Here is a 461373-nt window from a genome sequence, read left to right as displayed (position 1 = left end):
CGACGGGCATGTCGCGCTGGGCGACACTATCCACCATCAGCTTCGCAATTCCCGGATAGTTGAAAATGGTTTCGACGATGATGACGCCGCCGAGCAGGTAGGAGAGGCTCAGCGCGACGGCATTGGCGATCGGGCCGATGGCGTTCGGCAGCGCATGGAACAGCACCATGCGGGTGGGGGATGCGCCTTTGAGCCGCACCATTTCGATGTACGGCGCATTGAGCTGATCGATCACCGCGGCCCGCGTCATGCGCAGCATTTGTGCAACGATCACACAGCAGAGGCTCAGCACCGGCATGGCCAGGGAACGCAGCACCTTGTCCCATGGTTCGTTGTTGCCGATATAGGCAAGAGCGGGCAGCCAGCGCAGCTGTACTGCAAATAGCAGGACCGCCAGGGTGGCAACTAGGAATTCCGGCACGGACACCACTGCCACAGCACCGAGGCTGACGCTGCGGTCGAACCAGGTACCACGGTAGACCGCCGCCAGGATGCCAAGACCCAGTGCCACCGGAACGGAGATCAATGCGGTCAGGCCTGCCAGCAGCAGCGAATTCGGTAGACGGCTGCCGATGGCTTCCGAAACAGGCATGCGCGTGACGAGGGACTCGCCTGCATTTCCCGTAAGCATGCCGCCCAGCCATTGGGCGTAGCGGACCGGCGCTGGCACGTTAAGGCCCATCTGTGTGCGCAGCGCGGCCAACGCTTCAGGCGTGGCGTCCTGGCCGAGTTGCTCCTGTGCGGCATCGCCGGGCAATACCGCGGTGATCGCGAAAACGATGGCCGAGACGGCCAATAATGAGATCAGCGCCAGTCCGACGCGCCGCGCCAGCAGGCGCAGGATGAACAGGTTCACGGTGTCTCCTTTCTTGGTTGATAAACAGGGCCGCTTGGAACCGCCCGTCGGACTGTGCATCCGGATCAGAGCGGTACGGTGCACCGATTTCCAAGCCCCGTGTGGACACTTCGTGCCAGGAGTCTCGATTCGGTGGAGACGGCGCTAATATATGTTCCGGTTGCTTAAAAAGTTTCCGAAGGTGTCTTTTCCGACATGGCCGCCGTGGGGGGCTGGCCTCTACGCTGCAGGCTTCATGGTGGGACTCGAAAGCGGCCGCGCGTGCTACGTTGCATCTCCCTGACATTGAAGCATGTAGGGCCAAAGGCTTTGTGGGGTATTCCGAGTCATGGCAGTCAAAGCTGCGGTTTCATGCGCGCGGTTTGGCATTGCATGCCACGTGCACTTGGGATGGGCATGTGCACTGCAGCATTCTTCGGGATTACCCTATTGTTGGCGCATTATTGGTGCGCGCTCACGCAGCAACTTTTTCCTATCCGGATCTGCCGGTTCATCGCATGATCTACGCTACTAATTCGTCCGGCGACGACCATACCGCAATGAACTCCGCCCAGCATCCAGTGCATGCCACCGAACACCTTCCCGTGATCAGACCGATGGTCCTGTCAGACTTGCCTGTCGCTCTTTCTCTTTCCGAAGCAGAGCGGTGGCCGCATCGTGCCAGTGACTGGAAGACTCTGCTCGCGATGGGCGAGGGGCGAGTGGCGGCGGTCGAGGGCGCCGTGGTTGGTGTAGGCATGCGCTGGCTCTGGGGGGAGCGCGGTGCTACCGTCGGCCTCGTCATTGTTAACCCGGCATTCCGTGAGCGGGGCATCGGGCGCAGCTTGTTGGAAGCACTGTGTGCGGGTCTGGACAGGCGCGCCGTGCTGCTTCACGCCGCCGGGATCATTCACGGCTTCTATGGAAGTATGGGGTTCGAACGGATTGGCGAAATTCACCAGTACGAGGGCAAGGCTTTGCAGGCGCCCTTGATGCCCCTGCCTGAAGACACCCGTCTGCGCCCAGGGGGACGCAATGACATGCAGTTGCTGGTCGAAATGGATGAGCGCGCAGGAGGCGTTGTCCGCGAAAAACTAATCCAGGCCTGGCTGCGCCATTCCATCGGCACCGTGGTACTGGATCATCCCGACGGTCCACAAGGTTTTGCGATTCTGCGGCGCTTCGGCCGCGGCGCGACAATCGGCCCTGTCATCGCCCCTTGCCCGATGGCGGCCAAGGCAATGATTGCGCACCTGGCGGGCCTGGTCACTGGGCGCACGCTGCGCTTGGACGTACACGCCCATGGGGAACTCGAGGAATGGCTTCCTGGTCTTGGCCTGTCCCGCGTCGCAGATGCAGCCGTTCTCTTCCGGGGCACTCCTTATTCCCCTGTCAGGCCATTCCTTTCATTTGCGCTCGCCGATAAGGCGATCGGGTAGTGTGGCGAACGAAGAAGTAGTGCGGTGCGCACATTCTCGCGGCGCGCCAAGCAACGGCTGCGCGACGTACAGGGAATTTGCCAGGCGACCCGCGAGTGTGAGCATAGGGGATTTTGACCCGCAACTCTCCCCGGGCGCGCCCCGGTTGCCCTGACCGGCGCATATGACGACAATGTGATTCAGTCACCCTGCCTTGAAAGACCATGTCCGCCCCCATCAAACTTGACCGGCTTGACCTCCGCATTCTCGCCCAGTTGCAAAAGAACGGGCGCATGACCAACGTGGATCTCGCCGACGCAGTTGGCCTGTCTGCGAGTCCCTGCCTGATACGGGTCAAGCGCCTGGAACAGGCCGGCTATATCGGCGGATACAGCGCGCAAATCCGCATGGACAAACTCGGCGACATCCTTACGGTGTTCACCGAGGTCACCCTGGAGGACCACCATCGCGAAGATTTCGCGCGCTTTGAAAAGGCCGTGTACGCGATCGACGAGATCGTCGAATGCCATCTTGTCAGCGGAGGCTATGACTACTTGCTCAAGTTCATCACCCGTGGTGTCAATCATTACCAGGAGCTGATGGAAAGTTTGCTGGAGCGCAATATCGGAATTGAAAAGTACTTCAGCTTTATCGTCATCAAGTCGCCATTCATCAAGACTCACTATCCGATTGAACGGTTGTTTCCGTTGGCAACTTGATGCACCGGGATACAGGGAGAGTGATCGACACCGGCAGATGCGGACTTCATCGCCGTTTGGAACTGCCGTGGTGTCATGCCGCATTGGCTTTTCAGGCAGCGTGTCAGATGGCTCTGATCATAGAACCCGCACTCATGCGCCGCCAATGCCGGAGTGTGGCCCTGCCCAAGCAAACACTGCGCGCGATGAATGCGCTTCAGGTAAATGTAGCGATGCGGGGTCACCCCTACCGTCAGCCGAAATACGGTGACGAAGCGCCCGACACTTAACCGGGATAGCTGCGCGAGAAATGGCAGCCGCAACGGCTCGCCGAGGTGACGATGGATGTACTTGAGCGCAGCGTCGAGACGAGGATGTGCGTGTTCGTCCAATGAGGGGGCGTGGGCGTGCATCGGGTAAGCGGCAACGGTCAGGATGATGCCATCCAGCATAAAAGCACCATTGCCGTGCAAGACGCTGATTTTGACGCCGCCGCCAAGAGCAAATTGCGAACTGTGCTGCTCGGAACGCAGAAACTGCGGTACCGGCGTGTCTGACCAGCGTGCACAGAAGGCGCCGTACCGGAGCGCTAAAGGAATTGAAAGCCAGACACTATGCACAAAATCATGCCGCAACATTTGCGTTCTTTGCTATTCGTGCCTGCTGATAGCGATAGAAAACTCGCCGCCTCACTCAAGGCAGGTGCCGATGGCCTGGTGTTTGATTTGGAAGATGCGGTCCCGGAGCATGGGAAAGACGAGGCCCGCCGGAAGCTGGCGGGCTTTCTTGCCGAGCACCGTCTTTCGACAGACGCACAAGTGCTGGTGCGGGTCAATGGGCTGGCATCCGGGCATATTCTTCACGATCTGGCCGCAGTGTTGCCGTATCAACCCGATGCGATCGTTCTTCCAAAGTGCAGGGGGGCGAAGATGTCCATCGCCTGTGCGATTTTCTTGCCGCGCTCGAGCATGTGTTGCTCAATGGCGCATGGGAGACGGGCATTGTGGCCATGGCCACGGAATCATCCGAAGGTGTGTTTGGCCTGTCTTCGTACCGGAATGCGCCGATGCGTCTGCGCGCCTTGATGTGGGGCGTCGAGGATCTGGCGGCCGATCTGGGCATTCGCTCGTCCCATCAGGGACGGGAGCTTACCTCGCCATTCTCGGTGGCACGAACGATGTGTCTGTTAGCCGCTGCGCAGGCCGGTATAGATGCCATCGATGCGGTCAGTACAAACCTGTCCCACAACTTCGAGATCGGTCACGAGGTGGCCCTTGCCCGGCGCGATGGCTTTGCCGCCAAGGCGGCAGCCCATCCGTCCCATATTGCCGCGATCAATGAAGCTTTCATGCCTCATGCGGAAGAAATACAGTGGGCGAGACACGTCATCGAAGCATTTTCAAAAGTCGGAGCCTCCGGCGTTGCCAGGCTTGGCAATGCGATGATTGACCGCCCGCATCTGCGCCTGGCCCATCGCATTCTTTGTCGAGCGGAGGGGGCGGACTGATTGCCGCGACTCGGCCTTGCCGGCATTCTCACCGATCAATATCGCGTGGTCGACATCAAGCCGATGAACGAGGAAGCGCATCGACCGGCATCGCCCAGAACAGGGTGAGGCTTGACTAACTCGAAGCGGGCGGCCAGAAGATGCGCATCCTGCACGCCATTCACCCGCTCGGCACGGCATGCTGGCGGCGTGTCATAAAACAGCAGCTTCGTGATGATCAGCCGTGCGTTTCGCGACAAGCGCATGGCGACTCTATGTTGAAATGACAGTGACCGAAAAGTTCACTCATTCGCTACCTCAGCGAGACATAGACGCGCCACTGCCATGAAACTCAATACGTACTGGATCGCTTTCCCAGTCGCGTGCACGCCCCCCGACCTGGATGATGCCATGCATCGGAAGGGCTTGTGCAAAGGACGGCTCTGATGAAACACGCCATCATTGAGCGCCTGACCAGCGCGGGTCATCTGGATCGTATCTTCATCGACGGCGCGTGGGTTCGCCCTGCAGGGCAAGCGGGGGCGGCCGTCACCGACCCGTCGACCGAAGATGTGGTTGCAGAGATCGCCTTGGGCAGCAGGCAAGACGTCGCCGCCGCCGTTGCCGCCGCCAGAGCCGCCTTTGCCGGGTGGTCCGTCAGCTCCATACAGAGCCGGACGGCTCTTCTCAACCGTGTGCACCAGCTCATACTCGAGCGGGCCGAGGTGTTCGCCGAGGCAATCTCGCTGGAGATGGGCGCTGCCATCAGCGTGGCGCGCAGTGCGCAGGTGCCGGCCGGGGCAGCGCACATCCGGGTGGCCTGCGACGTCATGAGCGGTCATCCCTTTATCTCGCATCGGGACGGCATCACGATCGCGCGTGAGGCCATCGGCGTGTGTGGCCTCATCACGCCATGGAACTGGCCGCTATATCAGATCACCGCGAAGGTAGGCCCTGCACTGGCAGCAGGATGCACCGTCGTGCTGAAGCCTAGCGAGCTGTCACCCTTCAGCGCCTTGCTGTTCGCGCAGGTGATGCAGGACGCGGGCGCTCCGCCGGGCGTGTTCAACCTCGTGAACGGGGAAGGACCGGAGGTCGGTGCCGCGCTGGCGGAGCACCCGGACGTGGACATGATTTCGATCACGGGTTCTACCCGTGCAGGTGTTCTCGTCGCGCAGGCGGCGGCCGTGACGGTCAAGCGTGTAGCGCAGGAACTGGGTGGCAAGTCCCCCAACGTCATCCTCCCGGATGCGGACCTCGCGCGAGCCGTGCCGGCGGGTGTGGCGGCGGCCTTCCGCAACGTCGGACAATCCTGCAGCGCACCCACGCGCATGATCGTGCCGCGCGATCGCCTGGCCGAAGTTGAGCAGATCGCTTGCGAGGCGGTTGCCCGCCTTGTGGTCGGCGACCCGCGCTCGGTACAAACCACGCACGGACCGGTGGCGAACGGCGCGCAGTTCAACCGTGTGCAAGAAATGATTGGCGCCGGCCTTGCCGAGGGCGCGCGGCTGGTCTGCGGCGGCCTCGGTCGGCCGCCGGGCCTGGAGCGCGGGTTCTACGTACGGCCGACAATCTTCTCGGACGTGCATCCAAAAATGCGCATCGCTCAGGAAGAGATCTTCGGGCCGGTGCTTTCGATCATTGCCTACGACAGCGTCGACGAAGCCGTGGAGATCGCCAACGACACCATTTATGGTCTGGGCGCCCATGTGCAGGGCCGAGATCTGGACGCGGCGCGAGCCGTGGCTGCGCGGATCCGCGCCGGCCAGGTGCATATCAACTATCCGGCATGGAATGCCCACGCTCCCTTCGGCGGCTATAAGCGCTCGGGGAATGGTCGCGAATACGGATTGGAAGGCCTGGAAGAGTATCTCGAAACGAAGGCCATCCTTGAACACGGCGACGAATAGCCAGCATGCAGGCCGCCATGATCTTGCCGGACGGCGGAGCGCAGAGCGTGTTGCCGGGTTCAACCTGAAACAAAACGTGCAAGACAAATAATGCGAGGAGATCCATCCATGTCCCAGCCCTTGCGTCTCATCGAGAGTACCTCATCCCTGCCGGCCCATGCCGACGCCGTAGTGATCGGCGGTGGCATCATCGGCGTTTTTGCTGCGTACTACCTGGCCCGGCGCGGCCTTTCGGTTACCGTAGTAGAAAAGGGCCGCATCGGCGCCGAACAATCGAGCCGCAACTGGGGCTGGTGCCGCCAACAGAACCGTGACGCGCGTGAATTGCCTATGGCCTCCAGAAGCCTCGAGCTATGGGAGCGGTTCGCCGAAGAAACCGGCGAGGACACGGGCTTCCACAGGTGTGGTTTGCTTTACCTCAGCAACGACGAAGACGAGATTGCACGCTGGGCCAGATGGCGAGATTTCGCCAGAACTGCCGGCGTGACAACCCACATGTTGAGCGGGCGCGAGGCCAGCGAACGGGGTCGGGATACTGGCCGCGTATGGAAGGGTGGCGTGTTCTCGCCCAGTGACGGTACGGCCGATCCAGCCAAGGCAGCTCCGTCGGTGGCTGCGGCGCTCATGAAGCTCGGTGGCACCGTGCTGCAGAATTGCGCCGCCCGGGGCATTGAGCTTGAGGGCGGCCGCGTCAGCGGCGTCGTCACCGAAGCCGGAACCATCAAGACCCGCGTCGCGGTGTTCGCCGGAGGTGCGTGGGCCTCTTCGTTCTGTCGCCAACTGGGCATTCGTTTTCCCCAAGCTACCGTTCGCCAGTCCATCGTGCGCGTGTCTGGGGTGGCCGGGCATCTCCCTGACGCCCTGCACACCGCGCGCGTGTCCATCACCCGCCGCAGCGATGGCAGCTACAACCTTGCCATCAGCGGGCGTGGACGCGTGGACCCGACGGCGCAACTGATGCGCTTCGCGCCGCAGTTCCTGCCCATGTTTGCCAAGCGCTGGCGTAACGTGTTTCCAGGCGGGTTGGAAGGGATTCGCGCAGGCCATGAAACACTCGCGCGGTGGCGGCTGGATGCACCAACCCCCATGGAGCGGATGCGAATACTCGACCCAAAGGCGGATGCGGCGGCGGTCAAGCAAACCTATCGTCGTGCTGTCGAACTGATGCCTGCACTGGGCCAGACCGGCATCGCCAGTGCCTGGGCCGGCTTTGTGGACAGCACCCCTGACGGTGTGCCGGGGATTGGCGAAGTGCCGGAGATCCCCGGTTTCATCCTGGCAGCGGGCTTCTCCGGGCATGGGTTCGGCATCGGCCCCGGAGCGGGCCACTTGATCGCAGACCTGGTGACCGGTGACGAGCCGATCTTCGATCCTGCCCCGTACAACCCGGCGCGCTTCAAGCAGTCGGCCTGGGGCAAAGTGGCCGACTTCTGAAGGTGCACTCCAGGACAGTGAACCGGCGCGGCTGATGTTCACTCAGCTGTTCCTCAATGCAGGCGCGCAGGCATGCGGATGACCATGCCTGCGCGCCTGCATTGGGACGTGCGCCTCAGTCGAGCCGATAGCCCGCCCCCAGCAGCCGCTCCAGACGCTGGGACAGTGCCATCGCGGCGGTTCGCGCAAAACCCTGCACCGCCAGCACGTGACGTCGGTAGATAACGCGGTGCACCAGCTTTGCCAGTGCGCCCCGTACCTGCCAGCCGTCGCTGCTGCCGGGCGCGAGCAGATGGCACAACGCCATGTCGTCGGCCAACGAGATGACCGAGCCCCGATCGCGAAACGTGAACCTGGCTACGGACTTGCCGGCGAGCACACGTGGCAAGGCCCGGGCCAGGTAAATGGCTTGCTGATGCGCGACCTGCGCTCGCGTGGGAAGCTCTGCCTGTTCCCCAGCCGGGCGGAAGCTCGCGCAATCACCCAAGGCATAAATATGTTTGTCCTCCAGGGTCTGGAGCGTATCTCCCACCCGAACGCGTCCGTTGCGGGTGACCTGCAGGCCGATGTTCGACAGCACAGGCGATACGGTGACGCCGGCGGTCCATACCGTCACGTCCGCGGCAATAGGGGCCGCGCCTGCAATATGCAGGGAGTCCGGGCGGACCTCGGTGACGCGCGTGTTCAGCAGGATCTGGATACCCTGAGCCTGCAACTCGGCTGTGGTCCTGTCGGCGAGGCGACGATCCATGCCCGGCAGGATGTTGCCGGAAGCCTCGACGAGCAGGACTTCGGTGCCGCGGTCCGGATCGAGCGAATGGAGGCCGTACTGGCTCAGCACGCGCGACATCTGCCGCACTTGGGCGGCCAGCTGCACCCCGGTCGCGCCCGCACCGATGATGGCGACGCTGGCCCGCGCCGGACGGTCGGCCGCTTTAGCCTGCGACGATACGCGGCGCAGCGCATCCACGATCTGGGTCCGCGCATACTCTGCGCCCGGTACGCTGTCCAATGCCAGGGCGTGCTCACTCGCCCCCGGGACACCAAAGTACTGCGTGGTACCGCCGATGGCCAGCACCAATGTGTCATAGGCCAGCGTCGTCGTGTGCGTGACGCCATCGCTTCCGGACGTTGTGATCGCTAGCGTGCGGTTGTCGCGATCCAGCGAGGTGAACTCGCCTTGTACGAAGCGGAAACCGTAGCGGCGCGCCTGGAGCGCGAAGGATGTGTGGTGGATGTACGGCTCAAGCTTTCCCGCGGCGACTTCGTGCAGCAGGGGCTTCCACAGGTGTGTCCGGTAGCGGTCCACCAGGACAATGTTCGCCAGCCCGCGATTGCCCAATTGCTTTCCCAGCCGGGCCGCCAGTTGAAGGCCGGCGGTTCCGCCGCCGGCAATGACGATCGTCTTCATTCCATCCCTCTCTGTGCGTTGGTGGTGCCACGCCGGCTCATGCCGGGGCGGCCAATGTCCTTAGGCGCGTGTAGCGCGACGTCTGGGCCAGTGCGCCTTGCGTGAATCGCATCTCGATGTCGTCGAAAGATGGCCACGACGCGGTGGGCCCGTCGGAAAGGATGGTTGCGCCATCGTCCTGGCGCCATACCTGCGCCATGTCGTCGTGCAGCCACATCGATGGCATGCCAAGCGCGGCGGTAGCACGGGCTTCACCGGCATTCGCACCGATGAACAGCGCGCGATCGGGAGGAACGTCAACGGCATGGAGCACGAGCCGCAGCAGGTCTGCATGGCCGCGGCCGTGGCCAAGCAAATCCGCCGTGGCAGTCACGGTAAAGCGATCGGTACAGGCGGGCTGGTCATAACGGTCAAGCAGGGCGCTCAGCATGCGTGACGACATCATGGTTACGATGGCAAGCCTGGCCCCGGCTTGCTCGGCTTCGCGCATCAGCTGTTCGGTTTGCCGGCGCACGGATAGTTTTGCTCCCGTGCTTGCCTGAACGAACGCCTCCTGATACGCCGCGCAGAAGTCTTCGCTGGTTTCGCCGGCAGGCGCCGCTTCCGACCGGGCCTGGGTGGCCGCTGCCAAGCCGGCCGCATGTTGCGCCTTAGTCTGGAACAGTACATGGTCGGCGGAAACAATCAGCAATTCGATCGACATGGTGAACTCCGTTGGTTTCGCAGAAGGCGAAGGGCTGGCTCGATAAGGGCTGTCGTTTGCACTGTACGCGGGAAAAATCATATTGAATAATTAAGAAACATATCCGACCGATAGGTTTTCTTCTATGAATAAGACCACCACCTTCCGGCAGCTCAATGCGATCGACGCGGTCGCGCGCCTCGGCGGCGTATCCCGGGCAGCCGAAGAATTGCACCTGACCCAGCCCACGGTTTCGCTGCAATTGCGGCTGCTCGAAGAAGCCACGGGCACGCCGCTGGTACAGCGCTCGGGCCGCGGCTTGCTGATGACGCCCGCCGGAGAGGTGATGGCAGGCTACGCCAGCCAGATACTCAAGCTATGGCGCGACGCGGTGGAGGAAGTGGCTGCCTTGCGCGGCGGCATCGCGGGGACCCTTCGCGTCGGCGCGATCACCACCGCTGAGTATTTGCTTCCCCAGATGCTGGTGGCGTTCACCCAATGCAATCCGGATGTGAAGATCGTGCTACGGGTCGGCAACCGGGAAGAGATCGTCCGCATGCTGGGAATGCACGAGATTGATCTTGCAATCATCGGCCGCCCGCCTTCCGAGCTCAGGACGAATGCGGTCGCCTTTGCCAAGCATCCGATGGCCTTCATTGCCGCACCCGACCACCCATTGATGTCACGGCGGCACAACACGCTGCGGGATCTGCTGACGGAAAACCTGCTGGTCCGCGAGCGCGGCTCAGGCACGCGCGATACCGTCGAGCGACTGTTCCGCGAGGCGGGGCTGCGCTTGCCGCATGGATCCGAGCTGTCCAGTAATGCGGCAATCAAGCGCATGGTCTCGGCGGGACTCGGCATCGCGTTTCTGTCGTTGCATGCCTGCACGCTGGAGTTTGAAGCGGGCTTGATCGATGTGCTGCCGCTGGCAGGCAATCCGCTGGAGCGCGACTGGTATGTGGCGCACCTGCCGGCTGTCCGATTGCCTCCGGTCGCGTCCGCATTCCGCGCGTTTCTGGTTGAGAACGGGCCTGAGGAGATCCATCGGCAACTCGAATCGTTCGATGGCATTCTCAAGCGGCTGCACCAGTCCGAACGTCGGCGTGCGAAGCTTAGGGGGAGCGCTCAGAAATAGGCCGGCACGATCCCGGCCCGCCTCAGCCACCGGGCACCAATCCGCTCAGATGAAGGGTGAGAAGCTGTGGCAACGCACCATCAGCGAGTCAATTTGCGAGATCGCTTTCACGATCGGATCGCGCCATGGCATCAAAACCCGCACCGTGCCGTCAGAAACTCTGGGTGCAACGGGTTGATCTGCCAGCAGGTAAGGGCAAGACGGTCGCGGCGACGAGCGTCATCGCCCGTGAATTTGATGCACCTGCCGGCGTCAAGCCAATCGAGTGGCGCGGCCTGACAAGTCGCAGCGAAGCCAGCCTCGATGATGCGATTGAGCTTATTGACTGGTGCCGCACGAGCCGTCGACGATGGGGACAATTGCGTATAGCCGCATGAGCTAGACGGCGTTCCGCAGAGTCTGCTGAGGGGGCTCGAATAATTGTGTTTTTGTATTGAGTGGCTCGAACTTTCAACGTCATATGGTGGTTTCACCGTGCTGTAATGAAGTCGTGGTGCTGCGACGGATCACCGCTCTTATCAACGAACTTTCAGGACTGCCAAGATGAGCTTCATGCGCCCTAAATACCTCACCTTCGACTGCTACGGCACGCTGACCAACTTCCAGATGGGTCCGCTGACCCGCGAGCTGTTCGCCGATCGCGTTGCCCCTGAGCAGATGGACCAGTTCGTCAAGGATTTCACTGCTTATCGCCTGGATCAGGTGACGGGTGACTGGCGTCCTTATGACGAGATCCTCAATACCGCCATCTCCCGCGTGTGCAAGCGCTGGGGCGTGGAATACCGCGGCGAAGGACAGCTTTACTACAACGCCGTGCCGACCTGGGGCCCGCATCCCGACGTGACGGCCGGCCTGGCGAAGATCGCCGACAAGATCCCGCTGGTGATCTTCTCTAACGCGATGGACGCACAGATCATGTCCAACGTCGACAAGCTGGGCGTGCCTTTCCACAAGGTATTCACTGCCCAACAGGCCCAGGCCTACAAGCCGCGCCTGCAGGCCTTCGAATACATGCTCGACAACCTCGGTTGCGGTCCGGAAGACGTGCTCCACGTTTCTTCGAGCTTCCGCTATGACCTGATGCCGGCTGAAGACATGAAGATCAAGAACAAGGCCTTCGTCGCCCGTGGTCATGAACAGCCGGGTAACGCTTGCTACAACTACCGCCAGATCGCCGATATCGGCGGGCTGGCCGGTCTGGTCGGCCTCTGACCAGCAATCGTCGCACCGCCTCGGCAAGGGGCGGTGCGCCGTTGTGCCGTATCCCCGGCATGCGGCAACTCTGCCTTATCGAATTTTCCCGAACATAGGGCCACAAGGTGATCGCATGAGCGAGAACGAAACAAAGAATGGTCGGCCGCTGCGCAGCGCGCGCTGGTTTCGCAAGGATGATCTGCCTGGCTTCGTGCATCGTTCGACTTTGTCGACCGCCGGCTGGAGCCGCGAAGACCTGATGGAGCGCCCCGTCGTGGGCATTCTCAACACCTGGTCCGATATCAACCCGTGCAATCTCAATCTACGCACGCTTGCCGAAGAGGTAAGAGTCGGGATTCTCGAGGCAGGTGGTATCCCGTTCGAGGTGCCGTTGATGTCGATCAGCGAGAACATCATCAAGCCGACCTCCTTCCCGTTTCGCAACCTCCTGGCGATGGAAGCCGAGGAGACCATTCGCGGCTATCCCTTCGATGCGGTGGTGCTGCTCGGCGGATGTGACAAGACGCAGCCGGCACTCCTGATGGGGGCTGCCAGCGCTGGCGTTCCGTTCATATTCCTTGCCAGCGGGCCGGCCACGCCCCGCTCGGCGACTGGCGGAAATCTGGCGAACGCTACCGGTGTCTGGCGTCTGGTCGACCAACTGCGTGCAGGAGAACTCTCGGAAGGCGATTTTGCCGCGTTCGAGCGAAGTGTGATGGGGACGGCCGGCCACTGTGCAGAAATGGGTACCGCTTCTTCGATGGCGGTCATCTGCGAGGCCCTGGGTGTGTCGCTGCCCGGTAGCAGCCTGGTGCCGGCGGTCGACCGGCGTCGTCATCAGCTCGCCCGCGAGGTGGGGCGTCGTAGCGTGCGCATGGCCGCCGATGGCAGCCCCCGCCCGAGCGAGGTTCTCGATGCGAGAGCCTTTGCCAATGCCATTACCCTGCTGTGCGCGGTAGGTGGGTCGACCAACGTCATCATCCACCTGCTAGCGCTGGCCGGCCGCGTCGGCGTACCGCTGACTCTGGAGCGCTTCGACGAGATCGCCAGGCGCGTGCCTCTGATCGCCAACGTCCAGCCCGCCGGTGAACACCTGACTGAGCGACTGATGGCCGCGGGCGGCGTACCGGCCCTGCTCAAGACCCTTGGGCCCTTGCTGCATCTCGATGCGCGCACCGTCGACGGCCGCACGGTCGGCGAGATTCTCGAGACGGCGGAAGTCTTCGATAGCGATGTGATCCGCCCGCTGGACAAACCGGTCAAGCCTGGCGAGACGATGGTCGTGGTCAAAGGCAACCTGGCGCCGGACGGTGCGGTGATGAAGACCTGTGCGGCGAATCCCAAGCTGTTCCGCCATCGCGGCCCGGCGGTGGTGTTCGAAGACGTACAGACGATCGCCGACCAGATCGATAACCCTGAACTCGGCATCGACGAGAACAGCGTGCTCATTCTGCGCAATGCCGGGCCCGTGGGCGCGGCGATGCCGGAGTGGGGCATGCTGCCCCTGCCGCGCCATCTGATGGAGCGCGGCGTGCGCGACATGCTCCGGATCTCGGATGCACGAATGAGCGGTACCGCCTATGGTGCCGCTGTGCTGCATGTTTCTCCCGAGGCTGCGATCGGTGGTCCGCTGGCTCTAGTGCGTGACGGCGACATCATCGAGCTCGACGTCGCCGCGCGGCGACTGCAACTCTGCGTCGAACCGGATGAACTCGAACGTCGGCGCCAAGCATGGCAGGCGCCGCCGTCCCAGCACGTGCGTGGCTACCGCAATCTATATAGCCAACACATCGAGCAGGCTCATCTGGGCTGCGACTTCGATTTTCTCCGTGGCGCCAACAAGGACACCCTTCCCGAGGGGCTGTTCGATGGCTGGGTAGGAGGCTGGTAGGACCTTGGCATGAGTATTCTTTATCGATCAGATGCCCCTCGCGCTGCAGCTTGGGCGCGCTACTTCGCCGAGTACGCACCCGACCTCGACTTTCGTGTCTGGCCCGATGCCGGCGACCTCGCCGAGGTCGAATACCTGATCGCCTGGCAGGCACCGGCGGAGTTCATCGCCAAGCTGCCTCGGCTGAAGGTGTTCTTCTCCTCCGGAGCCGGTGTCGATCATGTCGATTTTTCCGCGCTGTCCGAGCACGTTCCCATTGTCAGGATGGTCGAGCCAGGGATCATCAACGGCATGGTGGAATATGTCAGCCTGGCCGTTCTGGCGCTGCATCGCGACTTCTTCGACTACGTGGCGGCGAAGGCGGCGCGCGTCTGGGATCCGTTGGAGGTACCGCCTGCCTCGGCCCTCACGATCGGCGTGATGGGCATGGGCGCGTTGGGGTGTGCCGTGCTGGAGCGGCTGGCGAGCTACGGCTTCAACCTGCGCGGATGGAACCGCTCCCTGCGTGAGATCGAGTGCGTGGAGAGTTTCGCCGGCCCGGATCAGTTGCAACCCTTTCTCGCAGGGTGCGACGTGCTGATCTGCCTGTTGCCGCTCACCCCGGCCACCAGGGGCATCCTGAACCGCGAACTGTTTTCGCTGCTGCCTGCCGGTGCGGCGCTGATCAATGTCGGGCGCGGTCCGCATCTGGTCGATACGGATCTGCTCGAGGCGTTGGATTCGGGACGGCTATCGCGCGCGATTCTCGACGTGACCGAGCCTGAGCCTCTGCCTGCGGAGCATCCATTCTGGGCCCATCCGCGGGTATTTCTGACGCCCCATGTGGCGAGCATGACCCAGCCCGAATCGGCTGCGCCAATCCTGCTGGAGAACGTTCGTCGACATCAGCGGGGTGAGCCGCTCGCGGACGTTATCGACCGCTGTCGTGGCTATTGAGGTTAGCGGCCCTTGCATGGGTCCAACATAGCGGACAAGGCTGCCCCTGGTGGTGGGAAAGCCCCCATTGCAGCCGCTGCGGCGATAGCCGTTGGCGAGCAGGGGCGACGTGACGAATGTCGGCACCGGCTATGTCTGCTGGACTGGGCTGGTGCGAGAGGGCGCTCGGTCAGTGCTGGCGCAATGCACCCGGGCGAGGAGGCTTCTGCTTCTGTCGGTGGGCTCGGCAACTCCCGTATCAGTGACTTGGTGGCGCCTAGGCTGCAGCTGTGCCAGGATTGATGAGCCTTTCCCAAACTGGAAAAGGTTCGCCCCTCAAAGGCTGGAAGAAGAGATAGGTTCGTCCTCCAGGGTCTGGAGCGTATCTCCCATCCGAACGCGCCCGTTGCGCGTGACCTGCAGGCCTATGTTCGATAGCACAGGCGATACGGTGACGCCGGTGACAGCACCAGTCCGAACGTCGGCGTGCGAAGCTTAGGAGGAGCGCTCAGCAATAGGCCGGCACGATCCCGGCCAGCCTCAGCCCTACGTGGCAACAATCCCTCCTGTTTTGATGCGAGCAATGCATCAATTCATCGAAACATTGCAATTCCCCTCTGCGAGTTGTCTCTGCAAACTGGCGTCAATTCGCCTTTCCCGTTCGCGGGGGCAGGGGAAGGTGACGACAAATAGACCGAAATGGGGAGATAGGATGGGCATCGAGCAAGAACGGAAAAGTCGGTCAAACGGGAAGTTGGCGGCCGGGGCGGTCCTTGGGATTGCAATCACCACTACTGTGCAAGCACAGACTTCGTCCGGAGTAAGCCTGTACGGCATCATCGATACCACTCTTCGCTACTCAAGCAATAACGCGGGCGACAATAAGTTGGCTGCATTAACCGACGGCTATTTCAACGGTTCGCGTTGGGGCATGCGGGGCAACGAGGCGCTCGGAGGCGGATTGTCCGCCATCTTCAATTTGGAGAGTGGCTTTGATCCCTCGACTGGCGTATCGCAGCAAGGCACCGCAACGGCAAACTATGGACAGCAGAGCACCGGCGGTCAGGGGCGTTTGTTTGGAAGGCAGGCATGGGTCGGATTGAACCACGAGCGCTTCGGTAGGCTGACGTTCGGCCGGCAATTCACCACGGGCTACGATGCGACCTCCCGCTTTCAGCCTAACGGTCACCCCAATCTGGACGCAGTCACCATCTTTAACGGCTATACGGGACCGCGCCAAGACAATATGGCGAAATACTTCGGACAATGGGGAGCGCTATCTGCGGGAGCGTATTACACCTTTGGCGAGGTGTCGGGTCATATGAAGCCGAGCTCTAGTTACGGCGCAACTCTTGGCTATAAGCAGGGACCGGTGGACGTCGGTGGTTTCTGGCAGCAGGCCAATGCCCTAACCACGCCTGAGTCGAGAAAAGTCTGGGGCGTGGGTGGCAACTATCAATGGGGGATAGTCAAGCTAACTTTCGGCTATCTCAACAATCGATTCGATGTGAGCCCGACGCGAAACGATGTATTCAGTGGCGGCTTCGCTGTGGCGGCTACCTCTGCTCTCACGCTATCCGTTGCGTCGCACTACGACCGCCAGCGCAATGCCTCCGGCAGCCGCATCATGGTGACCGGCGTCGCGGACTACAACCTTTCAAAGCGGACCGACATTTACGCCGAAATTGATTTCAATCGCATCAACGGTGCCTATGCGCTGCCCACCTTCATGGGAGTGAAAGGCAGCAAAGTCGGCGGTGGCATCGGCTTGCGACATCGCTTCTAGAGCGCTCCATTGTTCTGCCAGGCGGCTAACTGGTGCGCCGGCGATTCAATGTGCCCAACTATTCTTCGATTGATCTAACTCCGCTGGTCCCGCGCGTGAACGGGCATTCGGGCTAGCACAAATGCAAGGAGCCAGCAGTGGACGAACAGGCAATTGACCCCAGGACGTGGATCGGACGCAGCGAGCAGTGGGAGGACACAGTCACTGCCGCGCCGATCGCAGCGCTGCGTGCGACGCTGGATTACCCCGCAGCAGCGCAGACAGCAGGCACTCCATTGCCGCCACTGTGGCATTGGCTGTATTTCCTACCCATGCATCGTCAAAGCGAAATTGGGCACGATGGCCATGCCAAGCGCGGCGGATTTCTACCCCCTGTGCCATTGCCCCGCCGCATGTGGGCAGGCGGCCAATTCGAGTTTCGCCATCCACTTCGGGTGGGCGACAAGATCCAGCGCACCTCCATCATCGACGATGTTACAAGCAAGGAGGGGCGGACCGGGAAGTTAGTATTTGTAAAAGTGCGTCACGAGATCCGCGTGATCGGTACTGCGGAACCGGCGTTAGTGGAGTTTCACGACATCGTTTACCGAGAGGCACAGCAGTCTGGCGAGGCGCCTGTCATGCCCCAGGCGGCGCCCGCGGAAGCGGCTTGGCAGCGCCAAATTGTTCCGGACGACGTGTTGCTGTTCCGCTATTCGGCCCTGACTTTCAATGGGCATCGCATCCACTATGACCGCCGCTACGTGACAGAGGTCGAAGGCTACCCCGGCTTGATTGTCCACGGCCCGCTGATCGCTACGTTGCTACTGGATCTGCTGCAGCGTGAATTGCCCCAGGCCGAGGTCGCCAGCTTTCGATTCCGTGCGGTGCGCCCGACCTTCGACCTGCATCCCTTCCGGGTCAGCGGTCAACCGCAGTCTGACGGCAAAACAGTTCGCTTGTGGGCATCGGACCACGAGGGCTGGCTGACCATGGACGCCACGGCAGTCCTTCGCTGATTTCGCTTTACGGAAGATCCTGATGCAACCCCTCAAAGACATCACGGTTGTCACATTTGAACACGCGATTGCGGCGCCTTTTGCCACGCGCCAGCTTGCCGATCTGGGTGCACGAGTTATTAAGATCGAGCGGCCTGGGGTCGGCGATTTCGCCCGTGGTTATGATGAGCGGGTCCGTGGCCTGGCCTCGCATTTCGTCTGGACAAACCGCTCGAAGGAAAGCCTGACGCTCGATGTCAAGCACCCGGCCGCGGCTGGCGTATTACAGCGTTTGATTGAGGAAAAGGCGGACGTGGTGGTTCAGAACCTCGCACCAGGCGCCGCAGCACGGCTTGGTCTCGGCTACGAAACGCTTTCCGCCGTCAAGCCCCAAATCATTGTGTGTGATATTTCGGGCTATGGCGACAACCCGGAGAATCCCGGACCATACCGCGACAAGAAGGCCTATGACCTTCTCGTTCAGAGCGAAGCCGGATTTCTGTCCGTGACGGGGACGCCTGAGGTGCCTTGCAAGGCTGGGCCTTCCATTGCCGATATTGCCGCCGGCATGTATGCCTACACAAACATTCTGGCCGCTCTGTTACAACGCAATCAGACGGGCCGAGGGCAACGTATTGACATCTCCATGCTAGAGGCGCTGGCGGAATGGAATAGTTACCCTCTCTACTACGCGTTTGACGGGGCACAGCCGCCGCAGCGCACGGGCGCAAGCCACGCCACAATCTACCCCTATGGACCGTTTCCGGCTGGCGATGGGGCGACAGTAATGTTGGGGTTGCAGAACGAGCGGGAATGGGCAAGCTTCTGCAACACGGTGCTCCAGCGGCCCGAACTGATCGAAGATCCCCGCTTTAGCTCAAACTCCAGACGCGTGGCCGAGCGCACTGCACTGAGGCAGATCATCGTAGATGCCTTTTTGCCTCTAAGCGGTGCTCAAGTGGTGCAGCGACTGGAGTTAGCCCAGATCGCTAATGCCAGCGTCAATGACATGCAGGGGGTGTGGGAGCATGCTCAACTCAAGGCGCGCGGCCGCTGGACTGAAGTCGACTCGCCCAAGGGCATGCTGCCCGCTCTCTTGCCCCCGGGGACCTGGAACGAAGGGCCGCGTATGGATCCGATACCGGCACTTGGTCAGCACACCGACACAATTCTCGCGGAGCTTGGATATGCCTCCGACGAAATCGCCATGATGCGCGCTGATAGCGTTGTGTAACGCGCTGGCCTAGCGCACCATACATGTGACCAACGGAGACGTAACCTATGGCTTCCACCATCATTGATTCCCGCATTTTTGGCGACATGTTTAGCGACGCGCGCATGCGCGAAGTGTGGTCCGATGAAAACCGCACGGCTAAATACCTGGACATCGAGCGCGCGTTGGCAAAAGTGCAAGGTGAGCTTGGCATCATCCCGCAGGAAGCGGCCGACGAGATCGTCAAGAATTGCGAACTTTCCCAAATTGACTGGGTTAAGCTCAAGGCAAAGACCGAACAGATCGGATATCCGATTATCGCGGTGGTCAACCAGATCAACGCGAACTGCCGAGATGGGCTTGGCGAATTCTGCCATTGGGGCGCCACCACCCAGGACATTACCGACACAGCGGCGGTGTTGCAGATGCGCGAGGGCCTGGCACTGATCGAGTCGGACCTCGAGGACATCGCTGACGCGCTTGCAACGCTGGCGAAGCAGTACCGCGACACGCCGGTGATCGGTCGGTCCAACCTGCAGCAAGCCACCCCTATTACGTTCGGCTACAAGATGGCCAGCATCCTTGCCGGCATCGAGCGCCACCGCGAGCGGCTGCAGCAGTTGAAGCCGCGAGTGCTGATGGGTGAGTTCGGCGGCGCATCCGGTACGCTTTCCTCGTTGCAGACGGGAGCCATGGAAACCCAGGCTGCGTTGATGAAGGAACTTGGGCTGGCGCAGCCACTGATCTCCTGGCACACGGTGCGCGATACGATTGCCGAAGTGGGCGCGTTTCTCGGACTCGTCGGCGGCTCGCTCGGCAAGATCGCCATGGACGTGAAGCTCATGATGCAGACTGAAGTTGCCGAGGTGTTCGAACCCTTTGCGCCGGGGCGCGGCTCTTCATCAACCATGCCGCAGAAGCGCAACCCGATTTCGTGCCTGTACATCCACGCCAACATCTCGGTTGCACGGCAGCACGCGGCGGCCCTGATGGATGCGATGGTGGCTGACCACGAGCGTTCAACAGGCCCGTGGGAGATCGAATGGGTATCCCTACCGGAGATCTTTTGCCTGATTTCCGGTGCCCTGAAGCAGGCGAAGTTCGTGTTGCAGGGCTTGGAGGTGGACGCGGCTCGCATGCGCGCGAATATCGACATGACAAACGGGCTGGTTATGTCTGAGGCGGTGATGATGGGCCTGGGACCATATATTGGGCGCGAATACGCGCACGATCTGGTCTATGACCTTTGCCGCGAGGCCATTGCCAACAACCGACCGTTGATCGACATCCTCGCGGCACATCCGGAAGTAAGCAGCCACGTGTCACGCGCACAACTCGAGGCCATGTGCGATCCACGCAACAATGTTGGCCAAGCCGGCGTAATGGTCGACAGGGTACTGGCTAGCCGGCGCTAAGACGCACTGCCAAGACGAGCATGCCGGCCTGCCGGCATGCCGCGGGCCAAAATACTATTTGCCACGCCGTTTGCCGGCGGGCGCGCCACGTCTTGGTCGTGTTTCGCAAAGGAAGTCGTAGAGCTGCTGCGCGGCAGGTGTTAAGGATCGGCTCTTGCGGCGTATTAACCCAATTTTGCGCGTCACGACCGGGTCGGTTAGTGGAACACTAACTAGAAGCGGATGGTCTGGACCTGGCATGGCGATCGATGGCACCGCTGCGATGCCAAGGCCGGCTTCGACCAGGCCCAAGGTCGTGGTGACGTGCTGTGTCTCATAGATACTCTGCGGCAATCCTGACACGTTGGATAGCGCCTGATCGAGGAGCAGCCGGTTGCCGGAAGCTTTGCTGACCGAAATGTAGTCGTAGCCGGCGAGGTCTGCCCAGGTCACTTGCCGTCGCTGCGCCAGTGGATGATCGCGACGACAGGCCGCAACGAAGCGTTCTTCCAGCAAGGGCCTGAATTCAATGTCCGGCTCTTGGCCTCCCACGAAATCGATGCCGAAATCTGCTTCACTGCGCGACACCGCTGACAGCACCTCGTTCGCGCTGGCATCCAGAATCTTTACCCGAATCTTCGGATACTGCGCATGGTAGCGCGAGATGACTTGCGGCAAGAAGTAATAGACCGTCGACGGTACGCAAGCAATAGTCACTTCCCCCATCCGCGTCGTCGTCACTCCGCGTATGCCGAGCAGTGCCTGATCCAGTTCGTCAAGTATCTCCTTTACCTTACGGTCGAAATCCCGGCCGACGGTCGTCAGGCTCACCCGGCGGGTGGTGCGGTCGAGCAAGCGCACCCCCAATGCCTCTTCAAGCTTGTCTATGCGGCGGCTAAAGGCCGGCTGCGAGACGTTCAGGGAGTTAGCCGCCTTGCGGAAGCTATTCAGCTCGGCAACGGCACGAAATGCCTGCAAATCATTGAGGTTGAAGTTGATGGTCATTGCACTTTCCCGAGCTTCATCACTGATACCTATTGTGCATCAATTGATCCTAAAAATTCAATTCTCTAAATGACGGGGAACTACGAACATACCGAGGCGGCTCCACTAGGCCGACCATTAAAACCACATCATATGGAGCAGACAGATGCAATCATCCAAGCGACTTTTGCTGTGCAGCATTGCGATCGCGGCAGCACTTGGGAGCGCCAGCTCCTTCGGGGCGTTCCCTGAAAAGAGAATTTCGCTGGTAGTGCCCACCGCAGCGGGAGGCGCTAATGACGCCATGGCGCGGGTAGTTGGCCAAGCAATGTCGACGATCCTCAAGCAGACAATCGTGGTCGACAACAAAGCGGGGGCGAACGGGGCGATTGCCAGTGAGTTTGTCATGCGTGCCCCACCGGACGGGTACACCTTGCTACTCGGCTACGTGGCGACACATGCCATGAATCCTGCTTTGCAGAAGCTTCGGTACGATCCCGTTAAGGATTTTGTACCGGTCGGCATGGTTGGTTCTTCGGCAATAGTGATGGTCGTCAATCCGAACCTGAAGGCCAACGATGCCAAGGGAGTCGTGACGCTACTCAAAGCAACGCCAGGAAAGATCAGTTACGCCTCGGCGGGCAATGGAACCGCTCCGCATTTTGCCGCGGAAATGTTCAAACTCTCGACCGGCACCGAGATGCTTCATGTGCCGTATAAGGGATCAGCTCCGGCGATTAATGACACAGTTGCCGGGCAGACACAAGTGATGTTTCCGAGTCTTTTCACCGCATTGCCCCAGTTGAAGAACGGCAAGCTGAAGGCGGTCGGGATTGCAGGCAGCAAGCGCTCTTCGCTGATGCCAGAGTTGCCCACGCTGAAGGAACAAGGGATCAATGACGTCGATGTCTCCCAGTGGTACGCCATCTTCGCACCCGCGAACACGCCAGCACCCGTTGTAGAAGCACTGAACAAGGCATTAAACCAGGCGTTGAAGGACAAGACTGTTGTCCAGCGTTTGGAGGGACAAGGCGCAGAGGTTACGGCCATGTCCACGGCCCAGATGCGAACATTTATTCAGGAGGAACAGGTCAAGTGGAAGAAAGTAGTGCAGGCGGCAAAACTGAAGGCGGACTGAGATGAGCAAGACGATTCCTTGCGTGCTGATGCGAGCCGGCACCTCGCGTGGACCGTTCTTTCTGCGAGAGTGGCTGCCGGAAAGCGTAGAGGCTCGTGACCAGGCGTTGATCGGTGCCATCGGTGCCTCCGACCCGCTTCAACTGGACGGGGTGGGCGGCGGTAGCACGCTGAACAGCAAGGTGGCGATTGTTTCGCGATCCACGCAACCCGGCTGTGACCTTGACTACCTGTTCGTACAGGTAGGAGTGGGCAACTCCTCGGTGGACACCCGGCCGAACTGCGGCAATATGCTTTCCGGAGTCGCCCCCTTTGCGATCGAGCAAGGACTGGTTGCCGCCCAACTCGGCTCAACCCGCGTACGCGTTCACAACGTCAATACGGGGTCACGAATCGATGTGACGGTCCGCACGCCTGACGGTCGGGTCACCTATGACGGCGACACTCGAATCGATGGCGTTGCGGGGACGGGTTCACCCATCCTGCTCGATTTCGTCGATGCGTGGGGCGCAGTGACCGGAAAGGTCTTTCCGACGGGCAACCGCGTTGATCTGATTGACGGCGTCGAAGTGACTTGTATCGATGCGGCGATGCCATTGATGCTCGTCCGGGCACGCGACCTCGGTGTCAGTGGACGCGAGGCGCCGGCCACGCTCGACAATGACCCGACACTGCTTGCGCGTCTGGAAGCGCTGCGCTTGCAGGCTGGGGAATTGATGGGCCTGGGCGATGTCTCGGACAGCGTTATTCCAAAGCCAGTCCTGGTCAGCCCTGGCGATTCACCGGACAGTATTACGTCGCGCTACTTTACGCCTCGCAAATGTCATGCGTCGCATGCCGTCACCGGCGCCATCGGCGTTGCCAGCGCATTTGCGTTACCTGGGACGGTTGCTAGCCAATTGACCCGATTGCCCGGCCGCCACGCACTTGTCGTCTTGCACCCAGCGGGACGGATCGAAGTGGAGGTGGAATTGGAGGGGGAGGGCGCTGCGGCTACTGTAACAAGAGCGGCCCTCGTTCGAACGGCACGCAAGATCATAGAAGGCCAGCTCCATCTGCCCGATTATGTCTTCTCGCGGCCGGAAGGCAGCCGAGTAAAGCAGGCATCGTCTCGGCATTCACTGCGGATCATCGTACCTACCCGTGCCGGGGGTGGCAACGATCTTGTGGCGCACCTTATTGGCCCCAGGCTTGGACGACTGCTGGGACATGATGTCATCATCGATAACCGTCCCGGTGCCAACGGCGGCATTGCCTGCGAGTTCGTGGCGCGGGCAGAACCCGATGGTCAGACGCTCTTGCTCGGCTATATTGGAACTCATTCGATGAATCCGGCCCTGCAACCCGTCGGGTACGATCCGGTTTCCTCTTTTTCTCCGGTCGGGCTTATAGGATCGTCCCCAATATTGTTGGTGGCGAATCCAATGCAAACGCCGCTTGATCTGGGTACGCTGGTCGCCCACATGAAGCGCGAGCCTGGAAGGTTTCGCTACGCGTCCGCAGGGGACGGTACACCGCCACACTTTGCCGCAGAGCTTTTCCAACTGGCCACTGGTACTTCGATGCGCAGTACTACCTTCGAAGGCGCTGCGCCAGCCATCGCGTCGACCATTGACGGACGGACACAGGTTATGTTCGCCAGCCTGCTGACAGCATATCGGCCAGTGGGTGCCGGTCAGTTGCGAGCCCTGGCAGTCGCCGGACCAAAACGCCTGCCAGTGCTGCCAGAAGTACCGACGCTTGCGGAGTTGGGCGTTAGGGGCATGGAATTGACTCAGTGGTATGGTCTGTTTGCCCCCGCGGGAACCGCTGCCGCGATGGTGGAACAGCTCAATGGCGCCTTGGCCGAAGTCCTACGGGATCCAGAGGTCAAAGCGGGCTTCGAGAGTTACGGCGCAGCCCCCGAGCCGGGCGGTCCTGAACTGCTCGCAAGACGGGTGGAGACTGAACTAGAGCGCTGGCAGCGCATTGTTAAGGTGTCAGGTCTTGCGCCGTCGTCGATCGACGGTGACCCAGTGCAACAGTTTCTGGAGCCTTGCTAAAACCAAACTGCCGCGCAAGGGTGGTGGTTGGCAGCCGATGTGGTGCTTGAAACCGGGCACGCTCGTAAATTGCTTGCCAACTGCGGCCATACCGGACACTCATTTCAGCATCAAGTGCAGCGCACCGTGCGACAGCGGTTCCTTCAACGGGCTGATCGATGCCCGCCGCCAGGACCCGGTCAGTGGCTCGTCGCCGCTGCGGTCCTACCGCTGCCGCGTGGAGCGCGAGGCTGCCTTCGATATCCAGCGCAGGCCGTGGGAGGGCTTTCGCCCGTTCCGCGTGATCGCACTGCACAAGGAAGCGGTCGTGCCGGTTGTCAGTCAGGCTTCGCCTCGCGATCTTTGCCCTCACCCTGCGCATTGTAGCCGCCTCCCAGCACCGTCGACAGCGTGACTGCCGCCTGGAGATGCCGGTTGCGGATCTCGACGGCCTGGCTTTGCTCCATCAGTACTGGCAGCATGGCCTCTCGCGCGGTGGCCTTGTCGAGCAGGCCCTGCCGATATTGGGCGGCGGCGCTGTCGGAGGCAAAGACCGCTGCCTTCAGCTTGCCTGCCTGCAATGTCTGCTGGTGGTCCAGGCTGTCCAGTTCAAGGCCGGCCTGTGCGACTTCACGCACGGCATTCAATACCGACTCGTTGTACTGGGCGATCAGCAGATTGCTCTGGGAGCGCGTCGCAGCGAGGTTGGCATTTAGCCGTCCGCTGTCGAAGATCGGCAGACTCAGTCCTGGGATCAGGTTGACCTGGCGGCTCGCTTTGCGCAGCAGATCGGACATGTGCAGCGAGTCCAGCCCGATGAACGCGCGAATATCGAAGCTCGGATAGAACGCTGCCCTCGCCGCGTCGATCTGATCCATCGACGACTGCACGTACCAGCGCATCGCCTGCAGGTCCGGCCGGCGGGCGAGCAGTTCATAGCCAAGCGAGGCCGGCACGCCAGCGGCGCCGTCCTGCAGCGGCCGTTGCGTGATCGCGGGCAAGCCGTCCGGCCCGGCGCCCGTCAACTGTCGCAGTATTTCATGCAGCGTGCGAATGCGCGTCTGCGCGGAGTCGATCTGCTGGTCGAGTTGGAGACGCTGGGCCTCGGCGCCTGCCACCTGTGTGCGAGCCACCAGGCCGCGCGTGGTGCGGGCCTGGCTGGCCTCCAGCTGTTCCTGCCGGATGCCCCGTGCCTTCACCAGCAGGTCGTGCAGGGCATAGGTGGTCTGGATCTCGTAGTAGACGTGAACCACCTGCGACGACAGCACCAGAGCCGCCTGCGCAGCCTCGGCCTGGCGGGCCCGCGCGACGCCCATCGCGGCATTGACGCGAGACCGGTCTTTGCCCCAGAGGTCGACCGAGTATGTGGCACCCAGGCCGATGGTGCCTTCGGTGTACCACGGACCCGTGGTGCCCAGCGCAGGGTTGGTGTGGGCGAAAGGCCCGAGGAAGCCGTTCTCCGACACGCTCTGGCGGTTGACCGATGCGGACAGTCCGACCAGCAGCCCGGTCGATGCATCGACCAGTTTCGCCTGCGCGCGGCTGGCGTCGACACGCGCCGTGGCCACTGCCATCGTGGGCGAATCCCGCAATGCGCGATCCACCAGCGCATCGAGCTGGTCGTCGTTGCAGGCCTTCCACCATTGCGCGGACGGCCAGTCGGCCTGCGGGAGCTCGGCGTCCTGCGCCATGCGGATCTGTTCGGCGGGGATCTGTGCCGCCGGGGCCGTGTCCTCGCGAATCAGCGCGCAGCCGGCGGTGGCCAGTAGCAGCGAGATGGCTGCCGCGGTCGCGGCAAGCCGTGTGGCGAAATGATGTTGCCTTGAGCGATGCGTTGTGCGGGTGTTCATGGTCCCCTCGTCAGTCAATGGACCGGCGCCGGCGGGCAGCGGTCGAGTTGTGCGATGCGCTCGTCGAGCACGCGCGCGGCCTGCAGGATTTCACCCAGTGATCCAGTCGATGCCGCACCGGCGCCGATGATGTCGGCAGGCAGGGCAGGGATTACGTCGGCTGCATGCCACGCCGGTTCGTCGGGATGTTCGAATTGGCCAGCGATACGTTCCAGCCGCACTGCAACGTGCTCGAGCCAGGCCCGGAACGCATCGGCAGTCGCCTGCGGCAGGACCGGCCCCGCGCTTTCCACCTGGGCATAGAGCCAGTTGACCGCGAAAAGGATCTCCTGCGTTTGCGCCAGGGCCGTAGTGACTTCGGGCGTAACAGCGTCGTGCGCGTACTGCCAGCCCGGTTCCAGCGCCACGCGTGCCTGCATTTCCTTGTTCTGCGTCAGCAGCGACCAGCCGCGCAGGCGGGCCTTGTCGATGGCATCGCGCCGGGTCCGGCGGTCTGCGGCTTGCCCGGCGCGTGCCACGTCGGCGACGCTGCGCAGCAGCCGCGCCAGCAGGCGCATGAGCGCATCGCCTTCGCGCTCAGGCCAGAGCACGGTCGAGATGGCGATCGACACCCCGACACCGATCAGGATGCCGATCATGCGGTCGCGGATCTCGGTCAGGTCCGTGGTCGGCCCGAAACGGCCAAGCTGCGACAGTGCAAAGGCAAAGACGAACTGGACACCGATGTAGTTGGTGCGCGGCGAGCCGGCGGCGATCCAGGCGCCAATGGCGATCACCGGCAGCGTCACTGCCAGCAGCCCCGTGATGGTATCGAGGTGCGGCATGATGAAGACGGCCGCCGCCAGGGCCACGACGCTGCCCAGCGCGCAGCCAACAACGCGCGTCAGTCCTTTGTGCGAGGTCGCGCCGAGGCTTGGCAGCGCAAGGATGAAGCAGGTCAGCATCGAGGTATGGATGCCGGGCCATTGGACCGCGGTATAGAACACATAGCAAAGCACGGCCCCCAGCACGGTCTTCAGCGCGAAGCGGCCATATGCCCCGTTGGTGAAGGCATCGCGGGCAATCCATCCCTCTTTGCTCTGTGGCGCGGCCGCCGGCAGCAATTCGGCTTCGCCGATTGCCTGCAGTGCATGTCCCATTTCGCGCAGCACGGTGTCGAGCGGGCCAGCAACCGGCCGGGTGCCGGCAAGGTCCGGGTCGCAAGTGAATGGCGTGTCATCGGCAAGCGACGTGCGCAACGCCCGGCAGTGCGACTGCAACGCGACGATCTGTTCGGCTTGCTCCGGCGAGAGTGCGGTCAACGGCAGCCTCGACAGGTGCGAGGCTGCGGTATGCAGGCGGTCGATGGCCGCGACGCGCGCAAGGTGATACGCACGGTCGCGCTGCCATGCCTGGTCGCCCTGGACCGCAAAGGCCAGGTGACGATGCAGCAGCAGCACGGCTCGCGCAACGGATTCCGTGCCGAGCGGCCGAGCGGCCGTATGGGTGCGGTGGGCCTCGAGTTGCGCGAGTACGTGATCGATCTGGCGGCGCATCTCCTCGGTCAGCAGGCGGGCAGGGCGGCTCGGCAGGAACAGGAAGTTGACCGTGATTGTCAGCAGGATCGGATACGTGATCGCGATCCATACCCACAGCAGCGCGCGGACCAGCGCCTCGGGACTCATGGACTGGTCGACGAAGCTCTGGAAATAAAAGACGAAGAGCGCGAGCAGGTAACCCATTGCGCCCAGCTTGCTGATGCGCATGAAATACATGCCGCAGAACGCGAGCGCGCAGGCGGCGAGAATTCGCAGCAGCGGATAGTTGATGGTGAATTTCAACAGCAGCAGGCCGGCGACCACCGCGATGGTCGTGCCGATCAGCATGACGATGCCGGACAGCCGGGTCAGCACGGTATTTTCCTGCGCGGTGAAGAACACCATGACCAGCGAGAGCGGCAGGAAAGGCACCTGCAAGGCCATCGATATCACGACGACGAGCGTGGTGCTCAGCAGGAAGCGCCATAACGCCTCCACGCGCCCGGGAAACGGCGCCAACTCGGCGCGAAGCCATGCGGGCACTACTGCCAGTACGGAGGCAAGGACCTCGCGCTGGTGATCGGCTGCTTGTATGTTCATGGCATTGCTCGTGATGGGATAGCAGAGATCAAGCGTCCGGCGTCAGGATCGCCACGGCCGAGGCGCCGATACGAAAGACGACCGGGTCGGGCTTTTCAACCAGGATGCGGACCGGGAAGCGCTGGGCCACGCGCACCCAGTTGATCGATCGGGGCACGTGCGGCAGGCCGCCGGCGTCGGCGCCACCATCGTCGGGGAACACTCCGTAGCCAACCGATTCCACCACGCCGCGAAAGTGCTTGTCCGCCTGGCCCAGGACGTAGACCTGCGTCTTCTCGCCGGGCCTGATATTTGCCAGGTCGGATTCGCGGAAATTCGCCACCACATACCAGCGCGTGGTGTTGGCCAGCGTGAATATGGGATGGCCCGCACCGGCGAATTGACCGGCCGAGGTCTTGAGGTTGACCACAATGCCGTCGAACGGTGCGCGCACGGTCGCGTATTCCAGATTGAGTTCGGCCAGCGCGATTTCCGCCCGCACCACGTCGCGCTTGGCGACCAGCGCGTCGACACCGCTGATGCCGGCGGTGGCGCGCTGCGCATCCAGCACGGCGGCATTCAATTGCGCCTGCGCGGAGCGGCGGGCAGTGCGTGCCTGGTCGACCTGTTCAGCGGCCACGTATTCGCTGCCCAGCAGCGGCTCCATGCGTGCCAGCGTGTCTTTGGCCTGCTCGGCGGCCGCACGTGCGCGCTCGACGCTGGCGCTGGCCGAGGCCGCACCGAGCTTCTGCGCGTTGACGGAGCGCTGGGTCAGCTCGATCTCGCGGTCGAGCGCGGTCAGCGTGGCCCGCGCCTTCTCCAGTTGCGCCTCGAACGGGCGCGGGTCGAGCCGGAACAGCACGTCGCCGCGTTTCACGGCCTGGTTGTCCTTGACGGCCAGTTCGACGATACGGCCGCTGACCTCCGGCGCCACGTTGATGGTGTCCGCATAGGCGTAGGCATCGTCGGTGCGCGGCGCGGTATCAAGCCGCCAGACGACCACGATCGTCAGCGCGATAGCCGCCAGGGTCAGCAATATCGCCAGGGCACGGCCATGGCGGACTCGGTTTGAAGTGTCTTCAGGCATGGCCTTGCTCCGTACGCTTGAATCAGTTCTGGAAGAAAATCAGCCACCCGGTCAGCGCAAGGACCACCGTCAGCGCGCCGTAGGCCAGGGGCAGGAAGGGGGTGCCGGAAGGCAGCACGCGCCCCGTCGCACGCAAGATCGCGTGGAGCACTGCCGTGCCGGCGATAGCGCCCACGATGCAGAACAGCCAGTCAGGGAAGTACGCGCCCAGCACGCCGATCGACGGCGCGGTGGCGCAACCGCCCAGCATCGCGCATACCAAAGACACCCCGACGAGGGCGAGCGTCGCGCTGCATTGCCGGGCGTGTGGAGCGTTGCGTGAATCCTTGGGGATCAGGTGGGTTTTCATCGGCGTTCACATCGTTGGATGCCATGTGCGATGGCTGACTATTGCCTAGGCAATATATTGATCAAAAAAATTATTCCTGGGCCAGCATGCGTTCGAGCATCGACTCGAGCAGGGCCAGCTCGCTTGCGCTGTAGCCGCCGAAATAGCGGTCGATGACGGTCGTCGACGCCGCCAGCAGCTCGGGAAATGTCGCTCTTCCTGGCTCGGTCAGCTCCAGCTTGTTGGCTCGGCGGCTGTCTGGGTGCGGCACGCGGCACACCAGTCGCTTTTGCTCGAGCCGGTCGATCATGCGGGTCATGGCTCCCGGCGTATAGGACAATTCCTTGCAGAGCTGCGCCGCGGTATCCGCGCGGTCGTACCACAGCGCGGCCAGAATCACATATTGGGCGGCGGTGACCCCGAACGGCTCCAGTTCCTTGTCCAATGCCACTACGAGCCGGCTCTCGCTTCGGTGGAGCAAGCGTCCGACGTGCGCGCGCTGCTCGTAGGAGGTGATGTCCTTCTTCATGGTGGGGGCGGTCATGATTGGCATTGGTCTGGATAGTACATTGCCTAGGCAATATGTGAGCGTGCAGTTCTGGCAATGGTGCATTTCGATATCCGTCATGGTTGCGCGCCGTCACTCTGTCCGGCGTGTCCCCCAGGGTTGCCTGACCCGTTGCGTTGCGCCGCATCGGCGTAGTGCCGATAATTGGGGCCGCAACAATGGTGATGAAGAACAATGCCCCGACTCCGTTACAAGGAAGTAGTGGACCGGTTCGCCGACGATATACGCGAAGGCAGGCTAAGTCCCGGGACCAGGCTGCCGACGCATCGCGACCTGGCGGCTGGAGAGGGTCTGGCTCTGGTGACGGCCACGCGGGTCTACGCGGAGCTTCACGCGATGGGACTGGTGAGCGGGGAAGCGGGCCGCGGCACCTTCGTCAAGGAGGTGCTTCCCGCCGGACAAGGCGTCGACCTGCCTGCCTGGAGCGCAGACACGGTGGATCTCAGCTTCAACAATCCGTCGATGCCCGGCCAGACCGATCTGCTGCGCGCCGCCTTGCGCAGGCTGGCCGGGGCAGGCGATCTGGAGGCGCTGCTTCGATACCATCCTCATGGCGGACGGGAACACGAACGGGCGATCATGGCCCGCCACCTTGGCAGCCGGGGCGTGCCAGCGACAGCAGCGACCACGGTATTGGTGAGCGGCGCGCAGCACGGGCTGACCGCCGCGGCCATGGCGCTGCTGGATCCCGGCGACGTGGTAGCCGTCGATGCACTGACTTATCCGGGATTCAAGCTCGCGGCTGACGCATGCCGGCTCGAACTCGTGCCGATTCCCGCCACGGCACGCGGGCCGGACCTCGATGCGCTCGCAGGCATATGCCGCCGCCGGCGGGTACGGGCCATTTATACGATGCCGACGCTTCATAACCCGCTCGGATGGGTGATGAGTATGCGACGCCGCGCTGAACTGGTCGCGATCGCACGCCAGCACGGGCTGACCCTGATCGAAGACGGCGCCTATGCATTTCTGGCAGAGGGCGCTCCGCCGCCTCTGGCTGCATTGGCGCCGGAAGCGACGGTTTATGTGTCTGGCCTGTCAAAAAGTGTTGCTACCGGACTTCGCGTCGGAATGGTATGCGCGCCGCGAGAATGGATTCCGAAGCTGGAACGCACCATCCGGGCCACGACGTGGACAACGCCCGCTGTCATGACAGGGATTGCCTGCGGCTGGCTCGAGGATGGCACCGTGGCAAGACTTGAGGCCGAGAAACGGAGGGACGCCAATCTGCGACAGCGCGTAGTTGGCGATGTGCTCGGACATCTGAAGCCCGTCCGTCACGCCTACTCTTACTTCGTCTGGCTGCCAATGCCCAAAAACGTTCGCGCGGATGCCGTCGCCAAGGCATTGCTGCGGGAGCGCATCTCCGTGTCGACCGCGCATCCTTTCGCGGCATCGAACCCTGTGCCTCATGCCATCCGCCTGGCACTTGCCTCGGTGCCGCTCGAAGCGCTGAGGCAATCTCTGGAGATCGTCGACAAGGTCCTGGCGGACCAGGGAGACTGAACACAGTTACGCATTGTCAATGAAGGTAACCCGACGCACCGTCCCACAGCAGCTTCAGCGCCGTCAGCACGAGCAAGCCATAGCAGGCACGGTACATCTGCCGCTGGTCCAGCTTGTCGTGCAGGCGCCACCCCAGCCAGACGCCTGAAGGAATGGCGAGAAGGGAGATCGCCATCAATGTCCATACCGCGCCGGCTGGACTGGCGAGCATCAGCCATGGTGCCGCCTTCATGATGTTGCCGACCGTGAAGAACATGCTGGTGGTCCCGGCATAGACCTGCTTGCTCAGGCCAAGCGGCAGCAGGTATATCGCCAGCGGTGGCCCGCCCGAGTGCGCGACCATGGTGGTGATGCCCGATGTCACGCCGGCGGCCACGGCCTTGGGCGATGAGCGCGGCCGCACCACGACTTCTCCGCCGCGCAAGAACCACAGGCCCACGAACAGCAACGTGACTGCCGCCATCATGATGGCGATAGCCCGGTGGTCCAGCACCCTGAACAGCATGTACCCGACCCCGATGCCGACCACCAGGCCGGGCACCAGCAAGAGCAGGTCGGGCCTGGACCATGTGGACGGCTTCCAGTAGCGCAGGCTGAACAGATCCATCGCGACGAACAGTGGCGCGAGCAGGCCGCCGGCAGTCACGGGATCCATTACGAGTGACAGCAGGGGAATGCCAACGATGGCAAAGCCGCCCCCGAAGGCCCCTTTCATGAAGCAGATCAGGAAGACGCCGGCAAAAGTGACGAGGATGGTAGTGGTGTTCAGTTCCATTTGGCCACCCCTTCGGTCGAGCGGCGGGCAGAGTGGCCGTGCCGGGGCGTATCGCCCGTGATTCCTGCGGCTTGTGTGAAATATGTATGCATTGCAGACCCAGTCATGTTTCCGAACGCTCTCGGCTGCCCTCGGGCAGCGACCTGCTGCGCTTGAGTGCATCGGTGGAGAGACAGGGCTATCGTAGTCCACCGGATCAATACAATATGAATATTGTCATGCATACAGCTTCCCCGGAAGCTGCCTGCGACACGCTAGTCATCAAGGCGAGCGGTGCTTTCCAGGGCGGGCTGGCTCAAGACTTTGCCGGGGACGATGAGATCTTGATGGTCGTCCAGCGCAGCACATTCTTGGTTGATTGCTTCGCACGCGAAATAAATATATACTTCGCATGCGAAGCACACGGATGCCTGCGGCGTCCATCCTCATCCCACCTGGAAATCGACCATGACCGCGGAAATTCATACCGACCTGAGCGACGGCATTCTGACCATTACGCTTGCCCGGCCTGACAAGAAGAATGCCCTGACCAACGAGATGTACGGCGTGCTGGCCGACACGATCGAGGCGGCGCAACTGGACCCCAGCATCCGCGTTGTGCTGTTGCAGGGCGATGGAGACAGTTTCACGGCCGGCAACGATGTTGGGGAATTTGCTGCAATCGCGGCCGGGAAGGGGCCAGCGAAACGACACGTGCATCGCTTTCTGCACGCGCTGGCGAATGCGACGAAACCCGTAGTTGCCGCGGTCAACGGCAAGGCGGTCGGCGTCGGCACCACCATGTTGCTCCATTGTGACTACATCGTGCTCGCGGAGGATGCGCAACTCATCACGCCTTTCGTCAACCTCGCCCTCGTTCCCGAGGCGGCGTCGAGTTATCTGCTGCCCTTGCGCATCGGACATGCCCGGGCCTTCGAGATGTTCGCGCTGGGCGAGCCGCTCGATGCGAAGAACGCCGTTGCATGGGGCATTGCCAACAAAGTGTGCGCCAATGATCAGCTGCGGGCAGAAGCGCAGCGGATGGCCAGCCGGATTGCCGAAAAGCCGGCTGGCTCGCTGAACGCAATGAAGAAGCTGATGCGCGACGCGCAAAGGCTGGTCGCGCAGATGGCGAGCGAAAGCGCTCAGTTCGAGGAGCGGCTCGGCAGCGCTGAAGCAAGGGAAGCCTTCTCGGCCTTTGCCGAGAAGCGCAAGCCGGACTTCACCCGACTCGACCGGAAGTAAGCGGGAGAACGGCCCTGCGGTCCAGGGCTATGCTTCGCCGTTGTCAGTGGCCGGGAACTTTGTCTGCAGGCTCGTCAGCCACCGTGCGACGATGTCTATCTCGGCCTCGGTGAAGCCTTTGGTCAGTTTGGCGTTCAATGCCTTCATGCTGACTTTCGAATGCTGGCGCGCGGCGCGTCCGGCTTCGGTCAACCAAAGCCGCGACACGCGGCGATCAGACTCATCCGGCCGGCGCTCGATCAGCCCTGCCCTTTCGGTCCGGTCGGCAAGACCACTCATTCCCGGTGCCCCAAGATCCAGGGCCGCAGCGGCCTCGCTCATCAGCGCGCCGTCGTTGCCTCCCAGGAAGAACAGTAGCCCTGACTGGGCTGCGGTCACGCCGCCGCCGGCCACGCGCGCTTGCGACCATCGCTGCAGGCGCCGCTGGCCAACATTCAACAGATAGACAAGGCGATGTTCCATACCGTGATCCACTAGGACTTCGAGATTAGTTCGTACGCGAATATACCACGCTCTCGCAAGCCAACTGACTGTCTTGCTCACTGTGCTCCGCGCGCTCATCTGGGAAGCAGCACTCGCAAGGCCGAGCCTCTCCCGCAACCTCGGGACTGCAAAATCGATGAAGGCCCGGAGCTTGAGCGGAATCTGGCCCTGGTCCGCGTACATCAGGTGGACCGGCACGGGTTGCGGTTCGAAGGCCTCAAGCAGCCTCACGAGCGTGCCGGATTTCAGCGCCGCATAAGCCGCCACCCCGGGGAAGGCAACGGTATAGCCGGCGAACGTCGAGGTAAAGATCACCGAGCCGCCGCCATGTTTGAGCATCTGCGAGATCTTCGCGGAGCGCGCCACGCGCATCCTGAACGAGGTTGAGGCAGCAGTCACCGACGTAGCAGAGCGGCGCGGCAGCCTGGCCGGGACGCTGCGCATTTCCGCGCCAGTCACATTCGGCCGTATGCACCTGGGGCCGGCACTCTATCCCTTCGTGGCTCAGCACCCGGAATTGGAAAATGGGCATCCCGGCCACCCTGGAAGAGCTGAAGCAGCACCGCGGCATCTACTATGCCAATCGCGGCGCCGCCGACTGGCGCCTGCAAGGCTCCAGCGGCATCGAGATCGTCCGTGCCCACATCGCGCTGCGCGTCAACAACGGCGACATGATGCGTGACGCCGCCGAAGCCGGCGTAGGTATCGCGCTGCTGCCTACCTTTATCGTTGGCGAGGCCATCCGGCGCGGCGCGCTGGCAGTGATCGAGATCGGCTTGCAGGCGGAGCAGGAAGCCATCTACATTGCCCATCCTGAAGGGCGGCGCGTGTCGGCGCGGTTGCGCGCGTTTGCGGAATGCGTGCGGGCGGCGATCGGGAGTCCGCCGTATTGGGACGAGTGGGCAGCCAGCTCGGAGCAAGGCTAAGGTCGAGCGACTGCATACCCCCATTACTGCACTTCGCGGTCGGCGCTGGCACGACTGCGTGAGTATGCGCCAGGCATAGCCTGGACTACAGCATGGCCGAATGCAGATGGTGCGGATCATCAAGCGTATCCGCGACGATCTGCAGCGACTCCTCGATTTCGTCCCGGTCGCCGGGTCCGCCAAGGCAAAGCCGGATCGCATCGGGCGGGTTGCCATCCGTAGAGAAGGCCGCGCTCGACACGGCGCCAATACCGCGTGAACGCAGGTGCAAAGCCAGTTCAGACGGGCGCCAGGCATTGCCGGCGCCCAGATGCAGCCAGAAGTGGAAACCGTCCGGATCGGCGGCGTACGTGCGGCCGGCCAGCACGCGCGTGGCAATGGCCTGGCGTGCGGCATTTTCCTGCCGGACTGCGGCAAGCATCTCATCGGCTGTGCCGTCCTTGATCCAGGTCGTGGCCAGCAAATTGGTAAACGGGCTGGCCATCACGGTGGTGGCGCGCAACGTGCCTGCCAGGCGCTGGCTTTGCCTGGCTGAGGGCGCATGGACGAACGCTGTGCGCAAGCCGGCGCCGAAGCATTTCGACAGGCCGGTCATGTAGTAGGTCAGTTCCGGGGCAAGCGCTGCAAAGGTGTCCGGGGTGCGCCGGGGCAGCATGCCATAGGCATCGTCCTCGATGATCGGCACGTTATAGCGTAGCGCGATATCGGCGAGGATCTCGCGGCGTCCCTGGGGCATCGTGCGCGTGCTCGGGTTCTGGATGGTGGGGTTGCAATAGAGCGCTGCGGGCTTGTGCGCCTTGCAGAAGTTCTCGAAGGCGCTGCCGATCATTCCATCCTCGTCGCCTGGCAGTGCCTGCAGCTGGACCCCGAGTTGCGCAGCAATGGCCTTGATCCCAGGATAGGCCAGTGCCTCAACGCATAGCGTCTGTCCGCCGCGCGCCAGTTGTGACAGCAGGGCAACCAGCGCGCTGTGGATGCCCGGGCAGATGAGCAGCGTTTCACTGGCTGCCGTCGGTACGAGCCGCCGCAGCCAGCCCGTCACGGCCGCACGGTCGGCCGGCGTGCCGCCGAAATCCTGGTAGCGCAGCAGCGTGTACGGATCCGTCCCGGCGAGCAGTGCCGCCGACGATTCACGCAGCCGCGTTGCCAGCGTGGGTGGCTCCGGCGGCATGTTCATCGTCATTTCGGCGCTGGTGCCGGCGCGCAGCGGCACAGCCGGCGCACGGCCGCGCACATAGGTGCCGCTGCCGGCCTTGGCATCGATCAGCCCGCGCTTGCGCGCCTCGCCATAGGCACGCGCGACGGTGGTGTAGTTCAGGTCCAGCGCCTCGGCCAGGTCGCGCAAGCCGGGTAGCCGGTCGCGAGCCTGCAGGCGCCCGTCGGCAAGCGCCTCCTCGATCAGGTCGGGAATGGTCAGGTAGGCGGGCTTGGGGCTGTCTGCAATGCGCTTTGCCCAATGACTGGTCAGGCCGGACAAGATTCTCTCCAAACGGGGCTGCGCCATCGCGGCGCCGCGCAAATGAATGCATGGTGCGTGCCAGTTTGATTGCATCTGAATGGCTGCATGATGGTGCACAGGCCAGCTGGCCGCACCATCTGAATGCGCTGTGCAGCGGCGCGCGACGCGATTCTGGTGCAACTGTCAGGCGCTCTTCGCGTTGCGATAAAGGCATGTGGGTCATGCGATCAATGATGCGATCGATCGCGTGGCGGCTGGATGATCGGCCATTGATCGGAGGGGTGAATCCGCTTGATGGCATATCGGTTGCAAAACCCGGACGTCGGCGGCAGCGCCGGCCCGGTGTGGCAAATGGCGCCGCACCGGCTTATCCGAACCGCAAACCACCACTGGAGCACAGCATGCCCGCAGTCAACAAACCTGCCCATCAGGATGGCGATTTCCTGGTCGATTTCGAAGAGAAGGTATTCGAGGACGTCAAGGCAGAACCCGGAGAGAAGGCGCTGGTGACCTTCCATACCGTGGCCTTCGAGGGATCGATCGGTTTCGTCAACTTGCTGCAGGCCACGCGGCTGCAGCGCAAGGGGTTTGACACCAGCATCCTGCTGTACGGCCCGGGCGTGACCCTTGGCCTGCAGCGCGGCTTTCCGCGCCTGGGCGATGAAGCCTTTGCCGGCCACCTGAATTTCAACAAGCAACTGCGCAAGTTCATGGACGAGGGCGGCAAGGTCTATGCCTGCCGTTTCGCGCTGCAGGCCCTCTATGGCCATGGCGAAGCGTCGCTCATCGAGGGCATCCGCCCGATCAATCCGCTTGACGTGCTGGACCTGAAGCTGCTCCACCGCAAGGAGAACGCACTGATCATCGACACCTGGACCGTCTGATCCAGCGCAGGGGTATCGCCATGTCACAGAAACGCATTGTCCGCGCCGCGGCGGTCCAGATCTCGCCGGACCTGGAAAGCGGGGAGGGAACCCTGGCCAAGGTGCTCGAAGCCATCGACAAGGCCGCGCGCGAGGGCGTGCAGCTGATCGTCTTCCCGGAGACGTTCGTGCCGTACTACCCGTACTTCTCGTTCGTGCGCCCGCCGGTGCAATCCGGAAGCGATCATCTGCGCCTGTACGAGCAGGCCGTGACGATACCCGGCCCCGTGACGCTGGCCGTCGCCGAACAGGCGCGGCAGCATGGCATGGTGGTCGTGCTCGGCGTCAACGAGCGCGACCACGGCAGCCTGTACAACACGCAGCTGATCTTCGACACGGAGGGGCGGCTTGCCGTCAAGCGGCGCAAGCTGACGCCGACCTTCCATGAACGCATGATCTGGGGGCAGGGCGATGCGGCAGGCCTCAAGGTGGCGCAGACCGCCATCGGCCGGGTCGGCGCGCTTGCGTGCTGGGAGCACTACAACCCGCTCGCGCGCTACGCGCTGATGACCCAGCATGAAGAGATCCATTGCAGCCAGTTTCCCGGCTCGCTGGTCGGACCCATCTTTGCCGACCAGATCGAGGCAACGATCCGCCATCACGCGCTGGAAGCCGGCTGCTTCGTGGTCAATGCGACAGGGTGGCTGACAGACGAGCAGGTCGCCTCCGTGACGACCGATCCCGCGCTGCAGAAGGCGCTGCGCGGTGGCTGCAACACGGCGATCATCTCGCCGGAGGGGCAGCACCTCGCGCCGCCGCTGCGCGAAGGCGAAGGGATGGTGATCGCTGACCTCGACATGGGCCTCATCACCAAGCGCAAGCGCATGATGGACTCGGTGGGCCACTATGCGCGCCCCGAACTGCTCAGCCTCGCCATCAACGACCGGCCGGCGGCCACGGTGTCGGTCATGGGCGAATTTCCTCTTCCCACTTATCGGAGCCCCGATCATGCAAGCCAGCGAGACGATGTCGGCCTCGAGCCGGCAGTTGATGACTGAGCTGCAGTCCGTAGGACTGCGGCTGGAAGATCCGAGCGCGGGCGCCGCCAGCCGACGCGGCGGCGCGGGGCCATCCGACCACAAGGCGGTGACCATCGATGGCGTGACCATCATGGTGCCCGTGCATACCAGCACCGCGTGGAACTCGCCCTTCGTCGCCTCGGCGCCGGATGGCAGCGGGCGAAGCGCACTGAAGCGGGGCGCCATTCCGATCGCCGACATCAGCTTCCCGAAAGCGCCCCGCTTCTACGGCCTGCAGACGCTGGACGGCATTCCGTACGCGCAGATCGCGACGCTGCATGGCGCCGATGTGCTGGCCACGACCGTGCTGCAGACCTGCATCCGCTACGAGAGCCGGCGTAAGACCTGCAAGTTCTGCGCGATCGGGCAGTCGCTGGCAGCCGGCCGCACCATCGCCAGGAAGACCCCGGAGCAGCTTGCCGAGGTCGCCCGCGCCGCGGTGCTGCTCGATCATGTCAAGCACATGGTGCTCACGACCGGCACGCCGCCGACACCCGATCGCGGCGCCGGCATCCTCTGCGACAGTGCGTTTGCGATCCGGGCGGCGGTCGACCTGCCGATCCAGGGGCAGTGCGAACCGCCGGATGACGACCGCTGGTTTGCGCGCATGCGCGCCGCGGGGATCGACAGCCTCGGCATGCACCTCGAGGTGGTCACGCCTGCCGTGCGCGAACGGATCATGCCCGGCAAGGCATCCGTGCCGCTATCGCGCTATATGGACGCGTTCGCGGCGGCCGTAGGCGTGTTCGGGCGCGGACAGGTGAGTACCTATATCCTCGCCGGACTTGGCGACACGGCCGAGTCCATTCTCGCCATCTCGCGCCGGCTGGTGGACATGGGCGTGTATCCCTTCGTGGTGCCGTTCGTGCCGATCTCCGGAACCCCGCTGGAAGACCACCCCGCACCGACGCCGGCGTTCATGCGCGAAATCCTGGCGCCGCTGGGCGCAATGGTAGCGGCGGCCGGCATGCGCTCGGCCGACATCAAGGCCGGCTGCGGCAAGTGCGGCGCGTGCTCGTCGCTGTCCGCGTACGAAGGGGTGCCGTCATGAGCCGCGATCTTTGCGTCGAGGTCCCGGCGATCCCGGTGTACCGGATCCGCTGGGCGGATACGCGCCGCGAAAAGGATGCGGCCTATGCATTGCGCCGCGCCGTGTTCTGTGAAGAGCAGCAGCTCTTTGCCGGTGACGACCGTGATGCCATCGACGACGTGGCGCAGTTGCTGGTGGCGCTCAGGGCCGATCCGGACCTGCCGGGCGAGCCAGGCGAGGTTGTCGGCACCGTGCGTATCCACGAAAGCGAGCCTGGCGCCTGGTATGGCTCGCGCCTGGCGGTGGCGGCACCGTATCGTCGCCAAGGGCGCATCGGCGCGACCCTGATCCGCCTGGCCGTGAGCAGCGCCCATGCGCTAGGCTGCCGGCGCTTCCTGGCCCATGTACAGAGCCAGAATGTGCCGCTGTTTCGCCGCCTGCACTGGACCACGCTGCAGGAGGAAGTGCTGTTGGGCCGGTGCCATCACCTGATGGAGGCAGACCTGAATTACTACCCGCCTTGCCACACGCCTCTGTCCGGACTGGTCATCGAGGAGAGGAGGGCACCATGAACGCGGCGGAACTGGCGAAGGTCTTGCGGGCTGGTCGCGGCTTCGGCCACAAGACCGATATCGCGGGCATGCTGTCGGTGTTCAGGCATGCGCTGCCGGCCGGGCAGGGCGCGGACGACCGAGGCATCGCACTGGGGGATGACTGTGCCGCGATTCCGGACGGTGACGGACACCTGCTGTTCGCGGTCGAGGGCATGGTCGGCGAGTTCCTGCGCACCATGCCCTGGTTCGCTGGCTATAGCGCAGTGATGGTGAACGTCAGCGATGTCTATGCAATGGGCGGCCGGCCGCTGGCGGTGGTCGATGCGATCTGGAGCGATGGCATCGACGGCGCGGCCGAAGTCATCCGGGGCATGGCTGCCGCATCGGCCGCCTATGGCGTGCCGGTCGTCGGCGGGCATAGCAATGCCAGGAGTGATGGCGCGCAACTGGCCGTGGCCATTCTGGGCCGGGCGCGCCGGCTGCTGTCGAGCTTCGCGGCGCGTCCCGGCCAGCACCTGCTGATGGCCGTGGACCTGCGAGGTGCCTTCGAGGAACCTTATCCCTACTGGAACGCGTCCACTGGCGCGCCGGCCGAACGGCTGCGCGCCGATCTGGAGATCCTTCCCGCGCTGGCCGAGGCCGGATTGTGCGCGGCCGCCAAGGACATCAGCATGGCGGGCATCGCGGGCACGGCATTGATGTTGATGGAGTGCTCGCGCGTCGGCGGACGGATCGACCTCGACGCCGTGCCAATGCCACCGGATGTGCCGTTGCTCCGTTGGCTGAGCGCTTTCCCAAGCTATGGGTTCCTGCTCGCCGTGGACGAAGGCCATGTTGCGGAAGTCACGGCGCGTTTCGAGGCGCGCGACATCACGTGCGCGTCCATCGGCCAATTCGACGGCACCACGCGCGTGTCGATCGCCCACGGGGGCGAGTCGGCCTTGCTGTGGGACTTTGCCAGGGCCGCCTTCATCCTGCCTGAACAGACAGCGGGTTTCGAAGAGCCGGAACCCGTCACGCCGGGAGCGTAAGCCATGCCTGTTACCCATTTCCGGATCCGCTGGCCGGACCAGAGCGAAGCGGTTTGCTATTCGCCGTCATCGGTGGTGATGGCGCATCTCGACGCGGGCCGCACCTATCCGCTCGCGGAGTTTGTCCACCTGACCCGCGCGGCCCTGGTCGAGGCGTCCGAGCGCGTGCGCACGAAGTATGGCTACGCGTGCTCATCCGCCATGGACCAGTTGCAGGCCATTGAAGCGGTCGCCGCAAGATTCCACGACCAGCCGGATGCCACCGTGCAGGTGATCGGCTTCGGTCATTAGCCAGCATTGACGGCTGCCACCGCGGCCGGACCCTAATCGCATCAAGGAAACCACGCCATGACACGCAACAGCATCGATACCCCCATTAAAACCCCCATTAACGCGGAACCCCGTCATCTTCCGGTGATCGTGGTAGGCGGCGGCCAGGCCGGCCTGTCCGTCAGCTACTACCTGAAGCAGGCCGGGATCGAACACCTGGTGCTGGAAAAGCACACGCTCACCCATACCTGGCGCACACAGCGGTGGGACGCCTTCTGCCTGGTCACGCCGAACTGGCAATGCGCGCTGCCGGGGCATCCGTACCGCGGGGACGATCCGCACGGCTTCATGAGGAAGGATGAGATCATCGCGTACCTGGACGGGTTCATCCAGTCCGTCGCGGCACCGGTGCTCGAACATACCGCGGTGCTGAGCGTCAAGCCGAGGCCGCAGGGCGGGTACCTCGTCACGACCAGCCGCGGCGTCTTCAGCGCCGACCAGGTGGTCGTTGCTTCCGGCGGCTACCACACGCCGATCGTGCCGCGCATGGCCGAGCGCCTGCCCGCTTCGATCCGCCAGATCCAGTCGGCCGATTACCGCAACCCGCAAGACCTGCCGGAAGGCGCTGTGCTGGTAGTGGGGTCCGGGCAGTCGGGCGCCCAGATTGCCGAAGACCTGCATCTGGCCGGCCGCGAGGTCGTTCTGGCGGTCGGGGAAGCGCCCCGCTGCGCGCGCTTCTATCGCGGCCGCGATGTGGTCGACTGGCTCGCCGACATGAAGTACTACGACCTGCCCGTCACCGAGCATCCGCTGCGCGAAGGCGTGCGCGACAACACCAATCACTATGTGACCGGCCGCGACGGCGGCCGCGATATCGACCTGCGCAAGTTTGCCACCGAGGGCATGCAGTTGTACGGGGTGCTGGAGGACTACCGCGACGGGCAGCTGCATTTTGCGCCGGACCTGCGCCAGAGCCTTGACGATGCCGATGCGACCTACAATCGCATCAACGCAAGCATCGACAAGTTTATTGCCGAGCGCGGCATCGACGCGCCCCCCGCGAGTATCTATGCGCCGGTATGGACGCCAGAGGCGGAACGCACCATACTCGATCCCCGTGCGGCGGGGATCAGCACCATCATCTGGAGCATCGGGTTCCGACCCGACTTCAGCTGGCTGGAGGTCCCGGTCTTCAACGGCCGTGGCTATCCGGGCCACGAGCGTGGCGTGACTGCGCATGCCGGCCTGTATTTCGTTGGCCTGCCGTGGCTGCACACGTGGGGGTCGGGGCGCTTCTCGGGCGTCGCACGCGATGCCGAGTACCTGGCCCGGCTGATCGCCGCATACGGGCCCGGCGCCGCACTGGCAGCGTGAAATGGAGACCGTCCGCTCGGATCATATCGCCGGTATGCCGCAACTGGCCTACACCGGCCTGTCGGAAAACTGGTTGCTGAAGACCTGCGGCGACCTGCACTGGCGCCAGTTGGCCGCGGGCTGCGGCCTGGCAGTACCGGACTTTCGTGACGGCGAGGGCAATCCTGTCTATGCGGCCTTCACCGCCGTACGCGTACGCGATGCAGCGCTGGAGAGGATCGGCGAGCACGGCACCTTCACACTGGACTCGGCCGGGTTGCCGGCAGGCGGCGTGAAGCGCCTCAGCCAGCATGCCGTGGCGTCGCTGGACGGCACGCGCTGCGCGACCGTCACCATGCTGTCGACCTTTATCCGGCGCACGCGCGAGCGGGACAATCGCTCGGTCGTACGCGCGATGCCGTCCGTGGCAACTGGCTGGAACAACGCGGCAACCACGAGCGAGGCGGCGGCGCTATCACAGCTCGCACGGCGCTTTCGCAGTGGGGATTGGGGTACGCATCTCGGGTTGCGCCAGCAGCAGGATGGCGTCAACCATGTCGTCGACTTCCTGCCATGTCCCTACAACGACTTCAACGGCGCCGACCTGATGTACTTCGCCAGCTTCCAGGCGATGGTGGACCGCGCGGAGTGGCAATGGCGCAGCCATGCGGAACCGCCAACCTTGGCCGCGCGGGACCTGTTCTTCCATGGTAACGTCAATGTCGGCGAGGCACTGGAGCTGACCTTCGCGGCCCTGCGCGAAGACGAGTCGGGACTGGCGCACTGGTGCGAGGTCCGGCGCGCTGCGGATGGCGAGAAGATCGCGGATATCGTGACCCGCAAGCGCTGGAGGCAGCGATGAGCCAGGAGTGGAATGAGCCGCGCTTCGGCGTGGACCTGAAACCCGTCTACGGCCAGGAGGACGTTGTCGGCCTGAGCCACCTCGGCGGCATGCCTGGCGAGGCGCCATTCGTACGCGGGCCTTACCCGACCATGTACCGGCAACGCCCGTGGACCATCCGGCAGTACGCCGGGTATGGTGACGCCGCGACGTCGAACCTGGCGTATCGCGAGGCCCTGAGGCAAGGGGCGCAGGGCCTGTCGGTTGCGTTCGACCTGCCAACCCATCGCGGCTACGATTCGGACGATCCGGAGGTGGCGGCCGACGTCGGCATGGCTGGGGTGGCGATCGACTCGGTCGACGACATGCGGCGCCTGTTTGACGGCATACCGCTGGATCGGGTTTCCGTGTCGATGACCATGAGCGGTGCGATACTGCCCGTTCTGGCGGCATTCCTGGTCGTGGCCGAGGAAGCGGGAATTCCCTTCGAATGGCTGCGTGGCACCATCCAGAACGACATCCTGAAGGAGTTCATGGTCCGCAATACCTGGATCCATGCCCCGGAGCCGTCGCTGCGCATTGCGGCAGATGTGGTCGAATGGCTCGCCAGGCATGCGCCGAAATTCCACGGCATGTCGATTTCCGGCTACCACTTCCAGGAAGCCGGGGCGGATCCGGCGCTGGAACTTGCCCTGACCTTGGCCAACGCGCGGACCTATGTCGATGCGCTGCGCGCCCGGGGTCTCGATGTCGATGCCTTCTGCGGTGGGCTGAGCTTCTTCTTCGGCGTCGGCAAGCAGTTCTACAAGGAGATTGCCAAGCTGCGCGCCGCCCGGCTCTTGTGGCACGACATCGTCCGTGCACGAGGCGGCACCACTGCCCAGGCCGCGGCGATGCGCATGCACTGCCAGACATCGGGCTGGACGTTGGCGGCGCAGGCACCGCACAACAATATTGCCCGCACCACGATCGAGGGCCTGGCCGCAATCTTTGGCGGCACGCAGTCGCTGCACACAAACGGCTTTGACGAGGCTCTGGCGCTGCCCAGCGTCGAAGCCTCGCGTATCGCGCGTGACACGCAGTTGATCCTGCAGCACGAATTCAGTCTTTGCGACGTGGCGGATCCGTGGGCCGGGTCCTACCTAATCGAGTCATTGACGGGGCGCATGGCCGATACCGTCCGCTCGATCCTCGCAGAGATCGATGCGCATGGGGGCGTGCTCAAGGCGCTGGAATCAGGCTGGGTGCAGCACCGCATTCACCGCAATGCCCTACGGACACAGGCGCGGATCGATGCGGGAGAGGAGGTCGTGGTGGGGGTCAATCGTTTCCAGGCCGACGAAGAAGCACTACCAGCGTGCCTGGAGATCGACGGAGGCCGCGTTCGCGCCGAGCAGGCAACTCGACTGGCGGCATTGCGGGCAAGGCGGGACGAGCACACAGTCAAACAGGCGCTGGGCGCACTGGCGGAAGCTGCGCGACGGGGCGGCAGGAACTTGCTGGACTGCGCCATTGACGCCATGCGCTGCCGGGCGACGGTCGGCGAATGCACGCGCGCCTTGCTTGATGTCTGGCCGCGCTACGCAGCGCAACCGGGCTACGACAAGGCGCACTACGGCGCTACCCGTGAAGGGAGTCCGAACTGGGCGGCGGCTTGCGACCGGGTCAGGCAGCTGAGCGCGATACTTGGACGCGCGCCGCGAATCCTGGTGGCAAAGCTCGGGCAGGATGGGCACGATCGCGGCGCGAAGGCTGTCGCCGCCGCCCTGAGCGATGCCGGGTTCCTGGTCCGGCTTACGCCATTGTTCCAGTCGGCCGAGGCCATTGCGGCGCAAGCGTGCGATGGCGACTTCGATGCCATCGGCATCTCGACGCTCGGCGGTGCACATCTTGCCCAGGTTTCCATGTTGTTCAAGGCCCTTCGCCAGCGCGGGGATACTGTGCCGGTGTTTGTTGGCGGGATTATTCCGGCGCCGCACAGGCACACCTTGCAGCTGGCAGGCGTCCGTGGCATCTATGGTCCAGGGACGCCACTGGAGCGAATCGTCACAGAGATCGTGATGGTGCTGACCGCGCAACACGATAGACAGCGTGCGGTCGCAGCGGAGCACCGGTGACCACAGCGGCTTACTGAGCAGGCCGGAAGCTGTGCCGGTAGGCAACGAGCGGTGAACTCGCCCGTTCTCGAGGGGCTAGCTGGCTGCTGAAGTCGAGGGTCGCCCGGTCAGCAATCTCCACGATGCATGTTGCAGTTTGCGCGGCAGGTGGCAGGTCAAGCCTCAACCATTCCCAAGAACTGCTGCAGTTCGTGCGTCTGTGGCCGGCCGAACACTTCATTGGGCGCGCCGGTTTCGTGGACCTTGCCCTGATGCATGAAGACTACGCGGTCGCACACCTCGCGCGCGAAGCGCATTTCGTGCGTCACCATCAGCAGGGTCATGCCATCGGCCGCGAGACTGCGCACAACCTGCAGTACCTCGTTAACAAGTTCTGGATCCAGCGCGGAGGTGATTTCGTCGCATAGCAGCGCGGTTGGCTGCATGGCAAGCGCGCGAGCGATGGCGACACGTTGCTGCTGACCGCCAGACAGTTGGTCCGGGTACGCATCGAACTTGGCAGAAAGCCCGACCCGTGCCAGGTTCAGTTCGGCCAGTTCACGGGCCTCGGCCTGCGACGCGCCCTTGACGATCATGGGCGACAGCATCACGTTGCGCCCGGCGCTGAGGTGCGGAAACAGATTGAACTGCTGGAAAATCATGCCTACCTTGAGCCGCAGCGCGCGTAATTGCAGTTCGCTGTCGGCCAGGTGAGCACCGGCCACCGTGATGGCGCCCGAATCGATGCTTTCCAACCCGTTGATGCAACGTAGCAGCGTGCTCTTGCCCGAGCCACTCCTGCCGATAATGGCGATGACTTCGCCAGGTTCGACGGAGAGCGAAACGCCCTTCAGCACCTCGTTGCTGCCAAACGACTTGCGAACCTGATCAATGGCGATAAGCGGCATGGAATTTCCTCTCCAGCATCTTGCTGTATTGCGAAAGCGGCCAGCACAGCGCGAAGTACATCAGCGCCACGGCGGCATATACGGTAAAGGGTTGGAATGTGGCGTTCACAATCATCGTGCCCGCCTTGGACAGCTCGGTGAAGCCGATGATCGACGCTAGCGCCGTGCCCTTGATGACCTGGACACCAAAGCCAACGGTCGGTGCCACGGCAATCCGCAAGGCCTGTGGCAGGATCACGTAACGCATCTGCTGCACGTAGTCCATGGCCAGGCTGCCTGAGGCTTCCCACTGGCCGCGCGGTATGGCTTCCACGCAGCCGCGCCAGATTTCGGCCAGGAAGGCCGACGTCCACAGCGTTAACGCAAGCCCGGCGGCCAGCCACGCTGGCACCTCGATGCCAAACAGTGCAAGTCCGAAGAAAGCGAGGAATAGCTGCATCAGGAGCGGCGTATCCTGGAAAAGCTCGATATACGCCTGCGCCAGGCGTCTTGCTACCGGGCGCTTGCCGGTACGCATCAACAGCACGAGGAGGCCAACGAGGCCACCGCCCACAAACGCAACCAATGACAGCAGCACCGTCCAGCGTGCTGCCAACAGCAGGTTGCGGACGATATCCCACAACGTGAACTCGATCATCCCGCCCTCCGCGCAAAAAGCTGCCGGCCAACGCCGCGCAGCAATTGCCGCAGCACGAGGGCAAGAAGAAGATAGATCGCTGCGCTCACGAGATAGACCTCAAAAGCGCGGAAGTTTCGCCCTTGGATGAAATTGGCCGCATACGTCAGGTCTTGCGCTGCGATCTGCGAACAGACAGCCGATCCGAGCATCACGATCACAATCTGGCTCGACAGCGCTGGCCAGATCTTCTGCAATGCCGGGCGCAGCACGACGTGCCGGAACACCTGGAATGGTGACATGGCCAGGCTCGCGCCGGCTTCGAACTGCCCGCGCGGGGTGGCAGCCAGGCCGGCGCGCACGATCTCGGTACCGTAGGCGCCCAAGTTGATAACCATGGCCAGCGATGCCGCCACCATTTCGGGCAGATGCACGCCAAGGCTGGGCAGCCCGAAGAAGATGAAGAACAGCTGGATCAGGAACGGCGTGTTCCGGATCAGCTCCACATAGGTGCTGACCACGGGGCGAAGCCAGGCGGGTCCCTGGGTCTTGGCCCAGGCACCCGCCAACGCCACGGCCACGCCAAGCACACCGCCTGTCAGCGTGAGCTGCGCCGTGACCGCGATGCCCTTGAGCAGCACGTCGGTGTAATCCAGCACCGACACGAAATCGAACGCGTAAGCCATGCTTCTACCTCGGCGGTGCGTATCAGAGCTGCGCCGGCAGCGGACGCAGCAGCCACTTGATCGACAGCGTGTTCAGTGAGCCGTCCTTCTTGGCTTCGGCCAGGATGGCGTTGACCTTGTCCTGCAGCGCCTTCTCACCCTTGTTCATTCCGATGAAGCACGGCGAATTCTTGATCAGGAACTTGGTTTCGGGCGCCTTGGGCGGATGCTTGGCGATCAGCGTCGAGGCCACCACGTTGCCGGTGGCAATCAGTTGCACCTGCCCCGACAGAAAGGCCGAGATCGTGGCGTTGTTGTCTTCATAGCGCTTGATGTTCGCGCTGGCCGGAGCGATCTTGCTCAGTTCCAGGTCTTCCACGGCACCGCGCGTGACGCCAACAGTCTTGCCCGCCAGATCGGCCGCGCTTTTTACGGCAAGATCCGCCGGCCCGAACACGCCATTGAAGAACGGCGCATAGGCATCGGAGAAGTCGAGCACCTTTTCGCGCTCGGGATTCTTGCCCATGCTCGAGATCACCAGGTCTACCTTGCGCGTCTGCAGATACGGCACTCGGTTGGTGCTGGTCACTGGTACCAACTGCAGCTTTACACCCATCTTTTTGGCCATCAGCGCTGCCACGTCGATATCGAGGCCCTGAGGAGCCATATCGGCCCCTACCGAGCCAAACGGCGGGAAATCCTGTGGCACGGCCACGCGCAGTACGCCGGCCTTGGTGACATCGGCGAGTGTGTCGGCCTGCGCCGGCAGCACGGCCGCATATAAGCCGGCCAGCAGTGCACACATCAGGCCGCGGCGGGACAACTTGGATTTGGACAGGGCATGGAACATCGCGTGTTTCCTCAGGTTCGGGATGGGAATGGTTGATCCGCGAAAATCTCCGCGGCGGGTGATGCGGAATGCGGAACGCGTGCCGGACTTACCGGTGCCAGCGCCTGGCGAAGGTGTGAGAGCGGGTCGGCGGGGCCAACGGCATCAAGACTCGTATGCACTGCGCTAAGGTGTTCGGCCATCAGGCGCGCGGCTAACACGCCATCGCCTTCCCCAAGCGCGTTGACGATACCTTCGTGCTGGCGGCACGAGCGACCAGCATCGGCTGCGGACTGATTTCGACTGGCGACCAGTGTCGTGCGCGCGGTCAGGTCGCGCAGCGTATCCACTAACAGGCCATACCCCAATGATGCGCACAGGCAAACGTGAAAATCGCCCAGCAGGAAACTGCGCATGCTGGCGTCGTCGCCTTGGAGCGCGGCCTTTTCGCGTGCGATATGAACTTTGAGCGAATGAATGGCCTGCGCATGCGCCGGCCGATCCGGGCTGACTTCACGTAGCAACCCGGTTTCGATAATGCGGCGGGCGTCGAACGCTGAGCGGATGTCGTCAGTGCCGGGTTCCACCAGAAACCAGCCGCGTCGCGCGCTGACGGTTACCATGCCCCGCGCCGCCAGCCGCGACAATGCTTCACGCACCAGCGTGCGGCTCACGCCGAACAATGTGGCAAGTTCCTGCTCGCCCAGGCGGGAGCCGGGGAGCAGCTTCTGGCCAAGCATTGCCTCGGTGATGCGATTGGCGATGTCAGCAGGGGAGTTTTCGGTCGTTGCGTTCACGGCAACCACATGAGCAAGTGGTATGCCATACTTGTATGCAAGATTTGTCGCCAAAAAGGGGCGGGAACGCTATCGACAGTGGCAACTGCGCTGAGCGACTCCCCGAAACGGGGCATGTCGCGCTGCGATGGTGCGCGATGCGGGGCTTAATGAGGCTGCTCGCGTCTTGATTGTTGAGGTACATGGTTCGTGCGAGCCATGCACAGCTGTGTAAGACCGATCACATTGCCCAAAGGCTTTGATTTCTCGACGATGACAAGACGCTGATGACAGCGATGCCCGACTGATTGCTGCATCATGCCCACGCCGTGCAAATTTGCAGGCGAGAACTAGCAGCCGAACTGCTGTAGGCCGGGGGGCAATTTTACTTTGGCGATTCTTGGGAAAGTGGGTCACTTTTAAGCCGGCGTTGGCCATTTGGATGACCCTTTATGACTCCCGGGCTCGCTGGTTACTGGAGAGAAAGCCCGCACCCGGAGGTCGAAATTCGGGAGTTCTGTTGATTCTTATCAACTTGGTGGCATACACGCGGCATATGGTCCATATTAGATTGTCTTCCTTAGATATGAGGAGCCTTCCCATGGTCCACCTTCGCCACGTTCCCATACTCTTGGCATCCGCCACCCTCGTGTGGGCGCCTGTCGCCTTCTCGGCTTCACCGTCGACGGAGGCTCAGCATGAGCAGCACCACCCTGCGGACCCGCCTAAGAAAGCGGCACCAGCAGTTGCACCGCCTGTAGCGCCCCAAGCCAAGGGAAATACTGACCTCGACGCTCAGATTGCACATTTGCGCGCAATCCGTGAGCGGCTGTCGCGGGCCAAATCACCAGAAGAGGTCCAGGCACTGATGGCCGAACGCAACAAGGTTATGCAAGACGCCGCGGCCATTATGCACAAGGACATGATGGGAATGGGAATGGCCGGCGCAGGCGGGATGCCTGCGCCCAAGGGTAAGGGCAGCGCAGCGCCTGCCCAAATGCAGATGTGTCAGGACATGATGGGCCAGCACATGGCCTTCATGCAGGAAATGATGCAGATGATGATGGACAACAAAGGCATGATGGGCGGCGGCATGGGGTCTGGGATGGGCCCTGGCATGATGAGCAAGTAACTTGCTGCCACTCCACCGCCTTGCCAATCAACTTGCAGTGGGCCTCATGCTCCACCCGAAGCTGCGCGCGACATTCGGTGTACATTCCCCTCTGATGGCTGGCGCCAGTAGCTCGCTGAAGCTCGTTGAGATGCGCGGATTGGCTTGCTTTGTAGCCGCCATGGCGATGCTTACGGCCTGTTCGAAAGAACGCCACATGTTGTCTGCTGTGCCTTCTTCCCGAGCGGTCCTGACGTCGTTGGCAATGCCTGCTACGAGTGATAGCCATGGCTGGAATCGCTCGGACCAGGCGTAAACGTCGCAATGCCTCTATCGCCTCTAGGCTTTGCAAGATGGCACGATGTTCGTGGCGCGCCACGCTCGCGGATACAGAGCGCCATGCCGACTTCGGAATCACGCTTGAAGCCTCCGATGCCAGGTCCGTGATCAGCTCGCGGGTCAATGACAATAACCCATGGCAGAAAGTCAGCCGGCAATGGGCGCGGCCACGCTGTCCGATACGGGCGGCGATGGGGCGCGTATGCCGGGTAGCTTCGTGCGCTTGAGTAACAGAGCGTTAATTGCCACCAAGGCGGAGCTACCCGACATGGATAGCGCTGCAATCTCAGGACTTAAGGTGAAGGGGTAGAGCAGACCGGCTGCCAAGGGGAACGCCACCAGGTTGTAGGCTACCGCCCACCAGAGATTCTGGTGCATCTTTCGCAGGGTGGCACGCGACAACTCAATTGCCCCCACCACGTCAAACGGGTCACTCTTCATCAGCACAATGTCAGCGCTTTCCATCGCCACATCCGTGCCGGCGCCAATGGCAAAGCCTACGTCCGCCTGCGTCAGCGCAGGCGCGTCGTTGATGCCGTCGCCTACCATGCCAACCTTATTGCCTTGTGCCTGCAGTTCTTTGACCTTTTCGGCTTTTTGCCCAGGCAACACGTCTGCGAGGACCAGCTCGATTCCCAGGCCTACAGCGATACGTTCCGCCGTGGCCTTGTTGTCCCCGGTCAGCATCGCCACCTGCACGCCTCGCTCTCGCAGCTTCTTGACTGCCGCTGCCGAAGTCGGTCGGGGGGCGTCGGCGATGGCAATCAGGCCAATCAGTTTGCCACCGTGTGCAACATGAATGACCGTTCGCCCCGCGCCTTGCATCATGTCGGCCTTCTCCGTCAGGCCGGTCATATCCACGCGTTGTGATGCCATCAGCTTGCGATTACCAAGCAGCGCCGGCCTCCCGTCGACATCCGCTTGGGCTCCCATACCGTCGATATTTGTAAAGCCGGTGGCGCTTGGCCTCGTCAATGCCCCAGCGCGTTTGAGGATGGCTTGGGCCAGTGGGTGTTCTGAAGCCTGCTCGACGGCGGCGGCAAGACCAAGCATCGCGTCTTCGCTCACGCCCTGCGGAGCGAAAATCTCCACGACTTCAGGTTCCCCCATGGTCAGGGTGCCCGTCTTGTCGAACACGACGACATTCAACTTGGTGGCTTCCTCCAAAGCCGAAGCGTTCTTGAACAAAATCCCGTTCATCGCGCCGAGGCCTGTACCAACCATCACCGCCATCGGAGTCGCGAGTCCAAGCGCATCGGGACAGGCAATCACGAAGACGGTAATGGTGAGCGTCAAGGCGAACAGCAGGGGCTGGCCCAACCACCAATACCAACTGACGAATGTGAGGATGCCAATCCCCAGGGCGGCAAGCACCAACCACTGGGATGCGCGGTCCGCGAGCAATTGCGCTGGCGCTTTCGAGTTCTGAGCCTCTTGCACCAGCTTGACGATTTGCGCCAGTGCGCTGTCACTTCCAACCTTGGTCGCCCGATAGTGAAAGCTGCCACTCTTGTTGATTGTCGCGCCGATGATACTGTCTCCCGGCCCCTTCCTCACGGGAAGCGACTCGCCAGTCAGCATCGATTCGTCTACTTGGGAACTGCCATCGGTGACCTCGCCATCAGCGGGAATCTTGTTGCCAGGACGGATGATGACGATGTCACCCAGCTTGACGTCGGCAGTTGGTATTTCCACCTCGCGGCCATCACGCAGTACCATCGCCTTGGGCGGAGCCAGGTTCATCAGCGAGCGAATCGCGTCTGACGCGCCAGCGCGAGCGCGCATCTCCAGCCAGTGTCCCAGCAGGATGAATACCAGCAACACGGCCGACGCCTCGTAAAACTGCTCTCCAGGAAAGAAGAAGGTTGCTCCGACGCTGAACAGATAGCCCGTACCGACAGAGAGGACAACCAGCGTGGCCATGTTGAGCGTGCCGTCCTGGAGGGAGCGCCACGCGGATACGAAGAAGGGCCAACTGGGATATAGGATGGCCGCGCTCGCTAACAAGAACAGCCACTGGTTCATGCCCAGACCGAACGGCGGAGCCGGCATGGGAATTTGCATTCCCATCGGCGCGTAGAGAAAGATGGGAATCGTGAACACCAGGCAAATCCAGAAGCGGTTTCGCATGTCGCGAACCATCGCCGCCATGTCCATGCCGGCGCCGTGTCCCATGTCATGGGCCATCTGGCCATGTGTCGCGTGGGCCTGCGCTTTCGCTGCGTGGGAATGGTCCTCGTGTCTGCCGAGCGCTGCCAGCCGGGCTGCTGTACTCGCTTGCCCGCTATCAACTCCGGTCGAAACTGCTGGTGGGTCTTCCGGGATGCAAATGTGCCGTGGCACCAGTTCGCCATGGCAATGATGGCCGCACTCATCCAGCCTTGCCTTGATTTCACTTAGGCTAGTTACAGCGTCGTCGTACTCGACAGTCGTGCTGCCCGAGACACAGTTGACCGCTGCCTTGACGACACCGGGCAATCTGGTGAGGCGCTTCTCCACCCCGTGAGCGCTAAGAACGGAAAGCAGGCCTCCAACTTCAATGATGCTGGTCTTCATCTCACCCATCCTCGCAGTTCGCAGGTCTTGCCGAGCTACCTTTACTTCGCAATCGCCCCGCTCAGCAGATGTTCCTCAGCATAAGGAAACACAACTTCCGGATTAGGGCGAATCAGCTCATCGTCCTTGTCCGCATAGTGCAGGCGCGTCAGCAAATCCTTGATGACGCTGAGGCGCGCGACCCGCTTGTCGTCGGCGCGTACCACATTCCATGGCACGATGTCGCTGGTCCGAGCAAAAATCTCGTTGCGAGCCTTGCTGTACTTCTTCCAAAGTGACACCGCCTGCTCGTCAATGGGGCTGACTTTCCACTGCTTTAGCGGGTCTCGGCGGCGCTCTTCGATGCGCTTTTTCTGTTCGCCCTTGCTGATGTCCAGGTAGTACTTGATAAGACGAATCCCTGAGCGCACAAGCATCCCTTCGAACTCTGGGACGCTTGCCATGAACTCCTCAACCTCGGCGTCGGTGCAGAAGCCCATCACGCGTTCCACGCCCGCTCGGTTGTACCAACTCCGATTGAAAAGCGTGAACTCGCCGGCGGCCGGGAGTTCGGCCGTATAGCGCCGGAAGTACCATGAGCCTCGGTCACGGTCAGAAGGCTTTCCAAGCGCGACGACGCGGGTTTCACGCGGGCTGAGATGTTCGACAATGCGCTTGATGGTGCCGTCCTTCCCAGCGGCGTCCCTGCCTTCAAATATCACCAGAATCCGGTCGCTGCAGGAAATGAAGTGCTTCTGTAGCTTGACCAGTTCGATTTGAAGCAGGTGGAGATTCTCCTCATAGTCCTCATGGGAGATGGCGCTTACCTCGGACGTAACGCTCTTCCTACTTGCCTTCATTTTCATGGTTCACCTTCCGCGAATCGTGCCCATCGGGCTTGGCTGGGTGGGGCTTCCCAGGCGTGAGCGGGGTAACTTTCTCGGAGAGGAGCAGCTCCAGGGCAGGTCGGTCGACAACCTCCTGTTCGAGCAGCAGCTTTGCCAGCGCGTCCAGCTTGTGCCGGTGTGCCAGCAGTGTCTGCTTCACCCGCTGGCTTGCGTCACCCAGAATCTTCCGGACTTCCGCGTCAATGATTTGCGCGGTATTCTCGCTGTATTCCTTGCGTTCCCGAGGCATCAGTCCTGCCCCATTAAGGAGTGGGTTCGGCAAGTCCTCGTACGTGGCAAGACCGAGCTGCTCGCTCATGCCGAACTGCGTAATCATCCGGCGAGCCATGTCTGTTGCGCGTTGCAGGTCATTCTGTGCGCCTGTCGAAACGTCGCCGAAGACAAGTTGCTCGGCCATGCGCCCGCCGAGCAGCACATCGAGCCGCTCAAGCAGTTCACTCTGCTTTAGCAGATAGCGGTCCTCTGTGGGTGTCTGCTGGGTATAGCCGAGCGCGGCCACGCCACGTGGAATGATGGAAACCTTCGATACCCGGTCGGCACGGGGCCGCAACTCCGCCACGATGGCGTGACCTGCCTCGTGGTAGGCGATGGTTTCCTTTTCCTGCGCATTCATCACGCGATTCTTTTTTTCCAGGCCGCCAATGATGCGGTCTAACGCCTCGTCGAAGTCGGCCATGTCGACCGCGTCCTTGCCCTTGCGTGCCGCCAGCAGGGCGGCCTCATTGACGAGATTGGCAAGGTCAGCTCCCGCGAATCCCGGGGTTCTGGCAGCTAGCTTGGTCAGCTCCACCCCCGGTGCCAGTGTGACATTTTTGCTATGCACCTTCAGGATTTGCTCCCGGCCCTTCAGGTCCGGGCGGTCCAGAGCGATGTGACGGTCAAATCGGCCCGGGCGAAGTAGCGCAGGGTCGAGAATCTCCGGGCGGTTGGTCGCGGCCATGATGATGACGCCTTTGTTGGTATCAAAGCCGTCCATCTGGACCAGCAACTGATTCAGTGTCTGTTCGCGTTCGTCGTTTCCGGACATCGCGTTGAGCGCACGGGTCTTGCCGAGCGCATCGAGTTCGTCAATAAAGATGATGCAAGGCGCCTTAGTCTCGGCCTGGTTGAAGAGGTCGCGAACGCGCGCAGCCCCAACACCTACAAACATCTCAACGAACTCCGAGCCACTCATGCTGAAGAATGGAACGCCAGCCTCGCCAGCGACAGCCTTCGCCAGCAGCGTCTTGCCAGTTCCCGGCGCACCGAGAAGCAACACGCCTTTGGGAATCTTGCCGCCCAGGCGCCGGTAGCGCTGCGGGTCCTTCAGGAAGTTGACGATTTCGGCGAGCTCTTCCTTAGCCTCGTCGATGCCGGCGACGTCAGCAAACGTCACGCCGGTTTCTTTTTGCATGTAGACCTTGGCCTTGCTCTTGCCAATCTCCATCATGCCGCTGGCGGCTCCGCCTACCCGCTTGATGAGGAAGCTCCAGACGGCAAAGAAGAGCAATGCAGGGACCACCCAGGACAGCAGCATGCCAATCCATTTGTTATCGGCCTGCCCGACAAAGCGAACTTTTGCAGTTTCGAGCTCTTGCACCAGAACGGGGTCGTTGACGCGGACTGTCGAGAAGGCGTGGTCTCCTTTCCCCTGCTGCAGCATCTCGTCGACCTGTTGCTTGGGAAGCAGACTCTCAACGCCATCGGTGTTAAGCGTTCCCGTGATGATGCCTTCCCCGAGGGTGACGTTCTTGAGCTTGCCGGCCTTCAATAGGACCTTGAAGTCACTGTACGGCAGCGTTTGGACGTGAGAAGGAGTGAAGAAGCTCTGAAGGACGAGTATCGCCGTGACCGCCGCGAGTATGTACCAAAGGGAAAATTGTTGACGCGGTTCCATGAGGGCCTTTCAACATGTCGGGTAAGAGCAAGAAGAATCGGCGGTCGCTTCTGTTTGCAGCCGGCCGCCGGTTGGGACGTGGTGCTAGACCTTGCAGTCATAGAGCCTGCGTCCCAGGGTCATTTCTCTCCGCGTAGGCTGTTGTGCAACCATGCAAAGAATGCACCGGCAGCAAAGAACCACACTGCAAACACAAAGGCCGGGTAGATGACGGACCACCAGGACAACTGTTCGCCAGTCTGCAGGCGTCGGAAATCGAGTCCGTGAAAGAGCACGTTCATGAAGTTCATGAAAGACTCAGGGAGTGCCAGCCAGACCAACGTGCATAAGGCATAGAACAGCACGACTGTCGCAGATAGCGTCACACCAGTTTTGAAGGGTTTCATGGCAGCCTCCACGTGTGGGGAAGAAAACGACTGCATTCAACGAGGGCGAGTCCGGGGGGCATCGCCTCCCGGGATATGCGGGATGAACGCTGGCGTTTTTCGGCGGTATTCCTCATATTCCTGCCCGAATTCCGCCAGTGCGTCCTGCTCCTCTGCCTTAGCAAGGCGAACGTACATCCAGGCCAGGATGGGGAACATCACCAACGTGAGAAAGACCGCCGAGTCAATAACACCAGCGACCAAAGGCCGTAGCCGCTTTGCGCGTTGTGCTCCATCATCGCTCTCCCTTTTTGCCTGTGTCACTGGAGTCCTCGTGCCCTCCGTGACCGTGGCCATGGCCGTGATGCATGAAGAGATGCATCAACGGACATGCCGCCAGGAGCAGGAACGGCAGGAACTGAATGACGTGGGCCCGGTGCTCCGTCCAGAGGAAGTAGCCAATCACCAACAGAAAGCCAATCGTGACAAGCTTGGAGCGGGAAATCTTTCGCTCTGGATCCTCCGGGTGCTCGTGACTCCTGTGGTCGTGATTCATACCGTCCTCCAACGAAGAAAAGCCCCGGATTGTCTCTTAGCAGTAGCCGTGGACATCAATGACTGCCTCGGGCCTTACGCTCACGCTCCACGGCCTGCTGAATATCGCGCTCGCACTGACGGGAAAGCCGCCAGCTAACCCACACCACGACGATTGGGCAGGAAAGCAAAAGGATTGCGAGCAGAACGGTGAGTATTGAAATGCCAAACCGATACAAAACAGCAAAGGCTAGCAGCGTCGCAATGACGGCGCATACCCATGCGACGGCGTGCTTCATGCTGCCTCCGTACTGGCCTGGCCGAGCCTCACACGCTTAAGCAGCGCGGAGTTGGCCACGACGCTCAATGAGGACAGCGCCATGGCTGCCGCCGCAATAATGGGGTTCAACAGTCCGAAGGCTGCGACCGGGATGCCAATAGTGTTGTAGATGAACGCCCAGAAGAGGTTCTGCTTAATTTTGCGCATCGTGGCGCGCGACAGTTGGATGGACGCCACGACGTCACGAACGTCGTCGCGAATGAGGATGATGCTTCCCGTCTCCTTGGCGACGTCCGAGCCAGAGCCGATTGCAATGCCGATGTCGGCTGCCGCAAGGGCGGGGGCGTCGTTCACACCGTCACCTACCATCGCCACGACTTCGCCCTGTTTCTGCAGTGTCTGAATGGTCTCGACCTTGTCTTCCGGCATGACTTCGGCAATCACGTGGTCGATGCCAACCTGCCGGCCAATGGCCTCCGCCGTCCGACGGTTGTCTCCACTTAGCAGCACGACCTTGGTGTTGCGAGCCTTCAGGGCTGCGACAGCCTCGGCTGCCTCAGGCTTCACCGTGTCGGCCACTGCGACTACACCAAGCAGCGTATTACCGGCACCGACCAGCATGGCGGTCTTCCCGTCTGCCTCGAGCCTTTGAAGCACCGACTCAGCGTTACCAGTTGGAATTCCCTGGCTCCCAAACAGACGCCGATTCCCGAGCCAGGCCTGTTGGCCTTCGACTTGTCCCCGAATGCCCATGCCAGACAGGGCAGTAATGGCGGTGGCCTTGGGAATGGCAAGGCCGCGATGTTCTGCCGCACGCACGATGGCTTCGCCCAGAGGATGCTCAGACCCACTTTCGACGGCTGCCGCAAGGGTCAACAGGGTTGATTCCTCGTGATTCGAGAACGAGATGACATCGGTGACGGTCGGCTCTCCGCGCGTAATCGTACCGGTCTTGTCAAAGACCACCGCCGTCAGCTTCTCGGCGCGCTCCAGCACTTCACCACCGCGTATCAGGATGCCGTTGTCGGCCCCCTTGCCCACGCCAACCATCAGTGCGGCAGGCGTCGCCACACCGAGTGCGCATGGGCAAGAGATAATCAGGACGGCCACAAACGCAAGCAGCCCGTGCGGGAAATGGCCCGCCACGGTCCACCCCACCAGGGCCAGCAGGGCAATGGACACAACCGCCGGCACGAAGTAGCCGGTGACCTGGTCGGCCAGCCGTTGAATCTGCGCGGTGCTGGCCTGGGCGTCCTCGACCATCTTGATAATCTGTGCGAGCGCGGTATCGGCTCCGATTTTCGTGGCTTGGAGAGTGAAGGCGCCGCTGCGGTTGAGCGTGCCGCCAATGACTGCGGCGCCAGGCTTTTTCTCCACAGGCATCGACTCGCCGGTCAGCATGGACTCATCGACGCTGGACTCGCCCTCAACGACCTTGCCGTCCGTCGGAATCTTTTCACCCGGGCGTACGATGACCGCTTCGCCCACCATGATACTCTCCGCCGGAATTTCCACTTCTTTCCCATCACGCAGTACATGCGCGACGGCGGGACGTAAGTCGAGCAGGCGTCGAACGGCGGCGGAGGACTTCTTCTTGATGATTTCCTCCATGTACTTGCCCAGCAGCACGAAGGCGATAATCACCGCCGAGACTTCAAAATAGACATCCCGCTCTGCGACCTTCACCGGCAGCCAGGAGGGGAAGAACAGCACCACTACGCTATAGAAATACGCCACGGACGTCCCCAGGGCAATGAGGAAGTCCATGTTGATATTGCGTGTTCTGATGGCGTTCCACGCACCCTTGTAGAAGCTCCAGCCGCCAATGAACTGCACGGGCGTGACGAGCAGGAACAGCCACATCCCCCATGTGAGCCAGGGCAAGCCCGGAATGGGCGCCCAGGTGAGCAAGGTCGCGCCTGCCGCCAACGCCAGGAAGGCACCTGCCCGCAGCACCGCCAGCGCGAGGACACCCGTAAGGGCAATCGTCACGCGCGTCTTCATGGCTTTCAGTTCGCTCTCTGGCGACTCGAAAGTCCGCAGACAGCTTTCGCTGCAGAAATAGTACTTGCGATTGCCGCGTTCGGTGGACAGGGCTGTGGCCTTGTCGACCATCATCCCGCAGATGGGGTCCTTTGCGAGTTGCTTGGCACCGCCGGTGCCGGGTGGGATGGTGGCCGTGGCGGGCGGCGAAATGCTAGCGCCCGCCGGGGTATCCTCGGCTGACGGCGGAGGAATGTATTGGGCCGGGTTGGCGAGGAACGCCTGGTGGCAGCGGCGGGAGCAGAACCAATAGCGCTTGTGGTCGGCCTCCACACTAGCGGCCGCTTCCCCGGGAGAAACTTCCATGCCACAAACAGGGTCGCGCACGTATTGCTGGCGAGCAGCTTCCAGGCGACTTGTCGGTTGGGGCGCGCGCCCACCCGTAACGGTGGATTCTTCTCCAACTGTAGGGGTTGTAGGGGTAGCGGACCTGGTCGACATGCCATCCTCCTGGGGGCGATTGGCGGCTGCAAGGCAGGATTTGCCTTAATAGTCTCGTCCTTCGGGGAACTTGCTTATTGATGTCAATCAAGGAATGCGAATTGCCCGCGCCTTCGCGAACGATGGCGATGCTCGAAAATGGTGCCTTAGTGTATGGATACCGGCAGGCGAGAAGGCCTTAGATCACAGGAATCGTCCCTGTCGCCAACTCCTAGCAATCGAATCGGTCGCAGTAGCTGTCCGCCACCGAATTTCGGCGCACTCATGCCGCCAACGAGGAGTGCCTTGTCGAGTTGAAGTGTTGGATAGCGCCGTACGCCTCAAGGTACGCGCGGCACAGGGCCTGGGCCGCAGCCTCGACGGCGCTGTCGCAAAGGCTGTCTGGGTGTCCGATGCCTTTGTGCTCGCACATCTCGGTCTGTTCAATCCACCACGAAGGTGTAGTTGAGACGGAAATCGCAATGTTCTCGGCCGCCGGCATAACCTACCCCAATAGGCACCAGATAGAGTCATTTTATGTAGCCGGACCAAGTGCGCGGACGCGCGGTCGGCCCACTGCTAGTCGCTGTTGAGGCAAATCAAGCAATCGGTCTGCCGCACAACCTAGGATGAGTGATGAAAACCCCATTTTCGATAGGGCAGGCTGTATCCTGCACGCTCACGGTTCGAATTGTTGGCTCGGCAGGCGACGGCAGCGAAAGAACGGGGGTGTCTCGTGCGCAAGATAGGGTTGGTACTGGCGGCAATGCTCCTGATTGGTCTGGCAGGCTGCGGCTACAACACAATTCAGTCGCAGGATGAACAGGTCAAGGCAAGCTGGTCGGAGGTTGTGAACCAGTACCAACGCCGGGCCGACTTAGTGCCGAATCTGGTGAACACCGTGAAAGGCTACGCCAGCCATGAGCGCGAGGTCCTGACAGCGGTGACAGAGGCCCGAGCACGCGTTGGCACCATCCAGGTCACGCCCGAGACCCTGAACGACTCGAAGGCATTCGCCCAATTCCAGGCCGCGCAGCAGCAGTTGTCGGGGACCTTGTCCAGGCTTTTGGCAGTTTCCGAGAACTATCCGCAATTGAAGGCCGACGCTGGCTTCAGGGATTTGCGGTCCCAACTCGAGGGTACCGAGAATCGGATTGCCGTCGCGCGAAACCGGTATATCCAGTCCGTTCAAGCGTACAACGTGACCGTGCGTTCGTTGCCTTCAAATCTGACGGCAATGGTTTTGGGCTACAAGGAGAAGCCCAACTTCACGGTGGCAAACGAAACGGCGATAGCCAAGCCACCACAAGTTGGCTTTGGTGCGGGTCCTGCCAGTGCCCCTGGAGGTGTCAAGTGAAATGGCTTTTGGCTGCCAAAGGCCTGTTCCTGGTCTTTCTGGCTTGTGTGTCTCTGGGCGCGGCGGCGGAAGTTGCCATTCCCGGCCTGACGGCGCGGGTGACCGACCTGACCGGCGCGCTGACAAGCGAACAACGGGCGGCCCTCGAACAAAGGCTGCAAGCCTTCGAGAGCGAGACGGGAAGTCAGATAGGGGTGCTGATGGTCCCCACCACGCAACCCGAGGACATTGCACAATACTCCATTCGCGTGGTCGAGCAATGGAAGCTCGGGCGGAAGGGAACGGATGACGGAGCACTGCTCATCATCGCCAAGGATGACCGGACAGTCCGCATCGAGGTTGGCTATGGCCTGGAAGGCGTACTCACCGACGCCATGAGCAAGCGCATCATCAGCGATGACATCGTTCCCCGCTTCAAGCAGGGGGACTTCTATGGCGGCGTCACGGCTGGCGTCGAGCGCATCATTAGTGTTATCAACGGCGAGCCGTTGCCACCACCGAGGCGAACAAGAGGCGAGCGCGGCGATGGCTCGGTGCGGCAGTTTCTGCCAGTCATCCTGGTGCTGACGCTCGTGGTGGGCGGAGTGCTGCGCTCCCTCCTGGGCCGAGGTCCAGGCGCCGTTGCCACCGGAGGCGTGGTCGGCATTATCGGATGGGTACTGTCCGGAGCAATCGCTGTCGGCGTACTTGCTGGCGCAATCGCGCTCTTCTTTACGATGTTTGGTGGCTCCCACATGGGCTTGCGGGGTATCGGCGGTCGTGGCGGCTTTGGAGGCGGCTCTGGACGAGGTGGATTTGGTGGCGGCGGTGGTGGCTTTGGCGGCGGCGGCGCCTCGGGGAAATGGTAATGGCGAATCTCCAGCCCATGGCGCGACATCTGCTGATGACGCACTGGCGAGTCAGGCGAACCTTCCCGCGCGAAACCCTACTCGCAATCGAGCAGGCCATTGCGACCGGTGAGTCTACGCATATTGGTCAGCTTCGATTCGCTGTAGAGGGAGCGCTGAGCCTTGCAGCGCTAAGCAAGGGTCTCACGGCACGTGAGCGTGCCATCGAGGTCTTTTCGCAACTGCATGTTTGGGATACGGAACACAACAATGGCGTCTTGATTTACCTGTTGCTGGCAGACCGCAGCGTTGAGATTGTTGCTGACCGTGGAATCCATGGGCGGGTGCGGCAAGGAGAGTGGGACACCATTTGCCGAGAGATGGAGGACGCCTTTCGCCGGAATGAATTCCGGCTGGGAGTGCTTCGAGGCATAACGGCCGTTGGAACCCTTCTGGCAACACACTTTCCTGCTGGTGTTGGCGGCACGGACGAATTACTCAATACGCCAGTAATTCTGTAGGTCGCGATAGTCCGCTCGAAGTTCTCAGAGGAGAACAGACTTGACGCCACTCGGAATACCCCACGAGGCCAAGGGCTTGGCGGCAGCACTGACGGTCGGTCTTCTGATTGGCTTGGAGCGTGGATGGCATGAGCGCGACCTGCCAGAAGGAGGGCGTGTCGCGGGCCTGCGCACATTTGCCTTGACGGGGCTCTTGGGCGGAGTCCTTGGCAACCTGTTTCCGGAATTTGGCGCGTGGCCGTTGCTCGGGGGACTATTGGGCATTTCGATGCTGCTCGCGGTGTCGTATACACATATCGCCAAATCGTCCGGCAACCTTAGCGCAACGAGTGCTGTGGCGATGTTGTTGACGTTAGTGCTAGGCGCCTACGCAGCACGCGGTTCCATCGCTCTGTCTCTTGGGGCAGCCGTGATTGCGGCGGTGCTCTTGGATATGAAGCCGACATTGCATGGCTGGCTTCGTTTGATTGAGCATCGCGAATTAACGGCGGCGCTGCAACTTCTGGTGCTCTCCGTCGTCATTCTGCCTAATCTCCCGAGCATCGGGCTGGGGCCCTACAAGGCATTGAACCCGTTCCAACTATGGTGGGCGGTGATACTGATTGCCAGCCTGTCCATGGTCGGACATGTGGCGATGCGCCTCACTGGCTCACAGCGGGGCATTCTATTGACCGGCTTGCTGGGCGGCCTTGCGTCTTCGACAGCGGCAACATTAACGCTGGCACGCTTTGCGAGACAGCAACCTTCACTGGAGCGTGCATGCGCGGCCGGGGCCGTCGGGGCATGCGGTGTGATGTTCTTTCGGATGGTTGTCCTGCTCGGCGTTATCCAGCCCACGCTTCTCGTCACGTTTGGCGCCGCCCTTGTTGTAACAGGCATCGTCCTGCTCGGGATTAGCTTGTTGCTCTGGCGGCGCCTACCTGGAACCACCTCGGACGACGTCGAAATTGCTCCCATGGCGCCATTCGACCTGGGTTCAGCGCTCGGATTCGGGGTCTTCCTAGCGGTCATGGCAATCCTGGTTCCTGCTGCCAAGGATTGGTGGGGCGCAGCTGGCATCTATGCCGTCTCGGTGGTGTCAGGCCTGGCAGACGTTGATGCCATCGTGATTTCTCTGGCGAGAATCCACGTCGCTGGCGGACTGGGAACCGGTACGGTTGTTGTTGCCATGAGCGCGGCCGTCTTGGCGAACTTGGTCACCAAGGCGTTGATTGCCTGGGTTACAGGCGGCACCATCGTAGGCAAAACAGTAGGTAAAGCATACGCGGTAGCCATGGCAGTTGGCGCCGCGACACTGGCACTGACTATGCTGCCTCAAATCGGAGAAATCTGAGCCGTCCCCCAAGAAATCCGCAAACCATCTCGGGAAGGTACGAACTGTGGCTCACACGCAGACGTGTCGCTAGCGCACAGGGTTGCTTCGGCTGGCGGCTGCTAAGCTTCCCCGAGTAACCTAGCTAGAGTTTAAGGCTTCCCTGGACAATGTAGGCGGCTCCTTACACCAGACCGCCACAAAGGTTCGTGTCCAGGCCGAGAACACCGCTTTGCACGCGAACAGCTGTTTTTTCATGCTGAACACTGCCTGCTCCAGCGCGGCGATACGCCGCTCGGTGAACTCGAGCTCATAGGCCAGTCGGGCGCGCTCACCCGTCGCGGTAGGTTCCAGCGCTGCCGCCTGCGCCGCGCTTCAAGCTGGCCCACCTGGCTGGCCACCTGTTCCGCCCTGGCCGTCGCCTTAAGCAAGCGCGACGCGCGCTTCGGCCAGCGTGGCATCGCGGGCAGCGAGCCGCACACCTCGGTCAGTTCGGCGCGCAGCAGCGGCGCCGGGGCCGACGGCCTTGTCTGTGTCGGCGGGGGGCATGCGCCTCCCGCTTGAGGCGCGCCACCACGTCGAGTTGCACCGCGACCGCAGCCTGCCACAGGGCGCGCATCGACTCGGCGACTTCGCCGGGACGTCGGGATGCTGACTTTCTCATGGCCCGCGCTCAGCTTTTTTTGCACCGAAACCACGCGACGGAAGCACGCAGCGGTAAGCGGTGCCGCCGGCGGCACACGCGCTTGGGTTGATATGAATCAAGTGTTCAATTTGGTGCTGCCCTTGAATACAAGCAGGCATCGTCGCTGTGGAGATCCTTTCCATAAGACAAGAGATCATCAAGGAGGTGATCAATGGCTCCCGCTTTCAGATTTACCGTGGTCGCTCTAGCGTTCTGTGCTGCCCTACCTGTCGCCCTGGCACAGGGCCCCGGTCCGGCAGGCGGCACGGCGCCCGGTATGGGCCCAGGCCCGGGTACGGGTATGGGTCCCGCTGCGGGTGCGAGCGGGCCTTCTGTCATGCACATGGGACCGGGGGGGCGGCAGCATGGGCACTATGCTGGCATGGACATGCTGACTCCGGACGAACGCGCCGACTTTTGCAGGCGGATGCACGCCAGCCAGACGCCTGCGGAACGCCAACAGATCGGCACTCAGATGCGTGAGCTGATGCACGCCCGCGCGCAAGAACGCGGTGTGTCGCTGTCCGGCCACCACAGCGCGGTCATGGATTGCCAGCCACACGCAACGGCACCGGTCCGGGCCGCCCCCACGGCCAGTGGCACTGCGGCGAGCACGGACGGCGTACCACCGGTCCGCCGTGCGGGCGATATCGACTACCAGACCGGCGGCGTCGGCGTGGACGAGGTGGCGGCGATGAGGCGCACCGCCTCGGAATTCAATCTGAGGCTGACCTTTACTGGACATGCGGGCGAGGCTTTGGCCGGCGTGAACACGAGCATACTCAGCGCTAAGGGGCAGGAAGTTTTCGCCGCCGTATCGGACGGGCCTCTTCTGTATGTGAAGATGCCCCCCGGCACATACCGGGTTGTTGTGACCGCCAACGGCGTCGAAAGGAAGGCTTCGGTGACGGTTCCCAAGCGTGGTGGGGTTACCCGTTCGTTCAACTGGCCATCGTAAGCACTGCCACGCCTGCGCGCGGAATCCCAGCGTGACCACTGGTTGTGAGACAACCTCAAAGCCCACTGTTGTCTTCGATGCTGAGGGCGGGCGGGCTACAGCTACGTACCCATGACTCGGCACACTCCCACGGCGGGGAAGGCGCAACTAAGCAGTGTGCTGGGTCGAAATTTATGGTGAACTGATATGAGGATCATCTGGAACTTGGGACCCAAACGAGCGCATCTCGCCCCCGAATCCAGCGACGATGATTCGCAAAATCGGCGGAATTTTTCGCTGGTTCTGGGCGGCCCTCTTTATCAGCTTTTGCTGCGAGCCCATTTGTCCGACGATGCGTTGCTCCTCGTGCGTCAACGCATTGTGACCATTTCACTTTTTGCTTGGCTTCCGCTCCTTTTGCTTTCCGCCTTGGAAGGCAGCTTGTTGAGCAAGGACCTGACGGTTCCGTTCCTGACGGATATAGAGGTTCACCTCCGCTTTCTTGTGGCTGTGCCTTTGCTGATTGCCGCAGAACTCGTAGTGCATCAACGCCTCCGTGGTATCGCCCAGGCGTACCTGGATCGGAATCTGGTTCCCGAGGCCGCGATGGATCAGTTTAATGCCGCTATTAACGCGGCACTCCGGCTGCGCAATTCGGTCGTTGGCGAGGCGCTGTTGGTAGCGATCGTATATGGCGTCGGCGTCCTCGTCATCTGGCGTCACTACACTGCTCTCCAGGCGACAACATGGTATGCGACCGATGCCGACGGCCACTCCAAACTCTCACTGGCTGGCATCTGGTACGGATACGTAAGCTTGCCGATTTTCCAGTTCCTGCTAATTCGCTGGTATTTTCGCCTGTTCATCTGGATGCGGTTTCTGTGGCAGACATCGAGAATCAAGCTGAGTCTCATTCCGACACACCCGGATTGCGTTGGTGGCTTGGGTTTTCTTGCCAATACAGCTCATGCCTTCTCCCTTCTTTTGGCTGCGCACGGCGTAATGCTGGCCGCAAATCTCGCTAATCGCATTCTCTTTCTCGACGCCGCCTTGCCGGATTTCAAGATGGAAATTGGCGTGATGGTAATGTTTCTGCTGGCTGTCGTTTTCGGACCGCTGCTGGTATTTTCTCCTCAACTCGCCCAGGCCAAGCGGAGAGGCCTGAACGAATATGGAACGCTGGCGGAACGATATGTGCGCGAGTTCGATGCAAAATGGTTGCGCGGTGGCGTATCGGCCGACGAGCCCCTGGTTGGGAGCGGCGACATTCAGTCGCTTGCTGATCTCGGCAATAGTTTCGAAGTGGTGCGCGGCATGCGCCTTGCGCCCATCACGAGAGATGCCATCCTGCAACTTGCGGCGGCTGTACTGATTCCGGTTGCGCCGTTGGCATTAACCATCATGCCCCTTGAGGATTTGCTGAAGCACTTATTCGGACTCCTGTTCTAGAGCTCCGGCCTCGCTTAGAGGATTCGATGATCGTCTTCAGCCTTCACTCGAGTGGGGGATGGGCCTCTACGTGAATGACGATTTTTGTCCGGGAGACTTCATCACGGTTAATGGGAAGCCCGTGCGTTCGTGCATCACTTCCATCTCGGAAGTCGAGGGAAAGAAGATTCGAACGATCGAAGGCCTCGGGCAGAGCAATATTACGTGGTGACATAAAACAATCAGATCTGCAGGCCACCCTTTTGCCTCGGAGGCAATTTCATCCGCGAAGTCTTCCTGAATTTCGTCCTGAGTAATAAGCGGGTCGAATATCTGACGCCGGAACGGTTGAGCCACTGGAGCACCGGAAAAGTGCGCTATCAACTCACGAGCCGAGTTATCTTGAGAGCTATCGTCATTCAAATTCCGTGCTCTGGGAAGGTGAATGTCATGCTGCGAGCCGCACGCCGGACGGTGATGAATTGCTTCTTAACGGTGTCTTGGTAGGCCATGGCCAGGAGATATTTGCCTGGTGGCATCTTCATGTAGAGAAGTGGACCTTCCGTTTCAAGTCGCAAAAGCCGCTCGTTTCTCTCGTTTAGGACCACGACCTTAACGTCTGAAAGCGAGGCGCCAGTCGACTCCTGTTGAAAGCGGATTCTCACGTTAAAGATTGGCGCCAGTTCCCGCATGCGGTCGACTTCTTCCGTCCCGATTCCCCCCGAAATATAGACAATTCCGGTTGACTCTCGCATGTCGGGAAGTTCCGGAAGAGTCAGGTTGTCCGCACTGGCCAAGTTCAGAACGGTTACAGGCAACGCCAGTAGCATCACCCTTCGAATCCAGCTCGCCGGCATGTTCTTCCTCCGATAAGTCCTTTTGCTGTCCATCCTCCAACCTTGGTCGTTGCGAGTCCAACCTTATGAAGCAAATGCCGAGGGATAGCCATTATGGCAGCGCGTTCTTGGCAAGAAGGACATGGAAGGCGGAAAAAGCCTTGCCGTTGACTCGCGTCCATTGAACGATAGACGACATGTGCGATGACGGGTTGACACACCTCAAGCGCAACTGTTCATCGCAGAACGCGGTCACAAGAATAGGACGATGGGTTCGAGCGGCGGTAGCCTAGTCCAGCAATTGTGCGCCAGGAAATGCGTTCTATCGAGGTTGCCCGTCTACAGAAAGCTGACACTTCACCGGAAGCGACTTCGACACGCGCACTGGTCCAGGTCATATTCGAATCTTTAAACTCTTCGCATCATTGATGCAAATCAATCCGAAAGAACTCGTCATACATAGTCTTGCAATTATCCGGCCTCTGACAAGAACCCACTGCTAACGACGCATGCCATGACTAATGTCGTACTTCCCTGCGATGGATCTGATTACAGCGTCGCGGCAGCGAGAGCGCTCTTGGCCTCAGGACTTTTCCAGCGGCCGCTGAATGTGCACTTGGTGCACGTGCTTCCTGAGATCACAGGGCGACCAAGGGCCTACCTTACAAGGGAACAAATGGAACAATGGGCAAGCGCAGCAGCTCAGGATGCCTTTACCTCGATCTTGCCGTTGCTTCAGGCAGATCACTGCGCAGTGACCGAACACCATTGCATTGGCGAGCCGGCGAACGAGATTGTTGCCGTGGCTCGGAACTGCCGTGCCGATGTGATCGTGATGGGGACGCACGGACATGGCGCCTTCTTGTCGGCCGTTATGGGATCCATCGCAGTAAGAGTGGTGGCTGCGGCACACGTACCCGTCGTGCTCGTCCCTCGCCGTTCAAGCCTTTAAGCGCGGACCCTCCCAGAGAAGCGCGTATGGCATGGCCGGGATATCACTCATATGAATGCCGCCGCAAACCACAGTTCCGCCCTTATCGAGGCTGCGCCGCGCTCGCGGCACCAGCGCGGTCCCCGGCAAGCAGAAGGCAGCGATACATGGCTGTCTCCTTGGGGGAAGGGTTCCGATAGATTCCGGTACAACGCCTTGCACTAAGCGTAGACGCAGACAGTCGCACCAGATTGCGCTACCACAAGGGCAATGCGCAAGGTTCAGCGGTCCGTTTTCCAATTGAAGCCACGAAAGCGCTTTCGGCATCATTGATTTGAGTCAAGTCGATGCCCGTGGGCCTGCCTAAACTGCCCTTGAATCGCTGTTCAGAAGGAACCGATCATGGCCTGCGATAGCATCGTGGTACACGTGGACAATAGCCGGCAAGCAACGCAGCGGCTGGAACTGGCCGTGCGCCTCGCCGCGATCAATGCGTGTCCGTTGATCGGCCTGTACGTGGGCTTTGTCCCCGAACCGGCGTGGTTCTACCGGATGGAGAACGCGCAGCGTTATTTCGAAGAGGAGATGGCCAGGCGCGCGAAGATCCGCGAGGAGGTGCGAGGCCATTTCCTGGCCAGGACGCAGGGATTTCCCGTGCAGGCCGAATGGCGCTTGACGGAGCGCGATTCTGTGGCGTCGGCGTTACGCGAGGCGCGCGAGGCGGGGCTAGTCGTTGCCGGGCAGTATGACATCGATAACGCCGACGGCGTAGTCGGCAGGCAGTTGTTGGAGGCGCTGCTGCTGGAGAGCGGGCGACCTACACTCGTGGTGCCGTCAGCCGGCACATTCCACACGCTGGGCACCCGCGTGGTAGTCGCCTGGAACGGCAGCCGGGAAGCGACTCGCGCGCTACACGATGCGGTACCGTTGATCGCCGGCGCGCAGGCGCGTATCGTCTGCGCGCATACAGCAGCCAAGGAGACCAGGCTCGACGCGACGCCGGTCGCACATGCGGCCCGCGTCCTGGAGCGCCACGGCGTGGCTGTCGAGATTGAACATGGGCCCGGCGGCGCGGACATGACGATTGGCGAACTGCTCCTGACTCGTGCTTCCGACTTTGGTGCTGACCTGATCGTGATGGGCGCCTATGGGCATGGCCGGATGCGGGAACTGGTCCTCGGCGGCGTTACCCGGACGCTGCTCGAATCCATGACGGTGCCGGTCCTGTTCTCGCACTGAGCGAGCGTAGCGCCATCCCCGCAGCTTGCAAAGGACGTGACTTATGCACCTCCAGTTTCTCGGCGCGACCGACACCGTCACCGGGTCCAAGTATGTCCTCGACACCGGTCATCATCGCGTCATGGTTGATTGTGGCCTGTTCCAGGGGTACAAGACGCTACGGTTGCGTAACTGGGATCCGCTTCCCGTCGATCCTGCTACGCTTGATGCCGTCGTACTCACACACGCCCACATTGACCACAGTGGCTACCTGCCGCTGCTTGTTCGCAACGGCTTCCAGGGTAAGGTCTACTGCACCATGGGCACGGCGCAATTGTGCTGCATCCTGCTGCCAGACAGTGCGCATCTGGCAGAAGAGGATGCCGGCTACGCCAATCGCAAAGGCTATTCGCGCCACCACCCTGCAATGCCGCTATACACAGGCGCAGACGCCGCGCGCGCCTTGCGGCGGCTACAGCCAATTCCTTACGGCAAGCGATTTCCGGTGGTGCCCGGCGTAGAGGCAGAATTCAGCCGGGCGGGACATATCATCGGCTCGGCCATCGTCACGCTGCACGCGCAGGGCAAGCGCATCGTCTTTTCCGGCGACCTCGGGCGGCAGCACGATATTGTTATGCGCCCACCGGATGTCATCCGGCAGGCGGATATCCTCCTGGTGGAATCTACCTACGGCGATCGGATTCACCCGACTGCCGATCCGATCGATGTGCTGGGCGAGATCGTGAGCAGGACCATCGGGCGGGGTGGCAGCCTGATCATTCCCGCCTTCGCCGTTGGGCGCACCCAGAGTCTGCTCTATTGCCTGCACCGCTTGCAGGAGCAGAAGAGAATTCCGGATGTGCCGGTGTACCTCAACAGCCCCATGGCGATTGATGCGACCAGCATCTTTGCTCTGCATCCGGAAGAGCTTCACATCGATCGTGCCGAATGTGCCGCAGCCTGCAGTCTGGCGACGCCAGTGCAGAGCATGGAGCAATCGATCTGGCTGAACCAGGACCGCAGTCCCAAGATCATCCTTGCCGGCAGCGGCATGGCCACGGGCGGGCGCGTGGTCCACCACCTTGCGACCTACGGACCGGATGCGCGCAACACTATCCTCTTGTCTGGCTTCCAGGCCACCGGCACTCGCGGCGCGGCGCTGGCGGCAGGTCGGCGTGATATCCGCGTACACGGCAAGGATGTCGTCGTGCGGGCGGCAGTGGAGCAGGTGGAAAACCTGTCGGCACACGCCGACGCAGCGGAGCTGATGACCTGGCTCCGCGGTTTTGGACAAGCGCCCAGACAGACGTTCGTCGTGCATGGCGAGCCACAGGCCAGCGATGCGCTGCGGCAGCGAATTGAGCGAGAGTTGCACTGGGAAGTCACTATGCCCGAGTACCGTCAGGCGTATCAACTCAAGTGACCTCAACAGACGCGGTGCCTTCACTACCTGAGGCTACACCATGAATTTCAGAACGATCCTTGTCGACCTGACCGATGGCCCGGCGTGTGCGGCGCGCGTCGAGTGCGCGGCGCAGGTTGCCGCGGCATTCGCCGGCAGCGTGGTGGGCCTTACGGCAACCGGCACGCACCTGGAGCCGTTTCGCGGTGCGGGGGAAGAGGCTGGACGATATGACGCCCTTGCGCGGGGCAAGCTCCAGCACCTGGCTGCGAGGCACCATGAAGCGTTGCGGGAGTGGGTCGGGCGCGTCTCGCCGACGATTCCAACGCGGCATGTTGTCGTCGAGGCTGAAGCCGGCTGGGCGCTGGCTACGCATGGCCGCTTCGCCGATCTTATCTTGCCTGGTCCGCCTTCGGTACATACCGACGTTCCCGCTGGAATGCCAGGCGTTGCCGAGTATGTGATGCTCGAATCCGGGCGGCCCATCCTGCTACTGCCGGGTCTTGCCGGCCCTACCCTGGAAGGTCATGTTGCGATAGCGTGGAATGGGTCTCGGGCGGCGGCCCGGGTGGTCGCGGATGCAATGCCGTGGCTCACCCGTGCCGGCGCGGTGTCTGTCCTTGTAGTTGCGTCGGCGAGCGAAAGTCCCGAGCCGCAGGATCAGGAATCCCATGAGAGCGACGCGAGCCACGAGAGCGGCCAGCGCCTCGTGGCGTGGCTGGCAAGCCACGGCGTCGAGGCCGACCTGCACGTAGCGCATGGTGAGCCGGATGAGCTACTGCCGCGACTTGTCGGCGACGTGCAGGCCGGCCTGCTCGTTGCAGGCGGCTATGGCCACTCGCGGCTGCGCGAGCTCGTACTTGGAGGATCGACCCGCAGCCTCCTGCGCCAGACTGCCTTCCCGGTCTTCATGTCGCACTGAAGCCGAAACTCGAATCCGGCGGGCATTCGCATGTCGCACGAACTGCCAAATGTGGTCCAGCCCACAGCGTCGTGATGTACCGGCCGCTACCCTCTGGCCATGATGCTGTGATTCGCTCCGACAGCATGCGAGGGACATCCACTTTGCATCTTGCTATGTGGCGTTGACTGCATGTGTGTCACGATGGCTTTTGCCTTGCCGACGCAAAATCTATAGTCGATTTGGCACACACATTAACAGCCGGCAATGCCGCGACGGTGCGTCGATACATCGCTGCCGCGTCTGGCGCGGCCGCGTTTGCGCTGGCATTGCAGGCGGGAGACGACGTATGACACGCGTGATGATTGCGGACGACCACGCGGTGGTCCGCGACGGATTGCGGCATATTCTGGAACGTGCCGGCGCGTTCGAGGTTGTGGGCGAGGCCGCCGACGGCTCCCAGGTGCCGAGAATGGTAAGGGACTGTAGGCCGCAGGTGCTGTTGCTGGACCTGTCGATGCCGGGACGCAGCGGTCTTGAGCTCATCAGGCTGTTGCGCGCTGAAGAGCCGGCGCTGCGTATCCTGGTCTTGACCATGCACGCCGAGGAGCAATACATCGTGCGTGCCTTCCAGGCAGGCGCGGCAGGCTACCTGACCAAGGAGAGCGCCGCGACCGAATTGGTCGTGGCCATCGAGCAGGTCGCCCGCGGCGGCACTTACGTCAGCCAGGGCATGGCAGCCAAGCTGGCGAGTGGCATCAAGGACCAGACCGACGACCTGCCTCATCTTCGGCTATCGGACCGCGAACTGGAAGTGTATCGGCGGCTCGTGATGGGCGAGCCCATCACGGCCATTGCCTCGGCGCTGTGCGTCAGCGCGAAGACGGTCAGCACATACAAGATGCGCCTGATGGAGAAAATGCAGATGCCCAACGAGGCCATGCTGCTGCGCTACGCGATGCGGAACCATTTGTTCGATGAAGACGCGGATCTGTAGCAGGATGCCGGCCAAGGGCATCGCGATCAGGCACCGACCGCCAGGCGGCCCAGCGTTGAACCTATCGCATCCAGTTCCAAGGTTCGGTCGAAGCAATAGTCGCCACCTGCCTCCAGGCAAGCACGCCGAAGCGGTTGCGCCAGGGCGTCGACCAGCACCAGGAGAATGCAGTCAGGCAATGCAGAGCGGATCGCCCTGACGTCGTGCAGCGAGCGTGTGCTGGCGGTACGCAAGCCGATGACCACGATGTCGGGCTGGTAGTGCGAGAGGCAAGCCAGCTCGCTGCTGGCATTCGCGCCCGCCGCAATCACGCGGATACCTGCAATGCGCGCGAACATGCTCAACTGCCGACAGCGGAGCGAATTCGACGGCTCGACGAGATACAGCGTCGGGATGTGGGTTCGACTGGAATTTGGCATGAGGCCAGTGTCCGCCCTATCCTGGCCGCGGCAAATAGGTAACGGCTGAAGATGGAGTCAGGGCCGGGGAAGGTCGTGTCAGCGTTTCCCGACAAGGACCGCGGCACACTAGCGTGGAACCGCAGCAGAGAGGAAAGTCATGCAAGAAGCAGGCTTCGTGCCTTGCTGATTGATACACATCAACCGTATCAAGGTGAAACTCCCTACGCTGGAGGGAACGACCATGAGGGGTGGCTTAAGGTCGGCGCTTTCGCGCCAGATCGCTGGCAAGCGTCCGGCTGGAGCACTTCTCGCGGATGATCGGCCTGGCAGTCGGTGGCGCTGTCGCATTGTTGATGCTCGTTGGACTGCTGCGCGACATGGGGTGGCGTGAGCTGTTCTCCCCGGACTGAGCAACACCCTACGCATTGCGCCGGTATCTGGCGCGGCCTGGCTTGGACTACTGGGACTTGCTTCGACGCTGCTGGTGGTGATGGAGTTGGACAAATGGCGGGCCCGGAAGCGTCGGACGCCCATACGAGTGCCAGCCGCCACGGAATCGTTGCCGCCTCAGCCATGCGCACACGAAACCCTCGGGGCAGGCGCTATGGAGCGGGTGGGAACCGTAGAGCGAACAGCGCTTCCTGGACGCCAGAACATTTGAACCGGAAACTGAGATGCCGTGGACCTATGATCGCTTTCCGGCTGCGATGAAGCGCTTAGCCCCGCCAGTGCGCGGCAAGGCGGTCGAGATTGCCAATGCCCTGCTGGCAAGTGGCCATGACGAGGGTATGGCCATCCGCGTCGCGATTTCCGCGGCACGGCGATGGGCTCGCCGACACCCGGATTGCTCCGGGGACATGTATCCCTCGGTGCCCAAGCATGGTAGCCGCCTATGAGGGACTGCCGAAGTCGCCGCGCGTGCCCATGCGGATACCCATGCTGGCCCGGTCGTAGCATGACGCCGCGCTCGCCGGCACGCGTCAGGACCTGGTCCTGGGCACGCCGCATGATTGCTCTTGGTGGCTCCTGCGCAGACGTGGCGCTGCGCAGCCTTGCGCAGATGTCGGCACGCTCGGCACCGGTAAGCAGATCGCGCTGGCTCCATGGCTACCAGCGTAGGCGAACCGGCCGTGAGGCAGTTGCGATGCCTCAATGCTTTGCCACTCAGCCACCCTCCGTCAGGGGAAGATACAGGCTGATGCCTTCGAGGCCTGGCGCAGCTTTGACGGTGAAACCGCAGGTGCGCGCCAGCCCAAGCATGGCAGCGTTGTGGGGCAACGTAGTGCCCACCAGCGCGCCGATGCCTCTTGCACGCGCATAGCGCACCATCTTTTCAAGCAACAGTTTTCCCAGCCCTTGTCCGTGGCAATCCGAGCGCACGGCGATGCCGAATTCCGCCTGGACATTGTCTGGGTCCGCAACCGCGCGCACCTCCCCGAGCATCTCGCACCGACCCGAAGCATCGGTGATCGTCGCGATAAAGACCATTTCGCGCGCGTAGTCGATCTGCGTGAGCCGAGCGAGTCGATCGTGGTCGGGCTCGCGGAACGCACAGAAGTAACGTGCGTGGATATCCTCCGGCGTGAGCTCACGGAAATAGGCCTGGTAAGCTGCCTCGTCTGCCGGCCGCACAGGCCGTATCAGGTAATTGTGTCCATTACACATAATGCGCTCCTCCAGCGCCTCCGGATAGGGCTGGATGGACAGCCGCGGTCCTCCTCGGGACGGCACGGCCACGGCGATGCGTGCGTCAAGCGCGATCACGCCATGGGGGCTTGCCAGCAGGGGATTGACGTCGAGTTCAGTAATCTCGGGGATGTCGCACACCATGCGGGACATTTGCACCAGTACATGGAGGAGGCGCTCCTGGTCGATGCCCGGATGTCCCCGCCAGCCGTGCAGCAGGCGGCCGACGCGGGTACGCGATACCAGGTCCTGCGCGAGCAATGCATCGAGCGGCGGCAGCGCGATGGCGGTGTCCCCGATATGCTCGGTGTTGACGCCGCCGTGGCCAAACAGCAGGACCGGTCCGAACACGGCATCCGTCGTAGCACCGGCGATCAGTTCGAAGCTGTCACTGAAGCTGACCATAGGCTGGACGGCGAATCCATCCAGCCGCGCATCCGGGGAATCCTGCCGGATGCGCGCGAGCATGGCGTTGCCGGCGCTTCGCACGGCGGCAGCGTCAGCCAGCCCCAGCGCCACGCCACCGGCGGAGGACTTGTGTGTGATGTCGCCGGAAAGGATCTTCAGCGCAACGGGATAGCCCATCCGTGCAGCCTGCCGCACCGCGTCGTCGACGTTCTGTGCCGTGCAGGTCGGGACAACGGGGATGCCGTAGGCCGCCAACGCATCCTTTGCTTCGGGTTCTGTCAACATCCGTCTGCCGCTGCGCAGCGCGTCCGCGACAATCGCCTGCGCCGCTGCCTTGTCGATTGGGGTCGATGTGTCCTCGGCCGGCGGCGTGCGCATCAACAGTTGCTGATTGTCGCGGTACTGGCAGGCCTGCAGGAATGCGCGTACCGCTTGTTCCGGCGTCTCGAAGGTCGGCAGGCCGGCATGCTGGCACAAGTGGCGCGCGTGTCGTACCGACTCCCCGCCGAGCCACGCGGTCAGGAGGGGCTTGCCGCCAGGCGGCGCACTGACAAGCGCGGCGGCAATCTTCGTGGCGGGAACGATGGCCGTTGGGGCGTGGATGATCAGCACGGCATCGACCTCCGGGGCGTCGCACAGGATGGCGTACGCTTTCTCGTAACGATCGACGGGTGCGTCGCCGATGATGTCGACCGGATTGGCGCGCGGCCATGTGACCGGAAGCACGTCGTCCAGCCTGGTCAAGGTCCGGTCCGACAGGCTGGCAAGGGTTCCTCCTCCGTCCGCGATGGCGTCAGTCGCCATCACACCGGCGCCGCCACCGTTGGTCAGGATGGCCAGCCGCGGGCCACGCAGGCCGTGCAGCCGGGCCAGCATCTCGACCGCGTCGAACAGCGACTCGGTATTATCGATCCGCAACATGCCGGCTCGCCGGATGGCGGCATCATAGACCCCGTCGGCGCCGGCCAGCGCGCCGGTATGAGAAGCGGCAGCGCGTGCTGACTGCGCCGAGCGCCCGCCCTTGATAATCAGTACCGGCTTGCTGCGCGCCGCAGCGCGCGCCGCCGACATGAACTTCGCGCCATGCCGGATCGCCTCGACATAGAGCAGGATGGCGCGCGTCGCACCGTCGCTGGCCAGGTAGTCGAGCACATCGGCTACGTCCACATCAGCACTGTCACCGAGAGAGATGAAGTGAGAAAAGCCGATCTGGCGCGATCGTGCCCAGTCCAGTACCGCCGTCGCCAGTGCGCCGGACTGCGTAGCGAATGCCAGGTTGCCAGGGATGGCAGTGCCGGGGGCGAAGTTCGCATTGAGGCCGATGCCCGAAGCAATCAATCCTACGCAGTTTGGTCCCAGGATCCTAAGCAGATGGGGCCGCGCCGCTTCTAGAACGGCCTGACGCATGGTGCCGGCGGCGCTGTCCGAGGGGCCCTCGAAGCCGGCACTCAGCACGATGGCCGCGCGCGTGCCCGCGATACCAAGTTCGGCGATGAGCCTGGGTATCGTGGCAGCGGGCGTACAGAGCACCGCAAGGTCGGGCGGCGCGGGCAGGGCCTCGACAGACGCGTAGCAGTGCCTGCCGGCAAGCGTGGTGTACTTGGGATTGACCAGGTACACAGGGCCGGCAAAGCTGCCGGCGGTCAGGTTGGCCAGTACAGTGGCTCCAACGCTGAGTGGCCGCATTGTCGCGCCGATCAAAGCCACCGAGCGGGGACGAAACAGCGCATCGAGGTTACGGATTGTCATGGCGGGTGATCATCCAGGGGCGCATGTCGAACTTGGTTTTAGCCCGGTGCTGGCGCTGAAGTGGCGGCTTCCGTCTCCATATCGCCGCCTTGCCGTTTACAAATTGACCCGGATGTTGTTCTGCACTGCACTGACCCCTGGCGCGGCCCACGCTGCCTCCAGCGCGGCCTCGCGTTCCGCCCAGGTTCGCAGGCTGCCGCTAAGCGTCACCACGCCATCCTTGACACTGACCGCGACATGGGTTGCGTCATCCGTCGCCTGGCGCTCAATGGCTCTCGCGATCCTGTCCTTCACGTCCTGAGGCAAGATCGACGGCTGGACCACGATAGCGTTCGTCACACCCACCACGCCATAGAGGCCGGCCACCACGCGTTCTGCCGCCAGGCGTTGGTAGTGCCAGTCAACCGTGCCGGTCAAGATGACAGAGCCGTCCTCGACCATCACGTTGATGCGATCCGCCGGCAGCACCGAGGTCCAGGCCAGGATGTTGCTGGCGGCTCTGGCAATGTCAGCGTCGGTGCGCCGGACTTCGTTGGGCAAGCGCACATCGATCTCGACGGCAATCCCCTTGACGCCCCGGACGCGCCTGACGGCTTCCTCGGCGGCATACTTGGCGGCATGGCTGCCGAGATGCCCGGTCAGCGTGACCACGCCGTCGCTGACCTGAACGCCGACCTCGGCGGCCTCTACGGCCGGATCCCAGGACAGCTCTTCCATGACTTGCTCCTTGAGCTGGATATCGCCTTTCATATTGCTTCATCCTTGTTTTTCGCCGTGCGCCTGCCGCCTGGAGGTCGGTCAGGGCCTGGTTTCGATGTGGTCAATCACTGCCGAGATGCCGGGGCGGACCACACCGCCCCGTCAGCCGCGCGGCGCTCCGCTGGCGACTGAATCTGATGGTCCGTTTTCATCATGGTCCGCAAGACACGGGCGCCGCAAGCGGCGCCTTTTGGTCAAGTCATGGCGTATGCCGCACTAGGCGTGCAACGCTGATTGGATGCTGTCTGAACATTCCCGTTGTTGCTCGTTGCGAATGAGCGAAGCGATCATGCCCCAGTCGGCGGCCAACGCGCCGAGCAGATCATCGAGCGAGATCACGCCGCTCACTGCTTCGCCGTCGAGCACGGCCAGGCGCCTGACGCCGTGCGACAGCATCAGCTCGATTGCCTCTGCAACGGCGGCGTCCCGGGAGATGGCGACCAGGCCGCGTGTCATCACGTCAATCACCTCGGTGCGGCACGGATCCGCACCACTGGCCGTTGCATCGATGACCATGTCCCGGTCGGTGACCATGCCAATCGCTCGCGTACCGGACGGGGAGTTCTCCGTGACGATCAGCGCACCCACATGCCGGTCCCGCATCTGCACCGCAGCTTCCTGCAGCGTGCAAGACAGTGGCACGTGAACGGCCTTGGCCGAGCAAATATCCTGAACCCGCATGGCTCTCTCCTGATTTCGCGTCGGTTCAGCGGATCGTCACGCGCTGCTGCGGCGACGCGTCCTTCTTGGGCAGCACGACACGCAGCACGCCGTCCTGGAAGCTGGCATCGATCTTATCTGTATCGATGTTGCCGTCCAGTGTGAAGGCTCGCTGCATGGAACCGCTGTAGCGCTCCTGCCGGATCACCCGATCTCCTTCCTTGACCTCGGAGGCCTTCTCCAGCTTGGCGGTGATCATGACCGTGCCGCGATCCACACTGACGCTGATATCTTCCTTCTTCACCCCCGGCAAGTCGGCGGTGATGGCATAGCTCACATCAGATTCAGTTACGTCGACCTTGAAGGGCAGTTCCGAGTCGGGGCCAAGCCGAAGGTTGCGAAACACGCCTTGCAGCATGTCGCCAAGCGGTTCGATCGAGAACGGGTCATAGCGCCGGATGTTGCTCATCGTAGTCTCCTGAAGAAGCGGCCGCGGTGCGGGCCGGGTGCTTTCACTTTGGCAAGCGGGGGGCGCTTCGATTTGTTTTGCATCAAGTCGGACCCGGTTTGCCGCCGTACTCGTGCGCAAATGCCAACGCGATTGCCTTCGCCCTGTAAAGCTCCGGAAATGCGGTCAGGCCCCTGTCAGGGAAGCCTGACAGCATGGCCCCCAATTCTGACAAGCAACTCAGGGAAGCCTTCTAGGAGGGGAAACGGTGGCCGCCCATACTTCCTGTCAGAAGAGGGGAGCGCACGCAGACGCAGCCATCGCCATATGGGAGCAGGGGTCGGGACGAAGGTGGTCATCGGGCTGGAGACAACTATGTATGAAATGCTTGGCAAGGCCGATCCGGCTAGCGATGCGGCCGAAACGTTTGCCTCGTTCGAGCCGGCGCGGCCCGTGGCGGCGTCCCGGCCTGCCGCAACAAACGCCGGGGCGCGCTGCGCCAACTGCATGATGCGGCATATCTGCATGGCCGCAAGCCTAGAAGCGGATGACGTAGAGCGGCTTGACCGTGTGATGCAGGGTTGGCGTACGATCCGGCAGGGCGAAAGGCTGTTCCGCGCCGGCGATCCGTTCCGCAGCCTGTACGCAGTGCGGGCCGGCTCCTTCAAGACCATGGTGACGCCGGAGCGTGGCAAGGAACAAATCTCAGGCTTTTACATGGCCGGCGACGCTATCGGCATGGATGGCATTTGCGAGGAGACTCACACTTCCGATGCCATTGCCCTGGAGGACAGCGTGGTCTGTGTAATCCCCTATCACCTGCTTGAAGCCCTTTGCCGGGAGATCAAGCCTTTGCAGCGGCAGCTTCACAGAATGCTTAGTGCCGAAATTGTCAGGGAAGCGAGCCAGATGATGCTGTTGGGCAACATGTCCGCCGAGCAGCGCGTTGCTAACTTCTTGCTGAGCATTTCTGCCCGGCATCGTGAGCGCGGCTATTCGGCGACGTCGTTTGTCCTGCGCATGACCCGCGAGGACATTGGCAGCTACCTCGGGGTTACGCTTGAAACGGTCAGCCGGACGCTTTCCAAGTTCCAGCAGGAAGGCCTTTTAGCCGTGCGCGGCAAGTCCGTCGAGCTGCTGAACCTCGATGCGCTGGACGCGCGCTAGCCTCAGCATCGAGCCAGCTGTGAGATGAATGCGCCTGCTGCGCGCTCCGCTGTGCCGGTCCCGCAAGCTAATGCAGCGGGCGGTGACCCGCAGCGCGAGGTCGGGACACTGCTGTTCAGGCCCCTCGACATCGATACCTGGCAGGAACATGTCATCTACATGCATCCGGATTGCGCGGTCTGCAGGGCGGAGGGATTCTCTGCCCACACGCGTGTGCATGTACAGATCGGCGATAATGCGCTGATCGCTACTCTGACGCTGTTGGGTGCGCCATTGCTCGCCGCGGGCGAGGCAAGCCTGTCGCTCAGCGCGTCACGGATACTGAAGGCCCGCGCCGGCGATGTCGTCCGTGTCACCCATGCGCCGGCTCTGGAGTCAGTGCGATCACTGCGCGCGAAGATCTATGGTTCGCACCTGGATGGCGCGCAGCTTGACGGCATCATCGACGATATCAGTGCCGGCAGGTATGCCGATGTGCATATCGCGGCTTTCCTCGCCGCATGCGCCAACGAGCGGATGACCTTGCGCGAGACCGTCGACCTGACGCGCGCCATGGTGAAATTCGGACAGCGGCTGCACTGGGACCGCGATGTGGTTGCGGACAAGCACTGTGTCGGCGGACTGCCCGGAAACCGCACCACGCCCATTGTCGTCGCCATCGCGGCGGCGGCGGGCTTGCTGATGCCGAAGACGTCTTCGCGAGCGATCACCTCGCCAGCTGGCACTGCCGATGTCATGGAGGCACTCACATGCGTGACCCTCGATGCGACGGAAATGCGGCGCGTGGTCGAGCAGGTCGGGGCGGCGATAGTCTGGGGCGGGGCGCTCAGCCTCAGTCCTGCAGACGACGTGTTGATTCGCGTCGAGCGAGCGCTCGACATCGACAGCGACGCGCAGCTGGTCGCCTCGATCCTGTCAAAGAAGGTTGCAGCGGGGTCGACTCATGTGCTGATCGATGTGCCGGTCGGAAAGACCGCGAAGATCCGCGAGGACGGCAAGCTAGCGCGCCTGCACACCGCCATGACGAAGGTCGCCGAGGCGTTTGGACTGAACCTCAGGATCGTGCCAACCGACGGGTCGCAGCCCGTTGGACGCGGCGTGGGGCCCGCCCTGGAGGCGCTCGACGTGCTGGCGGTCCTGCAGTGCCAGCCCGAGGCCCCCGCCGCGCTGCGCGAGCGCTCATTGTTGCTGGCAGGCGAACTCCTTGAGTTTTGTGGTGGGGTGCCGGCCGGGCAGGGCCTGCTACGGGCAGGCCATTTGCTGGAGAACGGTAGTGCGTGGGGGCGTTTCCAGGCAATTTGTGAAGCGCAAGGCGGACTTCGACGGCCAGGGCAAGCAGTATTCCGCCGCGACCTGGTCGCGAGCCGTAGTGGCGTGGTGACGGCGATCGACAACCGGCATGTATCACGCGTGGCCAAGCTTGCTGGCGCACCACGTCGTCAGGTAGCCGGCCTGGAACTGCATGTCCGGGTCGGCGAAGCAGTAGACGCCGGCGCGCCGCTCTGCACGCTGCATGCTCAGGCGTTGGGAGAACTAGACTACGCTTTCAGCTATGCGCTGGCGCACGTGCCGTTTCTCATCGAGTAGCTTCGCCGCCAACGCTTAGTCAACAGGGATCCATCTTGCCAGCAGATGCCGCGCGGCGAACGCTGCGGCGGCATAACCAAGCAGGATCACGCCAAGCAGCGGCCAGTAGGCCCAGGGAAGTGGCTGCATGCCAAGGGCGGTTGCCAACGGCGAGTAGGGTAGCCAGGCGCCGACAATGCAGACGGCGATCGTGGTGACCAGCAGTGTCTGGCTCGGGAGGCTCTTGATGAAAGGCAGCTGGCGCGTACGGATGATGTGGACAATCAGCGTTTGCGAGAGCAAGGACAGGAAAGCGAGCAGGATCAACATGACATTGACTGGGCTCAGCAGCCGGCGTACCAGGCTGACGAGCCAGTGCGGAGCGGTGGGAGCGGCAATACGATTGGGGCCGCATTCGGCCAGCCGCGCAGTGGCGTCGGGCTCGGTAAGCCCGGCGAGGTCCGACCCGAGGGACTCGAGGACATCGATGACCTGGTGCGTCGCGGCCCGGGCAATCGCGGCGGACGCGGCGTCGGACTTCGGTGGGACACCTTGACTATCTGGTCGGGGGATGGCGTGGTCGGGGCCGGAGGCCTCGCTGCAGCCGTGCCGGTTCACTTTCATCTCAATATTGCGCCCGACCGCGCTGCAGGCTAATCCGCCTGAGGCGCCCGCACCAGCAGCACAGGCACCTTTGCGTCGCGTACCAGGCCCTCCGCTACGCTGCCCATGACAAGGCGGCGCACACCGCGCCGGCCATGGGTGCCGACCACCACTAATTCCGCATGGGTGCGCTGCGCTTCGGCGTGGATGGCAGAGGCGATGTCGCCGGCAACAAGGATGTCGTTGACTAAGTGTGTGCTGCACACGAGGCCGTTGCCGCGGGCTCGTGCCTCGGCCTCGGAGAGCAATGCAGTTCCAGCATTGACCAGGGCAGGGCGGAGATCGGCCATCGTGGAGAAGCCAACGTCGTACATCAGATAGCCGTTGTCGACGACGTGGACGATTTCAAGTCTGGCCTTGCACAGCGACGCGAGACGGATCGCCTCTTCAAGGGCCCGGTTGCCACAGTTGCTACCATCAATCGCAACGAGGATGGTCTGGTACATGGGAATCTCTCCTGGCAGAGTTATCCGGCGGCTTCAGAGATAGGTTCCGCGGATGGTGTCAGCTTAGGTACGCCTGACCACAGGAAGTTGATGTGCATCAGACTATTGCTGAGCCGGATTAGACGCCGACGCGTGGCTTCGTTGACAGGCATCAACTCGGTTCGCCCGCCGAGCGCTAACTTGGGTGCCATGCTCGGGTTCATATCAGAGCATGTCATTGCGGGAACGGTTCGGCCGATGCTGCTGGTGCGCGATCGGCCCAATAGTGATGCACCCCGACCGTCGGAACCCGTCCTGACCGGCATGCGACGATGGAAATCCAATGGGAGGCAGGCAAATGCAGACTTCAAAAGGTGTGGGCATCGCGATTTCATCACTGTTGGTTGCGTTGATAGCAGCGGGTTGCGCGATGCCGACGGAACTAGCGGAAGACCGCGTGCAGATCATGGAGCAGCGGGGTATCCCCTACGCTTGCGCCAGGGACGACGAAGCCGGCAGGCAGGCCATGAGGGATGTTGCCGCCCGCTTCAATGTCCGCCTTAGCATGATCGATGCGGCGAGCGCCAAGCCGCTAAGCGGGGCTACCGTGGTCGTGGCCAGCGCCGAGGGCAAGCCGGTGCTGCGCGTTGTCGCCGGTGGTCCGCTGTTATACATGCGCCTCAAGCAAGGCGCGTACCGGCTCACGGTGGGGTACCAAGGCCGCGACCAGGTGCGCGACATCGTCGTGGCGGACCAATCGCAGGACATAACGTTCCGTTTCCAGGTGAATACGCTGGAAGAGGACTGGCTACTCTGCTCCAGCCAGGTTTGTCTGTGTCGTTGAAGAGAATTATCCCTGCGCAGATAACCGTCGCACTCACAGCGCAGGCCCGCCGTCACGCGCCTGACGCAGACCGTCCCGTGCAATCAGCGCTGCCAAGTAGCTGCGGCGTCAAGCCTGGTTCGGAGACAGCCAAATGGGACGTTCCAAAGCGTGGGGAGGCACGGCGTCGGCTGTGGCCAATGCCTGCGCGAAGGCATCGATCTCGGCCGCAGCCGCGCCACTGAGCACGTCGCGCTCAAGCAGCACCAGCCCTGGCGCGGTCAACCGAAAGGACGTGCTCATTGGCAGAGAACACGCAGCAGGGGCCTTGATGTGCATCAATTGCGAGAGTGTGGGCTGTCCTACGCTGAAGTCAACCCCCGGCTGGACACGAGGGCCAATGCCTGAAACTCCCGGAGTCGCCGCCATGTATCACCGCATCCTTGTCGCCATGGATGGAGGCCCAGCGTCGGAGCTGGCGCTGGAGCAGGCCATGGTCATTGCCCGCGCCGCCGACGCCGAAGTAGAAGTCGTCTACGTCGTCGACGACCGCAGTCCGTTCATGGATGTGACGGGCCTGGATCCGGTGAGACTGGTGGAGGATCTCACGACCGCGGGCGAAAGCGTACTTGCCGCTGCGCGCAGCCGGCTGGCGGCGGGCCACATCCGCTATGCCACCCGGCTGCTCGGCAAGCCGATGCTTCAAGGCGACATTGCCGTCACAATCGCCACCGAAGCCAACAGCTGGGGCGCCGACCTGATCGTCATGGGCACACATGGTCGCCGGGGCGTGCGCCGCCTGGTCATGGGCAGCGTTGCGCGCGGGGTCGTCGCCGAGGCACTCGCGCCTGTCCTGCTTATCCGTGCCCAAGACGCCTAGCCTGACTGCAATCTCGGAGGGGATTTACCCGACTCAGCCATGCATACGATCGACTTCACCGGCGATGTGCCGGAATATTGCCCGAGCGGGCCCAGCTTGCAGTGCCCCGTGAAGGTAGACGGAGTACCGGCAACCTATGAGATTACCGCCGAGGCGCTTGAAGACCATTTTGGCGCGCGGTCGTACCGCAGCGAAGACCTGGTACCAGCATTCCTCCGCAACCGCCAAGACATAGAACGGGTGGCTGGGGCTCTGTTCGAGATGACTGGGGCAAAGCATATCGTGCTGCACAGCGGTCATTTCCGCTTTGCGGTCTGATCAAGGCGTTGCCATGACATTGCGCATTTCAAGCCCTTGTACGGCCTTCCGCCTTGGACGGTGCATCCTTGCAGCCACCGCGCTGGTTGCGTTTTGCGCGGCCTGTACGTCGATCCCGGATCTTTGGCGGCCACCGAAACCGCGCGCAGCGGCGCCTGCGCCAAGCCGTCCCGCACCGGCACGCGAGCTTTTCTGCCACGGCACCACCCTAGTCATGGTGCAGGTCGATGCCAAAGCCGCCGGCGAGCTCGCAGTCTACGATGCCGGCCGCATAGGCAAAGAGCCATTCCCGGGCCTGTTGCGGGCTGGCGGGTGGGCTGGGCCAGTCTGGCGTGAAACGAATGCCGAGACCACCGTCGGGCGCGGTGAGATCCACGCGACCGCAAGGCTTGCCAGGTTCGATGCGGTCTGGCACGCATAGAACAATGTGAAATCCTTTGTACGATCGCCTTGTTTCAGTCACATGGATCCTCCAGGAGAAGCGGACGCCAGCAGGGGCTGGGTCCTGTAGACCCTTAGGAGACAATCATAATCGTGGGATCGGAGCAAGACGCCAGCGTGCTGGTTGCCCTCCGCTGATTGCGAGCGGCGTCTGGCGCCTTCTGTCACGGCCTTGTCAGATGGAGACAATTATGGACTACGCTACGATCCTGGTTCACCTGGACGCCAGCCAACGCGTGTATCAGCGTCTGCACCTTGCTACGCAACTGGCAGTGCAGTTCCAGTCGAGGCTGGTGGGCTTGCTCGCGGTTGGCAAGCCTGATCCCACCTCCGTTCGCTATCTCGTCGATGGCGACCGCTATCTCGCTTCGTACAATGAATGGCAGCACCAGGTAGGCGAAAGGGCACGTCATGCTCTAATGGATGCCACCGACGAGGCGGTCATCACAACGCAATGGCTCGCACCCGACTGGGCCACGGCGGCGACCGTCCAGGCAGAGGCGCATCTGGCCGACCTCGTTATCCTCGGACAGCATGACCCGAGCGACGAAGAAGCGTACGCCGAACCAGCCTTTGTCGAATCCATCGTCCTGGAATGCGGGCGCCCGGTTCTGGTCGTACCTTACGCGGGGTGGTTCTCCAGCACCGGCAAGACTATCCTGGTGGCGTGGAACGGCAGCCGAGAGGCCGCCCGCGCTCTCCACGACGCGTTGCCACTTCTCAAGCGTGCCGAAACCGTCGACGTGGTGTCATGGACGCCGTCGAGCGCGCTAAAGGGACCGTGGCTGTCACCGCCGCAGTATGCGGTGGAGTGGCTGGCCCGTCATGGCGTGAACGCGCAACTGCGCAGCTATCCGGACGAGGATGGGAATGACATCGGGCAACGACTGCTTTCGCACGCCGCCGACCGGAATGCCGACCTAATTGTCATGGGCGCGTACGGCCATAGCCGGGTCCGTGAACTGGCGCTGGGTGGCGTCACCAAAACGCTGCTTCAGTCGATGACAGTGCCGGTTCTAATGTCGCATTGACAACATGCCTATAGAAGAAGCGAACGCTACGGAAAGCCTGTCGCAATCGACGGCGAAAGCGGCAGTCTCGTTACGCACGATGTCTCAAGCGTTCTGGAGTGATTTCCTGTGCCGCCGTCCGCTATTTCCGGCGGCCGACGGCATGTTTCCTTTCGACCCGCTTCTTCGCTCGCGGTATATCGAAGTGCAAGGCCGTACGTACACTGCCTGGCGAGCACGTGCCGTAGCGGCCGGCTTCAGTGCCTCGGACTTCTTCGATGCCTGCATTCGTGTGCGAGCGGCGATGTATTAATCTGGATCGTCTTGCCGCGATGGGCTACGCTTCGCCAATCCTGGATGGTCCCAGCTTCACGCACGCAACGAGCGTCCGAGCGTGCCGCGAGCGGCGTCGCGGTTCCTGAATGCGCTATCAAGATCAGGCGCGCCCGCCTTGGATTCTTCCGCGACCGGCCCCTCCAGTGTTTCCCTCACCGCTGCGATATGGTCTCCCGCGGCCCTAACGGCTTCCTCCAACTGCCGCTCACTGCAACGCAGTTCGCGGCACCAGTATTGCACTTCAAGCGGATCCATCATGTTGACGCGCCCGGGATCCAGAGGTCCGAGTTCGCTCGTTTCATCGATCATACTTAGCTCCTATGCTTCTTTTTTCGGCGGACGAGGATGTCAGGGCGGCAAAGTGCATCAGGCATATCCGTTCGCAAAGCGAAGCAAAGCCTCCCGCGCCACCATGAGCGGCAACGCGAAGAGGCAGGAGAACCCGAAGCCAAAGTGCCATGAACAGGCCTGTCTTTGCCGACGTCGTTCGGTTAAGCGGGCAAGGGCTTCTAACGTAAGTCGTACTCGCGCATCATTTCAGCTGTCACCGCTTTCACAGTCGTAAGGCAACTCGCCGGCACTGCGGGAAAGGCATCGATGATCCAGTTACAGCCGCCATTGGTCGCCGCGTCGACATGCCGTGGCAACGGGATGCTGCAATCGCGGAAAGCCTCACCAAGGTCAGTGTTTTCCTGCACGCGTCGTGAAATTTCATCGCGGATCTGCTCCGCGCTGCCGAGGTGTTTGATCATGGCAGAGTCTCCTTGATTTCGGATGCCCTTGATTTGATGTGGGAACGCCGTGCTCACGCGACTGCACTGGCGTGGGAGGCCGGACGGCTGATCGTCTGGGACAGAATCGGTTCCTCGTCTTCGTTCGCGACATATGCTCTGCCAATTGGCGCCGGTTAAGCCAGCCACGCAATACGGCGGCTAGCGCCGCTGAAGCACAATAGAGGTAAATATGCGCCATGGCGCCCGCCGTGGCAGCAGCGAAAGACTCGCATAGGGTTTCAGTTCTTCCATGGATGGCTCACATTCATTCCGATGTAGGGGGCAGTGCCCAGTGCCCGACGCCTCTATGGATCAATCTAGATGTTGCGGCCGGGCCGGGGTTGCGCTACATCAATTCGGGCACAGTGTCGCAGTTGCTGGGCCTCGTACTGCTGAGACGACTTTTGAATCCCTCTGGCAGGTTGATGCGGATCAACGCCATTACCAGTCTGGGCACTACCTTGATCTGTATGACAGAACAGAACTCGAGTAGCCAATGTACCGCCGCATACTACACTTCGTCCGGTGCTACTGGTGCCAGAGGCAGAGGGGCTTGACTTGCGGTAGCTTGCTCCCACAAGGCGGCAATCTACGCAATGGTGCGATGGCTGAATGGGTGGCGGTAATGATAAATGGCGCTGGCAAGCTGCGCGTCGTGACAATTTCTCTGTTGGCCGCAGCGCTCACGGGGTGTGCCTTCTATGATAATCGATGGGACGCCGGCATGCCCACGATGGCGCGGCACGAGGTCGTATACGCGTCCGGGGGGAACGACGAGGCCGATGTGAAGGCCATGCTGGCCATTGCCGACCGGTTCAATGTACGGCTGACCATTGTGGACGCCGCGCGCGGCGAGCCGCTACACGGTACTGCCGTCTTTCTGGTGGGCAGGAGCGGAGGTTCGGCATTGCATGTTATGGAAGCGGGACCGATGTTCTATCTGCAGCTTCCAGCGGGAGATTATCGGCTTGCCATCGGCTATCAAGATTGGCTTCAGCTGACGGATATCGTGGTGGACGGACAGCCGCTCGATCTAACGTTTCGCTTGCCAGCAGACACGCCGGCAGAAAACTGGCTGTTCTGCCGCTTGGCAAACGGAAACCACGCAGCTGCGGCGGTCCTTTGAGCTTGTGCACGGCGCAACGATGGCCAGTCGCCCCCGGGGAACACACCCACGTCATCCGCGCGCATCTTCGCGTAGTGTGTGGAACAGCTCGTCTTCCTGCGCGCAGTGCAGACGCAATACCGCCTCGAGCCCGTAGAGCAACCGCTGGCACTCCCTGGTCCGGCTGTCGTCAGGTCCCTCCGGCGGCAGATCGTCCGCCATCCGTTGGAGGACATGAATCAGTCGGAAGAGTTCGCGATGCATGCCGCTCATCGCTGCCAGAGGGTCATCCCCTCCTATGAGTCTCGCCAGTTGCGGGTAAAGTTCGGCGTCATCGCGCTGTTCGTGGGGCAGGAGCGTCGTGCAGAGGGCAGTGCACAGACGGCGCAATTCGGTGGCGGCCGACGGTCCGGGCAGATCGGGCAACCTGTCCGCAAGTCCGCGAATATCCTCCATCAGAGGACCGAGCGCCATATGCTCTCGGTCCAGGCTTGCGGCCTTGGCAGCGGGCAACCCTTGTTGCTCTACCGGCTCGCCGGCGCGGAGCGCTCGCAGCGCGTTGGCGATGACCAACACATCGATGATCTCCTGCAACACTGCGCCCGCCAGCGGCGGAAGATAGCCGAGCGCAGCCGCCGCCATCGCGACAAAAGACAGGGCCATGCCGGCCAAGGCGCTTTGAGCGGCAAGTGTGCGCGAGTGCCGGGCAATGCGTATCGCATCTGCCAGCCGGTCCAGGCGGTCGACGAGCAGTACGACGTCCGCGGCTTCCGAAGACGCCGCAGTGCCCCGCGCCCCCATGGCGACGCCGACATCCGCTGCCGCCAGCGCCGGCGCATCATTGACGCCGTCTCCCACCATCACGACGATGCCATCATGGCGCGCCGCTTCGATCTTCGCCAGTTTCTCGGCGGGGCTGACGCCTGCATGGACTTCCGTGACACCGAGAATCGCGCCAACCGTCTCCGCGACGTCGCGCCTGTCTCCCGTCAGCATGGCCAGGCGGCGAATGCCGGCCTTGCGCAGCAAGCGCAGCGCGCGGGGTGTCTCCATCCGTATCTGGTCTTCGAACTGCAGTGCTCCGACCAGTACGCCGTCGACCGTCGCGAGCGAGACTGATGCGCCTTCATAGGCCGCGCGCTGCAGCGCGGCCTTGCACCAAGGCGGCCAGCTTTCTGATCCGCCGGCGAATGCAGGCACGCCTACTGCAACGGCATGCCGGCCGACGCGCCCCGAAACGCCAGCACCGGCGGTCTCAGCCACCTCCGACGGCAGATCCAGAGGCAGTCCCCGATCGCGTGCCGCAGTCGCAATCGCTTCCGCGGCGGCATGGCCAGAAGCCTGCGCCAGCGAGCCGGCAAGGCGCAGCAAGTCCGCTGCCACCCAGCCGGGTGCGCAATCGACGCCAGCCAGCCGCGTCTTGCCCCGCGTAAGCGTCCCGGTCTTGTCGAAGAACAGCATGCTGGCCTGTGCCAGTCGCTCCAGCGCACCACCACCCTTTACCAGCACGCCGTGCCGGGCACAACGCGACATGCCGGCAACAATTGCCACTGGCACCGCCAATATCAGCGGACACGGTGTAGCGACCACCAGCACTGCCAGCGCCCGGCGGAGATCTCCGCTGGCGTACCAGGCGATCCCGGCAACCAGCAGGGTGACTGGCACGAACCACAGAGCGTAACGGTCAGCCAGCCGAGCCGCGGGCGGGCGTTCAGCGCGGGCGGTTTGCACCAGCCTGGCAATCCCGGCGAAGGTGCTGTCCGATGCGGTCGTGGCCGCCACCATCTCAAATGGAGCGCCGGCATTCAGCACACTGCTGCGCGCGGTCTCACCAGGTTCACGTCTTACCGGCAGCGATTCTCCGGTCAGTGCAGATTCGTCCAGCAGCGCCTGTCCCACCAGCGCGCCATCGACCGGCACCAATTCTCCCTGTCGGACCAGGAGGCGATCGCCCGGTCGGACGGCCTCCAGCGAGACGGTACGCCATTCACCATCCTCGAACCGGTTGGCAAACTGCGGGGCACGACTGAGCAGAGCGCTCATCTCACGCTGGGAACGCGCCTGCGCATAAGCCTCCAGTGCCTTGCCGCTTTCAATCATCAAGGCGAGCACGGCGGCGGCGAGAAACTCGCCAAGCATAAGCGCCAGCCCGATCGCCAGGAGCGCGAGGATATCGACACCAGCTTGCTTGCGCCGCAGTGATCGCACCATGGCAACCAGCAAGGCTGCCGTGGTGGCCAATGCGCCCACTGCCCAGGACATGCCCGCGGCGCCATCATGGCCGAAGGCGAGCAGCAGCATGCCGCCACTCAGTGTGCCAACTGCGACTGGCAGCAGACCGAGGTCAATGTCGCGATATCCAGTACGCATACGGCATTGAGGGCCCTGGTGGAGCGCCCGAGCGCCTGCTGCGGGCTTGTGGCGTTGCCATTCGCCTGATGACCCATCACTCTGGGTCGCCAATCATGGCGCAGCAATGGCGAGCGGCGGAGAGTGATCATTATGCGCCCGGTCGGTCATCTCCTGGGAAGTGCCAACCGACGCGGAATCTAGTGTGTGGATTGGTGCAGTCCGGTTGGTGCGCCGCTGTTGATGTATGTCAAGTACCAGTCCTCCTGCGGATATACGTTAAGAAGGAGTGCAGTCGGCAATGCATAGGCGGCGGTTATCGAAATCGACTCAGGGCAACCGGAGCTGGACAAAGCTCGACATGCCCATGCTGAAGCGGAGGGTGAAATGGCAAATGTTGTCCTTGCAACAGACGGCTCAGTCTACAGTGATGCCGCTGCGGAATGGCTCGCGAAGGGGAGACTATTCAGGGAAGACCTCCACGTGCACGTGGTGCACTGTATGCCAGACGTTTCCGGTGAGGTAAAGTCCTACATCGGCAAGGGCGACCTTGAGGCCTGGCATACCGAGGAAAGCGCGCGCGTTATGAAATCCGTGATCGACATCCTGCAAAATGCGGGCGTGCCGACGGTATGGCAGGGCCTGGTTGGCTTTGCTCCCGAGCGTATTGTCGCGTACGCGAGGTCTATCAATGCCTTGGCCATCGTCATGGGGACGCACGGGCGCGGCGCATTCCTTGATGCGATCGTGGGCTCGGTTGCGAGCCGCGTCATCGCACACACGCCATGCCCTGTGGTACTGGTCAAGCCTGAAGCCCGCCCAGCATAGGCAACATGGACGCCGGCATGCGCGCGGCTGCTGACCGATCTGGCACGAAAGGTCGCAGACTGCTGTTTCGCTTAAAGAGCGCAACTCATGGCTGCCACCGCGCTGGTGGTGAGCTGCGGCGTTGCTGTATTGATTGGCATGCAGGGCGCCTGGCATTCGCTGATGCGGGCGCAGGAACGCTACTACACCGCACACCGGTTTGCCGATGTGTTCGCGAGCGTCAAGCGGGCGCCACTGCTGGTCGCCGACCAGATCCGGGCGCTACCAGGTGAGGCGTCGAGACGTGCCCTGCTCTCCATGACTGGGATTGCTCTGGCCGTGGGCCTCATGATCGTTGGCAGGTTCGGTTTGGACGGGGTGGGCGAGATACTCGCATTGCAGTTCGGGAGAGTCCAGCACGACGACGTGGCGCTCGTCTTTGCCGACACGCAGCCGGACAGCGCAGTCTTCGATATGGCGGCGTTTCCCGGCGTCCTGCGCGCCGAGGGCTTCCGGGTGGCGCCGGTCTGGCTACGTCATGGCCACAGGACCAAGCGCGCGGAAGTCACCGGCCTCGACGCCGGGTCAGAACTGCGTGAGGTGGTGGGCTATACATCGGGACGCCGGGAGATCCGTACCGACGGCCTGGTCATTTCCGCGAGACTGGCATCGTTGCTGCAGCTGCAGGTTGGTGACCACGTTGAAGTGGCATTTCTGGAAGGACGCCGTGCTTCCCAATGAGCTTCCACTGATTCGGTATCCGTCCAACGACCTAGCGGAAGGGCAGCGTGTGGTCGCTCGGGACGCTCGTTAGAAACGGCGCTTGCAAAACGCTTTACGACGTTGCGCGGGGGCACCATGAACCAGCTTGCTATAGCCAATGACTGACATCTTGACGATTTCACCAAATCCGCAGGTGGATGTCGCGACTGCTGTCGACCGCATGAACGACACCTGCAAGCTAAGGTGTAGTGATGCGAGAAGAGATCCTGGTGGCGGAGGCATCAATGTTGCCCGGGTAATTCACCGTCTCGGCGGCGACTGCCTTGCGGTGTTTCTTGCCGGGGGAGCTACCGGCCAGTTGTTGCAGCAGTTGCTGGAGGCTGAGCACGTGCCAGCGGTCTGCCTCGGGATTGCCGGTGATACTCGCGAAAACTTCTCCGTCAGCGAGTCCTCGACCGGTCGCCAGTTCCGCTTCATTTTGCCAGGACCATTTGTTGCAAAGAACGAATGGGAGAGGTGCATCGCGTACATCCAGGCCCTCCCGACGCCGCCGCGTTACCTCGTCATGAGCGGCAGCCTGCCCTCCGGCGTTCCTGCGGACTTCTACGCGATACTCGCACGCGAAGCTCGCGCGCGCGGCATTCGGATCATCGTCGATACCTCTGGGCCCGCACTCGTTTCCGTACTGGAGGAGGGCGTCACTCTCGTGAAACCGAGCCTGGCGGAACTCAGGGAATTGACCGGCTTGCCGTTGCTGCACGAGTGCGAATGGCGCGATGCCGCCTGCGGGATTGTCGAGCGCGGCCAGGCCGAAATGGTTGTTCTCACTCTCGGCCCGCTCGGCGCGCTGTTGGTCACTCGGGATGTTACGTTACGTGCACAAGCGCTTCCTGCGCTTGTAAGCAGCGCGATCGGGGCAGGGGACAGTTTCGTCGGGGCAATGGTTTGGGCCCTCAACCGTAACACTTCAGTCTCCGAGGCTTTCCATTATGGATTGGCGGCGGCTTCAGCAACGTTGGTCAGCAAAGGAACCGGGCTTTGCCGGCAGCCAGATGTTCATCGCCTATACCAACAACATTTCCAGGCTTAGACGTTCCTTGCTAACAACCGCCGCCAAGAAATATGTCGCGCAGGACACATTCTGTGGTTGCGATTGGTAATAGGCAAGCTATATTGGTGTGCAGAATAGCCCTAAAAGGCACCGTATCGATCGGATTCTGCCCCGCATGACTAGCCCTTTCGCCCCCGAGGGCAAGCCTCTGTCGCTAAAAGGATTGCCTCCTAATGCTATCGACATCGCGATCGGCAGTGGCACAGCCGTGCTATTTGCGGCGCTGTCGTATCTGCTACAAGCCAGAGTCCAGCAGTATTGGGAGGTCTCGTCTGCGCTGTTCGCATCGCTGGGCGCCGGAATCGGATTTGCCGTTGGCCTGTTCCTGATTCACCGGCGGCGATCCCGCTATCTGTCGGGTGGGGAAAGCCGCAACGTGGTGGAAAATGAAGCACGCTTGTCGGCGATCATCCGTTCATCCGTGGAGGCGATTATCACCGTGGACAGCGAACAGCGCGTGGTGCTCTTCAACCCCATGGCGGAAACCCTGTTCGCGTGGCCAGCCGAACTGGCTGTCGGCCGGCCGCTTGGGGACTTCATCCCCGAGCGCTTTCGGGCTGCTCATGAAGAGCATGTGCGCCGATTTGGTATCACGGGAGTGTCGGAGCGGCAAATGGGGCGTCAACGCGCGCTCTTTGCTTTGCGCCGGGATGGCAGCGAGTTCCCGATCGAGGCGTCCATTTCGCAGACGGTTGAGGGCGGGACCAGGCTGTTCACCGTCATGCTGCGAGACATTACCGAACGTGCGCGTGCCGACGAGGCGCTTCGCACGAATTTGCAACGCGTGAAGGAAAGCGAAGCGCGCTTGGCGGGCATCATTCGGTCGTCCATGGAAGCGATCATTAGCGTCGATAGCGACCAGAGGGTCATCCAGTTCAATCCCATGGCAGAGAAACTGTTTGCATGGCCTGCCGGCCAGGCGATCGGTCGTTCGTTGGCCGACTTTATTCCAGAACGCTTCAGGCCCGCTCACGAAGAGCATGTTCGCCGCTTCGGTGTTACCGGTGTTTCGGACCGCGAAATGGGACGCCAGCGTGCGCTATACGCCTTACGGCGTGACGGCAGCGAGTTTCCCATAGAAGCATCAATCTCACAGGTTGCCGATCGAGGTACCAAGCTGTACACAGTGATGCTGCGCGATATCACCGAACGCGTACGAGCCGAGGAGGCAATGCGGCATTCGCGCGAGGAATTGCAGCACCTGTCGGATAGTATCCTCGTCACTCGCGAGGAGGAAAAGCGTCGGATCGCACGCGAATTACACGACGATCTTGGTCAGCGCCTGAGTGCCATGAAAATGGATCTCGCCATGCTTGGCGCCGACCTGAAAGAGGGAAGGAGTATTGAATGCCTGCTGGAGGAGGTTGCGGCCATGAACGTCGTCATCGACGAAACCGTGGCCTCGGTGCGGCGAATAGCAAGCGACTTGCGGCCCGCTTTGCTTGATGAGCTGGGGATGCTGCCGGCTATTGAGTGGCTTGCCAATGACTGCGCCAAACGCTATGGGCTATCCGTGACTGTCGACGGCGCGGATGCCGACGTGTCCGAGCAAGTGGCAATTGCAATGTTCCGTATCGCCCAGGAGGCGTTGAGCAATGTCGTCCGGCATGCCAACGCGACGGCCGTGCATATTCACGTTACGCGTGCTCAAGGGCAATTGGAGTTGCAGGTGCAAGACAATGGTATTGGTTGGGACAAAAAGCCGGCCAACGATGAGCCCCGGAAATCTCTCGGACTGCTCGGTATCCGGGAGCGTGCACGCTTACTCGGCGGCACAGTCTCCGTCGATAGTGCGCCCGGAGAGGGCTTTTGTCTGGAAGTGAAGATTCCCTATGAAAGGAAGGCATTTGAATGAGCCTGCTCCTTGTAGAGAAACGGCCGTTCACATATCAGCAAGCATTTTGCGCTATTGAACGCGAAGGGAACCACATCGGCCATGCGCATGTAGGTGCTCGTGCGTGTTTTTGAAATGGCGAGAACCACGGTCGCCGTGGACGGGTTCAAGCACCTTATGCGGAACCGTAATTGCCACCAGTGTGAGCCAGTGCTATGCGAATCGGCGTACCAAAGGAAATCAAGGATCAGGAGTACCGGGTTGGTCTCACCCCGGCCAGCGTACGCGAACTGGTCAGCCGCGGTCACAAGGTGGTAGTGCAGGCCGGCGCCGGCACCGCAATCGGCCTTACCGATCATTCCTACGTGCTGGCCGGTGCCAAGCTGGCCGGAGATGCAGCGGAGGTATACGGCTCCGCGGAGATGATCGTGAAAGTGAAGGAGCCGCAACCGGGCGAGCGGGCGCTGCTTAGGCCCGGGCAGATCCTGTATGCGTACTTGCATCTGGCGGCGGATCGCGAGCAGACCATGGACTTGCTGAACTCCGGCGCCATCTGCATTGCGTACGAGACCGTGGCGGCGCCGGACGGCAGCCTTCCCTTGCTGGCGCCCATGAGCGAGGTGGCCGGCCGCATGTCCGTGCAGGTGGCTGCCGCCTATCTCGAGAAGCCGCAGGGTGGCATGGGCCTGCTACTAGGCGGCGTGCCGGGGGTTGCGCCGGCCCATGTGGTGGTGATTGGCGCTGGCGTGGTGGGCACCAATGCGATTCATATTGCCGTGGGCATGGGCGCGCGTGTCACAGTACTGGACCGGAACATCGATCGCCTGCGGCATCTGGGGCTTGTCTACGGCAATCGACTAGTCACGCTCTTTTCCAGCGCGGACTCCATCGAGCGCGCGCTCCTCACGGCTGATGCGGTCATTGGTGCGGTCTTGGTGCCCGGCTCCGAAGCACCCAAGCTAGTGACGCGCGCTATGGTTGCCCGCATGAAGGGCAATTCGGTGGTGGTGGACGTGGCGATCGATCAAGGGGGTTGCTTTGAGACATCCCGACCCACCAGCCATACGGCACCAATCTATGTCGTCGATGATGTGCTGCACTATTGCGTGACCAACATGCCGGCGGCCGTTGCCAGGACGTCCACCTTTGCCTTGAACAATGCCACCATCGGCTATGCAATGTCGATTGCCGACAAGGGCTGGTCGCGCGCGCTCGGAGAAGATCCTTGCCTGCGCGCCGGCTTGAATGTCTGTCGCGGCAACGTCACCTATGCGGCAGTCGCGCGTGCGCACGGCTGTGCGTTTGTGCCTGCGGAAGAGGTGCTGGTGTAAGGCACGGTTAGACCGAGTTCTCAGGCCGGCGCCAGGACCCGCGAGAATCGGCTACCGTCTCGCGCTTACCTGGCGCCGCAACAACCCTGCCATGAGCTGGACCCATTTTGCCTTCACAGTTAGGCCGCTTAAGCGACTGTGATTCGAGCCAGGCAGGTGCTGCTCAATGCGGCAATTCAATTTGATCGAGCGCAAACACACCGGAATCTGGTGACTCCCATGGGCCCTCGACTTCTATAGTGTCAGACACGTGCCGGCGACCGGCCCGGCGGCTAGGCGAGGCTGCTGCGGCGTACCAGGCATGACCGATCAAACACTGCCGGAGACAGAGATGCTGAGCCCGCACGAGATAGCAGCCCTGATTGTTCTCGGTGACGCGGAAGGAAACCGTGAGCTGGACCCCGCCGACATTGGTACCCTTGTCGAGCGCCAGCTGGTTCGTCTCGAAGCTGCGACACCGGAGCGCAGGCAGATCCGCGTGACTGGGAAAGGCCGCCAACTCCTCGATGCGATCAGCAGAGGCCGTTGACGGACCGGATTCTTGACCCCGAAGCCCTATTCGATCGGCTTGCGCCGCGCCCGCAGCAACTTCGATGGTCGGACGTTAGCTTGAGCCCGGCTATATCTCGCGCTCAGCACGTCGGTATGGGACGCCGCCACGCCGCCGCCGTCTGTCGCTTGCACGGGGCGAGCAGCTTGCCTGCTACCAGCGTACGCTGACGGCCGTGCGCGCCGATTGCGATGACGCAACCCTAAGCAAGAACGCGGGCGCGCCCTCATCTTCTCGACCAGTCGTCTTCCCAGTCCGTGTCCCTTGCCGTTCTAATGAACGGTGATGCCGAACTCAGCCCGGCCACACGTCTAACCGCCGCTTCAGCTGCATACTAGGCCGTGTGGCTATCCGGGTGCCCGGTGATTGCCCTCCGTACTTGATCGCCATTCAGGCGTCACGGCCTGGCTTCCAGCTGATCGATCACCGCCGAGATGCCCGGCGCAGACCACGCGGCTCCGACGGCAGCGCGACGCTCCGCCAGCGAATCCACGCGGCCGGTCAACGTGGCAGTGCCGTCTTTGACCTTGACGCTGATATGGTGTGCCTCGCGAAGGGCATGGCGGCGTAGTGCCTCCTCGATGCGATTCTCGACATCTGGCGGCGCAGTCCTTTCGTTCATCCGGATGTTGTTGATGATCCCGACCACCCCACGGAGCTGGCCCACTGTGCGTTCAGCCAAATTCTTCTGGTAGCCCCAGTTGACGTTCCCGGACAGCGTGACCCAGCCGCGCTCCACGCGCACCTTGATAGCGTCCGACGGCACGTGGACGTGCCACTCCAATGCGTCGCGTGCCGCGTGGGCAATGGCTTCGTCGGGGAAAGCGCTGGGCGGACTCACGTCAAGCTTGACGACGACGCCGCGCACGCCCGAGACGCGTTCCGTAGCCCGCTCGGCTGCAAGCTTCTCAGCGAAACTGGACAGGTGTCCATTTAGCGTGACGATCCCATCATGGACCTCAACACCGATGGACGCCGCGTCAATTGCGGGATCCCAGTCGAGTTCCTCCTCGACGTCCTTCTGAACCTGGTAATCCGATTTCATTTCTTGCACCTTGATGAGATATGGCGCCGTTACAATAGTACTGCCACAGATTGATTGGGGCGGCCATCGAAGTGTGCGTGGAACGGAGTCGGCACGCCGGGGCGCTGGATCCCGTCGGCAATGGCAGATCGCCACGAGCCCACCCGTCATCCCTTCGGCGACGTCGGTGCGGCACCGGTCCGCACCCGTACCGGTAGTAGCGCTGCGTTGGACATGGTAATGCGCACGGCCTTCGTCGGACAGATATCCTGAACTCGCATCACAATCTCGTTGCCACGCCGGCTTCAGCGGATGGTGACGCGCTGTTGCGGTGAAGCGTCCTTCTTTGGAAGTACGAGCCGAAGCACACCGTTCTGGAAGCTGGCGTCGATCTTGTCCGAATCGATGTTGCCGCCCAGCGTGAAGGCGCGTTGCATGGATCCGCTGTAGCGCTCCTGCCGGATCACGCGATCACCTTCCCGTTCTTCAGACGCCCTCTCGAGCTTGGCCGAGATCATCACAGTGCCGCGGTCTACGGTGACGTTGATGTCTTCCTTCTTCACCCCCGGCAGATCAGCGGCGATGGTGTAGCTGGCGTCGGACTCGGCGACGTCGACCTTGAAGGGCAAGGATGTGTCCGGCGCAATTCGCCAGTTGCGCAACATGCTCTGCAGCACATCGCCAAGCGGTTCGATCGAGAAGGGGTCATAGCGTCTTAGGTTGCTCATCATGATCTCCTGGAATGACGGCGCGGTGCACGCCGGGTGCTTTCTACTTTGGCAAGCGATGGCGGTTTCGATTTGCTCTGCATCAAAGAGCCATGCATTGCCTCCCCAACCCGACCGCGCGATCCGGAAAGCCGAGCGCGCCACTTGTGTAGCGGGACGGGCAGGCAACGCTTCCCGGTACTCAGCGCCCAAGGATTCCGCCGTACCGGGGGCCGATGGTCATCTGCTTACACGACGCCCGCCACGAAGATGGCCAGCAACTCAAGCGGGCGCGGTAGTCGCCCAAGATGGCGGATCAAGCTGCCGCGTCTGGCTCCTGAAGCCTCGCGCGGATCTTGTCGCGAGCCGCGTCGCGCAGCCGCAATACTGCTTGCCAGTCATCGCCTGATGCGAAGACCGCTTCGCTCGCAATGAACGCCAACGATGCATGACTCGGCCACCAGCGCCCGTCCCGCAGCAATGAGCGAGTGCCGAGCAGGGCGATGGGAATAACCGGTGCCCGCGCGCGGGCGGCGCACCGGAACGCCCCCAGTCTAAAAGGCATCAGTCCGGGCTCTCGCCGGAACGTGCCCTCCGGAAAGAAGACGAGGGATTCGCCCCCGATGATTCGCTTCTCCAGCGCACTGGTATCTTCGACCCCACGTGCGGGGTCGAAGCGCTCAACGAAGGCGCAGCCAAGCCTGCCCAGCAGCAGCGCCAGCGGCTGGCTCCGCTGCAGCTCCTGCTTCGCCACAAAGGTGAAGTGGGGAGGCAGCACTGCCGTGAGCAAAATCACATCGGTGTAGCTGGCGTGGTTGGCCACGATGACGACCGGTGCCGACCGGCCGAGCTCGGGCAGGCCTTCGATCTTCGGAGACAACCCCGTCAGCGCGAGGCCGAGCCGGGCGCTGGCTCGCGCGCTCCGCCGGCGCAGTGGGCGCCCCGGCAAAAGCACCACCATCAGACAAGCCGGCAGGGCAAACACAACGCAAACCGTCCATACCCAGGCAGCCCAGAGCCACGCTGAAGCTTGATGCAGGAAGCGCGCGAACTGGATGCTTGCGCCAGAGATGGCAATCCGTAGCAATTGACGCCAGGGCGCGCGCGGCGTGCCATGGATCTCGCCCCGTTCATACAACTCCCGGCAGGCGGCACGGCGCAGCTTTCCGCTGGACGTCTTCAGTACCGTGCGCGGCGGCGCCAGCAGCACTTCGTCGACAGGCATGCCCATCAAATCGACCGCCAGATGGCTGATTTCCGTGCGTATCTGGCTGCGGGCATCGTCGTTCTCTTCAAGGGTCTCGGCCAGAACGACCAGGCGCTCGGTACCGGAGCGCGCATCGGTGGCGGGGAAGACCGCGACACCGCCCTTGCGCACACCGCTTACCCGGCTGATCGCCTCCTCGAGTTCCTGCGGAAACAGGTGCTGGCCGGCGCGAATGATGATGTCCTTGAGGCGCCCTGCCAGATAAAGCTCGCCGGCTGCGATATAGCCCATGTCGCCGGTCTTCAGCCATGGGCCATCGAACAGGGCCGCCGTGGCGTCGGGGTTGCGGAAGTAGCCCGTGGTCGCGGACGGGCCCTGGAACTGGACATGCCCCAGGGAGCGTTCGGGTAACTCGTGGCCGGCTAGATCGGCGATGCGGATCTGATGTCCCGGCAACGGCAGGCCGCTGGAGACCAGCTTGAGCGCCTTGCGCTCCGACCGGTCCGGCGCACGGGCGATACCCTGGCGCGCGAGCGTCTCCCGATCGACCTGGTCGACGCACGGCCCACGTCCTGCCGGCGGGAACGCGAGTCCGACCGAGCACTCGGCGAGGCCGTATACAGGGGTCATGGCGGCGCGATCGAAGCCATACCTGGCAAAGCGTGCGGTAAAGCTGTCAATGGTTTCGGAGCTGACCGGCTCAGCACCGTTGTATGCCAGGCGCCACGAACTTAGGTCCAGGCCGGCAAGATCCTTTTCATCAATCTTGCTCGCGCAGAGCTCGTAGGCGAAGTTCGGCGCCGCGGACAACGTGCCGCGATGCTGGTGAATGGCCCACAGCCAAGAGGCAGGGCGCGTCAGGAAATCAGTGGGCGACAGCAGCACCAGGCGGAATCCGACCTGCAGGCTCCCCATGCAGGCGCCGATCAGGCCCATGTCGTGGTACAGCGGCAGCCACGACACAAAGACATCGGCCGCAGTAACATGCGCGGCACGCTCCATCGCCCGCAAGTTGGCCAGTAGATTGGCATGCGTCAGCACGACCCCTTTTGGGTTGCCCGTGCTGCCGGAAGTGTATTGCAGAAAGGCAATGTCATCCGCTCGCCGGCGCCATGCGTCGCTCGGTGCGTCACCAGCGGCGCTGAGATCGGCAGGCGCCAGGATCTGGCGCAGCGCCGCGCACTGTGGGCGCAGCAGGCGTAGCAGGGGCTTGGCCGGTGGCGCAGTCACGAGGATGGCAGCCTCGGCATTGGCAAGGATCCCGGCGCTGCGCCGCATGTGGTCCTCGATCTGGGAAAGGCGCGCGGGCGGATAAAGCGGGACGGGGATGCAACCCGCATAAAGCGCGCCGAAGAATACGTCGAAGAAGTCGCGTCCGGTCGGCAGCATAAGGGCCACCCGGTCACCTGCAGCCAGGCCCTGCCGCGCCAGGCCAGTGGCTACGGCAAGCGCGCCCGCCCGCATTGACCCGTAGCTAAGGTCGCCGCTCCCCTGGAGGGTGGCGTATAGCTCATCGCCATGCGACGCCGCATGCCAGTCAATCAGATCCATTAGCGTGGCGGCACTGTCTGGCGGCCGGTTGGCTGCTGCCGTCCTGGCCGCACCTTGCACCACGGGAACCGCGGGCATCGTGGCGGGAATGGCCGCTGCTGCCCCATGCGCTGCCAGACTGAGCAGGTCACGAGGTGTATCGGCGGCCATGAGTGCTTCTTCATTGATCCTGCTGCCATATTCGTGCTCGATACGTGTCAGCAGCTCCGCCCGCGCCAAGCTGTCCAGGCCGAAATCGCGCTCGAGCGAATGATCTATCCCCAACGTGCTGACGTCCTGCGCACCGGGCCGCAGCTCAGCCGCCAGCGCGCGTACGATGCCAAGCAGGCGTTGCGCATCGGCAAGCCCCGGTTGGGGGGCACAAGGGATAGTAGGATCGCGCCTGTCATTCATTGCGTCTTCCGCCGGCAACTGCCACCTTGAGGTTGCGGGCGTTTGCCCGGCAGGCTTCCGCAAAACCCGGTGCGTCGAGCAATAGCCTGAACAGGGTATTCATCCCCACGAGCATGTCGGCAAGCGAAGCAGAGCGATGGACGTCGACCTCCGCAGGCGCGCCTGGGGGATAACGTTCCACCCAGATGGGTCTCGGTCCGGGAGACGGCCTGTTCACATAGTAGTCTGGCATGATTGCCCCCGATGCTTTTGGCTTGCCTGCCGGCACACGTACCACCACTGTTCCGCGAAGGGCTTCCCTCCCGTGCCATGTGTGCCGGGCGTGCAGGACACGGCGTTCTCTCGGCTTCGGCCCGAAGCAGGCTCAACGTGCTGCTGCGGCTTCCAGGTAGGAAACGACATCGTCAAGCGTGACGAGCCGGCTGTAGTCGGACTCCGGGATTTCCACTTTCAATGTCTCGTGCAGGGCGAGCAGGAAGCGGAGCCAGTCCATGGAATCAAGATCGACCTCCCTGCGCAGCGGACGATCCGGGCGCAGGGCCTGCGGCTCGATTTCAGGGGCGATCTCGCGCAACGTGGATACGACGATGGCGCGGATACTGGCGTTGTTCATCGGTCAAACTCCTCAGGATGTCGTAGCAGTTCTCGTAGTTCGGTGAGAAAGAGTGCTCCGCGATGACCGTCCGAGACACGATGGTCGGCCGAGAGGGTGGCTGTCAGGGCTGGCATCACTGTCACCGCACCGTCTTCCACCCATGGCTGCTCAATGATGCGACCAAAACCCACCAGCGCCACCTGTGGAGGATAGATGACCCCGAACACCTGTTCCGCGCCCTGATCCCCGAGATTGGTAATGGTAATGGTAGGCTCGGACAATTCGGCACGCCTGAGGGAACCAGCGCGACAGCGCCTGACCAGGTCGGCCAGTTCCTGCATCAGTTGTGCAACTGGCTTGCTGTCGGCATGCAGCAGCGCCGGCGCCACCAGGCCGCCCTGGCGGAGGGATATCGCGATCCCGACGTGCACCGCCGTTGCGGCGCTGAAGGCACCGTTGCGGAAGAATCCATTCAACTCGGGGAAGCGCTTGAGCGCAACTGCGACGGCTTTGATCAGCAAGACCGCTGGGAGGACGCGCTCGCTCATGGATCGGCCAGCATTTTCACGGGTGAGCCAGGCGAGCGCAGTCCGCAACGGAATCGTCTCTGCGACGTAGTAATGAGGAATCTCGCGCTTGGCTCGCGCCATCGCGGCGCCAATTGTCTTGCGGATCTCGGCCGATCGGTCGCCTGGCGTGGCGGAGGGCTTGTGCGCCGCTTGCTCGACATCGGCCAGCGTTACCGCGGCTCCCGGCCCGGTGCCGGTGAGGGCTGCGACGTCGATCCCCTGTTCCAGTGCGAGCTTGCGCGCTGCCGGGGACACCATGCGTCGACCCGGAGTGCCGCTCGCCTGCTCTGCCCCAGATGCGCGCTGCAGGGCGCCTGGTGTTTCGCCAGGTTCAAGGAGGGTCGCCATCAACGTGCCGACGGGAATCTTGTCTCCCCGCGAAACCAGAAGCTCGGCGACGACACCGTCGTGCCACGTTTCCACCTCGATCGCAGCCTTGCTGGTGTCGACCACGGCGATGATCTGCCCCTTCTTCACGGTGTCGCCGGGCTGCACGGCCCATTCGAGCAGCGTACCCTCGTCCATGTCTGCGCCCAGCGAGGGGAGGCGGAATTCGATCATGTTGTCCTCGCCGGAACGATGCGCCGGTTGCGGGCGCTGGAAGTGAGGGCTGCCGGCTTGCTCATGCGATCAGCTGGCTGGCGGCGGTTGCAATCTTGTCCGCCTGGGGCAGGGCGGCCTCTTCCATATGCCTGGCATAAGGAATCGGTACCTCCGCAGAACAGACCCGCGCGACAGGTGCGTCGAGTTCATAGAAAACCTGCTCGACGATGCGCGCCATCAGCTCCGCGGCGAGGCTGACGCTGCGCCAGCCCTCGTCGACGATCACCGCACGACGGCATTTTGCGACGGAGGCCATGATGGTCGCATCGTCCAGCGGACGCAGGACGCGCAAATCGACCACCTCGGCATCGATTCCCTGGGCCGAAAGCGAATCGGCGGCTTGCATCGCCTTGGGCAGGCCACCACCATACGCGATCAGGGTCACGTCCTTGCCGGCCCGCCTGACCCGTGCCGAGTGGATATCCACGACGGACGCTTCCGGAATCTCGCTTTCCACGTTGTACAGGCCTGCATGCTCGAAGATCAGCACCGGGTCGGGATCGGCCAATGCCGGCGCCAGCATGCGGCGTGCGTCCTCGACAGTGGCGGGCGCCAGGATCCTGAGGCCGGGTATGCTGGCATACCAGCCCTCGAAGCTGTGAGAGTGCTGGGCCGCGACCTGGCGGCCAGCCCCGGTGGCCATCCGGATCACCAGCGGTACGGAGAACTGCCCACCAGACATATGGCGGTACAGGGCTGCGGTATTAACGATCTGGTCGAGTGCGAGCAGGCTGAAATTGACGGTCATCACCTCGACGATGGGGCGCATGTCGCCCAGGGCCGCGCCGATGCCGGCGCCGGTGAAGCCGAGTTCCGAAAGAGGTGTATCGCGGATGCGTTCCGGGCCGAACTCGGCCAGCAGCCCCTTGGAGACCGCATAACTGCCGCCGTAGCGGCCGACGTCCTCGCCCATCAGGAAGACGCGGGGGTCCTTGGCAAGCGCCTCGCGCAGGGCTTCGCGCACGGCCTCCCGGTAGCTGAGGCGCAAGCTCATGGGGTACCTCCTGCCGGTGAGTAAACATCCTTCAGCAGATCCTCGACAGGCTCCAGGGTGCCCGCCTCGGCAAAGGCCTCGGCCCTCGCAACCTCCGCACCAGCGTCGGTGTCCAGCAAGAGAAACTCGTCTTCCGTCAGCTTGCCTTCCGCCTTCAGCCGCGCGGTGAACGTATGAATGGGACCGCGTGTCTTCCACGCCTCGACCTCGGCCGCCTGGCGGTACAGATCCGGGTCGTACATGGAGTGAGCGCGGAAGCGATAGGTGCGCAGTTCAAGGAACACCGGCCCCGTGCCGCCCCGGACGCTGGCCACGGCATTCCGGGCAGCTTCGCAGACGGCGACCACGTCCATTCCGTCGGCCGCGAAAGCCCGCATGTTGTAGGACGCTGCCTTGGCGCAGAGGTCTGTCTGGGACTCATGACGCTCAAGAGCCGTCCCCATCGCATAGAGATTGTTTTCGCAGCAGAACAAAAGCGGGAGCTTCCACAATGCGGCCAGGTTCATCGATTCATGGAACGCGCCTTCGGCGACCGCTCCGTCGCCGAAGAAGCAGGCGGTGACACGCTGGCTGCCCTGCATTTGTCCGGCGAGCGCAAGGCCGACCGCCAGCGGGAGACCTGCGCCCACGATGGCATTGCCCCCGAAGAGCCGGGCAGCGCGGCTAAACAGGTGCATCGAGCCGCCGCGGCCTCGCGCACAGCCCTCCTGCTTGCCGTACATTTCGGCCATCAGCACGCGCATGTCCATGCCGCGAACCAGCGCATGCCCGTGCTCCCGATAGGTGGCGACCACATTGTCGTCGGGGGCGAGCGCATGGAGAACACCAACGCATACGGCTTCCTCGCCAATGTACAGATGCAGGAAGCCGCGTATCTTGCCCTCGCCGTAGCGCTGCGCGCATGTCTCCTCAAGACGGCGAATACGTACCATGTCGCGCAGCAGCGTAAGCGCGAAGGCCTTGTCATAGGGCACCGGTCCGGAAGGTGGCGGCGGGGCGGGATGCTCGATGTCCATCATGATCCGGTCTCAAGCGTGGAGGTGTCCCCCTCCGGCAGGCCAAGTTCCCGTGCCTTCAGCAATCGGCGCATGATCTTGCCACTGCGTGTTCGTGGCAATTCCGCAAGGAAGGCGATGTCCTTGGGGGCCACCGACGCGCCGAGGCGGCTCCTGCCATGACCAAGAAGCTCCAGGCGCAGCGCTTCAGAAGGTTCAAAGCCTTTGTTGAGCGATACGAATGCCTTCACCACTTCTCCCGCAACCGGATCCGGCTTGCCGATGACGCCGGCTTCGGCGACGGCCGGATGCTCCATCAGCGCACTTTCGACCTCGAAGGGGCCGATCAGGTGTCCGGACGACTTGATGACGTCGTCAGTGCGGCCGACGAACCAGTAGTAGCCGTCGGTATCGCGGCGAGCCAGGTCGCCGGTCAGATACCATTCGTGTGCGAAGCACTTGCGGTAGCGCGCTTCCTCGTTGAGATAAGCCCGGAACATTGACGGCCAACCGCTTCTGAGTGCAAGCTCGCCCTCGGTTCCGGGGCTATCGATCAGTTCGGCGCGCCCGTCTTCGTTACGCCGCACGATGGCAGCATCCACGCCGGGAAGCGGCCGGCCCATCGAGCCAGGCTTGATATCAAAGGCTGGCGTATTGGCGATCATGATGCCCCCCGTCTCCGTTTGCCACCAGTTGTCGTGAATCGGCAGGCCCAGCACGTTCTTGCCCCACCAGACGGCCTCTGGGTTCAGGGGCTCGCCGACACTGGCGATAAACCGCAGTCGCCGGAAAGCACGCACTCTGGCTGCTTCGGTTCCCGCCTTCATCAGCATGCGGATCGCGGTCGGCGCCGTATACCAGACCGTGACGCCTTCGTCGTGAAGGATTCCATACCAGCGCTGCGCGTCGAATTCTTCGAGGTCCACAATAGACGTTATGCCATGCAGCAATGGGGCGATGGCACCGTAGGATGTGCCGGTCACCCAACCCGGATCGGCGGTGCACCAATAGATGTCGTCCGCATGAAGATCGAGCGCATACCTGCCGGTTGCCCAGTGGGTGAGCGCGGCGCCATGGACGTGCACGGCCCCCTTTGGCGTGCCGGTCGTGCCGCTGGTGAAATGCAACAGCGCCATGTCTTCGGACGTGGTAGGCGTGATCTGGCACGCGTCGGTCGCGCTGCGCATCATTGCAGCCAGGTCAAGCGTCCCCGGTATCGCGGTGGAGCCGCCGTCTTCCGCGACCAGCAGGATGTGTTTGAGGCTCGGCATGCGGTCGCGCCATGCGGCGACCTTGCGCATGAAGAGTTGGTCGGTGGTGACCAGCACCGAGCCCTTGCCGAGGTTCAGTCGCGTGGCGATCGGCTCGGGCCCGAATGCCGAGAACAGCGGCGACACCACGCAGCCGTTCTTCAGGCCGCCGAGCAGGGCCGTATAAAGCTCCGGAATGCGTCCAGCGAGAATGAAGATCCGGTCTCCCTTGCCCACGCCGAGTTCGCGCAGTACGTTGCAGAAGCGATTGGTGAGACTGGCCAGCTGTGCGTAGGTGACGGCGCGCGCTGCCGGTCCGCCCCGTGAAAGAAAGCGGAATGCGACCTTGTCACCCGCACCACTTTCCACATGGCGATCCACCGCCTGCCACGCGATATTCAACCCGCCATCGGGTTGGGCGCCGAGGGTCCTGCGGATGGCGTCCCAGGAAAATCCATGACGCTCCGCCTCATAGTCGGAAAAATTTGGCGCAACACGCAGATCCGCTGCGGTCTTGTGGATGATTGTGGATAGATCCATTCTGGCGCTTGGTCTCCTTGGGACCACTATAGGGGCGGGGGCAGGCGACGAGAAGCGGGGCGGCCAGCGCTGCCCGGCCGTCCGTTACCTGAGCGGGCAAGGGCAAGTCCTGCCCGCTTTAGCGAAGACATCGGACTCATGGCCTGGCAGCAGGGAATGTTCTTCGGTTCTCCCGCCATATCACTTCCATCCTTCACCTTTCTGACGCTCATACATACGAGATCCTTGTCCTCGCATGCTCGGCGGCAGCAACGTGACGCTTGACCGCGATAAAGCTATCGGGACTCACCGACATCGAATCGATGCCGCTTTCGACAAGGAATCCAGCGAACTCCGGGTGGTCGCTAGGCGCCTGGCCGCACAAGCCGACTTCGGCCCCGGCCTTGTGCGCCTCGGCGATGACGCTGCGGATCATCCATTTGACGGCGTCGTCCTGCTCGTCGAACAACGCCGCGAGTTCTGATGAGTCGCGATCCACGCCGAGCGTGAGCTGAGTCAGGTCGTTGCTGCCGATCGAAAAGCCATCGAAGCGCTTGGCGAACTCGCCCGCCAGGATCACGTTCGACGGGATCTCGCACATGACATATACGTTCAGGCCGGCTTCGCCGCGCACGAGGCCGTTCTCCGCCATGACCTCCAGTACGCGGTCCGCCTCTTTCGCCGAGCGGCAGAACGGAATCATGACGATCACATTAGTGAACCCCATCTCCCTGCGCAGGCGGCAAATCGCCTGGCATTCCAGCGCGAAGCCCTCTCGATAGCGAGGCGAGTAGTATCGTGACGCGCCACGGAATCCAAGCATCGGGTTCTCCTCCCGCGGCTCGAATTCCGCGCCGCCGATCAGATGCGCGTACTCGTTTGTCTTGAAGTCGCTCATGCGGACCACTACAGGACGGGGATACTGCAGAGCGGCAATTCGCCCCAGTCCGCGCGCGAGCCGGTCCACGAAGTACTCCGTCTTGCTTTCGTATCCGGCTGTCAAGCCGGCAATCGTCTGCCTGGCCGCATCGTCCTTTAGCGTGTCGTAGCGGACCAGCGCCATTGGATGGATCTTGATGTGATTACCGATCACGAACTCCATTCGCGCCAGCCCGACGCCATCGGCCGGGATCCGCCACCAGCGGAGCGCTGCTGCGGGGTTGGCCAGGTTCAGCATGACCCTGGTATGCGTTGCCGGGATACTGCCAAAGTCGATTTCGTCGACTTCATAGTCGGCAGTGCCTTCGTAGACGAAACCCTCGCGGCCTTCCGCGCAGGAGACGGTGACCTCTTGCTCGTCGTGTAGCAGATGGGTCGCACTGCCCGTACCGACGATTGCCGGAAGCCCCAGTTCGCGGCTGACGATGGCCGCGTGCGAGGTCCGCCCGCCAAGGTCGGTGACGATGGCAGCCGCACGCCGCATGACGGGCACCCAGTCGGGGTCCGTAGATTGGGTCACGAGGATGGCGCCGTCGACGAAGCGTCCCATTTCCCTTGGGCTATCGATGACGCAGACCGCGCCTGCCGCGACGGCTTCCCCGATGCTCACGCCCGATGCCAGCTTGCGGCCGGCCTTCTTGATGCGATAGCGCTTCACAGCGCTAGCCTCGCGTCGCGACTGGACGGTTTCCGGCCTGGCCTGGACGATGAACAACTCTCCGGTCTCGCCGTCCTTCGCCCATTCGATGTCCATGGGTTGGCCATAGTGGTCTTCGATTGCGCGAGCCCAGCGCGACAAGGTGAGAATCTCCTCGTCTCCCAACACGAACGACGTGCGCTCTGCCTTCGAGGTCGGGACACATTTGGTCGGAGCGCGGCTATCGCTCGTGTAGACCATCTTGCGGCTCTTGTCGCCGAGCTTCTTCCCGATGATCGGCGTGAGCGACGGGTCGGACAGAAGTGGCTTGAACACCTCGTATTCGTCTGGTTCGACGGTGCCCTGCACGACACTCTCGCCCAGACCCCAGGCGGCGTTGATCAGGACGACCTTGTCGAAGCCGGTTTCGGTGTCTATCGAAAACATCACTCCGGCGCTGCTCAGGTCGGATCGCACCATGCGTTGGACGCCGACCGATAAAGCAACCTTCAGATGGTCGAAGCCCTTCGCCTGCCTGTAGCTGATCGCGCGGTCGGTGAAAAGTGAGGCGTAGCAGCGCCGGCAAGCGTCAAGGAGCGCGCGATCACCCCGGATATTGAGGAAGGTTTCCTGTTGTCCGGCGAAACTCGCATCCGGCAAGTCCTCGGCGGTCGCACTCGAGCGGACTGCGACGTCCATGTTGACCCGTCCGGTCCTTTGGTTCAGCTCTTCATAAGCCACACGGATCGCCTCTGCCGTCTCTCTGGGCCATTCGCCTCGGAGAATGAGCTGACGAATGGCGGCCCCGGCCTCGGCGAGGGAAACCTTGCCTTCAGCAAGTTCGCCGAGCGTCCTGGACACCGGCTCGCGCAGGCTATTCGCATGGATAAAGCGCCAGTATGCATCCGCCGTGACTGCGAACCCGGGTGGAACCTTGACCCCTCCGGGCGCGAGGTTCGCCACCATCTCGCCCAGCGACGCGTTCTTGCCACCGACGCGAGGAACATCGGCCCGCCTTAGTTCTTCGAACCAGACAACCTGCGCATGTTCGTTGGACATGTGCTACTCCTTCTCGGCGGATTTATGCCGACGCCTAAGCAAGGCCAAGGTTCCGCTTGGTACGGATAACGTCCGGGAAGCTTCCAAGGGTGCTGAACAGCGCTCGCGAGCGACTGACGCATTCACACTAGTGGTCAAACGACGCCGTGAGTTGATCCAACGCAAGCCCCCACAAGGCAGCTTAACGGCAGGCGGACGCGATGCCGCTGCTGCTGTCGCATTGAATCGCGGCGAAGCGCCGTCTACCACTTGCCCACCGCGCCTGGCCGCATGAAGACGGGTGGGCCTGCGCATGTCGTTGCCCCGGTCCGAATTCCCAGCCCACCGGCGGGAGGGACTTTAGGGATTTGTTGACTGGCATCAACCTTCATATCGTTGCGACCGCTACTTTGGAAAGAACCATAGCCGCAGCCGAGGTCGCCGTGTACCGCCGAATTCTTCTAGCCATCGATGGTAGCCGCTCATCCTTAAATGCCCTGGAGCAGGCAGTGTCCATGGCGCTGGTCACTCATGCCGAAGTCAGCGCCATGTTTGTCGTTGACGACAGCGACCTGCTTCTCGAGGTCAGTTCGGGCGACCGGCCGTGGCTGATGGCCGACATTATTGCCTACGGCAAGCAGGTGTTGGCTCGCGCCGGCGAGCGGCTGAGTGCCGCCGGCGTGCGCTGGAGCAGCAGGTTGGCCGAGACGCCAGGCACCCCTGCGAAGATTGCCGAGGCGATCGTCAAGGAAGCGGATCACTGGAGCGCGGACCTGATCGTAATGGGCACTCACGGCCATCGTGGCGTGCGGCGCATGGTGCTGGGCTCGGTCTCGGAGCACGTCGTCAGCAAGTCGGTTCGCCCCATACTGCTTGTCCGCGCCGAGGAGGCGTAGGCAGGCACAGACTTTGGAGGGCAGTACGCCAGAGACTATGCATAAGATCGACTTTGCCGGCGAGATGCCGGATTATTGTCCGACCGGCCCAAGCCTGCAGTGCGCCGCGAAAGTAGACGGCTCGCCGGCAACCTATGAGATCACAGCCGAGGCGCTTGAAGATCATTTCGGCGCGCGGTCGTACCGCAGTGAAGATTTGCTACCGGCATTCATGAGCAACCGCCAGGACATTGAACGCGTCGCGGGAGCGCTGTTCGAGATGACAGGTGCGCGGCACATCGTGTTGCACAGCGGCCATTTTCGCTTTGCCGTGTGAGGCGAGCTCGGGCGCTAAATGGCCGGCCTTTCTACCAGGTAACTTTTCCGCGCGTGCATTCGCGTAAGTGCGGCGATGTATCGGCCGTACAGCCCTTGATGACCGTGTCCGCTTGGAGGGCGTTGACACCTCCCCGACGCGTCAGATACAGCCCGTCAAAGACAGGTACGGCAGGTTGCTGGCCAACGGTATATGGCCCTCAAATGGGCGAGAAGATGGAAGCTCTCGCTCGGCGACGGCGTTTGTTCACATGCGTGAATTCGAGTAGAGGGCCTGGTGAATGGCATTACTGGCAAGGGGGAATGGCAGTAGCAACGCCGTTGCCGGTCTCCATTCCCACCTTGCGCTCAGCGCGCAGGGCAGCCTGCCGCCCTCGCCCGGTGTTGACCCTGCACAGCAGGCCCAGCCCGACGACGAAGTAGCTGCCGGTGACCAGCAGCGCCTGTCGGTGATCGCCGCCCGTCAGCCAGGTTGCCATGCCATAGGTCAGCGGCCCGGCGATCGAGGCCAGCTTGACCGCCAGGCCCCACAGCCCGAAGAACTCGGCCGCGCGCGAGGGCGGGGCCAGCAGCCCCACCATGGCCCGTCCGGCGGACTGGGCGGCGCCCAGGCACAGGCCGGCCACATTGGCGGCAAGCCAGAACAGCGGCGCGTCGCGCGCGGCGCGCGCCAGCAGGATGGTCAGGATCCAGCCCAGCAGCGTCAGGGCAATGGCGCGCACGTGCCCGATCCGGTCCTGCACATGGCCGAACAGCAAGGAGCCAGCCGCTGCCGTCAGGTTGACCACCAGCACCAGGGTCAGCGTCTGCTGCGTGCTGAAACCCATGGCCTGGTTGGCGTAGATGGCGGTCAGCGTGATCACCGCCTGGATACCGGCCTGGTAGAACAGGGTGCACAGCAGGAAGCGGCGCAGGTCCCGGAACTGCCGCAGCTGGCTCAGGCGTTGCCATACTCGGGCCCAGGCTACGCCGATGGCCTGCTCGCCAGCCGGTGCGGCCACAGCGATCTGCGGCGCGCCGCGGTCGCCCAGCAGCAGGAAGGTCGGCAGGCTCGCCAGGGCAAAGATGGCCGCCGTGATCAGCATGGTGACGGGCACGAACTGGCTGGCGACGTGGCCCCGGGCGGTCGCCCAGTTGACATAGAGCAGACATAGGCCCAACGTGACCAGGCCACCGATATAGCCAAGACTCCACCCCCAGCCCGATACCCGACCCAAGGCGCGCGGAGTAGAAAGCGACGGTAGGAAAGCGGCGATCAGGTTTTCGCCGCTGCTGAAGAAGAAGTTGGACAGCACTACGCACAGGATGGCCAGACCAAGGGTGCCGGGCTGTGCAAAATAGAGCAGGGCGGTGAACACCACGCAACCCGCCGTCGTCACGGCAAGCAGTGTCTTCTTGGCTGCGCGCAGGTCGGCATAGGCGCCGACTAGCGGCGCGCTGAGCACCACTAGTGCATAGGAAAGAGAAAGTGCCGCGGTCCAGGCCAGCGTGGCCCAGGGGGCATTGCCGGCCACCACGGCGACGAAGTAGGCATTGAACAGCGCGGTGATGACCACCGTGGTGTAGCCGGAATTGGCAAAGTCATACATGGCCCATGCCCATACTTCGCGCGGTCGTACGTCGGGGCCCAGGGCAGAGGGCGCATGAAGCGCGCGAGCCCGGCCATGCGATTGGGGCACGGTCATGTTCCATCCTTCTTCTCTTGCATGCTCCTCTCGTAAGGGGTTCGCGAAGCCTTTACTTCAGAGGGCTTATCTGTTCCAGTCCTTCGAGCATCTAGGGTTCCAGTACGTAGGCACCAGGGGCGTCCGCTAAATCCCGGGCCGGCGCTTGTCGCGTGCAGCGCTCTGTCGAGTGGGCCACTAGCCAGTCATGCCACGCCGGCCACCAGGAACCCTCGCGGTACTCAGCCATGTCGAGGAATTGCTCCGGGCTCAGGTAAGGCGCGGCTGCCAATCTCGTGTACACATGGTAGCGCCGGCGCGGGTGGCCTGGTTCCGACACGATGCCCGCGTTGTGGCCGCCCGAAGTCAGCAAGAAGGTCAGTTCGGCCTGGGTCAGCAAGTGCAGCTTGTAGACGGAGCGCCAGGGCGAGACGTGGTCGTGCTCGGTGCCGGCCACGAAGAGCGGCAGGTCGAGGTCAGATAGGGCGATCGGCCGCCCGCCGACGCACAGCTTGCCAGTGGCCAGTTCGTTGCCCAGGAACAGCTTGTGCAAGCATTCGGAATGCAGCCGATAAGGCAGGCGTGTGGTGTCGCGGTTCGCGTTGCGGAACACCACCTTGCCGGGTGTCAGCGCCACGTCGCGCCCGGGCAAATACTCCAGCGCGGGCCGCCCGGCGGGCAGGCCGGGCAACTCCGACAGCAACTCACTGGCGTCCTGCAGCCAGTGATGGGCCCCTTGCAGGAAGTTGGCGCCGAAAGTGCTCGAGGCGGCGCTGGCGACAGTGGGGTTCATCCACCAGACATTGCCCGGTGCGAACAGGTCAAGCCATTGCCGGGCACAGAAGGCGACGATGTGCTGGTGATGGCGCGACAGGCCGTCGATATCCTGCGTCAGCGACTCCCAGAAGGCCTCGTTGCGCATGAACGCATCGCGCCAGCAACGATAAGGCCAGTCCTGCCAGCCAGCATCGGCAAAGCGTTGATCGCTGACATCGACGGATGGGGGCTCGGCCGTGGTCGGCAACAGCCGTGGTGAATCCTCGATACTGTGTTGCAGCCACACCTGCCAGGCCTGCACCACCTTTGCGGGGGCGATGCCGAGCTGCAGTGCCCAGTCGAGCCCGGCCAGGCTCGCCGAGATCACCGATAGGCCGCCGGTGGCGCGGGCCAGGCTGGCGCGGATCTGCTTGTCCAGCCAGACTTGCGCCGGCATGGCGGGCTGCGGCGCGCATTCCGGCATGGCCGCCAGGCTGGGCGGCTGCGTCCGGTCATCGATTCTCATTGCAGGTGCTGCCCGCCGTTCGTACCGCAGTGAAGATTTGCTACCGGCATTCATGAGCAACCGCCAGGACATTGAACGCGTCGCGGGAGCGCTGTTCGAGATGACAGGTGCGCGGCACATCGTGTTGCACAGCGGCCATTTTCGCTTTGCCGTGTGAGGCGAGCTCGGGCGCTAAATGGCCGGCCTTTCTACCAGGTAACTTTTCCGCGCGTGCAGCATCTGGCGCGATTCATCCCAACGCAGCCATACGCGCAGGGCGGACTGCTCGGCGCAGCGCGCGAGTTCGAAGGCGGGATCGGTCTGGTCTGGCATGGTGCGACTCCTATAGTCAAGCGGCTGGGCTGCCCCAGGGGCGCGCAGGTCTGGTTAAGTCTAGGAGGGTGGTCCTGGCGGGAATTGACGTATCGCAAGGAGCGCGCAGTGCGTGGGACGGCGTGGGGATCGCCATGCCGTGGCGTGCGTTTGGCAGAGCACGGGGGGCGCGTGGACGGTGGCCTGCGCATTGTGGCCGGACCACCAGCGCGACAAAGCCGATCAGGAACCCGAAACTGAAGATGTCCTTCTACCTCCCACGCGCAAACAGGCGTTCCTTTGATCCATCCCAAATGGCAGCGCCCGCTCGCCGCCTACGGTAATCCCAGAGGGGCCGTGCCGACCCCCGTCCTTCTGGAGCACGACGTGACACATCCCATCGTTTTATCCGAAGCCGGCGTGGAATACCTGAAGCTGCCGGCCCCGCAGACCGAAGGCGGCATGCCGCTGCTGACCGCGCTGCAGCAGCGCCGCTCGACCCGGCACTTCGCCTCGCGGCGCCTGGATGACGCGCTGCTGTCGTCCCTGCTGTGGGCCGCTTTCGGCGTCAACCGCCCGGGCACCGGCCTGCGCACCGCACCTTCGACCCGCAACTGGCAGGAAATCGACTTGTACGTGGCGCTGCGCGACGGCCTGTACGTGCTCGAACCGCCGGACTGGCGCCTTCGGCTGGTCATCGGCGAAGACCTGCGCGCGGCTACCGGCCTGCAGGACTATGTTGCCGAGGCACCATTGAACCTCGTCTACGTCAGCCGGCTCTCCAGGCTCGACGAGACCGACAAGCCTCTGCGCCAGTTCTATACTGCGCTGGATACGGGGTATATCAGCCAGAACGTCTATCTCTTCTGCGCTGCGTCGGGCCTGGCCACGGTGGCGCGTGGCTTGCTGGACCGCCGCGCGCTGGCCACCGCCATGCGGCTGGAGCCCGACCAGCGCGTGATCCTGGCCCAGAGCGTGGGCTATCCGGCGTAAGCGGCCGTCCAGGCAGGCACAGGAGGAGGACCATGCCATTCATTGACAGGGCCGATGCCGCCAAACAGCTGGCCCGTGCGCTCGCTGGCCACGCTGGAGAACGGCCACTGGTGCTGGCCGTACCCCGGGGCGCGGTGCCGATGGGCGCCATCATTGCCGATACGCTAGGTGGAGACTTTGACGTCGTGCTGGTGCGCAAGCTTGGCGCGCCAGGCAACCCCGAGTACGCCATCGGCGCCGTGGGCGAGAGTGGCTGGACTTATCTCACACCCTATGCCGCCGCGGTCGGCGCCGACAGCGAATACATCGACCGCGAGCGCGCAGCCCAGCTTGAAGTGCTGCGGCAGCGCCGTGCTGCCTACACACCGGGGCGGGAGCCGATCCGCGCCACCGGACGCCAGGTTATCGTCGTGGACGACGGCTTGGCCACCGGTGCCTCGATGATAGCCGCGCTGCATGCCATCCGCGAGGAGAAGCCTGCGCGGCTCATTTGCGCAGTGCCGGTGGCGCCACCGCGGACGCTGGAGCTGTTGCGGCCCTATGCAGACGAGGTGGTGTGCCTGGAGACGCCAGCCGGCTTTCGGGCAGTGGGCCAGTTCTACCGCGACTTCTCGCAGGTCGAGGACGCGGAGGTAGTGGCATGTCTGAAAGGGCGGTAAAGACGCGTATACGCGAGGAGGCATCCATGAAGGGCGACAGGCAGCTGCAGCAAGACGTGACCGAGGCGCTGATCTGGGATCCGGCGGTCCATGGCAACGAGATCGGGGTCCAGGTCCAGGACGGCGTCGTCACGCTGACGGGGCACCTTGGGACCTTTGCCGAGAAGTACTCGGCGGAAGCAGCCGTCAGGCGCATCGCCGGCGTGCGGGCGCTGGCCGTGGAACTGGACGTTCACCTGCCCGACGATGCGCGCCGCACCGATGCCGACATTGCCCGCGCCGCGGCCAACGTGCTGTCCTGGGACGCGATGGTGCCGGCCGATCGTATCCGGATCCTGGTCGAACACGGCGTCGTGACCCTGAGCGGCGATGTCGACTGGTACTACCAGCGCACCGCCGCCGAGCACGCCGTGGCCGGACTGTTCGGCGTGGTCGGGGTCACCAATGCGCTTGCCCTCCGGCCTCGTGCCGACGCGCAGGACGTGGCGGCACGGATCCAGGCGGCCATCGCACGCCAGGCCGTCGGCGACGTCGACCAGGTGACCGTGGCGGTGAGGGATGGCGCGGTGACGCTGACCGGCACTCTGCCTACGCTGGCCGAGCGCGACGCGGCATTCGAAGCGGCCTGGTCTGCACCGGGCGTCAGCGCGGTCGTCAACCAGATCGAAGTCAGGCCCGGCTAGCTCAGGTATTCGTCCTTGCCGCACTACCGGGGCGTCGCTGCCGGACTGGCCTGCGCGGTCAGCGCATCGGCAGCGCGCGCCAGGTCTTGCAGGGCAGTGCTGACGGTGACCGGGTAGGGCGCCGACTGCTCCAGCGCGCGCAGGGCGACAGGCAGCGCGGCCAGTTGCTGTGCGGCATAGGCCCGGCTGGTGAGCAGCGGCACCTCTGGCGCCACACGCCGGCCACCCGTCATGCACGACTGCATCAGCGGCAGACCGTCACAGGCATCCCCCTCGATCGTCAGCGTATCGCCAAGCATGGTGCCGTCGGCGCCGTAACGACGGTAGGACTGCTTACGGCCAGGCCAGGTTGCCTTGCCTTCCGAGCGCTTGCGGCGCGGCAGGCCCGCGTACTCGGTCAGCTTGTACGCGCAATCCAGATACGGGGCGTCGGCCGAGGTGTTCATGCGCGTGCCGACCCCGAAACCGTCGATGGGAGCGCCCGCTGCCACCAGATCGCGAATGCGATACTCGTCCAGGTTGCCGCTGGCAAAGATGCTGATCGACTGAAGCCCCGCGCCGTCGAGGATGGCGCGCACCCGGCGCGCATGCTCGCCGAGGTCGCCGCTGTCGATGCGTACCGCCTTGACGGCGATCCCGCTGGCGCGCAGCGTCGCGGCCAGTGCCGCCACCTTGTGCGCGGCGGCCTCGGTGTCGTAGGTGTCGATCAGCAGCGTGGCGTTGTCGGGCTGCGAGCGCGCGAACGACGCGAAGGCCTCGCCCTCGTCCAGGTGCGCTTGCACATAGGAATGCGCCATGGTGCCGTACGACGGGATGGCGAAGCGCACACCGGCCAGCAGCGTCGCGGTGCCGGTGAACCCCGCCAGATAGCTGGCCCGGGCCGACAGCAGGCCGGCTTCGGCACCATGCGCGCGGCGCAGGCCGAAATCCACCAGCATGCGCCCCGATCCCGCCAGCACCACGCGCGCCGCCTTGCTGGCCACGATGGTCTCGTAGTGCAGCAGGTTCATGACCCGGCTTTCGACCAGCTGGGCCTGCTGGATCGGCGCGGTAATGCGCAGGATGGGCTCGTCCGGGAAGAACACCGTGCCCTCCGGCATGGCCTGGACATCCCCGCTGAAGCGGAAGTGTGCGAGCGATTGCAGGAACGCCGGGCTGAAATGCCCGGTCGACGCCAGCTGGTCGAGATCGTCCGCGCTGAAGCGCAGCCGTTCCAGGTAGGCGAGCACCTGTTCCAGTCCCGCGGCCAGCAGGAAGCTCCTGCCCGGCGGCAGCTTGCGGACGAAGAACTCGAAGCTGGCGATATCGTGCATGCCGCTGTCGAAATACGCCTGCATCATGGTGAACTCGTACAGGTCGGTCAGCAGCGGGCTTTCGCAATCGGGGGTAGTCATGGCGGCTCGCGCAGGCGGCATTGCTCAATAATCTTCGCCGAACATGGATGACCCCGGGCGCGTGCCGGCATCGCCCTGGCCGGCAGGGCTGCGCTGGATCGCGATCATGCAGTCCGTCGTCAGCAGCAGGGAGGCGATCGAGACGGCATTCTGCAGGGCCGTGCGCACCACCTTGACGGGGTCGATCACGCCCAGTTCGAGCATGTCGCCATAGCGCTCGGTGCCGGCGTCGTAGCCGAGCGTTCCCGAGCCGGCGCACACCTGGTGCACCACGGCGTCGGCATCCGCACCGGCGTTGGCGGCGATCTGCCGCATCGGCGCGGCCAGTGCCGCGTGGACGATGTGGCCGCCGGCGGCCTGCTCGGGATTCGGCGCCTGCCAGGCTTCAAGGGCGGCGCGGGCGCGCAGTAGCGCCACGCCACCGCCTGCGACGATGCCCTCGTCCACCGCGGCTCGGGTGGCGTGCAACGCATCCTGGAAGCGGTTCTTGCGCTCGTGCAGCGCGCTCTCCGTGGCCGCGCCCACCTTGATCACGGCTACGCCGCCGGCAAGCCGGGCCAGGCGCCGCTGCAGGGCCTCACGCTCATAGTCCGAGCGCACCTCGTCCAGGCGCAGGCGCAGGGCGGCAACGCGCTCGGCCACGCGCGGCCGTTCGTCACCGGAGGCGATCAGGATGGTGGTGTCCTTGTTGACCTCCACGCGGCGGGCCTCGCCAAGCTGTTCCAGGGTGACGTGCTCGAGCGAGATGCCGGCCTGCGGCGAGACCACGGTAGCGCCGGTCAGCGCGGCCAGGTCGCCCAGCTGCTCGGTACGCGAGTCGCCGAAACCCGGAGACTTGACCGCGCAACTCTTCAGCGCGCCGCGCAGGTTGTTGACCACGAGCGTGGCCAGCGCCTCACCCTCCACGTCGTTGGCGATGAGCAGCAAGGGCCGGCCGGCGCGGCTCACGGCTTCCAGGACCGGCAGCAGTTGCGCAATCGCGGCAATGTTCGCGTCGCACAGCAGCACCAATGGCGACTCCAGCACGACGGCACGGCTCTCGTTGGTCGCGAACAAGGGCGAGAGGTAGCCGCGATCGATCAGCGCGCCGTCGGCGATGTCGAGTGCGTCGTCCAGCTTCGAGCCATCCTCCACGCTGATCGCACCGTCCTTGCCGACCCGCTCGACAGCCTGGGCCACCAGCGTGCCGACAGTCTGGTCGCCGCTGGCCGAGATCGTGGCGATCTGGCGCATCTCGTCGGTACTGCCACACGGCCGGGCACTCTCCAGCAAGGCGCTGGCGACCAGCTTGCCGGCGGCCTCGATGCCGCGCTTGAGCTGCATGGGATCGTGACCGGCTTCGACGTATTTCACGCCTTCGGCCACGATCGCGTGGGCCAGCGTGGTGGCGGTCGTGGTGCCGTCGCCAGCGATCTCGCTGGTGCGCACTGCGGCCTCGCAGAGCAGGCGGGCGCCCATGTCGGCGAAAGGATTGGCCAGCGTCACCGACTTCGCCACGACCACGCCGGAATTGGCGACCAGCGGCACCATGTCGGGCCGCTCCACGATCACGTTGCGGCCACCTGGACCCAGCGTCACCTTCACAGCGTGGGCCAGTTGTTCCACGCCGCTCAGCATCATGCGGCGCGCGTCCTGGTGGAAGATGAGTGTTCTGGCAGACATGACGATCTCCGCATTGACATGAGTGGTCTGGCTCGCTTTACGGTAGTTGGCGTGCCAGTCCGGACGTTGATGCAACGCAAGCGCCAGGCTCGCGGCCGCTGCCTGAAATAGGCGCGTGCTTCAGTCTGGCTGGTCGCTGTCCAGCACGGGCACGGGATGCCCTGGCTGCAACGGTTCCAGCGCGGTGGTCTCATCCAGGTGGAAGAGGGCGTCAAACTGGCCGGCGATTGAAGCGTCGAAGTAGTGGCTGGCACGCTCCGTGCGCGGCAGATAGAGCACGCCGATGGCGCGTTCCAGCATGACCTCGAAGAGCGCGTGGCTGGCCTGTGGCCCAAGCGGGAGGAAGAAGCGATCCAAGCCGGTGCTGTGGAAAAGTGCTTCCCAGCTGTCGTGCAGTGCCGGCACGACGGTTTTGTGTTCGGGGTCGCCGTCCCATCGAGAGGCGGCGCAGACGTGGCCGGCGTAGGTGGTAAAGCCGACCAGCAGCGCCTGCGTGACGGCCTGCTGGCGTACCAGTTGGCCGAGGTTCCACTCGCCGCGCAGCTGCGATTCCGTGGCCCGCGCATCGCCGAGGTGGGAGTTGTGGGCCCAGACCACAATGCGCCCGTTGCCGCCGCGGCGCAGCCGGTAGGCGGCCAGCGAAAACAGCGTTTGCGCCATGTGCGCGTCGCGCAGGTTCCAGGTGCTGACACGGCGGCCGAACATCTCGCGGTAGTAGGCTTCCGCATTCACCACCACCGTCGCGTTGCGCTCCGCGAAGTAGTGCGAATCCATGGCCGCCAGGCCATTGCGGGAGATATAGGCGGCCTCGTCGGTGCGCAACTGCAGCAGCTGGCGGATGGCGCCGTCGCGCGCGGGCTCACGCAGCCCGGCGGCGGCCTGGTAGCCGTAGGCAGCTGGATCACGCACATGGTCGAGCGCGGCATAGTGCTGCCGGGCAGCCTCGGCCTGCAGCGGGTCGGCGCGCTCCAGATAGCGGATCACGGCCGCGGCTGAGCGATATAGGCTGTAGAGGTCGAGCCCATAGACACCGACCCGCCGCTCCGGCGGCAGGCTGGCATTGTGGCCGCGCAGCCATTCGATGAACGCCAGGAACTCCCGGTTGCGCCACATCCAGGACGGGAAACGCTCGAAATCGCTTAGGGCTTCCTTGGCGCTGTCATTTCCCTCGCCCTGCACGTAGCGGTTGACACGCCAGGCGTCGGGCCAGTCGCCTTCGATGGCGACGGCATCGAAGCCCTGGCCACGGACCAGCGCCTGCGTGATCTGCGCCCGCATCCGGTAGAACTCGGCCGTGCCGTGCGTGGCTTCGCCAAGCAATACGAAATCCTTCCCGCGGGCCATGTCAAGCAGCGGATCGTAGTCGGAGGCATTGCCCTGCAGGCGTTGTGCGGCCTCCCGGACAGCAAGGAACGGGGTAAGCGGAGATGCCATGGGGACTCCTCGGGTGGCTACTGCATGACGGGTTCATCGTGTGGCGCCGTCGCACCTTCAGCCCGCATCAGGGCATCGAGCGCATGCCGCTCGACCACTTCTTTTTCAAGCAGCAGCTGCGCCAGCCGGTCGAGGCGCGCACGCTGCCCGAGCAAGGTCTGGCGTGCCCGCTCGGCGGACTGGTCCAGCGTGAGCCGGATCTCTTCGTCGATGGCCTGCGCGGTGCGCTCGCTGTACTCGCGTTCCGGCCGCGACAGCGCGGCCGCGTAGGGCAGCAACGGGCTGCCGGCGCGCTCGTAACACGGCAGGCCGAGCGATTCGCTCATGCCGAACTGCGTGATCATCTGCCGTGCCATGTCGGTGGCCCGTTCCAGGTCGTTCTGCGCGCCGGTGGAAACGTCGTCGAAGACCATCTGTTCCGCCGCGCGCCCGCCAAGCAGCACATCCAGCCGGTCGAGCAATTCGCTGCGGCGTAGCAGGTAGCGGTCTTCGGTCGGGGTCTGCTGCGTGTAGCCGAGCGCCGCAACGCCGCGCGGAATGATGGAGATGCGCGAGACCCGGTCCGCATGCCGGCGGCATTCGGCCACCAGTGCATGCCCGGCCTCGTGGTAGGCAATGGTCTGTTTTTCCAGCGGGATCATGACCCGGTTGCGTTTTTCCAGCCCGCCGACAATGCGGTCGAGCGCCAGGTTGAAGTCTGCGTTGTCGACCGCCGGCTTGTCGTTGCGGGCGGCCAGCAGTGCCGCCTCGTTGACCAGGTTGGCGAGGTCGGCGCCGGCAAAGCCAGGCGTGCGCGCGGCCAGTTCCCGGAGATTGATTTCCGGAGCCAGCTTGACATGACGCACATGCACACCAAGGATCTGCTCGCGCCCTTTCAGGTCAGGGCGGTCCAGCACGATATGGCGATCAAAGCGCCCGGGCCGCAGCAGCGCGGCGTCGAGGATTTCCGGCCGGTTGGTGGCGGCCATGATGATCACGCCCTTGTTGGTGTCGAAGCCGTCCATCTGCACCAGCAACTGGTTGAGCGTCTGTTCGCGCTCATCCTGGCCGCCGGCCACATTGAGGGTGCGGGTCTTGCCCAACGCGTCCAGCTCGTCGATGAAGATGATGCACGGCGCCTTCTGCTCGGCCTGCGCGAACAGGTCGCGCACGCGTGCCGCGCCGACGCCGACGAACATTTCCACGAACTCGGCGCCGCTCATGCTGAAGAACGACACCCCGGCCTCGCCGGCAACCGCCCGTGCCAGCAGGGTCTTGCCGGTGCCCGGGGCGCCCAGCAGCAGTACCCCCTTGGGAATCTTGCCGCCCAGGCGCCGGTACCGCCCGGGGTTCTTGAGAAAGTCCACCACTTCCATCAACTCGACCTTGGCTTCGTCGATGCCGGCCACGTCGGCGAAGCTCACTCCGGTCTCCTGCTGAAGATAGACCCGGGCCTTGCTCTTGCCGATCTCCATCAGCCCCCCAGCGGCATTCCCGATGCGCCGGAACAGCAGGCTCCAGATCGCGAAGAAGGCAAGGGCAGGCACGATCCAGGACAGCAGCGTGCCCAACCATCGAGCATCGGGCTGCCCGGCATAGCGCACATGGGCCGCGTCCAGGTCGGCCAGCAGCCCGGGATCGCTGATGCGGGCCGTGGTGAAGGTCCGGTCGGGGCTGCCGCCGCGCTGTACCGCGGCCGCCTGGTCGGCTGGCAGGATGGTCTCGACCCCGGCTGTCGCCAGCGTGCCGCTGATCGCCGTCTCGCCAACAGTAGCGCTGCGCACCTTGCCGGCCTTGAGCAAGGCCTTAAAGTCACTATAGGCCAGGGAGGTGACGGTTTCCGTGGCGACGTAGAACTGGAGCGCCAGCGTCGTCAGGACAGCCGCGAGCAGGTACCAGAGCGAGAAATTCCGTTTGCTGCGTTCCATGGCCGAAGTCAGGTGGCGGTGGGCTGTCGGCAGCCGGGGATTCGCTGCGCCGAGGTGGCGCAGGTGGCGGATTGGCTGGCCGGCCGGCGAATACTGCGGTGTGCGACGGCGGCGATGCGTCGCGAGTGGAAAAGATACGCGGCCGACTTGCGCAAGTAATGCTTCACATCAGCTTCCTGGATACCGGTGTCCGATGCCATCGTTCGGATCGTTGTGAGGGTTGTGCGTCATTCCAAGATAGCGGCGGGTCGGGGTTGGCCTTTGATCCGTATCAACGGCCACCGTCACCAACGATGGCGGTCTTTCGGAAGCTCGCTGCAGGCGGCGGGCGGCATCCTTGATGTGCCGCAACCCACTGCTCGCACGGTCGTCCAGACTCCGGAGGAAAGAAAGCAGCCCGTGCAGGAGGGACAGCGGCTGTCGGATGGCAAAGGCTAGCGGAGTGCTGGTGAGCATCACTCGGATGCGCATCGCGTGCGCGACTTCCAGAATTTGTCCCTACGGCTGGCCCAGGCGCGGCGGGGCTGGCCGCAGGCCGACGACGTGCTCAATGCCCGTCCGCTGCCGGAACTATGCAGCTTGCTGCGGCGGACCACCATGTAGCCAGCAATCTCGCAGATGTCTGACCATTGTTTGATCCAGCCCAAGTTGATAGCCGCACAGGCGAATAGCTTTAACAGTGGGGGCGCGTCGGGCTTTACCGGAGTGGTGAGGGACACGGCAGACGCGCCGCAGCGCGCCGGCGACCGGCGTGCGTTGTCCATAACCAGCGAGGCATCAAGATGAAAGTCCGAGCGCAGTCAATCAAGGTCAGGCCGGTCCGCTGGCATCCGTTGCCCGTCGAGCACGTCCCCGACCGCTACAAGCAGCCGACGGCGGCCCCGACGCTGGCGAGCTGCCCGGTCTGCCATGCCGTATTCATGCGCGGGCACTGGCAATGGCGCGCCGTACCACCGGGCGCCGCAACCTTGGTTTGCTCTGCATGCCAGCGCGTCGCCGATAAGACCCCCGCCGGGAGAGTGACGCTGGGCGGCACCTTCGAGGCTGCGCATCGGGCCGAGATTCTGGCGCTGATACGACACCGCGAAGCCCAACTGCGCGCAGAGCATCCGATGGAGCGCGTGATGGCAATCGATTCGGGAGAACAGGGCACGGTGGTTACCACGACCGGGCTGCACCTGGCGCGGGACATCGGCAACGCCATCCACCATGCCTACCGCGGAACACTCACGATCGATTACGGCAACGCCGAGACCGAGCTGAACGTGCACTGGCACAGGGCGTGACGGCGGCGAGGCCACAGGCAAGATCGGGAAGCGGGAAGGGGAGTTCATGGGGCACATTACCAACGAACAGGTGCGGATCCATATCGGCGATATCGCGTTGCCGGGCGACCTTGCCGTGCCCGAAGTTGCATCCGGTCTGGTCCTGTTTGCACATGGAAGCGGCAATTCGCGCCACAGTGCGCGCAATCGCGAAGTCGCATCGATGCTGAACGGGATGGGCCTGGGCACGCTACTGTTTGACCTGCTGACGGCCGACGAGGACGTCGGGATGTCGAAGCGGTTCGACATCGCCCTGCTTGGCGAGCGGCTCAAGGCTGCCACGGTGTCCGTGGCGCACCTGACGCGCGAGCGCCACCTGCGCCTCGGGTATTTCGGCGCCAGCACGGGAGCTGCCGCGGCCATCCGTGCCGCCGTGGACTCGCCGCCGCATATGCGGATCGACGCGGTGGTATCGCGCGGCGGCCGCGTCGACCTGGCCGGCCATGAGGCACTATGCCAGTTGCGTGCGCCGACGCTGATGATCGTGGGGGAAGCGGATCCTGAGGTACTCAAACTCAACGCGCGCGCCACCGCCTGGATGCCCTGCGAGAAGCGGCTGGAGGTGATTCCCGGCGCCACTCATCTGTTCGAGGGGCCAGGCGCGCTGGAACAGGTCGGCAAGCTAGCGGGCAAATGGTTCTGCCAGCATTTTGCAGCGGCAACGCAGCCCGCGCCGCACGGCCACGCCGGCTAAGCATGGTGCCGTGTGATGCACGGCGATGACTCAGAGAAAAGGAGAATGACATGAACGATACTCGCGCCGCGCTCTTGCTGCACAAGGAGGTACTGGCCCGTGATGCCAATACGCTGCTGGCCGATGTACAGGCATTGTTGAGGGATGTTGCCGACGAAGCCAGCGAGGAGACCGCCGCGGCACGCGCGCAGCTGGGCGCACGCCTGCACGCGCTCCAGGGGCGTCTGGCCGAGCAACGCGAGGCGGCACGGACGCGTGTCTCGCGATGGGCCGACACCACGGATCGCTATGTTCACGCGCATCCTTGGGAGAGCATCGGCTCCGTCGCCGCGGTCGCAGCCGTGGCCGGTGCACTGGTCGCGCTGGCCGTCACGCGCCAATAGCGGCGGGCGCGCAAGGATGCCTGCATGGACACCATCGTATTCGCCATGCCGGGCAAACAGGCTGCGGCGATCGCAGCCTGCCTGCCCGGCCAGCGGGGCGAGGCCGAGATCCGGCATCTTCGTGAAGGCGAGTCCTAACGCGCGACACCGTTACACCCCATCCAATCGCATTCCCGCTGCAGAATGCCTGGCAGCCGGCATCCGGAAGTACTCCAAGCGCCAGCGGGGGAAGGAAGTCCCTCATGACCAATCTTACAGCACAGCAATCCGCTTCACTGGTGGCGCAGCTTGATGCGGAAGAAGCGAGCATCCGAGCGGCTGTCGGCTCCGCCGACACGCCAATGACGCCAATGGCACAGCGAGAGGCGCGGGACGAGGGGGACCTTGCCGACGACGAAATCAACCAGCGGCAGGACGATGCGATGCTGGACCATTACCGCATGCAGTTGGCCGACATCTCCGCCGCGCGGACGCGGATGCAGCACGGCCAATATGGCACCTGCATCGATTGCCAGCAGCCGATCCCGTTCTCGCGCCTGCAAGCATATCCGACCGCGAAGCGCTGTACGGCATGTCAGCGCCGGCACGAGCAGCTTTATGCAGACCGTTGACAGATGCCGGCGGCAGGCCGCCGGGTGCAACTGAGCGCCCCGCGGCCCGCGCGTTTCAGCGCCAGGCCATAGCGGATTGAGTCGCGGCGGTAAAGGGGCGAGGCCGGCGCACAACGCGACGTTGGCGTCGATCACCGCCTCAGCCCGGTTGCGGCGAGGCTTACAAGGCTGCCCGGCGAGGCGACGCAGGCAAGCTCGCCTTCGGTCAACGGCTCCTGGACACGCATCTGCCACGCCAGCACGCGGTCGTCGGCATCCGACGGGTCCCCGCCTGCCCGGGCACGGGCGGCGATGCGGGCGCGCAGCGTCTCAGGGGTGGCTTCGCAGGTGACGATGGCGAAGGGGACACCAAGGCGGAGGGCCTGGGCCGCAAAGCGCTCGCGCTCGGCGCGGACCAGAAAGGTGGCGTCGGCAATCATCGGGAAACCGGCACGGCAGCCGAGCCGGCAGACGGCGAGCAGGCGTCGGTAGGTCCGCGCCGTTTCGCTGGAGGCATACCAACCACTCGCCGGCGCAACGCCGCGGTGCAAGCCCTTGCGTATGGCGTCGGAGCGCACGCGTACCATCGCTGCGGCCTCGCTCATCTGCCCTGCCACCGTGGACTTGCCGCTGCCGGACAGGCCATGCATCAGCACCATCGACCCGCGACGGCGGTTGAGGCACTGCCATGCCAGCGCCAGCAGCCTGCCTGCCTCGGACTGAGCCGGTGCCATGGACGCGCCTGCCGCGTGCTGCTGGCTGGCGTGCTCCAGCAGCACGCGGGCGCGCACCAGGGCCCGCATGGCGAGATAGAAGGGCAACACGGCCAGCGCACCGTAGTCTTCCGATTGTTCCAGGTAGCCGTTGAGCAGCCGGTAAGCCAGCGCCGGTCGGCCGTGGTGCAGCAGGTCCATGACAGGGAAGGCCAGATCGCTGATGGTGTCGGTCCAGCGCAGCGCGGCGTCGAACTCCAGGCAGTCGAATGGCGTCGGCACGCCGTTCATCAGGACGATGTTGCCCAGATGCAGGTCGCCATGGCACTCGCGCACATGGCCGTGGCACAGGCGTGCCCGGAACGCGCCGGCTAGCCGGATGGCCTCGCTGCGCGCCCGCTGGGCCACGCGGCTGGCCAGGTGCGTAGCCTGCACGATTCGTCCGATGCCGCGCAGGCACTCCGCGAGTGTCGCGTCGATGCGGGCCGGCGTGCCAAAGCCATCGGAATAGGCTGCCGGGGGCTGCGCCCGGTGAAAGGCAGCAATGCTGCGCGCCAGCGCATCGATATGGGTCGGCTCCAGCCGGTTTGCAGCGATTCTTGCGCTCAGCAGCTCCTGTTGGTCGAAGCGCCGCATCCGGAGCGCATGCTCGATCGGAATGCCGCTGCCGCCGATGCGCACCGAGCCGGGCGCGGGGGCCGGCACGATTGGCACCACATCCAGGTACAGGTCGGGTGCGAACCGGCGATTCAGGCGCAACTCGGTTTCACAGTCGTCGCGGCGTGCCTGCGCGGTGGAGAAGTCGACAAAGTCGAACCGCACCGGCTTGCGTATCTTGTAGGCAAAGTCCCCGGCCAGAAAGACACGCGAGATATGCGTCTCGATGACCTGCACTGCCGGCGCCAGATGGGGATAGGCGTCCGGCTTCTGCAAGGCGGCCGTCAATGCCGCGTCGTCCCATTGACTCTCCATGTCCCTTGCCGCCTGCTCCCTTGCGCTGTTGTGCCTTGCTTCTCATTGCAGCCGCGGCAATGCAAACTGTGACTACCCGTTCGCCCCGCTGCGCCCTAGGCTGTCACGCGTGCGGCCAGATCCTGACCCAGGATACCTGCCGCGCTACAAAGTACGCCCACGATAGCCTGCAGCGCGCGCCACGGGTGATTCAGCAGCGCCTCCACCTGCTCGCTGCGGCTCTCGCCAGACAGGCACCACCTGCAGAAGTGCTCGCAGTTGTTGGTGAGAATGCGGTAATCGTCCTCCCCGAGCCGCGCAGTCGCGCGCCGTACGATCTCCGCCTCGATGTACCTGGCTTGCGTGGCCGGCTCGACGCGAAAGCCGTGGCCGTCGGCAAAGCCGGCGAGGGACGTCTTTTCCACCGGGCCGCAACGCAGGAAGCTTTTGAATCCGACATAGTGCACCACCTCGCCGTTGCCGACATAGATGCCGTGATGGACATAGCCACGGCGGTCCGTCTTCAGATGTGCGCCAAGTGGGATGTCCGCCGCGATTGCCGTAATGCGCGGTGCATGTCCGATGGGGAGATCGTCGCTCATCGCCTTTCTCCTTGTCGCCCTTGTTGCGCTGGTCGCTCCTGCCGCGTTGGGCCCGGATTCTCGCTCCTGCCGGCAAGCAACACTGACGCGCTGACCTGTCTTGCTGCCGATTTCCGGCAACCGTCTGCCTTCGTGTATGCCTGCAGTATCGTTGCCGCCCGGCGATGCCGAAATCAGCCGGATCCGAAAAACGTGTCGGCTTGGTGCCATGCGCCTTGTGCGTGTATCAGGAGGGCGCTTGTACGTCGTGCGCACCGCGCTGTCAGCGGAATCTGACATGCGCGCGGCGGAATAGCCCAAGATCCCCAGCCGTTGTGCAGAGGAGGAGCAGCCACCCTGCGCTGGGCTTTTGCCGACCGGTGCTGACTTCGGCGGTGATTTTGCCTTCAGGACACGATGGAGCTCGATTTCAACGGGCAAGCCGCTATCGGTTCAGGACCACTGAGCTATGAAGCTCAGCGTGGCATGTACTTGCACCCGACCTACGCGTCACGCCGCAGCGCGAGCCGCTTTGCGTGCTGGGCGCATGTAATGTGGACCCGCGAGAAGTGGGACAAATTCGGCAAGCGCGGCGAGCCCAAGGCAAGCCTGCAACCTGGCGGCTGAACAAGTCAGTGACGGCGGCCAGGTAGCCCCCCCTTACGGCTAGACCCATTAGCCGCCTGGCGACATCATTCCACCCATTCCCCTCCCCGGACCCCTCCCCGGACCCATGCCCGGACCCATGCCCGGACCCATGCCCGGACCCATGCCCTGGTCGTTGGCCATCGTCTGCATCATTTCCTGCATGAGCGCCATGTGACTACCTGCCATATCCCGGCACATCTGCATTTGATTTGATGGGGCGTTTCCCTTGGCGACTCCTTTGCCGGCAGCCATACGACCAGGGCCGCCCATTTTCATCATGTCCTGTTGCATGATGGCCATTGCATCCTGCATGACCTGATGGCGTTCAACCAAGAGGGCCTGGCGCTCTTCGGGCGTTTTGGCCCGCGAAAGCCGCTCCCTGATGGCACGCAGGTGGGCAACCTGGGCATCCAGCCTTGCGTCACTGGACACTCCTGGGGCTACGACCGGAGGCTTATCTTGCCGATTTTCGGGATGCTCATGCTCCGTGCCGGTAGCCGGCGACGCCGGGAAAGCTGTTGTCGCCCAAGCGAGCGCAATGGCCGCAGTGATCAGGCTAGAGAGGCGATGAATATTGGACATGATGAAAATCCTCCTATGAAAACATGACAATTCCTTCTCTAAGCTATGCGGCAGTCATGGATTTGATTTGATTGGGATCAACGAAGCGTTTGGTGCACGGGATGTTCAGTCCCTTCGATGTGCCGGTCTGCGCGCCGGAGCAATCGGCGCAGACCTATTTCTGATGCCATCTGCAGCGGTGCTCGGATGTGCCAGCAGCCATGCTGCTGCCAATGAATTCACCACGCGTGCTGTGCTTAGACGCGCTGCATGCTCGATTTCGTCCGCTCGACGAGTTCGAAGACGGCCATGCCAGCCGCCATGGCCGCCACAAAGCCGACGGCCTTCGGATAGCCCGCGCCTAGGGCCACTAGCGCGGGGCCAGGACAGAAGCCGGCCAGACCCCAGCCGACACCGAAGGCGGCGCTTCCCAGTACCAGCCGAAGCGTCAGGGTCGTGCTGGCCGGCAGTTGCACAGGCAGCCCAAGGAAGGAGCGATTGCGGTGCTTGGCGATGAGGACGGCGAGCGAGCCAATGGCGATGGCACCGATCATCACAAAAGCGAGGGAGGGGTCCCACGTTCCTGCAAGGTCAAGAAAATCCAGCACCTTGGCCGGGTTGGCCATGCCGGAGATCATCAGGCCAATGCCGAATAGCAGGCCTGCCAGGAGTGCAGTAATGGCGGTCATATCAGCCTCCAATCAAGTGCCGTTGCACGAAGACGGTCAGAAATCCCGCAATCATGAAGGTCAGGGTGGCGACCAGCGAGCGGATGGAACCGCGCGAGATGCCGCACACGCCATGACCGCTGGTGCAGCCGCTGGCGTAGCGAGTGCCAAGGCCTACCATGAAGCCGGCGACCAGGATTTCGCCCCAGCTTGCCTGGATATCCGCAACGGCCGGCTTGCCGAGCAGGCTCGCAATGACAGGAGCTCCAGCCAGGCCGGCAAGGAAGGCCAGGCGCCAGGCCATGTCCTTTCGAGGCAGGCTGAGCAGGCCGCCAAAGATGCCGCTGATGCCGGCAATGCGACCGTTGAACAGCAGCAGCACGGCGGCTGCCACACCGATGATGAGCCCGCCGACCAGTGACGGGCCGGGCGTGAAATTAGCGAGGTCAATCAGCATGTCGCCTCCTGATTGGGGTTGGCACAGAACTGTTCATAAAGGACCGCCATGACGGCAAGCGCCTGGGTGCTCGCCACCGAATAGAAGATGTTCTTGCCGTCACGGCGCGTCGCCACCAGGTTGTTCTCGCGCAACACGCCGAGCTGTTGAGACAGCGTCGGCTGCCTGATGCCGAGCTGCTCCTCCAGTTCACCGACAGATAGCTCGCCTTGGGACAGGCGGCACATCAGCATCAGGCGGTCTGGATTGGCTAGTACCTTGAGCAGGGAACAGGCGTTCGCCGCAGCAGCTTGCATGGTGGCGAGGTCGATGACGGGGTGAAGCTGATCCATAGGTTGTCCACACTTTGCCTATGTATAGTATATTGAAGAATATAATGTATGTGAATAGAGTGTACTGCATTTAAGGAGGCGAGCATGCACCCGACTATCCAGCCGTTCTTCGACCCGGCGACCTGGACTGTGACGTACGTGGTCTTTCAGGAGGGGCACCCCGAGTGCGCCATCATCGACTCGGTGCTGGACTACGACCCGAAGGCGGGGCGGACGTCGACGGCAAGTGCCGATAAGGTCGTTGCGTTTGTGCGCGCGAATGAGCTGCGAGTCGAGTGGATTCTCGAGACGCACGCGCATGCCGACCATTTGTCTGCCGCGCCATATTTGAAGAAACACCTAGGTGGCCAGATAGCAATAGGCCAAAACATCCGCAACGTACAGGGGGTCTTCAAGAAGCTCTTCAACCTGGAGCCTGAGTTCCAGCTCGACGGATCGCAGTTCGACCACCTGTTTCACGACGGTGCGACGTTTGCCATCGGCGGCCTCACCGGCAGGGCGATTCACGTGCCAGGGCATACACCCGCCGACATGGCTTACCAGATTGGGGACGCGGTCTTTGTCGGCGATACGCTGTTCATGCCGGACGTCGGCACGGCTCGCTGCGATTTCCCGGGCGGCGACGCGCACGACTTGTATCGCTCCATCCGCAAGCTGCTGGACCTGCCGGGCAACACACGGCTGTTCATGTGCCACGACTATCCGCCCGAGGGGCGGGGGCCCGCATGGGAGACGACGGTGCGCGCTCAGCGTGAAGGCAACATCCAGGTGCATGACGGCGTGAACGAGGAGCAGTTCGTGGCCATGCGCCAGGCGCGCGACGCGACGCTGGCGATGCCTACGCTGCTTCTGCCGTCGGTGCAAGTCAATATCCGAGCCGGGAAGTTGCCGCCGCCCGATGCCAATGGCGTTCGCTATCTGAAAATCCCGCTTAACGTCCTCTGAGCCAGCTTAGTGACCGACCTGACCGATTCGTGGCGGATGAGAGTTGCGCCCTCCAATGGTGCTTTGAATTTTCCGGACCAAGAAAACTCGACGGCACCCCCTACTTCGCAGCTGGCCGCCGGCCCGGACGTGAAACGAGCTCGGAAAGAGCTGTCAGGTCTCTCCTCGAAGGCTGTTGTGTAACCATGCAAAGAAGGCGCCGGCAGCAAAGAACCACACTGCAAACACAAAGGCTGGATAGATGATGGACCACCAGGAAACCGGTTCGCCGGTCCGAAGGCGCCGGAAATCGAGGCCGTGAAAGAGCGCATTCATGAAATTCATGAAGGGCTCAGGAAGAACCATCCAAACGAGCGTGCATAGAACGTAGAACAGCACGACCGTGGCGGATAGCGTCACACCAGTCGTGAAGGGCTTCATGACAGCCTCCGGGTGCAAGGAAAATTACGGTTGAATTCAATGAGGACGACGCGCCTGAGGAACATCTCGGCCTGACATGTGTGGAATGAACGCTGGTGTTTTTTGACGATATTCCTCATAAGCCTGCCCGAACTCGGCCAATGCGTCCTGCTCCTCCGACTTAGCCAGTCGAACATACATCCAGACCAGGATGGGGAACATCACCAGGGTGACTATCGTCGGCCATTGCAGGAGAAAGCCGAACATAATCAGGACGAAAGCGACATACTGGGGATGCCTCATGCGCGCATAGAGGCCTGTGGTCGCCAGGCGGTGCTGCTGCTGGGCCAGGTACAGAATGCGCCAAGCGGAAGACAGCATGATGAATCCGCCAAAAATCAAGATGTCGCTAGCGATGTGAAATGGCCCCAGGTGCGGGTTGCCGCTCCAGCCGAAAATCATCTCGGGAAGATGACCGGCATCATGAGAGAGAAAGTCGATTCCCGGGAACCTCGCCGCAAGCCACGGCAGCAGGAGATAGATGGTCAGCGGAATTCCATACATCTCCGTAAAGAGCGCCACAACGAATGCTGAGAACGCGCCAAACGAGCGCCAGTCGCGCTGGGTCTTCGGCCTGGTAAAACTGAAGGCGAAGATGATGAAGACAGCGGAGTTGATAATGACCAGAGACCAGAGGCCGTAGCTGGATTGTGTTTCGGGTTGCATCATTGCTCTCCTTCGGGTTTCGTGTCCTTTGTGGAGCCATCCGGTCCGTGTCCGTGTCCGTGTCCGTGTCCGTGTCCGTGTCCATGACCACCGTGCATGAAGAGGCGTCGCCGCGGGGATAGGAGCGACGCCCGGTGGGCGGCCAGGACTGCTAGAGGGATCAGCCGAGCTAGGCCTATCAACGGCGTGAAGAATATATTTCGCCGGGTTGGCAAGGAAAGCCTGCCCACAGCGTGGGGAGCAGAACCAATATCGCTTCTGGTCGACTTCCGTGCTGGCAGCGGCCTTGTGAGGCGAAATCTCCATGCCACAGACTGGTTCGCGCACGATCTGCTGGCGGGCGGCTGGACCCGCGGTGGCAGTTGGAGCTGCCTCGGCGCCGGTGACGCCGTAATGCCCCAGCATTCCATCCTCTCCTCGGGGCGACTAGGAGAACCTAACGCGCATAAATTACATTTTCATTCTGGGCGACCAGTCGACTTGCTTCTTGATTTGGATCAAGCATTCATGGGTGGTGGGGCGAGCGGGGGTAGCAGTTCTGCTAATGGATGTCGAACGCCACATATGCAGGCACTGAAGGCTGCGGAAGCCGCTCGGCCCGCTGATGCCGGCGCCGAGGTTGCTCGGCTTCCCAATATTCCGGGCCTAGAAAACCGCTACCGAGCCATTGACCAGCTCATTGACCAAGGCAGGAAGCTCCGCCAGCTGTTGCGACACCAGTTCACGAACTTGTTGCGCCTGAGCGCTCGACAGGCCGCGCTCGGCCACGATATCAATGGCAACCAGTTGTGGCTGGTTGATGGGGCGTCCAATACCGGAGAGGAGCCGGACGGTGACTTCATCCGCGCCATCCACGCTTGTCTGAATACGAGTGGCTAGTCGATGGGCGAGCACGTTGTATAGTTTGCCGACATGTGACGCCGGGTTCTTGCCAGCTGCGGCCTCCAGCGACATTGGCCGATAGGGAGTAATCAGGCCATTGACCCGGTTACCGCGGCCAACCTGGCCGTCATCACCATGCTCAGCGCTTAAGCCAGTGACCGTCAGGTAAATCCCGCTTTCGTCGCAGGCATCCCTGCGATCGAGGGTATTGATTGCAATCTCACATTCAGCGCCGATGTGCTCGGCCAGATACGACCCAATTCGCCCCTTGAGGATGAAGTAGTCGTCGACGCCCTGGACGTATCGGTCGACAAATGCCAGGGCAAGCGTGAGACGGTGATGCTCACCCAGCCGACTCCCCATCACCTTGTAATCGAGGCCAGCCGCCTCAAACATTCCCCTGTCGGAACGTGAGCGCAGAAGGTCGGCAACCAGGAGCACCGCTCTCTCAAGTGATGAGTGTGGCGCATAGCCGACGCCAAAGGATGTGTCATTGGACAGCGGAAGAGACGCTGCATTGGCCACACGCCGAAGGTTCGGGGCTGAGGGGCGGAGGATGGGCTCGATGCCGATGTCATTGCCAATACCGCCCAAGGACATTGCCAGGTACTCGCGAATGGCCTGCTCGACAATTAGCTCGGCCTTGGCCGACGGGAGTTCGGTAACAGGGCCGGAAACTATCAACCGCGTTAGGCGCAGCACTTTGCCACCGCCGAACTTTGGCGCGCTTATGCCACCAATGAGTAGGGCCTTGTCCAGATTGAAGTGCTGGACTGCTCCATAGGCTTCGAGGTAGGCGCGGCACAAGGCGCGGGCCGCAGCTTCGACAGCCCCATCGCATAGGCTATCGGGATGGCCGATGCCCTTGTGCTCGCACATTTCCGTCGGCTCGCCTCGCCACGACGGCCGACTCGAGATGGAAATCGAAATGTTCTCCATAGTAGGCATCTCGAACCCCTTTCAGTCACCCTGCAACCATTCTATGTAGTGGCGCCAGGTAAAGGTGGGTGCGAATTGGATTGCAGGTAAAGTTGGGGTCGAGCCTAACCGCCAAGCAGATCCATTCGTGTTTGCAGCAGGGAGTGCGCACCGCTGAATCGACCATCGCATCTGTTGCCCTCTGGGCAAGCGGCTGATGAGGTGTTTCATCACCGATTCCGCTAGCGGCGCAGAGATGCGGCTTTCTTCACGCCTTGCCCCCGGCTAGCTAGTTTCTCAATCGGGGTTTGGCTCCCTTTCCTTGCCGATTTCGCGAAGGCACAGCGTTATGGTCCGCCGCAACCTGCCACGGGTAAATGGCCGACATCGCCGCCGCGCGGGCGCGGATACAGCACGGCCAGTACGGCGTTCTTTGACCTACAGCAAATCGACTTCATGTCCGATGACTACGCTATGGAAGTGTAGGACGCAGATTGAACTTCTCAGACCTATGAAACCGAAGCGAGCGACAATTGAATGCTGCAATATCCTGCTCGCTACCTTGCGGGGTGAAGAAGCACTGAGCCGATCGCAGGTAGTAGCCATGAATGCGTTGACGGGTGATGAGTTCACCAGGGCCAAGAATCATCTGCTTAAGGAGGGCCTGATTTGCCGCAGCTCCACCATGAAAATCGTTCGCCGGAATCATACTCGCTACAAGTTGACAGAGAAAGCGCTCGAATTATCCGTGAAGTTGCCGCTTCCATTACATCAAGCGCGTGCTCAGATAAATTTTGAGAATTTACTTCGTGCATGGAAAATTAGCTTGCCTTCTGGACCCGTTGCGCTTCCGAGTGTGAAACGGTTTCGGTTCACCAACGATGAATTGGACCAAAAGCCGCGATCGCCATGAAGTCTTTCCCTTCTCGCGCGATAAGCGGTCTTTGAGGGGGTAACTATGTCATCGATGAATATTTGTGTGATGCCAGCCCATCTTGGCTGGTGCGTCCGCGCTGAGGATAGGCCCGACGTGTACGAGTTCTGCGTTTCGCTGAATGAAGCTATAGAAGCGGGGATAGGTATCGCTGAGCTCGAGCGAGCCGAACTGGTTGTCTATGGACTTGACGGCAGACTGCGGCTGAGGCGTTCCTTCAATGAACGCGCCAGCTAGGTGCTGAACTAGCCGCTGCCTACCCGGCTTAGCCTTCTCGGAGCGCCTGGTGAACCTGAACCTGTTAATCAATTCCTTTTATAGCAAAAACATGATAGCCCCAGGGAGGCAGGTCCAGAAAGAGACCACGGGCGCGCAGGTCAGCGCCCTGTCGGTCATAGACAGCCGAGCTGAGCCGGTCCTCAAGTCGTATGGTCCGGTCCCCCAGTTCCGGGAAGGGCGTTTGCATGAAGCACTGGCTTTGCTGCGGCGAGTAGTTTACGACGACGAACATCCACTCGTGAGAAGTCCCGACCCAGCGGAATGCAATGAAATTGTCGGCGGACTTGTTTTCGGCCCAGGTGGGAATGCATTCCAGTAAGGACCAATTGCCCTCCCGAAGCACCGGTTGGCGCAGCACGGCAAGAAGGCGGGCATAGAACTGCGCGAGCGCTCCGTCGACCGGCTCCTCCGGGGCGCGGACCAGATGCGGCGAAATGCGTGTGCGCCGGCCCGCGAACTGTCCTTGATGGAAAAAGCGCAGGCCCGGCGAGAGGAATGTCAGCACGGCGGCCGCCGGATAGACTTCGGGTGCAAAGATTGATGCGGCGCGCGGCTCGTCGTGATTCTCCAGAAAGCGCGCCAGCTTGTCCTGGTAGGCCATGTCCGCACCGAAGTGCTCGCGCACCGGGCGGGCACGCTGTTCGCGCAGGCGGTCGTACAAGCGCTTGTCATAGGTATAGTCGAAGCCCTGCTGCTGAAGCGTCCATTCCATATCCCAGTACACCTCGGCCATGAACAGGAAGCCGGGATGCTGGCGCCGCACCGCCCCAATCGCCTTCGGCCAGAACAAGTCGGCTCGGATGCCCCAGGTGCGCTCGAACACCTCGGGCAAGACGAGCATGGCCATGTCGCAGCGCACGCCGTCGCACTGGCCGGCGATGCGTGTCAGTTCGGCGATCATCGCTTGCTGCAGTTGCGGGTTGCCGTAGTCAAGCTGCAGCGTGTCGGGCCAGCCATCGAAGTAGGGGTCTCTGCCGTAGGCGAGGAGCAGCGGTCCGTTCTTCGTGTTCATGCGGCAATAGTTGCGGGGTGAACGCGCCAGGTCCTCTTCGCTGCCATGGACGAAATAGTCCGGCTGCTCGTCGATCCACGCGTGATCGGGGGCCATGTGGTTCGGCACGAAATCGAGCATCAGGCGCAGCCCGCGCTGTCGCGCGCGCACGCGCAGGCGGGCCAGCGCTTCGTCACCGCCGAGACCGTGGTGCACGGTGTAGCTCTTGATCGCAAAGCCGGAACCGGCGATATCCTCCTCGCACAGGTCGGGCAGCGTTTGCTCGAACTCGTGCCGCCACGCCACGTTGCCGCGCGAGACGCGCTGCGCGGCAAGCCCGGTCTGCCAAACACTCAGCAACCAGAGCCAGTCGCAGCCCATGTCCGCCAGGCGGTCCAGTTCGGTGTCGGTGATGTCGTCCAGCGTGGCGGCACGGCCAAGCGACTGCGACATTTCGGTAAGCCGAACCCGAGTGTTGAGTTGGTAAAGCGCTGGATAGCGAGGCGTCAGCACAGCAGTCCTCCCTTAGGTTCCCATCTGGGGATCGATAGTGCTACCGGGCGTTGGGGGCTCCGATTCCTTGTGGGCGGCCCCCAGCGCTCGCAAGAGCGCTACCTGCGCGCCCGGCGTGAGCAGCATGCCTTTCGACAATACGCAATTTGCCTGGATGATGCGCGCGACGCAGCCGGTCCAGCCGGTCTGGTGGCTGGCGCCGATCCCGGCGCCGGTGTCGCCGTGGAAATATTCATAGAACAGCACCAGGTCGCGCCAGTGCGGGTCGTCGCGGAACTTGCGCGCTGCGCCATAGATGGGCCTGCCTTGGTCGCCATCGCGCAGGAAGAGCCGGCTCAGGCGTTCGCCCAGTTCCTTCGCCACGTCGAGCAGCGTCATCATCCGGCCAGACCCGGTCGGGCACTCAATCTTGAAGTCCTCGCCGAAGTAGGCATACAGGCGTATCAGCGACGTGTAGAGCAGGTAGTTGATCGGCATCCACACCGGCCCGCGCCAGTTGGAGTTGCCTCCGAACATGCCGGTGTTCGAATCGCCGGGCACATAGGCCACGCGATACTCCTGGCCTGCATGGCGGAAGACATAAGGATGCTCGAAATGGAAACGTGACAGCGCGCGAATGCCATGGGGGCTGAAGAATTCATTTTCGTCCAGCATGCGCGCCAGAATCCGGCGCAGCTTCTGCTCGCCGACGATTGCCAGCATGCGACGGTTGGCGACGCCGGGCCGTTGGGGCAGGTGCATGTTGGCGACTAGCTCGGGGTGACGCCCCAGGAACAGCCTGGCACGCTCTCGGAATTTCGGAAGCCTGGCGAGAATGTCTTCTTCGAACACGGCCACCGCGGCCAGCGGCAGCAGCCCGACGATAGAGCGCACCTTAAGGCGCGTTGCGCTGCCGTCGGGGAAACGCAGCACGTCGTAGAAGTAGCCATCCTCTTCGTCCCACATTTCGTCCTTCTGCTCGCCAACGCTATCCAGCGCGCCGGCAATGAATACCGTGTGCTGGAAGAACTTCTCAACATACTCCTCGTAGAGCGGTTCATGCAACGCAAGCTCGACCGCAATGCTCAGCATCTGCTGGCTAAAAAACACCATCCACGCCGTACCGTCCGCCTGATCCAGGTACCCGCCTGTGGGCAGTGGCGACGAGCGGTCAAACACGCCGATATTGTCGAGCCCAAGAAAGCCGCCCTCGAAGACATTGGCCCCCGTGCGGTCCTTGCGGTTGACCCACCAGGTGAAGTTGACCAGCAGTTTGGCAAAGGCGTACTTGAGGAAGTTGACGTCGCCCCGGCCACCGCGTCGCTCCTTGTCGAGGGTATAGAGCTGCATCGTCGCCCAGGCATGCACGGGCGGATTGACATCGCCGAAGTTCCATTCGTAAGCGGGAAGCTGGCCATTCGGATGCAGATAGTCGTTTCGGAGCATCAGGTCGAGCTGTTGCTTGGCGAAGTCGGGATCGACCATGCTCAGCGGAACTATGTGGAATGCCAGGTCCCACGCGGCGTACCAGGGATACTCCCATTTGTCCGGCATTGAGATGATGTCGTCGTTGAACATATGTGCCCACTCGCTATTTCGTACCTGTCTGCGCTCCACTCTTGGCAACCGTGAACCGGCGCCGTGCTCGTCGAGCCAGGCGCCAACGTCATAGTAGAAGTACTGCTTGGTCCAGAGCATGCCGGCGAGCGCCTGGCGCATGACGCTTACCCGGTCCGTGTCGCCGTGAATGGTGGGCGGCGTGATCGACGCGTAGAAGGCATCGGCTTCCTCCAGCCGGGCGGCGAACACCGTGTCGAAATCGCTGAAGGGCGCGGATGCCGCGCCTGGCGCCCGGGTCGTCAGCCGCAAGCGCACGATATGCGAAGCACCACCGCTAATGTTCAGCTGATAGTGAGGGGTTGCCTTGGTTCCCTGCTGCGCGGGATTCACCGCCGCGGCATCGCCGTGCACGATGAAGTTATGGATACCGTCCTTCACGTAGGGCGACGTGTTGGCCGTGCCGAACAGCCGGGTGTTGTTGCTCTCATTCTCGGTGAAGAGCAGCGGCACGTCAGCGTCGCAGTAGAGGTAATACTCGCCCAGCGATTCCTGAAACAACGTATCGCTGTGACGGGCGCGGACCGCCGCTGGCCCAGAGGAACTGACGCGCTCGATGATCGGCTTCGATCCGCCCCCGGGGTGTGACCATGTGTTGCGGAACCACAGTGTCGGCAACACGTGCAGCGGCGCCGCGTCCGGACCGCGGTTGAAAACGCTGATTCGCACCAGCACGTCCTCGGGCGCCGCCTTCGCGTATTCGACAAAGACGTCAAAGTACCGGTTTTCGTCGAACACGCCGGTGTCCAGCAACTCGTACTCGGCGTCTTGCTTGCCGCGGCGGCGGTTGGCCTCGACGAGATCGGTATATGGATAGGCGTTCTGCGGATACTTGTACAGATACTTCATGTACGAGTGCGTCGGCGTGGAATCGAGATAGAAATAGGCTTCTTTCACATCCTCGCCATGATTGCCCTCGCTGTTGGCCAAGCCGAAGGCGCGCTCCTTCAGGATTGGATCGCGCCCATTCCACAGGGCTAGCGCGAAGCACAACACCTGGTGGTCGTCGCTGATGCCACCGAGGCCGTCCTCGCCCCACCGGTACGCGCGCGATCGGGCCTGGTCATGGGTAAAGTAGTTCCAGGCGTCGCCGTTCTCGCTGTAGTCCTCGCGCACCGTTCCCCATTGCCGCTCGCTAAGGTAGGGCCCCCATTTTTTCCACGCCGCGCGGCCCGCCTGCGCAGCGTCAAGCCGGCCCTGCTCTGCATCGTTGCTCATGGCGCTCTCCTTCCAGCCGGCGAAGCCAGGCACGATGCTCTGCCCCCCAGCCCTCGTACCCCGGGTTTCATTGCCTGCCGCCGTTCGTCCTGCTGTGTCCGGACCGTCGCAAGCTTCTATCGCCATGCATCTGCTACGGGACTCTTGCCTGGCTACGTGATGATTCAATGGCGAATACCACCAGCATCCCGCCCAGGATTGAGACATTCTTCAGGATATGATTAAGCTGATTCAGGAAGTCTGCGGGGTCGGCGCGCCAGAAGCCGTGGAAGATGATCGTGGTGGGTATCAGGAAGAGTGCAAGAAGAAGCGCTCCCCACCGAGCGTTCCAGCCTGAAATCAAGGTCAGTCCACCACCAATTTCAATCACGATGGTTAGCACGAGCAGCAAATCGGGGTTCGGTAGTGCGGCACTGGCAATCCACGCAGAATAGGCCGCAAAGCTGTCGATCTTGAGGAGTCCGGAAAACAGGAAGAGAGAGCCAAGAAGGGCGCGACCGACAGAGTACGTTCTTGAAACGATCGTGGACGCAATCGACATCGTGGTCATGGCCATGACATTTCTCCAAAATAAATCAGCACGCAACAGGGGTTGCATATCAGCCGGGCGTCCGCAATGCTGCTGCCAGCAATGAGCTGGACCATCATGAGCCCCGGCGTGCTTTCCCTTGCCGGAGCACTTCTTGCACTTCTTAAACCTGGCCAAGCAACTTCCACCAAAGCGGGCCGACGACCAGCCATACAACCATATAGATCAGGCTCATCAGGAAGCCAGCCCTCCACCATTGCCCCTGGGTGACGTAGCCAGCGCCGAACATGACCGGACCGGAGCCGATGCCGTATTGGGTCAGGCAACCATTGACGTTGCTCAGGACACCGAGGGAGACGGCTGCGTGGAAGGAACTTCCCACCTTGCCTTGCGATTGGGGGTCATCGGCATGGCTGCCGAGGACTTCCGCCATCGCTCGGGTAATCGGCAGCATTACTCCGCCGGCGCGGGCAGTGATGCTCGGCATAGCGTGCGAGATAAGGAGTTCGGTCAGAGCCAGTCCATATCCCAGTCCGATCGTTCGCTTACCCAACAGCCGCATGAACAGGAGTGCGATGCGGCGCCCCAGGCCGGTCTTGATCACGCCTCGGGAGATGAAGAAGGCGAGCATCACCAGCCAGACGAGGTCCGTGCCCGTGGATTTGGTGACGTCGGCGAAGGACACGACGCCAACCAGCACGCCCGCCGTGGCGCCGATAATGGCTACCGCCGACATCGGTAGAGGTGCAGTCATGATGCCGGCGATGGTGGCGACAAACACCGCGAACATGTGCCATGCCTTGGTCTCGAGGCCTGCCGGCGCCGGCAAGAACCAGAGGACGATGCCGATGGCCACCGGAACGAGAAATTTCCAGAGATGTCTGAGATGCCCTGTCGGTGTAGCCGGATTCGCCGCAGGTGAGCTTGCTTGCGGCGAACCCTTTGGGCGTGAGATAGCCATGATGAGCCTCCTGTGCCGCGGCGTTGTACTGGTTGTCCGGAGCGTGCGCCATGTCCCTACTGGTCGAGGAGTACGCTGTCCGTTGCTTCCTTGACAATGCGCGCGCTCCGCCGCAGGCCCTCGCGCTCGGTGGGGTTGAGTTCCGGATAGGCCAGTAACCGCGCGCCGCTGCCATTGACCACCATCGGCAGCGACAGACATACCTCTGGCACGCCTTCAACTTCTGCGTGCACGACACCGACCGTGAGGATGAGACAGGTGTCATGCACAACAGCCTGGCAAATTCGTCCGATCGCGCTGGCGATCCCATAGTGGGTAGCACCCTTGCCTTCCTTGATGAGCTTGGCGGCCTCGTGCACGGAGCGCTGGATCAGGTCACGGCTCGCGGGCCCCAGCTCTTCGAGCCTCTCTCCGAGCGAGCTTGAATCTATTGAAGCCCGCATGGACCCTGCCCTCTTGTTCCACATCAAACAATATTCCGAGCTATTCCGTGACGAATCGCAAGGGCCTCTTTTCGCGCTCGTGGCGCGAGGTGCGTGCCGATGCCAACGTCGCACGGCCCATGTGCACCGCACAATGTCGCTCAATTGAACTTCCGGTCGGTTGGCGGCGTCGACAAGGCGACTCGAAACGGTGCGGAGTGCCTGCCTGACGATATGCCAGACTCGCTTTGCCGCATGGATGGCGCAGGCCAACCAGGTATGCGCCGATCAGGGCTAACTATATTTATGGTTAGGGGCCGGCGCTGCCCGGTCGAGGAGGAGGGCAGCGCATACGTCGAACGCTCGACCAGTCGCGCATCCTGCGGACCGGAAACAATACCTTCCGGTTTGACGCCGATCAATTCCTCGGCAGTCACGGCGCAAAGAATAGAGAACAAGCAAAGTAGGGGGGAGCCGGTATGGACGAAATGGTCGATGCTGTGCCCGCGCCATGCGGCGGCGGCGAAAGCACCCTGCACTTGTTACTGGTGGCGTCGGAGATTGTTCCTCTCGCCAAGACAGGCGGCCTGGCAGACGTCTGCGGCGCGCTCCCGGCGGCAGTAGCCCGGCTTGGGATCGACGTGCGCCTGATAATGCCCGCTTATCCTGAAGCCTTGGCTTGTCTCGACGCACCGCGGCAGGCAGCCGATCTTGGGGAATTGCTGCCTGGGGCCACAGTCCGCCTGATCGCAGGTTCGATGCCGGATTCCGGCTTGCCGGTATGGCTGATCGACTGCCCGGCGCTCTATGACCGGACGGGGACGCCTTATCAGGACTCGAGCGGCTGCGAGTGGGGCGACAACGCGCAGCGCTTTGGCGTGCTCTGTCACGCAGCCGCGCGGGCGGCACTGGGACAGGCCGTACACGGAAGCTAATCACGCCGGCACCTTGCTGGCTCCACTTTTTGGGTATCGGCGCTGGTGGGCGAAGGCTGTCGCACCCGCAGTCAGTTTCTGTTGCGAACGTCACTCCAAGGCCTTGCCATTGCGCAACAATGGTTCGCCTGCGACGGTTGCGACGGCACAACGGCGCGCTGTTCGCGACACCGACATGCCGAGTACTGTCAGCCAGCCCTGACATTGCCTGTCGTTGTGTACCTACGCGAGCAAGGGTGCGCCGGACAAATGGCGCGCCACCGCGCTGACACTACAATCAGCGCCTTCTGATAGGCGGCAGTCGGGTGCTCCTTCGATACTGGACGTACCAACATCCAGCTATCAAGGATAGGTATTTGCCATGGACCACTATTGCACGTTATGCGGGCGCCTCGGGCATGCTGCGGCGGGCTGCCCATGGGGTTCGTACATCCAATCCTGCAAGAATCTCTCAATGTTCGTCAGACCAGCCTGCAGTAGCGAGCCTCGGCAAGCTAACGCGCTGCTGCAAGATGATCTAACCGCGCGGCCGAAGCCCCGCGGATCACCTCGCCACCAGGCGGATTGACGTCCTTCAGTATTCGCCGGTGACTGCTGCTTGCATGACTACTCCAGCGCCTCGGCGCACTGGCAGTCCCGAGGCCCTGTGACACTTTCGCTTCGCTTCACCCAGGGCGTGTTCCAGATCTTGGTTGAAGATGACCGAGCGACCGATATAGCGCGACAAATAGGGGAAGCCCGACGTAGACGCGTATGCAGGGTGCTCCGCGAAGGCGGCGGGAAGGCCAGCGTATTCGCCAAGGAATTGAAACTGGCCATGGGGCGGTGCGCTACGTCGAGAGCCATTGAAGCAGCAGCGTCCTGCTATATGGTTTGGCGGTGATAGGATGTTCACTAAGCAGTCGTTTGATTGCACGAAGGCGGGCGCTTTTCGAGCTGCCAGCGTCAATGGTATTTTTAGTAATTCAAGGTCGCCCAGTCGTGTTTGGCTTGGCGCGACGATCATAACTACCAGGCCATGCGACTCTCCACATCTACTCACGAATCTTCCGGGCCGGCCATTCAGCGCGACTCATTGGGGTGCTTGTCGGAGGCATTGCGATACGATCAAGCGCTTGCCGCCGGCGATCTTCATTTCTACCGCAAAAGTTCCGTGATTGAACGGGTGAGTCAGGTAGTGACCCCAGCGTCAGCACGAGGGTTCCTGGTTGGTGTCTCACTGATGGAAGGCCATCGTCGACGCATTTTTCATCCGAATCAGGCGAACATGCATGCATTCGAGGCAGGTTCCATCTATCTGCGGAACTTCCAGGATGACTACAAGGCGGATATGTACGGGACGTTCGATTTCATTCTCATCGAACTGCCGCGCCCCTTCATGGAGCGTACGGCGCTTGAACTCGGCTGTCCTGCAGGCATTGAACTTCGACATGCCGCGGCGCGGGAGGACGACGTGCTGGCCCATCTCGCCCAGGCGCTCTTACCTGCGCTCGCGCGGCCGCACGGTGCCAGCAGGTTGTTTATCGATCAACTCGGGCACGCGATTGGCACCTACCTGGTCGAGCACTATGGAGGTGTCAACCCTGGCCGCCTTCGCTCCACTGGCCGACTTTCGCCGCGCATACTCGCGCGGGCGCAAGAGTTCCTCGCAGCGCGACTGGACGACGGAAATGTGTCCATTGCGGAGGTCGCTGATGCGTGTCAATTGTCCCGAAGTCATTTCTCCCGGGCATTTCGGCAAAGTACTGGAAAAACACCACACGAATGGTTGCTGGAGCGTCGCCTCGAGCGGGCTGCGGCACTGCTGCGCGCCACGGACCTGTCGATAGCCGGGATTGCTGCATCGTGCGGATTTGCGGACCAGAGCCATCTAACACGTAGCTTCTCCAGGAAACTTGGTCTGTCGCCGGGTGACTGGCGGAGTGGTCGGCAGGACTAGGTCCGTCCAGTTGCCAGCGCTTGCCAGCCGCTATCTCGCCTGGGCTGAGCACAATAAGACAATAGAGAGCACACGCGTTCAAGCCAAAGGGCTGGTGTAGCACTACATTGCTGTCGGCTGCGTCGTATCTCCCCGCATGGAGCCTGCGGGCGATTCGCGCTTCTGATGTTGATGCCAAGTGGAGGCCCTACCGTGATTGCTGTACAACCGACGCGCGCTGAATCAGCGCCGCAGGACGAGGCGGTGGTCCTTATTGTTGATGATGACTCGCAGGTGCGGAACGCGCTCGGTAGTCTATTCCGTTCAGTCGGGATTGAAGTCGTGCTGCTCGGCTCCGCCGCCGAGCTCTTTGCATTCGGATTCCCGGATGCTCCTTGCTGCCTGGTTCTCGATGTGCGGCTGAAGGGGCAAAGTGGCCTGGATGTGCAAGCCCGGATGGCAGAGCTTGGTATTCATGTTCCTATCATCTTCATGACCGGCCACGGGGATATTCCGATGACGGTTGCCGCGATGAAGGCGGGAGCAGAGCACTTTCTTTCCAAGCCGCTCCGTGAACAGGAACTCCTCGATGCCGTCACGGCGGCAATTCAAAAGGAAAGCTTGCGACTCGAGCGCGTGCGTCGATTGGCTGCAGTGCGCGACCGCTACCGTTCCCTGACGCCACGTGAGTGTGAGGTGATGGCGCATGCCGCATCAGGCTTGACAAACAAGGAAATTGCCGTCGCCATGTGCATCAGCGTGGTGACGGTCAAAGTTCATCGATGCCAGGCAATGCGAAAGATGAGGGCTCGGAGTTTCGCCGATCTGGTGCTACTTGCGCAAACTCTCGGGCTCGTGTTCCTTCCCTCTGAGACTGACGGGCAGCCCGCCGTCCGGCTGCGGTCTCAAGACCTTAGAAGCGCGACCATGGCGTAGGGGAGACCTTATGCAGAGGGCGAAGGTGATGTAAGGCGGTCTCATCGACCCCCCACGACATACTCATGGAGAAGGAGAACCCGTTTTGCGGGGACGTAATGCCTTCTCAAGGCATTGGATCATGTCCGTGTCTTGAAATGGCTTGTAAAGAACACACGTCGCACCCATTGCGGTGGCACGCTGAGCGAATCCCTCATGCGCAAACGCAGTCATGAAGATGACGGGCATATCGAGATTGCGTGCCCGCAGTTCCTCTATCAGAGCGAAGCCGTCCATGCCGGGCATTTTCGCGTCGGTGATCACGCAGGACAGGCAACGCAGCGAAGCGCACCGCAGTAGCTCTTGGCCGCCACCGAACAATTGCACGCCAAAATCTAGGGAACGCAGCAGCCGCCCCATGGCATTTCGGACGGCGACATCGTCGTCAACTATTGCAATCGTGGGGCGAGCTATCACACCGCTTCCTCGTATAGGCGTTGAGCGCCGGCAATGCTCTGCTGAAGGAGCCAAGGTCTGACAAAGACGTCCTGGACCGTGAGTTCTGAATACCCATGGCCACTACGGCGAGCATGCCGGCGCCGACCGCCGCCGGCGTACCCGGATCGGATATGGGAGAGGCGTGGAGTCCGGCAATGATGAAAAGAACCAGCGCTGCGGCTTCGGCGAATAGCAACAGCGAGGGTGCCGATTGTTTGTCCCGCACGATGCGCGATTCGGTCAGTCTGGCGGCCGCTACCGCCAGGGGCAAAGGTCGGCAGCGCAAGGAGTTTGACGAGCAGGCCCGTCGAATTACCGGCGATGTCGACGCCGATCAGCACGAAGTTTCCTGTCACGTGTGCCGTAAACAGGCCGAATAGCGAAATGAACCCGACCACGTCTACATAGCCTGTGACGAAGGCCAGGATGCAGCCAAACGGCGGTCCCGAAAGATCAGCGCGGCGGCCCGTGTCGGGAAGCTGTGCGGGTGTCAATGCGGTCTCCACGAAGATTGGTCGCTGACGGTCAGAAGCTGTGCCGCATCGCAATGGCGAACGTCTGCGGGTCGGCGCCAGCCTTGATGCCGATGTTGTTGATGGCGAAGTCATAGCTCGCGTTACTGCGGTTGTTGATGCGGCTGTAGTAAGCGTATAGCGCGGTTCGTTTGGAAAGGGGATAGTCATAGCCGACGGTTACCTGAAATGCGCCGGTCTCCGAACCACTGCGGACGGATCCAATCGTTTCCGTAGCCGTGCCGGTGCCATTGCCGACAAAGGCGAAGCCGGCGCGTATGCTACCGGTGCCAAGCTGCTGTATCAGCGAGACATAGTAGCCATTGCGCGTAAGGTCTCCCGTGGCGGTACGATAGTGCAGGCGTTCATACAGGGCACTGATGCGCGTCGACGGGAACTGGTAGGAAATTCCAGCTTTCATTGCGTCGTCGTCGCGTCCGCTGGTCTGATAGTGCTGGTGGATTTCATAGGCAAGCGTCAGGTTCAGGTTGCCCCGGTCATAGGCGGTGGCAAAGGAATACAGCGCGGGATTGCGCGGCACCGTTGTCTTTTCTTCCGGCAGTCCCCAGGCGATGGCGCCGCGCAAGCCGTGCCACGACGGCGACTGGTAGTGCAACGAGTTTTTCTGCCGCCGATCAAACGAACTGGTGTTCTGGACATTGTTGCTGGTAGACGCAGCGCCATTGCCTATCAGCGCCATGTAACCTGCAGTGGTGGGGTAATACGGGTCGTAGCTCTTGGTTGCACTTGTGTATGGTGTGTCCCAGTTGCCCACGAAGAGGGTGCCATACGGGCTCTGAAGGCCGAGCCGGGTATCTCGCGCGGCGATTTGCCCCGTGCCGTTATCAATCGCCAGGGCGCTTTCGATTTGCCAGATCGCCTTGATGCCATTCGCCAACTGTTCCTCGCCCCGCATGCCGAACACGGAGCGGTTATTCGTGAGGCGCGCCGTATTGCGCAACATGGTGCCGTCGGTTGCGGTGGTCACGGTCGCATACTCGATTGCCGTGTTCAGGCGGCCATAGATCGCGACGTTGTTGTCCGCCACGGCAGGTGCCGCGGCCGCGGACAAAGACGCAGCCAGGGCGAAGTGAATGCGCCGGGGCGAGATTGCGTTAGTACGGCCAGTAAGTGCATCGGGTTGGTTTCGGAAACTACTCATGCTGTTACCGGTTCCCCTCCTTGCTACGCGCGGGGAGGGATGCCGACGTTTCAACGTTCGTGTCCGCATTGGGCGGCGGTGTACCCGTAATCTTCGGGACGCATTCGCCGCGGAACCATGCAATGGTGACTGGCTCGCCCGCCAGCATGCGCTTGACCGGCGGCACCACCTGCTCGCCAATCAGCATGCCCAGCAGCCCGATCAAAGCAATCGCGGGCGGCGCAGGTGAGCGGACCTGCATCAATGCATAGATGATGCCGACCAGGATGCCGGCGCCAAGGGAGACGAGATAGAGTTTCATATGAGACAAGGTTGGAGAGGAGAAAATCGTTGCGACGTTACGCCGGCGGCAAGCCCAGGCCGAGCAGGTGTCGCACGTGGGGCGGCTCAGCGCCTGGCGCCGCGCCAGCAGCATCAGCGTGCCGCTGACCATGGCCAGGCCAATCTGGATCACGATCAGGAAGCGGCGCCGGTCGAGGATGTCGGAGGGCGCACCGGCCGGAATCGCAAGCAGGAAGACGGGCAACTTGGCAGCCGCCTGGATCGTGGCGACCGCTGCCGGTGAAGTGGAAAGATCGGTTGCCAGCCATGCGCTGGTCACATCGCGCATGAAGCTGCCGATGTTACCGAGGATCGTGGCCACCCACAGTACCGCAAACGTGGGTTGGGCCAGCGGGGCAAACGTGCCGCCCGACGCAGGCTTGGCCGCCGAGATGGCAGATTGCGTCATGGTTGTCTCCGCGTGCGAAGGTCATCCCACGCCACGAGCAGGAACCTGCCTACCAGGCCCGGATGTTCGAAGAACGCGTTAGCCATCATGAACTGCGCCTCGGGGGGGCGCTCCAAAACCGGTTGGCCAGGAACGTGGCCATCAGCGTGAAAGCCGCCAGCGCCAGTGCGCCTAGCCAGTGCCAGAAGCCGGTCAGGATCATTGCCGACGCACCAAGCTCTAGCGCAATCGTCGCCGCAGCCAGCGGCACGGCGGGCGACAGGCCGAAGTGCTGCATCTCTGTCACTGCGCTGGAGAAGTCCAACAGCTTGACCAGCCCGCCTTGCAGGTACGCCGCGCAAAGCAGCAGCAGGCCAATCCATCGCACCCAGCGCGGCAGCAGGTAGGACGGATTGCCGGCTGCCGCCAGCGGAGAAGACGAGGGATGCATGGCGGGTCCCCGGTTTCAATACGGTGCGGGGTGGCAAGATGCGATTGCGACCGGGAACGTCAGAACGCCCAGCACGAGCAGCCCAGCGCCCCCCAGAAGCTGCTTTCGTCCGACGTCGGCACGCTCGATGTCCAGGCCTTGGCGTGAGCATGACCATGCACGCCGCACGAGCTGGCGCAGCCGCAGGCGGTGTTCATCGCGAGCTGCTTTGCCTTGGCCGTCGGGCGGGGCTGGTACTGGCTGCCATGACGGGCCGGAGACCAGTCCGGCATCGCCGGCGGAATCTCCGGCGAGTGCTTGCCGAATTCGTTGTCGCCATAGACCACCTTGCCGCCCAGCACCGTCATCACGGACGTGATGTCCTGGATGTCGTCGCCTGGCACGGCGAAGTAGTCGGCCGACAACACGGCCAGGTCAGCCAGCTGGCCCACCTTGATCTGGCCCTTCTTGCCCACTTCGGATGAGAACCACGTGTTGGCCTCGGTCCACAGGCGCAGCGCCGTTTCGCGGTCGAGCAGGTTGGCCTGTGGATACATCGACATGCCGCCGACAGTCTTGCCCGTGGTCAGCCAGTACAGCGAGACCCACGGGTTGTACGAGGCCACGCGGGTGGCGTCGGTACCGGCGCCGACCTTCACGCCTTTTTCCAGCATCTTCTTGACCGGCGGCGTGGCTTCGGCAGCGCGAGCGCCGTAGCGCTCGACAAAGTACTCGCCCTGATAGGCCATGCGGTGCTGCACCGCGATGCCGCCACCGAGCGCGGCGATGCGGTCGATATTGCGGTCGGAAATCGTCTCGGCGTGGTCGAAGAACCAGTTCAGGCCGTTGAACGGGATGTCTTTGGCTACCTTCTCATAGACATCCAGCGCGCGCGAGATGGTTTGGTCATAGGTGGCATGCAGCCGCCACGGCCAGCGCTTCTCTGCCAGCAGTCGGATAACCGGCTCCAGATCGGCTTCCATCGACGGCGCCATGTCGGGGCGCTCGACACGGAAGTCCTCGAAGTCGGCTGCCGTGTAGACCAGCATTTCGCCGGCGCCATTGTGGCGGTAGAGGTCGTCGCCCTGGCCGGGCTTGACGGTCGATGTCCAGGTCTTGAAGTCGCTAAGCTCTTCCTTGGGCCTCTGCGTGAACAGGTTGTAGGCGAGGCGCACGGTCAGGTGGCCTTCCTTGTGCAGTTCCTCAATGACGTTGTAGTCCTCGGGGTAGTTCTGGTAGCCGCCGCCGGCGTCGATCACGCCGGTCACGCCCAGGCGGTTCACCTCGCGCATGAAGTGGCGCGTCGAGTTCTTCTGGTACTCGGGCGGCAGCTTCGGGCCCTTGGCCAGCGTGGCGTAGAGAATGGTCGCATTGGGCTTGGCCAGCAGCAGCCCGGTGGGATTGCCGCGGGCGTCGCGCACGATCTCGCCACCCGGCGGATTCGGCGTGTCCTTGGTGTACCCGACCGCGCGCAGTGCGGCGCCGTTCAGGATGGCGCGGTCATAGAGGTGCAGGATGAACACCGGGGTATCGGGCGCCACGGCATTCAGTTCCTCGATGGTGGGCAAGCGTTTTTCCACGAACTGGTGTTCTGTGAAACCGCCCACCACGCGCACCCATTGCGGCGCGGGCGTGCGCGCCACCTGCTCCTTCAGCATGCGCATCGCATCGGCCAGCGAACGCACGCCGTCCCAGCGCAGCTCCATGTTGTAGTTCAGGCCGCCGCGGATAACGTGCATGTGGCTGTCAATCAGCCCGGGAATGGCCCGCCGGCCGTTCAGGTCGATCACCCTGGTTTGCGTTCCCGCCAGCTTCATGATGTCCTGGCGCGTACCCACCCCGACGAAGCGGCCGTCCTGGATGGCCACGGCGTCGGCCTGCGGATTGGCACGGTCGAGCGTGGCGAACTTGCCGTTGACGAGAATGAGGTCGGGAGTCGGGTTCGGTGACATGGCGAATAGTTCCGACGAGGCTGCCGCACCGAGGGCGGCAGCCGAGGCGATGAAGTGCCGACGGGTAATGGACATCTCGGCTTATGCGTTCAGGAAGGCCAGCAGGTCGGCATTGACCTGGTCGGCGTTGGTCACGCACATGCCGTGCGATGCACCCGGATATACCTTGAGCGTGGCGTTCTTGACGATCTTGGCCGACAGTCGGGCCGAATTGTCGATGGGCACGATCTGGTCGTCGTCACCATGCAGGATCAGCGTCGGCACGGTGATCTTCTTCAGGTCTCCGGTGTAATCCACTTCCGAGAATTCCTTGATGCAGGCGTACTGGCCCAGGAGGCCGCCGGTCATGCCTTGTGCCCAGAACGCATCGATGGTGCCTTGCGAAACCTTGGCGCCGGGCCGGTTGAAGCCGAAGAACGGCGTGGTCAGGTCCCTGTAGAACTGCGAGCGGTTTTCCGCCACGCCCTTGCGGATGCCGTCGAACACTTCCATCGGCAGGCCGTTCGGATTGGCCGCGGTCTTGAGCATGATAGGCGGCACCGCGCCAATCAGCACCGCCTTGGCGACGCGCTTCGTCCCATGACGGCCGATGTAGTGCGCCACTTCACCGCCGCCGGTGGAGTGGCCGACCAGCGTTGCGCCCTTGATGTCGAGGGCGTCCAGCAGCGCGGCCAGGTCGTCGGCGTAGGTGTCCATGTTGTTGCCCTGCGCGGGCTGGTCCGAACGGCCATGGCCGCGCCGGTCATGGGCGATCACCCGGAATCCCTTCTGGACCAGAAAGAGCATCTGGGCGTCCCAGGCGTCGGCATTGAGCGGCCAGCCGTGCGAGAACACCACCGGGCTGCCCGTGCCCCAGTCCTTGTAGAAGATGCGGGTGCCGTCTTTGGTCGTGACGTAGTGGCCCTGCTTCGTGGCGCTGCCGCTGGCCGGCGCGGCTTCCGCGGCCATTGGCGTCAGTGCGGCAAGCGACGCTACCGATGCGGCCGCGGCGCCAACAGTGCTGCCTACCAGCAGTTGCCGCCGCGATGCATCGATGTTGTGGCTTCGTTCCTCGGAGTGTTCTATTTGCATGATTAGGGTTAGCCCAAAGTTGGCTGGAATCCTGGATGAATGAGATCGCTGGTTGCATCGGCCAATGCACGCAAACGTGTGTAGGCCGATGACTATCGTGTTCTTGACCGGCTGGTTAGCGTGCGGGCACCGGGGCGATGGATTCGTGTCCCGTGGCCGTGCGCTGGGCGGCCTTATGGACCATCGTGTAGGCGTAGTCGACGCCCATGCCGTAGGCACCGGAATGCTCCTTGACCAGCTTCATCACGGCGTCATAAGTATCACGGTGGGCCCAGTCACGCTGCCATTCCAGCAGCACTTGCTGCCAGGTCACCGGCACAGCGCCGGCCTGCACCATACGCTGCATCGCGTAGTCGTGCGCATCCTTGCTGGTGCCGCCCGAAGCATCAGCCACCATGTAGATCTCATAGTTGCCTTCCAGCATGGCGCACAGCGCGAAGGTGGTGTTGCAGACCTCGGTCCACAGGCCGGCCACGATCACCTTGTTGCGGCCGTTGGCCTTGAGCGCGTCGCGCACCTTCTGGTCGTCCCACGAGTTCATCGAGGTACGCTCCAGCGTCTTCTGGTCCGGGAACACGTCGAGCAGTTCCGGATAGGTGAAACCGGAGAACGACTCGCTCTCGACGGTGGTGATCGTCGTCGGGATACTGAAGATCTTGGCCGCCTTGGCCAGGCCGACGACATTGTTCTTCATCGCCTGGCGGTCCATCGACTGGACGCCGAACGCCATTTGCGGTTGGTGGTCGATGATGATCAGCTGGCTGTTCTGCGGGGTGAGGACTTCAAGCTTGGGATTGGACATTGTGTTGCTCCTGTTGGGGGCGAGAGTAGGGTTGCCACGGCACCAGCCGCCGCGACAGAGCCGCGTCGGGGCGGCCAGGCATAAGGGCCGCGACTGGCGTTTGTATCCGGATCGCAACCCGAGGCAAGAATAGTCGGCGCTGTCGGCCGTGGCCATTGGCAGATCGTATTAGTCGTCCGCTGCCTAGGTTTCATCGCGGCGCTGCCACGCCGTGCTATTGCAAGCAGGGCTGGCTTCACCGGCCCTTGCGGCGTGGGGAGACAGGGGCTGCGTGCGACTTCTGATCTGCGGTCGCCTGCAAACTGACCGACTGGAGCTGGCTCCGAGAGCCACGCCGAACTAACACCATGGTATAAGTGTTCAGGATCCCGGCAATGTGATGAAATGTTTTGCGGGATCATGCCAGTTTGGCGTGAGTGGGGACCTACGCGGCCACTTGCCTTCTGCTCGATGTCCGGCTGCCGCGGGCAGAGTGGACTGGACCTGCGGGCCGCCACCACGCCGAGCACGTACCTGAGCTAGTCCAATGTGGAAGTTTCGACATGACCACCCTCTTGGCCGCAAGAGCAGCCTGCCTTGGCGAATGGGTGGGGCGGGAAGAGAGCGACACGCCTGCGGCACGGCCTACCGCACTCTGATGCTGCTTCTACTGGTGGGACTCAGTGCCTGCGGGTCGCTTCCTCACAATGCTCCGCGCAATCTGCCTCAGGCCGCGGCTGGCAGCGCAACCGCGGCCATGCGCGAACCCACCGACGTCGCCGGCCAGACAACCGTCGCCATGTCGTTCTCCGGCGGTGGCACGCGAGCCGCAGCCTTCGCCTTCGGCGCGCTGCAGGGGCTCGACGCCATGAGAGGTCCTGGGGGCGCGTCCTTGCTCGACAATGTCGCATTCATTAGCAGCGTGTCCGGAGGCTCCATCACCGCTGCGTACTACGGCCTGCACGGCAAGGCCAGCCTGGCGACCTTTCGATCAGTGCTCTTGAAGGACGGAGAGGCGGGACTTCGCTTCAGTCTCCTGAATCCGGTCAACCTTGCGCGCCTCTTCGCGGGGGGCCTCAACGATCGGGAAGATCTCCGGACATGGCTCGACGAAGACGTGTTCAAGGGCGCGACGTACGCAGACATGTTCCGCCGCGGCAAGCCAATCGTCTGGATCAACGCCACCAATGTCTACTACCGGGTCGCGTTCCCGTTCAGCCAGTTGGCATTCGATGCGCTATGCAGTGATCTCGCGAGCTTTCCCGTTTCCGAGGCCGTCGCCGCGTCCATGGCGGTCCCGCTCTTCTTCGCACCGATCGTCCTTCATAAATATCCCGAGGCTTGTAGTGCACCGCTGCCGAACCTTGACCACGCCCAGAGGCCTGGGCAATCGCTGCTGCTGGGCGCGTTGGCAACCGCCGTTCGCGGTCACCGGGACACGTCGAAGGGAAAGTACATCAAGCTGGTCGACGGCGGGGTGACCGACAACTACGGCTTGGCCACCATTTTACAAACGCGCCTGCTGCTGGGCACGGCTTACGGTCCCATGAGCGAGAACGACGCGGTCAATGTGCGGCGGCTGCTTTTCATCGTTGTTGACGCCGGCCAGGGCCCGCGCGGCGATTGGAACCGAAGCCAGGGTGGCCCATCCGGAATCGAAGTCGCAAGCGCGGCCATCGACGCGGCAATGGCGACCAACGTCCGAATGAGCTATGACGCCTTCGTTCCCATGATGCAGCAGTGGCGCGACGACCTCGTGGCGTATCGGTGTGGCATGCCACATTCTCGGCAGCAGGAGATCGCTGCATACCGCCCAGGGTGGCGGTGCAACGAAGTCGAATTCTTCGTCACGCGGATCTCGTTTGAAGCCCTTGACAAGGAGCGTGCCACAAGTCTGAACGATATACCGACCAGACTTCGTCTGCCCGAGGTGGACGTCGATCGCCTGATCGAGGCGGGGAGGGATGCCATTCTTGGCAACCCGGTGATCCGCGAGTTCGAGCGCGAATCCACTGCGGTGCGATAGTCACGCAGTCCCGCGGCCCGCGGCGCTCTAGCGGAGACACGATCCGCACGGCCGATCTCGACTCCAAGGCGCCTGGGGTTGAGCGGGCCTAGCGAATTGAGTCATCAGGGTCCCGGCGAACTTGGCTTGCGTGCCGGCCCGATGGCACCGGATGGCCAGGGGCCGAAACCCCGCTAGCGTGGTAGCCCGCTGCGGTGAGGGCTTGATGAAGCCCTTCTGCGCGTCGAGCGCCGCATCACACGCCTTGATGCAAGAGGCGAAGTCTGAAAGGTTCAAAGCGAGTGGCCGGATTGGCATTTCTTTAGGAAGACTAAACTCCGCAACTCTCTTCGGGCGCAGTTTTGGCGGCCTTTAAAACGAACCCGAATACCGCGCCCCTCGGCCGGTTCGGCCAGGCGTGCAGGCGCCCGCCATGCGCCTCGAGGATCGAGCGACAGATCGACAGGCCCATGCCCAAACCTTCGGCTTTGGTCGTGTAGAAGGGCTGGAAAACCTGCTCCGTATCGCCAGGCAGGCCGACACCGACGTCGTGGACCGTGACCACTACCTCACGCGCCGGACTGACCGCGGTGCGTACAATGAGCTCGCGTGAATGCTCGAGGATCTCGCACATTGCCTCAACGGCATTGATCACGAGGTTCAGCAACACTTGCTGGAGCTGGATCTTATCGGCATACACCAGCGGCAGCGAAGGCAGGAGTTCGGTTTTCAGGATGACTTGGGTGCGCTCCAGTTCGCCGGCAAAGAGCGGCAGCGTCTCGGCGATCATCTCGTTGAGATTGATCCGCTGCGCTTGAGGCCCGGTCTTGCGCAGCATCGAACGCATGCCCGCAATAACGCTGCCAGCACGTTCCCCTTGTTCGACAATGGCACCCAACGCTGCGACCGCCTGCCCGACGTCCGGTTGCTTGCGATCGAGCCACCGTAGCGCGGCGCGCGCCTCGATGGTCAATGCCGCAATGGGCTGGCTCACCTCATGGGCGATTGACGCTGTCAACGCAGTAAGTGTCATGACACGGCTTGCGTGAGCCAACTCCGCCTGCGCCTGGCGCAGGGATTCATCTGCGCGTCGGCGATGCTCGGAAAGCCGGCTGTTCTCAATGGCACTGGCCGCCTGGAACGCCAGCAGCTTGATCACTTCGATCCGTGCCGGAACGAACACGCCTGGCGCAAGTGCGTTTTCAAGATAAAGCACTCCGGCCAGCCGGCCTTGATTTAGCAGCGGCAGGCACAGCATAGAACGTGCCCGGCGTTGGCTAACAAAAGGGTCAGCGGAAAAGGCTCCGTTGGCGCAGCCATCGTTTATGACGACGTGTTCGCGGGAATCCAGCACGTGCTCGATCATCGCCATCGGCATATCGGCCGCGTCGAGCGGGCGCACCGACAATGTCACCATGACCGTTTCATCACGAACGGCAGCCTCGGCTTGCACGCGATGTTCAGCGCCTTCGGGCAAGATGAGCAGCCCGCGCGTCGCGCCGGCCTGCTCGATCGCTGTCCGGATCAGCGTCGCCAGCAGCCGCTCCAACCCGGTCTCGCCTGAAATCGCCTCCGAGATCGCGATGACCGTGGCCAGGTCCAGATGCTGGAGCGGCGCGCCAATCGTGCCCATCGACGACGTTGAGGCAAGGGCGGCTCCCGCTTCGGCTGCCAGAGCGGGATACTGCATGTCGAGCTGCCAGACCTTGGCGTCTGCACCCCAACGCATGTAGCCGTGACGCGCCTGACGCAAGTACACCATCGCCACGTTATCAAGTTGACGATCCAGATAAAAGCGCGCCGCCAGCTCGTTTGCCAGGGCCTGCATGTGGATGAGGTCGCTCTCGCGTGCCAGGGCGATAGCCGACTCGTACCCGCGCATCGCGTCGATGTCGCGTCGTTCGAGCCGCGCGATCTCCGCCTGGACCAGCGTGGCCCGGTGCGCAAACGTCGCCGGACAGCGTCGTGCCCATTGTGCCAACTGCCAATGGTGCCCGGCCAGGGCGGGAAGGTGCGCTGCCAGTTCGCCTTCGACGGCCGGATTGCAGCACGCCGCGCGTGCCAGCGCGGCGTAAAAATGGTATTCGGCCTGCTCGAAATAGGCTGGCGAGGTCCACAGAAGCGGATGCGCCTGAGCTGCCGCATCCAACGCCTCTGCGGCGGCACCAGCCAGGTAGCGTGCCTGAAGCTTGCGTATCCAGTACCAGCATGACACCAGAAGCAGGCCCACGTCGCCGCGCAACCGGGCTTCGAACGAGGTTTCGCTGAAATCCTTGGCGTCGAAGCGGCCGAAGACCGGCGTCAATCCGCGCAGCGTACGTACGAGCTGGCGCTGGGGCGCAAGGCGGTCTGCTACCAGCGTGAATCGCGGCCCCCATGCGAACACGCTGCCCGAGTCGGCCTCGCGCTGAACACTGCCGAGCGGATCGCCGATTGCCAGCGCATGCGTCATCAGGTTGCTACGGATGTACGCGGCATAGGTGAGGTCGCCGATTTGCTGTGTCAACTCCAATGCCTGATGTAGCAGGCCGCGCGCGACCCGCAGCGGCTTGGACCAATGCAGAAGATTCCCACCGACGACTTGATAAACGCGTGCACGTATCCGATCAATGCCCCGCCGTTCCGCAACGTCTATCGACAGACGCTCGAATGCGCCGCCGGCCGGCTCATCGGTTGACGCGGCCATACGCAGCATTGCCACCCATGCATAGGCCAGAGCAGATTCGTCGCTGTTGCCATGCGACACGCTCAGGTTGACCATGCGCAGCAGCACAAGCCTGCGCAAATGCTCGTCGGTGTACCAGGCCGGCTGCACGAGGGCAATCAGCACGCGCATCGTGGCGAGCGCGCCAGCATCCGTCATCGGGGGCAGCGAGGCCAGTTCGGCGATCTCGCGGCCGCCGAGTTGACGGGCAAACAGCGCCTCCTCGTGCGCCAACGCCGTTGCATTGGGATGCGATGCCCATTCGACCCCTGCACGCTGCAGGTAAGCAAGGCCTACCGTGACCGCTTCAGCACGGCGCCCGCCGGTCATCAGCAAGCCAAGCTGGAGCTGCGTCAGCACTGCCAGCGCGGTGATCGACGAGGTGCGCGCGGCCAGTGCCTCCAATCGATGCTCGGCGCGTGCCGAGTCCCCGGTGAGAAACTCGCATTCGGCCATGTGCAGTGTCAATGCGAAGGCAAGGGGCTCTTGCCGGGAAAAGCCGTGATCGCCCAGCAGTGCAAGCCCGATCGACAGATAGCGCAGCGCCGCGGTGTTGGCGCATGCGGACTTGGCACGCAGGGCAGCGGCCAGGTTTAGTTCCGCGAGCCTGTCGCGCTCTCCCTGTGCCTCGATGTTGCCGGTCGCGCGGTTCAACTGTCCGACGATGGTAAAGATGCTCGCGTCAACCTCGTCGGATGGCGTGCGCTCCAGCAGCAGTCGGCCAACACGTAAATGGAACGCCTGCCGCGTCGGCTCGGCGATGCGCGAATAGGCCGCTTCGAGGATGCGATCGTGGGAGAAGCGCAGCACGTTCTCCCTGCACGAAACCAGCCCCGCCCGCACGGCCTCCCGGACCGCGGGCTCTAGTTCATCGGTGTCGCCGGTCCAACCGCGCGCCAAGGTGTCGACTGTGGTGTCGTTGCCAAGGCAGGCGAGCAGGGCCAGTGCGGATTGGGTGCTGGCCGCCAGCCGGTCGATCCGTCCAACCATCAGCGATACCACGTTGTCGGTCAGCGCCTTGGCTGCGATCTGGCCGAGATCCCAGGTCCAGCGTGCCGAGCCGTGGTCGAAGTGCAGCAGCCCCTCGTCGGATAGTTCACTGATGAACTGCGTGGCGAAAAACGCGTTGCCGGCCGTCTTCTCCATCACCAGTCGCGCGAGCGCGGCAGCCGTTTCGGTATCGCAATGGAGCGCGTCGGCGACGAGCTGCCGCAGGTTAGATTCGTCGAGGCAGCCCAGCTCGATCTGGGTCACTGCGGCACCATCCGCGCGTAGCGCATCGACGCATTGCATCACGCCCTGGCCGTCCCCGACCTCGTGACTGCGATAGGCGCAGACCACTAGCAGGTCTGCTGTGCCCGGCTCAGTGAGCATCTGGTGCAGCAGCGTGACGCTTTCGTCGTCGAGCCACTGGATGTCGTCGAGGCACAGCGTCAGCGGTCGCGCGGTGCTCGCAAGGGCGGCCACGAGGTTGCGCAGCGCGAGCTGCACTTGGGGCCCCGTTTCGCGCGAGGGCGTGTCGCGCATCCACGGTACCGGACCAAGCAGCGTCTGCAGTTCTGGCAGCAATGGCGCAAGCGCACCGGCGTTCGGCCCCAGCGCCTCCGCGATGACAGTGCGCCAGGGTGCCATGTCGGCCGCGTGATCTGCCAGTCCGATCCGCAACAGGCCGCTGACTGCTCGGGCGAGCGCTGCATAGGGCAGCCGTATGCCCGCATCGACAGGCGCGTCGATCGCTACGTCACCCGGCGCATCGGAATTGCCGGCGGCATGGATCCCGCCGCGCCCGGCAACCGCGCGACCAAACATCCGCATCAGCGACGTCTTGCCTACGCCAGAATGGCCGGAGACCGTCACCATCTCGCTGCGTCCCGTGCATGCCACGCGCTCGTAAGCTGCCAGCAGCGTCGCCATGGCTTGCTCGCGGCCATAGAGGCGGTCGGGTATTTCCCAGGCGCCCGAGAGGTCGCGTTGCCCCAGCGCGAACGCTGCAATCTGCCCATGCGCCAACAATGCCCGGCGGCAGTGCTGCAGGTCCCGCACCAGCCCTGCGGCTGTCTGATAACGCTCCTCTGGAGCTTTCGACAGGAGCTTCATGACAAGCGCCGACAGCATCGCAGGCACGGCCGGGTTGCGCTCTGCCGGCGGGCACGGCTTGCGCGCCAGGTGTGCATGGACCCAGTCCAGCGGGTCGCTGGCGACGAAGGGCAGCACACCAGTAAGCAGCTGGTAGAAGATCACGCCTAGTGCGTACAGGTCGCTTCGCGCGTCGATGGCGCGATTCATCCGGCCTGTCTGTTCTGGCGACATATAGGCCAGCGTGCCGGAGATCTCACTAATTTCCGCACGCGGTTGGGCGCTACGCTGCACTCGCGACGCGATGCCGAAGCCCAGCAACCACACCTGGCGCCGGTCCGGAGCCACAAGGACATGGGCAGGCTTCAAATCCTTGTGGACCAGGCCGCGCTGATGGAGATGACTGACCGCCTTGGTCACGGCCACGGCAATGTCGAGAAACGTCGCCGGGTCAATCGGCCCACCCACCAGGTGGGCGAGTGGCTCGCCTCCCGGATCGTCCAGCAGAAGCACTGCCGCATCGCGCTCGCACAACAGACTTGACGGGCGGGCGGCCCAAGTTGCATCGAGGTCGTCACGAAGCGCATATTCGTGAGCAAGCCGGTCAAGCGCGGCCGGCGTGCAATGCTTGTCGGCAGGCCAGACACCGAGCACGGGCACCTTGCGACCATCGTCCTGCATCAGCCAGCCGCGGCCAAACAGCCGGTCGCCTGCCTCCCATGTGGAATCAAAGCCTGAGCGTACGCCCGCCTGCGGGAAAAACATGGAAAGCACCGTTATCGGGAACAAATGTGCAAAAAAACGGCTTGCTTGCAGGCGCAGCCGGGAGGCTACATCTTATCAAATCGCCCCCGTCAACACATAGTCGATGGTTGTTGATGACTGATTGGGCAGCCTTCGGCGGGCCGTGCGGTAAGTACTTAAATACGTCTACTGGTCCAACGCCCTGAAAACCTGGCAGGCTTTTGCTGTCACGAAGCCGACTGGCAAAGGCAGGGTGTAGCAAGTCGACTTCTCCGCGTATGATCCGACCGCTAGAATCATCTCGCAAAATTGCTTAGCTCTTTTGATTGTGCAAACACTCGCGGAAATTATGCGACTCGAAGCCCTCGCGATCGTAGAACGCACCTCCACATGGACGATGGAGCGAGCCAGGACGAAGCGTGCGCCCATTGTGCGAAGCGCGACTGTGCTTGGCGCATGGCTGTTGCTGGGAGGAACGATGACTTCCGTTCAGCCAGCGTGGGCAGCTTACCCGGATCAACCAGTCACCATCGTCGTACCTTATCCTCCGGGGGGGCCGGCGGATCTTTTGGCGCGCCCACTCAGCGACGGCCTGCAAAAGGCCCTGGGAGCGCCTGTGGTGCTTCAATACAAGCCCGGTGCAGGCGGACAGATCGCCTTGCGGCACATACAGCGCGCTAAGAACGATGGCTATACGCTGGTGCTCGCCCTCGCTGCCTACGCGATCGGGCCACTCGTGAGTAAGTCGGCGGGCTATGACCCCGTCAGCGACTTCCAACCAGTCTCTCTCATAGCAAAGCAACCGTTGGTTCTCTATGTGGGAGCCACTTCCAGAATCACGTCTGTATCCGACCTTGTCGTCCGGGCGAGGTCCCATCCGGTTACCGTGGCATCGTCTGGATACGGAAATACGAGCCATCTCGCCATAGAGTTGCTCTCGCAATCTGCCTCGATTCGCGTGACACATGTTCCGTACCACGGCGGCGTCCAGGCGGTCATGGCAGCGATCAGCGGTGATGTGGACGCAGTCTTCGCTGGCGCCGATAGCCTCAGACACATCAAGTCCGGGAAGTTACGGGCACTGGCGGTTGCGAACGACGCGCGTCTATCGATAGCGCCCGAGACACCCACCTTTGCCGAGGCCGGCTTGCCAAACATGTTGGTCACCGGCTGGTATGGCGTTCTGGCCCCCAAGGGGACCGCGAAGGAGAGAATCGAGAAACTTGATCTAGCGGTGAAGCAGGTCCTTTCCGAGTTGTCGAAGAGCGAGGTACTCTCGGGTTACGGTTTCAAAGTCGTGCACGCGGGCCCCTCAGATTTCCAGGTGTTTATTCAACAGGAGCTTGCGCGTTGGAGCAGGCTGGTCGCTGACCGCAATCTCGTTGCGGACGAGGTAGAGGGTGGAAATGCCGGCGTCGCGGGCAATGTTCGACGGTAAAAGAAGTTCCCGCCAGCGGCGGACCAAGGAATACCGTTTCCTTCGGTTCACGCTGAACCGACACCTAGCCACGCGGCCCTGTCGACTATGACAAAGCCCGTTGTTCTGGACGGGATGCGCCTATCGGCCGATCACCGTTCGATGACCAGCATGAGTGACCGCTGAAGTTTTGAGTGCGGCCGTTGCCATCGCCGCGACCCGAATGACGGCAGTGGGTTGCGGATTCGAACTAACCCCATGGTATAAGTAGCCGACGACCCCATAGCGTGATGTAACAAAATGTTTTGCGAAGCCCATGGCTCAGGCTGAAGGCTCGCGCACCCGCACCGATGGGTGCACTGGAGATAGACCGTGACAATCAACAGCTTCATAGCAGCGGACAGCGCGAGTGATGAAGCGATGGTGTTAATCGTTGATGACGACGCAGCGCTTCGCGGCGCGTTGGAGAATCTCTTCCGATCCGTCGGCATGCGTGTCGCACTGTTCGCATCCGCTGCCGAACTTCTCGCGTTTGCGTTTCCGGATGCGCCTACCTGCCTGTTGCTTGATGTCAGGCTGCGCGGGCAGAGCGGCCTGGACCTGCAGACCCGGTTGTCGCAAATAGGCATCCCGGTCCCGATCATTTTTATGACCGGATACGGCGACATCCCCATGACCGTGGCTGCCATGAAGGCTGGCGCGGAGGATTTCCTGGCGAAGCCATTCCGCGAACAGGACCTGCTCGATGCCGTGACGGCAGCCTTGGAAAAGGATGAACAGCGCCGCCGTGGCATGCGCAAGCTTGATGAATTGCGAGCCAACTATCAGGGCCTCACACCACGTGAGGCCGAGGTCATGTGTCTGGTTGTTGCCGGTCGGCTGAACAAGCAAATCGCTGGCGAGCTTGGTATCAGCGAGATCACCGTGAAGATTCATCGCGGCCAGGCCATGCGCAAGATGAAGGCGCACACGTTTGCCGAGCTTGTGTTGATGGCGCAGCGACTGGGAATATGCGAGCCGCCGCTTTAAGTTCCTGCTGCCTTTCCCCGGTGTCGGGGAGAGGCATTCAGTCCTGAGGCGGCAGGGTGAACTGAAACACGGCCCCGCAAGGCTGATTGGGACTGGACCACAACCGTGGCAGAAAATAAACTTGTCACCGAGGTATCCGGCTGGAACTCATGTCGAATAAAGGTGGCGGAAAATGAATTGACATTTTTATCGACACTCTAAAAATAATTAATCAGTCAATTCGCATTAGTCCGAACTACAGACACGCGATCTCGCAGTATGGCCTGCCGTCGCGTGGACCGAGCTGAGCAGTCGAGGTACCGCAGGCGCTTTCTCCCAACTGCTCGACCGCTATCCGAAGCTCGGTGCAGACCCCAATCGGTTGGGTCTACGAAATGTTTACAACTTGTCGCATGCTGCGGTCGGCAAGCCTGTGCGCATTCTGCTGACGCCGGCGCCACGCGGGAGAGCGCGGCTCGACTGCGAAGTCCTTTGGATTCGCATGGCCATCATCTATGATGTGAATCATGTAATCATCGTATTGCCATCTTGAGGCTCCCATGGAGCAAAAGACCGCTCGGCTTACGCTGCTCATCGATCCCAACAAGAAGGCTGCCTTCGAGCGCCTTTGCGCACAGCAGGATCTGACCGCCTCGCAGGTGATACGGCGTTTTATCCGCGACTACCTCGCCCAGCATGGCGTCGATTACGTCCTCAGCGGCGTGGACACGGATAAAGCGGAAGCCATGGGCAAAGAGAAGTCACCGGTTGGCGCGCCGTCGCGGCGCGTTGCGAAACCTCCTGCCAAGCGCCGTGCGGCCCGCCGCGGAGCCTGATCCATGAGCAGCGTGCCCCCACTCACGCAATGGCTCCATCTCGACTGGATGCTTGTTGTGGTTGGGGCCTGGCTGCTTGTCGCTGTGGCAGGGGTCCTGGCGCTGCATCGGTTTGACCTGGTATCCCACCTGCTATTCCCCATCGGGGGGCTGCTAGGGTTGGCGCTGTTCGGCTTGGCGCTCCACGCTGTGTTCGGCACGCCCGAGGTCGCCGTGCTGCCCATTGGCCTGCCCGCACTGCCGTTCCACGTCCGGCTCGACAGCCTGTCCGCCTACTTCCTGATGGTCATGGGGGGAGCGGCGGCCGGCATCTCGACGTTTGCGGCTGGCTACTTCCGCAAGGGGGAAGGCACGCCGCCGGGCCTGCTCTGCCTTGAGTACCACCTGTTCCTCGCCAGCATGGCCGTGGTGATCCTGGCAGACGACGCCTACTCATTCATGGTGATGTGGGAAACCATGGCGCTGTCATCGTTCTTCCTGGTGACGGCCAACCACCGGATCGCCGAAGTGCGCGCCGCCGGCCATCTCTACATCACGATGGCGCGCATCGGAGCGATCGCTATCCTGCTGTGCTTTGGCGTGCTACAGGCCAACACCGGCGACTATACGTTTGCCAACATGCGCGCCCAGGCGCTGACGCCGTTCTGGGCCTCCGTCGGTTTCCTGCTCGCCCTGTTTGGATTCGGCGCCAAGGCGGGCATCCTGCCGCTGCACGTCTGGCTGCCGGAGGCGCATCCGGCAGCGCCGTCGCCGGTGTCGGCGATGATGAGCGGTGTCATGCTCAACACTGCGATCTACGGCCTGTTGCGGGTGTCCTTCGACTTGTTGCAGATGCGTCTATGGTGGTGGGGCGTAGTGCTGCTGGCCGTTGGATTGGCCACCGCGCTGTTCGGCGTGGTTTTCGCCGCGGTACAGACCGACATGAAGCGGCTGCTGGCCTATTCGTCGATCGAGAACATGGGCCTGCTCTTTGTTGCCATGGGCCTGACACTGCTGTTTTCGGCCTACGGCATGAAGCCAATGGCCGCGCTGGCCCTGACTGCCGCGCTCTACCATGTCGCCAGCCATGCCTTCTTCAAAAGCCTGCTCTTTTTGGGAACCGGGAGCGTGCTGCATGCTACCGCCGAGAGAAGCCTTGGCAAGCTGGGCGGATTGATTCGCTATATGCCATGGGTGGGCTGGCTGACGCTGCTGGGCGTGCTGGCCAGCGCGGGGCTGCCCCCGCTCGGTGGCTTCGTCTCGGAGTGGCTGCTGCTGCAAAGCTTCCTGTTCACGCCTGGCCTCCCAGAGCCGATACTGACCATGCTGATCCCAGTGGTCGCCGCGCTGATCGCGCTGGTGGCGGCCCTTGCCGGCTACACCATGGTCAAGTTCTTCGGCGTGATCTTCCTCGGTCAGCCGCGTGAGCCCAAGTTGGCCCACGCGCACGACGCCGGGCGCGGGGAGCGCGCGGGCATGCTGTGGCTGGCGCTGGGTTGCATAGCGCTGGGCCTGCTCCCGACCCAATTCGTCCAGCTGATCGATCCGGTGACGCAGCAGTTAGTGGCGAGCGGACTCGGCGCCCGGGCCGCGGCCGGCGGCGGCTGGCTGCTGGCGCCTAACGGCCTGGCTCAGGCCAGCTATGGGCCGGTCATTTTCCTGTTAGGTATTCTGGCCAGTTTTGCGCTTGCCTATCTGCTGGTGCGCCGCTTCTACCACGGTCGGCTTCGCCGCAGTCCGCCCTGGGCCTGCGGCTTTCCATGGAGCACCGCGCGCATGCAGGACACTGCCGAGGGGTTTGGTCAGCCGATCCGCCAGATCTTCGAGCCGTTTTTCCTGATGCGTCGTGACCTGCCGACGCCATTCGACGAACAGCCGCGCTACCGGGTCACGGTTGCGGACCATTTCTGGCGCTGGCTGTATGTCCCCGTGATCGATCTGGCATCGTATCTGGCCCGCCTGATCGGCCGGATGCAGCAGGGACGGATTTCGGCTTACCTGCTGTACAGCTTCCTGACCCTGGCCGCCACGCTGCTGGCCGTGATGCGATGAGGGTTGCATGAACCTGACCGGGACCCTGTCACAGCTACTCGAGATCGTGATCTCGATCACGCTGGCGCCCTTGCTGACCGGCTGGGTCAATCAGTGGCGGGCCTGGCTGCAGAACAAATCGGCGCCCAGCGTCTGGCAGCCATATCGAATGCTGCACAAGCTGTTCAACAAGGAATCGGTGGTCGCGGACAATGCGTCGCCTCTGTTTCGCGCCACGCCTTATGTGGTGTTCGGATGCATGGCGCTGGCCTGCTCGATCGTCCCGACCGTGTCCACCGACTTGCCACTCGCGCCGGCCGCCGACGCGATCGCCCTGGTCGGGCTGTTCGCGCTGGCGCGGGTCTTCATCTCGCTGGCGGCGATGGACGTCGGCACTGCCTTCGGAACCTTGGGTGCGCGGCGAGAGATGCTGATCGGCTTCCTGGCGGAACCGGCGCTGCTGATGGTGCTGTTCTCCGCCTCGCTGGTCTCCAAGTCGACCTCGCTCACCACCATTGTCGAGACGATTGCTCACCGCGACCTGGCCATCTACCCCGGACTGGCGTTTGCCGGCGTTGCGTTCACCATGGTATCGCTGGCGGAGAACGCCCGTGTACCGGTCGACAACCCTGCCACCCACCTCGAGCTGACAATGATCCACGAGGCGCTGATCCTGGAATACTCGGGCCGGCATCTGGCGCTCCTCGAGTGGGCGGCAAGCCTGAAGCTGTTTGCCTATTCCTGCATCGGCCTGGCGTTGTTCTTTCCGTGGGGAATCGCTGAAGCGCAAGCCCCCTTGGCCATGCTGCTGGCGCTGCCCGTGCTGCTGTTCAAGCTCATCGTGGGTGGAATCCTGCTCGCGGCGCTGGAGACGGTGAGCGCCAAGATGCGCATCTTCCGCGTGCCGGAGTTCCTGGCCACTGCCTTTCTGCTGGCGGTGATCGGCATGCTGGTCCACTTGCTGTTGGCTCACTGACAAACAAGCTAATGACTGCGCTCCTCACCCAGTTCGTCAACCTGCTCGGCGCGGTGCTGCTGATCCTCGCCTTCGCCATGATCTCGCAGCGACGGATCCTGTCGCTGATCCACTTGTTTACGCTGCAGGGTGCGACCCTGGCATTAGCCACCGCCGTCGTTGGCTACGTGACGGGCCAGCCGCACCTTTACCTGTCGGCCGGCCTGACCCTGGTACTCAAGGTGTTGCTCATCCCCTATCTGCTGCACCGCGTTATCGATCGTCTCCAGATCCGCTGGGACGTCGAGACGCTGATCAACATTCCCACCACCATGCTGATCGGCATCCTGGTGGTGATCTTCGCCTTCAATCTCACCATGCCAATCGCGCGGCTGTCGCTGAAGCTAGCCAGCGGCACGCTGGGCATTGCGCTGGCATGCGTGCTGTTGTCCTTCCTGATGATGATCACGCGCTCCAAGGCGGTGCCGCAGGTCATTGGCTTCCTGGCGATGGAGAACGGCCTCTTCTTTGCAGCCACCGCCGCGACATACGGCATGCCGATGGTGGTCGAGCTGGGCATCGCGCTGGATGTACTGATCGGCGTGCTGATCCTGGGCGTGTTCATGTTCCAGATCCGCGAGCAGTTCGACAGCCTGGACATCCGTCACCTTGAAAAGCTGAAGGAGGATTGAGTTGATTGCGCTGGCCCTGTTGCTTGCAATGCCGCTCGCCGGCGGGCTGGTGCTCGCGCTGACGGGACATCGCGAACGCGCACGCGACATCAATGTCGCCTTCAGCCTGGGCACATTCCTCGCCGCCTGCATGCTTACAGTGCGGATCGTCGCCGATGGCCCCATGCTGGCATGGGGCCGGGAGTTCTACATCGATCCCCTGAACGTCTTTCTCGTTGCGCTGACTGCGTTCGTGGGCCTGACGACCTCGATCTTCTCGCGGCCGTACATGCGGGTGGAGCACGACCACGGCAAGATGACGCCGCCGCGGTTGCGCCTGTACCACAGCATGTACCAGCTCTTCACCTTTACCATGCTGCTGGCGCTGACGACCAACAATATGGGCATCGTATGGGTTGCGATGGAGGCCGCCACGCTGACCACGGTGCTGCTGGTCAGCGTCTACCGCACCGCCGCCAGCCTCGAAGCGGCATGGAAGTACTTCATCCTGTGCGGGGTGGGGATTGCCCAGGCGCTGTTTGGCACGGTGCTGCTCTACATGGCCGCCGAGAAAGTCATCGGCGCGGAGGGGGGCGCGTTGCTGTGGACCAATCTGGACGCGGTCAAGCGCCAGCTCGATCCCAACATCATCACGCTGGCATTCGCCTTCCTGTTTATCGGCTATGGCACCAAGGTCGGCCTGGTCCCGCTGCATAACTGGCTGCCCGATGCCCACGCCGAGGGCCCGACCCCGGTGTCCGCCGTGCTCTCCGGCCTGCTGCTCAATGTGGCGCTCTATGCCGTGCTGCGCTGCAAGGTGCTGACCGATGCGGCACTGGGCAACCATCTCACCGGCCGCCTGATGATGGGGTTCGGCCTGGTATCGGTGGTCGCGGCGGTCTTCTTCCTGATCCGGCAGCGCGACATCAAACGCATGTTTGCATATTCGTCCATCGAGCACATGGGCATGATGACCTTCGCCTTCGGCATGGGCGGGCCGATCGCCAGCTACGCCGGCCTGCTGCACATGACGGTGCATTCGCTGGTCAAGTCCGCAATCTTCTTCGCTGTGGGCCACGCCGCGCAGAAAGCGGGCACGCAAATCATGGACGACATCCGCGGGCTGATCCGTGTCAGCCCCACCGTCGGCTGGGGCCTGATGGTAGGCGCACTCGCCATCCTGGGCATGCCGCCGTTTGGGGTCTTCGCCAGCGAGTTCCTGATCGTCACGACCGCCATGCGCGAGCAGCCGTGGGCCACGCCCTTCCTGCTGATTGCTCTCGGATTGGCATTCGCCGCGGTGTTCAGCCGGGTACAACCGATGGTGTTCGGTGACACCACGCTCAAGCCGCTGGCGCATCCGCCAGCGCTGATCCCAGTGTTCGTGCACCTCGCCCTGGGGCTGATGCTGGGCCTCTATATTCCGCCCTATCTCGACACCTGGTACCGGCAGGCAGCCGCAATGCTGGGGAGCTAGACCGATGACACTGTCAGATCTCAGCCTTGAGCTGGCGCGGCTGCCTGCGCCGCTGCCGGTCTGGCACGGCCAGGTCGGGCAAGACGACTGGTCTGCCACGGCCCGCGCGGTGGCGGATGCGGGTGGGCGCCTTGTTGGACTGTGGGGCGCCGACCGCAGCGCCATCGGCGGTACGTTGGCCGCATGCGTGGCGTATGCCATGCCGCGAGGACTGATATGGCTCGAATTGCGGCTTGATGGTGTCGCGCCCACCGTGCCGGATCTGAGCAGTGCATTCCCGTGCGCAGGCCGAATGCAGCGTGCCATGACCGACCTGGCGGGTATCGCCGTGCACGGCAGCCACGACGCCCGGCCCTGGCTGGACCACGGCCTGTGGTCGCCAGGGCCGCGACCGCTGCAAAACGGCGCGCAGCTGAGTGCGGCCACGGCCGGCAAACTGCCGGCCGACTATCCTTTCGTGCGTGTAGAGGGCGACGGGGTGCACGAGATCGCGGTCGGCCCGGTGCATGCCGGCATCATCGAACCCGGCCACTTCCGCTTTTCCGTGGTCGGAGAAAAGGTCCTGCGGCTGGAAGAACACCTGGGCTACACGCACAAGGGCATCGAGCGGCGGTTCACCGAACTGCCGCCGCTGGAGGGCTACCGTCTGGCCGGCCGGGTCTCGGGCGACTCCACCGTGGCCTACGCCTGGGGCTATTGCATGGCGCTCGAGTCTGCCTGGGACTGTGCGCCCCCGCCGCGCGCAAACTGGCTGCGTGCCCTGATGCTCGAGCGTGAGCGCGTGGCCAATCACCTGGGTGACCTGGGGGCGCTGGGCAACGACGCGGGGCTGGCCTTCGGATTGGCGCAATTCTCGCGCTTGCGCGAAGACTGGCAGCGGCTGTCCGGAGAGGCTTTCGGCCACCGGCTGATGATGGACGCCGTGGTACCGGGCGGCGTAGCGCAGGACTTGACGACAGCCATGCTTGAGCGCTTGCGGCAGCAGTGCAACCGCATTGAGCGGGAAGTGCGCGTGCTGCGCGCAGTGTACGACGAACATGCGGGCCTGCAGGACCGCTTTCTTGGGGCGGGCCGCGTCACGCCACAGCTTGCCGCCCAGCTTGGGCTGACGGGGCTGGCCGGACGTGCCAGCGGCCGAGCGGCGGACCTGCGCTGCGACCATGCCTGGCCGCCCTACGATAGCCTTGCCGTAAAAATGGCCGGACACCGCGGCGGCGATGTCGCCGCCCGTGTCGCGGTGCGATTCGATGAGGTGCTGGAGTCGCTGCGACTGATCCGTGCCATCTGTGCAGGCTTGCCGGATGGGGCCACGCGACTTGCGCTACAAGCGCCCGCCGGCGCCGCCATTGGGGCGGGATGGGTGGAGGGCTGGCGCGGCGAAGTCCTCGTCGCGCTCGAACTTGCCGATGACGGCCGCATCCTCCGCTGTCATTGCCACGACCCGTCGTGGCAGAACTGGCCGGTGCTTGAGCACGCCATCATCGGCAACATCGTGCCGGACTTTCCGCTGATCAACAAATCCTTCAACCTCAGCTATGCGGGGCACGACCTCTGATGTGGCAAATCCTCAAGCAAATCGCCCACACCGGCATCGTCACTGAGCCTGCGCCGCCCGGCGCGGGGGAGACTGCCTCTATCCAGCGCATCCACCGGGAACTGCTCGACATTCTCGGCCAGGCGCTGACGATCCGGCAGGTCGACGCAGGCTCGTGCAATGGCTGCGAGCTGGAGATCCACGCGCTCGGTAATCCTTACTACAACATCGAAGGCCTGGGCATCAAGTTCGTCGCCAGCCCGCGCCACGCCGACATGCTGCTGGTGACCGGGCCCGTCTCGCGTCATATGGAGGAGGCGCTGCTGCGCACCTACGCGGCAACCCCGGAGCCGAAACTGGTGGTGGCGGTAGGCGACTGCGGTTGTACCGGCGGGATCTTCGGCGAGAGCTATGCGAGCTGCGGCCGTGTCGCCAACGTGATCCCGGTCGACGTAGCCGTGCCGGGCTGTCCGCCGCCGCCAATAGAGATCCTGCGCGGAATACTAAGCGCCGTTCGGCAGGCCGGTGCCACACGGCGCTAGCGATCCGGCCCTGGCATCAGCGGTGCGCACTTGAGCGTGGGCACCGGCCGGCTCCCGTCCTGCTACGCATCACCCACTTCCTTCGCCACTGACCTCGGCGCGCCGAGCGTCGGCCGGGTGGCGTAGTCCACCTCGTACCGCTGCAAATAGTCGCGAATCATCTGGCGAACGACTTGGGATGGCGTCTGGTCCTGGGCGGCGCAGAGTGCCTCAAAGGCCTTTTTTTTCTCCGGATCGATCAATACGGTCAGGCGGGCGGTCTTGGATTCCATGCGTCTAACAATGTCATCATATTATAATGGCATTATCATTATATACATCTCCAGGATGCGCCGGCATGCCATCGGCCCGGTGTGCAGGCTGGCAGGGGCGCGGTCCCGCGCAAACGAGTCTTGAGGGCACCTTTTTCTGATGAGGGCGCAGTGGTAGAAGTGACGATAGAAGTAACTGCCGGCAACGGATTTCAAGGCCGGAATTCTGCACGGTTGGCTTTCACGGCCAATCAGTTTGAGTGCAAGATCCTGCTCACCAGCGGCCCCTGGATCGCAAACGCCAAGAACGTTATGGAGGTCATGCGCCTGTCCGCTCAAGTGGGGACACACCTGGGCATCCAGGCGGACGGCGTGGACGAGGCCGCCGCTGTCGTCACTATCGCGGCATTGTTGAGGGGCGAGGCGCTCCCCAAGTCTCGCTAATGGAAACCGACAGATGCACGCCGACCGCTCCTCGTTCGAGGCTTATCTGAAATTCCTGGCCGAGGCGGCCAACGACGGTACGCCCCAGGTGTTGGAAACCCAGCACGCCCTGTCACTGCATTTCGACGCGCTGGCCACCCAAAGCTTCATGTCGCGCAAGGATCCCGACAGGCTCGTGCTGGGTTATACCCGGACCATGATGGGATTCCTGCTGTTGCACCCAACGCCCGCCAGAATCTCGATGATCGGCCTGGGGGGCGGTTCACTGGCCAAATATTGCTACCGGCACCTACCCAATACCAGGATTGTGGCCATTGAGATCAATCCGGCGGTCATTGCCCTGCGCGACCAGTTCCACATCCCGCCGGATGACGAGCGACTCGAGGTAGTTTGCGCGGATGGCGCCGAATATGTCTCGAACCGGAATGCGCGACCGGACGTCATCCTGGTGGATGGCTTCCTGGCCGACGGCATGCCGGTGCAGCTTGGCACCGCGGACTTCTATGCCGACTGTCATGCACGCTTGACCGATACCGGGGTGCTGGTTGCGAATTTTCTCGAAAGCGATCCCGATATTCCGCTCTACCTGGAGGAAGTCAGCGCCTCGTTTGGTCAGTCGATATCGCTTTCCCTTTCCGAAGACAGTTGTAACTACACGCTGTTTGCCTGGAAAGGTGCGCACAAGCTGCCCTCCCTGAACGCGCTGACGGCGCGTGCGCGCATCCTGGAAACGGCGCATTCGCTGAACCTGACCGCGGCCGCTCGCCGCCTGAAGCACGGCGAGCGGCTTGCGTCGGATCGCGCCTTCTGGCCTAAGCTCGGAAGGTCGCAGACTCGGTATTGACACCGCCCCCCCGCGCACACCACCTTACCGACGCGACCATGCCAATCCTGTACCTGCGTAAGCTCACCGGGAAGGAGCGCAATCCCGGGATCAATCGGCAACTCGCCTGCTACCTGGCCTTCGTTGCCGGAGCGACCAACGCGGGAGGCTTCCTGGCCGTGCAGCAGTACACCTCTCACATGTCGGGGATCGTGTCCGCCATGGCCGACAACCTGGCGCTTGGCAGTTTCTGGCTGATGCTGGACGGCCTGGGGGCCATGCTGTCGTTTTTGGCGGGTGCCGCCTGCTCGGCGGTGCTGATAAACTGGGCTCGGCGCGAGCGGCTGCATAGCGAATACGCATTGCCGCTCATGTTGGAAGCTGCGCTGTTGGTGTGTTTTGGCCTGCTTGGCAGCAATCTCGAGCACCACGAATGGTTGTTTGTACCAGCAACGGTCATGGTGCTCTGTTTCATCATGGGCTTGCAAAATGCCATGATCACCAAGCTGTCGAACGCCGAGATCCGCACCACGCACGTGACCGGCATGGTCACCGACATCGGTATCGAACTGGGCAAGCTGTTCTATTGCAACCTGTCCAGAGCCGATTCGAGCAAGCCACTGGTGCTCGCCAATCGGCACAAGCTACAGGTACTTATCACCCTGGTCGCCTTATTCTTTGCCGGCGGCGTCATTGGCGCCTTGGGGTTCAAGCACGTCGGGTTCAGCGCCACGCTTGTCCTGGCAACCTTGCTGCTCGCCCTCGCGGCGGTTCCGGTGCTCGACGATGTGCGCCTGCACTTGTGGCGCCGGGACCTTCTGCCTCATTTGGCCGCACGTTCCCGGCGTTGGGCTCGGGCAGTCAAGGAAGATGTGCACGCGGTGTGGCTGGCCGCGCACGATCCCCGCACGCCGTGGTATGCGAAAGCGCTAGCCTTGCTGGTCGCAGCCTATGCCTTGTCGCCCATTGACCTGATTCCGGATTTCATTCCAGTGCTCGGCTATCTGGACGACGTGGTGCTGGTACCGCTCGGCTTGTTGCTGGCAATACGATGGATTCCTGCGGAAGTAATGCGCCAGCATCGCGTAGCCGCCGCAGAGGCCGCAAATCGCCCCGTCAGCCACGTTGCTGCGCTGGTGATCGTGATCCTCTGGGCCATTGCCGCGGTGTCGGCAATGATCTGGCTCGTGCAACATCTGCCCGGGCGGGGAAGCACCTGAAACGACGGCCCGATCAGGCGCAAAGTTGCGCAAACCTGAGCTGATGACACGGCTCAATGGCTTCGTAGAGAGTAAGACATGAGCGACGAACAGTATCACCGTGCCGTGGATCTGATCCACTTGCTCTACGCAGCGCTGGTCGGCCTGATGTCCCCCGGCGGAGGCGAGGAAGCTCGTGAGCTGGCCGAGAGCGCTATGCAAGAGGCGTCGGAATTCCTCGGATTACAGCCGGGGGAACGGTAGTTGAACTCGATTGCGGCGCACAGTTGGGTCGCACGTAGCGCGCAGCCTTCCGCTACCTCGGCTCGCTCCCGACCGACTGTCTGATACCTGCACCAATGAATAGTCAAAAGATCAGATTTCTTCGCTCGCGAATTCCCACCTTCGAGTGCACCCCTGGATGTCATGACTGTTGTGGGCCGGTGACCACCTCAACCGAAGAGATGTCGAGGCTTCCCGTTAAGAGCGATGCCGAGCACGAAACTGCGCTGGCAAACCTAAATTGCCCCCATCTGGATACCAAGGGGTGTAGCGTGTATTCGGAGCGCCCGTTGATTTGCCGCTTGTTTGGCACGACCCCAAGGCTTGCCTGCCCGAACGGAAATCGGCCGGAAAGAATGATCGATCCGGATATTGAAGAAGAAATTCAGCGCTTCTTTGTAGAGACACGCCACGTGCTGGTATGAGGCAAGAGGCACCGGCGGTAACAACAGGACGCAGGCAATTCTCTATCGTAAGGCCGCCTTGCGCAGCAGAGCCAACCCTGGCGGCCAGCAATGCCGGCGGTATCTGCGCCTAAAGGCTCGAGACCAATCAGGCGCTGGACGAGATCGGGCGGGAGTCTGGTCCGTCGCGTGGAGTGCATTCGCCGATTGACCCCGTGGCATTGCGCACATCAAGCAAACCGGAGCACGCGACGCGGCTCGATACCTATCGCGAGCGCGTCATGCGAGCTCCTTCAGACAACGGCTTTGAGGACGTCCGCTGCCAGGTCCGCCTCCGCCAGCGAGTCGACCGCCACGTAGGCGACAAATTGCGTACCGATTACCGCCGCTGAAAAACCACGGAGGTTGATCCTCGCTTCGGCAAGGTCCTCGGTCAAGGCAGCGGCAAGGCCCGGTATATTCTGGCCCATGACACGCACGCAATGCTGCTTTTGCGTGAGATTGAATCCGGCGATGGCCGCCGCCACCATTTCGCGCTCTCCCTGCAACGGTGTGACAAACACGACGCTTTCGCCAGGCCTGTCCGGACTGCGCCGGGCAATGATGAATTGCAGATCGGCCCCCACATCGCGCAAGGTCGTCAGGACCCCGGCTAGGCCACCCGGCTTGTCCGGTATGCTCGCCGCCCAAACTTCCACTTGTTCCACGAGCAGTTCCATCGTCGTTTCTCCTTGCTCCACCCGTTCGGCGCGAGAGGCCGCTCCCCGTATCGGCTCATCCAGCCGTGGCGCACCGTCCATTGGATGGGTGCTCAGCGAGAAGCCGTCGTCTTGCGGGCGAACGGCGAACGTGCCTGGCGTTAGCGGTAAACGTGAAGTGTAGTAAAGATAAAGATGCTCCGTCGAAGCGCCTGAGCAGAAGGTTCGATAAATCAATAAGTTAGAGCGTTTCCTTGGTGGGCAGGCGTACCAACAACACCCTTCGCGGTGGGCTTGCCGGCACGCAGGTCGCGCACCGGCCCCGGTATTTGTTGGAATTGACCGGACCGCCAAGGCGGGCGGGGATAGACGTCAAACCGAATCAACGCGGCGCGGACTGGCTTCCGATTCCGTGCGTGCCGCTGATGTCAGACACGCCGGTCTCAATCGACGTGATGGACCCATCCGAACGGGTCGGCGATCCTGCCGCGCTGGATGCCGGTCAGCAACGAACGGAGGCGTTGCGTGACTTCGCCTTCCCCACCATTGCCGATCGTGAATTCTCCACCAGCGTGGCGCACCTGCCCGATGGCGGTGACGACCGCGGCCGTGCCGCAGGCGAAGGTTTCCTTAACCCGGCCACTGGCTGCATCCGTGCGCCACGACTCGAAGTCATATGGTGCTTCGTTGACCGGAATACCCTCGTGCCCGGCCAGTTCGATGATCGAAGCGCGGGTAACGCCCGGCAGGATTGTCCCTGTCAACGGGGGCGTGCGCAGGGAGCCGTCATCCATCACGAAAAACACATTCATGCCCCCGAGCTCCTCGATCCAGCGGTGCTCCGCAGCATCAAGGAACACCACCTGGTCGCAGCCTTTGGCCGAGGCATCGGTCTGCGCGATCAGGCTGGCCGCGTAATTGCCGCCGCACTTGGCCGCGCCGGTGCCGCCAGGGGCCGCGCGGGTGTATTGATCCGAAACCCATACGGTCACCGCCGACTTGCCGGCCTTGAAATACGGGCCGACCGGGCACGCGATCACGCAGAATATATACTCGGCCGCCGCGCGCACACCGAGAAAACTCTCCGAGGCGAACATGAACGGGCGCAGGTAGAGGCTCCCCTCGCTTCCCGGAATCCAGGCGCGGTCAATATCGACGAGCGCTTCCACGGCTTGCAGGAATGTGGCCTCGGGCAGGTCGGCCATCGACATGCGGGCAGCGGAGGCGCGAAAACGCCTTGCGTTCTCCTCCGGTCGGAACAGGGAGATCTTGCCGTCCTCGCCACGGTATGCCTTCATGCCCTCGAAGATTTCCTGCGCGTAGTGCAGTACTGCGCAGGCGGGATCGATTTGGAAAGGACGGCGTGCTTCGACCTTGGCGTCATGCCAGCCGCGACCGTCGGTCCAACGGATCGTGACCATGTGATCTGTGAAAACGCGTCCGAAGGTCGGGTTTTCCAACCTGGCTGCGATCTCATCGGCGGGGGTGGGTTGGGGGTGAGGCTCTACAACGAATTGCAATTGATTTTCCGTGCTCATTTTTCAGTGTTCCAAGGATGTTGGGCCATATGGCCCTGGCCGACGCGGTATTGTCACCGGGGCGGGTGTCTTACAAGGGTGGAGAGCTACTCGCCAAAACGCGGTGCGCCGTCGCGCGCCCCATCACGGGCAGGCCGGACGCGCCCGATTCTAATCTGCTGCGGGCCGGGTCAGGCCGCAGCCCTCTGCGCGTTACTGCGATATTGGGCCAGCAACGCCATCCGCCGCTGCCGCGTCCTACGCAGCACGGGCAGGCGAACCAGCGTTTGGGCGCCGCTCAGGTAGACACAGCCTTTCTCGAGGGGATACTTGTCGCCCAGGCTGGCGTTCGCCAGGGCCTCGGGCCGGTTGCGCGGGTAGTTTGGCATTCACCATGTCTGTCTCCGGATGCTTCTTTTGTCCGGAGGAGTCTAGGAAGCGCTCGCGCCATCGTAAATTCAAGAATTCCAACATCTGGTATCTTCAAAACGCATAGCGGAGGGATGGACGCGCTGACAACCGTGTCCTGGACTGCCATCTTCACTGCCTGAGTGTGGTCGAGTCGCTTGCCGCCGACGGCGTGACGCTGATGATGGTGACGCACGAAATGAACTTTGCGCGCAAGGTCAATGACCACATCGTGTTCATGCACCCGGGCAAGGTGCACGAGGCGGGCACGCCCGACCAGGTATTCGGCCAGCTGCGGACCCCCGCGTTGCGGCAGTTCTTGTCAGCCGTACACGGTTGACCGGAGCAGTGGCGCGCTCGCGGCTGTCGACGGTGGGTGGCCGGGCATCCGTCAATGCCCTGGCATGGCGCAGTTGAGCGATGCCTGCCGTGGTCTGCACGACTGTGAGAGGCGGCTGGCCGGGCAGTCGGCAGGCACCCTATTCGGCGAGCTCGAACACCACCTCCTGCGCTCCTTCCCAAAGTACCTTGGTGCCCAGGGCGCGGAGGTTCTCGTTGCCTCCGACGATGGTCAGGAAATGGTTCCCCGCGAGTTGCCCCATTTTGCTCGCGAAGCAGCAACTGCCATAGGCCAGGATGATCTCGGTCTCGCTGTAGCCGCCAGGATAGAACAGTATGTCGCCCGAAGACGGATGGCTCGTGTGGTTCTCGAAGCTGACGCCGAGCCTGAATTCGCCGAGCGGAATCCAGCAGCCTTCTCCGCTCCAGCGCACATGGATCAGTTTTTGCCGATAGGGCAGCAGCTTCAGGAACGCGGCCACGGTTTGCGGCGCGTCCGGATTGGTCTCGGCGATGAACGTGTAGCCGGCGGCGGTGATGCAAAGTCGGGTCATGTCGGTCCTGTAGGCGAGTGGGAAGGCGTACCGAAGAGCGTATCTCAGGCGAGCGCGGCCATCAGCATTTCGGCCACGGCGATCAGTCTGCGGTCGCTTCCCTTCGGTCCAAGCAGGGAAATGCCGAGCGGCGCACCCTGGCGGCCAGACAGAGGCAGAGTCAATTGCGGGAACCCGGTCAGCGGCGTCAGGCACAGCGATTGCGCAGCGGCCGTGCGATAGTCTTCCAGGGCCTCCGCCGGCGCGGTCCGCAGCGGGGCAATGTCCGGCATGGTCGGCAGCACCAGGATGCTGTCCTGCCCGAGCATGCGGCCCAGGTGTGCGGTGAAGGCGTGGCGTATCGTACTGGCGTGTTCGAACTGGTCGCGCGTGACGCCCTTGCTGAACTGGAATCGGCCGGCCACGTCGGGGCCGAGCTGCAGTGCAAAGTCCTCGATCAGGGTGCCGTCGGCTTGCCAGGCTTCCCACCCCTGCACGTACCGGAAGGCCCAGTACAGCTCGGACAGCGGGCGGTCGGCCACGTTGACAGGCATGGCCGTGCCAAGCAGGGATTCGATGCGGGCAACGGCTGGCGCGAGCGCCGCGCGTGCCTCGGGCGTTGGCAGTTCGAAGAGATCCGCGGCAAGCAGCAGTTTCGGGGGCACGGCCAGCGGCTGGCTGTCGTTGCCGAGCAGTACGTCGGCGACGCGTGCGAATGTGCCGATGTCGCGTGCAAAAAAGCCGCAGGTATCGAGCGACTCGCTCAACGGCATGCACAGCTCCAGCGTGACACGGCCGTGCGAGGGGCGGATGCCCAACAGGCCGCAATGGCTGGCCGGCGCCCGGATCGAGCCTCCGGTATCGGTGCCGAGCGCGAAATCGCACAGGCCGTGCGATACCGCGGATGCCGATCCCGACGAGGAGCCGCCTGTAATCCGGTCTGGCGCGGCGCCGTTGTAAGGGCCGCCATAGTGATAGTTCTGGCCATTCATCGAGAACGCGAGTTCATCGGTATGGACCTTGCCCAGGAACGTGGCACCGGCCTCGAGCAGACTGCATACCGCCGGCGCTGTGGCCGTCTTGATGCCGGAGCGCGCCAGCACATGCGGGTTGCCGCCGCCGGTCGGGTATCCGGCTACATCGAACAGGTCCTTGACCGCGAATGTCAGCCCGCTCAGCGGGCCCTGCGCCGCGTTGGGAACAGGCGCCTCGGGGTAGGGCAGGAAGGCGCGGGACGGATGGGTGGCCAGGCTCATGGCTGTCGGGTTCCTTTTACCGGTGAATGCTGAAGCCTGAGGGACTCAGGCGGCCTCGGCCGCGGCGCGCGCGGAAACGAGGGTACAACTTACTTGATGGCCGTTGCCGAGCGACACCGCGCGCGGCACGTCGGCCAGGCATTCGGGGCGGGCGTGCGGGCAACGCGGCGCGAACGCGCAGCCCGGCGGCAATGCCGCGAGATCCGGCGGCGCGCCGTCGATGGATGGCAGCCGCTCGCCGCGATGCATGCCGTGCTGGCGGCTTTGCAGCAGCGCGATCGTGTATGGGTGGCGCGCTTCGCGCATCAGCGTGCGGATCGGACCTTCCTCGACGATGCGTCCGCCGTACATCACCGCGACGCGGTCGGCGATTTCCACCGCGGCGCCTATGTCGTGCGTGACAAAGACGATGGACAGGCCCAGTTCGCGCTGCAGTTCGCGCAACAGGATCAGTACCTGGATCTGCACCGTGGCGTCGAGCGCCGTAGTGGGCTCGTCGGCCAGCAGGATCTTCGGCTGCGCGGACAGCGCCAGCGCGATCATCGCACGTTGCCTCATGCCACCGGACATTTCATGAGGATAGGCGGCCAGTCTGCGCTCCGGGCTCGGGATCCGTACGGCTTCCAGCGCCTTGAGCGCGAGTTCCCGTGCTTCGGCGCTCGATACCTTGCGATGTGTGCGGATGCACTCGATGAGCTGCTGGCCCACGGTGTAGACGGGATCCAGCGCCAGCAGCGGTTCCTGGAACACCATCGCCACGGTGCCGCCGCGCAGGCGCGCCAGTGCCCGCTTGTCCAGGTTCAGCACGTCCTGCCCTGCGACCCGGATATCGCCGCTCATCTTCGTGCGACGCGGCGGGTGAAGGCGCATCAGCGCGCGCAGGGTGACGCTCTTGCCGGAACCGGACTCGCCGATCAATGCGACGGCTTCTCCCGTGGCAACATCGAGCGACACGCCGTTGACGGCCTGGATGGTCTTGCCGCCGCCCGCGAACGTCACGCGCAGGTCCCGGAGTGAAATGGCGGGGGTATTAGAGGGCATGGTCATCTCCGGCCAGGTTCAGTGTGCAGCGGCGTGCAGGCCGGGCGTCATGCGGCGCAACGGCTGCGAATGGCCGCCATCGGGCATTGCCATCAGGCAGGACACGGGGTGTTCCGCCAGCGCGTGGGACAACGCCGGTGCGCGGCGGGCGCAGACGGGCTCCGCGCTGGCGCAGCGAGGATGAAAGCTGCAGCCCGATGGCGGGTTGATCGGGTTCGGCGGGTCGCCGGCCAGCGGCGCGGCCAGGGTGCGATGGTCGGGGTCCATCGACGGCATCGAGGCCAGCAGCGCGCGCGTGTAAGGGTGGGCGGGGTTCCGGTAAATGGATTCGGTATCGCCGACTTCCACGACCTTGCCCAGGTACATCACCATGACCCGGTCGCACAGGTAGCGGATCACGTTCAGGTCATGGCTGATGAAGACGTAGGTCAGGTCGAACTCGGCCTTGAGATCGAGCAGCAGGTTGAGCACCTGGGCCTCGACGGACTTGTCCAGTGCGGACACCGCTTCGTCCAGGATCACCAGCCGCGGGCGCAGCGCCAGTGCCCGCGCGATATTGACGCGCTGGCGCTGGCCGCCGGAAAGCTCGTGCGGGTAGCGTCCGGCAAAGCGCGACGGCTCCAGTCCGACACGGTTCAGCAGGTAGCGGGCCCGCTCGGTGGCTTCGCGAGCCGGCACGCCATGTACGCGCGGCGTGAAGGCGACCGATTCCTCGATGGTCAGGCGCGGGTTCAGCGACGAGTAGCTGTCCTGGAAGACCATCTGCACCTGGCTGCGGAAGGCTTTCATCGGCAGCTGCGGCGAGCCGACGCCCTGCGCGTCGAAGATCAGTTCGCCGCTGTCGTGGGGTGTCAGTTGCATCAGCAAGCGAGCCGTGGTGGATTTGCCGCAGCCGGATTCACCGACCACGCCGAGCGTTTCGCCCTTGCGCACGTCGAAACTGATGCCATCGACGGCGCGCACCACGCCCGCCCGGCGCAGCGGGATCGCCGACTTGAGCGGGAAGTGCTTGACCAGATCGCGCGCGATCACGAGCGGCTGGGCCGGACCGCCAATGTCGGCGGCGGGGGGGACGAGCGTATCGGTCATGTTCAGTCCTTGATTTCCATGGCCGAACGGATGCCATCCGCCAGCAGGTTGAAGGAGATCGAGGTCAGGAAGATCATTGCGCCGGGCAGCGCGGCCACCCAGGGCTGGGTGTAGATCGCCGTGCGTAGCGTGTTGAGCATCAGTCCCCATTCGGGTTCCGGCGGCTTGACGCCGAGGCCGAGGAAGGACAGGCCGGAGGCCAGGATCATCGATACGGAAATCAGGCTCGTGGCATAGACGAAGATCGGGCCGAGCACGTTGTTGAGCACCTGGGCCCGTACGATGGTCAGTGCGGACGCACCCGAGGCACGGGCCGCATCGACGAACTCCCGGCTGCGTAACTGCGTGGTCACGCTTTCCGCTACGCGCACGATCTGCGGCACGAACACGATGGTCAGCGACAGCAGCGCATTGCCCACGCCGGCGCCGAGCGTGCCCGACAGCGCGATGGCCAGCAGCACCGACGGAAACGCGTACAGCACATCCGTCACGCGCATGATTACCGTGTTGGTCCAGCCGCCGGCGTACCCGGCGACGATGCCGATGGCGCTGCCGATCACGAATGCCAGCAGCACCGGCGTGATGCCCATGAACAGCGAGAGCCGGCCGCCGAGCATCAGGCGCGACAGCATGTCGCGGCCGAGCTCGTCCGTGCCGAGCAGGTAGTGCTCCGTACCGACCGGCTTCAGGCGTTTCAGGATCGACGAGGCATAGGGGTCGCCCGGCATCAGTGCCGGGGCAAATACCGCCATCAGCACGAGGGCGATCAGGATCAGAGCCGCTGCCATTGCGACCTTGTTGCGCAGCAGCCGCCGTACGACCGTGGCCCAGTAGCCGGGAGAGTGTTCGATCGCCAGCGGCGCGACGGATTTGTTGAGCGTCATTTCCATCCGGGACTCCTCAGTTGCGCTGGATGCGCGGGTCGAATACCGTCTGCAGCGCATCGACGAACAGGTTCAGCAGCACGAAGAAAACGGCCAGTACCAGGATCGTGCCCTGCAGGAGCGGGAAATCGCGCTGGAAGATGGCCGAGTTGAGCAGGAATCCGGTGCCCGGCCAAGAGAACACGGTCTCGATCAGGATCGAGCCGCCGAGCAGATACCCAAGCTGCAGGCCCATCACCGACAACGCGGTGGGCGCGACGTTCTTGACCACGTGGCGGAACACGGCGAAGTCCGACAATCCCCGCGCGCGCAGGCCGACGATGAATTCGTTGGACAGGATTTCCGCCACGAGCGCGCGGATCGTACGGCTGACAATTCCCATCGGGATCACGGACATCGTCACGGCAGGCAGAAGCATGTACTGGACGTGCGCCCAGTCCCACGTCCAGGCTCCGGAGCCGTCCGGCCCCGCGCCGGTGGCGGGCAGCCACCCGAGCAGCACGGAGAAGGCAATCACCAGGACCATGCCGAGCCAGTAGTGGGGAATGCTGACGCCGAGCACCGACAGGAACGAGGCAATGCGGTCGGCTACTGAATCGCGCAGGTAGCCCGCGACAAAGCCGAACAGGCTGCCGAGAGCGAAGCCGATCAGCGTGGCCACTGCCGCGAGCCGGATCGAGTTGACCACGGCGTTCGACACTTCAGCCATCACGGGCCGGCTGGTGGCGATGGAAGTGCCCAGATCGCCGTGCAGTGCGCGGCTCAGCCAGTGCACGAATTGCTCGAGGAACGGCTTGTCGAAGCCATATAGCGCGGTGAGCTGGTGCCGCAGTTCTTCGGAGGCGTCGGGAGGCAGCACGGACACAAGCGGATCGCCGGGAGCGATGTGGACCAGCGAGAAGCAGAGCAGCGCGACCCCGAGCAGGATCGGAAACGCATAGAGAACGCGGTGGAACAGATAAGTCATGGTCTGTGCCCGTCGTGTGGGTGTCATGCGCTCCCTGCCCGTGCGGGCAGGGAGGCGGGGGCTGGACGAGACGTGGCGAGTCCGTCCCCTTGGGCGCTCTCCTGCTGAGCGAAAGAGAGCGGGTGCCGGGTTACAGGTTCAATCCATCGACATCGTGGCGATATCGATGAACCAGCTTTGCGGCTGGACAACGCCCTTGACCTTCTTCGAGATAGCACGGGGACCGACGTCGTGCGCAATCAGCACGAACGGTGCTTCCTCGACGATGCGGGCGTGCAGTTTCGCCAGCGCCGCGTCCCGTGCCTTGGCGTCGAACGACGTGCGTGCCGTCTCGATCAGCTTGTCGAATTCGGCGTTGCCGAAATAGCCCCAGTTGTTCGAAACCGGAGGCTGCGTCTTTGTGCTGACAAAGCGGACCATGGCAAAGAACGGATCCATGGCGGCAAAGCTCACGTTGATGGCATTGGCACCGTGCGCGCTTGCGTCCTTGGCGCCGACGCGCCAGTTCGTGAACAGCGCGTTCCATTCGACCACATCGAAATCGACATCAAAGAAGCATTCCTTGAGGTTCTGCTGGACATACTCGTTCATTGGCAGCGGCTGCATCTGGCCGGAGCCGGAGGCCGATACCTGTACCTTGACCTTGAGCGGCCTGGCCGAGGAGTAGCCCGCTTCGCTCATTAGCTTGCGCGCCGCATTGGCGTCGTACCGGATGTCGAACTTCGGGTTGCCCCACCAGGGATTGCCGGACTCTACAATGCCCTTGGCCTCCGCCATATAGCCGCCAAGGAGCGCCTTGAGCTCAGAGCGGTTCACGCAGAGGTTGGCGGCTTCACGCACACGCTTGTCGAGCCAGGGTGAGTTCGGTGCGAACGACAGCTGCCACGGCCACACATGGGGCTGGGCGTTGGCGTAGACGTTGAATCCGCGGCTCTTGATCTGGGCGATGGCGTCGGGGGCCGGTGCCTCGATCCAGTCGACCTGGCCAGACAGCAGTGCCGCGGTGCGTGCATTGGCTTCGGGCATCGGCACCATCACCACCTTGTCGATGCGGGGCACGCGCCGGCTGTCCCAGTAAGCTGCATTCTTTGCCAGTTCAAGGCGCTCGCGCGGCACGAACCGCGTCATCTTGAACGGGCCCGTGCCCGACGCGTCGGCGGCGAACGCGACCCATGCCTGCTTGCTGCGCTCGCCCGCATCGGTTACCGATGCGGGGACCGCGGCGTACTTTTTCTCCCACTGCGCGGGCGACGCCATGAACAGGTTCGACAGGTTATACGGCAGGAAGGAGTCCGGCTCGGACGTGACCAGTTCAACGGTCAGGTCGTCGATCTTCTTCGCACTGCGCAGCGTAGGCATGCGCGAAGCCGTCACGCCCACCTGGCTCGGATCGAACTGTCGCGCCGTCTTGTCGAGGACCTTGTTGACGTTCCACACCACGGCATCGGCATTGAACGGAGAGCCATCGTGGAACTTCACCCCGGGGCGCAGCTTGAAGGTCCACCTGGTCTTGTCCTTGTCCTCGACCTTCCACTCGGTGGCAAGATCGGGAATCAGCAGGCTGGGCCCGTTGCTCTTGGACAGGTCCCATTGCGTGAGTGCGTCATACATGGGAATGCCGGTGAAGCGGTTGCCCTCGAAGCCCTGATCGGGCTGGCCCAGCGTGCGGGGGATATCGGCGGCGGTCATGCCGATGCGCAACACCTTCTCGGCCATCGCGGCACCGGGCAAGGCGAGCAGCGAGAGCGCGACGGCCGCGGACACGGACCGCACAGCAGCGGAGAAACCTTTCGCTTGGATGGACGTAGGGTGGTTCACGGGCAATGCTCCTGGGTTGGGAATAACTGCGAACGATCTAGCAATTGATATGCCAGCAGGACATGCGCATGCATTGGTCTGCTTCTTGCTGCATAGGGCACGATGTTCAACCACCGCAGGCATGACACACATGGATTCGCAGCACCTTCCCCGCATCAATGGCGCCCGCCTCTGGCAGTCCCTCATGGATCTCGGCGCGATCGGCGCCACGGCCAATGGCGGCGTATGCCGCATCGCGTTGACCGACGCGGACCGCAAGGGCCGCGATCTCGTCGTGCAGTGGTTCCGCGAGGCCGGGCTCGATGTACGTGTCGACGAGATCGGCAACGTGTTCGCACGCCGCCATGGAACCGACCCCGAAGCGCCGGCCGTGGCGACGGGCAGCCATATCGACACGCAGCCATCCGGCGGCAAGTTCGATGGCAACTTCGGCGTGCTGGCCGGACTCGAGGTAATGCGCACGCTCAACGATCTCGGCATCGACACGCGCGCGCCGCTCGAAGTCGCGTTCTGGACCAATGAGGAAGGCACGCGTTTCACCCCTGTCATGATGGGATCAGGTGTGTTTGCCGGGGTGTTCGCGGCGGATCATGCCCGCGCCCGGACGGACCGCGACGGCGTGCGTGTCGATGCGGCGCTCGAGTCTATCGGCTATCGCGGTGAACATCCCGCGGGCGAGGTGCCGGGCGGCATGTATGCCGCCTATTTCGAAGCCCACATCGAGCAAGGGCCGGTGCTGGAAGCGGCGGGCCTGCCGATCGGCGTGGTCTCGGGCGCGCTCGGCCAGCAGTGGTACGACGTGACCGTGACCGGCCAGGACGCCCACGCGGGTCCGACACCGCTTGCCCTGCGCCATGATGCGCTGCTCGCATCCGCGCGCATGATCGAGATGGTGAACCGCATCGCGCGCGAGGAAGCGCCGCACGGGCGCGGCACGGTAGGCTATGTGGAGGTCAGGCCCAATTCGCGCAACGTGATCCCGGGGCGGGTCGATTTCACGGTGGACTTCCGCAACCTGTCGCAGGAAGGGCTCGACCGGATGGACGCGGCCATGCGCGAGGCCTTCGCGGGAATTGCCGAGGCGGCCGCGGTATCGGTCGACATCCGCCAGGTCGTCAAGTTCGAGCCGTGCCTGTTCGCGGCATCGTGCGTGGACAGTGTCAGACGGGCTGCGGCATCACTGGGCCTTCCCCATATGGACGTGGTAAGCGGGGCAGGGCATGACGCCGTCTATCTTGCGCAGCTTGCGCCAACGGGGATGATCTTCGTGCCGTGCAAGGACGGCATCAGCCACAACGAACTGGAAGACGCGCTGCCAGAGCATATCGAAGCCGGCGCCAACGTGTTGCTTCAGGCGATGCTGGCGCACGCACGCTGAAGGCCGATGCATCGCCCGCGGGCGCCGCGCTTTCTTGCACACGAGGGGGCGAGCCCGCGGGGCTTTCAATGTCCGATGGACCTGGAAATGGCCCACGCGCATTCCACGACCAGCGGCCCGAGCTTCTTCTGGGCCTCCGCCATGGTCCAACGGCTGGCAGGCGGCGACACATGGACCGCACCAACCGCAACGCCACGGTTGTTCACGATCGGCGCGCCGACGCCCATGTCGCCCAGGAACAGTTCCTCTTCGTTGCAGGCGTAGCCCACGCTCCTGCAAGCCACTACCCGTTCGAAAATCGCTTCGGCATCGGTCAGCGTGGCCGGCGTGCGCCTCACGCGCGCAGAGGCCCCGAGCATCGCCCGCACCTGTTCATCGGGCAGCGTGCTTAGGTAGGCGCGGCCGGAACTCGTACAGTACATCGGAATGCGCATGCCCACGGGCGTCAGCACGGGCACATACTTGGCCGTCATCAACTGCGCCACATAGACCATGTCGAGTCCCACGGGCTCGGTGAGATTTGCCGTTTCACCACTGGCATTCGCCAGTTGCGACAGATAGGGGCTGGCAACGGGAATCAGGGCATCCGCCGCCAGGTAGCTGTAGCCGATCTCCATTACCTTCGGCGTCAGACGGAAGCGGCGTGTTTGCGGATGCTTGTCGACATAGCCGAGCCGCTCCAGGGTATGGACCGTGCGTTGCGCCGAGCTCTTGGTCATGCCAGTCAGATCGGCCAGCTCGGCCAGCGTCAGGGTGCGGTGAACGCCATTGAATGCGCGCAGGACTTCCAGGCCTTTCTCGAGCGACTGGTTGAAAAGCGGGTCCGGCCGCTGAGATTCCGTGGACATGGGTCAGCTTGAAGGAGCACCATCGGCGTGATCCACTGCACCACGATGGCAAAGTATTGCACCAAGATATTGATGAATCGATTATCGATTCGATGCGGATGACCAATGATACATGGGCCGGATGGCTTTGGCCTGCCCGACCCCGGGCGGGAACGGCCCCATGTCACCGGGTATCCGGCTGGAACCCTTGTCGTTCAAAGGTGCCCGGAAAATGAATGGGAACCTGGCGGGCGTCGACATGCTGCATATTCCGTACAAGGGCAGTGGCCCGGCCATGGACCGACCTGCTCGGCGGGCAAGTGGACTACATGTTCGACAGCATCACCTCGGCCAAGCCGCAGATCGACGCGGGGTGGCTTGAAGAGTAGGGCGGGATCGGGATGAGTGTCAGGCGCAGAAGGCTACATCTCAATCGGTGCGGAAATGCCATTCGCTCTCGAGCGGCTGCGCCTTACGCCTTATGAGCGCATCCGATTCGATGTCGCTCTGCGTCACCTCGTGCCGCGCATCCTCAGCACTGCGCAGATTGGCGCTGGTGGTGTCGATCGAGGCATAGCCAAAGTTGTCGCGCACAAAACGCAAGTCGACCTGCTGGCTCGTTATGCGCGAGCCAGCAGCGTAGCGCAGTCGGTGGGACAAGGCGCTGGCCCAGGACAGCGGCCCGGGGCGCTCACAGGCGCCCGCGGTTCGAATCATTGAATTTGCGTCGGATTTGCTGCCTCGCTGTTGGTAGACAAGCGGCGAATTTCGTCCGCGATGATGCCGACCAGTAACTCGCCCGCCTTGCTCAACGGGCGGCGTGGATGGGTGACAGCGATGATGTGCCGTACGATCCGGGGGGCCAGGATTGGATGCGCGCGCAGCGCGCCCTGCTCGACGGCGCGGCGCACGACGATGTGGGGCAGGATCGTTGCAAACCGCGTCGCTTTGACAAAGTTGACGAGCGTCCCAAGGACATCGATCTCAAATGTCGGGGTGAGCACGATCTCCTCGTGCTGTGCCGCCGTATCCAGCACGCTTCGTAAGCCGTGGTGCTTGCTTGGCAGCACCAGCTCCAGGTTGGGAAGCCGCGACAGCTCGATGGTCGGGGGCAGTTCCGGGCCGTGCAATGCGCTGGTTACTAGCACCATCTCCTCGTCATGCAGCGGTTTCGCCTCCAGCGAGATGCGCTCGCGCGGCTTGTTGACGATCGCCGCATCCAGTCGGCCGCCGGCCACCCAGTCGATCAGTGTCGTGCTGTAGCCATCCGCAACGGTCACCTCGACCTGCGGATAGCGGGCATTGAAGCGTGACAGGGATTCCACCAGCACCCCCTCGGTGACCGACGCGATCAGCCCGATCGCCACGCTGCCAGTGACCACTTCGTCGCGTTGCACCAGCTGCTCGCGCGCCGCAGTGAAGTCCCGCATGACCGGCAGGAACAGGCGGTACATCAGCCGCCCCGCCGCGGTCGGCGACATGCCATAGGCAGTGCGCTCGAACAATTGCTGGCGCAGTTCATCCTCCAGCTTGGCGATCTGCATGCTGAGTGCCGGCTGGACGATGTTCAGGCGCTTGGCGGCACGCGTGACGGAGCCGTCCTCGAACAAGGCGATGAAGTATTGAACCTGGCGCAAGTCCATGTGCTTGATGGATCCCTATGGATCATAAGATCGGATGATGATGTCTCAAACCTTATAACACCGGATGCCAGGCCCCGGATCATTTGGGTCCCCGCGGCAGCGGCCATGTGCACCTTGCATTGCGTCGCCATGAAAAGGTCGTTCCAACGCCATGCACCCGTACAAGTAATGACATCATCAAAACTGATTTTTCGCATCAGAAAACAATATTAGAGCTTATGGAATAGAGCCGCTACGCTTGTCACAACTTCACACCGATACACCTCGCCCGTGCAGAACGCGGCAGGCGACAAGCAGGATCCACAGGAGCAACTCCATGTATGAATTCGAGGCCGACATCGCACGCGGCGCCGACTCCGGCGCGGCCGGCCAGCAGCATGGGCCGCTGACGATGCGCAGCTGGCTGCGGCATCTGGCCGATACCGGGCGGCTGGCTTGCGTCGACGTCCCGGTGTCGCTCGAGCACCAGCTGGCCGCCATCGCGAAGCGGCTGGATGGCCGCCAGGCCGCGTTCTTCTCCCGGCCGGGTGCACACCAGATCCCTGTGGTCAGCGGCTTCATGTCGCGGCGTGCGTGGCTGGCCGAAGCCATGGGCGTGCCGGAGGCCGCGCTGCTTTCGCGCTTCAGCGATGCCGTGGACAATCCCTTGCCGGTGGCCGAACTTGGCCCGGGCGAGGCCGCCTGCCAGCAGGTGGTCCACCGCCGCGAGGACGGCAACCTTGATCTGCACCGGCTGCTGCCGATCCCGACGCACAGCGAACACGACAACGGCCCCTATATCACCGCCGGACTGGTGATTGCGCGTAACCCGCGTACCGGCATCCAGAACGTGTCGATCAACCGGATCCAGGTGCATGGGCCAGACCGCATGGCGATCCTGATGCTGCCGCGCCACCTGCACGCCTTCTATCAGGCGGCAGAAGAAGCGGGCGACGCCCTGCCCGTGGCTGTGGTGATCGGCGTGGACCCGCTGACCATGCTGGCATCACAGGCGATCACGCCAATCGATCGCGACGAACTCGAGATCGCCGGCGCCCTGCACGGCAGCGGTTTGCGCGCCACCAAGTGCCTGACCAATGGCGTCGTGGTGCCCGCGGATGCGGAGATCGTGATCGAGGGGCGCATCCTTCCCGGCGTGCGCGAACCCGAGGGCCCGTTCGGCGAGTTTCCGAAGTACTACAGCGCGCGCGAGCCGCGCGAGGTCATCGCGGTCGATGCCGTGACGCATCGGCGCAATCCGATCTTCCACACCATCGTGCCTGCCGAAATGGAGCACCTGTTGCTCGGCGCTATCCCGCGCGAGGCGACGCTGCTGTCGCACCTGCGGCGCAGCCATCCGGGCGTGCAGGACGTGCATCTGTCGGTAGGCGGCGTGTGCCGGTACCACCTCTACGTCAAGTTCAGCAAGAAGCGCGAAGGCGAGGCGAAGAACGTGATCCTGTGCGCGTTCGGGGCCCACTACGACCTGAAGCAGGTCACCGTGGTCGATACCGACGTGGATGTGCACGATCCGGCCGAGGTCGAGTGGGCCGTCGCCACGCGCTTCCAGGCCGACCGGGACCTGGTGGTTGTACCCGGGGCCCAGGGCTCGGTGCTCGATCCGTCCACCACGGTGGCGGCCAGCCAGGCCGGCATGGAAGCACCCCCGCACCTGCAGGGCATCAGCGCCAAGATGGGCATCGACGCCACGCGGCCGGTCACCTACGACTCGCATGTGTTTACCCGTGTGCGCATTCCCGGTGAGGACGCGGTGCACCTCGAGTCCCTGCTGGCTAATTCCGGCGCGCCGTCATGGCAGGCCTACCTTGGCCAGGAGGCCTAGCATCATGACTGCAAGGCAGCGGATCATCGTTGGCATCTCCGGCGCGAGCGGCGCGGTCATCGGCGTGCGGCTGTTGCAGGCGCTGGCACGAATCGATGCAGTCGAATCCCATCTGGTGGTGTCTTCGTCGGGTGCGCTGACCGCCGCGCAGGAACTCGGCATCCGGCGCAGCGAGATCGAGTCGCTGGCCGATGTGGCGCACAGCGTGCGCGACATCGGCGCCGCGGTGGCGAGCGGGTCGTTCGTGACGGAGGGCATGGTGATCGCGCCGTGTTCGATGAAAACGCTGGCCAGCATTGCCAACGGGTTTGCCGACAACCTGCTGACGCGCGCCGCGGACGTGGTGCTGAAGGAGCGGCGGCGCCTGGTGCTGGTCGCGCGCGAGACGCCGCTGAACCTGGCGCACCTGCGCAATATGACCGCGGTCACGGAGATGGGGGCCATAGTCATGCCGCCGGTGCCGGCCTTCTACGCGCACCCGCAGAGCGTGGATGACATCGTCAACCACACGGTTGGCCGCATCCTCGACCTGTTCTCGATCGAGCACGACCAGCTGCCACAGCGGTGGAGCGGCCTGGCAGACGACTTTGCCCGCAGCGCACGGGCAGACGAGGCCGAACCGGTTGACGCCGATCGCGGCCGGCTGGCAACGACATAGCCGACGCGGCGGCCCGCGGATCGCGGTGAATACCAATACAAGCATGGAGACAGGGATGATTCGCAAAACGCTTCGCGTGGCCTTCGGCCTCGCCTTCGCATCGCTGCTTGCCGGTACGGCGGTGGCGGCCGAAACCTATCCGGCCAAGCCGATCCGCCTGGTGGTCCCTTATCCGCCCGGCGGGTTCAACGACACCCTCGGCCGCGTGGTTGCCAGCAAGCTGAGCGCAGCCTGGGGCCAGCCGGTGATCGTCGACAACAAGCCGGGTGCCGGCACCATCATCGGTACCTCGTTCGTCGCCAAGGCCGCTGCCGACGGCTACACGCTGCTGGTGGTGCAGTTCCCGTTTGCCGCCAATCCCTGGCTGTACAAATCGCTGCCCTACGACACCAGCAAGGACTTCGTCCCGATTATCCTGGCCGGCCAGTCGCCGATGACGCTGGTGGTCTCGCGCGGTTCGTCGATCCGCTCGGTACAGGACCTGGTGCGCGCGGCCAAGGCCGCGCCGGGCAGCATCAACTACGGCTCCTCCGGCAGCGGCTCGTCGAACCACCTGGCGATGGCGCTGTTCGAGCGCACCGCGGGCATCAGCCTGTCGCAGGTCCCCTACAAGGGCAGCACGCCGATGCTGACCGACCTGGGCGGCGGGCAGGTGGAGGTGGCGTTCGACGCGCTGCCGCATGTGCTGCCGCTGGTGCGCGCAGGGAAGATCCGCGCCATTGCCGTTGCCGACCACCATCGCGCGGCGTCCGCGCCGGAGTTGCCCACGGTATCGGAGGCGGGCGTGCCGGGCTACGAGGTTTCGTCCTGGCACGGCTTTGTCGCGCCGGCCGGTACGCCACCGGCCATCGTCAGCAGGCTCAACGCCGAGATCAACAAGATCCTGAAGATGGAGGACGTGCGCAAGACCTTCCAGGAGCAGGGGGTCGCGCCCGCGGGCGGCAGTGCCACGGACTTCACAACCTTTATCGGCAAGGAACTGGGCAAGTGGCAGAAGGTCGTCCGGGACGCAAGGATCCCGCCGCAATGAGCGATACAGCGCTGCTTAATGGCGCCCCGGCGGCACGCACCGGCAGCGGCGACCAGCATGCGCTGCGCCAGGGCCGGGCCGAGCCGCCCCGCGTCGCGCCTGGCGACACCGCGCCGGGCCGTAAGCCGCATGTGGGCCGCTCGATGGAGCGGCTAGAAGACGCGGCGATCCTGTGCGGCCGCGGCCGCTATGGAGACGACCTTGCGATCAAGCCCGGTACGCTGCATGCAGCCGTGCTGCGTGCGCCGCATGCTCATGCGGAACTGGGCGAGATCGATGCCGCCGCCGCGCTGGCTGCGCCCGGTGTGCATGCGGTGCTGACCGGTGCGGACCTTGCCGCGTGGTCGCGCCCGTTCGTGGTCGGCGTGAAGTCGCCGATGGAGCAGTGGGCGCTTGCCGTCGATCGAGTGCGCTACGTCGGCGAGCCGGTTGCGGTGGTGGTGGCCGAAAGCCGGGCGCTGGCCGAGGACGCGCTGGACCTGGTCAAGGTGTCGTACCGTGTGCTGCCACCGGTGGTCTCCATCGAGGGCGCGCTGGAAGCCGGCGCGCCCGTGCTGCATCCGGCAGTCGGCACCAACGTGGTCAGTGACCGCAGTTTTCGCTATGGCGAGCCGGAAGCCGCGTTCGCGGCGGCGCCGCACAAGGTCAGCCTGACCGCGCACTACCCGCGCAATACCTGCGCGCCAATCGAGTGCGGCGTAGTGATCGCCGAATACCTGGCTGGCGAGGAAGGCTACGACGTCACCTCCAATTTCATGGGGCCGTTTTCGCTTCATGCGGTGATGGCCATGGCGCTCAAGGTGCCGGCGAATCGGCTGCGCCACAAGGCGCCACGCGACTCGGGCGGCAGCTTCGGCGTCAAGCAGGCCGTGTTTCCCTACGTGGTGCTGATGTGCCTGGCCGCACGCAAGGCCGGCGCACCGGTGAAGTGGGTGGAGGACCGGCTCGAGCACCTGAGCGCGGCCACCTCCGCGACCGCCCGCCTGACCACGCTGGAAGCCGCGGTCGAGGCCGATGGCCGCATCGTCGCACTTGCCTATGACCAGGTGGAGGACTGCGGCGGCTACCTGCGGGCGCCGGAACCGGCCACCTTTTACCGCATGCATGGCTGCCTGACGGGTGCCTACGCGATCCCGAACCTGCTGGTGCGCAACCGCGTCGTGCTCACCAACAAGACGCCCACCGGGCTGGTGCGCGGTTTTGGCGGCCCGCAGGTGTACTTTGCGCTGGAACGGCTGGTGCAGCGGATCGCGGTCGAACTGGGCCTGGACCCGCTCGATGTCTACCGGCGCAACTTCGTCGCCGCCGATGCCTTCCCCTACCGCACGCCGTCCGGCGCGCTGCTCGATTCCGGCAACTACCAGCTGGCGCTGGCGCGCGCGCAGGCCGAGGGTGGCTACGAAGCGCTGGTGCGGCGCCGTGACCAGGCGCGCAGTGAAGGGCGGCTGTACGGTATCGGCTTTGCGGCCATCGTCGAGCCGTCGGTGTCGAACATGGGGTATATCACCACGGCGATGCCAGCCGAGGCCCGCAAGAAGTCGGGTCCAAAGAACGGGGCGATCGCCAGTGCGACGGTCAGCGTGGACCTGCTGGGCGGCGTGGTGGTGACGATCGCGTCGACGCCCGCGGGCCAGGGCCATATGACCGTCTGCGCGCAGGTGGTTGCCGACGTACTGGGCATCGAGCCGGCCGACGTGGTCGTGAACGTCGAGTTCGATACGCACAAGGATGCCTGGTCGGTAGCTTCCGGCAACTACTCCAGCCGTTTCGCGGGCGCCGTGGCCGGTACGGTCCACCTGGCCGCTATGCGGGTGCGCGACAAGCTGGCGCGCATTGTCGCACCGCAGATTGGCTGCGCACCCGAGGCGCTGGTGTTCGGGGATGGTCGCGTCTTCGTGCAAGGCGCCGCCGACGCGGGTTTGCCGTTTGGACGCGCGGCCAGCAATGCGCCGCACTGGTCGCCGCAGTTGTTGCCCGCGGGCGAGGAGCCGGGCCTGCGCGAGACCGTGTTCTGGTCGCCGCCCAATCTGGAGGCGCCGGACGAGGCCGACCGCATCAACACCTCCGCCACGTACGGTTTTGCCTTCGACATGTGCGGGGTAGAGGTCGACCGCGCCACCGGGCGCGTGCGCATCGACCACTATGTCACCGCGCACGACGCCGGCACGCTGCTCAATCCGGCATTGGCCGACGGGCAGATCCGGGGCGCTTTTGCGCAGGGGCTGGGCGCGGCGTTGATGGAAGAGTTCCGTTACGGGGCGGACGGCAGCTTCCAGTCCGGCACGCTGGCCGACTACCTGATGCCGACCACCTGTGAAGTGCCGGACCCGGTCATCGTCCACCTGGAGACGCCGAGCCCGTTCACGCCGCTGGGGGCCAAGGGCCTGGGCGAAGGCAACAACATGAGCACGCCGCCGTGCATCGCCAATGCCGTGGCCGACGCGCTCGGGATCCCCGACATCAGGCTGCCGCTGACGCCCCCCCGGGTGATGGCGCTGCTGGGCATCGACGACCCGCCACCCTCCCGCCCGGAACTGCTGGAGGCGGCGCGCGCAAGCCAGCCGGCTGCCGGCGGGCGCGGGGGCAAGGCGCTCACCGCGCGCGGCACGGTCGATCTGGCGGCCAGCCCGGAAGCCATCTTCGCGGTGCTGCTGGATCCCGAGGCGCTGGCCCGGGTGGTGCCCGGATGCCATGCGCTGGAGCGCACGGCCGAGAACCAGTACCGCGCCGACGTGACCGTTGGCGTGGGCATGATCAAGGCCCGCTACGCCGCCGAGATCTCGCTGTCCGATCTTGACCCGCCGCACCGTTTGCGGCTGGCCGGCGCCGGCATTTCGTCGCTGGGCAGTGCAAGCGGCAACGGCGTGGTCGAGCTCGTGCCGCACGGCAGCGGTACCCGCCTGACCTACGACTATGAGGCAGAGGTGTCCGGCAAGGTCGCCGCGGTCGGCGGGCGGATGCTGGAGGGCGCGGCCAAGGTGGTGCTGCGCCAATTGTTCGAATCGCTGGGGCGGCAGGCCGCCGGCGAGCCCGCGCAGGCGCCGGGCTGGTTGGCGCGCCTGCTTGCCCGCCTGGGAGTCCGCCGATGAAACCCGCGGCATTCGATTACGTGCGTGCGCGGACCACGCAGGAAGCACTGGAGGCGCTCGCGCGCGGCGGAGAGGGGGCCCGCGTACTGGCCGGGGGGCAGTCGCTGATGGCGGTGCTCAACATGCGGCTGGCGCAGCCCCAGCTGCTGGTCGATATCTCGCGCACTGACGAGCTCAATACCGTACGGGTCGAGCAGGGCCACCTCGTGGTCGGCGCCGCCGCCACGCAGGGGAGCGTCGAGTGGCGCCCGTCGCTGGCCGACGAGGTTCCCTTGCTGGCACTGGCGTTTCCGTACATCTCGCATTTCCAGATCCGCAACCGCGGTACCGTGTGCGGTTCGATCGCCCACGCCGACCCCAGCGCGGAACTGCCGCTGGTGCTGCTCGCGCTGGGCGGCGAAGTGGTGCTGCGCTCCTCGCGCCGGCGCCGCGTGCTGCCCGCAGCGCGGTTCTTCCAGGGCATGTTGATGACGGCGCGCGAGCCGGATGAACTGGTGGAAGCGGTGCGCTTTCCGCTGCGCCGCGCGGGTGCGCGCTACGGCTTCACGGAGTTCTCGGCACGGCATGGCGACTTCGCGCTGGTCGCGTGCGCCGCCATCGTGACCGACGACGCCATCGCGCTCGCCGTGGGCGGCGTGGCCGACCGGCCGGTGCTGGAGACCTGGCCGCGCCTGGAAGGCCGCGCGCTGGCGGAGGCCATCAACGATTTCAGTTGGAAGCTGGGCGCACAGGATGACGCCCATGTCAGTGCGCAGTATCGCCGCCACCTGGTCAGGCAGCTGGGCATGCGGGTGATCGAGGAGGCAAAGTGAAACACAAAGGAACCATCGCCGCGGGTGAGTTGCCCGCTGCCGTGATGCGTCGCGACGAGCGGCGCTGTATCTCGGTAACCCTGAACGGCCGGCAGCGCAGCGGCTGGTGCGAATCGCGCGAACTGCTGTCGGACTTCCTGCGCCATGAACTGGGCGCCACCGGCACCCACGTGGGCTGCGAGCATGGCGTCTGCGGCGCCTGCACCGTACAGGTCGACGGCGTGGCCGCGCGCTCCTGCCTGATGCTCGCTGTGCAGGCCGAAGACCGCCGCATCGACACGGTCGAAGGACTGGCGCCGGACCACCAGCTTGGCGACCTGCAGCTGGCGTTCCGTCGCCACCATGCGCTGCAGTGCGGCTTCTGTACCGCGGGCATCCTGATGTCATGCGCGGACTACCTGCAGCGCGTGCCGGACCCCACCGAAGCCCAGGTGCGCGAGATGCTGTCCGGCCATATCTGCCGCTGTACCGGCTACACGCCGATCGTGGCTGCCGTGCTGGACGTGGCGGCCGCGCGCGCACAGGCACGCCGGGCCGGCGCGCAGCCCGCGAAGGAGGCAAGCCATGCTTGACCTGGGACGCACTTTCCTGCAAAGCGTGGAGCGCAGCCCGCACGCGCTCGCCATCGTCGATGGGGACCTGGGGTTGACCTATCTCCAATGGCACGAACGCATCCTGCGGGTGGCCGCGGGTTTGGAAGCGCAGGGCCTGCGGCGTGGCCAGCGGATCCTTGCCGTGCTGCAGAACCGCTGGGAGATGGCCACGCTCCACTGGGCCTGCCAGTTCACCGGCGTGGTGATGGTGCCGCTCAACTGGCGTGCCAAGGCCGACGAGATCGACTATTGCATTGGCGATGCGGAGATTCGTGCGCTGGTGTACGAACCCGTGAGCGCCGAGGCCGTGGCCGCAAGCGCGGCCGCGCAGGCCATGCCGCGCATCGGCCTGGACAACGTTGCCGGTGCGACGCTCGCCTTCGACACGCTGCTGGAAAGTGTGCCGCACAGCGGCATCCCCCAGGCCGGCGCCGAGGATGTCTCGCTGATGCTCTACACCTCCGGCACCACCGGCAAGCCCAAGGGCGTGCCGCGCAGGCACCGGCAGGAACGCGCCGCGGCGCTGGCGCACGTGGCGCAAAACCTGTACCGGCACGGAGAGCGCACGCTGGGCGTGATGCCGCTGTACCACACCATGGGGGTGCGCTCGCTCCTGGCCATGGCGCTCGTTGACGGGCTGTTCGTCTGCCTGCGCCGCTGGCATGCCGCCCAGGCGCTGTCTGAGATCGCCCGCCTCCGGCTTACCTGCCTCTACCTGGTGCCGACGCTATACCACGACCTGCTCGGCGACCCGCAGTTCGATGCCGTGGACAGCAGTTCAGTCACCAAACTGGGGTTTGCCGGCGCACCGATGAGCGATGCCTTGCTGCAACGCCTGGCCGAGGCCTTCAGGCCGGAGTTGTTCGTCAACCACTACGGCTCGTCGGAGGTATACACCTTCAGCGTCGACCAGCATGCCACCCACAAGCCGGGCAGCGCGGGCCGCGCTGGGCTCAACACGCGGCTGCGGGTGGTGCGGCTCGATGCCAGTTCGCCCGATGCGCTGGCCACGCCGGGCGAGGAAGGGCAGATCATCGCCGACCTGCTTGGCGACGAGGCCTTCGAGGGCTACTGGAACCGCGACGACGCCAACAGGAAGTCGCTGCGCGACGGGTGGTACTTCACCGGGGACACCGGGTACTTCGATTCCGATGGCGACCTCTACGTGACCGGGCGGGTCGACGACATGATTATCAGCGGCGGTGAAAATATCTCGCCGGTAGAGATTGAGTCGGTGCTGTCGCTGCATCCTGCGGTCGATGAAGTGGCCGTGGCAGGCGTGTCCGATCCACGCTGGGGCCAGCGCGTGGTGGCCTTTGTCAAGCGCAAGGCCTTCGTCAGCGCCGACGGGCTCGACGGCCATTGCCGCGCGTCGGATCTGGTCAACTTCAAGCGACCACGCGACTACGTCTTCGTCGCCGATATCCCGAAGTCGCCGGTGGGCAAGATCCTGCGGCGCAAGCTGTCCGCGGGCGAGTACACCTGCGACGTGCTGCTGCCGCCGGACGGCGCGGCGTGAATTCCCGAGCAAAACCAAACCAGGAGCAAAGACATGACCCAACTGACCCACCGCGGCCAGGACCTGCTGAAAGATCTCGACGGCTTTTCCGTCGATGTCGACGCCGCGCGCGAGCGCGCCGACATCGTGCTGCATCGCCCGCCGTACAACGTCATCTCGATGCATGCCCGCGACCAGCTGCGCATGGCCTTCGAGGCGCTTGACGACGACGAGCGCGTGCGCGTGATCGTGGTGCGCGCCCAGGGCAAGCACTTTTCCAGCGGCGGCGATATCAAGGGCTTCCTCGAAGCTTCGCCCGAGCATGTGTCGAAGCTGGCATGGAACGTTGCGGCGCCGGCGCGGTGCAGCAAGCCGGTGATCGCCGCCACCCAGGGCTACTGCTTCGGCGTGGGCTTCGAGTTGTCGCTGGCGTGCGATTTCCGCATCGCGACGGAAAGCACCGAATATGCGTTGCCCGAGCAGAAGCTCGGCCAGATCCCCGGTTCGGGCGGCTCGGCACGCCTGCAGAAGATGGTTGGCATTGGTCGCACCAAGGACATCGTCATGCGTTCGCGGCGCATCCCGGGCAAGCAGGCCTATGACTGGGGCCTTGCTGTCGACTGCGTGGCTGACAGTGAACTGGCCGCCGCTACCGATGCGCTGGTCGACGAGCTGCGCGGCTTCTCGCCGCTGGCGCAGCGCACCGCCAAGAAGCTGCTCAACGACACCGAGGACGCGCCGCTGTCGATCGCCATCGAACTGGAAGGCCATTGCTACAGCCGGCTGCGCAGCTCGGCGGACTTCCGCGAGGGCGTCGAGGCGTTCCACGGCAAACGCACGCCGGCCTTCCGCGGCGAGTGAAGGTGGCTGGGCCGCAAGGCGCTGCGGCGCCGCGCGGCCGGCGCGTCAAAGGGAACCTCTACAAGAAGCTGCCTTACGACACGGCCAGGGACCTGGTGCCGGTGGCGCTGGGCGCCTATTCGCCGAACCTTCTGGCAGTTCGCGAGGATTCGCCGATCCGCTCGCTCAAGGACTTCGTGGCGTTGGCCAGGTCAAAGCCGGGCAAGCTCAACTACGCGTCGGCGGGCAACGGCACGTCGAATCACCTGACCATGGAGTACTTCAAGAGCCTGGCAGGCATCGACCTTACGCAGGTGCCCTACAAGGGCAGCGCCCCGATGGTCACCGATCTGCTTGGCGGCCAGGTGGGACGCACCGACGGTAGCGGGTTGCCATTCCAAAACCAGGCGGTCGCTCAGCGGTGGGCTATGGTGGATTCCACCTCTAACGCGCGAGTACTGTAAAGCTCACCTTCTGCGAGCAAATGAGCATATTGGGCCATGTCAAAGTTCGATTGATGAACAAGATTCTGAATCTTGCGCGACTCCTTCCGGAGCAGGGCAAGAAATTCAATCTGGCGGCTGACAGGTAGGTGTTCTTCCAAGGCCGTGATACTGATTGCTCCGAGTGGCGCGCCATGGCTGTCATGCACAACGATCCCGACTCCGCTCACGCCTTCGATGAGGCGGCTATCGTGCACGGCATACCCAACCTCCTGGGAGGCTCTGACAATCTCGAGCATTAGCGGAACGCTTAGCTTGCCGTAGCCGAACAAACGCCTCGCGTTGGCGCACACGATCCGCTCGATTTCATCGTCCGGCAGGGACATGAGCAGCGCAAGGCTTCCCGCCCCGACTCCCAGTGGCCGGTGCACGCCGATCTCCAGACTCGGGATATTGATGGCGTTCCGTCCTTCCGCACGAGCGACGGAGATGGCGTCCGCCCCGCTCCGGATCGTCATGAAGGCAATGCCGCCAGTCTCGTCTGCCAAACGCTTCAGCGATGGCTCGCAAAGCTGCCAGAGCTTGAAGTGAGAGGCCGCGGTCAGACCCAACTCGAAGAGACCATATCCCAGCAGGTACCGCCGAGACGTCGCATGTTGCATCACCAACCCCTCCCGAATCAGGCAGTTGAGCATCCGATGGACGGTAGGGCGTTCGATACCGAGTTGTTTGGACAAATCAACTAAGCGTAAACCATGAACGCTATAGGAAGCGATCTCGCGAAGGATCCTTGCCGCGCGTTCGATGCTCTGCGTGCCGGACGTTTTACTACGTTCAGAAAATGCTGGGATAGGGGCCACCTTTTTCATCTAAAGAGTCTCCTTCGATGCTTTCGCAACCACATGGTCCATATCGTGGACTTCTATTTTTACCAAGAAGCGTTGTAACTCTTTGATCCTAAGGATATCTTTTTAACAACTTTGTGGCAATTAAAAAGAGTCCACAACATGGACGCCCCAAACCGGGGATACAAGATACGGTTTCATTAATAACCGCCTTAAAAGAGTGCGTAAAGAAAGTTTCCTGCACCGTTATGAGACAAATGGGGAGTCTGCAATGAAGTCGATATTCAAAAGTTCGTTTCGCAAAGTGACAGCAGCTGCATGCGCTGTAATCTGTACGACGGCCGCCCAAATCGGCCATGCGCAGGAGCGCCAGCCCTGCATTGGCTTGTCGGGCGCACTGACGGGCCCGCAGGCCTTTACTGGACTGGCGGCTCGGATGGGGGCCGAGATCGCGATCGACGAGATCAACGCAAGCGGCGGTGTGCTCGGCAAGAAGTTCGTGCTCAAGGTGTATGACGACGGCGGTCAACCGCCCAAAGGCGTCGACAACGTCAGGCGCATCGCCATGGCCGACAACTGCATCGCCATACTCGGCGGATACCATAGTGGCGTTGCCCTCGCAATGCGTGAGCCTATTGAACAGATCGGCATCCCTTACGTCGGCGTCATGGCGGCGGGAACGAAAATCATCGAGCACGATTCGGGCAAAAATGCTTGGATGTTCCGGGTCTCGGCCAAGGACCGTTGGGTTGCGCAATACCTCGCAGATGTTGCGCTGCGAAAATCCGCGAGCAAGAAAATTGCCGTCTTCTATGAAAACACAGGCTGGGGAAATGGGGCCGCTCCCGACGTGAAGGCGGCCTTGCAGGCTAAGGGCATCAGTCCCGTTGCCATGGAGACGTTCAACTGGGGCGACCAGGATATGACGGCGCAACTCATCCGGGCGCGGGATGCAGGCGCCGATGCGATCGTCATGTTTGCGTTGGACCGGGAAGGCAACCAAATTCTCCGGGGGATGGACAAGCTCAAGTACAAGCCGGTAATCGCCAGCGCCTGGGGACTGGCCGGGAACCTGGGCGAACTCGCCGGCCCGTTGGCGAATGGAGTGCTGGTCTTCCAGACTTTTTCCTGGATGGGCAAGCAAGAGCCCAGGACGGCCGCCGTGTATCAAAAGATCGCCGACAAATACAAGGTCAAGAGCCCTGCTGACCTGAAAATGGGGAGTGGCACCGCGAATGCATACGACGCCGTACATATCCTCGCAAAGGCTATTGCAGGAGCCGGAAGCTATGACCGTGTGAAGGTCCGCGACGCACTCTACCGAGTCAAATATGAGGGCTTGGTGGCGAATTACGATCCGGCGTTCGGACAGGCGCAAGAGCAGCACGATGCGATCAAGCAGAAATACTACAAGCTCACTGCTTGGTACAACGGTTCACTGTTGCCGGTAGACCAGACTCCCTACAAGTAATCGCGCATTAACTATCCATAACAGAAGCATTGATTCGGATGCTTCTGCTGGATCTCTTTTTGCCCGAGTTTCCTAAAACGTATATCCGAAAGGATAAGAGGAGGGATCTGCAATGAGCTCCTTTGTGCAATACATCCTCAGCGGACTGTCCATCGGGGCGATCTATAGCCTGATCGGGTTGGGGTTCTGCATCATGTGGTCAGCTTGTCGATCGGTGAACTTCGCCCACGGCGACGTCCTAATGGTCGGAGCTGTGATCGCCGTAGTCTCTATGGACGCGAATATCCCAATAGTGCTTGGGATCCCTGCAGCAATCCTTGTATGCATCGGCTATGGCGTGCTAATCGAGCGATTTGCCGTTCGTCCGTTCAACAAGGACGGTACGGCGATCGGCTGGATGCTAACCACGATTGCGATCGGCATCATGGTGGAGTCGTATGCCACGATCAAGTTCGGATCGTTCGCGAGAGCCTTGCCTTCCCCCGGGGTAGACAAGCCCATCTCAATTCTCGGCGCCGGCGTCTACGCTCAAGAGCTCTTCATTCCGGCCTTTGCCGTCTTGTTCATGCTTGCATTGGACATTTTCTATCGACGGACCGTGCTAGGTCGTGCCATGCGGGCAGTTGCATTAAATCGAGTGGCAGCGGGTCTGATGGGCATCAACGTAAATCGCATCACTGCCATTTCCTTCGGCTTGGCCGCAGGTCTCGGGGGTGCCGCAGGGGTTCTCGTCGGACCAATCATACAGGTCTCTACGACGATGGGCGTGCTCATTGGCCTCAAGGGCTTCGCCGTTGCGATCATGGCAAGCATCACGAGTGCACGTGGCGTAGTGATTACGGGTCTGCTCTACGGCGTCATGGAGAAATTCGTGGAGGGCTACATCAGCACAGCGGCACGGGAAGTCATCGGATTCTCAATCATGATTCTCGTGCTGCTCGCGTTCCCTCAAGGCGTGTTTGGCAAGAAGGAGGCCATGAAGGTATGAAAGCCGAAAAACTCAGATCCTTGTTGTTTCCCTCGCTCGTAGGCGCGCTCGGCGTAGGGATGGCTTTGTTGCCCCAGTTTGTGTCGAACACCTATGAGCTGCGTATATGGATGCTTCTAACCATTTACGCGCTTGTCGCACTTGGTCTAAACATCCTGGTAGGCCTCACGGGACTGGTGAGTCTGGGGCAGGCAGGACTCTTTGCCATCGGTGCCTATGTAGCCGCGATTCTGGCCGCCAAGCTTGGCGTCGGATTCGCCGCCACAATCGTAATTGCGACGATAGTAGCCGCCCTGTTCGGCGCATTACTCGCCTACCCAACGGTACGTGTCAAGGGCGTTTATCTTGCCGTCATCACAATCGCATTCGGCATTATTGTTGAGAACGTTGCCATTGAGTGGCAGGGCGTAACAGGTGGAACAAACGGGATTTCGGCAATTCCGGGGCCAGCCTTTCTGGGTAAAGCGCTGGACGATACGGGATACTTCTATCTACTTGCAGTGCTGTTCCTCGCGGCGTACGTACTGCATTACAACATTATGAAGTCGCGCTTCGGGCGAGCGATGCGTGCGGTCAGTCAGAGCGAAATTGCGGCTCGCTCGATGGGCATCAATCCCATTGCCATTCGAACGTTCTCGTTTGTCATTGCTGCAGCTTTTGCCGGAATGGCTGGCGGTCTGTATGCCTATCTGAATCTGTACGTCAACCCCGACACGTTCAGATTTGACGACTCGGTCCGATTCCTTCTGATGGTTATTCTCGGTGGCTCGGGAACCATCGTTGGGCCGGTACTGGGCGCGAGCGTTCTGACGTTCCTTCCGGAGTACCTGCAGGCTTTCGGGGAGTGGCAACGTTTCGCCTACGGCGCGCTTCTCGCGCTGGTCATGTTCTGTCTCCCGTTGGGCGTCGTCGGTACCCTCTCCAATCTTCGCGGTCGGTTTCGCGCTTCCGTTAGCCGTGCATCCGAGGAGTGGCCGCGGCTCGGCACGCGTATCAACACAATGCTGCAGGTCGATGCGCAACGAGGCGCGGTCTGCCTGAAGACAAAGGGACTGACGATGGCATTTGGCGGCCTGGTTGCCAACGATAACGTCAGTGAAGTTCTCAGGGCAGGGCAGGTTCACGCCGTCATTGGACCCAATGGTGCAGGTAAGTCGACGTTCATCAACTGTGTATCCGGATTCTACGCACCAACCGGCGGGGAGATTGAATTCCTGGGTGTCTCAGCCACTAGAAAGGTGAGCCACGAACTCGCAAGAATGGGGCTGGCACGAACCTTCCAGAACACGGAGCTATTCGGCAACATGACAGTTCTCGAGAATGTTTTGGTCGGCTATCACACGCGCTTTGAAAGCGGATTGCTCTCGACCTTGTTCAGGATGCCTAGCTTCTTTCGTGATGAGAAGCGGTTCCAGGACGAGGCGCAGGTTCTACTTGAGTACGTCGGACTCGCGGGCTTTGCAGATGAACTGGCCAAGAACCTCCCGTTTGGTCACCAGAGACGGCTGGAGATTGCGCGAGCGCTTGCTCTATCACCCAAGCTTCTCTTGCTTGACGAGCCTGCAGCGGGCCTTACGCACGGCGAAATCGAAAGCCTCAGTGGACTGATCCGGGACCTTGCCGCACGTCACATGACGATGATTCTTGTCGAGCACCATGTGGACATGATCATGGCTGTTTCGGACCATGTGACCGTCCTGGATTACGGAAAAGTAATCGCGTCGGGGCCGGTGGCCGAAGTCCGAAACAATCCTGCCGTGATTGAAGCCTATTTTGGCTCAAGCAAGTCACAGGAAGATCCTGAGCCTGCGCTGGAGGTGCGGTCATGAGCAACCCCTTATTGAAACTTGATAGCGTATCCGTGAACTATGGACGGATCGAAGCGGCACGTGCGGTTTCCCTCGAAGTTCACGAGGGCGAGTTCGTCGGCATCATCGGATCAAATGGCGCTGGCAAGAGCTCAACTCTCAAGGCCATCGCGGGGGTCGTGAAGCCGGTTGCTGGCGCCATTACTTTTGCAGGGAAGCAGGTGCATGGCCGTGGTCCGCACGAAATGGTTGCGTGCGGAATCGCGATGGTACCAGAGGGGCGTTACGTTTTCGCGGATCAGACCGTGGAAGACAATCTCATCCTCGGTGGCTACATACACGCTCAGCGAAAGGGCGTCGCGTCCCTGCGGGGAGATATCGACAGGATCTACGACCTCTTTCCACGCTTGAAGGAACGGCGATTGCAAGCTGCAGGTTCCCTCTCGGGTGGCGAGCAGCAAATGCTTGCGATTGGTCGGGGGCTATTGTCCAAGCCCAGGTTGTTGATGATCGACGAAGTATCTCTCGGTCTAGCGCCCAAGGTCCTCGACTTTCTATTTCCGGTCTTGAAAGAGTTGAACCGGCAGGGCTTGGCAATTCTGCTCGTCGAACAACTGGCCGTGCAGGCACTTTCCGTAACCACTCGTGCTTACGTGATGGAGAACGGTCGCATCACCATGAGTGGTCCGTCGGCACAACTCGCCGGAAACCCGGCGGTGATGGAGGCATACCTGGGAAAGGCAGCTTGAAGTCTGCCGCCCTATTGGTCCTATTGGATTGTCGAATCACCGCTGTATCGGCCGACCGGTCGGTAAGAGGAATTCACGTGTTTTCACTGAGAGTAAGAAAGGAGAAGGGAAATGCCACAACGTATCGTTGACCTGACGCTGACGCTGTCTGACAACATGCCGGCGCACAAGCTGTTCCAGCGTCCGATCGTCACGCCGCATCTGACGCATCAAAAGACACAGTCCTTTGGCTTGGGCGTGCCGGAAGACAAGATGACGTTCGCCACGACGTTCATCGCTACGATCGATCATATCGCGACGCACGTGGATGCGTTCTATCACACCAATCCGGACGGCTTGCCCGTGGACGAAATGCCTCTGGACATGTTCATGGGGAAGGCAGTCTGCTTCGATCTGACCCACATCCCGGACCTTGGCGATATTGACGTTAAGGATTTGGAGGAAGCGGAAGAGAAGGCAGGGGTGAAGGTAGACGGTCATATCGTACTGATGAACACCGGCCTCCATAAGCGCCACTACCCGAATGTTGAGGTGGTCTGGACCAATCCTGGCCTGACCGCGGAAGCTACGCACTGGCTGGCTGACCGGGGATCCAAGCTGCACGGCGTCGAGGGGCCGTCCACCGACAAGCCCTCTCATAACCTGTTCCCTAGCCATCGCGTTTGCCGAGATCGTGGCATTACCCACTACGAGTGGCTCGTGAATCTCGAGGAACTGGTCGGAAAGAAGGAATTCATGTTCTATGGCCCGCCTCTCAAGATCCATCAGGGCAGCGGTTCGCCGGTCCGGGCCTGGGCCGTTCTCGATGCCTGAGCGTAGGAACACAGTCTAAATGACAGGGGAGGCAGCAAATCGCTTGCTGCCTCCCAAGCAGCGGAGATACAAGACCATGACCGAAGCGAGCAACAACGACCAGCGGATTCCCATCACGCTGCTGACAGGATTTCTAGGTGCAGGCAAGACAACGCTGCTCAATCGCATCCTGTCAGATCCCTCGAGCGGTCGCATCGCCGTCATTGTCAACGAGTTTGGCGAGATTGGAATCGATGGGGACCTGATCGCCAGGTCGTCAGACGATATGCTGGAACTCAGCAACGGCTGTATCTGCTGCTCCAGTAAGGACGATCTCATCGGAGCCTTGTACAAGCTCTATATGCGTAAGGCGGGCCTCGTAGAACCAAAAGTCGACTTCGAGCGCATTATCATTGAGACCACGGGCCTTGCAGACCCGACCCCGCTTGCGCAGGCCTTCTACACGGATATGTCGCTAAGTCTGACCTACCGTCTGGACGCAATCGTGACGCTGGTGGATGTGGTGCACATCGAGAGCCAGGTCGAAGGCTCGCAGGAAGCGATGAGGCAGGTTGCTCTCGCCGATAAGCTGGTGCTCACCAAGAGCGACCTGGCTACTGATCGTCAGCGAAAGCGCGCCCATGAGATTGTCAATCGCCTGAATCCGTTGTCGCCTAAGGAGGTCGCTTCCTTTGGAAACCTGCGGGCGAACGCGCTCCTTGGCCTCGACTTGTTTGATCCGAATACCAAGCAGTCCGCGATCGCAACATGGATTGGCGCAGAGCGTGCCCACCACGCCAGTCATGGCGGCCATGAGCATCAGCACGACGCCTCCTGCACAGAGTGCGTAACCGGGCATGTGCATGAGCATGATCCGAGTCTATCTCACCTTGCCGATATTGCCTCAATCAGTATTCGAGAGCCGCGTCCACTCTCCTATGACAAGGTGATGAGGTTCCTCGCTCATCAGGTAGAGACGTACGGCAGCAACCTGTATCGGGTAAAGGGATTGCTAAATCTCTTTGAGATCGACAAGCCGGTCATTCTGCAGGGAGTTCAAAGTGTATTCAGTCCGCTGACCTATGCAGAGGATTGGCCGCGTAGCGAGGCGGAAACCCGTGTCGTGCTCATCGGTCGCAGCCTTGCAAAGGACCAGATCCTGGCGCAATTCGAACAGTGCGTCGCGAGTACGGAGCCTCAGCTTGATCGAGCGCTGGGTCTGATTTAAGTCGAAGAGAAAGCTAACCATGCAGGACTACGCATATTCCTCGGCACTTCATCTGCGCGAGGCAATCCTGAGCAAGGCTGTTTCACCGGTCGAGGTCATGAAGGAGTGTCTGACACGCTTGGAAGCGGTCGAGCCGCTGTTGAACTGCTTCGTGACCAGAACGCCTGACCTGGCTATGGACGCTGCCAGGTCGGCAGAAAGGGCTCTGATGGCCGGGGAGCCCGTGGGCCTGCTCCACGGATTGCCCATCTCGGTCAAGGATCTCATCTCCGTGGGCGGTGTGAGGCAGACGTTCGGCTCGCGCTCGATGGCCAGCAACATTGCGAAGACGGATGCGTCGGCCGTAGGGCGCATCAAGCAGGCGGGCGCGTGCATAGTGGGAACCACGACTACGAGCGAATTCGGGTGCAAGGCTGTCGGCGATTCTCCGCTCACGGGCGTGACGCGAAATCCGTGGAATACTGAGTGTACACCGGGCGGATCAAGTTGCGGTGCGGCTGCCAGCGTGGCGGCTGGCGTTACACCATTCGCACTGGGTACCGATGGCGGTGGATCGATCCGCGAGCCTGCGGCACTTACCGGCCTGTTTGGCATCAAGGCTCAGTTTGGGCGCGTGCCGGTGTTTCCCGCCTCAGCCACACCAACGCTGGCGCATGTCGGTCCTCTGGCGCGTACCGTTAGAGACGCCGCTCTCCTATTGTCGGCAATCGCTGGGCAAGATGGGCGCGATCCGTTCTCGGTCGCCGCTCCCGTGCCGGCGTGGCTTCAAGCCTGCGATCTCCCGGTCAAAGGCATGCGATTGGCATGGAGCCCCACGCTCGGTTACGCGAAGCCCGACCAAGAGGTCTTGAGTCTCTGCGAATCCGCGGTGAGGGTTTTTGAGAAGTTGGGATGCGAGGTTGTCGAACTGCCGGAAGGAATTGGCCCAGACCCGGACCAGCTGTGGATGGCGGAATTCTATGCGGGAGTGGGGACACGGTTGAACGGCACACTGAGCGAGTCGCGGGAGATCCTCGATCCGGCCGTGGCATCACTTCTCGACAAGGCGCTCGACCAGTCGCTACTGCAGTACTACACGAAAGTGTTCGCGCGCTACGAGTTTCGCGAAAGGATCCGCGCGATGTTCGAGTCGTTCGATTTGCTGCTCACACCTACAGCGCCCGTGCCGGCGTTCCCGGTGAACGTGGACGTACCGCCTCAGTTTGCGGGACGAAATCCCTGCACCTGGCAGTACTACACATACCCGTTCAACCTCACCGGGCAACCAGCCGCGTCACTACCAGTAGGATTCACATCGGCAGGCTTGCCAGTGGGACTTCAATTGGTCTCGAGGATCAATGCTGAGAGTGACATTTTCCGAGCGGCATCAGCATTTGAAATGGAGAATCCATGGGGGAATATAAGGCCGCCTTGTCTCTGAAGGACGGACAGGGGGTGAGCGCCGTGGCCCGCGAATTGGGTATGTCGGAGCAGACGCTGCGCAACTGGATCAAGGCTGCGGAAGCCGGCAAGCTGAGCGACGACCGGTTGAACGCGCCGCATCCTTACTTTCATTCGCGGCAGAATGGGCGACGTCCCTGACAGCGAAGACAGGAGCAAGGGCCTGGATGACGCCCTGCGGGCGCCACGTTGATTGGCATGCTGCCGGCCACCGCTACGCCGGGCTTCGGTTCCCGAGCCCGCTCGTCGCGTGTCGCGTCCCTCATCCTGCCTCAGCAACCCGGTGAACATCGCCTGGTCTGTTCAGCTCCGTTAGCCAAGCGGCGACCCATCGGCGCGCAGCGTTTCGCCCCTGCGCTCGACGATCATGCCGTAGGCGTGCGGCTGCCGGTGCAGGTCGAAGTTGAAGGTGGTGCGCTTGTATAGCGCGCAGAAGTCGAGGTCGCAGCGTGCGATCGCCACTTCGTCGCCCTTGGTGATGCAGCTCGCGACCACTTCGCCGGATGGCGCGATGATGCAGCTGCCGCCAATGCTGTCGACGCCTTCCTCGATCCCGGCCTTTGCCACGCCGACCACCCAGGTGCCGTTCTGGTAGGCGCCCGCCTGCATCGACAGCTGGTTGTGGAACAGCGACAGGTCGTCGTGCGCGGGCGCGGGCGCGTTGTGCACCGGTGTGTTGTAGCCGATCAGGACCATCTCCACCCCTTGCAGGCCCATCACGCGATAGGTCTCGGCCCAGCGCCGGTCGTTGCAGATGGCCATGCCGATCTTGCCACCGAAGGCCTCGGTGACGCCAAAGCGGTCACCGGGCGTGAAGTAACGCTTCTCCAGATGCTGGAAGCGGCGCCATGGTTCGTGCTCGCAGTGGCCGGGCAGATGCACCTTGCGGTATTTGCCGACGATGGTGCCGCTGCGGTCAACCAGGATCGAGGTGTTGTAGCGAACCTCGCGCCCGTTCTCGTTGGCCAGTTCCGCATAGCCGAGATAGAAGCCCACGCCGAGCTCACGCGACAGCGCGAACAGCGGCAGCGTGTCGGCACTCGGCATCTCGCGTTCAAAGAAGCTGTTGATTTCCCCATCGCTGTCCATATACCAGCGCGGGAAGAACGTGGTCAGCGCCAGTTCAGGGTAGACGATCAGGTGCGCGCCGCAGGCATGGGCTTCGCGCATCATTTCGCACAGCCGCGCGACCACCTGCACGCGCGTATCGGCGCGTGCGATCGGGCCCAGCTGGCCAAGTGCGACATGGATGAAACGGGACACGATTGACTCCTGAAATTCGGGGGAAGAGAAGGTGTTGGATCGGGGGACCGTGCCCGGGTCGTTCAGGGACGGTTGGCCAGGCTGACGACCACGCGCATCAGCAGCTGCGCGCCCCGCACCAGGTCGGCCGCTTCGGTGAACTCGCGAACATTGTGGCTGAGTCCGCCCACGCTGGGAACGAAGATCATGCCCGCAGGGCAGACGCGCGCCAGCATCTGCGCGTCGTGGCCCGCTCCGCTCGGCATCCGCGTGGTCGACAGGCCTAGCGCGTCGCTGTGCCGCTGCACCAGGTCGGTCACCAGCGGGTCGAACGCCACCGGCTCGAAGCGCGCCAGCGAACGCCGGCGCAGCGCGACACCTTCCGTCGCGCAGGTCTGGTGCGCGAAGGCGAGCACCTCGGCTTCCGCCTGCGCGAGCGCCGTGACGTCGGTGTTGCGCAGATCGACGGTAAAGGTCGCGCGGTTCGGAATCACGTTGACGAGGTTCGGCTCGAAGCGGATCGCGCCGACCGTGCCGATCTGGCGGCCGCCGTAGCGCAGCGCCAGATCGTGCACGAAGGTGGCGATGCGTGCGGCGCAGTAGCCAGCGTCGTGCCGCAGGGCCATCGGCGTGGTGCCGGCATGGTTGGACACGCCTTCCAGCACGAATTCGGTCCAGCTGATTCCCTGCACGCCTTCAACCACGCCAATCTGCACGCCCATGCGCTCCAGCACCGGGCCCTGTTCGATATGCAGCTCGACAAAGCTGTCGACCTCGGGCCGGCCGACCGGCGCATCGCCGCGATAGCCGATTCGCTCCAGTTCCGCGCCGACCGTGCTGCCGTCGATGCCGCCTGCCGCGAGCGCTTCGTCGAGCGGCATGCCGCCCACGAAAACCAGCGAGCCCATCATGTCCGGCTGGAAGCGGGCGCCTTCCTCGTTGGTAAAGAAGGCGATCGCCAGCGGGCGGCGCAGCCGCACGCCGGCATCGCGCAGCGCAGCGACCACTTCCAGTCCGGCCATCACGCCATAGTTGCCGTCGTACCTGCCGCCAGTGCGTACCGTATCGATGTGCGAGCCGACCATCACCGGCGGCAGGTCTTCATGGCCGGCATGAATCGCGACGCCGTTGCCGATGGCATCGATGGTAACCTCCATGCCGAGCGCGCGCATTTGCGCGACGGTCCAGTCGCGCCCCGCGCGGTCGGCGTCAGTCAGCGCCAAGCGGCAGACGCCGCCGCCGTTGATGGCGCCATGCGTATTCAGTTCGTCGAGCCGGCGCAGCAACCGCGCGCCGTCGATGCCCGGGAACTCGGTGTCGAGCGCCGTGCGGCCGCTGTCCGCGCTAAGGTTCGTTGTCATGCCTGCGCTCCCGCGCGCACGGCGTCGGCACTGCGCCCGACCAGCCGCGCGTACAACCCGGCATCGGTATCGGCCTCGCTGCCAACGAACAGCAGGCGGCTGCGCGCGCCGAGGCCCAGCGCTGCACGCGCTTGCGGATCTTGCATGCCCGCAATGGCGGCTGCCAGGCCCGCTACCGCGGATTCGCCGGCGACGATGGCGGGATCGCCATCAGCGGGATTCGCCAGCAAGCGCATCGTCGCCACCGCCGCTCCGTCATCGATGGTGCAGAAGGCATCCGCGCCGTGGGCCAGCACTTCCCACGCCAGCAGTGACACTTCTCCGCAGGCGAGGCCCGCCATCAGCGTATTGAGCGTGCCGGTCACCGCCGTCACGTGGCCGGCGCGCGCGCTGCGGTACAGGCAGTCGGCCGCGTCCGGCTCGACCACCACGAATACCGGGCGCTGCGCTGCGTTGCGTTCCCAGAAGTAGGCGCAGACGGCGGCGGCGAAACCGCCCACGCCGGCCTGGATGAAGACGTGCGTTGGCCACTCGGGCAGCGCGTCGACGGCCTCGGCCACCATGACCTGGTAGCCCTGCATGACATCTCGCGGGACGTCCATGTATCCGGGATACGAAGTGTCGGAAATCACGTGCCAGCCGCGTTCGCGAGCGTCGCGGTCGGCCTGCTGGACCGCCTGGTCGTAGTTGCCCGTAGTCCGTACCACGGTCGCGCCGACCTGCTCGATCGCCGCCTTGCGTCCTTCGCTGACGGCGGCGTGGATGTAGATCACGCAGGCGCAGCCGAACCGCCGGGCGCCCCATGCGACCGAACGCCCGTGGTTGCCATCGGTGGCGCAGGTCACCGTGTAATCGGCGCACAGCGCGCGCAGTTCGGGCGAAGTGAGGGCGGCAGGGGTCAACGCGCGGCCGATCCGCTTGCCGATCTCGCGCGCCAGCAGGCGGCCCACCGCATAGGCGCCGCCCAGTGCCTTGAAGCTGCCGAGACCGAAACGCGTGCCTTCGTCCTTGTAGTGGATCTTGCCGACGCCCAGCGCGGCGGCCAGCGCCGGCAGCGCATGCAGTGGTGTTGGCCGGTAGCCCTCCCAGGCGGTGATGGCGCGTTGCGCGGTGGCCAGCGCCGGCGCACCGAGAATGGCCTCGCGCGTGCTGCCATAGTCTTCGCTGCGGGTGCGCGCAGGGTTGACGAAAAGATCGAGCTTGAGCTGCGGTAACGTGGACATGGGACTTCCGGTGTTGACAGGAGAGGGGGTTGCGCGAGCCGACTCGCGCTGTATTCGGGATGCGGGGCGCTCACGCCTGCAGGTCGAGATCGTCGAGCAGGTCATGCGCGCGTTCGACCCGCGCCATCCGCGCACGCGCGCGCTTGCGGGCGCGCCGCGCCATCGCGGTGGCGAGGTAATTGACGAGGCTGGTCGCGGCTACATAGGAGTCGAACACCTGGTCGCCATGGTGCGAGCAGCGCAGCACGGCGGTGGCGTGCGTGGTCAGCGCGGAGACCGGGGCATCGCTGAGCAGGATGATCTTCGCCCCCGCCTCGGTGGCCAGCGTGACGATCGGTGCGAGCCGGCGCGCGCGGCGCCGGAAATCGACCGCGAGCAGCACGTCCTTGCTGTCGATTTCCGCGATCAGTTCGGCATCCTTGCCGGCCTGCTCGTTGAGCAGGTAGACCTCCGGCCGTACCTGCGACAGCAAGGCATTGGCATAGAAGGCCAGCATGAAGCTGTTGCGATAGCCGACCACCCAGACCCGGCGCGCATCGGCCAGTTCGCGCAGGGTGGTATCGAGTACCCGTTCGCTGAGCTGCTCCGGCAGGGCGGCCAGGCGGTGCGCGTCGAGCTGAACATGTGCCTGCAGTCCGGCGAGCGCGGGTAAAGCCACACCAGTGCGAGCGCCACGCGGGGTGGCAGCGCGACCCATCTTTGCCAGCGGAGACTGGCTGGCGCGCTGGTCGCGCAACGCCTGCCGGAACGCGCCGAAGTCGGCATAGCCGAGCCGCCGGAAGAAGCGGGCGGCGCTCGCCTTGGACACGCTCGCCAGGTCGGCGAGCTCGGTAGCGGAGTATCCGAGCAACTCGGATTTGCGGCTGAGCAGTACGTCGGCGAGCTTCTTGTCGGTTCCGGAAAACTCACCGTAGCACTGGATGATCTGCGCTTCGAGCGCGTCGTAAGTGTTCATGTCGGAGCGATCGATTGCGATACCTGGGTCTCGTTCCGGCTGCACCGGTTTGGCGCCGTCTCGCACAGTTATGGAACCAGAGTTTCTCTATTTGTAGCATGTGAAACTACTGTTCCACGTTTCGATCTTTCCCCAGCAAAGACGATGCCAACTGCCACCATGGCTTGCCTGATCTCGCGTAATCCGTCGAATCTAAAGAGAGTGTTATCTCTTCCTGGTTCCGGGCGACGCTTCAAGGAGTCGTGGCATGCATCTTGCGAATTGGCCCTTCGTTCTCCTCGACCGACTGAAGAAAGGGTGTTTTATGAAACGCAGACAGTTCACCGCCATTGCCACCGTCCTCGTCACTGCCGCCCTGGTCGCCATGGCGCCTGCGCAGGCCGACGATTCCCTGACCGCGGTGATGGCGAAGAAGTCGATTGCAATCGGCATCCCGGTCGACTTTGCGCCGTATGGCTTCATGGGCCCCGACCTGAAGCCGCAGGGTCTCGATGTGGCCGTGGCGCAGATGATTGCCGACAAGATGGGGGTCAAGGCCGACCTTGTGCCGGTCAGCACGCCTAACCGCATTCCCTATCTGCAAACGAAGAAGATCGACCTGATCGTGTCGGCGCTGGGCAAGAACGCCGAGCGTGCCAAGGTGATCGACTTCACGATCGCCTATGCGCCGTTCTACCAGGCGGTGTTCGGGCCGAAGAGCCTGAGCATCAAGAGTTTTGCCGACCTTGGGGGCAAGACCATCGCTGTGACGCGCGGCACCATTCAGGACGACGTGCTGCAGCAGGTCGCGCCGCCCACGCTGAAGATCCAGCGCTTCGAGGATGACAACTCGACGGTGGCCGCCTTCGTGACGCAGCAGACCCAGCTGGTTGCCACCGGGGCTGCGGTCGCCGCCATGGCGATCCAGAAGTATCCGAAGGTGGACGCCGAATACAAGCTGCTGCTGAAGGACTCGCCTAACTTTATCGGCGTGCGCAAGGGCGAAACCGCACTGCTGGCCAAGGTCAACGAGATCCTGCGCCAAGCCAAGGCCGACGGCACGCTGGGTAACTATGCGCAGCGCTGGCTCGGCCGCGGCACCGGCGAGCTGCCCGAATAAGGCCCTGCCAAGACCGCGGCGGCGCGCGCCGTCGCGGGTTCCACCTTCGCTTCTGTGTGGCTGTTGCGTATGATTTCCTTTGATTTCGGGCCAGTGCTCTCGCAATGGCCGATGCTGCTGCAGGGCCTCTTCCTGACCGTTCTGCTGACGGCATTCTCGGCAGTCGCCGGCACCGTGCTCGGCATTGGGTGCGCCTGGTCGCGCCTGCACGCGCCGGCGTGGGTGCGCGCCATGGTCGGCGGCTATGTCGAGGCGATCCGCAACACCCCTTACATCATTCAGCTGTTCTTCGTCTTCTTCGGCCTGCCGACGATTGGCGTGCGGCTGACGCCCGAGGTGGCCTGCGTGTTGTCGATGACGCTCAACCTGGGCGCCTACGCCTGCGAGATCATCCGCGCCGGCCTCGAATCCACGCCGCGCGGGCAGATCGAAGCCGCGCAGAGCCTGGCGCTCGATCGCTGGCAGATCTTCACGCGCGTGGTGCTGCCGCCTTCGCTCAAGCGTGTCTGGCCAGCACTGGTCGGCCAGATCATCATCGTGATGCTGGGCTCGTCGGTCTGCAGCCAGATCTCCGCGGAGGAAATGTCCTATGCGGCAAACCTTATCGCCAGCCGCACCTTCCGGAACTTTGAAGCTTATATCGCCGTTGCCGTCGCGTACCTGGCGCTGGCCGTTGCGGTGCGCCAGGCCCTGAACTGGATCGGGCCGCGCTTTTTGTTCGGACGCTGACAGGAGACGGCCATGATCGAGTTTTCACTGTGGGACATCTTCCGCAACCTGCTGCTGGCGTTGCGCTGGACCGTCGGACTGTCGCTGATTGCTTTCGTCGGCGGCGGCGGCGTCGGACTGCTGCTGCTGGTGGCGCGCATTTCCCGGGTGCCGGGGACGGGGCGCGGCATTGCGTTGTACGTGCAGCTGTTCCAGGGCACGCCGTTGCTGATGCAGCTCTTCCTGGCCTATTTCGGGCTGGCGCTGATCGGCGTCGAAACCTCGGCGCTGTTCGCCGCCGCATTGTGTCTCACGCTCTATGCCAGCGCCTACCTGACCGAGATCTGGCGCGGCTGCGTCGATGCGATTCCGCGCGGCCAATGGGAAGCATCGGCCAGCCTTGCGCTGAACCTGCGCGAGCAATTGCGCTACGTGATCCTGCCGCAGGCGGCCCGCATCGCGGTGGCGCCGACGGTGGGCTTTATGGTGCAGGTCGTCAAAGGCACTGCGCTGGCTTCGGTGATCGGCTTCGTCGAAGTGACCAAGGCCGGGCAGATGATCTCGAACGCGACCTTCCAGCCCTTCTTGGTCTATAGCTGCGTCGCATTGCTGTATTTCGCACTGTGCTTCCCGCTGTCGCTCTGGAGCCGCAGGCTCGAACGCGGCTGGCAGGCGCATGTCTGAATCCGCAGATAGAACCGCGACGGGGGCTCGCACCGAGCCCCCCACCCACGCCTACCAAGCCTTAGCAAGGCTCTCCAAGCTGCATATCCATGTCCACATCACACGCCACCACCCAGCCATTTGCTCTCGTCGATGTCGAGGGCCTGCATAAGCAGTATGGCGACAACGAAGTCCTGAAGGGCATCGACTTGCAGATCGGCCGGCGTGAGGTCGTCTGCATCATTGGCCGCAGCGGTTCTGGAAAGAGCACGCTGCTGCGCTGCCTGAACGGGCTCGAGACTTTCCAGCAAGGCAAGCTGTCGATCGACGGCCAGGTGCTGCGTCACGGCGACGCGAAGACGATGCGCGAACTGCGACAGAGCGTCGGCATGATCTTCCAGAATTTCAACCTGTTCCCACACCTGACCGCAGGCCAGAACGTGATGCTCGCGCCCACGCTGGTCAAGGACGTGCCGAAGGCGGATGCGCGCCGGCGCGCGCAGGCACTGCTGCAGCGCGTCGGCCTCGGCGAGAAGTTCGACAGCTACCCCGACCAGCTCAGTGGCGGACAGCAGCAGCGCGTGGCGATCGCCCGCGCGCTGGCGATGGACCCGGCCGTGCTGCTGTGCGACGAAATCACTTCGGCACTGGACCCGGAGCTGGTGGGAGAGGTGCTGAGTGTGGTCGAGTCGCTCGCCGCCGACGGCATGACGCTGATCATGGTCACGCACGAGATGAACTTTGCGCGCAAGGTCAGCGACCGCATCGTCTTCATGCACCACGGCAGGGTGCACGAGACCGGCACCCCTGAGCAGCTGTTCGGCGACCCACGGACGGCGGAATTGCAGCAGTTCCTGTCGGCCATGCACGGCTGATCCGCGGCGCAGCTGCCCGAACTGCTGAACACCGGTGTGATCGAAGGCTTTCTTCCTCGAAGTCGAGGCCGCCTTCCCCGGAGCGCCACGACGAACCAGGTGGCGTTCGCCGCGTCGGGCCCCTCGCGGCCCGGACGTACAGCGCGCGTGGGTGACTGGACTGGCTGGCGACGCGAGGCGCGGTTCAGGCGACGGCGGCTTCCCGGCTGCCGATCAAGCTGCGCAACCGCAGCTCCTCGGGCGTAAACTCCGGGCCGCGTATTGCCCCGAATGCCTGAGCCGCTGCCAGCGTCCGGGTCGGCGCGTCGTTCAGGCGGTCTGGGCCTTGCAGGCGGAACGAGACCGGCGACAGGGGGCCGAACAACAGCGCGCGTTCGAGCTCGGGCCAGCGCGCCAGATCGGGCTCCGCGCCGATCTGGCGCGCCAGCGAAACCGCAAGATCATGTAGCACTGGCTGCTGCCCGCGCTGCCGCATCGCCCGGCACGCCGCCAGCCCTTGCGCCATCTGTGTCGGCGACGGCATGGGTGCCAGGCCGGCCAGCGTGTAGGCAATCCAACGGGCCTGCAGTTCGAGCACCGGCAGATAGGGGCCGACCAGGTTGTAGAGGCCGACGAAGGCCAGTCCCCGGAGGTTCGGGTGAAAGGTATGAGCGTGCAGGTCTAGCCCCCTGCCGTCGTAGTTCAGCGTGCGTGCAATGTCTGGCGCCAACCACGGCACCGACAGGCCATAGCCGGTTCCGAAGAGAATCGCATCGGGCGTTGCGACAGTGCCGTCGGTAAAGCGCACGGTGCCCCCGTCGATGCGGTCGATCCAGGGGCGCACGGTAACGCGGCCTTCGGCCACCGCCGGCAGGAATCCCTGTGACTGGGAGATGCCCGCCGCGAACACATTGGCATCGGGCACTGGCGCCCCAAACTGGTCGGGCGCGCCGCCGGCCCGAAGCACGGCCGCCTTCAGGCTATCCGCTAGCGCCTCGGCCGGAAGCGCCTCGCCCGCCAGCGCTGCCGCGCGGTGGAACAGCATATGTTCGGCCGGCACGCCTGCAATTAGCTTAGGGACAATATAACGCTGGCGGCGGTAGGCTGCTGTGACGTTTGCTCCGCCAAAAGCGAGATCAGAGGCGATTTCCAGGGCGCTGATCGAACAGCCGGCCACCAGCACAGAACGGCCTCGGTAAGGCTCAGCACCCTTGTAACGCGCGGTATGTGCGATACCGAGCGCGCCGGTAAAGTTCGCCATGCCAGGAATGTCGGGCAGTAGCGGCACGGCTTGCGCGCCCGTGGCCACGATTACCTGGCTGAAGCTCTCTTCGTGCATTCTGCTTGCACTGCGCGAGCGTAGCCGCCAGCAGCCGCCCTCCGCGGCCTCGAGGCGCTCGACACGCGTGCCGAAGCGGATGCAGCGCAGCAAATCGAAGCGGGCTGCATAGCGCTCCAGATAGGCAAGCATTTGATCCTGGCGCGGATACGTCGCGACATCTGTGCCATGGTCCAGGTCGGAGAAGGCCGACGTGACTCGGCTGGTGTTTGTGCGCATCCCGGACCAGGTCGCGCTGGCCGCGCTGCACAAGTTCCATTGACCGCCGAGCCGGTCGCCGGCCTCGAACAGGATCGGCTCGAAGCCGTGCTGCAGCAGCCAGCGAGCCGAGACCAAGCCGCCCGGGCCGGCGCCGATGATGGCAACCTGCCTGCTTTTCGGATGTTGCATGGTGGGACTACCCTTTTGTCGATGGTCCCAACGTTATAATCTGCCACACAAAATAACGTCGCTAAAAAGTTGCTAAGCGGCTTGTCGTACTTCCTAAGTTGTTCCTAACCGTTTGCGAAGCGAAGACAATCCGGGCCAATATGCGGCTATCAGACGAGATCCTGGACTTTATCGCGAGCCCCGTGATGATCATCGTGGGCACGCGAGACCAGGCCAACCGCCCCTCGATCGCTCGCGCGGTCGGTGCTCGCGCGATCAACGAGGAAATCGTCGAGGTCATCGTGTCCGCCTGGCAATGGCCGGAAGCGATGGACAACTTAGCCGCCAACGGGCAGGCCGCCGTCACCTTTGCTCGCCCCGCGGACTATGTCTCCTATCAATTGAAAGGCTTCGCCCAGCTCCGCGCGGTCGATTCCTCAGACGTGGAGCTTTCCCGGCGCTACCGGGCCGACATCTATGCTTTGTTCGGCGGCCTCGGACTGCGGCCCGAACTGGTCTCGCCGTGGCTCGCGGATCGGGAGCTGACGGTCGCACGGCTGCATGTGCGCGAGGCCTACATCCAGACCCCCGGGCCAAAGGCAGGCACCGCCGCAGACTCACCCACGGCTAGGGGTGCGGGATGATGCCACTGCGCGACCTCGACGACTGCTTCGAAGGCGTGATCCCCTCGATCATCGCCACAACTGCGGCCGACGGCACGCCCAATATCTCCTACCTGTCGCAGGTGGTGATGGTGGACGACGCGCATATCGCCATCTCCAACCAGTTCTTCGCCAAGACCGCCGCCAATATCCGCGCCAATCCGCATGCCTGCCTGCTGCTGGTCAGCGCCCGCCACGGCGGTCAGTACAAGCTGGATATCACCTGGGTTTCATCCCGCGACGAAGGGCCGCTGTTCAAGCGCGTGGCAGACCATTTGCGGGCCAGCAGCGCCCAAGTCGGCATGGCGGGCATCATGCGTCTCAAGGCCATCGACGTGTTCCGCGTCGATGACATCGTACCTGTGGTTTCTCCCGCGGGGACGGATCATGCGGGCGACGCATCGCCGGCGCCCGATCTTGCCGTCCTCGGCCAGGTGATGAAAACCATCAGCGCACAAAGCGATACGGAAGGCGTAATGGGTGCAGTGCTCGATGGCTGCGCGCAATTGGGATTCCCGCATGCCATCGTGCTGCAGAGCGACCCAATCCGACGCCTGCTTACCACCGTGGTCAGCCGCGGCTACGGCCGCTCCGGCGTTGGTTCCGAAGTGGCATTCGACGAGGGACTAATTGGCATCGCCGCCGTCACCCGGCGACCGGTGAAAGTCAATGACCTGAGCCGGATTCGGCGGCTGGGCAACGCGATCGAAGCCGCCAGCCCCGCCGACGAGAACCGCACCCGCATCATCGTGCTGCCCAGCCTGCCCGACGCCATGAGTCAGATGGCCGTCCCCATGCTGGCCCAGGACACGCTGCGCGGCGTGTTGTTTGTGGAAAGCTCGGAGCGGATCGCCTTTCGCACGGCACATGAAACGACACTTGAAATGATCGCCAGCCAGTGCGCACTGGCTCTGGCGCTCTGCGAAGCGCTGGTCCCGGATGCCCGCCCGTCAGTGCTCCGCACGGTGCCCGGACTGCCAGATGATCGCGTCATCCACGTGACGCACCACGCTGTTGACGATAGCGTCTTCATCGACAACGCCTACGTTATAAAGGGCGTCGCGGGACGCCTGCTGGCCTATATGCTCGGCGTCTACATCAACGAAGGCCGGAACGCGTTCAGCAACCGCGAGATCCGACTGGCGGAGGCGCTGCGGCTACCGGAGATCAAGGACAACCTCGAAACGCGGATGCTGCTGCTCCGGCGGCGGTTGGGCGAGAAGAATTTGCCCGTGCAGTTAATTCATGCGGGGCGGGGGCAGGTCCGGCTGGTTGTGGATGGGGTGCCTGTGCTTATGAGGGCTGGGTGAGCGGCGAAATGTTGGTGCTGGCATGTCCGGACCCTGCCGGCATGCGCAACGGCGCCTCACAGACCGCAGACCGGCCAGTTGCGCTTCTTCGGCGACTACGCTTGCGCTCGGCAACCTGGCTGTCTTTGTCTCACATAGTGAAGAGTGGCTTTATTTTCCATGTCGCTTCCCCTTGTTCAACGCGATGCGTCGGGGATGCAGGAAGGTTAGGCGCGATCGCCGCCGGCATGAATGGCATATCCGTGCAATCCAGCGTTGCATCGCGCGCAAGGCGGCGGCTGCAGCGTCGGGGCCGCCGCCTGCCGCCGCCGGTCGTTGCTGTTGCCGCAAAGCGCTCTTGCTTTGCCGTCCCATTCAGCGATCACGCACGGCCCTCTACCATGGCTGCATCGGATCGCACATCGGACCGCATATTGGAGCCAGACATGGAAGGCAATCTTTCCCTTGATGCAGAACCAGCGGCATCTGTCGCGCCGGACCCGGCGGCGCTCGCGCGCCCGCCCAGGGCCCTCGTCATCGGCGGCTCGCTCGGCGGCTCGTTCGCGGCAACCGCGCTGCGCGCGGTCGGCTGGGATGTGGAGGTGTTCGAGCGTTCGCCCTCCGCACAGAGCAGCCGCGGTGGCGGGATCGTGCTTCAGCCCGAGGTGATAGGCGCCTTTGCCTTTGCCGGCGTCGTCCCGCGGCGCGCTTGGCGTGCGCTCGCACGACCGGCTGTACTTGGGACCGACTAGCGGAGGGCGCGAGAATGACGGCGTGGGGCATTGGCATGGGCAACCGGATCATGGGTATCGCGCACGCCTGAGCACGGCTGGCGACCGTGGCGGTGTTGTCCGTGCGATGTGGCAGCCCCGGCCGCTGCCGTTCAGGCCGACGGCGCTGTGCCGGCGAATGCGTCTTCCAGCAGCTGGCGGATCCCCTCGCGTTCGAGCGGACGCGGATTCGGATACTGGTCGCGCAGCGCCAGCTCGCAGGCGCGATCGAGGTCCTCCGACGACAGTCCCAGTTCACGCAGCGACGTGGGCGCACCGAGCTTCGCCGCCAGTTCGAACACGGCGAGCGGACCGCTGCCGTGCCCGGCACCCAGTGCCTGTGCAATGGCGGCCATTGCCTCCGGCGCGGCAGGCGCGTTGTACGCCAGCGCATGGGGGAGCACCACCGTGTGGACCTCGGCGTGCGGCAGGTTGAAGGTCCCGCCCAATGTGTGGCAAAGCTTGTGATGCAGGCCGGCCGTCACGCTGCCGAGCACGGCCCCGCACAGCCATGCGCCGTAGAGCGCGTCGCTGCGGGCTTCGCGCAACGCCTCATCTGTGTGCTGCTCCGCTGCGGCAATGACCGGCAGGGCCCGGCCGAATGCTGCAATGCCTTCGCGTGACATCCACTGGCTAACGGGGTTACGGTCGGAGGCATAGAGCCCCTCCGCCGCATGGGCGATTGCATTCATGCCACTGGTCACGCTGATCGGGACGGGCAGGCCTAGCGAGAGGTCCGGATCGTAGAGGATGGTTCGTGGCAGCACGCGCGCATCGCGCCCCGTGCGCTTCAGGCCGGCATCGGTCAGACCATAGATCGGCGTCATTTCCGACCCGGCGTAGGTCGTCGGCACAGCGATGACCGGCAGTTCCGACTCCAGTGCGATGGCCTTTGCCAGCCCGATGGTCGAGCCGCCGCCAATGGCGACAGCGCAGTCGGCACCCAGCCGCGCGGCGTGCTCGCGCGCCAGGCGCGCTTGCTCGATCGGCACGTGCATCACGGCGCCGTCGAAAATCCCGGCGCTGCGCGCGCCCAGCACCGCCACCGCGCGTTCGGCAAGCTTGCGCTGGCCGGGCGTGCACAGCACCAGCGCGCTGCGCACGCCGAGGGCATCGGCTTCCTCGCCGAGCCGCGCCAGGCTGCCGGGGCCGAAGACGACGCGTTGCGGACGGGTCTGGTAGGCGAAAGGAACCATCGCGAAAATGCCTGTCAGGAAGTGGGTAAAGGCTCGATGCCAGCAGCAGGGCGTTCAATCGACCGCGATGTTGCGCGCCTTGATCAGCCGGCCCCAGCGCGCCGATTCATCCTGGATCAGCTTGTTGGTCTGCTGTGCGTCGCCGGCCACCACGTCGAAGCCGCCGTCAGTCAGCAGTTTCGCAATCGCCGGATCGCGCAGCGTCGACGTCATGGCGCTGGACAGCTTCTCCAGCACTTCGGGCGGGGTCTTGGCCGGCGCGATCATCGCGACCCACGAATAGGCCTCGAAGCCCTTGTAGGACTCGGCTACCGCCGGCACAGCCGGCAGCCTCGCGTCACGCTGGCGCGAGGTCACGGCCAGCGCGCGCAGCTTGCCCGACTGCACATAGGGCAGTACCAGCGGCAGGCTCGCGATCATCGAGTCGACGTGGCCACCGAGCAGGTCGTTGATGGCCGGGCCGCCGCCCTTGTATGGAGTATGGATGCCGCTGGTGCCGGCGGCCTCGTGGAAGGCTTCGGCCACGAGCTGGTTCGAGCTGCCGTTGCCCACCGATGCGTAGGACACCTTGTTCGGCACGCGTGCCGCCGTCACGTAGTCCTGCACGGTCTTGTAGGGCGAGGCGGCGGGTACGACCAGCACCATCGGCGAGCGCACCATATAGGAAACGCCTGTCAGGTCGCGGTGCGAGGCATAGGGCAGCTTCGGGTAGAAATGCGGCTCGGTCGCAAAGCCGTCGAACACCATGCCGACGGTGTAGCCGTCCGGCGCGCTGCGCGCAATCTGCCCCGTGCCGATGGTGCCGCCCGCGCCCGCGCGGTTGTCGATCACCACCGTCTGCGCCAGCCGCCTGCGCAGGCCCTCCTGGACCTGCCGCGCGACCTTGTCGACGGTGCCGCCCGCGGCATAGGGGACGACGATCGTGACCGGCTTGGCGGGCCATGCATCCGCCCGCGCGAAGCCCGGCGCCAGCGTGCAGGCAAGCGTCAGCAACAGCGCGGCGGATGTTTGCGCGCGCGCCCGCGCCGCATGGAAAAGGGGGGCAAGGGCGGTAGTCATCGTGGAACTTGTCTCCATGGTCGGTACCTTCCGATCGTTCGTGTCGGCTTGTCGGTTTAGCAAATGACATGATGCTTCTGCTTTGCATTTCCTGCAAAAAGGCTTGCACCGCAGCGCATCGTGCCGATACTATGCGCTGGTTGCTGCAACGGGAAGCCTTTGCTTCCGCGCAACGCCTTTGCGGGAAATGCACAAATGGAATTTGTCCGTTTTGCCGAGAACCTGGCCACCTTCGTCGACGTGGCGCGCGCCGGCAGCTTTTCGGCGGTCGCCAGGCGCAAGGGACAGGTGGCGTCGTCGGTAGCGCGCCAGATCGATGCCCTCGAGCGCGAAATGGGCGTGGCGCTGTTCACGCGTTCCACGCGCGCGCTGGTGCGCACCGAGGCCGGGGACCTGCTGTTCGAGCGCGCCACGCGCATCCTGCAGGAGCTGAACGAAACGCGCGACGCCGTGACGGCGCTGGAACAAGGCGTCAGTGGCAGGCTGCGGGTTGCCTGCCTGCCGGCCTTCGCGCGACGCCATGTGGTGCCGCATCTTGGCAGCCTGTATGCGCAGTATCCGGGGCTGACCGTGGAGCTGGAGCTGACCGACCGTGTCGTGGATCCGGTGCTGGAGCGCTTCGACGTGGTCATCCGCGTCGGACAGCAGGCCGACAGCAGCCTGATTGCCCGGCGCATCGCCAGCCAGCGCTATATCGTCTGCGCAACGCCGGCCTATCTCCAGGTGCACGGCCGTCCCTTGCATGCCGAAGAGCTCGCGCATCACCGTCTGATCGACCGCGCCCACAGTACCAGCATGCGCGGATGGCGAGAAGTACTCAGGCCGGCCCATGCCGCGAGTGCCGCGTTTGCCATGGAGTGTGATGATTGCGATGCGCGCCGGCTGTCGGTGTTGCAGGGGCTCGGGATTGCGCTGATGCCGGACTGGTCGGTCGGCGAGGATATCGGTGCGGGCCGCCTGGTGGAACTACTGCTGGAGGGCGTGTTGCCGCAGGCGCAAGGCGGCATCCATCTGGTGCGGGCCGCGCCGCGCGCGCCGGCCAAGCTCAAGGCATTTTCCGCGCACCTGCTCCAGAGCATCGGCTCCCCGCCCCGCTGGCAGGTGGCGATGACGCGCGCCGGTGGTCCTGCCGGGCGCGATGCCGCGTGAGATGTCATTGCCGGGCGCCGCATGGCTGGCAGCAGCAAAGCCGGATCCGGCAAGGCCTGGCTTTTCAGCTGCAGAAAGGGATCCGGCGTCGCGGTGACCAGGCTGGCGAGGGCGGGTGCCAGGGTGTTGAGGGCAGCCACCTTCAGTACGCGGATCTCGATGTCCTGCATGGCACCTGGCGGCAGGGAGTAGCTGTGCCGCTGGCCGCTGCGGTCGCACAGCAGCGCGTCGAGCGCCGGACCCGGCGCGAGCCTCCGGTACCAGACCCAGTTCTGGCGCCGTTCACCGTCGCGAACGCTGCCGTCTTCGCCGAGGATGCGGTAGGTCAGAAGCTGGTGGCCGCCGCCATCCTGGAACGCGAAGGTGTCCTGCAGGAGCTGATGGGTTGACGCGAGCAGGACGCGCTCGGGCAGCACGCCTCGCCAGGCGGCGTAGCCGGCGTAGGCGGGCACGTCGCCGGGAAGCAGCCGGCCGCGCACGGCGGACACCGGACCGTCGGCGCCTACCAGCAGCTCGCCATGCAGGAAGGCGGCCGCGTCACCGCGTATTTTGCCTCCGGCCGCACCCAGCCAGTGCGCCGAGGCACTGGCCAGCATCTCGGCTTCCGGACAGGTTGATCAACGTGCCAATGGTTTCAGCGGACACTTCGGCCTGCGGTAACTGAGTAGAGGGGGCATTCATGCTTTGCCTCGCAGATGGTGTCGGAACGGACGTGCATTCGCGTTGACCGGCGACAAAAAAAGCGCCCCGAAGCAAGAGCCCCGCAAAATCGCGTTCCCGGTTCGCTGTCACCCCGCTTCGGGGCGCCATTGCACCGGCCGCCCCTTTCGGCGCGCATCATCGCGACTTGCCTGTTTGATTAAAGGCCGCCTTTGGCCTGTGTGTTCCTTTACGCAATATGTGTGCCATAGCTCACGCAGGTCGCGGCGAGCCACGGGCAAGGGCAATGACGGGGCGGGACTGAGCGGCCGCACTCATTTCGTGCCAAATGCGCTACGCCGATGCGGCCGCCAGTAAGTGAATCCCTGCCCTCAACCCTCGAGACTCCAAAGGTCAATGCTTTCTGAAAACCGGGGGCACTTATGCTTCGTTCGATGCCACTCTGTGCATCGATCTGTAGCTTCATCATCATGGCCGCCGCCAACGCGCGCCATTACGGCGTCGAGGCGTATATGCTGCCGACGCTGGCCGGCGCAGGGGTCTTTACCAGTCTACTGCAGCCGCTCATGGATACTGCTGCATTCGCCCATTTACCAAAGAAACCAAACCTACGAGTCAGCCAATGACGGTACTCGGCAGACCGGTACCAGCGACACATGATCGACGATGGCGTCGTCAGCGGGAAATGCTTCGCGCAATATTCAGCTGTCTAGATCCAACAACGTAAACCCCATGATGAAATGCCTTACGCCCCCTTATCCGTGCGAGGTACATGGGGAATCCCCTCTTCCTCGTACAGCCGATAGATCATTTCCAGCATCTCCTTGATGTCACGCGACTCATCCATCGCACGCATACTCATGATGATGGGCGACGTGAGGGTTGGGTCATCCAGTTCCATGTAGCTCACGTCGTCGCGCTTGAGCCCATAGACGCTGCTCGGGACGACTGCAATCCCTTCTCCCGCCGCGACAAGCCCCAATGCAATCTGCAACTCGCGCACGTCATAGATGCGCCGAGGCGTAAGGGCTCGCTCCTGGAAAGCCGAAAGAACCTGGTCAGCATAGCTTGGCCTCGGTGCCTTGGGAAAAACAATGAGCGTTTCGTAGATGAGGTCTCGAAGCGCGAGCACCGGCTTCGACGTGGAGAGCGGATGACCGACGGGAAGTGCAACGATCATTTTCTCCTCGCGGAGAATCACCCGGCGGATGTTCGCATCCTCGTGTCGAATCCGACCGAACCCTACATCGATACGTCCGTCCTTGAGCGCGCGAATCTGGTCCATCGTCGACATCTCGTGGAGGCTGAGCTCGACCGACTTGTTCTCGTCCCGGAATCGCCGAATGATCTTTGGAAGCATGCCGTAGAGCGTGGACCCCACAAAGCCGACGGACAGACTGCGCTCGATACTGCCAACGCGCCTTGTCATGGATTCCAACTCGTTCGTTTGCGCAATGAGATGTACTGCGTGCGAGTAAAAAAACTTGCCTGTCTCGGTGAGCTTAAGCGGACGAGAGCTTCGTTCGAATAGCTGGACCCCCAACGTTTCTTCGAGCTGCTGTATCTGGCGGCTTAATGGCGGCTGCGCGATATGAAGCCGCTTTGCTGCGCGCGTGAAGTTGCGCTCCTCGGCAACCGCTACAAAGTAGCGAAGATGTCGCAGCTCCATACAATACCTCCCAGATATGATCCCATACTAAAACAGTGTTGGACTGACCGGTTTGCCGTCCTCTATTCTGCCATCACGCTCTGTTTCACGGTCACATTATACCTTCTGAGTAAATTTAGAGTTACCTGAAACAAGGGTTTACCCCACCAAAACAGAAAGTTTAGGAGCAGACATGAGTGTCAAAGTGTTCGACTCGAAGGAAGTGCAGGACCTGCTGAAGGCCGCTGCTAATCTGGGAAGCCACGATGGCAACGCTCGTACCAAGCAGATTACTCATCGTCTGCTGAGCGACCTCTTCAAGGCCATCGACGATTTAGACATGACGCCCGACGAGATTTGGGCCGGCGTGAATTACTTCAACAAGCTTGGGCAAGATGGTGAGGCGGCCCTCTTGGCCGCGGGCCTTGGCCTCGAGAAGTATCTCGACATCCGCATGGATGCAGAGGACCGTGAAGCTGACATCCACGGCGGCACGCCGCGCACGATTGAAGGCCCGCTGTATGTTGCGGGCGCCCCGGTGCGAGCTGGTGTCTCTAAGATTGATCTCAATGCCGACGAAGACGCGGGTCCGCTCATCATCCGTGGCACGGTGACCGGACCGGACGGCAAGCCCGTGGCCGATGCGGTTGTCGAATGCTGGCACGCCAACTCCAAGGGCTTTTACTCGCACTTCGACCCGACCGGCGCCCAGGACGATTTCAACCTTCGCGGCGCGGTGAAGACGGGGGCTGACGGCAAGTACGAGTTCCGCACGCTGATGCCCGTTGGCTACGGTTGTCCGCCGCAAGGCGCGACGCAACAGTTGCTTGACGTGATTGCCCGCCACGGCAACCGCCCGGCGCACGTACACTTCTTCGTAACGAGCGACAAGACTCGCAAGCTCACGACGCAGATCAATATCGAAGGCGACCCGCTGATCTGGGACGACTTCGCTTATGCGACGCGCGAAGAGCTTGTGCCGCACGTTGTCGAGAAAACGGGCGGTGCCGCGCTGGGCCTCAAGGGCGACGCGTACAAGGAAATCGAATTCAACATCGAGTTGACTCCGCTGGTGCAAGGCAAGGACAACCAGCTTGTGAATCGCCCGCGCGCTTCCGCCACGGCGTAACCCCCTCACGCGGCGGCCTCACTCGCCAGGCCGCCAGCTTCCCCGCACGAATTCTCTGAACCGATGCAAGGGCTTGACCACGAAGCCCGCATAGGGAGACGACTCATGTCCGCAACTATCGATAAAGCACGGCAACTGGACGATTTGCTGAGCAACGCCGTCCAGGACGACAAGGAAAATGGTGTTTTCCGTTGTCGCCGAGACATCTTCACGAACGCCGATCTGTACGAACTCGAGATGAAGCACATCTTCGAGAGCAACTGGGTCTACCTCGCGCACGAAAGCCAGGTACCGAACATCAACGATTACTACACGACGTGGATTGGTCGTCAGCCGATTGTCATCACGCGTGACAAGGCCGGTGAGTTGCACGCGGTCATCAACGCATGTGCCCACAAGGGTGCCATGCTGTGCCGCCGCAAGCACGGCAACAAAGGCAGCTTCACCTGCCCGTTCCACGGCTGGACCTTCTCGAACGCCGGCAAGCTGCTGAAGGTAAAGGACGAGAAGACCACCGAGTATCCGGTGCAGTTCAACAAACAGGGATCGCACGACCTGAAGAAGGTTGCGCGCTTCCAGAACTATCGCGGTTTCCTGTTCGGTAGCCTGAGCGAAGACGTGATGCCGCTCGAGGACTATCTCGGCGAGACGAAGATCATCATTGACCAAATCGTCTCGCAGGCGCCGGACGGTCTCGAAGTGTTGCGAGGCAACTCTTCGTACATCTACGACGGCAACTGGAAGATGCAGATGGAAAACGGTTGTGACGGCTATCACGTCAGCACCGTGCACTGGAACTATGCCGCAACGATGGGGCGCCGCCATGTCGAAGGCACCAAGGCCGTCGATGCAAATGGTTGGAGCAAGTCGGTTGCGGGGGTGTATGGCTTCGAGCATGGCCATATCCTGCTTTGGACCAACACGATGAATCCTGAAGTGCGTCCTGTCTATCAACATCGCGACGAAATCGCGGCGCGCGTTGGCGAAGACAAGGCGAAGTACATCGTGAATCAGACGCGCAACCTGTGTCTGTATCCGAACGTGTTCCTGATGGATCAGTTCAGTACCCAGATTCGCGTCGTCCGTCCGATCAGTGTCGACAAGACAGAAGTCAGCATCTTCTGCTTCGCACCAAAGGGCGAAAGCGCAGAGAGCCGCGCGATCCGCATTCGTCAATACGAAGACTTCTTCAACGTCTCAGGCATGGGCACCAGCGACGACCTCGAAGAGTTCCGTGCGTGCCAGGCGGGCTACGCCAGCACGACGTCGATGTGGAACGACATGTCGCGCGGTGCACCGTTGTGGGTCCATGGACCTGACGCGAATGCGAAGGGCATGGGCTTGAACCCACTCATCTCTGGCGAGCGCAGCGAAGATGAAGGTCTCTTTGTGGTTCAACACGAATACTGGGTGCAGGTGATGCGCGAAGCCCTGCGCAAAGAACAGGCGGAGGCAGCCGTATGAGCATCGATTATCAAAAGGTCTGTAGCGCGCTCTATCAAGAGGCGCGCTTTCTGGATGATCGTCAGTGGGACGAGTGGTTGGCTTGCTACACAGCAGACGTCACCTACTGGATGCCGGCCTGGGATGACGATGACAAGCTTACCGAAGACCCGCAAAGCGAAATTTCTCTGATGTACTACTCGGACCGCGGCGGCCTGGAAGACCGGGTGTTCCGTATCAGAACCGAGCGCAGCAGCGCGTCGATGCCGGAGCCGCGCACCAGCCACAACGTCACCAATATCGAAGTGCTGGCGGAGCGGGATAACGAAGTCGACGTTCGATACAACTTCAACACGTTGAGCCATCGCTATAAGGTCACGGACCAGTACTTCGGCACCGCCTACGTCACCTTCCGCAAAGTTGACGATCGGTTGCTGATTTCGAGCAAGAAGATTGCGCTCAAAAACGACTACATCCGCCAGGTGCTGGACGTCTACCACGTCTGATTGCCACCGGTAGGAATGAGAAAGGACGCAGGAGTTAACATGTCCAGCTACAACATCGCACTGAACTTTGAAGACGGCGTGACCCGCTTCGTCGAATGCAAGGCCGGCGAAAAGGTTCTCGATGCCGCGTTTCGCGCCAAGATCAACCTGCCAATGGATTGCTCCGACGGCGTGTGTGGCACCTGCAAGTGCCGCGCCGAGAGTGGCAGCTACGACCTGGGCGACGACTTCATTGAGGAGGCGTTGAGCGACGACGAGAAAGCCGGCGGTCTCGTGCTCACGTGCCAGATGGTGCCGCAAAGTGACTGCGTTATCGCAGTGCCGGCATCGTCGACGATGTGCAAAACCGAGCGAAGCAAATTCGCTGCGACGGTCACGAAAGTCGAACAGCACAATGATGCGGCGGTGGTCCTAGAGTTGGACGTGGACAGCATCCCTCCGGTCTTCCTCGCTGGCCAGTATGTGAACATCGATGTCCCCGGCAGCGGAAAACATCGCTCGTATTCCTTCTCGTCCGCGCCGGGCGCACCGAAAATCAGCTTCCTGATCAAGAAGATCCCTGGCGGCGTGATGAGCACCTGGCTCGAATCGGCGCAGCCAGGCCACAAAGTGCAACTGACGGGGCCCCTGGGCAGCTTCTACCTCCGGGCAGTGGAGCGTCCCTTGTTGTTCCTGGCTGGCGGCACGGGCCTGGCACCATTCCTGTCGATGCTGGAAGTCCTGGTTCGCGCGAACTCGGAGCAGAAGGTGCATCTCATCTACGGCGTGACACGAGACCTCGACCTGGTCCAGGTTGAGGCTATCGAGTCGTACGTCGCGAAGTTGCCGAACTTTACGTTCAGTACCGTGGTTGCAGAAGCAGAATCGAGCCATCCCCGCAAGGGCTGGGTGACCCAGCACATGCCGGCGGAATGTCTGAACGATGGTGATGTCGACGTGTACCTGTGCGGACCGCCGCCGATGGTCGACGCGGTCCGCAAGTATTTCGACGACAACGGCGTGAAGCCCAACAGCTTCCATTACGAGAAGTTCACGCCCAACGCAGCCCCGGTGACCCCATGAGCGGCAAGCGATTCGAAGGCAAGGTGATGGTGGTCACCGGTGCCGCCCAAGGTATCGGACGCGGCGTCGCGCTACGCGCTGCGGCTGAAGGTGCCAAGGTTCTGTTTGTAGATCGCGCCGACTTCGTCTCCGAGGTCGCAGCGGAAGCAGTTGGGGCCGACACTGCCGGCTTTATTGCCGACCTCGAGACCTATGAAGGCGCAGCCTCCACGATGGCTTTCGCTGTGGAGACGTTTGGCCGAATTGACATTTTGATTAATGGCGTTGGCGGGGCCATTCGCATGCGGCCCTATGCCGAGTTCGAACCGGCTCAGATTGATGCGGAGATCCGCCGTTCGCTCATGCCGACCTTGTACGGCTGCCACGCGGTGCTTCCGCACATGCTTGCTCAAGGACGCGGGTCCATCGTGAACGTTTCCTCGAATGCAACGCGCGGCATCCGTCGCGTGCCGTATTCGGCTGCAAAGGGCGGCGTCAACGCGCTCACCCAGTCGCTTGCGATGGAGTATGGCGAGCACAACATCCGTGTGGTCGCTGCCGCACCCGGTGGAACCCAAGCGCCTCCCCGGCGCGTGCCTCGCAACGCGGTTGGAGATAGCGAGCAAGAGAAGGCCTGGATGAGCGAGGCGGTGATGCAGGTGACTGAATCCACCTTCTTCAAACGCTACGGCACGCTTGACGAACAAATCGCGCCGATTCTTTTCCTTGCCTCTGACGAAGCCGGCTACATCACAGGCGCTGTGCTGCCGGTTGCGGGCGGCGACAACGGCTAGCACTCATCGAAGAAGCGACGACAGGAGATGGGGCAGTGAGCTAACGGAGAGCCACTGCCCCAGCCGGGATGGCGGCGGTCCACATTCCTGCCCACGCTGACCAGGACGGCAATAACAAGCTCGAACGCTTGAGGCTCAGAGCGCTGGAGGCGCGCGCGTGCACCGCAGATGCTGCGGAGAACGTCGCAACCATTCCAAAAACAATCGAGGAGACAAAGCATGCGTCAGATTGACGTTCACAAGCTCGCAGACGATGCGCGATTCAACAGATTCCACGCTGGCCTGTTGTTCTGGTGCGCGCTCATCATCATCTTTGACGGCTATGACCTTGCCGTCGTGGGCATTGCGCTCCCATCCATCATGAAGGACATGGGCGTCGACGCGACCCGTGCCGGCTTCATGGTCAGTTCGGCGCTCTTCGGCATGATGTTTGGCGCCGTCATCATGGGTACTATTGCCGATCGCATTGGCCGGCCCAGAGCCATTGCAGTCTGTATTGCGCTCTTCAGCATCTTTACTGCTGCGGCGGGAATGACGCATGATCCGATCACGTTCAGCATTACACGGTTCCTTGCCGGACTTGGCATCGGCGGTGTGATGCCCAATGTCGTCGCACAGATGACAGAGTTCTCGCCGCGCAAAATTCGCGGAACCATGGTTACGCTGATGTTTAGCGGGTATTCCGTAGGCGGGATGCTCGCGGCAGTCATGGGCAAATCGCTGATCGAGACGTACGGTTGGCAATCGGTATTCCTGGCTGCGAGCGTTCCCGTGCTTATCATCCCTGCGGTGTTGAAGCTGATGCCGGAGTCATTGCCCTTCCTGATCCAGCGCAGTCGTCTGGACACGCTCAAAGCGGTCCTGGTCCAGATGGACCCCACCTACCGCGCCCAGATGACAGACCGGTTCGACTTGCCGCAGGCCGAGAAAGGGTCCAGCGCTCCCATCAGCATGCTGTTCCGTGATGGCCGGGGCTTCAGCACCGCGATGCTGTGGGTCGCCTTCTTCATGTGCCTGTTCATGGTCTATGCATTGAGCTCCTGGCTCGCGAAACTCATGGCTGGCGCCGGCTATAGCCTCGGCTCGGCACTGACTTTCGTCCTGGTGTTGAACTTTGGCGCGATGGCCGGCGCAATCGGAGGCGGTTGGCTCGCAGACAAGTTCAATATCAAATACGTGCTGGTCGGCATGTACGCACTTGCTGCCGTGTCTATCACGCTACTTGGCTACAAGATGTCGACCGAGGCCTTGTTCTTCGTGGTTGCGCTCGCCGGAGCGTCTACGATCGGCACGCAGATTGTGACGTACGCCTATGCAGGGCAGTACTACCCGGCTACCGTCCGGGGCACGGGCATTGGCTGGGCATCCGGTGTCGGCAGAAGCGGCGCGATCCTGGCGCCCATTGTCATCGGCGTGCTGGTAAGCATGTCCCTGCCACTCCAGCAGAACTTCGCTGCAATGGCAGTGCCTGCTGTCATCGCAGTGCTGGCTGTGCTGCTGATCGACCATAAGCGATCGGCATCGGTGATCGACAGCAGGTCGAGCCAGGGCGCAGCGGATTCAGAACGGACGATCGTTCTGGACGGTGCCAAACCAGTGCAGAGGTCGCCCTCTCGCTGACCCTGGAGGCACCAGCAATACCGCGTCCGCACAACCCAACCTACTGAGATCAAGCATGACCAAGCCTTGCATTATTTCTGTTGCCATCACGGGATCACTGCCGCGCAAAAAAGACAATCCGGCTGTACCCATCACAGTCAGCGAGCAGGTGGAATCGACCCATGCGGCATTCGAAGCCGGCGCGACCCTAGTCCATCTTCACGTACGCAACGATGACGAAACACCCACGTCAAATCCCGATCGTTTCGCCCTGGTGCTGGAAGGCATTCGCAAGCACGCGCCGGGCATGATCACCCAGGTGTCCACCGGCGGCCGCTCTGGGGCCGGCAATGAGAGAGGTGCCATGCTATCCCTGCGGCCGGACATGGCATCCTTGGCAACCGGCTCCGTCAACTTCCCGACCCGGGTCTATGACAATTCGCCAGACCTGGTCGACTGGCTCGCTGCCGAAATGAAAACCTACGGCATCAAGCCCGAAGTCGAGGCGTTTGACCTGTCGATGATCTTCCAGGCCGCTGCTATGCAGGCAGCCGGCGCGATCGTCGGTCCCCTGCATATCCAATTTGTCATGGGCATCAAGAGCGCAATGCCGGTCGATCGCGAAGTGCTTGAATTCTACGTTCGTACCCTTAATCGCCTATCGCCCGATGCGACCTGGACCGGCGCGGGCATCGGGCGAAATCAACTGACGATGGCTCGCTGGTCTCTCGAACTAGGGGGGCACTGTCGCACCGGGCTCGAGGACAACGTGCGGATGGACAAGAATACGCTCGCCCCGTCCAACGCCGCGCTTGTGCGCCAGGTTGCCGAGCTTTGCGAGGAGTATGGTCGCCCCGTCGCGACCGCAGCCCAGGCTCGCGAAATCCTGAATTTGTGCTAAACCCATTCCCGCATCGCTGCGCATGATAGTCCAGAACCGAATCCTCACATTCGGACTACACGGAGAGCCCTCGCCTCGTCCGGCACGCAGCGCTATGTCCTCCGGATGAAGCCGGTCGGGCAGATCTAAGCCAGGGCGCATGCGACAAGACCTACTCTACGATGAAGCAAGTTGGCTCATCATTCACAAGTGACATGGCGGACCAGCACCCGGACCGCGTATCTGGCTTCGCGAGTCCTTTCTCAAGCTACGGTGGGAGGGCCGGATTCTACGGAATAATTGAAACCCTCCAGTGCTTCGAAGATGCCAAGCTGCTTCGGTCGCGCCTCGCGGAGCCGGGCCACGGCAAGGTGCTCGTCATTGACGGCGGCTCTCGCAGGGTTGCGGTGCTGGCGACAAGATGGCGCAATTGGGACTGAATAATGGATGGACCGGCGTCATGGTCAACGGCGCGAACCGGGATTGTGAAGCACTGGCCAGTATGGATTTCGGTGTCCTGGCCATGGGCGCAGTCCCGATCAGGGCGGGCTTTCAGGGTGGCGGACAGTGCAACATCACCGTCACTATTGCCGGAATTGTTTTCACGCCGGGCTCCTACGCCTATTGCGACGCCGACGGTATTCTCTTGTCGAGGGCTGAAATCGACCCAGGCTTCTAGTCACGCCGTGGTCGAACCTGGACTACCAATGCGCAGACGCGGCACCGGGGCTGGAGAACTGCGCTGACGCCCCTTTCGCCGTCGCATCAATGTTTCCGGCGTTGAACTCGGTCAGGCAATTTAGGTCGAGCGCACGGATGTGCTCGACCATGAAATCGATGAGAGGCGATTGCGCGTGGGCCGGTGTTGCCGGCTCAGATAGTAGATGTAATGCCCGCGGTCGTCGGGCGAGTGCCAGCTCCGCGCTGTTCTTTCCCAGCGAGCGGGCCAGACTGGCTGCGTCGACTGCCGTGAAGTGTCAGTTCTATGTTGGTCTACCGCGGCACGCATGACGGTGCGCATGCCGTCCTGTGACGCGTTGACCAGGCTTCGAGACCTGTTGATTACTTTGGTTGGCTGATTCAAACTCTCTGAAAAATCATCCAGCCTGCGGTGCCGCAACTTCGTGCCCCTACAAGCCATATCAACGTGCCGGCGTTGCCAGCCAGGCTTTTGAACGGGAACCTTCGCATGTCTGACTTCCACCCCGCTAAGCGGCGCACGCTCAAGCTCGCTGCCACGTCCCTGGTATTACCTGCCATCGCCGCCTGCGGCGGCAGCGCTGAAGCCGCGGCGCCGGCGGACGTTGAGGCCGCGATTGCGCGCTTTGCTGCGTTGGCCCCGGATACCGCTAGCTGCCTGGTGCGCGCTGAACCGGCCGTAAGCGGCGCCACTGCCTGGTCGGCCGGCTATCATCCGGACCGGCAACTGTTCGTCGGCAGTGCCGTCAAGACCTTCATCCTGGCGCAGTTTCTGCGCGACGCGGAAGCCGGCCGCGACGGAGTGAGTGAGAGCCTCGCTTGCGAGGTTAGCGATACGTTCCGCTCTCCCGGTAGTCCGGTGTTCTTGGGCCTGACCGGCAAGACACCGTACCGCAATGCGCTGGAGGCCATGATCGCGCACAGCGACAACACCGGTACCGATATCGCGCTCGCGGCCGTCGGCCCTGATCGCGTGCGCGCGCTGATCGCCGAGGCGGGACTGGCCCAGACTCGTATCCCGGATTCGACCCGCAAGCTGTTTTCCTACCTGGCCGGGGCTGAATCCGGCGTCGACCTCGGCTGGGACGGAATGGTCAAGATAGACAACGGCGAGGATCTCGGCCTGAAGTCCCGCACCGATGTCATCAACGACAAGCAGGCGATGCTGAGCACCGCCACCGAGATGGTGAACTGGTACCGGCAGTCGCTGGCGGGCAAGTATTTCACGCAGCCGGCAACGCTGACGGAATACAAGCGCATCCAGGCCACGGCCGATGCGGTGTGGATGGCTGTTCCGGCCGGTGTGCAGGGCTTCGGCAAGGGCGGCAGCATTGACTGGGAAAACTTCCATTGCCTGTGCTTCGCCGGGCAGATGCTGGCGGCCGCAGTGCCGGTGACATTCTGCCTCACGCTGAACTGGAACGACGGCCAGCTGAGCACCGAACGCACCGGCGAATTCATCCGCGCGGCGGCCGACGTGCTAGGGGAAGCGGCAAAGGCCGCCAGGGTTTGACGGGCCGGCCTGCATGTCATGAAGCCGTTCGCAGCGGGACCCAGCGGTTGTTCGGAACGTAACCCGTAAGCCAAAACAAACGCTTACGTCGGCTTGCTGACCGCCTTGCTAGGCGAGGGCGCATGGTTCGGAAATTAAGACGAATACGGCACATTGAGCCTGTCGCCAAAATTTCATCTTCGTGAAATTTTGGCCTCATTCCAGATTCATGCAATAGCCGTTCTTTACTATGCCGATTAATTTCACAAACATGGTATAGAAAATGCTCCATGCGCCTTCATTAGTGTTCGCCAGATGCGCCGAGCAATGCTTATTCGCTACTCATCGATGTGGACGCCATCCGCAACAAAGCTCGCTCGACGCCGCCGCCATCCGACGCAGCCCCTTTCACCGGCTTCGTGCGCGTGCGCGGCGCTCGCGAACACAATCTGAAAAACATCGACGTGCAGATTCCACGTGATGCGCTAGTCGTCTTCACCGGCGTGTCGGGATCGGGAAAATCGTCGCTGGCATTCGGCACGTTGTACGCCGAAGCGCAGCGGCGCTATTTCGAATCGGTCGCGCCGTATGCCCGGCGCCTGATCGAACAGGTCGGCGTGCCCGAAGTGGACGCGATCGAAGGCCTGCCGCCCGCGGTCGCGTTGCAGCAACAGCGCGGCACGCCGAGCGCGCGCTCGTCGGTTGGCAGTCTGACCACGCTGTCGAGTCTCGTGCGCATGCTCTATTCGCGCACCGGCGACTATCCGCCAAAGCAACCCATGCTGTTCGCCGAGGATTTCTCGCCGAACACGGTGCAAGGCGCCTGTCCGACTTGCCATGGACTCGGCCGCGTGTACGAGGTCACGGAAAAATCCATGGTGCCGGACGACTCGCTGACCATTCGCGAGCGCGCAATCGCTGCATGGCCGCCCGCCTGGCACGGACAAAATCTGCGCGACATTCTGGTGACGCTCGGCTACGACGTCGATAAGCCGTGGCGCGATTTGCCCAAGAAAGATCGCGACTGGATTCTCTTCACCGACGAACAGCCGACCGCGCCCGTCTACGCCGGCCTCACGCCGAAAGAAGCCCGCGCCGCGCTCAAGCGCAAGGACGAACCGAGCTATCAAGGGACATTCACCGGTGCGCGCCGCTATGTGCTGCACACGTTCGCGAACACGCAAAGCGCGCTGATGAAAAAACGCGTGTCGCAATTCATGGTTGGAAGCGTCTGTCCGACCTGCCATGGCAAGCGGCTCAAGAAGGAAACGCTGTCGGTGAAATTCGCCGGGCTCGATATCGGCGCGTTCGCGCAGTTGCCGCTAGCCAGACTTGCCGAGATGCTGGAACCGATCGCGCGCGGCAAATGGCCCGAGCCGGATGCCGTTCATTCGGGAAAAGACGCCGCCAAAGGCAGCGTGCTCAGCAGGAGCGCCATGCGCGATGCCGTCGAAAAGCGGGTCGCCGCAGGCGGTTCCGCGCACAAAGCCTCGCCCGACGTGCGGCGCACGCCCAACCTGTCCGAGGAGAAGCGCGTCGCTGCCCAGCGCATCGCAGCCGAACTGCTAGAGCGCCTGACGACGCTGGTCGATCTGGGCCTGGGCTATCTCGCGTTGGAGCGCAGCACGCCCACGCTGTCATCCGGCGAAATTCAGCGCCTGCGACTCGCCACGCAGTTATCGTCGCAGTTGTTCGCCGTCGTGTACGTTCTCGATGAGCCATCAGCCGGTCTGCATCCCGCCGACGTGGACCGGCTCATGGTGCAACTCCAGGGACTCGTGGATGCCGGCAATACCGTCGTGGTGGTAGAACACGACATGCGGGTGGCCGCGCAGAGCGACTGGGTCATCGACGTCGGCCCGGGCGCCGGCGACGCCGGCGGCAAGGTTGTGGCGAGCGGCACACCAGTGGAGATTGTGCGCGCGAAGGAAAGCCGCACCGTCGAGTATCTGCGGCAGTACCTCGTAGCATGAAAGAAGGAAGCGTGTACGCTAGAGAGCGGTGTTCCCAGACACTGTCCGCACCAATACCCTACCGCTGATACATTCGAGGCAAGCGGTCACGAACCTTGGCAAGCCATGCCTACGAACAGCGTCAAGGGGAGCCGAAGCGCAACGAAATGCGCTCGCCAGCGAGTTGTCCACCGCCGGGCGGCGTCGTGGTCGACAACGGCGACCCGCCGCCCGCCCGTGGACAACTCGCGTCACGCCACCTCAAACCGATCTTGCTATAGGGCGAGGCTCCTTATAGGTGGATTGCGGTGACAATACCCCCCGGATCATGGACGACTGGCAGCAGGAATGATGCCTGCCATGGCTGGCCAAAGCCCGAATTATCGGGGCATGTAGATAGTAACGGGGTGGCACGGCTGCGGCCGTGGCCAACGCGACCTGTCACGCCACCGGCAAGCGGGTGCGGTGGTTGCCGGTTACGGTGGATAGGCGGATAGTATAGGCGCAGCTGGCGACGCAAGATGACACGGTCCGCGCGAAGCGGCCCATGAAGGTCCACAAGCCAAATGCTTTCTTACGACGCAACAACCACTGACGGTTGTTGCGTCAGCATTACTTGTTAGGCGAAATGCTCAACACAAAATATTTCGAACCCAATCGCCATGCCACTTGGCTCGAGTTGTTCTTCGACCTGATTTTTGTGGTAGCGATCGGTAACGTAACGCATATCCTGAACCACACGCACGAGGGGTCATCTTGACCCACTACAGTTCTGGCAATACGTCCTCACTTTCATACCCTTGTGGTGGATTTGGGTCAGCCACACGATATATGCCAACCGGTTCGACGCGGATGACCGGAAGCATCGGCTGGCAACCCTGTTCATCATGTTCCTGATGATTATCATCTCAGGCTTGATCGACCAACGATTCCTGGCCAGCTTTGACGTCATCATCGTCTGCTACGCTTGTTCGAAATACATCATCGCCATGATGTATTTCGTGTCGAAACACCGGCACAAGGAAAGCGTGCATCTCACAACGGCAGTTGGGTGGGTGACCCTCGCTGGCGCCACCATCAGCCTCGCTTCGATCCTGTTCCCGGCGCCACAGCGATATGTCGTGCTTTACCTTGGAATACTGTTCGATCTGGTTGCGTTCATCTCTTTTTTGCCGCGTCGTCTCCAGGGCATCCCAGTGCATACCGAACACCTGATCGAGCGTGTGGGCCTGCTCACGCTCATCTTACTGGGAGAGTCCGTTATCAGCTTGTCGACGGGACTGGCCGATATCAGCTGGACTGTGGAGAGGCTGGTGACCGCCGCCACCGGCTTCGTGACGATATCCAGCATCTGGTGGGTCTACTTTGACAGTTTTCACCTGCTGTCCAAACAGAAGCTCACGACCGGTCATTCGGTTGTGTACTCGCATTTTTTCGTTTTCATTGGCCTGTCGATCCTGGCCAGCCTGATCCGGCACGCGATCCTGGACGACATGCAGGTATCCGATTTCCGGGTACTGTTGGTCATCGGCACGGTCTGCTTTTTCATTGGCAAGCAGTACGCCTATTTCATGGAGCGTCCCGAGCTGCGGCCCCAGTTGGTCGTCAACACCCTGGTCGTGTTCGTGTTGACCGGGCTTGCCCTGCTATTGCCCAGAACCAGTTACATCCTGCTTGGTCTGACCGCTACGGTGATTTGTTATGCTTTTCTCAGTCTCAGATACCTGACGGTCCCCCGCAGGCGTCAGGACCATCCACGCAACAGCGCTATCACGGGAGATTAGCCATGAGCGACACAGCAAGCTCAGCGCGATGCCGATGGTGTCCCAGGTTGTTCTGTGTCGAAGGAAAAGGCGTCGAAACGGCGGCCTTCGGGCGGTTGCCGACGGCGAATATATCGGGACGCGAGCAATGTCACGCCGTGTCGAAATCGAACTTGCCGCGCGGGATTTGACCGGTGTTAAAGTATGGGCCCGCCGACGAACTCCGGTCCTGCAAGCACATTGCTCAACGGATCGGCTACGGGGCGGATTAGGATCACGCGGCAATCGAACTGGCAACGGGTCTAGGCGCAATACTGTTCACTTCACGACCACTTTGGGGACGATTCGCTGATTCAGTGGCTCGGATCGCCGCCGGATTCGGAAATTCGACATCTTTCGTTTCACGCCGCGGGGATTGCGCTTGCCGCGGCTTTGCACCGCGCGGCCGTTGGCGAGTTCGCGCAGCAGACTTTGTTTCCAGCTTTGCCACTGCTCAGGGGGAAATAGCCGCCTCGGGCAGGCGTCGGTTGAGCACACGCACGGCATGAACAAAGGATAAGTCTTCGGGGGCGCTGCCCGCTGTGGGCACTGATCGAACCTTTGCTGCCACCGCCGAAGCCGCGGCGCAAGAAGTATCCCGGTCGCCTTCCGATTTCAGACCGAGCAGCGTTGAAGGGCATCCTGTTCGTGTTCGATGTGTTGCCCGAACTGCTCGATCAGATCCCCACCGACACGCCGATCGACACCATCGGCGGCGACGGCGCGTACGACACGAAGCAATGCCACGCGGCGATTGCCGCGCGAGATGCGCAACCGTCGATTCCACCGCGTGAGGGGGCGATGCCCTGGCCGGAGAGCACGTCCGGCGCGACCTGGCGCAACGAGGCCATTGACGCTATTGCACAACGTAGCCGGCGCGAATGGAAGACGTCCAGCGGCTACCACCTGCGCTCGCTCGTCGAGACCTTGATGTACCGCCTCAAGACGCTCACAGGCAATTGCCTGTGGGCACGCAAGGTTGGCTCCCAGGCGACCGAGGTGGCGATTCGCGTGGGCGTGCTCAATCGCATGCGCGGACGGCAGAGCGACGCTCAAGACGAGGAACGCACCAGTTGGATTGCGTGCGCCAGTTTGCCGACCGACGGGGCAATTTCCTCATTGCTTACCCCGCCGTAGCCAAGGACCAGTCCATTCTGAGTGTTCTGCTGGCAAGCAAAATAAGAAGAGAGCGGGCGTGCCACGATGCCGTGGGCAAGCGCGCAGCGCGACACTAGGTGATCGTTGGCCTGCCGGAGCTTGACGGTCAGGTGAAGTCCTGTGTCTGTGCCGACGATATCGATTTCTTCGCCTAACTGCTGTTGCAGTTCCTTCGTCAACAGCACCTGCCGTTCCCCATAAATCTTGCGCATTTTCCGGACATGCGCCGCGTAGTGGCCATCGGCAATAAACTCGGCCAACGCAGCTTGTACAGACAACTGCCCACCACGATGCAGCTCGGATTGCGCAACCGAGAACGCATCGACGAGTTCGGGCGGGACGATCAGGAAAGCGAGCCGCAAGCCAGGGTAGAGCACCTTCGAGAAACTACCTACGTAGATTGTGTTGTGATGCGGATCCAGGCCCTGTAGCGAGGGCAATGGCACACCTTGATACCGAAATTCGCTGTCGTAGTCGTCCTCGATGATCCAGGCACGGTGGCGCTGCGCCAGCTCTGTCAGCAGGCGGCGACGGGGCAGGCTCATCACAACGCCGCTCGGATACTGGTGTGATGGCGTGACGAAGATGAGGCGGGGCGGCTCGCCCGCTGAGGTCGGCAGCTGGATGCCATGCTGGTCAACCGGCAGGCTGTCCATTTTCAGGCCGGCCGCGCGGAAGATGCTGCGCGCGCCCCAGTAGCAGGGATCCTCCACCCATACCTGATCGCCGGGATCGGCGAGCAAGCGAGCGCATAGGTCAATCGCCTGATGGCTGCCTTGCGTCACGATGATCTGCTCGGGCGAGCAGTCGACCCCGCGGGCCAGCGTCAGGTATTCCGCCAAAGCACGTTTGAGCGGCGGATGCCCGTGGCGGCTGCCATATCCCAACTGTTCCGCGTTCGCGGTCTTCCAGACCTTGGTAATCAGCCGCTGCCACACACTACGAGGGAACTGGCCGACGTCCGGAATTCCGGGTACAAAGGCACCAGCTTGCAGGTCCGAGGCGCCAACGTTGGCTAGCAGCTCGCGCGCGCGCTGCGACAGCCGCGCTTGATCATTGGCGAGCATGGGGTGGCCGAGCTGGCCCACGTTGACCATGCTAGCCACCAGGGCGGGGTCGGGAGCAGTGTAGCCAACATATGTTCCGCTGCCGCCATGCGTCTGGGTGTAGCCCTCGTCCGTGAGCCGCTCATAAGCATAAAGCACCGTATTGCGGGCGATGCCCAGATCCCGTGCCAATTCCCGGGTGGGAGGCAAACGGGTGCCGCCCGTCAAGTGACCAGCGAGGATCGCATCGCGTATATCGTCAAATAGCTGCCGGTTCAGCGGAACGCCTGAACGCACCGGGGTGCTCCAATGACTGCGTGCGAGAAGCCAATCGGTCAATGGCATCTCTCTCAATTCTTGGCTCCATCCTAAAATTTGTACCGGCCCTATACAGTGGGGCCAGCTCGCTTGTAGAGTAGAACACATCATGTCGCTGCATTACCACAGAAATATTTCAACTAAGCAACGGGCTGCATAGGCTTATCGAAATGGGAGCGCTACAAGTTAGCGCCCGCTTAATTCAAGCCATGTAGCTCTATGTGGATATCTAAATAGTGGCGCGGGAAGCGTCCGATGTGTTTGGTGAGGCATTAAATGAAGCGCTTTGCAGTTGCAGGTATCCAAATGCCGGTGTCGGCATTCGATGAGAACATCACGCAGATGAATCGCTACCTGGCGCATGTCAGGCACCGTTTTCCGTGGGTCAATATGGTGATGTTCTCGGAACTCGCGGCGTTTGGCCCGAGCCCGGCCAAGGCGGTGGAAATGCCCGGCGCCGACGAAATACGGCTTTGCGAAATGGCGGCCAGGCATGGCTTATGGCTGATACCGGGCTCCCTGTTCGAGCGCCGCGACGGTGCGATCTACAACACCGCGCCCGTCATCGACCCCGGCGGGAATGTAGTGGCACGGTTCCGCAAGCTGTTTCCTTTCCGCCCATACGAGCAGGGCATCGCCGCGGGCAACGAGTTCGTGGTGTTCGACGTCCCGGATGCAGGCCGCTTCGGCGTATCGATCTGCTATGACATGTGGTTCCCGGAGACCACCCGGACGCTGGTTGCAATGGGCGCCGAGGTGATCTTGCACCCGACCATGACCGACACGATCGATCGCGATATCGAGCTATCAATCGTGCGCGCTTCGGCAGCAACCAACCAGGTTTATTTCTTTGACATCAACGGTGTCGGAGATGGCGGCGTGGGGCGCTCCATTGTGGTCGATCCCTCCGGATATGTGCTGCATGAGGCCTCGTCGAGCGCGGCGGAGATCATTCCGGTGGAGATTGATTTCGACAAGGTTCGGCGCGAGCGCGAGTGCGGACTGCGCGGGCTCGGCCAGCCGCTCAAGAGTTTCCGCGACCGGGAGGTGGAATTTCCCGTCTATCAGCGCGAAAGTGGTACCGACGCTTATCTGCATACCCTCGGAAAACTGGTGAAGCCTGGGATCAGCGAAGACACACAGCCACAAGTGAGCGGTCCCGCCGGAGGATAGCGCCAGGCGCAAGACAGCCGGCCCGTTCCGGGGTCGAATCGGCGCGATTTAAATTGGAACCGAATATCGGCTACAGCGGATGCTGTGTCCTAAGGGGTAACGCTTGCCTTCGGCTTTGTTACGCATCCGGTAAGTGGTGGTCGACGAGAAAGAAGAACAATAAATAAGCAGATAAATCGGAATTTGGATCCGCGCCAGCGAATCCGTGCGTAGAAAATATCTCGTTAGCAGAGGGAATAACATGGCACGCAACACCACAAGAAAAGGGAAACCCGGGCAGAACGTTTCCCTCAACCGTTATCGCAGTGTCTGGGAAATGCGCGCGGATGGCTGGATGAATCTGACTGACGATCTGGGGCGTCTGGTCAATCTCGGACGCGAATGCAAGGAGTTCGTCGAGCGCTATTCCCGTGTCACCGAGACGCTGTCCATGCTCGAACCTATCGAGCGTTTCTGGGCGTTCCCCGGATACCGGCTGTTCGAGGAGCTGACATCCTGGTTCGCTAGCGGAGATCTGCACCGGCTCAATATCGCCGTCCATCGCATCAATCGCATGCTCGCAAGCAATAGCTACCGCCACAAGAAGCTGTCGCTGGATGCGGAATCCGAAGAGCCGTCCGAGATCGAGACCGAAGAAGAGATGCAGGCGCAGATCGCGCGCCCGTACTTCGAGGTGCTGATCGTCGACGACATGTCGCGCGAGGATGAGGACGCGCTGCGCAGGCGCGTCCAGCGCAAGCAGCGCGTTGATGATCCCTTTGTCTGGGACGTCGTGGTGGTGCCGAGCTTCGAGGATGCACTGATCGCCACGCTGTTCAACTTCAACCTTCAGGCATGCGTAATCCGGCACGGGTTTCCATTCAAGTCGGAGTACGAACTCGACCTGCTGCGCAAGTTCCTGGACGGGCTGGACGAGGGCATCGAAGAACAGCCGGAATCCGAGCGCGGACCCTTGCTCGGCCAGAAGATCGCGGAACTGCGGCCAGAGCTTGACCTGTACCTGGTTACCGACGTGAAGGCGGAAGAAATCGCCTCGCGCGTCGGCGAGGTCTTCTCCCGAATCTTCTTTCGCGAGGAGGACCACACCGAGTTGTACATGTCGATCATGAAGGGCGTGTCGGAGCGCTACCGGACCCCGTTCTTCACCGCGCTGAAGGAGTACTCCAAGCAACCGACCGGGGTATTCCATGCCTTGCCGCTGGCGCGCGGGAAGTCGATCATGAACTCGCACTGGATCCAGGACATGGCGCAGTTCTATGGCTTGAATCTCTTCATGGCCGAGACGTCGGCAACCTCGGGTGGGCTGGATTCGCTGCTCGATCCGATCGGCCCGATCAAGGTCGCCCAGGAATATGCCGCACGGGCATTCGGCGCGCGCCGTACTTTCTTCGCGACCAATGGCACCTCGACGGCAAACAAGATCGTGGTGCAGGCATTGGTCAAGCCGGGCGATATCGTGATGGTGGACCGAAACTGCCATAAGTCGCATCACTACGGCATGGTGCTGGCGGGTGCAAAGGTGGCTTACCTCGATTCCTACCCGCTGGACGACTTCTCGATGTACGGCGCTGTCCCCATCAGCGAGATGAAGCGTACGCTGCTGCGCTTCAAGCAGGCGGGCACCCTAGACAAAGTCAGGATGGTGCTGCTGACCAACTGCACGTTCGACGGCGTCGTCTATGACGTGAAGCGCGTGATGGAGGAGTGCCTCGCCATCAAGCCGGACCTGATCTTTCTCTGGGACGAGGCCTGGTTTGCCTTTGCCCGCTTTCACCCGACTTATCGCCAGCGCACCGGCATGGACGCGGCGTCACGTCTGCGTCGCGAGCTGGACAGCGGCGACTATCGCCGGCGTTACGAGACCTTCGCCACATCTTTCGGCGGCGCTGACTGGGACGATGAGGACAAGCTCGTCAACACGCGCCTGATGCCAAATCCGGACGTGGCACGGGTGCGTGTCTACGCGACTCAGTCCACGCACAAAACCCTGACCTCGCTGCGGCAGGGCTCGATGATCCATGTCTGGGACCAGGATTTCAAGGACAAGGCGGAGGAGGCCTTCCACGAGGCGTACATGACGCACACCTCCACGTCGCCAAACTACCAGATCCTCGCCTCGCTCGATGTCGGCCGCCGGCAAGTGGAGCTGGAAGGATACGAGCTGGTGCAGCGCCAGATGGAACTTGCCATGACCTTGCGGGAATGGATCCACACCCATCCGCTGCTGAAGAAATATTTCCATTTCCTCAATGTGTCGCGCGTGGTACCGGGTGCCTATCGTGCGTCCGGAATTGACGCGTACTACAGCCCGGAATCCGGCTGGGCGAACATGGAAGCCGCGTGGCGCGTCGACGAGTTCGCGCTGGACCCGACTCGATTGACCTTGTCGATCGGCAGCTCCGGCATCGACGGCGACACGTTCAAGAATAAGTACCTGATGGACAAGTACGGTATCCAGATCAACAAGACATCCCGGAACACGGTCTTGTTCATGACCAATATCGGTACGACGCGATCCTCGGTAGCGTACCTGATCGAAGTGCTGATCAAGATTGCGAGAGAACTCGACGAGCGCACCGCGGACATGAGCGTAATCGAGCGCCGGCTGCATGAAAAGCGGGTGGCGTCGCTGACCCGGGACTTGCCCCCGCTGCCGGACTTCTCGCATTTTCATTTTGCCTTTCGCAGCGTCTGCAACAACGGTCAGATCGAAACACCAGATGGCGATATCCGCAAGGCCTTCTTCATGTCCTATGACGAAGAGAACTGCGAATACCTGACGATGCCAGAAGTGGCGAAGGCCATCGCCAAGGGGCGTGAAGTGGTTTCGGCGCTGTTCGTGATCCCGTATCCTCCCGGCTTCCCCATCCTAGTGCCGGGGCAGGTGATCAGTTCGGAAATCCTCGAGTTCATGCAGGCTCTCGACGTGCGGGAAATCCACGGATACCGCCCGGAACTCGGCTTCCGCGTATTCAGCGACGGCGCGCTCCAGCAACTGGCGCTGCAAGCCGCAGGGGAGGCAGCGGCGGCCGTCGCTGCGGCGGCTGCCAAGGCGTCCGTATCGACGGTCGTCGATGTATCGACGGCGACGGTCGATGAAGTCGCGGCTGCGCAGGCTGAACGGCCAGCGGAACACCCCGCCCAAAAAAAATAGTCGGGGACGAAGCTGGCCCTGACGGCCGGCTTCTCGCCCCGGAGCCCGATTCAACAAGAAAAATATGCCGGACCTGGACCGCCAGGGGCCGCGGAAGACCAGCGTCACGCCGGCATGGAATTCCTCAGGAGAAAGCTGCGATGCAAAAAGTCCGTAACGTCTCAGATCTGCGCGTGATGTTCCATCGCAACGAGAAGCCGATCTACTTCATCAGCGCCACCAACTTCAATCTCCTCGGCATTGACCAGTGGGTGAATCGCTTCAAGTATGTGAACTACATCGATTGCTTCGATGGCCGCCATCCTAATGTCTTCGTGCCGCCGGAGCTTCCCCACGAGGAGTTTACGTCAATCGAGGACATCAACAATTACCTCCTCCAGCATAAGGATGTGGTGGAAATGATCGAGCAGCGCGGAGGCCGGCCCGCCGCCACCTTCCTGATGTTCGACGAGAGGACAGAGGAGCTTGCCGACGAGCTGGGGCTCGACGTCTGGTTTCCTCCGGCCGCGTTGCGCAGCCGTTGCGACAACAAGATGGAGACCGTTCGTATCGGCAACAAGGCCGGCGTCCATTCGGTGCCTAATGCGCTGGAGAAGGTCGACAACTATGAACACCTGATGCAGATCGCGGAGCGCCACGGGCTGGGCAAGGACCTGGTCGTGCAAAGCGCGTTCGGGGATTCCGGCCACACCACGTTCTTCATCTCCAGCGAAGACGACTTCAACAAGCACAAGGACGAAATCGTCAATGATCCGGAAGTGAAGATCATGAAGCGAATCAACTGCCGCGGTGCGACGCTGGAGGCGTGTGCGACGCAGTCCGGCACGCTGGTTGGCCCCCTGTTGACGGAGGTCGTTGGCGCGCGTGAGCTGACTCCGTACAAGGGCGGGTGGTGCGGCAATGAGATCTTCCCCGGAGCGTTTTCGGAAGAAGTCAGGATGAAGGCCCGCGACATGGCCTTCCGCTTCGGGAACCAGTTGCTGGAGGAGGGCTATCGCGGGTATTTCGACCTCGATTTCCTGATCGATGTCGACACCGGGGAAGTCTATCTCGGCGAGCTGAATCCGCGTATCTGCGGCGCCAGTCCGATGACCAATCACGCTGCCTTCGCCTACGCTGACGCACCGCTGTTCCTGTTCCACCTGCTCGAGTTCTCGGGCGTGCCGTTCGATCTGAACGTACGCGAACTCAATGAGCGCTGGGCCGAAAAGTCATTTATCGACGGCTGGTCCCAGTTGGTCATCAAGTACACCGAGGACAATGTCGACGTTGTTACCCACGCGCCGCCATCTGGCATCTATCGCATGGCCGCAGACGGGTCCGTTTCCTACCATCGCTTCGATTCCAACCGGCGCGAGATTGAGACCGAACGGGAAGCGTTCTTCCTGCGTATCACCGGGCCGGGCGACTATCGCTATGAAGGCGCCGATCTCGGCATCCTGATTACGCGAGGCCGCTCGATGAATGATGAGTTCAGGCTCAATGAGCGCGCCCACCACTGGATCCGTGGCATCAAGCAATACTATGGGGCCAAGCCGCTGGTGTCCGCCCAAGCGGAGCTGGCGCCGCAGCCTGGTGCGTTCAAGATTCTGTAAATCCAGCCACGCGGGGGCAAGACGAAATGCGTTGTACTTTCGAAGCAATCAGCGAGGACTTGCCCGGGCAACGATGGCAGAACATCTTCCGGGAGTTCTGGCCAGGATACCGGCAATGGTATCTGCGCGATGGCGATCGCGCTCGGCCCGGCTTCCTGACGTGTCGCCGGGCACTGCGTGATCACATGCCGGAACTGGTGCCGAGCTGGGAGCGGCTGGTCGAGCTCGCCGGCGGCGGTGACCTGGAGGCGCGGTTCCTGTCAATGTGGGGGCCACCGCCGTATATCGCTGGGTGTTCCCAGGCGGTGTGGTTGCCGCTGCCTGGCAACCACGTGGCGGGCGCTACGCCGGCACTGCTGCGCAACTACGACTTCGCGCCGGCTTTGCTTGAAGGCGTCTGGCTGGCTTCCAGATGGCACGGCCGACGGGTGTTGGCGGTCAACGATTGCCTTTGGGGAGCGCTGGACGGCATCAACGAGAGCGGCCTCGCGGCGTCTTTGTCGTTCGGCGGGCGCAAGGCAGTCGGCAATGGCTTCGGCATTCCGCTGGTCCTGCGCTACGTGCTGGAATTCGCGGAGGACGTCGGCGCCGCGGTGGAAATCCTGTCGCGCATCCCCGTGCATATGAGCTACACCGTGAGCCTCCTTGACCGCAGCGCGCAGTGGGCAACCGTGTTCGTAACGCCGGACCGGCCGATCGAAGTGGTGCGCAAGCAGGCAGTGAGCAATCTGCAGCACGGCGTCGAATGGGCCGCACATGCGAATGCAACGCTGGCGGAAACCCGCGAGGAGGCCCTGGCCGCGGCGGTGCAGCAGTCCGATGAATCCAGGTCGGTGCTGCGCGCGCTGCTGAGGCCACCATTGTTTCAGACCTCATACGGGCGCGGACATGGAACGTTGTACAGCGCCGTCTATCACCCGTGCGACGGGTCGGTCGAGATGGTGTGGCCGGATGCCACGTGGCGTCAATCGTGCGGCCACTTTGTGCCAGGCGCAAGGATGATCGAGTTCGATGTGGAGAGTAGCGCGCCGCCGCACACCGTGGTCCCGGCGCAGCGCTGGATGCTCGACGACGTGGGCAGCTTCCAGTGAGATTGCCGGAGCTGTAGCCCCGCACGACACGCAAACGGGAGTTCGTTGAAAGCGCCTGGCGCAAGGGGTCTACCGATTGCTCGCCAGCCGCATTTGTTCCATGACGTCGCCAGATAAGCAGGACGCGATCCCAGTCCGGATCGCGGCGGACCATTTCGCCTGAAACATTCTGAAGACGACACCTTCGGATAGCAGGCTCGAGAGTATCCAAGGAGGAGCCATGAAGAAAAAGCGCCCAATCACTACCTACATCATTTTCGCGATGATTCTCGGTGTCATCGTCGGCTATAGCTGCCACCAGGCCTTCCCGGATCCGGGGACGGCCAAGGAGATCGCCGGTTATATCTCGATCTTTACCGATGTCTTCCTGCGGCTGATCAAGATGATCATTGCGCCGCTGGTGTTTTCCACGCTGGTGGTGGGCATTGCACACATGGGCGATGCGAGCACGGTCGGCCGGGTCGGCGTCAAGGCGCTTGGCTGGTTCATCGTGGCCTCGTTCATCTCGCTTGCGCTGGGGCTGATCCTGGCCTCGGTCCTACATCCGGGCGTCAATATCGGCCTGCCGCTGCCGGACGTGGGGGCCGCTACCAACCTGAAGACCAACGCCTTCACGCTCAAGGATTTCATTACGCACCTGGTGCCGAAATCCGTGGCTGAAGCCATGGCGACCAATGAAATCCTGCAGATCGTCGTGTTTTCGATCTTCTTCGGCACCGCGCTGTCGACACTTGGCGAAACCGGGAAGCGCCTGGCCGGCGTGATCGACGATCTCGCGCAGACGATGCTGAAGATCACCGGCGCGGTGATGTGGATGGCGCCCATTGCCGTGTTTGCGGCAATCGCATCGACGGTCACCACGCAGGGGCTGGGGATTCTACTCACCTTCGCGAAGTTCATGGGCAGTTTCTATCTCGGCCTGGTGGTGCTGTGGGGCCTGCTGGTGCTCGCCGGCCTCTTCTTTCTCGGCAAGCGGGTGTTCACGCTGATCCGGCTGATTCGCGAGCCATTCCTGCTGTCCTTCTCCACGGCGAGTTCGGAAGCCGCTTACCCCAAGATGCTAGACGCTCTGGACCGGTTCGGCGTCGGCAGGAAGATCTCCAGCTTCGTGCTGCCGATGGGCTACTCGTTCAATCTCGACGGCACCATGATGTACTGCACGTTCGCGGTGCTGTTCATTGCGCAAGCCTATGACATTCACCTGCCCGTCAGCACCCAGATCACGATGCTGCTGCTGCTGATGCTGACCTCCAAGGGCATGGCCGGGGTTCCGCGTGCATCGCTGGTGGTGATTGCCGCCACGCTTAATCAGTTCGGCATTCCGGAAGCCGGGCTGCTGCTGATAATGGGGGTCGACCAGTTCCTCGACATGGGGCGCTCCGCGACCAATGCCGTAGGCAACTCGATCGCGGCCGCGGTGGTAGCGAAATGGGAGGGGCAGCTCGCGCCGGAATCCAGGCTGGAAGACGAACGCGCAAGTCCCGTGCCGGAAGCCGGCGCTTCGCTCGGAAAGCCGGACACGGCCCGGGTATGAAAGGCGCGCCGGCCTAGCCTTTCGTGCCATTGCGCCAAATGATCATTGAAGGAGTGCCAATGCTCTCGATCAAATCACTTGTGGATAGCCTGCGTCGCTATGCCGCGAACTTATCCATCGTGGCGCTGTGCGCGATGTTCTCTGCCGCTCCGGCGTCCGCACAGCAGCCAGGGGAACTTTCCGGCACGCTCAAGAAAGCAAAGGAGGGCGGAACGCTGTCGGTTGGCTACCGAGAGTCGTCGCTGCCGTTCTCCTACCTGGGACGTTCGGGCAACCCGATCGGATATTCCATCGATATTTGTCGTGCGATCGTGGCAGTCTCCGCCGCGGAGGTGGGCCGCGAGGTGAGTATCCGGTGGGTTCCGGTGACCTCGGAGAACCGGTTTGACGCCATCTCGTCGGGGAAGATCGACCTGGAGTGCGGCTCGACCACCCGCAATGCCGAGCGCATGCAACGTGTGGCGTTCTCCCCGGTGATCTTTGTGGCCGGGACAAAGCTGATGGTGCCCAAAACTTCGCCGATCAGGACATTGCACGACCTGAAAGGGAAATACGTGGTGGCGACCGGTGGCACCACAAACGTGGAAGCGCTGGAACGGCTGTCGGATCGCTTCGACCTGCAACTCAAGATCATCCGGGCGAGCGATCATGGCGATGCGTTTCGGGTCTTGCAGCACGGTGGCGCCGATGCCTACGCGGGGGATGATGCATTGCTGCATGGTCTTCTTAGCGGCGGTCCGGAACGCGGCAAGTTCAGGGTGACCTCCGATTTCCTCTCCTACGATCCGTACGGGATTATGTATCGCAAAGGCGATCCGCAGTTCGCCGCGGTGGTGGAGAAGACATTCCGCGAACTGGCGGCGTCGCGCGAGTTGGAACGCCTGTATAAGCAGTGGTTCATGATGAAGCTGCCCACTGGCGAGCGGCTCGGCTTGCCCATGAGTGCCCAGCTCGAGGAGTTGATTCGCGCCATGCCGGAACGGGCGGAATAGCCTGGGGCACAACCGGGACAGAAGGACGGAGCCTCGCCTCCGTCCTTCTGCTTTGTGCCCCGATAACCGGCAGTGCTGTATGGATAATGCCGTCAAAATATGATTTTAACGGCGTCCGTCATTCCAGCGAGGGCGGGAATTCAGCGTCTTTCATGTCCCCTTCGGGATAAGTCATTGGGTTGCCGCCTTCGCCGGGGCGACGATGCTTATCCGAACTGCATTAGTGCTAGAGGGAGTGCCTTGTCGCCATAGCGGCAAGGCGGCATTCCCGGATCCTGATCCTGGCTTTCACCCATGGCTGGCGATAAAGCCGCGCAGCTGCGGATAGATCTCCTCGCGCCAGCGGCGGCCAGAGAAGATGCCATAGTGGCCGCACCCGGCGGCGGTGATATGCTGCTTGCGCGTGCCGGGAATGCCCGAGCACAAGTCGTGCGCCGCTGCGGTCTGGCCTGACCCGGTGATGTCGTCCAGTTCCCCTTCGATGGTCAGCAACGCGGCCTCTCTGATGTCCTGCGGGCGCACCTGTTTACCTGCAATCTCCCAGGTACCCCTGGCCAGCCGGAACTCCTGGAACACGTCGCGAATCGTATCCAGGTAATACTCGGCGGCCATGTCGAGGACGGCATTGTATTCATCGTAGAAGCGCACGTGTGCCGCCGCATCGTCCATATCTCCGTCGACAAGATTGCGATAATAGTTGTAATGCGCTGACAGGTGCCGGTCGGGGTTCGTCGCCACGAAGCCGGCGTGCTGCAGGAACCCCGGATAAACCTTGCGGCCATGACCCGGATAGTTGGCCGGCACGGTATGGATCACGTTGTTCTCGAACCATTCGAATGACTTGTCGGTCGCTAGCGCATTCACGGCGGTTGGGCTGCGGCGCGCGTCGATCGGTCCGCCCATCATGGTCATCGTCCGCGGTGTGGTCTCGCCGGCCGATGCCTGCAATGCGATCGCCGCCAGCACGGGTACGGCAGGCTGGCAGACGGAAATGACATGCAGGTTGTCCGCGCCGATGTGGCGGATGAATTCCTGGACGTAATGCACATAGTCCGTGAGGTGGAAGGTACCGTCTTCGACCGGCACCATGCGGGCATCGACCCAGTCCGTCACATACACCTTATGGTGCTGCAGCAAGGTCCGGACGGTGTCGCGCAGCAGCGTGGCATGGTGGCCGGACAATGGTGCGCAGACCAGCACCACCGGGTCGTCCTTGAGCAGCTGGATGGTAGCGGCATCATCGGCGTAGCGCTTGAAGCGCAGCAATCGGCAGAAGGGCTTCTCGACAATGACCTGCTCCACGACAGGAACTTCCCGCCCGTGGCATTGCACCGACCTGATGTCGAAAGCCGGCTTCTTGTAGTCCTTGCCGAGCCGGTACAGCAACTCGTAGCCGGCTGCCAGCCTGTTGGCACCCGGCGTCAGTGAGAGAGGACTGAGCGGGTTGGTAAAGGTCCGCGACGATGCCTGAGCCAGGGCAGTAAGGGGCAGCAGCATCGCGCTCTTGAGTTCGTGGAGTTGGTAAAGCATGAGAAATACCCTGTGGAAATGACCCGAAACGGCGGGTCTGAACAGCGGGCCTGCGCCGGGCCCGCGGGATGAGCGCGAACGCGTGTATGCATCGAGCCGACGAGCCCGCGATCACGCGAATTCGCAGTTCGGATCGGTGGCATCAGCCGGTGGCTCATGCACGACGATCACTCTTCCGACTGCTCCTTGTCATAGGCGATATGGAGCCGGCGGAGCTTGGAGTACAACGTCTGCTTGGGGACGGAAAGCGCTGTCGCGGTAGCGGCAACGTCGAAGTTGTGGCGCTTCAGTTCTTCCGTGACAACGACACGTTCGAACTGTTCGAGCTGTTCGGGCAGGCTGTGGCACCGTTCGCCGTGGCTGTGGTGCAGGTCGAAGTCGTCAGACAGCAGCCCGAGCACGAAGCGGTCTGCGACGTTGCGCAGTTCGCGCACGTTTCCGGGCCATGAATGGGACAGCAGCAGGTCGAACTGGGCGCTCTCGAGCACGGGTGCCGGACGGCCAAAGCGTGTCGCCGCCTGCAGGATCAGATGCTCGAACAGCAGCGGGATATCTTCACGGCGCTCACGCAATGGTGGTAGGTCAATGAAGGCGACGCCGATGCGATAGTACAGGTCAGCGCGAAATTTCTTTTGCTCGCTGAGAAGCTTCAGATCTTCTTTGCTGGCGGCGATCACGCGGCAATCGACTTGGATGGGCTCATTCGATCCCACGCGCTCGATAGAGCGCTCCTGCAGCGCGCGCAGGAATTTGACCTGTACCGACAATGGCATGCTCTCGATTTCATCGAGGAACAGCGTACCACCCTGGGCGTGCTCGAACTTGCCGCAGCGTCGGCGTGTCGCGCCGGTAAACGATCCCACCTCGTGCCCGAATAGTTCGCTTTCGGCCAGCGACTCGGGCAGGCCGCCGCAGTTCAACGGCACAAAATTGGCGGCGCGCCGTGCGCTGTGGTCATGCAGGCAGCGCGCGACGAGATCCTTGCCCGTGCCTGTCTCGCCGTAGATCACCACGTCGGCAGGCGCATCGGCAAGCGCGCGGACCGCGCGACGCACGCGCTCCATCTGGGCCGAACGGCCGATCAGGCACGCCTGGATGCCGCGCCAGCCGTCCAGTTGCTCGCGCAGGCCCAGCACCTCCAGGCTCAGCTTGCGCCGGTCGGCAGCCCGCCTGACCACGGACACCAGGTGGTCGGATGAGCACGGCTTCTCGATAAAGTCGTATGCGCCCTGGCGCATGGCGCGCACGGCCATGGAGATGTCGCCATGGCCTGTCACCAGGATGACAGGCAGGTCGGCGTCTATGCCCTGAAGCTCGCTGAGCCAGGTCACGCCGGTCATGCCCGGCAGCCTGACGTCGCATACCACTACGGCAGGCACACCGATGCTGACGCTGGCGCGCGCCTGCTCTACGGAGGCGAACCCGTCGACTGTGAAACCGGCCAGTTCGAGCGCCTGCGAACTGCCAATCAGCACATCCTCTTCGTCCTCGACGAAAATTACGCGGATGGGATGGGTGTCGCTCATTGATGTTCCCCTTGGGTCGGCGGCGCGAGCGGTAGTTCGACGACGAGTTCGGCGCCTCCGGGCGGCAGGTTTTGGGCATACATGCGACCGCCGAACTCGCGCACGATATGCGCCGAGATCATCAGGCCGAGTCCGAGACCCTTGCCGGCCGGCTTGGTCGTCACGAAAGGCTCGAACAGCCGCGGAAGCACGTCTGGATGAATGCCTGGTCCGGAGTCGCGGATGGTTAGTACGCATTGGCCTTCGCATTGGGCCATGCCGATCTCCAATTTCCGCACGGTGGCACCTGACAAGGCGTCGGCGGCATTGCCCAACAGGTTGACCAGGACCTGTTCCAGCCGGGGCTCGTCGGCCAGGACGCAGAAGTCGTCGTTCGTCGCCGCGACGTCGACGTTGACATCGAGCTCGCGCAAGCGGGCGGTCACCACAAACAACGCGTCCTGGATCACCTGGTGCATCGCGACCGGCCGCAAGGGCGCCTGGGTCTTGTGGGCAAAGGCCTTGAGCTGCTGGGTGAGTCGGGCCACGCGCCCGATCAGGTTGGCGATGCGGCGCAGGTTGCCAGCGGCATCGCCGAACCGGCCATGCTCCAGTAACACCGCGGCGTTGTCAGACAGCGTGCGCATCGCCGCCAGGGGTTGGTTCAGCTCATGCACGATCCCGGCGGACATTTGTCCCAGTGCAGCCAGTTTGCCGGCGTGGACGAGGTCGTTCTGCAGCGCCCGCAACTCGGCGGTCCGTTCAAGCACCTTGCCCTCCAGGCTGTCGTGCGCCTCACGCAGCGCGCGCTGCGCCGCCATTTGCTGCTGGGCGGCTCGCCGGCGCTGCGCCACCACCAGGATCAGCAGAAACAGCACCATGCCGGCCAGCAGCGCGCCGATGGCGGCGTTGCGGGCGAGGGTGCGCGCCGGCAGCTCGTCGTCCAGCAGCACGATTCGCCACAGGCCGTGGTTCACTGTGCGTTCGGACGCGAGGTACTCCACGCTGTCCAGGCGTACGCGGGTGGTATGTTGGTCCAACCGGGAGCGGACCTGCCAGTCCAGCGGCATCAGGTCCGACTTGCCATAGGTGCGCGCGCGTGCGGCCTCGGCCAGCATGGCTGCCGTCAATGGCGCCAGCGGACGCAATCTCCACTGCGGCAGCGAGGCCAGGATCACGACGTCGCGGGCGTCCACCACAAGCACTTTGCCCGGGATCTGGACCCAGTTTCGTTCCACTGCGTCAAGGTTGACCTTGACGGTGGCGACGCCGCGCTGCACGCCGTCCTGCCGCAGGGCAAAGGCAAGGTAGTAGCCGGGACGTCCGGAGGTAAACCCCACGCCGTAGAAGCGACCATACCCGTGTTCCAGCGCATCCCGCATATACGGGCGGAACGACAGATCTGCGCCTACCGGCGTACCCGGCTGGTTCCAGTCTGCGGCGGCAAGGGTCATGCCGGAGCGCTGAGTGACGTACAGGTTGTCGGCACCGGCGGTTGCGGTGATGCCGTGCAGGTAGCCGCTAACATGCTGCTTGAGCGACGCGTCGTCGGGCCGGGCAAGCAGTTCGAAGACATCCGTGGTGGACTCGAGCAGCGAGGGCAGGTAATCGAAGCGGGACAGTTCGCCGTCCAGTCGCGCGGCGACGACATCGAGGCGATGCTGCCCGGCGACGCGCAACTGCTCGAGGCCGGCGCGCAACGCCATGGCATAGGCGAGCCACACGGACAGCGCGATCGCCGCCAATGCCATGCTGCCCCAGATGCCTATGCGCATACGGCCACGATTCATGTCGCGTGCCCTTTCTCCGCGGTCATTGGACTCGCCGGATAGTGAATTCCCGAGGTTGGGGTCGATGAATGCTTGTTCGTTCTGACGCAAGTCAGGATGTTGCAGTGTACTGCCGGAATCCAGCCAGCCGGCACCCGGGTAATAACCCGGGCCACTATCTTGCGTTGTGTGGCGATGCAGCATCATGGGTGCCTAAGCGTAGCGGAGTGCGCGTGTCTTGCCACGGAACACGCGGTATGAGAACACGGTGTAGCCGGCGATGGCCGGTACCGAGATACAAACGCCAGCCAGGATGACTCGCAGGGCCTCCGGGCTGCTGGCGGCTTGCCAGATCGTCAGGCGGTGGATCACGACGAAGGGGAAGATGCTGTAGGCCAAGCCGAGGAAGCTGAGCACAAAGACGGCGATCAGCAACACGAAGGGGAGCCAGGCGACCGGCCCACGCACCAACCGGGTGTTCAGCAGCAGGCGCACTGCCATCAGCATGATGCCGGTCGCCATCGGGATGGCGAGCAATGCAATGATCTGCGGCAGTACGAACCAGCGTTCCCGGACGACGGCGCTGATCCATGGCGTCGCCACGGAGATCAGGGCAAGCCCGCATGCCATCGGCAGCCATGCGGTCTTCGCCCACTGCACGGCGCGCTGCTGCAACTCGCCTTCGGTCTTCATGATGAGCCAGCACGCGCCAAGCAGCACATAGGCCATCGGCAGCGCGGCGGCGATCGCGGCCGCGAATAGAGGGTAGTTCCAACCGTTGCCAAAACCACTGATGTAGCGGCCCAGCATCCAGCCCTGTGCAACGGAGGCCATGGTAGAACCCGCGAGAAAAAGTCTGTCCCATGTCGGCTTGCGCGCGCTCTTCACCTTGACCCGGAAATCGAAGGCTACGCCGCGCAGGATCAGGCCGACCAGCATTAGCGTGACTGGCAGGTAGAGCTCCGTCAAGATCAATCCGTGCGCCTTGGGGAAAGCCACTAGCAGGATGCCGACGCCCAGCACCAGCCAGGTTTCGTTGGCGTCCCAGAAAGGGCCGATCGAGGCCACCATCACATCCTTTTCGGCGGGCGTGGCCCGGTGCATCAGCATGCCGACGCCGAGGTCGTAGCCGTCGCTGATCACATAGACCAGCATGGCCAGGCCCATCAATGCCATGAAGATGACGGGCAGGGCGTCGTCGAAACGCATCCAGCTCATGATGTGCTCCCGCTCGGCAAGATCCGCGGCGGTATCGTGCCAGACGGTATGGAGGGCTGCTGGGCGGGGTCGCTTGCAGGCGTTTCCTCCGGCTTTTCCGCCAGGTACTTCAGCACGCTGACATAGGCGACGATCAGCGCGAGATAGACGCTGACGAACAGCGACAGCGTCAGGGCGATATGCGGGGCCGGCACGTTCGATGCCACGTCGGCAGTGCGCACCAGTCCGTGGACGATGAAGGGCTGGCGTCCGACTTCCGTGACATACCATCCGGCTACCGTGGCAATCCAGCCGGAGAATGTCATGCCTGCAAGCCCCCACAGCAGTGCGCGCGGCAGGCGTTGGGGCTGCCAGGCAGCGCGGCGGTACAGCCACCAGCCGAGCCAGCTCGCCGCCAGCATCAGCACGCCCACGCCGACCATCACGCGGAACGCGAAAAACATTGGCAGCACGGGCGGATGGGCGTGGCCGAAGGTGTCCAAGCCGCGAATCTCGCCGTCGAGGCGATGCGTCAGGATCAGGCTGGCGAGCTTCGGGATCCCGACCGAAGCATGGTTGGTCCGCAACGTCTCGTCGGGTATTGCGAAGAGCAGCAAGGGCGCTCCGCGCTCAGTGTCCCAGACGCCCTCCATTGCCGCGATCTTCTGCGGCTGGTGTCGGAGGGTGTTCAGGCCATGCATGTCGCCGACAGCGATCTGCAGCGGAATGGCGGCGGCGGCGAGCGTCAGCCCGACGCGCAGCACCCTGGGGGCGGACAGCTGCCCGGTGCCCTTGAGCAATTGCCAGGCACTCAGGCCGGCGAGCAGGAAGGCGCAGGTCAGTGCGGATGCCAGCAGCATGTGGGCAAGGCGATAAGGGAAGGAGGGGTTGAAGATGACTTCGATCCAGCTCCTGACATGGAACTCCCCATTGACGATCTCGTAGCCCTGCGGGGTCTGCATCCAGGAGTTCAGGGCCAGGATCCAGAAGGCGCTGAGCGTGGTGCCGAACGCGACGAAGAAGGTCGACATCAGGTGGACGCGCTCGCTCACCTTGCCGTGCCCGAACAGCATCACGCCGAGAAAGCCGGCTTCCAGGAAGAATGCCGTCAGCACCTCATACGCGAGGAGGGGGCCGGCGACATTGCCCACCGTTTCCATGAACCCCGGCCAGTTGGTGCCAAACTGGAAACTCATGGTGATGCCGCTGACCACGCCAAGCGCGAACGTCAGGGCAAACACCTTGGTCCAGAAGCGATAGGCGTTCAGCCACGCCTGGCGGACCACTGGCTTGTCGCTGGAAAGATAGCGCCAGCGGAAAAACAGCAGTAGCCAGCCCATGCCGATGCTAATGGTCGGGAACAGGATGTGGAAGGTGATGTTGGCCGCGAACTGCATGCGTGCCAGCAGGATGGGATCCATGTGTCCGGGTCTCCTCCGTCGAGGTAAATGGGGCGCTGCGCGATAGCGCAGCGTCCGTTTGCCGCGTATGGCGCGACGACGCCACTGTTAGGGTTTGCGCGGAGCCGCATTCCCGTTCAGGCCATTCGACATGCCGATAAGCACGCCGGTGACCAGGGTGGTGTAGTGCTGCAGCCAGGCCTCGGTGGTGCTTTGCCCGAGCGCACGGCCCTCGCGCGCCATGGCGCGGGCTTGGCTGGTCAGTTGCTCGATGACCGCGGCGGCACTGGTGCCAGTCGCGCTGCCCTTGAGCTTCATGCCCTCCAGCACGGTCGACCATGGCCCCTGGACCGTTTGCGCCGCTTCGCCGATCGCTTTGCCCAGGGTGGAGAACAGCAGGTCTTCCATTTTCTCGATATCGGACAATGCCTTCTTCACGTGTGCCTCACGCAGTTGCGCGCCCTGGTCGACGATCTGCTGCAGCGCGCGGCGATTCGCTTCCACCGCCTGCACCAGGGCGTCGTCCATGCCCTGAACCGTCCCGGCCAGGATGGATTCAAGGTCGGGTCCAGCCAGGCCGCTCATGGCCGCCCCGGCCGAAGCGGCCTGGGTGATGCCGTTCAGTACGTCCTGAATGCTGTGTACCGTCAGGTCGCGACCCTGCAATGCCTTGAGGGTCGCTTCGTGTACCGCTTGGCGCAGGGACTCGCCCTGTTGCGCCGAAGCCTGCGCAAACTGCTGGATCAGCGCCTCGTGGTCGATCACCATCTTGTTCATCTTTGTCTCCTGCCAGGTCTCGTCGCGTCTTGTTGAATAGCTGCCATCGCTGCGCCGCTGGCTCACTGCATGTGCTGGCCGCCGTTGATGGCGATATTGGCGCCGGTCACGAAGGCCGCCTCGTCCGAGGCCAGGTAGATGATCAGGCCTGCCACTTCCTCCGGCTTGCCCAGGCGGCCCACCGGGATCTGCGGCAGGATCTTCGTGCTCAAGATCTCTTCGGGAATAGCGGTGACCATCTTCGTGCCGATGTAGCCCGGCGAGATGGTGTTGACAGTGACGCCTTTCCTGGCCACTTCCAACGCCAGCGCCTTAGTGAAACCATGCACCCCGGCCTTCGCCGCCGAGTAGTTGGTCTGGCCGAAGGCGCCTTTCGAGCCGTTGACCGACGACACGTTGACGATCCGGCCCCAGCCGCGCTCGACCATGCCGTCGGCGACCTGTTTGCTCATGTTGAACAGGCTGTCCAGGTTGGTGCGCAGCACGGCGTCCCAGTTCACCTTGTCCATCTTCTTGAAGGTCATGTCGCGCGTAATGCCGGCATTGTTGATGAGGACGTCGATTGGGCCGGCCTGTTCCGCCACCGCGGCCACGGCTTGCGCGCACGAATCGATGTCGGCCACGTCGCACGGAACGGCCAGGATGTCATGCCCGCGCACCTTCATTTGCTGTACCCACTCGCCATGGCTCTTGTTGCCAGGGGAATAAGTCACCGCCACCCTGTAGCCGGCCTCGGCCATCTTGGTGGAAATGGTTTCTCCCAGGCCGCCCATGCCCCCGGTGATCAAGACTACGCGTTGCTTGTTCATTGCTGTGTTTTCCAATGGAATCGATGGAATGAAGGCCGTACTGATGCGGGTCAGCGCTCGATCGCCAGCGCCACGCCCATGCCGCCGCCGATGCAGAGCGAGGCCAGCCCGCGCCTGGCGTCGCGGCGGAGCATTTCGTGGATCAGGGTGACCAGGATGCGGCAGCCGGACGCGCCGATCGGATGGCCGATGGCAATGGCGCCGCCGTTGACGTTGATCTTGCGTGTGTCCCAATCCATCTCCTGATTGACCGCGCAGGCTTGTGCCGCAAACGCCTCGTTGATCTCCATCAGGTCCAGGTCGTTGACACTCCAGCCAGCCTTCTGCAGGCAACGGCGGGAGGCGGGCACCGGGCCCATGCCCATGATGCTGGGGTCGAGCCCGGCCGACGCGTGGGCGGCGATGCGGGCCATCGGCGTCAGCCCCAGTTCGTGCGCCTTGGCAGCCGACATCAGCAGGACCGCTGCCGCGCCGTCGTTCAGCCCCGAGGCGTTGCCGGCCGTGACGGTGCCCGCCTTGTCGAAGGCCGGCCTCAGTACAGCCAAGGCTTCGGCCGTTGTCCCGTGCTTGATGAACTCGTCGCTGTCGAAGATTACCGTGCCTTTCTTGGAGACGATTGAGACCGGGACGATCTCGTCCTTGAACTTGCCGGTCTTCTGCGCGATCTCGGCCTTCTGCTGCGAGGCGGCCGCGAACTCGTCCTGCCGGGCGCGCGAGATGTTGTATGCCTTCGCCACGTTCTCGGCGGTGGTGCCCATGTGGTACTGGTTGAAGGCATCCCACAGGCCATCGACGATCATGGTGTCGGTCAGTTTCCAGTCGCCCATACGCTGGCCGTCGCGTGATCCCACTAGCACGTGCGGCGCGGCACTCATGTTCTCCTGGCCGCCGGCGATGACGATGTCCGCGTTGCCGCATTGGATGGCCTGGGCGCCCAGGTGGACCGCCTTCAGGCCGGACCCGCACACCTTGCCGACGGTCATGGCGGGCACGCCGACGGGCAGCCCCGCTTTGATGCCGGCCTGACGGGCGGGGTTCTGCCCGTTGCTCGCGGTCAGCACCTGGCCAAGCAGTACTTCGTCGACCAACTCGGGTTGCAGGCCGCTGCGCTCAAGCAGCGCCCTGATCACGGTAGCGCCCAGCTCGGGTGCCGCGACCTTGGCCAGCGATCCGCCAAACTTGCCGACGGCAGTTCGGGCCGCTGCAACGATAACGACGTCTTCCATACGATTCTCCTGCGTGAAAAAAATTGAGGTACTGACGTACAGCCACTAGCTGGCTATTTCTTTGACATAGCGGCCGGGCGCCGGCTCGATCACCGCGTAGGCGGCGCTACCCAGCGAGCGCCGCGCGGCGTTTTCCGGTCCGGCATGCTGGCCAAGCCATTCCGACCAGGCAGGCCACCAGCTGCCTTCGACGCATTCGGCACCGTCCAGCCAGCGTTGTGCGCTGCTGTCGTTCTTGCCGATCCAGTGGTGGCGCTTGCGTCTGGCAGGCGGATTGACCACGCCGGCTATGTGGCCGCTGGCGCCCAACACGAAGGTCGTCGGCCCACCGAGCAGGCGGGTGGTGGCAAAGGCGCTGCCCCAAGGCACGATGTGGTCGTCGTGCGAGGCATAGAGGAAGGCGGGCACACGGACGCGGGAGAAATCCACCGCCTCTCCACACTGCACGGTGCCCCCGGGCACGCGCAGGCGATTCTCGAGATAGGCGTTGCGCAAGTACCAGCAATACATTGGGCCGGGCAGGTTGGTGTCGTCGCAGTTCCATGACAGCAGGTCGAAGGCCGGGGGCGCCGTTCCCTTCAGGTAGCTGTTGACGGCGTAGGGCCAGATCAGGTCGTTCGCACGCAGCGCCGCGAACACGTGGGCCAGCTCGCGCCCGCGCAGCAGGCCGCCGCGGCCGATGGTCGCCTCGCGCACGGCAACCATGGCCTCGTTGACGAGCAGGCCAATCTCACCAGTGTCATGGAAGTCCAGCATCGTGGTGAGGAGCGTGACGCTTGCCACCTTGTCCTCGCCGCGCGCCGCAGCGACCGCCAGCGCGCAGGCCAGCAACGTGCCACCCACGCAAAAGCCGAGCGTGTTGACGCGATCTGCCCGGCTGATCTCCCGCGCCGTGTCGATCGCGCGCAGAACCCCCTGTTCGAGATAGTCGTCCCACGTCAGGTGGCCCTGCGCGTCGGAGACGTTGCGCCACGACACCAGGAACACCGTGTGCCCCTGCGCCACGGCATGGGCGACGAACGAGTTCTCCGGCTGCAGGTCGAGGATGTAGAACTTGTTGATGCAGGGTGGCACGATCAGCAGCGGCCGCTTGTGAACCTTCTCCGTGACGGGCGAGTATTGGATAAGCTGCATCAGCGCGTTCTCGAATACCACGCCGCCAGGCGTAACGCCTACGTTGCGGCCGACTTCAAAGGCCTGCTCGTCAGCCATCGAGACGCGGCCCTTGGCCAGGTCCTGGAGGAACAGCCGCATGCCCTCCACCAGGCTTGCGCCACCGGAGTCCACCGCGAGCTGCAGCGCTTCCGGATTCGTGGCCAGGCAGTTGGCGGGGCTGAGCGCGTCCAGCACCTGGCGCAGGGCGAACTGCCACTGCGCCTTGGTCTGCGCATCGGCGGGCGCTTCGTCGATGGCATCGCGCAGCCGCGCCGCGTAGCTCTGGTAGTGGCGCACAACCAGTTCGCAACGCGGGTCGTAGCGCCATGCCTCTGCGGCAAAGCGGCGGTCCTGCGTGCTGGCGCGATCGGCGTGATCAGCGACATCGGAAGCGCCCACCGGCGGCCAGAACGCCGCCATTTGCCGGAGCGCATGGTCCCGCCACGCGCAAAGCGTGCGTGCCGCAGACAGCAGCGAAACCGGCGCCGGCGGGGCATCCTGCGAGGCGGGGGCCGGTTCGACGCCGAACGTGCGCAGCATGGCCTGCTGTGCGCTGAACAGCTCGGTGATCCAGCGGCTGGGATCGGGCGTAGGTGTAGTGGTCATGGAGTCGAGCGCGTGCGTGCAAAGGTTGACGAGCGCGTTGCGTTCAATGCAGCTTGACGTGCGGTTCTGTACGCCGGACGATCGAGCGCGCCAGCGTGTCGAGCGCGACTTTCGTGAAGCCATGCAACGCCAGTTCATGCATCTTGTAGAGCGAGAGGTACATCAGCCGCGCGAACATCCCCTCGATCATCAGACTGCCCCCGATCAGTCCGCCCATCATGCTGCCCACGGTGCTGAACTCGCCCAGCGACACCAGCGAGCCGAAGTCGCGGTACTTGTAGGCGGCGAGCGGCTTGCCCGCCATGCGTCGACGTATCTGCTTCACCATGTGCGAAGCCTGCTGGTGCGCCGCCTGCGCGCGCGGCGGCACCAGCCCGCCCTTGCCCTGGCTGGCACCGGGCCAGCTGCATGCCGCGCAGTCGCCGATCGCGAAAATGTTCTGGTCGCGGCTGGTCTGCAAGGTCGGCTGGACGACCAGCTGGTTGACGCGGTTGGTTTCGAGGCCGGCGATATCCTTGAGGAAGTCGGGCGCCTTGACGCCGGCGGCCCACACCACCAGTTCTGCCGGCAGCACACGGCCATCGCCCAGGCGCACGCCATTGGGTAATACTTGCGCTACCTTCGCATCGGTCAGCACGTCCACACCAAGTTTGCGCAGCAGATCTTCCGTCGCCTTCGAAAGCCGCTCCGGCAAGGCCGGCAGCACCCGTGGCGCGGCCTCAATCAGCGTGACCCGGATGTCCTTGTCGGCGTCAACGCGGTCCAGGCCGAAAGCCACCACCTCGCGGGTGGTGCGATGTAGCTCCGCAGCCAGTTCCACGCCGGTGGCGCCGGCGCCGATGATGGCGACATGCAACTGCTGAGGTAGCAGGGGTGTGGCCTGCGCATGCGCGCGGATGCAGGCGTTGACCATGCGCGAGTGAAAGCGCAGTGCGTCGGCCGGGCATTCCAGTCGCATGGCGTGCTCATACACCCCCGGCGTGCCAAAGTCATTGCTCTGGCTGCCGACGGCGATGACCAGCGTGTCATAGGCAAAGCTGCGCTGTGGCGTGATCTGCTGGCCATCATGGTCGACATAGGGGGCCACCAGCACCTTGCGGCGGTCGCGATCCAGGCCCACCATTTCGCCAACCCGGTAGCGGAAGTGGTGCCAGTGCGATTGCGCCAGGTAACCCACCTCATGCGCGCTCATGTCCATGCTGCCGGCGGCGATCTCATGCAGCTTGGGTTTCCACACATGGGTGCGGTTCTTCTCGATCAGGGTGATTTCGGCTTCTCGGCGCCGGCCGAGCGTGTTGCCTAGTCGCGTGGCCAGCTCAAGCCCGCCCGCACCGCCGCCGACGATGACGATGCGGTGCGGTGCTTTCACGTAGGCATCAGGACGATAGGTGGATGGTTTCATCGCGCTTACGCTCACCGGGGCAACGTGGTGCTGGCAACCGGCATTTGGGCCGCGACCTGGTCGAGCACTACCTCCGGCTCGTCGGCCTCGGCGTCCGACTCGCTATCCAGCTTGCGGCGCATCCGCTCGACATCGAGGTCGCCGGTCCATTTCGCCACTACCACCGTGGCCACGCCATTGCCGATCAGGTTGGTCAGCGCGCGCGCCTCGGACATGAAGCGGTCGATGCCGAGGATCAGGGCCAGGCCCGCCACCGGAACATGCCCCACTGCCGACAGCGTGGCCGCCAGCACGATGAAGCCGCTCCCGGTGACGCCGGCGGCGCCCTTGGAGGTCAGCAACAGCACGGCGAGCAGGGTGAGCTGCTGCGTCAGGCTCATGTCGGTATTGGTTGCCTGGGCGATAAACACCGCCGCCATGGTCAGGTAGATGGATGTGCCATCCAGGTTGAAGGAGTAGCCGGTGGGGACCACCAATCCAACCACAGACTTGCGGGCACCCAGGTTCTCCAGCTTGGCCATCATCCGTGGCAACACGGATTCGGATGACGACGTGCCCAGCACGATCAGCAGTTCTTCCTTGATGTACTTGATGAACTTCCAGACAGAGAAGCCATGCATCCGCGCGATCCCACCGAGCACGACGAAGATGAAAAGCAGGCAGGTTGCGTAGAAGGTCGCCATCAGCTGGCCAAGCTGCAGCAGAGAGCCCACACCGTACTTGCCGATGGTGAAAGCCATGGCCCCAAAGGCGCCAATCGGCGCGACCTTCATGATGTAGCCGACGATGGTGAAGAGCACGTGGGAGAACTTCTCGATGAAGTCGAACACCAGCGTGCCGCGGCCGCCAAATCTGTGCAGGGCAAAGCCGAACATCACCGCAAACAGCAGCACCTGCAGGATCTCGCCCTTGGCAAAGGCATCCACCACCGTGTTCGGGATCACGTGCAACAGGAAATCGACCGTGCCCTGCATCTTGCCAGGCTCGGTGTAGGCGGCGATGGCCTTCGTATCGAGGGTGGTTACGTCGACGTTCATGCCGGCGCCGGGCTTGACGATGTTGATGATCAACAGGCCGACCACCAGCGCAATGCTGCTCACGATCTCGAAGTACAAAAGCGCCAGCCCGCCGGTCTTGCCGACCTTCTTCATGTCCTCCATGCCGGCGATGCCCACCACGACCGTGCAGAAGATGATCGGCGCGATGATCATCTTGATTAGCTTGATGAAGCCATCGCCCAGCGGCTTCATCGCCGCGCCGGCCTGCGGATAGAAATGGCCGAGGATGATGCCGATAACAATCGCGGTGATGACCTGGAAGTAGAGGGTTCTGTAGAAGGGTTTCGGGTGATTGTCTTTGTCCATGATTGTCTCCATTCTTGATTCGTGGTTGCCGTCAACACCTAGATGCCTGCCGCATGCGCCTGCTGATCCGCGTGATAGCTCGAGCGCACCAGTGGGCCGCAGGCGGCATGCGTGAATCCCATCTGCCGAGCCTGTTGCGCCAGGTCCTCGAAGGCCTCCGGCGACACGTAGCGGCGCACCGGCAAGTTGCCCGGGCGCGGCTGCAGGTATTGCCCCACGGTGAGCATGCCGACGTCATGCGCGCGCAGGTCACGCATCACAACCAGTACCTCGTCGTCGGTCTCGCCCAGTCCGAGCATCAGCCCCGACTTGGTCAGCACCTCGGGCCGGCGTCGCCTGAATTCGCCCAACAGTTCCAGCGAGTGGAGATAGTCGGCGCCGGGACGCGCCTCCCGGTACAGGCGCGGCACGGTTTCCAGGTTGTGGTTCATCACGTCCGGCGGGGTCGCTGCCAGGATATCGAGCGCCTGCCCCAGCCGCCCGCGGAAGTCTGGCGTGAGAATCTCGATACGCGTATGCGGCGATGCTTCCCGGATGGCACCGATGCACGCGGCGAAGTGCGCCGCGCCGCCGTCGCGCAGATCGTCACGGTCCACGCTGGTGATCACCACATACTTCAGTCGCAAGCGCGCTACCGTCTGCGCAAGCTTGTGCGGCTCCTCAGGGTCTGGCGGGGAGGGCCGGCCATGGGCCACGTCGCAGAACGGGCAGCGTCGCGTGCAGAGTCGTCCCAACACCATGAAGGTCGCCGTTCCCTTGCCGAAGCATTCGCCAATGTTCGGGCACGCGGCTTCCTCGCAGACGGTGTGCAGGCCCTGCTCGCGCAGTACCTCCTTGACGCCGCGAAAGGCTTCGCCGCAAGAGACTCGCACGCGAATCCAGTCCGGCTTTGCCAGGGCGGGCAGCGATATCACCTTGATGGGCAGGCGCGCAGTCTTGTCGGCACCGCGCTGCGCCAGGGGGGCCATGGGATCGTTCATGTCGACGGGTCGCCGGAAGTAGGGGGTCAATCGAGTGCCGATGCCTGGGCGCGATGCGCGTTGGCATCGACCGTCGCCACCGCTGTCATGTTGACGATGCGGCGAACGGTGGAGGACGACGTCAGGATATGCACGGGGCGCGCGGCGCCCAGCAGGATGCCGCCCACCGTGATTCCGCCGCCCGCGGCGATGCGCAACAGGTTGTAGGAAATGTTGGCGGCATCCACGTTGGGCATCACCAGCACGTTCGCCTCCTTCTCCAGGCCGGACTCGGGGAACTCGTGATCCAGAATCTGCTTGGACAGCGCAGCGTCGCCCCGCATCTCGCCCTCCACCGCCAGCGATGGCACGCGTGCCTTCACCAGCGCCAGCGCCTCGCGCATCTTGAGCGCGGCGGGATCGCCGGAGCCGCCAAAGTTTGAGTGCGAGAGCAGCGCCACGCTGGGCGCGATGCCGAAGCGCCGGACTGCATCGGCCGCCAGCAGGGTGATGTCGGCGATTTGCTGTGCCGTCGGGTCGAGGTTCACGTGCGTGTCGCAAATGAACAGCTGGCGTCCGGGCAGCATCAACATCTGCATGGCGGCCAGCGTCGGGCTGCCCGGCCTCATGCCGATGGTGTCGCGCACATAAGTGAGGTGATCCTGGAAGCGGCCCACGGCGCCGCACAGCATGGCATCGGCAATGCCTTGCCGCACCAGCATCGCGCCCAGCAGCGTGCCGCGGCTGCGCAACTCCGTCTGTGCCAGCGCGCGCGACACGCCGTTACGCTTGCTCAACTGGTGGTACGCCTCGGCGGCATCGCGGTAGATCGCCGGGTCCAGCGGGTCGACGCATTCGCAATCCACGCCGGGCTGCAGGCGCAGGCCGAACTGCGCGATGCGCGCCACGATCACGTCCGGACGGCCCACCAGCAACGGGCGCGCGATGCCCTCGTCGATGACCACTTGTGCCGCGCGGAGCACGCGCTCATCCTCGCCTTCGGCATAGAGCACGCGCTTCGGTGCGCGCTTGGCGGCGGCGAATACCGGCTGCATGGCGCTGCGCGACTGGTAGACAAACTGGCAGAGCCGCTGCCGATACACGTCCATGTCCGCGATCGGGCGCGTTGCCACACCGCTGTCCATTGCTGCCTTGGCCACGGCCGGCGCCACCGCCTCGATCAGGCGGGGGTCGAATGGCTTGGGGATGAGGTACTCGGCGCCGAAGCGCAGGCCCACTGCGCCGTACGCCTGCGCGACCAGCTCAGGAATTTCCGCATGCGCGAGCTCGGCGATCGCGCGCACGGCGGCGAGCTTCATCTCTTCGTTGATGGTAGTGGCACCGACGTCCAACGCCCCGCGGAAGATGAACGGGAAGCAAAGCACGTTGTTGACCTGGTTCGGGTAGTCGGAGCGGCCGGTACCGAGGATGGCATCGGGCCGCACTGCCAGCGCATCCTCCGGCGCGATCTCGGGCGTGGGGTTAGCCATGGCCAAGATGATGGGATCGCGCGCCATGGTCTTGACCATCTCGGGCTTAAGCACGCCACCCGCCGACAGCCCAAGGAAAATATCGGCATCGCCGATGATGTCCGCCAACGTGCGCGCCGAGGTGTCCTGCGCGTAGCGTGCCTTGTTCGGGTCCATCTGCTCCTTGCGGCCGAGATAGACCACGCCGTTGCTGTCAGACACGAACACGTTGCTCATCGGCAGGCCCAGGCTGACGATCAGGTCCAGGCAAGCGAGGGCGGCGGCGCCCGCGCCGGAGGCAACCAGCTTGACCTCGCTGATATCCTTGCCGACATGCTTGAGCGCGTTGAGGATGGCGGCGGCGGCGACAATGGCGGTGCCGTGCTGGTCGTCATGGAAGACCGGGATCTTCATGCGCTCGCGCAGCTTCTGCTCGATATAGAAGCACTCGGGCGCCTTGATGTCTTCCAGGTTGATGCCGCCGAACGTGGGTTCCATGCGCGCGATGGTCTCGATCAGCGCATCTGGGTCGTTCTCCGCCAGTTCGATATCGAACACGTCGATGCCCGCGAACTTCTTGAACAGGCAGCCCTTGCCCTCCATCACCGGCTTGCCGGCGAGGGGCCCGATATTGCCCAGGCCCAGCACGGCGGTGCCGTTGGTGATCACGGCGACCAGGTTCGCGCGCGAGGTAAGGTTCATCGCCTCGGCCGGGTCGCGCACGATTTCCATGCAGGCGTCGGCCACGCCGGGCGAATAGGCCAATGCAAGGTCACGCTGGGTGGCCATGGCCTTGGTCGGTGTCACCGAGATCTTGCCGGGCGTGGGGTAGCGGTGGTAGTCGAGGGCGGCTTCGCGAAGGTTGTCGGTCATGATTGTCTCTGTAGCGCTGTGGCTCTGTCCGGCCGCCGGACCGGCGCCAGACGTTCTTGTGTGCTTCGGGGCGTGGGTGCGCAGCGCAATGGTTGCGCCGCGCGTCCTGTCGCCTATTTCTTCTTCATCGGTGGCAGGTCGGTGCAGTGGCCCTCGAAGACCTCGGCGGCCATGCCAATCGATTCACCCAAGGTGGGGTGCGGGTGGATGGTCTTGCCCACGTCGGCGGGCTCGCAGCCCATCTCCACGGCCAGGCAGATCTCGCCGATCAGGTCACCGGCATGTGTGCCAACGATGCCTCCGCCGATCACGCGATGCGTGGTTTCGTCGACCAGCAGCTTGGTGAAGCCCTCGTCGCGGCCATTGGCGATGGCCCGGCCGGATGCGGCCCACGGAAACACGGCCTTGCTGAACTGGATGCCTTCGGCCTTGCACTGTTCTTCGGTTTTGCCGGCCCAGGCCACCTCTGGGTCGGTGTAGGCCACCGACGGGATCTGGCGCGCATCGAAGAACGCTGGCTCGCCGTGGGCAGCTTCGGCGGCCACATGCGCTTCGTGTACCGCCTTGTGCGCCAGCATCGGCTGGCCAACGATGTCGCCGATCGCATGGATATGCGCGACGTTGGTCCGCATCTGCCGGTCGACCTCGATGAAGCCACGCTCGGTGATGGCCACGCCGGCCTTCTCTGCACCGATGGACTTGCCGTTGGGACTGCGACCCACCGCCACCAGCACCACGTCGTAGACCTGCGGCGGCGGCGCTTCCTTGCCCTCGAAACTGACCTCAATGCCGGCCGCCGTTGCCCTGGCGCCAACCGTTTTGGTCTTCAGCATGACCTGGTCGAAGCGGCGCGCGTTCTTCTTTTCCCAGACCTTGACCAGGTCACGGTCGGCACCCTGCATCAGGCCGTCGAGCATTTCCACCACATCGATGCGCGTGCCCAGCGTGGAGTAGACCGTGGCCATCTCCAGGCCGATGATGCCGCCGCCCACCACCAGCATGCGTTTGGGAATCGACTTCAGCTGCAATGCGCCGGTGGAGTCGACCACACGCTCATCGTCGGGCATGAAGGGCAGCTTTACAGCCTGGCTGCCGGCGGCGATGATCGCCTTGTCGAACCTGACGACGCGTTTGCCGCCATCGGCCGCCAGCACTTCGAGATGGTGCGGGTCGAGAAAACTGCCGACACCCGTCAAGACGTCGACCTTGCGGGCCTTGGCCATACCGGCGAGGCCGCCGGTGAGCTTCCTGATGACGCCGTCCTTGAAACCGCGCAGCTTGTCGAGATCCACCTCGGGGACGCCGTACCGGATGCCGTGGTCGGGCAGGTGCGCCACCTCGTCCATCACCGCGGCCGTGTGCAGCAGTGCCTTGGAGGGGATGCAGCCGACGTTCAGGCACACACCGCCAAGGGTGTCGTAACGTTCGACCAGCACGGTTTTCATGCCCAGGTCCGCGCTGCGGAACGCGGCGGAATAGCCGCCGGGGCCGGCGCCCAGCACCAGCATCTCGCATTCCAGATCAGCTTGTCCGCCGTAGCTTGCTGCATTGGGCACCGGCGCGGCTGATGCAGCCTTCTCCGTCATTGGAGCGGGGGCGGGTGGCGGCGTGGCCGCGCCCGCGGCCTCGACCACCAGGATCACTGAGTCCTCACTAACTTTGTCGTTGACCTTGACCAGGATGTCCTTCACCACGCCGGCATGCGTGGAGGGGATCTCCATCGAGGCCTTGTCGGATTCGACGGCAATCAGGCTGGTATCCACGGCGATGGTCTCGCCGGGCCTGACCATCACCTCGATTACCGTGACGTCCTTGAAATCGCCGATATCCGGCACCTTGACTTCGACACGTTGGGTCATTGCTGCACGCCCCTCAGAACAGCACACGCCGCAGATCGGCGAGCAGGTTGGCAAAATAGACGTTGAAGCGGGCCGCCGCGGCCCCGTCGATGACGCGGTGGTCCCACGACAAGGACAGCGGCAGCGTCAGGCGAGAAGCCCACGTCTTGCCGTCGCTGGAGTGCTGCTTCCAGAAGCTCTTGCAGACCCCCATGATGGCTACCTCGGGAGCATTGATGATGGGCGTGAAGTGGAGGCCGCCGATGCCGCCGAGCGAACTGATCGTGAAGGTGCCGCCCGACATCTGGTCCGGCTTGAGCTTGCCCTCGCGCGCCAGCTTGGCCAGTTCGCCCATCTCCCGCGCGATTTCGGGGATGGTCTTTTTGTCGACGTCGCGGATCACCGGCACCATCAGGCCGTTGGGCGTGTCGGCCGCGAAACCGATGTGGTAGTACTGTTTGAGCACCAGGCTGTCGCCATCCAGACTTGCGTTGAACTCGGGGAATGCCTTCAGCGCGGCCACTGCCGCTTTCATCATGAAGGGCAGCATGCTGATCTTGACGCCGCTCTTCTCCAGCTCCTTGTTCATCTGCACGCGGAACTGCTCCAGATCCGTGATATCCGCCTCGTCATGTGTGGTGACGTGTGGGATCACCACCCAGTTGCGATGCAGGTTGGCGCCGGAGATCTTCTTGATGCGGCTCAGTTCCTTACGCTCGACCGGGCCGAACTTCGCGAAATCAACCTTGGGCCATGGCAGCAGGTCCAGGCCGGTACCGCTGCCGGCGGACGCGGAGGCGGGCTTGGTCGCGGGCACGGGCGCAGTCTGGCCACCGGTGCTGGCGAATGCCTCGACGTCGGCGCGCAGGATGCGGCCATGCGCGCCGCTGCCGCGCACCTTGCCCAGGTCGACGCCGGACTCGCGGGCGAGCTTGCGTACCGCCGGCCCGGCGTAAGCCAGCCGGAAGGCGGCTTCGTCGACGCCGGACGGGGAGGTAGGCGCAGGTGCCGCCGGTGCCGGCGCGGCAAGCAGTGCCGGTGCGGCGGGGGCCGTGGCCGTCGCGAGGGCATCGTCGGTGGCAAGCGCCATGATGATGCTGCCTTCGCTGACGGTGTCTCCCACCTTGACGCGGATCTCCCTGACTACGCCGCTCAGGGGCGCGGGCACGTCCATGGTGGCCTTGTCGGACTCCAGCGAGACCAGTGGGTCCTCTGCCTTCACGGTGTCGCCCACCTTGACGAGGATCTCGATCACCGGAACGTCCTTGAAGTCGCCGATGTCGGGGATGCGTATTTCGGCCAGCCCGGCGGGCGCGTTCACTGGCGAGGGCGGCGCGTTCACGCTGGGCTTGGCGGTGTCCGCCGGCACCACGGCGCCCATGCCCTCGAATTGCATCAGCAGACTGCCCTCGCTGACGGCATCACCCAACTTGACGTGGATCTGCTTGACCACGCCGCCGTGCGGAGACGGCACTTCCATGGTGGCCTTGTCGGATTCCAGCGAGACCAGAGGGTCCTCGGGGTTGACCAGGTCTCCCACTTTGACGAACAGCTCGATCACCGGTACGTCCTTGAAGTCGCCGATGTCGGGCACCTTGATATCAATGGCTTGGTTCATAGTCCTCAATCCTCGGCGTCTCAGACCGTCCACGGCGCTGCGCGCTCGGTGTCCACCCCATACCTGGCAATGGCTTCGGCCACTACCGCTGGCTTGATCGCGTCGTCGTCGCACAGGGCTTTGAGCGCGGCTACGGCCACGTGGTAGCGATCGACCTCGAAGAAGCTGCGCAGCTTGGTGCGGTAGTCGCTGCGTCCAAAGCCATCGGTGCCCAGCACGACATAGCGCCGTCCGGCCGCATGCACGTATTCGCGTACCTGATCGGCGTAGTTGCGCATGTAGTCAGTGGAAGCGATCACGGGCCCCTCGTGGCCTTCCAGACTGGACTCGACCCAGCTCTTGCGGCGAGCCTCTGTCGGGTGCAGCAGGTTCCAGCGTTCGGTGGCCATGCCGTCGCGGCGCAGTTCGTTGTAGCTGGTGGCGCTCCAGATGTCGGCCGTGACGTTGTAGTCCGCCTTCAGAAGGTCCGCCGCCGCGATCACTTCGCGCAGGATGGTGCCGCTGCCCATGAGCTGCACACGCAACCCGCCCTTGCCGGCCTTGCCGCCGTCCTTGAGTTTGTAGAGGCCCTTGAGGATGCCCGCCTCGGCGCCGGGTCCCGCTTCTGCCAAGCCCGGGTGCGGGTAGTTCTCATTCATCAGGGTGATGTAGTAATAGACATCCTCCTGGTCCTGGTACATCCGGCGCATGCCGTCGCGCACGATGGTCACGACCTCATAGGCGAAGGTGGGATCGTAGGAGACGCAGTTGGGGATGGTGCCGGCGATGATGTGGCTATGACCATCCTCGTGCTGCAGGCCTTCGCCGTTGAGCGTGGTGCGTCCCGCCGTGCCGCCCAGCAGGAAGCCGCGCGCGCGGATGTCGCCCGCCAGCCAGGCCAGGTCGCCGACCCGCTGGAGTCCGAACATCGAGTAGTAGATGTAGAACGGAATCATCGGCACGTTGCTCGTGCTGTACGACGTCGCGGCGACAATCCAGCTCGACATCGCGCCGCCCTCGTTGATCCCTTCCTGCAGCACCTGGCCGTCCTTGGACTCCCGGTAATACATAAGTTGGTCGGCATCCTGCGGCTTGTAGAGCTGGCCGACGGACGAGTAGATGCCGAGCTGGCGGAACATGCCCTCCATGCCGAAGGTGCGCGACTCGTCGGGTACGATGGGGACTACGTGCTTGCCGATCGCTTTGTCGCGCACCAGGGTGCCCAGCATCTGCACGAAGGCCATGGTGGTGGAAATCTCGCGCTCTCCGGTGCTGTCAAGCAGGCGCTGGAAGGTGGCCAGCGGCGGGATCTCCAGCGCATGAGACTTGCTGCGGCGTGCAGGCAGATAGCCGCCCAGCGCCGCGCGGCGCGCGTGCAGGTACTGCATCTCGGGGCTGTCTTCGGGCAGCTTGATAAAGGGGATGTCGGCGAGTTGCTCGTCGCTGACCGGAATCTGGAAGCGGTCGCGGAAGCCGCGCAACGCATCCAGGGTCATCTTCTTGGCCTGGTGGGCAATCATCTGGCCTTCGCCCGATTCGCCCATGCCATAGCCCTTGACCGTCTTGGCCAGGATCAGCGTGGGCTCCCCCGTGTGCCTGATGGCGGCGGCGTAGGCCGCGAACACCTTCTCCGGATCATGGCCGCCCCGCGTCAGGCCCCAGATCTCGTCATCGCTCATGTCCGCGACCAGCGCCTTGAGTTCTTCGTACTTGCCGAAGAAGTGCTCGCGTACATAGGCGCCACTCTTGCTCTTGAAGTCCTGGTACTCGCCGTCGACGCATTCCTCCATGCGCCGCAGCAGCAGGCCGTTCTTGTCCTTGGCCAGCAGCTTGTCCCAGCCGCCGCCCCAGACCACCTTGATCACATTCCAGCCGGCGCCGCGAAAGACGGATTCCAACTCCTGGATGATCTTGCCGTTGCCGCGCACGGGACCGTCCAGGCGTTGCAGGTTGCAGTTGATGACGAAGATCAGGTTGTCCAGCCTTTCGCGGCCCGCGAGCGAGATCGCGCCCAGCGATTCTGGTTCATCCATCTCGCCGTCGCCCATGAAGGCCCAGACCTTGCGCGGTGCGGTGTCCGCCAGGCCGCGGCCTTGCAGGTACTTGAGGAAGCGCGCCTGATAGATCGACATCAGCGGCCCCAGGCCCATCGACACGGTGGGGAATTGCCAGAAGTCCGGCATCAACCACGGGTGCGGGTAGGACGACAGGCCGGTGCCACCGGTCTCTTGCCGGTAACCCAACAATTGCTGTTCCGTGAGCCGCCCCTCGACAAAGGCGCGTGCGTAGATGCCCGGCGCGCTGTGACCCTGGATGTACAACAGGTCGCCGCCATGGTCTTCCGTGGGGGCGTGCCAGAAGTGGCCGAAACCGATGTCGTAGAGCGTGGCGGCAGACTGGAAGCTGGCAATGTGCCCGCCAAGCTCCGACGATTCCTTGTTAGCGCGCAGGATGATCGCCATGGCGTTCCAGCGAATGATCGAGCGCAGGCGATGCTCGATGGCCCGGTCTCCGGTCGATTGCGCTTGGTCCTCCGGGGCGATGGTGTTGCGGTAGCCCGTGGTCAGCGAGCGCGGCACATAGAGGCCGTCGCGCCGCGCTTCATCGACCAGCGCATTGACCAGTTGGTTGGCTCGTTCTGTGCCGCGGTGCTGCGTTACCGCTTGCAAGGATTCCAGCCACTCGGCGGTCTCGACGGGATCGAGATCGCCCGCTTCTCGTGCGCTCATGTTGTCTCCACTTGTTTGTTTTGAATTGCATCAGTTGATGCTGCGGCAGTGTGATTTAGCAATCGCCGTGCCATTGCCGGGAAGGCTGTGCGAAGAGCGCAAGCCGTTGATTGGAAAGGAAAAGGTATGTACGCCCCGGGGCGACCAGTTGGTGATTCCATATTGCGGCGCCCGGATCGTTATGAGATTTCATGCGGGAGCGTCAGGGAATACCCGCGGCCCCGCGTGGCGCAGCCTGCCCGGGCCGGCGCACGCGGGGGGCGGCGACTAGCCGCCGTGAGGTTGCCGCGCCGGGGCGTCCACGATGTCGTCCGGCTCAGGTTGCTGCGCCGGGCTCAACTCGCCCTCCCATTTGGCGACGACAGCTGTAGCGATGCTGTTGCCGATGACATTGGTGGCGGTGCGTCCCATGTCGAGGAACTGATCGATGCCCAGGATCAGCAGCAGGCCGGCTTCGGGCAGGCCGAACATCGGCAGCGTCGCCGCCACCACGACGATGGAAGCCCGCGGCACACCGGCAATGCCTTTGCTGGTGATCATCAGCACCAGCAGCATGGTGATCTGCTGTGTCAAGCTTAGTTCGATGTTGTAGGCCTGCGCGATAAACAGCGCGGCGAAGGCCTGGTACATCATCGAGCCATCGAGGTTGAAGGAATAGCCAAGCGGCAGGACGAAGCCGGTTACCTTGTTGGGGACGCCGAACTTCTCCATCTGTTCCATGGTCTTGGGATAAGCCGCCTCGCTGCTGGCGGTCGAGAAGGCAAGAATGGTCGGCTCACGGATCAGCTTGAGCAGCGTGAACACCCGCCCGCCCAGGAACAGGTAGCCCGCCGCGGTTAGCACCAGCCACAGCACCAGCAACCCTAGGTAGAAGCCGCCGATGAACTTGCCGTAGGTGAACAGCACGCCGATACCCTGCACCGTGATCGCGGCGGCAACGGCGGCAAACACGCCGAGCGGGGCAAAACGCATGACAAAGTCGGTGACGCGCAGCATGATCGTCACCAGCTCTTCGATCGACGCCACCAGGTGATGTCCGACCTTGCCCTGGAACGACGCGATGGCGAAACCGAAGAACAGCGAGAAGACCAGGATCTGAAGGATCTCGTTTTGCGCCATTGCTTCAAACACGCTCTTGGGGAAGACGTGTGTGATGAAGTCCTTCAGGTTTAGCGAGGAGGTCTTGAGGTTGGTCGCCGTGCCCACTTCCGGGAGCGGCAGGTTGAGGGCGTGCCCCGGCTGCAGCAGGTCCACGAAGACCATGCCGAGCAGCAGCGATATGAACGAGGCTGTGATAAACCAGCCCAGTGCCTTGATGCCAATACGTCCCACGGCACCGGCGTCCTTCATGCCGGCGATACCCGCCACCAGCGTGCCGAATACCAGCGGTGCGATGATCATTTTGATCATGCGCAGGAAGATGTCGGTCACGATAGAGAAATAGCCGGCAATCTCCTTTGCCTTCGCAGGGTCGGGCGCGAGGGTGTTGCACAGATAGCCGGTAGCGATGCCCAGGACCATGGCGAGCATGATCGTGCTGGTCAGCTTGTTTGCCTTCATGATGCGTTGTCTCCAGCGATTGCGGACAGATGCCTGGTCTGACCGTCGATTTGGCAGCAGGCGCCTCCGCACGGGCTGCAGCAGCCGTGCGGAGCAAGCCGTCTCCTTGGCTCAGCGGGCGTGTGCGGCCTGGCTCAGCGGTGCAGGTTGTGTCAGGACTTCGGGGCGGAGGATCCGGTCAAGCTCGTCCTTGGACAGCAGCCCCTTGTGCAGCACGATTTCATAGACGCTTCCGCCAGAGGTGTGAGCCTCCTGAGCGACTGCTGTCGCGTTGGCGTAGCCGATGTAGGGGTTCAGGGCGGTCACGATGCCAATGGAGTTCTCGACCGTGGCCCGCAGGCGCTCTTCATTGGCGGTGATGCCGCTGACGCAGCGCTCCGCCAGGGTCAGGCAGCCGTTGCGCAGATGGCTCACGCTCTTGAAGAGGCTGTGCGCGATGATTGGCTCGAAGGCGTTGAGTTGCAGCTGGCCCGCTTCCGCGGCGAAGCTGACCGTGATGTCATTGCCGATCACCTCGAATGCGATCTGGTTGACCACTTCGGGGATGACGGGATTCACCTTGCCGGGCATGATGCTCGACCCCGCCTGCATCGGCGGCAGGTTGATTTCGCCCAGGCCGGCTCGCGGGCCGCTGGAAAGCAGGCGCAGGTCGTTGCAGGTCTTCGACAGCTTGACCGCCACGCGCTTTAGCACACCTGACAGTTGCACGAACGCGCCGCAGTCTTGGGTCGCCTCAATCAGGTTAGGGGCCGTCACGAGCGGAATGCCGGTGATTTCCCTGAGCCGTTTCAGGATCAGCGGCGCGTAGTCCGGGTGCGCGGTAATACCGGTGCCGATCGCGGTTGCACCCATGTTGATTTCGCAGATCAGCAGGGCGGCTTCGCGCAGTCGCTCCTCGTCTTCACCAAGCATCACGGCATACGTGCTGAACTCCTGGCCCAGCGTCATGGGTACGGCATCCTGCAACTGGGTGCGCCCCATTTTCAGGACATGCTTGAATTCATCGGCCTTCTGTTCGAAGGCGCGGCGCAGCACGCCCATGGCATCCACCAGCCCCAGAATGCCGAACCACGTCGCGATCTTCAGTGCGGACGGATAGACGTCATTGGTGCTCTGCCCGATATTGACCTGCTCGTTCGGGTGTAGGAATTGGTACTGGCCTTTCTCGTGCCCCAGCAATTCCAGCGCGCGATTGGCGATGACTTCGTTGGCGTTCATGTTGGTCGAGGTCCCGGCGCCGCCCTGGATCACATCGACCACGAATTGCTCATGCAGTTTGCCGCCGACGAGTTCGGCACACGCCGTGACGATGGCATCGCAGCGCTCATCGTCGAGCAGGCCAAGCTCATGGTTGGCCAGCGCGGCGGCCTGCTTGATGTAGGCCAGTGCCTTGATGAGCTCCGGGTAGATGGAGATCGGCGTGCCGGTAATCGGGAAGTTCTCCACTGCGCGCAGGGTATGCACACCGTAGTAGGCATCGGCTGGGACGTTGCGATCGCCCAGGAGATCATGTTCGGTTCTGAAGGGTCCGGCGGTCATCGGTGTGCTCCTCGCCAAAGGGCGTCATGAGAGGAGGCCAAGCTTATGCATTGCCATGGCGGCTTACGAACGTCATGCGAATTTGTCATCAGGCGCGGCGAGATTCGCATGCCGGCAGGGAAAGGCAGTTCCCGGCGCGAGCGGGGCGCTACGCTGACTGGCCAGGGCGGCAAAGAGATGTTGCGATTTTGGAATAGGGGGCCGCGAATTTAGCATCGGACTATCGGGGTTCCACCGATTTGCGCGAGTATGCCTTGCCGTATGATGAGCCATAGACCGCGCGTCCCAACCCGATGTCGAGTAGTTCCATCATGGAAATCAAGTGGCTTGAAGACTTCCTGTGCTTGGCTGAAACGCGCAGCTTCTCGCGTGCCGCAGGCGACCGCCATATCACTCAGTCGGCGCTCAGCCGTCGCATCATGGCGCTCGAAGAATGGCTGGGCATCAGCCTGGTAGACCGGAGCGTGCACCCGGCAACGCTGACGACGGCGGGCTGGCTGTTCCGGCGCCTGGCCGCGGACCTGTTGCGTGACGCGTACGCAGCACGCGCATTGCTCAGCAGCCGCCAGCCGCTGGGCGATAAAGACAAGGTCATTCGCTTTTCAGTCGCGCATACCCTGGTATTCACTTTCTTCCCTACCTGGCTCAAATCGCTGCACGATCGCTTTGGTGTGTTGAGCGCCTGCGTGCATGCCGTAAACGTGCCGGAGGGCGTCCAGCAACTGGTGGACGATGACTGTGACATCCTGCTGGGATACCACCATCAGCATCTGCCAATCCTGCTCGACCCGAATAGCTTTCCGTTCCTGATGCTGGGGGTGGAGCGGATCTTGCCGTTTTCCGCGCCGGACGAGCATGGCGAGCCGATCTTCCGCTTGCCTGGAACCAGTGGCAAGCCGTTGCCCTTCATGGCGTACTCATCGGGTGCGTTCCTTGGCAACGTGGTCGAGATGATCTTGCTCAATGCACCGCAGCCATACGCGCTGCAGCGTTGCTTCGAGACGCATATGTCCGAGGCGCTGAAAGCCATGGTCGTGGCGGGACATGGCGTTGGCTGGCTTCCCGAAAGCTGCGTCGCCGACGAATTGAATGCTGGCACGCTGGTGGTGGCGGGGCCCGCTGCCTGGGCGACGAGCCTGGACATTCGGCTATACCGCTCGGCAGCCTCGTCAAAGCCGCTGGTCGATGAACTCTGGACCTTTCTCAGCCACGCAGCCGGGCCGAAGTTGATGGCGGCCGGCAAGCCCGCGGAAATTGGGGGATGGGGCGTGCGGTCGTAGCCTGGCCTGTCGATTGCCGGGTCCCGCGCCTGTATCATGCGAATATGCTTGCCCGCTGCGCGGGCAAGCATGGCGACAGCGGCAATCTCAGTACTTCCAGAAGATTTTCTGCAGTTCCTTGTCGTCGCTGGTACTGGTCAGCGCCAGAGCCATTAGGATGCGGGCCTTTTGCGCGATCTGGTCATCAGTCACGAGCCAGCCGTACTTGTCATCAGGTTGCTCTGCGTTGCGGACCACCACGCCACCGCCGGTGCGCGACGCGCGCACGATCTGGACCCCCTTTGCGCGAGCGGCCTTGAGCGGCTCGACCATGTAGTCGCCCACGCTGCCGTTGCCGGTGGCGGCATAGACGATCGCCTTTGCGCCGTGCCTGACTGCCGCCTCTACACTTGCGGGGTTGACGTTGCCATAGGCATATACCACCGCGACCTCGGGCAGCTTGTCGATCTTGTCGATGTCCCATTCGGTCTGCACGGTATGTGGGCGCGCGGGCAGGCGGAAGAACAAGCTACGGCCCTCGACCACGTAACCCAGTGGTCCGAACGGGGAATGAAATGTCTCGACCTTGAATGTGTTGGCTTTGGTGACGTCGCGACCGGTGTGGATTTCGTCGTTCAGCACCACCAGCGTACCCTTGCCTCTCGCCTCGGGGCTCGAAGCTACCAGCACGGCATCGTACAAATTGAGCGCGCCATCGGCACCCAGCGCCGTGCCGGGACGCATCGAGCCAACCACCACCACCGGCTTTTCGCTCTTCATCGTGAGGTTGAGAAAGTAGGCAGTTTCCTCGATGGTGTCCGTGCCGTGGGTGATCACGACGCCGTCCACGTCTGGCTGCTTCAGCAGCGCGGAAACGCGCTTGCCAAGCTTGAGCAGGCGTTCGTTATTGAAGCTCTCCGAGCCGATCTGGAACACCTGTTCGCCCTTGACATTGGCCACTTTGGAGATTTCTGGCACCGAGGCGATGATCTTGTCCACCGGCACTACGGCCGACTGATAGGCCGCGGTATTGGTGGCAGCAGCACCGGCGCCGGCGATGGTTCCACCCGTGCCGACAATGACGATATTGGCCTTGCGCGCCTGGCCGGCAATGCTTGCATGGTCGGCCGCGACGGTGGCGGGGGCAAGCTGGGCATGGGCCGTGCCGCTTGTTAGGCTGGCAGCAAGCAGCAGGCTATTGAGCAGGGTGAAACGGGCAAATCGGTTCATGATTCTTCTCGCGGTTCAGGCAGCAGGTAATGCCCTGGCTGGAGTGCCGGAAGCCCGGCAGTATCCGGTTCTGGTTTGCTGTCGGGGTCAGTTGTATCGTGGATAGTGCCCGCGCTTATCTCCTGTCGATAAGCCAGCCGATGAGTACGCCGACGGCGGCGGCGACGCCGATGGCTGTCCAGGGGCGTTCATGAACATAGTCGTCTGCGACGCGGGCCGTGTGGCGGCTTTTTTCCACGACAACGTACTGCACGTCCGCGACCTTCTTCTTCGCCTTCTTCAGGCGTTCTTCAATCTTTCCCGGTGAAGCTGCCGGCTCGCCGGCGGCAGTGGTGGGGGGGACCATCAGGCTGTCAATTTCGCGCAGGGCGCCACCAGAATTCGACATGGATTTTCCTCGTTGAACTGTGTGAAGGCTTGACTCGTTCCGGTCAAGTCGGGGGTAGATGCCTGATTAGCTTAAGGAACATCCGAAGTCCCAAAAAGAGCCAATCCGGAATAGTTGATGGAACCGGCACGTGGCATCTGGAGGGATGGCGTGCGTCCGCGCCTGTCCGAAGATGAGGTCGCTTCCTGCGGCCGGCATCACGGTGGCGAGAAAGCGATCGGTTCCGCTTGCCGACAGACCGGCTGTGTTGCGGCCGTCGGCATCGGTATTTGCTGGCTGGGTGTCAGTCGAAGTCCATACAGAGGTACTTCATTTCCAGGTACTCATCAATGCCATAGCGCGAGCCTTCGCGCCCAAGCCCGGATTGCTTGACGCCGCCGAATGGTGCGACTTCGTTCGAGATCAGTCCGGTATTGATGCCGACCATGCCGTATTCCAGGGCCTCAGCCACGCGCCATATCCTGCCGATGTCCCGAGAGAAGAAGTAAGCGGCGAGCCCGGATTCGGTGTCATTGGCCATCGCGATAACTTCCTGGTCGTCCCGGAACCGGAACAGGGGGGCAAGCGGACCGAAGGTTTCCTCGCGCGCGACCCGCATGCCTGCGGTGGCATTGGCCAGCACAGTAGGTTCGAAGAAGGTGCCTCCAAGCGCGTGGCGCCGGCCACCGATCAACACGCGGGCGCCATGCCTGACCGCATCGGCGATATGGCCTTCCACCTTGGCGACGGCATCAGCATCGATCAGAGGGCCTTGCGTTACACCGCGGTCGATGCCATGGCCTACCGACAGCGCGCCAACGGCCCGGACCAGCCGGCTTGCCACCTCATCATAGATGGACTCATGGACATAGACGCGATTGGCGCAAACGCAGGTCTGGCCGCTGTTGCGGAACTTCGACGCCAGTATGCCATCGACGGCGCGGTCCAGGTCTGCATCATCAAACACGATCAAGGGTGCGTTGCCACCGAGTTCCAGCGACAGCTTCTTGACGGTGCCGGCGCATTGCGACATCAGCAGCTTGCCGATGGCGGTCGAGCCGGTGAAGCTCAGCTTGCGCACCACCGGGCTTGCGCAGAGTACGTTGCCGATCTGCACGGGGTCGCCGGTGACCACCTGCAGTACCCCGCGCGGCACGCCGGCTTCCTGGGCCAGCACGGCGAGCGCCAGGGCGGTCAGCGGCGTCTGCTCCGCTGGCTTCACGATCATCGTGCATCCCGCTGCAAGCGCAGGGCCGGCCTTGCGGGTGATCATGGCAGCCGGGAAGTTCCAGGGCGTGATCGCCGCGCAAACGCCTACTGGCTGGCGCAGCACAAGCAGCCTCTGGCTGGGACGCGGGCTTGACAGGACATCGCCATCGACGCGCTTGGCCTCTTCGCCGAACCATTCCAGGAAGGACGCCGCGTAGGCGACTTCGCCGCGCGCCTCCGCGAGCGGCTTGCCTTGCTCGGCGGTCATGATCTGCGCCAGGTCCTCCTGATGGGCCAGCATCAGGTCGGCCCAGCGTCGCAGCACCGCGGCGCGGGCCTTGCCGGTCAGGTCGCGCCAGGCCGGTAGCGCGCGAGCCGCGGCATCTACTGCCTGCTGCGTCTCTGCAGCGCCGCAGTCCGGGACGGTGCCAACCAGCTCGTGCGTGGCCGGGTTATGTACATGCAGCACGGCACCGCTCGCGGCTTGTGCCCATTCGCCGTCGATCAGGCAGGCATTGCACAGCAGTGCGGGTTGTTGGAGTCGCATGGTTTTCCCCCTTTATCCGGCCAGCCCGGCCAGCACTTGCGTCAGCACCGCGAGTGCGGCATCGAATTGTGCTTGCGGGATGGTGAGTGGATAGAGGAAGCGGATCGTGTTGCCATACGTGCCGCAACTCAGCAGGATCAGTCCGGCGGCGAGGGCGCGCTGCTGTACCAGTTTGGCAATCTCCGCGCTCGGCTCGCCGGTTTCGGGGTCATGGAACTCCACCGCGATCATCGAGCCTAGCCCACGGATATCAGCGATCGCCGGGCAGCCGTCGGCGGCTTGCTCCAGCGCTGACTTCAGTTGCTTGCCCAGCGCCGTGGCGCGCTCACATAGCCGTTCTTCCTCGATAACATCGATCACGGCATGCGCGGCAGCTACCGCCAACGGGTTGCCAGCGTAGGTGCCGCCCAGACCTCCGGGGAGCGCTGCATCCATGACCTCGGCACGGCCACAGACCGCGGAGAGTGGCATGCCGCCGGCGAGGCTCTTGGCCATGGTGATCAGATCTGGCTGCACCGTGTAGTGCGACATCGCGAACATCTTGCCCGTGCGGGCGAATCCCGTCTGCACTTCGTCGGCGAGCAGCAGGATGCCGTGCCGGTCGCACAGCACGCGAAGCTTTTGCATGAAGTCCATCGGTGCCGGGTGGAAGCCACCCTCGCCCTGGACGGGCTCAATGATGATGGCGGCGACGCGCTGCGGATCCACATCGGTCTTGAACAGGGACTCCAGCGCCTGCATCGACTTTTCGGAACTCACGCCGTGGAGTTCGCAGGGGAACGGCGCGTGATACACGTCCGCCGGGAACGGGCCGAAGCCGACCTTGTAAGGCGCAACCTTTCCGGTCAGCGCCATGCCGAGCAGGGTTCGGCCATGGAAGCCGCCGGAGAATGCTATGACGCCTGCGCGCCCGGTATGCGCCCTGGCGATCTTGATGGCGTTTTCCACCGCTTCAGCGCCGGTAGTGAACAGCGCGGTCTTCTTCAGGCCGCCGATCGGCACCAGTGCGTTGATGCGCTCAGCCAGGCTGACGTAGCTTTCATATGGCACGATCTGGTAGGCCGTGTGGGTAAAGCGCTGGAGCTGCGAGGCCACCGCATGTATCACACGCGGATGGCGATGGCCGGTGTTGAGTACGGCAATGCCGCAGGCAAAGTCGGTATATTCGCGGCCTTCCACGTCCCACAGCGTTGCATTCTCGGCAAGCTCTGCATAGAAGTCACACATCACAGCGACGCCGCGCGGCGTGGCGAGGGCGCGGCGCTGGTTTAGTTCGAGATTCTTCAAGTGCTCTCTCCTTCGTTCTTGTACGGCCGGAATGATGGGCTCCGGCCGGATCGACACGTCGCGGTGCTCGGTCGCGACGATGCTGCATTTCAACCTGCTTTGGCACTACAATCTAGTTCCGCATTGATAAAAGCGATGGTGCCAATTGAGATCGATCTGTGGCGACCTGCTCCTTCAGCGCCTGGGACCGGAGGGCCCGGCAGCGCTTGCGAGGCCGATCAACCGCAGCCTCTACGAATGCATCCGCGCTGCCATCCTCGATGGCAGCCTCGGTCCGCAGACCCGCCTGCCGCCCTCACGTGACCTTGCGGCCGAACTTGGGCTATCGCGCAATACGGTGATGTTTGCGTATGAGCAACTGCTGGCTGAAGGCTATGTACACGCTCGCACCGGCAGCGGCACTTTTGTTGCCGCCACCGCGCCAGAGGCATATCTCAATGCCAAGGCTGCCGAGGCAAAGAGTGCACAGGCCCCATCGATGCCAGGGCTGTCGCCGCGCGGCGCCGAATTGCTGGCCAACGCGTCGGCATCGCCATCGCAGTGGGGGGCTTTCATGCCTGGCGTGCCGGACGTGACGCGCTTCCCGCGCAGGCGCTACGCCCAGATTGCGGCGCGCCTATGGCGCAATCCGGTGCCCGCGTGGCTCAGTTATTGCCATGGCGGAGGCCTGCCTGCCTTGCGCGAAGCTGTAGCCGCGCATTTGAGGGTAGCGCGGTCGGTGCAATGCGATGCTTCGCAGGTGTTGATTACCGAGGGCATCCATCAGGGCATCGATTTGGTGGTCCGGTTGCTCGGGATGCCGGGTGAACAGGCGTGGGTGGAGGAGCCCAGCTACTGGGGGATTCGCGGCTTGCTGCAGATGAGCGGCATCCACATGGTGCCGGTGCCCGTCGACGAGGAAGGCCTGACGATTCCGGCGCAGCACCACAGTGGGCCATGCCCGGCACCCAGGTTTATCTTCGTAACGCCGTCGCACCAGTATCCGCTCGGTGCCGTGATGAGCCTGAACCGGCGGCGGGCGCTTCTCGAATATGCCCGCAGCCACGGTAGCTGGATCGTCGAAGACGACTATGACAGCGAATTCCGTTTTTCCGGGCATCCGATTCCGTCACTGCAGGGCATGCAGACGGAGGCTCCGGTCATCTACATTGGTACGTTCAGCAAGACGCTGTTCCCCGGCCTGCGCATGGGCTACATGGTATTGCCACGGACCCTGGCTGATGCCTTCCAGACCGCGCATTCAGAACTGTACCGCGCCGGCCACCTGGTGACGCAAGCCACCGTGGCTGAGTTCATGCACGCAGGTGACTTTGCTGCCCACATCCGCAGGATGCGGCTGCTGTATGGTCGTCGCCGCGCCATCCTCGCGGACCTGATTGAGCGCTATCTCGGGGCCAATGCACTGCACCGGTATGGCAGCAACGCGGGGTTGCACCTGGTCCTGTGCCTGCCGGACGATGCGGACGACGTCGCCATTGCGCAGGAGGCCGGCCGTCGCGGCATCTTGGTGAGGCCCTTGTCACGCTATTTCCTGGGCAATGTGGTGCAGCGTGGACTGCTGCTGGGCTATGCGGGTGTGCCAGAGGAGGAGATCGGGCCTGCGTTCGAAATCCTGCTTGGCTGCCTTGGTGATAAAGGTCCGTCGAGGGGGCGACGTTCAGCGTAAGCGCTGGGAGCGTTAGACCCCCTTGGGGTTTGGCTTCAGCCAGCCGTCCTAGCCGGCCGAGAAACTCGCGACGGTCTCTACGCTGCGTCAGATCGGCGGATACCGCGACCACGTCCTTGGAAAATTCGCCCAAGTCTTCGGCCAACGTGGCGCAGTCCGTTGCCAGTATTTCCGGCGTTGCGCGAAACGATGGCTACGCGCGCTCCCTCACGCAGAAAGCCGGCCGCGCAAGAGAGGCCGATGCTGCGGCTGCCGCCGGTGATGAGCACTCGTTGATTACGGAGTTCAACAAATGGCGAATCCCAATGTGTGGCAGGCCGGTTGCAACACCGGTGAGACGACAGGGGGCCATCATAGCGCGCCTGTTGCTGCCCACCAGAGTTTCACGATGATGAAATATGCCGTCGACCAGCTATTTCTTAGTGCCCCAGCCAATCCGGTGCCGCCCTTGCGTGGCTTCATGGCGCGCATCCTCCTCGCTGTGCAGGTAGCCGCTCGTCGTCGACAGCGATCTGTGCCCAAAGTTGTCGCGCACGAAGCGCAGGTCGACCTGCTGGTCGGTCATGAGCGACCCGGCGGTGTGGCGCAGCTAGTGCGCCGAGGCGCTGGCCAGTACCGCAGCTTGCGGTTCCCATTCTGGGCCGCGCGCCCGCAGGCGCCCCGCGGCCATGCCAAACACCTCTTTCCGGATCAGGTGCAGCGCACCGCGTGACAGCGGTTTCTCGCTGCCCGCTCTTCCAATCACCGGCGGCACCAGTGGACGCGTCTCCCCGAACTGCGGGGTCGGCGGCAACGCGTGCGCGCGGCGGTAGCGCGCTAGCTCGGCAATCAGCTCATCGGTGGCCGGCACCAGCCGGGTCTTGTTGCCTTTGCCGGTCAACCTCCAGCCACCAGCGCTCGGTTCCCTGGGCACCGCGCCGGCAGAAGAAGCGCCCATTGTGGTGGCTGTCACGTCGCACGCCAAAATAAAAACGCAATTAATCGCCAAGCTCGACCTACAACCGTGCAAATGCTGGCTGGCGTCAGGTCGATTCCCCTCGGGCGACTCCTCGCAAGCCCAAATCGAGCGAAGCAGCGGGCCGCTGTTGTATGCAGGGATGCTGCGCGTGCGGTGCGTGGCTTGACATTCCAGGTGGACTGGACGCATTGGGCTTCGTGCGGTCCACGTCAGGTAGCGTGCCTTACGGGATGCGCAATTCCAGTGACACTGTGTGCAGTAAAAGCAGGCCGCTGCCCATGCGGACCGACACCACTGCATGATCGTCAGTGCGACCGTCAGGCCGGCGTGGACAAGGGCGGCTTGAGCATAGCCGCGGCCATGGTACGGATGTGCGACCCGACTAGCGCAACAGTAAAGTGCCGTGGCGCAATTCTTGCAGATCGAAGCGCTCCGCAGCCATGGATGCGGGATCGCAGCATCGCGCTCAGCCCGCTAGGCCGGGATGCGCCGGACACTGCGCCAGACGAAGCAAGAACACAAGGCAAGAAAACGAGGAGACCTGCCATGTCCGAAGTCCAAAGTATCAGGACGTGCCCGATTGAAGGCGTTGCTGCCGTGACCGAGCGCGCCTGAGTCCATCGCCATGTCGGCACGTCATCCCATCATTGCCATCACGGGCTCCTCCGGCGCCGGCACCACGTCCGTCACCCGCACCTTCGAGAGTATCTTCCGCCGCGAAGGCGTGAAGTCCATACTGATCGAGGGCGACAGCTTTCACCGTTACAATCGCGCCGAGATGAAGGTCAAGCTGGCCGAGGCGGAGCGCAGCGGGAACAATAACTTCAGCCATTTCGGTCCCGACACCAATCTCTTCGGCGAGTTGGAGAACCTGTTCCGCACCTATGCGGAATGCGGCAACGGCTCCCGCCGCCGCTACCTGCACAGCGAGGAAGAGGCGACGGCATGCGGCCAGGAGGCGGGCACCTTTACCGCCTGGGAGCCGTTGCCAGACGGCACCGAGTTGCTCTTCTATGAAGGCTTGCACGGCGGCGTGGTGGCCGGCGAGGTCAACGTGGCGCGCTACCCGGACCTGTTGATCGGCGTGGTGCCCGTGATCAACCTGGAGTGGATCCAGAAGCTGTGGCGCGACAAGAAGCAGCGCGGGTACACCACCGAAGCGGTGACCGACACCATCCTGCGGCGCATGCCGGACTATGTGAACTACATCTGCCCGCAGTTCTCGCGCACCCACGTGAACTTCCAGCGCGTGCCCTGCGTGGACACCTCCAATCCCTTTATCGCCCGCGAGATCCCGGCGCCGGACGAAAGCATGGTGGTGATCCGCTTCGCCAATCCACGAGGCATCGACTTCCAGTACCTGCTGAGCATGGTGCACGGCTCTTTCATGTCACGCGCCAATACCATCGTGGTTCCTGGTGGCAAGATGGAACTGGCGATGCAGCTTATCTTCACGCCCTTCGTGCTGCGCATGATTGAGCGCAGCAAGCGCGCCGCGCTGTAAGGACGCTCAGGCCAGCACGAGCGGCGCGGCCGCTTCTGCGATCGGCCAGCCCCGCTCCTGCGCGATGGCGCGCAGGCGGGGATCAGGTGCCACCACGATGGGGTGGCTGACGTGCTGCAACAGGGGCAGGTCGTTGAGCGAGTCCGAATAGAAGACGGTGCGCTCGAAATCCTCCCAGCGGCGTCCCAGCGTCGCGAGCCAGTCCGTCACCCGCTCCACCTTGCCGGCGCCGAAGCTAGGCACGCCGACCATCTCGCCGCTGAATTGGGCCAGCGGCCCCGCGCCGATGGTGGCGGCCTGCGAAGCCACCAGGTGCTCCACGCCAAAGGCATCGGTGAAGCCGCGCGCGACGAAGTCGTTGGTCGCCGTCACGATGCAGCACAGGTCGCCGGCGTCGCGATGCTGCGCCACCAGTTGCCGCGCCGGCGCCGGGATGCGGTCGGCGATCGCGGCGATGAACTCGCTGCGCCAGGCCTGCAGTTCCTTGCGCTCGAAGCGCGCGAGGAACGACATGCAGAAGCGCTGGAAGGCGTGGATGTCGAGCTTGCCTTCCATGTAGTCCTGCGCGAAGCGCTGGTTCTGGGGTGCGAATTCCGCCTCGTCGAGTACGCCGCGCTGCATCAGGAAGCGCAGCCAGGTGGAGCCGCTGTCGAAGGGCACCAGGGTGTGGTCGAGGTCGAATAGTGCGAGCTGCATGGGAAATGCCGGGAAATGGCTGAGATTGAGTGGAAAGGGATCAGAGGGTGCCGGGAGCAGGCGGCCAGAACAAGCGACGACATCAAGCGACGACATCAAGCGACATGATAAGGCCTGGCTCCCGCCCCGGTCCCTTGCGCGGACGTGGCGGCGCCATGCTGTCCCGATGTCGTTGGATCCGGCAGCGAGCTACTCGAACACCAGCAATTCCCCCCGGCCATCCACCGCTACATCTCCAACGAAACGGCGCGGCCGCAATGCCGGCAGCGGTGCGAACGGCCCGCCGGCGCGGGCCAGGCTGCGTGCAAGCAGGGCCCAGAATACATCGAGATTGCTGTCGGTACGCACGAAGGTGGCGCGCTCGCGCGGGCCGGTGCCGAGCAGCACGACGGTGCCGCGCCGCAGGCCATAGGCCAGGTGGTCGCCGACCGCGCCGGCGATCGCCATGGTACCCGCCACCATGCGCGAAGCGGCGAAATCGCCGGCGCTGCCTGCCACCAGCACCGTGCCGCGCCGCATGCGGTCGCCCAGGCGGTCGCCCGCATCGCCGCGAATATCGAGCGTGCCGCCGCGCATGCCGTCCATGTCGCCGGGCAGCGCCGCGGCCGCGAAGTCTCCGGCATTGCCGCCGATGGCCACCTCGCCTCCCGCCATCGCCGCCGCGGCGAAGTCGCCGGCGTGGCCGCTCACGCGCAGGCTGCCGGCCTGCATGCCGCAGGCAAGGAAATCGCCGGCGTTGCCGTCGACGCGCAGGCTGCCGCCCGCCATCTGCCAGCCGATGCGGTCGAAGCGGCTCAGGTCGCCTTCAAAGGCAAGACTGGGCGTGTTCCCGGATGCGACGTGGGCATGGACGGTGAACAGGTCGCCCACCGTGATGGCTTCGCTGCCATGCCATAGCGGCAGGCGCGCCACGGCATCCGGCGCCAGCCCGGCCAGGCTGGCGGGCGCCAGGTGGCGCAGGTCAACGCGCAGCGCCGGCGCGCTGGCGAGGCGCAAGGTGACGCCGCTCATGCCGCTCATGCCCGTTCTCCCTGGCCCGCAAGCCGATGCAGGTGAAAATGATAGGGTCCCAGCTTGCCGCCGTAGTTGCCGGCCGACACACGCACGAGCCCTTTTGCCGCGCCGTCCGAGACCAGCGCGTCGATACCGGCCCGCATGGCTGCGGCCACGTCGGCCTCGGCCAGGCCATCTATCACGATTTCCAGCACGCAGCGCACCGGCGGGGCGAGCTCGCTGCCCGCCACCAGCCCGGCCAGGCTTGGGCAGAAGGCATCGTTGGTCGAGGCATGCATGCCGGCGTACCTGGCGCCGACCTTGGAGCCCGAGCGCACCACGCCTCCCGGAAAGGGCAGGATGATATTGGGCAGCCGGCGCATTGCCGTCACCGCGGCCTCGGCCGCGGCCAGCGCGCCGTCGGTATCACGCGCCAGCATCAGCAGGTTGCCGCCGCCCACCGCCTTGATCACCGGGGTGGTTTCCTGGCAGACGAATTCGCCGTCCATGACCGGTACCCGCCAATAGCGCACGCCGTCGATCATCTTGGCGATCTGCCAGCCGTCGCCGAAGAAGCGCAGGTTCTTGCCCAGCGCGATCGGCTCGCCTTCGCGCAGCCCCGCGTACACCGCAGTGGTGGGGCAGGTCAGCACGCACTGGCCGACACGGCGCTCCACTTGCTTGGCCAGCTCCTTGCCCGACACCGCGAACAGCAGCACCGCCACGCCGGGCCGGCCGTCGGGCGTGTCGGCCGGCGCCAGCTCGCGCTCGATGCCGGCCTCGCAGCCGCAGGCGATCACCGACGTGGCAAAGCCGGTCATCGCCTGGGCGGCATGGCGCGCCCAGGCAAGGTTGTGTGCCGTGACCAGCAGGCGGGTCGCCTTCATCGGAAAGGCTTCCGCGAAGGTGTCGTCGATGGCGATTCCGTTGATCTGCATGCAAAGGTTTCCTGGAAGGTGGCCAGCGCTTCGTCTTACACGCCGGCGCCGGCGCCGCGCCGCATCGTCCCGGCCTGGTTCATGCGCCATCCTGCCGCTGCAGCGGATCGCACGCGGCCGGCAGCAGCCTGCCGCCCCGGCAGCAGCTGCACAGCTCGTCATGGCCAATGGCGGCGTTGCCGAAGTCGAGCGCGAGATGCTGGTCGCTGTATTTGCGCAGCGTCTTCTCGATGCCAGTGTCATACTCAGGCTCGACGAAATGCGTGCCGCCCGCTGGTGTCGCCACGATCTGCCCGGCGCGCGCCACCAGCGTGCCGTCCTTGAACACATACTCCGGCGCGCTGAACATGGTTTCGCGGTTGGCGTCTTCGCGATAGATCGCGATGTCGGCGGCCGCGCCCGCGCCCAGGTGGCCGCGGTCGCGCAGGCCCAGCAGACGCGCCGGCCCGGCCCGGGTCAGCACGGCGATCTCGTAGAGGCTCAGCTCGCGCCTGATGTCCGGCAACGCGCAGTTTGCCGCCACCTCGGGGTGCAGCCGCGCGAGCTGTTCATCGCGGAAGGACTTGTCCATCAGCAGGCGGATCAGGTGCGGATAGCTGGTGAAGGGGCCGCCATTGGGGTGGTCGGTGGTCAGCGTGACCTGCCAGGGGTTCCTGACCGTCAGGAAAACCTCCAGTCCGATGGCCCACTGCAGCGCATTGACATAGCTCTGCTCGCGGTAGCGGAACGGGACTACGCCGCAGCCCGCGTCGCACTCGATATCGGCGCCTATCCATTTGCGCGGCTGCGCGAAGTCGGCATTCTTTACCTGCATCATGGTGTCGCCCGATGCGGTGACGGTCTGGCCGAAGATGATCTGGCCGACGTCGATCGAGATATTCGGATTGGCGTTGACAGCCTCGGTGATGCGCAGCGCCGCGGACGAGAACTTGCGCGGCCCGTCGGCGCCGTAGCTGTGGAACTGGATATGGGTCAGGTGGCCAGGCAGGCCTTCCAGCGCATCGATGGTGGCCAGCGTCGATTCGATATTGCCGGGCACGCCGAGGTTGCTGGCGTGGATATGCAGCGGGTGTGGCACGCGCAGTTCGGTCAGGGCCCTGCCGAGCGTGCGCAGCACATCGCGCGGGCTGATGCGGTAGTGCTCGTGGTGGCCGTCGACATCGAGCTTGCGCTGGTTGAACTTGAAGGCGGAGATGCCGCCCGGGTTGACCACCTTCACGCCGAGCGCCTTGCTGGCGTTGATGGTCCAGCCCACGTAGTCGCGGATGCGTTCAAAGTCCGTGCCTTCCGCCAGCATGCGCAGGAACAGCTCGTCGTTGCCCAGCATGACGTAGGCGCCGTGGTCGATGATGGGCGTGTCTCCCATCTCGAAATGCGTCTGGCGTGCGTTCGAGGCCATCATCGCCGGTTCGAAGGCGGCGGTATAGCCCATCTGCGCATAGCGGTAGCCGGTGGCCAGCGTGCCTGGCGTACAGCCGCCGCAGGAGGCCAGCTCGAGGGGCCCCGCAGGACCCGGGCGGTCGCGATGGTCTTCGGGCAGCAGCATGCGCGCGAGGTTGACCTTGCCGCCGCCGATATGCGAGTGCATGTCGATGCCGCCGGCCATGACCACCATGCCGCCCACGTCGATCTCGCGCTCTGCCGGGCTGCCCGGTGGCTCGTCGACAATCCGGCCGTCGCGGATGTAGAGGTCGGCGCGCTTGCCGTCGATGCCATGCTGCGGGTCGAACACCCGTCCGCCATGGAGGCGCAGTGTGCTCATGATGCGGACTCCGTGCTTGAGGGGGCTGGAGGGACCGGGGGGACGGGGAGCGCCGCGGCCGCGTCGGCCGGCCGTATCCGCGTTATCCGCACCAGCAGTTGCGTCGCTACCTCGGCCACGGTGGGCAGGCCGTCTTCGCGCAGCGGACGCAGCGGCAGCACGATGCCGCCATCGGTGCGAAACAGGTGGCCAGCCGCGCCAATCCCTGGCGTCGCCACCGGGATGAAGACGCCGTGCCGGTCTGCCATCGACGCCGCCAGCGCGGGGTGCCCGAGCACCACGGTGGGCAGCGCGCTGGCGGGCGGCGGCAGGTCCGGCGTGAAGCTGGCGACCCAGAGCAAGGCATCGACACTGCGCTCGCGCAGCAGGCGGGCGCCCGCTTGGCCATGCGGATCGTGATCGAGCCCCTGGCGATGCACCTGCGTGCGCAGCGGCAGTCCGGACAGCCAGGTGAGCGCCTGGTTGACGGTATTGCCGCCGTCATCGCCGCCGAGCGAAAGCCCACCCGCGCGCGTGCTGCGGTTCAGTGTCTTGATCAGGTGGTGGATGCTTTCGATCAGCAGCGCGGCGTGCTTGCCGCCGGGGAGCCCGACCAGCGTCGAGGGCGTCCAGACCAGCACCGCATAGCGCGCCGCGCGCAGCTTGTCGGCAAGCGCGCGCAGCGGCGCCGGCGCGATGCCGTGATCCGGCAGCGCACGTGGCCGGCACAGCGCGTTGAGCAGCGCCACCGCCTGATAAAGATCCAGGTTCCCGGGCAGGTCGATCGCGCCGCAGCGCGCATCCGGCAGCGCCGCCGCAGCCGCATCGACCGGCGTGCCCACGAACACGATCTCGCGCGCGCAGGCCTGCTCCGCCTCGGCCAGGCCGCAGCGCCGGAAGAACTCGGGGTGCTTGTGCGAAGGCTGGGTGCCGATGCACACGATCAGGTCGGCGCGTGCGCGCACCTCGGCCAGCGTGGTGGTAAAGGCGCCGCGATCCTGCAGCGCGCGCAGGCTGGCCGTCATGGCGTCGCCATGCGCGTGGTCGAGCACGGCGGCGCACTGGTTGGCCAGCGCGTAGAGTGCGCGTGCGCCCGCCACGTCGGTTGCCAGTCCGCCGAACAGCGGGCGCCGGCTGGCGGCGAGCAGGCGCGCGGCGGTGTCGAGCGCCTGCGGCAGCGCCACCGCGCGGCCGTCGGCGCAAGGCCCGGTAGCGGCAGCCTGCGGGTCGAACGCCGCCAGCGCCCGTGTGGCGCGCGGGCAGGCGTCGCCGGCCAGCGCCGGTGCCTTGCCCGCGGCTTGCGTGACGCTGAGGCCGTCGCACAGCAGTGCGCAAAACGGACAGGTCCAGTCGGTCATGGCCGCGGGAGGGCCTGCGGTGCGACTGGCTGCTTGGAGGGAGGGGTCGGGTGCGAGTGCCATGTCCCTGTTCTGCAAAGCGTGTGCCAGCCGCGGCCCTATGCCGTGGCCGGAGCGCCGGGCGCCCGCCACGGTGGTCTCTGCGTCGTCCCGGGGTCCCGGCGGCATCTTCATCCGGCACCGGCCGCGGCACAGCCAGTGCTCCGGAGGCGGGGCAAGTTGTCACCCTGTGAGCAGGCGCGCGGCGCACGCAGCGTGTGCTGGAGCGGCGCACGGTGCTGGCATGGAACGTGTTTATGCCTGCCCATGCCGGGCGGTACCGCTCAGGTGGACTGGCCTCCCGGGGCGGCCGGCTCGGCGGGTTCTGCGGGTTCTGCAGGTTCTGCAGGTTCAATAAGGAGATCGTGGATGGCGGATGCGACCAGCCAGGCGCTGGCCCCGGCCCGCGCGGCGGCGGCGAGATCGGCTGCATGGCGGATGCCGCCCGCGCCGATCAGCTTGCGCGCCGCGCCCGCCTGCGTGCGGATGGCGGCAAGCGTTTCCAGGTCAGGGCCTTCGAAGGCTCCGACCCGGTCCAGCGCCATCACGATGAGTTGCGCCGGCCATGCCGCACTGGCTTGCCACCAGGCGGCGCTGCCCAGCGGCATGCCGTGGCGCCGGTCAAGCGAAAGCGGGGCGCCGGGCCATGCGTCGAACGGCGGCACGGCGGCGCCCACGTGGGCAGGTGCGGGCGGATCCGACAAGGATTCGCTGCCGAACACGGGTATCACCCGCGCGCCGCCATGTTGCTGCGTTGCGAGCGCGGAAATGGCGCAGGCTGCCGCCGCCGCGTCGGCAAAGCCCGCGTCCAGCCAGAGCGTTACGCCAGGCAAAGCCCGGCATAAGGACTGCAGCGCTTCCTGCTGGAGACCCTTGCCGGTGATCGCGTCGAGGTCCGCGACGTAGAGCGTGCGGCTCGCGCAGTACGCGAGCATGGCCCGCGCCACCGTCACGGGATCGCTGCCGGCACACAAGCGCGAGGCGATGGGGCGGTACTGGTCGCGCTGGCCGCGCACCGCATGGACGGCGCAGCCGCCGAGAAGGTCGATGACGGGGATGATGTGCATGGAGACGGAATGATGACGCGAGTGTTCGTCTACGAATATATCAGCGGCGGCGAGACCGAGGCCGACGCCATGCCACAACTGCTGGGCCAGGGCCGTGCCATGCGCGATGCCATGATTGCCGACCTGGCACGCATCGGCGATGTGAGCGTGACCTGCGCGGTGCTGCCCGGCGAGCCGTTGCCTGCCTGCCGTGGCACGAGCAAGGTGGTCTGCTGTATGCGCGCGCCCGATGAGGATGCGCCGGCCTTCGTGCGTCGGCAGGCTGCCTGCCACGACGTGAGCTGGATCGTGGCGCCGGAGTCCGATGGCGTGCTGCTGGGCCTGCACTACATGGTGGGCGAGGCCCGCTGGCTCGGTTGTGACGCCGGCGCCATTGCGCTGGCCACCAGCAAGCGCGCCACCGCCCAGCACTTCGGCGCACTAGGCATTGCCGCGACCCGGCCCTGGGACGATGGCCAGGCGCGCCAGCCCGAGGCCGGGCGCTGGGTGGTCAAACCCGATGACGGCGCCGGCTCGGTGGCAACCCATGCCTACGACGGCTTCGACGCCGCCCACGAAGCCTGGCTGCGGCGCCTCGCCGGCGGCGAACCGGTGGTGCTCGAGCCGTGGGTGGAAGGCGAGCCGATCAGCCTGTCCCTGCTGTGCGGGCCGGGCGAGGTGGAACTCCTGAGCGTGAACCGCCAGCGCATTCGCATCGATGCTCGCGGCCAGGTGCACGACGATGGCGTGCTGCCCAATGCCATCGAACGCAATGGGCGCGCGGGGCAACTGCTTGCCGAACTTGCCGCGCGCCTGCGTGGCGGCATGCCGGGGCTGCGCGGCTTTGTCGGCATCGACCTGGTCTGGCATCCCGAACGCGGGCCGGTGGTGATCGAGGTGAACCCGCGCGTGACCTGCGCCTATGCCGGCCTGTCCGCCGCGCTCGGCCGCAACCTGGCCTGCGAACTGCTGGCCGGGCATCAGGTCCGGGCCGAGCGCCTGGAGACCGACGGAGCCTCGCATGGCCGCTGATCGTGTCATCCTTGGCTGGGACCTGGGCGGCGCGAATATCAAGGCGACGCGGCTGGAGGATGGCGCCGTGCGGGACGTCGTCCAATGGCCCTGTCCCCTGTGGCAGGGGCTGCATCGGCTCGACGAGGTCCTGGCGCTGGCGTGCCGGCGCTGGCCCGACGCCATGCGGGCGGGCCATGCCGTCACCATGACCGGTGAGATGGCCGACCTGTTCCCACACCGGCAGGCCGGCGTGGAGGCGCTCGCGCAAGCCATGTCGCGCCGCTTCGGCGCGCGCGTGGCGTTCTTTGCCGGCGCCGCGGGCTGGCGCGAGCAGGCACGGGTGTCGCGTGACTGGGCGCATATCGCGTCGGCCAACTGGATGGCAAGCGCCAGCCTGGCGGCGGCATGCACGGACCAAGGCATGCTGGTGGACATCGGCACCACGACCAGCGACCTGATTCCCATCGTGGATGGCAAGGTCAGGGCGCAAGGCCGGGACGATGCCGGCCGGCTCGCTTCCGGCGAACTGGTCTACCTGGGCGCGGCGCGCACGCCGCTGTGTGCGCTGGCCCGACGCATTGCCTTCGAAGGCACCGAGTACAACGTCATGAACGAGCTGTTCGCCACCACCGCTGACGTCTATCGGCTGACCGGCGAACTGCCGGCCGAGCATGATCCCCACCCGAGTGCGGACGGCGGCCCCAAGACCGATGCGGCGACGCGCCAGCGCCTGGCCAGGATGATCGGCCGCGATGCGCGCGACGCCGCGCCGGCGGCGTGGCTGGCGTTTGCCCACGCATGGCGGCGGGCCCAGCTCGACGAGCTGGCCGTCAACCTGCGGCGGGTAGCGGATGGCGTGGGCCTGCCCGCGGATGCGCCGCTGATCGGCGCCGGCTGCGGGCGCTTCCTGGCGCGCGAGCTGGCGGTGCGGCTGGCCCGGCCCTATCGCGCCTTCGAGGCGCTGGCCGGCATCGCGCCCGAGCACGCGGAATGGGCTCAGGTCTGTGCGCCCAGTGTCGCGGTGGCGGTGCTGCGATGGCAGGACCGCGAGGCGGGCCGTGGGGTCAGGACACGGGAGATGACTTTGCGGTGCCGGCAGGCCGGTGCCGAACCAGCAGGAACGGAGGCTTCATGGTCGTAGTCAAGATCGGCGGCAGCCTTGGCCGCGACCCGCTGCTGCCCGACTGGCTGCAACAGCTTTCCGAACTGGGCCGCGGGCGCGTGGTGATCGTGCCCGGCGGCGGCGGCTTTGCCGACCAGGTGCGGGACTACCAGGCGCGGTGGGGTTTCGGCGACCTGCCCGCGCACAATATGGCCGTGCTGGCCATGGTCCAGTACGCGCTGATGCTGCATGCGCTGTGCCCGCGCCTGACCCTGGCCACCGGCGACGACGAGATCCGCACGGTCCTGCGCCAGGGCGGCGCCGCGCTGTGGACGCCCTACGCGCTGCTGCGTGCGCAGCCGGACGCCATGACCAACTGGGATGCGACATCGGACAGCATCGCGGCCTGCCTGAGCGAGCGGCTTGGCGCGCAGCGGCTGGTCCTGGTGAAGTCGTGCGAGGTCGCGCCGGGACTGAGCCTGGACCAGTATGTGCGGGCCGGCGTGCTGGATCGCGGCTTCACGGCCTGCGCACGCGCTGCCGCCTGCGCGGTGGAGATCCTGCACAAGCAGGAGCTGGACCGCCTGTGCGCGTGGTTGCGAGAAAATCAGGCCGCCTGAGCAGCTTGCGCGGCCTGCACGGCCTGTGCCGCCCGCACCACCTGGTATTCCCCATGCCCGAAAGCCAGCGGTGCCCGCCCGGAGCGGCCGATGCGCTCCACACGGCCGATATAGACCACATGGTCGCCACCGGGATACGCCGCCACCTGCACGCATTCCAGATGGGCGGCCACGCCTTCGAGGATCGGCACTTCGCCCAGCCCGCAGTGATGGGCGATGCCATGGAACTTGTCTTCGCGCGAGCGCGCGAAGTGTTGGGACAAGCCGATCTGGTCGTGCGCCAGGATGTTGACGGCAAAGCGAGGGCTGTCGCGAAAGGCGGGGTAGCTGCGCGAGGCGATGGCCTGGCTCCACAGGATCAGCGGTGGCTCCAGCGAGACCGAGCTGAAGGCGTTGACGGTGACGCCGTGGGCGACGCCGTCGGCATCGCGCGTGGTGACCACGGTCACCCCGGTGACGAACGTGCCGAGCACATCGCGCAGTTGCCGTTGGTCGAAGGGCACGAAAGACATGGAAGTCGCGGTCATGGTTGTCGTTCTCCGGTGTTGGTTCACGGGGACCAATGCCCCTGGGCGAGGCCGCAAACGCTCAGGCCGCCTGCGCCTCCAGTCCCGCGGCCAGGTTCAGTCCGGCCCGCAACGCGGCCACCTTTGCGGGGTCAAGCCTGCCGCCGCGCCCGCTGTCGCACAGCGCGCCACGGAAGCCGGCGAAGTCCGGCCCGAGCGCCCGCAGTCGTGGCAGATGCTCAAGCCGCAACGATCCCGCCATCCCCACCTTGATGCCATGCCGCCCGGCAAGCCCGACCATGGCGCGCAGCGTTGCCATGTCCGTGCAGTCGAACAGGGTGCCGGAGCGCTTGTCGGCCGTGTCCGCCATCACCGCCGGAAAGCCCAGCGCGCAGGCGGCTTCGACCAGCGCGAGGTCGACGCCATCGTCGGCCAGGAATACCGGCACCACCTGCCAGGGCAGGCCGGCCAGTTGCCCCAGGGCTTCGCGTGCGTGCGGGCCGGGGGCGACGCCGACCTTGACGTAGTCGACGCCGCACCTGCCGATGGTGTTGGCCATCAGCACCATGAGTGCATGCTCGGCTGGCGCGAGGTCGCCGATGGTGGCGCTCAGCAGGCGGTTAGGCCAGCGCGTGCGCACGGCCCGGACGACCTCGCACACGGTCTGCGCGGGCAGCGCGCCGAGCGCGCCGGCCCTGGGTTCCTTGAGATCGATCAGGTCGGCGCCGGCCCGGGCGGCTTCCAGGGCTTCTTCCACATTGCGTACGCTGGTGAGCAGGGCGGTCATGGTGTGGTCTCCAGGGAGGCAGCGTTGTGCGCGTCGATCCGCTCGCGCAGCCACTGCCATGCCTCGTGTTCGGCGGGGCCGGCGGTCTTGTCGATGGCGATCTGCAGGTAGGCCATTTCGCGGGCGATCTTGTCGGGTGCAAGCATGTGCAGGCGACTGACCAGCACCGCGGCTTCGATGACAGCGGCCTGGGCACGGTTGAAGCCGGGAAAGTCGCCGTGGCGGCACTGGTACACGCGTGCCATGCGCAGCGTGGGACGGTTGGGGTCACCGCCTTCGTCGCGCAGGCGCAGTTCGAGGTGGCTCAGGGCGCCGGCCAGCCGCACGCCGCGGATGCGCTCGGCCGCGACGGTGGGCCAGCGGTGGCGGCCGGTGAGGCAGCCGGCGAAGACGCGCACGTCGTTGGTCAGGTTGACCACGGCGGCGCCGGTGCCGACGATATTGTCGTAGGTGGTGGATGGCCGGAAGGGCATCAGCACGATGTCGTCGCCACGGTGGCGCACGCCCATCGGTGCGATATGCGGCCGGCCCGCGGCCGAGACCGTGGTGACGATGGTTTCGTAGATGAGGTCGTTCATGCTGTGATGTCCGCTAGGCGCGCTTGCGCATGGTGGTGCCCGGCGCGCACCATTCGGCCAGGTTCTGCGCCTCGCGCCCGACGGCGCAGCCCCAGTCCAGCGACTGGTCCTGCACGTAGCGCTTGCCCAGGCGCCAGGCGACCTCGGCGCGGGCCAGTTCCACCCCCATGTAGAAGGCATGGTTGCCGTCATGCTCGAGCTGCAGGCGCGGGAACAGCGCAAAGGGGTCGGCGGCCACGTGGTGGCCGTCGCGGTTGTAGGCGTGGATGCCCTGCTCGGAGACCTGCACGCGGAAGTTCGGATCGCGGATGGCGCTGGCGGTCTCGGCGATCTCCTCGGCCGTGTCGGGATAGGGATCGCGCGCGTGCAGGGACATCATCTCGTCGGTGAGGCCCTTGGGCAGCGAGCGCTGCTCGCGCGCGGCATACATCATGCGGCGCGCCACGTCGGCTTCGCGGATGGCGCGGCGTGCGTGGCCGCTGACCTGGGTGGTCAGCACCGCCGACGCGCGCAGCTCCACCGCAATGCCCATCAGGAGCGCGTTGATGCCGCCGGTGTCGGCCTCGGTCAGCTCGGTCAGGTTGCCGATGCCGAGCATGATGGGCGCATCGGCGAAGCGCTGGCGCAGGCGCTCGTAGCGCCCCAGCGATGCCAGCAGTCCGAACGGAATCGGATCGAGGATGGCGTCGGCGATGTAGGCGCGTCCGCGCGCCTGCATGGCTTCGACGGCGGCATGGAGCGAGCGTTCGTCCCCGGGCTGGCTGGGCACGAGGATGGGCGTCGCGGCGACTTCGTCGGCCACCCACAGGGTATCGAGCGACAGGCTGAGCAGGTAGTCCGCGCCGGCGCGGCCGCCACGCAGCAGCTCGTCGGTATTCATGGAATCGACGCTGACCTGGAAGCCTTGGGCCTTGAGCGCGCGCACGGCGTCTTCCAGGTGGGGGAATGCGGTGGCGGGCAGGCAGCCCAGGTCGATCACGTCGGCGCCCTCGGCGCGGTGGCGGTACGCGCGTGCGCAGATGCCCGCGATGTCGAGTTGCGGTGCGTCAACGATCTCGGCAAAGATCGCGATGTCATGCCGGGACAAATCCACGGGCCGCGCCTTGCGATTGAAGAACCCGGGCAGGTCCTTGAGGTCTTCCGGCCCGCGCTCGACCGGCATGCCGTAGTGGCGGGAGAGCTCGTCCAGGTCGCCGCGGCAGCGCCCGGGCACCACGATACGGTCTGCCGCCACCGGCGCCGCCACCCGCCGGCGCACCATGTCGGCGGTCATCAGCGCGGCTACCTGCAGGCCGATCTCGCGGATTTCCCAGGTGAACGGCGCGGGCTCCAGGCTGCGCAGCACCCGCTCCAGGCCTTTCTCGGCCAGGCGCCCGGTCAGAAAGACGATGTGTTCCATGTCAGTGACAGTGCTCTCAGTCGTTGATCCAGCGCCGCGCGCAACTCGCCGATGGAGCAGGCCACCTGGCAATGGTCGATGCGGCGCAGCCGCTCCACGTTCTCCAGTTCGATATTGCGGGGGTGCAGCTTGAGCCAGCCCTGCGGGCCCTTGGTCACCACCACGGGTTCGGTATCGCACGCGAACACCAGGCCGGGGATGCCGAGCTTGCCGGCCTGGGCAAAGATATTGGTGGGCAGCGTGTCCGAGATGCCGAACCCGCATTTGGCGACGGTATTGCTGGTGGCCGGCGCGATCACCGTGGTGTGGTAGCGGTGCCCGTACAGCATGCCAACCGGCGCCGCGCTGGCGGTCTTGTCGCGGAACACGCGAAAGCGCGCTTTCAGCGCTGCGAGCGGAATGTCGTAGATGGCCAGTACTTCCTCGGCCGCGCGCGACAGGAAGAGGTCCACATCCGGCAGCGCGGCAGCCAGCGCCAGGCTTTCTTCCAGGAAATGGCCGGAGCCCGTGACGGCCCAGGCGAAGCGGGGCCCGCCGCCGGCCTGGGCGGGGTGCCCGTCGGTGTCGTCCGTGCCGGGCAGGGCCGGGCCTTCGGTCGCGGGACGGAGCACGGCGGATGGCAGGGCGAATGGTAGGGACAAGGCGCGTATTGTCGGGATGATCGGTCTGGGCGCAGTGATCGCAGGAGTCATGCCTGGTGCGGCCGGCCTTGATGCGACGGCCTTTCGGGGCCTGCGCGGGTCATTGCGCCGGCGCGACTGTCCCGCGGCCGGGACAGTCTGTGACGTGGCCGCGGTGCGCAGATGCGCAGGCGCGCTACAGCGGGTGCCCGCGCGCGGGCGGCATGGCTGGCACTGCGGGTCACCGCGGCGCTGCCGGCTGCGCGTGGCCTGCTATTTGCGTGAGAGGTCGTGGGAGCGGCCGCCGGCCGCGCAGCCATTGCACGGCAGGGAGGCCTGATGAAGCGAGACGACATGATGGTGGCGGCCGCGACCGCGGAGTTCAACCGGGCGGGGCAGGCGGGACCGATGGCCGGGCAGTATATGGGTGTCACCAGCGGTGCCACCAGCGGCGCCATGGACCTGATCTTTATCGAGGGTTTCGAGGGCCAGACGGTGATCGGCATCGATGACGGCGAGCTGCACACGCCGCAGCCCATCCGCATCGACCTCACCGCCGGGCTCGCGCGCAGCGCCGCCTGCAGCACGGACCGGATCGGCGACACCATCGACTACGGCAAGGTGCGCGCGGCCTTGCGCGAGCTGATGGCCACGCATGGCCTGCGCTTGCTGGAAGCCTTTGCCGAGCGTGTGGCGCAACTGCTGCTGGAAGACTTCGGCGCCCACTGGGTGCGCGTGGTCGTGGTGAAGCCGAGGAAGTTCGACGATGTGAGCGCGGTCGGCGTGGCCATCGAGCGGCGCCGGGACGATCGGCTGGCTGTCAGGGAGCAGGGACTCGGCTGGCCGAGCCCGGGCGCGATGTCCGCCTGAGGCATCCGGGGCGGCTACCCGCGCCGCAGCGGTGCCGGCGCGGGTACTGGGACCACCGGTGACTACCGTCAACTACATGGACTACAGGCCGACAGCGGACGTTGCCAGTGCCGGCGAAGCCGCGGACAGCGCGCATAGCGCCGGGTCGAGACAGCCGGCGATCATCGCGCTGGCCACCGTCAGGTCGGCGGTGGTGCCGGGATTGAGCCCGTCGGTCTTCAGCAGCCGGTCCCATCGGGCCAGCTCCTCGCGCGGGATGACCTGGCCGGCTTCGAGGCGCCGATGCAACAGGCGCGCCTTGTAGCTGACGTTCCTGGCCGCGGCCAGCCCATGCTTGCGCGCGATATGCGAATCCGGAAAGCGGGCCAGGAAGGCCAGGTACACCGCCGTGACCGCGCGTTGCAGCCGCGCCGGCCAGGGGCCGTGGCTCGCCAGGTGGCGACGCAGTACCGTCAGCCCGAGGGCGAACAGGTCGGCATAGCCATTGGCATACTGGCGCGCGACGCTGTCGCGCATGGCGGCCAGGCGCATGGCAGCGCGCAGGTCCACCGTCGGCGGTGCTGCCACATCCTGCTCGGGCGCCGCGCCCAGGCCGGCCGGATTGGCCTGGGCAATGGCGCGGTAGGCCGCCTGCGCATCGGCCACGGTCAGGCCAGCCAGGACGGTCTCCAGCCGCTGGCGCAGGGCTTCGGCGTCGCGCGGTGGCGTGCCTTCCATGGCGGCAGCGATCGGCGCGCACAGCAGCAGGATGCCGAGATTGGTGTTGCAGCGCGCGACCGCCTGCGTGGCGGACACCGCGCGCTCGATCCGTGCGCCGACCGCCAGCATGGTGTCGGTCAGTGGCGGCGCGGCCGCGGCGGCGCTGTCCAGGAACAGCCGCGCGGTCATGCCGTGGCCCGGCGCACACAGGCTGACATTGCCCGGCTTGGCCACCGCCACGTCGAGCGTGCAGGCCCAGAGAAAGGCGGCCGACGCGGCGCCGGCGCGGTCGTGCCCGCGCGCGGCCATCATGCCAGGGCTCCTGCACGCTTCGCGCACGCACGGGCGGCGGGCAGCTTGCGGCCCAGCAGGTCGTCCACCAGCAGGCCGGCGATGTCGCCTTCGGTGACGGACTGCAGGCCGCGCCAGGCGGCGACGCCGTTGACCTCGATCACGAGTGCGCCTGCCTCGCCTGCGCGAGCGCCGGCGGCAGGCACCAGGTCCACCCCGGCGTAATCCAGACCGAGTGCCTCGGTGGCGCGTATCGCCAGCGCGGCCAGCGCGGGCGAAATCTCGGCATGCTCACACTGCGCGCCTTGCGCCACGTTGTGAACCCAGTGATCGCTGACGCGGCGCATGGCTGCCACCGCCTGGCCACCAACCACCAGCACACGCCAGTCGAAGCCTGGCCTGGCACTGGCACCGTCGCTGGCACCGTCGCTGGCCGCCGGCGCCGGTACGAAGCGCTGCAGATACGCCACGTGCCGGTACGGCGACAGCGCGGGCAGCGGCGCATGTCCCGTCGCCAGCGCGCCGATGCGCTGCAGGCCCTTGCCTTGCGAGCCGAACAGGGGTTTTAGCACCAGCGCCCGCCCCGCCGCGCTTTCGCGCATCACCGTACGCCGGGCCTGCGGCACCGATTCGCTGACCCAGGTGGCCGGCGTCGGAATCCCGGCCAGGTGCAGCAGGAAACTGGTCATGCCCTTGTCTACGCTGCGCTCGATGGCACGCGCGTCGTTGTACACGGGAACGCCGAGCTCGCGCAGCGCGTGCAGGATGCCCAGGCGCAGCGTCACCTGCTCGAAGCTGCCGCCCGCGACGCCGCGCACGATCACGGCGTCCGGCAGGCCGCGGCCGTAGCCGGGGATCGCCAGGCCGTGCCAGGCCCAGGTGGTGTCGATGCGGCAGTCGGCCAGGTCCACGCAGTGACCCTCGCAACCGCGCGCGCGCAAGGCGCGCTTGAGCCTGGTGGTGTGCCAGCCGCGCTCGTCGGTCATGATGGCGACCCGCAGCCCTTGCGCCGTGCCGGCCACGGAGGGTGGGGGAAGAGAGGTGGGCCGCATCTCACGCTTCCTGCAGCCACTGGCCGCGCAGCAACGCCATGTTCAGCGCGCCCGCGTGCCAGGTCCGCCCGGAGGCCAGGTTGCTGACCCACACCTCGGCCGGGGCAAACAGTGCGGGGTCGATCCGGTAGAAGTCGTGATCGTATTCCCTGAAGATCTCGGCGAAGGGCCGGCCATAATCGCGCGAGCCGATAGAAGGCAGCGCCAGTGCCAGCGCGCGCGCGGCATCGTCGCCGGTGTCCACGGTCAGGTGCACGGTGCCGCCGTAGAGGATGGCATCGTTGGTACGGCCCATGGCCTCGCCGGCGTCGGCGCCGGGCGGCGGCAGCGGCGCGGCGGCGCTGCCTTCGACGATGCGATCGAGCGCAAAGCCCAGCACATGCGCCTTGTGCAGCGCCACTTCCAGCACCCGCCCCACGACCTGTGTGGTGCCGGCCAGGCTCGCCGTCGGCGTCAGGATCAGGGTCAGCTGCTCGGGCCGCAGCCCGCAATCGCGCAGGATCTTGGCGACGACGGCCTCGGGCGGGGCGCGGTCGACCTCCAGCACCAGGCAGGCGCCGCCGTTGGCGTTGGCATCGGCGTTGGCATCATCCGCGATGCGGTCGCGATAGCCGAGCTCCGCGAACAACGGCTCCTTGCCGGCGAGCGCGCGCGCCGGGCCGGAGCCCAGCGCGAAGAATTTTTTGCCGCCGGTTTCTTCCTTGCTGGCGGCCAGGCTCCAGCCCGCATACTGGCTCGCCAGGCAGGCCAGCACCGGGGCGCCGCTGCTGACCTCGACCCGCGTGGGCCAGCCGCCATCCGGACCACTCTCGCTGCGATCGCTGCCGTGCCGTAGCTGTACCCGGCCCAGGCCGCCCATGCAGATCTCGGCAATGGCGAGACCCGCCGCGATGCTGCCGCGGGTCTCGACACCCGCGTCGACGATGCGCACGCCCAGCGGCCCGGCGGACACCGCGAGCCGCCATGGCCCGGCCTGCGCGAGCAGGCGCGCGAGCAGTGGCTGGCTAAGCGAATTGACGCTGGGGCTGGGGGCTGCCCCGGCGTTCCTGGTGGCGGGCGTGGTGCTGGGCATGATGAGCCTCGAGTCGGTGGTGGATTTGCGCATGCCGCTGCTGCAGGAGGATGGCGAGGGAGCCTGCGGTCGCGGCTTCGACGAAGACCGTGCAAATGGGGTTGCCGCGGTCGACGGCGGTGCCCGGCGGCGGAATATCGTGGCACCAGCCGGTTCGCATCAGGTCTGCGGCGAGCGCTGTGCCAATGTGGGCCGCGCGCGCGGCGAAGACGGTGTGGAAGCCGCGCAGGGGGCTTGTGCCAGCCGCTGGCAGGGGCGCCGGGAGCGGCGGAGGCAAGATCCCCCGGCACGCCTGCAGATGGGCCTGCACCAGGCCGCCGGCGAAGGCATCGGCGTAAAGCGCCATGGTCGCGGATAGCCGCGGGTTGATTTCGAGCACGGCGATCTCGTCCGCGTCGAGCAGGAAGTCGATGCTGTTTAGCCCGACCAGGCCCGTCTCGCGCACGATGGCGTGGACGATCTCGCCCAGGCGGTTGGCCGTGGCCGGTTTCAGCGCCGTCGGTCCGCTGGCGCCGCAGAAGAGGAACGAGGTGGCTTCGTCGGGCACGTCCGCACTGCCGCATGCGCCGATTTCGCCGGCCGTATGCTGGCGGCTGACGCCCACCATGCGCGCCTCGCTGCCGTTCGCCAGGAACAGCGCGGACATGGACTGGCCCGCTACGCGCTGCTGGTAATACTGCGCCTCGCCGGCGCTGGCGCTGGCGGATGCCTGGTACAGCGGCCGGATATGCCAGCCACCGGTGCCGCCAACGCGCTTGCTCAGCCAGCCCTCGCCGCACGGTGGCGGGTTCAGGCGGGTAGGCGGATGGGCGATGCCAAGTGCATCGAGCAGCCGGAAGAAGCTGGCGGGCTGCTTGACGGTGCGCACGGTTGCGGCGCCATTGCCCAGCAGGGGCACGATGGCGTGCGCTGCCTCGATCAGCCCGGGCTGGTGCTCGAAGCCGCCGCCCGCGATCCATCCCAGCAGCGGGTGGCTGGCGCGCAGGCGCCGCAGCGCGGCCAGCAGGCGCTCCGGGTCGATCGACAGCGCGTCGGGACCGCCCAGCGGCTCCCAATGGCAGGCGGCATGGCGCGTGTCGGTATCGCCGAACACGTCCAGCGCGATCACGGGCAGCCCGGCCTGCGCGGCCGACTCGGCCATCATGCGGGCCGATAGTCCGGCGGCGATGAGCATGGGGGCATTGGGCATGGTCTTGCGTTCCTGTCTCAGGGCAATTCCGCAGCCACCGCGCGCGCCATTGCCATGGCTTCGGGGAAGCCCAGGTAGACCGGCGTGGTCGCTTCGCGCATGGCGAGAAAGAGCCGGTGCTGGACCTGATACTTGATATTGCCGATGGCAAGCGCGCCCACGCCCACCGCGGCCGCTGTGCCGATGCGCTTGCCGTCGTCCATCACCTCAACGCCGGCGATGCCGGCGGGCGGCACCGCGTTCACGTCCGCTGCCACCAGCAGCCTGCCGGCGGCGTCCCGGTCCGCTTCGCTCATGACCTGCACGCCAGCGCTGGCGGTGGCGAACACGATATCGGCTTCGGCCAGTGCGGCGCGCAGCGCTTCTGTGGTGCGGATCAGGATGCCCTGGGTCTGCGCCTGGAAGCGCGCATTGGTTTCCTGGCTGGTGCGCACGGCCTGTTCGTCGTCGACGCGATTCGACAGCCAGACCCGGGCGCCGAGCTGCGAGGCCAGTGCGCCGGCCACGCGCCCGACCGCGCCGCTGCCGCCAAGCACCAGCACCCGCTTGCCGGTGAAGTCGCTGCCATGCGCCTTGCGCAACTGGCGCTCCACCGAGGCCACCAGTGCCGCCGCGGTGGTATAGGAGCCGCTGGGGTCGGCGAAGACCGATACCGCAAAGGGCGGGACCATGGACTGGCGCGCGAGGTCGAGCATGTCGGCAGCCACCATCACGTCGCGGCCGCCGATGAAGATGCCGGTATTGGCCACGCCCTTGGGCCCGCGCGAGAAGATCGCGTCCTGCGTCATCGCGGCGACATTGGCGGGCCCGACTTCTGCATAGGGCACGACGTGGTCAAAGCCGGCGTCGATGGCCATATTGACGTCGAACGGGCTGGCCTGGCGGCCAGGCGTGAACATATGCAGGATGCAGGGGCGTGCCATGGGGATCTCGCTCGGATAGGGTTCGGTGCGGCCTGGCCGCTTCAGTTCGTTTCTGGTTGCTTCTGGTTGCTTCTGGTTGCTTCAGGCCGCGCTGCGATGCTGCGCCGGCAGCACGCTGCCGGCGCCATGGTTGGCGCCGCGCACGATGCGCGCCTCCAGGCAGCCCGGCAACAGGCCCGCCGCGCGCGCGCCGGCCACGGCTTGCTCGGCGGCCGCCTGCGACGGCACGATGGCAAAGCCGGTCGGCCCCCACGAACTCTGGCCCACCGCAACCGCATCGCTGCCGGCCTGCCGCGTGACCCAGTCCAGCACGCGCGCAACCGCCGGGCTGCTGTAGACCCCGCCCTGGGCTGGCGCGAAGTAGTTGCCGATGACTTGCTGCAACTGGTTCAGGCCCTGCGCGAACGGGGCGAACTCCTGCTCGGCGGCCGCCGGCAGGATCTGCATCAGCACGCGGTGGCAGAGCTCCGCGGCCAGCGGCCTGGGGAAGGGCGGCAGGGCCTGGATGGCCTCCTTCTCCGCTGCGCCGTGCAGGCCGGTGCGACTGTCGTCCAGCAGCAGCACGATGCGCCAGTCGGACGGGAACCCGAAGCGCGCCGTCAGCGGCGGCACGGTGCCCGCGCCGCGCGGTCCACCGTCCAGCAGCAGGCCGCCATGCTCGAACGCCGCGATGCCCACGCCGGAGCGGCCGCCGCGCTCCAGGATGCGGGCAATCTCCGCGCCGGACCACGGCAACGCGTGGCACTCGGCATAGGCCCGGCCAAGGGCCAGTGCGAGCTGGGTGCCGGAGCCGAAGCCGGCATGCGCGGGCAGCACCTCGTGCAGCCGCAGCGCAAGCGGCCGGCGCATGCCGCTGGCCTGCCGCAGCCGCTCCAGCCAGGCGCTCACGCGCGGCAGTTCCGCTTGCGCGGCAGGGTGGAGCGCGGTGATCCGGTCCTGCGCTGCGGGCGCCAGGTCCAGGACGGTGGCCGGCCCCTCGATCGCGAGGCCGAGGCTGCCGAAGCGCCGGCCCAGCGTGGCGCCGGGGTCGAGAAAGCCCAGGTGCAGCCGGCCGTTGGCGCGGATGCCGATGGCGCCGGCGGGCTGGCTGCGATGCGGTGAGGTGGCAATCTTGTGCATGGTCGATAGCCCGCTAGGTCATGGCAAGGCGCTGGCTTGCGCCTCGCCCTGCAGGTATGCCGGCATGTCATCGGTGGCGCCCGCGTTGCGCGCGGGGGGTTCCGCCTGCGAGACCCTGATGCAGAGCTGGTGCATCTTGCGGTACAGGGTATTGCGGCTGAGCCGCAGCGTGCGGGCCACGGTGCTGACGTTCCAGCGGTGCGTCTCCAGCAGCTCCAGGATGGTCCGGCGCTCGTTGAGCTGGATCGCGTTGAAGCGCGGCAGGTTCTCTTCGTCCGTGCCCGCTGAACATTGCGCGCTGCCGGCCTCGGCGCGCGAATCGGCACGCGCATGGGCGCCCGAATCGGCCGCGCGTGCGCGGCGCGCCCGTGTGCTGCCGTGCACGATTTCCGGGGGTAGTGCCTCCAGGCACAGGCGATCGCCGTCGCACAAGGCGGCGGCGGTGCGCAGCACGTAGCGCAGCTGGCGCAGGTTGCCGGGCCAGTCATAGCGCATCAGGGCCTGCTGGGCTTCGGGCGCTAGCGTGGGCGCGGCGTGGGGGGCCGCTTCCTCGGCCAGGATGGTGCGGATCAAGGCGAGCCGGTCGGTCCGCTCGCGCAGCGGCGGCAGGCGCAGTTCGACCCCGCTCAGCCGGTAGAACAGGTCTTCGCGGAAGCGCCCTTCGCCGACCAGCTCGGCAAGGTTGCGGTGGCTGGCGCTGATGAGCTGGAAATCGACCCGGGTCGCGCTCTCCGAGCCCAGCGGGGTAACCTGGCGTTCTTCCAGCACCCGCAGCAGGCGAGCCTGCAGCGCCAGCGGCATGTCGCCGATCTCGTCGAGAAAGAGCGTGCCGCCGTCGGCCTGCAGGATCTTGCCGCGCCGGCCCTCGCGCTGCGCGCCGGTGAACGCGCCCGCGCGGTAGCCGAACAGCTCGCTCTCGATCAGCGCTTCGGGCAGCGAGGCACAGTTGATGGCCACGAAGGCGCCCTGTGCGGCCGGGCTGGCCGCGTGCAGCGCATTGGCGAAGACGTCCTTGCCGGCGCCGGTTTCGCCGTGCAGCAGGATCGGCACATTGCGCTCGATCACGCGCGTGGCGAGCCGGATCTGCGCCTCCATGCGCGCATCGCCAGCGGCCAGGCGCGACAGCGCATGCTGTGCCGCGGCACGTTGGTGCGAGGCGGGCGCGGCGGGTGCCGCCTGTGCGGGCCGGCCCGCGCCGCGCACGATCGCGCGGGCAGGGCGCGGATCACACGCTTGCGGCGGCTGCTGCGCCACCATGAAGAAGCGGTTTGCCGCCTGCGTACGGTAGATCGGCACCGGATGGAAGGACTGGCGTGCGCTGCGCGCCACCAGCTCGTCGAGCGACGTCATGAACAGTTCGTCGATGCGCTTGCCACGCAGCGCCTGCAGCGTATGGAAGCCAAGCTGGTGCAGCGCACTGCGGTTGGCGCCCAGCACCGCACCGTCCTGGTCGACCGCGAGCTTGCCTTCGCCCCGGGTGTAGACCAGCTCCGACTGGCTGTGGAAGCGGATCGGGAAAGCATGGCGAAAGCGCGCATCGAACAACCGGTTCTCGATGTTGCGGCAGGACATGGCCACCAGCACCAGCGAATGCTGCTGCTGCAGCGGCGAGCGGCTGGTGACGTCCAGCACGGCGCACAGCTCGCCGTTCTCGTCGAAGATCGGCGCGGCCGAGCAGGTCAGCGAGGTATAGCGTCGGAAGAAGTGCTCGTCGTGCCGTATCGCCACGGCACTGCCTTCGGCCAGGCAGGTGCCCATGCCGTTGGTGCCGGCCTCGCGTTCGCTCCAGATCGCGCCGACGCGCAGCCCTTCCGGCGCGATCTCGCGCGCGAACGGATCGGAGGCCACCAGGTGCATGATGGCGCCCTCGGCGTCGGTCAGCATCACGGCCATGTCGGCATCGGCCAACTGCTGGTGGAGCGTGCTCATCTCCAGGCGCGCGCAGCCGGCCAGCTCGCCAAAGCGCTCGCTGCGCTCGCGCAATTCAGTCGCGGTCAGCACCGGGGGCGCGGGGCGCAGCTCGGGGTCGAGCCCATAGTCGCGCAGGCAGCGCGTCCAGGAACGTACCACCGCCGCACTGACCTCGCACGCCGCGAGCGGCTGGGCTACGGCCTGGGCGATGCGATGGGCATGCGTGTCCATGGTCCTGTCCATGCACCGGTCCGTGCTCCTGTTCGTGCCCAGAAGCGGCTGGGTCAGGGTCATCATGTCTTCCTCCTGCTGGGCTTGCGCACTGGCTTGGGATGGAGTCTGCGCAACGGGGCCGGGCCCGGGCAATACCCAATAGGCGGTAGCCCGGTCGGGGCCAGGGTTTGCACGGGGTACCGCTACTACCTAGGAGGTAGTGCCAAGGGGAAATTGTTGGGGGGGTAGGTGCCAACCATACTCCGCCAGACACACCGAACCCATGCGGAGACAACCGATGACCCGAGAGTCCATCCTGAACGTACGACACCGCGAGCTTGGCTCGAAGCTGGACGGCGACACCTGGAACGACATGCCGATTCCCTGGCGTTACCAGCGCGATCCGCAGGACGAAGTGGTGGCGGTGCGCACTGCGGCAGGCCTCTATGACATCAGCGGCCTGAACATTGTCAGGGTGTGGGGGCCGGACGCCGCCGCGGTGATCGACAGGATGGTCCCGATCGACGTGCGCCGGCTGCGCCCGGGCACGGCGCGCCTGGCAGCGGTGGTCGACGAGAAGGGCGCCGTCAGCGACGACCTGATGGTGATCTGCGACGGCGAGAACCAGTACCGCCTGTCGCACGGCAGCGGTGACACGCAGCAGAAGCTGGCCGCGCTCTCGCAAGGCCGCGACATGCAGTGGGAGCAGGACTTCGACGTCCATATGCTCTCGCTGCAAGGGCCGCGCTCGGCTGCGATCCTGAAGGCGCATATCGGCATCGACCTGGCCACGCTGCCTTACTTCGCCCACCGCGAAACCACGCTGTTCGGCCGCAAGATCGTGATTTCCCGCGGCGGCTACTCGGGCGAGGAGGGTTTCGAGATCTCCTGCGCAGCGGCGGATGCCGTGGCGCTTTGGGACGCCATCCTCGAAGCGGGCAAGCCGCACGGGCTGATTCCGTGCTCCTGGGATTCGCTGGAACTGGCGCGGATCGAGGCGGCGCTGCTGTTCTACCCCTTCGACATGCCCGAGGGCGACACCACGCCGTGGGAGGTCAACCTCGGCTGGGCCATCGACTCCGACAAGGCCGGCGACTACGTGGGCAAGGCAGCGCTGCTGGCGGCCCGGGGCAAGGAGCGCTTTTCCCAGGCCGGCGTGGCGGTGCGGCTCGATCGCGCGGTCGAGGCCGGGGCCAGGATCTTCGTCGACGGCAAGGAAGCGGGCGTCGTCACCAGCGCCACCTTCAGCCGCTACCTGATGCAGTCGCTGGCGCTGGTGCACCTGAAGCCGGCGTACAAGGCACTGGGCACCAGGGTCGAGATCCGCGACAGCACGGGCGCACATGTGGCCACCGTGACCAAGACGCCGTTCTACGATCCGCAGCGCCTGCGCACGCAGATCAAGGCGGCCTGAACGGCCCCGGGGCAAAGGAGCTTGCCATGCTGGTGACAGGGATCAAGAGCATGCCGGTGTACCGCGCACTGCAGTTCGACCGCAGCGGGCACACGCACCTGGCGGTGGCGTGCGGGGCGGGCGCAGAGGCCCTGCTGCGCCTGGCCGCGCAGGCCAGCCGGGCGGGCTCCGCGGCGTCGGCATGCGAGCTGCTGTACGCCCCCGCGGCCAGCGCCGACCTTGCCGAAGGCGTGCGCGCGGCGTGGCCCGGCGCCACCATCGCCGCATCCGGGAACGCATTGCTCGCGGCGCTGGCGCAGGCCCTGGCGCGCCAGCCGATGGGGCTGCGCTTCTACGCCGCCGGCGACGAGGACTTCCTTGCCCAGGCGAGCCGGAGCGCCGAGCAGCATGGGCTCGATCCCGACGAGATGCAATGCGAGCACGTGGCCCCGGCCGCGGCGCGCCGTGTGTACTGCATCCATTGCCACACCTGCAACGCGGCGGTGAGCGGCAGCCTGGCGCCTTGCGCGGGCTGTGGCCGCACGCTGCTGGTGCGGGATCACTATTCGCGCCGGCTCGCCGCCTTCATGGGTGTGATGGCCGACGCGGAAACCCCGGGGGCAGCATGAAACCGCAGGAATCCATTCCGGTGCGCGTGGCAGAGATCGAGCCGGTGACGCCGCTGATCAAGCGCTTCACCCTGCAGCATGCCGACGGCGGCGCGCTGCCGCGCTTCTCCGGCGGCAGCCATATCGTGGTGGAGATGCAAGGCCACGACCGGCTGCACCGCAATCCGTACTCGCTGATGAGTTCGCCCTGGGACGGTGACCACTACCAGATCGGTGTGCGCCGCGTGGACGAAGGGCGCGGCGGCTCGCGCCACATGCATGAACGGGTCACGGTCGGCTCGGTGCTGCGCGTGTCCGCGCCGGTCAATCTCTTTCCGCTGCTCAAGACCCGGCGCAAGCACATCCTGATCGCGGGCGGCATCGGCATCACGCCATTCTTTTCGCACCTGGCGGAGCTGGAGCGGCTCGATGCGGCCTACGAGCTGCACTACGCCGTGCGCAGCCAGGAACATGCCGGCTTCGCCGTCGCGCTGCAGCGGATCGCCGGCAGCAAGCTGCATCTCTACGTGGACGAGGGCGGCAATCAGCTCGACTTCGCCACGGTGCTGGCGGGGCAGCCGCTCGGCACCGATGTCTACGTGTGCGGGCCGGCCGGCATGATCGACGCCGTGCGCCAGGCGGCGCGCGCGGCGGGGTGGTCGGACGGCCACGTGCATTGGGAGCAGTTTCTCGCGCCGCAGCCCGGCGTCCCGTTCGAGGCGGTGCTGGCGCGCAGCGGCATCACCGTGCAGGTCGGCAGCGAGGTCAGCCTGCTGGAAGCCATCGAGGCGGCCGGCGTCAGGGCGCCTTACCTGTGCCGCGGCGGTGCCTGCGGGCAGTGCGAACTCGAGGTGCTGGAGACCGACGGCGAACTGCTGCATCGCGATCACTATCTCTCCGCCGAGGAACGGGCGGGCGGACGCAAGCTCATGCCCTGCGTCTCGCGGGCGCGCTGCCAGCGCGTGGTGCTGGCCATCTAGGAGGCGAGGAAGCGCGATGGAAACCATCTTCAAGCAGGACGAGACCTATCGCGGCGATTTCGTCTATAGCAACAGTCCCGCTGCGATCCGGCGCTTTCCGTTTCCGTTTGCCGAAGACCGGTACATGTACTCGGTCAATATCGAGCCCCACGCCGCGGGGCCCGCCGGTAGCGTCACCGAGCATCCCTTCGACATCGACGAGCATTACCTCGGCGAATGCCGCGAGCGCGCGCTGGTGCTGGCGCAGGACCCCGGCCGCTGCATGGCGCTGCCGCACATGATGGAAGCGCAATGGGACACGCTGGAGCTGATGATGACCTCGCTGGCGGCCAGCCATCCCGGCCATTTCCAGTTGCGACGCGACGGCGCGCACTGGACCTGGGAGAACCGCCTGCTCGGCCTGGAACAGCGCTTCGTCTTCGGCGACACCGCCTCGCTGCCGCAGCCGCCGCTGGAGTACATCCTGCGCCAGGTGCAGGGCGACTGGGTGCTGATGGACCAGCGCCAGGACAACCTGTTCATGGATGCCGGCATGGTCACCACGCAGGCCGACTGGTCGCTGGACTTTGACCTGGGCATGAGCTTCACCGAATGGCACGGGCCGGTGCCGCTGGCGCACGAGCTCGGCATCTTCGACCGCGCCCTCAAATACCTGCTGCACCTGCGGGTGGGCGGGCCAGTGCGCCGCCTGAACTGGACCATGACCATCCATCCGCGCCTGGATACATCGCCGGAGCGCTATTGCGACTGGGGCGCCGAGCGGGCCGCCGTCACCCGCGAAAACGCCGGCGAGCTGGTTCACCTGCGCGTGGAGCTGCAGACCTTGTTCCGCCTGCCGCGCAGCAATGCCATCGGCTTCGGCGTGCGTTGTTACCTGATCAGCCTGCAGGAGCTTGCCACGGTGCCCAAATGGGCGGCGCGGCTGCACCGCGTGCTGCGCACCTTGCCTGGCGAACTGGTCGACTACAAGGGGATCACCCGCTACCGCCAGGCGGCGATCGACTGGCTGGCGCCATTCGACGACGCCCGCATGCTCAGCGAAGGCACGGCGCCGGATTAGCGCAGCGCAGCCAGAGAACAACAACAGACGTCCCGATTCGATTCAAGGCGGAGCTCGCGCTCCGCGTTGCCTGCGACGCCCGAGAGCGATCGCCCCACAAACCGGCTGGAGACCATCAATGGCCCGCGACCCACGCTACGACATCCTGTTTGAACCGATCCAGATCGGCCCCAAGACACTGCGCAACCGCTTCTACCAGGTTCCGCATTGCATCGGCGCAGGCTCCACGCTGCCCGGATTCCAGGCGGCCCATCGCTCGATGAAGGCGGAAGGGGGCTGGGCAGCCCTCAATACGGAATACTGTTCGATCCACCCGGAATCGGATGACACGCACCGGATGTCCGCGCGGATCTGGGACGAGGGCGATGTGCGCAACCTGCGCGCGATGACCGACGAGGTCCACAAGTACGGCGCACTGGCCGGCATCGAGATGTGGTACGGCGGCGCCCACGCGCCCTGCATGGAAAGCCGGGCCACGCCGCGCGGCCCGAGCCAGTACGCCTCGGAGTTCGAGACCCTGACCTACTGCAAGGAGATGGACCTGCGCGACATCGCCCAGGTGCAGCAGTACTACGTCGATGCGGCCTACCGCGCGCGCGATGCCGGCTTCGACATCGTCTACGTGTACGGGGCGCACTCCTACCTGCCGCTGCAGTTCCTCTCTCCCTACTACAACAAGCGCACCGACAAGTACGGCGGCTCGCTGGAGAACCGCGCGCGCTTCTGGCTCGAAACGCTGGAGAAGGTGCGCCGCGCCGTGGGCGACGACTGCGCCATCGCCACGCGCTTCGCGGTGGATTCGCTGTACGGCGTGGCTGGCATCGAGGTGGAGCAGGACGGCATGAAGTTCGTCGAGATGGCCGACCACCTGCTAGACCTGTGGGACGTGGACGTGGGCGACATCGCCGAGTGGGGCGAGGACGCCGGTCCCTCGCGCTTCAACCTGCAGGGCCACCAGATTCCCTGGACCCGCTTTATCAAGCAGGTGTCGAAGAAGCCGGTGCTGGGCGTGGGCCGCTTCACCGATCCGGAAAAGATGACCGAGATCGTGACCAAGGGCATTGCCGACATCATCGGCGCAGCGCGTCCGTCCATCGCCGACCCCTTCCTGCCGAAGAAGATTGAGGAAGGCCGCATCGACGACATCCGCGTCTGCATCGGCTGCAATGTCTGCATCTCGCGCTGGGAAATCGGCGGCCCGCCGATGATCTGCACGCAGAACGCCACCGCCGGCGAGGAGTACCGCCGCGGCTGGCACCCCGAGAGGTTCGCGCGCGCCAAGTCCGACGATTCCGTGCTGGTGGTGGGCGCGGGCCCCGCCGGCTCGGAATGCGCGCGCGTGCTGATGGAGCGCGGGCACACCGTGCACCTGGTCGACACTGCGGAGAAGATCGGCGGCCACCTGAACCAGATCATCACGCTGCCCGGACTGGGCGAATGGGGCTACCACCGCGATTACCGCGAGACGCAGATCGCCAAGCTGCTCAAAAAGAACAAGCAGAGCCAGCTCGCGATGGGCCAGAAGCCGCTGAGCGCCAACGCCATTCTTGAATACGGTGCCGAGAAGGTGGTCATCGCTACCGGTTCGCACTGGGTGACCGACGGCACCAACTGCCTGACCCACGACCCCATCCCGGGTGCCGACGCCTCGCGCGACGACCAGTTGACGCCGGAGCAGGTGATCGCCGGCAAGAAGGCGATCGGCAAGCGCGTGGTCATCCTCAACGCGGACACTTACTTCATGGCGCCGAGCCTGGCCGAGAAGCTGGCGACTGCCGGCCACGAGGTGACCATCGTCAGCGGTGTGCACCTCGCCAACTACATGCACTTCACGCTGGAGTATCCGAACATGATGCGGCGCCTGCACGAATTGGGCGTCAACGAGATGGGCGACCATTTCGCCAGCCGCATCGAGCCGGGCCGCATCGAGATCTACAACATCTGGGGCGACGGCTCGCGCCGCACCTACCGCGGACCCGGCAAGTCCCCGCGCGACGAGAACAAGACCCATCGCTGGCTGGAGTTCGACTCGCTGGTGCTGGTGACCGGCCGCCGCTCCAACGACGGCCTGTACCGGCAGCTGAAGGCGGCGCAGGACCGCTGGGCCAGCGTGGGCATCAAGGAGGTCTACCTGATCGGCGATGCCGAGGCGCCGCGGCTGATTGCCGACGCCACCTTCGGCGGCCAGCGGCTGGCGCGCGAGATCGAGGAAGACGACGCGCAGATCCCGCTGCCTTACCGCCGCGAAGTGCCGGTCTGGGGCGTGCCGCACAAGAAGGAAGGCACCTTCGAGATCATCTACAAGGTGTGATCCGCGGGGGGAGGGCCAGGCAGGCTGTGCCTGGCCCTCCTCGTCGCGCCGCGCCCCGCCGCGCCCCGCCGCTCCTCCACGCATCGACCCAGACGGAAGCCGCCATGTTCGCCGCAGACAAGTTCGACCCGCTCCAGATCACCCGGGTCCTGTTTGAAGGATTCTCGTCCCACGCCATCGTGCTGTTCTACCTGGTGGGCTTCGGCGCCATCGGCGTGTTCTGCTGGGGCACCTATGTGCAGGTGCGCAAGTACCGGCGTGGCCAGCCCCTGGGCGCGCCGCTCGATCTGTTCAAGCGCTTCCTGCAGATGTGCCGCACGGTAGCGAGCCATCGCACTATCGCCAGGCGCGATCCCGCCGCCGGGCGCGCGCACCGGCTTATCTTCTATGGTTTCGCGCTGCTCTTCATCGGCACCGCAACCATTACGCTCGACTACGACATCACGGCCAAGCTGTTCGGCATCAGCTTCTGGCACGGGAATTTCTATCTGTGGTTCTCGCTGGTACTGGATTGCGCCGGCGTGGCCATGATCGGCGGTCTCGTCTACATGATGGTCCGGCGCGGCTGGATCAAGCCGCCCAAGCTGGACTACACGCGCCCCGACCGCAAGCCCGGCGAGCCCGGCTACGACCGCAGCGGCTACCGCCGCGAGGACTGGGCCTTCCTGTGGACACTGATCGTCATCGGCGCGACCGGCTACGTGCTGGAGGCCGCCCGCCTGGTCTGGCTGCAGCAGCGGCCGGAGGTATGGGAGCTGCGGTGGTGGTCGCCGTTCGGCGCGGCGCTGGCCGAAGGCCTGCGCGCTGCCGGGCTGAGCGCCGCCGCGGCGGGGCTGCTGCGCACCGGCCTGTGGTGGTTCCACGGTTTGCTGGCGCTGACCCTGATCGCGCTGATTCCCTTCACGAAGGTCAAGCACATCTTCACCGCGGCCGGCTCGCTGATGTTGCGCGATCCGCTGGCCGCGCAGCGCCTGCCGCGCCAGGCCGCCACCGGCGACAAGGTGGGCTATACGACCATCACCGACTTTACCTGGAAGCATCTGCTCAACCTCGATGCCTGCACCAAGTGCGGCCGCTGCCATGAAGCCTGCCCGGCGCGCGCCGCAGGGGCGCCGCTGTCGCCGCGCGACGTGATCCTCTCGCTGCGCGAGTTCGCCAACGATGCCCTGCAGAAGAACACCTTGCCGGAGCAGGTCAAGCTGAGCCCGCACGGCAAGGATGGCGGCCAGGTGTTCATGGAGACCCTGTGGTCGTGCCGCACCTGCATGGCCTGCGTGGAGATCTGCCCGGTGGCGGTGGAGCATGTACCCATCATCGTGCAGATGCGCCGCAAGCTGGTGGAAGAGGGCGAGATGGAGCCGCAGCTGCAGAAGACCTTGCAGACCATCCACAAGACTGGCAATTCCTTCGGGGAATCCAAGCGCAAGCGCGCGGCCTGGACCAAGGCGCTGCCGTTCCAGATCAAGGATGCGCGCAAGGAGCCGGTGGACGTGCTGTGGTTCGTGGGCGACTACGCCTCGTTCGATCCGCGCAACCAGAAGGTCAGCCAGGCCTTCGCCACCCTGCTGCACGAGGCCGGCGTCAATTTCGGCCTGCTGTTCGAAGGGGAATCGAATGCCGGCAACGACGTGCGCCGCGTGGGCGAGGAAGGGCTCTACGAACTGCTGGCCGAAACCAATATCGCCACGCTGGGCACCGTGCAGTTCCAGCGCATCGTGACCACGGACCCGCATTCCTACAACACCATCCGCAACGAGTATCCGGACTTCGGCGGCAACTATGAGATCGAGCACTACACCAGCTTCGTGCAGCGCATGCTGGAGCAGGGCCAGCTCAAGGTGCGCCAGCCGCAGCATTTGCGCGTGACCCTGCACGATCCCTGCCACCTGGGCCGTTTCAACAAGGGCTACGGCGGCCCGCGCGAAATCCTGAAGCGCATCGGCTGCGAACTGGTGGAGATGCCGCGCCATGGCGACAACTCCTTCTGTTGCGGCGCCGGCGGCGGGCGCATCTGGATGCCGGATCCGGTCGGCGCCGAGAAGCCGTCCCAGCTGCGCATGCGTGAGGCGGCGGGCATCGACGGGCTGGAAGTCTTCGTGGTTTGCTGCCCCAAAGACCTGACCATGTTCGAGGACGCGCTCAAGACCAGCGGCTATGAGGGCAAGTTCGTGGTGCGAGAACTGATCGAGATGATCCGCGACGCGCTGGCCGAGCCCATCACGCTGGAAGCCGAGGTTGCCGGTGCAGGTGCCGGTGCAGCCGCCCTGCGTGCTGGCGGGTCCGCCAGCCCGCAGGGCGGCCTGGTGGAAGCCTGAGGCGCGCGGCGATGAAATTCACCGGTCGGCACTGGATGGAGCTGCTGCGGCGCGCGCGGGAAGACGCGGAGCCGTACCCCGCGGCCGCGCTCTATCCCTACGCCTCGGCGGTGCACCGGCAGTGGCTGGCGCCGCGCCTGTTCGAGGCGCGCCGCGACCGGCTGCTGCTGGCATCTGCGGCCTTCGTGGCGCCGCCCGTGCTGGCGCGGCTGGGTGCGGAAGCGCGCGACGATGCCATGGTCGGGCAGCGGCTCGCGCGCAATCCCGCCGCGCCAGCGGATTGCCTGGCTGCGCTCTGGCCGCGGGCGCGCAGCGAACGCATGCGACTGCTGCTGGCGCGGCACGCGCATATGCCGCGTGCGGTGCTGGCGCAGATCGCCGACGACACGGCGCAGGAGGAGATCCTGTGCGCGCTGTGCGAGAACGCGGGCGTCGCCGCGGACGTGCTGGCCGCGCTGCAGCAGCGGCACTTGCCGGTCCTGCAGCGGCTGCTGGCCATCAACCCGGCCACCGGCGAGGCCACCTTGCAGGCTTTGTGGCGCGATGCAGGCCAGGGGGACGAGGGGGACGAGGGCAACGGCGTAGCGGTGCGAGCCCAGATCCTGTTGCATCCGCATTGCCCGGACAGCCTGCTGCAGGCATTGCCGGCATCGGCGCTGGAGCGGCGCTGCCTGGCGCAGCAGGCGCGGGCCCCGGGGACGCTTCTGCGCCAGCTCGCGGCAGATGCCGATCCCGCCGTACGTCGTGCGGCAGCGGCGCACCCGGCCATACCCGCCGATGCCTTGCTGGCATGCTGCTTCGACGGCGATGCCGGTGTGCGCCGCGCGGTGGCGGGGCGCAAGGACCTGGCGGCGCGCATGGCGGGCTGGCTGCTGGAGGACACCGACCCCTGGGTGCGCCGCACGGTGGCACGCAACCCCGGCTGCCCGGTGGACTGGCTGGTGCTGGCCGCAGCGGATCCAGAGCCAGAGGTGCGGCGCTGCGCGGCGCGGCACCCGGGCTGTCCTGCGGGACTGCTGGAGCGGCTGGGCGCGGATCCCGTCGCCTGGGTACGGGCCGGCGTGGCCTACCGCGATGACCTGCCGTTGCCGCTGCTGCGCCGCCTTGCACGCTGCACGGACGTCGACGTACTGGCGGGCGTGGCACGTCATCCCGGCACCTCGCCCGCGCGGCTGGCGACGCTGGCGGCCCACCCGAGCGCCGATGTCCGCCGCGCCGTGATCCTCAACCGGAAGGCGCCGCGTGGCGTGCTGCTGGTGCTGCGTCACGACGGCTACGCCTTGCACCGCGCCATGGTGATCGAGCATCCCAACCTGACGGACGCGGACCGTTGGCGCATGCGCGGCGACCCCGACGCGCAAGTCCGCTTCCGCATCTTCGGCCATTTCGCCCGGCTGGCGGGCATGCGCGCGGCGCCGGCGCGGCGCCAGGCCATGCCGCGAGCCATACAACAAGCAGCGCAGACGATGGAGACGATATGAAGATACTGGTGACGATCAAGCAGGTGGCCACGCTGGACGAGGACTTCGAGATTCGCGACGACGGCCGCGACATCGATCCCGACTTCCTGGTGCACGACCTGAACGAGTGGGACCACTACACCCTGGAGGAGGCCATGCGCCTCAAGGAGGGGCCGGGCGGCGAGGGCATCGAGGTGATCGTGGCCACGGTGGGCCCGGACAGCGCGGACGAAGAGTTGCGCAAGTGCCTGGCCAAGGGCGCCGACCGCGCCATCCGCGTCTGGGACGATGCGCTGGAGGAATCCGACCCCATCGCCGTGGCGCGGGTGCTGGCCGCGCTGGCACGCCGCGAGTCCGCCGACCTGGTGTTTGCCGGCGTGCAGGCTTCCGACCACGCATTCGGCGCGACCGGCATGGCGCTCGCCGGGCTGCTGGATGCGCCCCATGCGGCGGTCGTTGCGACGCTGGAATACACCCCGGGTGATGGCAAGGCAACGGTGCGGCGCGAGCTCGAAGGCGGCACCTATGCCGCGGTGAAGATCGACACGCCCGCCGTGCTCACGCTGCAGCTCGGCATCAACACGCCGCGCTATGCCTCCTTGCGCGGCATCAAGCAGGCGGCCTCGCGGCCGATTGAAGTGGTGTCGCCGGAAGACATCGGCCTTGCCGCCGGCGAGGCTGGTGCGGCGGGCTCCCTGTCGCGGGTGCGGCGCATGTACGTGCCGGAGAAGGGCCGCGCGCAAATGATCGGGGGCACCCCGGCCGAGCAGGCGTCGCAACTGGCAAAGATCATCAAGGAATACAGGGGAGAAGCATGATGACGGGCATTCTGGTGGTAGGTGAGCATCGCAAGGGCGAGCTGCGTCCGGTCAGCCGCGAACTGGTCGGCCTGGCCGTCAGCCTGAAGGCGGCAAGCGGCCAGCCGGTGCGGGTGGCGGTGATCGGCGCCGATCCGGGGCGCTACGCCGAGGCGCTGAAACTGGCGGGCGTGGATGAGATCGTGACGGTGCAAAGCGCGGACGATGCCTTCGATCCGGAAGTATATGAAGCGTCGGTGCGCGCGCTGATTGCTGCCGGCAAGCCGTCGCTGGTCTTGCTGCCGCATAGCGTGGATACGCTGGGCTATGCGGCGCCGCTGGCGGTGCGTGATGGCCATGGCTTTACCACCGACGTGTTCAAGGTCGAGCGCGATGGCGATGGCTGGGTGGCCACGCGTTCCGGATACGGCCAGAAGGTGAACGTCGAGATGGAGTTCCCCGATCGCGCCACCGTGGTGCTGACGGTACGGCCGGGCTCGTTCAAGCCCGTGGAAGCGGCCGGGACACCGGCGGTGTCCAGCCAGGCGGCACCGCAGGTCGCGCCGCGCAGCCAGCACCTGGCCTTCGAAGAGCCGGCCGGCGGCGACGATGTGGACATCCCGGGCGCGGACTTCATCCTCTCGATCGGACGCGGCGTGGGCGAGGAAGACAACGTCGAGCAGTTCAAGGAGCTGTCGGATTCGGTGGGCGCCACGCTGGGCTGCTCGCGGCCGATCGCCGATTCGGGGTGGCTGCCGAAGTCGCGGCAGGTGGGGCAGTCGGGCAAGACCGCCGCCAACTGCAAGCTGTACGTGGCGATGGGCATCTCGGGTTCGGTCCAGCACATGGCCGGCATGAAGCATGTGGACACCATCATCGCCGTCAACACCGACCCCGAGGCTTCCATATTCACGATTGCGAAGTACGGCATCGTGGGCGACATCTTCGATATCGGCAAGGAGCTGCGCAACCATTTCTGAGGTGGATGGTGCAGCAAGCCGACGGCGGGAACCTGCCGGCGGTGACCTTCCTCGCCCGGTTGCACCCGCCCTCCGTCCGCATGGGAGAGGGCCCGGGTGAGGGGGGTATGGCAAGGCGCCAGCCGGACCAGAGCGCCGCGGCATGGGGAGCAACAACAAGCCACCAACAGTACGCCACCAACAATACGCAGTCGATGCAGCGCAAACATTCCTTGCCAAGGATCAAGCATGAAACTGTCCTCGCAATCCTGGTCCAGGGCCTTCGCCTCGGGTTGCTTGCTGGCCTGCGGTGCAGGCGCGGCCCCAGGCGTCTTCGCGCAGGAGGAGCCGAAGCCGCCCGCCAGCCCCCATACCTTCAGCGCCAATGTCGCGCTGATGAGCAACTACGTCTTTCGCGGCATCACCTACACGCAGGACCGGCCTGCCTTGCAGGGCGGCTTCGACTACGCGCACGATAGCGGTCTCTACGCTGGCGTCTGGGCGACCAACGTCAGCAGCAAGGCGATCAACGGCGCCAGCCTTGAGATGGACCTGTACGGCGGCTTTACCAAGTCCTTCGGCGACTGGCGCTTTGATGTCGGGCTGCTGCAGTTCTACTATCCGGAAAACCCCAAGCTGCCGGGCTCGGACGAGAAATACAACACGCTGGAACTGTACGGCGCGGTCGGCTGGAAGTTTGTGACCCTGAAATACTCCAGCACGCTGACCGACTTCTTCGGCTTCAACAGCGCATCGATGGGGACCAACCAGGGCAGCTCGCATGGCAGCGGCTACCTGGAGCTCAACGCCGATGTCCCGCTGCCGGAAGACTTCGTGCTGGGGCTGCATGTGGGCCGGCAATGGGTGCGCAACTACGGCGCCTTCAACTATACGGACTGGCGCGCCGTGGTCAGCAAGAGCTTCGGCACCGGCTGGACCGTCTCGTTGGCCTACACGGGGACGAATGCCGATCGCAGCCTGTGGGTGGCCGACGGCAAGCGGCTGGGCACCGCGCACTGGATACTCGGCCTGAAACGCGTGTTCTGAGCACTGGCTGCCATGGAGCGGGGCGGCGGCAGGCTAGGCGGCCGGCGCGATCGGCTCGGCCACGCCAACCCGGTGGATGAGGCGGCTGCCAAAGGCGCCGGCATCGCCGGCGGCCACCACGGGGATGTCGTGCAGTGCCGCAATCCGCAGCAGGCGTTCGAGCCGGATCCGTGCCATGGCGGCCTGGTCGACCCCGATGCGCCAGAAGTCGGCGAGCAAGGCCCACGTGGGAAAGGGCTCGCCGTCGCGACTGGCGGCCGGGGTAAGGTCCACGCCGACACGCACGCCACGGCTGCGCAGGCCGGCCAGCGTGGCTTCGAGATCGGCCAGTCCCGGGTCGACCTGTTGCGGCAGGAGCAGGTCGACCCGGGTGGCGCCGGGCTGGCCCGCGATGGCAAGCAAGGCGCCGTGTATCCCTTGCAGTATGGCCGCATCGAGCGGTACGACATCGATGCACAGGCACAGGCGCTGCTGCGGCTTCAGATGAAGACGGGCCTCTGCGAAGATGGCGAGCAGATAGCGCTCGACCACGGCCTGCAGCGTGCCGGCGCGGCACGCATGCAGGAACATGTGCTCGGCAGGAATCAGGCCGGCGCGTGGGCTGTGCCAGCAGGCCGTGCCTTCGGCCCAGCCCGGCTTGTCGCCGAGCGGCCTGACCTGGGCCAGGCTGACCTGCAGGCGCAGCGTGTCGCAGGCACGCGCAAATTCACTGGCCGAGCGTCGCCAGGCTTGCGCGACATGCCTGGCGGACTCGCCGGCGAAGGCGTAGCGCACGGTGCCGCTTGCGGTCTGCCAGCGGGCCGAATACACGGCGTGCAGCGCGTCGCGCAGCATGGCGCGGGCGTCGGTGCCGGCCTCGGTGCTGAATGCAATGCCCAGCCTGGCGCTGATGGAAATCGAGGTGCCGTCGAGGTCGAAGGGCGTGTCCAGCATGCCGGCAATGGTGTCCACCAGGGTCAGCGCGGCGATGACGCCACCGAGCTGGCGGTCTGCCGGTGCGCAGCCGGCGGGGGCTTCGGCGCAGGCGGCCGCGTCGCCACGGGTTGGCGCTTCCAGCGCGAGAATGGCGAACTCATCGCCGCCGCTGCGGCCGGCGGAGATGCCTGGCCCGCACCACGCCGCGAGCCGCTCCCCGAGCCGGCTCAGCAGCTGGTCGCCAAACGCGCGGCCGTGCCGCTCGTTGATCCGCTTGAGATTGTCGACGTCCAGGCACAGCAGCATGAAGGTCGCGCCGTACTGCAGCGCAAGATCGACGCGATCGAGCAGCAGGGCACGGCTCTTCAGGCCGGTGAGCCGGTCGCGCAGCGGCTCCCGCTCGGCACGTTCCTCGTCGCGCTTCTGGCTGCTGATGTCGGAGATAAAGCCCTCGATCGCCAGCAGGGTGCCGTTGCCCGCGTAGATCCCGCGGCTGCGCTCGTCGACCCATTTCTCCTGGCCGGCGCGCGTGCGGATGCGGTAGCGCAGGTGGAAGGCCTTGCGCTGCTCGAGCTGGCTCTGCACGTAATCCCAGACATAGGCGCGGTCTTCAGGATGGATCAGTTCGTCGTAGGACGGGTGGTTGAGCAGGTCGACCGCTTCCAGGCCGGTCAGTTCGAAGCAGCCATCGCTGACGAACTCCATGGTCCAGCGGCGGTCGTTGCGGCAGCGGAAGGCCATACCCGGGAGATGGTCCAGCAGGGTCGACAGGCTGCGGTCGCGTGCGCGCAGCACGTCTTCGGCGCGTTTGCGGGAATGGATGTCGGTCATCATGCCGGTGGTGCCGCTCACCTGGCCGTGCCCGTCGAAGCGTGGCCGCAGCCTGACTTCCACCCAGCGCTGCTGCCCGTCATGGCGGATCAGGCGGGTCTCGTAGCGGCAGGCATCGCCATGCTGCGAGAGGATCGTGAGAAACTGCTCGCGGTTGAGCGCCTGCTCGTCCGGGTGGACGTAGCGGAACAGCGGCGTGTGCAAGCTGACGTGCACATCCAGCATGGTGATGGACTTCCAGGCATGATTCAGGAAATCAAAGGCAGCCTCGGCGTCGGTCTCGAAGACGATGTCCTCGAGACCGTCGATCAGCGCACGGTAGTCGTGAAGGGGCGGGATCGGGCCAACGCCGGGGCGCGGCACCGCGGCGGCGGCAGGCCGGCCCGGCGCGCGCCGGTTGGTGGCCGCGGCCGCTACCACCAGGCCGAGCGCGCCGCCGAGGCACGCCACGGCAAGCGGTGTACTGGACGGCAGCCAGCCCATGGTGGCGCCGATGGCATAGCCGCACGCAGCGGCTGCGCCGGTCAGGTACAGCCACACGGTCAGCATGATGCTCCCCTCGCGTGGAACCTGTCCGCATGCAAGACGCGCGTACGCTTTGCATGCGAACAGACCCTGGCCGCGCTTGTCTCCTTTTATATTCCCGCGTTCCTTCGTTATGCTGGTAATCGAACGCTCTGGGCTGAATGCGCGTTGCGACCCAAGGTGAACCCATGAATCTCAATTCCGTACCCGGCAGACGCGCCCCGCAATCATACTTGCTTTTCCTTGCCCGGCAACAGCGCGCGGTGCGGGCCTGGGCCGTGGTGATCACCGTGGCGGCGCTGGCGGCGCTGGCGCTGATGGTGCAACCCATCCTGACCGCGGCCTGGTCCAGCGAGGCGGTGAGCTTCCTGAGCAAGGCGGCCGAATTGCGCCAGCGCGGCAGCGGCTTCGACCAGCGCAACGAAGCCGGACGGGAGGGGCGCCAATGGCTGGCGGAAACGCGCCGGCTGCTGTCCGACCCGCCATTCGGCGCGGGGCTGGCGGACGAAGGGCAGGCCCATGCCTACGGTACGGTGTCGGCAGCCATGCCGGTGCTTGAGCAGGCGGCCGTCGATGTATCCGAGGCCTTGCAGCGCCACTTGCGGGTGGATATTGCGGTCCGCATTGCCTTGCTGATCGTGGCCGCCGGTGGCGTGCTGATCGGCCTGGGGATGCGCCGCCAGGCGCGTGAGGCGCGCGCGCCGGCAGGCGACATTCCCGCGGAGCGCAAGGACCGCTGGCTCAGCCTGCTCGAGCAGGTGATGACAGCGCTGTCCGGCGAGTCGCTGGGGGCGCAGGCCTTGCGCAATGTGTGCGAGGCGGTGGCCGGCGGGCTCCAGGCGCGCGCCTGCTGCATCTGCCTGGACGACGAGACCAGCGAGGCGCTCGAACTGCCGGAAGTCGTGCACGCCGGGGAGCTGGGGTGGGCGCAGGTGGAGCGTGTGCGCGCGCTCACGGTGGCGGGCCCGCACATGGTGTTCGAGCTGGCGGAGCAGGGCGGGCACGCCGAGGTCGGGCTCGCGGTGCCGATCAGCGACGGCAAGGAGCGCTACGGGCATCTCTTCGTGCTGTTCCGGACGGCGCAGGACTGCCAGGCGCAAGGCAGCCAGATCGGCGAGGCGATCGGGCGTCACCTGTCCCTGGCGATCGGCAACTTCCGGCGCATGCAGGAAGGGCGCCGGGTAGCGCTGATCGAGGAGCGCACGGCCATGGCGCGCGAACTGCACGACTCGCTGGCGCAGTCGCTGTCCTACATGAAGATCCAGGTCAGCCGCCTGCAGACCCTGGCCGACCGAGGGGACGCGCGCGAGGGCCTGGAGGCGACCGCGGAAGAACTGCGCGACGGCCTGAACGGCGCCTATCGCAAGCTGCGCGAACTGATCACGACGTTCCGCACGCAGATCAATGTACAGGGCCTGGCCGCGGCGCTGGAGGAGGCCCTTGATGAGTATGGCGCGCGCAGCAGCGTGGCCATGACGCTGGACAACCGGCTCAAGGGCTGCCAGCTCAGTGCCAACGAAGAGTTCCATATCGTGCAGATCGTGCGCGAGGCCCTCTCCAATGTCGTGCGCCACGCGGGTGCATCGCAGGCCACCGTCAGGCTGCTGCCGGAGGAGAATGGCGCGATCGCCATCGTCATCGAGGACGATGGACTGGGCTTCGAGCCGGCCGCGGATCCGCGCAACCAGCACGGCACTGCCATCATGCGCGAGCGCGCATTGAGCCTGGACGGTGCGTTGTCGATCAGTCCCAGGCCGGGCGGCGGCTCCTGCGTTTCGGTCCAATTCCGTCCGGTGCGGCAGCCTGAGTGGTGAGCGTCAGCGCACAATCGGGAAAACCCCAGTCGCGCTGGCATGCGCTGACGCCTTCCCCAAAACCGGGGATGCCGGTAGTATTTCCGTTGCTCTCGCAAACAACCGCCGATACAGGCGGCAATGCGTCCCGCAGAAGTATCAGGCCGGATCAGGAACCGGCAGCGTGGCTGCAAAAAATACGGAGACAACGGCCATGGAAACGAGCAACACGGTTCTGGTCATCGACGATCACGCCTTGTTCCGCAAGGGTCTCGCGCAACTCATCGGCATGGACCAGGACTTCCGTGTCGTCGGCCAGGCCTCCTCCGGCGCGGAGGGCGTGGACATGGCAGTGCGCATGCAGCCGGATGTCATCCTCATCGACCTGAACATGCCGGGCATGAGCGGCATCGAGACCATCGGCGCCTTGCGCGAGAAGCACGTCGACTCCCGCTTCATCATGCTGACGGTATCGGATAACGAACGCGACGTGGTTTCCGCGCTGCGCGCCGGAGCGCATGGCTACCTGCTCAAGGACATGGAGCCGGAAGACCTGTGCGACTGCCTGCGGCGCGCGGCGAATGGCGCCTCGGTGCTGAGCGATTCCGTGACCGGCAGCCTGATGGAGGTGGTCGCGTCCAACCAGCGCGTGCCCGCCGCCCAGGCTGACCTGACCAGCCGCGAGTCCGAGGTGCTGGACTTCCTGGCGGAAGGCCTGTGCAACAAGACCATCGCCCGCCAGCTCGGCATCAGCGTTGGAACCGTCAAGGTGCACGTCAAGCACGTGCTGTCCAAGCTCAATCTTCACTCCCGTCTCGAAGCCGTGGTCTGGCGGCACGGGCAGCAGAAGCCGCGGCACTGAGCTAGTCCCCCCAGCGCAAGTCAGCACCGCCTGCCGCGCCGCGCGGCACGGCGGCGTTCGCGCTCTCGTCCCCTCGCACTACGCGCATTTTTCCGCCAAGTATGCCGGCCGCGCATGCCTCTTTGTAGGTATCTCTCCTTTGGATTATTGTGCCGGCCCCGCGCCCCTCCAATAATCCAACGCACATGTTCGTGCGGTCCTTTCCGTATGTGGACATGAGGCTCGAATCAGGCGTGCATTCCGACGCGCCCACCACAGGAGGATTCATGACGACCGTCGGCCAAGCGAAGGTGAGTTTTCGTGCCCGCAGCATCCGCTGGGGCTTTATCTGGGCGCTGTGGTGTGCGGTCTTGTGGGGTGCGTGGTACGTGCCCGGCGCCGCGGTGTGGAAGGAGGCGCCGTTCGCCGCCATGGACATGGCCAACCCGCGCCAGTTCCTGACGGCGGCGGCGGTTATCACGACCTTCAACGCATTCTCGGTGCTGCTGTTCCTCTTCCTCTGGCTGATCGTGCTGGACAAGTTCAAGGACTTCGGCCGCACGCTGGTCCAGGTGCGGCGCATTTCCAAGTGGTACTTTGCCGCGGCGATCTTCGGTGGGCCGATGGCCATCTTCGGCTCCTTCCTTGCCATGGGCTACGTGGGCGCGGTGTTCGCCGCCATTGCCGGGCTCTTGTATCCCATCGTCGGCGCCAGCATCGCCCGCGTCTGGTACAACGAGAAGATTACGATGCGTGCCGCGCTGGGCATCCTGGTCATTATCGGCGGCGGCGTGGCAATCTACGCGCCCGGCATCCTCGGCGAGCTTTCCGGCGCGTCCGGCAAGCACACGTCGTGGCTGGGCTACCTCGGCGGCGCCATGGCGGCGCTGGGGTGGGGCGTCGAAGGGGCGCTTGCCGGGCGCGCGCTCGATGTCACCGATCCTGACTGCGGCATCACCGTGCGCTTCACTGCCGAGGCCCTCTACTGGCTGTGCCTGGTCCTGCCGGCGCTGGCACTGTTCGGCGACATCGACGTGATGCGCATGATGGCGCAGACCTGGAACCTGAAGGCGATGACCTGGCTGCTGCTGGCGGGCATCACGTTCGGCTTCTGCTACGTGTCCTGGTACAAGTCCTTTCCGCTGATCGGCGTCGGCCGGGGCCAGGCCATCGCAGCGCTCTATGGCGCCTTCGCCGTGGTGTTCCTGGCCGCGTTCACGCTGCAGTTCCCGGCGTGGAACTTCCTGCTGGGACTGACGCTGGTGGTATCGGGCGCTTTCCTGATGTACACGGAGAAGAGCGACGTCCTCGAAGTGGTCCGTGCGCTGTAACCCGTTCTGGACATGTGGGTGGTTCTCAATCCGGAGATGAGAGATGGCGAAGGTGCATATCAAGGGATTCATACTGCAGCAGATCGCGGGGACGGACGGCATGTGGGATAGCGATATCGCCGCCTCGGTATGCCAGGAGTACGGCAAAGGGGGAAACTACTGGGCCGGATCCGTGCGGGTCATCCTGACCGACCTGTATTCGGGCGGGCTGCTCACCAGCGTGGAGGAGAAATTCGACACCTGCGCCGACAAGATGCGATTCCGCTTCCGGTTGAGCGATTTCGGCCGGCAGCGCATGCGCGACACGGGCTTGCTTTGACAGCGGCGCAGCACCGGTGCTGCGCAACCACACACTAGGAGATTGCCATGTCGGATTTCTGGGGCTATGCGGGCGCCGATGTGCTTGCCATTGTCATCATCACGGCGTTGAGCCTGGTCGCGCTGTACCACGCCAGGACGTTCGTGACGAAGATCTAGAGATTGAAAGCCGGCATGTCGTGCAGGGAAACGGAAGACCTCGATGTGCTTGCCCGCGCGGCTGCCGCCGCCACGCGCTACCGCCAGGCGGCAGGCGCGGCGCGGACGTGGCCGGCCACTTCCTATGCGGACTGCCGCGAGGCCTGGGATGCGCCCACCCCGGAAGCCGGCACGCCGGCGGACGAAACCATCGAGGCCCTGCGCGCACTGGCCGAGCCCGGCCTGCTCGCCACCACGGGCCCGCGCTTCTTCGGCTGGGTGGTCGGCGGCTCGCATCCGGTCGGGGTCGCCGCAGACTGGCTGACCAGTGCCTGGGGACAGAATTGCGCCAACCATCGCGGCGCGCCTGCGGGCGCCGCAGCGGAAAACACCGCGGCCCGCTGGCTGCTCGACATCCTGCGCCTGCCGGGTACCGCCTCGGTCGGCTTCGTCACCGGCGCCACCATGGCCAATTTCGTCTGCCTCGCGGCTGCGCGCACGCAGGTACTGCAGCGCGCCGGGTGGGATGCCGAGACGCAAGGCCTGTTCGGCGCACCGCGCATCCAGGTGCTGATCGGCGCGGAGGCGCATACCTCCGTCTACGCCGCGCTGCGCCTGCTCGGCTTCGGTAGCGCTTGCGTGTCGCGCGTGCCGGCGGGCCGTGACGGTGCCATGCGTGCCGCTGACGCGCAAGCCGCGCTGGCGGGCGGTGCGGGCCCCGCCATCGTGATCGCTCAGGCCGGCCACATTCATACCGGCGCCTTCGATCCGGTCGCGCAGATGCTGCCTGCCATCCGCGCCCGCGGCGCCTGGCTGCACGTGGACGGCGCCTTCGGCCTCTGGGCCAGGGCCTGCCCTGAAACCGCGGCGCTGGCCGCCGGATTCGAGGCGGCGGACTCCTGGGCGACCGACGGGCACAAATGGCTGCAGGCCCCCTATGACAGCGGCTACGCCATCGTCGCGCACCCCGAGGCGCACCGGCGTGCCATGACTGCCGCCGCCAGCTACCTGCCGCTGGCGGATGGCGATGAGCGCGATCCCTCCCACTACGTGCCGGAGCTCTCTCGCCGCGCGCGCGGCTTCGCCACCTGGGCCATGCTGCGCCACCTGGGACGCACCGGTGTTGCCGGGATGATAGCGCGGCACTGCCGGCTGGCGCGCCGGCTGGCAGCGCGGCTGGGGCAGGAAGCCGGCATTGCCGTGCTGAACCGCATCTCGCTCAATCAGGTGCTGCTGCGCTTCGGCCCGGAGGAAGACCCCGTCGCCGCCGACCGCCTGACCCGTGCCGTAGTCGCACGGGTGCAAACCGCGGGTGAATGCTATGTCGGCGGTGCCGACTGGAGGGGCCGGGCCGTGCTGCGGATGTCAGTGATTTCCTGGGCCACCACGGAGGAGGACATCGACCTCGCGGCCGGGAGCATTGTCAACGCGTGGCGGGCTGTGGCCGGAGAAGACCGGTAGCGCGTTTGCTCGGCCCGCCGTGACCGCTAAAGCAGCGAAAAATTACGGTCCAAGCGTTCAACCAACCAACCAACCAACCAACCAACCAACCAACCAACCAACCCCGTGCTGGCTTCACGCGACCTAATGAAGCTTGGGCCGATGCGCCACACCAAAACGCACTGACAAATCGTCGAGACGCTTGTCCAGCGTCCATAGCTGCGCACCGGGTGTGATCAGAGTGGAAGCCAGCAATGAGACGTCCACCAGGCCGCAACCCAGTCCATACAATTTCTCGAGTTCGATAAACGCCATTACCTCTGCCAGGCTCGCCTGCTTGGCGGGCTGCAGCAGTCCGATGTCGCCGAGTGTCCGGGCGCGTGGGGCTGGGGGTGTCCCGCAAGCCAATTCCAACAGGACCATAGGGTGGGTCGTCCTCACTGGCCGCAGAACTTAAATAATTTCATCTTAGTGAAATAACTTGACGGGCGCCGGCAACGTCAAGGCTCACGGACACGGTGCCCTGCGAACTGTACTGCAGGCTTCGACAGTAATGGTCTCCCCTTGCACGTCGCTGGAGACGAAGCTTACCCACACGGGCGAGAATACGATCGATCCCACCGAGAACTTGCCTCAAACGATCAACGTAGACCAAACCGGCCGGAAATAAAGGCCTTGACTCGGCCGTCACACAATGTGCGGAGACCCGCAAATTCTGTCACTTCGGAATCTGCCTGGAACCCGCGCCGTATATAGAAGTGCCGGCGAGCCGCCCACAGCTGGCAATCTTCAACCCTTCAGATACATATTCAGCCGTTCCGCGGCGTTGCGCAGGTGGATTTCCGCGGCTGCCGCAGCGCGCGCCGGATCGCCGGCGGCGATGGCGTCATAGATGGCCTTGTGCTCTTGCTGCACGGCCTCGATCAGGTCTGCATGCTGCGCCTTGGTGTTGCTGCGTGCCTGCCGGATGACGCGCCTTGCCCCATGCTCCAGGTGCTCCGACAGCGCCCGGAAATGCGGGTTGTGCGTGGCGTCCACGATCGCCTGGTGGAAAGCAAAGTCCTCCTCATCGCCCAGCCGGTCGTTGGCGATCTCGTATTCCATTCCGATCAGTGCGCGCTTGATGCGCTTGAGGTCTTCCGGCGAGCGGCGCATGGCGGCGAACCGGGTTGCTGCCACTTCGATCGTCACCAGCAGTTCCATCACCATGGCCAGCGAGTCCTTCTCGTCAATGGTGACGTCCTGCATCCGAAATGCCTGCTTCTGGCTGCGCTCGGTGACAAACACGCCGCTGCCGGCCCGTGACGAGACCAGTCCCTCTCTCTTGAGTTGCGAGAGGGCTTCGCGGACCACCGCGCGGCTGCACGAGAACTGTTCGCAAAGATCGCGCTCGCTGGGCAGCCGGTCGCCGATTGCGAACTCGCCGGCCTGGATGGCTTGCGTGAGCCGCGACGCAATCTCGTCGGGCAGGTGCTTGGGCTCGGGGTAGAACGATGTCCCTTCCGCGCGTTTGGGTGTCTTCAGCACTTGGGCAGATCCTCTCGACGTCATGATTCTTCTCCCTCGGCCGGGCGCTCGGTTCCTTGCATGGATCGGTGTGTAACTGGTCTTACAGGTTAATGTAGCATGCCCCGCGCGCTACATTCCGGGAAATTGCTTTCCCCGTGGAAACCCTAGATCCGCCAATACGGCATTGACTGTGTTTGCCGGACTTCTTATATTCCACTGGTCTGACCACTTTTGATTGTTGTCAGGCCACTTCCGCCAGAACATCACAATAGGAGACAACCATGAGCGGTAGCCGTATTCCCAGTCGTCTTGTCGCTTGCGCGGCCCTTTCGCTGCTGGGGGGCGCCGCAAACGCGGCTCCGGTCAAGATTGCCATCGTCGAGACGCTGTCCGGCCCGCAAGCCTCTACCGGCCTGATGTTCCGTGCCGCTGCGCGCTACGCGATCGACAAGATCAATGCCGCCGGGGGCTGGAACGGCGAACCGCTGCAGCTGGTGGAGTACGACAACCAGGGTGGTCCCGCCGGCGCCGCCGACAAGCTCAAGGCCGCCATTGCCGATGGCGTGCAGATCGTGGTCCAGGGCGCATCGTCGGCGGTATCGGGCCAGCTGACCGAGGACGTGCGCAAGTACAACCTGCGCAATCCGGGCAAGGAGATCCTGTTCCTCAACGTTGGCGGCGAAGCGCTCGAGCTGACCGGCGAGAAGTGCCACTTCTACCATTTCAAGTTCGCCACCAACGCCGAGATCCGCGTCAAGGCGCTGGTCGGCGCGATGAAGCCGCTTAATGCGCTCGGCACGCGCGTGTACTCCATCAACCAGAACTATTCCTGGGGCATGGACATGGAGAGGGCGATCGCCAAGGACGCGGCCGCGGGCGGCTACCAGGTGGTGGAGAAGACGCTGCACGACGTCAACAAGGTGCAGGACTTCTCGCCTTACGTGGCCAAGATCGCCGCGACCAAGGCCGATACCGCGATGACCGGCAACTGGTCGAACGACTTGCTGCTGCTGATGAAGTCCACCAAGGCGGCGGGCCTCAAGACCCGCTTCGCCACGGTGTTTCTGGACCAGCCGGGCAATCTCGGCAACGCCGGCGAGGTGGCGCTCGGCCACTATGTCGCCCATCCGTTCAACGCGGAAGCGGGCGGCGCCGAGGGCGAGAAGTTCGCCAACGACTTCAAAGCCAAGGCCGGGCATCTGCCCGCCTATGTCGAGTCGCAGGCGGTGTTCGGCATCGAGATGCTGGGCCAGGCCCTGAAGACGGTCAAGCCCGAGAGCGGCAAGCTCAACGTCACCGCGCTGGCCAAGTCGCTGGAGAAGGCCACGCTCAAGGGGCCGCTGGGTGAGCTGAGCATGCGTGCCGACGACCACCAGGTGCTGCTGCCGATGGTGGTGTCGGTGGTCAGCAAGGATGCCAGGTTCAAGGTGGACGGCACCGACATGGGCTTCAAGCCGGTGAAGGCTTTCCCCGCCGCGGAAGCCGCCACGCCGCCGCAGGCCAGCTGCAAGATGCAGCGCCCGGCCTAGGCCTCTTCCCCCGCGTCCGCGGCCCGTCCGGGCCGCACCCGCCACGCGCGCACGGGCTGGTCCCGGCGCGCGGCGGCCCGGTTCGTCCCCAGGAAGCGCACATGGAATACTTCATCGTCTCGCTGCTCAACGGCGCCATCTACGGGCTGCTGCTGTTCATGGTCTCCGCCGGCCTGACGCTCATCTTCGGCATGATGGGCGTGCTCAACTTTGCCCATGCATCGTTCTACATGCTGGGTGCCTACCTTGCCTTTTCGCTGCAGGGCGTGATCGGCTTCTGGCTCGCCATCGTGGTGTCGCCGCTGCTGGTGGGACTGGTCGGCGTGGCCGTGGAGCGTTTTTTCCTGCGCCGTGTCCATCACCACGGCCATGCCCACGAGCTGCTGCTCACGTTCGGCCTGTCGTTCATCATCGCCGAACTGGTCAAGCTGTTCTTCGGCAACTTCCCGGTCGACTACCGGGTGCCCGCGTCGCTGGATTTCGCCGCGTTCCACGTGGGCGCGTCAACCTACCCGTTCTACCGCGTCTTCATGGGCATCGTGGCCGTCGCGATGTTCGTGGTCATCTACCTGCTGCTGACCCGCACCCGCGTCGGCATCGTGGTGCGCTCGGCCATCTATAAGCCGCGCATGGCCGAGGCGCTGGGCCACAACGTGCCGCTGGTGTTCATGGGCGTGTTCGGCATCGGCGCGGCGCTGGCCGGCCTGGCCGGGGCGGTGGCGGGCGCCTTCTATACCACCAACCCCAACATGGCGCTGGAACTGGGCGTGCTGGTTTTCGTCGTGGTCGTGGTGGGCGGCCTCGGCTCCCTGGAGGGCGCCATGGTGGCTTCGCTGCTGATCGGCCTGATGACGGCGCTGTCGGTCGGCGTCGACCGCAGCCTGGCCGACCTGCTGGCGCTGGTGGGCGCGGGCGACTGGGCCAGGGATGCAGGCGGGCTGCTGACCCTCAAGCTGTCCAGCCTGTCGGCAACGATCCCCTTCGCGCTGATGTTGCTGATCCTGTTGTGCCGCCCGTCCGGCCTGATGGGCGAAAAGGAGTAAGCATGCGTCATTCCCGCACGATCCTGCTGGCGCTCGCCATTGCCGCGCTGGTCGCCGCCCCCGCGGTGCTGTCGCCGTCGCTGGTCAACGCCACCATCCAGATGCTGATCGCGGTGCTGTTCGCGATGGCCTTCAATCTGCTCAGCGGACAGGGCGGCATGCTCTCGTTCGGCCATGCCGCGTACTTTGGCGTGGGTGCATTTGCCACGGTCCACGCCATGAACGTCGTGGGCGGCAACGGCCTGCTGCCCACGCCGCTGCTGCCGCTGGCAGGCGGCGCGGCCGGGCTTGCCATCGGCCTGGTCGCCGGGTGGTTTGCCACCAAGCGCACCGGCGTCTACTTCGCCATGATCACGCTGGCACTGGCCGAGCTGCTGCATGCGCTGGCGCCGCATATCAAGAGCTGGTTCGGCGGCGAAGCCGGCATCTCCACCATGCGCATGCCGGCCTGGGGCCTGACCTTCGGCGACAGCAACCAGGTCTACTACCTGACGCTGGCCTGGGTGCTGCTGTCGCTGGCGCTGCTCTACCTGTACACGCTGACGCCGGTCGGCCGCCTGACGCTGGGCCTGCGCGAGAACGCCAACCGGCTGCGCTTCCTCGGCTACGACATCCATCGGCTCGGCGTGCTGGTGTTCGCCATTTCCACGATGTTCTCGGGCATTGCCGGCGGCCTGCAGGCCATCAACATGGAGGCCGCCAACTACGTCGTGTTCGACGCCGGCGTCTCCGCGGCGGTGGTGCTCAACAGCTATATCGGCGGCGTCAAGGTCTTCCTGGGGCCGGCGCTCGGCGCGGCGCTGATGACCTTCTTCGGCTATGCGGTGTCCGACCTGACGCGCTCGTGGCTGCTGTACCAGGGCATCGTGTTCGTGCTGGTGATGCTGTTCATGCCGGCCGGCATCTCGGGCCTGCTGACCTGGTGGGTTGCGGGCAGCAAGATTTATGGCGCGCGCCGCCTGCTGCCGATCGCCGTCGCGTTCGTCGCCGCCACGCTGCTGCTGGCGGGCGGCACCGTGTTCGGCGTCGAACTGCTGCAGCGCTTCTTCTCGCAGGACTATCGCGCGCTGGCCGCGCTCAATGGTGGCGCGGGCTGGCCGCCGATCCCGCTGTTCGGCCGCGAATGGGCGCCGCTGTCGCCGCTGACGTGGCTGCCGCCCGCCGTGCTGGTCGGCGCGGGCGCACTGCTGGCGCACCGTGCCAGCCAGCGCTGGCAGCGGCTGCGCGAGGACGCTGACACCACGGACATCGCCGCCGGCGATGCCATCGAGGCCGGGAGGAACCCCGCATGACCGCATCCCCCATCCTGTCGCTGCGCGGGCTGCGCAAGTCGTTCGGCGACGTCGACATCATCCGCGGTGTCGACCTGGATATCGTGCCGGGCGAGCGCCATGCGCTGATCGGCCCCAACGGCGCCGGCAAGTCCACGCTGTTCCACCTGATCTCCGGGCGCCTGCCGCTCACGCGCGGCGAGATCCTGCTCGGCGGCAAACCGATCCATGGCCTCTCGCCGCAGGACATCAACCGCCGTGGCCTGGCCCGTTCGTTCCAGATCACCAATATCTTCGCCGGCCTGACCGTGTTCGAGAACCTGCGCCTGGCGCTGATGCGCCGGCATGGCCTCCAGTACACGCTGTGGAAGTTTGCCCACAAGGCGCGCGCGGTCAATGAGGAGGCCGCGCACCTGCTGGAGCAGTTGCGGCTCGCGCGCCGCGCGCAGGTGATTGCCGGGGAGCTGTCGTACTCGGAGCAGCGCTCGCTGGAGATCGCCATGACGCTGGCGTCCGATCCGCAGGTGATCATGCTCGACGAGCCCATGGCCGGCATGTCGCACGAGGAAACCAGCTACACCGCGGGGCTGATCCGCGAGGTCACGCGGGGCCGCACGCTGATGATCGTGGAACACGACATGGACGTGGTGTTCTCGCTCAGCGACCGCATCAGCGTGCTGGTCTACGGCGAGATCGTCGCCACCGGCACGCCCGACGAAATCCGCAACAACGCCCGCGTGAAGGAAGCCTACCTGGGCGAGGAGGTCAGCGTATGAACCCCGCACCGCTGCTGTCGGTGGAAAAGCTGCACGCGCACTACGGCAAAAGCCACATCCTGCATGGCGTGGACTTCCAGGTCGGCCAGGGCGAGGTCGTGAGCCTGCTCGGCCGCAACGGCGCCGGCCGCTCGACCACGCTCAAGGCGATCATGGGGCTGGTGCCGCCGTCGGCCGGACACATCCGCCTGCGCGGCCGCGACCTGGCTGGCGCACGCTCGTATGCCATCTGCCGCAGCGGCATTGCCTACGTGCCCGAAGAGCGCGAGGTGTTTGCCAACCTGACCGTCGACGAGAACCTGCGCATGGGCGAGCAGCGCGCGCCAGAGGGCGCGCCGCAGTGGACCGTGGCGCAGATGTTCGACTACTTCCCGCGCCTGAAGGAACGCCGCAATACCAAGGCCGGCAGCCTGTCCGGCGGCGAGCAGCAGATGCTGACGATGTGCCGCTCGCTGCTGGGCAACCCGCTGGTGATGCTGATCGACGAGCCCACCGAAGGCCTGGCACCCAAGATCGTCGCCGTGGTCGGCGAAGCCGTCCGCGACATCCACCGGCGCGGCGTCTCGGTGGTGCTGGTGGAGCAGAAGCTTGCCATCGCGCTCAAGGTGTCGAGCCGCGTCTGCGTGATGGGCCACGGCCGCATCGTGTTTGAAGGCACCCCCGAACAACTGACCTCCAACCCCCAACTACTCAAGGACTGGCTCGCGGTATGAACGCTCCTTCCCTTACCGGATTTCCCGATGCGCAAGCGTTTGCCCCGGCCCGCTACCCGGGCCTGGAGGGCAAGGTGGTGCTCAACACCGGCGGCGCCAGCGGCATCGGCCGCGCCATGGCCCACGGCTTCGCGCGCCACGGCGCGCGGCTGGTGCTGCTGGACCTGGATGCCGAAGGGCTGGCCGCCACCCGGAACGAGCTCGAGGCGGCCTTCCCCGGCGTGCAGGTGCTGACCGTGCAGGCATCGATCACCGACGACGAGGCGGTCGAGCGCGCGTGCGCAGAGGCCGAGGCGCGCTTCGGCCGCATCGACATCCTGCTCAACAACGCAGGCATCTCGATGAACAAGCCGTCGATCGCACTGACGCCGGCCGAGTGGCGCCGCACCATCGATATCGACCTCTCCGGCGTCTTCTACTGCACTCAGGCCGCCGCGCGCCGCATGATCCGCCAGAACGGCGGCGTGATCCTGAGCACGGCGTCGATGTGGGGCATGGTGTCGTCCGCCAACCGGCTGGCCTACTGCGCGGCTAAGGCCGGCGTGGTGTCGCTGACCAAGTCGCTCGCGGCCGAATGGGCGCAGCACAATATCCGCGTCAATGCCGTCTGTCCGGGCTATACGCGCACCGCGCTGACCGACACGCTGATCGAGCGCCGCGCGCTGGACGCCGAGGCGCTGATGGCGCGCACGCCGCTGCGCCGCTTCGGCACGCCGGAGGAGATGGCCGAGGTCGCGCTGTTCCTGGCGTCGGACGCGGCCGCGTTCATCACCGGCCACGCGCTGGTCTCCGATGGCGGCTGGACGGCCGACGGCTTCTGAGCCCGGGCGGCCCCGACTCGCACGACTCGCACGATCCGAACATCCTGAACCAAGGACTATTCCATGTCTGAATGCATCGCCCTGCAACCCGGCGCCGACTGGGTCGAGTTGCGCACCACGGAGGAAGACTGGGCCAACGCGGCCCCCGGCCTGCTGGGCACCATGCTGACCCACATGCACCTGATCCGCGGCTTTGAAGAAGCCGTGCTGGAGCTGGCCGCCGAGGGCCTGGTCCACGGGCCGGCGCACTCCAGCATCGGGCAGGAGGGCGGCGCGGCGGGCTCTATCGTGGGCCTGACCGGTGTCGACCAGGTCAACGGCTCGCACCGCGGCCACCACCAGTTCCTTTCCAAGGCCCTCGGCTACCTGGCGCCGCAGGGGCTGGATCCGGACGCGCCATTCTCCGCCCCCGTGCAGACGCTGCTGCAGCGCACGCTGGCGGAGATCCTCGGGCTGGCGCAGGGCTTCTGCAAGGGCCGCGGCGGCTCGATGCACCTGCAATGGGCCGAGGCCGGCGCGCTAGGCACCAACGCCATCGTCGGCGGCGGCGTGCCGCTGGCGGCGGGCGCGGCCTGGGCGCACAAGCATGCCGGCACCGACGCGGTGGCCGTGGCCTACTTCGGCGACGGCGCGGTCAATATCGGCTCGGTGCTGGAGACGATGAACCTGGCCGCCGCATGGAAGCTGCCGTTGTGCTTCTTCATCGAGAACAACGGCTACGCGGTCTCCACCACCGTGGCGGAATCGACCGCCGAGCCGCGCCTGTCGGCGCGCGGGCTGGGGTTTGGCATCCGCAGCTGGAAGGTCGACGGCATGGACCCGCTGGCCGTGCACCTGGCGATGCAGCAGGCGCTGGCCCATATGCGCGCCGGCCACGGCCCGGCCGTGATCGAGGCGGACGTGTATCGCTTCTTCCACCAGAACGGCCCGTTCCCGGGCAGCGCGTTCGGCTATCGCAGCAAGGAAGAAGAACAGCAGTGGCGCGCGCGCGACCCGCTCGAGCTGCTGGCGCACCGCATGCAGGCGCGCGGCCTGGTCACGGCGGAGCAGGTGCAGGCCCTGCGCGAGCGCGTCAGGGCAGCCATGCAGGCCGCCATGGCGGCGCTGACGCAGCCCGACCCGTCCGGCAAGCCGGGCAAGCGCATCATCCGCCCGGAACTGTGGCCGAGCCCGGACTTCCGCGACGTGGGCATCCGCAGCGAGCTGAAGGAGCTGGAAGGGCTGCGCTATGAAGAGCAGGAGAGCTTCACCGGCATGCTCGACACGCGCAAGTTCGTCGACGTGGTGGCCGACGTGATGGGCCGGCGCATGGAAACCGACCCCACGGTCGTGGTGATGGGCGAGGATGTCCACCGGCTCAAGGGCGGCACCAATGGCGCCACGCGCGGGCTGCGCGACCGCTTCCCCGAGCGCGTGCTCGGCACGCCGATCAGTGAGAACGCCTTTGTCGGTCTGGGCGGCGGCGTGGCGCTGGACGGCCGCTTCAAGCCGGTGGTGGAGTTCATGTACCCCGATTTCATGTGGGTGGCCGCCGACCAGGTCTTCAACCAGATCGGCAAGGCCCGCCACATGTTCGGCGGCGACAGCGACGTGCCGCTGGTGCTGCGCACCAAGGTGGCAATGGGCACCGGCTACGGCTCCCAGCATTCAATGGACCCGGCCGGCATCTTCGCGACCAATCCGGGCTGGCGCATCGTGGCGCCTTCGAACCCGTTCGACTACGTGGGGCTGATGAATACCGCGCTGGCCTGCAAGGACCCGGTGCTGGTGATCGAGCATGTGGACCTGTACAACAGTTCCGCGCTCGGCCCGGTGGACGACCTTGACTACTGCCTGCCGCTGGGCAAGGCCGCAGTGCGGCGCCAAGGCAGCGAGGTCACGGTCATCACCTACCTGTCGATGGTCGGCCACGCGCTGGAAGCCGTGGAGAAGACCGGCGTGGATGCCGAGGTGATCGACCTGCGCTGGCTCGACCGCGCCAGCCTGGACTGGGAAACCATTGAAGCCAGCATCCGCAAGACCAACAATGTGCTGATCGTGGAGCAGGGTGCGCGCGGGACCTCCTACGGCGCCTGGCTTGCCGACGAACTCCAGCGGCGCTGCTTCGACTGGCTGGACCAGCCCGTGCAGCGCGTCACCGGCGCGGAAGCGGCGCCGAGCATCTCCAAGGTGCTTGAGCGGGCGGCGGCGGCGCGCACCGAAGAAGTCATCGACGGCCTGCGCCATGTGATGCGCGAGAAGGGCCAGGCCTGAACCGGGGAGTCATGGAAATGAAGCTGAACATGGTGGTACCACTCGAAGTCGGCATCGCGGTCCGGGACCTGCCCCGCATGCGCCGCTTCTACGAAGACGTGCTGGGCTTCACCTTCGTCAGCGAGGTGGTGGTGCCGGCGGAGAAGTCGGTGCAGGCCGCGATGCATGCGCAGGGCTATACCGTCGTGCGCCTGCAGACCCCGTATGGCGAGCGCATCAAGCTGCTGGCGCCGCAGCGGCCGCCCGCCGCCGAGCCGGCGACGGCGTATATCCTGGACAAGGCCAATGCGTCGTACCTGACCTTCATCGTCGACGATATCCAGGCCGTGGTCGATGCGCTGGTAGCGCAGGGCGTGGAATGCATGACCGGTCCGCGCCGCGTCGAAGTCCGCCCCGGCACCTACCTGGCCTTCTGCCGGGATCCGGAGGGCAATGTGCTGGAGATCGTCCAGTACACGGACATCGCCGGCTATCGTCCCGACCTGTTTGCCAGGGGAGATGCCTGATGGCCGTCCTGCTGCGCATGCCCGAGGTGGCCGCCAATGCCACCCACGCCACCCTGCAGGCCTGGACCCGCCAGGAAGGCGACAAGATTGCCGTGGGCGACTGCATTGCCGAGATCGAGACCGACAAGGCGATCGTCGAACTCAATGCCGACACCGCCGGCACGCTCGGCCGGATGCTGGTCCGCGCCGGCCAGGAGGTGGAGGTCGGCGCGCCGATCGGCGTGCTGCTGGTCAATGGCGAGACACACGCGGATATCGATGCGCTGATCGCTACGTCCGGCGGCATCGCGGTGCCTGGGTCGCAGTCGCCGATGCCGGTTCCGGAGGCGGCCGTCGCGGCCGCCGTTGCAGAACCCGCCGCCGCGCCGGCCGGAGTCCCGGTGCGCATCTTTTCCAGCCCGCTGGCACGGCGGCTGGCCGCGCAACGCGGCCTCGATCTCGCCACGCTGGCGGGCAGCGGCCCGAACGGGCGGATCGTCAGGCGCGACGTGGAGGCGGCCCGGGCTGAGGCGCCTACCGCGACTTCCACCGCAACCCCCATCGCAACCCCGGCGCCGGTGCGGGATGCCGGCACCGAAGACTTCATCGAGATTCCGCACAGCAATATGCGGCGGACCATTGCGCGCCGGCTGGCGGAAAGCAAGTCCACCATCCCGCATTTCTACCTGTCGGTGGATTGCCGGATGGACCGGCTGCTGGCGCTGCGCGCCGAGATCAACGCCGGCGCCGCGCGCAAGATCTCCGTCAATGACTTCGTGGTGCGCGCGGTGGCCGTGGCGCTGCGCGAGGTGCCGGAAGCCAATGTGGCATGGACCGACACCGCGATGCGCCAGTTCCGCAGTGCCGATATCGCCGTGGCCGTGTCCACCGACACTGGCCTGATCACGCCCATCGTACGCGCGGCCGACAGCAAGCCGCTGTCGGTGATCAGCGCAGAGATCGCCGAACTGGCGGCGCGGGCGCGCGCGGGCCAGCTGCGCCCGGACGAGTACCAGGGCGGCAGCTTCAGCGTCAGCAACCTTGGCATGCATGGCGTGGCCGAGTTTTCCGCCATCATCAATCCGCCGCAGGCGGCCATCCTGGCGGTGGGGGCCACGCAGCCGGTGCCGGTGGTGCGCGACGGCCAGGTCGAGGTGGCCCAGGTCATGCGCTGCACGCTGTCGGTCGACCATCGCGCCATCGACGGCGCGCTGGCGGCGAAGTGGCTGGCTGCGTTCCGGCGCCTGCTGGAAAACCCGCTGGCGATGCTGGTCTGAAGGGGGCGCGATGACATCTTCGTTCGACCTGGCCATTGTCGGCGGCGGGCCCGGCGGCTACGTGGCCGCCATCCGCGCTGCGCAACTGGGTATGCGCACCGCCGTGATCGAGAAGGCCGCGCTCGGCGGCATCTGCCTGAACTGGGGCTGCATCCCGACCAAGGCGCTGCTGCGCTCGGCCGACGTGCTGCGCCTGGTGAGGGAAGCCGCGGCCTATGGCGTCACGGTGGCCGAGCCCCGGGCGGACGTCCCGGCCATGGTGGCGCGTTCGCGCGCGGTCGCGGCGCAGCTCAACAAGGGCGTGGCGCACCTGATGAAGAAGCATGGCATCACCGTGCTCAATGGCCATGGACGGCTGGCGGGCCAGGGCCGGTTGCAGGTGCGCGGGGCCGACGGCCAAGCCAGCACCGTCGGCGCCGGCCATATCGTGCTCGCCACCGGCGCCCGCGCGCGGCCGCTGCCGCAATTGCCGGTCGACGGCAGCACCGTCTGGAGCTACCGCGAGGCGCTGGCGCCACCGGCGATCCCGCGCCGCATGCTGATCGTGGGCGCGGGGGCGATCGGCGTCGAGTTCGCGAGCTTCTATCACGCGGTGGGCGTGCAGGTCACGCTGGTCGAGATGGCCGAGCGCATCCTGCCGACGGAGGATGAGGAGATTGCCGCGCAGGTGGCGAGCCAGCTCCGGCGCGACGGTATCGCCATCCACGCCGGCACGCGCCTGGAAGGGGCCCAACGCGGTGCGTCCGGGTGGACGGTGACGCTGGCCGGCGGCGCATCCACGCAGTTTGAGACCGATGTGGTGCTGGTCGCGGCCGGCATCGTCGGCAATGTCGAAGAGCTCGGCCTGAAAGGCACCGGGGTCCGGGTGGAGCGCACGCATATCGTCACGGATGCATTCGGCCGTACCGGTGAGCCGGGCGTCTACGCCATCGGCGACGTGGCCGGCCCGCCGTGGCTGGCGCACAAGGCCAGCCACGAAGGCGTGATTTGCGTCGAGAACATCGCCGGCCTGCAGCCGCACCCGCTCGACCCGCGCCGGATCCCGGCGTGCACCTACAGCCATCCGCAGGTGGCCAGCGTCGGCCTGACCGAAGCGCAGGCGATCGCGGGGGGCCACCGCGTGCGTGTCGGCAGGTTCCCGTTCTCGGCCAACGGTAAGGCCATCGCGATGGGCGCGACGGCCGGGCTGGCCAAGGTGGTGTTCGACGAAGGCAGCGGCGAGCTGCTGGGCGCCCACATGGTGGGCGACGAGGTGACCGAGATGATCCAGGGCTACGGCATTGCGCAGGCCCTGGAGACCACCGAGGCCGAACTGATGTCCGCCGTGCTGCCGCACCCGACCCTGTCCGAGGCGATGCACGAGGCCGTGCTCGCCGCCTACGGCCGCGCTCTGCATATCTGAATCGAACTGACCGCACGGAGACACCGCATGTCTGACTTTGCATCGCGCACGCTGCTGTTGACCGGGGCCAACGGGGGGATCGGCCGCGAGGTCGCACGCCTGTTCCATGCCGGCGGCGCCAACCTGGTGCTGACCGACCTGGATGCGGACAGCCTGGCCGGCTTCGCGCAGACGCTTGGTGACCCGGACCGCATCGCCACGCTGCACATGGATGCTGCCAGCCCGGACGACAGCGCGCGCGCCGTCGCCACGGCGGTGGAGCGCTTTGGCGGCATCGATTTCCTGGTGCCGTCCGCTGGCCTGTACCAGGCCCAGCCCGTCGCATCGATGACCGACGACCAGTGGCGCCAGACGCTTGGCATCAACCTGGACGGCGTTTTCTACCTGGTCCGCCGCGCGATGACCGCCTTGCGCGAAGACAGCGCCATCGTCAACCTGACCTCGGTGGCGGCGCACCGCGGGGCCTACAGCAATGCCCACTATGCGGCCTCCAAAGGGGCGCTGCTGAGCCTTACGCGCAGCCTGGCGCGCGAACTGGGGCCGCGTACCCGTGTCAATGCGGTGTCGCCTGGCATCATTGAGACGCCGATGACGACCGAACTGGTGCGCACGCGCGGTGCCGAATCGGTGGAACAGACGCCGCTGCGGCGACTGGGCCATCCGCGCGAAGTCGCCAGCGCGATCGCTTTCCTGTGCAGCGGCGCCGCCAGCTTCATCACAGGCGAAGTGCTGCACGTCAACGGCGGCCTCTATATGGCCGGCTGATACGGCTCAACCCATCACACCGACTATGCTGAACCTGCAAGATTCCTCGCTGCTGCGGCAGCAGTGCAATATCGATGGCCGCTGGATCGACGGCGAGCGCCGCATTGACGTGACCAACCCCGCCACTGGCGAACGCGTGGGCCAGGTGCCGCAACTGGGCGCCGACGAGACCCGCCAGGCCATTGAAGCCGCCAACCGTGCGCTGCCCGCCTGGCGCGCGCGCACCGCCAGGGAACGTTCGGCGCTGCTGCGCAAGTGGTTCGAACTGATCCTGGCCAACCAGGAAGACCTGGCGCGCATCATGACCGCCGAGCAGGGCAAGCCGAATGCCGAGGCGCGTGGCGAGATCGCCTATGCGGCCTCCTTCATCGAATGGTTTGCTGAAGAAGGCAAGCGCGTCTACGGCGACACGATCCCCGCGCCGGCCACCAACCAGCGCATCGTCGTGACCAAGGAGCCGGTCGGTGTCTGCGCCGCCATCACGCCGTGGAACTTTCCCGCGGCAATGATCACGCGCAAGGCCGGCCCGGCGCTGGCGGTCGGCTGCACCATGGTGCTCAAGCCTGCCTCGCAGACCCCGCTGACCGCGCTGGCGCTGGTCGCGCTGGCCGAGCGTGCCGGCATCCCGGCCGGCGTGCTGTCGGTGGTGACGGGCTCGGCGAGCGCGATTGGCGGCGAGATGAGCGGCAACCCGCTGGTGCGCAAGCTGACCTTTACCGGCTCGACCGAGGTGGGCCGCGTGCTGATGGCGCAGACCGCGTCGACCATCAAGAAGGTGTCGATGGAGCTGGGCGGCAACGCGCCCTTCATCGTGTTCGACGATGCCGACCTGGATGCCGCGGTGGAAGGCGCGATCGTGTCGAAGTACCGCAATGCCGGCCAGACCTGCGTCTGCGCCAACCGCATCTACGTGCAGGCGGGCGTGTACGACGCGTTCGCGCAGAAGCTGGTGGCCGCCGTGGCCGCGCTCAAGGTCGGCAACGGCATGGAGGATGGCGTGCGCATCGGACCGCTGATCGACGACAAAGCCGTGACGAAGGTGGAGGAGCATATTGCCGACGCCGTCGGCAAGGGCGCGCGCGTGCTGCATGGCGGACAGCGCCACGCGCTCGGCCATTCGTTCTTCCAGCCGACCGTGCTGGCCGATGTCGCGCCCGGCATGCTGGTCGCGCGCGAGGAAACCTTCGGCCCGCTGGCGCCGCTGTTCCGCTTCGACACCGAGGACGAGGTCGTGGCCATGGCCAACGATACCGAGTTCGGGCTGGCCAGTTACTTCTATGCGCGCGACCTGGGCCGCGTCTGGCGCGTGTCCGAAAGGCTGGAATATGGCATGGTCGGCGTGAACACCGGCCTGATCTCGAACGAGGTGGCGCCGTTCGGCGGCGTCAAGCAGTCGGGCGTGGGCCGCGAGGGCTCGCACTACGGCATCGAGGACTACCTGGTGATCAAGTACACCTGCATGGCGGGCATCTGAACATGCTGATCGACGGCAATACCCGGTTGGTCGGCATCATCGCCGACCCCATCACCCAGGTGCGCACGCCGCAGCTGTTCAATGCCTCGGTGTCGCGCCAGGGCCTGAACGCCGTGTGCGTGCCGTTCCACGTCGCGCCCGAGCAGTTGCGCGTGCTGCTCGACAGTCTCCCGGCAATGAAGAACCTGGCCGGCATGGTAGTGACCGTACCGCACAAGGAAGCGGTCGTGGCGGCGTGCGCCGAGCTGACGGAGACCGCCCGCCTGGTCGGATCGGTCAACGCGCTGCGCTATGACCGTGACCGGCGCATCTGGGTCGGCGGCAACTTCGACGGCGACGGCTTCGTCGCCGGCCTGCGCGAGCGCGGCCACGCGCTGGCGGGCAAGCGCGCCCTGCAGGTCGGCGCCGGTGGCGCCGGCAAGGCCATGGCCTTCGCCATCGCGCGGGAACGGCCAGCGGAGCTGGTGATCCACAACCGCTCCGCGGAGAAGGCGGCGCAACTGGTCGAACGGTTGCGCGCAGCGCTGCCCGATGTGGCGATCCACGCGGGCGGCGATGACCCGGCCGGGTTCGATGTGGTGGTAAATGCCACGTCGCTCGGCCTGCGCGATGACGATGCGCTGCCGTTGCCGGCCGAGCGCCTGGCCCCCGGCACGCTGGTCTGCGAGGCTGTCGTGCGCGATCCGGAGACCGCGCTGCTGGCAGCGGCGCGCGAGCGAGGCTGTCGTATCCATCATGGGCAATGGATGCTTTACGGGCAAATCGTGGAGATCGCGCGCTTTCTCGGCGTGTCGCTCGAGGCCACCTTTGTAGAGCGGACACTGGGGCCGTGTTGAGTCCATTTGCGTCATGTCTCTCTTATATATTGAATTTAGCTCTCTCCCTAAACCCCTGTCGTCTCGCCGAGGCGCCCGGTGCAACAACTGATCGAAATCGCTAATGCCAGCACCACGGTAGAGTAGAAGGATGAAGATCCGCGACGCTGACACAGCGCACCCTTGCGGCGGTTGGCAACCGCGCTGGCGGTTGCCTTCGGCGTCGCTTCCTTGCATGCCACCGCTGCAACAACCGCGGAGACGCCCACGCGCATCATTATCGGATTTGCGCCCGGTGGCGCGCTCGCGTACTTCGACGCCTTGCAGCGAAAGTTGCCCAATCTCTTCTCGTTCCGCGAACGACAAGTACCTACCGGATATGGGGCTCGACATGAATAGTGGCATGCCGCCACTATGCCGGAACCAGCGAGTGCCTACTGCCTGCGACACGCCAACCGCCTCTGCAGCCTTCTCACTTGTAATCCCTGTCGCGATTTGCGCCCAAAATCGCCGTTCGGTCTCACGCCGATGTGACGGCGCACCTGGCAAACGCATCGCTTCTCGCCCTGTCAACTTCTGCATCCACCCCGCTGGTCGTCCCATAAACACCTCCTTGATTAAAGGTGTTGCGACGACCAGTTGAATCCGCCCTCTATAACGTTGGTAATTTTAATCAACTGCTTCGGAGAGCTCAGGCAACGCCTCACCGGGACCCTACTCCGCATGGGAAACATACATTCGCACGGATGCTGAGCGCAAAAATGACATGCTCGCATGAATGTTGAGCGTGGCTCGCACGAATGACGATCTTCAACAAACGTATGGCGATCTTCACCGGCCTCATAAAATGCAATTAATCGCAAAGAAAGGATCCCAACCCAAAACGAGGCCGCCAGAGACGCGGCCCCATCCCATTGACTAAGCCGTTTCCCGCTCTTCGCGTGCCGCCATCCATTCAAGCAAGACAACCTTCCCCCATTGGATGTCATCGCGGATGGCCTGCGACGCGGTGGCCGGGTCATGGCGCTCCAGTCCGTCAAGCACGCGATAGTGAGGGTGAGATTTCAAACTTTCACGGCTGGCGCGCAGTTCAGTATGGAAGATGTGCAGGAGCGGACCCATGCGTACCCACATGCTCTCGACGACTGCGTACAGGTTGGTCAGCCGCGATGCCGCCATCAGTTCGAAATGGAACTTGCGGTTCTGCGCTGCGGCCTCGCGCGGGCTGACCGCCACGGCCTTGATAAACGCCTCGTGCGTCTTGCGCAGCCGGGCGATTTCCTGCGGCGTGATGCGCTGCGCCGCGGTCTCGGCAGCGGCGCCCTCCAGCAATGTGCGCATCAACTGGATTTCCGCGACGGTGCCGGGATCCAGTTCGGGGACGGTGATCGAGGTGGCAGCGGTCATGGTCAGCGCTTGCTCGCTGACCAGTCGGAAAATCGCCTCGCGCACCGGCGTTGAACTGGTGCCAAGCGACTGCGCGAGATCGGCCACGCGCAGCCGTTCGCCGGGCACGTACTTGCCGCTCATCAGCGCAGAGCGGATTTGATCGTAGACTCGGGAAGAGAGATTGCCTTTTTCCACCCGTGCAAGTTCTTTCATGGGTCCTGCCTCAGCCATAGGTTCATGGACATATCATATATGATGTGCCGGCGCCGATTTTCCGCTGCGGCGATGGCGCTACTGCGCGGGGGTTGCGCTGAGCAGGAAGTCGGCTAGCAGCCTGATCTGCGAAGTGACCATGTGCTCGCCACGATGCACGCGGCAGCCGCGCTGCCGTGCCGCAATCAGCAGGGCGGTCTCGACCGGCTGCATGATGACCTCGGCGACGATGGTGCCGGGACGCAGCAGGGCGGGGTCGAGCGGCAACGGGTCGTCTGGCTTCAGGCCCAGCGAGGTGCCGTTGACGACCAGGTCCCAGTCGCCTTCCAGGCTGGCGGCGGCCTGAACCGCGGCACCGGGCCGGCGTGCCCGCAGCAGGGCGGCGAGTTCCTCCGCCTTTGCGCGCGTACGGTTCGCCACCGTCAACTGCGCGACACTGGCGTCGAGGAGTGCGGCAGCCACCGCCGTGGCGGCTCCCCCGGCACCGAGCAGCAGGGTGCGCTTGCCCGCCGGGTCGATCTGGTTGTTGCGCATGCCTTCGACAAAGCCGATGCCGTCGTACATGGCGCCAATGAGGCGGCCATCGGCGGTGCGCCGCACCACGTTGCATACGTGCAGGTCGGCGGCAATCCCCTCCAGTTCATCGCAAAGGCCGGCAATAGCCTGCTTGTGCGGCACCGTGACGATCAGGCCTGCGAGGTTCTCAACCTCGCGCAGGCCGCGTACCGCGTCGGCCAGCTGTGCCGGCGCGACCTGCCAGGGCACGAGGACCGCGTTGGTGCCGGTCTCGGCCATATAGGCATTGAAAAACGATGGCGTGCGCACGTGGTGGGTCGGGTAGGCGAGGATCACTATGATGCGGGTATGGCCATTGATGGCGGCGCGGGGCTGAAGATCGGGTGGCTGCATGAGCTATGTCTCCTGAAGCGGGTTGGATGAGTCCGAAAGAAATTCCTTGCCTGACAGGATATATCCTATATCATGTATCGAAATTCGGCGAGCGCCGGGTGAACGCGAGAGGAGACAACGTGCAAGCAGTATTCGGATCGCCCGGACGCTATGTCCAGGGTGCGGGAGCCATCGAAGTATTGGGCGAGCACGCGGCGCGCCTGGGCAGCAATGCCTTGCTGGTGGCCGACCGCATGGTGATGGGCATGGTAGGGGAACAGCTGGTGCGCCTGTGCGAACAGGCTGGCGTGGCGACGCGCAGCGTCAGCTTCGACGAAGCCCTGACACCTGGCCTGGTGGCGCGCCTGGCGGCAGAGGCCGGACAGCCAGGCCCCGACCTCGTGGTTGCGGCTGGCGGCGGGCGCAGTATCGATGCGGGCAAGGCGCTGGCCGACCACTTCGGCGTGCCGGTGATCACCGTGCCCACCGTTGCGTCAAACGACGCGCCGACCAGCAAGAACTATGTGCTGTATGACGAGGCGCACCGCCTGCTGGCCGTGCGGCATCTGCCGTACAGCCCCAGCAGCGTGATAGCCGACACCGCACTGATTGCCCAGGCGCCTGCCTCGATGTTGCTCGCGGGCATTGGCGACGCCATCTCGAAGATGTTCGAAGCCGAGCAGTGTGCGCGTGCGCGGGCGGGGCGGAATATGTTTGGCACGCGTCCGTTGCTGTCGGCCGCCGCGCTGGCGCGTGCCTGTCATGCGGTGCTGATGGCGGATGCGCAAGATGCGCTGGCCGCCGCCGGCACCGGCACGCCGACGCCCCCGTTTGAACGCGTGGTGGAGGCCACCATCCTGATGTCGGGCCTCGGCTTCGAGAGCGGCGGTTTGTCGATTGCCCATGCGCTGACGCGCGGGCTGTCGGCGCTGCGCGGGGTCAGACACGCGCCGCACGGCCTGCAGGTGGCGTACGGCCTGCTGGTGCAGCTGGAACTGGAGCGGCGCGACGATGCGGCGCGCACTGAAGTCGAGGCGCTTTACCGCAGCATCGGCCTGCCATTGTGCCTGGCTGACCTGGGTTTGCCCGATGCGACGGTGGAGGAGCTGCGCCACGCCGCGGAACTCTCGCTGGCCGCGCCCCATATGCGCAATTTCATGCGCGAACTGGACGCCGGCGACCTGGTCGCGGCGATGGGCGCGGTCAACGCGCGCGCGCTGCAGATGCTGCAGGCTGCGGAGGCATCATGAAGCTGCGCGATGCTGAACTGCTGCGCACGCGCGGCCTGATCGGCGGCGAATGGTGCGACGCCGACAACGGTGCCCGCTTCGCCGTGACCAACCCCGCCACTGGTGCAGTCATTGCCGAAGTCGCCGATATGGGTGCCGACGAAACCCGCCGCGCCATCGCCGCGGCCGAGCGCGCCCTGGCCGCGTGGCGCAACACCACCGCCAGGCATCGTGCCGAATGCCTGCGGCGCTGGTACGAGCTGATCCGCGCGCATGAGGCGGATTTGGCCGCGTTGATGACGGCAGAGCAGGGCAAGCCGCTGGCCGAGGCGGCAGGCGAGGTGGTCTACGGCGCGTCCTTTGTCGAATGGTTTGCCGAAGAAGCCACGCGCACCTACGGCGAGTGCATTCCCACGCCATCGCCTGATCGGCGCCTGATGGTGATCCGCCAGCCAGTGGGCGTGGTGGCGGCGCTCACGCCGTGGAATTTCCCGATTGCAATGGCCACGCGCAAGGTGGCGCCGGCGCTGGCCGCGGGCTGCACCGTGGTGCTCAAGCCGGCCGCGGAAACACCGCTGAGCGCGCTGGCGCTGGCGGAACTGGCGCAGCGTGCCGGCGTGCCCGCGGGCGTGTTCAACGTGGTCACCGGCGCCAGCGCACCGGCCATTGGCGAAGTGCTGGCGCGCAACGAAACCGTGCGCAAGCTGACCTTCACCGGCTCCACGCGCGTCGGCCGCCTGCTGATGGAGCAGTCGGCGTCCAATATCAAGAAGCTGTCGCTGGAACTGGGTGGCAACGCCCCCTTTATCGTGTTCGACGATGCCGATATCGATGCCGCGGTACGCGGTGCGATGGCCTCGAAGTACCGGAATGCCGGCCAGACCTGCGTCTGCGCCAATCGGATCTTCGTCCATGACGCGGTCTACGATGCCTTTGCCGCGAAGCTGTGCGCGGCGGTGGCGGGGCTGAGGATGGGCGACGGCAGCCAGCCTGGCGTCACCATCGGCCCGCTGATCCATGCCGGCGCGGCACGGCGCGTGCACGGCATGGTCGACGAGGCGGTCGGACTGGGGGCGCGCGTGCTGGCGGGCGGAACGCCGCCGCAGGATGGCTCTGCCTTCTATGCGCCCACCGTGGTGGGCGAGGTCAGCGCGCAGATGGCGCTGGGCCGCGACGAGATCTTCGGCCCGGTGGCGCCGCTGATGCGCTTTCATTCGGACGAGCAGGTCGTGCAGATGGCCAATGACACGCCGTTCGGGCTGGCCGGCTATTTCTACACGCAAGACCTGCGCCGCGTGTGGCGCGTGGCCGAGGCGCTGGAATGCGGCATGGTCGGCATCAATGAAGGCCTGATCTCGACCGCCGTGGCACCGTTCGGCGGTATCAAGGAATCCGGGCTCGGGCGCGAAGGGGCGCGCCAGGGCATCGAAGACTACCTGGAAGTGAAGTACCTCTGCATGGGGAGCCTCTGACGGCCGCCATGGCTGCCAAAGGCCAATTTTTTGCCCTATTAAAGGATATATGATGCATCATAAAAATGGAGATGTGAGATGAACCAGTCTGTAGCACCTGCGCTCGTCAGCACCGCCGCCGACCCGTTTACGCCCAGCGCCGAACAGGTGGCAATGCTCAAGGAGCGCGCCACCTTCGTGCGCCTGGAGACGATCCGCCTGATCGAGATCGCCAAGACCGGCCACTACACCTCGGTGTTCTCCGCGGCTGAGACCTTTGCCGCGCTGTACTACGACGTGATGAATCTGCGCCGCGGCGAGCCCGCCTGGGCTGGGCGCGACCGCTTCCTGATGGGCAAGGGGCATGCCGCAGTGGGGCTGTTCCCGATCCTGGCAGATCTCGACTTCTTCCCCAAAGAATGGCTGGACGACTACACCCGGTTGGGGAGCCCCCTGGGCGACCACCCCGACATGCGCAAGGTGCCCGGCATCGATTTCAGCTCGGGGTCAATTGGGCACGCACTGTCCGCGGGCTTGGGCATGGCACTCGCAGGCCGGCATGCGGGGCAGGACTTCACCACCTTTGTGATGCTGGGCGACGGCGAGATGCAGGAAGGACAGGTATGGGAAGCAGCGCTGTCCGCCGCGCACCATGGTACCGGCAGGCTGATTGCGATCGTTGACCGCAATGGCTACCAGCTTGACGGCGCAGTCGACGAGGTCATGGGCATCGAGCCGCTCGACGCCAAGTGGGAGGCGTTCGGCTGGGAGGTGCACAAGGTCGACGGCCACGATGTGACCGCGCTGACCGCGCTGCTGCGGCGGCTGCGGGCCGACACCGCGCGCACGCGCCCCGTGTGCGTGATCGCGAAAACCGTCAAGGGCAAGGGGGTTTCCTACATGGAGACCGAGCCGGGCTGGCACCTGGGCTACCTGGCCCCGAACGACGCCCAGCGCGCCATCGAAGAAATTCTCGCAAAGGACTGATTGCAATGAACCAGCCACTCTCCAAGGACTCCTGGCAGTACCGCGGCCTGAACGCGATCACCCCCGGACTCAGCTACCTCTCCGACGGCCTGATCGACCTGGTCGAAGCGGGCGCGCCGGTGCTCGCCGGCTCCGCCGACCTGCAGTACTCCAACGGGCTGATCCGCTTTGCCCAGCGGCATCCGGACCGCTATATCCAGTTCGGCATTTCCGAGCAAAACATGGTGACGGCCGCCGCGGGCATGGCCACTGCCGGCTATACCCCTTTTGTCGCCACCTTTGCTTCGTTCCTGGCGCTGCTGTGCTGCGAACAGATCCGCATGGACGTCGCGTACTGCGCGCTGCCTGTGCGCCTGATCGGCCATCACGCCGGCATCTCGCTGGGGTTCTACGGCACCTCGCATCATGCGACCGAGGACCTGGCCATCATGCGCTCGATCGCGGACCTGACCGTGGTCGCCCCCGCGGACGGCCCGCAGTTGCGCGCGGCGATCAATGCCTCGAAGGACCATGCGCAGCCGATCTACTTCCGCATCGGCCGTGGCCGTGAGCCCGCCGTCTACGAGGAGGGCACCGTCTTTGAGTTCGGCAAGGCGATCGAGCACCTGCAGGGCGAGGAACTGACGCTGATCGCGACCGGCTCGACGGTGCATCCGGCGCTGGAAGCGGCTAAGCGCATGAATGCCGCCGGCCGCTCGGTCGGCATGATCGACATGGCCACCGTCAAGCCGCTCGACCGCGAGGCAGTGTTGCGTGCGGCAGCGCGCTCCAAGGCAATCATGACCGTCGAGGAGCACAACGTGCTGGGCGGCCTGGGCGGCGCGGTGGCCGAGGTGCTGGCTGATGCGGGTGCGGGTACGCGGCTGGTGCGTCACGGCATTCTCGACGAGTACAGCCTGATCGCGCCACCGACCCACCTGTATGCGCACTACAAGCTCGATGCCGCCGGCATCGGCGAACTGGCGCAGCAGGTGATGGCGGCCTGACCGGCAGGGCGCGGGCCGCGCGCCCGCGCCGGATCACAGAAGCAACCCAGAGTTGCACCGGGCCGTCGGGTCCGGACCAAACCAGGAGACACTATGCATACGCACCCACGTTCGTCCCGCCGTCGCTTTATCGGCGCCTCGGCCTTGCTGCTGGCGCTGGCGGGCGGCAATGCCATCGGGCAAGTCAAGGAGATCCCGATCGGCTTCGTGCTGCCGCTGTCGGGCGGCGCCGCCACCATTGGCAACCAGACCAAGCTCGGCGCGGAAATCGCCGCCGAGCAGATCAATGCCGCGGGCGGCGTCAAGGCGCTGGGCGGCGCGCGCCTGAAGCTGGTGTTCGCCGACAGCCAGTCCAAGCCCGACGTCGGTGTCGCGGAAACCGAGCGCCTGATCCAGCGCGAGAACGTCACGCTGATCGTCGGCGCCTACAACAGCGCGGTGACCTTCCCGGCCACCGAGGTCGCCGAGCGCTACAAGGTACCCTGGCTGGTCACCGGCGCAGTCAAGGACGAGATTACCGAGCGCGGCTTCAAGTATGTGTTCCGGCCCAACAACAAGGCCATCTATGACGCACGCGAGCAGATCGACGCGCTCGACCTGCTGAAGAAGGAGACTGGCAAGGGCCCGAAGAGCATCGGCCTGTTCTACGAGGGTACCGACTGGGGCCGCTCGCATGCCGCCAACGTCAAGAAGCTGGCGAAGGAGCGCGGTTACGCCATCTCGCTGGATGAATCGTACCCGCCCAACCAGACCGACCTGTCGGCGCAACTGCTCAAGATCCGCAGCGCCAAGCCCGACGCGCTGATCGTCGTGGCCTACACGCCGGACCACATCCTGTTCACGCGCCAGCTCGCCGAAAGCCGCGTGTACGTGCCCTATGGCATCCACTCCGTGGGCGGTGGCTCGGAGGATCCGAACTTCTACAAGGCGGTGTCGCCCAAGGCCGTCGAGAACATGTTCGTGCAGGACGACTTCCAGGTCGACATCATGCGCGCCGCCAAGGATCCGGCCATGATCGCCGCCGATGCCAGGTTCAAGGCGGCGCTCGGTTACGGCATCAATTCCTACGGCGCACAGGGCGTGTCCAACGTCTACATCGTCAAGGACGCGCTGGAGCGGGCTGCCTCGACCGAGCGCGGCAAGGTGCGCGACGCCCTGGCCGCGACCGACATCAGCAGCGGTCCCGCGCTGATCACCGGCTACCAGCGCATCAAGTTCGACGCGCAGGGCCAGAACACCTTTGCCCACGGCGTGATCTCGCAGAACCAGAACGGTGAGCGCCGCACGATCTGGCCGGCATCGAACCGCCTGGCAGGCGTGGCGCCGGTGTGGCCGCTGCCCGCACCCGGCGCGCGCTGAGGCACCCGGCAGGACGGTCCGGCACGCCGTGCCGGGCCGGATGTATCGCAACACGGGCGCTGCCCGTGCTTATCGAGATAGTGACATGGACCCAACCATTCTGGCCTACGCCGTGGTCAACGGCGTACTGCTGGGCGGCATCTACGGCGGCATTGCGCTTGGCCTCAGCCTCATCTTCGGCGTGCTGAGGGTAATCAACTTCGCGCATGGCTCCTTCCTGATGCTCGCCATGTACCTGAGTTACCTGATCTGGTCGGTATTCGGCCTGCATCCTTACCTTACCGTGCTGTTCACCGTGCCGCTGCTGTTCCTGCTCGGCTATTTCACCCAGGCGGTAGTGATCGCCCCGCTGTTCCGGCGCGAGGCCACCATGGTGGTCGAGCCGCTTGGTGCCTTGCTGCTGACCACCGGGGTGTTCCTGGTGATCGACAACGGCATTCTGATGGCCTTCGGGCCCGATGTGCGCACGGTCACCACCGATGCGCTCAGCGGCTCGATCGACCTGGCATCGCTGCCGGTCAACGTGCCGCGGCTGATCGCGTGCGTGGCGGCGGTGGCGGTCGCGGCCGGCCTGTCGTACTGGCTGCGCGCCACCGACACCGGCCGCCAGATCCGCGCAACCGCCCAGAACCGCGACGCCGCAGCGCTTTCCGGTATCAACGTTGGCCAGGTCTACAACGTCACCTTCGGCATCGGCGCCGGCATCCTCGGACTTTTCGGCGCGCTGCTGGTGCCGTTCCTGTCGGTATCGCCGACCACCGGACTCGGGTTTGGCATCAAGTCCTTCCTGGTGGTGGTGCTGGGCGGGATCGGCTCGATTCCGGGTTCGCTGCTCGGCGGCCTGGTGCTGGGCGTGTTCGAGTCGGTCGCCTCGCAGTTCGTCACGGCCACGTCCGCATCGGTGTTCTCGTTCTGCCTGTTCATTATCGTGCTGCTGTTCCGCCCCAACGGGCTGCTCGGCCGCAAGTAGGGAGGGACACATTCATGTCCGTACTCATGACCGTATCCAGGACCAATATCAACGCCGTGATCGGAATTCCGCTGATGGCCGTTGCCGGCGTGCTGCCGCTATTCGTGCAGGACGGCTACGCGCTCCACTCGCTGATCATGATCCTCTACTTCGCCTACATGGCGTCGGCATGGAACTTCGTCTGCGGCTATGTAGGTCAGCTGTCCCTGGGCCATTCGGTGTTCGCCGGGGGGGCCGGCTATATCACCGTGCTGCTATTCACTCAGTTGGGCATCTCGCCCTGGTTCGGCATGCTCGCCGGCGGGTTGGCTGCGGCGCTGCTGTCGGTGTGCATCGGCTATCCCACCTTCAAGCTCAAGGGGCCGTACTTCACGCTGACCACCATTGCCTTTGCCGAGATCGTGCGTATCTGGATCGAGAATACCGATGAGTTCCTCGGTATCCCGCTCAAGGGGGCGCAGGGCCTTGTCATTCCGCCATCGCAGGCAGGCTGGCTGGCGTTCCAGTTCGACGACAAGGTACCGTACTACTACATCATCTTTGCGATGCTGGTGGCGATGCTGCTGGCCACACTGGCGCTTGAACGCTCCCGCCTGGGCTACTACCTGAAGGCGATCCGCGGCGACGAGGCCGCCGCCCAGGCGGTAGGCGTCAGCACTACGCGCTATCCGATCATTGCGCTCGCGATCAGCGCGTTCATGACCGGGCTGGGGGGCGCCTTCTATGCGCAATTCTTCCGCTACATCAATCCGGAGCGGAACATGGGACTGGACCTGTCGATCGACGCTGCCATCATGGCCATCGTCGGCGGCCAGGGGACCATCATCGGCCCGGTGCTGGGCGCCTTCGTGCTGCACCCCATCGCCGAACTCGCCCGCGCCTGGTTTGCCGGCAAATTCCTCGGCCTGCACCTGGTGATCTATGGCCTGATCCTGATGGTGGCGGTGCTGTATTTCCCCAAGGGCATTATCGGCCCGCTCGAGCGGCTGCTGCGCTACCGGCGCGCACCGCATGCTACGGCCAAGGCGGTCGTCGCCAAGGACGCCTGAAGGAAGATCCATGGAACGTATTCTCGAAGTGAAATCGATCTCGAAGCGCTTCGGCGGCCTGCAGGCTGTCAGCAAGCTTTCGTTCTCGGTGGGAAAGGGCGAGATCCTGGGACTGCTCGGCCCGAATGGCGCGGGAAAGACCACTGCCTTCAACCTGATCGCCGGCGCAATCCAGGCCGACGAAGGCGACATCCAGTTCGGCGGACAGCAGATCCGCGGCAAGCGGCCGCATCAGATATGCGCCGCTGGCATCGCGCGCACATTCCAGCTGTCGAAGCCTTTCGGCGGGCTCAGTGCGTTGGAGAACGTCATGGTCGGCGGCTTTTCGCGCAGCCGCGTAAGGGCGCGCGTGCGCGACGAGGCCTACGCCTGCCTGGAATTCCTGGGCTTGGCTGCGCGTGCCGATACCGATGCCAGCGACCTGACTGCCTTCGATAAGCGCAAGCTCGAACTGGGTCGGGCGCTGGCCACGCGTCCGCGCCTGCTCTTGATGGATGAGGTGGTGGCGGGGGCCACGCCCAACGAGGCGGGCGAGATGGTCGAACTGGTACGCAAAATCCGCGACACCGGCGTGACCGTGCTGATCGTCGAGCACGTGATGAAGGTCATCATGGGCTTGTCGGACCGCGTGATCGTGATGGAGCAGGGGCGCCTGATCGCCGACGGGGCGCCTGCTGACGTGGTCCGCATGCCCCAGGTTCTCAATGCCTATTTCGGAGATGGCTATGCCAGCAGCAGTATTTGAAGTGGAGGACCTGTGGTCCGGCTATGGCGAACAGCAGGTGCTGCGCGGCATCAACCTGTCGCTGGCGCCGGGCTCAATCACCGCGCTGATTGGCGCCAACGGCGCTGGCAAGACCACATTCCTGCGCACAGTGTCGGGGCTGGTCCGGCGCAAGCGCGGCGCGGTGCGCATGGACGGACGCGAGCTCGATGCCCAGGCGCCGCACCGCGTGGTGCTGGACGGTTTCGTTCAGTCGCCGGAAGGCAAGCAGCTCTTCCTCGGCATGTCGATCCTCGAGAACCTGCTGATCGGCGCCAGCAATCGGCGCGCGCGCCAGCGGCGCACGCAGACGCTGCGCGAGGTGTTCACGCTGTTCCCGATACTGGAGGAGCGCCAGCACCTGGCCGCCTCGACACTGTCCGGGGGGCAGCAGCAGATGCTGGCGGTCGGCCGCGCGCTGATGGCGCTGCCACGCGTGCTGGCGCTGGACGAGCCATCGCTCGGGCTCGCGCCGATCATGGTCGATCGGCTCTTCGACAGCATTCGCCAGCTGCGCGAGCGCGACATGGCCGTCCTTGTGATCGAGCAGAACGTCAACCAGGTGCTGGACATGGCCGACTACGGCTACGTCATCGAAAGCGGCACCATCGCGCTGTCCGGGCCGGGCAAGGAACTGCTTGCCAACCCGCACTTGCGCGCAACCTACCTGGGCGTGTAGCGCCCCGTTTCTTCAACAGGGAGTGAGGCAGTATGAGTCAACGGATTGCAGTGGTAACGGGCGGTGGAACCGGAATCGGCCGTGCCATCGCCGAATTGTTTGCACAGGACGGCCTGCGCGTGGTATGCCTGGGCATGGACGCCGACGAAGACCTGCCGGGCGCTCTGGACTTCCGACGCGGCGATGTCACTGCCGTGGACGCCATGCGTGACGCCACGGCGGACCTGGATGCGGTGTCGGTGCTGGTCAACGCAGCCGGCATTATCCTGCACGAACGCAAGGAGTTCTCACCGGAGGGATTCCGAAAGGTGGTCGACGTGAACCTGAACGGTTCGCAGGCGATGATCAGCGTGCTGGAGGAGCGCCTGGCCGCTGCACGCGGCGCCGTCGTCAACGTGGCGTCCATGTGGAGCTACTTTGGCTCACCCAACAATCCGGCGTACACGGCCAGCAAGGCCGGCGTGCTTGGGCTGACCCGCGCCTACGCGGCAGCGTTGGCACCAAAAGGCGTCCGCGTGAACGCGGTCGCGCCGGGCTGGATCCGCACGCGCTTGTCATCGGGCGCGCTGGATAACCCGGAGCGCAGTGCGGGGATCATGGCTCGTATTCCGATGCAACGGTGGGGCACGCCGCGCGATGTGGCGCGCGTGGCGCGCTTCCTGTGCTCCGACGACGCAGCCTATGTGACCGGTGTCATCTTGCCGGTTGATGGCGGGTTCGGCATTGCCTGATTCAGAAGAACCCAGGTCCGTTTGAAGGTGCTGTTGAAGCTCGGGCCGGTCCCGTGCACATGAATGCCATGTGGTCAATCACCCCAAATGGGGGTGCTGAAGTATCGCTGGAGATCAGATGCACGATCGGCCCACCGTTGCAGTACAGCCATGCGCCAGGGAACGATAGTCCGGGCGCGGTCCTTTCGAGAGCCAAAGTGTTTGCGCGTAGAACTGCACGCTGGACGCCAGGTTCTTTGTCAGGACAGTGAAGTGATTCATGCCGGTGACTTCCATCGCCTATTCCTTCGTGAACGATTGTCATTGATGCATGATATATCCTAGTGGAGATCGCGGACTGGCATCTACGTAACCTTGCGCGCATCATTTGGCTTCGCGCGCTCACCTGGCCAAAACGGGAATTCCTGCTGCTTGTTTTGCATGACGGAACAAATGGCCCGCGGCTTCGAAGCGCGACTACGTTTTCCTAATATCGTTCGACCAAAGCGAAAACGGCTGGCCAGCGCACCCATCCAGAGTATGCGGGATAAGGGCAGAAAGGCGGGCTTCACTCGGCTCTGATGCCGCTGTGCCGACCCTTTTCATTGGCGTAAGCCCCCGCTCCACGCTGGTCTTAGATATTTCCGAATCAGTTCGCTGAAGAGCTTGCCGTGAAGATCACGGAATTGTTTCGGTGGAGCGGACGACCATCATCAAGCAATGACGGTGGCACTCTTTCTGGAGTCCTGAGATGAAGAACGACATGACCAGCTTGCGCCAGAAGCTGGGATATTCCGTCCCTATTTTCGCCTTTTCCCACTGCCGCGATGTCGTTGTCGAGGTCACGCGCGCCGGTGGCTTCGGCGTACTGGGCGCATCGTGGTTTACCCCGGAGCAACTGGAAGTAGAGCTTGCCTGGATCGACAGGCACGTTGACGGCAAGCCTTACGGCATCGACATCGTCGTGCCTGGAAAGTACTCGAAAGAGGCGGAGGAAACCACAGGATCGCTGGATGCACTGATCCCTGGCGAGCACAAGGCATACATGGATACCGTCCTGAAGGAGGCGGACGTGCCGCCGCTGCCCGCGGAAGAACATGGCCGCCTCTACGAGGAGATCCTTCAGGTCGGGCGCAATCGTACGGCGAGCGGTGGCATGCGCCTGGTGGAAGTCGCACTGCAGCATCCACAAGTCAGGCTGGTGGTCAGCGCGCTAGGCGAGCCGCGCGCCGACATCGTGTCGCTACTGCGCAGCCGCGGCATCCTGGTGGGCGCGCTTTGTGGCAAGGCTGAACATGCCGAGCGAAACCTCAAGGCCGGTGTGGACCTGCTGGTGGCCGTTGGCACTGAGGCGGCCGGTCATACGGGCGAGATCACGACCATGGTGCTGGTGCCGCAAGTGGTAGCCGCCGCTGCCGGCCGAGTGCCGGTGCTAGCCGCTGGTGGGATTACCCGCGGAAGCCAGATTGCTGCAGCACGGGCACTGGGCGCGGAGGGAGTCTGGACCGGCACGATCTGGCTTGGCACACGAGAGAGCGAACTGATCGAGCCGTTCCAGAAAGAGGTGCTGTTTGCAGCGCGCTCCGAAGATGTCGCGCGGCGCCGGTGCTGGAGCGGAAAAACTGTCCGCATGATCAAGAGTCAGCTTTCCGAAGCTTGGGAGCGTCCTGATGCGCCCGTACCGTTACAGGCGCCGCTTCAAGCCGTGCTCTGGAATCCGGCACAGGCTCGTGTGGTGCGGGCGAAGCGCAAGGAGTACTTTTCATATCCGGCGGGCCAGGGCGTCTGGGACCTGACACATGAGCGCTCGGTCAAGGATGTCATGTACCAACTGCAACTGGAGTATGCCGAAGCCATGGAGCGCATGACCGCGCCCGACGATTGAGCGCCAGGGAGTCCATGCGCGCACGGCAGCAATCGATCAATCCGGTGCGCATATCACCACCCGCAGTTCGCTGTCGGGCTACGCATCGCGCCAGAAAACGTTCGCGTTGCGTCGAGCTCTTGTACTGTCTGACGACAAATCTTGGAGCCAACCGTGAGAGGATTTCCCAAAACATTCTTTGCCGCCGTGCCGCTTATCCTGGCGTGCACAGGGGCGATGGCGCAGTCGTCGTTCCCATCCCGGCCGATCCGTGTGATCGTTCCGTTTGCGGCCGGCAGCACTACAGACCAGGTGGCGCGCTTTATTGGCCAGCATGTCACCGAGCAGACCAGACAGCCTGTCGTCGTGGAAAACAAGCCCGGCGCTAATGGGATTATTGGTATCCAGTACGCACTGAGCCAGCCTGCTGATGGCTATACGGTCATCATCACGACCAGCACCACGCACGCGTCTAACGCGAGCCTGTACAGGAAGATGCCTTACGATCCCGTCGCGGACTTTGTCCCCATCGCCGGGATCTCGTTAGGTGGCATGGTGCTTGCCGTCTCACCGACCGTAAAGGCCGAGAACGTACCTGAGCTGATCGCCCTGGCCCGGGATAAACCCGGAACGCTAACCTTTGGCAGTGCCAGCTCGTGGACACTTGCAGGCGGGGAGCTGTTCAAGCAGCAGGCAAAGGTAGACATCCTGCATATCCCATACAAAGCGATGTCGGCAGTGGTCGGCGATATCATCGGTGGCCGTGTCGACATGACGTTCGGCGACTCGCTTTCGATCATGCCGCAGGTCAGGAACGGCAAGCTGCGCGCGCTTGGTGTCTCGACGCGCAATCGCATGCCTGGCCTTGAGACGGTTCCCACGATAGCCGAGCAGGGCGTCCCGGGTTACGAACTAAGCGGCTGGGTCGCGGCGTTCGCACCAAAAGGCACGCCCGCAGAAGTGGCGGACAAGCTGAATGAAGTCATCACTACTGCCGTGAGGATGCCCGAAGCTGCTCGACTGTTTTGCGAAAGCGGCTGGCGGCCGATGCCCATGTCGCGCCAGGAGCTCGCGGACTTCCAGAAGAAGGACATCGAACGCTGGTCGCGCATCGTGAAGACTGCGAAGATGGAACTCGAATAGCCTGCCATCGAGAACCGCCGGCCGTGCGAATGCCGAACGGTCGGCGGTGCGTTTTCACGCCGGCCGCGCTTATTCCCTTATTCCGAATCCGGCTGATAATGCTGGGGCCAGTAGCGCTGAATGACACTGCGGTGTTTCGCATAGCTGTAGCAGCTGTCCACCTGGACCGGGACCTTGCTGGTGTCCACGGTTGTCTGCCTTTCGCGCTGCACGCCATTAATGCCCTGGAAGGCGGTAGTGCCCATGGGAATCAGCATCTCCATCAGATGCGTACAGCTCGCCGCGCCGCGCAGCTTCGTCTTGACGGTCGAAGACCAGCCAGATGCGATCCGATCTCCAACGAGCACGGATAGTGTCGACTCGGTTTCCTTGCAAAGCGAGTAGGGCGTGGCATCAGACGAGGCTTCCACCGCGCGCACCACATAGTCCCGATCCACCGTGAGGCGCAGGGACAGGTCATGAAGCGGTTCGCCCGGTGGCAACGGATCCGGCAGGCTGATCCGCTGGAAGGCAAATGGCTTGGTATCGACCAGTCGTGCTTCGATTTCGTAGAGCCCGTCTTCACTCTGATACGCCTTCATCGAAATGACCCGCTCGTGGATTTCACGGCGGGCAGCGGGGGATGACAGGGCATTTGAAAGTCTCACATGTTGGGGCCGCGGATGGCGCTATCACGCTAACAGCGATACCTTCAGGTCATCTGCGACCTTCAGCAGCTGCGGCGCTATTTCCCGCTCGACGCGTTCGGGATAGAAGTCCTGGGCCGACATGCCACAACCAAGCACGAAGATATCGTCGCTGCCGGTGGGTATCACGGGGACCGCGACAGCGCCAATGTTGCGCGACAAGTTCGAGACCGAGGTACAGTAGCCCTTGCTCAGGTATTCCTGCCGCGATCGTTCGATCTGGCGCGCCAAAGGCGACCACCGTTCCCCATACTGCGACCGCAGCCGCTCGAGCAGCGGTGACGCCTCGCTTTCCTTGAGCGCACAGAGAGCGGCGAACCCAGATGCGGAACGACAGATCGGTAGCTTCCCACCGACATCCAGGACAACGGCATCCGGGTGGTACGGACTCACGACGTGCTCGACGACCTGGACCAGGTCGCTCTGCCGTATGCTCAGCGCTGCATACACATCGAGTTCGCTGGCGAGTTGTTTCAGTTGCTGCTGCGATGCGGAAGCAGGAATCCGCGCGAAGGCATTGCCAAAGCCAAGGCTCAGTGTCAATGCTGTAAGTCGCAGGCGTCCGCGCTGGCTTTCGCGAGCGAGGTAGCCCAGGTCAACCAGGACGGCGGAGAGCCGCGAGACAGTCGTGCGCGTCAGACCAGACCGCTCGGAAATCTGCGCGTTGGTGAGCCACGTATCGTGGTCTTGCCAGGATTCAAACAGCGCGAGGCCATGGGCCAAAGCTTCGACGAAATCGGAGCCCGGGTCCTGGCGCGCAGGCGCAGTCTTGCGTGTGGAAACGGCCTTCCTGCGCTCGCCAGAGGTGGTATGTACCCGGCGCACGATTCCCGTCAGGTCCAGCTTCGTCGCGGTCGGGTCGGCGATCTGCCAGACGTTTTGGAGCGGCTTGGTGTCCATGGGTTGCTACCTCTCGGTACAGCTATTGCTGCGCAATGTATCGCGCGGACTGGCAAAGATGCAGTCCGACACGGGCGAGGCGCGCCTCGGATGGCGCTTCGGGCTGCGGCACATGCAGCGTCAATACGAAGTCACCGACGTGCTCGAACCGCACTGCGGTACTGGCGCTCAGTTCGCTGGCCGCCACGTCCCACCAATAACACCATCCCTTCTCGCTGAGTTGCCTGGCAAATTCCCCAGTGACGCTGGTCTTGTCGCCATAAAAGAACTCCCGGCAATGGCGCGACGGAACCTGCTCATCGTCGGACACCTCGCCGGTTCCCTGTGACAGCAGCGTGCTGGCGGCAGCAGACCAGCGGAACACCGGGACCATGGTGCGTCCGATCATCGCTTCCAATACCGCGATCCCACCGGTTTCCTCGAAGAATGCCTGGAAGCGCGGCGCATGCTGCGCCAAGTCGAGTCCGGCGAGCATCGACCGGCCCGAGCGTGCGCTGAGATGCCCCGGCACATAACTGCCCTGGTCGGTGCGACGCAGGTAACCCATGGCCGCCAGCGTGTTGGTCAGTCGGGACACAGTCGCCTTCGGCAGTCCGGTGCTTGCCACGACATCCCGGTTGCGCAGCGGCCTGTCGGCGCTGCCTAAGGTTTGCAGTACTGCCAGGCCACGTTCCAAGGAAGTGACTTTGTAAGGCTTGGATGGCATGGGGAGATGCGAAAGACGGGGACGCCCCGAAGGATGACCCAGCTTAGTGTCGTGAATCGATAGCTGTCAACAACGGGTAATCCCTGCCCGATTTAGCGATTCTATTTGCCGAATACTGGGTTTTGCGAGGTGGAAGACTGCGTGGACGGCGACTCGCGAGTTTTCGCTGCCGGAACAACTTGCGACTTGCTGTCGCGCGCAGGCCGTGCTCCGCAAGATGCAGGTCATACGCGAATCTAGTCCAAGGAGCCTCCGGTGCGCGAAGCCGTCATCGTATCCACTGCACGAACTCCCCTTGCCAAGTCCCATCGGGGGGAATTCAACATCACGCCGGGTCCCACCCTGGCTGCTTTCGCCATCCAGGCCGCGGTTCAGCGCGCCGGCATCGAGCCGGGGCGCATCGAAGACCTGATCCTGGGCTGTGGCTACCCGGAAGGCACGACCGGCAGGAACGTTGCCCGTCAGGCAGCACTCCGGGCGGGCCTGCCGATTGGCGTCGCAGGTGCCACGGTGAACCGCTACTGCGCATCAGGTCTCGAGGCCATCGCTATTGCAGCCGGACGGGTGGTCATGGATGGCGCCGATGCCGCTGTCGCAGGTGGTGTCGAAAGCATCTCCCAAATCCGAGCGCGCGCAACCGACGGAACCGATACCACCATCGATCCCTGGCTTGCCGAGCATCGCCCTGAACTATTCCTGTCGATGATCGAGACTGCGGAAGTGGTCGCCCGGCGCTACGAGATCAGCCGCGAAGCACAGGACCGCTTTGCCGCCGACAGCCAGCGAAAGGTGGAAGCGGCGCAAAAGGCGGGGCGCTTTGCCGACGAAATCGTCCCATGCACGACGACGATGGCGGTCACCGACAAAGTCACCAAAGCCGTGACGCACAAGGAAGTGACCGTCGACGCCGATAACTGCAACCGCCCGGGCACCACCTACGAAAGCCTGGCAAAGCTGCAGCCCGTGCTGGGCGAAGGACATTTCGTGACGGCAGGAAACGCTTCGCAGCTGTCTGACGGCGCCTCGGCCTGCGTGCTGATGGAGGCGTCCCAAGCGTCGAAGCTGGGACTCGAGCCGCTCGGCGCGTTCCGGGGATACGCGCTGGCCGGCTGCGAGCCCGACGAAATGGGTATCGGTCCCGTCTACGCCGTTCCCAGGCTACTGAAGCGGCACGGCCTGGCCGTGGCGGACATCGGCCTGTGGGAACTCAATGAAGCCTTTGCGAGCCAAGCGGTCTACTGCCAGCGGCAGCTTGGCATCCCGGACGAGCGCTTGAACGTGAATGGCGGCGCGATCTCTGTGGGGCATCCGTTCGGCATGAGCGGCGCGAGACTGGCAGGTCACGTGTTGCTGGAGGGCCGCCGGCGGCGCGCCAGGTATGCGGTCGTGACGATGTGCATCGCCGGTGGGATGGGCGCTGCCGGCTTGTTTGAAATCTTCTGAACCCGGGCAGCGGCTGCATTCGCCGCCTCGGCTTGTTTTCACCCGCGGAACAGTCTCATGCCGGCTTCGCGCTGGACGCCAGCCGCCGCATCATGGTTCTCACCTTACAGGCAATGCGCAAAACCTCAATGCAATCCTTCCGTCATATCGTACCGGCCCTGCGCATCTTCCAGGGTGCGGACAGCCTCGGCTCGCTCGGGGCAGAGCTGGAGCGGCTCGGCAGCAAGCGCGCGCTGGTCTTCTGTGGCGCAACGCTCGGCCGCGACGCCGGTATCGTCGACCTGATCGTCTCGGCGGCGCAGGGACGCTGTGCCGGTGTCTATACCGGGGTGCGTTCGCAAAGCCCGCTGCCTGCGGTCGAGCAAGCCGCAGCGGAACTGGCGCGGGTAAATGCCGATGCCGTCATTGCGGTCGGCGGCGGGTCGGCGATCGTGACTGCGCGCGCAGCCAGCATCCTGATGGCCGAGCAGCGACCGGCCGACGCCATGTGCACGCAGCGCGACCCGGCGGGGAAGCTAACCAGCCCCAAGCTGCTCGCCCCCAAGCTGCCCCAGCTGGTCATTCCGACCACGCCGACGACCGCCATCGTGAAGGCCGGCAGCGCCGTCCTTGATCCGGCCGACGGCAGCCGCCTGGCGCTCTATGACCCCAAGACCCGGGCGCAGTCCGTGTTCATCCACCCGGACCTGCTCAGGACTGCGTCGCGCCAGCTGATCCTCAGTGCCGGACTCAATACGTTGTCGCTGGCAGTCGAAGGCCTGATGTCGCGCAAGGGCGATTCCATGGCCGATGCCATGCTGATGCACGCGGTGCGCCTGCTCACGAAGCATCTTGGTGCGAGCGAGCACGAATATGACGACGGCGAGCGTGCGGAACTCATGGCGGCTTCGATCCTGTGTGGCCATGGTTCCGACTACACGGGTGCGGGCGCTGCCCTGACACTCGGCCACGCCATCAGTGCCAGGTTCGGCATCGACAACGGCATCACCGACGCCATCGTGCTGCCCGCCGTGCTTCGTTTCAATGCCCCCGAAGCCGCGCAAGGCCTTGCCAAGATCGCTACCGCGCTTGGGTTGCCTTTGCAAGGCGCGGAACAAGAGGTGGCCGGCGCCCGGGTGGTCGATGCGCTTGCGTCGGTGTTCGGCGCACTGAAGCTGCCCACGCGCCTGCGCGACCTCGATGTCCTGCAGGACGCGCTGCCCGAGCTGGCCCGGGTTTCCTTCGACGACTGGTACCTGCAGAACAACCCGCGCCCCGTGCGCGACGCGGAACAGTTACAGCAAATTCTCCAAGAGGTGTGGTGACAACATGAAAGACATCGTACGTATCGGATCTGGTTCTGGTTTTTGGGGAGACGCACTCGACCCCGCCCTGGAACTGCTGGAACACGGCAAGCTTGACTACCTGTCGTTCGACTTCCTCGCCGAGCTGACCATGGCGCTGCTGCAGCGCCTGCGGGCCAAGAATCCGCAGTTGGGCTACGTGCCGGACGTCATCGACTACATGCGCGCTACCATGCCACTTGCGCGCCAGTCCGGGACGAAGCTGATTTCCAATGGCGGTGGCGTCAATCCCATGGCCGCTGGCAACGCCATCGTCAAGACAGCGCAGGAATTGGGCTTGTCGGGGACGAAGGTTGGGGTCATCGAAGGCGATGACGTGCTGCACCGGCTCGACGACATTATCGCGAGTGGCATTCCCCTCGTAAACATGGATACCGGCGACACGGATTTCGCCAGAATCCGTTCGCGCGTCGTCGCGGCCAATGTCTATACCGATGCCTCGGGCATCGTGGAAGCCCTGGGGGCCGGCGCGGATGTGGTGGTGGCGGGCCGCGTGTCCGACAACGCGCTGTACGTGGGCCCAATGGTCCACGAATTCGGGTGGCGCTACGAAGCATCTTACGAGGACCGCATTGCCGCGGCGGTGACGGTCGGCCACGTGCTGGAATGCGCGGGCTGCGCCAGCGGCGGGATCAACTCGCGCTTCGCCGAGATGCCGCATATGGGGAATCTCGGCTTTCCGTTCGCGGACTTCTCCAAGGACGGCACCGCCGTGATCAGCAAGCTCCAGGGAACTGGCGGCCGGGTCGACCAGTTTACGATCAAGGAGCACCTGCTTTACGAGATCAATGATCCTCGCCGCTACGTGATGCCGGATGGCGTTGCCGATTTCACATCGCTCTCGCTTGAAGAACTGGGCGGCGACCGCGTTCGCATCAGCGGCATGACGGGAACGGGTCGTCCGGACCAGCTCAAGGTCGTCATCGGCTATGAAGACGGTTGGATTGGCGAGGGCATGATGTTCTTCCCCTGGCCGTCGGCGCTGGCGCGGGCGGAGAAGGCCCGCGAAACCCTGCTCGAGCGCTTTGAGCGTCTGGGCCTGAAGGCCGACGAGATCCAGTTCGATTTCGTCGGGGTCAATATGCTGCACGGCCCGGCGGCACCCAGAAGCAACTGCGACCACAACGAGGTCGGTCTGCGCGTCGCAGTGCGCACGCGCACAAAGGACGAGGCCGAGAAAGTTCGGCGGGGCTGCGCCCATATGTGGATCATGGGCCCCGGCGGCACGTCGTTCGGTGCACCGATGAAGCCGCGTCCCGTGGTGTCGCTGTGGCCGACGCTGATTCCGCGCGAGCTGATCCAGCAGACCGTGACGGTCCTCGACGTTTGAAATGGAGATCGAAAGCATGACTTCCCTGCTCAAAGACATTGCCTACGTGCGCTCCGGCGATAAAGGCGACACGGTGACGATCGGCGTGATCGCAAAAACGCCACAGGACTACGAGGCGCTGCGCCGCTCCGTGACCCCCGAGGCCGTGAAGCAATTGTTCGGCGAATGGGTCCGCGGTGACGTCGAGGTATTCGAGGCCGCAAATCTGCACTCGCTCAGCGTATTCATGCACAAGGCGCTGGGCGGTGGCGCCACCCGGACGCTGCGGCTGGACCAGACCGGCAAATCGCTGGGCAATGCCATCCTGCGCCTGCCAGTGATCGAGCCATGAATGCCGAAACCATTGCGGAAGGTTTGGTCTTGGCCGAAGTGGCACCCGGCGTGGTGGAAGTCAGGATCGACCGCCCACAGGCCCGTAACGCGCTGTCTGTGGCGGTCTTCAACGGCCTGAGCGCGGTATGGAAGCGCATCAACAAGGACAAGTCAGTCCAGGTGGTGATCCTCACATCCGCTGACTGCGGCACCTTTTGCGCCGGCATGGACCTGAAGGAAGCGGCGGCCATCCGTCGGGACGATGCCACAGCCGACATTACGGACCGGATCGAGGATCCCTTCCAGCAAGGCATGAGAACGGTCAACGTGCCGATCATCGCTGCCATGACGGGGAGTTTTACCGCGGGCGGCATGATGCTTGCGCTGAACTGTGACTTGCGGATCGGCTTGCGAGGGACGTTAGGGGGCATTGCCGAGGCGAAGGTGGGGCGCGGCTCCCCCTGGGGGGTTCCGCTGCTCTGGATGCTGCCGCAGGCAGTGCTGATGGAAATGACCCTGACCGGCGACTTTTTACCGATCGAGCGCCTGCACGCGCTTGGATTTGTCAACCATGTGGCAGAGACGCCAGACGAGGTTCGTACTGTCGCACTCCAGATGGCGACGAAGATTGCAGCCAATGCGCCGCTTTCCGTGCGCGCCGGAAAGAAAAGCATCCAGCATGCCGGCTCGGTCGGTGTCGAGCAAGGCCTGCGCGATGCGGTAGACATCTATGCCACGGTGTACGCAAGCGAGGATGCGCAAGAAGGCATGCGCGCCTTCGCGGAGAAGCGGGCGCCCCGCTGGCAGGGGCGCTGAGATTGGCGGTTTTGCATGGCGGAACAATGCGCAACATGGTTCAGCCGCCAGGCAAAGCCCGTCATGATAAGTATCAGAGGCCAACAGTGGCCGAGCGCTTCCGCGTGCTGCGGGACGCGGTAAGTCATAGCAAATGAGGAGATTGGTGATGCTTGACCTGCACGGAGAGGATATCGCTGCGATACGCGACAGCGTGATCCGGTTCATGGAGCGTGAGGTCGTGCCCGTGATGGACGGCTTCGAGGCGCGCAAAGAGATGCCGCGCGAGCTGGTCAGGAAGGCTGGGGAAGCCGGGTTCTTCGGGTCGCTGTTCCCGGAGGAGGTGGGTGGCACCGGCACAGGCTACTTGGCCGCCGTCGTGATCCTGGAAGAGCTGGCCCGGATGGATGTGCGCTTTGCCTGCTGCAGCAACCAGCAGTCGGGCACTTGTCCCGCCGGCATCTACCTTGCCGGTACGGAAGAGCAGGTGCGTCGCTACGTGCCGCGCCTGGTGGGCGGTGAGATCATTGGCATGATGTCCCTGACCGAGGCCGGCGGCGGCTCGGACGCACTGGGCAACATGAAGACCACGGCACGACGCGACGGTGACAAATACATCCTGAACGGGTCCAAGATGTGGGCGTCGCTCGGCAACGAATGCGACGCCGGCATCCTACTGGCTAAGACCGATCCCAGTGCCGGCGCGAACGGCGTGACCGCGTTCATCGTCGAACCCAAGAAGTACCCGGGATTCACCGCGCATCCGATCGACACGATGGGCCTGTCCAAATCCTTCCGGACAGCTGCGCTGTACCTGGACGACTTCGTTGTTCCGGTTGAAAACCGGCTCGGCGAAGAAGGCGAGGGCTTCAAGATCATCATGCGCGCGCTGGAGTCGGGACGCGCGGTGGTCGGCGCTCTTGCGCTCGGCATTGCCCGCGCGTGCTTCGAGGACGCCGTGCGATACGCCAACGAACGAATGGTCCGCGGCAGCCCGCTGGGCCGTTACCAGATGATCCAGGCGGATATCGCCGAAATGGCTGTCGCGATCGAGGCCAGCCGCGCACTGCTCTACAAGACTGCCCAGCACATGGACGCGGGGTTACCCACTAATCGGCTGGCGTCGATGGCAAAGTACCATGCGTCGCAGACCGCCAAGCTGTGCGCTGACAAGGCGCAGCAGATCTTTGGCGGCTACGGCCTCGCAGTGGAATATCGGATCTCCCGCTACAAGTGCTTCGCGGACATGATGTTCACGGGCGAGGGCTCGGCGAATGTACAGAAGATCATCATTGCCGAGGACGCGCTGGGATATAAGTCGGCGGACAGGCACCATGGCACGTCAAAGCTCAGGACCTTGCGCAAGGAGCCAGTTACCGGTTGACCGGTGTCACGGCAAGGCGTTTGCAGGCGGATCGGATCCGTCCGCCACACTCTATCAATACAGCTATGTTGACCAACATCTCGCGACCCCTGCATGGCATCCGCGTGCTCGACCTGACCGTGGCGCTTTCCGGTCCGTACGCGACTTTGATCCTTGGCGGGCTTGGCGCGGAAGTGATCCGGGTAGAGGCCCCGGGCGGAAGCGATATCTCTAGTTCGAATCCGCCGTCGGTGGGCAAGGCCGGTATCAACTTCGGACCGAATCCGGACGGGGACCTGTCGCTGACCACGCTGAGCCGTGCCCGCAACAAGAAGAGCGTCACCCTCGACCTGAAGACCGAGCGCGGGCGCGAGATTCTGATGCGCCTGGCCGCGGAATGCGACGTGGTCGTGGAAAACATGAGCGAAGGCACGGCCGCACGGCTCAAGGTTGACTATGAGCACCTGCGACAAGCGAATCCGCGCATTGTCTACGCGTCCATCAAAGCTTTCGGCGAGCCCAGCGAATACCCGAGTCTCAAGGGCATGGACATCATTGTTCAGGCACTCAGTGGTGTCATGGAGGCGACGGGCTTTGCCGATGGCCCGCCCACCCGGCTGGGCATTCCCGTTGCCGACTTGCTGGCGCCGATGTTTGCCGTGCAGGGCATCCTCGCCGCGCTCATTCAGCGGGGCCGCACAGGGGAAGGACAGCAGATCCAGGTGTCAATGCTGGATTGCCTGGCGTCCTGGGTCGCTGAAGAGCACTTCGATGTGCTGTGCAGGGATGGACAGCCAACGCGCACGGGCAATTCCCTCGACCGGCTCGCGCCATTCGGCGTGTATCCCACAAAGAACGGCCACGTGGCGATCGTGGCGTTTCGTCCTGACTGGATGAAGGCGCTGCTGGAAGTCGTCGGACGGCCGGAGCTTGTGGACGACCCGCGCTTCGCTACGCGTGGCCCGCGGCTGCAGCACGCAGCGGAACTCAATACCGTCATCCAGGCCTGGACGCAGACCGTCACTTCAGAACACGTGGTTGATGTGCTGCTGGAACAACGGGGCATTCCCGCAGCGAAGATCCGGACCCCGCACGAAGTCGTGCAAGACCCGTCCCTCCATGAAAGCGGCGCGGTGACCAGGCTGACGCATCCACGATACGGCGGTGTGGCCGCGACCAGCATGGGCCTGCCGATCCGGTTTTCGGCCAGCGTCGCGCAGTTCGACCAGCCGGCGATGGAGTTGGGCTCGTCGAACGAAGAGGTGTATGGCCAATTGCTCGGCCTTTCCGGGGAAGAGATTGACGCCCTGCTAAAGCAAAAGGTCATCTAGGCATTCGCTGCCGTGCGGCGTGCAGCCGAGGCCTGTGACCTCGAAGGCCAGGCTGGATAACGATAATCAACGGAGACAGCACCATGATATTCACGAAGGCAATCAGGACTTTCCTCGTCCCATTTGGTATTGGGATCGCTGGCATGCTGGGGACCCCGTTCGCAGCGGCTGCGGAATGGGCCCCGTCCCGGCCGGTCAAGCTGATCGTCCCCTCGACGCCTGGCGCCGGTGCCGACATTACCGCGCGCTTGTTCGGCGAGCGGCTTGCCGTCGCGCTGGGCCAACCGGCGGTGGTGGAAAACCGCGGTGGCGCGGGCGGCCTCGCCGGCGCGGAGGCGGGCGCGAAGAGCGCACCGGACGGACAGACACTGGTGCTAGGTTCGGATTACGCTTTCACGATCTACCCGCAGCTGGCGAAAACTCCATACGATCCGGTCAAGGACTTCGTGCCAGTCGGCCTGATTGCCAATGTGCCAATGGTGCTGGTGGTCAATCCGAATAAGGTTGGGGCGCGCAATGTGAAAGAACTGATTGCGCTGGCCAAGACAAATCCCGGCAAATTCGCCATTGCCTCCGCCGGCAACGGTTCGTCCCATCACCTGGCGGCGGAGTACTTCAAGCATAAGGCCGGGATCGACCTGCTGCATGTTCCGTACAAGGGTGCCGCACCGGCGATGACCGACGTCCTCGGTGGGCAGGCCGACATGATGTTCGTTAGCCCTGTCACGGCGTTGCCCTACCTCAAGTCCGGAAAGCTAAAGGCACTCGGCGTTTCGGTGCCGCACCGGATTCCTGTCCTGCGCGACGTGCCCACGCTGGATGAGGCTGGCGTGCCGAATTTCGATATCGGGATCTGGTTTGGCTTCCTCTATCCGGCGCGCACGCCGCCGGGCGCGATCTCCCGGGTGAATGCAGAACTGCAGAAGATCGTCCAGATGCCGGAAGTGCGCTCCCGGTTGGACGAAATGGGTTACACCCCGGTGGGCGGGACGCCGGAGATGCTAGCAAAGCGGATCGAGAAAGACTCGGCAACCTACCGCAAGCTGATCCACGACGCCAAGATCAAACTTGACTAAGGGAAGCGGCATGCCCGGCAATGCCAGCGAAATAACAACGACAGATAGAGCAGGGAGGAGATTCATGAACAAGCATTACGCCGCCGCATTGCTGGCGGTCGCAGCACCCTTTGCCGCACCGATCGCCAGCGCGCAGAGTTCGGTCACACTGTACGGTGTGGCGGACATCGGCATCGAGTTTCTCAATCATGCCAATGCGAACGGCAATACGCTGACACGCATGAACTCTGGCAATGTATCGGGTTCGCGCTGGGGATTGCGCGGTACGGAAGATCTAGGTGGCGGGCTGAAGGGGCTATTTGTGCTGGAGAGCGGCTTCGATCTCGACACTGGTGTGATGAGCCAGGGCGGCCGCTTATTTGGCCGGCAAGCCTTCGTCGGGCTGGAGCACCAGTGGGGCAGGCTGACGCTGGGCCGTCAGCAGAACACTCTGTATGACCTGCTGATCAACTACGAACCGATGGTGCTGGCGGCGCGCTATTCAGCGCTTGGTTTTGATTCCACGCTGGTCGGCCGCTATGACAACACGGCCAAATACACCGGAAAATTCGGGCCGGTCACCGCGACCGCATTTTACAGCTTTGCGCGCGGCACGACTGTGACCACTGCAACTGGCAGCACCATCGCCGGCGAGACGCCCGGCGACGTCAAGAGCGACCGGGCGTTCGGTGGTGGCGTGGAGTATGCAAGCGGCCCGTTCGGCGCAACGGTCATCTACGACCAGCAGCAAGGCACACGCGGCATTACTGGTCAGAATTCGGCACAGGCCGACCGCCGCATCGCCGCTGCGGCGAACTTCTCTTTCGGCAATTCGACGATTCTGGCGGGATACCGCTGGTTCAATGGCGACATCGGCGGAGCGCGCCGCAACGACCTGTTTTGGTTGGGCTACCGGTACAAGGCGACTGAGGCCCTAACCCTGACTGGCGCGGGTTACTACTTCAACAACAAGCGCAACGGCCAAGACCCCTGGGAATTGGTGGCATCGGCCAATTACGCATTTTCCAAGCGGACGGATGCCTTCCTTACCGTTGGCTATGTACATAACAAGGACAACTCGAACCTGGGTCTGAATGGGTTTGGCAGCACCATAACGCCCGGTGCCAGCCAGACCGGAGTGTCCTTGAGTATGCGTCACAAATTCTGAGCAGGGCGAGTCAGATCAGTGTCTCCATCCGGGGGAATAAAGTCCTCCAGGACTTAGGGGCCCGGGCCAGAAGGCTTGGGCTCTTTTTCTTTGGCTGCTAACACGACCGTCTCCCTGAGTTCGTCTTCTCGATAACGCAGCGCTTCAATGACGAGTGCGAGCGCCGGCGAGATGTGACGGCGGCTGGCGTAGTAAAGGTGATAGCCCGGAAACAGTGGCCACCACTCCTCAAGCACCGGCACGAGCCTTCCAGTCTGGATATGAGGCGCCATCAGGTCCAAGGGCACATAAGCGAACCCCATGCCGTCTAGTGCCGCCTGCAACATCAGAAAGGTGTTATTGAACACTGTCTGACCACTTACTCGCACGTTGAGTGCCTGTCCATCACGCTCGAAGTCCCAGGCATACAGGCCGCCATGAGTTGGAAGACGTAGATTGATACACCGATGCTGGGTCAGGTCGTGCGGCGTGGCTGGAATAGCCTTGCCGGCCAGATATTCGGGCGAGGCGGCCACGGCCATGCGCAAGTCCGGCGCGATACGCACGGCAACCATGTCCTTGTCCACGCGGTTCCCCGTACGGACGCCAGCGTCGAAGCGATTCGCGGCGATGTCCGTGAAGCCGTAGTCGACGCTGAACTCGATTTCAATGTCTGGATATTGCAGCAACAGCGGCTGCAGTCGGGGCCAGAGCGCCGTCGCGATGGAGTGGTCATGGGCTGTGATGCGGACCGTACCTGCCGGCTTATCCCGCATGGCACTGAGCGAGCTTAGTTCCTGTTCTATCTCATCCAGCCGCGGCGCCAGTGCGTTCAGCAATCGCGCACCCGCTTCCGTCGTCGAGACGCTGCGGGTGGTGCGTGTGAGCAATCGCACGCCCAGGCGAGCTTCCAAAGCTAGCATCGCATGGCTTAGCGCCGAACGGGACAATCCCAGTTTCGCGGCGGCTCGCGTGAAGCTGCACTCACGCGCCACGGCAACGAAGGCCTGCAAGTCGTTGAGGTTTTCCTTGGACATTGGTGAATCTCACACACAAGCGTGTTCTGATTTTACAGTCTTCTCAACCAATCAATCGGCCCATACAGTTGTATCGATCGTCATTTTTCGAGATAAGAATGCCCAACCTTCTGAAAGCCACACTGCTGGTCACTGCCGGCCAGGCCGCCGTAGCTTGCGCCGCGGATCCGCAGATAACCACGCAAGCGAACGCGGTGAGCCAGCAAATTGCCCGAGCCGGGAGCCAGGCGTCGACGGTAGGCCCGGCCGATTACTTTACGGGCCGCGCAAGGATTGATCCGGTCTGGCCCGCCGACAAAAACATCAATGCTTCGGGCAGTCTGGTGACGTTCGAGCCGGCTGCACGCTCGGCGTGGCACACGCACCCAGCCGGGCAACGCCTGGTGATGGTGTCTGGGGTGGGACTCACGCAAGAATGGGGCAAACCTGTTCAGGAAATCCGTCCCGGCGACGTGGTCTGGTGTCCGCCAGGCGTCAAGCATTGGCACGGCGCAGCCGCTGCCACGGCGATGACGCACCTGGCTGTTACCGGCACCGTGGATGGGAAAAATGTCACGTGGATGGAGAAAGTCAGCGATGAGCAATATCACGCGCGCTAAGCCGCAGAAAATATGCTGCAGGGGCTCCGTGCTTGCGGTCGCCATGGGCTTCGGCATGATCACTACGCTGATACCCGTAGTCGCTAATGCGCAGGAGGGTCCAGCTTTGAATGCTCCCCAAAGTCGCGCGCCAAGCGCATCTGAAACGCTTACGGCGCGGCAACAAGCCATCGTCCCTATTGCTGCATTCGGTGCTGCAGGCGACATCGCAAGGCTGAACGCGGCATTGAATCGGGGTCTTGACTCGGGTTTGACGGTGAGTGAGGCAAAGGAAATCCTGGTGCAGCTCTACGCTTACGCCGGTTTCCCGCGCAGCCTCAATGCCCTGGCTGAGTTGATGAAGGTGCTTGACGCGCGCAAGCAGCGGGGCGTCCACGACGTGCCCGGCTCAGACCCGAGCCGTGCCGTGCCCAAGGGCGATGCGTTACTGATTGCAGGAACGGCCAACCAGACCAAGTTGTCTGGCGCCCCGGTCAGGGGCGCGCTGTTTGAATTCGCTCCTGCCATTGACGAATATCTGAAGACCCACTTGTTTGGCGATATCTTCGAGCGCGACAACCTCGACTGGCAAAGCCGCGAACTGGCGACGGTGGGTATGCTTTCCGCTTTGCCGGGGGCTGAATCGCAATTGCAGGCACATATGCGTATCAGCATGAACGTGGGCCTCACGGCGGGCCAGTTGCGGCAGCTAGTCCAGGTCCTGGGCGATAACGTGGATGCCGATAGCGCTCGTCGTGCGCAGGCCGCGCTGGAGCGGCACCTGGTCCAGTTATCGGGATCGTCGTGAGTTCGGACACAGCGTCGGTACGATCTGCTCTCGTGAGCTTCCTTTCAAGACCTCCAAAATGCAATTAATCGCCAACGGAGCACCCTGACAGACAATGCTGTTTTGCAGGCGAAGACCATTATTTCATGTTCGTGAAAGTATGCAGGTTGTAGCCGTCTGCCGTTAGGCATAGGCGCCAACGCTTCGATGGTCATGCAGGAATTTACTGGTGAAGTGAGCGCTCAGGCGCTTGCGCCGCTTCGGAGCGGGAAGTCAGATGGGTCAGTCCGGCGGCAATGAGTAACATCGCTGCACTCGCTTCAAGCGTGCTTTGATAACCAAGCGTGTCAAACAGCAAGCCGCCGACTGTGGAGCCAATCGCAATCGAGAGCTGGACGACGGCAACCATGAGCCCGCCACCGACCTCGGCGTGGTGGGGAAACGTCCGGGTGATCCAGCTCCACCATCCGACGGGTGCGGCCGTCGCGACCAGCCCCCAGAGCCCCAGCAGCGCGATGACGGCACCCGCTTGATGGCCGAAAGCGATTAACGCTAGCACAATGACCGCCATCGACAAAGGGATGGCAATCAGCGTGGCGTAGAACCCGCGTCTTAGCACAGTGCCGATCAGAGAGGTGCCGACGAAGCCCGCCACACCCATGACAAGCAGGATCAGGGAGAGCGCCGCAGCATCGACCCGCGTCACCGTTTCTAGGAAGGGCCTGATATAGGTGAACAGCGTGAACTGGCCCATGAAAAACACGCCGGCCGAGAGCATGCCTAATGCCACAACCGGCCGCCGCAGGTGTGCGAACGGATTGCCCTGGCCGGCGTGACGAGATTGCACTGGCATGGCAGGCAGGCTGAACCATTGCCATGCGAGCGCGAGCAGGGCAACGGGTACGAGGCAGTAGAAGGCTCCGCGCCATCCAACGACCGCGCCGAGATAGCTGCCCAGCGGCGCGGCGACGACCGTGGCCAGTGCATTGCCGCCATTGAACACGGCCAGCGCCCGTGCCACCTGGTGGGCCGGCACCAGCCGCATGGCTGTGGCAGCCGACATCGACCAGAACCCGCCCACGACCACACCGATCAACGCGCGTCCGGTCATGTAAGCGAGGTACGTCGGTGCCAACGCGATGATGGCGCCGGACAATGCCATCACGCCTGTGAGGCCAAGCAGCAGGGTCTTCCGGTTCATGTTGCCGGCCAGGGCAGAGATGAAAAGGCTCGTGATGACGGCAAAAGCACCGGAGATGGCGATGCCCTGGCCTGCCATCCCTTCCGTCACATGCAGGTCGGCAGCCATCGGGGTCAGCAGGCTGACCGGCATGAACTCGGAGGCGATCAAAGCAAAGACGCAGAGCGTCATTGCGAAGACCCCACTCCAGTACGCCCGCGGAGTAGGGGTCTGATGTGCGGAAGCGGACGAAACGCGGGGAGCAGCAACTGCGTCCAGGCCGATATTGCGCGGGGTGGCGCTGGCTTGATGAAGAACTGATTTTTCCATGGTGCGACATCTTGCTAAGAAATGGCGCACCCGCCTAGATCATGAATACTCAAAGCCTTTATGAAATGCACTCATGAACACCCTATGGCAGACTCCGCTCCATCGACGTGCCGGAGGTTGCGCATTCATGAAGAGGATTCATAAGCGTATGCAGGACCGGCACATTAATCGGGCCGCGCTTTTCCGCTACCATCCCGCGAACTTCAGCCACGTAATTGCCGATGACATCGCTCAAGATCAATGGTCAGGTTCATGATGTCGACCTGTCCCCCGATACCCCATTGCTGTGGACGCTCCGTGATGCGTTGGGCTTTACGGGCACGAAATTCGGATGTGGCATGGCGCTGTGCGGCGCCTGTACCGTCCACGTCGACGGACAGGCGGTGCGCTCCTGTGTGACGCCGATTTCCGCGGTGGGCGGGAAGGCCGTGCGCACGATCGAAGCGATGGATGCGGATCGGGTGGGCAAGGCCGTGCAGGACGCGTGGGTAGAGCTCGGCGTGGCGCAGTGCGGCTACTGCCAGGCGGGCCAGATCATGACGGCGACCGCGCTGCTGAAAAGCAATCCAAAGCCGACCGACGCGCAGATCGTCGCCGCGATGAGCGGCAATCTCTGCCGATGCGGTACCTATACCCGCATCAATGCCGCCGTGCGGCTGGCATCGTCACGGCTCCAGGGCAACAAGTCGGGGGCCAGGGCATGACGCGCACCGATATTCAGCTGTTGGCGCAACCGGCTCGCCGCCGTCTTTTGCAGGCCGGCGCGGCGTTTGCGTTGTCTGTTCAGTTCGGCGGCCTGATCGCAAAGGCCGATGCCGCTGAAGGGGAGAAGAAGTACGGCGCCGCCTCGATGCCGGGCGGCGTGGTGGACAACCCGCTGGTCTTCGTGTCGCTCGCGCGCGACGGCACCGTGACGATCGTCGCGCATCGCGCCGAGATGGGCACCGGCGTGCGGACCAGCCTGCCGATGGTGGTGGCAGACGAGATGGAAGCCGACTGGCGCCGCGTTAAGATCGTGCAGGCCGACGCGAACGAGGCACGCTATGGCAGCCAGAACGTGGACGGTTCGCGCAGCATGCGGCATTTTCTGGCGCCGATGCGCCGCGTGGGCGCGTCGGCGCGCCAAATGCTCGAAGCCGCCGCCGCCGGCCAGTGGAAAGTGCCGGCGACCGAGGTGCGGGCGCGCAACCACGAAGTCATTCATCTGCCAACGGGCCGTCGGCTCGGCTACGGTGAATTGGCTGAAGCCGCCATGCGGCAGCCGGTGCCGCAGCCCAGCCAACTCCGGCTCAAGCAGCCCGACGCGTTCCGCTATATCGGCAAGGGCAAGATCGTACCGACCGACAGCCGCGATATTGCGCAGGGCAAGGCCACCTACGGCATCGACGTACGGCTCCCCGGCATGGTCTACGCTGTCATGGCGCGGCCGCCCGTGTACGGCGGCAAGCTGCGCAAGGTCGACAGCGCCGACGCCATGAAAGTACCCGGCGTGTTGCGCGTCGTCGAACTGAAGGGCTACGACGGTCCGCCGCTGTTCAACCCCGTTGGGGGCGTTGCCGTGGTGGCGACGAATACCTGGGCGGCAATGCGGGGGCGCGCCGCGCTCAAGCTCGAATGGGATGATGGCGCGAACGCAGGCTACGAATCTGGCGCGTTCCGGCGTACCCTGGAGACGGCGGCGCGCCAGCCCGGCAAGGCGTTGCGCAACAATGGCGATGCCGTGGCAGCGCTATCGTCTACCAACGGCCGGCGCAAGGTTTCGGCCGAGTACTACATCCCCCATCTAGCCCACGCGTCGATGGAAACACCGGTGGCCACGGCGCGCTTCGTCGATGGCAAATGCGAGATCTGGGCGCCGTCGCAGGCGCCGCAGGGCGCCCTGGAAAGCGTGGCCAAGCATGTCGGGCTCGAGGCGAAGGATGTGACCTTGCACCTGACGTTGCTGGGCGGCGGGTTCGGCCGCAAGTCGATGGCAGACTTCATCTCCGAAGCGGCGCTTGTTTCCAAGGCGATGGGTGGTACGCCAGTCAAGCTGCAATGGACGCGTGACGATGATATCCGTCATGACTACTACCACACGGTATCGGTCGAGCGCATGGAGTCGGTGCTGGATGCCAGGGGCAAGCCTGCAGCATGGCTTCACCGGTCCGCCGCCCCCACCATCGCCTCCACGTTCAGGGTCGGCGCGCAAGGCAAGGCCGCGTTCGAGGCGGCGATGACGGCCATCAACATCCCGTTCCAGATCCCGTCGATCCGGCTGGAGTCGGCCGATGTGCCGGCGCACACGCGCATCGGCTGGTTCCGTTCGGTGTCAAACATTCCGCACGCCTTTGCCGTGCAGAGCTTTGTCGCCGAACTCGCGCACCAGGCCGGCAGGGACCCGAAAGACTACTTGCTGGAGCTGATCGGGCCGCCGCGGAAGATCGATCCTGCGACCCTATCTGACAACTGGAACTACAGCGAATCGCCGGACCTGTATCCACTCGACACCGGCCGCATGCGGCGGGTGATCGAGGAAGCCGCGCGGCGGGCCGGCTGGGGTCGCAAGCTGCCGAAAGGCCATGGCCTGGGTATCGCCATGGCATACAGCTTCGTCACGTATGTGGCGACCGTCGTCGAAGTCGCCGTCGATGCCAAAGGCCAGCTCTCGATCCCGCGTGTCGATATGGCAATCGACTGTGGTCCGCAGGTCAACCCGGAGCGCATCCGATCGCAAGTGGAGGGCGGTTGCGTGATGGGCGTGAGCCTTGCCATGCTTGGCGAGATCTCGTTCCAGCAAGGCCGCGTGCAGCAGAGCAATTTCCACGACTTCGAGCTCTTGCGCTCGCATATGGCGCCGCGTGCCATCCACACGTGGCTGGTCGGCGGTGATTTCGACGTGCCGCCAGGCGGCGTCGGCGAGCCACCGGTGCCGCCGGTGGCGCCTGCGCTGTGCAATGCAATTTTTGCGGCCACGGGCAAGCGGATCCGCTCGCTGCCGATCCGCGACCAGCTTGCGCAGGCCTAGCGGCGTGCGCTTTCGGGGCGATACCGGATCGCGTCGATGACAATCTTCAAGGCGCGCGAAGACTGGCGGCGGCTTGGGTAGAACGCGTGATAGCCGGGGAAGGTCGGGCACCAGTCGTCCATGACACGGACGAGGCGGCCGGCCTCCACATACGGCTGGACCAGCGGATAGGGCAGGAACGTCAGCCCGAATCCGTCCAGGGCGGCGTTCAGCATCTGGTTGACGCTGTTGCAAATGAGCTGGCCCTCGACGCGCGCCTGCAGTTTCTTTGCACCCTTTGCCAGTTCCCAGGCATAGAGGCCGCCGCTCGTCGCAAGCCGCAGGTTGATGCAGCGCTGGTCCAGCAGGTCACGCGGCGTGGCAGGCTTGTCGTGGCCCTTGAAGTAGGCGGGGGCGCCAACGATGGCCATTTTCACATCGGGGCTGATGCGGACCGCGATCATGTCCTTCTCGATCTGGTCGCCAAAGCGCACGCCAATGTCGTAGCGTTCGCCGACGATATTGGTGAGGCCATAGTCGACAGTCAGTTCGACGTTCAGCTCAGGGTATTGCGGTAGTACTTTCGCCAGGCGCGGCCAGATGATAGCGTCGATCGGATGGTCGACCGCGGTGATGCGTATCGTGCCAGCCGGCCGTTCGCCGAGTTCCGCCACCGCGGACAGGTCGGCTTCGATCTCTTCGAACTTCGGGCCCAGGGAGCGAATCAGCCATTCGCCCGCGTCGGTCGTGGACACGCTGCGCGTGGTTCGGGTCAGCAGCCGCACGCCAAGCCTGGCTTCGAGGCTGCTAATGGTATGGCTCAGCGCCGACTGTGTAACGCCGAGTTTGGCCGCCGCGCGCGTGAAGCTTTGCTCCTTCGCGACAGTGATCAATGCCAGCAGGTCGTTGAAGTTATGGCGGGGCATGGAAGTTGTCTACTCGAAGCCTTCGGATAGCAGCGGGCGGTATGCCGTCGCGGCATTTAGGCAATGATGAAGGGTTTTCATCAATGCTTTTCGCTATTGTTCGCTCTCGAGCCGCCATGTTGCAAGCTTATTTCTCGGTGCCCCAGCCGATCCGATGCCGCTCCTGCGTGGCTTCATGCCGGGCATCTTCTTCGCTGTGCAAGTACCCGCTCGTCGTCGACAGCGAACTGTGCCCGAAGTTGTCGCGCACAAAGCGCAGGTCGACCTGCTGGTCGGTCATGTGCGAACCCGCGGTGTGGCGCAGCCAGTGCGCCGAGGCGCTGGCCAGCACTGCGGCTTGCGCCTCCCATTCTGGTCCGCGCGCCCGCAGGCGCGCCGCGGCCATGCCAAACACCTCTTTCAGGATCAGGTGCAAAGCGCCGCGTGACAGCGCTTTCTCGCCGCTTCCAATCACCGGCAGCACCAATGGACGCGTCTCCCCGAACTGCGGGGTAGGCGCCAACTCGTGGGCGCGGCGGTAGCGCGCTAGTTCTGCAATCAATTCGTCAGTTGCCGGCACCAGTCGGGTCTTGCTGCCCTTGCCGGTCACCTCCAGCCACCAGCGCTCAATGCCCTGGGCATCCCGGCGGCAGAAAAACGCGCCCATCGTGGTCGCGGTCAGCTCCGACGCCCGTAACCCGCCCAGATAGAGCACGCTCAGCACCCAGCGGCAGCGTGCCGCGTGCAGCCGTTCCCGCACGGTCTCGGTCGGCATCCCAGCGACCGTCTCCTTGACCGTCTCCCACAGTTCGTGGCTCAGATAACGGGTGATGCGCGCCTGGGTGGGCGCGCGCCGGCGGCGGGCGAGGGCGAGCGGGTTGCCGGCCCCAGATAGCCCGCCTCGGTCATCCACGCGAACAGCGCGTTCAGGATCACCAGCGCCTGGCGCACGCTGCCGGGCGACAACGGTCCGGCAAACGGGCGCCAGTCCGGATGGTTGCGCGCGAGCTTCTTGTTGCCGGCGAGCACCCAGCGCGCGGCCGGTTGCGGGTCGGACAGGAAGCGCTCATACGCGAGCAGATCCTCGTGCGTGAGCGAAGACAGTGGCTTGCCGAGCTGCAGCACCGCCCACAGAATCAATCGCTCGACCTCGCGTCGGTAGGCAGCCAGGGTCGCCGCGCTGTCGGCATAGCGCGCGAGCCAGGCGGTGGCGGCGGCAAGATCATCGGCGGCGGCGATGCGGGTGGCGCTGGCGGGGGCGCGGTTGCTGCCGGCCGCGCCGGATAGTGCCGGAGGCACGCGCAGGCGCTCCAGCGGGGTCGGGAGCGAGGCGGCCGGGCCGTCCGAAGGTGGGAGCGGGAGCAGTTCCATGAGTAGGCGCCGTATTTTTTCAAGAATCGGCGGAGCTGGGGGGAGTCGAATCGGGCCGCCCTCGGCTGCCAGGCGTAGTCGGCCTGAGCAGCGGACCGGGAAACCGGTCCGCTTATATGCCGTCACTGACCCTAAACCCGAATGACAAGGTCAGAATACTTCCTGACGTGTTCGTCTGCCGATAGCAGTCGCAATGGTTCGCTGATCGCCTGGGCGATCAGCAGCCGATCAAACGGATCCCGATGGTGGTTTGGCAGATGACGCACTGCGGCGGCATGCGTGTTCGTCACAGGAAGCTCGCGAAAGCCTGCGGCGGTTATTTCGGCGATGAGTTCGTCGACATCGACTTCGATCTTGTCGAGGCCCGCCTTGATGGAGATCTCCCAGATGCTGGCTGCACTGATGAAGACCTCCTCGGCATCCAGGATCAGCCGCTCCGCGGTCTGGCTCAACTTCGGGTCATGCGTGACGGCCCAGAGGAAAACATGGGTATCGAGCAGGATGCGCATTACCGTCCTTCGAAGGCTGCCAGCAAGTCATCGGGAAGCGGGGCATCGAAGTCGTCTGTCGTGCGGATTTTGCCCTGCAGCCCGCCAAGGCGCCGTGGGGGCTTTGGCTTGACGAACGGCACGATCCGGACCACCGGCTTGCCCGCCTTCGCAATCACGACCTCGTCGCCTGCCGCCACCTCTTCGATGAGCCGAGAAAGGTGCGTTTTGGCTTCATGAATGTTCACCGTCTGCATGGTCTTCCTCCCAACAATGAACTTAGTCTAGCTTAGTCAAGATGGATTGGCAAGGGTCAATCCATGATTAGGCTGCGGCCACTTTACTCGACATAAGCGCAGTTATGTCTAAAGTATTGCCAAGAAAATTGGTTTTGTTACGTATTATGGTGTAATATTTATCATCACTTTTCCGTTTTTCGCCCCATGGCCGCTGCCGACCTGGATCTGACCGACGCCGCACTACAGGCCGACCTGGCCGAGCTGCGCGGCCGCTTTCCCGAGACCCGCGCGCTCTACCGTGAGGTCTGCGGCCTGCTGTTCTTCCGCTACGGCGTCACGCCCACCGCCAACAAGCTCTACAGCCTGGTGCGCAAGGGCAGCATGGGCACGCCCGCCGAGGTGCTGCAGGCGTTCTGGCAGGAACTGCGCGGGCGCACGCGCGTCACCATCGACCATCCCGACTTGCCGGAGGCGTTGAAGGACATCGCGGCCGGGGCGGTCCAGACCATCTGGCAGGCGGCCAACGAGGCCGCCACCGGCGAGCTGGCCACGCTGCGCGCCGAGGCCCGCGCCGCCGCCAGCGCTGCTGAAGCCGAGCGCGATGCCGCGCACGCCGAGACCGCGCTTGCGCGCGAGGAAGCCGCGGCACTCGTCGCGCAGCTGGACGCCGCGCGCCAAACCATCGAGGAAGGTCAGGCGACGCTGGCCGCGGAGCGGCAGGCGCACGCGGCGACCCAGGCCCGGCTGGAGGCGGGGCGGGCGGAACTGGACGCCGCCGGGCGGCAGCTGGCGGAGCTGCGTACCCAATTCTCGACCGAGCTCGAGCGCGCCCGCGAGGCGGTGACCCTCGCGCAGGAACGGGCCGAGGCCAGCGAGCGGCGCGCCTTGCGCGAACTGGACGCGGAGCGTACCGCGCGCCAGCAGAGCGAGCGCACGGCCGAAGCGTTGCGCGGCGAACTGGTGGCGGCGCGCAGCGAGGCCCGCGACGCGGCCGTGGCGCAGGCCGAAGTCCGGGCCCGGCTCGAGGCCCAGGCCGCGACGCTCGCCGATCGGCTCGCCAGCGCCGAGCAGGCGCAGCGCAAAGCCGCGCACGACCTGGACGCGGTGCAGGCCGAGCTGGGCGCGGCCCAGCGCCGGGCCGAACGGGCCGAGGCCGAAGCGGCGCTGGCGCGCCAGCTGCTGGCAGAATTGCGGATGGGGCCGCCCGAGCGGCGGGGGGAGAATGGTGGTGGGCGGCGGCGCAAGGCCGGTGGCCCGGCCCCGACCGAGCACGCGGCGCCAGGCGAAAAACAGGACCAACAGCTGGACGAACAGCAAGGCGACAAGCGGGGCGCGCCAGCCGAAGCCTTGAACCCGGAAGACGGCAGCGACAACGACAACGACAACGACAACGACAACGACAACGACAACGACAACGATGACAGCAAAAACTGAGCGGGCGGACGCGATCCGCTCATCCAGTCTCTCTATTACGCCGAGCCAGAGGACGTCGAATACGACGAGTCGGCAGAAAGGTCCCGACGTCGTACGGCGTTGATTGGGCGCGAGAATTCGTAAGGAAGGCTTGGCGCAGGCGAGAAGCGAACGACACGCAAGAGAAGGTCCCATCGTCCATGGGATAAGGAAGCGTCTGCACCTGCAGTGACTTCGATGAAGGAGAACGAATTGGCCCCAAAGCAAGAGGTTGAACCCGTTGTCGCGAGCAATGCGACGGACGGACTTGGTCAGATGGAGCTTCCCATCGCTGAGGCGATGCGCGACGCGGATCCCGTCAGTGGTGAAGCCAGTGGTGCAGGCGTCGGTCGTGGCAGCAATGACACTCAGGCCCGACGCATGGACTTCTGGTCCACAAGCCGGGTCAGCGGCCCGACGGCGACCGTGTCATACCGGCGCCGGCGGCCTTACACAGCCCCGGAAAACGCTTCAACGGAAGACGTGGCACCGGAAGCATCGATGGAAGCCGCCGCCGCGGAAGCGTTGACTGAATCTGACGCGCCGGAAGCGCCCATGGAAGCCATGCCCTCGGAAGCGACCACTGAAGCCTTGGCCGAAGCTGCAGTTGAAGTCCTGGCCACGGACGAACCGATGGCAGCTGCCGCCCAGGACGAACTGACCGAAACGGCCGCCCCGGTAGTACCGCGTTACGCCCCAGCTGCGGAAGCTACGCCAGGAGAGACGCGGGCCCCGAAGCAAGGTCGGAAGCCGAAAGCGCTCGCCGAAACGGACGCTCCGGAAGCAGCGCCCGAAGAGACGCCGGCTCCGCAGCGCGGTCGGAAGCCGAAAGCGCTCACCGAAACTGCCACTCCGGAAGCTGCGCCTGAAGAGACGCGGGCCCCGAAGCGCGGTCGAAAGCCGAAAGCGCTCACCGAAACTGCCGCTGCGGAAGCTGCGCCGGAAGAGACGCGGACCCCAAAGCGCGGTCGGAAGCCGAAAATCCTGGCTGAAGTTGCCGCTGCGGAAGTCACGACTCAAGAGACCCCAACCCGGAAGCGCGGGCCGAAGCAGATAACACTGCCTGGAGTGGAGGCTGCCCCGGAAGCGCCGACTCAGAAAACGCAAACCCGGAAGCCGCGACAGGAGCAAAAAGCGCCTACCGCAACCCAAAGCCCGTCCCAATCCTCACTGCTCGCCCAACTGGCATCTGTCAATGCGCAACTTGAGCAGTTGCGAGTCACGGAAGTGCCAAAGGTCGTGGAGGAGATTCGGCAGTGGATGCAGGAGTACGACCTCAGCATTGCGGACATTGCGGGCCAGCCCAGTGTTGAGCCCGCTGCCCGCGCTGTTCCGACCAAGACGAAGGCCGCGCCGCCTCCGAGGTACCGCAACCCCAAGACGGGCCAGACCTGGTCGGGGCGCGGTCGGGCACCCGCGTGGATTGGCAAGAAGCCCGAGCGTTTCCTCATCGATCTCTTGTACTGAACGACAGGTTGGCGGGCGCGGCCGGTCCGCTCCCCTTCTTACTAGCAAACTCGCCAGGCCGGAAGTTCGGCGGCCATTGCGTAGGAAGCCCGAGGGGAAGAGCTGTGCAACGAGCAGGGCGGCGGCGCTGCCTGGCAATCAGGACGAAGATGGGGCCACCCGAGCGAGAGGGTGCTGGGCGGCGGCACCAGGCGAGGGCGCGCCGACGACCGCCTCCAACCCGGAAAACGGCGGCGACAGCAGTGACGACAGCAACGACAGCACCGATGACAGAAATCAATGAGCGGGCGGCGGCGATCCGCTGGATCCAGGCGGAGATGGCCGACTACGGGCTGACCATGGAGGAACTGGCAGCGGCGGGGTGCTTCGATCCGCCGCCTCCTCCGCCGCCACCCGCACCCGAGGCACCGCCAGTAGTCTGCTACCGCAACGCCGCGGGGCAGAGCTGGGACGGGCAGGGCAACATGCCGGACTGGCTGCAGCGGGCGGTCAATGCGGGGCAGAGTAAGGAGTTTTACCGGGTAGGGTCGAACTAAAGACCGTTTCTTTCACGGGGGAGGATATTACTGGCGATGCGATCGTCCCGGGCGTGCGACAATATGAAAGGTCTTGGCGCCAAGATGTTGGAGCCCAGTGCGCGTCGGAATTCCGCTCGTAAATAACAAAATTGCATAATTTTATGTCTGCCACCTTTGATTTTATGAAGGCCGATTTCACAGGAACATTGTTTCCGATGAAAACCAATCTGCTTGTCGCTGAAATGCACGAGAATGAGGTGTCGGAATATATTTATCAAAAGATTTTGAGCGAGACGCACGCCTCCGATAACTTTTTGTCTCAGCAACGTGTGTACGCAACGAAGCCAAAAGGGCATTTGCGACGTACAGTAAAACTCGATCCCGTAGCCGAGTATTTTATATACGATATTGCATATAGAAATAGAGCAATATTTCGCCCAGAAGTGAGTGCAACGAGAAGAAGCTTCGGTTACAGATTTAAGAATGGCTCGCACATTTCGGTGCACTCTGCATATCAAGAATACAAGCATTGCTTGATTGAGAACGGCGCTAAGTTCAAGCACAATCTCCAGTTCGATGTAGCATCATATTTTAACTCGCTATATCATCATGATATCGCCCACTGGTTCGCAGACAAGCCGACAGTTTCGGAGCTAGATAGTGGTGCGCTCGGAAAGTTTTTAAGGGAAATCAACGCGGGGCGAAGCGTGGATTTCCTTCCCCATGGAATATATCCGAGCAAAATGATTGGCAACGAGTTTCTGAAGCTCGTAGATTTATCTGCGCAATTCAAATCGTCAGCCATAGTAAGATTTATGGACGACTTTACACTTTTCGGTGATGATCCAGATATTCTGCGCCAAGACTTTTTGAAAATTCAGCAATTGCTAGGGCAGTTCGGTTTAAATGTAAATCCAAGCAAGACGGTTCGAAACAGGAACATGGGGGACGTCGCTGATACCCTTTCAGATCTACAGAAATCTTTGATTGAAATTGTTCCAGTAATTCAAGAGCATCACCACGCTTCAGGTGTTGATTTGATCGAGGTTGAAGGGGAGGTCGTAAACAATCTATCGGCCGACCAAATAAATTCGTTGTTGAACCTCCTGAAGGATGAGGCTCTCGAGGAATCTGATGCAGAGCAGATTCTATTTTTTCTTCGATCTCATAGTGATAGCATACTTGAGCTTTTGCCTGCGCTCCTGCGAAGATTTCCAAATCTTATTAAACATATTCATTCTGTCGCTTCGACCGTATCGGAAAAGGCAGATCTTGCGACTGTGCTTCTGAAATATGTGGAAGATGAGTCTTTCTTTCTGGAATATCAATTGTTTTGGTTGGCCTGCATCGTCGAAGATAATCTCATGGGAAATGGTTGTTACGGCGATTTACTGATGAAAATATACGAGCGAACCCAGGATTCTAGGATAGCTCGTGCAAAAGTACTTGAAATTCCAGAGCAAGGATTCGGATTCAAGGAAATTAGAAGCGAATTCCTCAAAACAGGACAGTCCGATTGGTTATCTTGGGCTTCGGCTATGGGCACAAGATCGCTTAAAGCTGCGGAGCGCAATTATGTGCTGGACTACTTCTCCAAGGGATCACCTTTAAACTACCTGATAGCTGGCTGCGCAAAAAAATTCTAGCACCTGTTTTGTAAGCGTCTTGATCGGGGCGAGCTGCTCGCTGTCTGGCATCGAATAACGAGGAGTCTCACTCCGGCACCATTCGGGGCGAGATCCGCAGCCGACATCGATATGCCGCGCGCGAGTATCGCTGCGTAGACCAATAGCAATTCGCTGCGGGGAATGCGGCTCTCTTCCCAGCAAGAGCCAACTAAAGCGGGTGGCGCTGTCGATCAGGATCTCAGGCAGCTGACCACAGTAGCCTCGCAATGTCTCCACATTCGCGGGCGTAGCGTTTGCCACCAACGGATCGATGTGGATTGCATCGTCAATTTTGAGCTTTCCACACACGACAGCATCCCGGAGCCTGGCGAGGCTTTCATCCAGATGCTGATCACAGACTTCAGAAATGCCTGAGCATCCCTGTGGCAGCTTAAGATGGCCATAGAAGTGGTTGCGTTTGGCCTTCCAATCGCGGAACACTAAGCCATTCCGCAATCCCCACCCGGAGGGCGAAAAACGTGCTCCACTCGAATGCGGCCAAAGCCCGCTGTCGGTCCTCTCCGTCCAGGGCGGGAGGTCAAAACGGGGCGGCTGATGGACTCGCATCCGGCACGACGCGGCTTTGATCAATCACAGCACTATTCGGATCAAAGGGAGCCGGTTTGGAATATAGCGTTTGGCAGGCGACGAACACGTAGTTCGCCCCCAACTGCGTTCCTACGGATTTCCCTTTATCGTGAAAGCATTCGAAGCCGTCCGAGTACTTTGCTAGGAGCCCCTCCCGACCGGAGCCAGCCTTCGCCTGCGGCTTTTGAACGCATTTGGCAAGAATAAGCTGGATCGAAAGCTCATTGGCGGCACCGGGCATAGTCTTTAGGATGCAACTCTCGAATGTGTCCCTCTCGAATAACTCCGCATGGGCAATCCCGCAGAATTCGATCGAGGCACAAAGCACTGCGATTTTAACCAGACGTATTTGTTGCATGGTAGCCTCCTCGCGCTAATTGAATTCTTCTCCCGCACGGCGGCCAGCGGGAATCAGCCAAATGGTTTAGCCCCAAGTGCTAGGGGTAAAAGTCATGCCGTCGTTGTTCTGCGGCGCGCCGCTGCTATCTACGACATCCACGACGAAAACTTCGTCACATCTACAACAAGCCCTTCGAGCACATGATCCTGTCGCAGATGCGGGGCGCAGACGAAGCCACCGCTAACCTGCTCTCCCGCTACCCCTGCGGGTGTTGTGTCGATTCTGAGTGGTTCTTTTGCGGTCTGTTGTGCGTTTTGTGTGCTGTTTTTGCACTAAGTTGAGGGGTAGCCCGGATTCCAAAATATGCGAAGCCTCACATATGGCCTTATCCCGGCCACCCCTCAAGAAGGCGCTGGGGCCTAAGCCCCTCTCCCGCGCGGTGTACAGGCGCCCATCCGCTCCCTACAATCGGCGCAAAATCACAAGAGGTCCAAGATGGGATGGCGATTCCGCAAGAGCTTCAGCCCGATTCCGGGAGTTCGTCTAACGATTTCGCCCAGTGGGCTCAGTACGTCCGTAGGGGTCGGCCCGGTGCGGCTGACGCACGGCCCAGGTGGGGCCGCCGTCACCGCCAATTTGTTTGGGACCGGCCTGTCCTATCGGCAGCCCCTCGGCGCTCCGTCTGCAAGGGATGTTGATCCAGACCGCGACGGGGCCGTGCTGGCCCCGCCCGCGCTTCCCAAGGCCCCAGTTTCCGCGACACCGGCGATGGCGGATATCCGCAGCGCCGGCTCAGCGGTGCTGACCAGCGCGGGATTGGCCGCATTCAAGCAATCCCTTGCCGACGCCCAGACCCAGTACGCCTCGATCGAAAGCGCCCTCGAAGGTGCCCGGCACGCAGAACAACTCAAGGTCACGCTGCATGACCGTTGGGCCAAGGGCTGGCTCTTCCGGCATGTGCTTAAGGCCCGCTTTGCGCAAATCCGGGATGACGCGGAAACCTCCACCGCCATGCGGCAGGAACTGGAGCAACAGCTGGACCTGTCCAAGCTCCATACCCAGATTGAGATGCCTGACGGCGTCGCAAAGGCGTTCGCGCGCTTTTGTGACGCCTTCAAGATGTGCGCCGGTTCGTACCGCATCTGGGATTACGTATCCGCCCGCTCAGCCAACCAGGTGGCCGAGCGCACTGCGGCCAGCCGCGTCGTGGACCGCCAGCCGGTGTCCTTCGCACTGGGCAAGTGCGAAATCATTGACACGCCGATATCCGTGCCCTGCCTGCAGAATGCCAACGGCGGGGACCTCTATTTTTACCCCGGCTTCTTGGTCTATCTGGCTGCCGCCACCAACTATGCATTGATCGAGTACAGCGAGCTGGAGCTGCGTGTGACCCGCATCGGCTTCCAGGAGGAGGAGAACATCCCCAAGGATGCCCAGCAGATCGGTACCACGTGGGCCAAGACCAATAAGGATGGCTCGCCGGACCGTCGCTTTCGTGACAACTACCAGATCCCAGTCATGCAGTATGCCCGGATCACTCTGCGCACACCTTCCGGGCTCAATGAGGAATACGTGCTCAGCAATGTCGCGGCCACGGAGGCCTTTGGACAGGCGTGGGAGGCGTTGCGCGAGGCGATTCAGCGCGGGATCTAAAGGCGCGTTTGCGTCAGGCACTACCGTTCAGCCTGCCATTTCGCGTGGCGTGCAACGCTGCGCTGGAATTCATGCATCACGCGAGCCGAGCTGGTTCAGGTGGAGTTTTTCCGGCTCGGCTAACGCCGATCGCTATCCGGGGGCACCTCCCTTGTGATAGCCGATTCCCCGTATTCTGCTCACAGGATGGGCAAGCCCGGTAGCCGCTGACGGCAACGACAGCAGTGACGGCAGCGATGACTGCAAAAACTGAGCGCGCGGACGCGATCCGCTGGATTCAGGCGCAGATGGACGGCTACGGGCTCACCCTGGGAGACTTCGACGCGGGGCGGGGTGCTCCGCGCCGCCTCCACTGCCGCCGCCGCCGGTGGTCTGCTACCGCAACGCCGCGGGGCAGAGCTGGGACGGGCAGGGCGACATGCCCGACTGGCTGCGGCGGGCGGTCAATGCGGGGCAGAGCAAGGAGTTTTACCGGGTTGGATAGCGCCGCAGCCTATGCCACTTCAATAGCGGCAGTGGGCTATGCCCTTGTGATAGCGAATTGGGCGTATTTTGGTCGCAGGCCTAGTGGCGGTTGCCCGGGCTCCGGGGACGGCTGCAAGTCATACTTCAGTGCAATCTCGCGCCACTGGGCAGCCCACTGGATAGAGCGGACCGAGGATCTCCGGATCCAAGCGTTCAAGCTCCCGCTGAATATGGCTCAATTCCCGTCGACGGGAATGAACCAAAGCCCCTTGGCTCATCCAGTTGGTATGCCCATCAGTAGGTAGCATGATAGGGATCGGAGAAGCGTCCATTATTGTATTCGTGCAGCTTGGCAATGAAATCGGGCTGCTTACCCTAGCTAAGACAACACCCCTCGTTGGGGGGGGCGTCATCATTGGCTACCGTGGCGGTAGCGGCGGTGCCCCGTAACGTCCGACTTTTCCGAGGGGGGCGACGCCGAGGCCTCAGGGGCGCTGCAAGGCGCCCATGGCCGTCAACACCAGCGCCCCAGAGGCGATCGCCACCTCGATTGCCGAGGCCGCTTCGGCGGCGCTGTAGCCAGCCTGCTCCAGCCGCTGACTCAACGCCATCATTGGCGTCATTTGTCCACCCAGCGCCGCGAACGCGGCCATCACTTTGTCCAGCACGTTCCGAGTTCGCTGCGCTTCGAACACCGGATCCGACAGGTCTTTGGCCGCGTCAGCCCAGACGGCCGCTTCCTCGAAGCCGGACATCACCAAGCCGGGCACCCCTTCGAGCAGATAGTGATCGCCATGCCTACGCACACTGGCGCCGAGAAACCGGCTCAGCACAAATTGTTTCGGGTTTGTCATTGTCATAGTTCAACTAGGTGAAAAGCGTGTCGGGGGCAGCCGGCGCGGTCCGCAACGGCCGCCACGAATATGGCGTCCCGGGATGCACTGTTCCAACCCGGGTGGGGGCTCTGCGGGCGGCGACCGCTGTACAGTCCCGCTTAAAGACTACGCGAGTGCGCCCACAGGTCGTTCATACCATTCTGCGCGTCTGCCCAGTAGGCCCTCACCAGTTCGACGGACTGGTCAATCGTAACTTGCTGCGGCATGCGCATCCCCATCCCGGTGCCTATGGGTACATGGTGCTGGAACTGTTGATCGGCCCACCACGCATTTTTATTGCTGGTCACTTCCCGTTCAATGCCACGCAGCGACGCCACGATGCGCTGTTGCACCTGCACCATCGACGGGAACCGGGCACTCAGCGTAGAGGACTGGTCAAGCACGGCGCAATCGGTAACCAGTTGGCGAATCGCCGTGATCGAACGGAATTCCACGGCGAAGCCGCCGCCGTGGCCGATACTGAGTCCAATGGCCCGTACCCTCTCAAGAAATTTCGCGATGCCCTTCTGTGCTTTCTCCGCGTCATACGACGGTTGCTCGCCCATCGACGTCTGGAAGACGGCCTGTTGCTGTTGTGCAAGCGCGGTCTGCTGGAATTGGGCGACGCTACCGGGCGGGAACTGGCCCTCCCCGGCTTTGTCGACGAGGGTGGCGCAGTGAGCGCACAACCACGCGCCGTTCTCCATCGCGCGTCGCTGCTCCGGAGTCAACGCGGCGTTGTAGCGCGGCCCGCCTTTTGCGGCGGCCGAGTCGTGCGCCGCGTGGCCAACATGGATCATCGTCCTGCTTTCCTCACAGAAATAGTGGGTGCGCCGTTTGCAGCGGGTGCAGTGATGCCCTGCCGCCAATGCAAGGTCTACTTTGGTTTTCGCGGAAAACTCGTCTCGGTGTTGACCCATTACTCTTCCTTGGTGTGGGTGTTTTGGTCTTGATCCGGGCAGCCACGGCAATCGAACTAGTGCGGGCTTATCGGGGATATCGTTACTGCGGATTGCGGGGCGCCACATGCCCCTGATATGTTCGGCGGCCGGTACGCATCGCGCCATCCCCCAGTCGGGGCATGCCCGCGCCTAGCACTGCGCTTCGCCACCGTACGGATCTTGGATCCTGCGCCAGCATCGCAAGCATCGCCGGATTGAGCCGGTAGCGCAGAAAGGCTCCATTGTCGAGCGGCACCGCTTCCGCCACGAAGATGAAATGCCAGCATGGAGCCGTCCGGAGCCTCGATTGTGCTTCGACCCTGCTTGTGCGGCGCGGCGCGCCCATCGTTGTTGCTCGTCATCTCTCAAGTCAGGTGGCCCAGCATCGTCGGCTCGCCATCGAGCAAGATGGTTACGCAGGCGACAGACCCAACGCTCGACCGTCATTCCACTCTCCGCCACAAAGCCATTGTTTTGCAGCGATTGCGTGGTGAACGCTTGCGCTGCCAAGCGGGGTTAACGGCGCCGCGCCACCGTTACTGAAGGCGAGCGACGCGCGTGCAGTCGGCGGGGATACGATCGCCTCACATCCGGCAAACGCGGCTGTCAAGCGGTGGCGGGTTGCGGGCCTTGCCTGCCAAGCTCTCGAAGCTCGCCATTCCGAGCAACCTATGGCCCAACGTCTGGGGTCAGCTGCGGTGCTACGCCCAGCTTCCGCTGGTGCGCGCAGCCAGTCGGGCGACCGTTGTTGGGGAAGTGTTGGGCGCGCGGTGGGAGAAGCTCCAGCTGCGCGGCTTACATCGTTTTACGCCTACCGCACTTCTACATGCGCGCCTCGGTCCGGCGCGATCCCCGCGATCCGGCGTATGACCGGTTCTTCAGGGCACTCTTTGGCATCTATCGGGGGCAAAGCAACGTGCTGTGAGCTCGAACCCGTAGCCTTGGAGGGCGCCGCTCGCCGCACCCGGCCGAAGGACGGGGGTATTCGTACGTCTCCATTGCGGCGGACAGATCAAACCTGACCAGGCACTAACGGCCAGAAGGTCCCCGGAAAGGGGGTTGCCTTATGCGGATTCCGGTAGGCAGAATTGTCGGAAGTCCGATAGCGACAAATAAAAGAACGGAGCGGGAGGGGTCATGTCGAAGCGCGGAGTGTTTGTCATTGCCTTGGGGAATCCATACCCCAGTATTGCAACGACCACTCGGTGGGCAGGACGCTGGGAGTCAACTCGGCGTGATCCTTGGCAAATTCCGCAGACCACCGTTCGGAGTAACGGGGTGGATGGCATCTTTGCCGCCAGAACGTCTGCCGGGCCGCGATACAGAAATTGCGAAGGCCGTGATTCGAGCCGGAGCGATGGCCGAATGAACGTGAGTGCGCGGATCGAACCAGTGAATCCACCCCAGTGCTTTGGGGTCCTTAGAATATTAATTTTGCGCATTAATGTAAGTCCGAGTTCGGTAATTACGGGATTATAAACAGATAATGTCAAATACCTGCAGCGTGCCACAAGGCAAATATTATCAGGGCGACAAAGGCGAAACTATGACTGGAAGGACGATGCCGGGAATCGATCTCGAAAATATATCGAGCAACACTAAAGGGATTCCCGATATTTGGCACATTGATGCCGCGGGTAAATCCAGTCCTGAGGTCTTCCAGAAGCGCTTCGGTTTGCCCCGGAGTATGCGCAACGAAAAGTCAATTTTGACGGTGGCATTTTCACGAGAAAGGAGATTGCCTCATTTTGTGTGGCGCATGCTCCATTATCGGAATTTGAGCTTACCGTTCGTGCTGACGGGTGACAAGAATGCTAGTCCGGAGGCGCATGCCATGGCACGCTACGACGAAGGCTGGCACCTCCGGAACGAGGAAGACTTGTTCGAGGTTCACCAGCTTCAGGAGGACGATCTCAACGCCAAACTGGCGGAGATGCTCGCGGTACGTCGCCACAACGACTACAAGCTCCATCAGGTCAAAGTTCAGGCTTTGGGAAACCGTGCTAATACCACGGTAGATAAGGCTTTCGAATCGATGGCAAAGTGCGCCATCGAAACCTGGATCAAGGCTCGCAACGACCTAGCCAATTGGGAGCAAATGAGTGAGACCGCAAGAGAGCTACTGGCCGAAGTCATCTTTGCGGGTTTTACCTTCTTTGGAAAATCTGCTCTTGAGGACGTGGCGGCCATCGAACCGAGGGTGTTCGACTACTATCGAACGTTCCGAAGGCTAAACGCGCTTGCTCCCGCGACTGGGCCTCTGGTGCCAGTGAAGGCAGAACAGTTGGACTCGCAAAGTCAGTTGGTCGACATCAACATCAATGGCAAGTCCAAAACCAACCCCTCCGATCCCGAACTTACCGTGGCGGCGGAGAATGCAGAGTCCCTTTCTTTCGCCACTACGACACCGGCGTCGCTTGTTACCAAAGAAGAGAAAGGTGCGGCAGAGGCCCCGACGCCGATTTCAGCTGACATTGCTGGTACGGGCGCCGCGATAGAGAAGGAAGGGCCCGCGTCACTTCAGGAGCTTTACGTTCTCATCAGCGGCATTAGTCAGAAGGCCCAGGGAGACCCACAAGTTGGGCCTGAGGCAGCACATGTTATCCGGGAATTGTTGGATCAGCATCTGCAACGCCTGGTGGACCTGCAGTCTCGGCTTTCACCTGAAGAGGTGCATGCGCTTATCGAACGCTACTGTAATGCCATTCTGCAAATGGCCCAGGCACTAGCCTTCGAGGACAGCGAGCAGCGCGACCTTGTGCCTGTGCTGCGCTCTGCATGGAAGATCACGGTCGTCACTGCGCTTGAGGATGGCCGACCCGTGGCTTGGTTCGAGTTCCAACTGAACGAACGCCAACAACTTCCCGAATTCGTTGAGCGTTTTGAAGCAGAGAAAGCTCGCATCTCGGCTGCGACCATTGAGATCGACGAAATTCGTCAGCAACTGGCCGAGGCGAAGTTCACTGCCCGTGCTTCGCTGAAGGCCAAGGAGACCCACAAGACCAACGAGATCAACAGCGCCCATCAGGAACTCGAGACGATCCGTGTGGAAGCGGCCCACTGCCTAGTGCCTGAGGGCCGTACGCTCGATGACCTCATGGAAGACACCAGCCTGCTGGAAGAACTCGAAGTCGATATAGAGTGCATCAACCGACAAGCGATCCTTGACCTGCAAGCGGTTGTGTCGAAATTTACACCCGAGGAAGCACTGGTCTGTATGGCAGAGACCGGGGAATTGAGCGAGCCGTATCAAGAAGCGGCCACCAACGAGTCCATCGAACCGAGCCCAATTGGTCATCGCCCCGTGCTGGGACAGACCCCAAGCGCAGCAAGAATCTCAATGCTCACTCCTGCGCAGTCGGTTCGCGAAGCAGAGCCATCGCCAGCGTTGGAAATTCCGCCAGCTGAAGCGCAAGCAGTTTCCTCCGCGATTGAGGACCAGGCTATTGCGTTTGCAGAAGTACAAGTGGTTGAGCCCGATCTTGAACCGGAAGTGGCGGCAACGTCCAAGTCGTCGTTTGCTCTGGTATCGCACGAGTTGATCGACCAGCTAGATGAGGTGGAGGACGTGGAGACCGAGGAGCGAACGGTTGTCGTTGGGGTCGACCAAGCCCTCAAACACCGACGTTGGGCGGAATCCCGGGAGGAGGCCCAGCAGGCTTTCCGTATCGCCTACAATCAGTATTCCCAAGTTCCGCGCTACATCGCCGAGGCCGTGGCGATGCACTGGATCGAGGCCGGCCACCTCAACGTGGCTGCCCAAATTTTGCGCGATGCCGGCGAATCTACCTTGGTGCACGACCGGGTGCTAGATCACGCGCTATTGCGTTCGGCCTTCTACGGTATGAACCTGTGGCCTAAAGATCGAGAGGCTCTTAGATTCACCCAGCGCGACCTCAACCTGCTCAATCACAAGGATCTAGAAGATCAACTTGAGCGCAAGCCCACAGGCAAGCTCGTGCCATACCTGCTGGTCTGCGCTACCTTGCAGCCAGCACTCTTTGCAGGTGGTCAAACTCAGGCGGCCACGCTGTTGAGCCTTGCGGCCGATCATTTCGATGACCACCTTCGCCAATTAATCACCCACGCGGCGGACTTTTCCCTGCGCGGCGGTCACCTGGACCTGGATCTACTGCGCAACGCGCAGGGACAGCAGGTTCATCTAGCCGCAGCCAAGCTGCAAGATCAGGTCAACGGCTGGGTCCAGGTAAACCAGCAACGTACCAATCGTTGGCACGCATTGCGGCTGGCGTTACGGAACTGCATAACGCGCCCAATACTGGCAAACGCGATCGCTGCTATCAAGGATGGTGAAACCGGCGATGGCACGGCGGTGCGCAGCTTTGTGGACAAGTACTCGTCGCATGCCGAATCGCGCCGCCTGCTCGATGATTTGGTCGTCGAGCTTCGGGCAGATGCGCCCGTAACCGACTACGTCGACAGTCAGGCCTACACGACCTTCTGTCATCAGATCGATGCGTTGGTTGCGATCGCCAACGCCTGGCTGTTGGAAGTGGCGCCGCCCGACGTACGACCAAAGGAAGTGCAGGATTTTTTGCAGAAGTTCCACACACTGCTCGAGCGCTCCATCCATGCATTAGAAAACCACCCAGGGCACGTCGATCTGGAGCATCGCGCTGGCAGCGCCATCCTGCTCAAAGCTCTGCACAATCTGCAGGCCGGAATCAAGGCCAATTCTCACAACACGTGGCGCTTCGACCAAACCGACTCAACTTTTCGGCTGCCCGAGACGCTAGCGAAGTTGGATATGGGTGACGTCGGCGTCGACCTGCGCCTGGAGTGGTTTGCAATGCGGCTGACGTCGCCGAGTTGGCTTGCCGACATGCTGGCGCTGGCGCAGCGTCAACATGCGCATTGGGTGCGCTTGCTACTTCTACGCCAGATGGAGTCGGATGACTGTCCGCGTGCGGCCGATATCGACAGCGTGAGCAATGACATCGCTGGGGTCCGGGCCGACCTCAAGAAGGCAATAGAGCAGTTCCGCAATCTCTCGCTGCAAGCGATGTCGGTGGACATTATCAGCGAAAGCGATCACCTCGCAAACGCAGACCTCGTCAACTCGTGGCTAGACGAACTGTCGGACCGCAGACCCTATGTGGACGTTTCTGACATCGACTCCGAAGTCCAGCAAAGGGTTCGGTCCATGGAGAAGCTACTTAACAGCAGTGCCACGCTGCTCGAGGAGGAGCTAAACCGCGAACTTTTGAGTATCCGAGTCAAACTCGGTCAGGATGCAGTGCCGGAAGGGTGGGATGTCCGCGCCCGTCATACCTTGGGCAAGCACAACCTTTCACTGGTGCGCGAGCTCATCAACCAGCTTAAGGAGCACAGTGAACGCAACGCGCGCTTGATAGAAACGTGGCTGTTGGACAATGTCGAACTGGGCGCATTTCTTCAGGTTGAAACGCCGCTATCGGCTCTATTGTACGAGCATTTGAATCCGCGAGAAGCAGGTGAGCGTGTCATCCAAGAGGCGCCGGGCGAGCTAGATTATTCAGTCCGCAAGGCAGAATTTAGGAGCGCCATTGCCACCCTCCTGGAGTGGCGTAGCAAAGGTCGAAACAAGAAACCTAAGCTCGAGAAATCCACCTATGAAGGCATCGTATCGGTGTTGCAGTTTCTCGGGCTCGATGTCGCGCAGAAGATCGGCAAAGAAGATGTGCTCAACAACTGTGAGTACACCCCGACTGGCGATTTCCGGCGCCTAAAGGTTCGGATCTCTCGACCGACCCTGCCCAAGGGCTTTCCGCTGTTCGAGGGCGACATCGGAACGCCGCAGCCCCTGAATATCATCTTTGTGCAAGGGGATTGGAGCCAGGCCGGCTTAATTGACCTTATCGAGCGCCATGGCCAACCTGACCGCTCCATCCTCATGGTGGGGCACCCCCTAAGTCCGGAAGAGCGCAAGTCCTTCGCGGCATTCTGCCGTGACCGTAAGTGCAGTATCTTCCTTTTGGACCCAGTTATCCTTTCCTTTATTGCGACGGCGCGTCATCAGCAGGTGATGTTCGAGACTTTCCTGCGGGTGAGCGCAGCTTGGACGTTCTACAACCCCTACACCAAGGGGGATGCCCGTCTACCGGCGCCGCCCGAGATGCGCTTCGGTCGTGAGAACGACATTGCCTCACTGGTAGAGCCGCGAGGTGCGGCTCTGGTTTACGGCGGCCGCCAGCTTGGTAAGACCACGCTTCTCAATGCTGCTGTGCAGGAGTTCAAAAAGCGGGACCCGCTGCACAACCACGCCTACTACATGCCGATGGATGGCATCTTCCAGCACGTGGTTGAGCGTGGCATCAACGTCAAGTCACGCCTATTCGAGATGTTGGTGCGTAAGCTCGTAGATGACAAGGTTCTGTCCAACAACCCGGGCAGTGCTCAGATGGATCCGGAGGACAGGCTGCGCCAGGAGTTCTTGCGCCCGGGAACCACCAAAGTCCTCTTCTGTCTCGATGAAATTGATTCCGTACTTAACAAGGATGCCTCGGCCAACTTCGAACTGGTGCGTTCGCTCAAGGCTTTGGTCAATGATCCCCATAATCGCTTCCGGGTTGTATTTGCCGGTCTGAACAACGTTAATCGGTTCCGTACCTACCCGAACGTTCCCCTAGAGCAGTTGGGCAGCCCGCTCGAAGTTGGCATCCTGTCTGCCCAAGATGCTCGCAGTCTAATTCTGCAGCCTTTGACTGCTCTGGGCTACCGATTTGAAGAACCTGAATTGGTAGATCGCATCATGGCGTTTACCAACCGCCATCCTAGCTTGCTGCATATCTTCTGCAGCGCGTTGGTGGAGCAGTTGGGGCGGGATCGCTCGCGAACTGACGGCGTCCGCCCGATCCGTCAGACCGACATTGAGAACATCGAGAACAACTCTGACGTGCGTCGGCTCTCAGGTGAGCGCTTTGATATGACGCTCAACCTGGATAAGCGTTACACCGTTGCGATCTACGGATTGATCGCGGCCTACGACAAAGGCATCGGCAAGTTCACAGTCGGCAAGGCTTTGGAAGTGGCCCGTACCTGGGTGCCCGAAGAGTTCGAGCAGATGAGCGAGTCGGGCTTTGAGAGCATCCTACAAGAGCTCGTTGGCCTCGGAGTGTTGCGGGTGGACGATAAAGCAAAGCGCCAGTATGCCTTGCGCAACCAGTCCATTCTGCAACTTATTGGCTCGATGGATGATATCGAGCACAAGCTGCAGCAGGCCATCAAGGGCCTGAAGGAGCATGAGCAGGACGTATTGACCTGCCATGCTACCGGCTTGGGCTCCAACAAGATCCCGTCGCCGCTCTCCCTACAAGACGAGCGAATGATCCTATCAGCGAAGCCGCCAGAGGGGGCCCCCAAGTATTCCGTTTCCTTGATTATGGGCACACCTGCCCTGGGACTAACCATTGAAGCCATGCAAGAAGGCTTCAACGCGATCAACGAGTTCCAGTCCGGATCTTCGATGTCCACATATGAAACGCAGGTTATCAGGGACGCGGCGACGATTGATCTCAAAAGGTTCTCCGAGCGTATAAACACTGCTATCGATAACTGGGCCACGGCTAAGCCGGCTGTTGTGCTGATCTCGCTAGAGGAATGCTCTTCGATAGACCGGATCATGGATTTGATTAGCGTCGCCAACGAGATGGCATCGAAGGCGCCACGGCTCAAGCACCCGTTGCGTCTGGTCTTCCTTTTGGGCGCTAAGGCTATGTGGAGTTGGCATGCCCACTCATGGCTCACGATGGCACCCGACGAGATCGGAGGCCAAGTCGACCTCAACCGCTGGACGCACCATGCGTGCGAGAGCCTGCTCGAGCAGCAGGACATGCTGTCAACCCAAAAGCAAGGCGAGCTGCTGCGCTCAGCCACTGAGGGCTGGTACGATCATCTGACGAAATTCATCGAGGCGCGCAAGAGGAAAAAGTCCGCTTCCAGCTTCGCAGATCTGTCAAAGACATTCATCTCGCTGGAACAACTGCAGGGCAAGGACTTTGAGAAGTTCGTGACCATGTCGGGCATGAATAGCCTACCGTGGTCGTTGCCTTTGGGGGCCAAGCTCAAGGAGTTCGAGATGCTCTCGAGTTTCTCGAGCGGCGATCTGCAGACCGCGATTGAGTTTATGTGCGACGAGGAATCCGAGTTCGCAATTGCACCTGAACAAGCAGACGCAGTCGTGCGTTGGTGGGCCGCTTTAAGGGTGATCGAGGTCAACACCAAGCAGCAGTCCAAGGACGCTGACCGTGAGGGAAAAATCACTTACAGTTTTGTCCCGTCGATTCAGCGCGCCATCACTGAATGTCAGCCGATAGTGACTAGTCCCAAGGACGTGAGAGCATGAAATCCGCCGCAACTGCAGCGGCGCCCAAGCTCATCGGCTGGCGCAGTCAAATTGAACAATCATGGCCCGCGGTGACTGCCTCCGAACTGCTGCGTGGCGGTGCAGAGATCTGGGCGCAAGAAGGGCTGGCTGTACCACCTGAGGAAGAGGCGGTGGCCATGGCAGCCGTAGGAAGGCTTCTGAGGTTTGGACAATCGGTGCACTTGAGTCTGCCGATTGGGCGGGAGGCTACTCTGGCTCGGCTAGCTTTCTACCTCCATCGTCTACGTCTCGATGCCGCTGGCGGGCTATTACGGTCAACCTGGCTCAACCCGATTTCGATAGCGCTTCGCACCGACTTAATTGTTTTTGGGCGCCCACGGCGCATGTGGCGCGACTTCAGTACATCGGTGGTCATGCGTCCTCGCGTGGTGAACGCTAACCAGCCGCTAGATGCTTCCGAGTTCCAACGAACTCTCCTCGTGAGCGGACAGGACAATTTGATGGACGTCCTTTCGCTGCTCAGTTCCAAGGCTAAGCCCTTTGCTCTTGTGGTGCAAATCACGCCGCAGGGTTGCGACGAGAATTCGCTCAGCCTAATCAAAGTGTCACGCGAGTTCTTCCCGAACGTACCAATCGTCGCGCTCGGCTACACTGGGCAGGCCTTGGTTGAACCGTTGCCGATGCATACCTGGAACACCCGTCTGGGAGATGTTGCGGCGTTGCGCCGCGACTCAGGAGCCCCTATTGACTGCTCCTCACAGATCGAGGTTATTGCCGCGCGTGATCCTACGATGGACGCATTTGTCAAGAAGCTAGGCTTCATGGCATGGAACCTAAAGCGCAAGATGGAGGAGACGGGCGGTTTATCCCAGGAGCTCTCGGCCATGATGGCTGTGGATCGTGCTTTACGCGGTCTCAATGTCCCTTTGCCTGTGCACGAGCAGGGAACCTTACGCCATGTTCGGGGGGGGCGCTACCCGATCCGCACGATCGAGTCCTGGCTTGACATCGCCTCGCGCCTGAAGGGACGCCGCGGCGATATCCAGGAACTTCATTCCCAGATCATGGCTACGGTGCGGCATATGATCAAAGATCTGTCCGAGGCTAAACCGGGGCGGGTCGAGCTTATCGTGGAGCTTTGCCGGGATGCGATATCTCGAAGCCAGCGTGTGAGCGTCTTGGTGGGCGGACGGCGTGATGCGCAAATCCTCCAGAATTATCTTGAAGAGCGCCTCGGTCTCGAAGCCGTCCGTTTAGTAGCAGTTTCACAGATGGACGGGGCATCCGCCATTGCGCCACCAGCGACAGATCTAGCGATCTATGCAGGGGTTCTGTACCCATCTCGCATCCATTGGCTGGGACTGCATGCCAGCAAGAAAATTATTGTGTGCCATCCGTTCGAACGAGAACGCGTGTGTGCCACGGCGCAGGCCTGGTGGAAAAGTCACGCGCTGCCCAGCGCGCCGGAAGGTGACAAACAGCGCTTGTGGTCCTTGCAATGGCCGGCGAATCGTTATTTGCAAGATTCCCTTGTCGACGGCGATAGTCTCGCCAATAGCGCCGTCTCGTTCACGTTGTCAGACATCGATGGCGAATACCCCCTCAAGCTGCGGGTCGCACAACTCGAAACGTTTCGAGGCTTCGATGATTGGCTCAATGTACTGTTGACCGAGCCCATACCGGTCCAGCGCGATGAGGAACTTGCGCAAGAGCACACGCGCGATGTTGTCGTTCTGCACTTGGAGGGGCAGGCAGAGCCGATACGCGTAGGTATCAATCAACAAATGATGCGACTGCAAGGTGAGGAACTGGAGGCGTGTCCTGCCAAGGATATCTCGGTTCGCAACGAACTAATGATTCTGGCCAGTAGTGAGGAGCGGGTGGCTACACAGAAGGATCTCTTCGACATGTTTGTGCAAGACAACTATGGGCTTGCTCAGACCTTGCGAATTGCTGAGAAGTGGCAGGAATACGTCGACACAGGCATGACGAAGTTCAAGACGGCGGTCGAGCTTAACATTTATCTTAAATCCAAGCGATTCATCGTACACAATAGCACCGTGCAAAACTGGGCGCATGGCGGAGTCATTGGGCCGCAAGATCCGACAGCTATCCGTTTGCTCGCGAACCTTGCTCAAGTCGCGAATGCTGACTTGATGGCGGGTATGGTGGCCAACGCTATCAGCGAAGTGCGTCACGAGCACCGACGTATTGGAACAGATTTGCGCCGCGCGATCACTGTCTCTCGTAACCGAGATATCTCAGCGGTGCAGATTGGGACGAGGCGGTTCTCACGCGATGTGTTTGATGCCATGGTGAGAATCGTCAAAGTCGTTCGCATGGAACGCCCCGCATTGGAGCAAGGGCCAACAAGCCCGGCGACTATCAAGGATGTCGCCATGGAATTTGCCATGCGCCATGGCACCAAGTTGCTCTTTACCTCAGGCTGCGAGCGTGTAATGCGGAATTCGACCTTTGGCGACGTGGCAGCCTTTGGCAAAATTTTGCAAGTTCTAGTCGATGGCTTCTATCCCATGCTTGCAGACCACAGCAAGTCACTTAAAGACGTAGAGGCCATGCTCGCCCCAATTCCTGCATCCTACGCAGGCGGCATGTCGGAAATCACAAAGGGCAAGCACGAGCAGCACTACTTCCGCATCTATGAGGGCGAGAAGGTGGACATATCGCGACACATCAAACTCGGACGCGCGTTCAACCCACGCTATACACTGCGTCTCCACTTTCATTGGGACGAGCTTCGTGCGAAGGTCGTCGTTCACCATGCAGGGGAACACCTGCCAACGTTGAGAAATTAGAACCGAACCAAGATCCTGGAAGGACACCATGGCATTGAGCTACAAGGACAAGATGAGCATCTCGCGGCAGCTGCTCGAGGCGATGCGCTTGCGCCTGGCCGGAAAGCCGCAGGCGGTCTTGCCGCAGGAAGGGGTCATCACAGACGAGGATCCTGCTGAAGTCTCACTGATTGGCGGTCTAGCGCCGCGACCTGATCCGGATTATCACCGTGAGCAAGCTCCCAGCGCCATGGGCATGGTGCTCATGGTCGAGCCTGATGACGAGGGACGCGTGGTCATTAATCTGCAAGGGCGATTCGATCTCACCCACCGCTATATCCCCTCGCTTCAATTGATGCTAGCGCACATTCAGGTGGGACCTGACGGCGACAAGAGCCGTCAGAGGATACCGGATTGCTACAAGCGTTTTACCGTTACTTTCTCGGACATCGCTTTCAATCTCCAGGACAGTGAGATGAACGTCTGGAAGGAGCAAAAGCTCGAGTCGGTATTGGGGCCACTGCAGGAGATCTGGAAGAGGGATCCTCGCATCTTCAGAATTTGCGAGGTCAACGACAAGGGCTGGGCTAGCCAAATCATTCCCTGGGGACACAAACATTGCGTCACCGACGAGGAGTTGGCTGACTTAGTCACCGAGAGCTTGTTCAAGGGCGACCAGATCCTGGAGCATGACGTGGTACTTCGCACTCGGTTGCGCCAGCCTCCCCCTAATTTTGCGGGCAAAGGGAAACGCTATCTGCTCGAAGTGTACTTGCAAAACAACAGCGATTCGGCGAGCGGGCGGCAATACTGTCTCAACAAACCTTGCCTACTGGACGTCGAGTTCGAGACACACATCTCCACGGGACACCAAATCGATGTACCACACCGTCTGCAGCCCGAAGACTACCGCTATCAACCCGAAGACGGGGTCGCAGGCTATGGTGTGACTTGCGCCGTAAGCAAGGTGGCGCCGAAGCGATTCCGGACAGACTCGATGCCAGTTTTCGCGCAGTCGAGGGTGGATGCGCCGACGCCGAAGGATGTCAATATGGCGCTGCCGGCAAGCTTTGCGTTGCTCCAGGAGAAGCCTATCGAGGTACTCGATGGCTTCCTTGATGCTCTCAAAAGGTATCACGACGTTTGGGATGAGGTGGAGGCCGAGCTCAAGGTAGCGGGCAAAGCTGCAGAGCTGAAAGAGGTTCAAAGCGATCGAGCGGCTTACAACCGTGAGGTGGCGCTGATCAGCGATGGGGTCGATCTGCTGCGCAAGCATGAGGACCTGCAGCGATGTTTCGCCTGGATGAACGAGGTCATGGGGCGGGCCATCGCCATGCAAGGTAAATCTTTCGATGGCTGGCATCTATTCCAGCTGGGCTTTATTCTCACGCAGATAAGAGCGGTCTACGAGCGCCATTGCATTGTTCACGAACGCCAGAATGTGGCAGACACTGTAGATGTGCTGTGGTTTGCTACTGGCGGCGGTAAGACCGAGGCCTACCTAGGCATCATCGCCTTTACAATGCTCTATGCTCGAGTGAGAGGCCGCTTGTACGGCACTACGGCTTGGATGCGTTTCCCACTGCGAATGCTGTCGGCGCAGCAGTTTCAGCGCCTGTCGTACGTCGTGGCTCAAGCAGAGATGTTGCGGTGCCGCGAGTCTATCAATGGGCACCCCTTCACGGTGGGCTACTACACGGGCAGCGGTACTCCGGGCAGCATCAGCCGATCCGAAGCCAAGGGGTCATCGATATGGTTGGCCGACCAAACTCCTGAGCAACTGCAGCGTTTTAAGTTCATCACTGACTGTCCATATTGCGGCAAAGCAGGGTCAGTAGGCATGACGACGGACATAGCGCGTTCGCGTATGCTGCACCATTGCGACAACCCGGATTGCTGGAGCAACACGAAAGCTGGCTCGGGTGCTCACGGCGAGGGCATCGCGGGTGAGGTGGGCATCTACGTCAGCGACGAAGAGTGCTACCGCTATTTACCCACCGTTCTAGTCGGGACGGTCGACAAGCTCGCTGTCATCGCTCATAACGAACGTTTCGCGGGATACTTCGGAGCTTTTCGGCATTTTTGTCCAGAGCACGGCTTCACAGCGGACGCAAAATGCAGGCATCAGCGTATCGTATTAAACGTCCATGGCGAATACGAGTCCATTGCGTGCGGGAACAACTCCCGCACAAGCAAGGTGCGCACGCTACAACTCGAGCCCATGCTCGATCCGGGTTTTTCCTTTCTCATTCAGGACGAGCTGCACTTATTGCGCGAGTCATTGGGCAACTTCGACGCTCACTATGAAACGTTGTTGCAGACTTTGCAAGTCGGCCATGGCGGCCAAGTTTCGAAGGTGCTTGCGGCGACGGCCACCATCAAAGACTTCGAGAGCCACATCCTGCACCTCTATATGCGACCAGGCAGGCGCTTCCCATCCCCTGGGACCAAGAAGGGCGAGTCCTTCTATGCCCGCATCAGTTGGGACGGCGATCAGCCGTTGATTCGACGCTGGTTCGCTGGCGTCATGCCACTAAGTTTCACTCGCGGCGGCACAGAGCGAGCGGCTGCTGAGGTCGCGTCACGCTACCTAGATCTAATCGACGACTGGCTCAGAGGCTTGGCGGCCATGGATCCCCAGGTCATCCGACAATTTTGCTTACCTGCGACTCTGGTACCCGAACTTGTCGAGTACATCGGCAAGTACCTCAACACCGACCTGATTTACGCGATACGCAAGCGCCAAACCACGATCTGAGGTGTTCTGTCCAGCGCGGACACGTCTGGTTCATGCTGCAGCTAGTCGACTGAGGTAGCTTGCAGCGACTTCGCCTGGCGTTCGGTACCCCAACTTCGAATGGCGCCGTTGGCGATTGTAAAAAATCTCAATGTACTCACGGACAGAGGCCATGGCTTCCAGCCGGGTGGCATACCGATGGTGGTACACCAACTCTGCTTTCAGGCTGCCCCAGAAGCTTTCCATGGGCGCATTGTCGTAGCAGTTTCCCTTGCGTGACATCGAAGCCAGCATGCCGAACTGCGCTAGCAACCTGCGATAGCCGTGAGCACAGTATTGGCTGCCCCGGTCTGAATGATGAATCAGGCCGGGCCGTGGCCGCTTGCTGCGCACCGCCCGGAACAGCGCCTCGCCCACCAATTCCTGTGTCATTCTGGGCCCCATCGCGTAGCCCACGATCTCGCACGTGTACAGGTCCTTGATTCCTGCCAGGTACAACCAACCCTCATCGGTCGCGATATACGTGATGTCTGTCACCCACGCGGCATTTGGCCTGTCGGCTTCAAATTTCTGCTCCAGTAGGTTGGGCGCCACTGGCAGATTATGAGCCGAGCGAGTTGTCGCTACGAATCGACGCTTTTGCCGACACCGAATCCCCATCTCGTTGCGCAGTCTGGCCAGCCGATCACGGCCGACCACGAATCCATCGCCAGCCAGCTCGCGCTGCAGGCGCCGCGTACCGTACGTCTGACGCGTGCGCTTGTGGGCTGCCCGGATCGCCAGACGCAGCCGCTCCTGTTCCGGACTGAGCCCGTAAGGTCTGTGTGTCCAGTCGTAGTAGCCACTGCGCGAGACCCCCAATACCCGGCACATCAACTTCACCGGATACACTTCTCGCCATTGACTCACGAACGCGTACCGGGCAGTGATTCCCTGGCGAAGTACGCCGCGGCTTTTTTTACAATATCGCGCTCCAGCCTCGCCTCGGCCAGCTCCTTGCGCAGCCTCGCATTCTCCGCCGCCAACTCTGCCACTGTCACGCCCCCTGGTGCCGCTGCTGTTCCAGGCGCCTTGGCTTTCGACACCCAATTCGTCAACGTGCCCTTCGGAATCCCCAGACGCTGCGCGGCCGACTGCAGCGTCAGTCCCTGTTCCAGCACCAGTCTCACGGCCTCTGCCTGAAACTCTTCCCCGTACGTCTGTCTTGCCTTGCTCATCTGTGCACACTCCTGATCCACGATCTTAATCTAAGGACCAAGCGTGTCCGCCTCGATCAGGCTACCTCAATCATTCGGGAGCATCTGGAGAATATCAATTCGAACCATGCTCAGCCGCGAACCCATGTGTTGTTGGATGGCCAGACACCGCTGGACGATATTCTTGGTGCAATCCACCACGTAGAGAACAAGGCGCCCTGCGACCCGATGCGTCATATCGTTGCCACGAGTGTCGTCTCACATGGGGTCGATATCTCCGAACTCAACTTCATGGTGCTCGACGGCTGGCCGGCTTCAACGGCAGAGTATATTCAGTCCTCGGCGCGCAGTGGGCGCACGCAGCCGGGCATCGTCATGTCGATCCTAAGTGCGGGCAAACTCTTCGAGTCTGGGGTATTTCTTAACTTTGGTGACTACCACTTCTTCCTAGACAAGCTGGTCGATTCCGTCCCAATCAACCGTTTTGCGCCCAATGTCCTACAGCGTACCTTGCCTGGTGTGTTCACCGCGGTGGTCTACAACTGGGCAAAGTTCCAGCATGGCTGGGGAGACGGCCTCAACCGGAGTGCCAGCCAGTTGCACAAGGCGCTCAACGATGCCACAGGCATTGCGCGTCAGAAACTGCGCGGCATGCTGATTGAGGCGTTGGATGTGCCACCGATAGTGCAATCGCGTTTCGACATTCGGGTATTGGGTGCATTTCGCAAGCAGTTGGACGAAGAAGTCAATCGCGGCCTACATCGACTGCAAAACCTCAGCGCGGCCAATGCGGACAAGGATTTAGGTACAGCTTTGGAGTCTATTTACCAATTCGGTCCCATGAGATCGTTCCGCGATATCGAAAATCAGGTCGAGATCTCTCCGTTGGATTCGAAGTCGGCGCATGTACTTCACGCTCTTGGTAGGTAATCGCTATGGCTGACAGTATTGAACAAGAACTCATCCAAAATAGTCGGATCTTCTACGAAAATTACCTTCCAGGTGCTGTAACGCGTTTGCGCAACCAGTCGCTTGCTCAAGTCGTCGGTGTCGGGTACAAGGAGGACGCCTTGGAAGGACTCGACCGTAATCAGCTCATCGACGCGGTTCGAAAGTTCCTACTCGACTGGAAAAGTAATGGAGGCTCGGTCGATGCCCTCTTGGAAGAGGCCGCCGAACGTAACGATTTTAGGGTTCAGGCTCCAAGCGAAATTTACGTCACGCCCTTCCCATTGGTGCTGCGATGCATCAAATGCGGTGCGCTAGAAAACCACGACAAACCTAAGCGGGCACAAGAACTCGTACTTGCTAGCGCCCAAGGACGTACAACCGGCAGCGGCGGAAACATGCGAATTCGCTGCATCCGAAGAAGTTGCAACGGGCTAATGCACCAGGTTCCCTATGTCTTGGTGCACCGCTGTGGCCATATGACTGCCATGACGGTGCCGCCGACAGCGCGCGGCTACATGGCCCTGGGACTGCGGGCCAACACGGGTATGTATCGCCAGAACATGTTCTTCGACATGAACACTGACGAAAACGTTGCTGGCGCTACCGCTGATTTGTGCATGACATGCTCGGTTAGTAGCGCCAATAGTGGCAAGAATGCCCCGCCGCTGCAAAAGGGCACGCCGGTTGGGGGAGGGGATGCGTTTTTTCCTCAGGTGTTACAGTTTGTGGCACTGTCCAAAGTGCCCGGCGAACTCATATCGAGCGTACAGTCTGAGCTCGCTCAATTTGGCGACGGGGCTGCGCTTATAGGCCGCGCTAAGGATTTGGCGGAAGGTGTCGCTCATGGCCTTTTGGGCTCTATTGATAGCTTAGCCTTGCAGTCGCAGCTCATGCAGATCCTCGAAGTTGGCTCCGCCACCCCAGAGGAGCTTGCGCAGATCCAGGCGGAACGCAAGAAGCTTGAGCAGGATATTTCCAAGCTTGAGGCACTTATTGCGACTGGTACCGATCTTGGGTCGATTCTAGACATTTCCAAGGAGAAACTGTCAAAGCTCATAAGCAAATCAGGCGCTTCGGAAGGGACCTTCCTATCCGTGCGCCAGCTTATTGATCGCGACGACGTTTTGCTAAACCTTATCAGGCAGCGTCGTACGATGGAAGCGGTGTTGCTTCGCCATGATGTCGGTCGCGAAGGCATTCAGCAGTCTATCGACGCCACGATCGACCGGATCATCAAGGCAAGCCGCGCTCAGGACTGGCAGGACGTGCAAGACACCTTTGGAGTTCAAGACATCGCTCACATTCCGGACCTCAAGGTGGTCTTGTCGGCGGTCGGCTTCACGCGTGAAAAGCGCGAACCCGAGCGCAACCCCGACGAGGTGTCAGTTAAACTCAATCCATTCGAAGACCGGGTTCGCTCCTCGGCTAAGGGTAAGTCGGTGCTGTACGCTTTAAGTGCCCAAACAGAGGCCCTATGGATTCGGCTCGACCCGTTGAAGATTTTGAACTGGTGTGCTCAAAGCGCGGGATGGGAGACGCCTCCGCCTGAAGCCCTAGCGTCACGGGCTGCGGCGCATGCCTACCTGCTGCAAAACAGCCCAATACTCACTCAGCCGCCAGGACAGGCAGCGGAACTCACCAAGACTTTGGGTTCGCAGATGGCTAGTCCGTTTCATCTACTGCACACCATTAGCCATTCGCTCATGCTAACTGCAAGGCGCCACAGCGGCTATGACAGTCAGACACTGACTGAGTACCTTCTGCCAATGGACCTGAGTTTGCTAATTTACGTCACCTCCGTGCAAAACTACACGGCAGGGGGTCTTTTGACGCTGTTCCAGCACTACTTACGACGCTGGTTTGAGGACGCGTCGCTGCACGCGTACAACTGCGCTTTCGACCCAATCTGTTCAGACGTAGGTTCGGCTTGTCCTGGTTGCATCCAGATTTCGCGCGGTTGCGAAACCTTTAACGCTGGAGTCTCCCGTTCCTACCTGCACGGAGGCTTTGCCGATAAAGGACAGGCGCTGTGGATTCCCAAGGGGTTTTGGCAGGCATGAGTATGACGTTGCGAGCGTTACTCATTCAAGGACTTGCCACCTACATGAAAAGTCTGTCGATTGCGCAGTCGCGGGCGTTGGCGCACGAGATTACCGTGGCAGTCAGCGCCCATGTAGCCAAGGCGCAAGCTTCGCATGGAACGGAAGCCACTATTCATGTGCCCTTTTTTCCAAAAGAAACGTGGAACGAGTTGACCGTCGGAATTCCTTGGGAAGCGTATTCGTACGCTTACGGGACGTATGGTGGACAGGCCATCTCCCTCGGCACGCAAGCTCTTTGCAGCGCCCCCCAGCATATTGATGCCACTTTGGCGACCCAGCCTGTCTTCTCAAAGGTCTGGGGCGGTAGTCTACTTGTTGCCATTGGCAAGATCCTGGAAGGGGTGAATCACAACTTAGTTGTTTTCGCACCCTATTGGCGCGCCAAGGGCGTCCAAGCCTTGCTGGCAGCGGCAGGACGGCGGAGTTACCCTGATATTCAGGTACTCATATTTACCCAGCCCAAGGCAATGATGCAGGAAGAGGACAAGGAGGGACTAAATTACTTTATCAAGACCTTAAGGGAGGCGGGTGCTAAGGTTAGCGTCCTGGCGCCTGAGCAGCATGAGGGTTTCACGCCCATCTTGCATGCCAAAGTGGTCATCGGCGATGGGGTAAAGGCCTATATTGGAAGTGCTAACTTCACCAAATCAGGTTTAGATCACGGCCTCGAAGCAGGGGTCTTGGTTGATGGTGAAATTGCAAATCAATTCTCGGTTTGGGCGCGTACGGTTGAAACCATCTGCGTTCCTTGGTAAGTGTAGCGTCGGTTTGCACAAATTTGTTCCCCGCCAGTCGCACGCCAGCAAGCCGATCGCAGGGCAATGGTAACAATATTGCGTCGAGAAACGCTGCAAGAAATTATTCCTCCGGCCGACACTTGAAGCAATTTTGTACCTTCCCCCAACGCATCGATCCGTCGTCAGCCTTCACCCTGCCGACGGCGCGGGGCGATCCGATAGACGGGATTCAGCTGCGCAAAGCGATGACGTTCGCCGTCAGTCGTGCCGCGCACGCTAGCCGAGTCGCGCCGGGGAGCCACGCCTGCCGCATGTGCGCGCACTCCAGCGCGCCAGCACGCCTGCCCATGGGGGTCGGGAACAAAATTCTGCAAAAACCGGGAACAAGTTTGTGCAAACCGACGTCGTCCGTTTGCATAATTTTGTTCCTGCTGGTCGCCCGCCAGTTGGCCGTTTCCGAGGCACCGGGAACAATTTTTTGCAAAGAAACTTTGCAGAATATTGTTCCTCCAGGCGACGTTTTGCGTAATTTTGTTCCTTTTCCCAACGGATCGGTCAGTCGCTGCCTGGCCCGCTGCGGCTTGCGAAGACGCGGACGCGCGCCGTCAGGGGCCCCGTGCGCGCCCCGCGCGCTCACGGTGCCAAGCCGGCGGCACGCCGGTGAGGCTGGAAGGGCGGCCGTCACGGGTCAGGCCTCCTTCCCGCGACGCTCTTTGGTCTGGCCCATGGGGCCAGGAACAAAATTCTGCAAAAAACCGGGAACAAGTTTGTGCAAACCGACGCCGACGTCAAGCAAGTCGCCTGATCTTTTTTTTGGATTTGACATAACGCCCGAAGAGCGATTTTTACTCTCTCTCTCCTGTCCGGGTTTTGGGTAGCTTACGTTATTGGGGGAAGGGCAGATGCCTGTCCGCGCGGCCACCAGCTCAAGTCGGCCGTCAGCGCGCTGGTCCTCAGTTCCGGATTCCCAATCAATAGTTTCACGATGGTGAAAGTATTGGGTTGTGACGATGGATCCCGCGGATATTCAACGGTCGTTTCTTGCCGACCCATGGTGGACACCCAAGAGGCTGCGGTGGTGAGCGCAGGAGGTTATGCAGGCAACCATACCCCTGGCGATCATCTAGGCGAAGCGAAGTTGGGGTTAGAAAGCGCCAAAACAAAATAGCGAAATCGCTCTACTAGGCGAGGAGTGGCTCCCTGATGGTAGCTGTCGACTGTGAGATAGCGAACAGATACGTGCTCGTCGCTCGGGGAAGCTAGGAGAGTCAGAAACGTATCGTCATTGAGGAGTTGTTCGGAAAGGGTACCGTCATGGTTTCTAATTGGGGTGACCACATTACGAAGCTACGTCTATTGGTCGTGGGCGGCATTTCCGGGCTCATTGTTTCAGCGGCTCTGGCGTCGATAGCGCCCTACTTTTGGGAAAACTTCCGTTTCTACTGGTTGCCTCATGGAGGTATCTTAGGCCTGATGTGTCTGTATCGTGCGCCGCCAGCACTGACTGGTGGAGTTGGGCTGGCGCTTGCGCTATATCTGGCAGCGTTTGGCTGGTGGGTATTCTCCAGCGCGCATCCGGACAGTATGGCTTGGCTTGGCTATGTGTTTTCCCTACCGGGAGGCGCCATTGGGGCAATCATCGCAATGTGCTGGACCTTCGTTCGTCCAAAACGGAATTTTGAGACCTTTCTCATCGGGCTAGGACTTGTTTTACTTGGCATTATTCTGAATCAGTCTCTACTTTGTGGGACTGTGATGTACTGTTGGCGGAGTTGATTCAGGGGCCGCCAAAGCAAGTTTCCGTCCCATTCGCATCAACTCGACTAATAGCGATGTCAAGCTGATTCTCGCGGTGGGTCCGTTTTGGCTGGCAACTGCAGCTGCGCTTTAGATTTTCGACGGGGAACCGCGAGCCTCAGCATGTGAGGCCGGCCCAGCTCCGGAGCTGACGCCCGGCGTGCCTGCGTAGATCGCGTCGAAGACGTCGTGAGAGGGGAGCCACATGGCCATGCCTCAGTCTGAGGCGCGGTAGCATGGCGATATAGCCCATCATGTGGTTATGTCATCGCGGATCGTTTCGAGGGGCATGACATGCTCCGATAAGTGAGAACGATCCGAATAGTAGGAAGCTAACTGGACGGCTGACGTCCAGAAACATCTAGGACCTCCAAAGGCTCTTCGTATTGGGCCAGGGCTCGCTTCAGTCGGCTGATCATGTCCTGCCGCATGCTAAGCGGCGATATGACATCGACAGTGGTGCTTTTCTCGAGCAACAAGTTCGTCAGGGGAACGGAGGGCACGATGGTGGCCGTCAGCATGAACCCGCCTTCGAGGTCTTCAATGGTCTGATCGGGGCTGAGTTTCAACGAGCGGAAAGCGTGTTCGACCCGCTGCCCATCCTCGATGATTTCCCTGACGCGAAGCCGGATCTGGACCGGGTCACCGGGGAAGAATTCCATGCTCCGGTCCTGCCGAATGAACTTGTCCAGGCTAAACGACTTATCTCGGGGCAGGTCAATGCCGGCCGGCTTCACGTCGACGATCCGGTCCATGCGCAGAGGGATCGGCGTAGCGGGTTTCCCTGAGTTTCGCCTGTTTTTGACCACGAGGTACCAGAGAGGTCCTTTCTCTATCAATGCGTGCGGCATTGCCCGGTATTGCTTGGGTTCGGCTTCAAGCGAGGTCCGGTAGGTAATGTCTAAGGACTCGTCGTTGTACAGCGCGTGGCCAACAATCTCGAAAAAGTCTTCTCGTATTGACGGCGCAATGAGTGGGTAGCGGCCATGCAGCCTGGCAGTCTTGTCCATCCAGAGGCGGGCGGCGGCTAGGTTCGAGGCGGTGGGGTGCGCTTGCAGTACGCCCTCCGCTGCTGCGAAGTCGGGCTCAAGCGATCTGACAACACTCGAAGGGAGGTGGCGGTAGGCCAGATGCCGGAGGGTGAGTAAGGCGATGGACTCATTGACGGTGGGCCGGCGGGAAGATGGTATTGGCTTGATAGCCTTCCAGACGCGCCCTTTCGTGGCGCCGGTAGGTCGAGCGAACTCCTTTTCCTCGAGTTCCCGTAATGCGCGCCGGATCGTTCGTACATCGCCGTGCATTCCGAGGGCCGCCTGCAATTCACTGGACGGGAATCCTTCGGGGCGGGTTGCCATCAACTCAAGGGTGGCGGTTGCCAACTCACTGAGCTGGCTGCGGTCATTGTTGTTCTTGTTCATGGCGCTATGTGTTGGATCCGGCTGACATCTTAACAATCTGGACACGATGTGACCAGATTCCCGGATATGATCGTTTTTGCGCATCTCAGGAGACTGCCATGCCTCAACTCGTCGAACATATCGATGCGATTGCACGCCAAGTGGGGCGGGACGTCCTGTATCTGACTTTCTTTGAGGATTCGGCGGAGGTTTCGGTCCGTGCCGACTGGGAGGAGAACGCATCCCGTAAAGAGGTAGTCGGCTGCCTGGATGCAAACGGGTACGCTTGGAAGAAATGCGGGGAGATTGCCAGTGACGACTGGATGGTCATGGGCTATCGCGGCTCGATTTACATCGACACCGCGTACGATCGTGAAGATCCCGTCTATCTGAAGCTGGAACACTTTCTGGAGAACCCGGACGGCACGCTCCGGCTGTCAAAGATGAGGTTTTGGGCGCTGTCAATCGGGCTGGGAAATGGGTCCCCATGCCAGTTTTAACAAGGCTTACGGTCTAGTATCGGCGATTCTCAATAACTAGATTTTCTACAAGAAGAGTTTCAAGGGGAATTATGTACGGGTTCGGCAGATATCTCGAAGATGGCGCTCAGCACACACTCGCAGCGATTATTGACAGTCCGGCAGAGCACTGGTGGAAGGATTTCCTGACGCGCTGGCAGCCAAGCGGCTCCGAAAATGGCCTTCGGCTGGCTCTGCGCAGGAACTATATGAACTTCTATCTGTGCGGACAGTCCGTTGGCAGGGTCGGCTTCGACCATGGCGGCGTGCCTTACGTCGAAACACATGCGAAGTATGCGTTCGACAAAGAACAACTCGCAAAATACGTTCGCCTGTCAGGCAATCGCTTCGTGCATCCGGGCACTGGAGTCGCGCACAGTTATGAAGGCATGTCGACCCTGATTCAATGGGTTGAAAGGGCTGCGGGCAAGGCTGGAGAAGAGAAGCGCTTTGTCGAGCGCGTCGTTGCAAAGAATGCATCGGTCATCGACCTGGAAATGGCGCTGCCCGCATTCGACGACCGGCGTCGCGCACCCCGAATCGACCTCGTTGCACTAGAGCAATGCGCTGATCGCATCAAGGTTGTGTTCTGGGAGGCGAAGCTCGTTAAGGATTCTCGCCTAGTCGCCCGGGGAAGGCCTGAGGTGCTGACCCAGCTCGAAGATTATAAGCAGTATATGGCGGACAGTCAGCGCCGCAAGCAAGTAGCCGACGCCTACGCCAACACCTGTGCACAGACACTGAGGTTTCATGACATGGCACAGCGCCTTGGCCTCTCTGTGCGCGCGCCGGACCCAATGGTCATTGAGGTCGCCAGGGACCCGGCTATCCTCGATATTGACCCGGTACCTCGACTTCTCATCCTCGATGACGGATCAACCAGCGGCGCACGCCGTCTTCATTTGGAGAGGCTCAGAAGCACCGAGTTTGGCGCACCTGTGCCGATAGTCATGGTCCAGAGTGACGCGGCAATCAAGCTATGCCAGCCGGAGGCGGTAGATGGCTGAGGTGCGTCTGACGGTTCATCGCGCGACACGGCAGATTGGCGGTAACTGTGTCGAAATCTCCGCCTCGGACGGCTCGAGGCTCATTCTCGATGCAGGGCGGCCGCTCGCTGCACCGGAGAACGCGGAAAGACTTGTTCCAGCGACGCTCGATCTGGCAGCACCTTGTCAAGGCGTTCTCATCTCGCATCCGCACCAGGATCACTACGGCCTGATCGGCGCTCTGCCAGCGACATGGCCCATTTACAGTGGAGCAGCAGCAGCAGGGTTGATTCGCCTCACCTTTGAAGTCGCCGGTACCTCGTTCGATCGTACGATCGGCCATTGGAAGAGCGGACAACCGATGACCTTGGGGCCGTTCCGGATAACACCGTACCTGACTGACCACTCGGCTTTCGATGCCTACATGCTGCTCATCGAGACGGTAGACAGGCGCATCCTTTATACAGGGGACTTCCGCACGCATGGGCGCAAGGGCAAGCTAGTCCGATGGCTGATGGACAATCCGCCCCCGGCCCTCGATGTGCTTCTGATTGAAGGAACCAATCTCGGTAGCGACAAGCTAGCCAGACCCGAAGACAGCCTCGAGAATGATTTCGTGTCGCTGTTTAGACGTACCCGCGGACGTGTTTTTGTCTGTTGGTCGTCTCAGAACATTGACCGTACCGTGACGCTCTATCGCGCGTGTCGTCGTACTGGACGTACGCTCGTCGTCGATTTGTACTGCGCCCATGTGCTGCGTACGCTGGCAGCCCATGGGCACATACCCCAGCCGGAGTGGGAAAGAATAAAAGTCGTCATCACCAGCGCATTCGCAGCGATGTATCGCGCCAAAGGCAATGCGGGCTTTGTCAACGAGATGGCACGCCATGGGATTGCGGCGCGCCGCCTCGTGGAAGAGCCGAGCCAATGGGTCACCATGGTACGGCCGTCGCTAATACGAGACTACGAGCGGTCAGGCGTCATGCCCACCCCGGATGACGCGTGGAGTTGGTCGATGTGGTCAGGGTATCTTAAGGAAGGCGATGGGGCGCGCATCCAAGGCTGGTTCGAGGCAAGTGGCACGCCGGCGACTCACGTTCATTCAAGTGGACATGCGTCTCCGGCTGACCTGCGGGCATTTGCTGCAAGCATGCGTGCGAAGGCGATCGTACCGATCCATGGTTTGGCATGGGACACCGATACAGACGGGTTCCCGCCGCTGACGCGGCTATCCGACGGTGAGCCGTTATGGCTTGCATGACCACGCTATCTATTAGTAAACGACCAGATTTACGATGAAGGGGTCATCTTTCCGTGCATGTATGGACCCGACGCCTTTTGCAAGCTTCTTGTTCGTGATGTCGAAATGGCCTGCATGCATGTATCCGGGCCCGATAGGCGCCTGCCGAAGCACGCCCGCAGCCTCCATGAGATCGCGCATCCTGTCCTTAGCAATTTCACGGCTCGCCGAACACGGCAGCCACATCCACCCCCCACGCATCATCAACAACGCTCACGCGAAGCCATGTTTATATCTTCTACCGACTACAAAGCGCACATTGTCTCACTCGTCAGCCAAAGCGAAGCCATCGATATTGCTGTTGCCTTCTGGGGAGAAGGTGCCTCGAAGCTCTTGACCGGCCCAGGCAAGCGCTTCCGCATTCTTTGCAATCTAACTTCTGGCGGGACCAATCCCATGGAGATTGAAGCGCTGCTAGCAGACAAGCACGACGTCCTCCATCTTGAGGATCTGCACGCTAAGGTCGTGGTGGGTGATAAGGTGGCAATTGTCGGGTCCGCAAACTTCTCTACGAACGGCCTAAACATCCAAGGCAATGAGTTTGACGGGTGGCAGGAAGCTGGTTATGCGACTGACAAGACCGCAGACCTGCAGCAGATGCGGGAGTGGTTTGAGATCCAGTGGAAGCGTGGAAGCAAGATAACGCCACGAATCATGGAACAGGCGCGGGGAAACTGGGCTAAACGCTGTGCCAACCGCGTACCGATGTCAAGCAATCACGAGTCCGTACTGTCGATGACACCTGCGGAACTCGAAGGACGGAACATCTTCGTGGCGCTATGGCGAGGCGGTCCTTCGCCTGAGGCTCAATCCGAGTCGACACTTGTGTTGGAGCAACACGAGGGTGTGTCGCCGGCCAACGACACCACGGACTGGGACATCTTTGAAGATTGGGACGAAATCAAGGTCGGACAAACGGTGATCCCGGTCTACGTAGGAACGAGGGGGCGGATAATGGTCAAGGGCGCTTATGAGGTCTTATTTACCCATAGCAAAAAAAGGGAGCAAGCCTTGAATCGAGGCGAGCTTATGGAGCTGAAGATGTGCTACAAATTGAAGGACGTGGCCGGCTTGCCCTTCACGGACGTCCACTGTCAGAGTTTGGCTTCCCTAATCAAGCAATCCGGCAAGGTAACCGAACTCATCAACGCTGGAACACCGCTCGTGCCACTAGGGGCGTTTGTCACGAAAATTTGAGGAAGCTTCTCGATCAGGCGCAGTTCGATGAGAACAGGGTAAGCAGCGCGATTCAATCCTTCGACCATGGAACTGCAGTCGGTGTAACCGCTGGGACTTAGCCCTGCTCGGTGAATATTGCTGCGGCCCTAAAAGCCTGGGAGCCTTTCCCCCCGAGCCACAGGGCAATATTGTGGCCCGGTCCGAATTCGTGTTCATAGTGGTGGTAGCTCCAGCGCTAACCGGATAACGAACTCCCGGGGACATGCTGGCTTCCACAGGTTATCCTGCCCGCCAGGACGTTAGACCTGGCTCAGGCGTGCATCCAGTAATGCAGCCTGTGCCAAATATCGCTGGATTGCCGTTTGCCGTAGATCCCCAAGTTGCTGAGTTTTCATCCTTTCATCGCAGTGCCGGCATGTCTGCTGTATGCCATCCAGGGCGGGGGCGATGGGGTAATCGTACTTTTCGTGCAAAATCTGGCGGTTTCCCTGAAAGCCTTTGTCGACAAGGCTTTCCGACAAGCCCACACTCGTTAGCCGCTGCGAATGCGGGGAGGGCGTAACATATCCGCCCGCGATTCGGATCGCGCCATCTCGATAGGGGCAAGAGATGCCGGGCTTGGGATTTCGCTATGTGGGAAGTGACCGGCTGCCGATGCGGCTGTCGGAATTCGATGTCGAGCGGTACTTTGCATTGACCGACAGTGACGTCGCAGTGCTCAATGAGCGCTTTCGGACCGATCGGCGCGCTGGCGCGGCCATCCAACTGGTATTTCTGCGCGCAAGTGGGCATAGCCTGGGCCAGGTAAGTACGCTGCCGCGCCAGTTGCTTCACTATGTCGGCCAGCGGCTCGGCCTACCGACGCCGACGATCGCATCGCTTCGGACTCTATATCGCCGGTACAAGACGCTCTATGACCACCTGATCTGGGCCTGCGGGTATCTGGGCTTGAAGTCGATCAGCCCGGACCAGTGGGCGGAGCTCGAAGCATGGATGCGCCAGGATGCCAAAGAATCGCTCACGCTCGACGAACTGCTTCAACACGCGCACTACTGGCTGTACGAGCGCAAGATTCTGATTCCCGCCGACCGAACCCTGCGGGATCTTGGACGATCGATCTGGGCGGAGATCGAGCGCGACATGCTCGCCCTGGTCGGAGCGACCATTCCTGAGACGCAACTGGTGCGCGCCGATGCAGAACTATCGAGCCAACGCGAGCCCGCAGGCATGACCGTTCTCGAGTGGCTCAAGACGCCGCCGGCCCGGCACAGTCCGACGACGCTCACGGAAACCGTGGAGAAGATTCAGTATCTCAAGGAGATCGGGGTACACACGTGGACGCTGGACACCGTGCCGATCGATAAGCAGCGTGCCTGGGCACAGCGGATTCAGGCGCGCCGTCCGGTGAAGACCCGCGAGCTCAAGGTGTCGACGCGCACGCTTGAGGTGGTGTTTTTCCTACGCGTGACGCTGCTCGAGTTGACCGATTCGCTGCTCTATCAAATCGGACGTCGCGTTTCCGATCTGGTTCGGCACGCTTACAACAAGACCACAACGAAACAGGCTCGCTCGGCAGTTGAATACCGACAACAACTGGTTGCGATCAAAGCGCTCGTTCGTGACAATACGCGCCCGGCGGAAGCCCGACTTGCAGAGATTGAAGCACTGCTTGGAGAACTACAGGACAAGCCTCCCGCCAGCCATGCAGCCAGCGTGCGCGAAACGCTGACTGATGATAACCGGCGCATCCGTAGTCTCCTTGCACCCCTATGTGAACTGGAATTATCGGGCCGAGACGCAGAACCAAGCCTGCAGCAACTCGAGCTTATTGCCAGGCTGCGCGATAGCGGCGCGACGGAGTTGCCCATTGACCACAGAGTGCCGATTAGCGCCAACTGGCGCGCCATGGTCGACTGCGACGATCGTAAACGTGCACTGCGCGCTTTGGAAGCCGCCGCGATCACGAGCTTGCGCAAAGATCTGCGCCGCGGATCGGTGTGGATCAACCACAGTCTGTCCTTTCGTGAACGTGACCAGATGCTGATTCCGCCGTCAGATTGGGAGTCCGAGCGAGGCCGACACCTATCGTTATTGGGTCTACCAGCTACAGCGGATCCCTTTCTCGAGCGATTGACTGAAAACCTGAAGGCCGGCCTCGCGGCGCTGGAGGAAGCTCGCGAAGCCGGCCGCGTGACAATCGGCAAGGATGGCGCTCTGCACCTCTCGGCACTTGAGGCGCTACCGACGGACGGGGTACCGAGGCGCACACGCGACCTGCTGTTCAAGGCGATCGGCACAGCTCAGTTTGCGGATCTGATGATGGAAGTGGATGTCCACACGGGCTTTAGCGAAGTACTACTGGCACGGAAGGCACGCGATGCCAACGAACTTGTCTCGCTCTACGGTGCACTGATGGCGCACGGCACCGAGATCGACGCGAAAGGCGTTGCCGCTATGATTCAGCAAGTCGATGCTGCGGCGATTTCGAACACAATGCGTGTGCTTGAGATGTCGGGACGGCTGTCGCGAGCCAACTCGCGCGTGGTTGAGTTTCAACGTACGCACCCCATCACAGAGTTGTGGGGACGCGGGCAGCGAGCCTCGAGCGACTCGATGAGCCTGGATACTTCACCTCATCTGTTTTACGCTCGTGTCGATCCGCGTAGGCGCACGCATGCAGTCGGTATCTACACGCATGTCCTGGACCAGCATGGCATCGTGTACAACCAGCCGATCGTCCTTAACGAGCGCCAGGCGGGGGTCGCAATTGAAGGGGCAGTGCGCCACAGCGACACGCGCGAAGATGGCGGCCTCCTCGCGCTCGCCGTTGATACGCATGGATATACGAATGTGGGGATGGCCGTATCGAAGCTGCTCGGCTTCGATCTATGCCCACGGCTGCGCAATTTGTTGGAGCGCAAGCTCTATCTGCCGCGGGGTATGGAGATAGCCGAAGATCTTGCTCCCATCGTGGATCATGGTATCTCCCTGAAGGCTATTCGCGACGGCTGGGACGGGCTGCTGCGGCTTGTTGCATCAATCAAGTCAGGGCGTGTCAGCGCTGTCGTCGCGTTGCAGCGATTCGGCAGCGCAGCCCAAGGAGATCCGATTTATCGGGCGGCGGAACAACTTGGCAAGCTGCTGCGCACCCTGTTCCTGTGCGACTATTTCAGCAACGTCGAGTTTCGCCGAGAACTGCATGCACTACTCAGTCGCGGTGAGTCGGTACACGAGCTCCAACGTACGATCTATACGGGAAAGGTCACGCCGGAGCGCGGCCGTCGTCGTGACGAAATGATCGCGATTTCTGGCTCCTTGACCCTTCTGACGAACCTGGTGATTGCCTGGAACACGCAGCGCATGCAAGCAACAGTCGACGCGTGGCGCGGCAAGGGACAGCGAGTCGACGACGATTGGCTGCGTCGAATGGGGCCGGCGCATTCGGCGCATGTGAACTTTCGGGGAATGTTGCGATTTCCCCTTGAGCAGTACCAGGACATGCTGCTCGAAGCGGCGCCCTGGCAGCGTGCGGCAGGATCGTGAGGGCCACCTTCGAGGAGGAGGCAAGATGGACATCAATACCGACGCAGTCGACGAGGTCGTCCTCGCGCTGCTCTACCTCAATTTATGCGGCGAGAATCGCGCCTGGAAAAGTTTTGACTGGGACGCGCTGAATCGCTTGCACGACAAAGGGCTCATCGGGGATCCGGTGAACCGGGCGAAGTCGGTGTGGCTAACCGACGAGGGCCTCGGCGAGGCCGAGCGGATGTTCACGAAATACTTCGTCCGCGCTGGCGACTAGCAAGTGGTTAGCAGGAACATATGCTCTATGGTGCACAAACTTTCAGCGCGCCTTTCTGCATTGTCCAAGGGCTCTCGGGCTGCGTTTGCCGGCAAGGCAGGCGCCAGATTTTGCATCGAAAGGCAGCAAGCAGGTGAACTTGATGATTTCCTAACGCTTTGATTTGTAAAGGTAATTCGTTTCTTACCGCCAGATTTTGCACGGAAAGTACGATTACCCCTGCTTTGGCGAGGAACACGGTGGCGTTGCTCGCGACGCGCACGGTATTGGTGGCCACCGCCCTTACGCGGCTGGGCTCGAAGCCCTGCAACCGTTTGCCGAAGCGCTCCAGCGCCCGCCAGCCTCGCTCGAGCGAGGAATCGTCCAGCGTCGAGCCGTGCAGGCCATGCGAGAGGCGGACCGGCTCGCGGAAGGAGGCGACTTCTTTGATGACGTGGCTAACGCCTATCGACGCCCGGTGGCCGATCATCAGGCGAAACGCATTGGAACCAAGGTCTACTGCGGCAAAGAACGGGGTTGTCATACGGAACGGGGAGGCAGTCCAAGCAAGGCGCTTGCGCCAGCCCGATCTGTGAAGATCCGCGATGATGCCCCGCGAATTGCGACAAATTGATGACAGGCAAGCACGTCGGTGCTTGCGCACATCATCAAGTGGTGAATGGCTGCCGCCTCTCTGTTAGAGACCTGATTTGTGGGCGAAGGGGGCGCTGAACCTGGCAGGGTCTGGCTACCAGAAGATTCGGTACCTTCTCGGACCGGTATCGGAGAAATCCCGCTTGGTCTGAGGCGCGCTGGTGCCCGGACTTCGAGGCACGGATTCGTGGCCTGGGTGCACACTCGACTCGCTTTGGTCAATCTGGTGGAGGAAGGGGGAGGCCAGTCGGCCTGTGAGGGCAGACGTCCGCCTCGCGGGGTGAGCTCTTTGCATTCTCGGCTCCTCGCTGCCCAGTTGCTGCAGGGCAGCACCGTTCCACGTTCTGGCAGGAAACAACATGCAGCCGCCAGCCCGAGGGCAATGACACGGCTACATTCCTCTGGCAAGACAGCGTTGGGAACCCGACGGATGGCTTGCATAGGCGGAATATTAGGTTCGACTAGAACAACTGTCCACGTGACATCCCTCCTTGAGAGCCAGGCAACCCGCACGGCGCGCGGAACGAGTCGCACAGCAACTGACTACTTCGAGAACCGCCTCCCTTGGCCACAGTATGCTAACTTTTAACTTTACAATGGCCGCAGGGAGTACCGGACAGCGACCTGCCCTCGTCACGCATGCCTGTCCTGGGCGCTCCCTCAGGCTATTGATTAGTCCCAAGAACGAATGCTGCGCCGATGTTCGCCCCGCGTGCTGGCGAACTCTATTCGCGCCAGCAGGACGAGTCATGATGGAAAGTCACAGGCGCGCCGGCTACTATGAGTTCAAGGCTTATACCCAGCCAATAAGCAACGGCAAGCACCAAGGATTCGTGCTTGTCCGTCAACATACGTTGGTGGGAATGCAGCAGTCAGTCTTTCGTGCGGGTCGGCCATCGATGGCGGAAGCGGATGCCTTTGCCTTGGCCGAAGCACGCGTCGACGACCTTATCGTTCTGATCGGCAGTGGCCGGCTGCCCAAGGCAACGCCGGTTCCACCTGGCTGACGAACGCCGCCATACGGCCGTGCCCGGACTCCTGCACCAATTGCGAGCAGTCGAGATGTTTACAATCGTTGCACAGGTCGCCACCACGCAGGAATGCAGGCGCAGCCCTGGAGCTACGATTTCGCGCGCCTTTCGCCTGGCATCGGCCATCGAGCTCATCGCGGGCCATGCACAATGCGCGGAAGAAGCCAGGGCAACGAGGTACATGCTTGGCACACACGCTTGCCCAATGCGACGTCCCCGGATTAATGTGAATCAAACGGTCGTAAGCTAAAACAAGCAGGGAGCCGTGAAGCCCATGTCCAAGGCCATCAAGAAGCAGTACCTGAAAGCGCTCAACCGGAAACTGAAGAAGGAGTCGGGGGGTAAGTTCGACACGGTTTTTGTCTTTTATCCACTGGGCGCGAAGCCTAAGAACGCCACCGGCGTCACGGCCAGTGGCCCTGCCGATACGCAGGTCCTGGAAGTCATGGACGCAGTTCAGGCGCGTGTGTTCGCCAAGTTTGAGAATTCGGAAGAATTTGGGTAGATGGAACGCGAACTCAAGCTGGAACTGCTGCAGGACGATGTCGATCGCCTGATCGGCCTGCCGCTGCTTGCTGCCTGCTGCGTGGAACCACCTCACGAGGACTTGCTCGTGAGCACGTATTTCGATACGCCAGACTGCTCCTTGCGCCACCATCGTGCCTCGCTGCGCGTGCGCCAGGCGGGCGGGCACTATGTGCTGACGCTGAAGACCTACGGCAAACGGTCTGGAGGGCTTTATGAACGGGAGGAGTTCGAGGCCGCGATACCCAGTCCGACCCCTGATCCTGCTGCACTGCGGGAAAAGGTGCCGCAGGACACGGCCTTGGCCGAACTGATTCGCCAGGGCGACTTCGCCGAGCGCCTGAAGCCGCTCTTCGTCACGGAGATTCGACGCAAGGTTGCATTGCTACGCTTGCCACAAGGCGATGAAATAGAGTTGGCGCTCGATCGCGGGGTGATCCGGGCAGGGGACACGACAATACCGGTTCGCGAGCTGGAAATGGAGATCCAGGCGGGGGAGCCGGCCCATCTAGCTGCCTTTGCCTTGCAGTTGCTTGACGAAGTGCCGATGCGTATCAGTCGTGCCAGCAAGGGCGACCGGGGCTACGCATTGGTTGCCGGCCAATCCGCCGGGGTAGTTCGTGCCGAGGCACTCAGGCTCGATGATGACGCTTCTGCCGAAGCCGTTTTCCTATGCATTATCCAAGGTTGCCTAGTACAAGTTGCAGGGAACGAAGACGGCGTGGTCAACAGCACCAACCCGGAGAGCGTGCACCAGATGCGAATTGGCCTTCGGCGCCTGCGTTCTGCGCTGGATATCTACCGATCGCTGATTGCCTGTCCTTCGGGACTCCAGGATGACATCAAATGGATTGCAGGCGAACTGGGGCCGTCGCGGGATTGGGAGGTGCTTATCCATGCCACGTTGCGCGAAGCCTTTGACGGGGCCCCGACCGACGTTGGCGCGGACGCAGTGCTATCCGCGGCCAGCGGGATTGCAACCGGAGCCCGGCAACGCGCGGCCCAGGCGGTGAACTCCGAACGCTACACGCGGCTCATGCTGGCATTCAGCCACTGGCTGGGCACCGCCGGCTGGCGCAGCGAGCTTGACGACACGCAGCGCGCCGCACTCGCCAGACCCGCCCGGGAGTTTGCGCTGAAGACCCTGCACGACCGTCATCGCAGGCTGCTAAAACGTGGTCGACGCATGGCGAAGCTTGATGAGCAGCAACGTCATCGCGCGCGTATTGCTGCCAAGAAACTGCGCTATGCGACCGAGTTCTTCGAGTCGCTGTTTCCCGCGGCCAAGCTGCGGCGCTTTCGCAACCACCTGTCGGAGTTGCAGGATGACTTGGGATGGCGCAACGACATGGCCGTTGCAGATGGCCTGTTGCGCAGCCTTGGCGCCGAGAACCATGACCTGGCCTTGGGCTCAGGCTATGCACGCGGCTATCTGGCAGGTCGGGTGGATGCCGACAAGCAGGCGCTGCGTCGTCTCTGGAAGCGCTTCAAGACGGCTCGCCTGCCGGTCTAGCAGGACGTTCTGGCCAACCAGGTGGTCGGGGTATCCGCTCCCGTCAAAGCGCTCGTGGTGATGCCGGGCAATCACAGACGCATACTGATGTAGTTCGTGACGACTACCGGCAAGCAGGTCGGCGCCAATTCTTGAGTGACGCTACTGATCAGCGTCCCAGATCGCCGGTTGTGTATATCGTTGATTCGTGAGGCAGAACGCTCTGGCTGCCGACTGGCACAGGCTTGCGACGAGTTGGGTCTGAGCTTGCGCACCTTCCAGCGCTGGGTTCGAGAAGGCGACGAGGTGGTCGCAGATGCTCGCACCACCACTGTGCGGCCAGCGCCAGCCAACAAGCTAAGCGAGGCGGAACGCCAACAGATTTTTGCGGTGGCCAACAGCGTGGAGTTTGCCAGTATGCCGCCCAGCCAGATCGTACCGACGCTGGCGGACCGCGGCCAGTACGTGGCCTCGGAGTCGAGCTTCTATCGTGTCTTGCGTAGCGCGTCGCAGCTGCATCACCGCGGTCGTGCGCGCAAGCCCTCGGCGCGGGTGGTGACGAGCCATTGCGCCACCGGACCCAATCAGGTCTGGAGCTGGGACATTAGTGTGCCGCAGCAAGCGGCGTAGGAGATGAGGGTATGGCCCCTCGCCATCGGCTTGCAGGAGCAGGTGGCAAACCACCATGAGCGGCTTGGGTCAAAAGCCCTGGTCGTGAGCGTCATGGAAAAGGCGTCGTGAAGGCGTCAGGTATGAATCAAGGAAGACGAACAACCGTGAACTGCCGTTCAAGTGTCGAAACAGTTCAGATGACATCAAAACCGGGGAGTGATGTTGCCCCGCGATCAGCCTGGCCGTTACCTGCTTACGGGCCAGGCGGTGTCCGGCATAGAGGCAGCGTCAGCCTGATTCGGGCTCTTACGTTGAACTGCGGGAACCTTCGGTGGCGATGCCAAGCGAAAGGCACAAGCTCGAAAGGCGAGGCCGAAAGTAGCGATGCGCCACCAAGGGGCGGAGCAGCTCGTAGTAGTGTTGAAGCCGCTGTAATGGTGGTGGAGCGAAGGGGCTGCATCATCCCGGTCTGTAGTCGTGTCAACTGCGTGAGCAGGAGGAGCACGGCTGCATGACCAAACCGTTTGACATTCCTAAAGCGTTAATCTGGAAAGCATTCCAATGTGTCAAAGCGAACGGTGGCGCCGCAGGCGTCGACCGTGAATCGATCGAGCAATTCGAAAGTCGCTTGGGCGACAACCTGTACAAGCTATGGAATCGACTCTGTTCCGGCAGCTACTTCCCGCCGCCGGTCAAAGGGGTCCCGATTCCGAAGAAGACAGGCGGTGTTCGCATGTTGGGCGTGCCCACGATTGCTGACCGGGTGGCGCAGACGGCGGTCAAGCTCCTGCTGGAGCCGCAGATCGACCCGATGTTCCATCCGAACTCCTATGGCTATCGACCTGGGCGCTCTGCCCATGACGCGATTGCAATGGTGAGGCGGCGAAGCTGGGAGTACGACTGGGTTGTGGAATTCGATATTAAAGGACTATTCGACAATATCGACCATGACCTACTGATGAAAGCGCTCAAGAAGCACTGCCAGACCCCATGGGTTCTCTTGTATGTGGAACGCTGGCTGAAAGCGCCTATGCAGACCGCAGACGGGGAACTCAAGGAGCGGACACGCGGCACGCCACAAGGCGGCGTCGTGAGTCCGTTGCTGGCCAACCTATTCCTGCATTATGCCTTTGACATGTGGGTCGCCCGTAACCTCAGAAGCGTACGGTTCTGCCGTTACGCCGATGATGGGGTGGTCCATTGCAAGAGCTTGGCTCAGGCCAAGCTGGCGTTAGGCAGGATCGGCGAGCGGTTCCGCGAGTGCGGGCTCGAATTGCATCCGGGCAAGACGAGGATCGTCTACTGTCAGGACGTCAATCGTCGGGAAGCACATCCTGATGTCCAGTTCACCTTCCTGGGGTATACGTTTCGGCCGCGCAAAGCGGTGGACAAGTATCAGCGGGTCTACGTGAACTTCGCCCCGGCAGTCAGCCGTGACGCTCTCAAGGCGATGCGGCAGACTATTCGGGGATGGCATCTGCAACTGATGTGCGACCGCGAATTGGGCGATCTGGCGGCCATGTTCAATCCGATTCTAAGGGGGTGGCAGCAATACTACGGCCGCTTCCATGGCTCAGCAATGTCGGTGATCTGGAAACACATGAATGACTACTTGGTGCGCTGGATGATGCGCAAGTATAAGCCTCTCGCTCGTCGTAAAACGCGGGCGAGATATGCCCTCGGGCGGCTTGCGCGTCGATTCCCCGCTGCCTTTGTGCACTGGAGAATGGGATGTCTACCTGCGGTTGGATGATGGGAGCCGGATGAGTCGAGAGGCTCACGTCCGGTTCTGCGAGAGGCTGGGGGTGAAACTCCCCCGGCCTACTCACCCCTGGATGCCGGCAGCAATCAAGGGCCAGTATTACTACTGGTACATGATGCTGGACGTGTTCAGCCGCAAGATCGTCGGTCATGAAGTGCATCGGGCGGAGTCGGCGGAGTTGGCGGCGTTGCTCATGCGGCGAGCCAGTTTGGCCGAAGGTCTGGCTGGACGTCCCCTGGTTCTGCACTCGGATAACGGCAGTCCAATGAGGGGCGCGACGATGCTCGCCACCCTGGAAAACCTGGGGGTGGTCGCTTCGTTCAGCCGGCCGCGCGTGAGCAATGACAACCCCTACGCCGAGTCGCTGTTCCGGACCTGCAAGTATCGGCCGGACTACCCGCGCCAAGCATTCGGCAGCGTGGACGAGGCGCGTGCATGGACGCAGCGATTTGTGCGTTGGTACAACCACGAGCACAAGCATAGTGGGCTGAAATTCGTGACACCGGCGCAGCGCCACGGTGGCGTAGCCGCGGCGGTGCTGGCGCACCGTGAAGCAGTCTATGCTGATGCTAAGGCCAGAACTCCCGAGCGTTGGTCCGGGCCGACACGGAACTGGAGTTTGGCAGACGAAGTCTGGCTCAATCCGGAACGGATTGAGCCAGCAGAACTAAAGCAGGTTGCGTGAGGTGACGTGACAACTACGTTGACAATCGCCTTGATCGACAGGGCTCAGCGTCCCGGCAATTCGTACGCGATGGTGCGGATGACACCACCGCTGTCGGGAACTTCGCAGAGAATCCGCGCGGACAGCACCTTCAGATTGAACGGCGGCGCGGTCAGCACGAGCCCGCTCGGTTGCGCCCCGAACAGGCGCAGGTGCGAGCCGATCGTCTTGTCGAGATTGGGCGTGAAGTTTGCGCTTTGTGGCAGGTACTCGGTCAGGATCAGGACCTTGTACGGCCCCAGCTTCGACAGCACGGTGGCGATGCGCGCATTGTCCAGATGGTCCAGCACCTGGCGCAGGAACACGATGTCGCCAGGAGGCAGCAGGTCGGTCGTGATGTCGACGCAGCGGAAGTCGACGTCAAGATCGGCGAACCTCGTGCGGTTCGACTGGATCGCCGCGTCCACCACGTCGCAGCCGATATAGCGTCCGCACACGGCGCGCAGGCGTTTGCCGACATTGAAGTCGCCGCAGCCCATGTCGACGACGGACGGCCGCTCCGGCATTGCCGTCAGGTACGCAGTCACCGCCTCGACATAGGGTTCGACGATCTTCGGGTCGTGGGAACTGCTGCCGCTATAGAACCCCGACTGGTCCTCGGCCACGCCCCAGGCGCCGGTTTCGTACACATGGGTGAAGATTTCGCCCAGCGACTTGCCTTCGTACAATGAGCCTTCCCTGCGTATCACACCGTCGCGGCGGAATTTCAGCAGCCACGCCGGCATGAATGGCTTCAAGCGTTGCTTGAATCGTTGCGCCAGCACGGAACCTGTGGGAGTGGCTGCCGTAGTCATATTGTCTCCTGTCTAGGGACTGCTTCGGATGATCTAGATTAGTAACAAGCATGAGGCGCTTCATCCCAAAGATTGATGACGTTTGTGCGGAAAGCCTCAGAACGCGCGGCTAATCCCGGAGCGGAGTAAGCGATGCGCCAGCACCGTCTTGACGTGAGCCCAAGTTCGGCCAATAGCTGTCATTCCCATGCATAGGCATAAAGCAGACATTCACCCTGAGTGGGGTGCAATATGAATAGACACTTGGTCTGATTCAACAGATCTGCGCCTAGTTGCCGCACCGTATCGAACATGCTCATGTTCATGGACTGGGCTTCGGCATAGATCACGCCGGCCAGCCCGGCCAGCACCACTAAGCCCAACTTCAGGTTGTCACTCACGGTGCCCCCTTTCCTATGGCTGGACGGGTCGGCATTCGACGTGTATGCGGTCCCCAGGCTGACACCGCAGTCAAGTAATGCGACCCCTACCATCCCTTGTAAGGCATGTGGGTGTGACATTCTGTGCGACTGCACCCACAGCATTTGAGGCGGTATGAGGGGTGCTTAAACAGGAAAAAATGGGTGCCCCCGGACCGGGGAAGGCTACCGCTGTCATGCGCGGCGGCCAGCACTACAGCAATTCGAGGCCCAAGTCACCCAAGCCGATTCCAGGAACCGACACGCCCTTCTTTCTCCGAAAAAGGACATGCTGTGCCACCCTATCACGATGCGTGACCAGCGTTGCCGGGTCCAAGCGCAATGCCGTCAGCGCATAGTGCTCGGTCATCAGCTTGTAGATGCGATAGCGAAGCAGCAGACTTTCAATCTGTGCTTGCTGCATGCTGGCCTGCGCCGTCGTCTCGCGTTCGAACTGGCGCACGTTGGTCACTGCGCGGGCGTGTGTCTGGCGGTAGCGGTCCAGTTCTGAGTAAGCTTTCCGCAGTTCTTCCTTGAGTTCCCGAACCTGTTGATGCAACTTCAGGCTGTCCCGCACGCCTTTCTGAATGCGCGTCGCTTCCCCTAGCATCCAGCGGACGTCAGCGCGACGACTGACTGAAGCGTTAATTTGAGGATCCCTTCCAACGCTACCTTCATGCGCGGCGCAGACACCTTCACAGAAAGCTTGTTCACGATGCAGAGGCTGGATGACTTCGTGCCAAAGTCCCACCCGCTGCGCTCGATCCGCGCCATGGTCGACCAGGTGCTGGTCAAGATGGATCGGCTGTTCGCGCAGATGTACGAGGCGGATATTAAGGGCGGCCGGCCCAGCATCGCGCCGGAGAAGTTGCTGCGGGCTATGCTACTGCAAGTGCTCTACAGCATTCGCTCCGAACGCCAGCTCATGGAGCAGACGCAATACAACCTACTGTTTCGCTGGTTCATCGGGCTGTCGATGGACGACATAGTCTGGGTGCCTACGGTCTTCCCCAAGAACCGCGAACGGCTGATCAAGCATGATGGGGTGATCCAGTTCTTCAACGAAGTGCTGGCCATCGCGCAGAAGAAGAACTGGCTGTCGGGTGAGCACTTCAGCGTCGACGGCACGCTGATTCAGGCGTGGGCAGGCCACAAGAGCTTCGTGCGCAAGGATGGCGGCGACAAGGACGACAACGACGGCGGCAACTTCAAGGGGCGCAAGCGCAGCAACGAGACGCACGAGTCCAAGACCGATCCCGATGCCAAGCTCTACCGCAAGGGCAAAACAGCGAGCGAACTGCGCTACATGGGTCATACCCTGAGCGACAACCGCCACGGCCTGGTGGTGAGCGCCATGGTGACCAATGCGGACGGACACGCCGAACGTGAGGCGGCAAAGGTCATGCTCAACGATGCCAGGCAGGTGACAGAAGACCTGGATGTGGAAGTCACCGTGGGCGCCGACAAGGGCTACGACGCGCACGAGTTCATTGAGGCTTGCCTGGAGGTGAAGGTGACGCCTCACGTGGCACAAAACACGTCGGGGCGGCGCTCGGCCGTTCCTGATGCCAGCGGTTGACCACTGCGAGCATTTGCGCCTCGTAGCTGGAAAATGCTTTCTCCGCGCCGTTGCTGTCGATTGCCAGCCTGAAGGCACTGTACCAACGACGTCCGACGTTGTACGAGCATCAGCAATGGGTCAAGGAGCACCCCGGCATCAAGCCGTTTGATGTCACCAGCCAGACCGCTTTGCAAGAGATGTTCCGCGTACAAGCCCTGGCGTGATGCTTCGTCCTGGAGCGACGGCACGTGAACTACGTGCATGCGGTCGCGCTCGCCGCGCAGCCATGCACGCAGGTTGATCACCAGTTTGATGACATCGAGCCGGCCGGTCTTCGCGCGTCGCTTGTGGCGCTCGACCGGGATGCTGGCCGGATCGACGACGTAGCACTCGACGCCGCGCGTGTGCAGCGCACGATAGCTGGGATGACGTCGACCGCAAGGCGTTCGCTGGCCGGCTCGCGCGTGACGAGGTGAGGTGCCACGACGGCGCGCCGCTGCCGCCTGAGCTGCGTGAGCGGCTACTGCGCGAATGCGAACGGTTGGCCCTGGCCGAGCAGCAACTCGCGGCGCTGGAGAAGACGCGGCAGGCGAGCCTGCCGGCAGCCGCGCGCAAGCGAAGCGATGACCTAGCGCGTCTGAAGGGGATTGGCGAAGTGGGCGCGTCACGCCTCGCGCTAGAGCTATTCTGGCGAGAATTCCACAACCGGCGCGAAATCGGCGCATGCGTTGGTCTGGTACCACAGCCCTACGACAGCGGCGAGAGCAAGGTAGATCAGGGCATCAGTAAACAAGGCAACCGACGGGTGCGCTCGTTACTGGTCGAGATGGCGTGGTCCTGGCTGCGCTACCAGCCGGACAGCGCGCTGGCGCAGTGGTTCAATCAGCGCACGCAGGGCACGGGACCGAATCGCCGCGCGCGGCGCATCGCGATCGTCGCGGTCGCACGGCGCCTCGCGATTGCGCTGTGGCGCTATCTGAAGGACGGCGTGATTCCCGAAGGAGCACACCTGAAACCGGCTTAGGTTATCCAGTTCAGCAGCGAAGCGGTAACGTGACGTCAGGCCAGTACGCAGCACATACGGTCTGGGGTGAACATGCCCGTGAGTTTGGCGGGTTGCCAAAGCAACCGACTCTTAGAGATGGGGCGTGTTCCTGGACACGATTCCGGCGCAACGCGCATGCAGGATGAGGCTGGCCAGGCGCCAGCGGATAGAAGGTAGTGAGACGTTGGAGTCTTACGCGCGCGATGATCGGCTTCAGACCCGCGAGACGAAAAAGGATCGGCAGCAATGGTTGACGACGGTGAAACGGAATTTGCGGCCAGAGTCCGCTCATATGGTGGCGAGCTATCGCGCTCGCCACCATATGCCAGCATATCGGGCCTTCGCAGTGTCAAGGGTCCGCTGCGCCAGGCTTCGCCTGCCCTTGACCCAGCTGCAGCCCTTCCTCACGGAGAAAGGGGACCTGACCGATGATTCGTGAACCAGAGTCAACTCGTAAAAGCCCTTGACAAGGTACTGCTCATAGTAGAAGGCCAAACTCCGCGGCAAGCTCGAGGAGTTCATCGTCTACCTGGATAACAACCGGCAATTCATCGTGAACTACGGTGACCGCTATCGGCACGAGGAGCCCATTGCGGGGTTCGTGGAGTCGGCTGTCAACCAGGTGGTGAGCAAGCGATTCGTCAAACGTCAGCAGATGGCCTGGCGGCCTCGGCACGCCCACAACCTGCTACAAATCCGGACGGTGGTGCTCAATGACCAGTTGCGATCGCACGTTGAGCGATGGTATCCGTCCATCTCCAGAGAAGTAAACCACCGCCTTGTCGGCGTAGTCAGCCCTCGACTTGGCGCGGTCTCACGAAATGGCGTAAGCCTCCGCCCTTGGGCCATGCTTATGGCTGATGGATGGGGGATTCAAATCGTGTCACCGTAAGCGTCGCGGCTTTTGAAGTTAACTCGCGCTACGGTTATCGCGCGGCATCCGGGTGACGCCGATCATGGGATTCGGCGCGCTCGGCGCAGCCTGGCATGCGGTCCGGGGCGCTCTGGTTCGGGTGCTGAAGACATGAGCGAACGTAGGCGTAGTTTCCTTGCCCGGCTGGTGGCCACCGCCGGCGCTGCACAGGCGGGTTATATGCTCCCTCTGGCCGATGCAAAGGCCAGCACGCCCGAGCCCAGGACGCCCGAGGCGCTCAGCCTGCTTGATTTCATGCCCGACGGCATGCGCGAGGATGCATTGACCGGCAAGGCGGCAATGGATCACACCGCTGCGGTGCAGGCAGCCCTGGATAGTGGGGTAGCCGTGCTTACCGTGCCGGGCCGGGCGGTATTCAGACTGACCGCCCCACTGACAGTCCGGCACAAGATCCGTCTGGTCGGCAACGGTGAGTTGCGCTTTACCGCCGGCATCGCCAGCGCGGCCGCCATCACGGTCAGGAAGGACGGCTGCGAGTTTGATGGGATCTATCTCACCAACCGCAACCGGCTGCAATCCCAGACCGGCGGCAGGAATGTCGGCATCTGCTTCATGGCCAACCTGGGCACGGTGACGCGCTCGACCATACAGTATTTCCAGAACGGCGTGCAGGCCGAGTCGAACGGCGAGTTTCACGATTATGTGATCGCCGACAACAAGATACTGGATTGCATCGGCGCGGGGGGCGGCCACGCCAATCCCGGCGACAACGGAGAGGACCGTGGCGATGGCATTACCATCTGGGGCTGCGCCGCGACCATCGTGGGTAACCTGGTCACCGCCATGGCGGGCCAGGATTGCCGGGTCGGCATTCATGTGGAAGGCCTGGCGAACTACCACGCCGACAGCTTTCCGCTGCAGGACAACCTGTGCACCATCAGCGGCAACGTGGTGCGCGGCCCGTTCCGCCGCAGCATTGTCAGCGAGCAGGTCAGCAATGCGACCATCACCGGCAACACCTGCCAAGGGGCAACGTGGTGGGGCATCGCGGTGATACGGTCCCATTCGAACACCGTGGTGGCCAATACGGTGCTGTACAATCGGGCACGCACCGACCAGAGCGGCGCAGCCTGGAAACCTGTCTATGCCGGCATCATGCTGTATGGGGGCTGCGTCCAATGCGTGGTGTCAGGAAATAGCGTGGATCTATCACGTGGCTATGCCGTGACTGCCGTCTGCCTGCAAGGGCTGGCAAGTGACACAGTGGCGCAGGCCACGCAGGCATCTTCCACCAATGGCACCGCCAACGTGGCAATGGCGGCCGCCAATCCGATGATTCAGGTGGGGCAGATCATCACCGGCGCCGGGGTGCCACCATCGACTTATGTGGTGAGCATGGCCGGTACCGTGCTGGTGGCCAGTAACGGCATCGCCGCGGGCAAGCCGGTGCTCTCCTTCACGGCGAATGACCGCGGCCAGGGCAACCAGGTGACGGGTAACAGCCTGTTCTGCAATGCCACCAACGAAGCAGACGGCATCGAGGTGCTGTACCAGGATTGCCCGGCAATCAACAGCAACAACATGCGCGGCGTGGGCAAGCACGGCATCTATGCCTATGGCACCAGCGAGCCGGTCATCAATGGCAACACCCTGAACGGCCAGAATGGCACCGGGAGTGGCATTTACCTGGAGGCAAGCGGCACGGCGGCGGTTGTCGTCGGCAACGTGGTGGCAGGGTTCAGCGCGCCGCGGTCCTGTGGGATCGCGGCATTCAATCGCAGCGGGGGCGTGATCTCCGGCAACTTCGTGAGGGGTTGCACCACCGATATTGACCTGTTTGGGACCACCAGCATGTCGGTGACTGGCAACAGCTCTGCCGGTTGCACCAGGCACTACAGCGGCGGCAACAGTGCCGGCATGATGTTGGCGAACAATATCCATAAATAACTTCACCGAAGAAAGGCTTGGATTCCGGATCGATTGATCACTGTCTGCCAGGTCAGTTCTTTGAAGCGCTCACGGTCATTCGGCTTAGCGAGAGCTAGCTGTTCGCCGGTGAGCGAGCCAAAGATATCCGCGCCTGTGACAATGCTTTCTATGTTCAGCTGTTTGCAGCACTCAAGATTGGCAGGAGCATCGTTGCAGATGATCGGTTTTCCGAGTGCAGCATACTCCAATAGTTTGGTCGGTGTCTGGTAGCAGTGCGGACGGTGATAGGGGAAGTAGCAGATCGCCGCGCGTGATCTGGCAACGAGCCTCAAGGCATCTTGCTGAGGAAATCTGCCGGCAAAGTGAATGCCAGGTACTGACCCGAACTTTGCATGAATCTGTGGTTCCGGCTGGCCTATCAGCATCAGCTTGTACCCGCTATTGGCGAAGCTTCGCTCAAACGCCTTCAAAACCATATCGAAATGCCGCTCCCGACTCATATCCCCTATATAGCAGAAATCGGCTATGGGATCCCCGACCTTCGGTGCTGAAAATTCGGGCTTGAAGATCCAGTCCGGAATTCCCATCGGCAGCAGGATTGAAGGAATTCCATCATTGAAGCGCATTAATTGTCGTTGTCGATCGTTCTGAAAAATGCGCAAGTTCGGTTTTGCGTTGAGATAGCGCTTGGCAAGATCCTTGAGTTGGACGAGCCGGCCCACCGAAAGCGAACGATAGTCATGGATGACATAGGCCGCTGGCATGTCCTGGCGGTAGAAGCCCATGATGGCCCAGAGGATGGTGTCGGGTCGGTCTGGCAGGCGTTCGAAGTCCTCCAGGGTGCCTGAGGCGACACGGAAGCCCCATTCCGCGAGGTGACTGGAATAGGCGGGGACCTCAGGGTAGTTTGCCTTTCCGGGGTGCAAGATGAATACGGATCTCGTCATGGTCGAAAGGAGGAGCTAAGTCTGGTTGAAGTGGCGGCTTCCTGGCTGGGAACGGCAGGAAACGGGAGTACAGGTCCACTGGCGATTCGCATTACGATAACAGTCATTTCCAGTCGTCCGGACACAGCGTCCGCCAGTCGCGAAATGCGCTGTTGAGGTTGTATTTGAAGGTGTACTCCGAGGACAGGAGATAACCGGGGACGATATGGTTTGGCCGCACCAGCTTGCGTACCCGGACCGGGCTGAATGGCTGCTTCAGTCCTACCAGGCCGGCAACTAGGCTGATGCCATGCGACGCGATCAGCAGCAGGGAGAAGGGGACTTCCGGCACGTAGCGCTTGATGCCGGCTGTATCGCAGACTGCGTCGACGTAGTCGCGAATAGCCGGGGCCGGCTCCATTGACATATTGAACAGGGCGTAGGAATCTTGCTTCTCGATCTGCTGCTGGTGCACCCAGAGGATCGCATCGACCAACTCCCTGACATAGACGCCTGCCTTGCGCGTGTTCTTGTTGCCCATATAGAAGAAGTATCGGCGCGTGACTGCCTGGATCAGTCGGGATACATTTCCGCCTTCGCCCGGGCCAAAGACGACGCCAGGACGCACGATGGTCAGCACACGTCGGGCCCGGTCTTCATTGAGCCAGGAGAGATGAATTTTCTCAGCGACCAGCTTGGAACCGCCGTATGGCGACGTGGGAACCGGCAGCGAGTTCTCGTCGCGCTTCTCATCGCTAAATCCATACATTGCGATCGAGCTGGTGAAGACAATGTTCCTGACATTGGCGCGCTTCGCCCATTCGCAGACGTGCTCCGCGCCGAGAATGTTCGTCTCGTAATACTCGTGGACCTCGTGCCCGGGTTCGCGATGCACGGAGGCGAGATTGGCAACAAACTCGACGGCTTCCTGCGGCATCCAGTCGATCGGCTGGCGCACATCGCCAAGCACTTCCGTCACCCCTGGGATGGACCGGACCATGGCGAGCCGGAATCGGTTATGCTTGGCCTCGATGGGCTCCCTGTCGAAAAGATAGACCTTGCGATATCGTCCGCTCTGCCCGAGGCTTGCCGCCAGGAATGCACCGATGAAGCCATTGCCGCCGAAGATGACCGCGCAATTTCCGTTCGAGATTTCGCCCATCATGAATCCCCATCCTGGTGTCGTGAATCGTAAGTTCATTGCATCAACGGCGTCGCGTTGCATGGAAGGCATGCAACGCGACGAGGTGGTGAGAGAAAATAAGTGGCAGGCGAGACTGGTGAGTCAGGCTGCGATGCGGGGCACTAGTCGTACCTGTCAGATCGGATATAGATCTGCTCAAGCTCATGAAGAAACCTGCCCTGCGCAAAGCGCCGCCGGGCTGCGTGATGACCATCGGTCGCTAGCCGGGCGTGCAGTGAAGGATCCCCACGCAAGCGTTCAAGACAGTTCACAGCCTCGTCGGCCGCTGAGAACAGCAGGCCATTGATGCCATCGTCAATGACATCGATGTTGCCGGCGCAGCGACTGGCCAGGACGGGGAGGCTAGCGGCCATGGCTTCGATCACGGAGATGGGCATGCCTTCCCATGCGGCGGTCGAGAGATAGGTGTCTGCATCGTGGAGGATGTTACGTACCTCCTCGCGGCTACGCCACCCTGACACGCGTACGCCGGCAGCGGTAAGGACGGCCTTGCTGGTGGTGTCGCCGTCGCCAATCCACAGGAACTCGAACCCCTGGCCTGACAGGCGCCGGGCGATCTCCGCGAACAGTTCAAAGCCCTTCTGCCGTCGGATGCCGCCGGCAGTCACGACTGCAAAGCGTGCGCGGGGCCCCTGAGCGCCAACTGTTGCCTTCCATTGGGAGCGGGCGAAGAAGTCCACGTCCACCGCATTCTCGAGCAGGATGGCGGAGCGTCCCAGTGAGCGATGAATCGCTTGTGCCTCGCTGCGCGAGCAAGCCACGTAGCTGGCCCGGCTCCGCGCCGCAGCAGCCTCGAGCAAGGTGAAGATTCGCCTCTTGGTGTGCGAAATGTCGGTTCTCATGAAAGAGATGCAATGCGGGCTGTACAGTGCTCTCAGGTCTGATCGCCAACCGATCGTGGCCATGCGGCCGACGAATCCGGCAAATGACGAATGCATGTGCAGCACATCCGGGTCGAGATCCCTCAGCTTGCGGCGAACTTCAATCAGGCCGAGTGGCAGGTCTTTGGGACCCATCGGTAATACGTGGAGCGCGACATCGCGATGGAACAACTCGGCCAAGTTGGAGGGAGTCTCCGGCCGGCGGGAATAGACGACAGTTACCTTGTGCCCACGGCCCGCAAAGTGATTGGCGGCAAGGCAAACCATCGCCAGCGTTCCTGTAGCCGTTGACTCAATCAAGTGCGTGATCTTCATGGGGAAGGAAAGGACTGATCAAGTGCAGTTGAACGGAACGCCACCAGCGATTCGATATGCCACGAACGCGCGTGGCCACGACTGGCGCGACAATCTTCCCATTCATTTTTGGAGGACTGCCTCCCGCTTGCAAGCGGCAGTAAGGCGCGTTATGTGGGTAGGCGCACTCGTCACTGGGTCAGGAGATAGGTCCACAAGGCCGTGCACTCGTCGTCTGACAATACGTACAGCGGCATCGAACTCGCCAGCATCACTGCTGCGGGATCGATGCCGGTGGCGAGCACCTTGCAGAATGCGCCCAGGTCATACTGCGAGGGCGGTGCTTGCCGACGTGAAGTCGCTTCGCGCAGATAGCCTGCCGACAGCGGCGGGGCAAACGCCGTTGCCCTGCCCGACTGCGTATGGCAATTTCCGCACCGTACCGTGAACGCCGGTAGCCGGCGGGTCTCACCCCGCAGGTGCGCGGTAAGCGCGACCTCACCCTGGTAGATCGCACGACCGCGCTCGGCTGCCTCGCCGGCAGGTGCAGCCACCGAGCTGGCAGTGGTCAGCGCCAGGCAGAGGATCGCAAACCAGCTATGTCCGTTCATCAGCGAATACGCACCGTCTTTGCGAGGCTCGGCACGCCCTTGTCATTTAGCGCAAACAGCATGTAATAGCCCGGGACGGCAACGCCTGGGTCGGATGGGATATTGAGCAGGTACTCGCCCGCCGTGCCTCTGGTGAAGCTCAGTGGAATTCGGCGCTGCTCGTTGTTGACGGAGTGCGTGGCCGATGACAGGCGGACGGCAGCGAAGCTGGTCACTGTGCTGTCGGTGGTCACGGCGATGGCAGTACCCAGGATGGCCTCCGCCGGTGCCGAATTGATAGCGGGCCGCACTGCTGCCGAACCGTCCGCATTCAGCAGGTAAGGCGGCGTCAGGATCTCGACCGTCGGATGATTGGTGGAACAGTTGCCGCACAGACCGCCGCCGCCGCTCAGCACGCGTCCATCAGGCAGGAGCAGGGCCACGCTGTGGTACGTGCGCGGCGTAGCCATGGGCGCGAGCATGCGGAACTTCTCGGTGGCGGGATCCCACAACTCCGCGACCAGCACGGCACGGTCATCAGAGAACGGCTGCGCATAGGTCTGGCCACCGATCACCACAACCTGGCCGTTTGGCAGTACCACACTATTGTGGAACGCCCGTGGGTAGGCCATGGCGCCGATCTGGCGCACCGTGGCATTTCCTCCGTTGAGATCAATAAGATGGGCATTCCCGGTTGCCCAAGTGTTATCGTAATTCGGCGCGCCACCAATGGTGAGAATCTTGCCAATGTCGAACATGACGGCGTTGCCGTTCATGGCATCGGTGTCCGTGCCACGCTGGCCGGCCCAGGTAACGCTGCCGTTGCCGGCGGTATCGACCCAGTTCATGCGCTGGCTTGGGCCTGCGTGGAACACGCGGCCATTGGCAACGGAGAACAACCAGGTATGGTTATCCGATCGCCAGATGCCGGCGGCATCATTGGTAAGGAAATAGGAGGCCAGCACTGCAGTGTTGCGCTGCCAGCCAGAAGTCGGGAGCCAGGTCTCGCCATCCTTGCCTCCCCTGACGGTGGCCCAGGACCCGCCGATGGTAAATACGCCACCATTGCTCAGCGTGACGCTACCCTGGTACCCGCGCCCGATGTTCATCGGCGGGCCCGCGGACCACGTGCCGTTGCCGGGGTTGAAGATGCTGGTCTTGGTATCGCTGGAGCCGCCGTTGACGAAGATCCGCCCGTCGGGGAGATTCGCAATGCCTGGACAGAACATGTCGTGGCCGGTATTCGTGACGAGCGTTTCGGTGGACGATCCAGTCGCCGGGTCAAAGATGGCGGTATAAGTCTGGCCGCCGTCGCCGCCGAAATTGAAGCGGTCATAGGAGGACCATGTCAGTATCTTGCCGTTGGGCATGTTCGCCGCCGCCACCGGCACGATTGGAAGCGTCCGGGGCGCCGTCCACTTTGATGGCAGGGTGGCAGGCTGCAGGGATACGCCATCGATGGCCCAAGTCTGGCTGGCGCTGCCATCGCACGGCATCTGCACGACTGCCTGGCCTGCCTGCGGGCTCGCGCCACCCTGGGGGGCGAGGCACATGCCACTATGCGCGGCGATGATCGAGTACCCGGTTCCCTGCCGGTGCAGCCCGAACTGCTGGTTCGCTTGCCCGTTGCAGGGCCACTGCACCGCAGAAGCACCCGGGGTCTGGCTAATGCCGGCGATATCCATGCACTTGCCACTGTGCTCGGCAATGAGCTGGTACTGGGTGCCGGCTTGAGTGAGCTGCCACTTTTGGTTTGCCTGCCCATTGCACGTCCAGACAAGCACGTTCGCGCCGTCGTCCAGCGAGATCCCTGCGACGTCGATACACAAGCCGCTCATGCTCAGCGTGCTGACCGTGGCAGCGGGTTGTGCGGCCGCTGCACCCGATAGTGTCATGGCAATGGCAATGCAAACGGCGCCAGCCCATCTGGGCGGGTGTGCCATTTTGAATCCACCGTATCGCTGGGAAGTAGGAGTCATGGCAGTGAGTAGTTGCGGTAATGTCTTGCTCGGGGTGCGCGCGGTCACGCTTTCGCCAGGTGCTCTAGAACACGGAGGACTTCCTCGGACGGCGGCAAGGTGGTGCTACGCCAGCAAAGCCGGGCAGCCTTGTCGAAGAAATAGACTTGCGTGGCGTGGCGATCCAGGTCCGGCGATGGGGCGCGGCCGGCGAGGGCGGTTCTGATTGCCTCGACATCCCCGATGCGCGGCGTCACGGCATGCCACGCCGGGCCGGCGTCGTATCGCTTGAGCCATGAGCGCAACGCGTCCGGTGTATCGGCGAGCGGATCAATGCTCACGGACAGCAATCGGACCGGATAGCGCGAGCGCAGTCGCGGGATAGCCTCCTGGACCGCGGAAAACAGTGCGCCCTGCAGCGGACAAACCGAACTGCAGCCGGTGAACATTGTCTGCACCGCCGAAACGCCACCGGATAGGACTTTCACGAGGCGGCGCTTTTGACCGCCATCGTCGATGACCAAGGTGTCGGGAATAGCTAGTGGCGGATTGACCGGGCCGATACCAACGTGCGCATACATGTCGCGCGACGCAATCGCCAGGATGCTTCCGGAAATACCCCGAAGCCATGCACGCCGGTTCCATCTCATGCCAATACACCTCTGACCAATGTTTTCCGAGTCATCTGGGCCGGCCCGATGGCACGGGGCGCGGGCACCGCACGACGGTAGTCAGGCCTCGTCGGTCCCGCTTGATAGTTCGCACGGGATTCGCACAAATCGGCACGGCTGACTAATCATAGGTTTTGGCCGAATGTCTCGCAATAAATGCCTTGTGTGTGAGCTCGCACAACGCATGCCACCTCGCTCGCATGGCTTGCATTTTGCGCGCTGCGCGCTTTGCATCCGGTCCTCTCGATGTGGGAATGACCCCGGGGCTTTCGTTGCTGACGGCCGCTGTCGCAATCGGACAGTCATTGCTCGGCATGATTGTGACCACTGTGCGCTGCCCCACAGACCGTGTCATCGCCCTCCGTAAAGATGAGCGTCCAAGATCGCCAGCGAGGCGATCAGCACGGTGTGCGGGAGGACGGGCCATGGCAACGAATCGTGCCTTTGCAGTCGAGCGCGAGGCCGCTTTGCAATACCTTTACCGCGGTGCGGACGCGGTCATCGTGGGCGCATGCGGCAGCCTCATGGGCACCGTCCTGTTCGTTGATGGACTGTACGGCGCACCGCCCGTGCATGGCTTTCTCACCGCGCTATGGGCCACGGCGTTGCTACTGGTCTTTCCCGCACTGGGCCTGTATGGGTCGTGGCGCGGCCGCAGCCGGGCGATGCTCGCCATGCGCACGCTGCTCGCGTGGGGCCTAGTCAGCGTCATGGGCCTGATGGCCGCTTTCCTGATGCACCAGATCGGCGCGGTGTCGCGGCTGTGGGCGACCGGCAGCTTCCTGCTGGCCGGTCTCGCGCTGGTCGGCTTCCGCATCGCGATCTACCGCGTGCTGGGCCATGTGCGGCAGAAGGGGATCGACGCCAAGCGGGTGGTGCTCTTCGGCTATGGACCGCTTGGCCAGGAGATGTACCAGCGCGTCGAGCATATCCGGGACGCTGGCTATGAGGTGGTGGGCATCTATCACGATGAGCCGGAGGCGCTGCCTGTGGAAGTGCGTTCGCTGCGGTCGATCCCCGAGGTATGCGCCTTCGTACGCAGCCAAGGTGTACGCGAGATCTGGCTTACGTTGCCAATGGCCGCCTGCCGCGACCTCCAGAGCGTGGTGCACCAGTTCCGCAATGACCTGATCGACATTCGCTGGGTGCCAGACATCATGTCGATCGAGCTGCTCGGACACCGCTTCAGCGAGTTTCTCGGCCTGCCGATGATCGATCTCAACAGCCCGCCGGTGTCTGGCGTCACGGGTCTGCTGAAGGCGAGCTTCGACCGGATCTTTGCCACCTGCGTCCTGGTTGGCCTGGCGCCATTGCTGCTGGTGATCGCGGCCCTGGTCAAGTTGTCATCACCCGGGCCCGTCTTGTTCCGGCAGGCGCGGCTCGGCATGGATGGCCAGCCCTTCAATGTGTACAAATTCCGTACGATGGTGGTCCACCAGGACCACGGTGTCACGCAGGCCGTGCGCGGAGACCGGCGTATCACCCGCATTGGCGCCTTCTTGCGCCGCACCAGCCTCGACGAACTGCCACAGTTCATAAACGTGCTGCGAGGCGAAATGTCGGTGGTGGGGCCGCGTCCCCATGCGATCGAGCACAATGAACACTACACGGAGCTGATTGACCGCTATATGCTGCGCCATCGCGTTAAGCCAGGCATTACCGGTTGGGCGCAGATCAATGGGCTGCGTGGCCAGACCGATACCGTCGACAAGATGCGCAAACGGCTTGAGTTCGACATCTATTACATCCGCAACTGGTCGTTCCAGCTGGACCTGAACATTATCCTGCGCACCGCCGTGCACGGCTGGGTGGGACCTGGTGCGTTCTGACCGGGCGCATCGACGGCATTGCCGTTAGCTATGCGGTACGCCAGTACTGCCGATTCGATCTGGGCCTGCGTGTCATCGGGAACGAGTGTTGGAGATCACACGGAGCGTGGTGGCCGTGCATCAGGCTGGTTGCTAGGCTCCACGGAGAAGGCTCGAACGCTGTGCGTGCTGTTCGCACGGTGTCCAGCCAGTTGGTGCAACGCTGCCGGCTGCACAGGCAGAAAATCGTGGCAAATCCAATGAACCACAGCGCACAACCGGCGCTTGGTATGAGGGACTCCTGAAATGATTCGCTCGGTACTGGTCATCTGCCAGGGCAATATCTGCCGTAGTCCCATGGCAGAAGGGCTCCTGCGCGAGGCCTTGCCAGGCTGGTCCGTTCAATCGGCTGGTCTGGGCGCCTTGATTGGCGAGCCGGCGGATCCCATCGCCGTGGGCTTGCTTGCAGAACGAGGCGTCAATATCTCCGCACATCGGGCGCAGCAATTGACCATCTTCCTCGCCGACCAAGCTGACCTCATCCTTGTCATGGACAGCGACCAGAAGGCCGATGTCCAACGTCAGTACCCGCAAGTATCTGGCAAGGTGTTCCGGCTCGGCGAGGCAGGCAACGTTGATATTCCGGATCCTTATTTCAAACCGCGCCAGGCTTTCGAGCAGGTGTTCGAGTTGATCCAGCAGGGCATTGGCGCCTGGGTGAATCGCCTCAGGGCTCTCGGCTAAACCGTATTGCTTGCATCGCGGTACCGCTATGAACAGGACCCCTTCCTATCTCTCCATTGCGCAGTCGAAGGACGATGAGATCAATCTCGTCCGATACCTGGACGTCGTGGTCGCGCATCGCTGGCTGATCTTCTGCGTCGTCGTGGTGGTGCTTGCGCTCGGTGCCGCATACGCCTTTGTTTCCCGGCCGGTCTATCAGGCCGACATCCTGATACAGGTCGAAGACAGTCCCAACAATGCAAAGAGCTTGCTGGGCGATGTCTCCAATCTGTTCGATGTCAAAGCTGACGCTGCGGCCGAGATTGAGATCCTGCAATCGCGCATGGTAGTTGGCAAGGCGGTGGAGAACTTGCAACTCTATATCGAGGCGCAGCCAAAGTACTTTCCCTTGATCGGCAGGTTTCTGGCAAGCAAGAACAAGCGTCTTTCCGAGCCAGGCCTTAGCGGGTTCGGTGGTTACGTGTGGGGCGGCGAGGCTATTCACGTCGCCACCTTCGAAGTCCCTGTCGAATTGGAAGGGGAGACCTTCACCCTGGTGGCGCTCGCCGATGGCGGCTTCCGTGTCGAGCAGAAGGACCTCGACAAGCCGATCGAAGGCCGCGTCGGCGAAGCGTTGAAGGTTACCCAGTCGGTTGGCGTCATCCAGCTGGAGGTGACGGAGCTCAAGGCCAAACCGGGCGCGGCGTTCACTCTCGTGCGCAAGTCTAAGTTCAAGACCCTGCAGGAGTTGCGGCGCCAACTCAGTATCGCGGAGCGCGGCAAGCAAAGCGGTGTCATCGGCGCATCGCTTGAGGGCAAGAATCCTGTCCTGACTGCACGCATACTTAACGAGATCGGTGACGAGTATGTGGCACAAAACGTCAGGCGCAAGGCCGCCGAGGCCGAGAAATCGCTGTTGTTTCTGACTGACCTGCTGCCGCAACTCAAGAATGAACTGGAGCGGTCCGAAGCCAGCTATAACGCCATGCGCAACAAGCGCGGTACGTTCGACCTGAGTGAAGAAGGTAAGGCCTATCTGCAGGAAAGCGTGGCGGTGGAAACGCGATTGCAGGAGCTCAAGCAACGGCGAACCGAACTGGAGCACCGTTTCACGCCGAGCCACCCCGTGCTCGTCGTGATAGGTCAGCAGATTGCTGCGCTCAGCGCCAAGGTCGGCGGCGTCACCGATCGCATCAAGGCCTTGCCTAACGTCGAACAGGACACCCTGCGCCTGATGCGCGACGTGAAGGTCAACAACGAGCTGTATGTGAGCTTGCTCAACAATATGCAGCAGCTCAGGTTGGTAAAGGCGGGCAAGGTCGGTAACGTGCGCCTTGTCGATAGTGCGCCCGTGCCGGAAGAGCCGGTCAAGCCGGGCAAGCTGAAAGTTCTCGCCGCAGCAGCATTCCTTGGGGTGGTCTTAGGCGTGGTGGCGGCCTTCGTCCGCAATGCACTCCGTGGTGGCATCACGGATTCGAAGGTCATCGAGCAGCATACGGGGCTGAATGTCTACGCCAATGTGGTGCTGTCGTCAGCGCAGGAGGCGCTCATCGACGAGCGCGACTCCCGCAGGCGCGATTCCGGCAAGCGCGAGAACCACCTCCTGGCCCGTCGGCACCCCAACGATCCGGCCATAGAAGGCTTGCGCAGCCTGCGTACCGCGCTGCAATTTGCCACGCTCGATGCTGACAACAACCGCGTCCTCATTAGCGGCCCGACTCAGGGGGTGGGCAAATCGTTTGTTTCCGCCAACCTGGCGGCGGTTATCGCGTCGGGCGGAAAGCGGGTGCTGCTGGTGGATGCCGATACGCGTAAGGGCCATCTCAACCGGCATTTTGGCAAGGCCCGGGAGCCTGGCTTGTCGGATGTGTTGACGGGGTCTGCTGAGTTGGAGCAGGCTATTCATCGGGAGGTGGCGGAAGGGCTGGACCTGATTGCCACCGGCACCATACCGCCGAATCCGGCCGAGCTCTTGCTGAGCAAGCGCGTTGGGCAGCTGATGGATACGCTCAGTAGTTGCTACGACCTTGTGCTGATCGATACGCCCCCGGTGCTGGCGGTTACCGATACAGCAATCCTGGCAGCGCAGTGCGGCACTGTCCTGCTGGTCGCCCGGTTTGGGAAGACAACGATAGACGAAATCGCCGAGGCTGAAAATGAGTTGCGCCATGCCAAGGTGGCGATCAAGGGCGTGATCTTCAATGGGCTCGATCCGAAGGCGTTCCGGTATAGCTATGGTGCCAGGTATAGACGCTATCGCTACGTGTCCTACGGCACTGCCGAAACCGCCGGAAGGCACAAATAACATGGCCATGTCAAGACTTGGCGCGGGGGCAACCCAGGTAATGGGGTTCGAGAAAAAGGCGCCGAGAGTCCGCAATTCGCTGATCGCCATGGCGGGTGTGGTTGGAGGTCAGTGCGCGAATTTTGGGGTGATGTTCTTGATTGGTAAGTTTTTCGGACCTGCTAACCTCGGGCAGTACAGTTTCCTGATGGCCATCGCAATGTTCATCGGCGCCGGCATCGGGCTTCGCTATGAGCTGGCATGCGTAGCGCGCGAGTCGGAAACGGCCATGATGGCATTCGTTCATGCCTGTGCGTTGGCGGCTGGGCTATCCGTCATCTTGATCGCCATTGCCCTGCCTGTTTATGGGAAGGTCTCGCTCGCAGTGGTTGCAATGGCGTTCTCGGTATTCTTGCAGAATGCGCTGGGCTACTTGCTGAATACCAATGAACGCTACGTTCGGATGGCAGTCTTGCGATTGGTGCCGAACCTGGTGTTCCTGTTGTTCCTGATAGTCGCAATCTCCTTCGGGGTTCATGAACGCTTCCAGGCCAATGTTTTTGAATGGCATGCGGTTATGGCGGTGTTGATTACGGTTGGGTTGATTCCCTTGTCGGTTTCGTATCCTGAATCCAGGGGAGTCCGCCTGGGGTTCGGGTTCTTCAGGGTGAATCATTCCTTTGCGCGCTATGGTTTTCCCACGATACTATTGAATTCCTGCATCATCTATGCGGTGCCGATTTTCATCCCCATGCTCTATGGCAAGGAGATAGCCGGCGTGCTCGCTTTGGCTTATCGGGTCGGAATGTTCCCGGTGGCGTTGTTCACGCAAAGCATCGGGGCGGTCTTGCGCCGCGATATGCTGGATAGCAAAGGTGCGAAGACGGCGTTCAGGACAGCGGGCGAATACCTGGTGGTGGTGGCTCTGGTTGCATTGTTTTCCACCGTGGCGACCTATGTCGGCATCGATGTGCTGGTGGCGAAGGGGCTGGACGGAAAATGGAGGGACGTGGTTCCGTTTTTTACGATCCTCGCGCCGTCGTTTATGGCTTCCATTATCTTTGGGCCAATCTCGCAGATCTTTATCGTATTCAGGGATCAGCGCCAGGAATTGCTGTTGCAGTTTGGCTCGGCGGTGGCAATATTGCTCATATTCACCTGGGCATGGCAGGGAAGTTTGCAGCCAAAGGTGGCCGCGTCCCTGTTGAGTTTGTCAACGACTGTGTTTGCTGCTCTGGGGGTGCTGGCCGCGCTCCGGCTGGCGAAGAGGCAGCCGGGCACAAGCTGATGGTAAGGCACGCCTCGGCCGTGGATGTCATGACTTGTAGGGTGAGCATCCGATGCGAGTGGTGAAATTCATGATTGGCAGCCGCAGGAAACTCAGTGCGGGCATGTCCCTGGGTCTATGGCTGCTGTCCTCCGGATTGCTTTTGGTTGCCGCGCTATGGCATGAATCCCTGCTGCCTGCACGCTTCATGCTTGACAAGACCGAGCTGCTCAGGCGGATGGAAAAGGACCAGTCGCCGACCATGTTCGGTGATTCCTTTGATAACTATGCCTGGCTTTACAACGCGGCGGGGCTGGATGCGTGGTCGCTCTCCGTCGTGGGCTGGTTTGCCGCGATTTCGGCGTGCTTTCTTGCAATTAGGGCATCTCAGATTCGCGAGTTGAAGGTCCTGGAATGGATGGTGTTGTCGTTCTGGATGGCGATATCGATCGTCTATGCGGGGTTGCCGTCGAAAGAAATCGTGGTGTTGGTTATGGTCGCCCTTGCGCTTTGCTGCAGACCGGGAATGCCCCGCGTCGCCATGCTGGCCATTCTGGCTGCCATCTTCGCGCTTTATTTCCGCGGCTACTGGGTGCTGATCATTTCCGGATGGCTGGCGCTGTATATGCTGGGGGAAAAGGCGCTGCGGCCGATCAGGCTGGTGGTGTTGATTCTGCTGGCGTACGCGCTGCTTTCCGTACTATTCGAGAAGCATCTCGGCGGTGGGCTAACGTTGGGGAGGGAAGTGGGCAACGAGTGGAGATCGGCTACGGAAGTGGCGTCGCTTATTGAGTCGCCGCTACCGCAGCGCGGCTTTGTCTTTGATATCGTGAATGTCGTCATCATTCTGGCTACGTTCGTCGTGCCAGTTCCGCTGCTGACGTCGGGCAATCCGGTGCAGGCTGCCGGTGGCGTAGGATTGTTCCTGACTTTCTGCTTGCTCGCCACTTCCTGGCGCAGAATCCTGCGGATGCCCTCACGCTGTTCGGCCGAGCACCGGCAAATGTTGTCGTTCGTGATCAGTTTCCTTTGTGTGCAGGCAATCTTCGAACCGGATTACGGTTCCTTTCTTCGCCATCTGACGTCGATTTCGCCACTGATCCTGTACTGCTGCCTGGCATCCCGACGAGAGGAAGGTAGTTGGGAGATGAATCCCGGCCCAGCGGAGTTTCGGCCCATCCACCCAAGGTACTGACCCACTCATGAAGTTTTTGACTCCGCAAGACTGAATGGCTCGGAGGGGGGAATACCTCAGCGTCAAAGCTAAGAATGAACACCCGCACTGCCGGGGTGTTTGATCTTCTAAGGCCGTCTCAGCGTTATCAAACTTTAGAAGGGAGCAATTGAAATGACGAGTCGCGTTAGCAAAGTTGTCTTCCCCGTCGCGGGCCTGGGAACCCGCTTCCTGCCCGCCACCAAGGCCAGCCCGAAGGAAATGCTGCCGGTAGTGGACAAGCCGCTGATCCAGTACGCCGTGGAAGAGGCGATGGCCGCCGGCATTACCGAGATGATCTTCGTCACCGGTCGCTCCAAGCGCGCTATCGAAGACCATTTCGACAAGGCGTTCGAACTGGAGGTGGAACTCGAAGCCAAGAACAAGCGGGCACTGCTGGAGGTAGTGCGCTCGATCAAGCCGGTCAACGTCGAGTGCTACTACGTCCGCCAGTCTGAAGCGCTCGGTCTGGGCCACGCCGTGCTGTGCGCGGCCAAGCTGGTTGGCGACACGCCGTTCGCGATCATGCTGGCCGATGACCTGATCGACGGCAACCCGCCGGTGATGAAGCAGATGGTGGACACATACAACCACTACAACTGCTCGGTGCTCGGCGTGGAGGAAATCACGCCGGAGCAGAGCCGTTCGTACGGCGTGGTCGATGGCCGCGAGTGGGCCGAAGGTGTGATCAAGGTGTCGGGCATTGTCGAGAAACCCGCGCCGGAAGAGGCCCCGTCCAACCTCGGCGTGGTCGGCCGCTACATCATGACGCCGCGCATCTTCGACCACCTGCGTGAGCTGAAGCCGGGCGCCGGCGGCGAGTTCCAACTGACCGACGCGATCCAGTCGCTGCTGAGCCAGGAGCAGGTGCTGGCCTATCGCTATCAGGGCACGCGCTACGACTGCGGCAGCAAGCTCGGCTACCTGAAGGCAACCGTCGAGTATGCACTTAAGCATCAGGAAACCGGCGCACACTTCCGCAGCTACCTGGAGCGGCGGGGCCATCATCTGCCTGAAGGCGTGATCGTGTAAAAGCACCTGCTATTTAGCTGGTAAAGAGCAACCGACTCTCCGCAGGGCGGCTACGCGGTGAGCTTCGATCGTGTCGGCGTGATCCTCGTAGTCGCGATCCGCGCAAACGCTCGGCTCGCGTGTTGCAGTGGCATGCGGCCCCTGCTTGGGGTAATCGTCCTTTTCCTGCCGATTGATACGGTTATCCCAATCAGCCCCGACCCTTGTTGGCGTGGCGTTGCAGCCATTCATTGACGTTATTGCGGCCATCCGAGCACTTGTCGTACAGTTTTGACCCGAACGACACCCCAAAAAGTGCAGATGTCGGCATTTGCATATCGCTACGTTGGCAGGGAAGAGTTGCCTGCCCGCTTGACAGAATTTGACCTGCAGCAGTTCTTTCAGCTCACCAGTGCTGACATCGCGGCAATACGGGAGCGGTTTCGGGCCGACAGATTCGCCGCGGTCGGCCTGCAGCTCGTTTGCCTCCGGGCCTTCGGTCGGCCGTTGGACCGGTTTGCTGTCGTTCCGCGCAATCTCCTTCAGTACGTGTGCGAAGCTTTCTCCGCGCCGTTGCTGTCGATTGCCAGCCTGAAGTCACTGTACCAACGACGTCCGACGTTGTACGAGCATCAGCAATGGGTCAAGGAGCACCTTGGCATCAAGCCGTTCGATGTCACCAGCCAGACCGCTTTGCAAGAGATGCTCCGCGTACAAGCTGCCGCTGCGGCAGACGTGGATGAGCTTGTCACCACCGCTCAGCGATGGCTATACGATCGCTGCCGCCTCATTCCCGGCCAGCGCCAGATCACCAACTTGGCACGGCATGCATTTTCCAGCTACGAGGCGCAAATGCTCGCAGCGGTCAACCGCGCAGTGTCGGCGGCCACGCTGCAGCAATGCATGGAATCCGTCCGCAGTCCACGGGCTGACGGCTCTGCAACGCACCTCGAGTGGATCAAGGCGCCTTCCAGACGCAACGGCCCCAAGAACCTCGCTGAAACGCTGGACAAGATCCGCTACCTGAAGTCCCTCGCTGTGCATGAGTGGAATCTGGATGACATCGCTTTGCCTAAACTGCGTGCCTATGCACAGAAGGTGCAAGCAAGGCGCCCGGCCAAGACCAAAACACTGAAGGAGAGCACCCAGGCGCTTGAACTGGTGTGCTTTCTACGGATGAGTTTGCTGGAACTCACCGATATCGCGATGCACCAGACCAGCCGACGCAGCCAGGATCTATTCCGACGCGCGGCCAGCACGGCGCAGTTGACGCACACCCGCTCCGCCGTGGAAGACAGGCAGCAGGCGCTCAGGGCCAAGGCCGTCCTGCAAGACAAGAGCAAGTCGACCGAGCAGCGAGTGGATGAAGCCCTGGAGCATCTGGCCGTCGTCACCGACGCGGCGCATTCGAGCTTTGCGTCACACGTGCGCGCGGCGTTGACCGGTGACCATCAGCGGATTCACGCTCTGCTGTCGGGCCTGGAAGGCCTGGAATTCGGCGGCAGGGAAGACGATCCCGGCTTTGCGAACCTCAAGACGTGGCGCGACCTGCAGACACGGAAGCTCAATGCTCTGCCAGAAGACTTTACGGAGACCGGCGTTGGCACGGCGTGGCATGACCTCGTCCATGATCCTGACCCAAAGCGCGGCTATCAGGCCTTCTCTGCCTGCACGATGATGTCGCTACGAAATAGCCTGCGTCGGGGTAGCGTATGGATTGACCACTCGATGCGCTTTCGTGATGCCGACCAAATGCTCATCCCTGCCAAGGAGTGGGAGCGTGACCGTGTCAAGTATCTCGGGCTATTGGGCCTGCCGGCCGCGGCTGATACCTTCATCGAACAGCTACTGGATACGCTTCGTGCTGGTGTGGCTGCGGTGGCCGAGGCCTCCGCTAAGGGCAAGATCGAAATTGGAGACGACGGCATGCTTCACCTGCCGGCGATTGTGGCGCTGGAGCAGGACGATGAGCCGCGCCGCACGCGCGACTTGATCTACAAGACAATCGGCGAAGTGCAGTTCCCAGACCTATTGCTGGAGGTCGACGCCTCGACCAATTTTAGCGAGGTGCTGCTCGGGCACCGGGCGAAATCCGTGGGCGAACTGCTGTCGAACTGACAGTCAGCGGCAAGCATGGTGCTTGGCAACCCCAGTCGGAGACTGGCTCGGTAGAGACTGCGATGGCGACTCCGATCCAAGGTCGCACGCAACCGGATAAGCTCCGCGGGGCACCGAGTCAGATGCCGGCGGAGGTGCCGAGTGGCGAGCTTACCGATCAGGCCTTCCAGGTCCGAATGGGAACGCTCGGAAATGTTCCGGTAACTGATCATCGTTCTCATGATGACCCCGCAAAGTGGTTGTGTGGCCGCCTTGTGGGGGCATCGTTCGGCCGGTAGCCGCTTGGATGACCCGCATCGCGGTTCGGGTCCATACGCTTTTCACTCGATCTGACTCGCGCCGCTCGTCAACCCACTTTTGGTTTCGCCACGAAGCAACCTTACCTGTTTCCTCTACACCATCGCCTTACCGTAAGGCTCACAACGCCAGACACGGCATCGCGAGAAAGGCACGCTTGTCACTGGGTCCGCACCTCACTGTATGGGCGGCACAACGCCTAGCTTTTCTGCCAGCATCCGCTCATAGACGCCAAAGTGCTTGTCCACCTCCGTCTGGCTGACCACCACGACCTCCACGTTGACCTGGCGAGCCGCCAGGCCAAACATCGAGGCCAATGCCAACTCGAGATGCGGCGCCGCTTCGCGATCCTTGGCGAACGTTGTGCCGACGCTGATCGTGTAGGCTTTCTCGCCTTCTGCCATTACCTCAACCAGCCTGGCCGCCGCGCTCAGGTTGCTTTCGATGGCAATCCTGGCCAGTTCCGCGACACTCCGCGTCCTCTCCGTGGGGAAGCCGCGCGCGCACCTCAGCCGCACCCGATGCTTGCCCAGCGTTAGCCATTCGGAATCAAATTCCATCGATTGCTCCCTTGTAAGTAGATACAACGAATTCATGCCAGGCGAATGCCAGTAACTACTTCGTTCGCCCCACTAGGCGGGATCAGCCGCCGCTGCAGGACAGCGGCGTGCAAGACTGCTGCGCGCCGCTGTCGCCAGCAATTTCCTGACCCAATCATCTAGCCCGGCTCACTTTACCTCGATCCTCCTGATCGCAGCCGGCGGCGAGCCCGACTTGGGCAAGCGCAGTGTCAATAGGCCGCGTTCAAATCGAGCCTCGACGTGATCCAGGTCGAGACCATCCGGCAGCGGGATGCTGCGCATGAATGCGCCATACGCGCGTTCCAGTCGGTAACACCCGTTTTCTTCGCTTTGAATATCCTGCTTCTTCTCGCCTCGCAGCACCAGTGCGCCATCTTCGATGGTGGTGTGCACATCCTCGCGTTCCATCCCTGGCAATTCGGCAGTGATCCTCAGCGCTGCCCCATCGTCGACCACGTCGATCCTCGGCTGGAAGCGCGACGAACTGAAGTCGCCGAACCACCGATCCAGACCGCTGAAGCCCGCGAACGGCTCATGCAGAAATTCGCTCATCGATCGCCAGGGGTCGCCGGAAAATAGCCGCGAAACATCCGGCCAATCTGGCGCCCTGTGCCGGGGCGCCGGGACGTTGGATGACTCCTCTGCGGATGGCTTGTCCGGCGCTGTCCGCCGCAGGAACTTGAACGGGTTCCACTTGCCCAGATCCGTCTTCATCATGTCCTCCTGTCAAGTTCATCCACTCCGATGGATGCCCAGCCGACCCCGAGGGCACGGCGGCGGCAGCGTGCCCTGCGGGCGCCGCCGCCGAGCCAGCGGACACTTACTCCACGGTGACAGCGATGCGGCGTGGTCGGGCTTCGTCGCGACGCGGAATGGTCAGCTTGAGCACGCCGTCCTGCAGGTTCGCCTCAATCTTCGACGCGTCAAGGTCTGCACTCAATGAGAAAGCGCGGGCGAAGTGCGGCTGCCGAATTTCCGCGTGTTGCACCCGCAGGCCTTGGGGAGTGGGCACGACCGCTTCCGCCTCGATATGCAGGTTGCCGTCGTGGACATTCACCTCGAGCTTGTCCTTGGTCACACCCGGTAGGTCGGCCCAAATGGTGACGCCGTTGCTGTCCTCGACGATGTCGACCGCCGGCAGCAGAGTCATGGTCGGCGTCGACCTGTCCTCCTGACTTTTCGTCACCGCGCTCTGGTCGCGTTCAACCATTTGGGTAGTATCGGTCATGGCATTCTCCTCGCATTACTGGACCGTGATCGCCCGAGGCTTTGACGCTTCCCGCTTGCCAACACTGATCGACAGGCAGCCATTGACATAGCACGCCTGGACTTTGTCGGGGTCGGCGCTCTGCGGTAGTTCGACCACGCGGCGGAACGTGCCGGCAAATCGCTCTTGCGTGTACAACCTGGCCTCGGGATCATTCACCGCGT

At 63.2% G+C, this 461373-nt stretch carries 384 protein-coding genes and 37 pseudogenes (2 of these 421 running past the window's edge); 231 read left to right on the top strand and 190 right to left on the bottom strand.

All coding sequences use genetic code 11. The annotated features are described in order from the left end of the window. Positions 1-856, bottom strand: the 5' portion of a protein-coding gene (locus E0W60_RS33365) for an ABC transporter permease (protein ID WP_135707032.1). The gene continues 101 nt to the left of window position 1, outside the view; only the first 856 of its 957 coding nucleotides appear in the window; it begins with the start codon at positions 854-856; its stop codon lies off the left edge, out of view. Positions 857-1353: 497 nt separating this feature from the next. On the opposite strand from E0W60_RS33365, the gene E0W60_RS33360 reads away from it, so the two are divergent. Together E0W60_RS33360 and E0W60_RS33355 are read left to right on the top strand one after the other, a co-directional pair. Continuing rightward, positions 1354-2274: a GNAT family N-acetyltransferase gene (locus E0W60_RS33360; RefSeq protein ID WP_240746053.1), complete on the top strand. Its 921-nt coding sequence runs from the start codon at positions 1354-1356 to the stop codon at positions 2272-2274. 203 nt (positions 2275-2477) lie between these two features. Continuing rightward, the gene (locus tag E0W60_RS33355; protein WP_116294987.1) at positions 2478-2972 is read left to right on the top strand and encodes an Lrp/AsnC family transcriptional regulator; all 495 of its coding nucleotides are present in this window, start codon (positions 2478-2480) and stop codon (positions 2970-2972) included. Here E0W60_RS33355 and E0W60_RS33350 read toward each other — a convergent pair. Next, the gene (locus tag E0W60_RS33350; protein WP_240746052.1) at positions 2936-3589 is read right to left on the bottom strand and encodes a helix-turn-helix domain-containing protein; all 654 of its coding nucleotides are present in this window, start codon (positions 3587-3589) and stop codon (positions 2936-2938) included. The genes E0W60_RS33355 and E0W60_RS33350 overlap by 37 nt on opposite strands. Here E0W60_RS33350 and E0W60_RS38145 point away from each other — a divergent pair. Both E0W60_RS38145 and E0W60_RS33345 read left to right on the top strand, forming a co-directional pair. Next, positions 3566-3823, top strand: a pseudogene (locus E0W60_RS38145) (aldolase/citrate lyase family protein); the annotation flags it as partial. The gene E0W60_RS33350 and the pseudogene E0W60_RS38145 overlap by 24 nt on opposite strands. A gap of 41 nt (positions 3824-3864) precedes the next feature. Beyond that, positions 3865-4458, top strand: a complete 594-nt coding sequence (locus tag E0W60_RS33345; RefSeq protein WP_240746051.1) for an HpcH/HpaI aldolase/citrate lyase family protein — start codon at positions 3865-3867, stop codon at positions 4456-4458. A gap of 35 nt (positions 4459-4493) precedes the next feature. Here the strand turns inward: E0W60_RS33345 and E0W60_RS33340 are convergent, their stop codons facing one another. After that, positions 4494-4703, bottom strand: coding sequence for a hypothetical protein (locus tag E0W60_RS33340; RefSeq protein WP_135707031.1), 210 nt, complete (start codon positions 4701-4703; stop codon positions 4494-4496). Positions 4704-4883: 180 nt separating this feature from the next. On the opposite strand from E0W60_RS33340, the gene E0W60_RS33335 reads away from it, so the two are divergent. Beyond that, the gene (locus E0W60_RS33335; RefSeq protein ID WP_135707030.1) at positions 4884-6347 is read left to right on the top strand and encodes an aldehyde dehydrogenase family protein; all 1464 of its coding nucleotides are present in this window, start codon (positions 4884-4886) and stop codon (positions 6345-6347) included. Positions 6348-6455: 108 nt separating this feature from the next. Beyond that, complete coding sequence (locus tag E0W60_RS33330; RefSeq protein WP_135707029.1) at positions 6456-7781, top strand: NAD(P)/FAD-dependent oxidoreductase; 1326 nt, start codon at positions 6456-6458, stop codon at positions 7779-7781. A 115-nt stretch (positions 7782-7896) separates the two neighbouring features. Here E0W60_RS33330 and E0W60_RS33325 read toward each other — a convergent pair whose 3' ends face one another. Together E0W60_RS33325 and E0W60_RS33320 are read right to left on the bottom strand one after the other, a co-directional pair. After that, positions 7897-9192 carry an NAD(P)/FAD-dependent oxidoreductase gene (locus E0W60_RS33325; protein ID WP_135707028.1) on the bottom strand — a complete coding sequence of 432 codons (1296 nt, stop codon included), beginning with the start codon at positions 9190-9192 and terminating at the stop codon, positions 7897-7899. A 37-nt stretch (positions 9193-9229) separates the two neighbouring features. After that, a complete protein-coding gene (locus E0W60_RS33320) occupies positions 9230-9895 on the bottom strand; it encodes an HAD family hydrolase (protein ID WP_135707027.1) in 666 nt (221 codons plus the stop codon). A gap of 124 nt (positions 9896-10019) precedes the next feature. On the opposite strand from E0W60_RS33320, the gene E0W60_RS33315 reads away from it, so the two are divergent. The 9 genes from E0W60_RS33315 (at position 10020) to pcaB (ending at position 20403) form a co-directional block, all read left to right on the top strand. Then, positions 10020-11012, top strand: coding sequence for a LysR family transcriptional regulator (locus tag E0W60_RS33315; protein WP_135707026.1), 993 nt, complete (start codon positions 10020-10022; stop codon positions 11010-11012). Between the two features lie 125 nt (positions 11013-11137). Then, entirely contained in the window at positions 11138-11389 is a 252-nt protein-coding gene (locus tag E0W60_RS33310) for a hypothetical protein (protein ID WP_135707025.1), read from the top strand. A gap of 166 nt (positions 11390-11555) precedes the next feature. Continuing rightward, complete coding sequence (locus tag E0W60_RS33305) at positions 11556-12224, top strand: haloacid dehalogenase type II (protein ID WP_135707024.1); 669 nt, start codon at positions 11556-11558, stop codon at positions 12222-12224. A 115-nt stretch (positions 12225-12339) separates the two neighbouring features. Further along, positions 12340-14097 carry a dihydroxy-acid dehydratase gene (locus tag E0W60_RS33300; RefSeq protein WP_135707023.1) on the top strand — a complete coding sequence of 586 codons (1758 nt, stop codon included), beginning with the start codon at positions 12340-12342 and terminating at the stop codon, positions 14095-14097. Positions 14098-14106: 9 nt separating this feature from the next. Then, positions 14107-15033, top strand: coding sequence for a 2-hydroxyacid dehydrogenase (locus E0W60_RS33295; RefSeq protein ID WP_135707022.1), 927 nt, complete (start codon positions 14107-14109; stop codon positions 15031-15033). A 691-nt stretch (positions 15034-15724) separates the two neighbouring features. After that, positions 15725-16798, top strand: coding sequence for a porin (locus E0W60_RS33290; RefSeq protein WP_135707021.1), 1074 nt, complete (start codon positions 15725-15727; stop codon positions 16796-16798). Between the two features lie 137 nt (positions 16799-16935). After that, positions 16936-17796: an FAS1-like dehydratase domain-containing protein gene (locus tag E0W60_RS33285; protein ID WP_431189925.1), complete on the top strand. Its 861-nt coding sequence runs from the start codon at positions 16936-16938 to the stop codon at positions 17794-17796. A 22-nt stretch (positions 17797-17818) separates the two neighbouring features. Next, a complete protein-coding gene (locus E0W60_RS33280; RefSeq protein ID WP_135707020.1) occupies positions 17819-19009 on the top strand; it encodes a CaiB/BaiF CoA transferase family protein in 1191 nt (396 codons plus the stop codon). A gap of 47 nt (positions 19010-19056) precedes the next feature. Further along, on the top strand, positions 19057-20403 hold the full coding sequence (gene pcaB / locus E0W60_RS33275; RefSeq protein ID WP_135707019.1) for a 3-carboxy-cis,cis-muconate cycloisomerase: 1347 nt from the start codon (positions 19057-19059) through the stop codon (positions 20401-20403). Between the two features lie 54 nt (positions 20404-20457). Here pcaB and E0W60_RS33270 read toward each other — a convergent pair whose 3' ends face one another. Beyond that, complete coding sequence (locus tag E0W60_RS33270) at positions 20458-21387, bottom strand: LysR family transcriptional regulator (protein WP_133092874.1); 930 nt, start codon at positions 21385-21387, stop codon at positions 20458-20460. Between the two features lie 145 nt (positions 21388-21532). On the opposite strand from E0W60_RS33270, the gene E0W60_RS33265 reads away from it, so the two are divergent. Both E0W60_RS33265 and E0W60_RS33260 read left to right on the top strand, forming a co-directional pair. After that, positions 21533-22504, top strand: a complete 972-nt coding sequence (locus E0W60_RS33265; protein ID WP_135707018.1) for a Bug family tripartite tricarboxylate transporter substrate binding protein — start codon at positions 21533-21535, stop codon at positions 22502-22504. 1 nt (position 22505) lies between these two features. Next, the gene (locus tag E0W60_RS33260; RefSeq protein WP_135707017.1) at positions 22506-24545 is read left to right on the top strand and encodes a 4-oxalomesaconate tautomerase; all 2040 of its coding nucleotides are present in this window, start codon (positions 22506-22508) and stop codon (positions 24543-24545) included. 317 nt (positions 24546-24862) lie between these two features. Here the strand turns inward: E0W60_RS33260 and E0W60_RS33255 are convergent, their stop codons facing one another. From E0W60_RS33255 to E0W60_RS33235, 5 genes are all read right to left on the bottom strand, one after another. Continuing rightward, positions 24863-26374 (bottom strand): efflux transporter outer membrane subunit, encoded by a 1512-nt coding sequence (locus E0W60_RS33255; protein ID WP_135707016.1) that lies wholly within the window; start codon positions 26372-26374, stop codon positions 24863-24865. Between the two features lie 14 nt (positions 26375-26388). Further along, a complete protein-coding gene (locus E0W60_RS33250; protein ID WP_135707015.1) occupies positions 26389-28491 on the bottom strand; it encodes an FUSC family protein in 2103 nt (700 codons plus the stop codon). Between the two features lie 28 nt (positions 28492-28519). After that, entirely contained in the window at positions 28520-29557 is a 1038-nt protein-coding gene (mdtN, locus tag E0W60_RS33245; RefSeq protein ID WP_135707014.1) for a multidrug transporter subunit MdtN, read from the bottom strand. A 22-nt stretch (positions 29558-29579) separates the two neighbouring features. Beyond that, positions 29580-29906 carry a YtcA family lipoprotein gene (locus E0W60_RS33240; protein ID WP_167884664.1) on the bottom strand — a complete coding sequence of 109 codons (327 nt, stop codon included), beginning with the start codon at positions 29904-29906 and terminating at the stop codon, positions 29580-29582. 70 nt (positions 29907-29976) lie between these two features. Beyond that, positions 29977-30429 (bottom strand): MarR family winged helix-turn-helix transcriptional regulator, encoded by a 453-nt coding sequence (locus E0W60_RS33235; RefSeq protein WP_165971418.1) that lies wholly within the window; start codon positions 30427-30429, stop codon positions 29977-29979. A 198-nt stretch (positions 30430-30627) separates the two neighbouring features. On the opposite strand from E0W60_RS33235, the gene E0W60_RS33230 reads away from it, so the two are divergent. Beyond that, complete coding sequence (locus E0W60_RS33230; protein WP_135707013.1) at positions 30628-31959, top strand: PLP-dependent aminotransferase family protein; 1332 nt, start codon at positions 30628-30630, stop codon at positions 31957-31959. A gap of 16 nt (positions 31960-31975) precedes the next feature. Here the strand turns inward: E0W60_RS33230 and E0W60_RS33225 are convergent, their stop codons facing one another. After that, positions 31976-32734 carry a sulfite exporter TauE/SafE family protein gene (locus E0W60_RS33225; RefSeq protein ID WP_135707012.1) on the bottom strand — a complete coding sequence of 253 codons (759 nt, stop codon included), beginning with the start codon at positions 32732-32734 and terminating at the stop codon, positions 31976-31978. Positions 32735-33181: 447 nt separating this feature from the next. Here E0W60_RS33225 and E0W60_RS33220 point away from each other — a divergent pair, with 447 nt between their 5' ends. Continuing rightward, the gene (locus E0W60_RS33220) at positions 33182-33958 is read left to right on the top strand and encodes an enoyl-CoA hydratase (protein WP_135707011.1); all 777 of its coding nucleotides are present in this window, start codon (positions 33182-33184) and stop codon (positions 33956-33958) included. A 27-nt stretch (positions 33959-33985) separates the two neighbouring features. Here E0W60_RS33220 and E0W60_RS33215 read toward each other — a convergent pair whose 3' ends face one another. Further along, a complete protein-coding gene (locus tag E0W60_RS33215; protein ID WP_133093001.1) occupies positions 33986-34420 on the bottom strand; it encodes a MarR family winged helix-turn-helix transcriptional regulator in 435 nt (144 codons plus the stop codon). Positions 34421-34787: 367 nt separating this feature from the next. Between E0W60_RS33215 and E0W60_RS33210 the strand changes: the two are divergent. Beyond that, positions 34788-35367: pseudogene (locus E0W60_RS33210) on the top strand (substrate binding domain-containing protein); the annotation flags it as partial. 85 nt (positions 35368-35452) lie between these two features. Here the strand turns inward: E0W60_RS33210 and E0W60_RS33205 are convergent. Beyond that, entirely contained in the window at positions 35453-36844 is a 1392-nt protein-coding gene (locus tag E0W60_RS33205) for a PLP-dependent aminotransferase family protein (protein WP_135707010.1), read from the bottom strand. A 383-nt stretch (positions 36845-37227) separates the two neighbouring features. Here E0W60_RS33205 and E0W60_RS33200 point away from each other — a divergent pair, with 383 nt between their 5' ends. The 9 genes from E0W60_RS33200 to scpA are packed head-to-tail and all read left to right on the top strand — an operon-like array spanning position 37228 to position 45964. Further along, entirely contained in the window at positions 37228-37710 is a 483-nt protein-coding gene (locus E0W60_RS33200) for an MSMEG_0572/Sll0783 family nitrogen starvation response protein (protein ID WP_018004190.1), read from the top strand. 20 nt (positions 37711-37730) lie between these two features. Continuing rightward, entirely contained in the window at positions 37731-38747 is a 1017-nt protein-coding gene (locus E0W60_RS33195) for a Nit6803 family nitrilase (protein ID WP_135707009.1), read from the top strand. Next, complete coding sequence (locus E0W60_RS33190) at positions 38740-39819, top strand: MSMEG_0568 family radical SAM protein (RefSeq protein ID WP_133093000.1); 1080 nt, start codon at positions 38740-38742, stop codon at positions 39817-39819. Before E0W60_RS33195 ends, E0W60_RS33190 begins: the two co-directional genes overlap by 8 nt. Next, positions 39816-40370 carry an MSMEG_0567/Sll0786 family nitrogen starvation N-acetyltransferase gene (locus E0W60_RS33185; protein WP_135707008.1) on the top strand — a complete coding sequence of 185 codons (555 nt, stop codon included), beginning with the start codon at positions 39816-39818 and terminating at the stop codon, positions 40368-40370. The genes E0W60_RS33190 and E0W60_RS33185 overlap by 4 nt, the downstream gene beginning before the upstream one ends. Then, positions 40367-41383 carry a sll0787 family AIR synthase-like protein gene (locus E0W60_RS33180; RefSeq protein ID WP_135707007.1) on the top strand — a complete coding sequence of 339 codons (1017 nt, stop codon included), beginning with the start codon at positions 40367-40369 and terminating at the stop codon, positions 41381-41383. The genes E0W60_RS33185 and E0W60_RS33180 overlap by 4 nt, the downstream gene beginning before the upstream one ends. 3 nt (positions 41384-41386) lie before the next feature. Further along, positions 41387-41674 carry an MSMEG_0570 family nitrogen starvation response protein gene (locus E0W60_RS33175; RefSeq protein WP_135707006.1) on the top strand — a complete coding sequence of 96 codons (288 nt, stop codon included), beginning with the start codon at positions 41387-41389 and terminating at the stop codon, positions 41672-41674. Positions 41675-41731: 57 nt separating this feature from the next. Then, entirely contained in the window at positions 41732-43027 is a 1296-nt protein-coding gene (locus E0W60_RS33170) for an MSMEG_0569 family flavin-dependent oxidoreductase (RefSeq protein WP_205751681.1), read from the top strand. Between the two features lies 1 nt (position 43028). Then, positions 43029-43868 (top strand): Pnap_2097 family protein, encoded by an 840-nt coding sequence (locus tag E0W60_RS33165; protein ID WP_135707005.1) that lies wholly within the window; start codon positions 43029-43031, stop codon positions 43866-43868. After that, a complete protein-coding gene (gene scpA, locus E0W60_RS33160; protein WP_135707004.1) occupies positions 43865-45964 on the top strand; it encodes a methylmalonyl-CoA mutase in 2100 nt (699 codons plus the stop codon). The genes E0W60_RS33165 and scpA overlap by 4 nt, the downstream gene beginning before the upstream one ends. 155 nt (positions 45965-46119) lie before the next feature. Here scpA and E0W60_RS33155 read toward each other — a convergent pair whose 3' ends face one another. The 5 genes from E0W60_RS33155 to E0W60_RS33135 are packed head-to-tail and all read right to left on the bottom strand — an operon-like array spanning position 46120 to position 49758. Further along, positions 46120-46851 carry an amino acid ABC transporter ATP-binding protein gene (locus tag E0W60_RS33155; RefSeq protein ID WP_135707003.1) on the bottom strand — a complete coding sequence of 244 codons (732 nt, stop codon included), beginning with the start codon at positions 46849-46851 and terminating at the stop codon, positions 46120-46122. Further along, complete coding sequence (locus E0W60_RS33150; protein ID WP_135707002.1) at positions 46832-47488, bottom strand: amino acid ABC transporter permease; 657 nt, start codon at positions 47486-47488, stop codon at positions 46832-46834. Before E0W60_RS33150 ends, E0W60_RS33155 begins: the two co-directional genes overlap by 20 nt. After that, entirely contained in the window at positions 47485-48153 is a 669-nt protein-coding gene (locus E0W60_RS33145) for an amino acid ABC transporter permease (RefSeq protein WP_135707001.1), read from the bottom strand. Before E0W60_RS33145 ends, E0W60_RS33150 begins: the two co-directional genes overlap by 4 nt. 22 nt (positions 48154-48175) lie before the next feature. Next, the gene (locus E0W60_RS33140) at positions 48176-48982 is read right to left on the bottom strand and encodes a transporter substrate-binding domain-containing protein (protein ID WP_135707000.1); all 807 of its coding nucleotides are present in this window, start codon (positions 48980-48982) and stop codon (positions 48176-48178) included. A gap of 11 nt (positions 48983-48993) precedes the next feature. Next, positions 48994-49758 (bottom strand): GntR family transcriptional regulator, encoded by a 765-nt coding sequence (locus E0W60_RS33135; RefSeq protein WP_135706999.1) that lies wholly within the window; start codon positions 49756-49758, stop codon positions 48994-48996. Between the two features lie 580 nt (positions 49759-50338). On the opposite strand from E0W60_RS33135, the gene E0W60_RS33130 reads away from it, so the two are divergent. Then, positions 50339-50869, top strand: a complete 531-nt coding sequence (locus tag E0W60_RS33130; protein WP_135706998.1) for a hypothetical protein — start codon at positions 50339-50341, stop codon at positions 50867-50869. A 371-nt stretch (positions 50870-51240) separates the two neighbouring features. Here E0W60_RS33130 and E0W60_RS38255 read toward each other — a convergent pair. From E0W60_RS38255 to E0W60_RS33080, 10 genes and pseudogenes are all read right to left on the bottom strand, one after another. Then, positions 51241-51327, bottom strand: a pseudogene (locus E0W60_RS38255) (DUF3141 domain-containing protein); the annotation flags it as partial. Between the two features lie 7 nt (positions 51328-51334). After that, the gene (locus E0W60_RS33120; protein ID WP_135706997.1) at positions 51335-53743 is read right to left on the bottom strand and encodes a heavy metal translocating P-type ATPase; all 2409 of its coding nucleotides are present in this window, start codon (positions 53741-53743) and stop codon (positions 51335-51337) included. 41 nt (positions 53744-53784) lie between these two features. Next, positions 53785-54588, bottom strand: a complete 804-nt coding sequence (ppk2, locus tag E0W60_RS33115) for a polyphosphate kinase 2 (protein ID WP_431189924.1) — start codon at positions 54586-54588, stop codon at positions 53785-53787. After that, positions 54569-56506, bottom strand: coding sequence for an ATP-dependent zinc metalloprotease FtsH (gene ftsH / locus E0W60_RS33110; protein ID WP_135706996.1), 1938 nt, complete (start codon positions 56504-56506; stop codon positions 54569-54571). The genes ppk2 and ftsH (E0W60_RS33110) overlap by 20 nt, the downstream gene beginning before the upstream one ends. Before the next feature lie 119 nt (positions 56507-56625). Next, on the bottom strand, positions 56626-56892 hold the full coding sequence (locus E0W60_RS33105; protein ID WP_133092849.1) for a DUF5676 family membrane protein: 267 nt from the start codon (positions 56890-56892) through the stop codon (positions 56626-56628). Between the two features lie 36 nt (positions 56893-56928). Continuing rightward, a pseudogene (locus E0W60_RS37865) lies at positions 56929-57102 on the bottom strand (methyltransferase family protein); the annotation flags it as partial. A gap of 64 nt (positions 57103-57166) precedes the next feature. Further along, positions 57167-57427: a DUF2933 domain-containing protein gene (locus tag E0W60_RS33095; RefSeq protein WP_135706995.1), complete on the bottom strand. Its 261-nt coding sequence runs from the start codon at positions 57425-57427 to the stop codon at positions 57167-57169. A gap of 55 nt (positions 57428-57482) precedes the next feature. Continuing rightward, positions 57483-57704, bottom strand: a complete 222-nt coding sequence (locus E0W60_RS33090; protein ID WP_135706994.1) for a hypothetical protein — start codon at positions 57702-57704, stop codon at positions 57483-57485. After that, positions 57701-60034, bottom strand: coding sequence for a heavy metal translocating P-type ATPase (locus E0W60_RS33085; RefSeq protein WP_240746048.1), 2334 nt, complete (start codon positions 60032-60034; stop codon positions 57701-57703). The genes E0W60_RS33090 and E0W60_RS33085 overlap by 4 nt, the downstream gene beginning before the upstream one ends. 338 nt (positions 60035-60372) lie before the next feature. After that, positions 60373-60650 (bottom strand): annotated as a pseudogene (locus E0W60_RS33080) (methionine adenosyltransferase); the annotation flags it as partial. A 264-nt stretch (positions 60651-60914) separates the two neighbouring features. Here E0W60_RS33080 and E0W60_RS33075 point away from each other — a divergent pair. The 6 genes from E0W60_RS33075 (at position 60915) to E0W60_RS33050 (ending at position 67236) form a co-directional block, all read left to right on the top strand. Beyond that, positions 60915-61505 (top strand): LemA family protein, encoded by a 591-nt coding sequence (locus E0W60_RS33075; RefSeq protein WP_135707146.1) that lies wholly within the window; start codon positions 60915-60917, stop codon positions 61503-61505. Beyond that, a complete protein-coding gene (locus E0W60_RS33070; protein ID WP_135706992.1) occupies positions 61502-62353 on the top strand; it encodes a TPM domain-containing protein in 852 nt (283 codons plus the stop codon). The genes E0W60_RS33075 and E0W60_RS33070 overlap by 4 nt, the downstream gene beginning before the upstream one ends. Then, a complete protein-coding gene (locus tag E0W60_RS33065; protein ID WP_135706991.1) occupies positions 62353-62853 on the top strand; it encodes a TPM domain-containing protein in 501 nt (166 codons plus the stop codon). The genes E0W60_RS33070 and E0W60_RS33065 overlap by 1 nt, the downstream gene beginning before the upstream one ends. 40 nt (positions 62854-62893) lie before the next feature. Continuing rightward, positions 62894-64186 (top strand): MgtC/SapB family protein, encoded by a 1293-nt coding sequence (locus tag E0W60_RS33060; protein WP_135706990.1) that lies wholly within the window; start codon positions 62894-62896, stop codon positions 64184-64186. A gap of 1046 nt (positions 64187-65232) precedes the next feature. Next, positions 65233-65808, top strand: a complete 576-nt coding sequence (locus E0W60_RS33055; RefSeq protein ID WP_133092842.1) for a hypothetical protein — start codon at positions 65233-65235, stop codon at positions 65806-65808. 186 nt (positions 65809-65994) lie between these two features. Then, on the top strand, positions 65995-67236 hold the full coding sequence (locus tag E0W60_RS33050) for a hypothetical protein (protein WP_135706989.1): 1242 nt from the start codon (positions 65995-65997) through the stop codon (positions 67234-67236). Positions 67237-67634: 398 nt separating this feature from the next. Here the strand turns inward: E0W60_RS33050 and E0W60_RS33045 are convergent, their stop codons facing one another. Continuing rightward, entirely contained in the window at positions 67635-68072 is a 438-nt protein-coding gene (locus E0W60_RS33045; RefSeq protein ID WP_133092840.1) for a hypothetical protein, read from the bottom strand. 493 nt (positions 68073-68565) lie between these two features. Between E0W60_RS33045 and E0W60_RS33040 the strand changes: the two genes are divergently transcribed. From E0W60_RS33040 to E0W60_RS33015, 5 genes are all read left to right on the top strand, one after another. Beyond that, positions 68566-69003, top strand: coding sequence for a universal stress protein (locus tag E0W60_RS33040; RefSeq protein ID WP_135706988.1), 438 nt, complete (start codon positions 68566-68568; stop codon positions 69001-69003). Between the two features lie 381 nt (positions 69004-69384). Then, entirely contained in the window at positions 69385-70221 is an 837-nt protein-coding gene (locus E0W60_RS33030) for a universal stress protein (RefSeq protein WP_133092838.1), read from the top strand. 43 nt (positions 70222-70264) lie between these two features. Then, positions 70265-71623, top strand: coding sequence for an MBL fold metallo-hydrolase RNA specificity domain-containing protein (locus E0W60_RS33025; protein WP_135706987.1), 1359 nt, complete (start codon positions 70265-70267; stop codon positions 71621-71623). 40 nt (positions 71624-71663) lie between these two features. Continuing rightward, entirely contained in the window at positions 71664-72524 is an 861-nt protein-coding gene (locus E0W60_RS33020) for a universal stress protein (protein ID WP_133092836.1), read from the top strand. Between the two features lie 328 nt (positions 72525-72852). Next, positions 72853-73500 (top strand): response regulator, encoded by a 648-nt coding sequence (locus E0W60_RS33015; RefSeq protein WP_135706986.1) that lies wholly within the window; start codon positions 72853-72855, stop codon positions 73498-73500. Positions 73501-73526: 26 nt separating this feature from the next. Here E0W60_RS33015 and E0W60_RS33010 read toward each other — a convergent pair whose 3' ends face one another. Continuing rightward, on the bottom strand, positions 73527-73919 hold the full coding sequence (locus E0W60_RS33010) for a DNA-binding response regulator (protein ID WP_240746047.1): 393 nt from the start codon (positions 73917-73919) through the stop codon (positions 73527-73529). Between the two features lie 656 nt (positions 73920-74575). Between E0W60_RS33010 and E0W60_RS33005 the strand changes: the two genes are divergently transcribed. Beyond that, the gene (locus tag E0W60_RS33005) at positions 74576-74797 is read left to right on the top strand and encodes a hypothetical protein (RefSeq protein ID WP_135706985.1); all 222 of its coding nucleotides are present in this window, start codon (positions 74576-74578) and stop codon (positions 74795-74797) included. Positions 74798-75065: 268 nt separating this feature from the next. Here E0W60_RS33005 and E0W60_RS33000 read toward each other — a convergent pair whose 3' ends face one another. The 4 genes from E0W60_RS33000 to E0W60_RS32985 form a co-directional block, all read right to left on the bottom strand. Beyond that, on the bottom strand, positions 75066-77744 hold the full coding sequence (locus E0W60_RS33000) for a bifunctional acetate--CoA ligase family protein/GNAT family N-acetyltransferase (RefSeq protein ID WP_135706984.1): 2679 nt from the start codon (positions 77742-77744) through the stop codon (positions 75066-75068). A gap of 96 nt (positions 77745-77840) precedes the next feature. Then, entirely contained in the window at positions 77841-78494 is a 654-nt protein-coding gene (locus E0W60_RS32995) for a BON domain-containing protein (RefSeq protein ID WP_133092831.1), read from the bottom strand. 225 nt (positions 78495-78719) lie between these two features. Further along, on the bottom strand, positions 78720-79184 hold the full coding sequence (locus E0W60_RS32990; protein ID WP_135706983.1) for a CBS domain-containing protein: 465 nt from the start codon (positions 79182-79184) through the stop codon (positions 78720-78722). A 25-nt stretch (positions 79185-79209) separates the two neighbouring features. Beyond that, on the bottom strand, positions 79210-79632 hold the full coding sequence (locus tag E0W60_RS32985; protein WP_133092829.1) for an Hsp20/alpha crystallin family protein: 423 nt from the start codon (positions 79630-79632) through the stop codon (positions 79210-79212). Between the two features lie 354 nt (positions 79633-79986). Between E0W60_RS32985 and fnr the strand changes: the two genes are divergently transcribed. Both fnr and E0W60_RS32975 read left to right on the top strand, forming a co-directional pair. Further along, entirely contained in the window at positions 79987-80778 is a 792-nt protein-coding gene (fnr, locus tag E0W60_RS32980) for a fumarate/nitrate reduction transcriptional regulator Fnr (protein WP_135706982.1), read from the top strand. Between the two features lie 24 nt (positions 80779-80802). Beyond that, positions 80803-82365 (top strand): thymidine phosphorylase family protein, encoded by a 1563-nt coding sequence (locus E0W60_RS32975; protein ID WP_135706981.1) that lies wholly within the window; start codon positions 80803-80805, stop codon positions 82363-82365. 15 nt (positions 82366-82380) lie between these two features. On the opposite strand, the gene E0W60_RS32970 is transcribed toward E0W60_RS32975, so the two are convergent. Both E0W60_RS32970 and E0W60_RS32965 read right to left on the bottom strand, forming a co-directional pair. Further along, a complete protein-coding gene (locus tag E0W60_RS32970) occupies positions 82381-82968 on the bottom strand; it encodes a cation-transporting P-type ATPase (protein WP_135706980.1) in 588 nt (195 codons plus the stop codon). Between the two features lie 29 nt (positions 82969-82997). Then, positions 82998-83453, bottom strand: a complete 456-nt coding sequence (locus tag E0W60_RS32965) for a universal stress protein (RefSeq protein WP_133092825.1) — start codon at positions 83451-83453, stop codon at positions 82998-83000. 337 nt (positions 83454-83790) lie between these two features. Here E0W60_RS32965 and E0W60_RS32960 point away from each other — a divergent pair, with 337 nt between their 5' ends. The 3 genes from E0W60_RS32960 (at position 83791) to E0W60_RS32950 (ending at position 85453) form a co-directional block, all read left to right on the top strand. Beyond that, positions 83791-84276, top strand: coding sequence for a carboxypeptidase regulatory-like domain-containing protein (locus E0W60_RS32960; protein WP_135706979.1), 486 nt, complete (start codon positions 83791-83793; stop codon positions 84274-84276). A 406-nt stretch (positions 84277-84682) separates the two neighbouring features. After that, positions 84683-85135 (top strand): universal stress protein, encoded by a 453-nt coding sequence (locus E0W60_RS32955; RefSeq protein WP_135706978.1) that lies wholly within the window; start codon positions 84683-84685, stop codon positions 85133-85135. Between the two features lie 39 nt (positions 85136-85174). After that, entirely contained in the window at positions 85175-85453 is a 279-nt protein-coding gene (locus tag E0W60_RS32950; protein WP_133092822.1) for a DUF1488 domain-containing protein, read from the top strand. Between the two features lie 208 nt (positions 85454-85661). On the opposite strand, the gene E0W60_RS32945 is transcribed toward E0W60_RS32950, so the two are convergent. Continuing rightward, positions 85662-85829: a hypothetical protein gene (locus E0W60_RS32945; RefSeq protein ID WP_240746046.1), complete on the bottom strand. Its 168-nt coding sequence runs from the start codon at positions 85827-85829 to the stop codon at positions 85662-85664. Between the two features lie 256 nt (positions 85830-86085). Here E0W60_RS32945 and E0W60_RS32940 point away from each other — a divergent pair, with 256 nt between their 5' ends. Continuing rightward, on the top strand, positions 86086-86925 hold the full coding sequence (locus tag E0W60_RS32940; protein WP_135706977.1) for a universal stress protein: 840 nt from the start codon (positions 86086-86088) through the stop codon (positions 86923-86925). A gap of 4 nt (positions 86926-86929) precedes the next feature. Next, positions 86930-87217, top strand: a complete 288-nt coding sequence (locus tag E0W60_RS32935; protein ID WP_133092819.1) for a hypothetical protein — start codon at positions 86930-86932, stop codon at positions 87215-87217. 56 nt (positions 87218-87273) lie between these two features. On the opposite strand, the gene E0W60_RS32930 is transcribed toward E0W60_RS32935, so the two are convergent. Beyond that, on the bottom strand, positions 87274-87549 hold the full coding sequence (locus E0W60_RS32930) for a DUF3606 domain-containing protein (protein ID WP_135706976.1): 276 nt from the start codon (positions 87547-87549) through the stop codon (positions 87274-87276). Positions 87550-87749: 200 nt separating this feature from the next. Next, positions 87750-87992: a hypothetical protein gene (locus E0W60_RS32925; protein WP_133092817.1), complete on the bottom strand. Its 243-nt coding sequence runs from the start codon at positions 87990-87992 to the stop codon at positions 87750-87752. Between the two features lie 625 nt (positions 87993-88617). Between E0W60_RS32925 and E0W60_RS32915 the strand changes: the two genes are divergently transcribed. Further along, positions 88618-89139: a carboxypeptidase-like regulatory domain-containing protein gene (locus tag E0W60_RS32915; RefSeq protein ID WP_240746045.1), complete on the top strand. Its 522-nt coding sequence runs from the start codon at positions 88618-88620 to the stop codon at positions 89137-89139. A 51-nt stretch (positions 89140-89190) separates the two neighbouring features. On the opposite strand, the gene E0W60_RS32910 is transcribed toward E0W60_RS32915, so the two are convergent. Next, on the bottom strand, positions 89191-91488 hold the full coding sequence (locus E0W60_RS32910) for a heavy metal translocating P-type ATPase (RefSeq protein WP_135706975.1): 2298 nt from the start codon (positions 91486-91488) through the stop codon (positions 89191-89193). 366 nt (positions 91489-91854) lie between these two features. On the opposite strand from E0W60_RS32910, the gene E0W60_RS32905 reads away from it, so the two are divergent. From E0W60_RS32905 to E0W60_RS32880, 6 genes are all read left to right on the top strand, one after another. After that, positions 91855-92295: a universal stress protein gene (locus E0W60_RS32905; protein ID WP_135706974.1), complete on the top strand. Its 441-nt coding sequence runs from the start codon at positions 91855-91857 to the stop codon at positions 92293-92295. An 87-nt stretch (positions 92296-92382) separates the two neighbouring features. Beyond that, a complete protein-coding gene (locus E0W60_RS32900; protein ID WP_135706973.1) occupies positions 92383-93015 on the top strand; it encodes a hypothetical protein in 633 nt (210 codons plus the stop codon). Between the two features lie 139 nt (positions 93016-93154). Beyond that, positions 93155-94087, top strand: a complete 933-nt coding sequence (locus E0W60_RS32895) for a 1-phosphofructokinase family hexose kinase (RefSeq protein ID WP_135706972.1) — start codon at positions 93155-93157, stop codon at positions 94085-94087. 136 nt (positions 94088-94223) lie between these two features. Further along, a complete protein-coding gene (locus E0W60_RS32890) occupies positions 94224-95963 on the top strand; it encodes a PAS domain-containing sensor histidine kinase (protein ID WP_135706971.1) in 1740 nt (579 codons plus the stop codon). A 194-nt stretch (positions 95964-96157) separates the two neighbouring features. Continuing rightward, on the top strand, positions 96158-97273 hold the full coding sequence (ald, locus tag E0W60_RS32885) for an alanine dehydrogenase (RefSeq protein WP_135706970.1): 1116 nt from the start codon (positions 96158-96160) through the stop codon (positions 97271-97273). A 301-nt stretch (positions 97274-97574) separates the two neighbouring features. Further along, a complete protein-coding gene (locus tag E0W60_RS32880) occupies positions 97575-97802 on the top strand; it encodes a hypothetical protein (RefSeq protein WP_240746044.1) in 228 nt (75 codons plus the stop codon). A gap of 418 nt (positions 97803-98220) precedes the next feature. On the opposite strand, the gene E0W60_RS32875 is transcribed toward E0W60_RS32880, so the two are convergent. The 10 genes from E0W60_RS32875 to ppsA all read right to left on the bottom strand — a co-directional run bounded on the left by E0W60_RS32875 (position 98221) and on the right by ppsA (position 110865). Beyond that, a complete protein-coding gene (locus tag E0W60_RS32875; RefSeq protein WP_135706969.1) occupies positions 98221-98868 on the bottom strand; it encodes a BON domain-containing protein in 648 nt (215 codons plus the stop codon). A gap of 284 nt (positions 98869-99152) precedes the next feature. After that, the gene (locus E0W60_RS32870) at positions 99153-99575 is read right to left on the bottom strand and encodes an Hsp20/alpha crystallin family protein (protein ID WP_133092993.1); all 423 of its coding nucleotides are present in this window, start codon (positions 99573-99575) and stop codon (positions 99153-99155) included. A 295-nt stretch (positions 99576-99870) separates the two neighbouring features. Continuing rightward, positions 99871-102705, bottom strand: coding sequence for an AMP-binding protein (locus tag E0W60_RS32865; protein WP_135706968.1), 2835 nt, complete (start codon positions 102703-102705; stop codon positions 99871-99873). Beyond that, on the bottom strand, positions 102698-102886 hold the full coding sequence (locus E0W60_RS32860; protein WP_133092808.1) for a hypothetical protein: 189 nt from the start codon (positions 102884-102886) through the stop codon (positions 102698-102700). Before E0W60_RS32860 ends, E0W60_RS32865 begins: the two co-directional genes overlap by 8 nt. Before the next feature lie 183 nt (positions 102887-103069). After that, positions 103070-103318, bottom strand: coding sequence for an acyl carrier protein (locus E0W60_RS32855; protein WP_133092807.1), 249 nt, complete (start codon positions 103316-103318; stop codon positions 103070-103072). Beyond that, the gene (locus E0W60_RS32850) at positions 103315-104430 is read right to left on the bottom strand and encodes a dihydrolipoamide acetyltransferase family protein (RefSeq protein ID WP_135706967.1); all 1116 of its coding nucleotides are present in this window, start codon (positions 104428-104430) and stop codon (positions 103315-103317) included. The genes E0W60_RS32855 and E0W60_RS32850 overlap by 4 nt, the downstream gene beginning before the upstream one ends. A gap of 61 nt (positions 104431-104491) precedes the next feature. Beyond that, the gene (locus E0W60_RS32845; protein ID WP_135706966.1) at positions 104492-105466 is read right to left on the bottom strand and encodes an alpha-ketoacid dehydrogenase subunit beta; all 975 of its coding nucleotides are present in this window, start codon (positions 105464-105466) and stop codon (positions 104492-104494) included. Further along, positions 105463-106485 (bottom strand): pyruvate dehydrogenase (acetyl-transferring) E1 component subunit alpha, encoded by a 1023-nt coding sequence (pdhA, locus tag E0W60_RS32840; protein ID WP_133092804.1) that lies wholly within the window; start codon positions 106483-106485, stop codon positions 105463-105465. The genes E0W60_RS32845 and pdhA overlap by 4 nt, the downstream gene beginning before the upstream one ends. After that, complete coding sequence (gene acsA / locus E0W60_RS32835; RefSeq protein ID WP_135706965.1) at positions 106482-108251, bottom strand: acetate--CoA ligase; 1770 nt, start codon at positions 108249-108251, stop codon at positions 106482-106484. The genes pdhA and acsA overlap by 4 nt, the downstream gene beginning before the upstream one ends. A gap of 208 nt (positions 108252-108459) precedes the next feature. Next, positions 108460-110865, bottom strand: a complete 2406-nt coding sequence (gene ppsA / locus E0W60_RS32830) for a phosphoenolpyruvate synthase (protein WP_135706964.1) — start codon at positions 110863-110865, stop codon at positions 108460-108462. 422 nt (positions 110866-111287) lie between these two features. On the opposite strand from ppsA, the gene E0W60_RS32825 reads away from it, so the two are divergent. Further along, a complete protein-coding gene (locus E0W60_RS32825; protein ID WP_135707143.1) occupies positions 111288-111740 on the top strand; it encodes a universal stress protein in 453 nt (150 codons plus the stop codon). Positions 111741-111777: 37 nt separating this feature from the next. Then, the gene (locus E0W60_RS32820; protein ID WP_133092800.1) at positions 111778-112056 is read left to right on the top strand and encodes a DUF1488 domain-containing protein; all 279 of its coding nucleotides are present in this window, start codon (positions 111778-111780) and stop codon (positions 112054-112056) included. Between the two features lie 286 nt (positions 112057-112342). Here E0W60_RS32820 and E0W60_RS32815 read toward each other — a convergent pair whose 3' ends face one another. The 3 genes and pseudogenes from E0W60_RS32815 to E0W60_RS38465 form a co-directional block, all read right to left on the bottom strand. Further along, positions 112343-113644 (bottom strand): MFS transporter, encoded by a 1302-nt coding sequence (locus E0W60_RS32815; protein WP_167884663.1) that lies wholly within the window; start codon positions 113642-113644, stop codon positions 112343-112345. A gap of 187 nt (positions 113645-113831) precedes the next feature. Then, a pseudogene (locus E0W60_RS38470) lies at positions 113832-114317 on the bottom strand (poly-beta-hydroxybutyrate polymerase); the annotation flags it as partial. A gap of 12 nt (positions 114318-114329) precedes the next feature. Then, positions 114330-114932, bottom strand: a pseudogene (locus tag E0W60_RS38465) (poly-beta-hydroxybutyrate polymerase N-terminal domain-containing protein); the annotation flags it as partial. A 121-nt stretch (positions 114933-115053) separates the two neighbouring features. Here E0W60_RS38465 and E0W60_RS37855 point away from each other — a divergent pair. Continuing rightward, positions 115054-115158 (top strand): hypothetical protein, encoded by a 105-nt coding sequence (locus tag E0W60_RS37855; protein WP_431189923.1) that lies wholly within the window; start codon positions 115054-115056, stop codon positions 115156-115158. A gap of 14 nt (positions 115159-115172) precedes the next feature. Here the strand turns inward: E0W60_RS37855 and E0W60_RS37235 are convergent, their stop codons facing one another. Continuing rightward, entirely contained in the window at positions 115173-115313 is a 141-nt protein-coding gene (locus tag E0W60_RS37235) for a hypothetical protein (protein WP_167884624.1), read from the bottom strand. Positions 115314-115679: 366 nt separating this feature from the next. Between E0W60_RS37235 and E0W60_RS32800 the strand changes: the two genes are divergently transcribed. From E0W60_RS32800 to E0W60_RS32790, 3 genes are read left to right on the top strand one after another with little or no spacing between them, the layout of a single operon-like run. Next, on the top strand, positions 115680-116285 hold the full coding sequence (locus E0W60_RS32800) for a nitroreductase family protein (RefSeq protein ID WP_133092798.1): 606 nt from the start codon (positions 115680-115682) through the stop codon (positions 116283-116285). A 32-nt stretch (positions 116286-116317) separates the two neighbouring features. After that, positions 116318-116944 (top strand): phosphoribosyltransferase, encoded by a 627-nt coding sequence (locus E0W60_RS32795; protein WP_135706960.1) that lies wholly within the window; start codon positions 116318-116320, stop codon positions 116942-116944. 26 nt (positions 116945-116970) lie between these two features. After that, positions 116971-117627 (top strand): BON domain-containing protein, encoded by a 657-nt coding sequence (locus E0W60_RS32790; RefSeq protein ID WP_133092796.1) that lies wholly within the window; start codon positions 116971-116973, stop codon positions 117625-117627. A 23-nt stretch (positions 117628-117650) separates the two neighbouring features. Here E0W60_RS32790 and E0W60_RS32785 read toward each other — a convergent pair whose 3' ends face one another. The 5 genes from E0W60_RS32785 to E0W60_RS32765 all read right to left on the bottom strand — a co-directional run bounded on the left by E0W60_RS32785 (position 117651) and on the right by E0W60_RS32765 (position 124224). Further along, on the bottom strand, positions 117651-119021 hold the full coding sequence (locus E0W60_RS32785; protein WP_135706959.1) for a nicotinate phosphoribosyltransferase: 1371 nt from the start codon (positions 119019-119021) through the stop codon (positions 117651-117653). A 24-nt stretch (positions 119022-119045) separates the two neighbouring features. Beyond that, on the bottom strand, positions 119046-120683 hold the full coding sequence (gene groL / locus E0W60_RS32780; RefSeq protein ID WP_135706958.1) for a chaperonin GroEL: 1638 nt from the start codon (positions 120681-120683) through the stop codon (positions 119046-119048). 120 nt (positions 120684-120803) lie between these two features. Then, positions 120804-122117, bottom strand: a complete 1314-nt coding sequence (locus E0W60_RS32775; RefSeq protein ID WP_135706957.1) for an erythromycin esterase family protein — start codon at positions 122115-122117, stop codon at positions 120804-120806. A gap of 17 nt (positions 122118-122134) precedes the next feature. After that, a complete protein-coding gene (gene ftsH, locus E0W60_RS32770) occupies positions 122135-124024 on the bottom strand; it encodes an ATP-dependent zinc metalloprotease FtsH (RefSeq protein WP_135706956.1) in 1890 nt (629 codons plus the stop codon). 8 nt (positions 124025-124032) lie between these two features. Continuing rightward, a complete protein-coding gene (locus E0W60_RS32765; RefSeq protein WP_135706955.1) occupies positions 124033-124224 on the bottom strand; it encodes a hypothetical protein in 192 nt (63 codons plus the stop codon). Between the two features lie 582 nt (positions 124225-124806). Between E0W60_RS32765 and E0W60_RS32760 the strand changes: the two genes are divergently transcribed. From E0W60_RS32760 to E0W60_RS32745, 4 genes are all read left to right on the top strand, one after another. After that, on the top strand, positions 124807-125310 hold the full coding sequence (locus E0W60_RS32760) for a BCAM0308 family protein (protein WP_135706954.1): 504 nt from the start codon (positions 124807-124809) through the stop codon (positions 125308-125310). 46 nt (positions 125311-125356) lie between these two features. Continuing rightward, on the top strand, positions 125357-126043 hold the full coding sequence (locus tag E0W60_RS32755; RefSeq protein WP_133092790.1) for a dienelactone hydrolase family protein: 687 nt from the start codon (positions 125357-125359) through the stop codon (positions 126041-126043). A gap of 50 nt (positions 126044-126093) precedes the next feature. Further along, positions 126094-126426, top strand: coding sequence for a DUF883 family protein (locus E0W60_RS32750; RefSeq protein ID WP_133092789.1), 333 nt, complete (start codon positions 126094-126096; stop codon positions 126424-126426). Between the two features lie 242 nt (positions 126427-126668). Then, positions 126669-127037 (top strand): TraR/DksA family transcriptional regulator, encoded by a 369-nt coding sequence (locus E0W60_RS32745; protein WP_133092788.1) that lies wholly within the window; start codon positions 126669-126671, stop codon positions 127035-127037. 131 nt (positions 127038-127168) lie between these two features. Here E0W60_RS32745 and E0W60_RS32740 read toward each other — a convergent pair whose 3' ends face one another. After that, entirely contained in the window at positions 127169-128701 is a 1533-nt protein-coding gene (locus E0W60_RS32740; RefSeq protein WP_135706953.1) for a bifunctional aminoglycoside phosphotransferase/ATP-binding protein, read from the bottom strand. Between the two features lie 95 nt (positions 128702-128796). Beyond that, entirely contained in the window at positions 128797-129282 is a 486-nt protein-coding gene (locus E0W60_RS32735) for a lecithin retinol acyltransferase family protein (RefSeq protein ID WP_135706952.1), read from the bottom strand. A 381-nt stretch (positions 129283-129663) separates the two neighbouring features. Here E0W60_RS32735 and E0W60_RS37230 point away from each other — a divergent pair. Continuing rightward, a pseudogene (locus tag E0W60_RS37230) lies at positions 129664-129870 on the top strand (IS4 family transposase); the annotation flags it as partial. Between the two features lie 66 nt (positions 129871-129936). Here the strand turns inward: E0W60_RS37230 and E0W60_RS32725 are convergent. From E0W60_RS32725 to E0W60_RS32710, 4 genes are all read right to left on the bottom strand, one after another. Continuing rightward, complete coding sequence (locus E0W60_RS32725; RefSeq protein WP_135706950.1) at positions 129937-130491, bottom strand: hypothetical protein; 555 nt, start codon at positions 130489-130491, stop codon at positions 129937-129939. Positions 130492-130727: 236 nt separating this feature from the next. Beyond that, positions 130728-131159, bottom strand: coding sequence for a DUF6691 family protein (locus E0W60_RS32720; protein WP_133092783.1), 432 nt, complete (start codon positions 131157-131159; stop codon positions 130728-130730). A 1-nt stretch (position 131160) separates the two neighbouring features. Further along, positions 131161-131595 carry a YeeE/YedE family protein gene (locus E0W60_RS32715; RefSeq protein WP_135706949.1) on the bottom strand — a complete coding sequence of 145 codons (435 nt, stop codon included), beginning with the start codon at positions 131593-131595 and terminating at the stop codon, positions 131161-131163. After that, the gene (locus E0W60_RS32710; protein WP_135706948.1) at positions 131589-131927 is read right to left on the bottom strand and encodes an ArsR/SmtB family transcription factor; all 339 of its coding nucleotides are present in this window, start codon (positions 131925-131927) and stop codon (positions 131589-131591) included. Before E0W60_RS32710 ends, E0W60_RS32715 begins: the two co-directional genes overlap by 7 nt. 84 nt (positions 131928-132011) lie before the next feature. Here E0W60_RS32710 and E0W60_RS32705 point away from each other — a divergent pair, with 84 nt between their 5' ends. Beyond that, on the top strand, positions 132012-132872 hold the full coding sequence (locus E0W60_RS32705) for an MBL fold metallo-hydrolase (protein WP_135706947.1): 861 nt from the start codon (positions 132012-132014) through the stop codon (positions 132870-132872). Positions 132873-133025: 153 nt separating this feature from the next. Here E0W60_RS32705 and E0W60_RS32700 read toward each other — a convergent pair whose 3' ends face one another. The 4 genes and pseudogenes from E0W60_RS32700 to E0W60_RS32690 form a co-directional block, all read right to left on the bottom strand. Continuing rightward, the gene (locus E0W60_RS32700; RefSeq protein WP_135706946.1) at positions 133026-133292 is read right to left on the bottom strand and encodes a DUF5676 family membrane protein; all 267 of its coding nucleotides are present in this window, start codon (positions 133290-133292) and stop codon (positions 133026-133028) included. Positions 133293-133328: 36 nt separating this feature from the next. Further along, positions 133329-133997, bottom strand: coding sequence for a methyltransferase family protein (locus E0W60_RS37850; protein WP_133092992.1), 669 nt, complete (start codon positions 133995-133997; stop codon positions 133329-133331). A 204-nt stretch (positions 133998-134201) separates the two neighbouring features. Continuing rightward, positions 134202-134402 (bottom strand): annotated as a pseudogene (locus E0W60_RS38460) (YHS domain-containing protein); the annotation flags it as partial. 240 nt (positions 134403-134642) lie between these two features. Continuing rightward, complete coding sequence (locus E0W60_RS32690; RefSeq protein ID WP_135706944.1) at positions 134643-135827, bottom strand: methionine adenosyltransferase; 1185 nt, start codon at positions 135825-135827, stop codon at positions 134643-134645. 928 nt (positions 135828-136755) lie between these two features. Here E0W60_RS32690 and E0W60_RS38455 point away from each other — a divergent pair. Beyond that, positions 136756-136968 carry a DUF2188 domain-containing protein gene (locus E0W60_RS38455; RefSeq protein WP_133092776.1) on the top strand — a complete coding sequence of 71 codons (213 nt, stop codon included), beginning with the start codon at positions 136756-136758 and terminating at the stop codon, positions 136966-136968. A gap of 64 nt (positions 136969-137032) precedes the next feature. On the opposite strand, the gene E0W60_RS32680 is transcribed toward E0W60_RS38455, so the two are convergent. The 5 genes and pseudogenes from E0W60_RS32680 to E0W60_RS32660 all read right to left on the bottom strand — a co-directional run. Further along, on the bottom strand, positions 137033-138454 hold the full coding sequence (locus E0W60_RS32680) for an alpha-amylase family glycosyl hydrolase (protein ID WP_205751679.1): 1422 nt from the start codon (positions 138452-138454) through the stop codon (positions 137033-137035). 72 nt (positions 138455-138526) lie between these two features. Beyond that, positions 138527-141328, bottom strand: coding sequence for an MGH1-like glycoside hydrolase domain-containing protein (locus E0W60_RS32675; RefSeq protein WP_240746043.1), 2802 nt, complete (start codon positions 141326-141328; stop codon positions 138527-138529). Positions 141329-141461: 133 nt separating this feature from the next. Further along, positions 141462-141884, bottom strand: coding sequence for a DoxX family protein (locus E0W60_RS32670; RefSeq protein WP_133092774.1), 423 nt, complete (start codon positions 141882-141884; stop codon positions 141462-141464). A gap of 136 nt (positions 141885-142020) precedes the next feature. Next, a complete protein-coding gene (locus E0W60_RS32665; RefSeq protein ID WP_135706942.1) occupies positions 142021-142818 on the bottom strand; it encodes an SLC13 family permease in 798 nt (265 codons plus the stop codon). A gap of 56 nt (positions 142819-142874) precedes the next feature. Then, positions 142875-143219: pseudogene (locus E0W60_RS32660) on the bottom strand (lactate/malate family dehydrogenase); the annotation flags it as partial. A gap of 500 nt (positions 143220-143719) precedes the next feature. Here E0W60_RS32660 and E0W60_RS32655 point away from each other — a divergent pair. From E0W60_RS32655 to E0W60_RS32645, 3 genes are all read left to right on the top strand, one after another. Next, a complete protein-coding gene (locus tag E0W60_RS32655) occupies positions 143720-144175 on the top strand; it encodes a glycogen/starch synthase (RefSeq protein WP_240746042.1) in 456 nt (151 codons plus the stop codon). A gap of 1096 nt (positions 144176-145271) precedes the next feature. Then, on the top strand, positions 145272-146114 hold the full coding sequence (locus tag E0W60_RS32650; RefSeq protein WP_346769565.1) for an AraC family transcriptional regulator: 843 nt from the start codon (positions 145272-145274) through the stop codon (positions 146112-146114). A 171-nt stretch (positions 146115-146285) separates the two neighbouring features. Then, on the top strand, positions 146286-147029 hold the full coding sequence (locus tag E0W60_RS32645) for a response regulator transcription factor (RefSeq protein ID WP_135707141.1): 744 nt from the start codon (positions 146286-146288) through the stop codon (positions 147027-147029). Positions 147030-147092: 63 nt separating this feature from the next. Here E0W60_RS32645 and E0W60_RS32640 read toward each other — a convergent pair whose 3' ends face one another. From E0W60_RS32640 to E0W60_RS32600, 9 genes and pseudogenes are all read right to left on the bottom strand, one after another. Beyond that, the gene (locus E0W60_RS32640; RefSeq protein WP_135706941.1) at positions 147093-147485 is read right to left on the bottom strand and encodes a response regulator transcription factor; all 393 of its coding nucleotides are present in this window, start codon (positions 147483-147485) and stop codon (positions 147093-147095) included. Further along, positions 147482-148000, bottom strand: coding sequence for a DUF1275 family protein (locus E0W60_RS32635; RefSeq protein ID WP_240746039.1), 519 nt, complete (start codon positions 147998-148000; stop codon positions 147482-147484). Before E0W60_RS32635 ends, E0W60_RS32640 begins: the two co-directional genes overlap by 4 nt. A gap of 31 nt (positions 148001-148031) precedes the next feature. Next, positions 148032-149180, bottom strand: coding sequence for a porin (locus tag E0W60_RS32630; protein ID WP_240746038.1), 1149 nt, complete (start codon positions 149178-149180; stop codon positions 148032-148034). Between the two features lie 4 nt (positions 149181-149184). Beyond that, positions 149185-149481, bottom strand: a complete 297-nt coding sequence (locus E0W60_RS32625) for a XapX domain-containing protein (protein WP_135707139.1) — start codon at positions 149479-149481, stop codon at positions 149185-149187. 84 nt (positions 149482-149565) lie between these two features. Beyond that, a pseudogene (locus E0W60_RS32620) lies at positions 149566-149910 on the bottom strand (MFS transporter); the annotation flags it as partial. Next, positions 149907-150340: pseudogene (locus tag E0W60_RS32615) on the bottom strand (DoxX family protein). The pseudogenes E0W60_RS32615 and E0W60_RS32620, both read right to left, overlap by 4 nt. A 59-nt stretch (positions 150341-150399) precedes the next feature. Continuing rightward, positions 150400-152346 (bottom strand): amidohydrolase, encoded by a 1947-nt coding sequence (locus tag E0W60_RS32610; protein ID WP_135706940.1) that lies wholly within the window; start codon positions 152344-152346, stop codon positions 150400-150402. A gap of 6 nt (positions 152347-152352) precedes the next feature. Further along, positions 152353-153219 (bottom strand): alpha/beta fold hydrolase, encoded by an 867-nt coding sequence (locus E0W60_RS32605; RefSeq protein ID WP_133092987.1) that lies wholly within the window; start codon positions 153217-153219, stop codon positions 152353-152355. A gap of 238 nt (positions 153220-153457) precedes the next feature. Beyond that, positions 153458-154144 (bottom strand): hydrolase, encoded by a 687-nt coding sequence (locus E0W60_RS32600; protein ID WP_135706939.1) that lies wholly within the window; start codon positions 154142-154144, stop codon positions 153458-153460. A gap of 736 nt (positions 154145-154880) precedes the next feature. Between E0W60_RS32600 and E0W60_RS32595 the strand changes: the two genes are divergently transcribed. Next, complete coding sequence (locus tag E0W60_RS32595) at positions 154881-156149, top strand: patatin-like phospholipase family protein (RefSeq protein WP_133092769.1); 1269 nt, start codon at positions 154881-154883, stop codon at positions 156147-156149. Between the two features lie 310 nt (positions 156150-156459). Here E0W60_RS32595 and E0W60_RS32590 read toward each other — a convergent pair whose 3' ends face one another. Next, the gene (locus tag E0W60_RS32590) at positions 156460-161673 is read right to left on the bottom strand and encodes a trifunctional serine/threonine-protein kinase/ATP-binding protein/sensor histidine kinase (protein WP_135706938.1); all 5214 of its coding nucleotides are present in this window, start codon (positions 161671-161673) and stop codon (positions 156460-156462) included. A 457-nt stretch (positions 161674-162130) separates the two neighbouring features. Here E0W60_RS32590 and E0W60_RS32585 point away from each other — a divergent pair, with 457 nt between their 5' ends. The 9 genes from E0W60_RS32585 (at position 162131) to E0W60_RS32545 (ending at position 172102) form a co-directional block, all read left to right on the top strand. Further along, complete coding sequence (locus E0W60_RS32585) at positions 162131-163090, top strand: Bug family tripartite tricarboxylate transporter substrate binding protein (RefSeq protein WP_240746037.1); 960 nt, start codon at positions 162131-162133, stop codon at positions 163088-163090. A 399-nt stretch (positions 163091-163489) separates the two neighbouring features. After that, the gene (locus tag E0W60_RS32580) at positions 163490-164098 is read left to right on the top strand and encodes a response regulator transcription factor (RefSeq protein WP_133092986.1); all 609 of its coding nucleotides are present in this window, start codon (positions 163490-163492) and stop codon (positions 164096-164098) included. Positions 164099-164637: 539 nt separating this feature from the next. Further along, positions 164638-164913 carry a ribbon-helix-helix protein, CopG family gene (locus E0W60_RS32575; RefSeq protein WP_133092766.1) on the top strand — a complete coding sequence of 92 codons (276 nt, stop codon included), beginning with the start codon at positions 164638-164640 and terminating at the stop codon, positions 164911-164913. A gap of 3 nt (positions 164914-164916) precedes the next feature. Beyond that, complete coding sequence (gene hyfB / locus E0W60_RS32570) at positions 164917-166944, top strand: hydrogenase 4 subunit B (RefSeq protein WP_135706936.1); 2028 nt, start codon at positions 164917-164919, stop codon at positions 166942-166944. 7 nt (positions 166945-166951) lie between these two features. Further along, positions 166952-167899, top strand: coding sequence for a respiratory chain complex I subunit 1 family protein (locus E0W60_RS32565; RefSeq protein WP_133092764.1), 948 nt, complete (start codon positions 166952-166954; stop codon positions 167897-167899). A gap of 11 nt (positions 167900-167910) precedes the next feature. Further along, complete coding sequence (locus tag E0W60_RS32560; protein ID WP_133092763.1) at positions 167911-168570, top strand: formate hydrogenlyase; 660 nt, start codon at positions 167911-167913, stop codon at positions 168568-168570. Between the two features lie 28 nt (positions 168571-168598). Continuing rightward, positions 168599-170026, top strand: coding sequence for a hydrogenase 4 subunit F (locus E0W60_RS32555; RefSeq protein WP_431189933.1), 1428 nt, complete (start codon positions 168599-168601; stop codon positions 170024-170026). A gap of 4 nt (positions 170027-170030) precedes the next feature. Beyond that, positions 170031-171581 carry an NADH-quinone oxidoreductase subunit C gene (locus E0W60_RS32550; RefSeq protein WP_135706934.1) on the top strand — a complete coding sequence of 517 codons (1551 nt, stop codon included), beginning with the start codon at positions 170031-170033 and terminating at the stop codon, positions 171579-171581. After that, positions 171581-172102 carry an NADH-quinone oxidoreductase subunit B family protein gene (locus E0W60_RS32545; RefSeq protein ID WP_135706933.1) on the top strand — a complete coding sequence of 174 codons (522 nt, stop codon included), beginning with the start codon at positions 171581-171583 and terminating at the stop codon, positions 172100-172102. The genes E0W60_RS32550 and E0W60_RS32545 overlap by 1 nt, the downstream gene beginning before the upstream one ends. A 62-nt stretch (positions 172103-172164) precedes the next feature. Here the strand turns inward: E0W60_RS32545 and E0W60_RS32540 are convergent, their stop codons facing one another. After that, the gene (locus E0W60_RS32540) at positions 172165-172374 is read right to left on the bottom strand and encodes a ribbon-helix-helix protein, CopG family (RefSeq protein WP_133092759.1); all 210 of its coding nucleotides are present in this window, start codon (positions 172372-172374) and stop codon (positions 172165-172167) included. A gap of 150 nt (positions 172375-172524) precedes the next feature. Here E0W60_RS32540 and E0W60_RS32535 point away from each other — a divergent pair, with 150 nt between their 5' ends. The 5 genes from E0W60_RS32535 to E0W60_RS32520 all read left to right on the top strand — a co-directional run bounded on the left by E0W60_RS32535 (position 172525) and on the right by E0W60_RS32520 (position 175526). Next, on the top strand, positions 172525-172797 hold the full coding sequence (locus tag E0W60_RS32535) for an HPr family phosphocarrier protein (protein ID WP_135706932.1): 273 nt from the start codon (positions 172525-172527) through the stop codon (positions 172795-172797). Positions 172798-172810: 13 nt separating this feature from the next. Then, complete coding sequence (locus E0W60_RS32530) at positions 172811-173641, top strand: fused MFS/spermidine synthase (protein WP_135706931.1); 831 nt, start codon at positions 172811-172813, stop codon at positions 173639-173641. 38 nt (positions 173642-173679) lie between these two features. Beyond that, complete coding sequence (locus tag E0W60_RS32525) at positions 173680-174840, top strand: DUF1275 domain-containing transporter (RefSeq protein ID WP_135706930.1); 1161 nt, start codon at positions 173680-173682, stop codon at positions 174838-174840. A 78-nt stretch (positions 174841-174918) separates the two neighbouring features. After that, positions 174919-175083 carry a hypothetical protein gene (locus tag E0W60_RS37215; RefSeq protein WP_165971416.1) on the top strand — a complete coding sequence of 55 codons (165 nt, stop codon included), beginning with the start codon at positions 174919-174921 and terminating at the stop codon, positions 175081-175083. A 95-nt stretch (positions 175084-175178) separates the two neighbouring features. Beyond that, a complete protein-coding gene (locus E0W60_RS32520) occupies positions 175179-175526 on the top strand; it encodes a YkgJ family cysteine cluster protein (RefSeq protein WP_133092755.1) in 348 nt (115 codons plus the stop codon). 272 nt (positions 175527-175798) lie between these two features. Here the strand turns inward: E0W60_RS32520 and E0W60_RS32515 are convergent, their stop codons facing one another. From E0W60_RS32515 to E0W60_RS32505, 3 genes are all read right to left on the bottom strand, one after another. Continuing rightward, entirely contained in the window at positions 175799-176224 is a 426-nt protein-coding gene (locus E0W60_RS32515) for an amino acid-binding protein (protein WP_133092754.1), read from the bottom strand. Positions 176225-176646: 422 nt separating this feature from the next. Further along, a complete protein-coding gene (locus E0W60_RS32510) occupies positions 176647-177741 on the bottom strand; it encodes a branched-chain amino acid aminotransferase (protein WP_135706929.1) in 1095 nt (364 codons plus the stop codon). Between the two features lie 170 nt (positions 177742-177911). Then, complete coding sequence (locus E0W60_RS32505; RefSeq protein WP_205751678.1) at positions 177912-178109, bottom strand: hypothetical protein; 198 nt, start codon at positions 178107-178109, stop codon at positions 177912-177914. 158 nt (positions 178110-178267) lie between these two features. Between E0W60_RS32505 and E0W60_RS32500 the strand changes: the two are divergent. Further along, positions 178268-178468 (top strand): annotated as a pseudogene (locus tag E0W60_RS32500) (amino acid ABC transporter ATP-binding protein); the annotation flags it as partial. A 139-nt stretch (positions 178469-178607) separates the two neighbouring features. Here the strand turns inward: E0W60_RS32500 and E0W60_RS32495 are convergent. The 7 genes from E0W60_RS32495 to E0W60_RS32465 form a co-directional block, all read right to left on the bottom strand. Continuing rightward, a complete protein-coding gene (locus E0W60_RS32495; protein WP_133092752.1) occupies positions 178608-179021 on the bottom strand; it encodes a DUF3830 family protein in 414 nt (137 codons plus the stop codon). Positions 179022-179065: 44 nt separating this feature from the next. Continuing rightward, positions 179066-180256 carry an amidase gene (locus E0W60_RS32490; RefSeq protein WP_135706928.1) on the bottom strand — a complete coding sequence of 397 codons (1191 nt, stop codon included), beginning with the start codon at positions 180254-180256 and terminating at the stop codon, positions 179066-179068. A 45-nt stretch (positions 180257-180301) separates the two neighbouring features. Continuing rightward, a complete protein-coding gene (locus E0W60_RS32485) occupies positions 180302-181303 on the bottom strand; it encodes an ABC transporter ATP-binding protein (protein ID WP_133092750.1) in 1002 nt (333 codons plus the stop codon). A gap of 12 nt (positions 181304-181315) precedes the next feature. Then, complete coding sequence (locus E0W60_RS32480; protein WP_135706927.1) at positions 181316-182386, bottom strand: ABC transporter ATP-binding protein; 1071 nt, start codon at positions 182384-182386, stop codon at positions 181316-181318. A gap of 2 nt (positions 182387-182388) precedes the next feature. Then, positions 182389-183276, bottom strand: coding sequence for an ABC transporter permease (locus tag E0W60_RS32475; protein ID WP_135706926.1), 888 nt, complete (start codon positions 183274-183276; stop codon positions 182389-182391). Positions 183277-183286: 10 nt separating this feature from the next. Next, positions 183287-184237 (bottom strand): ABC transporter permease, encoded by a 951-nt coding sequence (locus E0W60_RS32470; protein WP_135706925.1) that lies wholly within the window; start codon positions 184235-184237, stop codon positions 183287-183289. Between the two features lie 138 nt (positions 184238-184375). Continuing rightward, positions 184376-185953, bottom strand: coding sequence for an ABC transporter substrate-binding protein (locus E0W60_RS32465; RefSeq protein ID WP_240746119.1), 1578 nt, complete (start codon positions 185951-185953; stop codon positions 184376-184378). A 232-nt stretch (positions 185954-186185) separates the two neighbouring features. Here E0W60_RS32465 and E0W60_RS32460 point away from each other — a divergent pair, with 232 nt between their 5' ends. After that, positions 186186-187433: a Zn-dependent hydrolase gene (locus tag E0W60_RS32460; RefSeq protein WP_135706924.1), complete on the top strand. Its 1248-nt coding sequence runs from the start codon at positions 186186-186188 to the stop codon at positions 187431-187433. 65 nt (positions 187434-187498) lie between these two features. On the opposite strand, the gene E0W60_RS32455 is transcribed toward E0W60_RS32460, so the two are convergent. Continuing rightward, positions 187499-188281 carry an IclR family transcriptional regulator gene (locus E0W60_RS32455; protein WP_135706923.1) on the bottom strand — a complete coding sequence of 261 codons (783 nt, stop codon included), beginning with the start codon at positions 188279-188281 and terminating at the stop codon, positions 187499-187501. Between the two features lie 220 nt (positions 188282-188501). On the opposite strand from E0W60_RS32455, the pseudogene E0W60_RS37845 reads away from it, so the two are divergent. Then, positions 188502-188640 (top strand): annotated as a pseudogene (locus tag E0W60_RS37845) (tripartite tricarboxylate transporter substrate-binding protein); the annotation flags it as partial. 49 nt (positions 188641-188689) lie between these two features. Here the strand turns inward: E0W60_RS37845 and E0W60_RS32445 are convergent. Then, complete coding sequence (locus E0W60_RS32445) at positions 188690-188977, bottom strand: hypothetical protein (RefSeq protein ID WP_205751677.1); 288 nt, start codon at positions 188975-188977, stop codon at positions 188690-188692. Next, complete coding sequence (locus tag E0W60_RS32440; RefSeq protein ID WP_133092743.1) at positions 188974-189903, bottom strand: LysR family transcriptional regulator; 930 nt, start codon at positions 189901-189903, stop codon at positions 188974-188976. Before E0W60_RS32440 ends, E0W60_RS32445 begins: the two co-directional genes overlap by 4 nt. A 316-nt stretch (positions 189904-190219) precedes the next feature. Here E0W60_RS32440 and E0W60_RS32435 point away from each other — a divergent pair, with 316 nt between their 5' ends. The 9 genes from E0W60_RS32435 to E0W60_RS32395 are packed head-to-tail and all read left to right on the top strand — an operon-like array spanning position 190220 to position 200709. Next, a complete protein-coding gene (locus tag E0W60_RS32435) occupies positions 190220-191725 on the top strand; it encodes a UbiD family decarboxylase (protein WP_135706922.1) in 1506 nt (501 codons plus the stop codon). Positions 191726-191729: 4 nt separating this feature from the next. Next, positions 191730-192383 (top strand): UbiX family flavin prenyltransferase, encoded by a 654-nt coding sequence (locus E0W60_RS32430; RefSeq protein ID WP_135706921.1) that lies wholly within the window; start codon positions 191730-191732, stop codon positions 192381-192383. Between the two features lie 55 nt (positions 192384-192438). Further along, the gene (locus E0W60_RS32425) at positions 192439-193413 is read left to right on the top strand and encodes a tripartite tricarboxylate transporter substrate binding protein (protein ID WP_135706920.1); all 975 of its coding nucleotides are present in this window, start codon (positions 192439-192441) and stop codon (positions 193411-193413) included. Then, positions 193410-196502 (top strand): xanthine dehydrogenase family protein molybdopterin-binding subunit, encoded by a 3093-nt coding sequence (locus tag E0W60_RS32420; protein ID WP_276609615.1) that lies wholly within the window; start codon positions 193410-193412, stop codon positions 196500-196502. Before E0W60_RS32425 ends, E0W60_RS32420 begins: the two co-directional genes overlap by 4 nt. After that, on the top strand, positions 196499-197314 hold the full coding sequence (locus E0W60_RS32415) for an FAD binding domain-containing protein (protein ID WP_133092739.1): 816 nt from the start codon (positions 196499-196501) through the stop codon (positions 197312-197314). Before E0W60_RS32420 ends, E0W60_RS32415 begins: the two co-directional genes overlap by 4 nt. A 44-nt stretch (positions 197315-197358) precedes the next feature. Further along, positions 197359-197886 carry a (2Fe-2S)-binding protein gene (locus E0W60_RS32410; protein WP_133092984.1) on the top strand — a complete coding sequence of 176 codons (528 nt, stop codon included), beginning with the start codon at positions 197359-197361 and terminating at the stop codon, positions 197884-197886. Beyond that, on the top strand, positions 197879-199426 hold the full coding sequence (locus E0W60_RS32405; protein ID WP_135706919.1) for an AMP-binding protein: 1548 nt from the start codon (positions 197879-197881) through the stop codon (positions 199424-199426). The genes E0W60_RS32410 and E0W60_RS32405 overlap by 8 nt, the downstream gene beginning before the upstream one ends. A 33-nt stretch (positions 199427-199459) precedes the next feature. Next, the gene (locus E0W60_RS32400) at positions 199460-200266 is read left to right on the top strand and encodes an enoyl-CoA hydratase/isomerase family protein (RefSeq protein ID WP_133092737.1); all 807 of its coding nucleotides are present in this window, start codon (positions 199460-199462) and stop codon (positions 200264-200266) included. Positions 200267-200268: 2 nt separating this feature from the next. Next, positions 200269-200709 (top strand): tripartite tricarboxylate transporter substrate-binding protein, encoded by a 441-nt coding sequence (locus tag E0W60_RS32395; protein WP_167884662.1) that lies wholly within the window; start codon positions 200269-200271, stop codon positions 200707-200709. On the opposite strand, the gene E0W60_RS32390 is transcribed toward E0W60_RS32395, so the two are convergent. After that, positions 200661-201557, bottom strand: a complete 897-nt coding sequence (locus E0W60_RS32390; protein ID WP_135706917.1) for an IclR family transcriptional regulator — start codon at positions 201555-201557, stop codon at positions 200661-200663. The genes E0W60_RS32395 and E0W60_RS32390 overlap by 49 nt on opposite strands. A 247-nt stretch (positions 201558-201804) precedes the next feature. Between E0W60_RS32390 and E0W60_RS32385 the strand changes: the two genes are divergently transcribed. The 8 genes and pseudogenes from E0W60_RS32385 to E0W60_RS32350 form a co-directional block, all read left to right on the top strand. Then, the gene (locus E0W60_RS32385; protein ID WP_133092734.1) at positions 201805-203004 is read left to right on the top strand and encodes an ABC transporter substrate-binding protein; all 1200 of its coding nucleotides are present in this window, start codon (positions 201805-201807) and stop codon (positions 203002-203004) included. A gap of 112 nt (positions 203005-203116) precedes the next feature. Beyond that, positions 203117-203992, top strand: a complete 876-nt coding sequence (locus E0W60_RS32380) for a branched-chain amino acid ABC transporter permease (protein WP_135706916.1) — start codon at positions 203117-203119, stop codon at positions 203990-203992. Continuing rightward, positions 203989-205821 carry a branched-chain amino acid ABC transporter ATP-binding protein/permease gene (locus E0W60_RS32375; protein ID WP_135706915.1) on the top strand — a complete coding sequence of 611 codons (1833 nt, stop codon included), beginning with the start codon at positions 203989-203991 and terminating at the stop codon, positions 205819-205821. The genes E0W60_RS32380 and E0W60_RS32375 overlap by 4 nt, the downstream gene beginning before the upstream one ends. After that, positions 205818-206549, top strand: a complete 732-nt coding sequence (locus tag E0W60_RS32370; protein ID WP_135706914.1) for an ABC transporter ATP-binding protein — start codon at positions 205818-205820, stop codon at positions 206547-206549. Before E0W60_RS32375 ends, E0W60_RS32370 begins: the two co-directional genes overlap by 4 nt. Before the next feature lie 111 nt (positions 206550-206660). Continuing rightward, positions 206661-207362 carry a cyclase family protein gene (locus tag E0W60_RS32365; protein ID WP_135706913.1) on the top strand — a complete coding sequence of 234 codons (702 nt, stop codon included), beginning with the start codon at positions 206661-206663 and terminating at the stop codon, positions 207360-207362. A gap of 76 nt (positions 207363-207438) precedes the next feature. Further along, on the top strand, positions 207439-208569 hold the full coding sequence (locus E0W60_RS32360) for a CobW family GTP-binding protein (RefSeq protein ID WP_135706912.1): 1131 nt from the start codon (positions 207439-207441) through the stop codon (positions 208567-208569). Between the two features lie 19 nt (positions 208570-208588). Beyond that, positions 208589-209989, top strand: coding sequence for an amidase (locus E0W60_RS32355; RefSeq protein ID WP_135706911.1), 1401 nt, complete (start codon positions 208589-208591; stop codon positions 209987-209989). Continuing rightward, positions 209959-210087, top strand: a pseudogene (locus tag E0W60_RS32350) (transposase); the annotation flags it as partial. The gene E0W60_RS32355 and the pseudogene E0W60_RS32350, both read left to right, overlap by 31 nt. 234 nt (positions 210088-210321) lie before the next feature. Here the strand turns inward: E0W60_RS32350 and E0W60_RS32345 are convergent. From E0W60_RS32345 to E0W60_RS32330, 4 genes are all read right to left on the bottom strand, one after another. Continuing rightward, the gene (locus E0W60_RS32345) at positions 210322-211272 is read right to left on the bottom strand and encodes an N-carbamoyl-D-amino-acid hydrolase (RefSeq protein ID WP_133092727.1); all 951 of its coding nucleotides are present in this window, start codon (positions 211270-211272) and stop codon (positions 210322-210324) included. A 62-nt stretch (positions 211273-211334) separates the two neighbouring features. Then, the gene (locus E0W60_RS32340) at positions 211335-212612 is read right to left on the bottom strand and encodes a Zn-dependent hydrolase (protein ID WP_135706910.1); all 1278 of its coding nucleotides are present in this window, start codon (positions 212610-212612) and stop codon (positions 211335-211337) included. Further along, the gene (locus E0W60_RS32335) at positions 212609-213835 is read right to left on the bottom strand and encodes a diaminopropionate ammonia-lyase (RefSeq protein WP_135706909.1); all 1227 of its coding nucleotides are present in this window, start codon (positions 213833-213835) and stop codon (positions 212609-212611) included. Before E0W60_RS32335 ends, E0W60_RS32340 begins: the two co-directional genes overlap by 4 nt. 70 nt (positions 213836-213905) lie before the next feature. Continuing rightward, complete coding sequence (locus tag E0W60_RS32330) at positions 213906-214790, bottom strand: MurR/RpiR family transcriptional regulator (RefSeq protein WP_133092724.1); 885 nt, start codon at positions 214788-214790, stop codon at positions 213906-213908. 304 nt (positions 214791-215094) lie between these two features. On the opposite strand from E0W60_RS32330, the gene E0W60_RS32325 reads away from it, so the two are divergent. The 4 genes from E0W60_RS32325 (at position 215095) to E0W60_RS32310 (ending at position 218135) form a co-directional block, all read left to right on the top strand. Further along, positions 215095-215889: a transporter substrate-binding domain-containing protein gene (locus E0W60_RS32325; protein ID WP_135706908.1), complete on the top strand. Its 795-nt coding sequence runs from the start codon at positions 215095-215097 to the stop codon at positions 215887-215889. Between the two features lie 69 nt (positions 215890-215958). Beyond that, positions 215959-216618, top strand: coding sequence for an amino acid ABC transporter permease (locus tag E0W60_RS32320; RefSeq protein WP_133092722.1), 660 nt, complete (start codon positions 215959-215961; stop codon positions 216616-216618). 12 nt (positions 216619-216630) lie between these two features. Then, positions 216631-217281 carry an amino acid ABC transporter permease gene (locus E0W60_RS32315; RefSeq protein ID WP_135706907.1) on the top strand — a complete coding sequence of 217 codons (651 nt, stop codon included), beginning with the start codon at positions 216631-216633 and terminating at the stop codon, positions 217279-217281. A gap of 89 nt (positions 217282-217370) precedes the next feature. Continuing rightward, the gene (locus E0W60_RS32310) at positions 217371-218135 is read left to right on the top strand and encodes an amino acid ABC transporter ATP-binding protein (protein ID WP_133092720.1); all 765 of its coding nucleotides are present in this window, start codon (positions 217371-217373) and stop codon (positions 218133-218135) included. Positions 218136-218319: 184 nt separating this feature from the next. On the opposite strand, the gene E0W60_RS32305 is transcribed toward E0W60_RS32310, so the two are convergent. Beyond that, complete coding sequence (locus E0W60_RS32305) at positions 218320-219843, bottom strand: flavin-containing monooxygenase (RefSeq protein ID WP_135706906.1); 1524 nt, start codon at positions 219841-219843, stop codon at positions 218320-218322. Positions 219844-220025: 182 nt separating this feature from the next. Here E0W60_RS32305 and E0W60_RS32300 point away from each other — a divergent pair, with 182 nt between their 5' ends. From E0W60_RS32300 to E0W60_RS32290, 3 genes and pseudogenes are all read left to right on the top strand, one after another. Then, positions 220026-220466, top strand: a complete 441-nt coding sequence (locus E0W60_RS32300) for a hypothetical protein (RefSeq protein ID WP_135706905.1) — start codon at positions 220026-220028, stop codon at positions 220464-220466. After that, complete coding sequence (locus E0W60_RS32295; RefSeq protein WP_346769564.1) at positions 220463-221794, top strand: GAF domain-containing protein; 1332 nt, start codon at positions 220463-220465, stop codon at positions 221792-221794. Before E0W60_RS32300 ends, E0W60_RS32295 begins: the two co-directional genes overlap by 4 nt. Positions 221795-222219: 425 nt before the next feature. After that, positions 222220-222514: pseudogene (locus tag E0W60_RS32290) on the top strand (hypothetical protein); the annotation flags it as partial. Positions 222515-222656: 142 nt separating this feature from the next. On the opposite strand, the gene E0W60_RS32285 reads toward E0W60_RS32290, so the two are convergent. Together E0W60_RS32285 and E0W60_RS32280 are read right to left on the bottom strand one after the other, a co-directional pair. Beyond that, complete coding sequence (locus E0W60_RS32285; RefSeq protein ID WP_135706904.1) at positions 222657-223739, bottom strand: maleylacetate reductase; 1083 nt, start codon at positions 223737-223739, stop codon at positions 222657-222659. Between the two features lie 54 nt (positions 223740-223793). After that, positions 223794-224798, bottom strand: a complete 1005-nt coding sequence (locus E0W60_RS32280; protein ID WP_167884661.1) for a tripartite tricarboxylate transporter substrate-binding protein — start codon at positions 224796-224798, stop codon at positions 223794-223796. Positions 224799-224993: 195 nt separating this feature from the next. Here E0W60_RS32280 and E0W60_RS32275 point away from each other — a divergent pair, with 195 nt between their 5' ends. Further along, positions 224994-225947 carry a LysR family transcriptional regulator gene (locus E0W60_RS32275; protein ID WP_135706902.1) on the top strand — a complete coding sequence of 318 codons (954 nt, stop codon included), beginning with the start codon at positions 224994-224996 and terminating at the stop codon, positions 225945-225947. Between the two features lie 125 nt (positions 225948-226072). On the opposite strand, the pseudogene E0W60_RS38450 reads toward E0W60_RS32275, so the two are convergent. Then, a pseudogene (locus E0W60_RS38450) lies at positions 226073-226543 on the bottom strand (hypothetical protein); the annotation flags it as partial. 534 nt (positions 226544-227077) lie between these two features. On the opposite strand from E0W60_RS38450, the gene E0W60_RS37210 reads away from it, so the two are divergent. Beyond that, the gene (locus E0W60_RS37210; RefSeq protein ID WP_167884660.1) at positions 227078-227233 is read left to right on the top strand and encodes a hypothetical protein; all 156 of its coding nucleotides are present in this window, start codon (positions 227078-227080) and stop codon (positions 227231-227233) included. Between the two features lie 119 nt (positions 227234-227352). Here E0W60_RS37210 and E0W60_RS32260 read toward each other — a convergent pair whose 3' ends face one another. Further along, positions 227353-228276: a LysR family transcriptional regulator gene (locus E0W60_RS32260; RefSeq protein ID WP_135706900.1), complete on the bottom strand. Its 924-nt coding sequence runs from the start codon at positions 228274-228276 to the stop codon at positions 227353-227355. Between the two features lie 172 nt (positions 228277-228448). Between E0W60_RS32260 and catA the strand changes: the two genes are divergently transcribed. The 8 genes and pseudogenes from catA to rraA all read left to right on the top strand — a co-directional run bounded on the left by catA (position 228449) and on the right by rraA (position 236326). After that, on the top strand, positions 228449-229384 hold the full coding sequence (gene catA / locus E0W60_RS32255; RefSeq protein ID WP_133092691.1) for a catechol 1,2-dioxygenase: 936 nt from the start codon (positions 228449-228451) through the stop codon (positions 229382-229384). A gap of 105 nt (positions 229385-229489) precedes the next feature. Next, positions 229490-230848 carry a Rieske 2Fe-2S domain-containing protein gene (locus E0W60_RS32250; RefSeq protein ID WP_133092690.1) on the top strand — a complete coding sequence of 453 codons (1359 nt, stop codon included), beginning with the start codon at positions 229490-229492 and terminating at the stop codon, positions 230846-230848. Next, positions 230845-231333 (top strand): benzoate 1,2-dioxygenase small subunit, encoded by a 489-nt coding sequence (benB, locus tag E0W60_RS32245; protein ID WP_135706899.1) that lies wholly within the window; start codon positions 230845-230847, stop codon positions 231331-231333. Before E0W60_RS32250 ends, benB begins: the two co-directional genes overlap by 4 nt. A 39-nt stretch (positions 231334-231372) precedes the next feature. After that, complete coding sequence (gene benC / locus E0W60_RS32240; protein WP_135706898.1) at positions 231373-232395, top strand: benzoate 1,2-dioxygenase electron transfer component BenC; 1023 nt, start codon at positions 231373-231375, stop codon at positions 232393-232395. Next, entirely contained in the window at positions 232392-233168 is a 777-nt protein-coding gene (benD, locus tag E0W60_RS32235; RefSeq protein WP_135706897.1) for a benzoate diol dehydrogenase BenD, read from the top strand. The genes benC and benD overlap by 4 nt, the downstream gene beginning before the upstream one ends. 219 nt (positions 233169-233387) lie before the next feature. After that, positions 233388-234788, top strand: a complete 1401-nt coding sequence (locus E0W60_RS32230; RefSeq protein WP_135706896.1) for an MFS transporter — start codon at positions 233388-233390, stop codon at positions 234786-234788. 55 nt (positions 234789-234843) lie between these two features. Then, positions 234844-235668, top strand: coding sequence for a 3-keto-5-aminohexanoate cleavage protein (locus tag E0W60_RS32225; protein ID WP_135706895.1), 825 nt, complete (start codon positions 234844-234846; stop codon positions 235666-235668). A gap of 161 nt (positions 235669-235829) precedes the next feature. Further along, positions 235830-236326 (top strand): annotated as a pseudogene (gene rraA, locus E0W60_RS38250) (ribonuclease E activity regulator RraA). A gap of 22 nt (positions 236327-236348) precedes the next feature. Here rraA and E0W60_RS37835 read toward each other — a convergent pair. After that, positions 236349-236560 (bottom strand): annotated as a pseudogene (locus E0W60_RS37835) (hypothetical protein); the annotation flags it as partial. A 234-nt stretch (positions 236561-236794) separates the two neighbouring features. Here E0W60_RS37835 and E0W60_RS32205 point away from each other — a divergent pair. From E0W60_RS32205 to E0W60_RS32190, 4 genes and pseudogenes are all read left to right on the top strand, one after another. Further along, positions 236795-237859 carry a serine hydrolase gene (locus E0W60_RS32205; RefSeq protein WP_135706892.1) on the top strand — a complete coding sequence of 355 codons (1065 nt, stop codon included), beginning with the start codon at positions 236795-236797 and terminating at the stop codon, positions 237857-237859. Positions 237860-238188: 329 nt separating this feature from the next. Then, positions 238189-239790, top strand: a pseudogene (locus E0W60_RS32200) (excinuclease ABC subunit A); the annotation flags it as partial. Between the two features lie 628 nt (positions 239791-240418). Further along, a pseudogene (locus E0W60_RS32195) lies at positions 240419-241574 on the top strand (low temperature requirement protein A). 672 nt (positions 241575-242246) lie between these two features. Continuing rightward, a pseudogene (locus tag E0W60_RS32190) lies at positions 242247-242729 on the top strand (IS5 family transposase); the annotation flags it as partial. Here the strand turns inward: E0W60_RS32190 and E0W60_RS32185 are convergent. After that, a complete protein-coding gene (locus tag E0W60_RS32185) occupies positions 242645-244141 on the bottom strand; it encodes a PLP-dependent aminotransferase family protein (RefSeq protein WP_135706890.1) in 1497 nt (498 codons plus the stop codon). The pseudogene E0W60_RS32190 and the gene E0W60_RS32185 overlap by 85 nt on opposite strands. A gap of 249 nt (positions 244142-244390) precedes the next feature. Between E0W60_RS32185 and E0W60_RS32180 the strand changes: the two genes are divergently transcribed. The 6 genes from E0W60_RS32180 (at position 244391) to E0W60_RS32155 (ending at position 253653) form a co-directional block, all read left to right on the top strand. Then, positions 244391-245287 carry a carbon-nitrogen hydrolase family protein gene (locus tag E0W60_RS32180; RefSeq protein WP_135706889.1) on the top strand — a complete coding sequence of 299 codons (897 nt, stop codon included), beginning with the start codon at positions 244391-244393 and terminating at the stop codon, positions 245285-245287. Between the two features lie 241 nt (positions 245288-245528). Beyond that, positions 245529-248441 carry an aminotransferase class I/II-fold pyridoxal phosphate-dependent enzyme gene (locus E0W60_RS32175; protein WP_135706888.1) on the top strand — a complete coding sequence of 971 codons (2913 nt, stop codon included), beginning with the start codon at positions 245529-245531 and terminating at the stop codon, positions 248439-248441. Positions 248442-248581: 140 nt separating this feature from the next. Next, a complete protein-coding gene (locus E0W60_RS32170; protein WP_135706887.1) occupies positions 248582-250036 on the top strand; it encodes a biotin carboxylase in 1455 nt (484 codons plus the stop codon). A 26-nt stretch (positions 250037-250062) separates the two neighbouring features. Next, the gene (locus E0W60_RS32165) at positions 250063-251127 is read left to right on the top strand and encodes a C45 family autoproteolytic acyltransferase/hydolase (RefSeq protein WP_135706886.1); all 1065 of its coding nucleotides are present in this window, start codon (positions 250063-250065) and stop codon (positions 251125-251127) included. 220 nt (positions 251128-251347) lie between these two features. Further along, positions 251348-252661: a dicarboxylate/amino acid:cation symporter gene (locus E0W60_RS32160; RefSeq protein WP_240746034.1), complete on the top strand. Its 1314-nt coding sequence runs from the start codon at positions 251348-251350 to the stop codon at positions 252659-252661. Between the two features lie 59 nt (positions 252662-252720). Next, positions 252721-253653: an amino acid ABC transporter substrate-binding protein gene (locus tag E0W60_RS32155; protein WP_205751676.1), complete on the top strand. Its 933-nt coding sequence runs from the start codon at positions 252721-252723 to the stop codon at positions 253651-253653. A gap of 288 nt (positions 253654-253941) precedes the next feature. On the opposite strand, the gene E0W60_RS32150 is transcribed toward E0W60_RS32155, so the two are convergent. The 18 genes from E0W60_RS32150 to aspA form a co-directional block, all read right to left on the bottom strand. Next, positions 253942-255183: a polyhydroxyalkanoate depolymerase gene (locus E0W60_RS32150; protein ID WP_135706885.1), complete on the bottom strand. Its 1242-nt coding sequence runs from the start codon at positions 255181-255183 to the stop codon at positions 253942-253944. A 167-nt stretch (positions 255184-255350) separates the two neighbouring features. Continuing rightward, entirely contained in the window at positions 255351-256709 is a 1359-nt protein-coding gene (locus E0W60_RS32145) for a sigma-54-dependent transcriptional regulator (protein WP_135706884.1), read from the bottom strand. Then, positions 256706-258664: an ATP-binding protein gene (locus tag E0W60_RS32140; RefSeq protein ID WP_135706883.1), complete on the bottom strand. Its 1959-nt coding sequence runs from the start codon at positions 258662-258664 to the stop codon at positions 256706-256708. The genes E0W60_RS32145 and E0W60_RS32140 overlap by 4 nt, the downstream gene beginning before the upstream one ends. Positions 258665-258670: 6 nt before the next feature. Then, positions 258671-259675, bottom strand: coding sequence for a cytochrome d ubiquinol oxidase subunit II (locus tag E0W60_RS32135; RefSeq protein WP_135706882.1), 1005 nt, complete (start codon positions 259673-259675; stop codon positions 258671-258673). Continuing rightward, the gene (locus E0W60_RS32130) at positions 259672-261075 is read right to left on the bottom strand and encodes a cytochrome ubiquinol oxidase subunit I (RefSeq protein ID WP_135706881.1); all 1404 of its coding nucleotides are present in this window, start codon (positions 261073-261075) and stop codon (positions 259672-259674) included. The genes E0W60_RS32135 and E0W60_RS32130 overlap by 4 nt, the downstream gene beginning before the upstream one ends. Before the next feature lie 87 nt (positions 261076-261162). Continuing rightward, on the bottom strand, positions 261163-261822 hold the full coding sequence (locus tag E0W60_RS32125) for a DUF6781 family protein (RefSeq protein ID WP_240746033.1): 660 nt from the start codon (positions 261820-261822) through the stop codon (positions 261163-261165). A gap of 71 nt (positions 261823-261893) precedes the next feature. Beyond that, on the bottom strand, positions 261894-262640 hold the full coding sequence (gene phbB / locus E0W60_RS32120; protein WP_135706879.1) for an acetoacetyl-CoA reductase: 747 nt from the start codon (positions 262638-262640) through the stop codon (positions 261894-261896). A gap of 50 nt (positions 262641-262690) precedes the next feature. After that, positions 262691-263866 (bottom strand): acetyl-CoA C-acetyltransferase, encoded by a 1176-nt coding sequence (locus E0W60_RS32115; RefSeq protein ID WP_135706878.1) that lies wholly within the window; start codon positions 263864-263866, stop codon positions 262691-262693. Positions 263867-263911: 45 nt separating this feature from the next. Beyond that, positions 263912-265627, bottom strand: coding sequence for a PHA/PHB synthase family protein (locus E0W60_RS32110; RefSeq protein WP_240746032.1), 1716 nt, complete (start codon positions 265625-265627; stop codon positions 263912-263914). 43 nt (positions 265628-265670) lie between these two features. Next, on the bottom strand, positions 265671-267029 hold the full coding sequence (locus tag E0W60_RS32105; RefSeq protein ID WP_135706877.1) for an NAD(P)/FAD-dependent oxidoreductase: 1359 nt from the start codon (positions 267027-267029) through the stop codon (positions 265671-265673). A gap of 11 nt (positions 267030-267040) precedes the next feature. Continuing rightward, complete coding sequence (locus tag E0W60_RS32100) at positions 267041-268393, bottom strand: dicarboxylate/amino acid:cation symporter (protein WP_135706876.1); 1353 nt, start codon at positions 268391-268393, stop codon at positions 267041-267043. A 38-nt stretch (positions 268394-268431) separates the two neighbouring features. Next, positions 268432-269373, bottom strand: coding sequence for a lipoyl synthase (gene lipA / locus E0W60_RS32095; protein ID WP_135706875.1), 942 nt, complete (start codon positions 269371-269373; stop codon positions 268432-268434). Positions 269374-269399: 26 nt separating this feature from the next. Further along, on the bottom strand, positions 269400-271694 hold the full coding sequence (locus E0W60_RS32090) for an NADP-dependent malic enzyme (RefSeq protein WP_167884658.1): 2295 nt from the start codon (positions 271692-271694) through the stop codon (positions 269400-269402). Between the two features lie 113 nt (positions 271695-271807). Continuing rightward, positions 271808-273553: a dihydrolipoyl dehydrogenase gene (gene lpdA, locus E0W60_RS32085; protein ID WP_135706873.1), complete on the bottom strand. Its 1746-nt coding sequence runs from the start codon at positions 273551-273553 to the stop codon at positions 271808-271810. Between the two features lie 13 nt (positions 273554-273566). Further along, the gene (gene aceF / locus E0W60_RS32080; RefSeq protein WP_135706872.1) at positions 273567-275150 is read right to left on the bottom strand and encodes a dihydrolipoyllysine-residue acetyltransferase; all 1584 of its coding nucleotides are present in this window, start codon (positions 275148-275150) and stop codon (positions 273567-273569) included. 20 nt (positions 275151-275170) lie between these two features. After that, positions 275171-277858, bottom strand: coding sequence for a pyruvate dehydrogenase (acetyl-transferring), homodimeric type (gene aceE / locus E0W60_RS32075; RefSeq protein ID WP_135706871.1), 2688 nt, complete (start codon positions 277856-277858; stop codon positions 275171-275173). Positions 277859-278125: 267 nt separating this feature from the next. Further along, on the bottom strand, positions 278126-279418 hold the full coding sequence (locus E0W60_RS32070; RefSeq protein ID WP_135706870.1) for a dicarboxylate/amino acid:cation symporter: 1293 nt from the start codon (positions 279416-279418) through the stop codon (positions 278126-278128). Positions 279419-279529: 111 nt separating this feature from the next. Further along, a complete protein-coding gene (gene aspA / locus E0W60_RS32065; RefSeq protein ID WP_135706869.1) occupies positions 279530-280957 on the bottom strand; it encodes an aspartate ammonia-lyase in 1428 nt (475 codons plus the stop codon). Positions 280958-281268: 311 nt separating this feature from the next. Here aspA and E0W60_RS32060 point away from each other — a divergent pair, with 311 nt between their 5' ends. Continuing rightward, positions 281269-282237 carry a LysR substrate-binding domain-containing protein gene (locus tag E0W60_RS32060; protein ID WP_135706868.1) on the top strand — a complete coding sequence of 323 codons (969 nt, stop codon included), beginning with the start codon at positions 281269-281271 and terminating at the stop codon, positions 282235-282237. 87 nt (positions 282238-282324) lie between these two features. Here E0W60_RS32060 and E0W60_RS32055 read toward each other — a convergent pair whose 3' ends face one another. The 4 genes from E0W60_RS32055 to E0W60_RS32040 all read right to left on the bottom strand — a co-directional run bounded on the left by E0W60_RS32055 (position 282325) and on the right by E0W60_RS32040 (position 286856). After that, positions 282325-283446, bottom strand: a complete 1122-nt coding sequence (locus E0W60_RS32055; RefSeq protein WP_135706867.1) for an asparaginase — start codon at positions 283444-283446, stop codon at positions 282325-282327. 115 nt (positions 283447-283561) lie between these two features. Further along, positions 283562-283834 (bottom strand): DUF883 family protein, encoded by a 273-nt coding sequence (locus E0W60_RS37825; RefSeq protein ID WP_135706866.1) that lies wholly within the window; start codon positions 283832-283834, stop codon positions 283562-283564. A gap of 283 nt (positions 283835-284117) precedes the next feature. After that, positions 284118-285569 carry an NAD-dependent succinate-semialdehyde dehydrogenase gene (locus E0W60_RS32045; protein ID WP_135706865.1) on the bottom strand — a complete coding sequence of 484 codons (1452 nt, stop codon included), beginning with the start codon at positions 285567-285569 and terminating at the stop codon, positions 284118-284120. A 12-nt stretch (positions 285570-285581) separates the two neighbouring features. After that, positions 285582-286856, bottom strand: a complete 1275-nt coding sequence (locus E0W60_RS32040; protein ID WP_135707134.1) for a 4-aminobutyrate--2-oxoglutarate transaminase — start codon at positions 286854-286856, stop codon at positions 285582-285584. A gap of 145 nt (positions 286857-287001) precedes the next feature. On the opposite strand from E0W60_RS32040, the gene E0W60_RS32035 reads away from it, so the two are divergent. Further along, positions 287002-288522, top strand: a complete 1521-nt coding sequence (locus E0W60_RS32035) for a PLP-dependent aminotransferase family protein (protein ID WP_135706864.1) — start codon at positions 287002-287004, stop codon at positions 288520-288522. Positions 288523-288599: 77 nt separating this feature from the next. On the opposite strand, the gene E0W60_RS38445 is transcribed toward E0W60_RS32035, so the two are convergent. Next, positions 288600-288791: a hypothetical protein gene (locus tag E0W60_RS38445; RefSeq protein ID WP_431189921.1), complete on the bottom strand. Its 192-nt coding sequence runs from the start codon at positions 288789-288791 to the stop codon at positions 288600-288602. Positions 288792-288934: 143 nt separating this feature from the next. Continuing rightward, positions 288935-289474, bottom strand: a pseudogene (locus E0W60_RS32025) (tyrosine-type recombinase/integrase); the annotation flags it as partial. Positions 289475-290105: 631 nt separating this feature from the next. On the opposite strand from E0W60_RS32025, the gene E0W60_RS32020 reads away from it, so the two are divergent. Continuing rightward, positions 290106-290984, top strand: a complete 879-nt coding sequence (locus E0W60_RS32020) for a phosphoribulokinase (RefSeq protein WP_135706863.1) — start codon at positions 290106-290108, stop codon at positions 290982-290984. A gap of 6 nt (positions 290985-290990) precedes the next feature. On the opposite strand, the gene E0W60_RS32015 is transcribed toward E0W60_RS32020, so the two are convergent. From E0W60_RS32015 to E0W60_RS31990, 6 genes are all read right to left on the bottom strand, one after another. After that, entirely contained in the window at positions 290991-291680 is a 690-nt protein-coding gene (locus E0W60_RS32015) for an HAD family hydrolase (RefSeq protein ID WP_135706862.1), read from the bottom strand. A 189-nt stretch (positions 291681-291869) separates the two neighbouring features. Further along, complete coding sequence (locus E0W60_RS32010) at positions 291870-292700, bottom strand: formylmethanofuran dehydrogenase subunit C (protein ID WP_346769563.1); 831 nt, start codon at positions 292698-292700, stop codon at positions 291870-291872. Continuing rightward, positions 292697-293611, bottom strand: coding sequence for a formylmethanofuran--tetrahydromethanopterin N-formyltransferase (gene fhcD, locus E0W60_RS32005; protein ID WP_135706861.1), 915 nt, complete (start codon positions 293609-293611; stop codon positions 292697-292699). The genes E0W60_RS32010 and fhcD overlap by 4 nt, the downstream gene beginning before the upstream one ends. 79 nt (positions 293612-293690) lie before the next feature. Beyond that, positions 293691-295373: a formylmethanofuran dehydrogenase subunit A gene (locus E0W60_RS32000; RefSeq protein WP_135706860.1), complete on the bottom strand. Its 1683-nt coding sequence runs from the start codon at positions 295371-295373 to the stop codon at positions 293691-293693. After that, entirely contained in the window at positions 295370-296710 is a 1341-nt protein-coding gene (locus tag E0W60_RS31995; RefSeq protein ID WP_205751675.1) for a formylmethanofuran dehydrogenase, read from the bottom strand. Before E0W60_RS31995 ends, E0W60_RS32000 begins: the two co-directional genes overlap by 4 nt. 323 nt (positions 296711-297033) lie before the next feature. Beyond that, positions 297034-297816, bottom strand: a complete 783-nt coding sequence (locus tag E0W60_RS31990; RefSeq protein WP_135706859.1) for a HisA/HisF-related TIM barrel protein — start codon at positions 297814-297816, stop codon at positions 297034-297036. A gap of 9 nt (positions 297817-297825) precedes the next feature. On the opposite strand from E0W60_RS31990, the gene E0W60_RS31985 reads away from it, so the two are divergent. Genes E0W60_RS31985 through E0W60_RS31975 form a run of 3 tightly spaced genes read left to right on the top strand, consistent with a single transcriptional unit; the run spans position 297826 to position 300531 of the window. Beyond that, positions 297826-298827: an ATP-grasp domain-containing protein gene (locus E0W60_RS31985; RefSeq protein ID WP_135706858.1), complete on the top strand. Its 1002-nt coding sequence runs from the start codon at positions 297826-297828 to the stop codon at positions 298825-298827. Beyond that, entirely contained in the window at positions 298817-299950 is a 1134-nt protein-coding gene (locus tag E0W60_RS31980) for a hydantoinase/oxoprolinase family protein (protein WP_135706857.1), read from the top strand. The genes E0W60_RS31985 and E0W60_RS31980 overlap by 11 nt, the downstream gene beginning before the upstream one ends. Beyond that, the gene (locus tag E0W60_RS31975; protein ID WP_135706856.1) at positions 299941-300531 is read left to right on the top strand and encodes an aspartate kinase; all 591 of its coding nucleotides are present in this window, start codon (positions 299941-299943) and stop codon (positions 300529-300531) included. Before E0W60_RS31980 ends, E0W60_RS31975 begins: the two co-directional genes overlap by 10 nt. On the opposite strand, the gene E0W60_RS31970 is transcribed toward E0W60_RS31975, so the two are convergent. The 5 genes from E0W60_RS31970 to E0W60_RS31950 form a co-directional block, all read right to left on the bottom strand. Then, positions 300519-301058: a flavin reductase family protein gene (locus tag E0W60_RS31970; RefSeq protein WP_135706855.1), complete on the bottom strand. Its 540-nt coding sequence runs from the start codon at positions 301056-301058 to the stop codon at positions 300519-300521. The genes E0W60_RS31975 and E0W60_RS31970 overlap by 13 nt on opposite strands. 61 nt (positions 301059-301119) lie before the next feature. Continuing rightward, a complete protein-coding gene (locus E0W60_RS31965; protein ID WP_135706854.1) occupies positions 301120-301824 on the bottom strand; it encodes a (5-formylfuran-3-yl)methyl phosphate synthase in 705 nt (234 codons plus the stop codon). Then, a complete protein-coding gene (locus E0W60_RS31960; protein ID WP_135706853.1) occupies positions 301821-302402 on the bottom strand; it encodes a DUF447 domain-containing protein in 582 nt (193 codons plus the stop codon). The genes E0W60_RS31965 and E0W60_RS31960 overlap by 4 nt, the downstream gene beginning before the upstream one ends. 13 nt (positions 302403-302415) lie before the next feature. After that, positions 302416-303801: a DUF6513 domain-containing protein gene (locus tag E0W60_RS31955; protein WP_135706852.1), complete on the bottom strand. Its 1386-nt coding sequence runs from the start codon at positions 303799-303801 to the stop codon at positions 302416-302418. Further along, positions 303780-304382 carry a flavoprotein gene (locus E0W60_RS31950; protein WP_240746118.1) on the bottom strand — a complete coding sequence of 201 codons (603 nt, stop codon included), beginning with the start codon at positions 304380-304382 and terminating at the stop codon, positions 303780-303782. Before E0W60_RS31950 ends, E0W60_RS31955 begins: the two co-directional genes overlap by 22 nt. Positions 304383-304760: 378 nt before the next feature. Between E0W60_RS31950 and E0W60_RS31945 the strand changes: the two genes are divergently transcribed. Next, positions 304761-305291, top strand: coding sequence for a dihydroneopterin aldolase (locus E0W60_RS31945; RefSeq protein WP_431189920.1), 531 nt, complete (start codon positions 304761-304763; stop codon positions 305289-305291). 81 nt (positions 305292-305372) lie between these two features. Here E0W60_RS31945 and E0W60_RS31940 read toward each other — a convergent pair whose 3' ends face one another. The 7 genes from E0W60_RS31940 to E0W60_RS31910 form a co-directional block, all read right to left on the bottom strand. After that, positions 305373-306302: a triphosphoribosyl-dephospho-CoA synthase gene (locus tag E0W60_RS31940; protein WP_240746031.1), complete on the bottom strand. Its 930-nt coding sequence runs from the start codon at positions 306300-306302 to the stop codon at positions 305373-305375. Then, the gene (locus tag E0W60_RS31935; RefSeq protein ID WP_205751674.1) at positions 306299-307333 is read right to left on the bottom strand and encodes an ATP-grasp domain-containing protein; all 1035 of its coding nucleotides are present in this window, start codon (positions 307331-307333) and stop codon (positions 306299-306301) included. Before E0W60_RS31935 ends, E0W60_RS31940 begins: the two co-directional genes overlap by 4 nt. Before the next feature lies 1 nt (position 307334). After that, complete coding sequence (gene mch, locus E0W60_RS31930; RefSeq protein WP_135706850.1) at positions 307335-308405, bottom strand: methenyltetrahydromethanopterin cyclohydrolase; 1071 nt, start codon at positions 308403-308405, stop codon at positions 307335-307337. Continuing rightward, on the bottom strand, positions 308338-309594 hold the full coding sequence (locus E0W60_RS31925) for an ATP-grasp domain-containing protein (protein ID WP_135706849.1): 1257 nt from the start codon (positions 309592-309594) through the stop codon (positions 308338-308340). Before E0W60_RS31925 ends, mch begins: the two co-directional genes overlap by 68 nt. A gap of 17 nt (positions 309595-309611) precedes the next feature. Continuing rightward, a complete protein-coding gene (locus E0W60_RS31920) occupies positions 309612-310517 on the bottom strand; it encodes an NAD(P)-dependent methylenetetrahydromethanopterin dehydrogenase (RefSeq protein ID WP_135706848.1) in 906 nt (301 codons plus the stop codon). A gap of 81 nt (positions 310518-310598) precedes the next feature. Further along, on the bottom strand, positions 310599-311636 hold the full coding sequence (locus E0W60_RS31915) for a beta-ribofuranosylaminobenzene 5'-phosphate synthase family protein (protein WP_135706847.1): 1038 nt from the start codon (positions 311634-311636) through the stop codon (positions 310599-310601). Positions 311637-311654: 18 nt separating this feature from the next. Further along, entirely contained in the window at positions 311655-313778 is a 2124-nt protein-coding gene (locus E0W60_RS31910; protein ID WP_240746030.1) for a sigma-54-dependent Fis family transcriptional regulator, read from the bottom strand. Between the two features lie 280 nt (positions 313779-314058). Between E0W60_RS31910 and E0W60_RS31905 the strand changes: the two genes are divergently transcribed. The 10 genes from E0W60_RS31905 (at position 314059) to E0W60_RS31860 (ending at position 326690) form a co-directional block, all read left to right on the top strand. Beyond that, positions 314059-315174 carry an aminomethyltransferase family protein gene (locus E0W60_RS31905; RefSeq protein WP_135706845.1) on the top strand — a complete coding sequence of 372 codons (1116 nt, stop codon included), beginning with the start codon at positions 314059-314061 and terminating at the stop codon, positions 315172-315174. Positions 315175-315200: 26 nt separating this feature from the next. Continuing rightward, the gene (locus E0W60_RS31900) at positions 315201-315782 is read left to right on the top strand and encodes a dimethylamine monooxygenase subunit DmmA family protein (RefSeq protein ID WP_135706844.1); all 582 of its coding nucleotides are present in this window, start codon (positions 315201-315203) and stop codon (positions 315780-315782) included. Beyond that, positions 315779-316741: a PDR/VanB family oxidoreductase gene (locus E0W60_RS31895; RefSeq protein WP_135706843.1), complete on the top strand. Its 963-nt coding sequence runs from the start codon at positions 315779-315781 to the stop codon at positions 316739-316741. Before E0W60_RS31900 ends, E0W60_RS31895 begins: the two co-directional genes overlap by 4 nt. A gap of 16 nt (positions 316742-316757) precedes the next feature. Beyond that, on the top strand, positions 316758-317801 hold the full coding sequence (locus E0W60_RS31890) for a heme-dependent oxidative N-demethylase family protein (RefSeq protein ID WP_135706842.1): 1044 nt from the start codon (positions 316758-316760) through the stop codon (positions 317799-317801). 118 nt (positions 317802-317919) lie between these two features. Continuing rightward, complete coding sequence (locus E0W60_RS31885) at positions 317920-320112, top strand: FAD-dependent oxidoreductase (RefSeq protein WP_135706841.1); 2193 nt, start codon at positions 317920-317922, stop codon at positions 320110-320112. A gap of 104 nt (positions 320113-320216) precedes the next feature. Next, a complete protein-coding gene (locus E0W60_RS31880; protein WP_135706840.1) occupies positions 320217-322427 on the top strand; it encodes a (Fe-S)-binding protein in 2211 nt (736 codons plus the stop codon). 11 nt (positions 322428-322438) lie between these two features. Continuing rightward, on the top strand, positions 322439-323908 hold the full coding sequence (locus tag E0W60_RS31875; RefSeq protein ID WP_135706839.1) for a hypothetical protein: 1470 nt from the start codon (positions 322439-322441) through the stop codon (positions 323906-323908). Then, complete coding sequence (locus E0W60_RS31870) at positions 323905-324705, top strand: electron transfer flavoprotein subunit beta/FixA family protein (protein WP_135706838.1); 801 nt, start codon at positions 323905-323907, stop codon at positions 324703-324705. Before E0W60_RS31875 ends, E0W60_RS31870 begins: the two co-directional genes overlap by 4 nt. Further along, complete coding sequence (locus E0W60_RS31865) at positions 324705-325664, top strand: electron transfer flavoprotein subunit alpha/FixB family protein (protein WP_135707129.1); 960 nt, start codon at positions 324705-324707, stop codon at positions 325662-325664. Before E0W60_RS31870 ends, E0W60_RS31865 begins: the two co-directional genes overlap by 1 nt. Positions 325665-325892: 228 nt before the next feature. Continuing rightward, positions 325893-326690 (top strand): TorF family putative porin, encoded by a 798-nt coding sequence (locus E0W60_RS31860; RefSeq protein WP_135706837.1) that lies wholly within the window; start codon positions 325893-325895, stop codon positions 326688-326690. 33 nt (positions 326691-326723) lie between these two features. Here the strand turns inward: E0W60_RS31860 and E0W60_RS31855 are convergent, their stop codons facing one another. Continuing rightward, a complete protein-coding gene (locus E0W60_RS31855) occupies positions 326724-328985 on the bottom strand; it encodes a PAS domain S-box protein (RefSeq protein ID WP_135706836.1) in 2262 nt (753 codons plus the stop codon). Between the two features lie 209 nt (positions 328986-329194). Between E0W60_RS31855 and E0W60_RS31850 the strand changes: the two genes are divergently transcribed. The 5 genes from E0W60_RS31850 to E0W60_RS31830 all read left to right on the top strand — a co-directional run bounded on the left by E0W60_RS31850 (position 329195) and on the right by E0W60_RS31830 (position 334843). Next, positions 329195-330775 carry a histidine kinase gene (locus tag E0W60_RS31850; RefSeq protein WP_240746029.1) on the top strand — a complete coding sequence of 527 codons (1581 nt, stop codon included), beginning with the start codon at positions 329195-329197 and terminating at the stop codon, positions 330773-330775. A gap of 193 nt (positions 330776-330968) precedes the next feature. Beyond that, positions 330969-331616 (top strand): two-component system response regulator NarL, encoded by a 648-nt coding sequence (narL, locus tag E0W60_RS31845; protein WP_135706835.1) that lies wholly within the window; start codon positions 330969-330971, stop codon positions 331614-331616. 266 nt (positions 331617-331882) lie between these two features. Next, a complete protein-coding gene (locus tag E0W60_RS31840; RefSeq protein WP_135706834.1) occupies positions 331883-332926 on the top strand; it encodes a DMT family transporter in 1044 nt (347 codons plus the stop codon). A gap of 43 nt (positions 332927-332969) precedes the next feature. Continuing rightward, positions 332970-333245 carry a hypothetical protein gene (locus E0W60_RS31835; protein ID WP_135706833.1) on the top strand — a complete coding sequence of 92 codons (276 nt, stop codon included), beginning with the start codon at positions 332970-332972 and terminating at the stop codon, positions 333243-333245. Between the two features lie 173 nt (positions 333246-333418). Further along, positions 333419-334843, top strand: coding sequence for a pyridoxal phosphate-dependent decarboxylase family protein (locus E0W60_RS31830; protein ID WP_135706832.1), 1425 nt, complete (start codon positions 333419-333421; stop codon positions 334841-334843). 123 nt (positions 334844-334966) lie between these two features. On the opposite strand, the pseudogene E0W60_RS31820 reads toward E0W60_RS31830, so the two are convergent. Together E0W60_RS31820 and E0W60_RS31815 are read right to left on the bottom strand one after the other, a co-directional pair. Next, a pseudogene (locus E0W60_RS31820) lies at positions 334967-335254 on the bottom strand (VapC toxin family PIN domain ribonuclease); the annotation flags it as partial. A 357-nt stretch (positions 335255-335611) separates the two neighbouring features. Next, entirely contained in the window at positions 335612-336349 is a 738-nt protein-coding gene (locus E0W60_RS31815) for a FadR/GntR family transcriptional regulator (protein WP_240746028.1), read from the bottom strand. Between the two features lie 263 nt (positions 336350-336612). Here E0W60_RS31815 and E0W60_RS31810 point away from each other — a divergent pair, with 263 nt between their 5' ends. The 13 genes from E0W60_RS31810 to E0W60_RS31750 all read left to right on the top strand — a co-directional run bounded on the left by E0W60_RS31810 (position 336613) and on the right by E0W60_RS31750 (position 350976). After that, positions 336613-337860, top strand: a complete 1248-nt coding sequence (locus E0W60_RS31810; RefSeq protein WP_135706830.1) for a branched-chain amino acid ABC transporter substrate-binding protein — start codon at positions 336613-336615, stop codon at positions 337858-337860. 101 nt (positions 337861-337961) lie between these two features. Next, positions 337962-338903: a branched-chain amino acid ABC transporter permease gene (locus E0W60_RS31805; protein ID WP_135706829.1), complete on the top strand. Its 942-nt coding sequence runs from the start codon at positions 337962-337964 to the stop codon at positions 338901-338903. A gap of 2 nt (positions 338904-338905) precedes the next feature. Beyond that, positions 338906-340195, top strand: a complete 1290-nt coding sequence (locus E0W60_RS31800) for a branched-chain amino acid ABC transporter permease (RefSeq protein WP_135706828.1) — start codon at positions 338906-338908, stop codon at positions 340193-340195. After that, positions 340192-340950: an ABC transporter ATP-binding protein gene (locus E0W60_RS31795; RefSeq protein WP_135706827.1), complete on the top strand. Its 759-nt coding sequence runs from the start codon at positions 340192-340194 to the stop codon at positions 340948-340950. Before E0W60_RS31800 ends, E0W60_RS31795 begins: the two co-directional genes overlap by 4 nt. Beyond that, positions 340947-341663 (top strand): ABC transporter ATP-binding protein, encoded by a 717-nt coding sequence (locus tag E0W60_RS31790; RefSeq protein ID WP_135706826.1) that lies wholly within the window; start codon positions 340947-340949, stop codon positions 341661-341663. The genes E0W60_RS31795 and E0W60_RS31790 overlap by 4 nt, the downstream gene beginning before the upstream one ends. Beyond that, positions 341660-342484: an SDR family NAD(P)-dependent oxidoreductase gene (locus tag E0W60_RS31785; RefSeq protein WP_135706825.1), complete on the top strand. Its 825-nt coding sequence runs from the start codon at positions 341660-341662 to the stop codon at positions 342482-342484. The genes E0W60_RS31790 and E0W60_RS31785 overlap by 4 nt, the downstream gene beginning before the upstream one ends. A 63-nt stretch (positions 342485-342547) precedes the next feature. Next, positions 342548-344737: an alpha-ketoacid dehydrogenase subunit alpha/beta gene (locus E0W60_RS31780; RefSeq protein ID WP_135706824.1), complete on the top strand. Its 2190-nt coding sequence runs from the start codon at positions 342548-342550 to the stop codon at positions 344735-344737. A gap of 17 nt (positions 344738-344754) precedes the next feature. Next, positions 344755-345243, top strand: a complete 489-nt coding sequence (locus tag E0W60_RS31775; protein WP_135706823.1) for a VOC family protein — start codon at positions 344755-344757, stop codon at positions 345241-345243. Next, the gene (locus E0W60_RS31770; RefSeq protein ID WP_135706822.1) at positions 345243-346499 is read left to right on the top strand and encodes a pyruvate dehydrogenase complex dihydrolipoamide acetyltransferase; all 1257 of its coding nucleotides are present in this window, start codon (positions 345243-345245) and stop codon (positions 346497-346499) included. Before E0W60_RS31775 ends, E0W60_RS31770 begins: the two co-directional genes overlap by 1 nt. Before the next feature lie 10 nt (positions 346500-346509). Continuing rightward, entirely contained in the window at positions 346510-347901 is a 1392-nt protein-coding gene (gene lpdA, locus E0W60_RS31765; protein WP_135706821.1) for a dihydrolipoyl dehydrogenase, read from the top strand. A gap of 27 nt (positions 347902-347928) precedes the next feature. Continuing rightward, complete coding sequence (locus E0W60_RS31760; protein ID WP_135706820.1) at positions 347929-348666, top strand: SDR family NAD(P)-dependent oxidoreductase; 738 nt, start codon at positions 347929-347931, stop codon at positions 348664-348666. A 25-nt stretch (positions 348667-348691) separates the two neighbouring features. Next, entirely contained in the window at positions 348692-350140 is a 1449-nt protein-coding gene (gene gabD / locus E0W60_RS31755) for an NADP-dependent succinate-semialdehyde dehydrogenase (protein WP_135706819.1), read from the top strand. A gap of 2 nt (positions 350141-350142) precedes the next feature. Continuing rightward, positions 350143-350976 carry a shikimate dehydrogenase family protein gene (locus tag E0W60_RS31750; protein ID WP_135706818.1) on the top strand — a complete coding sequence of 278 codons (834 nt, stop codon included), beginning with the start codon at positions 350143-350145 and terminating at the stop codon, positions 350974-350976. Positions 350977-351130: 154 nt separating this feature from the next. Here the strand turns inward: E0W60_RS31750 and E0W60_RS37815 are convergent. From E0W60_RS37815 to E0W60_RS31735, 3 genes and pseudogenes are all read right to left on the bottom strand, one after another. After that, positions 351131-351537: pseudogene (locus E0W60_RS37815) on the bottom strand (IS30 family transposase); the annotation flags it as partial. 336 nt (positions 351538-351873) lie between these two features. Continuing rightward, the gene (locus tag E0W60_RS31740) at positions 351874-352557 is read right to left on the bottom strand and encodes a GntR family transcriptional regulator (protein WP_135706817.1); all 684 of its coding nucleotides are present in this window, start codon (positions 352555-352557) and stop codon (positions 351874-351876) included. A gap of 78 nt (positions 352558-352635) precedes the next feature. Further along, positions 352636-353466 (bottom strand): shikimate dehydrogenase family protein, encoded by an 831-nt coding sequence (locus tag E0W60_RS31735; protein ID WP_135706816.1) that lies wholly within the window; start codon positions 353464-353466, stop codon positions 352636-352638. Between the two features lie 119 nt (positions 353467-353585). On the opposite strand from E0W60_RS31735, the gene E0W60_RS31730 reads away from it, so the two are divergent. The 10 genes from E0W60_RS31730 to E0W60_RS31685 all read left to right on the top strand — a co-directional run bounded on the left by E0W60_RS31730 (position 353586) and on the right by E0W60_RS31685 (position 363649). After that, positions 353586-354695, top strand: a complete 1110-nt coding sequence (locus E0W60_RS31730; RefSeq protein WP_135706815.1) for a glycerol dehydrogenase — start codon at positions 353586-353588, stop codon at positions 354693-354695. Continuing rightward, positions 354692-356146 carry an NAD-dependent succinate-semialdehyde dehydrogenase gene (locus E0W60_RS31725; protein WP_135706814.1) on the top strand — a complete coding sequence of 485 codons (1455 nt, stop codon included), beginning with the start codon at positions 354692-354694 and terminating at the stop codon, positions 356144-356146. Before E0W60_RS31730 ends, E0W60_RS31725 begins: the two co-directional genes overlap by 4 nt. A gap of 153 nt (positions 356147-356299) precedes the next feature. Further along, positions 356300-357112 (top strand): transketolase, encoded by an 813-nt coding sequence (locus E0W60_RS31720; protein ID WP_431189932.1) that lies wholly within the window; start codon positions 356300-356302, stop codon positions 357110-357112. 5 nt (positions 357113-357117) lie between these two features. Then, complete coding sequence (locus E0W60_RS31715) at positions 357118-358098, top strand: transketolase family protein (protein ID WP_135706812.1); 981 nt, start codon at positions 357118-357120, stop codon at positions 358096-358098. A gap of 93 nt (positions 358099-358191) precedes the next feature. After that, the gene (locus E0W60_RS31710; protein ID WP_135706811.1) at positions 358192-359457 is read left to right on the top strand and encodes an ABC transporter substrate-binding protein; all 1266 of its coding nucleotides are present in this window, start codon (positions 358192-358194) and stop codon (positions 359455-359457) included. A gap of 85 nt (positions 359458-359542) precedes the next feature. Beyond that, on the top strand, positions 359543-360427 hold the full coding sequence (locus E0W60_RS31705) for a branched-chain amino acid ABC transporter permease (protein WP_135706810.1): 885 nt from the start codon (positions 359543-359545) through the stop codon (positions 360425-360427). A 14-nt stretch (positions 360428-360441) separates the two neighbouring features. Further along, positions 360442-361476, top strand: a complete 1035-nt coding sequence (locus tag E0W60_RS31700) for a branched-chain amino acid ABC transporter permease (protein ID WP_240746027.1) — start codon at positions 360442-360444, stop codon at positions 361474-361476. A gap of 10 nt (positions 361477-361486) precedes the next feature. Then, entirely contained in the window at positions 361487-362221 is a 735-nt protein-coding gene (locus E0W60_RS31695; RefSeq protein WP_135706809.1) for an ABC transporter ATP-binding protein, read from the top strand. Beyond that, positions 362202-362918: an ABC transporter ATP-binding protein gene (locus E0W60_RS31690; protein WP_135706808.1), complete on the top strand. Its 717-nt coding sequence runs from the start codon at positions 362202-362204 to the stop codon at positions 362916-362918. Before E0W60_RS31695 ends, E0W60_RS31690 begins: the two co-directional genes overlap by 20 nt. Positions 362919-362950: 32 nt before the next feature. Next, a complete protein-coding gene (locus tag E0W60_RS31685) occupies positions 362951-363649 on the top strand; it encodes an SDR family NAD(P)-dependent oxidoreductase (RefSeq protein WP_167884657.1) in 699 nt (232 codons plus the stop codon). Between the two features lie 114 nt (positions 363650-363763). On the opposite strand, the gene E0W60_RS37205 is transcribed toward E0W60_RS31685, so the two are convergent. Then, positions 363764-363925 (bottom strand): hypothetical protein, encoded by a 162-nt coding sequence (locus tag E0W60_RS37205; RefSeq protein ID WP_167884656.1) that lies wholly within the window; start codon positions 363923-363925, stop codon positions 363764-363766. A gap of 454 nt (positions 363926-364379) precedes the next feature. Between E0W60_RS37205 and E0W60_RS31680 the strand changes: the two genes are divergently transcribed. Next, complete coding sequence (locus tag E0W60_RS31680; protein ID WP_135706807.1) at positions 364380-365513, top strand: nitronate monooxygenase; 1134 nt, start codon at positions 364380-364382, stop codon at positions 365511-365513. A 153-nt stretch (positions 365514-365666) separates the two neighbouring features. Continuing rightward, positions 365667-366635, top strand: coding sequence for a Bug family tripartite tricarboxylate transporter substrate binding protein (locus tag E0W60_RS31675; RefSeq protein WP_135706806.1), 969 nt, complete (start codon positions 365667-365669; stop codon positions 366633-366635). A gap of 77 nt (positions 366636-366712) precedes the next feature. Here E0W60_RS31675 and E0W60_RS31670 read toward each other — a convergent pair whose 3' ends face one another. The 3 genes from E0W60_RS31670 to E0W60_RS38135 all read right to left on the bottom strand — a co-directional run bounded on the left by E0W60_RS31670 (position 366713) and on the right by E0W60_RS38135 (position 368927). Further along, positions 366713-367216 carry a DUF2889 domain-containing protein gene (locus E0W60_RS31670; protein ID WP_135706805.1) on the bottom strand — a complete coding sequence of 168 codons (504 nt, stop codon included), beginning with the start codon at positions 367214-367216 and terminating at the stop codon, positions 366713-366715. 90 nt (positions 367217-367306) lie between these two features. After that, positions 367307-368221, bottom strand: a complete 915-nt coding sequence (locus tag E0W60_RS31665; RefSeq protein ID WP_135706804.1) for an IclR family transcriptional regulator — start codon at positions 368219-368221, stop codon at positions 367307-367309. A gap of 22 nt (positions 368222-368243) precedes the next feature. Continuing rightward, complete coding sequence (locus E0W60_RS38135; RefSeq protein ID WP_135706803.1) at positions 368244-368927, bottom strand: helix-turn-helix domain-containing protein; 684 nt, start codon at positions 368925-368927, stop codon at positions 368244-368246. A gap of 255 nt (positions 368928-369182) precedes the next feature. On the opposite strand from E0W60_RS38135, the gene E0W60_RS31655 reads away from it, so the two are divergent. The 9 genes from E0W60_RS31655 to E0W60_RS31615 all read left to right on the top strand — a co-directional run bounded on the left by E0W60_RS31655 (position 369183) and on the right by E0W60_RS31615 (position 379067). Next, a complete protein-coding gene (locus tag E0W60_RS31655; RefSeq protein ID WP_135706802.1) occupies positions 369183-370370 on the top strand; it encodes an acetyl-CoA C-acyltransferase in 1188 nt (395 codons plus the stop codon). 32 nt (positions 370371-370402) lie between these two features. After that, positions 370403-371674, top strand: coding sequence for an iron-containing alcohol dehydrogenase family protein (locus E0W60_RS31650; RefSeq protein WP_240746026.1), 1272 nt, complete (start codon positions 370403-370405; stop codon positions 371672-371674). Positions 371675-371678: 4 nt separating this feature from the next. Next, complete coding sequence (locus E0W60_RS31645; RefSeq protein WP_135706801.1) at positions 371679-373043, top strand: acyclic terpene utilization AtuA family protein; 1365 nt, start codon at positions 371679-371681, stop codon at positions 373041-373043. 1 nt (position 373044) lies between these two features. After that, positions 373045-373374, top strand: a complete 330-nt coding sequence (locus tag E0W60_RS31640) for an AtuA-related protein (RefSeq protein WP_240746025.1) — start codon at positions 373045-373047, stop codon at positions 373372-373374. Continuing rightward, positions 373371-374171 carry an enoyl-CoA hydratase/isomerase family protein gene (locus E0W60_RS31635; protein ID WP_135706800.1) on the top strand — a complete coding sequence of 267 codons (801 nt, stop codon included), beginning with the start codon at positions 373371-373373 and terminating at the stop codon, positions 374169-374171. Before E0W60_RS31640 ends, E0W60_RS31635 begins: the two co-directional genes overlap by 4 nt. Before the next feature lie 148 nt (positions 374172-374319). Continuing rightward, positions 374320-375534 carry an acyl-CoA dehydrogenase family protein gene (locus tag E0W60_RS31630; RefSeq protein WP_240746024.1) on the top strand — a complete coding sequence of 405 codons (1215 nt, stop codon included), beginning with the start codon at positions 374320-374322 and terminating at the stop codon, positions 375532-375534. Between the two features lie 65 nt (positions 375535-375599). Further along, positions 375600-376844, top strand: a complete 1245-nt coding sequence (locus E0W60_RS31625) for a CaiB/BaiF CoA transferase family protein (RefSeq protein WP_135706798.1) — start codon at positions 375600-375602, stop codon at positions 376842-376844. Between the two features lie 83 nt (positions 376845-376927). Further along, complete coding sequence (locus tag E0W60_RS31620; RefSeq protein WP_135706797.1) at positions 376928-377920, top strand: Bug family tripartite tricarboxylate transporter substrate binding protein; 993 nt, start codon at positions 376928-376930, stop codon at positions 377918-377920. Between the two features lie 64 nt (positions 377921-377984). After that, positions 377985-379067 (top strand): porin, encoded by a 1083-nt coding sequence (locus E0W60_RS31615; RefSeq protein ID WP_135706796.1) that lies wholly within the window; start codon positions 377985-377987, stop codon positions 379065-379067. A 53-nt stretch (positions 379068-379120) separates the two neighbouring features. Here the strand turns inward: E0W60_RS31615 and E0W60_RS31610 are convergent, their stop codons facing one another. Beyond that, a complete protein-coding gene (locus E0W60_RS31610) occupies positions 379121-380083 on the bottom strand; it encodes a LysR family transcriptional regulator (RefSeq protein ID WP_135706795.1) in 963 nt (320 codons plus the stop codon). A 98-nt stretch (positions 380084-380181) separates the two neighbouring features. Here E0W60_RS31610 and E0W60_RS31605 point away from each other — a divergent pair, with 98 nt between their 5' ends. Next, positions 380182-380682, top strand: a complete 501-nt coding sequence (locus E0W60_RS31605; protein ID WP_135706794.1) for a (R)-mandelonitrile lyase — start codon at positions 380182-380184, stop codon at positions 380680-380682. Further along, positions 380660-381469 carry a carboxymuconolactone decarboxylase family protein gene (locus E0W60_RS31600; protein ID WP_240746023.1) on the top strand — a complete coding sequence of 270 codons (810 nt, stop codon included), beginning with the start codon at positions 380660-380662 and terminating at the stop codon, positions 381467-381469. The genes E0W60_RS31605 and E0W60_RS31600 overlap by 23 nt, the downstream gene beginning before the upstream one ends. Positions 381470-381671: 202 nt before the next feature. On the opposite strand, the gene E0W60_RS31595 is transcribed toward E0W60_RS31600, so the two are convergent. Then, complete coding sequence (locus E0W60_RS31595; protein WP_135707121.1) at positions 381672-382820, bottom strand: MFS transporter; 1149 nt, start codon at positions 382818-382820, stop codon at positions 381672-381674. 359 nt (positions 382821-383179) lie between these two features. On the opposite strand from E0W60_RS31595, the gene E0W60_RS31590 reads away from it, so the two are divergent. Then, positions 383180-383662, top strand: coding sequence for a (2Fe-2S)-binding protein (locus tag E0W60_RS31590; protein ID WP_135706793.1), 483 nt, complete (start codon positions 383180-383182; stop codon positions 383660-383662). After that, positions 383659-385965: a xanthine dehydrogenase family protein molybdopterin-binding subunit gene (locus tag E0W60_RS31585; RefSeq protein WP_135706792.1), complete on the top strand. Its 2307-nt coding sequence runs from the start codon at positions 383659-383661 to the stop codon at positions 385963-385965. The genes E0W60_RS31590 and E0W60_RS31585 overlap by 4 nt, the downstream gene beginning before the upstream one ends. Here the strand turns inward: E0W60_RS31585 and E0W60_RS31580 are convergent. The 4 genes and pseudogenes from E0W60_RS31580 to E0W60_RS31565 form a co-directional block, all read right to left on the bottom strand. Continuing rightward, positions 385962-386870 (bottom strand): LysR family transcriptional regulator, encoded by a 909-nt coding sequence (locus E0W60_RS31580; protein WP_135706791.1) that lies wholly within the window; start codon positions 386868-386870, stop codon positions 385962-385964. The genes E0W60_RS31585 and E0W60_RS31580 overlap by 4 nt on opposite strands. Positions 386871-386997: 127 nt before the next feature. Continuing rightward, positions 386998-388220, bottom strand: a pseudogene (locus E0W60_RS31575) (tyrosine-type recombinase/integrase). 131 nt (positions 388221-388351) lie between these two features. Continuing rightward, positions 388352-388729, bottom strand: coding sequence for a type II toxin-antitoxin system VapC family toxin (locus E0W60_RS31570; RefSeq protein ID WP_135706790.1), 378 nt, complete (start codon positions 388727-388729; stop codon positions 388352-388354). Next, a complete protein-coding gene (locus tag E0W60_RS31565; RefSeq protein WP_135706789.1) occupies positions 388729-388965 on the bottom strand; it encodes a type II toxin-antitoxin system Phd/YefM family antitoxin in 237 nt (78 codons plus the stop codon). The genes E0W60_RS31570 and E0W60_RS31565 overlap by 1 nt, the downstream gene beginning before the upstream one ends. A 186-nt stretch (positions 388966-389151) precedes the next feature. On the opposite strand from E0W60_RS31565, the gene E0W60_RS31560 reads away from it, so the two are divergent. The 4 genes from E0W60_RS31560 (at position 389152) to drt5 (ending at position 394030) form a co-directional block, all read left to right on the top strand. Further along, positions 389152-390381 (top strand): DNA-binding protein, encoded by a 1230-nt coding sequence (locus E0W60_RS31560; RefSeq protein WP_135706788.1) that lies wholly within the window; start codon positions 389152-389154, stop codon positions 390379-390381. A 216-nt stretch (positions 390382-390597) separates the two neighbouring features. Further along, on the top strand, positions 390598-391866 hold the full coding sequence (locus E0W60_RS31555) for an H-NS family nucleoid-associated regulatory protein (protein ID WP_135706787.1): 1269 nt from the start codon (positions 390598-390600) through the stop codon (positions 391864-391866). Positions 391867-392132: 266 nt separating this feature from the next. Next, the gene (locus E0W60_RS31550) at positions 392133-392402 is read left to right on the top strand and encodes an H-NS family nucleoid-associated regulatory protein (RefSeq protein WP_135706786.1); all 270 of its coding nucleotides are present in this window, start codon (positions 392133-392135) and stop codon (positions 392400-392402) included. A 143-nt stretch (positions 392403-392545) separates the two neighbouring features. Beyond that, entirely contained in the window at positions 392546-394030 is a 1485-nt protein-coding gene (gene drt5 / locus E0W60_RS31545; protein ID WP_135706785.1) for an antiviral reverse transcriptase Drt5, read from the top strand. A gap of 70 nt (positions 394031-394100) precedes the next feature. Here drt5 and E0W60_RS31540 read toward each other — a convergent pair. Together E0W60_RS31540 and E0W60_RS31535 are read right to left on the bottom strand one after the other, a co-directional pair. Next, positions 394101-394580: pseudogene (locus tag E0W60_RS31540) on the bottom strand (Tn3 family transposase); the annotation flags it as partial. A 9-nt stretch (positions 394581-394589) separates the two neighbouring features. Then, complete coding sequence (locus E0W60_RS31535; RefSeq protein ID WP_135706783.1) at positions 394590-394997, bottom strand: hypothetical protein; 408 nt, start codon at positions 394995-394997, stop codon at positions 394590-394592. A gap of 477 nt (positions 394998-395474) precedes the next feature. On the opposite strand from E0W60_RS31535, the pseudogene E0W60_RS38440 reads away from it, so the two are divergent. The 3 genes and pseudogenes from E0W60_RS38440 to E0W60_RS31525 form a co-directional block, all read left to right on the top strand. Continuing rightward, positions 395475-395582: pseudogene (locus E0W60_RS38440) on the top strand (DUF4236 domain-containing protein); the annotation flags it as partial. 165 nt (positions 395583-395747) lie between these two features. Further along, the gene (locus E0W60_RS31530) at positions 395748-396632 is read left to right on the top strand and encodes a hypothetical protein (protein WP_240746022.1); all 885 of its coding nucleotides are present in this window, start codon (positions 395748-395750) and stop codon (positions 396630-396632) included. A 236-nt stretch (positions 396633-396868) separates the two neighbouring features. Next, a pseudogene (locus tag E0W60_RS31525) lies at positions 396869-397116 on the top strand (H-NS family nucleoid-associated regulatory protein). A 466-nt stretch (positions 397117-397582) separates the two neighbouring features. Here the strand turns inward: E0W60_RS31525 and E0W60_RS31520 are convergent. Together E0W60_RS31520 and E0W60_RS31515 are read right to left on the bottom strand one after the other, a co-directional pair. Beyond that, complete coding sequence (locus tag E0W60_RS31520) at positions 397583-397951, bottom strand: hypothetical protein (protein WP_135706781.1); 369 nt, start codon at positions 397949-397951, stop codon at positions 397583-397585. Between the two features lie 140 nt (positions 397952-398091). Further along, entirely contained in the window at positions 398092-398892 is an 801-nt protein-coding gene (locus tag E0W60_RS31515) for a hypothetical protein (RefSeq protein ID WP_135706780.1), read from the bottom strand. A gap of 1582 nt (positions 398893-400474) precedes the next feature. Here E0W60_RS31515 and E0W60_RS31510 point away from each other — a divergent pair. From E0W60_RS31510 to E0W60_RS31500, 3 genes are read left to right on the top strand one after another with little or no spacing between them, the layout of a single operon-like run. Continuing rightward, the gene (locus E0W60_RS31510) at positions 400475-407257 is read left to right on the top strand and encodes a hypothetical protein (protein ID WP_135706779.1); all 6783 of its coding nucleotides are present in this window, start codon (positions 400475-400477) and stop codon (positions 407255-407257) included. After that, a complete protein-coding gene (locus tag E0W60_RS31505) occupies positions 407254-410055 on the top strand; it encodes a hypothetical protein (RefSeq protein WP_135706778.1) in 2802 nt (933 codons plus the stop codon). Before E0W60_RS31510 ends, E0W60_RS31505 begins: the two co-directional genes overlap by 4 nt. A 28-nt stretch (positions 410056-410083) precedes the next feature. Continuing rightward, positions 410084-412792, top strand: coding sequence for a hypothetical protein (locus E0W60_RS31500; RefSeq protein WP_135706777.1), 2709 nt, complete (start codon positions 410084-410086; stop codon positions 412790-412792). A gap of 30 nt (positions 412793-412822) precedes the next feature. Here the strand turns inward: E0W60_RS31500 and E0W60_RS31495 are convergent. Continuing rightward, a protein-coding gene (locus E0W60_RS31495) for an IS3 family transposase (protein WP_135706549.1) occupies positions 412823-413988 on the bottom strand; the annotation gives its coding sequence in 2 pieces (ribosomal slippage) (positions 412823-413724 and positions 413724-413988; 1167 coding nt in all). 126 nt (positions 413989-414114) lie between these two features. Between E0W60_RS31495 and E0W60_RS31490 the strand changes: the two genes are divergently transcribed. The 3 genes from E0W60_RS31490 to E0W60_RS31480 are packed head-to-tail and all read left to right on the top strand — an operon-like array spanning position 414115 to position 417775. Continuing rightward, on the top strand, positions 414115-414897 hold the full coding sequence (locus tag E0W60_RS31490; RefSeq protein ID WP_167884655.1) for a helicase-related protein: 783 nt from the start codon (positions 414115-414117) through the stop codon (positions 414895-414897). 5 nt (positions 414898-414902) lie between these two features. After that, positions 414903-416978, top strand: a complete 2076-nt coding sequence (locus tag E0W60_RS31485; protein ID WP_135706776.1) for a hypothetical protein — start codon at positions 414903-414905, stop codon at positions 416976-416978. Then, the gene (locus E0W60_RS31480; RefSeq protein WP_135706775.1) at positions 416948-417775 is read left to right on the top strand and encodes a phospholipase D-like domain-containing protein; all 828 of its coding nucleotides are present in this window, start codon (positions 416948-416950) and stop codon (positions 417773-417775) included. Before E0W60_RS31485 ends, E0W60_RS31480 begins: the two co-directional genes overlap by 31 nt. 2111 nt (positions 417776-419886) lie before the next feature. On the opposite strand, the gene E0W60_RS31475 is transcribed toward E0W60_RS31480, so the two are convergent. Continuing rightward, a complete protein-coding gene (locus E0W60_RS31475) occupies positions 419887-420972 on the bottom strand; it encodes a helix-turn-helix transcriptional regulator (protein WP_135706774.1) in 1086 nt (361 codons plus the stop codon). Positions 420973-421070: 98 nt separating this feature from the next. On the opposite strand from E0W60_RS31475, the gene E0W60_RS31470 reads away from it, so the two are divergent. The 6 genes from E0W60_RS31470 to E0W60_RS31445 all read left to right on the top strand — a co-directional run bounded on the left by E0W60_RS31470 (position 421071) and on the right by E0W60_RS31445 (position 428736). Then, positions 421071-421451: a hypothetical protein gene (locus E0W60_RS31470; RefSeq protein ID WP_135706773.1), complete on the top strand. Its 381-nt coding sequence runs from the start codon at positions 421071-421073 to the stop codon at positions 421449-421451. A gap of 71 nt (positions 421452-421522) precedes the next feature. Next, positions 421523-422476 carry a hypothetical protein gene (locus tag E0W60_RS31465; RefSeq protein ID WP_135706772.1) on the top strand — a complete coding sequence of 318 codons (954 nt, stop codon included), beginning with the start codon at positions 421523-421525 and terminating at the stop codon, positions 422474-422476. Beyond that, the gene (locus E0W60_RS31460) at positions 422469-423716 is read left to right on the top strand and encodes an MBL fold metallo-hydrolase (protein WP_135706771.1); all 1248 of its coding nucleotides are present in this window, start codon (positions 422469-422471) and stop codon (positions 423714-423716) included. The genes E0W60_RS31465 and E0W60_RS31460 overlap by 8 nt, the downstream gene beginning before the upstream one ends. A gap of 264 nt (positions 423717-423980) precedes the next feature. Beyond that, the gene (locus E0W60_RS31455) at positions 423981-424952 is read left to right on the top strand and encodes a phospholipase D family protein (protein WP_167884654.1); all 972 of its coding nucleotides are present in this window, start codon (positions 423981-423983) and stop codon (positions 424950-424952) included. Between the two features lie 591 nt (positions 424953-425543). Further along, positions 425544-428477 carry a Tn3 family transposase gene (locus tag E0W60_RS31450; RefSeq protein ID WP_135706769.1) on the top strand — a complete coding sequence of 978 codons (2934 nt, stop codon included), beginning with the start codon at positions 425544-425546 and terminating at the stop codon, positions 428475-428477. 25 nt (positions 428478-428502) lie between these two features. Continuing rightward, on the top strand, positions 428503-428736 hold the full coding sequence (locus tag E0W60_RS31445; protein WP_116321242.1) for a DUF6429 family protein: 234 nt from the start codon (positions 428503-428505) through the stop codon (positions 428734-428736). Between the two features lie 220 nt (positions 428737-428956). On the opposite strand, the pseudogene E0W60_RS37805 reads toward E0W60_RS31445, so the two are convergent. Beyond that, positions 428957-429259 (bottom strand): annotated as a pseudogene (locus E0W60_RS37805) (exopolyphosphatase); the annotation flags it as partial. A gap of 859 nt (positions 429260-430118) precedes the next feature. Between E0W60_RS37805 and E0W60_RS31435 the strand changes: the two are divergent. The 6 genes and pseudogenes from E0W60_RS31435 to E0W60_RS31400 all read left to right on the top strand — a co-directional run. Next, complete coding sequence (locus tag E0W60_RS31435) at positions 430119-430376, top strand: hypothetical protein (RefSeq protein ID WP_135706767.1); 258 nt, start codon at positions 430119-430121, stop codon at positions 430374-430376. Positions 430377-430674: 298 nt separating this feature from the next. After that, the gene (locus E0W60_RS31430; RefSeq protein ID WP_135706766.1) at positions 430675-430905 is read left to right on the top strand and encodes a hypothetical protein; all 231 of its coding nucleotides are present in this window, start codon (positions 430675-430677) and stop codon (positions 430903-430905) included. Continuing rightward, a complete protein-coding gene (locus E0W60_RS31425) occupies positions 430906-432438 on the top strand; it encodes a CYTH and CHAD domain-containing protein (RefSeq protein WP_135706765.1) in 1533 nt (510 codons plus the stop codon). A 144-nt stretch (positions 432439-432582) separates the two neighbouring features. Further along, positions 432583-433026 (top strand): annotated as a pseudogene (locus E0W60_RS31415) (helix-turn-helix domain-containing protein); the annotation flags it as partial. A gap of 514 nt (positions 433027-433540) precedes the next feature. Continuing rightward, complete coding sequence (gene ltrA / locus E0W60_RS31405; protein WP_135706763.1) at positions 433541-434782, top strand: group II intron reverse transcriptase/maturase; 1242 nt, start codon at positions 433541-433543, stop codon at positions 434780-434782. A 79-nt stretch (positions 434783-434861) separates the two neighbouring features. Further along, a pseudogene (locus tag E0W60_RS31400) lies at positions 434862-435476 on the top strand (transposase); the annotation flags it as partial. Between the two features lie 44 nt (positions 435477-435520). Here E0W60_RS31400 and E0W60_RS31395 read toward each other — a convergent pair. From E0W60_RS31395 to E0W60_RS31385, 3 genes are all read right to left on the bottom strand, one after another. Then, the gene (locus E0W60_RS31395) at positions 435521-436309 is read right to left on the bottom strand and encodes a class I SAM-dependent methyltransferase (RefSeq protein WP_135706761.1); all 789 of its coding nucleotides are present in this window, start codon (positions 436307-436309) and stop codon (positions 435521-435523) included. Between the two features lie 179 nt (positions 436310-436488). Further along, positions 436489-436689: a hypothetical protein gene (locus tag E0W60_RS31390; RefSeq protein WP_135706760.1), complete on the bottom strand. Its 201-nt coding sequence runs from the start codon at positions 436687-436689 to the stop codon at positions 436489-436491. Positions 436690-436921: 232 nt separating this feature from the next. Then, the gene (locus tag E0W60_RS31385; RefSeq protein WP_135706759.1) at positions 436922-437317 is read right to left on the bottom strand and encodes a hypothetical protein; all 396 of its coding nucleotides are present in this window, start codon (positions 437315-437317) and stop codon (positions 436922-436924) included. Between the two features lie 66 nt (positions 437318-437383). Between E0W60_RS31385 and E0W60_RS31380 the strand changes: the two are divergent. Beyond that, positions 437384-438277 (top strand): annotated as a pseudogene (locus tag E0W60_RS31380) (IS5 family transposase); the annotation flags it as partial. 59 nt (positions 438278-438336) lie between these two features. Then, complete coding sequence (locus E0W60_RS37200; RefSeq protein ID WP_167884651.1) at positions 438337-438492, top strand: DUF4158 domain-containing protein; 156 nt, start codon at positions 438337-438339, stop codon at positions 438490-438492. Here the strand turns inward: E0W60_RS37200 and E0W60_RS37800 are convergent. Beyond that, positions 438484-438687 (bottom strand): annotated as a pseudogene (locus E0W60_RS37800) (IS110 family transposase); the annotation flags it as partial. The gene E0W60_RS37200 and the pseudogene E0W60_RS37800 sit on opposite strands and share 9 nt — an antisense overlap. A gap of 2 nt (positions 438688-438689) precedes the next feature. Here E0W60_RS37800 and E0W60_RS31370 point away from each other — a divergent pair. From E0W60_RS31370 to E0W60_RS31360, 3 genes and pseudogenes are all read left to right on the top strand, one after another. Beyond that, positions 438690-439292 (top strand): annotated as a pseudogene (locus E0W60_RS31370) (transposase); the annotation flags it as partial. A gap of 508 nt (positions 439293-439800) precedes the next feature. Next, positions 439801-440100: pseudogene (locus E0W60_RS31365) on the top strand (ISKra4-like element ISBte1 family transposase); the annotation flags it as partial. 273 nt (positions 440101-440373) lie between these two features. After that, positions 440374-442134: a right-handed parallel beta-helix repeat-containing protein gene (locus E0W60_RS31360; RefSeq protein WP_240746021.1), complete on the top strand. Its 1761-nt coding sequence runs from the start codon at positions 440374-440376 to the stop codon at positions 442132-442134. Between the two features lie 2 nt (positions 442135-442136). Here the strand turns inward: E0W60_RS31360 and E0W60_RS31355 are convergent, their stop codons facing one another. The 6 genes from E0W60_RS31355 to E0W60_RS31330 all read right to left on the bottom strand — a co-directional run bounded on the left by E0W60_RS31355 (position 442137) and on the right by E0W60_RS31330 (position 448619). Further along, complete coding sequence (locus E0W60_RS31355; RefSeq protein ID WP_135706758.1) at positions 442137-443063, bottom strand: glycosyltransferase; 927 nt, start codon at positions 443061-443063, stop codon at positions 442137-442139. Positions 443064-443166: 103 nt separating this feature from the next. Next, the gene (locus E0W60_RS31350) at positions 443167-444207 is read right to left on the bottom strand and encodes an NAD-dependent epimerase/dehydratase family protein (RefSeq protein WP_167884649.1); all 1041 of its coding nucleotides are present in this window, start codon (positions 444205-444207) and stop codon (positions 443167-443169) included. 140 nt (positions 444208-444347) lie between these two features. Continuing rightward, positions 444348-445442 carry a glycosyltransferase gene (locus E0W60_RS31345; protein WP_135706756.1) on the bottom strand — a complete coding sequence of 365 codons (1095 nt, stop codon included), beginning with the start codon at positions 445440-445442 and terminating at the stop codon, positions 444348-444350. 170 nt (positions 445443-445612) lie between these two features. After that, positions 445613-446032, bottom strand: a complete 420-nt coding sequence (locus E0W60_RS31340) for a hypothetical protein (RefSeq protein WP_135706755.1) — start codon at positions 446030-446032, stop codon at positions 445613-445615. Continuing rightward, on the bottom strand, positions 446032-447954 hold the full coding sequence (locus tag E0W60_RS31335) for an RICIN domain-containing protein (protein ID WP_135706754.1): 1923 nt from the start codon (positions 447952-447954) through the stop codon (positions 446032-446034). The genes E0W60_RS31340 and E0W60_RS31335 overlap by 1 nt, the downstream gene beginning before the upstream one ends. Positions 447955-448034: 80 nt before the next feature. Then, entirely contained in the window at positions 448035-448619 is a 585-nt protein-coding gene (locus tag E0W60_RS31330; protein ID WP_135706753.1) for an SCO family protein, read from the bottom strand. A gap of 446 nt (positions 448620-449065) precedes the next feature. Between E0W60_RS31330 and E0W60_RS31325 the strand changes: the two genes are divergently transcribed. The 7 genes and pseudogenes from E0W60_RS31325 to E0W60_RS31295 all read left to right on the top strand — a co-directional run. Then, entirely contained in the window at positions 449066-450469 is a 1404-nt protein-coding gene (locus E0W60_RS31325) for an undecaprenyl-phosphate glucose phosphotransferase (RefSeq protein ID WP_135707116.1), read from the top strand. 285 nt (positions 450470-450754) lie between these two features. Continuing rightward, entirely contained in the window at positions 450755-451192 is a 438-nt protein-coding gene (locus E0W60_RS31320; RefSeq protein ID WP_135706752.1) for a low molecular weight protein-tyrosine-phosphatase, read from the top strand. A gap of 28 nt (positions 451193-451220) precedes the next feature. After that, the gene (locus E0W60_RS31315) at positions 451221-453476 is read left to right on the top strand and encodes a polysaccharide biosynthesis tyrosine autokinase (RefSeq protein ID WP_135706751.1); all 2256 of its coding nucleotides are present in this window, start codon (positions 451221-451223) and stop codon (positions 453474-453476) included. A gap of 1 nt (position 453477) precedes the next feature. After that, a complete protein-coding gene (locus tag E0W60_RS31310) occupies positions 453478-454743 on the top strand; it encodes a lipopolysaccharide biosynthesis protein (protein ID WP_135706750.1) in 1266 nt (421 codons plus the stop codon). Between the two features lie 70 nt (positions 454744-454813). Beyond that, positions 454814-455917 carry a hypothetical protein gene (locus tag E0W60_RS31305; protein WP_135706749.1) on the top strand — a complete coding sequence of 368 codons (1104 nt, stop codon included), beginning with the start codon at positions 454814-454816 and terminating at the stop codon, positions 455915-455917. A gap of 153 nt (positions 455918-456070) precedes the next feature. Beyond that, on the top strand, positions 456071-456967 hold the full coding sequence (gene galU, locus E0W60_RS31300; RefSeq protein WP_135706748.1) for a UTP--glucose-1-phosphate uridylyltransferase GalU: 897 nt from the start codon (positions 456071-456073) through the stop codon (positions 456965-456967). A 300-nt stretch (positions 456968-457267) separates the two neighbouring features. Beyond that, positions 457268-459058: pseudogene (locus E0W60_RS31295) on the top strand (DUF4158 domain-containing protein); the annotation flags it as partial. A gap of 479 nt (positions 459059-459537) precedes the next feature. Here E0W60_RS31295 and E0W60_RS31285 read toward each other — a convergent pair. The 4 genes from E0W60_RS31285 to E0W60_RS31270 all read right to left on the bottom strand — a co-directional run. Then, positions 459538-459921: a hypothetical protein gene (locus E0W60_RS31285; RefSeq protein ID WP_135706747.1), complete on the bottom strand. Its 384-nt coding sequence runs from the start codon at positions 459919-459921 to the stop codon at positions 459538-459540. Positions 459922-460089: 168 nt separating this feature from the next. Further along, a complete protein-coding gene (locus tag E0W60_RS31280; protein ID WP_135707115.1) occupies positions 460090-460656 on the bottom strand; it encodes an Hsp20/alpha crystallin family protein in 567 nt (188 codons plus the stop codon). Positions 460657-460762: 106 nt separating this feature from the next. Next, the gene (locus E0W60_RS31275) at positions 460763-461170 is read right to left on the bottom strand and encodes an Hsp20/alpha crystallin family protein (protein WP_135706746.1); all 408 of its coding nucleotides are present in this window, start codon (positions 461168-461170) and stop codon (positions 460763-460765) included. Between the two features lie 15 nt (positions 461171-461185). Beyond that, on the bottom strand, positions 461186-461373 hold the 3' end of the coding sequence (locus E0W60_RS31270; RefSeq protein WP_135706745.1) for an Hsp20/alpha crystallin family protein. It continues 253 nt past the right edge of the window; the window shows 188 of its 441 coding nt (coding positions 254-441); the start codon falls outside the window, past its right edge; the stop codon is at positions 461186-461188.

It is taken from the genome of Cupriavidus oxalaticus, from assembly GCF_004768545.1.
Taxonomy (GTDB): domain Bacteria; phylum Pseudomonadota; class Gammaproteobacteria; order Burkholderiales; family Burkholderiaceae; genus Cupriavidus; species Cupriavidus oxalaticus_A.
This window is presented reverse-complemented; position numbering and strand designations above follow the sequence as displayed.

Bases quoted from the DNA above. Each gene is read 5' to 3' on its own strand.
- E0W60_RS33020 (WP_133092836.1), top strand. From the start codon at position 71,664: ATGAATTTCAGAACGATCCTTGTCGACCTGACCGATGGCCCGGCGTGT.
- E0W60_RS31710 (WP_135706811.1), top strand. From the start codon at position 358,192: ATGCATACGCACCCACGTTCGTCCCGCCGTCGCTTTATCGGCGCCTCG.
- ald (WP_135706970.1), top strand. From the start codon at position 96,158: ATGCGAATCGGCGTACCAAAGGAAATCAAGGATCAGGAGTACCGGGTT.
- E0W60_RS31450 (WP_135706769.1), top strand. From the start codon at position 425,544: ATGCCGGGCTTGGGATTTCGCTATGTGGGAAGTGACCGGCTGCCGATG.
- E0W60_RS32740 (WP_135706953.1), bottom strand. From the start codon at position 128,701: ATGGAGAGTCAATGGGACGACGCGGCATTGACGGCCGCCTTGCAGAAG.
- galU (WP_135706748.1), top strand. From the start codon at position 456,071: ATGACGAGTCGCGTTAGCAAAGTTGTCTTCCCCGTCGCGGGCCTGGGA.
- E0W60_RS33175 (WP_135707006.1), top strand. From the start codon at position 41,387: ATGCCTGTTACCCATTTCCGGATCCGCTGGCCGGACCAGAGCGAAGCG.
- E0W60_RS32415 (WP_133092739.1), top strand. From the start codon at position 196,499: ATGAAACCCGCGGCATTCGATTACGTGCGTGCGCGGACCACGCAGGAA.
- E0W60_RS32745 (WP_133092788.1), top strand. From the start codon at position 126,669: ATGACCAATCTTACAGCACAGCAATCCGCTTCACTGGTGGCGCAGCTT.
- E0W60_RS32360 (WP_135706912.1), top strand. From the start codon at position 207,439: ATGACCGAAGCGAGCAACAACGACCAGCGGATTCCCATCACGCTGCTG.
- E0W60_RS32505 (WP_205751678.1), bottom strand. From the start codon at position 178,109: ATGCCAAACTACCCGCGCAACCGGCCCGAGGCCCTGGCGAACGCCAGC.
- E0W60_RS32905 (WP_135706974.1), top strand. From the start codon at position 91,855: ATGGCAAATGTTGTCCTTGCAACAGACGGCTCAGTCTACAGTGATGCC.
- E0W60_RS31535 (WP_135706783.1), bottom strand. From the start codon at position 394,997: ATGCAACAAATACGTCTGGTTAAAATCGCAGTGCTTTGTGCCTCGATC.
- E0W60_RS32580 (WP_133092986.1), top strand. From the start codon at position 163,490: ATGGTGTTAATCGTTGATGACGACGCAGCGCTTCGCGGCGCGTTGGAG.
- E0W60_RS31725 (WP_135706814.1), top strand. From the start codon at position 354,692: ATGAAGCTGCGCGATGCTGAACTGCTGCGCACGCGCGGCCTGATCGGC.
- E0W60_RS33325 (WP_135707028.1), bottom strand. From the start codon at position 9,192: ATGAAGACGATCGTCATTGCCGGCGGCGGAACCGCCGGCCTTCAACTG.
- E0W60_RS31530 (WP_240746022.1), top strand. From the start codon at position 395,748: ATGGCGGATATCCGCAGCGCCGGCTCAGCGGTGCTGACCAGCGCGGGA.
- E0W60_RS31885 (WP_135706841.1), top strand. From the start codon at position 317,920: ATGGCCCGCGACCCACGCTACGACATCCTGTTTGAACCGATCCAGATC.
- E0W60_RS32595 (WP_133092769.1), top strand. From the start codon at position 154,881: ATGCGCGAACCCACCGACGTCGCCGGCCAGACAACCGTCGCCATGTCG.
- E0W60_RS32795 (WP_135706960.1), top strand. From the start codon at position 116,318: ATGCCATTCATTGACAGGGCCGATGCCGCCAAACAGCTGGCCCGTGCG.
- E0W60_RS31750 (WP_135706818.1), top strand. From the start codon at position 350,143: ATGCTGATCGACGGCAATACCCGGTTGGTCGGCATCATCGCCGACCCC.
- E0W60_RS32330 (WP_133092724.1), bottom strand. From the start codon at position 214,790: ATGAACACTTACGACGCGCTCGAAGCGCAGATCATCCAGTGCTACGGT.
- E0W60_RS32515 (WP_133092754.1), bottom strand. From the start codon at position 176,224: ATGGAACTGCTCGTGGAACAAGTGGAAGTTTGGGCGGCGAGCATACCG.
- E0W60_RS32775 (WP_135706957.1), bottom strand. From the start codon at position 122,117: ATGGCATCTCCGCTTACCCCGTTCCTTGCTGTCCGGGAGGCCGCACAA.
- E0W60_RS33225 (WP_135707012.1), bottom strand. From the start codon at position 32,734: ATGGAACTGAACACCACTACCATCCTCGTCACTTTTGCCGGCGTCTTC.
- E0W60_RS32525 (WP_135706930.1), top strand. From the start codon at position 173,680: ATGCCAATCCTGTACCTGCGTAAGCTCACCGGGAAGGAGCGCAATCCC.
- E0W60_RS32485 (WP_133092750.1), bottom strand. From the start codon at position 181,303: ATGACCATGCCCTCTAATACCCCCGCCATTTCACTCCGGGACCTGCGC.
- E0W60_RS32260 (WP_135706900.1), bottom strand. From the start codon at position 228,276: ATGGAGCTGCGACATCTTCGCTACTTTGTAGCGGTTGCCGAGGAGCGC.
- E0W60_RS32015 (WP_135706862.1), bottom strand. From the start codon at position 291,680: ATGCAGCTCGCACTATTCGACCTCGACCACACCCTGGTGCCCTTCGAC.
- E0W60_RS32405 (WP_135706919.1), top strand. From the start codon at position 197,879: ATGCTTGACCTGGGACGCACTTTCCTGCAAAGCGTGGAGCGCAGCCCG.
- aceE (WP_135706871.1), bottom strand. From the start codon at position 277,858: ATGAGCGCACGAGAAGCGGGCGATCTCGATCCCGTCGAGACCGCCGAG.
- E0W60_RS32590 (WP_135706938.1), bottom strand. From the start codon at position 161,673: ATGTTTTTCCCGCAGGCGGGCGTACGCTCAGGCTTTGATTCCACATGG.
- ppsA (WP_135706964.1), bottom strand. From the start codon at position 110,865: ATGTCCAACGAACATGCGCAGGTTGTCTGGTTCGAAGAACTAAGGCGG.
- E0W60_RS32735 (WP_135706952.1), bottom strand. From the start codon at position 129,282: ATGAGCGACGATCTCCCCATCGGACATGCACCGCGCATTACGGCAATC.
- E0W60_RS32170 (WP_135706887.1), top strand. From the start codon at position 248,582: ATGCAAAAAGTCCGTAACGTCTCAGATCTGCGCGTGATGTTCCATCGC.
- E0W60_RS32760 (WP_135706954.1), top strand. From the start codon at position 124,807: ATGAAAGTCCGAGCGCAGTCAATCAAGGTCAGGCCGGTCCGCTGGCAT.
- E0W60_RS32715 (WP_135706949.1), bottom strand. From the start codon at position 131,595: ATGCTGATTGACCTCGCTAATTTCACGCCCGGCCCGTCACTGGTCGGC.
- E0W60_RS32090 (WP_167884658.1), bottom strand. From the start codon at position 271,694: ATGACCGACAACCTTCGCGAAGCCGCCCTCGACTACCACCGCTACCCC.
- E0W60_RS32140 (WP_135706883.1), bottom strand. From the start codon at position 258,664: ATGATGCTGCATCGCCACACAACGCAAGATAGTGGCCCGGGTTATTAC.
- E0W60_RS32295 (WP_346769564.1), top strand. From the start codon at position 220,463: ATGATGCCACTGCGCGACCTCGACGACTGCTTCGAAGGCGTGATCCCC.
- E0W60_RS31695 (WP_135706809.1), top strand. From the start codon at position 361,487: ATGGAACGTATTCTCGAAGTGAAATCGATCTCGAAGCGCTTCGGCGGC.
- E0W60_RS31870 (WP_135706838.1), top strand. From the start codon at position 323,905: ATGAAGATACTGGTGACGATCAAGCAGGTGGCCACGCTGGACGAGGAC.
- E0W60_RS33330 (WP_135707029.1), top strand. From the start codon at position 6,456: ATGTCCCAGCCCTTGCGTCTCATCGAGAGTACCTCATCCCTGCCGGCC.
- E0W60_RS32865 (WP_135706968.1), bottom strand. From the start codon at position 102,705: ATGAATGACAGGCGCGATCCTACTATCCCTTGTGCCCCCCAACCGGGG.
- E0W60_RS32890 (WP_135706971.1), top strand. From the start codon at position 94,224: ATGACTAGCCCTTTCGCCCCCGAGGGCAAGCCTCTGTCGCTAAAAGGA.
- E0W60_RS33040 (WP_135706988.1), top strand. From the start codon at position 68,566: ATGACTAATGTCGTACTTCCCTGCGATGGATCTGATTACAGCGTCGCG.
- E0W60_RS32380 (WP_135706916.1), top strand. From the start codon at position 203,117: ATGAGCTCCTTTGTGCAATACATCCTCAGCGGACTGTCCATCGGGGCG.
- E0W60_RS31855 (WP_135706836.1), bottom strand. From the start codon at position 328,985: ATGCTGACCGTGTGGCTGTACCTGACCGGCGCAGCCGCTGCGTGCGGC.
- fhcD (WP_135706861.1), bottom strand. From the start codon at position 293,611: ATGCAGATCAACGGAATCGCCATCGACGACACCTTCGCGGAAGCCTTT.
- pcaB (WP_135707019.1), top strand. From the start codon at position 19,057: ATGGCTTCCACCATCATTGATTCCCGCATTTTTGGCGACATGTTTAGC.
- E0W60_RS32850 (WP_135706967.1), bottom strand. From the start codon at position 104,430: ATGATCGAATTCCGCCTCCCCTCGCTGGGCGCAGACATGGACGAGGGT.
- E0W60_RS31835 (WP_135706833.1), top strand. From the start codon at position 332,970: ATGGCGAAGGTGCATATCAAGGGATTCATACTGCAGCAGATCGCGGGG.
- E0W60_RS32160 (WP_240746034.1), top strand. From the start codon at position 251,348: ATGAAGAAAAAGCGCCCAATCACTACCTACATCATTTTCGCGATGATT.
- E0W60_RS31895 (WP_135706843.1), top strand. From the start codon at position 315,779: ATGAAACCGCAGGAATCCATTCCGGTGCGCGTGGCAGAGATCGAGCCG.
- E0W60_RS38135 (WP_135706803.1), bottom strand. From the start codon at position 368,927: ATGCCATCCAAGCCTTACAAAGTCACTTCCTTGGAACGTGGCCTGGCA.
- E0W60_RS32280 (WP_167884661.1), bottom strand. From the start codon at position 224,798: ATGACTACCGCCCTTGCCCCCCTTTTCCATGCGGCGCGGGCGCGCGCG.
- E0W60_RS33355 (WP_116294987.1), top strand. From the start codon at position 2,478: ATGTCCGCCCCCATCAAACTTGACCGGCTTGACCTCCGCATTCTCGCC.
- E0W60_RS37235 (WP_167884624.1), bottom strand. From the start codon at position 115,313: ATGCCAGACCAGACCGATCCCGCCTTCGAACTCGCGCGCTGCGCCGAG.
- E0W60_RS31925 (WP_135706849.1), bottom strand. From the start codon at position 309,594: ATGCCCAATGCCCCCATGCTCATCGCCGCCGGACTATCGGCCCGCATG.
- E0W60_RS32960 (WP_135706979.1), top strand. From the start codon at position 83,791: ATGCAGACTTCAAAAGGTGTGGGCATCGCGATTTCATCACTGTTGGTT.
- E0W60_RS31790 (WP_135706826.1), top strand. From the start codon at position 340,947: ATGAACCCCGCACCGCTGCTGTCGGTGGAAAAGCTGCACGCGCACTAC.
- E0W60_RS32665 (WP_135706942.1), bottom strand. From the start codon at position 142,818: ATGGCTATCTCACGCCCAAAGGGTTCGCCGCAAGCAAGCTCACCTGCG.
- E0W60_RS31355 (WP_135706758.1), bottom strand. From the start codon at position 443,063: ATGACGAGATCCGTATTCATCTTGCACCCCGGAAAGGCAAACTACCCT.
- E0W60_RS33120 (WP_135706997.1), bottom strand. From the start codon at position 53,743: ATGAAGACCAGCATCATTGAAGTTGGAGGCCTGCTTTCCGTTCTTAGC.
- E0W60_RS32020 (WP_135706863.1), top strand. From the start codon at position 290,106: ATGTCGGCACGTCATCCCATCATTGCCATCACGGGCTCCTCCGGCGCC.
- E0W60_RS33290 (WP_135707021.1), top strand. From the start codon at position 15,725: ATGGGCATCGAGCAAGAACGGAAAAGTCGGTCAAACGGGAAGTTGGCG.
- E0W60_RS33350 (WP_240746052.1), bottom strand. From the start codon at position 3,589: ATGTTGCGGCATGATTTTGTGCATAGTGTCTGGCTTTCAATTCCTTTA.
- E0W60_RS32790 (WP_133092796.1), top strand. From the start codon at position 116,971: ATGAAGGGCGACAGGCAGCTGCAGCAAGACGTGACCGAGGCGCTGATC.
- E0W60_RS32815 (WP_167884663.1), bottom strand. From the start codon at position 113,644: ATGTATGACTTTGCCAATTCCGGCTACACCACGGTGGTCATCACCGCG.
- E0W60_RS32925 (WP_133092817.1), bottom strand. From the start codon at position 87,992: ATGATCAAACACCTCGGCAGCGCGGAGCAGATCCGCGATGAAATTTCA.
- benD (WP_135706897.1), top strand. From the start codon at position 232,392: ATGAGCGGCAAGCGATTCGAAGGCAAGGTGATGGTGGTCACCGGTGCC.
- E0W60_RS32950 (WP_133092822.1), top strand. From the start codon at position 85,175: ATGCATACGATCGACTTCACCGGCGATGTGCCGGAATATTGCCCGAGC.
- E0W60_RS32125 (WP_240746033.1), bottom strand. From the start codon at position 261,822: ATGGTGATCGACCACGAGGCGCTGATCCAGCAGTTTGCGCAGGCTTCG.
- E0W60_RS32965 (WP_133092825.1), bottom strand. From the start codon at position 83,453: ATGTACCAGACCATCCTCGTTGCGATTGATGGTAGCAACTGTGGCAAC.
- E0W60_RS31570 (WP_135706790.1), bottom strand. From the start codon at position 388,729: ATGCGCATCCTGCTCGATACCCATGTTTTCCTCTGGGCCGTCACGCAT.
- E0W60_RS32785 (WP_135706959.1), bottom strand. From the start codon at position 119,021: ATGACTACCCCCGATTGCGAAAGCCCGCTGCTGACCGACCTGTACGAG.
- E0W60_RS32870 (WP_133092993.1), bottom strand. From the start codon at position 99,575: ATGAGCAACCTAAGACGCTATGACCCCTTCTCGATCGAACCGCTTGGC.
- E0W60_RS33230 (WP_135707013.1), top strand. From the start codon at position 30,628: ATGCCCCGACTCCGTTACAAGGAAGTAGTGGACCGGTTCGCCGACGAT.
- E0W60_RS33085 (WP_240746048.1), bottom strand. From the start codon at position 60,034: ATGGAAGTTTCTCCCGGGGAAGCGGCCGCTAGTGTGGAGGCCGACCAC.
- E0W60_RS31640 (WP_240746025.1), top strand. From the start codon at position 373,045: ATGGAGATCGAAAGCATGACTTCCCTGCTCAAAGACATTGCCTACGTG.
- E0W60_RS31330 (WP_135706753.1), bottom strand. From the start codon at position 448,619: ATGAGATGGAACCGGCGTGCATGGCTTCGGGGTATTTCCGGAAGCATC.
- E0W60_RS31915 (WP_135706847.1), bottom strand. From the start codon at position 311,636: ATGCACAAGATTGCCACCTCACCGCATCGCAGCCAGCCCGCCGGCGCC.
- E0W60_RS31685 (WP_167884657.1), top strand. From the start codon at position 362,951: ATGAGTCAACGGATTGCAGTGGTAACGGGCGGTGGAACCGGAATCGGC.
- E0W60_RS33270 (WP_133092874.1), bottom strand. From the start codon at position 21,387: ATGACCATCAACTTCAACCTCAATGATTTGCAGGCATTTCGTGCCGTT.
- E0W60_RS32480 (WP_135706927.1), bottom strand. From the start codon at position 182,386: ATGACCGATACGCTCGTCCCCCCCGCCGCCGACATTGGCGGTCCGGCC.
- E0W60_RS31280 (WP_135707115.1), bottom strand. From the start codon at position 460,656: ATGAAGACGGATCTGGGCAAGTGGAACCCGTTCAAGTTCCTGCGGCGG.
- E0W60_RS32670 (WP_133092774.1), bottom strand. From the start codon at position 141,884: ATGGCCATGACCACGATGTCGATTGCGTCCACGATCGTTTCAAGAACG.
- E0W60_RS32155 (WP_205751676.1), top strand. From the start codon at position 252,721: ATGCTCTCGATCAAATCACTTGTGGATAGCCTGCGTCGCTATGCCGCG.
- lipA (WP_135706875.1), bottom strand. From the start codon at position 269,373: ATGAACGATCCCATGGCCCCCCTGGCGCAGCGCGGTGCCGACAAGACT.
- E0W60_RS31680 (WP_135706807.1), top strand. From the start codon at position 364,380: ATGAAGAACGACATGACCAGCTTGCGCCAGAAGCTGGGATATTCCGTC.
- E0W60_RS31275 (WP_135706746.1), bottom strand. From the start codon at position 461,170: ATGACCGATACTACCCAAATGGTTGAACGCGACCAGAGCGCGGTGACG.
- E0W60_RS31625 (WP_135706798.1), top strand. From the start codon at position 375,600: ATGTTGACCAACATCTCGCGACCCCTGCATGGCATCCGCGTGCTCGAC.
- E0W60_RS33220 (WP_135707011.1), top strand. From the start codon at position 33,182: ATGACCGCGGAAATTCATACCGACCTGAGCGACGGCATTCTGACCATT.
- E0W60_RS32460 (WP_135706924.1), top strand. From the start codon at position 186,186: ATGGATTCGCAGCACCTTCCCCGCATCAATGGCGCCCGCCTCTGGCAG.
- benC (WP_135706898.1), top strand. From the start codon at position 231,373: ATGTCCAGCTACAACATCGCACTGAACTTTGAAGACGGCGTGACCCGC.
- E0W60_RS31860 (WP_135706837.1), top strand. From the start codon at position 325,893: ATGAAACTGTCCTCGCAATCCTGGTCCAGGGCCTTCGCCTCGGGTTGC.
- E0W60_RS31435 (WP_135706767.1), top strand. From the start codon at position 430,119: ATGATGGAAAGTCACAGGCGCGCCGGCTACTATGAGTTCAAGGCTTAT.
- E0W60_RS32625 (WP_135707139.1), bottom strand. From the start codon at position 149,481: ATGAAACTCTATCTCGTCTCCCTTGGCGCCGGCATCCTGGTCGGCATC.
- E0W60_RS31385 (WP_135706759.1), bottom strand. From the start codon at position 437,317: ATGCTAGGGGAAGCGACGCGCATTCAGAAAGGCGTGCGGGACAGCCTG.
- E0W60_RS31970 (WP_135706855.1), bottom strand. From the start codon at position 301,058: ATGACCGCGACTTCCATGTCTTTCGTGCCCTTCGACCAACGGCAACTG.
- E0W60_RS32680 (WP_205751679.1), bottom strand. From the start codon at position 138,454: ATGTCGCAGTCGCTTGGCCGTGCCGCCACGCTGGACGACATCACCGAC.
- E0W60_RS31320 (WP_135706752.1), top strand. From the start codon at position 450,755: ATGATTCGCTCGGTACTGGTCATCTGCCAGGGCAATATCTGCCGTAGT.
- aspA (WP_135706869.1), bottom strand. From the start codon at position 280,957: ATGACCGCCGGACCCTTCAGAACCGAACATGATCTCCTGGGCGATCGC.
- E0W60_RS31465 (WP_135706772.1), top strand. From the start codon at position 421,523: ATGTACGGGTTCGGCAGATATCTCGAAGATGGCGCTCAGCACACACTC.
- E0W60_RS33190 (WP_133093000.1), top strand. From the start codon at position 38,740: ATGACTGAGCTGCAGTCCGTAGGACTGCGGCTGGAAGATCCGAGCGCG.
- catA (WP_133092691.1), top strand. From the start codon at position 228,449: ATGAGTGTCAAAGTGTTCGACTCGAAGGAAGTGCAGGACCTGCTGAAG.
- E0W60_RS32575 (WP_133092766.1), top strand. From the start codon at position 164,638: ATGGAGCAAAAGACCGCTCGGCTTACGCTGCTCATCGATCCCAACAAG.
- E0W60_RS32475 (WP_135706926.1), bottom strand. From the start codon at position 183,276: ATGGAAATGACGCTCAACAAATCCGTCGCGCCGCTGGCGATCGAACAC.
- E0W60_RS31455 (WP_167884654.1), top strand. From the start codon at position 423,981: ATGTTTATATCTTCTACCGACTACAAAGCGCACATTGTCTCACTCGTC.
- E0W60_RS31995 (WP_205751675.1), bottom strand. From the start codon at position 296,710: ATGACCGACTGGACCTGTCCGTTTTGCGCACTGCTGTGCGACGGCCTC.
- E0W60_RS31920 (WP_135706848.1), bottom strand. From the start codon at position 310,517: ATGGCACGCCCCTGCATCCTGCATATGTTCACGCCTGGCCGCCAGGCC.
- E0W60_RS31830 (WP_135706832.1), top strand. From the start codon at position 333,419: ATGTCGTGCAGGGAAACGGAAGACCTCGATGTGCTTGCCCGCGCGGCT.
- E0W60_RS32855 (WP_133092807.1), bottom strand. From the start codon at position 103,318: ATGAACAACGCCAGTATCCGCGCCATCGTCGTATCCACGTTGCGCGAG.
- E0W60_RS32060 (WP_135706868.1), top strand. From the start codon at position 281,269: ATGGAAATCAAGTGGCTTGAAGACTTCCTGTGCTTGGCTGAAACGCGC.
- E0W60_RS31800 (WP_135706828.1), top strand. From the start codon at position 338,906: ATGCGTCATTCCCGCACGATCCTGCTGGCGCTCGCCATTGCCGCGCTG.
- E0W60_RS31665 (WP_135706804.1), bottom strand. From the start codon at position 368,221: ATGGACACCAAGCCGCTCCAAAACGTCTGGCAGATCGCCGACCCGACC.
- E0W60_RS32230 (WP_135706896.1), top strand. From the start codon at position 233,388: ATGCGTCAGATTGACGTTCACAAGCTCGCAGACGATGCGCGATTCAAC.
- E0W60_RS32915 (WP_240746045.1), top strand. From the start codon at position 88,618: ATGGCTGAATGGGTGGCGGTAATGATAAATGGCGCTGGCAAGCTGCGC.
- E0W60_RS32275 (WP_135706902.1), top strand. From the start codon at position 224,994: ATGGAATTTGTCCGTTTTGCCGAGAACCTGGCCACCTTCGTCGACGTG.
- E0W60_RS31985 (WP_135706858.1), top strand. From the start codon at position 297,826: ATGATGACGCGAGTGTTCGTCTACGAATATATCAGCGGCGGCGAGACC.
- E0W60_RS33340 (WP_135707031.1), bottom strand. From the start codon at position 4,703: ATGCGCTTGTCGCGAAACGCACGGCTGATCATCACGAAGCTGCTGTTT.
- E0W60_RS31305 (WP_135706749.1), top strand. From the start codon at position 454,814: ATGATTGGCAGCCGCAGGAAACTCAGTGCGGGCATGTCCCTGGGTCTA.
- E0W60_RS33145 (WP_135707001.1), bottom strand. From the start codon at position 48,153: ATGGCTTACGCGTTCGATTTCGTGTCGGTGCTGGATTACACCGACGTG.
- E0W60_RS32455 (WP_135706923.1), bottom strand. From the start codon at position 188,281: ATGTCCACGGAATCTCAGCGGCCGGACCCGCTTTTCAACCAGTCGCTC.
- E0W60_RS31565 (WP_135706789.1), bottom strand. From the start codon at position 388,965: ATGCAGACGGTGAACATTCATGAAGCCAAAACGCACCTTTCTCGGCTC.
- E0W60_RS32700 (WP_135706946.1), bottom strand. From the start codon at position 133,292: ATGAAGCCCTTCACGACTGGTGTGACGCTATCCGCCACGGTCGTGCTG.
- E0W60_RS31605 (WP_135706794.1), top strand. From the start codon at position 380,182: ATGCCCAACCTTCTGAAAGCCACACTGCTGGTCACTGCCGGCCAGGCC.
- E0W60_RS32845 (WP_135706966.1), bottom strand. From the start codon at position 105,466: ATGAGCTTGCGCCTCAGCTACCGGGAGGCCGTGCGCGAAGCCCTGCGC.
- E0W60_RS31500 (WP_135706777.1), top strand. From the start codon at position 410,084: ATGGCATTGAGCTACAAGGACAAGATGAGCATCTCGCGGCAGCTGCTC.
- E0W60_RS31945 (WP_431189920.1), top strand. From the start codon at position 304,761: ATGAAGCGAGACGACATGATGGTGGCGGCCGCGACCGCGGAGTTCAAC.
- E0W60_RS31335 (WP_135706754.1), bottom strand. From the start codon at position 447,954: ATGGCACACCCGCCCAGATGGGCTGGCGCCGTTTGCATTGCCATTGCC.
- E0W60_RS31510 (WP_135706779.1), top strand. From the start codon at position 400,475: ATGCCGGGAATCGATCTCGAAAATATATCGAGCAACACTAAAGGGATT.
- E0W60_RS31505 (WP_135706778.1), top strand. From the start codon at position 407,254: ATGAAATCCGCCGCAACTGCAGCGGCGCCCAAGCTCATCGGCTGGCGC.
- E0W60_RS31310 (WP_135706750.1), top strand. From the start codon at position 453,478: ATGGCCATGTCAAGACTTGGCGCGGGGGCAACCCAGGTAATGGGGTTC.
- E0W60_RS32900 (WP_135706973.1), top strand. From the start codon at position 92,383: ATGGCTGCCACCGCGCTGGTGGTGAGCTGCGGCGTTGCTGTATTGATT.
- E0W60_RS33155 (WP_135707003.1), bottom strand. From the start codon at position 46,851: ATGCCGCTTATCGCCATTGATCAGGTTCGCAAGTCGTTTGGCAGCAAC.
- E0W60_RS31610 (WP_135706795.1), bottom strand. From the start codon at position 380,083: ATGTCCAAGGAAAACCTCAACGACTTGCAGGCCTTCGTTGCCGTGGCG.
- E0W60_RS37215 (WP_165971416.1), top strand. From the start codon at position 174,919: ATGAGCGACGAACAGTATCACCGTGCCGTGGATCTGATCCACTTGCTC.
- E0W60_RS31460 (WP_135706771.1), top strand. From the start codon at position 422,469: ATGGCTGAGGTGCGTCTGACGGTTCATCGCGCGACACGGCAGATTGGC.
- E0W60_RS32430 (WP_135706921.1), top strand. From the start codon at position 191,730: ATGACTGCAAGGCAGCGGATCATCGTTGGCATCTCCGGCGCGAGCGGC.
- E0W60_RS31720 (WP_431189932.1), top strand. From the start codon at position 356,300: ATGCTCAAGGAGCGCGCCACCTTCGTGCGCCTGGAGACGATCCGCCTG.
- E0W60_RS31585 (WP_135706792.1), top strand. From the start codon at position 383,659: ATGACGCGCACCGATATTCAGCTGTTGGCGCAACCGGCTCGCCGCCGT.
- E0W60_RS32510 (WP_135706929.1), bottom strand. From the start codon at position 177,741: ATGAGCACGGAAAATCAATTGCAATTCGTTGTAGAGCCTCACCCCCAA.
- E0W60_RS31350 (WP_167884649.1), bottom strand. From the start codon at position 444,207: ATGATGGGCGAAATCTCGAACGGAAATTGCGCGGTCATCTTCGGCGGC.
- E0W60_RS31485 (WP_135706776.1), top strand. From the start codon at position 414,903: ATGGCTGACAGTATTGAACAAGAACTCATCCAAAATAGTCGGATCTTC.
- E0W60_RS32935 (WP_133092819.1), top strand. From the start codon at position 86,930: ATGCCTATAGAAGAAGCGAACGCTACGGAAAGCCTGTCGCAATCGACG.
- E0W60_RS33130 (WP_135706998.1), top strand. From the start codon at position 50,339: ATGGTCCACCTTCGCCACGTTCCCATACTCTTGGCATCCGCCACCCTC.
- E0W60_RS32340 (WP_135706910.1), bottom strand. From the start codon at position 212,612: ATGACAACGAACCTTAGCGCGGACAGCGGCCGCACGGCGCTCGACACC.
- E0W60_RS31810 (WP_135706830.1), top strand. From the start codon at position 336,613: ATGAGCGGTAGCCGTATTCCCAGTCGTCTTGTCGCTTGCGCGGCCCTT.
- E0W60_RS32985 (WP_133092829.1), bottom strand. From the start codon at position 79,632: ATGAGCAACATCCGGCGCTATGACCCGTTCTCGATCGAACCGCTTGGC.
- E0W60_RS31340 (WP_135706755.1), bottom strand. From the start codon at position 446,032: ATGAACGGACATAGCTGGTTTGCGATCCTCTGCCTGGCGCTGACCACT.
- E0W60_RS31880 (WP_135706840.1), top strand. From the start codon at position 320,217: ATGTTCGCCGCAGACAAGTTCGACCCGCTCCAGATCACCCGGGTCCTG.
- E0W60_RS38455 (WP_133092776.1), top strand. From the start codon at position 136,756: ATGTCATCGATGAATATTTGTGTGATGCCAGCCCATCTTGGCTGGTGC.
- E0W60_RS33185 (WP_135707008.1), top strand. From the start codon at position 39,816: ATGAGCCGCGATCTTTGCGTCGAGGTCCCGGCGATCCCGGTGTACCGG.
- E0W60_RS33045 (WP_133092840.1), bottom strand. From the start codon at position 68,072: ATGCCGGCGAGCTGGATTCGAAGGGTGATGCTACTGGCGTTGCCTGTA.
- E0W60_RS33000 (WP_135706984.1), bottom strand. From the start codon at position 77,744: ATGACAATCCGTAACCTCGATGCGCTGTTTCGTCCCCGCTCGGTGGCT.
- aceF (WP_135706872.1), bottom strand. From the start codon at position 275,150: ATGAACCAAGCCATTGATATCAAGGTGCCCGACATCGGCGACTTCAAG.
- E0W60_RS31560 (WP_135706788.1), top strand. From the start codon at position 389,152: ATGGCCGCTGCCGACCTGGATCTGACCGACGCCGCACTACAGGCCGAC.
- E0W60_RS31960 (WP_135706853.1), bottom strand. From the start codon at position 302,402: ATGAACGACCTCATCTACGAAACCATCGTCACCACGGTCTCGGCCGCG.
- E0W60_RS32055 (WP_135706867.1), bottom strand. From the start codon at position 283,446: ATGAACCGATTTGCCCGTTTCACCCTGCTCAATAGCCTGCTGCTTGCT.
- E0W60_RS32180 (WP_135706889.1), top strand. From the start codon at position 244,391: ATGAAGCGCTTTGCAGTTGCAGGTATCCAAATGCCGGTGTCGGCATTC.
- E0W60_RS31580 (WP_135706791.1), bottom strand. From the start codon at position 386,870: ATGCCCCGCCATAACTTCAACGACCTGCTGGCATTGATCACTGTCGCG.
- E0W60_RS32550 (WP_135706934.1), top strand. From the start codon at position 170,031: ATGACACTGTCAGATCTCAGCCTTGAGCTGGCGCGGCTGCCTGCGCCG.
- E0W60_RS31785 (WP_135706825.1), top strand. From the start codon at position 341,660: ATGAACGCTCCTTCCCTTACCGGATTTCCCGATGCGCAAGCGTTTGCC.
- E0W60_RS32520 (WP_133092755.1), top strand. From the start codon at position 175,179: ATGAATAGTCAAAAGATCAGATTTCTTCGCTCGCGAATTCCCACCTTC.
- E0W60_RS31615 (WP_135706796.1), top strand. From the start codon at position 377,985: ATGAACAAGCATTACGCCGCCGCATTGCTGGCGGTCGCAGCACCCTTT.
- E0W60_RS31700 (WP_240746027.1), top strand. From the start codon at position 360,442: ATGTCCGTACTCATGACCGTATCCAGGACCAATATCAACGCCGTGATC.
- E0W60_RS32435 (WP_135706922.1), top strand. From the start codon at position 190,220: ATGTATGAATTCGAGGCCGACATCGCACGCGGCGCCGACTCCGGCGCG.
- E0W60_RS32565 (WP_133092764.1), top strand. From the start codon at position 166,952: ATGAACCTGACCGGGACCCTGTCACAGCTACTCGAGATCGTGATCTCG.
- groL (WP_135706958.1), bottom strand. From the start codon at position 120,683: ATGTCTGCCAGAACACTCATCTTCCACCAGGACGCGCGCCGCATGATG.
- ppk2 (WP_431189924.1), bottom strand. From the start codon at position 54,588: ATGAAAATGAAGGCAAGTAGGAAGAGCGTTACGTCCGAGGTAAGCGCC.
- E0W60_RS33030 (WP_133092838.1), top strand. From the start codon at position 69,385: ATGGCCTGCGATAGCATCGTGGTACACGTGGACAATAGCCGGCAAGCA.
- E0W60_RS33180 (WP_135707007.1), top strand. From the start codon at position 40,367: ATGAACGCGGCGGAACTGGCGAAGGTCTTGCGGGCTGGTCGCGGCTTC.
- E0W60_RS31905 (WP_135706845.1), top strand. From the start codon at position 314,059: ATGACCCGAGAGTCCATCCTGAACGTACGACACCGCGAGCTTGGCTCG.
- E0W60_RS32335 (WP_135706909.1), bottom strand. From the start codon at position 213,835: ATGTCCACGTTACCGCAGCTCAAGCTCGATCTTTTCGTCAACCCTGCG.
- E0W60_RS33170 (WP_205751681.1), top strand. From the start codon at position 41,732: ATGACACGCAACAGCATCGATACCCCCATTAAAACCCCCATTAACGCG.
- E0W60_RS31600 (WP_240746023.1), top strand. From the start codon at position 380,660: ATGAGCAATATCACGCGCGCTAAGCCGCAGAAAATATGCTGCAGGGGC.
- E0W60_RS32185 (WP_135706890.1), bottom strand. From the start codon at position 244,141: ATGCCATTGACCGATTGGCTTCTCGCACGCAGTCATTGGAGCACCCCG.
- E0W60_RS32385 (WP_133092734.1), top strand. From the start codon at position 201,805: ATGAAGTCGATATTCAAAAGTTCGTTTCGCAAAGTGACAGCAGCTGCA.
- E0W60_RS32645 (WP_135707141.1), top strand. From the start codon at position 146,286: ATGCCAAGTGGAGGCCCTACCGTGATTGCTGTACAACCGACGCGCGCT.
- E0W60_RS32165 (WP_135706886.1), top strand. From the start codon at position 250,063: ATGCGTTGTACTTTCGAAGCAATCAGCGAGGACTTGCCCGGGCAACGA.
- fnr (WP_135706982.1), top strand. From the start codon at position 79,987: ATGTATGAAATGCTTGGCAAGGCCGATCCGGCTAGCGATGCGGCCGAA.
- E0W60_RS32445 (WP_205751677.1), bottom strand. From the start codon at position 188,977: ATGATTCGAACCGCGGGCGCCTGTGAGCGCCCCGGGCCGCTGTCCTGG.
- lpdA (WP_135706821.1), top strand. From the start codon at position 346,510: ATGACATCTTCGTTCGACCTGGCCATTGTCGGCGGCGGGCCCGGCGGC.
- E0W60_RS32145 (WP_135706884.1), bottom strand. From the start codon at position 256,709: ATGAGCGACACCCATCCCATCCGCGTAATTTTCGTCGAGGACGAAGAG.
- E0W60_RS32880 (WP_240746044.1), top strand. From the start codon at position 97,575: ATGACCGATCAAACACTGCCGGAGACAGAGATGCTGAGCCCGCACGAG.
- E0W60_RS33200 (WP_018004190.1), top strand. From the start codon at position 37,228: ATGCCCGCAGTCAACAAACCTGCCCATCAGGATGGCGATTTCCTGGTC.
- ltrA (WP_135706763.1), top strand. From the start codon at position 433,541: ATGACCAAACCGTTTGACATTCCTAAAGCGTTAATCTGGAAAGCATTC.
- E0W60_RS31910 (WP_240746030.1), bottom strand. From the start codon at position 313,778: ATGGACACGCATGCCCATCGCATCGCCCAGGCCGTAGCCCAGCCGCTC.
- E0W60_RS33305 (WP_135707024.1), top strand. From the start codon at position 11,556: ATGAGCTTCATGCGCCCTAAATACCTCACCTTCGACTGCTACGGCACG.
- E0W60_RS33090 (WP_135706994.1), bottom strand. From the start codon at position 57,704: ATGAAGCACGCCGTCGCATGGGTATGCGCCGTCATTGCGACGCTGCTA.
- gabD (WP_135706819.1), top strand. From the start codon at position 348,692: ATGCTGAACCTGCAAGATTCCTCGCTGCTGCGGCAGCAGTGCAATATC.
- E0W60_RS33050 (WP_135706989.1), top strand. From the start codon at position 65,995: ATGAGGATCATCTGGAACTTGGGACCCAAACGAGCGCATCTCGCCCCC.
- E0W60_RS32755 (WP_133092790.1), top strand. From the start codon at position 125,357: ATGGGGCACATTACCAACGAACAGGTGCGGATCCATATCGGCGATATC.
- E0W60_RS33075 (WP_135707146.1), top strand. From the start codon at position 60,915: ATGCTCCTGATTGGTCTGGCAGGCTGCGGCTACAACACAATTCAGTCG.
- ftsH (WP_135706996.1), bottom strand. From the start codon at position 56,506: ATGGAACCGCGTCAACAATTTTCCCTTTGGTACATACTCGCGGCGGTC.
- ftsH (WP_135706956.1), bottom strand. From the start codon at position 124,024: ATGGAACGCAGCAAACGGAATTTCTCGCTCTGGTACCTGCTCGCGGCT.
- E0W60_RS32930 (WP_135706976.1), bottom strand. From the start codon at position 87,549: ATGATCGATGAAACGAGCGAACTCGGACCTCTGGATCCCGGGCGCGTC.
- E0W60_RS33195 (WP_135707009.1), top strand. From the start codon at position 37,731: ATGTCACAGAAACGCATTGTCCGCGCCGCGGCGGTCCAGATCTCGCCG.
- E0W60_RS31795 (WP_135706827.1), top strand. From the start codon at position 340,192: ATGACCGCATCCCCCATCCTGTCGCTGCGCGGGCTGCGCAAGTCGTTC.
- E0W60_RS32100 (WP_135706876.1), bottom strand. From the start codon at position 268,393: ATGGACAAAGACAATCACCCGAAACCCTTCTACAGAACCCTCTACTTC.
- E0W60_RS31775 (WP_135706823.1), top strand. From the start codon at position 344,755: ATGAAGCTGAACATGGTGGTACCACTCGAAGTCGGCATCGCGGTCCGG.
- E0W60_RS33280 (WP_135707020.1), top strand. From the start codon at position 17,819: ATGCAACCCCTCAAAGACATCACGGTTGTCACATTTGAACACGCGATT.
- E0W60_RS31630 (WP_240746024.1), top strand. From the start codon at position 374,320: ATGCTTGACCTGCACGGAGAGGATATCGCTGCGATACGCGACAGCGTG.
- E0W60_RS31430 (WP_135706766.1), top strand. From the start codon at position 430,675: ATGTCCAAGGCCATCAAGAAGCAGTACCTGAAAGCGCTCAACCGGAAA.
- E0W60_RS31955 (WP_135706852.1), bottom strand. From the start codon at position 303,801: ATGGAACACATCGTCTTTCTGACCGGGCGCCTGGCCGAGAAAGGCCTG.
- E0W60_RS32765 (WP_135706955.1), bottom strand. From the start codon at position 124,224: ATGGCATCGGACACCGGTATCCAGGAAGCTGATGTGAAGCATTACTTG.
- E0W60_RS32955 (WP_135706978.1), top strand. From the start codon at position 84,683: ATGTATCACCGCATCCTTGTCGCCATGGATGGAGGCCCAGCGTCGGAG.
- E0W60_RS32115 (WP_135706878.1), bottom strand. From the start codon at position 263,866: ATGGAAGACGTCGTTATCGTTGCAGCGGCCCGAACTGCCGTCGGCAAG.
- E0W60_RS32370 (WP_135706914.1), top strand. From the start codon at position 205,818: ATGAGCAACCCCTTATTGAAACTTGATAGCGTATCCGTGAACTATGGA.
- E0W60_RS32940 (WP_135706977.1), top strand. From the start codon at position 86,086: ATGGACTACGCTACGATCCTGGTTCACCTGGACGCCAGCCAACGCGTG.
- E0W60_RS31980 (WP_135706857.1), top strand. From the start codon at position 298,817: ATGGCCGCTGATCGTGTCATCCTTGGCTGGGACCTGGGCGGCGCGAAT.
- E0W60_RS31395 (WP_135706761.1), bottom strand. From the start codon at position 436,309: ATGACTACGGCAGCCACTCCCACAGGTTCCGTGCTGGCGCAACGATTC.
- E0W60_RS32285 (WP_135706904.1), bottom strand. From the start codon at position 223,739: ATGGTTCCTTTCGCCTACCAGACCCGTCCGCAACGCGTCGTCTTCGGC.
- E0W60_RS31550 (WP_135706786.1), top strand. From the start codon at position 392,133: ATGACAGAAATCAATGAGCGGGCGGCGGCGATCCGCTGGATCCAGGCG.
- E0W60_RS32320 (WP_133092722.1), top strand. From the start codon at position 215,959: ATGATTTCCTTTGATTTCGGGCCAGTGCTCTCGCAATGGCCGATGCTG.
- E0W60_RS31735 (WP_135706816.1), bottom strand. From the start codon at position 353,466: ATGCAGCCACCCGATCTTCAGCCCCGCGCCGCCATCAATGGCCATACC.
- E0W60_RS32135 (WP_135706882.1), bottom strand. From the start codon at position 259,675: ATGAGCTGGATGCGTTTCGACGACGCCCTGCCCGTCATCTTCATGGCA.
- E0W60_RS32490 (WP_135706928.1), bottom strand. From the start codon at position 180,256: ATGAGCCTGGCCACCCATCCGTCCCGCGCCTTCCTGCCCTACCCCGAG.
- E0W60_RS31620 (WP_135706797.1), top strand. From the start codon at position 376,928: ATGATATTCACGAAGGCAATCAGGACTTTCCTCGTCCCATTTGGTATT.
- E0W60_RS37855 (WP_431189923.1), top strand. From the start codon at position 115,054: ATGAGCAACCGCCAGGACATTGAACGCGTCGCGGGAGCGCTGTTCGAG.
- lpdA (WP_135706873.1), bottom strand. From the start codon at position 273,553: ATGACCCAACGTGTCGAAGTCAAGGTGCCGGATATCGGCGATTTCAAG.
- narL (WP_135706835.1), top strand. From the start codon at position 330,969: ATGGAAACGAGCAACACGGTTCTGGTCATCGACGATCACGCCTTGTTC.
- E0W60_RS31325 (WP_135707116.1), top strand. From the start codon at position 449,066: ATGGCAACGAATCGTGCCTTTGCAGTCGAGCGCGAGGCCGCTTTGCAA.
- E0W60_RS32410 (WP_133092984.1), top strand. From the start codon at position 197,359: ATGCGTCGCGACGAGCGGCGCTGTATCTCGGTAACCCTGAACGGCCGG.
- E0W60_RS31515 (WP_135706780.1), bottom strand. From the start codon at position 398,892: ATGGGTCAACACCGAGACGAGTTTTCCGCGAAAACCAAAGTAGACCTT.
- E0W60_RS31865 (WP_135707129.1), top strand. From the start codon at position 324,705: ATGACGGGCATTCTGGTGGTAGGTGAGCATCGCAAGGGCGAGCTGCGT.
- E0W60_RS33265 (WP_135707018.1), top strand. From the start codon at position 21,533: ATGCAATCATCCAAGCGACTTTTGCTGTGCAGCATTGCGATCGCGGCA.
- benB (WP_135706899.1), top strand. From the start codon at position 230,845: ATGAGCATCGATTATCAAAAGGTCTGTAGCGCGCTCTATCAAGAGGCG.
- E0W60_RS31990 (WP_135706859.1), bottom strand. From the start codon at position 297,816: ATGCACATCATCCCCGTCATCGACCTTCTCGGCGGCTGCGCCGTCCAT.
- E0W60_RS31740 (WP_135706817.1), bottom strand. From the start codon at position 352,557: ATGAAAGAACTTGCACGGGTGGAAAAAGGCAATCTCTCTTCCCGAGTC.
- E0W60_RS31445 (WP_116321242.1), top strand. From the start codon at position 428,503: ATGGACATCAATACCGACGCAGTCGACGAGGTCGTCCTCGCGCTGCTC.
- E0W60_RS33010 (WP_240746047.1), bottom strand. From the start codon at position 73,919: ATGCCAAATTCCAGTCGAACCCACATCCCGACGCTGTATCTCGTCGAG.
- E0W60_RS33095 (WP_135706995.1), bottom strand. From the start codon at position 57,427: ATGAATCACGACCACAGGAGTCACGAGCACCCGGAGGATCCAGAGCGA.
- E0W60_RS32110 (WP_240746032.1), bottom strand. From the start codon at position 265,627: ATGACCACTACACCTACGCCCGATCCCAGCCGCTGGATCACCGAGCTG.
- E0W60_RS31345 (WP_135706756.1), bottom strand. From the start codon at position 445,442: ATGAAGATCACGCACTTGATTGAGTCAACGGCTACAGGAACGCTGGCG.
- mdtN (WP_135707014.1), bottom strand. From the start codon at position 29,557: ATGCCTGAAGACACTTCAAACCGAGTCCGCCATGGCCGTGCCCTGGCG.
- E0W60_RS33140 (WP_135707000.1), bottom strand. From the start codon at position 48,982: ATGTTCCATGCCCTGTCCAAATCCAAGTTGTCCCGCCGCGGCCTGATG.
- E0W60_RS31975 (WP_135706856.1), top strand. From the start codon at position 299,941: ATGGTCGTAGTCAAGATCGGCGGCAGCCTTGGCCGCGACCCGCTGCTG.
- E0W60_RS32630 (WP_240746038.1), bottom strand. From the start codon at position 149,180: ATGAGTAGTTTCCGAAACCAACCCGATGCACTTACTGGCCGTACTAAC.
- E0W60_RS32225 (WP_135706895.1), top strand. From the start codon at position 234,844: ATGACCAAGCCTTGCATTATTTCTGTTGCCATCACGGGATCACTGCCG.
- E0W60_RS32105 (WP_135706877.1), bottom strand. From the start codon at position 267,029: ATGAAACCATCCACCTATCGTCCTGATGCCTACGTGAAAGCACCGCAC.
- E0W60_RS32440 (WP_133092743.1), bottom strand. From the start codon at position 189,903: ATGGACTTGCGCCAGGTTCAATACTTCATCGCCTTGTTCGAGGACGGC.
- E0W60_RS33310 (WP_135707025.1), top strand. From the start codon at position 11,138: ATGGCATCAAAACCCGCACCGTGCCGTCAGAAACTCTGGGTGCAACGG.
- E0W60_RS32725 (WP_135706950.1), bottom strand. From the start codon at position 130,491: ATGTCCAATATTCATCGCCTCTCTAGCCTGATCACTGCGGCCATTGCG.
- E0W60_RS32705 (WP_135706947.1), top strand. From the start codon at position 132,012: ATGCACCCGACTATCCAGCCGTTCTTCGACCCGGCGACCTGGACTGTG.
- E0W60_RS31760 (WP_135706820.1), top strand. From the start codon at position 347,929: ATGTCTGACTTTGCATCGCGCACGCTGCTGTTGACCGGGGCCAACGGG.
- E0W60_RS31315 (WP_135706751.1), top strand. From the start codon at position 451,221: ATGAACAGGACCCCTTCCTATCTCTCCATTGCGCAGTCGAAGGACGAT.
- E0W60_RS32910 (WP_135706975.1), bottom strand. From the start codon at position 91,488: ATGCGTACTGGATATCGCGACATTGACCTCGGTCTGCTGCCAGTCGCA.
- mch (WP_135706850.1), bottom strand. From the start codon at position 308,405: ATGCCCAGCACCACGCCCGCCACCAGGAACGCCGGGGCAGCCCCCAGC.
- E0W60_RS31875 (WP_135706839.1), top strand. From the start codon at position 322,439: ATGAAATTCACCGGTCGGCACTGGATGGAGCTGCTGCGGCGCGCGCGG.
- E0W60_RS33065 (WP_135706991.1), top strand. From the start codon at position 62,353: ATGGCGAATCTCCAGCCCATGGCGCGACATCTGCTGATGACGCACTGG.
- E0W60_RS33055 (WP_133092842.1), top strand. From the start codon at position 65,233: ATGGACATGCTGACTCCGGACGAACGCGCCGACTTTTGCAGGCGGATG.
- E0W60_RS31780 (WP_135706824.1), top strand. From the start codon at position 342,548: ATGTCTGAATGCATCGCCCTGCAACCCGGCGCCGACTGGGTCGAGTTG.
- E0W60_RS33300 (WP_135707023.1), top strand. From the start codon at position 12,340: ATGAGCGAGAACGAAACAAAGAATGGTCGGCCGCTGCGCAGCGCGCGC.
- E0W60_RS31645 (WP_135706801.1), top strand. From the start codon at position 371,679: ATGAAAGACATCGTACGTATCGGATCTGGTTCTGGTTTTTGGGGAGAC.
- E0W60_RS31840 (WP_135706834.1), top strand. From the start codon at position 331,883: ATGACGACCGTCGGCCAAGCGAAGGTGAGTTTTCGTGCCCGCAGCATC.
- E0W60_RS32150 (WP_135706885.1), bottom strand. From the start codon at position 255,183: ATGCTTTACCAACTCCACGAACTCAAGAGCGCGATGCTGCTGCCCCTT.
- E0W60_RS32560 (WP_133092763.1), top strand. From the start codon at position 167,911: ATGACTGCGCTCCTCACCCAGTTCGTCAACCTGCTCGGCGCGGTGCTG.
- E0W60_RS31555 (WP_135706787.1), top strand. From the start codon at position 390,598: ATGAAGGAGAACGAATTGGCCCCAAAGCAAGAGGTTGAACCCGTTGTC.
- E0W60_RS32390 (WP_135706917.1), bottom strand. From the start codon at position 201,557: ATGAAAAAGGTGGCCCCTATCCCAGCATTTTCTGAACGTAGTAAAACG.
- E0W60_RS33025 (WP_135706987.1), top strand. From the start codon at position 70,265: ATGCACCTCCAGTTTCTCGGCGCGACCGACACCGTCACCGGGTCCAAG.
- E0W60_RS32540 (WP_133092759.1), bottom strand. From the start codon at position 172,374: ATGGAATCCAAGACCGCCCGCCTGACCGTATTGATCGATCCGGAGAAA.
- E0W60_RS33235 (WP_165971418.1), bottom strand. From the start codon at position 30,429: ATGACCGCCCCCACCATGAAGAAGGACATCACCTCCTACGAGCAGCGC.
- E0W60_RS33240 (WP_167884664.1), bottom strand. From the start codon at position 29,906: ATGAAAACCCACCTGATCCCCAAGGATTCACGCAACGCTCCACACGCC.
- hyfB (WP_135706936.1), top strand. From the start codon at position 164,917: ATGAGCAGCGTGCCCCCACTCACGCAATGGCTCCATCTCGACTGGATG.
- E0W60_RS32895 (WP_135706972.1), top strand. From the start codon at position 93,155: ATGACTGACATCTTGACGATTTCACCAAATCCGCAGGTGGATGTCGCG.
- E0W60_RS32365 (WP_135706913.1), top strand. From the start codon at position 206,661: ATGCCACAACGTATCGTTGACCTGACGCTGACGCTGTCTGACAACATG.
- E0W60_RS32310 (WP_133092720.1), top strand. From the start codon at position 217,371: ATGTCCACATCACACGCCACCACCCAGCCATTTGCTCTCGTCGATGTC.
- E0W60_RS32690 (WP_135706944.1), bottom strand. From the start codon at position 135,827: ATGCCTACTATGGAGAACATTTCGATTTCCATCTCGAGTCGGCCGTCG.
- E0W60_RS32420 (WP_276609615.1), top strand. From the start codon at position 193,410: ATGAGCGATACAGCGCTGCTTAATGGCGCCCCGGCGGCACGCACCGGC.
- E0W60_RS32175 (WP_135706888.1), top strand. From the start codon at position 245,529: ATGGCACGCAACACCACAAGAAAAGGGAAACCCGGGCAGAACGTTTCC.
- E0W60_RS32655 (WP_240746042.1), top strand. From the start codon at position 143,720: ATGGACGAAATGGTCGATGCTGTGCCCGCGCCATGCGGCGGCGGCGAA.
- E0W60_RS31965 (WP_135706854.1), bottom strand. From the start codon at position 301,824: ATGACCGCCCTGCTCACCAGCGTACGCAATGTGGAAGAAGCCCTGGAA.
- pdhA (WP_133092804.1), bottom strand. From the start codon at position 106,485: ATGATGGACATCGAGCATCCCGCCCCGCCGCCACCTTCCGGACCGGTG.
- E0W60_RS31595 (WP_135707121.1), bottom strand. From the start codon at position 382,820: ATGACGCTCTGCGTCTTTGCTTTGATCGCCTCCGAGTTCATGCCGGTC.
- E0W60_RS33165 (WP_135707005.1), top strand. From the start codon at position 43,029: ATGGAGACCGTCCGCTCGGATCATATCGCCGGTATGCCGCAACTGGCC.
- E0W60_RS32000 (WP_135706860.1), bottom strand. From the start codon at position 295,373: ATGAGCACACTGCGCCTCCATGGCGGACGGGTGTTCGACCCGCAGCAT.
- E0W60_RS32495 (WP_133092752.1), bottom strand. From the start codon at position 179,021: ATGACCCGACTTTGCATCACCGCCGCCGGCTACACGTTCATCGCCGAG.
- E0W60_RS32820 (WP_133092800.1), top strand. From the start codon at position 111,778: ATGCATAAGATCGACTTTGCCGGCGAGATGCCGGATTATTGTCCGACC.
- E0W60_RS33250 (WP_135707015.1), bottom strand. From the start codon at position 28,491: ATGAACATACAAGCAGCCGATCACCAGCGCGAGGTCCTTGCCTCCGTA.
- E0W60_RS33360 (WP_240746053.1), top strand. From the start codon at position 1,354: ATGATCTACGCTACTAATTCGTCCGGCGACGACCATACCGCAATGAAC.
- E0W60_RS33015 (WP_135706986.1), top strand. From the start codon at position 72,853: ATGACACGCGTGATGATTGCGGACGACCACGCGGTGGTCCGCGACGGA.
- E0W60_RS37205 (WP_167884656.1), bottom strand. From the start codon at position 363,925: ATGGAAGTCACCGGCATGAATCACTTCACTGTCCTGACAAAGAACCTG.
- E0W60_RS32975 (WP_135706981.1), top strand. From the start codon at position 80,803: ATGAATGCGCCTGCTGCGCGCTCCGCTGTGCCGGTCCCGCAAGCTAAT.
- E0W60_RS32465 (WP_240746119.1), bottom strand. From the start codon at position 185,953: ATGGCCGAGAAGGTGTTGCGCATCGGCATGACCGCCGCCGATATCCCC.
- E0W60_RS31900 (WP_135706844.1), top strand. From the start codon at position 315,201: ATGCTGGTGACAGGGATCAAGAGCATGCCGGTGTACCGCGCACTGCAG.
- E0W60_RS33260 (WP_135707017.1), top strand. From the start codon at position 22,506: ATGAGCAAGACGATTCCTTGCGTGCTGATGCGAGCCGGCACCTCGCGT.
- E0W60_RS32600 (WP_135706939.1), bottom strand. From the start codon at position 154,144: ATGTCCAATCCCAAGCTTGAAGTCCTCACCCCGCAGAACAGCCAGCTG.
- E0W60_RS32675 (WP_240746043.1), bottom strand. From the start codon at position 141,328: ATGAGCAACGATGCAGAGCAGGGCCGGCTTGACGCTGCGCAGGCGGGC.
- E0W60_RS32070 (WP_135706870.1), bottom strand. From the start codon at position 279,418: ATGAAGGCAAACAAGCTGACCAGCACGATCATGCTCGCCATGGTCCTG.
- E0W60_RS32710 (WP_135706948.1), bottom strand. From the start codon at position 131,927: ATGGATCAGCTTCACCCCGTCATCGACCTCGCCACCATGCAAGCTGCT.
- E0W60_RS32425 (WP_135706920.1), top strand. From the start codon at position 192,439: ATGATTCGCAAAACGCTTCGCGTGGCCTTCGGCCTCGCCTTCGCATCG.
- E0W60_RS33335 (WP_135707030.1), top strand. From the start codon at position 4,884: ATGAAACACGCCATCATTGAGCGCCTGACCAGCGCGGGTCATCTGGAT.
- E0W60_RS31715 (WP_135706812.1), top strand. From the start codon at position 357,118: ATGAACCAGCCACTCTCCAAGGACTCCTGGCAGTACCGCGGCCTGAAC.
- E0W60_RS31690 (WP_135706808.1), top strand. From the start codon at position 362,202: ATGCCAGCAGCAGTATTTGAAGTGGAGGACCTGTGGTCCGGCTATGGC.
- E0W60_RS37210 (WP_167884660.1), top strand. From the start codon at position 227,078: ATGGCCGCCGCCAACGCGCGCCATTACGGCGTCGAGGCGTATATGCTG.
- E0W60_RS31805 (WP_135706829.1), top strand. From the start codon at position 337,962: ATGGAATACTTCATCGTCTCGCTGCTCAACGGCGCCATCTACGGGCTG.
- E0W60_RS33005 (WP_135706985.1), top strand. From the start codon at position 74,576: ATGCCGTGGACCTATGATCGCTTTCCGGCTGCGATGAAGCGCTTAGCC.
- E0W60_RS31890 (WP_135706842.1), top strand. From the start codon at position 316,758: ATGGAAACCATCTTCAAGCAGGACGAGACCTATCGCGGCGATTTCGTC.
- E0W60_RS32720 (WP_133092783.1), bottom strand. From the start codon at position 131,159: ATGACCGCCATTACTGCACTCCTGGCAGGCCTGCTATTCGGCATTGGC.
- E0W60_RS32315 (WP_135706907.1), top strand. From the start codon at position 216,631: ATGATCGAGTTTTCACTGTGGGACATCTTCCGCAACCTGCTGCTGGCG.
- acsA (WP_135706965.1), bottom strand. From the start codon at position 108,251: ATGGATCTATCCACAATCATCCACAAGACCGCAGCGGATCTGCGTGTT.
- E0W60_RS31285 (WP_135706747.1), bottom strand. From the start codon at position 459,921: ATGGAATTTGATTCCGAATGGCTAACGCTGGGCAAGCATCGGGTGCGG.
- E0W60_RS32555 (WP_431189933.1), top strand. From the start codon at position 168,599: ATGCCGCTCGCCGGCGGGCTGGTGCTCGCGCTGACGGGACATCGCGAA.
- E0W60_RS31705 (WP_135706810.1), top strand. From the start codon at position 359,543: ATGGACCCAACCATTCTGGCCTACGCCGTGGTCAACGGCGTACTGCTG.
- E0W60_RS31770 (WP_135706822.1), top strand. From the start codon at position 345,243: ATGGCCGTCCTGCTGCGCATGCCCGAGGTGGCCGCCAATGCCACCCAC.
- E0W60_RS32995 (WP_133092831.1), bottom strand. From the start codon at position 78,494: ATGAAAGGCGATATCCAGCTCAAGGAGCAAGTCATGGAAGAGCTGTCC.
- E0W60_RS32305 (WP_135706906.1), bottom strand. From the start codon at position 219,843: ATGCAACATCCGAAAAGCAGGCAGGTTGCCATCATCGGCGCCGGCCCG.
- drt5 (WP_135706785.1), top strand. From the start codon at position 392,546: ATGTCTGCCACCTTTGATTTTATGAAGGCCGATTTCACAGGAACATTG.
- E0W60_RS33255 (WP_135707016.1), bottom strand. From the start codon at position 26,374: ATGAACACCCGCACAACGCATCGCTCAAGGCAACATCATTTCGCCACA.
- E0W60_RS32530 (WP_135706931.1), top strand. From the start codon at position 172,811: ATGCACGCCGACCGCTCCTCGTTCGAGGCTTATCTGAAATTCCTGGCC.
- E0W60_RS32045 (WP_135706865.1), bottom strand. From the start codon at position 285,569: ATGCGACTCCAACAACCCGCACTGCTGTGCAATGCCTGCCTGATCGAC.
- E0W60_RS33295 (WP_135707022.1), top strand. From the start codon at position 14,107: ATGAGTATTCTTTATCGATCAGATGCCCCTCGCGCTGCAGCTTGGGCG.
- E0W60_RS32990 (WP_135706983.1), bottom strand. From the start codon at position 79,184: ATGCGGGTTCAGGATATTTGCTCGGCCAAGGCCGTTCACGTGCCACTG.
- E0W60_RS31590 (WP_135706793.1), top strand. From the start codon at position 383,180: ATGACATCGCTCAAGATCAATGGTCAGGTTCATGATGTCGACCTGTCC.
- E0W60_RS31635 (WP_135706800.1), top strand. From the start codon at position 373,371: ATGAATGCCGAAACCATTGCGGAAGGTTTGGTCTTGGCCGAAGTGGCA.
- E0W60_RS32010 (WP_346769563.1), bottom strand. From the start codon at position 292,700: ATGAGCGGCATGAGCGGCGTCACCTTGCGCCTCGCCAGCGCGCCGGCG.
- E0W60_RS32585 (WP_240746037.1), top strand. From the start codon at position 162,131: ATGACTTCCGTTCAGCCAGCGTGGGCAGCTTACCCGGATCAACCAGTC.
- E0W60_RS31425 (WP_135706765.1), top strand. From the start codon at position 430,906: ATGGAACGCGAACTCAAGCTGGAACTGCTGCAGGACGATGTCGATCGC.
- phbB (WP_135706879.1), bottom strand. From the start codon at position 262,640: ATGAACAAGCAACGCGTAGTCTTGATCACCGGGGGCATGGGCGGCCTG.
- E0W60_RS33150 (WP_135707002.1), bottom strand. From the start codon at position 47,488: ATGATCGAGTTCACGTTGTGGGATATCGTCCGCAACCTGCTGTTGGCA.
- E0W60_RS31475 (WP_135706774.1), bottom strand. From the start codon at position 420,972: ATGAACAAGAACAACAATGACCGCAGCCAGCTCAGTGAGTTGGCAACC.
- E0W60_RS32605 (WP_133092987.1), bottom strand. From the start codon at position 153,219: ATGGCCGCGGAAGCCGCGCCGGCCAGCGGCAGCGCCACGAAGCAGGGC.
- E0W60_RS32250 (WP_133092690.1), top strand. From the start codon at position 229,490: ATGTCCGCAACTATCGATAAAGCACGGCAACTGGACGATTTGCTGAGC.
- E0W60_RS31520 (WP_135706781.1), bottom strand. From the start codon at position 397,951: ATGACAAACCCGAAACAATTTGTGCTGAGCCGGTTTCTCGGCGCCAGT.
- E0W60_RS37825 (WP_135706866.1), bottom strand. From the start codon at position 283,834: ATGTCGAATTCTGGTGGCGCCCTGCGCGAAATTGACAGCCTGATGGTC.
- E0W60_RS31470 (WP_135706773.1), top strand. From the start codon at position 421,071: ATGCCTCAACTCGTCGAACATATCGATGCGATTGCACGCCAAGTGGGG.
- E0W60_RS32610 (WP_135706940.1), bottom strand. From the start codon at position 152,346: ATGTCCATTACCCGTCGGCACTTCATCGCCTCGGCTGCCGCCCTCGGT.
- E0W60_RS33105 (WP_133092849.1), bottom strand. From the start codon at position 56,892: ATGAAACCCTTCAAAACTGGTGTGACGCTATCTGCGACAGTCGTGCTG.
- scpA (WP_135707004.1), top strand. From the start codon at position 43,865: ATGAGCCAGGAGTGGAATGAGCCGCGCTTCGGCGTGGACCTGAAACCC.
- E0W60_RS32400 (WP_133092737.1), top strand. From the start codon at position 199,460: ATGACCCAACTGACCCACCGCGGCCAGGACCTGCTGAAAGATCTCGAC.
- E0W60_RS33320 (WP_135707027.1), bottom strand. From the start codon at position 9,895: ATGTCGATCGAATTGCTGATTGTTTCCGCCGACCATGTACTGTTCCAG.
- E0W60_RS33215 (WP_133093001.1), bottom strand. From the start codon at position 34,420: ATGGAACATCGCCTTGTCTATCTGTTGAATGTTGGCCAGCGGCGCCTG.
- E0W60_RS32355 (WP_135706911.1), top strand. From the start codon at position 208,589: ATGCAGGACTACGCATATTCCTCGGCACTTCATCTGCGCGAGGCAATC.
- E0W60_RS31940 (WP_240746031.1), bottom strand. From the start codon at position 306,302: ATGATGGCCGCGCGCGGGCACGACCGCGCCGGCGCCGCGTCGGCCGCC.
- E0W60_RS31935 (WP_205751674.1), bottom strand. From the start codon at position 307,333: ATGCGGCCCACCTCTCTTCCCCCACCCTCCGTGGCCGGCACGGCGCAA.
- E0W60_RS32970 (WP_135706980.1), bottom strand. From the start codon at position 82,968: ATGAAAGTGAACCGGCACGGCTGCAGCGAGGCCTCCGGCCCCGACCAC.
- E0W60_RS37850 (WP_133092992.1), bottom strand. From the start codon at position 133,997: ATGCAACCCGAAACACAATCCAGCTACGGCCTCTGGTCTCTGGTCATT.
- E0W60_RS32750 (WP_133092789.1), top strand. From the start codon at position 126,094: ATGAACGATACTCGCGCCGCGCTCTTGCTGCACAAGGAGGTACTGGCC.
- E0W60_RS32875 (WP_135706969.1), bottom strand. From the start codon at position 98,868: ATGAAATCGGATTACCAGGTTCAGAAGGACGTCGAGGAGGAACTCGAC.
- E0W60_RS31670 (WP_135706805.1), bottom strand. From the start codon at position 367,216: ATGAAGGCGTATCAGAGTGAAGACGGGCTCTACGAAATCGAAGCACGA.
- E0W60_RS32325 (WP_135706908.1), top strand. From the start codon at position 215,095: ATGAAACGCAGACAGTTCACCGCCATTGCCACCGTCCTCGTCACTGCC.
- E0W60_RS32375 (WP_135706915.1), top strand. From the start codon at position 203,989: ATGAAAGCCGAAAAACTCAGATCCTTGTTGTTTCCCTCGCTCGTAGGC.
- E0W60_RS32545 (WP_135706933.1), top strand. From the start codon at position 171,581: ATGTGGCAAATCCTCAAGCAAATCGCCCACACCGGCATCGTCACTGAG.
- E0W60_RS32130 (WP_135706881.1), bottom strand. From the start codon at position 261,075: ATGGATCCCATCCTGCTGGCACGCATGCAGTTCGCGGCCAACATCACC.
- E0W60_RS32470 (WP_135706925.1), bottom strand. From the start codon at position 184,237: ATGACTTATCTGTTCCACCGCGTTCTCTATGCGTTTCCGATCCTGCTC.
- E0W60_RS33315 (WP_135707026.1), top strand. From the start codon at position 10,020: ATGAATAAGACCACCACCTTCCGGCAGCTCAATGCGATCGACGCGGTC.